Raw genomic sequence first — 416,266 nt, 5'->3', positions numbered from 1 at the left:
CATCGCCAGGCAGACTTCATTCCGCAGTAGCTCAGTGGTAGAGCTATCGGCTGTTAACCGATCGGTCGTAGGTTCGAATCCTACCTGCGGAGCCATTTATGGAGAGCTGTCCGAGTGGCCGAAGGAGCACGATTGGAAATCGTGTAGGCGGTAACCCCGTCTCAAGGGTTCGAATCCCTTGCTCTCCGCCACTAATTATTAATACATAACAAACGAAAAAATACCAGGGCCCGTTGGTCAAGCGGTTAAGACACCGCCCTTTCACGGCGGTAACACGGGTTCGAATCCCGTACGGGTCACTTATATGATGGAGGATTAGCTCAGCTGGGAGAGCATCTGCCTTACAAGCAGAGGGTCGGCGGTTCGAGCCCGTCATCCTCCACCATTATTATCGCGGGGTGGAGCAGTTCGGTAGCTCGTCGGGCTCATAACCCGAAGGTCGCAGGTTCAAATCCTGCCCCCGCAACCAAAAATTAAATGGTCCGGTAGTTCAGTTGGTTAGAATGCCTGCCTGTCACGCAGGAGGTCGCGGGTTCGAGTCCCGTCCGGACCGCCATTTATAAAAAGGCTCGGTAGCTCAGTTGGTAGAGCAACGGACTGAAAATCCGTGTGTCGGCGGTTCGATTCCGTCCCGAGCCACCATTTGCCGGTCTAGCTCAATTGGTAGAGCAACTGACTTGTAATCAGTAGGTTGGGGGTTCAAGTCCTCTGGCCGGCACTCTAAATGATGGAGGGGTAGCGAAGTGGCTAAACGCGGCGGACTGTAAATCCGCTCCCTCAGGGTTCGGCAGTTCGAATCTGCCCCCCTCCACCATTTTATAAATAGGGGCATAGTTTAACGGTAGAACAGAGGTCTCCAAAACCTCCGGTGTGGGTTCGATTCCTACTGCCCCTGCCATTATATTATTTATTCATCTTCAGATTATGGCGGTTGTGGCGAAGTGGTTAACGCACCAGATTGTGGCTCTGGCACTCGTGGGTTCGATTCCCATCAATCGCCCCATATTATCATTGGGCTATAGCCAAGCGGTAAGGCAACGGACTTTGACTCCGTCATGCGTTGGTTCGAATCCAGCTAGCCCAGTTGCATTTTTTAAAAAACAACAGCATAAGATGTATTAAGTTCTTTTACATGTTGCGGAAGTAGTTCAGTGGTAGAACATCACCTTGCCAAGGTGGGGGTCGCGGGTTCGAATCCCGTCTTCCGCTCCAAATTACGGCGGCATAGCCAAGTGGTAAGGCAGAGGTCTGCAAAACCTTTATCCCCGGTTCGAATCCGGGTGTCGCCTTTCTATTGCCGGGGTGGTGGAATTGGCAGACACACAGGACTTAAAATCCTGCGGTAGGTGACTACCGTGCCGGTTCAAGTCCGGCCCTCGGCACCAATTTAACTTTGAACGAACTATGTTAAATTGGTCATCAATTTTCACATTATAAAACATATATGAGAGTGATTTGCATATTGCAGATCACTCTTTTTATATAATAAAAACGTAATGACTATCAATATAAGTTTCTTGTTTGTATCGGATATACTGCATTACCATTTAAAAAACTTTGCTAAAACCGTTGACGGTTTATAAAATACATGTTATATTTATATACGTCGGTTGAGCACGACGCATTACATGCCGGTGTGGCGGAATTGGCAGACGCGCACGACTCAAAATCGTGTTCCTTCTGGAGTGCCGGTTCGACCCCGGCCACCGGTATAATCTACTACGAAAGTTAGCTTTAGAAAAGGGATTGAGAGTTCAGTATTATACTGAGCACGCAATCCTTTTTTCTTTGTGTCGTGTGCTGGAATCGTGTACGTAAAAATATTGTGCTGCATTCAAATCCTTATTTAAGGAGTCAAGCAGCATGGCAAAAAGAAGAGGTAAGATTGAAACAACAGAAACGGTTGAACTATTCTTAAAGGATGGCGGGAACGACTTTGATTATTGTGAGGAGCAGTTCTAAAGGATATGGTTACGCGGAACCTGTCTTTCCATACGAAAAGATGGTACAAGGAGAATAAAGCAGTAGTGAAGCGGGCACTGTTGGACCAGGGGCATCCTCTTAGCCCTACTGAGGCTAATGAATCCATACTTAAGGACGTAGTGTTTTACTGTACAGAGAAACTCAAGAATAATCCTACCACTGTTAATCATCGTATAAGAGCAATGAAGTAGCTATATTCCTTTTTATACAGTGAATCATATATTGCTTCCAATCCAGCCGAGAGGCTCGTTAAGCAGAAGGAGATAAAGCCTTTTACGGATGAAGAAATTCAGGAGCTGCTTAGACAGCCCAGTAAAGCAGGAATCAGTATGAGCAGAGAATTATAGGGCTGGAACTGGGGAGGAATGTTGGAAGGAGGCGGCAGTCAGTTCCCTTTTCATTATAATCCCTAGGTCAGCTATTCATGATAAAAATAGCTGAAAACTCAATAGGGTCAATATATTCGCATTTTAGCAGTTTAACACCACCTTTGACAATAAAAAAGGCCTTTTATCCAGCAATGTATTGATATAACTGGATAGAAGGCTTTATTTTATTTAGTTAGGGCATTATTTCCAAATGGTATAATCTGTTCGGTCGGCGAGGGATAAGCTACTCAAGATTTAAACTAAGTGCATCCTTAGTAAATTTAAATAAAAATTAAAAATCCGACATGGTATACTAGTAAAGGCGCTTAATAAAATAACCTTCCTAAACGTTTGTAAGTGGATTACATTTTATAGAATCTGGAAAGGAAATAAGAATAATGAGCAACATTATCAAGTGGAAACTAGAAGACCAAGTAAACGATTATGTTAAAAAAGAGCTTGAGAATCTCGGTCTTATAAATCAAAAAGATTTCAATGTTGAATCCAATATGACAGATTATATGAAAGAAGCTTTAAAAGGTTCTGCAAAGACAAAGAACAAGACAAACTTCGGAAAACCTGACTTTCATATTGAGAATTACCGTATTCCTGTTGTTTTTGAAAACAAACTTCACACCAATAAACTTATCGCCCTAAACAAGAGCGGTTTAAAGATGGATGATAAGTCAATTAAAAATTTTGCGGTTAATGGTGCTGTGTACTATGCCCAAAATATGATTGCTTCTAACAAATACAATGAAGTTATCGCAATTGGTGTTGCAGGCGATTCAGAGGATGATGTAGAGGTTTCTGTATATTATGTATTCGGTTCATTAGCAGAGCCAAAATTGATGTCTGAGTACACCAACTTGAACTTCTTGGAAAATAAAAAAACATTCGATAGTTTCTATGAGGATGCTACTCTAAGTGAAAAAGAGAAACATCGGATTTTAATTGATTCCCAAGGGTTGTTAAAGAAACACGCAAACAACTTAAACGTTTTGATGAACAATCATAATATCCCAGTAGACCAACGAGTTGTCTACGTTTCAGGTATGCTGCTATCAATGCAAGATGTCGTCGACAAAAAGGGAGACATAAAAGGGATAGGCCTAGTTCCTGACGACTTAAACGGTGACCAATACGACGAAGACCGTGATGGAGTGCTTGTAGTAAACCAGATTAAAAAATACCTGACAACAAAACAAATCCCCCAAGATAAACGAACATTAATGTTAGGTTCATTCAGGGAAGCAATTTCACTTGATAAAGATCGGGATGAATTGACCGATTTAGATAAGAAGGTTGCGACATTAATTGACGGTAAAGCCTCTGTTACAAAACAAGTGTTTACCTATATTTACGAGTATGTCTATTTAGCAATTGATGGGACAGCTGGCCACCTGGATATAATGGGTGAAATGTACAGCGTCTTCTTAAAATATGCATTAGGTGATGGAAAAGAAATCGGTATTGTCCTTACACCCCCATATGTTACAAAGATGATGTCACAAATTCTCGATGTCAATATGGAGTCCCGTGTAATGGACTTAGCTACAGGTAGTGCGGGCTTCCTTATTGCTTCAATGGAAACGATGATACAAGATGCTGAAAAAACATACGGCAAAAATACTACTAAGGCAATAGAGAAAATAAAAAAAATCAAAGAGCAGCAACTTCTTGGGGTGGAACTGAACGCAAAAATGTTTACACTCGCTTCAACAAATATGATACTTCGTGGCGATGGCTCTAGTAACATCCAAAAAGGTAGCTCATTCGACCGTCCACCTGGATTATACGAAAAGTTTAAAGCAGATAAATTACTTTTGAATCCACCTTTTACATTTGTAGAAAATGGGATGCCGTTCTTGGAGCACGGTCTTAAATTTATGGAAAAGGGTGGACGAGCTGCAATTATCATTCAAGATTCAGCAGGGAGCGGAAAAGCGGCAAAAACAAATAAACGGATACTCAAAAACAATACATTGATCGCAAGTATAAAAATGCCCGTTGATACATTCCAACCCTCCGCTGGGGTACAAACTTCAATCTATATCGTTGAAGCAGGGAAACCTCATAATTTTGAAATGGATACTGTCAAATTTATTGATTTCAGAAATGATGGCTATAAACGAACGCTAAGAGGAAATTATGAAATTGACCATCCATCAGAACGTTATCAAGATATTGTGAAAATTTTCCGTTTAGGAAGAGCTGCTGTTAGAAACCCTGACTTTCATCAAGAGCTTTGGGATCTTGATAAAGTATATGTTGAAGACCTAATTACAGATTCAGGAATTGACTGGAATTTTGAGTTTCACCAAGTTAATGACACATCACCTACCGAAGAAGAGTTTATGAAAACTGTTGGTGAGTATCTTGCTTTTGAAGTAAACCAGCTGCTGACGGGTAGAGGTGAAAATGATTGATTATATATAAAAAATTCAGGGTGGGTGATATATTAACGTGGGAAAAGAAGATACAAATAAGACCGCTCGATATTCCTGCCCTAACAGTAGAAGATGGTGAGTTATATCCTTTTGTTGGACAGTCTTCTACGAATAATGCTATCGTTGGGTATCTTCGTGTGGACCCTAAGTACCTAAACAATGTTGAATCTGAACCTTGTATTATTGCTTCTTCAAACACACAAGAGTTTTCATATGTCAATACGCCATTCTTTTTAAAGGAAGCAGGCGGTTCGATGAGCTACATGAAAAACAAAAACCTTAACTTATACAGCTCTCTCTATATAATAACGGTGCTAAAGAAAGAACTAAAAAGCCGTTATGCCTATGGAATAAAGGCTACGAATAAACGAATAAGGGAAAGCATCATTGAGTTACCAGTAAAAGATGCTGCATCTGACGAGCCATACTGGGAGTATATGGAGACATATATAAAGGGTATTGAGAAGAAATATTTGGGAAGTATTGATAGTCATCTTCGGAAATTTGGTTTTAGTAAATATGAAGATGTGCTGCTACAAAAAGAAGATGAAGATACCCTTATTAAGCACGCCAACTCAAAAATGAGTTCCTTCAAATTAGAAGAACTGTTCGACACGATTAAACGAGGTAAACGAATAAAATCGTTTGACCGTATTCCCGGAAGTTTACCCTTTATTACTGCTGGCGTAGACAAAATGGGCTTGTCTGATTTTATTGGCAATCTTGAAGCAGAGATTTTTCCAGAGAATAGTTTGACCATCGACATGTTTGGAAATACGTTTTACAGAAATTATAATTATGGCGCTGACGACCATGTCACAGTTCTATATAATTCTGCTCCTAAATTTAGTGAAAAGGCTTTGCGATATATTCAGCCTAATATCAATAAAGCTATTGAAGGTAAATTTAGCTATTCTCGAAATTTCTATCCTTCTGATGCACCTGATGTTGAAATTAAACTTCCAGTAGACGACAGTGGAAATATTAATACAAAATTAATGGAAGGATACATTTCCGTCATTGAGAAAAAAGTTGTTCAAAAACTACGCAAAAATCTGGATGAGCGTATTGGTATTTGGGATAAGGTTATTCTTAAGTAGCAATAAAAAACATTCAGTATCAACTTGTCCATCCAAACATCCTATGGTAAGTTGAAGGCAGCAGCACAATATAATGTAAAAATAATGAGCGTATGCGAGTACAGCACTTTTTGTGCGTATTACTGAATACACGATTCATTTATAAAGCTAACGGTGGCAAGGTTTACAGCCAATTGTGATAATGCTCTGGCGGAATTGGCAGACGCGCACGACTCAAAATCGTGTTCCTTCTGGAGTGCCGGTTCGACCCCGGCCACCGGTATACAATCTAAGTACACAATTTATTAAATACTATTATCGAAATAGACAGGGAGTAATTCCCTGTCTATTTTTGTTATAGTTAAAAGATCTATTATAAGTATAAAAGAATTAGTATTGAAAATTTTAATTTACATAAATGTGTTTGCGCCGATGGATAAAATAATGGAAGTGAAGAAATGGATGAGATGAAGGATATTCGTTCAAATAAAGGTTACGACTTACCATTAAGTGAATTCCTAATATTCCCTTCCTACCCCATCGTGCTACCACCTAGACCCATGGTAAAATAAAGGAATAATAGAGGGGGTTTGTACCTTGGTTTCTGTGGAGTTACAAGATTATTTGCAATACCATATTGTATTAAAAAATGAGAGTTTACATGTTAGTGACGCATCGGAAGAGAACGGCATTATTCATATACCGGTAATTAAGCGAACGGCGAGAACAAGAAGGACTGTTGCAAGGCTAATGGTTGGGATTAATACGGACTTACAGGGAATAGATAAAATTCCAACAAAACTAACCAACAGTTTTAAAAGTCCGAATACGAAAAAGCAGGTTGATCTTTCTGATGAAACCTATGAATGGATTCGTTTTGGGTGGATAATTCGTGAAATTCGTTTAGAAAAAGATGAGAGAACAGTAAAAACAGAACGATATCGAATGGGCTTTATACTTTATCAACTGAGCTTAAAGGCAGAAGCTGAAGCAGAAAAGGAGAGTAGAAACTGGATACTTGATTGGAATAAGCAGTGGGAAGTTGCCAGGCGTAGCGATGTGCCAGGTTTTGAACAAGACCAGCGCGCAGATGTTGTTTCCCTATTAGCCAAGCACATAGATGAAATTGCAAGTGAGACAGAAAGGGTTTTAGCTGGAGAGGCAAAATTAATTAAGAGTATTCATCCTTCTTGGCGTTTAAGGAAACAAGTAGTATTTCTACATTTTTTGATTGCTTTATACCAACTGGCATGTACGGAAAAACATTTTGATTGGAAGCAAATAGGTGCTACCTACTATCGGATGATAGGTGGATCAAAGCAGTTTGATGCTTATAAAAAGGAATTTATTGAAGAAACAGAAAACCTCCTTCATCGCCCAATTCAATTGTTAGGTCTGGCAAGTATGGGGACAATTACACCATTGTTTTTTACTGGGCCAATGCAAGGGGACTACGTGGATTATCGTTATGGTACTGTCCACGCAACAACAGATCTAGCTGTTTTTTCGGAGACGTTTAATACGAAAGCAGATGTGTTGTGGCTGGTTGAAAATAGAGGCGTGTTAACACGTATGGCCTACGAGGAAGAATTTTTAAGAGGTACGAAAAGCTTTGTATTGGGTGTGGATGGACAAGTTAGGTCTGCACATAGACTACTAATTTCGCAAGTAGTAACGTGTGTCAGTCAAGTTATTATTTGGACCGACGTTGATAAAGCAGGTTATCTGATTGCCGAGCAATTATATAAGTTAACACAGGATGAACATGTCCTAACAAAGTGGATAGTACCACCATTAACCGTGGTGACTGAATGGGAAACTTTTGCAAACAAATACCAACAATCCATACAAATGAGGAAAGAAGAGCAGGAACAAGAAATTGGAGGAGCAGAGCTGTGGAAAAAGTGGATCAATCATTAATTTCGATCTTTGATGTTACAGATGATAAACCTGAGCTGCTACAATCGATGCGTGATATTGCACAACTTTCGGGTGTATTAACGGAATTAAGTGATAAGGAGTATTTTCAGTCACCAATCCACGTACTTCGTTTCCTCCGAGTGTTAAATATTATTAATCAAGAAGCACTCGGTATCGCAGAACCAATTGAAAACGAGGGAACATTATTTTATCGCTATCGCAATGTATATGGCTATGATGAAGCAATTACGCAAGGTTACATGAAACATCTTGTGTTCGTTTTGGGAAAATTCAATTGGGTAGCAAAAACAGCAAAACGAATTAAAATGCGGGATGTAGGAAAACGAATGATGGATGTACTGATTCGTTTAGCTAATGATTCTCTTGCGTATTATCTTAATGATGATGTGGCAAGGTCTCTCTTTCAAGCAAAAAGAGATGCAGAACTAAGTGAAGCATATGATGATAAAGGAATTTCTGGTGGGAATAAGCTTGCTAGTATGATTAAAAACGTGGAAGAAGCTGTATTGCTTCTCTATGAGAGGGAGCTTGAGTATTTAGCAGACCGAAATGCATTAACACAAGTAGAAGTGATTCATCATCTGATGACAGAGCTAGAAGGTAAAATGGCAGAACGAATGGAGAAATTTGAAACAATAGATCAAGAGCTTGTGTTTTCCGATATAAAACAACGAGGTACGGCTGCGATTAGTGATGGGACAAAAATTAGCCTTGGGACAATTAATAAAATTCTAAAGTTCGCCCACCTACAAGAAACGGATTTTAACCATATAATCCGGCCAGAAGAGTTTCGCACGTTCATTGTAAAATCGTTTGATCCGCCCCTTGGTTCTGAAATACCGAATGCACATCAAATACTAAGCTTCATGGAACAAGGACAATACGAGGACGAAAAAATAGATGGTCTATGGGCGCCAGTGAAATTTGCCAGCCCGCTATCACCGAGGGCCATTGATGAGGGAATTAACTATATCGAAAACTATGAACCTATTACAGAAGAGATAGAGGAAACAGTGGAAGAAGAATTTCCAGGCACAGAAGAAATAATGGAAGATCAGTTGGATGAAATAATGGGTGATTCGAAATGGCAAATGACGAAACAAATGATACACACAGAGCGGATTGAAGCATATCTGGAGGAAGTAGAAGAAGCGGGCCTTGACGAACTAATTATTCGGTCTGGATCATCCAAATGGAGTGACGTACTCAACGGATTAATTGGTGTTTCAGCACTAGTGGCTAATAAAAAAGCTGACATTGATGAATATGCGAAAAAGAAACTGTCTGATAACAACGATCAGCGTGACTGGAGGTGGAGTGAGGATGAACAAGGAACATATGGAATTAGAAAACGAGGAAGAAATCACGAACGTTAATCCGTTAGCAACCCTACAATCGATAAAAGGATTTTTAACTACAGAGGAAGAGCTTGCATTTATGCAAATCCTGTTCTCATCGTCTGCTACAATTCGAAGTGGGAATTTTGGACTTTCACGTAAGGAAGTAGAAAAACTAATTGGAATTACAGATGATGATCAAGCATTTTTTTCTTTTCTCAAGCGAGTAAACCAAGCTGTTAGTCGTTATATGAAAGTGATTTATGATGAGCGGAGAAATCAAGTGGTAGCCCTCATGCGCGTGCCAGCAAAACAAGCAAAAACACTATTAAATAAAGAAAGTCTAGCTATTCTCATGTTTATTTTTTATCACCAAGAAGTACTGCAGAATGAATATACACTCTTTTCCCAATTGATTAATAGTTTTGGCCACGAATCATTGCAGGTAACACGAAAAATTCAAGCTAACTTGGATCCGCTGAAAAAGATTGGGGCAATTGAAGTATATGATACGAACTCAGAGGAAGAAGCCTATCAACTTACATCTATCGGTGCTAATTTGTTTTCGAATTCCTTTTTACGAAGATACACCGAGTTTAGTCAATCGAATCAGTTGCACATGGATGATATCTTACGGTTCTTTAAACGCTACAACATGAATGGAGGCACAAGTAATGATTCCATGGAGACTTAAATTTTCAGGAATACGGGATTATACGCCGACAGTTATGGATTTCTCTGATAAAGATCACCATATTTTAATATCAGGACCAAATGGTGCTGGAAAATCAACGGTTACGTTTTGTATGGGCGGCGTTCTTTATTCAAGTAAAGTCGATCTTGAAGGGTTAAAGTCAAACAACCTTCCAACAGACCAAACGTGGCGGGCAAAGATTGAATTGCTGTTTAAAAATGATGGGCAAATCAAGGTTGATGCGCCGCAGTTTGTGCAGTTTCGATTAGACATTGAACAGAAACCGGGTGATCCGGTAAAAAGAGAATTTTATATTCAAGAGGGGGAAGTCATTGACAAGTGGGAACGGGAAACGAAATATTCTTCTGGAGATCGGAACTTTAACTTTACTGAATATAAAAACCAGATTCTCTATAAATATGCCGTTGATCCGGATGAATTTTATTTGATTTGGTATCAAAAAGAGGTAAACCAATTTGCAGTGATGCATCCAGAAGAACGCTTCCGTATTTTTAGTGAAATGAATGGTATTGATAGAATCCAGAAAAACTGGGAAGAAAGCAAAGAACTTGTAAAAGAAACGGAGCAGACCTTGCAGGAAGCGGAGAGTAAACAAGGTCTTAACAAACTCCAGTTAACCCAAAAGAAAACGGAATTAGACAGGTATTATGATCGAAATGAGCGGTTAGAAGACGGATTCAAGCAGTATCTTTCAGCTCTTAAATGGTTGGAAAAACATCATCTTAATCAAATGACTACTTTAAAAGGTCAAGTAGAGACACTAAAAGCAGACAAAGAAGAGAAAAGTACAGACAAGCAGCAAGATTTAATTTTACAAGCAGACCAGAGAGAAAAGTATGAAAAGTTTCAGTCAGCAATCACTCAAATGGAGTCCCGTGAAATCGGGCTAGTCGATGAGCTCAATCATTTGCAGAAAGAGATAACAAGTTATAATGATAAAGTGAAGGCTATCTCAAACGAAATCGAGGAAATTACGAAGAGAGTAGAACGAATGGGCATGACTGAAGAAGAAGTAAATGAAGCTTTGGTTAATGCGGAGGAAAAGTATGATTCTATTGATGCTTTAATGGAAGAAAAGCAACAGTTGTTGAAAAGAAATAAACAAAAATTAGATGACATAACCCCGCAAATTGCTGAACTAAAAGTGAAGATTGACCAAGACAGTGCTAGGGAACAAGAAGTGCGTAAACTTATTGATGCATATAAAAGTAGTCAAGCTGTGCAGGAAGAGATGGAGTTTAATGAGCAACGACTAGAAAATGCAAAAAATGAAAAAGGGAAACTTATAATTAAAAAAGACAATTTAGAAAAAGAACTAGAAAATCTTAGAATGAATCGCGTTTACAGTTCTCGTCAGGAAGTGTCTATCCGATACTTCAAAAAGCGAAATATAGAAGTCTATCCTTTGCGGGAGCTTGTTGAATTAGATGAAACAGCTAAGCCGAATGATGAAGATTTGTTTGATACGATAAAGTATACGTTGTTTGTGAACCAAAAGGATTTTCATGCGCCAAATGATTTATACCATGTCCCGTTGCCAAATATTGTTCCGGAAAAAACAATTACACAACTTCCGGGTAAACATTTGCAGATAAAAGAAAAATTAAGCAATAATCTTTATCCGCTTGCGGTAAAAGCACTGTGGTGGGTTACGAGCTTTTTTGAAAATGAAAAACCACATATTCAAAATGGTGTACTTCTCGATGCGAGAGGGATAAGAGGTCCTCAAGAGGAAAAGCGGATTATTCTAAGTGAAAAAGTTTTAAAAAAATATCAAATACAAGTAGAAGATGAGCTTGATCGGGTTGGCAATGACATTAGCATTCTATCCAATGAAATAGATGAATTAACACGTAGAAATAGTACGCTATTTCGAAGACGTGAATCTTTAAAAGATGCGGAAGCCTTTTTGATAAAAGAAAATGAACGAGAATGGCGAAAGAGTAAGCATTACAATCTAAGTAATGAAAAACTTGAACTCGAAGAAAATAGGGATGAGATTCAGGGAGAGTGGAATAGGCTCAATGAAGAGCGTGCTGACTGGAAGCAAAAGGTAGAAACCTTTAAAAACTATCAGGGAATTTTTATTCAGTATGAAAAAGAGAAGGGAAAAATAACAGAAGTACGCCAATTGAAGCAATACTTAATTGAGTTAGAAGAAGAGAAGAATAATAAAAATGCACAGTTAGAACAACTTGGTTCTCTTTTAGATGAGAAGCGACGTGAAGAAAAGAAATTAAATCGGGACTTAGAGGATTTGGACGATAGCCTCCTGTACAAAGACCGAGAAATTGAGTCAATAGAAAGGCAAATCAAACATCGGTCTGAAGAATATTTAACGAATGAAGAGAACTATTCAACAATCAAACATGACATCCAAAGGTTATTAGATTCTGTAAAACAGGAATTAAAAGATTTTGCATTAGAGCTTACAGAACTACCTAATGTAACTAAATCTGAGGCAGAAGACATGCGAGAAAGTGGAAAAATTAAATACTCTCATGCAGCAAATGAAACAGGGATTGATGAAGCTGCTCCAGAAAATTATCAAAAAATGAAAGAAGAGTATGATCGTTCCGCAACAGAAGTGAAGACATCCAAACTATTGTTAGAGGAATATACAGAGCGTATGGAACGTCTAAAAGAAGACTTAGAAAGTACAATTAATAGTAAAGTTATTGGTGTTAATCAAAAGTTTGTCAATTATATGTCTCTGTTTGGCTTTCAAGGGGAGATAGATTGGGATATGAGGACAGACCGACGTCATCAAATTCACTATGCTTTATATATTAAAGCACGTAAAGAAGGACATCGAGGAAAATTAGAGGATGTAAGTGTTAAAGCAAGAGGCGGCAAAGTAGGAAAAGGGGTATCTGGTGGGGAAGAGTCTCTTAGTTCCTTACTATTTGCTTTGGCATTATTACAAACGATTCAAGCAACACCAGGCTATATCGTACTCGACGAGTTTGATAGTGCACTCGATGAAGGACGTAAAGATAAAGTGTTTGAGTTATATGAACAGGAACTACAGCGGAAAATGATAATCTTAACTCCTAAGTCTCATGAAGCAGAGTACCTATATCGTTTTTCTAAAGCATATGTTGTTCACCACAATCCCAATATTCCGCAGAGTAAGATCTTTAAGGTGAAAAGAAGTGAAGAAGTGCTAAAATGATTTACAGTAATTGAAATGATCTCGTTGGCCAGAGGATCTATTGGACAAATATTCAGGAAGATGGTTAGACTCATTTTTGCAATTTAAATTTTATTACTTATGAACGGACACTATTGTGGGGATTTTACCAAAAACGTCACATGATGTAGAGAACGTATTGACAACAAAACGAAGCTGCTTTTCATCAATGTGAGTATAACGTAGAATACAGTCCGCCGGTATATTGAAAACCCGTTTCTTCATATAAGAAACGGGTTTTTACATTTGATCCCCTACAGTGATCGGTGTATCAAGAGGGAGGGTGAATGAGATCGGAAATTGATGCTCTTCTCCAGGCTGAATGGTGAATGAACCAGTGACCCGGAAAGAATGGATTGTAGCGTATTTCCAGTGCTCTTCATCATCTTTTACAATGACGTACCGTGTGTTAAGCTGTAAATCAATATAGCGGATGTCCTGAGAGATTTTCCCGCCGTTGACATGTACAAGTTCCTCTTACTTCTTCTCCTGGATAATATGCGTCTTTCTCTAAAATTGTCTCTACTTTTGCGGCACCGGTTCCTGCACTTGCCGCAAGTTTTTTAAAATGACATGTTAAATTTTCCCCTTTTTCTTTTTCTCAACAGATATACGTAAGAAGGAGGAAAAAAGATTTATTTGATTCATACTTTTTTTCTATTATTTGTCCGCCTTCGGACAGACTAAGAATAATATTGAAAGCAAAGGAGCGGATTTAAATGGATAAAGAAAGTATGATTGCTGATGAATTACACAGAATGTTTTTGGCCGGTGAGCTGCAAATTACGGTAGAGGAGGATATAAACAATATTTCTGAAAGGCTGAGAAACGGCGATCTCAATTTAGAGCGATTAAGCGGTGAAGACGCGATTATAAAAGAAACGATAAATGAGGCTTTAAGAAGAGTGGAGCAATAAAACAAAGAGACGGGGTCTCAAGACATCGTCTTTTTTGTATGACTTTGTTACAGTCTCTGCAAGATAAAAGCGAATCGGTCTGAAATTGTTTATCCAGGAGCCAACCTTTTCCCAACAGGAGTTCTGACAGTTCTCTATGCAGATGAACAGCTGCATCTAATTGATCATGCAACGCTGTTCTAAGGCTGGGATTTGCGGTTTCTGTTATTGCGGCAGTATACTTTTTTACGCTGGTCTGTTAAGAAAATACTTATCTCTGCATGTATACAACTGCTATAATGAATAACAAATTTTCCGGGGGGAGCGGGATGATGAAACAGATTATTGCGATGGGCGGCGGAGGATTCTCGATGGAGCCGGAAAATTTATCCCTCGATCAATATGTCATCAAGCAATCAGAGCGAAAGTCGCCTCGTATTTGTTTTTTGCCGACGGCGAGCGGGGATTCCCAAAACTATATTCAGCGGTTTTATCGTGCATTTCAAACACTTGATTGTGTGCCGTCTCATTTATCGCTGTTTAAGCCGCCGTCAACAGATTTAGCTTCGTTTCTAATGGAAAAGGACGTGATTTATGTCGGCGGGGGAAATACGCGGAATATGCTTGTGTTGTGGAAGGAGTGGGGATTGGATCTTATTCTGAGAGAAGCATGGAAGAGCGGTGTGGTGTTAGCCGGATTAAGCGCGGGTGCAATCTGCTGGTTTGAAGAAGGAGTGACAGATTCAGCCGGGCCGCTGACCAGTATGGAAAGTTTAGGTTTTTTGCAAGGGAGCTTTTGTCCTCATTATGACGGTGAAAAAGACCGAAGACCGATATATCATCAGCTGATATCTAAAGAATTCTTGTGCGGCGGCTATGCGGCGGACGATGGAGCGGCTCTTCATTTCATAAATGATCAGCTGTTTCAGACAGTGAGTTCAAGACCGTACGCAAAGGCATATCAGGTGATGAGGGGTGAACATGGGATATCTGAAATCCCGCTGCCTGTCAAATATTTGGGTTGAATTAGCTGAATATTTTCTATATTCCTCTTTTTTTTCGATTGGCTTTATGTTACGATGAGAGCGAAATCAATAGTTACTGGGGGTGCCCGTCTGAGCGGGCTGAGAGAGAAGCGGCGGCTTCTTAACCCTTTGGACCTGATCTGGTTCGTACCAGCGTGGGGAAGTAAAGGTTTTATTATTGTTGAAGAAAACAATAATAGTTTCTTTCTGACTGCAAAACCGGGTTCTTCTTTGAACCCGGTTTTTTTGTGCTGGTGCTGAGCTTGGTTCTGTTATTCAAATGATAAAGGAGAGATTTGTATGCAAAATCAATCAGTACAGCAAGCGAACATTTCCATTATGTCGAGTTTTTCCGGCAGTAAAAAGGTTTATGCAGAAGGTTCTTCGCCCGATATACGAGTGCCGATGCGGGAAATCAGCCTGAGTGCGACTACGGGGGCATTCGGGGAAGAGGAGAATGCGCCGGTCCGTGTTTATGATACGAGCGGACCGTATACAGACCCGGATGTACAAATTGATATTCATGAAGGGCTGGGGGCGCTCCGCACAAAGTGGATTACCGGGCGCGGAGATGTAGAGGAATATAACGGCCGAACCGTGAGACCTGAAGACAACGGTTATAAAAAAGAAGATCATGCTGCCGAATACCCCGGCCTGCAGCGGAAACCGCTTCGGGCCAAGCCGGGGAAAAATGTAACACAATTGCATTATGCGAGAAAAGGCATCATTACGCCGGAAATGGAGTTTATCGCAATTCGCGAGCATGTGTCTCCCGAATTTGTCAGGGAAGAGGTGGCGAACGGACGGGCGATTATTCCTTCTAACGTCAACCACCCGGAAAGCGAGCCGATGATTATCGGCCGGAATTTTCATGTGAAAATTAATGCAAATATCGGCAACTCGGCTGTTACATCTTCTATCGAAGAAGAAGTCGAAAAAATGACGTGGGCGATTCGCTGGGGCGCCGATACGATGATGGACTTATCCACGGGAAGAGACATTCATACGACGCGTGAATGGATTATCCGCAACTGTCCCGTGCCTGTGGGGACGGTGCCGATTTATCAGGCGCTTGAAAAAGTGAATGGCATTGCCGAGGATTTAACGTGGGACATTTATCGTGACACATTGATTGAGCAGGCGGAGCAGGGTGTGGATTATTTTACCATCCATGCCGGCGTACTGCTTCGTTACGTCCCGTTAACGGCCAAACGCACGACGGGAATCGTATCCCGCGGCGGGGCGATTATGGCGCAATGGTGCCTGGCTCATCATCAGGAAAGCTTTCTGTACACGCATTTTGAAGAAATTTGTGAAATCATGAAGACCTATGATATCGCTTTTTCACTTGGTGACGGGCTTCGCCCCGGTTCGATTGCGGATGCCAATGATGAGGCGCAGTTTGCGGAATTGGAGACTCTCGGAGAATTGACGGGGATCGCGTGGAAGCACGATGTGCAAGTGATGATCGAAGGACCGGGTCATGTGCCGATGCATAAAATTAAGGAAAACATGGACAAGCAGCTGGAAATTTGTAAAGAGGCGCCTTTTTACACGCTCGGGCCATTAACGACGGATATCGCTCCGGGTTATGACCACATTACTTCAGCAATCGGCGCGGCGATGATCGGCTGGTACGGGACGGCGATGCTTTGCTATGTCACGCCGAAGGAGCATTTGGGGCTGCCGAATCGTGATGATGTAAGAGAAGGCGTCATTACGTACAAAATCGCAGCACATGCCGCAGACCTTGCTAAAGGGCATCCAGGTGCACAGATCCGTGACGATGCTCTGTCTAAGGCGCGGTTTGAATTCCGGTGGCGTGATCAATTTCATTTGTCGCTTGATCCTGAAAGAGCAATCGAATATCATGATGAAACGCTGCCGGCTGAAGGCGCAAAAACGGCTCACTTCTGTTCGATGTGCGGTCCCAAGTTCTGCAGCATGAGAATTTCTCAGGATATTCGTGATTATGCGAAGGAAAACGGACTTACTGAAGACGAGGCCGTCAATGAAGGGCTGAAAGAAAAAGCAAAAGAGTTTGCGGAGAAGGGAAGCCGCTTATATCAATAAAAGAAAAGATGAAGATGGAGTTTGCCCATCTTCATCTTTTTTAGAAAAACGGTGAACGGCGAAGCGGCGGAATGCTCTGCTCAAATCGGAATATATTTTCCGGATCGTATTTCGTTTTGACTTGACGGAGGCGGTGAACATTTTCTCCGTAATATGTTTGCAGCCAGTTTCTGATTTCTCTATCAGGCCAATTCACGTAATCTCCCATCGTTTCTCTTGATAGGGACGTTCTCAGTCCTTCGATCCAGCGGACATTTTGTCTTTCTTCTTCAGCAGATGTCCAAGTTGTAATATATTCTTGGGCAATGATTGCGTTGCGATAGTAGAATGCCGTTTGGTCCGGAGCGATCCGTCCGGCCGCCCCGCCGAGAGACTGCTGCCAGACACTGGCGTTTTCGTTCGGAGCGTGCTCTAAATAGCGCTTTAAAGTGGAAATCGCGCGTGAAGATAATGGTTTTTCAATAAAGGATCCTGACCGCTTCATCTTTTGCGGCTGATTGCCTCCCGGGCTGTTAAAAAAGGCTGCCGCTTTAATAAATGGCACTGTCTTGACCATGCCGCTTGCCGGTTTTCCCGCTTTCATTAACGGAGCCAGCAGTTCTTTCAGCTCATCCTTTGTCCCGGTAAATTGACCGAGCGCTTCTATGCGGTTTACTTCCTTAGGCCAAAACTGAATGGATGAGGTAAGCCGGTTGTCTGTAAATGGAGCCCAGCGCTGCCATGTGTTAAATACTTCCTCAAAATCATCCCAGCCCCAAGTGACAGAAAAAACAGAAACGCACGAGATCGGCACGGCTTTAAACATCATGGATGTGACAATGCCGAAGTTGCCTCCCCCTCCGCCCTGAGACGCCCAAAATAGATCAGAGTGCTTTGAGCGGTTGACTGTGATCAAGTCAGCACCCGCTTTTTCGTCCGCTATGATCATTTCGAGCTGGAGGAGACGATCGCAAGTAAGTCCGGCTGTCCTTGTTAAATATCCGATTCCTCCCCCGAGCGTCAGCCCCGTGATTCCCACATTCGCAATGGTCCCCGCAGGAAGGGTCAAGCCGTACCGCCAGAGTGTCCGGTAGACTTCCCCCAATTCGGCTCCCGCTTCAATCGAGACCAGCCGCGTATCCTCATTTACTCTTATTTTCTTCATTTGACTGAGATCAATGACTAGTCCGTTATTTAACAGGGAAAAATTTTCGTAGCTGTGTCTTCCGCCTCTGATACGGAAAGGCACATTGTTCTCACGCGCCCATCTCAGCGCATTGAGGGCGTCATGTTTATTTTGACAAAACACAATGATGTCTGGATATCTTTGCAGGCTTAAATTGATATTGGTTCTTGCAGCATTATAGTCCGGGTCATCTTTTTTGACGATGCGACCGGTTAATGTTGTCTTTTCCACATTCTCACTCACTTTCACTTGTACTCTGCTATGTTTTCTAGCATATGCGGAAAAATGAGAGTGTGTATGAGGAAAACCCCCGGAAGGAAACGATATTTTAAATTATAGTTGACAGGTAGGGATTGTATGAATTAACATAATCATTACATATTTCCAAACGATGGCTGATCGGATCACCGAAGGCTCTTATCTTTTAAACAGATAAGGGCCTTTTTTGCGTGAAAGTCATTGAATGAAATGAAAAGCGGAGGGATGAAAAGTGGCGTTAAAAAAGGTATCACATGTGCGCAAAAAGAGCAAAAAACGAAAAAAGTACAGAAAACACACATTGAATTTCGAACTGCTTGTAGAGAAAAACAAACGGGAGATTATGAGAAATGAGGAACAGATGGAGCAGATTTATATAAAGATAGATGAAAAGCATGCGGGGGTTCGATAAAGATGAAGGAGAGAAAATGGAGGATAAAAACAACGGTACTCGCGCTGTCGGTATCCATCATGTTATCAGGGTGCGCGTTAGGGAGTGCCGGAGAAGAACCGTCATCTGCGGCTGATAAAAAGGAAGAAACACGTATCGCCCATGTCAAGACAAAGGAATTTAAAGCTTCTCATCCGGCGGCGATTCCCGCTAAATCGAAAGCCAGAACTGACACTTTTGTTGCTGGGATTTCCGCGCCGGGCGGCGTGTTTCTGCCGTACTTTTACGAAAACGGCTGGGACGGAAATGCGACAGATCCTATTTTTGAACCGTTAGTCAAACTGGATAAAACGGGGAAGCCTGCCCCGGCTCTTGCGGAAAGCTGGAAAATTTCCAAAGATCAGCTTACATACACGTTCCGTTTAAGAAAAAATCTTGTTTTCAGCGACGGTTCACCATTGACCGCAAAGGATGCCGCATTCACTTTAACACTGCTGCATGATCCTGCATACGCGGGCTATGAAGATATCACCACGGCCTATATTAAAGGCGGCAAGGCTTACAAAGAAGGAAAGGCAAAGACGATAGAGGGCATACGCGTCCTTGATGACAGAACCATTCAAATCACGACTGAGAAAGTCAGTGCGAAGTCGCTGCTTCTTTTAGGCGGGCAGGTGCTGTCAGAAGCCTACTACGGGAAGAAATATCAATTCGGCAAACTGGACTATTTAAAAGAGCTTTATGCCAAACCGCTCGGAGCGGGACCTTATCAATTTACAGAATACCTTCCGGGACAGGAAATACGTTATCAGGCTAATGAACACTATTATGCCGGAAAACCGAAAACGGAAAAGCTGATTTATAAAATTATCGATCCGTCAACTTCTCTTCAGCTGTTTGAAACGGGTGACCTTGATTACGCTTCTTTCTCACCTGATGATGATACGGTTCAGCATTTAAAAAGTCTCGGTTTTGCCAATATAAGCGTATCTGTCGTGAATGATTACGGGCTTGTGTACGTCAATCACAAGCGTCCGCCTTTTCAAGATAAGAAAGTGTCCCAGGCGCTTATTTATGGACTTGACCGTCAAAAAATCGTCGATGTCCGCTTTAAACGCTACGGAGAGGTCGCGAATGTTCCGGTGTCTCCGGTTTCGTGGGCTTATGATGACAAAGGTGTCAATCGGTACGCGTTTAACCCTGAAAAAGCCAAAAAGCTTCTCGATGATGCAGGCTGGAAAACGGGCAAAGACGGTGTACGTGAAAAAAACGGCAAAAAGCTTGAAATCAGCTATTACACGTCTAAAGCGGATGATGATTTCATCCCGATCGCGAAAGAAAATTACGCGGACATCGGAATCTCATTAAAACCGGAAGTCATGGATTTTAATACAGAAGTAGCGAAAATAAATGACAAACAATACGACCTTGCCGCCGTTTCCACCTCGCAGATTCTTGATCCGAATGACACGGTGGAAAAGCTGGCTTCCGGCCATCCCAATAATGTAACGGGATATTCCAATCCGAAAGCGGACCGGCTGATAGAGAAAGGAGCCGGCACGCTTGATATCAGCAAAAGAAAAGAGATTTATCACCAGCTGTACCGGGAGCTCGGGGAAAACCCGCCTTACATTCTGATTCATTACCGTCAGAGCGCAAGGGCGGTCAGCGGAAAAATAAAAGGGCTTGAGCCTGACAATTATTCTGGAATCAGTTCAAGTCTCTCAAATGTCTCAAATGTCTCAATTCAATAGAACGGTTGGGCAAAATACCCGGTGCATCCTGGGGATTTTGCCCTTTCAGCGGAAAGGAGGGGCTTTTTGTGAAACGGTATGCTGCAGAACGATTTATTCAAATGCTTGTGATCTTATTCGGTACGTCTTTTATTATTTTTTTCTTATTCGCCATGCTGCCGGGCGACTATATTGATTCCAATGTAAACCTGACTCCTGAAAGAGCGAAGGAGTTAAAAGCGCTTTACGGGCTGGATCAGCCGATTTGGCAGCGCTATGTGACGTGGCTCGGTAATGTGCTCAGCGGAGATTTTGGGTTTTCTTTGAAATATCAGGAGAACGTCCTGTCACTGCTTCGGAAATATGTCTGGAATTCGTTTTTTGTCGCGTTTTTGGCGTTGCTTGTCACATGGTCAGCCGCGATGATAACGGGTGTCATATCCGCTGTCAGGAAATACTCATGGTTTGACGGGATCGTGACGTTTCTTGTGTTTGCTTCCATGGCGTTCCCGTCTTTTTTTATCAGCCTTCTGTTTATTAAGTGGTTTGGGGTGGATTTGAAATTATTGCCCGTCGGCGGGATGATTGATACCGGAAGCACGAGTACAGGTTTTTCGTACGTGCTTGAAGCCGCCAGACATATGATTCTTCCGGTCGTGATTTTATCTATGCTCGGCATCGGCTCGCTGACAAGGTATTTCCGCTCCGGCATGCTGGACGTGATCAGACAGGATTATATCAGAACGGCGAGAGCGAAGGGATTGAAAGAGCGCACCGTCATCTGGAAACATGCGTTGAAAAACGCGCTCATTCCGGCCATCACCCTGCTTGCTTTTGAACTGCCGGGACTGTTTTCCGGAGCCATCATTATTGAACAGATTTTCGGGTGGCCGGGAGTCGGACGTATTCAGCTGGAATCTGTGCATTATCGTGATTATCCGGTTTTGATGGCGTTTACCTTGTTTTTGTCTTGTTTAACGATTGCGGGGAACTTCTTGGCGGATATCGCTTATGCCGCGGTTGATCCGCGGGTCAGGCTGAAATAGGGGGTGTTCGGAATGAAAAAACAAAAAGGGGTGCCGCCTTCTCTTTGGAAGCAGACGTACCGCCGCCTGCTGCAGCATAAGCTGACGGTCATCAGTCTTCTTTTCTTATGTTTTATGTTTTTATTGTGCTTTATCGGGCCGTCTTTTTCTCCGTACATAACAGATCGGACGGATATTTCAAATGCCAATCAGCAGCCGGGAATCCATCATTGGCTGGGAACTGACCAGTACGGGAGAGATGTGCTGACGAGGCTGATGCTGGCGGGGCAGATTTCTCTGACCGTGGGGCTTGCTTCAATGGTGATGTCGCTTGTCATCGGTTCTTTACTCGGGGCTGCGGCCGGATTTTATCGGGGAGCCGCTGATATGATCATTATGCGCATCGCTGATATGCTCATGTCCATCCCGGGCCTGCCGCTGCTTTTGATTTTGGCTGCGGTGATGTCGGAGTGGAAAGTGCCTTCTGAATACAGAATGTACCTGATTATGATGATGTTAAGCCTGATCGGATGGCCCGGTTTGGCGCGGCTTGTACGCGGACAGATTTTGTCGCTGAAGGAGCAGCCGTTTATGATGGCCGCGGAAGTTTTGGGGCTTAGTGATAAACGGAAAATCCTCTATCATTTGCTTCCCAATACATTGCCGTTATTACTGGTAGCGGCGACTTTGCATGTGGCGGGAGCGATGCTGAGTGAATCGGCGCTGAGTTTTCTCGGGCTTGGCGTTGCTCCGCCCACACCTTCTTGGGGAAACATGATGGAAGCGGCGAATCATTTTATGGATTTTACACTCCGCCCATGGCTGTGGATTCCGCCGGGAACGGCCATTTTTCTGACCGTTGTGGCGATTCATCTGCTTGGAGACGGTTTAAGAGACGCTTTTGATCCTAAGGTAAAACGGCAGGTGAAAGTGAAATGAAAAAACCGCTTTTAGAAGTAAGGCATTTGGAAACGGCTTTTTATACAGAGGAGGGGGCGGTAAAGGCTGTGGACGATGTCAGCTTTACGATACATGAGGAGGAAACGGTTTGTATTGTAGGGGAGTCCGGCTGCGGGAAAAGCATGGCGTCATTGTCCATTATGCAGCTTCTTCCCGAGACGGGGAGAATCGAACGGGGAGCGGTGCATTTTTCCGGACGGAACCTGTTGGAATTGAAACCAAAAGACATGCAGAAAATCCGCGGCAGCGAAATCGGGATGATATTTCAGGAACCGATGACATCTTTGAATCCGGTGTTTACAATCGGTGAGCAGCTGGCCGAACCGATTCGCGAACATTTGTTGCTGAGTAAGAAAGAAGCATGGCGGAAGGCCGTTGAACTGATCACGTTAGTGGAGATCCCGCATGCCGAGCAGGTTATGCACCGATATCCTCATGAGCTGAGCGGCGGCATGCTGCAGCGCATCATGACGGCTGTCGCGCTAAGCTGCGATCCGAAACTGATCATTGCCGACGAGCCGACGACAGCGCTTGACGTAACCATTCAGGCGCAGATATTGGATTTATTGCGGGATATGAAAAAGCAATTTCGCACGTCTATTTTATTCATTACACATGACCTGGGCGTGGTTGCTGAAATGGCTGATTATGTGATTGTCATGTATGCGGGAAAAATTGTGGAGGAAGGACCGGTTGCAAAGCTGTTTTCTGATCCGAAGCATCCGTATACGAAAGGGCTGCTCGCGGCCAAGCCGGTTATCGGTCAAAGAAGGGAGATGCTGTACACCATTCAGGGGCAGGTCCCCGAGCTTGCGGACCTGTCGGGATCGTCTTGTTATTTTGCGGAGCGATGTGAACACAGCACGGAAATATGCCGGAGATCGAGCCCGCATTTTACTGAATTCGGGAAGGGACATCAGGCGGCGTGCTGGCTTTACAGAGAGGAGAAAGCAGATGAGTGATGCGTTGCTGGAGGTCAAGGGGCTGAAAAAATATTACGAGGAACATGGGGGGATGAGAAAGACCCGCAAAAATCCCGTAAAAGCGGTCGACGGTGTCAGTTTTACGATAGGAAAAGGAGAAGTGTTCGGCTTAGCGGGAGAATCGGGCAGCGGAAAGTCATCAATCGGCAAGACCATTTTGAGGCTTCATGAGAAAACAGGGGGAGAGGTGTTTTTTCAGGGGCGTGATGTGTTTCGGATGAGCCGGCGCGAGCTCAAAACTTTCAGATCAGAAGCGCAGCTCATCTTTCAAGATCCGTTCAGTTCTTTAAATCCCCGGCGCCGGATCGGAGAAGCCATCGGTGAAGCGATGATCGAGCATCAATTGGCGGTGAAGCGGAATGCGCGTGATAAAGCGGCGGAGGTTCTTGAAGCCTGCGGGCTTTCCGCAAACTTTATCGACCGATATCCGCATGAATTTTCCGGAGGGCAGCGTCAGCGGATCGTGATTGCAAGAGCGATGGCGCTTAAGCCGCAATTTATCATTATGGATGAACCTGTGGCGGCGTTAGATGTCTCCATCCAGGCGCAGATGATCAATTTGTTCAGCAGCCTTCAAAAACAGCACGGGCTGTCATATTTGTTCATTTCTCATGATTTAAGCGTGGTGGAGCACTTATGTACGAAGGTCGCCATTATGTATTTAGGGACGATTGTGGAATACGCGTCAAAGGAGGAGCTCTTTTCACGGCCGCTTCACCCTTATACGAAAGCGCTGTTATCAGCCGTGCCTGTTCCTGATCCCGGAGCGAAAAGGGAGCGGATAATTTTAAAGGGTGATATACCGAGCCCCTCTGATCCGCCTTCAGGCTGTAAATTCCGAACGAGATGCCCGGCAGCCAAGAAGATATGTGCTGAGAAAAGTCCGGCGCTGTCAGAAAAAGGGCTTCATCATTTTGCGGCATGCCACTTCGTGTAATTGAGAAAAAAACGGTTTTATTGATAATAAACAGGAAAAACCTGCCGGGCAGACCGGCAGGTTTTTTGATGCTATTTTGGTGATGGCAGTCCGAGTCCTTCGGCAACGCGTCTGCCGTATTCAGGATCAGCCTTGTAGAAGTGGCCGATCTGGCGCAGCTTAATTTCTTCTTTTTCCACAGGTTTCATCGCACTGACGATATTGGCGACAAGGCGCGCGCGCTCTTCCTCGCTCATCAGGCGGTACAGGTCGCCGGCTTGTGTGTAATGATCATGATGGTTATAGCTTACACTGTCAGCGAAACCTGATACAGGATATGCCGCCTGTTTATCTTCAGGTGACTCTTTCGGGCCGCCGAAGCTGTTAGGCTCGTAATAGACGGAGCGGCCGCCGTTATCATCAAAACGCATTTGTCCGTCACGCTGATAGTTTTTCACTTCATTGCGGGAACGGTTGATCGGCAGCGCCTGATGGTTCGCGCCGACACGGTAGCGGTGCGCGTCATGGTATGCGAACAACCGGCCTTGAAGCATTTTGTCAGGTGAGACGTCGACGCCGGGGACTAATGTGCCGGGAGAGAACGTCGCCTGTTCTACTTCCGCAAAGTAATTTTCCGGATTGCGGTTCAGAACCATGCGGCCGACTTCAATGAGCGGATAGTCTTTTTGAGACCATACTTTTGTGACGTCAAACGGATCAAAGCGATATGTGTTTGCGTCTTCTAACGGCATGATTTGAACATATAATTTCCATGCGGGGAAATCGCCGTTTTCAATCGCATTGAACAAATCTTCCGTATGGTAATCGGGATTTTCGCCCGCGATTTTTGCGGCTGTATTAACATCAAGGTTTTTCACGCCTTGCTCTGTTTTAAAGTGATATTTAATCCAGACGCCTTCACCTTTATCATTTGTCCATTTAAATGTATGGCTTCCGAATCCGTGCATATGGCGAAGAGTCGCCGGAATGCCCCGGTCTGACATCAGAATGGTTACCTGGTGCAGGGATTCCGGTGACAGAGACCAGAAATCCCAAACGGCCGTCGGATTTTTCAGATGTGTTCTCGGATCTCTTTTTTGTGTATGAATAAAGTCAGGGAACTTGATGGCATCGCGGATGAAGAACACGGGTGTATTGTTTCCGACGATGTCGTAGTTTCCTTCTTCTGTATAAAACTTAACGGCAAATCCGCGCGGATCGCGCACTGTGTCACTAGAGCCAAGTTCGCCCGCGACGGTTGAGAAACGGATGAAGAGCGGCGTGCGTTTACCGACTTCTGACAGAAATGCGGCTTTCGTATATTTTGTAACGTCATTTGTGACTTCAAAATAACCGTGTGCGCCCGCGCCTTTTGCGTGAACGACACGCTCCGGAACGCGTTCTCTGTTAAAGTGCGCCAATTTCTCAAGCAGATGGACGTCTTGTATTAAAGCAGGACCGCGATCGCCGGCCGTCATTGAGTTTTGGTTATCTCCGACAGGAGCGCCCCAGCTGGTTGTCAATTTATTTGAACTCATGTGATCACCTCTTTAGATTTATAAAAACATAATATCACCTATCAGTAAAAAGTCAATATTATTTTATAATGATTATAAAATAATTATTTTTATTATCGAAAAAAAGGGTTTGGATTTGAAAGCCTACTTGACTGACGGGAATAATGGGTTTAAGATGAGGAAAAATAGAAACCGCTGACTTGGACACAAGAGGCTCTTATTCTTCACTGGATAAGGGCCTTTTTTTTATTGTCAGGCGGTAAGGGAGGCGGCGATTGTATGCTTTTCCGGCAGCATTTTAAACCTGTCGATATTCACGGTCACCTGCCGTACAGCCTTTATTTCGGCAAAAACGATAAGACATTTTCCGATTACAACCGGGAGCGGTCAGAAAGAATGAATCTGACTTGGGATTTTCCTGATCCGCATGATGTTGATGGGGATGACGGCGAAATCGCTTTGATGACAAGATGGGAGAATGAATTAGATAAGTACGGCATTGACGTGCTGAATTTTTTAACAGCAGAGAGCAATGACCGGATGGCGGCGTTTATTCAAGCCAATCCCGCGAGATTTACCGGATTTGCATATCATCCTTTGGAGCGGGAGAATGCGTATGAAGAGCTGAAAAGAGCGGTAGAAGAGCTCGGTCTGAAAGGATATAAACTGTTCGGACCGCTGACAGACATCGATTTTCATGATCCGTCGCTGAAAAAGCTGTGGACGTATCTGGCTGACAAAAAGCTGCCTGTATTAATTCACTTCGGGCTTTTAGGGAGAGCGGGGGGTATTGTCAGCCATCGCAACATCAACCCGCTCTCCATCTATCGCGTCGCGAGAGAGTATGCTGATATCCCGTTCATCATTCCGCATTTCGGCGCCGGATATTATCAGGAACTGCTTCAGCTGTGCTGGAGCTGCCCGAATGTGTATATTGATACGTCCGGCTCAAATCAGTGGATGAGGTGGATGCCGTACCCGCTTGATTTGGAAATTCTGTTTCGAAAGACATCTGAATTAATCGGTGCTGAACGGATCATCTTCGGGACGGATTCGAACGGATTTCCGAGAGGATATGTATACAGATATCTTCAGGAGCAGGTGAGGACCTGCCGGGAAATCAATATGCGGGAAGAAGATATAGAAAACATATTCGGCAACAATGCGCGAACATTATTGAAAATCGCCCGGAAAGAAAAGGAAGTAAATACGTGATACAGCCGATGCGCTCTCTGGCAGGGTTATGCCGGAGGGCGTATTTTAATCCTTATAAAAAACAGTTGACAAGTCGGAATAATTTGAATTAACATGATATTCAAATTTAAAAACAAACGGGTTGCCGATCGGACCGCCGAAGGCTCCCATCTCTGTAAGCAATCGGAGATGGGGGCCTTTTTGTTTTTCGATCGCACGCGGCAGAAAGAGAGGGGAAGACAGATGGCTGTAACCATCAGCATACAAGAAAAAGCTTTTGAGCATGAAGGCCGGAAAACACCGGTGCTGAATGATATTGAGCTGTCAATTGCATCGGGAGAATTTTTGACTGTCATCGGGCCGAGCGGATGCGGCAAAAGCACGCTTTTAAAATTGATTGCCGGTCTTGATACCGATTATAAAGGCTCTGTCACAATAAACGGCCGCAATGTGTCGGGACCGGGCATCCGGCAGGGATTTATCTTTCAGGAGCACCGGCTGTTTCCCTGGCTGACGGTAAAACAAAACATCGCTGCCGATCTCAATATGAACGACCCGGCCGTTCGGAAAAAAGTGGATGATCTGATTGAGGTTGTCAGGCTGCAGGGAGCGGAGAACGCTTATCCGCGCGAATTATCCGGCGGCATGTCGCAGCGGGTTGCCATCGCCAGAGCCCTTTTGCGCGAGCCGGAGGTGCTGCTTTTAGATGAACCGTTCGGGGCGCTTGACGCTTTTACGAGAAAACATTTGCAGGATGTGCTGCTTGATATATGGCGCGAGAAAAAAACGACGATGATTCTGGTCACGCATGATATTGATGAATCCGTCTATTTAGGCGATAAGCTGGCGATCCTCAGAGCAAAGCCCGGCCGGCTGCACAGTCTGATGCCGATTCAGCTTCCGCATCCGCGCAATCGGACGTCAGCGGATTTTCAGGCTGTCCGGCAGAAGGTGCTTTCTGAGTTTGAGAAAACGGAAGACCTCCGGTTTGCGGATGGGTCCGGGATATAGAAGGGACGAAGCGAAGTGAAAAAAATCATCATTCTTTTAGCCGCAGCAGTCATGATGTCAGCCGGATGCAGTGCAGACGGGACAGGAGGGAGCGGGAAAACGGTGAAAGAAATCCGGATCGGCATCCAGCAGAGTTTAAGCCCGCTTCTCATTGCCAAGGAAAAAGGCTGGTTTGAAGAGGCCTTCAAAAAAGACGGAATAAAAGTAAAATGGGTCGAATTCCAAAGCGGTCCTCCGCAATTTGAAGGTCTTGCCGCCGATAAGCTTGATTTTTCCCAGGTCGGCAATTCACCGGTCATTTCCGGCCAGGCGGCAGGAATTGATTTTAAAGAGATCGGGCTGTCCCAAGACGGGTTAAAGGCAAACGGTATTCTCGTAAACAAGGGCAGCGGCATTCAGAGCCTGAAAGAATTGAAAGGTAAAAAAATCGCCGTAGCCAAAGGCAGCAGCGGCTTTGATTTTCTCTATAAAGCTTTAGATAAAGCGGGGCTTTCCGCCGATGACGTCACCATCATCCAGCTTCAGCCTGATGAGGCGGTTTCCGCTTTTGAAAACAAATCAGTTGACGCATGGTCCATTTGGGAGCCGTATTTGTCGATTGAAACGCTGCAGCACGGGGCGGAAATATTGGCGAACGGAGAAAGCACAGATTTATATTCTCCCGGTTTCACGTTAGTCAGAACGGGATTTTCCAAAGAACACCCGGATGAGGTTGTCCGTTTTCTGAAAGTGTTCAATAAAGCAGTTACATGGCAAAAGGAACACAAAAATGAAGCTGCCTCCTTATATGCGAAAATCAAACATCTTGATCCGAAAGTCGTCAGAAACGTGCTTAACAATACTGAGCCTCTCAATGAACCGATCAATGATGATATTGTCAAAGCCCAGCAGGAAACCGCTGATTTTCAATATCAAACAAAAGCGATTCATAAGAAAATTCATGTAAAAGACGTTGTCGACAATTCATTTATTAAAAAAGCGCTTGAAACGGGGGATGGCAAGTAATGAAAGCAGAAGCATCAACGGCTGCCGGCGCAATAAGCCAATCAGAAAAGAAAGCTCTGGCAAGATCCCGGAAGTATTCATACCAATGGATGAAGGGGGTTGTACTCCCGGCTGCGGTCATCGCAGTATGGCAGTTTATCGCAAGTCTGGGTATCGTCTCGGCCACGGTGCTCCCGTCGCCTGTCGTTATCTTGCAGACGTTTCAGGAACTTCTTCTTTCAGGTGAGCTTTGGGGTCATTTAGAGATCAGCTTATACCGGGCGGCTGCCGGATTTCTGCTTGGAGCGGGCCTCGGACTTGTTTTCGGGCTGCTGGTCGGTTTCTCAAAGCGGACCGAAGCATATCTTGATCCGTCCCTGCAAATGCTCAGAACGGTTCCGCACTTGGCCGTGACTCCTCTGTTCATTTTGTGGTTCGGATTTGATGAGACATCAAAAATTCTGCTGATCGCATTGGGGGCTTTTTTCCCCGTGTACATTAATACGTTTCTCGGAATCCGCAGTGTGGACGCGAAGCTGTTTGACGTCGCGCGGGTGCTGGAATTTAGCTGGTATCAGCAGATGACGAAATTAATTCTTCCGGCATCTCTGCCGAATATCCTGCTCGGCATCAGGCTCTCTCTGGGCATTGCGTGGCTCGGTCTTGTGGTGGCGGAACTGATGGGCTCGAGCGAGGGCGTCGGTTATATGATTATGGATGCCAGACAATTTTCACAGACAAATAAGGTGTTTGCCGGCATTATCATTTTTGCGGCTGTCGGCAAGCTGACAGATGCATTGGTCAGAATGCTCGAACGGAAACTATTAAAATGGCGGAACAGTTATGAAGGGTAACCTATTAAAAAAGGAGAGATTCATATGGAGATTCTTTGGTTTATTCCGACGCATGGTGACAGCCGGTATTTAGGGACGCAAACGGGAGGGAGAACGGCGGATCATCTTTATTTTAAGCAAGTGGCACAGGCGGCGGACAGACTCGGGTATACGGGGGTTCTGCTGCCGACGGGGAGATCATGTGAAGACCCGTGGCTGACGGCTGCGGCTTTAGCGGGGGAAACGAGTGACTTGAAATTTTTAGTGGCGGTCCGTCCGGGACTGATGCAGCCGTCTGTCGCCGCGAGAATGGCGTCGACAATGGACCGGCTGTCAGACGGCCGTTTGCTCGTAAATGTCGTAGCGGGCGGAGATCCTTATGAACTGGCGGGAGACGGCATGTTTATCAGCCACGATGAACGTTATAAGGCGACTGAAGAATTTTTAACCGTCTGGCGCGGACTCATGCGGGGCGAAACGGTGACATATGAAGGGGACCATATCAAAGTGGAAAACAGCAATCTGCTGTTTCCGCCAAAACAGTCTCCGCATCCGCCATTATATTTCGGCGGTTCATCACAGGCGGGAATTGAGGCTGCGGCGAAACATACAGATGTCTATTTAACATGGGGAGAGCCGCCGGAGCAAGTAAAAGAAAAGATTGAAACCGTTAAAAAGCAGGCTGCCAAGGAAGGAAGGACAATGCGTTTTGGCATCAGGCTTCACGTGATTGTCCGGGAGACTGAGAAAGAGGCATGGGAAGCGGCTGAACGATTAATCAGCCATTTAGACGAAGAGACGATTGCGAAAGCGCAGGCTGCGCTCCGGCGCGCTGATTCTTCGGGACAAAAACGGATGGCCGATCTCCATAACGGTGACCGCTCGAAGCTTGAGATCAGTCCGAATCTCTGGGCCGGCATCGGACTGGTCAGAGGCGGAGCGGGCACGGCGCTTGTCGGTGATCCGCAGACTGTCGCTGCTCGAATTTTAGAGTATCAGGCACTCGGCATTGAGTCGTTTATCTTTTCAGGCTACCCGCATCTGGAAGAAGCTTATTATCTGGCTGAACTCGTGTTTCCGCTTCTGCCGTTTCAGAATGAACGGACTAAAAAGCTTGAGCGCAGACTGGGTGAAGCAATGGGCAACGACCATTTTGCAAGAGGAAATAAAGCGACAGTCTGAATAAATAAATGCCTCTTTTTTTCAATAATGATACAATCATCAAAAAGGGGCTGTTTTTTCTGAAGGTATTCAAATGGACGGCAGCATGCTGTCTGCTGGCAGGATTAACGGCATGCGGACATTCCAACGGCATACAGATAAAAGAAGCTGATTTATCAAAGACAGAGAAATACAGAATGGAAATTGCCTCTTCAGAAAGCGGAGCGGCAGTAGTAACCGGTGTCACAAAAGACTTGGCGGCCGCACAGATGTATATTGAGCATTATCAAAACGGGAAACTGGCGGATAAGGCAGGGCCGCTTGAATCAGATTACGGCGGCGATGTAAATAAACCAAAAGCATTGCAATTCATCTTTTACACAGACCGAGAAGACAAAGGGAAAAAGGAAAAAGACAAGGTTCGTTTCGGTATCGTCGATGACAGCGGGAAAGTCTCGGCAGACGCTGTTTTTACCCGGTATCAGGGAGATGACAGAGCGTCCGTGTTTATCTCCTCTGCCGAGCCAGTGACTTATGGGAAACCTGTATTGATCGGTGCGAGTGTGAAGAATTCAGGGGAGCCCGTCAATATGTCACGGGATAAAAAGATGCTGATCAGCCATTCTGACGCATTGCTCTATTATGTGAAGGTGAACAAGCAGGGCGGGTAATACCCGCCTTTTTAAGCGCTTAGCTTGCACGATGATCATATGGATGATATGATACAAAACGTAATAATTACGATTTGAGAGGAGTGCTGAAATGGCCAAAAAATCAAAAGTGATCAAAGAGCTCAAGCGGCAGAAGCTTGTTGAACAATATGCGGACATCCGAAGAGAATTAAAGGCAAAAGGAGACTGGGAAGCGCTGAGCAAACTGCCGCGTGATTCTGCTCCGGCCAGGCTTCATAACCGCTGTACGGTGACGGGGCGGCCCCGCGGATATATGAGAAAATTTAAATTGTCCAGAATCGCATTCAGGGAGCTGGCCCATAAAGGCCGGATTCCCGGGGTGAAAAAAGCGAGCTGGTAATGTAAAAAACTCCGGATCTGTCATGAACCGGAGTTTTTGCCGTGCTTATGAAAAGTGAAAACATAAGCCAAATGCTGAATCATCATCAGAATGAAAATTAAAAGAATCGGAAAAAAGGGAAGATGCGGCTGAATCAGCGGATAAAACAAAAGCAGAACGGCTGCGGCCGGCAATGAGAAGTAAACGGCGATATACGAGGAACGGCAAGCTTTAGCCGTCATCATTCGTTCTCTTTCATCCTGTTCCTCAAATTCATCGGGCACAAGCCTGTGCTTTTTGCCGTTTCGTTTTTTCTTTTCGGCATAGATATACAATGCGGCACAAACGGTAAACAGCAGAAACGGCGTGATATTCAGCTCAAATGAACCGCTCCCCTCCGTTTGGAAAAACTGGGCGATCCGCGGCGCCGCTTCCATAAAGGAAATAAGCGTCCAGCAGGCCAACCCGTAGAGTGCAAGGTGAAAACACGCTTTTCTTTTCAAACTCATTTTTTCTCCTCCTCCAGCCAGAAAACTTCCTCCATCGGCAGGGAGAAAGCCCGGCAGATGTTAAGCGCTAATAAAAGTGAAGGCACATAATCTCCTTTTTCAATCGCTGCAATCGTCTGTCTGGTGGCTCCGGATTCTTTTCCGAGCGTTTCCTGAGAATAGCCGAATCTGGCTCTCAGCTCTTTTACTTTATTTTTCATCATCAGGCGTACCTCAAGTTTTCTTCTTTTTCATATTGTATGAGATTCTTAACAAAATGTAAACCTAACTTAACATGTGGACAAAAAAAGAATTTTTTTCGACAAATTTTTTAACATTCCCTTGACGAAAAAAAAATAAACATGTAATATTAGAAACGTCAAAGCGGTACTGACAAAAAAGAATTTTGATGCGGGTGTAGTTTAGTGGTAAAACCTCAGCCTTCCAAGCTGATGTCGTGAGTTCGATTCTCATCACCCGCTCCATACATACGTTATTAACGCAGTGTTTCGTTTCTCTGATAAACGAAGTATTGCGTTTTTTTATGTGAAAAAAGACACGAAAGGCGTGTCTTTTTATGAAAGCCAAGAGACGGTATGCGTGCCTCCGTGAATTTGTTCAAACATTTTGGTTAAGGATGATAGCAGCTCATCCGCCGCGTCGGCATGAAATGAAGGCGGGAAAAAGATCAGCTGCAGCATTTTCTTTGTGCCGGGCGTGACAGGGCGTGTATTGATATGTCCGGTGAAGTCGCCGAAAACGCCGTCCGGGCCGGAGAAGGACAGTACGCTTTCTTTTTCTCCGATCGTAATTGAAATCGGTTCATCTATTTCTGCGGCGTCATACGCCATGATAGGCAAGGAATATTTCAAGGAGAAAAAAAGTATGGTATCATGGGCTGAATTCACACTTTCAATGAATCGTTCCCGGGAAATATCGCCGAGCATAAGCTCCATCGGCGTTTTTTGTCCTGAAAAGGCGGGACTGAGCTGTTCCATTATACGCGCCCACTCTTTTACAAAAGGCTGCTCTTCTATACCCCCGTCAGCATAATCTAAGTAAAGAGATTCTTGAAATAAACGGAGGCGGCCTTTCAGCATTTGCGGAGCAGGCCCGACTTCGATCTGTTCATATAAGACGGCTGCCGCTTTGATCCCCGGCACCCGTTCAGCAATAAGTGGATCTAAACTGATGTTCAAGTGTGTTCACTCCATTTCGGGATGATAAAACTCTATTATACCTGTGCGGGAGCCTGATCACAAAGAAAGGAGGCTGTGCAAAAAATGAATATTCATAAACTGAAAGAGGAATTAATCGAATACGCCAAAAGCATCGGAGTCGACAAAATCGGGTTTGCGACGGCTGATACGTTCGACAGTCTGCGGGACCGGCTGATTCTTCAGGAATCACTCGGCTATTTATCCGGGTTTGAAGAGCCGGATATTGAAAAACGGGTCACTCCGTCTTTGCTTCTCCCGAAAGCCAAATCAATCGTCGCCATCGCCCTTGCTTATCCTTCCAAAATGAAAGATGCGCCGAGGAGCACGAGGGACGGACGGCGCGGCATTTTTTGCAGAGCTTCCTGGGGGAAGGATTATCATGACGTGCTGCGCGAAAAGCTTGATCTGCTGGAGAATTTTCTCCAAAGCAAACATGAGGATATCCGCACAAAGTCAATGGTTGATACAGGAGAATTGTCCGACAGGGCCGTGGCTGAACGGGCGGGAATCGGCTTCAGCGCCAAAAACTGCATGATCACCACGCCTGAATACGGTTCTTACGTCTATCTGGCTGAAATGATCACCAATCTGCCCTTTGAACCGGATGTGCCGATTGAAGATATGTGCGGTACGTGCACAAAATGTCTAGACGCTTGTCCGACCGGCGCACTCGTCAATCCCGGACAGCTTAACGCCCAGCGCTGTATTTCGTTCCTGACCCAGACAAAGGGATTTTTGCCGGATGAGTTCCGCACGAAAATCGGAAACCGTCTGTATGGCTGTGACACGTGCCAGACGGTCTGTCCGATTAATAAGGGGAAAGATTTTCATCTTCATCCGCAGATGGAGCCTGATCCGGAAATCGCAAAGCCGCTGTTAAAGCCGCTTTTGACCATAAGCAACCGCGAATTCAAAGAAAAATTCGGACATGTATCGGGATCATGGCGCGGCAAGAAGCCGATACAGCGGAATGCGATTTTAGCTTTGGCTCATTTTAAAGATGCCTCGTCTCTTCCGGAATTAACGGCCTTGATGCACCAAGATCCGCGCCCCGTCATCAGGGGTACGGCCGCCTGGGCCATCGGGAAAATCGGTGATCCTGATTATGCGGAGGAATTAGAAAAAGCGCTTCAAAAGGAGCAGGATGAGGACGCCATACGGGAAATTGAAAAGGGACTGGAGCTGTTATCGGTTTCTGATAAGACTAAAACCGGCCGGTCCTGACATATGTATAGAGAAAAAGCACTTGGCCGGAGTTCAAGTGTTTTTTCTTTATAAAATCGTATGGTGGGTGGAGCGCTTGAAGCATATTATTGAAGATTTAGCGGAGGCCCGGCTTCATTATTTAATCAACGGAACTGAGATGAGGCAGAATGGGCAGGCCGGCGATCTTGAGGTCCTGACGAGAAAAAAAGAGCTGTTTGAAAAACGGAAAGTTGATATCGTGAAGGCGAAGGCAAAAGCCGTCATTGTCAAAAGCAGTCTTGAGGACGACGGCACGTTATGTGTCATGTACACGATTCATTTCGAATATTTGTGCAAGGAGCATGACGGACACCTTTATTTAGAAGAGCAGATTGAGGAACGGACTGCATTTCTCTATGATCAGCTTTTGATTAAAGACCGGGAAGTAAAGAAAAAACCGGCGGGATTTTCTGACGGAAACAGCGTAATTGAATATGAGCGGAGTGAACGGGAGGATTTCGGGCGGGCGTTTCAATACGACCGTCTGGCTGCCGTGCAGTACGCGGAGAAGTTTTGGAATAAACGAAATCCCGCTTATAAAAATTTCAGCGATAATTGCACCAATTTTATTTCCCAATGTTTACATGCCGGAAAAGCGCCGATGCGGGGGCATCCGAACAGAGGCTCAGGCTGGTGGATGAAGGCAAGCTCGTGGAGCTACAGCTGGACGGTCGCGCATTCGATGAAGATGTATCTGGCCCAATCCAAGGCAGGGCTCCGCGCATTGCAAGTATCAAGAGCTGAAGAACTGATGCCCGGAGATATCATTTGCTATGATTTTGAAGGAGACGGCCGTTTTAATCATACGGCGATCGTGGTCGCAAAAGATAAAAGCAATATGCCGCTCGTCAATGCCCAAACGTATGACAGCAGAATGAGATATTGGTCATATGAGGATTCAACGGCGTATACTCCTTCCATCAGATATGCGTTTTTTCATATTACGGATGATACGACAAAAGAGTAATTAATGATATAATGGTGGGCGGAATAAAAAACAGAGGTGAACATCGTGGCATTACATGTCGTTTTATATCAACCCGAAATCCCGGCCAATACGGGAAATATCGCACGTACTTGTGCGGCAACAGACACAACGCTTCATTTGATACGCCCGCTCGGATTCTCGACCGATGATAAAATGCTGAAGCGCGCCGGACTCGATTATTGGGAGTTCGTCAACGTCGTATATCATGATTCATTGGAAGAGTTATTTGAGGCATATGAGAAAGGAAAGTTTTTCTTCATTACAAAATTCGGCCAAAAGCCGCACACATCATTTGATTACTCAAATACGGAGGAAGACTTTTTCTTCGTATTCGGCAGAGAAACGAGCGGACTTCCGAAAGAATTGATCGAAAACAATATGGACCGCTGCCTGCGTCTTCCTATGACCGAGCATGTGAGATCATTAAACCTGTCCAACACGGCCGCGATTCTTGTATATGAAGCGCTGCGCCAGCAAAATTACAGAGATTTGACGTGAGAAAAAAACGCCCGCATCCGGGCGTTTTTTTATTGAATAAAAAAGACGGACAGCAGCGGTTTACGGCATTTTTATATTTCCAGGCTTAACAACGTAACAGTGTTATGTTACAATACATTCATCGAAGGAGCTGGATTCATGGAGGAACAACTGATTTCTAAAAAAGAATTGCTGGAAGAAACATCAATTTCATACGGGCAGCTGTACCGCTGGAAACGGAAAAATTTAATTCCTGAAGAATGGTTTATCCGAAAATCAACATTTACAGGCCAGGAAACATTTTTTCCGAGAGCGGAAATATTAAAACGTATCTCAAAAATACAGAAAATGAAAGAAAATCTGTCTCTGGATGAAATGAGAGAAATGCTGTCTCCGCAAATGACTGATGTCAATATAACGTCTGCGGAGCTGCTTCAAAAGGGGCTGATTTCAAAGGCCGCGCTGCAAGTTTATGGCGAAGACGGCGTGACATTCACGTCCCGCGCGCTGCTGTCTTTATATGTGCTTGAAGGACTTTTGCGATCGGGCAATATCAGCCTTGAGGAAGGAAAATTGGCGGCAGGGGTGCTGAAAACGTATGAGGCTTCCGAACTGAAAGCAAATACGGAGCTTGTCATGCTCCGAAAGCTTGGCGTAACGACGTGCTTCATCGCAGACGCGGAACATATTTTATTTGAACCGACTGTCAAAGTGGTTGAACGGGTGGCGCTTGCTGCGGCATCGGAAGAATTAAAAACGAAATGGATGCAGGAGGACCATCAATGGAAGTAACAGATAAATTAATCATCAACGGTTCAGGAAGTTCAAAAGGAGGCCGTTTTCATACAGTGGAGATCAACGGAAGCGGCACGGTGTCAGGTGATGTGGAGTGCGCGAGCTTTTTGTTTAACGGCAGCGGAAAAACAGACGGACATGTCAAGACGCAAACGCTGACGATCAGCGGTTCGGGGAAAATTTCCGGCAGTGCCGAAGCTGAATCCATCCGTATCAACGGAACGGGTGTCATTAAAGGTGATGTCAAAACGGAGCGGCTGAACGTCGCGGGATTTTCATCTTTCGGCGGCGGTGTGAAAGCTGATGATATTTTCATATCCGGGAAAGCCGGGATTGAAGGCGATTGCGAGACAGAGACGTTCCGTTCGGAAGGCAAATGCAAGATCGGCGGCCTGCTGAATGCCGATGAAGTCAGTATTAAGCTGACGGCGGGAGAAAGCCATGTGAAAGAGATCGGCTGCCGCCATTTGAAAGTGATGAGCAGAAAGAGCGTGCTTACGCGTTTTAAGCTGATGCCGGCCCCGGTGCTGACAGCGGAGCTGATTGAAGGTGACATCATTGAATTGGCGGACACGAACGCGAAGACAGTCCGCGGAAATCATGTGCGGATCGGCGCAGGCTGCACCATTGGGACTGTGGAATACAGCGGCGATTTTACATGTGATCCTTCCGCTTTGGTTAACAAAGTCGTGAAACGATAGGAGGAACTGCGATGGAAACGACAAAAAAATTGAGTCATTTAAAAATGTACGGAGCCGGACACGCCTCCGGCGGCTCCTACCAAAATGTAAGCATTAAAGGGGAAGGAACTGTCGGCGAAGGACTTCAAAGCGAACGCTGCCGGATATTCGGTACGGGACTTTTTCTCGGAGATGCCGAGATCAACAGGCTGAAAATTTTCGGAGAGCATGAAGTTGCAGGAGATTTATCAGCACGTTCAGCAAATGTGATGGGCACATTGAAAGTCGGCGGCTCCATGCGTTTCGCCACGATGAGGCTGAAAGGACTTGCTGAAATTGGCGGCGGGGCCGCGGGAGAGCAGTGTCATATAAAAGGCAGTCTCACAGTCGGCGGCGATTGCGAGACGGAGCTGCTTCATGTAACAGGATGTATCAATGTGGCGGGATTGTTAAACGCGGGGGACGTAAACATCCATTTGCGTTATGACCGAAGCCGCGTGAAAGAAATCGGCGGCACATCGATCACCGTCAGACGGAAACCCGGTTTTCTTAAACGGAAAGCCGGCACGCTTTCTGCTGAATTGATCGAAGGGGACGCAATTTACCTCGAATACACGGAAGCGGACATCGTCAGAGGAAAGCATGTGGAAATCGGCCCGGGCTGCAAAATCGGAAAAATCGAGTATCAAACAAGCTGCAAATCTCATGAAAAATCAACAGTCCAAGAACATATTCAAATGTGAAACATTGTTATGTTGTACAGGAAAGGGTGCTCTTGATGAAGAGCACCCTTTTGCCGTTATTTGTTTTCAGGTTTGCTGTCGTAACCCGCCGTAAAAATGGATACTAAAAAAGTGAGAATGACCCCAAGTAAAATGATCGTTTTCATCATTTCTCCTCCTCTTTGCTTTTCCATTTGATGTCCGAGTCTGGATGAAACTGTATTTCTTTCATTATGAACGGTGCACTGGACCCTTGTCAATGACGGCCTTATAACGTCTTTATTTTTAAGAAACGAAAAGCATGTATTATCACGTCACCGCATAGATTGTAACAAAGTACCTTATTTCTAGTGCATTAACCATGATAGAGGAGGTTCTTATGGATATATTAAAGAAAATTGAAAAGTACAGAGAGGAAGAGCAGCGTCTCAAATGGGAAGGGACGTTCGCTGATTATTTGGAGATCATAAAAGAAAATCCATTGGTCGCGCAGTCTGCTCATTCTCGCGTTTTTAATATGATAAAAGACAGCGGAATCGAGGAGGATGACGGTAAAAAGACATACAGCTTTTTCTCGAGGGAGCTGTTCGGCCTTGAGGAATCTCTGGAACGGCTCGTGGAGGAATACTTTCACCCGGCTGCCAAGCGGCTCGATGTAAGAAAACGGATTTTACTATTGATGGGACCCGTCAGCGGCGGAAAGTCAACTCTTGTCACCATGCTGAAAAAAGGGCTTGAAGCCTACTCATTGACAGACAACGGCGCTGTTTACGCCATTAAAGGCTGCCCGATGCATGAAGATCCTCTCCATCTCATTCCCCATCATCTGCGCGACGACTTCTACAGAGAATACGGCATCAGAATTGAGGGCAGCCTTTCTCCGCTTAATGTCATGCGGCTTGAAGAAGAATACGGCGGCAGAATTGAGGATGTAAAGGTTGAACGTATATTCTTCTCGGAGGATAAACGTACCGGAATCGGAACCTTCAGCCCGTCTGACCCGAAATCACAAGATATCGCCGACTTGACGGGGAGTATTGATTTTTCAACGATTGCCGAATACGGCTCTGAATCAGATCCGCGCGCTTATCGGTTTGACGGTGAATTAAATAAAGCGAACCGCGGAATGATGGAGTTTCAGGAAATGCTGAAATGCGATGAGAAATTTCTGTGGCACCTTCTGTCACTCACGCAGGAAGGGAATTTTAAAGCCGGACGGTTTGCGCTCATCTCAGCCGACGAATTGGTTGTTGCGCATACGAACGAAACGGAGTACCGCTCGTTTATTGCCAATAAGAAAAATGAAGCCCTTCACTCCAGGATCATCGTGATGCCTGTTCCTTATAATTTAAAGGTGTCAGAGGAAGAACGGATTTATGAAAAAATGATTTCTGAAAGTGATGTTTCTGACGTACACATCGCCCCCCATACATTAAAAGTGGCCGCGATGTTTTCTATTTTGACCAGGCTGAAGGAACCGAACCGCTCTGATATTGATCTCGTCAAAAAAATGAGGCTCTATGACGGAGAAAGCGTTGAAGGTTACAATTCCGTTGATCTTGAGGATATGAAGAAGGAATTCCATGATGAAGGAATGAGCGGAATTGACCCGCGCTATGTCATCAACCGCATTTCCTCAACGATTATCAGAAAAAATATGGAATCGATCAATTCGCTTGATGTGCTGCGTTCCTTAAAAGAAGGGCTCGACCAGCATCCGTCCATCTCCGCCGAGGACAAAGAGCGGTATATGAATTTTATTTCCGCCGCCAGGAAAGAGTACGATGACATCGCCAAAAAGGAAGTGCAGAAGGCGTTCGTCTATTCATATGAAGAATCCGCGAAAACTCTCATGGACAATTATTTAGATAATGTGGAAGCGTACTGCAATAAAAATAAGCTCCGCGATCCGCTGACGGGAGAAGAAATGAATCCTGACGAAAAATTGATGAGATCCATTGAAGAGCAGATCGGCATTTCAGAAAACGCGAAAAAAGCGTTCCGCGAAGAAATCTTAATCCGCATATCCGCCTATGCAAGAAAAGGAAAACGCTTTGACTATAATTCGCACGAAAGACTCCGCGAAGCGATTCAGAAAAAGCTGTTCGCAGACTTAAAAGATGTGGTGAAAATTACGACCTCCACCAAAACGCCGGATGAGCAGCAGCTTAAAAAGGTCAATGAGGTAGTAGCAAGGTTAATAGATGAACACGGCTATAATTCGACTAGCGCTAATGAACTGCTGAAGTATGTCGGAAGCTTGTTAAACCGCTGATGTTTGATTTCATTGAGAGGCCCGTCTGTAAAAGGACGGGTTCTTTTGTCTGTTTTTCGCAATTGTTTGTCAATTGGAGAGTCCGGCCGGCATAAGATAAAAATAAATCTTTTCGCCGGACTTGTTTCATAAACAGGACCAAGCCGGAATACACATGTAAAACGACCATAACGGTTAAGGAGGGGAATTCATGTCCCGTAATGACAGCGGAAATTTTTTGATTTCAGAGGAAGACTGGTCCCTCCATCGCAAAGGCTTTGACGACCAGCAGCGCCACCAAAAGAAAGTACAGGAAGCGATAAAAAACAACCTTCCGGACCTTGTCACTGAGGAAAGCATTATTATGTCCAACGGAAAAGATGTCGTGAAAATCCCGATTCGTTCGCTTGATGAATATAAAATCCGTTATAACTATGATAAAAATAAACATGTCGGCCAAGGCGACGGCGACAGCGAAGTCGGCGATGTCGTCGCAAGAGACGGCGCAGATAAAAAGCAGGGTGCCGGAAAAGGCCAGGGAGCCGGCGATCAGGCAGGCGAGGATTATTATGAAGCGGAAGTTTCATTGATGGATCTGGAAGAAGCGCTGTTTCAGGAATTAGAACTGCCGAATCTGCAGCAAAAGGAAAGGGACAATATCGTCCATACCGATATCGAGTTCAATGATATCCGGAAAACCGGGCTGACAGGGAATATCGATAAGAAAAGGACGATGCTGTCGGCCTATAAACGAAACGCCATGACAGGCAAGCCGTCGTTTTACCCTATTTATCCGGAAGATCTGAAATACAAAACATGGAATGATGTGACGAAGCCGGAATCGAAAGCTGTCGTTTTAGCCATGATGGATACAAGCGGTTCGATGGGCGTATGGGAAAAGTATATGGCGAGGAGCTTCTTTTTTTGGATGACACGATTTTTACGGACAAAGTATGAAACGGTTGATATCGAATTTATCGCCCACCATACGGAAGCGAAGGTTGTGTCGGAAGAAGATTTCTTCTCGAAAGGCGAGAGCGGGGGCACCATCTGTTCCTCCGTTTACCGGAAGTCTCTTGAATTAATTGATGAAAAATATGACCCCGCCCGCTACAACATCTATCCGTTTCATTTTTCAGACGGAGATAACCTGACTTCGGATAACGCCCGGTGCGTAAAGCTCGTCAATGACATCATGAAAAAATCGAATCTGTTCTGTTACGGGGAGGTCAATCAATATAACAGGCATTCCACCCTCATGTCCGCCTATAAAAATGTCAAAGATGATAAATTTAAATACTACATCCTGAAACAGAAATCAGACGTATTTCAAGCGCTGAAAAGCTTTTTTAAAAATGAGGAAGCCGGTGTAAGCAAAGCATCGTATTAAATATAAAGCCGAGTGAAGAATCGTGCGGCCGCGGTTCTTCACTCGGCTTTTTTAAATTAAAAATAAAGAGAAAAAACGGCATAAAAAAAATCCTTAAAAAATGAAACTTTTCTCTTTACAAACCTTCTTTCATTTATTAATATTTTATCTTGTGAACTATTATTAAGGGAATGAGGTGAAAATACGGTGATTGAATCAGAGCTCGCTTTGCTCAGTTTTGAACAACTGTTTGATACTTCCAGATCGATTTACAAAAAGCAGAAAATGATTCTGGAGACAGTTCTTGAACCTTTTGATATTACAGTACTGCAGTATCTGCTGATGTTCAAAATACATAAGAGCAAAAGCACGCAGCTTTCAAGGCTGGCTTTGTCGCTTGATCTGAAACCGGCGTCTGTCACGAGAATGACCGATATTCTGTATAAGCGCCGCCTAATGGTTCGGAGCGACTATCACGACGACCGGCGTGTTGTTATGATTCAGTTAACCGAAGAGGGGGAAGAACTTCTAAAGAAAGCTGCTGTTCAATATGCCGAAAAAGCGGCGGTCTTATACCGGCAGCTCAATACCGCTGAACTGCAGTACCTGCGCAAGCTTGCGGAAAGTTTAACGAAGCTTGCAAACGGCTGTGCAGTGAAAAACGGAAAATAAAAAAATCCCCACATATTTTTATCATCATTCCACAAAATGATAGAGGAAGAAACGAAAGGAGAAAACAAAATGAACAGAGGACGTTTAATTCTGACCAACATTATCGGTTTGATTGTTGTTCTTGCAATTATAGGCGGAGGTGCTTACTACTATTATCAAAGCACACACTATGTAAAAACCGATGAAGCAAAAGTTGCCGGCGACATGGCTGCTATCACAGCTCCTGCTGCGGGTAAAGTAACTGACTGGAACCTTGATGAGGGGAAAGAAGTAAGCAAAAACGACGTTGTTGCAAAAATCAAAGGACAGCAAAATGCTGACGTAAAAGCCATCATGGATGGAACAATCGTGAAAAACGAAGTGAAAAACGGCCAAATGGTGCAAGCCGGTACGACAATTGCCCAGGAAATTGACATGAAACACCTTTACATCACTGCAAATATTAAAGAAACAGACATCAGAGACATTGAAGTAGGAAACAAAGTAGACGTAATTGTTGACGGCGACCCTAATACAACATTTGACGGAACAGTAGAAGAAATCGGTTATGCGACAAATTCAACTTTTGATATGCTGCCTTCTTCAAACTCAAGCGGCAACTACACAAAAGTAACGCAAAAAGTTCCTGTTAAAATTTCACTCAGCAACCCATCTGACAAGGTGCTTCCTGGTATGAACGCATCTGTAAAAATTTCTGAATAATACAGATCAGTCATCAAACCATGAAGGGAGGTTGTCTTAGGTGGCTAAATCAGATAATCAAGTAAAAAGTCCTAAAACATTGCTTATTGTGCTTATGGCCGGGTTATTCCTGGCGATCTTGAACCAAACGCTTCTTAACGTGGCGATGCCGCACTTAATGACCGAGTTCGGTGTGAGTGCGACGACGATTCAGTGGCTTACGACCGGATACATGCTGGTCAACGGTGTTTTGATTCCGTTATCTGCGTTCTTAATTACCCGGTTCGGACAGAGAAGCCTCTTTCTCGTAGCCATGTTCTGTTTTACAGCGGGAACGTTAGTCTGCGGAATCGCGCCTAACTTCTCAACCATGCTGATCGGCCGGTTAATTCAGGCGGTCGGCGGCGGTATCCTGCAGCCGCTGGTCATGACAACCATTCTGCTTATCTTCCCGCCTGAAAGCAGGGGGAAAGGAATGGGGATTTTCGGTCTTGCGATGATGTTTGCTCCGGCGGTCGGACCGACTCTTTCCGGCTGGATCATCGAGCATTACACATGGCGCATTATGTTCTACGGCCTTGTTCCGATCGGGGCAATCGTTATTATCATAGCGTTTTTCCTCTTTAAGAACTTGGTGGAACCGCAAAAAATCAAACTCGACAGCTTGGGTGCGATTCTATCCATTGTCGGATTTGCCTCATTGCTTTACGGAGTCAGTGAAGCGGGCAGCGACGGCTGGGGAGATCCGATCGTGCTGTCTACCGTCATCGTCGGTGTCATCGCGATTGCCGCGTTTGTCATTCAGCAATTGCGCTCTGAAAAACCGATGCTCGACTTCCGGGTATTTAAATATGATATTTTCTCACTTTCCAGTGTGATTAACATCATTATTACCGTTGCGCTTTACACAGGAATGTTCCTGCTTCCGATTTACCTGCAGAACTTAGTCGGCTTTACGGCGCTGCAATCGGGTCTCTTGCTATTGCCGGGCGCGATTGTCATGCTGATCATGTCGCCGATTTCCGGTATTCTGTTTGACAAAATCGGTCCGAGACCGCTTGCGATTATCGGGCTGGTCATCACGGTCGCAACGACATTCCAGTACACAAAATTGACAATTGACACACCTTACACGCACATTATGCTTGTCTATGCCATCCGCGCATTCGGTATGTCACTGTTAATGATGCCTGTTATGACAGCCGGAATGAACCAGCTTCCGGCACGGTTGAACAGCCACGGCACGGCGATGAGCAACACGCTCCGCCAGATCAGCGGTTCAATCGGAACAAGTTTGATCACAACGATTTATACGAACCGTACGACAATGCACTATTCGCAGATTGCGGATAAAACGAGCACGGCTGATCCAAGCTTCATGCAGTCGTTCCAAAGCGCGGTTTCGAATTTAATGGTCAACATGAACATGTCGCTTGATGCGGCGAAACAAACCGTTTATTCATATCTCTACAAAACAGCTTCACTTAATTCCAACGTTATGGGGATTAATGACGCGTTTATGTGGGCGACGATCTTTGCGGTTATCGGCGTAGTCCTGAGCCTGTTCTTGCGTGACGTACGGAAAGACAAACAGCGGGCGAAGAAAAAAGAGGAGCTGTCATTGCTTCCGGCCCCTAAAGAAGTGAAGGAATCTTAATCATCTGAATGGGAGGTTTCCTGAATGAAAATTTACGTAGTGTACGATAGTGAAGGCGAACACACAAAACACCTTGCTGAAGCCATTGCCGAAGGAGCGCGAGAAAACGCTGAGGCTGAAGTCCTGATCGATCATGTCGATCAAGCAGACATCCGCAAGCTGAAAGACATGGATGCCATTATCTGGGGATGTCCGGGACACTTTGGCACCATCAGTTCAGGCTTAAAAGCGTGGATCGACAGACTCGGCTATCTGTGGGCTGAAGGCGAGCTGATTGATAAAGTCGGCGCCGTATTCTGTACGACGGCGACAACACATGGCGGATTAGAAATGACAATGCACAATCTGATCACTCCTATGTTTCACCAAGGCATGATTGTTGTCGGACTTCCCGGCAACGTTCCTGAAAACGCGCTGTACGGCTCTTACTACGGCGCAGGCGTCACATGCCCGGTTGACAGCGATGTGCTGATGACGGAAGAAGGCCTTCAATTAGGCCGTGCGCTTGGCAGACGTGTCAGCCAAGTCACAGGTAATCTAACTGCCGGACGACAGTAAGGAGAGGGTTATATGGCCATTATTATAGCGGTTATTGCTGCTGTCATTGTGATTGCACTTCTTATCACATTCAATGTCCGCAGCACTTCTGCAGGACAGGATGTCAAAGAAGAAAAGAGAGAAGCGATCGGCACTACAGCCGAACAGCCGGAAAAGCATGATCCGGCCGAGGAGCGCTCAGCCGAGCATGCTCCCGTCGTTGTGAAATCTGAATCTCCCCGTGAGAAAAAGAATACAATGGGCGATGATGTGTACCGTCAGGCGCTTCAGAAGTTTAAGACTTCTGAGACGGATCGGGAAACAAACGATCCTGATAGCGGCGGCAAAATGCAGGATAGCAGCTATCGTGATGCGCTGCTCTCCTTAAAAAACAAAAAGAAGTAATTGAAAAGGCAAATCTGCGTAAGAGCGGATTTGTCTTTTTTTTATTGAAGATATTGTAATACGTGATGATCTAGTGTACTATGTTACTCATACACTTGATCCGAATGGAGAGAGCAAGAATGACATCGTTTTTAGGTTTGCTGAAAAAAGATGCGAAGGTTTCATGGATTTGGCTCGCGTTGTGGCTTTTCGGCATGATTTGCTTGGCGTTTGCAGCCCACGTCATCGCTGCCCGTCAGAAAGAACCGCTCGTCATTTTCGGCTTTTTTGCGGCAATGGGGTTTTTTCAATTTCTTGTAGCGCCGCTTTTTATGTACTATCACCTTCATAAAGAAGGAAAAAACCAGCTGTGGCTTTACAATCCGAATGGAGGATTTTATCTGCTGGCTTCCAAGCTGACGGCCTCACTGCTGTATCAGTTGATCGGGCAGCTGGCGCTGACCGGTTACGGCATTTGGATGTACCGGATGCTTTCTGCAAAAGGAGCGCTGGAACACGCCATTCCCCTGGCCGGCACATTAACCGGACTGAATGCTTACCTGCTGATCAGTTCAGCGTACTTATCTGTGATCGTGGCCGTATTTTGGACTGTTTTTCACTCATTAAAACATGTTCCCGTCCTCCGTTGGGTGATCTGCATCGTGCTTGCGTTTGTCTGGACCTATATTGACGATAAAATCATTACGCCTTTCACTTCATCTCAACATGATTTATGGCCGGTAAAAGTGTATGCGAATTTTCATTTTCATTATACAAAATTGACCGGATGGACGATGGAGCTGAAAGCCGTCCACATTTCGCTTTTCAGCTTCTTGGCAGTGATCGTGCTTGCGGCGCTCTGTCTCGCGCTGGCCTCTATGCTGCTGAATCGAAAGGTTGAGGTGTAATGATGGAGAATGAATTTCAGTCATCCAAGCCGATTTATCTGCAGATTGCCGATCGTGTATATTACCGGCTGATCCGAAGTGAGCTTTCACCGGGGGACAAACTGCCGTCCGTAAGGGAGATGGCCGTACAGATGAAAGTGAATCCGAACACGATACAAAGAACGTACAGTGAAATGGAAAGGCTGGGGATCGTGGAGACGAGAAGAGGACAGGGAACCTTTATAGCGGAAAGATCCGATCTGAAAGCAGAGCTGAAAGACAGGCTGACAAAAGACGTTTTCAAACGCTTTATTCAGGAAATGGCGGAGCTGGGGTTATCTCCTGAGGAAATGCTCGACGGGATCAAACAATATGCGGAGGAAGCAAACGATGAATCTTGATTTTGAACGCGTAACAAAAAAATACGGCCGCAGGCTCGCGGTCAGCGATGTATCATTTTCATTGTCTCCGGGTAAAATCTACGGAATTTTAGGGCCGAACGGAAGCGGGAAATCAACAACGCTTAAAATGCTTGCCGGGCTTGCGTTCCCGACATCGGGCGCCGTCCGGATCGGAGACTGCGCAGTAAGCAGGAACATGCTGTTTCGTACGGCTTATTTAACCGAACATGATATGTTTTCCGCCCGGACGACCGTCGGTGATATGCTCACATTTTATCATTCGCAATTCCCGGATTTTCAGCTGGAAAAAGCACATAACCTATTAACGGAAATGAATCTTTCAGCGAAGCAGAAGATAAAAGAGCTCTCCAAAGGCAGCCGGGGCAGGCTGAAAATCGTCTTGGCCCTGTCGAGAAAAGCATCCGTCATTCTGCTGGATGAGCCGTTTTCAGGTCTTGATCCGGCGGTCAGGGAATCGATTGTCAACAGTCTCGTATCTTATATTGATTTTGACAGTCAGATCGTCGTCATCGCCACGCATGAGATCGGCGAGATTGAGACGCTGTTAGACGAAGTGATGGTTTTCATAAAAGGGAAAATCGCTGAACGGCGCGAGGTCGAAGAAATTCGGGAACAGGAAGGAATGTCCGTGCTGCAATGGTACAGAAGCGTCATGCAGGCGCACGAAATAGAAGGGGGATTCTAATTGGAAACGGTATTAGAACTGCAACAGGTAAAGAAAACGATAAAAGGACGAACGATTATTCATGATCTGAGCTTCTCCGTCCGGGCGGGCGAAGTGTTTGGATTTTTAGGGCCGAACGGAGCGGGGAAAACCACTACGATCAGAATGATGGTCGGATTAATGAAACTGTCTCAGGGAGACATCGTAATCTGCGGGGAATCCATTACGAAAAACTATGCAAAAGCGGTCAGGCACGTCGGAGCCATCGTGGAAAACCCGGAGCTGTACAAATTCCTGAGCGGCTATAAAAATTTACAGCAGTACGCAAGGATGGTAAAAGGCGTTACGAAAGAAAAAATAGATGAGGTCATCGAGCTCGTCGGGTTGCAGGACAGAATACATGACAAAGTAAAAACCTACTCTCTCGGAATGAGACAGCGTCTCGGCCTCGCCCAAAGCCTGCTGCATAATCCTAAGGTGCTGATTCTGGATGAACCGACAAACGGCCTTGATCCCGCGGGCATCAGGGAAATCAGGGACCATCTGAAAAAGCTGACACGTGAAAAAGGAATGGCTGTCATCGTCTCTAGCCATCTGCTGTCAGAAATGGAGTTAATGTGCGACCGAATCGGCATTCTGCAAAAAGGGGAGCTTGTCGATATTCAAAAAGTAAGGGATGAAGGAAAAGAGGATAAAGATACATACTTCTTCCATATTGAACAAAGAGAAGAGGCTCTTGCCGTTCTGAGTCAGTTTGATTGTGTGAAGAAGACAAACGGCATTGAGATCAAGCTGTCAAAACAGGAAGTGCCTGATGTGATATCACTGCTCGTCCGTGAAAACATCCGCTTATATGAAGTGAAAATCATGACAAAATCTTTGGAAGACCGTTTCTTGGAGATTACCGGCGGGACGAAAGAGGAGGTCCAATATGTTTAAGCTGATCTATAATGAATGGATAAAAATTTTCAGCCGCGTCGGCACGTGGGCTATGATTGTAATTTTAGGCGTTTCGATGATCGGTTTTGCGCTTCTGTCAAACCATTTCACCTCGAACGAAGCCAATCCGAATTGGAAACAGGAGCTCCAAGCTGAAAACAAAGAAATGAAACAGCAGATGAAGGAAACCGGAAACCAGACGCTCATTGATAACCTGAAACAGAATGTCGCGATAAATCAATACCGTATGGATCATAACATCCCCGAGGATACAGGGTACACAGTGTGGTCATACGTAGCTGATTCTTCGATGATGACTGTTTTGACCGGGCTGTTTACGATTATCATTGCCGCAGGCATCGTGGCGAATGAGTTCAACTGGGGGACGATCAAGCTGCTGGCTATCCGTCCGCTCAGCCGTTTTCAGATTTTGCTATCTAAATATATGACGGTGCTGCTGTTCGGACTGCTGATGCTTGTGATTTTATTTGCCGGCTCCGCTCTGTTGGGATTGGTCTTTTTCGGTACAGGCGGAGATACTGCGGCTGATGTTCATCTCGTATACAAAGACGGCCATGTTTTTGAGCAAAATATCATCGCTTTCCTCGCTAAAACATATGTCTATGAATCTGTCTCCGCTTTTATGCTTGCGACGATGGCGTTTATGCTGTCTGCGGTATTCCGGAACAGCTCATTAGCGGTCGGATTTTCTATTTTTCTATTGGTTATGGGGAACACGGCGACGGTATTTCTTGCTGCGAAATTTGAATGGACCAAATATATTTTATTTGCGAACACAGATTTGTCGCAATATATGAACGGGACTCCTTTAGTAGAGGGGATGACGATGACATTTTCGGTTGTGATGCTTGTGATTTACTTCGTTATTTTTCTGGCGCTCGCATTCGGCGTCTTCTTAAAACGCGATATTGCCACCTGATATAAAAAAGCTGTTTTGCCTTTGCAAAACAGCTTTTCGTTTTAGATGAAAAAAAACCTGCCGGCGTACACCGGCAGGTTTTTTAAACAATTTATGCTTTTGTTACGTTAGCAGCTTGTGGTCCGCGGTTTCCTTCAACGATTTCGAAAGAAACAGATTGGCCTTCTTCTAAAGTTTTGAAGCCTTCGCCTTGAATAGCAGAGAAGTGAACGAATACATCGTCTTGACCTTCTACTTCGATGAATCCGAATCCTTTTTCAGAGTTGAACCATTTTACTTTACCTTCTAACATGAAATTTCCTCCTAAAGCGACATAACGCTTAAATTCACTATTCTTGCTCTAAAACAAACTTCCAAGACGAAAACTCTTACAAAACTTTCTTCTTAAAGATAGTTCGAACAAAAATAATTACCTTTACTCTACCAGTAATTCGAAGAAAAAACAACTGCTAAATGTAACTTTTTTCGAAATAACATGTTTTAAGAGGAGAACGCTCTGATACGGAAATCTGATTTGAGACTAGAACAGCCCATTTTCAGCTGATAAAAACCGCTTTGCAGCCTCTTAAGGAAGCAATTGACAACCCTTTTTTTAATCGGTATTGTATGTAATCATGAGCCCGAATACCATGGTGCCGCCTCTGTACATAAAAATAGATAGGGAGTAGGTCAACTTGAACCTGCGGCTTATAAACAGTCTGTTTCTTTTCATTTTGATCATGTTACTTACTTCATGCCATTATCCTGACGGGAACCGGACAATTACTATCGGAATCAATGAATCTGATCAATCGATCTGGGAGTTTGTCGCGAAAAAAGCCGGTGAGGAAGGTTTGCAGCTTTCTTTGGTAACGTTTTCGGATTATGCCGAGGCCGATTTGGCGCTTGCCGGCGGGGATCTCGACGCCAATGCGTTTCAATCCGTTTCTTATTTTCAATCTTTGCCGCCTCATGTGAAAAAGAAGCTGGCTCCTTTAGGAACGACATATGCGGTATCGCTGGGGGTGTATTCCAAGCAGCATAAACGGCTGAAGGATATACCGGACGGAGCGGTCATTGCCGTGCCTGATGAAGCGGCGGCCTTCGGCAGGGCGCTTTTTCTCATGCAGGAGGCCGGACTGATGACATTGAAAAAGGGATTCACCGGTACGGGTTCAACTGATATGATCAAGGACAACCCGAAGCATCTGACCTTAAAAACGGAAACAAAAAAGAACGCATATCAGGCGGCGGAACATGCTGACGCAGCAGTTCTCAGTCAAAGCGAGGCGAAAAGAGCAGGATTTCATGCGGAGAGGGACGCGCTGATCCGATCGGCGCAAATGAAGGAAGCGTATATTCATCTGATCGCCGTCAGAGCTGAGGATAAAGATGATGAACGGATGCAAAAACTCCTGTCTTTGTATCAATCAGATGATACCGCGGCGTTTATTGAAAAAGAATATGAGGGCAGCCTGATTCCTGTTTTCCTGAGGGGCGGCTTTCTCACTGAAAAGAAAGAATGATTTCCGCTTCGGGCGATCATTCTTTTTTTTCAGTGCTGCACACTTGATTGCGCCCTGATGTTTTCGCTTTGTACAGCATCCGGTCTGCGATCAGGGGCAATGTCTGAGGATCCGATGTATTTGTCGGATAATGCGCGATGCCGAGGGAAACGGTCACGGGAATTGTATCTCCGCTCGTCAGCAGAATCGGGTTCGCGTCAATCGTGTGCCTGATTTCCTCTGCGAGGTGAAGCCCTTTCGTATACGTGCAATTGGGCATAAGCACGGCAAATTCTTCCCCGCCGATGCGGGCTGACGGATCAGAACTGCTGAGTAAGAACCTCAGGCGCGCCCCCAGTTCCTTCAGCACTTGATCCCCTTCATAATGGCCGTATTGATCATTGATCTGCTTAAAGTGATCAATATCCAAATAAATAAGCGCGAGCTGAGACGAGGGGGATTGAGACGCCCGATCGTACAGAACGCGCGAGACTTCCTCGAATTTTCTCTTATTAAAAATCCCCGTCAGAAAATCATAATTCGCTTGAAACTTGTATTGCTTGAACAAAAGGCGGGCATCGGCTTCGTGTTTAATAATATACAGCGACAGCATTCCGCCCAAGACGGAAATGAGCCAATAATAAAAGAGGGCCCCGGCAGGCTGTTCGGGCATAAGAAACAGCAGCGTCAGGGTGAAAATAACATTTGAAAAAAGCAGCATAACGAACGCCATTTTGTGATCCGGCTTTTTTCCTCTGAGGACGGCCGCAGAAAGTATCGCAATAACCCCGACGGCGGCGATGGAAAAAATGGCGCTGGCATTGAAATTGATCAGGATACGGCCTGCGACGATAATCGCAAAGGCGGCTGCCGTAGACACCCAGCCTCCGTAAAGAGCGGCGATGATAATGGGGATATTTCTGAGATCAATGATGGAATCGGAGTAAGAAAAGCCGAAAGCAATCAGAAAAACCCCTAAAAGCCCGCAGACCGTCCCCTTCAGTAATTGAAAGATCAGGCGGTCTTCTTTATACGAAAGCGACTCTTTAAAAAGAAGGGTGAAGAGATAATTAAATGTAATTAAAATCGTTAAATTAAGAAACAGTTCCTTCAGCATAACAATCACCCTTATATAAGTTACTAGAGAAAGGGTGGAAAGAAAAGAGAAAAGTCTATAAAAATACATATTTTGTCAATTCTTACTTGACCGATCGGAATTCATATAATATAGTGTTAAAGGATAATGAGCAAGGGAGTGTTTACCTGTTTTGGAGAATTTATTTATAGTCTTACATGTTTTCATTATGCTTTTGCTTATAGCAGGTCTGTTTGTCATGCAAAAGAAACACGTTTCCTTTTCTAAACGTGTCTTTACCGCGCTCGGACTAGGCATTGTATTCGGTTTTGCACTGCAATTGATTTACGGGCCGGCTTCACATATCGTGACACAAACGGCCGATTGGTTTAATATTGCCGGCGGCGGTTATGTCAAATTGCTTCAGATGATCGTCATGCCGCTAGTCTTTATTTCTATTCTAGGCGCATTTACGAAGCTGAAACTGACCCATAACATCGGGAAAATCAGCGGACTGATCATCGGAATTTTGATCGCTACGACAGCAATTGCTGCGGCAGTCGGAATTGCTTCGGCGCTTTCCTTTGATCTGAAAGCCGTTCATATCGACCAGGGAAGCACCGAGTTATCAAGAGGCCAGGAGCTGCAGCAAAAATCTGAGGATATGACGGCCAAAACGCTGCCTCAGCAAATCGTTGAGCTTCTGCCGGGAAATCCGTTTCTTGATTTCACGGGGGCCAGACCGACTTCCACCATCGGAGTCGTTATTTTCGCCGCTTTCCTCGGCATCGCTTTTCTGGGCGTGAAACGGAAGCAGCCGGAGCACGCTGCGACTTTCAGCGGAATTGTCGATGCGGTATACGCGATTATTATGCGCGTCGTGACATTGATTTTAAGACTGACGCCTTACGGGGTATTGGCGATTATGACAAAGACGATCGCGACAAGCGACATCGACAGCATTGCGAAACTGGGGATGTTTGTGATCGCTTCATACGCCGCGCTTATCGTCATGTTTATCATTCACTTGCTGCTGATTACGTTCAGCGGTTTAAATCCGATCACATACGTGAAAAAAGCATTTCCTGTCATGGTGTTTGCGTTTACGTCCCGATCAAGCGCAGGGGCTTTGCCGCTTAATATTAAAACGCAAAAAAGCATGGGCGTCCCGGAAGGAATTGCGAACTTCGCCGGTTCATTCGGCTTATCGATCGGTCAAAACGGCTGTGCCGGCATTTACCCGGCGATGCTCGCGATGATGATTGCGCCGACAGTGGGGCAAAACCCGTTTGAACCGGGATTTATCATTTCCGTCATCGCCATCGTGGCAATCAGTTCATTCGGTGTAGCAGGCGTGGGAGGCGGCGCGACATTTGCGGCTCTGCTCGTCCTATCCGCTTTGAACATGCCTGTCGCGCTTGCCGGGCTGCTCATTTCAATTGAGCCGTTAATTGACATGGGGCGCACCGCCTTAAATGTCAGCGGCAGTATGACCGCAGGGCTGTTAACAAGTAAAATGACGAAGGAAACCGATACCGCGGTGTATAATGATTCCTCAATCGTCATTGAAGCTGAAGAAGCTTAAAAGCAGATCGATGGTTCATTCTCTTATAGAAAAATAATAGATAGAGCGCTAAAACGAAAAATCCTTCATCGTTGAACGAATGAAGGATTTTTTCGTTTTCTAATGATTTCCGGGTTCAATTTCTTCCAGCATATTCATCACGGTGCTGTCATTTAAAACATTTACCGCGCTTTCTTCGAAGTGAATCGGCTCGGTATAGTGAGGCTTCGGCGAAGTTTCTTTACTGCGGTCTGCCTGTCCGTCCGTATGGGATGAGCCGGAGTGATTGCGGGAAGTCTGCTCATGCTGCCTTCCGCCGGAATCCCCGCCGAACGCCTGTTTGATCAGCTCGGCAGGCTGCAATGAGCCGTTTTGTGAATGCCGGGCTTTGTCCGTGTGCTGCTGTCCGCCGGAATCCCCGCCGAACGCCTGTTTGATCAGCTCAGCAGGCTGCATGGAGCCGTTTTGTGAATGCCGGGCTTTGTCTGTGTGCTGCTGTCCGCCGGATTCCCCGCCGAACGCCTGTTGAATCAGGTCAGCAGGCTGCATGGAGTGTGTACCATCTTTATGCTGCATTCGGCCTGAAACCATTCCGGAGATTTTCCGGCGGATTTCGGGTGATAAAGCTGCAATCAGAATCGATGATCCGATCAGCAGCGCTGTCGGGCTGACGCCGCTTTTTTTTCTGAACAAGTTAAATCCCTCCTCATTCAATTGATTACGCTTACCTTTCCCTTTCCTTCTGATATTTATCCAAACCGCTCAGAATGCAAACGGCGTGCATAAATCCCGCCGAATAGAAAAACCTATACGTAAAGTGAGAAAGGAGGAATTCACATGATAAAAAAGCAAGCAGTTATCTCTGCCCTTCTTCTGCCGATGCTGATTACCGCAGGGTGCAGTATGGGGAACCAGGGGGAAGGAAAACGAAATGACAACCGCACCCAGAATGTAAATTACCGCAACACGCCTAACGACGGTGCGACAAATATGAATACAGTGAACCGTCATAACCAAAACACCGATCACAATGACAATCGTAACCTGAGAGTGGCTGATAAAGCCGCTGACAAGGTGACTGATTTAAAAGAAGTTAAAAATGCGACTGTGATCGTTGCCGGAAACAGCGCATATGTTGCCGTTGTTCTGACAAACGGGCAAAAAGGCGCCATCGCCAACCATTTAAAAAATAAAATTACCGATAAGGTGAAATCAGCCGATAAACATGTCCGGACTGTATATGTATCAGCGAACCCGGACTTCGTTGAACGTATGCAAGGCTACGGAAAACGAATCCAAAACGGACATCCTGTATCCGGTCTGTTTGATGAATTCGGTCAAATGGTGCAGCGTGTATTCCCAAACCCCAATAAATAAATGAATGGAAAAGCCGCATTTGATGCGGCTTTTTTATTTTATCTGCCGTCACGACCCAGCGCTCCTGAGCATAAAGTAAAGAATGAGATGAAAATTAAAGGATCGGGGAGGGGAGCTTGTTTGCGTGACGGCATGGGGAAACGGGCGGCATTCACTCTGATCCTGTGCGGAGTCCTTGTCATATTGGCTGTCAGTTCAGCCGTTTCAGTAAGTATGATGTACGTCCTGTCAGGCCAAAACAGCCGCTCTGTTCCGACGAAGGAACAAGTGACTGAACACATGAATAAAGAAATTTACAAACATACAGCGATTTACTATACGGCGGATGAAAAGCCGCTCTTGGATCTGACCAAGCTTACGCTGGACCACGCAAAGCGTATCAATCAAATCATTGTCGGCTATAAAGGTGCAGCGCCACTTGAACTCATTTTTTTTTCAGATGAAGCTGAAATGGAGCAATATTCAGGATTGAAAAATGTAGTCGGTTTTTATTCAGAACAGGAGCAGATGATGGGGCTTTTGCCTGAAGAGAAAAAACAGCTTTTGAAAAAAGATGAGCTGGCCGTTTTCATGTATAAGCAATTGATTATACATGAATATACACACTACGCGTTTCATCAAAAAACGCGGCAATTGGGGACGGATACGTCTGTATTTCCGCTTTGGTTTCATGAGGGGCTGAGCGAGTGGGTCGCGCATTATGATGTAGTCATTGATCCGATTGCATTTTCCGTCGTGCCGTTTGATCAATTAACGACCGACCGAAAATGGCAGAAATCGCGTATGGAATATGAAACAGATGTCTATTTGCAAAGCTTCTATATGATAAAGGACTTAACCGAAACATTCGGAGAAGGCATTATCTTAACCATTATCAACAAAACCGCCGAAACACAGGATTTTGAAAAAGGCTTTGAAGCGGCTACGAAAGAAAGCCTGAAACGATTTGAACATGATTTCACAAAAGCATATGAAAAAAAGAAAACGGCATTGGAGAGTCAGGTTTCCAACGCCGTTTTTTAATCAATGGAGGTTTTGCTGCTGCTGTCCCATTTGTCCTTTAATCGGAGGCATTTGCGGCTGTCCCTGCGCCGGCGCAAATGAATTCAGCATGGTCTGCATATCTTGTGCATTGAGCTGAGGAACCTGATAATAACCGTGTTTGTTTTGGTATAAGAAGATTTCAAACGCCATTTCGACATATTGCTGAATTTGGGCGGAAAGCACTCTTCTTGTGACGGGATTGGTCATTTCAAGCGAGCTCATCGTCAAGAGAGAAGCTTGAGCTTTAATCAGGCCGAGCATATGGCCGCTGATCCCGAGATCTTTGACATCATTTAATGATTGATTCGGTTTTTTCGGCTGAGTCGGTTTTATACCGTAGACGGCCTGGTTCTGTTCCTTCATCATATATGTCGACGTTTCCTGAGAAGGCTTTTGGCCGGTTTTAAAGCATTCTGCCGTCAGATTATAGAGTCCGAGAATGAATTGATACTGGCGGTCAAGGATGTCGGCCAGCTGCTGATCCTGTATAAACTGTCTGAGCATCATAAATTGATCCAAAACGCCGACTGTTCCGGCCAGCACTTCATGCATATCGAAAAGCTCATGTCCTCCGTGATTCACTTGCGGTGAACCCGGGATCCCCTGATTTACTGGCGGCTGCTGCTGATTCTGCTGCTGTTCCACTGGTTGTTTTCCTCCTTCATGTCAAATCATCATTAAGATGTGAAAAAAGCCGATCTGTTATACATCAAGACCTATTTCGTTACGTGGGGATTATTTACTATTTTGCGCCAGCGAATACAATCTTTACAAAAAAGTGATGTGATTTTTAAGAAAATAAGCTAACGTATTTCTTAGAAGACAGGGGGGGAAATGAATGAAGAAAAAAAGGGGTATGCGTCTTTCGTGCTGTTTGCTGACGGTTTGTTTTATGATGTTCAGCGTGAAAGATGCGGAAGCAATCGGACAAGCCGGATCACTGAATGAAGCCGGCACGGATAAAGCGTATAAAGAACAGCAGACTGAAGACTCCGGCCGTGTCCCGCTCAGAATCATCAGCATGAATGATCTGCACGGAAAAATTGATCAGCAATATGAGCTTGACCTTAACGGAGACGGTAAACCGGATGGCACTTTCGGGCGGATGGACTACGCCGCCGCGTACATTAAAAAGGCGAAAGCCGAGAAAGAACACGCCTTTGTCGTGCATGCGGGCGATATGATCGGGGGCAGCTCTCCCGTGTCAGCCCTTTTTCAGGATGAACCGACAGTAGAATTGATGGAAGACATCGGTTTTGATGTCGGAACTGTCGGCAATCACGAATTCGATGAAGGAACGGATGAGCTTAAACGGATCATCAATGGAGGAGATCATCCGGACGGTAAGGGGACAAGCGGTTATGACGGCCAAAATTTCCCGCTCGTCTGCGCAAACTGTAAACTGAAGTCAGGGGAGTCCTTTCTGCCGCCGTATGAAATCAAATACGTTTCCGGAATTCCGGTCGCATTTATCGGGGTTGTAACCAGATCGGCGGCAGGCATGGTCATCCCGGACGGAATTAAAAATATTACGTTTACGGATGAGGTAAAGGCCGTCAATGACGCCGCCGCTGACTTGAAGAAAAAAGGAATTAAAGCAATCGCCGTACTCGCCCATATGTCTGCTGAACAAAATGGCTCAGCCATCACTGGAGAATCCGCAAAGCTTGCAAGCGGAACAGACTCAGAGATTGATGTGATTTTCGCCGCGCACAATCATAAAGTCGTAAACGGAGAAATCAACGGCAAGCTGATCGTGCAGGCATTTGAATACGGAAAAGCAATCGGAATCGCCGATCTTGAACTTGATAAAGAGTCGAAGGATATCGTGAAAAAGTCAGCGGAAATCCAATATATCGATCAAAGTAAAATCAAGCCTGACCCGGCTGCGGCAGGCATATTAAGCAAATATGAAGAGAAAGTGAAACCGATTATCAGCGAAACGGTCGGGGAAGCGGCCCATGATATAACGGGCGGGTATTCAAATGACGGCGACACGGCGCTCGGAAATCTGATTGCCGACGGTATGAAAGCGAAGATGAAATCCGATTTTGCGCTTATGAATGGGGGAGGCATCCGGGACGGCATAAAAAAAGGGCCGATCACATGGGGAGACCTTTATAATGTACAGCCGTTCGGCAATGTGCTGACGAAGCTTGAAATCAAAGGAAAAGATTTGCGGGAGATCATCAACGCGCAAATTTCTCCGGTGTACGGACCGGATTACAGCATCAGCGGATTTATCTATACATGGAACCCGGAAACCGGACAAGCGGTTGATATGAAAATGGCGGACGGGACAGACATACAGCCCGAAAAAGGATATACAGTAACAGTCAATCAATTTATGGCGACGGCAGCGGGGGCAAAATACGGTCCGATCGGGAAACTCGGCAAGAATCCGGTGACGGGGCCTGAGGATTTAGAAGCGACAGCAGACTATGTCAAAAGCTTTTCCGCACCGATTTCTTATCAAACCGATGGCCGCATCCGCACGGCATCAGCAGGCGAAACACCTGATGACACCGGCAATCAGCCGGGAAGCGGGGAAACACCGGGCGGCACCAGGCCTGATAAAGGAGAAAAACCTCAAGCGGAAAAACCCGCTAAAAAACCGGATGCAGCAGAACAGCCTGATCAAACCAAAAAACCTAAACGTCCTGTCGTAAAAGAAACAGCATCTGATACAGTGCAGTCAATTCCCGAATCCCGTCCGGCGTCTGCCGCAAATTCGGAACAGAGCACAAAACAGACTGAAAGCGGCACACAAAAAGGCCGCCCATTGCCTGATACTTCAGCGGGCAGCCATCAGACGGCATTGGCCGGCCTGATGATCACGGGTGCCGGCGTATATTGGCTTTTCAGAAAGAAAAGGGGAACCCGCACACGATGAACAAACTGAAACATATTCCGCTTCTCGTCATCATCGCCGGTATCATCATCACATGTTACGGAAGCTGGAAGATCATTGATTCACATATGAAAACGAACCAATCGCTTGAAGAAGCAAAACAAGCAACAGAACCTGTCTTGGAAAAGAACGAAACAAAAAGCGCTGTGCTGACACAGCGCAAAAAAGAATTTCACCCCGAAACGGGTGAGGCAAGCGGCATTTTAGAAATTCCTGAAATCGACGCTGAGCTCCCGATCGTCGAAGGGACTGACGCAGATGATTTAGCAAAAGGCGTCGGACATTATAAGGACAGCTATTATCCGGGCGATCACGGCCAAATTGTGTTATCCGGCCACAGGGACACGGTGTTCCGCCGGACCGGCGAACTGAAAAAAGGAGACAGACTGAACGTGATTTTGTCTTACGGCACGTTTTCTTATAAAATCAGCCGTACAAAAATCGTCAGCCGGAATGATACATCTGTCATCACCCTTCAGCACATGCGGGAGGAACTGATCCTGACCACTTGCTATCCGTTTTCTTACATTGGAAATGCGCCGAAACGATATATTATATATGCCGACCCGGTTTAAGAAAAATACGTTTCGGTAAAATGAGCCAGATCAGCCGGCATCGGCGCCTCGGCAACGATTTCTTCTCCTGAGATCGGATGGACGACACTGACTTTTTTGGCGTGAAGCGCCTGCCTGTGAAACAGCGTCCTGCTTCCGCCGTACAGGTCATCGCCCGCCAACGGATGGCCGATGCTTGCCATATGCACCCTGATTTGATGTGTTCTCCCGGTTTCCAGTTCAAGCTCTGCCAATGTAAGCTGCGCACCGGGATGATAGCCTTTCACTTTGTAATGGGTGACGGCGGCTTGTCCGCCGGGTGAGACGCGCCGTCTGACGGAATGTGACCTGTCGCGGCCGATCGGCGAGTCAACCGTGCCTTTTTTCGGCGTGATTTTTCCTTCCGCCGCGGCGATATAGGTGCGTTTTAATGTTTTGGTTTCGAGCTGACGGTCAAGGATTGCATGGGCCAGGCGGTGTTTCGCGAAAACGACCGCGCCTGACGTGTCACGGTCAAGACGGTGAACGTGGCGCACTTTCGCCTGCTCGCCGTTGATTTGAAAATGGTAAGCGATCAGGTTGCTGAGGGTGCCGGTCTGACCCTCTTCATTTGGATGAGTCGGCATTCCCGCCGGCTTATTTGCAATCAGCATATGATTGTCCTCAAATAAAATGTCCGGCTCTCCGTATTCCGGAGTCACCGAAGAACCCGTTTTTTCCTGAAGATCAATGAATAAGCGATCTCCGGTTTTCAGTATGATGTTGTTTTTCGGTGATGTCCGATTCACCTGAATGCTTTCTTGGTTCATCCATTCCGTAATTACGGGTTTTGACGCCTGGAATTCAGATTTCAGGACTGAAAACAGCCATTGTCCGGCGTGCTTTTCCGTAATCAGGAGTTCCAGACCGCGGTCATTTTGTTTCATATCATAAAGCTCCTTTTCAAGCGGAAAGCGGCTGTTTCAATAGGAAACACTTACCTTAGCTTTCGCGTTTTTTTCTATGCTATTCTTGATAAAGATTAAGGATATTCACATGGCAAGAAAGGTGATTGATGTGAGAATTGTGAACGCAGCGACTGACGGACAAGAAAGCGCGATTCAAGAGCTTTCCTCTGAATTGTTTCAAAATGTCTTTCCTCTTTATTTCTCCGAACTGGAAATTCAGCGCTTTAAAAAAAGGGGCGTATTATCATTACAAAACCAACGTTACCAAGGAACTTTAAAAGAAGCGTTTCAAATTATGGCTTGTCTGCAAACGGTACATATCATGCTGTCAAAGCCGCACCCGGTATATGACGTCAAAGAGCGGGCGCTGTTTGATAAAAATTGCGCTTTGCTGAATGAATGCGGAATGAATTTTCCCTTTACCTATGATGATTTCGAGACAGGGGCCGGATCAGAAGCCTGCGGTCACAGAAGGCTGATCTGACGGGTATAAAGAGCCTTTTAACAGGCTCTTTTTTGCTTCCTTGACATGATACCACAATTTCTTTCCTCTAACTCCCTTTATAATGAGACAACTCCCCGAGCATAATAAATGTCGAAAGGGGTGCTTTACAATGAGTTCAATCAAACAATCAATGACTACCCACGTGGCTACCGTTTCTCCCAATCAAACGATTCAGGAAGCGGCTGCGCTGATGCACCAGCATAATGTCGGAGCAATTCCCGTCGTTGACGGAGGGGAATTAAAAGGAATGCTGACAGACCGTGATATCGCATTGAGAACAACGGCTCAAGGCCGCGACGGCCAAACACCTGTTTCACACGTGATGTCTTCTGCAGTTGTATCCGGAAACCCGGAAATGAGTCTTGAAGAGGCGTCACATCTGATGGCCCAACACCAAATCCGCCGCCTTCCCATTGTCGATCAAAATCATCTGGTCGGGATCGTTGCGCTTGGAGACTTAGCGGTCGATCAGCGTTCAAATGAGTCTGCGGGAGCAGCTCTTTCCAATATTTCCAGTCAAAACACACAGTAACGGATGAAGAGAGCTTGCACTCATGCAGGCTCTTCTTTCCGTCAGAATGTTACATTTTGAACGCGAAAGAAATTCACGGTATAGTGTATACATAGGTCAGTACGTTTAGCTAAAGGAGCTGTAACCATTGATAAAAGCATTAATCTTTGATTTTGACGGGTTAATTTTAGATACAGAAACCCATGAATATGAAGTGCTGCAGGAAATGTTTGAAGAACACGGTTCAACATTGCCTTTATCCGTCTGGGGAAAGGTGATCGGAACGGCCGCGGGTTTTAAGCCGTTCGCATATTTAGAGGAGCAGCTGGGAAGAAAGCTCGATCATGATGAACTGACGGCGATCAGGCGCGGGCGCTTCGAACAGCGGATGAAGACGGAAACGGCGCGTCCCGGGGTGGAGGCTTATTTAGCCGCGGCAAAAGAATTAGGATTGAAAGTGGGGCTCGCGTCCAGCTCAGATTTTAAATGGGTATCGGGCCATCTGAAGGAATTAGGCCTGTTTGATGAATTTGAAGTGATTCAGACGGCTGACGACGTAGAAGAAGTGAAGCCGAATCCGGAGCTCTATCTGAAAGCTGCGGAACATTTAGGCGTTGAACCATCTGAATGTCTGGCCTTTGAGGATTCGGTCAACGGCTCAATCGCAGCCAAACGTGCCGGAATGAAATGTGTCATCGTCCCGAATAAGGTAACAAGCGCCCTGTTATTTGAAGAATACGATCACAGACTGGAATCGATGGCGGAAATGGAACTTGAATTACTCTTACAGCGATTGAACGATCAAAACGAACCGGCAGGGGGAAGCAGCATTGTCTGAGAAACTTGATCTGACCCGTTTTGAAAAGAAAATGGTCATACGGAATATGGAAGAGAAAGATATCAACAAAATAATTGAGCTGCAAAAGGATTGTTTTCCGGGGATGGAGCCGTGGGAGCCTGAGCATTTAATCAGCCATCTCGCGCACTTTCCGGAAGGTCAGTTTTGCGCCGAGTATGAAGGGGAAATTATCGGTTCATGCTCAAGCCTGATCATCAATTTCGATGAATATGATGACCGCCACACGTGGCAGGACATTACAGACGATGGTTATATCACGAACCACAACCCGGACGGATTGAATCTGTACGGGATTGAGGTAATGGTTCACCCGGAATACAGACGGATGAAAATCGGACACCGGCTGTATGAGGCGAGAAAAGACTTGGCGAGACGATTGAATCTGAAAAGCATCATTATCGGCGGGCGGATTCCGAATTATCATAAGTATGCGGAAGAAATGACGGCGAGAGCCTATGTCGAACAGGTGACGCGCCATCAGATTTATGATCCGGTGCTTTCTTTCCAGCTGATGAACGGATTTACGCTCATGCGGATCAATCCGAATTATCTCCCGGATGACACCGCGTCCATTAAATATGCGACATTAATGCAATGGAACAATGTCGATTACCTGCCGCAGTCGAAGCGCTATTACAAATCGGCATTTCCGGTGCGCATCTGCGTCATTCAATATGAAATGAAAAAGATTTACTCCTTCGAGGAATTTGCCAATCAGGTTGAATATTATGTCGATGTGGCTTCCGATGCGAGATCTGATTTCGCGGTGTTCCCGGAGATTTTCACGACGCAGCTCATGTCATTTCTCGAGGAGCGTTCGCCGAGTCTGGCCATTCAGAGGATTACCGAATATACCGAGGACTATATCAGCCTCTTTACAGATCTCGCGGTGAAATATAATGTCAACATCATCGGCGGCTCCCACTTCGTTGAAGAAGAGGGGAAAATTTATAACATCGCCTACTTATTCAGACGTGACGGCACGATTGAAAAACAATATAAGCTTCACATTACGCCGAATGAGCGGAAATGGTGGGGCATCAGCGCCGGAGACAGGGTGCGCGTATTTGATACGGACTGCGGAAAGATCGCCATTCAGATCTGTTACGATATCGAATTTCCGGAGCTTGCGAGAATTGCCGCGGATCAAGGAGCGAAAATTATCTTTACGCCATTCTGCACTGAAGACCGCCAAGGCTACTTGCGCGTAAGGTACTGCTCTCAGGCGAGAGCGGTTGAAAACCAAATTTACACCGTCATCTCAGGTACGGTCGGAAACCTGCCGCAAACAGAAAATATGGATATTCAATACGCGCAGTCAGCCATTTTTGCTCCGTCGGATTTTGAATTTGCCAGAGACGGAATCGTCGGTGAAACGAATCCGAATATCGAAATGGTCGTGATCGGGGACGTGGACCTTGAAATCTTAAGAAGGCAGCGTGAAAACGGAACCGTGCGCCAGCTGAAAGACCGGCGCAAAGACATTTACCGGATTACGCATCTTAAATAAAAAACGCCCGCTCCGCTTAAGGGGACTGACCCCATAAGATGAGACAAACAAAAAACACCTTCAAGTTTGAAAACGGATGATTGTTAGCCGAAATTAGACTTGGAGGTGTTTTTTCTATGGGGACAAGAGTGAGTTATCCGGTTGAAGTGAAACAGAAGGCTGTAGAAATGAGATTGGCAGGCGTGCCTATGAAAGAGATCATGCAGGAATTGAATATTAAGAATAAGACACAGGTTCAGACATGGGTTAGATGGCATAAGACTGGGGATACACATCGATTCGAACAGCCTGTCGGAAAGCAATACACTTACGGAAAAGGCCCGGAGTATTCTTCCGAATTAGAGAAACTGCAGGCAGAAAATCGTTATCTGAGACAACAGAATGAAGTTTTAAAAAAGTGCAACGAATTGGAAAGGAAGCTGATAGCGAAACGCCAGTCGAGCTTGTAGAAGCATTGCGCGGCACAATGACCATACAGGATATCTGTATTCATTTAGGTATCTCACGAGCATCTTATTATCGTTGGAAGAAGAATCTGATGAAAGATAACCCTAAATACCATTTAGAAAAACAAATCGGCACGTTGTGCCGAGAACACAAGTTTCGATATGGCTATCGGAAAATCACAGCCATATTAAAAAAGGGAATGCGTGTGAATCATAAAACGGTTCAGCGCATTATGCAGAAGAATCAGTGGCAATGCCGGGTTAAGGTGAAAAAGCGCAAGAAAGATGGGCAGCCATATGCCGTGGCCGAGAATATATTGGATCGAAACTTTCAGTCTGAACGCCCTCTGGAAAAGCTAGTAACGGATATCACATATTTGCCTTATGGGCAGAAACAATTGTATCTTTCCAGTATATTGGATTTATACAATGGAGAAGTGATTGCTTTTACAATTGGCGATAGACAGGACACAGACTTTGTCTTACACACACTTGATCAGCTGCCCGCACTGCCAGAGAACTGCGTGTTACATAGTGACCAAGGTTCTGTTTATACATCTTATGAGTATCAGAAAGCTGTTAAAACAAAAGGCATTACCATGAGCATGTCCCGCAAAGGGACGCCCGCTGATAATGCCTCCATCGAATCGTTTCATTCCTCACTAAAGTCTGAAACGTTCTATCTTAACAGCATTGATCGAACTACGACGACCATCGTAGAACGCACTGCCATAGAATACATTCATTATTATAACAATATTCGTATTCAAACGAAACTAAACAGCCAATCGCCGATACAATATCGGCAATTGGCTGTATGAAGGTGTTTTGATCCCTGTCTCAAAAACAGGGGTCAGTCCCTAAGGGGCGGGTTTTTTTATAAAAACACTTGCGCCGGCCCCGGTTTCGGGATATGCTCTTGTAGCTCTTTCGCTTTCTGGGAGAAAGCGTTTTTTTAATTGCCGCCGCTTTATTGACTCGCCCATGCCGCGCCTTTATATTCTTATTAAGAGGAAAACTTCACCAAGAGAATCGGCGTCAGAAGCCGGGCAGCTTTCGATACAGTGCAATGATATTGAAAGGGAGATGAGCGGTGTGGAACATGTACAAAAAAATCAGTCACTCAAACAAAAGGATAAAGAGCTGATTTGGCACGCGATGAAAGGGGCGGAGCCGGATGACAGCATAATCGTTCAAAAAGGGGAAGGCGCCTGGGTTACGGACATTGACGGCAGACGGTATTTGGACGGCATGTCAGGCCTGTGGTGCGTCAATATCGGATACGGGAGAAAGGAGCTTGCCGATGCGGCTTACAGCCAATTGAAGGAGCTTCCTTATTATCCGCTGACCCAAAGCCATCAACCCGCGATTGAGCTTGCGGAAAAACTGAATGAATGGCTCGGCGGCGATTATGTGATCTTCTTTTCCAACAGCGGATCGGAAGCAAATGAAACCGCGTTCAAAATTGCCCGCCAATACCACATTGAAAACGGCGATCACAGCCGCTTCAAATTCATCTCCCGGTACAGAGGCTATCACGGCAATACGATGGGGGCGCTCGCCGCTACCGGCCAGGCGCAGAGAAAATATAAATATGAGCCGCTCTCACAAGGGTTTTTGCATGCGGCGCCGCCTGATCTTTATCGGAATCCCGGAGATGCCGTCACATTGGAAAGCGCGCATGACATCGACCGGATCATGACGTGGGAATTAAGCGAAACGATTGCCGGCGTTATTATGGAACCGATTATTACTGGCGGAGGGATACTGATGCCCCCGGACGGGTATATGGCAAAGGTAGAGGACATTTGCCGCCGCCACGGCGCGCTTCTGATCAGTGATGAAGTCATTTGCGGTTTCGGCCGCACGGGAGAGCCGTTCGGATTTCAGCATTACGGCGTTTCACCGGACATCGTCACAATGGCAAAAGGCATTACGAGCGCTTACCTGCCGCTGTCGGCAACGGCAGTAAAACGGGAGATTTTTGAGGCGTATTCGGGCGGTGAGCCGTACGGCCGCTTCCGGCACGTGAATACATTCGGAGGCAATCCGGCAGCCTGCGTCCTGGCTTTGAAAAACCTGCAATTGATGGAGGACGAAAATCTGATCGCCCGCTCCCGTGAGCTTGGAGAAAGGCTGCTCCGTGAGCTTGAGCCGCTCAGAGAACATCCGGCGGTCGGAGATGTACGGGGCAAGGGCCTTCTTGCCGGCATTGAGCTCGTCAAGGACAAAGTCACGAAGGAGCCCGCTGATGCCGCCCTTGTGCAGCACGTCATCACCGCGTGCAGAGAAAAAGGCCTGCTTGTCGGGAAAAATGGCGATACTGTAGCGGGATATAATAATGTCATTCAGCTGTCTCCGCCTTTTTGCCTGTCGGACGAGGAGCTCTCTTTCATCATTTCGACCGTCAAGGAAAGCGTGCTGAGCATTGATTTTTAATGTAAAGGAGTAAAACATGAGTTTTCACAACCAGCAGATTCTACCGGCAATCCGGAACATGAAGCAATTCGATGCATTTTTAGAAAGTCCGTTCTTATACGGCGTCATTTTAGATATCCACCTCGGTCAATTAAAAGGTGTCGTGAATGAAGCAAAAAAACACGGAAAACTTCTGATGGTTCACGTCGATTTAATTCACGGCATTAAGCATGACGAATACGGTGCGGAGTTTATTTGTCAGGATATCCGGCCCGCGGGCATCATTTCGACGAGATCATCAGTCATCGTCAAAGCGAAACAAAAGAAAATATACGCGATCCAGCGTCTGTTTCTCTTGGATACGAGCGCCATGGAGAAAAGCATGGAATTCGTCGGAAAGCATAAGCCTGACTTTATCGAGGTTCTCCCGGGCATCGTTCCGACTTTAATTAGAGAAATTAAAGAAATGACGGGGATTCCGATTTTTGCCGGCGGCTTTATCCGCACGGAGCAGGACGTTGAAAACGCCTTGCAGGCAGGAGCCACGGCCGTGACGACTTCAGACACCGAACTATGGGCTAAATATGAACATTCTATGACAAAAAAAGATTGACACCGCTTACACCCATTGTTACAATAGACCTAGGTTAATACTATGTGATGGAGATCCGGAGACCCACAACAGCTCTTTACGGAAGCAATAAAGCGTAAAGCGGTTTGTTGTGGGTTTTTTATTCTCTATAACTCTGTCAAACCTGCTATTTTGTCATTTAGGAGGAATGATGATGACAGCATTTTGGGGAGAAGTAATCGGTACAATGCTGCTTGTTATTTTCGGCGGCGGCGTTTGTGCGGGAGTCAATTTAAAGAAATCGCTTTCATACCAATCCGGATGGATTGTTATTGTATTCGGCTGGGGATTGGGAGTAGCCATGGCGGCATATGCCGTCGGCAGCATCAGCGGCGCCCACTTGAATCCGGCTTTAACGATAGGCCTTGCGCTTGAAGGCAGCTTTCCTTGGAAAGAGGTCCCTGTTTATATTGCGGGGCAGATGATCGGAGCAATGATCGGTGCGGTTGTTGTGTACCTTCATTATCTGCCGCATTGGAAGGCGACGGATGATCCGGCCGCTAAACTGGGCGTTTTCTCGACCGACCCGAGTATTCCTCATACATTTGGGAATATGATAAGTGAAGTCATTGGTACGTTTGTGCTTGTGCTCGGCATTTTGGCAATCGGAGCGAATGAATTTACAAAAGGGCTGAACCCGCTGATTGTCGGATTCCTCATTGTTGCCATCGGGATTTCTCTTGGAGGGACGACCGGATATGCGATCAACCCTGCGCGGGATTTGGGGCCGAGAATCGCTCACGCCTTTCTGCCGATTCCGAAAAAAGGGCCGTCAAATTGGAAATATGCCTGGATTCCCGTAGTCGGTCCGATCATGGGCGGTGCGTTCGGCGGCGTATTTTACAATGCTGCGTTTAAAGGAAATGTGACACCTAGCTTTTGGTTTGTAAGCGTTATAATAGTTGTAGTGCTTTTCATACTCTATATTTATACCAATAAATCTCAATCACGGAAAATATTATCAAATTCTGAATATATTTAAAAAGGAGAGCGGCATCATGGAGACCTATATTTTATCAATTGACCAAGGCACAACAAGTTCAAGAGCGATTCTTTTTAATAAAGAAGGAAAAATCGTGCATTCCGCTCAAAAGGAATTCACACAGCATTTCCCTCAGCCGGGCTGGGTGGAGCACAATGCGAACGAAATCTGGGGATCGGTGCTCGCCGTTATCGCGACTGTGATCTCCGAGTCCGGAATCAGCGCTGATCAAATTGCCGGCATCGGCATCACGAACCAAAGGGAAACGACGGTCGTATGGGATAAAGATACCGGAAAGCCGGTATACAATGCGATTGTGTGGCAATCGAGACAAACATCCGGCATTTGCGAAGAGCTTCGTGAAAAAGGATATAATGATACATTCAGAGAAAAAACGGGACTTTTGATCGACCCTTATTTCTCAGGAACGAAAGTCAAATGGATTCTTGACAATGTAGAAGGCGCGCGGGAAAAAGCGGAAAACGGAAATCTTCTGTTCGGAACGATTGATTCATGGCTCATCTGGAAAATGTCCGGAGGGGCGGCGCACGTAACGGATTATTCCAACGCTTCAAGAACGCTGATGTTTAAGATCCATGAATTAAAATGGGATGACGAGCTGCTTGATATTTTAGGCGTGCCGAAATCAATGCTGCCGGAAGTGAAACCGTCTTCTCATGTGTACGCGAAAACGGTTGATTATCATTTCTTCGGTAAAAACATTCCGATTGCGGGAGCGGCGGGAGACCAGCAGTCAGCGCTGTTCGGCCAGGCGTGCTTTGAAGAAGGCATGGGGAAAAACACATACGGCACAGGCTGCTTTATGCTGATGAATACCGGAGAAAAAGCCATCACTTCTGATCACGGCCTCCTGACGACAATCGCCTGGGGATTAGACGGAAAAGTCGAGTATGCGCTGGAAGGAAGCATCTTTGTCGCAGGTTCTGCCATCCAATGGCTGAGAGACGGCATGCGGATGTTCCAGGATTCAAAAGAAAGCGAGACATACGCAGAGCGTGTGGATTCCGCTGACGGTGTTTATGTCGTGCCCGCTTTCGTCGGATTAGGCACACCGTACTGGGACAGTGACGTGCGCGGCTCAGTTTTCGGCCTGACACGCGGAACGACGAAGGAGCATTTTATCCGGGCTACGCTTGAATCTCTCGCTTATCAGGCGAAAGATGTACTTGATGCCATGGAGGCTGATTCAGGCATCTCTTTAAAAACATTGCGTGTAGACGGCGGAGCGGTAAAAAATAACTTCCTCATGCAGTTCCAAAGTGACTTGCTTGATGTGCCGGTCGAACGTCCGGAAATTAATGAAACGACGGCGCTCGGTGCCGCGTATTTGGCCGGAATCGCTGTCGGATACTGGAAGGACAGCACTGAAATCGCCGATCAATGGAACCTTGATAAGCAATTCAAACCGGAAATGGAAGATGAAAAACGCGATGAATTGTACGGCGGATGGAAAAAAGCAGTAAATGCAGCTATGGCTTTTAAATAAGATAAAAATGTGGTATACTGAAAACAAGTTAATAGGAACGGTCCTGAGATGAGGAGAGACCACAGCACCAAAGTGATGACATGCGCTTTGGCTGTTGTGGTCTCTTTTTCTATACCGTGACAACAAGGAGGAAACGTAATGATGAATCACCAATTTTCAAGTTTGGAACGGGATCATATGCTGGAAGACATGACTAAAAAAACATACGATCTGTTTATTATAGGCGGAGGTATTACGGGTGCCGGTACGGCGCTTGACGCAGCTTCAAGGGGAATGAAAGTCGCTTTGAGCGAAATGCAGGATTTCGCGGCCGGCACATCAAGCCGATCCACAAAGCTTGTCCACGGCGGTTTGCGTTATCTGAAGCAATTTGAAGTCAAAATGGTTGCAGAAGTCGGTAAGGAACGTGCCATCGTGTACGAAAACGGCCCGCACGTCACGACGCCGGAATGGATGCTGCTGCCGTTTCATAAAGGCGGCACGTTCGGTTCATTCTCTACTTCTATCGGCCTGCGTGTGTATGACTATTTAGCGGGAGTAAAAAAATCAGAGCGCAGAAGCATGCTGTCTGCTAAAGAAACGCTGCAAAAAGAGCCGCTCGTCAAAAAAGACGGCTTAAAAGGCGGAGGCTATTATGTAGAGTACCGGACGGACGATGCGAGACTGACGATTGAAGTCATGAAAGAAGCCGTTAAATTCGGTGCGGAGCCTGTCAACTATTCTAAAGTGAAAGAACTGCTTTATGAAAAAGGAAAAGTTGTCGGCGTTTTAATTGAAGATCTGCTGTCAGGCAAGGAATACAAAGTGTACGCCAAAAAAATCGTCAATGCGACAGGTCCGTGGGTCGACGAACTGAGAGAAAAAGACCACAGCAAAAGCGGAAAACATCTCCAGCACACAAAAGGGGTCCATCTCGTATTCGACCAATCCGTATTCCCGCTTAAACAGGCGGTGTACTTTGATACGCCGGACGGCCGGATGGTGTTCGCCATTCCGCGTGAAGGAAAAACATATGTGGGTACGACCGATACGGTTTACAAACAAAAACTTGAGCACCCGCGCATGACGGTGCAGGATCGCGATTATGTCGTCAGCTCCATCAATTATATGTTCCCGGAACTGAACATTACGGCGGACGATATTGAATCAAGCTGGGCCGGCCTCAGACCGCTTATTCACGAAGAAGGGAAAGACCCGTCTGAGATCTCCCGTAAAGATGAAATCTGGACATCTCAATCAGGCCTGATTACGATCGCCGGAGGAAAACTGACGGGCTACCGTAAAATGGCTGAGCACATTGTCGATCTTGTCCGCGACCGCTTGAAAGAAGAGGGCGGCCAGGACTTCGGCGGCTGCAAGACGAAGACGATGCCGATTTCCGGTGGACATGTCGGCGGCTCTAAAAACTTCGAGTCATTTGTGGAAGCAAAGACAAAAGACGGCTTGAAAATCGGTTTATCACAGGAAACCGCTAAGCAGTTAGCCATCAGATACGGCTCTAACGTTGAAAATGTATTCAGCCGGATTGAAGGCCTGAAAGATGAAGCGGAAAAACGCCAGATTCCGGTTCACATTCTGGCGGAAGCGGCTTACAGCATCGAAGAAGAAATGGCTGCGACACCTGCCGATTTCTTCGTCCGCAGAACGGGAAGACTGTTCTTCGACATCAAATGGGTGCAAACATATAAAACGGCCGTGATTGATTACATGAGCGACCGATTCCAATGGAATGACGCAACGAAAGAAAAACACACTGAGTGGTTAAATACGCTGCTGCACGACGCGGTTGTTCCGCTCGAACAATAATAACCGGAGGGCTGTGCCGAAAAGGCATGAGCCCTTCTTTTATCTTCTTACATAAAGCATTTGGTTAGGTTATCAAGTGACACGGGCAGCCGATTCATATTAAAATATGGTCATAAGCTGAAATTATAGGAGGACGAACATGAGTTGGAGTAAGAGCTACGAACGCTGGAATCAGGCCGAACAATTAGATTCAGAATTGAAAAAATTATTGGCGGACGCGGAAGGAAACGAGCAGCTGCTGGAAGATTTTTTCTACAAAAATCTTGAGTTCGGAACAGGAGGCATGAGAGGAGAAATCGGGCCGGGTACGAACAGGATGAATATTTACACGGTCCGCAAAGCATCCGCCGGACTTGCGGCGTATATCGCGAAACAGGGGGAAGACGCGAAAAAAAGAGGGGTTGCGATCGCATACGACTCCCGTCATAAATCTCCTGAGTTTGCGATGGAAGCTGCAAAAACCCTTGCTTCCCAAGGCATTCAAACATACGTATTTGATGAGCTCCGCCCGACGCCTGAGCTGTCTTTTGCGGTGAGAAAGCTGAACGCTTATGCCGGTATCGTCGTGACAGCCAGCCATAACCCGCCTGAATATAACGGATATAAAGTGTATGGCGATGACGGCGCACAGCTGCCGCCGAAAGAAGCGGACATCGTCATTGCGGAAGTGAATGCCATAGAAAATGAATTAACGATTCAAGTTGAAGATGAACAGTCGCTGAAAGAAAAAGGTTTGATTAAAATAATCGGTGAAGAAATTGATAAACCGTATACTGAAAAACTGACTTCCATCTCCGTACATCCCGAGCTTTCGGATGAAGTGGATGTCAGCGTCGTGTTCACTCCGCTGCACGGCACGGCAAATAAACCGGTACGCCGCGGTCTTGAAGCACTCGGTTACAAAAACGTCACCGTCGTAAAGGAGCAAGAGCTGCCGGACCCGGATTTTTCAACCGTCAAATCGCCGAATCCGGAAGAGCACGCGGCATTCGAATATGCCATTAAACTCGGAGAAGAACAAAATGCCGATATTCTCGTCGCTACGGACCCGGATGCCGACCGTCTCGGCATTGCCGTAAAAAACAGCGAAGGCAAGTACACAGTGCTGACGGGAAACCAGACAGGCGCGCTTTTATTGCATTACCTGCTTTCCGAGAAGAAAAAACAGGGCACCCTTCCTGAAAACGGTGTCGTCATGAAAACGATTGTCACGAGCGAATTGGGCCGCGCCGTCGCTTCATCGTTCGGGTTAGATACGATTGACACGCTGACAGGCTTCAAATTTATCGGTGAAAAGATCAAAGAATATGAAAAAACAGGCCAATACACGTTCCAGTTCGGGTATGAAGAAAGCTACGGCTACTTAATCGGCGATTTCGCGCGTGACAAAGACGCGATCCAGGCTGCGCTGTTAGCCGTCGAGGTATGCGCCTTTTATAAAAAGCAGGGCATGTCTCTTTATGACGCGCTGCTGTCCATTTTTAAAGAATACGGTTATTACCGTGAAGGTTTGAAGTCATTGACGTTAAAAGGAAAACAGGGAGCAGAGCAGATTTCCGCTATCCTGACTTCATTCCGAAACGATCCGCCGAAGCAGATGGCCGGAAAACAAATCACGCAGGCTGAAGACTATTCAACGGGAAAACGGACTGTATTTGCCGATCATCGTGAAGAAGATATTGATCTTCCGAAGTCAAATGTCCTGAAATATTTCCTTGAAGACGGCTCTTGGTTCTGCCTTCGTCCATCGGGAACGGAGCCGAAAGTGAAGTTCTATTTCGCCGTGAAGGGAAGTTCTTTACAAGACAGCGAACAGCGTCTTGCCGCATTATCTGAAGCCGTCATGAAAACGGTGGATGGCATAGTGGAAAATACGAAATAAACAACAACCGCCGGAAGCGACATCCGGCGGTTTTTTTTACGTCTCATCCGAAAGTATGAGGAAAATTCATGCTGAAAACAAAGGAATATACAGAAAAGAATTGATATAATATGGATAATTCTGATTGGCCGGAGTGAGGGAAATTGACGAAAACGACGGTAGAAACGTTAAAAACGTTAAAAGCGATTGCGGAAACCTTAAACCAAAGCCACGATTTAAAGGAAGCGCTTGATAAAGTGCTCCGCGAACTGCTCAGCCTGACCGGGCTGCAGACAGGGTGGATTTTTCTGATTGAGCCGGACGGGTCTTATACGCTCGCCGCATCCGCTTATTTACCGCCGGCTCTCGGTCAGCGGGAAAATGCACTCATGTGCAGCGGGGAATGCTATTGTCTGACCAAATTCAGCAATGGCGGATTGACAAAGGCCGTAAACATAATGAATTGTAAACGGATTGAATTTGCGGAACAGACGACGAACTGCCGCGATACGGAGGGCATTACCCATCATGCGACCGTACCGCTTGAGGACGGCGGCCGGAAGTTCGGTTTATTAAACGTCGCCGCAAGTGAAAAGACATTTTTCAACGAAGAAGAACTGCATCTGCTTGAAGCGGTTGCATTTCAAATCGGAACGGCGATCCAGCGGATGAAATTGGCCGAATTTGAGCAGCAGAACGCCCTGTTGATGGAACGAAGCAGACTTGCGCAAGAGCTGCATGATTCCGTCAATCAGATGCTGTTTTCTGTCAGCTTAACGGCAAAAGCCGCAAAGAGCTTTACAGATGATGATCGGCTCCGGCAGATGATTATGTTTATTCAAGAGCTGTCTCAGGATGCGCTAACAGAAATGAGGGCGCTTATTTGGCAGCTGAAGCCGGAAAGTTTGACGAAAGGGCTGTATGCGTCGATCAAAAGCTATGCCGCTCTCATCGGCCTGGAAGCCGTTTGTGAAATGGAGGATGAGCTGGAGCTTACAGATGAACAGGAACACGCGCTTTGGCGGATCGCCCAGGAAGCCTTGAATAACTGTAAAAAGCATGCGGGAACGGACCGGGTTATCATTTCCGCCGTTAAAAAGCCGGATTGCGCTGAGCTTCACATCAGCGACCGTGGAGCGGGCTTCAGCGCTGATGTGCATGCTGTGCTCCCATCGCTCGGCGTGGCCGGCATGAAAGCGCGGGCTGAAGCGATCGGAGGCCGCTTTACACTGCAATCCGAGCTTGGCGCCGGAACGAATTGTGATTGCTGATGATCATCATGTTGTCCGCAAAGGACTGCGCTATTTCTTCGCCACTCAGGAAGACATTGAAGTTGTCGGTGAGGCGTCCACCGGTGCTGAAGCGCTTCAGCAAGCTGAAAAGACGGAGCCGGACATCATTCTGATGGATTTATCAATGCCTGATATGGACGGCATAGAAGCGGCAAAAATTGCGGCTGAACGATTTCCGGACATCAGTATCGTCGTTTTGACGAGCTATTCTGATCAGGAGCACGTCATTCCCGCCCTTAAAGCCGGCGCAAAAGCGTATCAGCTGAAAGACGCTCAGCCCGATGATTTAGTGAAAACGCTCCGGGAAGTGTATTCCGGACGTTACCGGCTGTCGGCGGATATTGTGCCTCACGTGCTGACCCATATGGTTCAGGATGATCAGGATAAGGAAAAATATTATCAGCTGACCCCCCGTGAAAAAGATGTTCTTCAAGAAATAGCCAAAGGAAAAAGCAATAAGGAAATTGCGGCGGCACTGTTTATTTCAGAAAAAACAGTGAAGACCCACGTGTCCAACCTGCTGTCAAAGCTGAATCTTTCCGATCGGACGCAGGCGGCATTGTATGCGGTAAAATATAATGTTTTTGGAAAGGCGGTAAAATCATGAGCATATTAGTGATCAGCGGCACACCGAGAAAAAACGGGCGGACTAGAATTGCCGCTTCTTATATCAGAGATCGGTTTCATACCGATTTTATTGATTTGAGCGAAAGTGAACTGCCGCTTTATAACGGTGAAGAAGAACAGAATGAGCTGCCTTCAGTGCAAAAGTTAAGGCAGCAGGTGAAAAAGTCGGCGGCCGTCGTCTTATTATCTCCCGAGTATCACAGCGGCATGAGCGGCGCTTTAAAAAACACCATCGATTTTTTAAGCAGCGATCACTGGGCATACAAACCGGTGGCCATCATTGCCGCGGCGGGCGGAGGAAAAGGAGGCATGAACGCGCTGGCGAATATGCGGACGGTCATGCGGGGCGTCTATGCAAATGTCATCCCGAAACAGCTGGTCTTAGACCCGATTCACATCGACATGGAGCGCCGGACCGTATCTGAGGATATGGCGGTCAGCCTGAAAGCCATGATCGAAGAGCTGAATATGTTCACAAACACAAGAAATCCCGGCGTCTGACGCCGGGATTGTTTTATGTCAGCATGGCTAATTGATCTTCATAAGCGAGTTCTGTCGCATGATCAATATACCCGAGTAGGGAATACAGCTCTTTTTCAAGCACCGCATGATCGTATTCGAAATGATACGCGTGCAGAAAGTGCTCAATACGCTTTGATAATAAATCATCTTTTGTACGAACCATCAAAATTAATAAATTGTCCCATTGAGACCGGTGTGTGTAATACAAGGCTTTATCATAATCGGCATGATCCATCTTACGCTTCTCCTTTCAATGAGAAGTTCTCCGTTAGTTTATGCCGCCGAAGCCCGGATGCAACGGGGGAAAACTTGGTGTCCTTATCATTGCGGCATAGCAATATGAGGGAGACATAAAATAAAACCGCATATCCGTCTCTTCTTTGGACACGCTAAGATTGACAAAAAACGACTCAGGAGAACATAAAGATGAAATCCCTTCCATTTGCGCTTGCCCTCTTTTTTTGCGGCATTCTCATTGCCTCTATCGCTGAAAAAGGGCATACAGAACACCTCGATCCGTCAGTTGAAAAATGGGAACAGCTCGCATGGAACCAGCTTGAACGTGAATACAAGGGGGCCGAGCTTACCGATTATTCGTACATGGGCCGTACAAAAGTGAACCGGGAACAGACGAAAGACGTGTTTCGCGTAACGGTGCAAACCGCAAAAGAAACGTTTTCATCCCGTGCTGAAGTGTATTTCCATCCCGTAACAAAACACGTGATCAGCATCAATATTTTCAGACTGTAAAAAAGCTGCACAGCCTTATGCGGCCGTACAGCTTATCAGATATCAGAAGAAACGTTTTGCGCCGAGGTAGCGCTGTTTCCAATAGGAGTTGTTCATGCTGGAAATAACGACACCCGAATCGTTGGCATTAATAAACTGGCCGTTCCCGAGATAAATACCGACGTGGGAAGGTCCGGCTTTATAAGTTGAGAAAAAGACAAAGTCACCGACCGCCGGCTGGCTGACTGATGTCATCGTATTCCAGTAGCCTGCGGCTGAAAGTCTGGATACAGAAGTGACCTTATTGAGAACGTAATAAATGAAACCGCTGCAGTCAAAGCCTCTCGGCGTCGTCCCGCCCCATACATACGGTACGCCCAGCTGAGCTTTTGCGGCATCGATCATTACATTAATCTTCGCGCTTGTTGAACCTGTGCCGCCTGTGCTGCCGGACTGATTCGGTGTCGTGTTTGTCTGCTGCCCGGTAATCGTCAGTTTCTGTCCGATTTGAAGAACATCTGTTTTCAGATTGTTTTTCTCGCGGATCTGCTGGGCGGTTACATTGAACTTTTGGGCGATCACCCATAAAGAATCCCCGCTTTTCACGGTATATGTAGTGGTTTTCCCTGTATTTCCGGATTGGTTCGGAGCTGACGGTGAAGACGAAGAGCCGGAAGAAGACGTTTTGGTCAGCTTCAGCACTTGTCCGACCCGCAGCATGTCTGACGTCAGTTTGTTGATGCTTCTGATTTGCTGAACCGTCATATTGTATGCGTTTGCGATTTTCCAGAGTGAGTCTCCGCTTTTTACTGTATAGGAGGACGTTTGCGTCTGGTTTTTATTTTGGTTTGAATTGTCTTTTGCCGGCGTGTTTCCCGAAGAAGACGTTCCTTTTGTTTTCAGGACTTGGTTTACGTAGATCGTATCCGTTTTTAAGTTGTTTAATACTTTGAGTTCCGCAATGGTCATATTGACGCTGTTTGCGATCTTCCATAGGGAATCGCCGAGTTTTACTTTATAGGTCCCGGAAGATGATGACTGATTTTTGCTGCTGTTTGAGCTGCTGCCAGGAGCGGTTTTTTTCTGATCGGTGCTTGAGGAAACTTTCCCCGTCACTTGCAGCTTCTGTCCGGCGCGGATTAAGTCGCTTGTCAGACCGTTCAATTTTTTCAGTTCCTGTACGGACATTTTAAAATCAGATGCGATCAGCCACAGCGAGTCTCCGCTTTTCACTGTATAAACGCTTTTAGTCGTGCCGCTGTTCTTTGAAGATTGCTTTTTGCTGCCGGAATCTGATTTGCCGTTAGGAATGTTGAGCGTCTGCCCGATAGAAAGAACGGTGGATTTTAGATGATTCGCTGATGTAATGGCATCCACGCTTGTATTGTAGTTTTGGGCAAGCTTCCATAATGAATCTCCGCTTTTAACCTTAATCGTTTGTGCTTCTGCCGGTGTTACAGCTAACGCAGACCCGACGATCGCAGATGCAGTCAAACCGACCGCTACCTTTTTTTTCATAGTGAATCTCCCTTTTCCTGCGATAATTTTTCTATCCCCATTCGTTGCAGCCGCAAGGTGAGGATATCAGTAATGATAATCTTTATATCGGCACTTGTCTGCAATCGTTTATCATATTAATAGAAATAGTCCTTTTTTCTTATGCCGGCATAAAAAAAGAAGGAATGCGGACATTCCTTCAGCTTCTGAGCAGTCTCATAATCTCCTCTTTGTTTTTGACCAGATCCCTTAACGTATATTTGTCTAAAACGGCCAGGTAAGCTTGCAGGGCTTCATTCAGAAGGTTCTTTAAGTTGCAGGCGGGAGATATGATACAGAGATTTTTTTTGGTGTCAAAGCATTCTACGATGTTAAAGTCGTCTTCTGTATTTCGAACGACTTCTCCAATGTTTATGTCTTCCGGTGTCATTCCTAATCGGATTCCGCCTCCCCGGCCCCGGATCGTTTCGACATATCCGAGCTGTCCGAGGCGGTAAATGACTTTCATGAGGTGGTTTTTAGAGATGGAATAAGTATCTGCGATTTCTTTTATGTTGGAAAGTTCGTCGGAATGTCTGGAAGCCAAAAAAATTAAAACGCGTAAAGAATAATCGGTATAGTTCGTTAATTTCATAGAATGACCTCGAAAAAAGAGATTTTGCTTCTGTTACAGTCTATCATATATGAATTTAAAATAAAAAAAAAGGAATTTGTCCCTTTAACTCAAAAAAAAACGTGCGCTCCTTCTGAGCACACGTTTTTTTCGTTAAGACATCGGCGGCTTACGATCGTCAGCCGATTGATGTTTTTCAATTTTGCGATCCAATTTTGCGAGATAACGGGAGGCGAATTCTTTTCCGCCAAGACCGAATGAAAGTCCGAAGGCAAGCGCGAAACCGCCCAGAATCAGAATAAACGCGGCATTTACGATCGTGTCGGCGACACCGAGCTGATCCAGCGCCATAAAGATTGAAAGAGTGATAATGGTATATTTCGCAAGCGGCGCCAGGAATCTGAATTCCTTTCCGCTCAGCATGCCGGCAAGCAGCCTGCTGACGAGCTGTCCGGCCAAAAGCCCGATTCCGAGAATAAATACAGCGGCCAGAACATTAGGCAGGTAAGCGATAATACCGGTTGCGATAACGACGAGAAATTCGAGATGGACAAGCTGCAGCGCCTCTGCGGTAAAGAGCAGGACGATGATGATCTGAACAATCATGCCGACCGTCTGAGAAAGCGTCAGCTTCGGGGTACCCGCCTGTTCAAAGCCCATTTTACCGAGAAGAGAGTCGAAACCGCCCCGGTGCAAGAGTCCGGATACAATGCTGTTGACCCATTTTCCGATCCAGATGCCGGCGATGATCAGCACGATACCGATGATGATATTAGGGAGCATTGTGAAGACCGTGTGCAGCATGGCTGACGCCGGTTCAGAAATACCCGCGACATCAAGCCGGTCAAGCGCAGAAATGATCACCGGAATGAAAATCAGCACGTAGACAATCGTTCCGATGATTGCCGACAGGCTTGTATCCTTCAGATAAATAGAAAGCCCCATACGTGCGGCAAGCCTTTCCGTGCCGATACTCGCCAGAAAGTTTGTGACGATATCACGGACGAGACGGGCAACAAGCCAGCCGATTAAAACAATCAGCGCCGCGGCGAATAATTTCGGTATAAAGGACAAAACGCTTTGGATCATATTTGTAAACGGCCCTGATACTCCGCTGATTTGGAGAGCAGCCAAGACGCCGGGCAGGAACAAGAGCAAGACGAAGTAAAAAACGATTCGTGAAGCGGCCGTAACGGATCTGCTCATCTCCGCTTCTTCAGAAACCATTGTCCATTTTCTGAGCCGGCCGTTTTCAGCAAGTTTCATGCCCGCTTTTTTGACGAGATAGCTGAAAAGCGAAGCGGCCGCCCAGCCCAACAGCAGAATCAGGCCGGCTTTTAAAATGCTCGGCACAGCCGCCGTTATCGCTGACAGCATGCTGACAAAAGGCGAAGCCACGGTTGTCAGATGCAGAATGTTAAAGAATAGAATAAAAACGATGATTAATGCGATAAAATAAATGACTTTACTGATGACTTTTTCTGAGGAATAGCGCGCCGGCTTTTTTTCGGCGAACAGCCTGTCGTCGATTTTTGTTTTTTGCAGGCCTTTGTATACGGCTTTTTCAATGATTTTGGCAATGCCCCAGCCGATAAGCAGGACGAGCAGTGCAATGATCAGATTCGGGAGTTTGCTGAGATACGTCGTAAGCATGTCTGCTGTATTCAAGTAGAATCGCTCCTTTTCTTTTTGGGGTATGGTGTGTGTTTTACCCACTTACATATAAAGCAAACGGGGCGGATGTGCCGAAAGTTTTCAGCCGGAAACCGGTCTGTTATTTCATCTTTTGAGAGGAGGGGTCATACATTATAAATAAGTCCAAGTAGGGGGGATTCGGTTGAACGCGGAGGAGACAAAAGGTTTACAGCGGGCAATTGAGGAAATAACCGACATTGCCAAGGGTTTCGGCCTTGATTTCTACCCGATGAGATATGAAATTTGCCCGGCTGAAATTATTTATACATTCGGCGCGTACGGCATGCCGACGAGATTCAGCCACTGGAGTTTCGGCAAACAATTTCACAAGATGAAACTCCATTATGATCTCGGTTTGAGCAAAATTTATGAACTTGTCATTAATTCCAACCCTTGCTACGCTTTTTTGCTGGACAGCAATTCGCTGATCCAAAATAAATTAATTGTAGCCCATGTTCTTGCCCATTGTGATTTTTTCAAACATAACTGCCGCTTTCAAAATACGAACCGGGACATGGTTGAGAGTATGGCGGCTGCGGCGGAGCGGATTAAGCATTATGAAAGAATGCACGGGATAAAAGAGGTGGAGTCCTTTTTAGATGCCATTCTGGCGATTCAGGAGCATATCGATCCGTCGCTCGTCAGGCCGAAGCTGCTGTGGAGCGTCGATGACGAAGAGGAGGACGAAGAAGAAACCGCGCCATCGCCTTACGATGATTTATGGGGAATGGATAAGCCGAAGCAGGTGAAAAAGAAAAAAGGGAAAAAACCGTTTCCGCCCCGGCCGGAAAAAGATATTCTGCTGTTTATCGAAGAACATTCGCGGGAGCTTGAACCGTGGCAGCGTGACATTTTAACCATGATGAGAGAAGAAATGCTGTATTTCTGGCCGCAGCTGGAAACGAAAATCATGAACGAAGGCTGGGCATCTTATTGGCATCAGCGGATTATCCGCGAGCTTGACCTGACTTCAGATGAAGCCATCGAATTTGCGAAGCTGAACGCAGGCGTCGTTCAGCCGTCAAAAACGGGAATCAACCCGTATTATTTAGGGCTGAAAATTTTTGAGGACATCGAAGAGCGTTATGACAACCCGACAGATGAAATGAAAAAATCAGGAGTAAAGCCCGGTTCCGGCCGCGAGAAAATGTTTGAGGTCAGGGAAATTGAATCGGATATATCATTTATCCGCAATTATTTGACGAAAGATCTCGTGATGCGTGAGGATTTGTATTTATTCCAAAAACAGGGCAGGGACTATAAAGTGATCGACAAAGAATGGAAGGCCGTGCGCGACCAGCTCGTGAACATGCGGGTCAACGGGGGATTTCCTTATCTGACCGTCAATGACGGGGATTACCTGAAGAATAATGAGCTTTATATTAAACATTGGTATGAGGGAATTGAGCTTGATCTGAAATATTTGGAGAAAGTGCTGCCGTATCTGTACCAGCTGTGGGGCAGGAGCGTGCACATCGAATCTGTTCTTGAAGACAGAGAAGTGATGTTTTCGTATGACGGCAAAGGAGTGCACCGGAGATATCTGTAAAAGAAGAAAGGATGCGGGGAAACCCCCGCATCCTTTTTTTATTTTCCGTGTTTCAGGATGTGAAAGATCTTTTTGGCCTGGTCCGTGTTGTTTAAAAGCCCCGTAAATGACTCTCTTCCCGGACCGTATGCGTAAACGGGAACTTCTTCGCCCGTATGATCGCCGGTTGTCCAGCCGCTGTTGGTTTTTGCATTAAAGAGCTTAATGATCGCTTTGTAGACGCTCTTGTCAGCGTCCTGTTTTGCGGCCGTTTCGATCTGTTTGATTTCAGCTTTTGACCATTTCAGGTCTGTATAACGCGCAAGCACGGAAGATACGGATTTGCCCGCTTTGATTTGGTCAGCCATAAATGCCGGGGTTTTTTTGGCGGCAAGAATCGGTTCAACATGCCAGTTTTTATCGTCATTCGCGCCGATCGTCAATCCGCCGGTGGTATGATCGGCCGTGGCAACGACAAGCGTATGTTTGTCCTTTTTGGCAAATGCGATCGCTGCTTTATACGCTTTTTCAAAATCCTTCATTTCGCTCATTGCGCCGACTATATCATTGTCATGTCCCGCCCAGTCAATTTGGCTGCCTTCGACCATTAAGAAAAACCCTTTTTTATTCTTGTTCAGCCTGTCGATCGCTGCCGTTGTCATGTCTTCTAATGAAGGGACGGCGTTTGAGCGGTCGATTGCTTTGTCGAGTCCGCCATCGGCAAACAGGCCGAGAATCTTCTTGTTACGATCCTTTTTGAGCTCCTGTTTTGATGTAACGTAGCTGTATCCCGCTTTTTTGAAATCCTTTGTTACATTGCGGTCTTTACGGATAAAGTTTGATTTGCCGCCTCCGAGGAGCACATCGACTTTCTGTTTTCCGTTGATGCGGTCATCAAAGTAGCTGCTTGCGATGTCATCCATATTTTTTCTGGATTTGTTATGGGCTCCGAATGCCGCAGGAGTGGCGTGGGCAATCTCCGAAGTTGCGACAAGTCCGGTGGATTTGCCTCTTTGTTTCGCTTCTTCGAGGACGGATTTTACCCGCTTTCCTTTTTTATCGACTCCGATCGCCGCGTTATACGTTTTCACGCCTGTGGCCATTGCCGTGCCTGCCGCCGCGGAATCGGTAATATTGGAATCAGGATCGTCAGGGTAAGTCATCATCATACCGGTGAGATTGGGGTCGAATGCCGTCAGTTTCATGCCATCCGAAGGCTTTCCTTTGTTAATGACCGAACGGTAGGCGTTCATATAGGGAGCGCCCATTCCGTCGCCGACCATGAAGATGACGTTTCTGATCTCGTTTTTGTCAGGCTGTTTTTTTGCCGCAGCCTGTTCGGAGTGCTGAAGCCCCGCGCCCGCAATCAGACCGGCTGTCAGCACGGATACGGCTGCCGCCGGCAGAAGTTTTGATCGAACCTGTTTAAATAGACTCATTCTCACTCGTCCTCCTTTAATCTTGTCTGCATGTCTAATGGTAGGGGATGTTTGTAAAGAGCGCCTGTTCCTCCTGTAAATTTCAGGTGAAACATTGTTAGAAATGTAAATTCCGGTGTAACTTATGTTTTCAAGAAAGAGTGAAAACCATTCACTTTTTTGAAAAAGACGAGGATTTTTTTAACAAGGGGTTATTTGGAAAATAAACTGCTTTGTTTTTCCAAAATACGAGGATCACAGGAAAAAAACATGACAAATTGACTCATTTTTCGTCACGTTTGAAATCAAATTGAAATATTTAATACCCTTAAAAACTTTTTTTAAAAACGAATTAGTAAGAAATTTGTCACGGGAAGTCAAGTCTATTTCTAGTGGAAATTGAACCTTATAATAGGAAACAGATAAAAACTTTAAAAAAGAGACACATAAAATAGATAGAATCATTCGGGGAGGAAAACATGAAAAAGCAACTTGTTACAGCAACAACGGCAGTGGTTTTGGGGACGACTTTGTTTGCGGGCGCGGCATCTGCGCAAACGATTAAGGTAAAAAAAGGCGATACATTATGGGGACTTTCAAATCGGTACGGAACGTCAATTAATTCCATTAAATCTGAGAACAAATTAAAATCGGATATCATTTACATCGGCCAGACGCTTTCGATCAACGGTAAATCATCTTCAGGTTCAAATTCGGGCAGCAAGTCATCATCGTCTACATATAAAGTCGTAAAAGGCGACAGCCTTTGGAAAATTGCGAATAAATATAAAATGACGGTAAACCAATTAAAAAGTTTAAACGGTTTAAAAACGGACCTGATCCGCATCGGACAAGTTCTTAAAGTAAAGGGATCAACTTCCGGTTCAACGTCTTCAGGATCTTCGTCATCAAAGCAGCCTTCATCCAGCCATAATGCTGCACAGACGAGCCTGAATGTAAACAAGCTGATTTCTGATGCGCAATCTTTAATCGGCACGCCGTATGTATGGGGCGGAACAACGACTTCCGGCTTTGACTGCAGCGGATTTATCTGGTACCTGTTAAACAAACAGACGAGTGTCGGCAGAACAAGCACTGCGGGATACTGGAGCTCAATGAAGAGCGTGTCCAGCCCGTCAAGAGGAGACTTCGTCTTCTTTACAACATATCAGGCCGGCCCTTCACACATGGGTGTGTACATCGGAAACAACAAGTTCATCCATGCCGGTTCTGACGGCGTCACAACAAGTGATCTGAATAACAGCTACTGGAAACCTCGCTACCTTGGCGCGAAAAGATTCTAGCAGCGATAGAAACCCGTTCATCAGAACGGGTTTTTTATTTAGACGGGACAGAGCTCCATTTGTTTCACCTAAAATGAAAATGTGATAAAAAATCTAAAAAGGTTTTCTTTTTTTCATTTTCATAGAGGGCGATGGCGTACGCGCCCGCGCTCGGCATCTGGGCGAATTCGCACGGAATTTCAATCATGCTGCCTGCGGCGAGTTCGGCCCGTACCGCTGACAGCGGCAGAAATGAGACACCCAGCCCCTCTTTAATAAATCGTTTCGTAATATGCGTCTGTGTCACCTTCATTGTCCTGACGAAAGGGAACTGTATTCTGACCTGGCGGAGCAAATCATCCCAATAGTCAGGGTGGTTATGGGTCAAAAGCAGATATTGTCCGAACAGGTCTTTCACTTCATCCGCCTTCCCTGTCCCGGGTTTTCGGCCGGGCGGCGCGACGAGGACAACGGGGTCATTGTACAGGGGGCGGCAAGTGAGGGAAGATGATTGCACCTTTAAGCAGCTCAGTCCGATATCGGCTGAGCCGTTTCTGATTTGAGAGGCGATTTCTTCCGATTCGAAAATGGTGACCGTCATTTCGGTTTCTTTATTGTCCTCTGTATAACGCTTCATGACAGACGGGAGAACGGTGTCGGCGATAAGCGGCGAAACAGCGAGTGTCAGTGTGTGCGAGTAGCCCTGGCGCACCCTGTGCAGCTCCGCCATGCTGTTTTCATAGTCTTCCAAAAGCCTCATGGCAAACGGCACGTATGCTTTTCCTTCTTCCGTCAATTGTATTTTCCGGCCGCTTCGCTGAAACAGCTTGCAGCTGATTTCTTTCTCTAATAATTTTATATGAACGGTGACGGTCGGCTGAGATAAAAAAAGCGTTTCCGCCGTTTTTCTGAAATTCTCATATTTTGCCGCGGTGACGAAGGTGTGAAGCCATTTAAAATCCATAGATGCACTCCTCTGATTAAAAGTTTTAATTAATTCCCTTAAAAATATTCATTATTTTTTAAATATTATATTTACTATAATAACAGAAAGAGGATAAGGGGGAATGAAATTGATTTATCGTGGATTGAAAGGGATTACTTGTGCAGAAACGGCTATCAGCCACATTGACGGAGAAAAGGGGCATTTAATATATCGCGGCTATGATGCGAAGGATATCGCGCTGCAATCCAGTTTTGAAGAAGCGGCGTATCTCATTTTGAACGGGGCGCTTCCTGATGAGCGGCAATTGCTTGCGTTTCAGGAAGAACTTGCAGCCGAGCGCGGGCTTCCGAAACATTTGATCGGCTTACTGGAAACGCTTCCGGATGAAATGGACGACATGGCGGTGCTGAGAACGGCTGTTTCAGGTTTGGGCACAGATTCATTTACATATCCGCCCAAGCCGGAAGAAGCGATTAAACTGATTGCCGTCACACCGACGATTATTGCGTACAGATACCGCCGTAAACAAGGGAAGGAAGCGTTGTCACCTGAGGCGCGATACGGACACGTTGAAAACTATTTGTATATGCTGACAGGCAGGCAGCCGTCCGCAGCCCAAAAGAAAGCGCTTGAGACGTATATGATTCTGGCGATGGAGCACGGGATGAATGCATCGACTTTTTCAGCGAGAGTCACCGTATCGACTGAATCGGACTTAGTGTCTGCCGTCACTGCCGCACTGGGTACGATGAAAGGGCCGCTGCACGGAGGCGCGCCTTCAGGCGTCACGAAAATGCTTAAAGACATCGGAGAAAAAGAAAATGCAGAAGCGTATTTGACAGCGAAGCTTATGAGGGGAGAACGCCTGATGGGCTTCGGGCACAGGGTGTACAAAACAAAAGACCCGCGGGCGGAGGCGCTGCGCATAAAGGCTGAAGAAGTGGCGGGAAATGATCCGTCGCTTGACTTGGCGCTTTATGTGGAGAAGGAAGCCATCCGCTTGTTAGAGCAATATAAGCCCGGACGGAAGCTGTATACGAATGTGGAGTTTTACGCAGCGGCTGTGATGCAGGCCATTGATGTCGACAATGATTTATTTACGCCGACCTTTTCAGCAAGCAGAATGGCAGGCTGGTGCGCACATGTGCTTGAACAGTCCGCTGACAACATGATTTACAGGCCGTCTGCGAAATACACCGGCGCTTTTCCCGAAACGGCTCAGCAGCTTTAATTACCGGCATATTTGTCCGTTTAACTCCCCGCACTGCGTGGTATCGTCTCAGTAATACCAATTGCAGGAGTGTGAGAATATGAATCCGATGGACAGACAGACGGAAGGACAAAAGCCGCAGGTGCAAAATCGCCAGCCCGGCATTGAGTCAGACATGGAGCCAAAACCGCTCTTGGAGGACCCGGATGTAAAAGGATCGGGCAGATTAAAAGGAAAAGTCGCCGTCATCACGGGCGGAGACAGCGGCATCGGCGCAGCGGCTGCGATCGCTTACGCGAAGGAAGGGGCGGATCTTGCCATCCTGTACCTAGACGAACATGCCGATGCCGAGAGAACGAAAAAGCGTGCGGAAGAATACCAGGCCGATTGCCTGTTAATTCCGGGAGACGTCGGTGATGAGGCGCATTGTCAGAAGGCGGTCCGGCAAGTCTTAGATCACTACGGAAAAATAGATATTCTCGTTAATAATGCGGCTGAGCAGCATCCGCAAAACGGGATTCTTGATATTACAGCTGAACAGCTGGAGAAGACATTCCGTACAAACATGTTTTCTATGTTTCATATGACAAAAGCCGTGCTGCCTCATCTCAAAAGAGGGAGCGCCATCATTAATACAACGTCGATTACCGCTTATCAGGGAGACACATCATTGATCGACTATTCGTGCACGAAAGGCGGCATCGTTTCCTTTACTCGTTCAATGGCGATGTCATTGGCCGATCAGGGGATCAGAGTAAATGCGGTGGCCCCTGGCCCGATCTGGACCGCCCTGATTCCGGCAACGTTTACTGAAGAAAAGGTGGAAAAGCATGGTCTGGACACTCCGATGGGAAGACCGGGACAGCCTGCGGAACACGCCGGAGCTTACGTGCTTCTGGCTTCAGACGAATCTTCCTATATGACGGGGCAGACCATTCACGTAAATGGCGGCAGATTTATTTCAACATAATACGCAAGTCTTATCCCGCGCTTTTAAAAAGGGCGGGATTTTTATTTGAACGTACATATGAATACGATTTTAAAAAAATAAAAGTCGCCAGCTGAATCACTAATGTTAATATTTCACAGTGGAAAATCCGCTGAGTTCTGTTTCATGAAAACTAAAAATAATATATAGAATTTTCAAAAAAGTTATTTTCATTTTTATATTTTTCGCTATAATATGATGTAGGAGAAAGGAATGATGTGCTGAAACATTTCATGCGAAAAATAAGAATTTAGTCATTATTGCAATTGTTATCTGAATATTCTAACATATATTGGTTTACAAGGAGTGAAGCAGATGAAGGGGAGCGTATTCAGAAAGAAAAGCATTCAGGACCTGCTTGCCGCAACAGGCGGGGAAAAGTCGCTGAAAAGAGAGTTAGGGGCCTTTGATTTGACCCTTCTGGGGATAGGGGCCATCATCGGAACGGGGATTTTTGTATTAACCGGAACAGGCGCTGTCACGGCGGGGCCGGGGCTGACCGTTTCATTTGTCATCGCCGCTCTTGCGTGTTTATTTGCGGCTCTGTCCTATGCCGAATTTGCTTCAAGCGTCCCGGTTTCAGGTTCCGTCTACACGTTTACTTATGCGACACTGGGTGAACTTCTCGCGTTTATCATCGGATGGGATTTAATCTTGGAATATATGCTCGCCGTCAGCGCGGTTTCGGTCGGGTGGTCCGGCTATTTTCAATCATTCTTGGCGGGCTTCGGCATTCATCTTCCGACCGCATTAACGGCCGCGCCGGGATCCATTAAAGGCACGGTCACATTCTTTAATCTCCCCGCATTTGTTATCGTGCTTGCGATTACATTCCTCCTCTACTTAGGCATTAGGGAATCGAAGCGGGTCAATAATATTATGGTCATTTTGAAGGTTCTGGTTGTTCTATTGTTTATCGCCGTTGCGGCCGTATATGTCAAACCTCACAACTGGCAGCCGTTTATACCGATGGGGTTCGGCGGTGTTTTCAGTGCCGCGGCGCTCGTTTTCTTCTCTTTTATCGGTTTTGACGCCGTCTCTTCCGCCGCTGAAGAAACGAAAAATCCGGCAAAGGATCTGCCGAAAGGAATTATCTTTTCATTAATCGTCTGCACTGTGCTGTATGTGACCGTATCGGCGATTATGACGGGCGTCGTTCCGTTTGCCCGCTTTGAAGGCGTTGACCATCCCGTGTCTCTCGTCCTGCAGATGGCAGGACAGAATTGGGTGGCCGGGATTATTGATATCGGCGCAGTGTTGGGGATGACAACGGTGATGCTCGTCATGCTGTACGGCCAGACGAGGGTGATGTTTGCCATGTCCCGTGACGGTTTGGTACCGGGGGCGCTTTCAAAAGTCCATCCGAAGCATAAAACGCCGCACGTGGTGACATGGGTGTTCGGCATCCTGTCAGCATTACTCGGTTCGCTCGTCCCGCTTGATGAACTGGCGAAGCTGGTGAACATCGGCACGCTTGCCGCGTTTGTCCTGATTTCCGTGGCGGTTATCGTATTGAGAAAGAAACAGCCTGATCTGCCGAGGGCTTTTAAATGTCCGGGGGTTCCCTTTATTCCGATATTGTCCATTCTGTTCTGCGTGTTTTTGATTATTAACCTCGGCGCCACCACCATATTCCGTTTCTTTATCTGGCTGATCATCGGTCTGGTGATTTATTTCTTATATTCGAGAAAGCATTCGAAATTAAACGGGGATTTGTAAGGAGCGGCACCCGCCGCTCCTTTTTATTTTTCGGAATAATGAAACATATTGAAATGGGCTTAAGTTATCGCAGCGAATAAGGGATAATATAGGGCGGAAGGGAAGTGGAAAGTCGTGTCTGACCAAAAAAGGGTTCAATGGGCCTCGAAAATAGGATTTATTATGGCCGCTGCCGGTTCGGCGATCGGTCTGGGAGCCATTTGGAAGTTCCCTTACGTAGCGGGTACGAACGGAGGAGGCGCTTTTTTTCTTTTATTCGTCCTCTTTACCGTGCTTTTAGGCTATCCGCTTTTGCTCGGTGAATTTATTTTCGGAAGACGGAGCCAGACAAATGCGATTGATGCCTACAAACAAGCCGCGCCGAAGTCGGTATGGCACCTCACGGGTTATGTGGGTGTGGCGGCCTGTTTTTTAGTTTTGTCTTTTTACAGTGTTGTCGGCGGGTGGATTTTGCTTTATGTGTTAAAAGCTGTTACGGGTTCTTTATCCGGGCTCACTCAGGAGCAGTACGGAACGGTGTTCGGGACGGTCATTGAAAATCCGATCCAGACTCTCGCCGCGCAGCTTGTATTTATGATCTTGACCGTGGCGGTCGTCGCAAAAGGCGTGCAGAAAGGGATTGAACGTGTCAGTGCGGTGCTGATGCCGGTTTTATTCGTGCTGTTTCTATTGCTTGTGCTGCGATCAGTCACGCTCGATCATGCCGTTGAGGGGATTAGATTTTTATTGGTTCCGCACTTTGAAGATTTGACGCCGGAATCCATCCTATATGCTTTAGGACAGGCGTTTTTTACATTAACGCTCGGTGTTTCGGTCATGGTGACATACAGTTCGTATCTGCCGAAAACCCAAAATCTTCCGGGTTCGGCGGGTTCCATTGTTTTGATGAATGTGCTCGTCACGCTGTTTGCGGGACTGGCCATTTTCCCGGCGGTTTTTTCGTTCGGCTTTAAACCGGATGAAGGGCCTACACTGCTGTTTACCGTGCTGCCGGCTGTGTTTGACCGGCTGCCGTTCGGCTCGCTGTTTTTTATCAGCTTTTTGGCTGTCTTTTTCTTCGCCGCTCTGACTTCGGCCTTTTCGATGGTGGAAATTATCGTGGCGACTGTCGGGAAAGGTGATGAAACGAAAAGAAAGAAGCTGTCGTGGACAAGCGGTTTGCTCATTTTCTTAGTCGGAATTCCGTCCTGTTTATCATACGGTGTTCTCGGTGATGTTCATTTGTTCGGAAAAACGTTTTTTGATCTTGCGGATTTCACCGTCAGCAATGTGCTGATTCCGCTCGGCGCTTTATTAATATCAATCTTCGTCCCGCTGAAAATACCGAAGCAGGAGCTGTTTGCCGAGATGAAAAGCGGTTCCGCCATCGGCTATCGTTTCTTTCAGGTGTGGTATTTCCTTTTGAAATATCTCGTGCCGCTGGCTATCATCGTCGTATTGCTGCATTTAATCGGCGTTCTTTCGTTTTAAAAAAACAGGCCCCCGTAAAAGGGCCTGTTTTTATGTTTAAAAACCGAATTGCAGATTCGTATCAACCGCAACGATCGTATATACACAGACAATGACGAACAGATTGAGAATGACACCGAGCAGTCCCGGGCCCGTCCGTCCTTTTTTAATAAACAGCTCAATGATGCCGAACGGCACGGCGGCCATCGCAAACGGCAGCATCTGATAAGAATAGAAAGTCACATTGCTGATGATTGCCACGTTCAAAAGCAGCAGCGACAAAATCGCGGTACCGACTGATATCCAGCCGAAAACATTATGCTCTTTAAAAATTCTTACCAATTCCATAATTCCACCTCACCGATGTTTGCTGCTTTTACTGTTTTGTTTTTCAGCAGACGTTCGATTTCTTTTGTCGGCCCCGTCACGACAGAGCCGTATACGTTCATTCCGTGATGTTCAACATAGTCGATTCGGCTGCCCAGATTCATGTCTTTGCGTTTCGATATTGCATGCGCCCATTTTTTATGGCGGGACATAAATTCAAGGGCATTGATAAATTGTTCACGGTCTGTCTGTCCTTGCGTTTCGAAAGAGGACACCATCTTAGAATCTTTCCCGGGAAATCCTAACGGCTCGGCATAAGGACTGTCTTTCAGATTTTTCTCCGTTTCGACCGCATTCCATAAAAACTTCACATCGTATTTTTTAAAAGTTGAATATACTTGAGAAGAAGGGTAGGCCCGGTCATAAGAAAGATAGACCTCCGCCACGCTTCCTTCAGGCAATTTTTTTAATGTCTGACCGGCTTTTTCAATCGTGCGTTCCTTTAAGCCGGAAGGATGGGCGAAATAATGCTTTGCCTGTGCCGCGTCTAGATCATAGTAGTTAACGGCAGGCGATTTGACCGTATCTAAAAACATTTCAATCCGTTCTCCGCCGACGGATTTCGTTTTTGTGCCGATCTGCTTTTGCAGCGGAAATTCCGTATTCATTCCAAACAGCTTCACCTGGCTTTTCAGTCCGGAGGTATCGACGAGGACGTTCGGCATTGTGGTCGCCACCGTCACTGCCGCGGTCTCCATTAATTGATTGCCGGTGCTTTCCTTTCCTCCCAGACCGTAATAGAGGTAGCTTCCCAAAGTGCAAAGCGGCAAAATCATCAAAGTGGAGATGACGGCGAGAACTGAAATCCGCAAATACGATTTGCGTTTTCCGTATGATAAAATGGCCTTCTGTTTTTCCGGGCTGATGCCGACGTCCCATTCCCGATCGTCCTGCATTTCGCTTTCAATCAATTCCTGATAGACTTCCAGCTTTTCCAGCTCTTCTTCAAAGGCGGCCATTTCCCGGTCGCTCATTTCTCCATTTTTGTATTGGTAAAAACGCTTTTTAAATTCTTCATTCATCATTAACACCTCTATTATAAAGTGCTTTCAGCCGCTGTCTGGCACGAAATAAAACACTTTTAAAATTAGCCTCTGAAATATTCATAATATGGGATGCTTCTTTGTAATTCAGTTCTTTTAAATAATACAGTGTTAAGGCCTCCCGATAATTGTCGGGAAGTTCGGACATATACCCTGTCAGCACTTCCTTGATTTCAATCTGATGAGCCGGGCTTTGAACAGCCGTCTGAAAAAGGCTCCCAATTAAGTCATCGGAAATGGTCACTTCCTTTTTATGTTTTCTGACATAATCTATAAACGCATTTCTCGCCACTTGAAAAAGCCATGGCTTTACTTTGCTGTGGTCGTAGGAGTGAATGTGTATGTATGCCCTCATAAAGGTTTCCTGCAGCAAATCTTCAGCGAGATGCTTGTCTTTTGTCATGGAGAGCAGGAACCGGTAAACATCATTCATATACATTTGGTAAATTTCATCGATCGTCACTGCCTTTTCTCCCCTCTATGTTATACACGCATAAGAAAGGTTTAAAGTTGCACGTTCCATGCAAACGGCTTAAATTCATTTTCACCTCATCAAACACCATTTCTCTATAGTACCCAAAATCCGTCATAAAAGATAGAGATCGGCGGAGGAAAAATATAATTATTAGTACCAGGTAATAAAAAATATTGTTATAATAGAGAGAGAGAACACTTTTGATCATTACAACAAAGGAAGTGCGTTATGTATAAGTTTTGTGCAAATGCCATCAAATGCATTCTATCCCTGCGCGGAGGAGTGAAAGTGTACAATAAAGAGAATCTTCCGTCTGATAAAGGATTCGTTATCGCGTGCACGCATGCGGGCTGGGTGGACGTCCTCACGCTCGGTGTCGGGATATTGCCCCATCAGATTCATTATATGGCGAAAAAAGAGCTGTTTCAGAAAAAGTGGATCGGACGTTTTTTGAAGAAGATTCACGCGTTCCCGGTTGACCGTGAAAATCCGGGCCCGAGCAGCATTAAAACGCCGATTAAGCTTCTGAAGGAAGGAAAGATTGTCGGGATTTTTCCGAGCGGCACGAGAACTTCTGAAGACGTCCCGCTGAAAAGAGGGGCCGTGACCATCGCCCAAATGGGGAAAGCGCCGCTCGTTCCGGCCGCATATAAAGGGCCGTCTACGGGAAAAGCGCTGTTTAAAAAGGGAAAAATGCGGCTTATCATCGGCGAGCCGATTTTTTTGGAGGACTTTTCCGATCTTGCGCCGAAGGAGAGGCTTGCGGCCATGACAGAAGAGCTGAATGCCAGAATTAAAGAGCTTGAGAAAAAACTTGAACAACTGTAAATGAAAAAAAGCTTGCCGTCTGTATCAGACGCGCAAGCTTTTTTGTTATGCTTCTTTTTGTTCGGCGGTTTCCAGCAGTTCATCAAACGCCAGTTTTTTCACTTCGATATATGCGACGTGGTGGCCGTCAATTTCATTAATGATAAATTCGCAGCCTTCTTCGATAATCGAGTCGTATTGTTCGACGTCGTATTTCTGGGTAAGGAACCAGCCGCCGATGGTGTCGACCTCGTCATTTTCTAAATGGATGCCGAGGAGTTCGTTCACTTGATCAATCAGGACCTTGCCGTCAAGCATGTAATGGCCGTCGCCGAGTTTGCGGATTTCATTGATTTCATCGATATCAAATTCATCACGGATTTCCCCGACGATTTCTTCAATAATGTCTTCAACGGTGACAAGCCCCGCGGTTCCGCCGTATTCATCCGACAGAATCGCCATATGAACCCGTTCCTTCTGCATTTTTACAAGCAGATCGTGAATCGGTGCCGACTCAATCACATGGATGATCGGATTGACAAAATCCGTAATCGGCGAGTCGACTGATACTTCGCCGCTGATGCAGGCGGTCAGCACTTCTTTAATGTTAATAACGCCGATAATATTATCTTTGTCACCCTCTTCGACAGGGTACCGGGTATATTTTTCAATCTGAATGATGTCCATCATTTCAGAGATTTTGATATCATGCGGCAGACTGACGATTTCCGTACGCGGAATCATGATTTCTTTTGCAAGTCTGTCGTCAAATTCAAAGATTTTGTTCACATATTTAAATTCAGACTGGTTGATTTCACCGCTTTTATAGCTTTCCGATAAAATAATGCGCAGCTCTTCTTCAGAGTGGGCAAGCTCATTTTCAGACACCGTCTCCAGACCGAACGCCTTCGTTAAAAGACGGGCGGAGTTGTTCAGAAGCCAGATAAACGGGAACATGATGCGGTAAAACCAAATGAGCGGTTTCGAAAACAGCATTGAAACGGCTTCCGCTTTCTGGATGGCGACTGTTTTCGGCGCCAATTCTCCCACGACCACGTGTAAGAATGTAATGATCGCATAGGCGAGAATAAATGAAATAATATGCGATAATGAGCTTGGTACGTTTATCTTTGTGAAAAGCGGATGAAGCAAGCGTTCAATCGTTGATTCGCCTAAGACACCAAGACCGATGGAAGTCAATGTTATGCCGAGCTGGCACGCCGATAAATACTCATCTAAATGCGTGGTCACTTTTTTGACACCGATTGCGGCTTTATTTCCTTCTGCTATAAGCTGGTCAACCCGTGAGCCTCTGATTCTGATTATCGCAAACTCAGATGCTACGAAAAATGCCGTCAGCGCGATTAAAACCGCGACTAAAATCAAATTCACAATGTCCAATTAGAACCTTCACTCCTTTTGGGAAGATGAAGGTAACACCTCCTGTTAGTAAGATAATGGTTTAACTTAACAGCAGCATAAATGATTGAAGCACTGCAAGCTTTTCTGGAGCCAGCCTTTTTTTCAGCTGGGCGCGCTCCTCTGGTTCAAGCTTTTCAAACCGATTCAAGATCACGGAGATGTTTTGATTCATGTGATCAATTTCCGATGCCAGATTTCCAATATCGTCAGGCAGGGCTGAAGAGGGAAACTGGTTCTCCAGTCGATCTTTTATATCAGACAGGGCCAATCGCTGCTTTTTACAAGCGACTATAAACTTTAACCGATTAAGTGCAAGTGTATCGTAGTAACGATAGTTCGAACAAGACCTGTCAGGCTTTAAAAGCCCGAGGTTTGTGTAGTAATCCACCGTGCGTTTCGTTACACCGGCAAGCTCTGCTAATTCACTGATGCGATAAGTCTCAGCCCCATCTAAATCCCTCCCCAACCATCACGTTATAGTTATGAGAATAGTTTAATATATGAAGGGGAGTTTGCACAAGTTTATTGTTTTCCGTCTTTCTCCTGAAACGGCGCGGCGGGCTGTCTGAAAAAGCGTTGACTGCGCCAGGTAAATCTTTCATAATCATTGTAAATAGAAACGGAAGAAAAAGACAGAAGGGACAGATGACAGTGGCCGGTTTATCACGGGAAGTGACACAGAATCTGGAGAAAGGTTCATGGATACGCAAACTGTTTGATGAAGGCGCGCGGCTGAAAAAAGAGTTCGGCGCCGATAAGGTGTTTGACTTTTCAATAGGAAATCCGGTTGCGGAGCCGCCTGAAACGTTTAAAAAGGCGCTTTGCGAAGCGGCTGAAACAGGGCGGCACGGATACATACAAAACCAGGGGCTTCCGGAGGCGAGAGAAAAGGTTGCACGCTTTTTGTCAGAGCGGTTTCAGACAGAAATTTCCGCCAGGCATACAGTCATGACGGTCGGAGCCGGAGGGGCGCTGAATGTCGCGCTGAAGAGCATTTTAAACCCGGAGGAAGAAGTCATCCTTCTTTCGCCTTATTTTGCGGAATATAAAGCGTATGTTGAAAATTACCGCGGCAGACCCGTCATCTGCCCGCTGACTGACTCATTTGAGATTGATATTGAAGCGGTTAAAGGTGCGATCACCCCCCGTACGAAAGGACTGATCGTTAATACGCCGCATAATCCGACGGGGACTGTGCTCAGCCAGAAAAACCTTAACGAATTAGGCGCCTTATTAAAAGAAGCCGAAGAGCGGAACGGCCAAAGCATATTTATTTTATTTGATGAACCGTACAGCCAGCTGATCTACGGAGAAGAGCAGGCGAATCCGTTTCAGGCGTATCACCGCGTGATTTTAGTCAGTTCGTTCAGTAAAGATCTCGGCATTGCGGGGGAAAGGCTCGGGTATATCGCGGCGGACGCCCAAATGCCTGAGGGCGATCTTCTGACGGATGCATTCGTTTTCTGCAACCGGACGCTCGGCTTTGTGAACGCTCCGGTCATGATGCAGCGCGCCGTGGCGAAAATGGATGATCTTTCGATTGACGCTGAACCTTACAGAAAGCGGAGAGACCTTATGGTGGACATCCTCACAGAAGCCGGCTTCGAATTTGAAATGCCGAAAGGAGGCTTTTTCGTCTTTCCGAAATCACCGATTGAAGACGAGGTGGCGTTCTGCATGCATGCCGCACAGAAATACAAACTATTGATCGTACCCGGCAGCGGATTTGGAAAAAGCGGCTATTTCCGATTATCTTTCAGCGTGCCTTCGGAACAGATCAGATATTCGCGCGATATTTTCAAAGCACTGTATCAAGATTTTTCTTCATAGCTTCCAATATATAAAGATGGGAGAACGGACACATGTCGAGGAGAAATAATGGCACATCAGACATCAGCATTACAGGAATCGGAGTCTTAACCGCGGTCGGACAAGGCAAGGAGGCGTTTCTCGCTGCGCTCATGGAGGGGCGGCACGCCTTTGATGTGATGAAACGCCCCGGCCGGCAGAAAGGCAGTTCGTTTATCGGCGCGGAGCTTAGCGAATTAACGCCGCCGGACGCGCTGTCCAAGCGCTTGTACCGAAGGGCCGCATTATCAGGAAAGACGGCGCTTATCGCTTTATATGAAGCGTGGCATGACGCTCAATTAGACGGCGCTGACCACAGCCGCACCGGTCTGATCATCGGCGGCTCGAATATGACGCAGCGCGAATTGCTGCAGGCCTTTGAGAAAAACGGTGAAACGCCGCAATTTGTAAATCCGACATACGGGCTTTCTTTTATGGATAGTGATTTGTCGGGGCTTTGTACGGAGCAATTCGGGATAAAAGGGCCGGCCTTTACGGTCGGCGGCGCGTCGGCAAGCGGCCAGGCGGCGGTTATTCAGGCTGCTCAAGGAATCAAAGGAGGCCTGTTTGACCGATGCATCGTGATCGGGGCGCTGGCCGATCTGTCGTACATGGAGTGTCATGCTCTCCGTTCTTTGGGAGCGATGGGCACTGATACATACGCTGAACGGCCTGAAGCCGCCTGCCGCCCGTTTGACCGGCATACGGACGGGTTTATATTCGGAGAGGCGTGCGGGGCGATTGTGCTGGAACGCGCTGAATCTGCCGAAGAGAGGGGCGCGCGTTCGTGGGCCGGCTTAAAGGGCTGGGGGATGGCTTCCGATGCAAACCGCAACCCGAATCCTTCAGCAGAGGGCGAAATGACGGTGATCCGCCAGGCGCTGGAGCGGGCCGGTCTTTCAGCAAAAGAGATCGATTACATCAACCCGCACGGCACCGGTTCGCCGATCGGTGATAAGACTGAATGCCGGGCGCTTTCTGAAAGCGGCCTGTCGCACGCGCGGATTAATGCGACAAAATCGATTACCGGACACGGTCTGAGTGCGGCCGGAACGGTGGAAATCATTGCTGCTCTCTTGCAAATGCGGGAAAACAAGCTTCATCCGATCCGAAACTTAACGGAGCCGATTGACGATTCATTTCAGTGGGTGACCGACGGGCCGAGCGCCCATACCGTACACCATGCGTTAAGCTTAAGCATGGGATTCGGAGGGATTAATACGGCGCTTTGTTTAGAAAATCATTTCCGAAGCAGATAACGGCAGCCTTCTTTTTGAAGGCTGTTTTTATATGATGAAAAATCTGAAAATGATGAAAGAATGGAGTTGTGATACAATAAACTATACAAATGACAATCATGCTTTGACTTAGGAGGTGGCAGGATGGGGCCCTCTGTGTAGTCAATCACCCATTTCGTTCCTCTCGCTTAAGAAAAAACGATGAAATCAGGAGGTGACGTCCTTATCCTTCAATTCGGGATAAGGTGAAATGGACGATATTGACAGTTTGATTTTAATCGGTGTGCTCATTGCGTTAACGGCGTTTTTCGTGGCGAGTGAATTTGCGATCGTCAGAGTGAGGAGATCCAGAATCGATCAGCTCATCTCAGAAGGGAACAGACGGGCGGTGCTCGCAAAGCGTATCATTACGGATCTTGATGAGTATTTATCCGCCTCGCAGCTTGGCATTACACTCACATCCATCGGGCTCGGCGTACTGGGAGAGCCTGCATTTGAGCGGATGCTTCATCCTGTGTTTCAGGGCATGGGGCTGCCGGATTCAGCCGAGCATGTGACTGCTTTTGCTGCGGCGTACGGGCTGATTACGTTTTTACATGTCGTCGTCGGTGAGCTTGCGCCTAAAACGGTTGCGATTCAAAAAGCGGAAAAGCTGACGTTATGGATCGCCGGACCGCTTCGGTTATTTTACGTGTTCATGTTCCCGTTTATTTGGGTGCTGAACGGCTCCGCGAGAATTCTGACCGGTTTGGCCGGATTAAAGCCGGCATCTGAGCATGAAGGCTCCCACTCTGAAGAAGAGCTGCGGATCCTGCTGTCAGAAAGTTTAAAAAACGGAGAAATCAATCCGTCTGAATATACATTTGTGAATAAAATTTTTGATTTTGATAATCGGATCGCCAAGGAAATCATGATCCCGAGAAAAGAAATCGCGGCTGTTTCCACTGATATGGACGTGCCGGAAATGCTTGATATGATGCTGAAAGACAAATATACGCGCTGGCCCGTAACGGACGGGGACAAAGACAGTGTCATCGGCATGATCAATACGAAGCATCTCTTTTCAGATCTGCTGTTTATGACAGAAGATGAAAAAGAGGAAGTATCCATCACGTCTTACGTCCGCCCGGTGATTGAAGTCATCGAGACGATCCCGATACACGACCTGCTGATAAAAATGCAGAGAGAACGGATTCATTTGGCGATATTGTCTGATGAATACGGCGGAACGTCCGGTCTTGTGACGACCGAAGACATCCTTGAAGAAATCGTCGGCGATATCAGAGACGAATTTGATGAAGACGAACAGCCGCAGATTCAAAAGCTGTCCGAACGCCATTATGTGCTGGACGGAAAGGTTCGGATTGATCAGGTGAATCATCTTCTCGGCGCAGGGATTGAAGAGGAAGTCGACACGATCGGCGGTCTTGTGCTGAAACGGAATATTGACATCTGTGCGGGTGAGTCGATACAAATCGGGGGATACACTGCCCTCATATTAGAAATGGACGGCCGGTTTATTAAACAGCTTGAACTCAAAGAAGAACAGGGCCGCCCGGGCGGTCAGGGAACAATAAACCGCCAGCTGCCCGTGCCTGAAACGGTCATGCTTCATAACGCAACCTTGAGCGAAAAATAAGCTCAAGGTTTTTTTAAATGGATATCATAACAAAGCCGCACCAGAACGCCAAAAGGCTTCCGGCTGCTGAAACAGCGATGTAGAGCAGGCTTTCCTTTATGCGGTTGTTCATCATCAGCTGCACGGCTTCAATACTAAACGTGGAAAAGGTCGTAAACGCACCGAAAAAGCCCGTCGCGATGATGATGCCGGCAGAAGGATTATCCAGGCCCAGGCCGGTGAACATGCCGAGGCCGAAGGAGCCGAGCAGGTTGACCGCAGCCATTCCAAGCGGAATCGGAAAACCTTTTGTTCTTTCTGAAATTGCTTTACCCAGCAGAGACCGTAATACCGCTCCGATACCCGCTGCGATAAGCATCAGGACAATCGTCATGGCGTATCATGCCCCCTTCCCGCAGAGTGAAGGGCAATCCGCCGTCCCCAGAAAATGCCCGCGTATGCAAGGGCAATGCCAGAGATTAAAGTCGCGGCAGCATAACAAAAAGCCGCTGCGGGAGACGATTGCAGCAGAAAAATGGTTTCTTTTGCGAAGGTTGACATCGTCGTGAAACCTCCGCAAAAACCGGTTCCTAAAAAGGCGGTCAAAAGAGGGCGTTTAGCCCGAATGATGAAATAACCCGTAATAAGACCGAGTAAAAGGCTTCCCGCCGCGTTTTCGAGGAAAGTGGCCGCCGGGAAAGAACCGCTGTGAATGTGCGCGCTCATTTCAAAGCGGAGCAAAGCGCCAAGCGCGCCTCCGATAAAAATTGCGATGTATTGTTTCATATCAGCCATCCTTAGAAATAAAATCCGGAAAATCAGTTACAATGCCGTCAACTGCCATCATTTGCAGCTTTTGGGCCGTCTTTTGATTTCTGACCGTCCAGGCAAATACTTTCAGGCCGTGTCTGTGAGCGGTGGAAATCAAGAACCGATTCAGGCGGGTATATTTAATATTGACATAATGTACGGCTGATTTGTAGGCGGCCAGCTGGCTTTTGGAAAACATCCCGAAGCTGGGTCTTGCAATAATTGCAGTCGGAACGGACGGATACATGCCGTGAAAGGTCTGAATCGACTTGAGGCTGAATGATTGAACGATAGGGTGGATGGAAAAGGAAAACCTGCTTAACAGCTGGCCGACTGCTTTTTCAAGACCGACTTGAGAAACGTGCCCTTTCAGTTCAATTAAAAATCCGATTTTAGAATGATAACGCTTCAAGACCTCTTCGAGCAGGGGAATCCGCTCTCCTTTAAACTCAGCCCCATACCAGCTGCCGGCGTCCAGAGACTGCAGCTTCTTCAGCGTAAAATCTTTTACAAAACCGGAGCCGTCCGTCGTCCGGTCGACTTTGTCATCATGGATGACGACAATCTGGCCGTCTTTTGTGAGCTGGACGTCAAGCTCAATGAAATCAGCGTTCATTTCGGCAGCGATATCAAATGCCGCAAATGTATTTTCGGGCGCGTAACCGGATGCGCCGCGATGAGCGATGGTATACAAGCTTGTCAGCTCCCCTCATGGGCATTTCTGTTATTATATCAGATTCGTATATGCACAGCGATTCAAACTGGTGAATGTGCAAAACAGTATTTTTTTGGAATAAAGATAGTGCTTTTTTCGGTTTACAATCCGCAGTGATGATTTATAATGGCAAAAAGGAGGCGAGATCATGGGAAAAGGGAGATTGAAAGTGGAAGAAAGAATTAAGGCCGAAACCGATGCCGAAATCCAAAAAGCGACTCTCCTGAAACAGACACAATCAAAGAAGAAATAGTGCCTGACCCTGTTGTATCTGGCTGAAAGATGAACGAATGTGTGAAAACCCCGGCTGTGCTCTGATGCCGGGGTTTTTCAGGCTGCCTAAAGACATTAAAAGAAGCTGATGTCCGAATGTTTTAGTATAATAGATTTTCGACAAGACAAAGGAGCATGCCATGATGACACAATTTCAGAGCTTTTTTACGCTTGACCATATTTCGCAGATCAGTATCAGCATCGGAATTTTAGCGGCTTTTCTCGTTTTGAGAAAACTGTTTGTCAAATACTTTTTTCAGCTCGTTTACAAATTGGCGAACAAGCCGAAAACCGACATATTCAAACAGATTGCCGTAGCGTTTGACAAGCCGGCCAGATGGTTTTTCGTGGCGCTGGGTCTGTTTTTGGCGATTGAGTATTCGCCGTTTTTAGACGGGCAGATGGACATTGTCAAAAAATTGTACCGCTCTCTGATCGTTGCGCTGATCGCCTGGGGGCTTTGCAATCTGACATCGGCGTCTTCGTTTTTATTTCATAAAGTCAATCAGCGTTTTGAGCTTGATATGGATGACATTTTGGCGCCGTTTTTATCCAAGGTGCTGCGCTTTGTCATTCTGGCGCTCAGCGTCAGTGTGATCGCGCAGGAATTCAATTATGATGTAAACGGGTTCGTGGCCGGACTCGGACTTGGCGGATTGGCCTTTGCGCTCGCGGCTAAAGATACGATCAGCAATTTTTTCGGCGGCATTATCATCATTACGGAAAAGCCGTTTACGATCGGCGACTGGGTCGAGACGTCATCTGTAACGGGGGGCGTTGAAGATATCACATTCCGAAGCACAAGGTTCCGCACGGCGCAGGGGGCGCTTGTTACTGTGCCCAATTCAACGCTGTCCATGGAAGCCATCACAAACTGGACGAGGATGACGAAGCGCCAGGTCACGTTTTCTGTTCGTGTTTCTTATGCGACGCCGATTGATCGTTTAGAGCGGTGCATCACAAGGCTCAGAGAAATGCTTCGTGAACATGAAGGCGTGCATGATGATACGATTATGGTTAACTTTGACGTGTTTGCGGACAGCTATTATAATCTGTTTTTCAACTTTTACACAAAGACCATCGTCTGGGCGGAAAGCTTGGACGTGCGGCAGGATATCAACCGCCGGATTATTGATATTTTTGCTGAGGAAGGCGTGGAGTTCGCCTATCCGGGCCAGAATGTATTCGTAAAACAGAAGAGCCACGATGATCCGGTTCATGTGAAGGATCATTCCGGAGAAAAAGAACGGGCATAACAGGCGCCGTTCTTTTTTCATGATATGATAAAAAGAAAAGGTGGTGGAAGAGTGGAAGCATTTATGACATTGATCAATCAGGCGGAACGTATCGTGGTGCTGACGGGAGCGGGAATGAGCACGGAATCCGGCATTCCTGATTTTCGTTCGGCGGGCGGTATATGGACCGAAGACACCTCCAGAATGGAAGCGATGAGCAGGGAATACTTTGAACGCCGTCCGCGTGAATTCTGGCCTAAATTCAAACAGCTCTTTCAGATGAAAATGAGCGGAAGCTATGAGCCGAATGCCGGCCATACGTATTTGGCGGATCTTGAAAAGCGGGGAAAGCAGGTAGACATTTTCACGCAGAATATTGACGGGCTGCATAAGAAAGCGGGAAGCAGCAGTGTCTATGAGCTTCACGGTTCAATTCAGACCGCCGCATGCCCCCGCTGCGGAGCGCGCTACGGGCTTTCTCATCTGCTGAAGGATGAGGTGCCGGAATGTACGGCGGAAATCGGTGATCATACGGTATGCGGCACCGTATTAAAAACGGATGTCGTGCTGTTCGGCGATCTCGTTCAGCATTTTGAAACCCTTTATGAAAAGCTTGATAAAGCTGATCTTCTTCTTGTGATCGGCACTTCGCTTGAAGTGGCGCCGGCAAGGTTTGTCCCTGAGGATGCGGGCCGGATTCCCGGTTTGAAGCAGGTGATCATTAACCTTGAGCCGACATATTGCGACTATTTATTTGATCTTGTCATCCATGAGAAGATCGGTGAATTTGCAAAACGGATCAGCCCCGCGACATAAAAAAGCCGGATCATATACAGATCCGGCTTTTCTTATTCATGGACGGGAATCATTTGATCCGTCAGAACATCAAAGGAGTAGCCCTGGGCTTTCAGTTTTTGGATCAGGCTAGGCAAAGCGTGCACCGTCGCAGGCAGATCGTGCATTAAAATGACATGCGGCCTGCTCGTATGAACGCTTTCCAAATATGCGAGCTGATTCAATACTTCCGGCACGTACCGTGCGTTTTTGTACTTCCAGTCTTCACTGTCTATCGTCCAGTCCCAGTACACGAATCCGCCTTTTTCGAGATTCTTAATCTGGGCATCCGTCAATGACGGTTTACTGCCGTAAGGCGTGCGGACAAGATCCGTTTTTACTCCGGTGATTGCCTCGAGCGTATCGCGTCCCTGCTGCATTTCGTTCAGCGGTGATGTCGGTGTTTGATAAAACAGGTGATTATCGTGCGTCACGCCGTGCAGGCCGAGCGCGATTCCTTCCTGCTTCGCTCTTTGCACGGAATGCTTATAGGCTTTCATCCGCGGTTCAAGCATAAAAAAAGTGGCCTTTGCGCCATTTGCCTTCAATACATTCAACAGCTGTTCAGTATATGGAGACGGCCCGTCGTCGAAGGTTAAATATACCGTTTTTTTCCCTGGGTCACGCTCTTTCTGCAAATGTTTCATTAAGACGTCGGGAGAATCATTTTTCAGCCGCAGGCTTTCTGCTTCATCCCGAAGCTGCCCGTTTGCGGTCACGGTGACCTGTTTGTTTTTTGCGGCGGAAGCGGAATATCCCATTATGACGATTACCAGAAGCAGTCCGCACAAAACTGCTAAACTCGTAAGTTTAAAAGCCAATGAAAACAGAGAAGGGGAAGCACCTTCTTTTGTGTTGCGCATAACAATCTCTCCAGTAGCATAAGTTTCTGCATAATGCCGATAACAGCGGAGGCTTGCGAAGTGCCATAAGTTAACAGCATATGTATGTCGAATCAAGTATACAGGAACAAAACTGGAAAAGACATAGAAAAGATGTCGAATAATAAGATTTTAAGAAAAAAATAAACTCCGCAGCCGGCTCGTTCAGTATGATAGAATAGTTGACAATAACAGCTGAGAATGTACATCACGGCAGATAACGATTAGGAGGGTTTACATGAAGACATTAGTAAACGGCCAGTTGATTGATCGTGAAGAAGCGGCAGTTGATATTGAGGACCGCGGATATCAATTCGGTGACGGTGTGTATGAGGTCATCAGAGTGTATAACGGCGCCTTATTCGGTCTGCGTGAGCATATCGTCCGTCTTTTCAGAAGCGCCGCAGAAATCGGCATCACCCTGCCGTTCTCCGCAGAGGACATAGAATGGGATCTGCAAAAGCTCGTACAGGAAAACAAACTCATTGACGGCGGGGTCTATATACAGACGACGAGAGGGAAGGCGCCGCGGAAGCACCAGTATGACGAAGGATTGGAACCGCAGACGACGGCATACACCTTTTCAGTGAAAAAACCGGAAAATGAACAAAAAGCCGGAGCGCAGGCCATCACGGCGGAAGACAAACGCTGGCTGAGGTGTGACATTAAGAGTCTGAATTTACTGTATAATGTGATGGTAAAACAAAAAGCCTATGAAGCAGGCGCTTATGAAGCGGTGCTGATAAGGGACGGAGCGGTCACGGAAGGAACCTCATCCAATGTATACGCCGTCATAAACGGCACCGTCCGGACGCATCCTGCAAATGAGCTGATTTTAAACGGCATTACGCGGATGAAACTGTTAGAGCTGATGAAAGAAAACGGGATTGAGGTGCGGGAGAAGGCTCTTACCGAAGACGAACTCAGAGATGCGGATGAAATTTTCATCTCGTCAACGACGTCTGAATTAATCCCGATCGTAACCCTTGACGGAAAACCGGTCGGAAGCGGATCGCCGGGACCTGTAGCCAAAACGATTCAGGAGGCATTTCAGTCGCACATTCAGCAGGAGGTCGGCGTTCAGTCATAAGCTGAAAAAAAGGCCGGAACACATCCGGCCTTTTTGCTTCAGTCAGATAAAAAGAGATTCGATATGCTGAACGAGCACACGGGAGATCTTCTCTTTTGAAAGACGATCAGGTTCAAGCATGGCATGCAGCGCCAACCCGTCGGCGATAGCGTACATTTTCTCCGCTTCGGTTTCTTTATCAAGATTTGGTTTCAGAAGCTTATTTTCATCCAGCCAGTCAATCAGGCCGCGGATATATGCCAAGATCCCGTCCTGCTGGGGTTGAAACTCTTCTCCCTTATGTCTGGCATAAGCTGTGAAAGCGAACCATACCTCCATTTCAGCCATCGTTTCTTCGTCTGTCGGGATAATTTCAAGCATCAGACGCACCGCTTTTTCTTTCGGCGGCAGATCTTTCATGGCAACTTCGTTAATTCTGGCGGCCGCTTTTTCTTTTACGAGTGTCATCGCATACCCTAAAAGCTCATCCTGGGTGGTGAAATAGTGCCTCAGCGCGCCTAAAGAAAGACCCGCTTCTTGGGCGATGTTTCTCACTGTCGCTCCTTCCATTCCCCGCTCCAAAATCGTCCGCCAAGTGGCTTCGGCTATTTGTTTTCTTCTTTTTTCATGATCGATTATTTTAGGCATGGTTCCAGTGTAACAGGAAATATTTTTTCTTGCAATTTTGTAATACAGTTGTACTAAATAAAAAGCAGTGATACAATGCATTTTAGAAAACGATAAGGGGGAACCGGATTGAACGCGATTGCTTGGATTGTCATTTGTGAGGCTGCTTTTTGGGCGGCTGTCATCTTCGGATTGGCGGCGCGCTATATATTCAGGCGGCAAAAGCTCGGAATGTTTTTTTTCGCTCTCATTCCTATATTGGATGCCGTACTGTTTCTGGCGGCCGCAGCTGATTTATACAGAGGGGCGGCGGCGACTATGGCGCATGCGGTGGCGGCCATTTATATCGGAGTGTCTGTCGCCTTCGGGAAAAGCATGATTCAATGGGCGGATGAGCGGTTCCGCTATTATGTGGTCAAGGAAGGGGCAAAACCGGTCAAGCGGTACGGGCTGGATTATGCCAAACATTATGCAAAAGGGTGGGGGAGACATGTATTAGCGTTTGTCATCGGCGGCGTTCTTTTAGCCGGAACGGTATTTCTCATTCAGGACGCTTCCCGCACCGAAGCGCTCAGCGTACTGTTAAAGGGCTGGTCTGTCGTATTGTGCATCGATTTTTTGATCATGGCGAGTTTTTTTGTGATGCCGAAAAAAAGAAGAAACAGCCGGGAGCTGTAAAAAAAGCAGCTTTTGATTAAGCTGCTTTACAGAAAGAATTATTTTACGATCAGCACGGGAATATCGGATTTCGATGACAGTTTTTCACTGACGCTTCCGAATAAAAGTTTTTTCAGCCTGTTCTGGTCCCGGCTCCCCATGACGATCAAATCCGCCGATATACGGTCGGCATGCTCGATAATGGCATCAGCGGGATCACCTTCTAAAATGTCGATATCCCCGTCAATCTGGCTGTCGTTCATCAGCATTCTCGCTTCCGCAACGATTTCTTCCGTACGGTCTTCATAAATCATCGGATCAGGGGAGATTCTTTCCGCCTGGAGCGGGTCAGGAATGCTTGCAATCCCGCCGCCGATATACGTTGCCCCGGCTCCCGGCCTCGGGGGATCAACAATCGTCCGGGTATCTTTTGCATTGTGGGAATGTACGACCGTTAAATCCGCGTGAAACGTTTTTGAAAGGTCTATGGCTTTTTGGAGCGCTTTTTTACTATCATCACTTCCGTCAAAAGCTGCTATCAACCGGTCTGCGTGAAACATCAGCCTCATCCTTTCAGTAAAAAAGGTTTGTTTTACAATACCCTTGCGGCAGAAATGTAAAACCTGCATTGACAAAAAAAGGATTTGTTTATATGATGAAGGAACAATATAGGGAAAAAGGAGGTATGGATCATGTCAAAACTAAAGCTTGTCAACTCATCTTCAGCTGAATACCGGCGTGACTCCCATACAGCTTCCGTTTTCTGAACATTTGCTTAAAAACGGGGCAGTCGCGCATAAACGGCGGGTCTGTACCTTATTTATAATAATAAGAGGCATGGAGCTGAGGCTTCATGTCTTTTTTTATACAAAAAAATGAAAGAAAGACAGGTGTGATGCATGTGGCGGCATTAGCGAAAACAATGAAAAACAATCCGGAAAAGCTTGAGGGCGGCTGATTGATGAAAGGGGATGACGGTATTTGTTTACTGTATTAAAAAAGCTCGCGTGGTTTTTTAAAGCCTATTGGCTGCGCTATACGACAGCGATTGTTCTGTTATTGATTGTGAATGTCATTGAGATGTTTCCGCCTAAACTTCTCGGTAACGCGATAGACGATATGAAGGCGGGCGTGTTTACGAAAAGCGGGATGCTGTTTTACATATGTGTTTTTCTCGCATTAACGGCAGCCGTCTATTTACTGTCTTATTTTTGGATGTATCAGCTTTTCGGCGGGGCGAATGTCATGGAGAAGATTCTCCGATCAAAACTGATGGGGAGGCTTCTTCAAATGTCACCGCCGTTTTACGAGAAATACAGAACGGGCGATTTAATGGCGCGGGGGACAAATGACCTGCAGGCCGTCAGTATGACGACGGGCTTCGGGGTCTTAACGCTCGTTGATTCGACGATGTATATGCTGACGATATTTTTGACAATGGGGCTTCTCATCAGCTGGAAGCTGACATTTGCCGCGATTATTCCGCTGCCGATAATGGCGGCTGCGGTCAGCCTGTACGGAAAAAAGATCCATGAGCGGTTTACGGAAGCGCAGGATGCTTTCGGATCATTAAATGACAAGGTGCTGGAGTCGGTATCTGGCGTCCGGGTCATCCGAGCTTTCGTACAGGAAAAAAATGATGTCAGCCGGTTCGGTGATATGACGGCGGATGTATATGAGAAAAATATGAAGGTGGCGTTTATCGATTCACTTTTTGAACCGACTGTGAAGCTTCTCGTCGGCCTCAGCTATCTCATCGGTCTCGGCTACGGCGCTTATCTCGTTTTTCAAAACCGGCTGACGCTGGGAGAGCTGGTATCGTTTAACGTGTACCTCGGAATGATGATCTGGCCGATGTTTGCGATCGGAGAATTAATCAATATCATGCAGCGCGGAAATGCCTCCTTGGATCGTGTCAATGAGACGCTTTCCTATGAGCCTGACGTGATCGGGCCCAAGCGCCCCGCCGGCATCAAGGAGCCCGGGCGTCTTGTTTTTGAACAAGTGACTTTCACGTATCCGAGCGGAGCGGGACCGGCGGTTTCCGATGTATCTTTTTCCGTAGAAAAAGGGCAGACACTCGGCATTGTCGGGAAGACGGGAAGCGGAAAGACGACGATCATTAAGCAGCTGTTGCGTGAATATCCGCCCGGGGCGGGAGCAATCACGTTTACAGGCGTTCCGATTCAGGAGATCCCGCTTGAGGAGCTCCGCGGGTGGATCGGCTATGTGCCGCAGGATCATATTTTATTTTCTAAGACTGTAAAGGAGAATCTGCTTTACGGACGGCAGGATGCAAACGAAGAGGAAATCGGCGGCGCGCTGAAAGATGCGCATTTTGAAAACGATATCGGCATGCTTTCCGACGGGCTTGAGACGCTTGTCGGCGAGAAGGGCGTAGCGCTCTCGGGCGGACAAAAGCAGCGCATTTCAATTGCGAGAGCGCTTTTGACCGATCCTGACATTCTCATATTAGATGATTCGCTTTCTGCCGTAGACGCGAAAACGGAAGCCGCCATCATTGACAGCATCCGTAAAAAACGGCGGCATAAAACAACGATTATCACCACCCACCGGCTCTCGGCAGTTGAACACGCAGATCTCATTCTCGTCATGGATGAAGGCCGGGTGTCTGAAAGAGGCACGCACCGGGAGCTATTGGAGCAGAACGGCTGGTATCGAAAACAATATGAGAGGCAGCAGCTGTCATCTCTTGAAGAAGGGGGGACGGGCGCATGAAGACCGGGAGAAGATTATGGAATTACGCGCTTCAATATAAGAAGCTGCTGATATGGGCGGTCGTCCTGCTCATTATTGCGGTCGGCACTGAGCTGACCGGCCCGTTTATCGGAAAAAAAATGATTGATGACCACATTCTCGGCATTGAAAAAACATGGGTTAAAGCCTCTGCGGACGATCCGGGCGCCGTCAGGTTCCGGGGGCATGATTATGTCAGGGAGGACCGGCTCAAACCGGGGGCGGATAAAACCGGAGAGGCGCACATTTATCAAGTCGGTGCGGGCTACTATTTTGTTGACCGTCCCGTCAGTTTTGACGGAAACCGTTCGGTGGCTGACGGCCGGCTGACAATATCAAACGGTAAAGAAAGCAGGTCATATCCCGCCATTACGTTATCAAGACAGGAGATTTTTGAATTTTACCGTCCGGAAATAAAAGGATTGCTGACGTTGACCGCCATTTACGCCGGACTGCTCATGTTTTCCGTATGTTTTCATTACGGTCAGCATTATCTGCTGCAGATGGGAGCGAACCGGATCATACAGCGCATGAGGCAGGATGTATTTTCACACATTCAGAAAATGCCGATCCGCTACTTTGATAATCTGCCTGCCGGAAAAGTCGTGGCCCGTATTACGAATGACACAGAAGCGGTCAGGGATTTATATGTAACGGTGCTGTCGACATTTATCACAAGCGGCGTTTATATGCTCGGCATTTTTACGGCGCTGTTTATGCTTGACGTCAGGCTGGCCGCCGTTTGCCTTCTGATTATTCCGATTTTAATGATCTGGTCGGTTGTGTACCGCAAATACGCATCCGTCTTCAACCAAAAAATCCGTTCCATTAACAGTGACATCAATGCGAAAATGAATGAGTCCATTCAAGGAATGCCGATTATTCAGGCGTTCCGCCGCGAGAAGGAAACGATGAAGGAATTTGAAGAATTGAATGAAGCTCATTTTCGCTACAAAAACAAAATGCTGTCCTTAAATTCCCTCATGTCCCACAGTCTTGTCAATGTGTTGCGCAATCTGGCGTTTGTCGGGCTGATCTGGTATTTCGGAGGCGCGAGTCTGAGTGCGGCCGGAATTGTTTCGATCGGTGTTTTATATGCATTTGTTGATTATTTAAACCGTTTGTTCCAGCCGGTTACGGGAATTGTCAACCAATTTTCGAAGCTTGAATTGGCCCGTGTCTCTGCCGCCAGAGTATTTGAGCTTTTACAGGAGGAGGAAACGGAAGAAACAGGCGCTCCCGCAGACAGAAAGGCGGAAGGGACTGTGGAATTCCGCGATGTTTCTTTCGGGTATCGTAAGGGAGAAGAGGTGCTGAAACACATCAGCTTTACAGCTGAAAAAGGCGAGACGGTCGCCCTCGTCGGCCATACGGGTTCCGGCAAAAGCTCCATCCTGAATCTTCTGTTCCGTTTTTATGATGCCGAAAAAGGCGATATCCTGCTGGACGGAAAAAGCATATACGGCATGTCAAGACAGGAGCTGAGATCCCATATGGGGATCGTGCTTCAAGATCCGTATCTTTTCTCTGGAACGATCGGCTCCAATGTGACCCTCGATGATCAGCGTATTTCTTTGGAGCAGGCGGAAGAAGCGCTTCGCCAAGTCGGCGCCGCAAGTCTTCTGCAATCTTTGCCGAAGGGCATCAGAGAGCCCGTCACTGAAAAAGGCGGCACACTATCCTCAGGCCAGCGTCAGCTGATTTCTTTTGCAAGAGCGCTTGTGTTCGATCCGGCCATTTTAATTTTGGATGAGGCGACGGCGCACATTGACACCGAAACAGAAGCAGTCATTCAAAAAGCGCTGCAAGTCGTTCAAGAAGGGCGCACGACATTTATTATCGCCCACCGGCTTTCCACGATCAGACACGCAGACCAGATTCTCGTGCTGGAAAAGGGCCGCATCATTGAAAAGGGAAGCCATGACGAATTAATGGCGCAAAAGGGGCAGTACCATCAAATGTATGAATTACAGAAAGGAACGGCGAAATCCGCGGTGTAATCGGAAAGGGTGAATCAAAAAGATTCGCCCTTTTTTTCATTCAGTAAGCCAGTCCTACCCGTTTTCTGACAAACTGCGGGCTGATCAGCTCGCGGTACAGAAAATGCGCAGTGTCTCCGACTGTGATTTCGGCGCCGTCTTCAGGAAGGCGATCCTGTTCGAACCGGTAAACTCCGGCAGCGTCTCCGTCAGGAAGGTAGGTAGGGCAGATGATCGTCCAGTCAAGATCCTCTGCCAGCAGCATCTCGTATACGCGGGCGTGTTCCTTTGCGGCTCTTGTTGATTTTCGTTTTGATTCTGCCGATTCAAAACGGTATTGATCAGGCATAAGCCGTGATTGAAGGATACCCGCGGTGCCGATCGTAATCAGACGCTGAACATGATGCCGTTTCATGCCGTCTATTATATGAGTCATAGCGGCTGAAAGGGTATCGTCACCGTCCGTGCCGAGACAGCTCACGACTGTGTCCGCTTTGGAAATCAATCGGCTTACATCTTCCCGCCGCCTCGCATTCCCTGTTATGATCTGTTTTTCAGGAATGGGAAGGACTGTTCCGGCTGATCTGACAAGAGCGAATATCTCCATGTGTCCATGTTTCTGCGCTTCTTTTATAAAAGCCTGTCCGACTCTTCCCGTTGCTCCGAGTAAAGCGATGTTCATGTAAAAAACCTCCTCGCCGCTCATTATATCATTCAAAGCAGCGGGGAAAAGAATGCCTGTGAATAAACGGGAAATGGTGGGCAACATATTCATTGACCAAAGAAACACTTACGAACTGAAACAGCTCCCAATTGACTGAGGCAATGAATGACATGTTTTCCCTCCTTTTTTCCTAGGGTATGTGGAATAGGAAAAAAGGGTGACGGCATAAAAGAAGACGCGGTATCCCGCGCCTTCTGTAAGCCATTTATTGAGTTATTGTACGCCTTGGCCGCCCATGTTCTGCTGTGCGAAAGATACTAAACGTTTCGTGATTTCTCCTCCGACAGAACCGTTTGCACGAGAAGTTGTTTCTCCGCCAAGGTTTACGCCGAACTCAGAAGCAATTTCGTATTTCATTTGGTCGATTGCTTGAGCAGCGCCGGGTACTAATAGTTGGTTTGAAGAGTTGTTGTTTGCCATTTGTATGATCTCCTTTATTAAGTAGTATGGTTGGGTTTGCTGGAATTGCACCAGCCGATGATTTTCGGAATGAAAACCATTGCCAGCTCGGCTTCACCCAATGCTGTTTGCCGCTTTGTACTACGTATTATGGTGAATCAAACGGCATCTCATTCGGAAAACCGGGTGGTAAATAGCGGAAGGAAAAAGAAAAGCCCAGCCTGATGCGGCTGAGCTTTTAGCTTTCAGTCATATATGTGATAAAGCATTAATTCATGCAGCTCTTTTACGAGAGCCGGCTCTTCTTTTCCCGGATGTGTGTGTCCCCATTCAATGTCACCGGACTTATGGTAAATCCCTTCGTAATGCGTACCCTGCCAGTAAAATGAAATCCGCCATCCGGGCAGTTTCTCTTTTTTGAATAACGGTTTCCAGCTGAAGTGCGAAATCATGACGTTCACGCTCCTTGTAGGAAATGTTGATCTTGTTCATTGTAGCTCATCATTCTGTGCCTGTCCCGGGTAAAACCAAAAAAAGACAGCCTCACCGCCAAAGTTTTTCAGGGGCGGTGATGGACCGTTCTGATAAATATGACGCGTATTCAAAATTTCTCCGTTTTGTCAGGTAATCGACCGATCTCAGCTTCGGATGGGAAAAAATGCTGCGCCCGGGGCGGGAATTGGCTTCAAACATCCAAACTTTCCCTGAATTATCGACGCCGAGGTCAAAACCGATTTCGCCGATAAAACCTTCAATGTGCTCATTTAACACGCGGCTGACCGCCAAGGCGGCTTTTGAAAGTTTCCGCATCATGCCGACTCTCTCTCGCGGATCGCCGTATAATTCAGCTAACGTCCTGACTTCTCCGCCGGTTGCCAGATGCGTCGTGATGCTGTTTTCACCGGAAATTTTTGCCGCAATGGCCGTCACTGTCCATTTCCCCTCGGCGTTTTTATTCGTGTGCACCCTGAAATCGACGGGGCGTCCATCCAGCCGGATCAGGTCAATGCCTTGCTGAATTAAAAATGCGGACGGGTCATTGTTTTCTTTAAATGATTTCATGAAGGATGCCGCATCTGAATACTCTGCCGTCACGACCGTTTTTTCCTCATTCGTGTGTTTGACAGATAAGCCGGCATCTGTTTTTTCCACCTTGTAAATCCCCGTTCCGAGTGCGCCGTCTGCAGGTTTGATATAGACGGTGTCAAATGTGCTGCATAACGTCTCTAACGCTTCCGCATTCGGGTGCAGGACAGATTTTGGCAGAAGTGAAGCGGTGAGGCTGTTTTTTTCCAGAAGCTTATGAATGTCCCATTTATTAAAGAATTGAGGATTAAACCACGGAATCTGATAGACATTCATCAGCCTCTGTTTTGTCTGCTGTAAAAGCGGAACTTCTTCCGTTTTTCGGCTCGGGAGTCTGTCATATACGACATTCGGAAGCGGGACGGCCGTCCGTTTCCAGCTGTTTTCTTTATAAATCAGCGCTTGGACGGTGCCTTCTTCCCAGTTGATCTGATGAGCACCGAAAACGAAACAATATCCGTTCGCCTGTTCATGAAGAGAGAGCATCTTGGAAAAGAAGGCTGTACGGTCTCTTAACGGGCGGGTCGGCGATGATGTGAACCCGGCTGTGAAAACGCCGATCAGCGGACCGATGTGCACCGTCTGGCCGTGTATGAGAAAGTCAGCCCGGCTTTTATGCGGTATCAACAGCTCCTCAAACAAATCTTCAGAAAGGAGCGCGCTTTTTTCAAGTGATTGAGAAAAGGCTACACGGCATTTGACAACCTTGGTCCCGAAGGCAGCGGATAAAAGCCCTTCCCGTTTCATGGAGGAGGGGAGAAACAGCGTATTTTTGCTTTTTTTATCGATGCCGACAATCATCCCTTTATGATTCACGCGGTAATACTCCTTTCCGGCTTTCCTGTGACTGAAGTTCGCGGAAGCGTCTCAGCGGACTCGTATACAAATCCTCTTTCGCCTCCGGAGCCACGCTTAAAATAGCTTTCCGCCCCGGCTTTGAATTGACATCCAAAAGCCAGATGCGTCCGTCTTTGGCATAACAAATATCGAGCCCCAGCTCAAACAGCGGCCCGAACCGTTCGTCAAGGAAATAAGGGACGGATTGGGTGATCGAAAAGACATCATCCAATAAAACGGCCTGCTGCTTTCTCGGAATTTCCTCAAACCATGTGTCAAACTTAATCGGTTCTGATCCTCCGGGGAAATGAGATAAAAGACCGTTCTGATAACCCCTTCTGACCGCTTTTCCGACCGTTTCCCAAACGCCTGACTCAGTTTTGCGCATGAAAATGCGGATGTCGCACGGATGCCGCTCTTTATCCTTGATATTTAAGTAGGATTGAAGCAAATAGCGGTGCTGCAGCACTTTTTTGCACCAGGACTTAAAAGACACGTGATTGGAAAATGATTTTGTTTGTTTGTTTTTTCCGATATAGTAAGTGGCCGTAATTGATTTTTTGCCTGTTTCAAGCAGGATGATGCCTCTGCCTCCCGCGCCGAAAGCGGGCTTAAGTATACATGCTTTTTCCTTGGCTAAGTATGATTGCACCTGTTCATAGCGGCTGACTTCGGCCGTTTCAGGAATATAGGGACTGATCAGATGATGTTTTTGGAGCGCATCCGTGACCGTCCATTTATCAGGAAGCCCCCGGCCGATAAATTCCGTTTTCCGATATTTTTTCAGCCATTCGACGATCGGTTTGGCTTTTTGCGCTTCAGCGGATTTTCCGTAAAAACAGCGGTCGTAAATATATTCGGGAATATCGATTTCCGTTTCGTTCCACTTTCCGCTTTGCGGGTGATAGACGAGCGCTTTTACGCGCAAAGAATCCGGAAATATATCAAACGGTGTAAAGCGGGCTAAGCGCACATTATATTGAGGCGCTCTTTCAGCCAATTCCCCGGCGTAATCTTCTTCGTGCCGGCGGGATACAGACATAAAACCGAGTGTTGTCATATTATTACTCCCCCTTTATTCAAAAAGCCGCTGATGGAACGGCCCTTCCATTCAATAAATATGCTAAGCGCATCATAAAAGATGATCTACTGTAAAGAGTACGAAACAGCATCTTGCCTTATTCCTCACAAACAACAATTCAGGTTCTTCATTTGCCCGCATGCACGCCAGCCTCTATAATACGAATAGATATATCATCAAGAAAATAGAACATTAGATGGAGGCAGAAGAAGAGGAATGGGCATAGCAGGAACGTTTCTATTTATGATTGTGATCGGAGCCGCGATCGGCGCGGTGACGAATCATCTTGCCATTCAGATGTTATTTCGTCCGTACCGGCCGTATTACCTGTTCGGAAAACGGGTTCCGTTTACGCCGGGGCTGATCCCGAAAAGGCGGGATGAATTGGCAAAACAAATGGGGCTCATGGTGACGAACCACCTTTTAACCCCGGAAGGAATAAAAAAACGGCTTTTATCAGATACCGTTAAAAACCAGGCGCTTCTTTTCGCCGAACAATTCACACAAAAAATGGCCGCTTCCGAGATGACGGTGCACGAAGCTTTGGCCGCCGCGGGCATCCGGAATCCGCAGGAAAAAACGGATGCCTGGATTGACCGTTTTACCGATGAAAAGCTTTCGGAACTGTACCGGAAATATGAGCACCGCGCCATAAAAGACTGGCTTCCTGATGAGCTTCAGGAAAAGCTGGATGAAAAAGTCCCGATGGCCGCAGATTATATCCTGAAGCGGAGCATTGATTATTTTGAGAGCGAAGAAGGGAAAGACAGGCTCGGAAATATGATTGACGACTTTTTGAACTCCCGGGGGATGCTCGGCAGCATGGTGCAGATGTTCCTCGGCAATTCAAGCTTGGCAGACCGTGTGCTGCCTGAGCTGTTAAAGTTTTTGCGCAATGAGGAAACGAAAAAGCTTCTGGCTGATCTGCTTTCTCAAGAATGGGGCAAGCTCAAATCTTATACACTTTATGAGGCCGATGAAAAGTGGAATGCGAAAGATCTGCTGTTCAGCATGAAAAAGCGGGCTTTGGCCGCACTTCAAACCGCGCCCTTTTTCGAATGCCGGCTCGGTGACATCATCTCCCGTTATGAAGGGGAGATTACGGGAACGTACGCGCCGAAGCTGCTTGATGCGGCGCTCGGCAGTATTGCCGCTCATTTGGAGGATGTACTGAAACGGCTGCGTCTTGAGGAAGTGGTCAAAGAGCAGGTTGATCAGTTTCCCGTTGAACGGCTGGAGGAAATGGTGCTGTCGATTTCCAAGAGAGAATTTAAGATGATAACGTATTTAGGCGGTCTGCTCGGCGGGATAATCGGAGCAATTCAGGCTTTGTTTGTCATTCTTTTCTAAGGAAAACATACGCCGATGATGAAAGTCGCTCCGCAGTCTGTTATAGTGGAGTGGTATGTCCGAAAGGAAGAAAGGAGCGGTTACTATGGCAGTTCATTTTTATGATGCAGCATATGATCTTGAAAAAGCTTTGCGAAACAGTGATGAATACAGCCGTCTGAGAGGGCTTTATGATCAAGTAAACGCAGATGAATCGGCAAAACGCATGTTTGATAACTTCCGCAATGTACAGCTGCAGCTGCAGCAGAAACAGATGTCAGGTGAAGAAATCACTCAGGAAGAGGTAGAGCAGGCACAAAAAACGGTTGCTCTCGTACAGCAGCATGAATTGATTTCTCAGCTGATGGAAGCGGAACAGCGCATGAGCATGCTGATCGGCGAGTTAAACAAAATCATTATGAAACCTCTTGAAGAGCTTTACGGCAGCCCGGAATAAGCTCCAAACCCCTCCATCTATGAAATGGAGGGGTTTTTTTATTCAACAGAAAAATCAAGCGAACCTTTTACCGTACCGTTAATGATGACAGACAGAGTGTGAATTCCCCGATAATGCTTGCGGGTGGTTAAATCTTTAAGGGAATGATGTTTGCTGAAGGTTTTTACGTCCCCGTTATCCATGGCGGACTCCGACATCTTAAACACCTTGCGGCTGCGGTGCCCCCTTTTCTTTACAAAATCAATCGCGTATTCAACCCTGACTTTTTGCCGGGCGGATGAGCGGATCTGAAAAGAAAAATGTATGCTTGTTCCGATGGCGGCCGTTTCCGAATTCAGTGTAAAACGTTCCAATGAAATCCGGGAGGCGTCTTCAAACCCGAAAACCGCAAGCGCCTGTTTGTCTCCTCTTTTTAACAGTGTCCTGCAGGCGTGTTTCAAAATCCAGTCCGTGTGCGGACAGCTTCCGAACCGCTCGGCTGCGATCTGTGCCAGAAGATCCGGATGTGTTTTGGAGATGTCATTCAGGTTATTCGCCACGCTTTTTCTGACATATAACGAGTCATCCTGCATCAAGCGGTCCAGAACAGGGAGAATCGGAGAAGGATCTTCAAGAAGAGCCGGAATGGAGCTTCCCCACGGCAGTCGCGGTCTTGAGCCTTCGCTGGCAAGCCTTCTGACATGTTCGTCCGGATGCTCCGTCCAGGAAAGGAACTCTTTGAACATCCTCTCCCGGTCAAGCCTGATATACGGGCGGACCGCAAATTCGGAAGTGGAAAAACGAGTGAAAAACTGAAGCGCCTTCATTGATGCTTCCCAGTGATCCGTTCCGTACTGTTGGACATAATCGGGAAAAATAATCCCAGCGAGCCCTGTGAAATGGGGAGCTGTCTCGTATAAGACGTCAAGGGCCCGTATGTAATCCTTCGGCAGTGTTTCATATAAAGAGTCTGTGATCCGGCGCATCCGCTGTTTTAACGTCAGTCCGGGCCAATCTTCCTGAAACATCAGCGCCCGGCACTTGTCCCGCTCAAAAGCCGGGTACGCCGATTTGATTCTGTTCAGAAGTGCTTCTGCAAATTCTTCGTTATAAATATCTTTTAATAGAGACATGACAGTCACCGCTTTTTTTCTTTTATTATATGCGAATATATGTTCCCTTTCAACTTTATCATACATTCAGCACAGATATTTCCCCTGATTTTTTTAGTTAAAAAAACCCTTGTTTTTTAACAATATAATTGAGATAATAACTCTGAAAGCGCCTACACTTACAGATGATCTAAGGATACGGTCGCCTATACTGCCTGGTATGTTAAGGGGTAGCAACAGAGAGTAAGTGAAACGAGCGCATCAACGGTCAAATAAGGTGTTCCTGATATATTTCGTAAATAGAAATACACATTGGGGAGAAGGCAGCAAATCGATCGTATCCCAACAAAACGACAGTTCAAAGTCTGCTTGAGGCAGGCTTTTTTGCTGCGGAGAAAAGGTTGTTCTAAACAAAGAGACAGGGTCATATCCTAATGACAAGTACAGTCATCAAGGAGGGGGACTTCTCTGTGTCAAAACAAATGCTGGCGTTAAATATAGACGGAGCGCTTCTTCGCTCCAACGGCAAACTTCATCAGACGACAAAGGATGCCATCGAATACGTCAAGAAAAAAGGAATTTACGTCACACTGGTCACAAACCGCCATTTTCGCTCCGCTCAAAAAGTGGCGAAAATATTAAAGCTGAATGCAAAATTGATTACCCACAGCGGCGCATACATTTCTGAAAAAATAGATGAGCCGTTTTTTGAAAAGAAAATATCAGAAGATCACACGTTTAATATCGTTCAGGTGCTGGAAAGCTATCCATGCAATATCCGGCTTCTTCACGAAAAATATTCGATCGGAAACAAGAAGAAAGTGAACTCCAATCTGGTCGGGAAAACAATGATTCATCCGTCTGACCCGATTTTTTATCCGGTGCAGTTTGTCGAATCATTAAGTGACCTGCTCCTTGATGAGCCGGTTTCAGCGCCCGTCATCGAAGTGCATGCCGAAGATGGCCTGCAGGCTGATATAACGGATACGATAATGAAAGCATTCCCGGCCGTCGATGTGATCCGCGTCAACGGAGAAAAACTGAACATCGTGCCTAAAGGGGTTTCAAAAGAAAGCGGACTTTCGATGGTCGCCGCTGAACTCGGGCTTTCAATGGAAGAGGTTGTGGCTATCGGCCATCAGGAAGATGATCTGCCGATGATCGAGCTGGCCGGTCTCGGCGTCGCGATGGGGAATGCCTCAAATGAATTAAAAAGAAAAGCGGACTGGGTGACAAGGTCAAATGATGAACAGGGAGTCGCCTATATGATTAAGGAATATTTCCGCATGCAGCACCGCAAAGGCTTTCTCGATAAGTTCCATATGAAACGGCCGTAATCAAGAGCCGCAGACGCGAAACGCCGGTCTGCGGCTTTTTCGCGGATTGATTTTAGCCTGTTCTTTCTGTACACTAAAGAAAGTTTTGAATCTGAAAAATAAGGTGATCACATTGCAAATAAAAATAGACGGCATCACGGATGACAGGCTGCATCGTCCGCTGCAAAACATCGCGAATTTATTTTTTGAAGAGTGTGTTCTTGCGTACGGCGAAACGGAGGAACCCTCTGATCTCGTCATCTCACTTGCCATTTCTCAAGATGCAGACAGCGTGTCGGTATCCGGAGAAATCAAAGGAACCGGCGAAAAGGAACATCATACGAAACCGCTTCTTGCCGGATGGAGCGAAAAAGAAGTATTTAAACAGGTGAAAAACACGCTGTCATACGTCTACTTAAATCTTCTTCAATCGCATACGGGCATGACACAAAAATGGGGAATCTTAACCGGCATCAGGCCTACTAAACTTCTTCATAAAAAGCTGCAGAGCGGCCTGACAAAAGAAGAGGCGCACGCCGATCTGAAAAAAGATTATCTGATCCATGATGAAAAAATCAATCTGATGCAGGAGATTGTCGACCGCCAGCTTGCGGCGGTTCCCGATCTGTACCGGGTCAAAGATGAAGTCAGCATATATATCGGCATCCCGTTCTGCCCGACGAAATGCGCCTACTGCACATTTCCGGCTTATGCCATTCAAGGACAGGCGGGAAGAGTCGGCTCCTTTTTATGGGGGCTTCACTATGAAATGCAGAAAATCGGAGAATGGCTGAAACAGCATGATATCAAAGTGACGACCATTTATTTCGGCGGCGGCACGCCGACAAGCATTACCGCTGAAGAAATGGATCTTTTATATGAAGAAATGGTCCGCTCTTTCCCGGATGTCGCAAATATCAGGGAGATTACCGTTGAAGCGGGCCGTCCCGACACGATTACGGAGGAAAAGCTGGCCGTTTTAAATAAGTATAAGATTGACAGAATCAGCATTAACCCGCAATCTTATGAAAACGAAACGCTTAAGGCCATCGGCAGACACCATACAGTTGAAGAAACCATCGAAAAATACCATCTTTCCCGCAAACACGGCATGAATAACATCAACATGGACCTGATCATCGGCCTGCCGGGAGAAGGGACGGCTGAGTTCAGGCACAGTCTTGAAGAAACGGAAAAGCTGATGCCTGAATCTTTGACCGTTCATACGCTTTCTTTTAAACGGGCGTCAGAAATGACGAGAAACAAGCATAAGTATAAAGTTGCCGACAGACAGGAAGTGTCCCGCATGATGGATGACGCCGTCCGCTGGACAAAAGAGCACGGCTATACGCCGTACTACTTGTACCGGCAGAAAAACATTCTCGGAAACCTTGAAAATGTCGGCTACTCCTTCCCTGGTCAGGAAAGCATCTACAACATTATGATTATGGAAGAAGTGCAGACGATTATCGGCATCGGCTGCGGCGCGGCAAGCAAATTCATTCATCCGGAAACCGGAAAAATCACGCACTTCGCCAATCCGAAAGATCCGAAATCATATAATGACCGATTCGAGCATTATACAGAAGAGAAAATCAAATACTTAGATGAGATGTTCGTCAAATCTGCATTATAATATCAAAAACGGCACGGAATCAGCGTGCCGTTTTTTTATGTTTAACCGTCTGCAAAAATGGGAAAAGACCATCAGACTGTTATTCGTAAGAGGTGTAATTATGTATGATGTCATAGGAGCGGGAATCGGGCCGTTTAATTTAGGGCTTGCCGCATTGTTAGAGGATATACCAGGAACAGACGCTCTTTTTTTCGATAAAAAGAAAGAATTTGCGTGGCATCCCGGTCTATTAATTAAAGGGACGGATTTACAGGTGGCGTTTCTGGCGGACCTGGTCACGCTCGCCGATCCGAAAAGCCGCTACACGTTTTTAAACTTTCTCCATGAACATGACCGGCTGTACCGGTTTTATACGTTTAATGAATTTGATATTCCGAGACGGGAATTTAACGACTATTTGAGCTGGGCGGCTTCAGAAATCAAATCATGCCGTTTCGGCTCAGAGGTAATCGGTGTGAAAAATGCCGGCGGACATTATGACGTCAGCGTCAAGAACATTGAGGACGGAAGCATCAGTGTCTATCAAACGAAGCATTTCGTCATGGGGACGGGGTCTGAGCCGCTTATTCCCGCAGAGATTGCTGACGAAGCGCGTCAGGACACGATGGTCAGCACGGAATATTTGTTTCGGAAAGACGAGCTCGCCGGCGCCGAATCAATTACGGTGGTCGGTTCCGGACAGAGCGCCGCGGAGATCTTTTCTGACTTATTGCACGATGAACAATACCGCCGCAGCCGGCTGCAATGGGTGACACGCTCCGCCGGATTTCGAGAATTGGAAACCGCCAAGCTCGGGCAGGAAATGTTTACACCTGATTATGTGGAATATTTTAACCGCCTGCCTTTTAAAGAACGGCTGAACACGCTCCCTGAGCTGGACGGACTGCGCCACGGCATTGATTCTGACACACTTGCCGCCATTTACGATGCCCTGTATCACAGATCGATCAGCGGAGGTTCGCCTGACGTGTATATTCAGCCGATGGCGGAGCTTGAAAAAATTGAAAAGCAAAATGGGCGCTGCGTACTGAGCTTTCATCAATGGCAGATGGATGAAACCTTTACGGCCGATTCAGAAAAAGTGATATTGGCGACCGGCTTTAAACCTCATATTCCGGAATGGTTTACGGCAATTGCCCCCGATATCGAATGGGAGGATGAGAAACGGTTTAAAGTGACGGCCGATTCCCGTCTTATCTTTAAGGACGACAGGCGGCATCATTTTTTCACATTAACGAATCTTGATCATGCTCACGGAACAGGCGCTACGAATTTGAAGCTGTCTGTTTACAGAAACCAAAAAATCATCAATACCATTCTGGGGAAAGAGCATTTCTCCATTAATAAAAAAACGGCTTTTCAGCAATTTCTTCCCGCTCAAAAAAACTGACCCCTTATGAAGAGGTCAGTTTTTTTATGATTTCTGCGGCTTCTTTTCAGGCGTCTTCCATTTGAACACGCTGTTCAACAGGAGATATATCCGCTTCGATTCTTTCGTGAGCAAAGGGCCGAAGATGGCCAGTATTAAAACATATAAGGCGGCGAAAGGTTTAAGTGAAGCGGACAGGCCGCCGGCGATGCCGAGATTTGCGACGATAATGGAGAATTCGCCGCGTGACACAATGGTCAGCCCGATATTAGACGATGCTTTATGAGAAAGCCCCGCCCGGCGTCCGGCGATCATGCCGGCGATAAAGTTTCCGGCAATCGTCAGCAGAACGGCGCCGAGGGCAAGCCATACCGCATCTCCGAGTGAAAACGGATCAATGCTGAGACCGAAGCTGAAGAAAAACATGGCCCCGAAAAAGTCACGGAACGGCACGACAAGATGCTCAATCCTGTCAGAATGGGCCGTCTCCGAAAATACGAGTCCGAGCAAGAGCGCGCCGATCGCTTCAGCGACATGAATCGTTTCGGAAAAGCCGGCAATGAAAAAGAGCGCGGCGAAAATGACGATGACAAATACCTCGTTTGAACGGATATCAAGCAGCTTGTTCAGCAGAGGCGGCAATTTTCGGGCGGCAATGAAAAACAGCAGCATATATCCGAAAGCGATCACGATTGACATCAGCGCGCCTCCGACAGACGTCGCGTCTCCCAGAACAAGCCCGGAGACGACGGACAAGTAAACCGCCAGAAAGATATCCTCAAACATAATGATGCCGAGAATCAGCTCCGTTTCCGGATTGGCCGTGCGCTTTAAGTCGACAAGCACCTTTGCGACAATGGCGCTTGATGATATCGTGATGACACCCGCCAATACAAGCACTTCCAAAAAGGAAAAGCCCGTGATAAAGCCGTAGATCAGCCCTAAACTGAAATTAATCAGAATATAAATCGTTCCGCCGGCGGCGATTGAACGTCCGGATTTGACTAATTTTCCGACCGAGAATTCAAGCCCGAGGTAAAAGAGGAGGAACAGGACGCCCATCCGTCCGAAAAATTCAATCACTTCCCGGCTTTCGATAAACGTCAGGTCAATGATGCCCGCTTGGGGCGCGTGCGGCCCGACGAGCATTCCTAAAATGATCAGGAAGGGGATGATCGAGAATTTAATTTTATTGGCGATGACACTCGCAATGGCCACAAGAACTAATGCCGTCCCGACTTCAAATACGAGATGGTCCATAAACAGATCACACTCCGTCTCTGGAGAGGAAGTCTTGGATCAGCTTTTTCAGATGCTTTCTTTCACCTGAGAGGACGAGTGTATCGTTTGCTTCAAGGAGCGAATCAGCGCCCGGGTTTAAAAGCTTTTTCTGGTTATGCTTAATGATGGCGATGACCGTCACGTCATAGTTCTGCCGCACATCCAGTTCGCCGAGCGTCCGCCCTGCCGCTTCTGCCCCTTTTTCAACTTTAAACCATTCGATAATCAGATCGCTGAATGCCATTTCAATCGATTCAAGCGCCTGCGGTTTATACACCATCCCGCCGATAATCGCGGCAATCTGTCTTGCTTCCGCATCATCAAGTGAAATGCTTGCCAGAAGCTCATCAGGGTCGCGGTCATCAAATCTGTAAATTTCCCGCCTGCCGTCATCATGAATGATGATTGTCATTTTTTCATGATTTCTCGTTTCGATTTCGAATTTTTTCCCGATGCCGGGCAGATCGTTTTCTTTAATATTCATAAAAATCCCTCCGGAATATACTGTTTTTACACCGTAAATACAGATTGGCAATGAGAAATGGTCTGATGCCGGAGGTAATTTGACTGGTATTGTATCGGAATGGCGCATGTCCTTTCCATTGTGGAATCAATGAATTGATCAAGAGGTTTGACAGATAACAGGGAGATCATCCGGGATAACGCACCGTATCCTTTTGACAGGCCTTGCGGAGCGGTTTTGGTTTGAACCGGCGTCTTTGCCGAATCCGTTTCCTGCGGGTAAACCGAAATTTGTACATGGCTGTCTGTTTCTGTCACCAATTGGGAAGGAAGAGCGACATCCGAAGGGGGGAACAGCACCATAAAAAAGCTCAGTAACAAGCTGAGTATCACATATTTCATTATCGGCGTTTTTCCCCCCTTTTGTTTTGTATATCAATTTCACTATATAAAAATGTATGTTCAGTTTCAAATGATATGCATTTTTCGGTATCTGTTGACCTTGAAAAATAAAGGAGTTTCGCTTCGGGGGAAGGAATATATCATTTGAACAAAATATGTAAGCGGATTCAAGGGGGATGTAAACATGCAGTATATTCGTTATGAAGAAAAGGGAAAGATCGCGGAGATTGTGCTGAACCGGCCTGACAGTTACAACGCGCTGAATGAACAAATGCTCCGGGAATTGGAAAATGCATGCGTGATGGCAGCCGACAGTGAGGCGCTTATCGTGCTTTTACGGGGGGAAGGCCGGGGATTTTCCGCGGGCGGTGATATCCAGATGATGACGTCTGATCATGATTCAGGAGAATATGAACGGCTCATGAAAATGATCGAATCCATTACGCTGACCCTCTATGATATGAAAAAAATTGTGATTGCCGCCATCCACGGAGCCGCGGCGGGGCTCGGGCTGAGTTTTGCGCTGTGCGCCGATGTGGTGCTCGCCGAAGAAAACGCCCGCCTCGCGATGAATTTCATCGGCATCGGATTGGTTCCCGATGGAGGAGGCCATTATTTATTAATGAGACGCGTCGGTGAGATCGAAGCGAAAAAACTGATTTGGAGCGGTGAAAAATTGCCGGCTGAAAAAGCGGTGCGGCTCAAGCTTGCCGACGGGCTGTTCAGCGGCGGCCCTAGTGAGGGGGCACAACCGTATATCGACCGATTGCTGCATGCGCCGCTGTCAGCGATGATTGAAACGAAGGCTATTTATCAGAGCCTCCATATCAGCCGGTTAAAAGACGTTTTGTCTCTTGAACGAAAGGCCCAGGAAAATATGAGAAAAACGGATGATCATAAAGAGGGCATCCGCGCCTTTTTAGAAAAACGGACGCCGCAATTTAACCGGTAAAATACAGAAGCCGGAAAGCTTCTGTTATCTGTGGAATAAAATCAGCTTTCCGGCTTCATTTACCAAGCGATGAGTACTGTTCTCAAGCTTTTTTTCCTTCAATAAAGCCTCTCCGGCGGCCTTCGCCTCCGCCTCATTATCCGCTTCGATCCGTTCATTCAGCAGCGTTTCTCCCGACGCATGGAATGCGGTCAATACATATTGTCCCATCATGTCACCCCCTTTATAGAATGATATTCTGATAAAGAATTTAAAATCCTCCATTAATTTTTACCCATTATTAGTATATAATGGGTCAAGGAAGGAGTTGGATTTGTGCTTACAATTGAAAACGTAACGAAAACATTCGGCAGCTTTACCGCTGTTGACAATTTGAACCTGCAAATACCTGAAAGGGAAATGTTCGGGCTGCTCGGCGCAAACGGCGCGGGAAAAACGACGACCTTTCGGATGATTTTAGGTCTTTTAAGCCTGACTGACGGGCATATCACCTGGAAAGGACAGCCGGTCAATTATTCCATCAGTGAAAAAATCGGCTATCTCCCGGAAGAGCGGGGGCTGTATCCGAAAGTGAAGGTGAGTGACCAGCTTGTCTATCTGGCGAGATTAAAAGGAATGGGCAAAAAAGAGGCGGAAAAAGAGCTCATGACATGGCTCGAGCGGTTCGGCATTACAGATTACAAGAATAAGAAAGTCGAAGAGCTGTCGAAAGGAAACCAGCAGAAAATCCAGTTCATTTCGGCCGTCCTGCATAAGCCTGAACTGCTGATTCTCGATGAACCTTTCAGCGGTCTTGATCCGGTGAATGTCGAGCTGCTGAAAGAAGCGGTCATTTCTTTGAAAAACAGCGGCGTTTCCATCGTTTTTTCAAGCCACCGAATGGAGCATGTGGAAGAACTTTGTGAGAATTTGTGCATTCTCCAGAAGGGAAAACCCGTCGTTCAGGGCAATCTGAAAGACATTAAGCGGTCTTTCGGCAAAAAAAATGTCACCGTTCATTCAGATGATGACCTCAGCTTTTTAAAAACGCATGAAGGCGTCGTGAAATGGAAGGAAACAAATGACGGGATCAGACTGCAGGTCGCGAATGAACCGGTTTCTCAGGATATTTTCCGGGCCCTGCAAGGGAAAGGTTTTATACGGAAGTTCGAATTGGAAGAGCCGTCACTGCATGATATTTTTATAGAAAAGGTGGGGGCCGTTTATGAATAAATTTTGGATTATGCTGTTTCATACATATAAAAACAAAATCGCGGCAAAGTCATTCATTATTTCGACCGCCATTACCGTTTTATTAGTATTAGCGGTGACCAACCTGCAATCGATTATATCCGTGTTTCAATCGGATGACGGCAAGCAGCAAATCGCGGTGATTGATGAAACGGGCGGGCTGTACCCGGCGTTTGCAAAACAGCTTAAAGCGGCGGATACAGACAATGATCTGCAGGCAATGGAGACGAAGGAGTCCGAAAAAGATGCCGTAAAGCGAGTCAAAGACGGTGAATGGGACGGACTGTTTATCATCAGACAAGATCAAAAAGGAACGATAACAGGAGCATACAAGGCGCTGACCATTTCCGATGAATCAGCGTATAAACTGCTCAAGCAGGCTTTAACCCAGACAAAAACCGCTGTCGAAACCGCCAAGCTCGGCATTTCGGCAGAAAAAGTCAGCAGCCTCTACACTCCGCTGGAAGTCAGCAAAGACGCGCTGGAAAAAGGGGCGAAATCTGAGGAAGAGCTCGGTCAGGTAATGGGGCTTGTATACATCATGCTGTTTGTCATCTACTTCTCAGTTATCATGTACGCAAGCATGATTGCGATGGAAGTGGCGACGGAAAAATCGTCCCGCGTCATGGAAATTTTAATTTCAAGCATGCCGCCGATTCAGCAGATGTTTGCCAAACTGTTCGGTATCGCGCTCGTGGGGATCACACAGTTTGCGGTGCTGATTGCGGCGGGTTATCTCTCACTGAAGCTGAACCCTCATAATGAGGCGTCGTCGCCGATCAGTGCATTTCTCAATTTTACGGATGTTCCCGTCTCGACGATAGTCTATGCCGTCATTTTCTATTTGCTCGGCTATTTTCTTTACGCGACGCTTGCCGCGTTTCTCGGCAGTGTTGTCAGCCGGATAGAGGACGTACAGCAGACGATTCAGCCGATGGTTTTTTTAGTCGTCGCAGGTTTTATGATCGCCATGTTCGGCATCGGCAATCCTGACGCCGGTTTTATTACCGTTACATCTTACATTCCGTTTTTCACGCCGATGATTATGTTTTTACGCGTCGGGATGCTCGATATCCCGTTTTGGCAGGCTGCGGCCGGAATCGCCCTGACACTGGTCACTATCGTGATCTTTGCGGCGGTCGGCGCGAAAATTTACAAAGGCGGCGTATTGATTTACGGAAACGCCAGCGGATTCAAAGCGATTAAACAAGCGTTGCGCATCTCCAAAAAATAAGAGAAACAGCCCGGAACAGCCGGGCTGTTTTTTTATTTTGCAGAACGTGCATTCGTATAAAAACGGTGCTAAAATAATGGTAATTCAATTTGCAGAAAGGGGAGGGCGAGATGGCTGATCTGACGTTTATTCATGCCGCTGACCTGCATCTGGACAGCCCGTTTTACGGCATTTCGAATCTGCCTGAACCGGTATATGCGCGTATTAAAGAAAGCACATTTCACAGCGTCCGCCGACTGACGGACGGGGCACTCCGGGAGCAGGCAGATTTCGTGCTGCTTTCGGGGGATCTGTTTGACGAAGCCAACAGAAGTTTAAAAGCCCAGCTGTTTTTGAGAAAACAGTTTACGAGATTACAGGAAGCGGATATCCAAGTGTTCGTCATATTCGGCAACCATGATCATTTGGGCGGTAAGTGGACGCCGATTGAATGGCCGGAAAATGTACATATCTTCACCTCGGATACACCGGAGGAAAAATCCTTCTTTAAAAACGGAGAGCTTGCGGCAAGCATATACGGATGCAGCTATCAAGAAAGAAGCGTAACGGTCAATCAGGCGGCCCGTTACCGGAAAATGACCGGCGCGCCTTATCATATCGGCATGCTCCACGGCATGTTATCAGGAGCGGAAGGGCATGACCCGTACTGCCCGTTTACGAAAGAAGACCTTGAAAAAAGCGGCATGGATTACTGGGCGCTCGGACACATTCATAAACGGCAGGTTCTGTCCGCCCGGCATCCCGCCGCCATTTACCCCGGGAATATTCAAGCACGGCATTTAAAAGAAACCGGGCCTAAGGGATATTATCTCGTCCGGGCGGCAAACGGTGAGATGTCTTGGGAATTCAAAGAAGCGCATGATGTGTTATGGGAGGAAATTGATCTTGATATCTCCGGAGCTGAACATATGACTTCACTTCTGAAAGCCGCATCGGATACATTCTCCGGCTTGCGCGCGGCGGGCCGCCCGGCATGTGTCAGGCTGGTGCTTCGCGGCGCGGCGCCCCGCTTTTGGACGGAGGCGCCCGCAGGCATCGCGGAGGAGCTTCTTTCCGCTTTACAGGAGGAAGAGGCCGAAGAGGAATGTTTCGTCTGGCCGCTTGCGCTTGAGGATCGGACGGATGAAACAGACACCGTGCCGCCCGATCCGTTTTTTAAAGGGCTCCTTCAGGACATAGAACAATGCGCGGACATGAGCGGTGTATTTGAAGCCCTTGAGCGTCATCCCGTATACCGGCGTCAGATGGCTTCATTTACAGATGAAGAGATACTGGATATTAAGCGGCAGGCTCAAGCCGTTTTAAGACGCCAGATGAAGGAGCTTCAGCGATGAAAATAACGGCGATGCATATTTACCAATACGGAAAATTTTCCGACCGAAGTTTTCAGCTGTCAGATTCTTCCGTGCAAGTGATCTACGGGTTAAATGAAGCGGGGAAAACGACATTGATGTCCTTTATCAAAAGCGTACTGTTCGGTTTTCCGAAATCAAAAAAATACGAACCGAAAAACGGCGGGGTTTACGGCGGCACTGTGGAATTGAAGCATGTCGATCACGGCGCTGTCAAAATCGAACGGACAAAAGGCGCTGCCGAAAAAGTCAGAGTGTATATGGCTTCAGGCGAAATCAAGGACGGAGAATGGCTCAAACAGCTTCTCTCCGATACAGACCGGGCGCTGTACGAAGCGATCTATTCGTTCGATGTATTCGGACTGCAGGAGATTCAAGCTTTTAACCGGGACAAAATCGGCGAGTTTCTCCTGTATTCGAGCTTATTCGGGTCGGAAGCGGCGGCAAAGCTTGACGGGCGGCTGGCAAAAGAACTTGACAGGATGTATAAGCCGAACGGGCGGAACCCCCGCTTAAATCAGGAGTTGGATACATTAAAGCGGTTCAGCGCCCAGCTGAAACAGGCGGAAGCTGCGGAAGCGGGCTATCACAGCCTTCTGGAAGAGAAAAAAAGCGCCGGCGGCCGTTTGCAGGATGCCGAAGCACGATTGAAAGACATAACTGAAGAAATCAAAACAGTAAAATCAGCGATAGAAGCAAAGCCGCTCGCAGATAAAAAAACAGCCTTGGAAAGCGAACTTTCTTCTTATCCGGAAGCATTGAAGCAATTCCCGAAGGACGGAATGCATCAGCTTGAAAAATACGAATCGCATCTCCATCCGAAAGCGGCCCGTCTTGAGGGGCTTCGGGCAAAAGCGGATGAACTCCGGCGGCAGGCTGAGCTGCTCGCTCCAAATGAGGACTTGCTGCAAAAAGAGCGGCAGCTGCAGGAGCTTTCCGGCGAGCAGCATATGTACGAATCGCGCGGCGAACAGCTTGCCGCCATCCAATCACAGATCCGGCAGACATCTGCCCGCGTTTCGTCAGGATTGCAGCAGCTCGGAAGACATGAGGAAGACGGCATTCTTTCACTGAACACCGATTATGAATATGAATGGCGGCTGCAGGAAGCCGTGCAGAGCGCCGGACAGGCAAGAGAAAGAAAGGCACAGCTTGATGCGATGTTCGAACAAGCGCGGCTGGAGCTGGAAGAAGCCGAACGAAAACATGCCGTGACGGCGGAAAACATTTTGGACCCCGCTGTCAGGAAAGAAAAAGAAGCCGCTTTACAATCATATAAGCAAACGGCTGATACAGAAGGAAACGAATGGCAGGCACATGTTCAGCATCTGGAAAAACAGCGCGCCAGACAAAAAAAGCTCTTTCTCGGTGCGGGCATTCTGTTCATTGCGATTTTCGCTATGTTAAAGGAATGGCTGCCCGCCGCCCTTTTTACCGGCGCTCTGCTGCTGTATATGCTGTCCGGCATGCAAAAACCGTTGCCGTCAGAAAGAGGAGGGCCCGGACACAAGAAAAAGAAGCCGGCGATCTCTAAAGAAGCGGCTGATCTTCTGCAGGAAGAGCTTTGGCGTGACGGCCGGCACCGGCAGCAGCTGATTGCGGATCAAGCCGTGCTTGAACAGAAAGAAGCGGCATATGAAAGAATCATCCGCCAATATGAAGAATGGGAGGCGGAAATGGCGCCGTCTGAAAAACAGGCGGAACTTTTTATGAAGGAACTGGGGTTTTCAGGAAGTCATTCCCATCTTCTTGACGCATATCATGTGATGAAAGATGTCAAAAAAGAAATCCTTAACAAGCATGAGCTGACCATTGAAGCGGGCCGGCTGCAAAAGCTGCAAAGAGCATTTGAGGACCGGGTCAAAAAGCTGAGTCCTTCAGACGGAAGGGAGCTGTCCGTAAAAGAAAGACTGCACGTTTTGCTGGCGCAGGCGGAACGGGCCCGTGAAGAAGCAAAACGAAAACAGGCGCTCGAAACGGATCTGCTGCATGCACAAGAGCAAATGCGTGAATTAAACGAAGAAGTTCATTACTACGAACAGCAGGTCAAACAGCTTTTCATGGCGGCAGGCGCAAAAAACCGCGAACACTTTTGTGAACTCGCCAGGCTGAATGAAAGCCGCCGGGAAACAGAGCGGCAGCTGCGCGAAATCAAAACGCACTTGTCCGGCATAGGCGGAAAACAGCTGGAGCCGTACATGAGCCGCACAGTGTCCGAACTTGAACATACAGTCGTTCAGAAGGAAACAAAGAAAAAAACGCTTGAGGAAAAAAACGCGCAGCTCCGTGAGCAAACCGCTTTATTAACGGTGAAGCAAGAGCAGCTGGAGTCCTCGGGGCTTGTATCCGATTTAAAACAGCAGACAGAAATGCAGAAGGAGCGCGTGAAAAAAACCGCTAAAGAGTGGGCCGCATTACAGACGGTCAGACACATTATCAGGGAAAAAATGGAGCGGCATAAAAAAGTGACGCTTCCCCGTCTGTTAGAAACCGCCGGTGCATTATACGGACCGCTTACGGACGGACGCTATCACAAATTGTATTTTTCCGAGGCTGATGATTCCATTATGGTCATGCGGAAAGACGGAACGGTGTTTTCTGCAGGCGAACTGTCACAGGCGGCGTGCGAGCAGCTTTATGCGGCGATTCGTTTTGCCCTTGCGTCAGAGAGGGAATCTGCGGTATCACTGCCGTTTTTACTTGATGACAGTTTTGTCCATTTTGACAGGCAGCGGCTGCAGCGGCTGTTTGATGTGCTGAATCAGCTTTCAGAAGGCGGGCGGCAGATACTTTATTTCACCTGCCATGAGCATGTCAGCCGGTCTTTTCACAGCGGACAAGTCATGCGGCTCCTGTCATAAAAGAGTTTATTTTCAAAAAAGAGGTATGTGCTATACTGGTATTATGTAAGATATGGAGGGAGCTTTTAATAGAATGGCAAAAGGTATTATGCTGCACGAGGTCGGCGAGCAGGTCGATCAATACTTTCTGATTAAATCTTCGACTAAAGGAATCGCAAGCAACGGAAAACCATTCCTGACGTTAATGCTGCAGGACCAATCGGGAGATATCGAAGCGAAGCTGTGGGATGCCAAGCCGACTGATGAAGTAACGTACGCGGCGCAGACGATCGTGAAGGTGATCGGAGATGTCCATCACTATCGCGGACGAAACCAGCTTAAGCTGAGAAACATCCGGCCGGCCGGCGAGAACGAAAATGTCAGCATTGATGATTTTCTGGAAACGGCGCCAATTCCGAAAAATGAAATGATGGAAACCGTCACTCAATACATTTTTGAAATGAAAAATCCAAACATCCAGCGGATCACAAGACATCTGGTCAAAAAATATGCGGCTGAGTTTATGGATTACCCGGCTGCGGCTAAAAACCACCATGAGTTCGTCTCCGGGCTCGCGTATCATGTAGTGTCCATGCTGAACCTGGCAAAAGCGATTGCCGATCTGTATCCGTCTCTTGACCGGGATTTACTGTATGCCGGAGTCATTCTGCATGATCTCGGCAAAGTAAAAGAGCTTTCAGGCCCCGTCTCCACAACGTACACCGTGGAAGGGAATCTGCTCGGGCACATTTCGATCATGGTGACAGAGCTTTCAAAAGCAGCCGAAGAGCTTCAGATTGACGCTGAAGAAGTGCTGATTCTGAAACATTTGATTTTAAGCCATCACGGAAAAGCGGAATGGGGAAGCCCGAAACCGCCGATGGTGAAAGAAGCGGAAATTCTGCACTACATTGATAATCTGGATGCAAAAATGATCATGATGGACAGAGCGCTGGAACGGGTGAAGCCGGGCGAATACACAGAGCGTGTATTTGCGCTTGAAAACCGTTCTTTCTATAAACCGACTTTCCATCAATAAGATAAAAAGGCCGATTCTCTATGATCGGTCTTTTTTACGTTCAGCTCTCATAACTTGTCTTTATCAAGCATAACTTAGAATAAAGACTCTGGGTGAAAAAGGGAGGAAACCGACGTGCTATTTTTTCCTTGGTGGGTATACCTTTGCATTATCGGAATTATTTTCAGCGCATATAAGCTTTTCACAACAGCTAAAGAAGAGGAAAAGCTTGACCAGTCGTTTATTGAAAAAGAAGGAAGGGTGTATATTGAACGGATGGAACAGGAACGCGAGCGCCGTATGGCGGCGCCCGCAAGTGAAAACGGGGATGCGGAAGAAAACTCCAATCATTCCATCGCATAAAAAAACTGTGCGGCTCGCCGAGAGCCCGCACAGTTTTTTTTATTTAGATTCAGAAGATGTTGAAGTGTTAAACGTGTCTTTTAAGTCTTTGTCTTCCACTTTTACGTCAGCTTTTTTCATGACTTTTTGAATTGCCGCCTGTACAGCTGATCCGTCTTTTAATTTCTGCTTAAGAACTTCTTCTTTCAGTTCTTTTTTCATGTCATCATATTTGCCGCGTTCTTCCGTCTTTTTGATGATATGATAACCGAATTTTGTTTTGACCGGATCGCTGACTTGTCCGACTTTCAGGCCGAATGCAGCTTTGCTGAATGTTTCATCCATTGATTTTTTATCGAACCAGCCAAGATCGCCGCCGCTGTCTTTTGAGTTGTCGGTTGAGTATTCTTTCGCAAGCGTTTCAAACTTCTCGCCTTTTTTCAGCTTTTTCTCCACTTCGTCAGCTGTCTTTTTGTCAGCGACAAGGATGTGGCTTGCGCGGATTTTACCTTTTAAGCCGTCGTAATATTCTTTCGTTTCGGAGTCAGTCACTTTGATGTTGTCTTTCGCCGCTTTTTGTGCAAGCAGTTCGTACTTCACCTGATCTTTCAGGTAATCTTCGCCGTACTGCTGTTTAAGGGCGCTGTACTGATCACCGAGCTGCGTTTTGTACTCTTTCAGCTTGTTATCGATTTCTTTATCCGTTACTTTGTATTTTTTTGCTAATACTTTTTCTTGTACGAGCTGTGTCAGCACACTTGCACCCGCAGTTTTTTTCATGTTCGTGTAGAGCTCGCCTTTTGTTACATTTCCGGCATCTGTCTTGGCGATTACGTCGTTGTCGCCGCTGCTGCAAGCGCTGAGAGCCAGGACGCTCGTTGCCGTAATAGCTGCTATCGCGATTTTCTTCATTCCTTTAAACACTCCTAATCATCCAAATTAAATTGCATATGCGTATCATAACATATTGTGGCTTTCTGTAAAAAGATTTTAAATAAAGGGCATTCGTCTAGTCAAACTTTTTCCTGATACATACAAATATATTGATCATGAAAAGGAGGTAATGAACCATGGGCGGAGGATATTCAAACGGTTTCGCGCTGCTCGTAGTACTGTTCATATTGCTTATCATCGTAGGTGCAGCTTACATTTGCTAAGCGAAACGGATCGCTTTTTCTAAAAGCGGTCCGTTTTCTTACCCGGGCGCCTAATCGTTTCAGAAGTAAATTGCATATGATGTAATTGGAAAAATAAAACGTTTTGTAGGAGGTGCTTTTGGAGATGGGTGAAGTATTTGCAGGCGGTTTTGCATTATTGGTTGTTCTGTTCATCTTATTGATCATCATCGGCGCTTCTTGGCTTTATTAAGAAAAAAATATGGCTGTCGGGGGGTCAGACCTCCGTCAGCCATATTTTTTTGCCTGTTTACACAGTAAAGGAGATCTCGACGAATGAAGAGATCAGTAAAATTAAAATAGATACATTAATAAAACGGAATACCTTATCCTGCCGGTCTTCAGGAATCTCTCTGACAAGGCATAATGTATTTGTGAGCCTGTTTATGAAATAAAGAATAAACAGGGCAGCCACGATAAAATAGAATAAAATGATGGGAGATTCCCCCTCTCTCTGAACTGCTCCCATATTACATTACCAAATATTTATTAAAAAAGATAGAATGTAACCTGAAAAATCAGCGGGACATCAAGACTCCGGCACTTTTTTTACTAAAATATCAAAACCGTCGGATTCCTGGTCAATCAGACATGATTTGGGCGCTTTGACCAGATGGAGCGCAAACAGAAGATCAGGCAGGCAATACCCCGCATGAATGCTCGAAATCATATAAAAGTAATGAGCGTGTCTCGGAAATGCCAGTCCGGCATAAAACAATAACGGCGTAATGAATAAAAACGGGCTGATCGTTGAAATCAGCATCGTCGTTTTCGGTATGCCTTTCCATGTCGGCATCCGCAAGAAGTACATTTTCATTTCCTTTTTTCTTTTTTTACAGATCATCGGCAGGACATGTATGACTTTATGTACAAATAAAGTAACAACGAGCAGAACACAAAAAGCAAACACGTGCCCGTCACTTAAACTGATATTCGGACGCAGCAGCCCGAATGCCAAGAAGTTGCATATAAAAAACAGGATCATAAAACCTACAGCAGTCAATAATAAACGAACCGCACCATAATCTTTGATCAGATTAATGGTTTTCCAGCAATTCATCAGAGTCATCCTTCCGTACAAAGATGGAATACAATCTCAAAATAATTTACTCTCTTCAGGAGAAAAAATCAATCCTTTTTTAAAGAAAAAAATAAACCTGGAAAGAGAAGAACAGAAGAGCTCGGTGAAACATGGAAATGTACGGTTTAACCTTTCTTCTCCATTCATTATCAGCTAAAATAAGATTAAAGATAGAAAGAAGTGAAACGGATGGATTCAATGGATCAGCGTATCGGGCGTTTAGAATATTACATACAATTGCTGGTGAAAACGGTGGATATGGATAAGTACCCTTTTTATGCGATGATGATTGAAAAAGGGCTGACCGAAGAAGAAGGAGAAGAGGTCGGGCGGATCTGCCGCGAATTGGAGGACGAGCTGGAGTCGCAAAAAGCGCAAGGCTTTGTGACGTTTGACAAGCTCCTTGCGCTTTTTGCGGGACAGCTGAACGAAAAATTAGATGTTCATGAAACGATTTTTGCTCTGTATGAGCAGGGGCTTTATACAGCGCTGATGGAAGAGTTTATTGAGATTATGAAGCACTTTGATTAACTGTTGATCGGTTCCAGCTCTTCAGCCGTTTCATGGACAGCCGATTCGTCCGTTTTTTTCTTCAGCCTTCCGTCTTCACTTTCAAAATCATTGTTTATGTTTGTCAATGATTTCTCGAATATCTCCATAAAATCTTCGCCGTAAATGTGGCGGATGACACAGGTTAATTCTTCAACCTCAGGAAACTTCCCGAATAAGTGGTAGATCGGCTGTGAGCCTTTAAACACCGCGTTCCTCGACGGATCAAACTCCTCAAGCAGGCTTTCGAATACATTTTCCCCTTCTTCAGTTAACTGAATGTACGTGTTCCGTTTATCATTCAGCCGCTTGGAAAATTTCAGATATCCCCGTTCTTCAAGCTTTTTTGAAAAGTTAAATGCAGTTGATACGTGCATAACGCCGAATTTGGCGATTTCTGAAATAGAAGCTCCTTTAAGCTGATAGGCAATCCATAATATATGATGCTCATTAATATTAAGGTCGTACGGCTTCAGCCAATTCTGCCAGTCTTTCTCGATAGATTTCCAGAGCGCTTTGGACAGCTGCGCCATTTTTTGGGTATAGATTAAAGCTTCTTTTAGATCGTAAGGCGGTTCAACACGATTCAATACAGATCACCTGCTTCACATTTTCTTTTCCTCTATTATGCCAATAAAATAAAGATTAATAAAGATGAAAATTTAAGAATTTTATAATAAATTCTTAATCCTTTGCTGGGAAAGGCTTTAAACCGCAAAAAAAAGTGCGGAACGCAATAGGTCCGCACTTTTTTTGGTTGTATAGGATATTAGTTTTGTAAGGTTTTCTCCAGCTGTCTGATTTTCTCTTCGATATCAGCGATTTCCTTTTGGAGATCCTGCTGGTGCGGCTTGATTTCCTCCTGCCACCTTTTAATGCTGGTCTGAAGCTCTCCGCCTACGTCTTTAATGACTTCTGCGCTTTCTTTCGCCGTTTGGACAAGCTGGTCCTTAAGCGCCATTCCGTCTTTTTTTAACCGTTTGATTGTGTCCTCAATTGAATTGCAATTCTCTTTGATTTTGCCCCGCAGCTCTTTTCCGGATGAAGGAGCCGAGAGTAACACCGCTGCGCCTCCGATCAATCCGCCTACGAAAAGGCCTGTTAAAAGGGAACGTCCGTCAGCCATTTGAATCACCCCGTTTTTTTTCTCATAACTTTTATCATTTTTGTTCAGAAGAATAAACTTCTATACATAGCTTGCTTTATTTTAGCATATTTTTTAAGGGAAAAGGAGGGAGAAGGTTGTCTGTCTTTATGATTGTTTTATCTTGTATGGCTCTTGTCTTTGCGGCGGGCGCCGTTTATTACCTGAAACTGCTCGGCCAGGCCGCTTCTTATCCGCCGAAGCGGGTCGTCCGCCAAAAGGCCATCGTCTGCTCAGCAGGAACCGCCCTCGCATTGTTCCTTATCTTTTTCACAAAACTTCTCGTATAAAACATGCTGAAACACATTAAAAAACCTCTTCCGGCCGGAAGAGGTTTCGGTATGCGGTTATTTCACCGTTTCAATCATATTGGACCGTTTTAAGATCGTCTGCACAATCGGATGCATAATGATAATGGCGATCGTATTCAGCGCAGCCGCCGGAAGGACGACCGCGAGCACCAATGCGGTGAATCCGCCCGGCAGGCCGACAATCAGAAGGGCCAGCGCCAAAAAGAGCAAACCGGAGATGAAGGTGCCGGCTATCGTAATGACGGCGGCGGCCGCTGTTTTCACGCTCTTTTTCACCAAAAGCGCCAGCGCGAGAAACAGAAACGCCGTTACCGGTTTTTCAATGATATTCGGAAGCTGTCCGCCCGGAAAAGATGTCGTGAGTGCGGAAATGATACCCGTTACAATCCCGATCATCAGCACGTTCTGCACACGGGGGAATAACAGAATACCCATAAACATCATCACAAGCATCATATCGGGTTTCATTCCGAATAATACCGGCGGCATAATGGAATGAAGCACCGCTCCGATTGCCGCAAACAGGGCCATAATGACTAATTCTTTTGTTTTCATACTAAGCTCTCCTCTGCTAAGCTTTTTCGCCATCCAATAATATGCTCGTCATTTATTGCGATGGCCGGAAAAATTGATATGCAAACAGTATATCAAAGGAACCGTTATGTTAGAAGAAATTTATTCGTTTTCCTGCTGGAACTTTCTCATAAACTGAGCCAGTTTTTCACAATCAGCCAGGCTGACGGCGTTGTAGATAGACGCCCTGCAGCCTCCGACTGAGCGGTGGCCTCCGAGTCCGATCATTTTAGCCGCTTTCGCTTCTTCAACGAATTTTTTCGTGAGACTGTTGTCGCGGAGGGTGAACGTGACGTTCATGTGAGAACGGCTGTCTTTTGCGGCATGCCCCGCGTAAAACCCGCCGCTTGCGTCGATTGTGCCGTACAGGACGTCGGCTTTTTCCTGATTGCGCCGTTCAGCCGCTTCGACACCGCCGTTTTCAGCCAGCCATTCAAGGACGAGGCTCAGCATATAAATCGCAAATGTAGGCGGCGTATTATACAGTGAATCGGCTTTTGTGTGAGTGGAGTATTTCAAAATTTTAGGGACGTTGGCGTTTTCGTTTTCAAGCCATGATTTTTTCATGATGACGACCGTGACGCCGGACGGCCCGAGGTTTTTCTGGGCTCCGCCATAGATGACATCAAACGTTTTGACATCAATTTTTCTGCTCAGGATGTCGCTTGACATGTCGGCTACGAGCGGGATCGGTGAATTCGGGAACTCTTTCCACTGCGTTCCGAAAATCGTGTTGTTTGACGTAATATGCAGGTAGGCGCCGTCTTTGATTCCTGAGAGGTCCGCTTCCGGTATGCGGTTGTGGTTTGAATCTGCGCTTGTTGCCGTGACGGATGTGTTTCCGAACAGTTTCGCCTCGGCGAGTGCTTTTTCAGACCATGCGCCTGTTACGATGAAGTGCGCCGTTTTTTCCGGCGTTAAAAAGTTCATCGGCAGCATGGAGAATTGAAGGCTTGCGCCGCCTTGAAGAAATAAAATATCATAATCGTCAGGAATATCCATCAGTTCTTTCAGAAGGCTTTTGGCTTTTTGGTGCACCGCATCATATTCCGTGCTCCGGTGGGACAGCTCCATGACGGACATGCCGGTATCATTGAAGTTGACAAATTCTTTTTGTGCTTTTTGCAGCACATCCAGTGGAAGGGCTGCGGGTCCTGCATTGAAATTCGTTGTACGTTCCATGTTTACGATCTCTCCCTGTTTTCCGCTTTAGTGTAAGAAATAATACAATTATCCTATCACAATTTTTTGATTTTTTTGATATGAAAAAATATAATTTTATGTTTTTTGTGTTTCCGGACGCAAAAAAACCTCATCTTTAAGATGAGGCAAGCCGTTTTCTGACGGTTGAAGCGATCTCATGAAGATCGTCAGGCGTATAGTCTTCGGCGTGGGTCTTCCAGACAGCCCCGAAACCGTCGCCTTTTCCGTAACGCGGAATGATATGCATGTGAAAATGGAACACCGATTGGCCCGCTTTTTCACCGTTGTTATTGAGAATATTCAGCCCGATCGGCTCGAATTCATCGCGGATGGCGCGTGCGATTTTCGGCACGGCTTCAAAATATTCTTTAGAAAGCTCAGGCGTAAACTCGTACACGTTTTCGATATGTGTTTTCGGAATCACGAGCGTATGGCCTTTTGTGACCTGGCTGATATCAAGAAACGCCACGACGTGTTCATTTTCGTATACTTTTGAAGACGGAATGTCACCGGCAATGATTTTGCAGAAAATACAATCGTCCGCTTTGTGCATAGATGGGTTTCCTCCCTGAAAAGAAATATATGTATATTCTCATCGTACCACAAAAACGGCCAAAACAAAAAACAGGATGAACGGCTGCGCGTTCACCCTGATGCAGAAGTACGAAGCTTTATCACAGAAAATTGAATATGCCTTTTGTAAGCACCTCATTTGTTTTTAAAATGAAGACTTATGGGTCTGCTTAATCATTCCTGGGACAAACACCTCATTTGATTATTTCATCATGAATGAAGAACATCATCAAAGCAGTGTGTGAAGAAATTGTAAGCACAGGACATATTGATTTTCATCCAACTGTTCTAAGACGTCTTTTATAAACACCTCATTTTCAGTTGATTAAAGCTGTTTCCTTCTACATATATTATGATGTCCGCCAAAACGATAACTATGCACACTTTTCACGTGAGAAAAAAAGGGAATCGTTTCAAATCAGACTTTATTTTTGGTACTATGAAGAAAAACGAATCAGAAGGGGAGAAATTATGTCTCTGCTATCGGTAAAAGACTTAACCGGCGGTTATACGAGGAACCCGGTCTTAAAAAATGTTTCATTCACCCTTGAGCCGAACCAGATTGTCGGACTCATCGGATTAAACGGCGCGGGCAAAAGCACGACGATCCGTCATATTATCGGATTAATGGACCCGCATAAAGGCTCGATCGAGCTGAACGGCAAGACGTTTTCGGAGGATAAGGAAAGCTACCGCTCGCAATTTACGTACATCCCCGAAACGCCGGTGCTTTATGAAGAACTGACGCTCAAAGAGCATTTGGAGCTGACGGCCATGGCGTACGGCCTTTCCAAAGAAACGCTTGAAAAAAGGCTTCCTCCGCTTCTGAAAGAATTCAGAATGGAAAAAAGGCTGAAATGGTTTCCCGCTCACTTTTCCAAAGGGATGAAGCAGAAGGTCATGATCATGTGCGCGTTTCTCGCGGAGCCTTCGCTTTATATCATTGACGAGCCGTTTCTCGGCCTTGACCCGCTTGCGATCAATGCATTGCTGGAGCGGATGGACGCCGCGAAAAAAGCCGGATCAAGCGTGCTGATGTCAACGCATATCCTGGCTACGGCAGAGCGCTACTGTGACGCTTTCATTATTTTACATAACGGCGAAGTGCGGGCAAGCGGCACACTGGAAGAACTGAGAGAGCAGTTCGGCATGAAAGACGCAGCTCTTGATGACTTGTATATCGAACTGACGAAGGAAGACGCCGGCCATGAATAATATGTCTACTATTTGGCAGTCCCGGCTTGAAGAGCATATAAAGGAAACCAGAATGTATATGAAATATATGCTCAATGATCATCTCGTCATTGTGCTGATCTTTTTTATTGCCGGCGCGGCGAGCTGGTACAGCAAGTGGGTCAAAGACATTCCCGTTCATTTTCCGTCATTTTGGGTGATGGCGGTGCTCTTTTCATTTGTGCTGACCGGTTCATACGTCCGGACGCTGTTAAAGGAAGCGGACCTCGTGTTTCTGCTGCCGCTTGAACCGAAAATGGGGACATACTTTAAGCATTCATTTAAGTACAGCTATCTGTCACAGCTGTTTCCGCTTATTGCCCTGTCGCTTGTATGCATGCCTCTGTTTTTCGCTGTAAGTCCGGGGGCGTCGCTTGCGTCGTATGCCGCCGTATTTATTCAGATGCTGGCGGTAAAAGCGTGGAATCAGGCCATGGAGTGGCGGATGACGTTTATGAATGACAGAAGCATGAAAATGATGGATGCGGTTATACGCTTTATCTGCAATATGCTGCTTTTATACTTCGTCTTACAGTCGTTTTATGTGTACGCTGCCGCCATCTATGTTGTGATGGCCGGCCTTTATGTGTATTTCACATCGGCCGCAAAACATAAATCATTAAAATGGGAAGCCCATATTGAATATGAATTAAGAAGGAAGCAGCGGTTTTACAGAATCGCCAATCTGTTTACCGATGTGCCTCACCTGAAAAAACAGGCAAAACGCCGGGCGTATCTCGACTTTTTGCTCAGAATGATTCCGTTTGAACAGCGGAAAACGTTCTCCTATATGTATGCGCGGGCCTTTCTGCGTTCAAATGATTATCTCGGCATTCAGGTCAGGCTCACGATTATTTTTATCCTGATTATTATGCTCGTTTCCGCCAATCCGTGGATAACGGCGGCGTTAACCGTATTTACCGTCTTTATAACGGGGATACAGCTTCTGCCGCTGTTCGGGCATTTTCATCATCTTTCTCTGCAGGAGCTTTACCCGGTCAATCAGAAAGCGAAGCTGCAAAGTTTCTTTTCGCTGATGAAATCGGCATTAACCGTGCAGGCGCTGCTGTTCTGTGCAGCGTCAGCTTATGCCGCGGGAGTCAGCGGGGCGCTGTATGCGGCTGTTGCTTCAGCCGTTCTGATTTTTGTGATCATGCCTTCGTATATGGGCGGAAGATTGAAAAAGTACGGCAAGCTGTAATCAATCGGGTTTTTGAAACCTCAATGAAAGAAGGAGACACAGATGACCGACGATCAGCAGCTGATACAGGAAGCACTGCAATGGAAAGCGCGTTTTTTGCGCAAAGATTCCATGCTTGAACGCTTTTCTAAAGGAATGCAGGCGAAAATCAATGAGCGGATTCCCGATAAAATTCATGCCGTCATCACAGAAAGCATTAAAAAAATGACCGAAGCAACAATGGCGGGTTCAAATCTGGTGAAAAGCAAGCGGGATACAAACGGTATGACGCTTGCTGAAAAAGATGCCCTCGCCAGACAAACCGTCGCATCGTACCAAAAGGTCGCGGCAGCTGAAGGTATCGGTACGGGGGCCGGCGGAATTTTTTTAGGGATGGCTGATTTTCCTTTGCTGCTATCCATTAAAATGAAATGTCTGTTCGATCTTGCCTCCATTTACGGTTATGATGTGAAAGACAGGGATGAACAATTGTTTTTGCTGTTTATTTTTCAGCTGGCTTTCTCAAGCGGTGAACAGCGGAAACGCATATACTCAATGATTGAACAATGGGATTCGAAAAAGCATGATGTCGATTGGAGAGTTTTTCAGCAGGAATACCGCGATTATCTGGACGTGGTGAAATTGTTTCAGCTTTTGCCGGTCGTCGGAGCCGCCGTGGGCGGAGCGGCCAATTATAAACTGCTGTCACAGCTCGGTGAGACGGCAAGGCACGTTTTTCATTTAAGAATCACAGCAGCCGGTACGTAATGTACCGGCTGTTTTTTTATGTTTTTTATGTCAGCGGGGGTAGCTTACCGCGGCGCCGATAAGCACCTTGGCGGCCGTCAGCATCGCTTTTTCATTAAAATCAAATTTCGGGTGGTGATGAGGATAAATGGTTTCCGCATTTTCTAAAGCGGCGCCCGTAAAGAAAAAAGCGCCTTTTGTATGCTGCAGATAATAGGAAAAATCCTCTCCCGCCATCTGCGGCTCTCCTTCAACGACTTTCGTAACGCCGTCTGTTTCCGCTGCGGCTGCCGCAGCGTGCGCCGCTTCCTCAGGATGATTGACGACGGCGGGATAGCCGCGTTTGAAACGATATTCATAGGAAGCGGAGTGCATGGAGCAGATTCCTTTTACGACGGCTTCTATTTCTGCTTCGAGCAGGCTGCGCACACTTTCGTCAAATGAGCGGACGGTGCCTGATATGACTGCCTGATCGGCAATCGCATTAAACGGATTTTCAGCGGTGAACGAGCCGGCTGTGATGACGGCCGGCTGCACCGGATTTACCCGCCGGCTGACGATATGCTGAAGAGCCGTGACGATTTGTGAGCCGATTAAAACGGCGTCTTTCGTATCGTGAGGGATCGCGCCGTGGCCGCCTTTGCCGATGACTTTAATCGTAAAACCGTCAGCGGCGGCCATTACTGGGCCCGGGCGGCATAAGACCGTTCCGACGGGTTCAGTCGCCCATAGGTGTGTGCCGAAAATGGCATCGACATGTTCGAGGCAGCCGTCCTCAATCATTGCTTTTGCTCCGCCGGGAGATAATTCCTCAGCGTGCTGGTGGATCATCACAAATGACCCTTTCAGTTTTTCCCGGTTGCGGTACAGCACTTTTCCGGCCGCGAGGAGAGCCGCCGTATGGCCGTCATGCCCGCAGGCGTGCATGACGCCGGGAATTTGTGAAGCATAGGGCACATCTTTTTCATCCTGTATCGGCAAAGCGTCAAAATCAGCTCTGAGTGCCACGGCCGGTCCCGGTTCACCGCCTTCAATACAGGCTGTGACACCGTTGCCCCCGACATTCGTCCGGATGGGAACGCCGAGCTTTTCATAAAATGAGGCGATGAACGCCGGTGTTTTTTTCTCCTTAAAGGATGGCTCGGGATTCATGTGAAGGTGACGCCTGATTTCAACCATTTCCTCATACAGCCCGTCAAGCTGAGCGTTTAAGCTTTTTTGAAGTGTCGTTAACGTCAAAAGCGATGCCCCCTCGTCTGCTTTTCCCATGATTGTATAGAAAATATCAGAAGATTTCAATCCTTTTGCTACGGGAGAATGACGATGGCGGCGATCGTTGTGACGACTAGCCCGGCCGCAACCGGGATAAAGTTTTTCCTGGCAAGCTCAAACGGATCAACTTTACAAATAGCCGCAGCGGGGATCAGTGCCCAAGGGACCAATGTTCCGCCCCCGACCCAGATCGCTGAAATCTGGCCCAGCGCCGTTAAAACGGCCGGGTCCGTATGAAGCGCGGCAGAAAACAGCTTTGCCATCGAGCCTGCAAGAGATATACCGGAAAACCCTGACCCGTCGAGCCCGGTAATCGCACCGACTGCTGCCAGGGCGATGCCGGCGAATTCTCCGGACATCGGAAAAGAATGGGACAGGGCCAATCCGAGGTCATTGACGATCCCCGCAGATCCTTTCGGCAGCGGGGTGTTCAAAATACTTTTAAAACCCGCGTCACCGAGATAAAAGAAGGCCGCGATCGGAATGACGGGGCCGAATACTTTAAAGCCGAATTGAAAACCGCCGATAAAATACTCGGTGATCTTTTCTAAATGCCGCTCTTTATATACAATGAAATGAACGATCAGGAGAATGCCGATCGCGGTTCCTCCGACGAGTGCCGTCGCCTCGTTTCCCTGCAGACGGTATACGATCATGCAGATAATATCGGCGAGAAAAACAAGCGGAATGAAAACCGCCAGGATCACCCTGAGTTTTTTCGGCAGGTACATACTTGTGTCCAAAGAACCGGAGCTGTCCAAGGAGAGGGGGGTCTTCGTTTTTTTTCGATCCCGCATGATGAGGAAGAAAGCGGTGATTGTCGTCGTTAACCCCATGATCAAAACGAGCGGAATACTTGCCTGCATGACATCGCCCACGGGAATGCCCGCGGCATCGGCCGTTAATTTCGGGGCCGCCTGAATGACGTAATCCCCCGATAAAGCGAATCCGTGGCCGAACAGGTTCATCGCCATAGCCGCAGCGATCGGAGAAAGGCCCGCCCGGATCGCTGCGGGAAGCAGCACAGCGCCGATCAGCGCCACCCCTGGTGACGGCCAGAAAAAAAGAGAGATGGCAAACATCAGACAGCCGATAACCCAATACGCGACAGCCGGCCCTTTCATCAGCTTTGCAAACGGAGAAATCATCGCTTCATTAATACCGGTTTCGGTCAAAAGGCCGCTCATCGCCACGATAAAACAAATGATAAAAATTGTCGGCAGCAATTCTCCGGCGGCATACGTGAAGCTGTGAAACAGGCTGCTGACCGAAGCGGAGAATGAATGCGTCGTCCATAGCGCAATCACAAAAATGCCGGCGAGTGAAATAAAGGTTGTATCTTTTCTGAGAAGCATAAAAACGATAATGGCCGCGATAAAAGCAACATAAAGCAGATGTACCGAGTAGACGCCGATCCCCAATTGAACCACTCCGTTTATAAATAGGATTGCTACAGGTTATTCATAGGCGGGCGGAAGGTGCAAAGAACGAAGCGTAAAATCGGGACATTAAAAAAGCCGGAGAATCTCCGGCGGTTTTTTAGTCTATTGCGTAATAAGCGGTTACATAAGACGGCCGGGAGAAAATAGACGTCGTGTCGATGCCGGCAGATGTTCCGCGTTTTTTATGAGCTTCCTGATAAGAGTTTGACTGCTGCCAATCCTGAAAGGCTTTTTCCTCTTCCCACAGGGTCAAAATGACATACGTATCGCCTTCGAGCGGTCTTAATACGCGGATGGCTTGAAAACCGGGTTCATTTTCCACTTTGCCGGCGCGGTTTTTAAACCGGTTTTCAAACAGCGGACGGCCTTCCTGGGTAACGGCGATGTTGTTGAGGACGGCGTAGCCCGGATTTTTTATTTCCCCGACGCTGTCGATGCTTTCATAGGAATGGGGCGCCTGAAAAACGGTTTCTCCATTTGTTTCATGAATTAAAACCGCATTATCCTCACCTTGCATCAGCACCATATTCTCACTCGGGTGTTTCTTTGCAATCGTCTTTAAAAAATCGGCTGTCCCGTATGTAATATAAACCTTCATATCAGCCACCTCCTGCTTGCTAGTATATCAAAAGAGTGGTATAAGTTTCTATTGGCGACTCATTCTGACATAATTCGAAACAATATTTCCCATACTACAAGTTAAGAAAGGCGAGGTGACTTATGCTGAAAAAGAAAAAAAGATTCTTTATTCCGGCTGTAATTGCGGCGGCAACCGCTTTTCTCGCGTTAATCGGATACATTATCATTATATTTCTCGGCCATTATGTCATCGATGAAAAGAAATTAATACTGCACGCATCTTCAAAAATCGTCGATCAAAACGGTGATGAAATCGCGAGCCTCTATACGGAAAATCGCGAGCCGGTATCCATTCAGCAGGTTCCGGAAGATGTGAGAGATGCCTTTATCGCCGTTGAAGATAAACGGTTTTACGAACATCACGGCATTGATGTGAAGTCTGTCGGCCGGGCGGTGTTCCGGGATGTTTTAGCAGGCGGCAAGGTGGAAGGCGGAAGCACGATCACCCAGCAGCTGGCGAAAAACATTTTTCTGACTCATGATAAAACATTTTTGCGCAAGACGAAGGAAGTCATTATCGCCATCAATCTTGAGCGTGATTACAGCAAGGACAAGCTGCTTGAAATGTACCTGAACCAGCTTTATTTCGGCCATGGCGTTTACGGCATTCAAGCCGCGTCCCACTACTACTTTAATAAAGAAGTAAAAGATTTAACCGTTGCGGAAGGAGCCGTTCTGGCAGCGATTCCGAAGGCGCCATCTCTTTATTCGCCGATTCAGCATCCGGATAAAAATAAAGAACGCCGCGATACGATTCTTGCAATGATGAACGACCAAGGCTATATCAGCGCCAAGGAAGCCGTCAGAGCCCAGGGCCGGACATTGGGGCTTCATGTCAAGAAAACATCAGAAACGCCTTGGTTTGACAGTTATATCGATCTTGTCATCAAGGAGGCGGAATCCCGTTATTCGATGTCGGGTGAACAGCTGCTTCAAGGCGGCTATACGATCCGGACGTCACTTGATTCCAAGCTGCAGAAAACGGCATACACCCTCATGAAGGAAAGCGGCTATTTTCCGGGGACGGATCAAGCGGCAGAGGGAAGCGCCGTCTTTATTGATAATAAAACCGGAGGCGTGCGCGCGGCGGTCGGCGGACGCGACTACGTGACAAAAGGATACAACAGGGTTACGGCGAAGCGGCAGCCGGGCTCAACGTTTAAGCCGATTGCCGTATACGGTCCCGCCATGCAGGAAGACAAGTTCAAACCGTATTCGCTTCTCCAAGACAAACTCACGTCCTACGACGGGTATGAACCGAAAAATTATGACGGACAGTACAAGGGGGAAGTGACGATGCAGGATGCGATCACTTACAGCATAAATGCGCCCGCTGTCTGGACATTGAAGCAGATCGGCGTAGATACGGGAAAATCGTATCTTGAGAAAAACGGTATAAACATTTCTGACAACGGACTCGCGATTGCGCTGGGCGGTCTGTCTGAAGGCGTCACCCCGCTTCAGCTTGCCGGAGCTTATCATACCTTTGCGGCAAGCGGAATGTATACGAAGCCATTTTTTATAGAGAAAATCACGGACGAAGACGGAGAAACGTTGTCCGGGCCTAAAAACGGCAAAACGCGCGTCTTCAGCGGACAGACGGCATGGAATATGACGAGAATGCTTCAGCAGGTCGTAAAAGAAGGAACCGCTTCACAAGGCAGCTATCAAGGTGACCTGGCGGGGAAAACCGGCACGACCACATTTACCGGCGTCCCCGGCGCGACAAAGGACGCCTGGTTTGCGGGATACACTCCCGGACTGACGGGAGCCGTCTGGATGGGCTATGACAAAACGGATAAAACCCATTACCTGAAAGGCGGAAGCCAATACCCGGTCAGACTCTTTAAAGATATCGTTACAAAAGCGGGGGAAAACGGCCGGACATTCAAAAAGCCTGAAAATGTGAAGGAACTGGGCAGCCCGATTGAGCTGGAGGCGGTAAAGTCCCTGTCGGCCCGTTATACATTTAAGGCGATGGGACTGATTACGGTTCAATTAAAATGGGATATTCAAAAGGATGATCGGGTTGTTTACCGAATATATGAGAAGAAAGACGGAAAAGACAAGCTTCTGGATTCGGTGAAAGGAAAAGGCAGCTTTGACATACCGTACGCCAATCTGTTTTCAGGGGCTTCATACAAAGTCGTTCCATATAATTCACAGACGGATCAAGAAGGAGAGGGAACGGAATACGTTCAGCCGAAGCTTTTTTCTTCTTAATCATGAATTCGGCGATTTTTTGAACATTAAGCCTCAATTCTATACGCTTTTGAAAAAACAAGGTATAGTGTAATGGGCGAAGAACACGAACGTATGGTTGCAGGAGGAAAGGTGGAAATTCAGATGAGTAAACGAGAAGCGTTTAATGATACGTTTTTAAAAGCGGCACGGGGAGAAAAGACAAATCACGTCCCTGTCTGGTACATGAGACAGGCGGGGAGGTCGCAGCCGGAATACCGCAAGCTGAAGGAAAAGTACGGCTTAGTCGAAATTACGCATCAGCCCGAGCTGTGCGCGTATGTGACGAGGCTCCCGGTCGAGCAGTACGGAGTGGACGCTGCCATTTTATATAAAGACATTATGACGCCGCTTCCTTATATCGGAGTGGATGTTGAAATAAAAAACGGAATCGGCCCGGTGATCGATCAGCCGGTGCGCTCTGCTGCGGATATTGAAAAGCTCGGCGAACTGAATCCCGAACAGGATGTTCCTTACGTGCTGGAAACGATCCGATTACTCGTAAACGAACAGCTGAATGTTCCGCTCATCGGTTTTTCGGGAGCGCCTTTTACGCTGGCCAGTTATATGATTGAAGGCGGGCCTTCTAAAAATTACAACAAAACAAAAGCGTTTATGCACAGTATGCCGCAAGCGTGGCAAATGCTGATGGACAAGCTCGCGGACATGATTATCGTTTATGCGAAAGCGCAGATTAACGCCGGCGCAAAAACCATTCAGATTTTTGATTCATGGGTCGGCGCGCTGAACCGCGAAGATTACCGGCAGTTTATAAAACCGGTGATGGACAGAATTTTCCGGGAGCTTTCTGCAGAACAAGTTCCGCTGATCATGTTCGGCGTAGGCGCAAGCCACCTGGCCGGGGATTGGCATGACCTTCCTCTTGATGTCGTCGGTCTTGATTGGAGACTCGGCATAGATGACGCCAGAAAACAAGGCATTACAAAAACGGTTCAGGGCAATCTTGATCCGTCGCTTCTTCTTGCGCCTTGGGAAGTCATCGAGAAAAAAGCGAAAGCGATACTTGATCAAGGCATGAAAGCGGACGGGTTTATTTTCAATTTAGGGCACGGCGTATTCCCTGATGTCAATCCGGAAACGCTGAAAAAGCTGACGGCGTTTGTACATGAATATTCCGCTGCCAAAAAAACGGAACAATCTTCCTGAGCAGATCGTTGGTTATAAGTAGATTTTCCTGTCAAAATCAAGGTAGACAGACCATCAAAAGAGGTGTTTAACAAAATGAGCAGCAAAAAGAAAATGGGACTTCTTGTCATGGCTTACGGAACGCCTTACAAAGAAGAGGACATAGAACGTTATTATACGCATATCAGACGCGGAAGAAAGCCGGAGCCTCATATGCTTCAAGATTTAAAAGACAGATATGAAGCGATCGGAGGCATTTCTCCGCTGGCGAAAATCACGCAGGAGCAGGCGGAGAAGCTCGCACAGCGTTTAAATGAAATCCAGGATGATGTAACATTCAAAGTGTACATCGGATTAAAACATATTGAACCGTTTATTGAAGACGCGGTGGCGGACATGCATAAAGACGGCATTACAGAAGCTGTCAGCCTTGTGCTCGCCCCTCATTTTTCAACATTCAGCGTCCAGTCATACAACAAACGCGCGAAAGAAGAAGCGGAGAAGCTCGGCGGCTTGACCATCAAGTCCGTTGAAAGCTGGTATGATGAACCGAAATTCGTTGATTATTGGGTCGGCCAGGTGAAGAAAACGTATGAATCAATGCCGAAAGAAGAACGGGATGACGCGATGCTGATCGTCTCAGCGCACAGCCTTCCTGAAAAAATTAAAGAATACGGCGATCCGTATCCTGACCAGCTGGAGGAATCCGCAAAACTGATTGCCGAAGGCGCCGGAATTACCGAATACGCAGTCGGCTGGCAAAGCGAAGGGAACACCCCTGATCCGTGGCTCGGGCCGGATGTGCAGGATCTCACGCGCGAGCTGTATCAAAAGCATCCTTATAAAGCATTTGTATACGTGCCTGCAGGCTTCGTTGCCGATCATTTAGAGGTGCTTTACGATAATGATTATGAATGCAAAGCTGTGACTGAAGAAGTCGGCGCAAGCTACTATCGTCCGGCCATGCCGAACGCACAGCCTGAATTTATCGACGCGCTTGCAGCGGTCGTGCTGAAAGAGCTGGACAAGTAGAATTAAACGGTAAAGAAGGCGATAAAAATGAGTGGCGATAAAAAACATCTGGTCATCATCGGCGGCGGCATAACGGGATTAGCCGCCGCCTTCTACATGGAAAAAGAAATCAAAGAAAAACATCTGCCGCTTGAGGTCACCTTGATCGAAGCAGGCCCGAGAGCCGGCGGCAAAATTCAGACGGCGCATAAAGACGGCTACATCATTGAGCGGGGCCCGGATTCTTTTTTGGAAAGGAAAAAAAGCGCGCCGCAGCTCGTCAAGGATTTGGGGCTTGAGCATCTGCTCGTCAACAATGCGACCGGACAGTCTTACGTGCTCGTCAACGAGACGCTTCATCCGATGCCGAAGGGCGCGGTGATGGGCATTCCGACCAAAATCGCTCCGTTCATCTCCACCGGTTTATTTTCTGTTCCCGGAAAAGCGCGGGCGGCGCTTGACTTTGTCCTGCCTGCGAGCAAACCGAAGGAAGATCAGTCTCTGGGTGAATTTTTCCGCAGACGCGTCGGTGACGAAGTCGTTGAGAATTTAATAGAACCGCTATTATCAGGGATTTATGCCGGAGATATTGATAAGCTGAGCCTCATGTCCACGTTTCCGCAATTCTATCAGACTGAGCAAAAGCACAGAAGCCTGATTCTCGGTATGAAAAAATCGCGTCCGCAGCCTTCGGGACAGCAGCTGACGGCCAAAAAGCAGGGCCAGTTTTTAACGCTGACGACAGGGCTTCAAACGTTGGTGGAGGAGCTGGAAAAGCAGCTTACGCTGACAAAGGTGATGAAAGGAACGAAAGTCACCCATATCGGCCGCGAGGAGAAAGGATATTCCGTGACGCTTGATAACGGCAAAGTGCTCTATGCGGAAGGATGCATAGTGACAGCCCCGCATAAAGCCGCGGCGAAAATGCTTTCTGATCTGCCGGCGGTTTCATGTCTCAAAGACATGCATTCTACGTCCGTTGCCAACGTCGCCTTAGGTTTTCCTGAGGGAGCCGTCAAGATGGAGCATGAAGGTACGGGCTTCGTTATCTCTAGAAACAGCGACTTCTCCATCACGGCCTGCACATGGACGAATAAAAAATGGCCGCACGCGGCGCCGGAGGGCAAAACGCTTCTCAGGGCGTACGTCGGAAAGGCCGGAGATGAATCCATCGTAGATCTTTCAGATAACGAGATCATTAAAATCGTAATGGAAGATTTGAAAAAAGTAATGAAAATGAATGGCGAACCGGAAATGACCTGTGTGACCCGCTGGAACGAAAGCATGCCGCAATACCATGTCGGCCATAAGGAGCGCATCAAAGAGTTCAGAGATGCGCTGAAAGCTTCCTATCCGGGCGTATACGCGACGGGCGCATCTTTCGAAGGGGTGGGCATCCCCGACTGTATCGACCAGGGAAAAGCCGCCGTATATGATTCACTGGCTTATTTATTTGAAACGTACCAGCCTCCGTTATCGTAAAACGGAGGTTTTTTTGCATGTTCCCGTTCTGTAAAGGGAACACCAATAAAGAGAAAAAACATTTGAATCTTCTTTGCGACTGTGATAAGTTATCTTATGTACAAAATGACTAAAACGTTCAAACGGTCAATTTAACGAGGTGGGAAACATGTCCGTCGATCGGAAAAAGCTCATTCTGGAAGCGGCAACGAAGTCTTTTACACAATTCGGCTACAAAGCAACGACAATGGATCTGGTGGCAAAGCTTGCAAATGTGGGGAAGGGAACCATCTACACGTTTTTCAAAAACAAAGAAGAACTGTTTGATGATATTTTCACCACTATTTTAAGAGAAATGAAGGAACACGCAGACGAAGCGATGAAACCGGAGCTTTCATTTCACGAAAATGTCCACCGGGCGCTTGTCGCGATTTTGGAATTCAGAAAAACACACCAGCTGACTATTAAAATTTTTCAGGAGAACGCCGAGATTGGTACAATAGCCGTTCAGGATGTCATTGCGAAAATGGAGCGGGCCATTCTGTCATACATTAAAGAAAAGATAGAAACAGCCATTGAAAACGGAAGCATTAAACCGTGTGATCCGGAACTGACCGCTTTTGTGATGCTCAAGCTCTACATCGCGCTGATATTTGACTGGGAAAAAAACCATCCGCCTCTTGAAAAAGAGACGATCGCCGAATTGCTGGAAATGTATGTTGGTCAAGGATTATCTAAATAATAGATGATCCTTCACTTTTTAGGTGCCGTGACCGTTTTGTCAAATGAGTCAGTTTGCGGAAGGAGGCAACAGGGTTGAATACAATAAAAAGCCAGTGGAAAGACATTGTAACGAACAAGAAACTGTTAATCCCCATCATTGCCATATTATTCGTTCCGCTGATCTACAGCGGAGTGTTTTTGAAGGCGTACTGGGACCCGTACGGCACGGTGGATCAGCTGCCGGTTGTCGTTGTCAACCAGGATAAAGGGGCGGACTACGAAGGGAAACATCTTCAGATCGGTGACGATCTTGTGAAAGAGTTAAAGAAAAATGATAATTTTGATTGGCATTTTTCAAGCGATCTTGATCAATCGTTAAAGGACTTATTAAATGCTAAATATTATTTATTGGTCGAGATTCCTGAAGATTTTTCGAAAAACGCCAGCACGGTAATGGATAAAAATCCGAAGAAGCTGGATCTGAAATATCATACGAATGCCGGATCAAACTATGTCGGCGCGACAATCGGGGAAAAGGCGATCGACAAACTGAAAGCCTCCGTGTCGAAAGAAGTGACAGAGCAATACGCAAAAGTCATTTTTGATAACTTTAAAGATATTGCCAAAGGGCTCGGCAAAGCCAGCAGCGGAGCCAAGAAAATAGACGACGGCACGAAAAACGCGAAAGACGGCAGCGCCAAGCTGAAGGAAAATTTAGCGAAGCTTACTGAAAGCACCGCCACCATCAGCGATAAAACACAGCAGCTTGCAGACGGAGCGGCGAAAGTGACAAGCGGAATTCAAACGCTTGACAGCTCTATCGCAAAACTTCAGAGCGCAAGCGCCGAAATTCAAGATAAATCAGGACAGATTGCTTCAGGAGGAGGCCAAGTGGCCAGCGGGCTGAAAACGAGCCTTGACGCACAAAAGCAGCTTCAGCAAAAGCTTCCGGATTTAACGAATGGATTAAGCGCGTTAAACAGCAAGGCGCAGGAAGTGTCGCAAAAAGCGGCGGCATTTGAAGATGCGATCAATTCAGTCAACCTGTCAGACATTGAAAACGCGGTTGGGCAGCTCGAGCAGACTGAAAAGGACCTGCAGCAGTTTAAGAAGAAGCTTTCTGATCTGAAAAACAACCTGGATGCCCGGGATGACGCGGTCAAAAAGGTGATTAAGGACAGTGATTTCTTAACGGATGAGCAAAAAGCGAAACTTGTTCAGCTACTGAATGAGAAGCTTCCGAAGGCTGACCTTCCGGATTTAGACAATATCGTCAGCCAGCTTCCGTCCGGCGGAGATATCCAGCTTCCGGATATGTCAGTCATAAAAAGCGCGCTGGCAGATGTAAAAGCGAAGGCTGATCAGCTGAAAGCACTGCCTCAGTCCACATCGAAACTGTATAACGGCGCGGCGGCGGTACAAGACGCGATTAACCAGCTGACGGCCGGAACTGATAAATTGTACAGCGGAGCGCAGACCGTCTTTGAAAGCCAAAACAAACTGACGGCCGGCATCGGCGAATACAACAGCAAGTTCGGACAGCTTAAATCAGGATCAGAAGCGTTAGTGTCAGGGAGCGGCCAGGTGTCTGGCGGCTTAACGAAACTGCTGGACGCGCAAAACAAAATCCATGACGGCTCGTCCAAAATTGAGCAGGGTCAAGCGTCTCTCGGCACCGGTTTAAGCAAGCTTTTAGACGGCACCGGGCAATTGTCCAGCCAGCTGAAAGATGCGGCTGATCAAACCGGGGACATTAAGACGGATGACAAAACGTACAGCATGTTTGCCGATCCGGTAAAAACGGACGATAACGCGATTCATTCCGTGCCTAACTACGGTACCGGACTGACGCCTTATATTCTCTCTATGGGCTTGTATGTCGGCGGATTGATGCTGACGGTCGTATTCCCTCTGAGTGAAGCTTCAGGGCGTCCGAGAAACGGTTTTGAATGGTTCCTAAGCAAATTCAGCGTCATTCTGCTCGTCGGACTGATTCAATCCGTAATAGTCGCCACGGTTCTGTTAAAAGGAATCGGGCTTGATGTGGAAAGCACTTGGAGATTCTATCTCTTTACGATGATTACCAGCATCGCGTTCCTGTCGATGATTCAATTATTGGCGACAACGATGGGAAATCCGGGACGCTTTATCGCTGTCATCATTCTAGTGCTCCAGCTCGGGGCAAGCGGAGGAACCTTCCCGCTTGAACTCTTGCCGGGATTCTATCAAGTGATTCACGGGGCACTGCCGATGACTTACAGCATCAACGGGTTCCGTGCCGTCATTTCAAATGGCGATTACGGCTATATGTGGCAGCAGGCATCCATTCTGTTGGGCATCGCCGTTGTCATGATCGCGCTGACCATCGTGTATTTTACGGTGCAAAGCAAAAAAGAACACAAAACGGAAGAAGAAATAACAGCATAAGAAAAAGAGGCGCTGAGCAGATGGTCAGGGCCTCTTTTTTTGATTTCGATTAAAATCCCCATCTCACCAACAGTCCGGTATACGTCAATCCGCCGCCGAACCCGAACAATACCAGCGTCTGGCCTTCCGACAGTTTTTTTGCTTTCACAGCTTCATCCAAAGCGAGAATAATAGAAACCGATGAAGTGTTGCCGTAATATTCAACGCTTGTCAATGTCCGTTCAAGCGGGAAGGGCAGTTTTTCACAGATGGATTCGATCATCCGCATGTTGGCGCTGTGAGGAACGAACCAATCCAGATCGTCTTTTGAAAAGCCGGCTTTTTCTAAAAGGGCATTGCATTCCTCAGGCACGGTTCTGGCCGCCCATTTATATACTTCGCGCCCGTTTTGCACCATGTTTCCTCCGCCTTTAAGCGGCTCGCCGTTTAATTCTGCGCTCAGTCCCGTGCGATACAGCACGTCCGCGCTGCCTCCCGCTGTTCCTTGCACGGCTGCCAAAAAGCCCGGCGCTGATTCATCGCGTTCCACCAATAGGGCGCCAGCAGCGTCTCCAAAAAGAACACAGGTCGTCCGGTCAGTATAATCCGTTACCTTTGATAATGTTTCACCGGCAATGACAATCACTTTTTGATGGGAACCGGCGGTAATTAATGCGTCTGCGAGCTGAAGGCCGTAAGTGAGTCCGGCGCATGTGGCGTTAATATCAAGCGCCCCCGTTTGCGGCCAGCCGAAGTAAGCCTGCACGCGTGCCGCGGTGCTTGGAAACGCATAGTCCGCCGTCGTTGTGGCGACAAGGATCATATCGACATCATCAAGAGTTCCGCTGTATCGTTCTGCAAGATTTTTCACCGCTTCCACACACAAATCCGATGTGAATTCATGTTCGCCGGCAATGCGTCTTTCCTTCATACCGGTGCGCTGGACGATCCATTCATCAGATGTATCGACGATGCGCTCCAAATCCGCGTTTGTTAATCGGCGTGCCGGAGCATATGTACCGATTGCTGTAATTTTAGATTTTGACATGAAAAAATCACTCCTTTATATCAGATTATAACACCTGATATTATTACTTGGTACTAATTTTAATAAAAAAACCCAAGCAGCATCCGCTGTTTGGGGAGCATGAGAATCTATTTGTAAAACGGGCTTGTGTGAACGATTACCAATGACGGCAGCGGCAGCATGAATGATGATGCTTCTTTTTATCTTTCTTCTTTTTACAAGGGTCTTCTTTTTTCTTTTTACAGTGATCTTTTTCTTTTTTACAGCCCCAGAAGGCTGCACCAGACCAATTATCCTCAAACCAATCCTCAAACCAATCATTATGAAATCTTTTCCGCTTGTGCGGTTTACGGCTGATCATACATTTCCCTCCTATGCTCATGCTCCCTTCATTCTATGAAAAAAGAGAAGGAAAAGATTGGACGGGTTATGGATCAAAAGAGTATATTTTAAGAAGAATAAAATTGATAGGAGGAATGACCTGTGGAAAATATGAAACATACGATGGAACTGATTAAAGAATTGGTGTCGATTCCGAGTCCGACGGGCAATACATACGAGGTTATCGCCTATACAGAAAGTCTTTTAAAAGAATGGGGCGTCTCCTCTTACAGAAACCGCAAAGGCGGTCTTTTTGTCACAATTCCCGGCCGTGATGACAAGAAACACAGATTGCTGACGGCGCATGTCGATACGCTCGGCGCGATGGTAAAGGAGATAAAGGCGGACGGCCGGCTGAAGATTGATTTGATCGGCGGCTTCCGATATAACTCGATTGAAGGGGAATATTGCGAGATCCAAACTTCTTCCGGCAAAACCTATACAGGCACCATCTTAATGCATCAGACTTCAGTGCACGTCTACAAGGACGCCGGCAAGGCAGAGCGGAATCAGGAGAATATGGAAGTCCGCCTTGATGAGCCTGTCCGGACGAAGGAAGAGACGTCCGATCTCGGCATCAGGGTCGGCGATTTCATCTCATTTGACCCGCGCGTGCAGATTACGCCGAGCGGCTTTATTAAGTCCCGGCATCTTGATGACAAAGCGAGCGTGGCTCTGCTCCTGAATTTAATCCGCCGTATCACGGAAGAGAAAATCGAACTTCCGTATACGACGCATTTTCTGATTTCTAATAATGAAGAAATCGGCTACGGCGGCAATTCCAACATTCCTCCTGAAACCGTCGAATACTTGGCTGTTGATATGGGAGCGATCGGCGACGGCCAGTCTACGGATGAATATACTGTCTCCATTTGCGTGAAGGATGCGAGCGGCCCGTACCATTATCAGCTCAGAAAACATCTGGCCGGGCTTGCGGAGCGCTATGGCATTGATTATCAGCTTGATATTTATCCGTATTACGGTTCTGATGCCTCAGCAGCCATCCGTTCGGGCCATGACATCGTCCACGGGCTGATCGGCCCGGGAATTGACGCTTCACACGCTTTTGAACGCACGCATGAATTATCGCTTCTTAATACGGCAAAGCTTTTGCATCGGTACGTTCTATCGCCGATGGCATAAAAAAACCTGCGCGGAAATCATTCCGTGCAGGGTTTTTTTAACCTGAGATGGTTGTGTTTTGTTCTGTTTTGGCGAGGCTCATGACCTTCGCGCCTTTAACGGGATCATACTGGCCTTCCCATTTTGACATCACAACGGATGCCAGCGCGTTTCCGGTCAGATTGACGACCGTACGGGCCATGTCCATAATCCGGTCAACACCGGCGATGAATGCAAGGCCTTCTGCAGGAACGCCGATTGTGCCGAGTGTCGCAAGCAGGACGACGAAAGAAGTCCCGGGCACGGCAGCCATTCCTTTGGAAGTGACCATCAAGACAAGCACAAGGGTAATCTGCTGCCAAATGGTCAAGTCAATGTGGTATACCTGAGCGAGGAATAAAGCGGCGATTGATTGGTACAGCACAGATCCGTCTAAGTTAAAGGTATATCCGATCGGCACAACAAAGGAAACAATACCTTTCGGACAGCCGATTTTCTCCATCTTCTCCATGATGCGGGGGAGTACGGTTTCGGAGCTTGACGTACTGAACGCCAATAAAATTTCATCCTTCATATAGGCGAGGAATTTGAAAATGTTTAAACCGGCAAGCTTTCCGACGATTCCGAATACAACAATGAGAAAGAAAGCCAAAGCTACATATACTAAACCGACCAGTTTACCGAGTGAAAGCAGGGAACTGAGCCCAAATTTGGAAACGGTAACACCAATCAACGCAAAAACACCAAACGGCGCAACTTTCATGACCAGGTTCACAACATGGAACATCGCATGAGAAACACCTTCAAAGAAGGCCAAGACAGGCTTTCCTTTTTCACCGATTGCCGAGATGCCGAGTGCAAACAGCACGGTAAAGCAGATGATGGCAAGCAGATCTCCTTCGGCCAATGATTGGAAGAAGTTTGTCGGTACGATATGCAGGAATGTGTCCGCAACGGATTTGCCGCTTTGTTCTTTTTCTGTTTCAACATATTGACTGATATCTGTCTTTTGAGCTTCATGTATATTAACGCCTGCCCCCGGCTGAAACAGATTCGCCAAAGCCAGCCCGAGAATAATGGCAAAAGTAGTAATGATCTCAAAATACAAAATCGTTCTGAAGCCTAATTTTCCGACTTGTTTTCCGCTTCCCGCGCCGGCAACGCCGATGATTAAGCTGGAGACGACAATTGGAATCACTATCATTTTGATTAAGCGTAAAAACAAATCGCCGATAGGCTGTAAATATGTTGGAATGGCGGGATTGCCGTACCAGATGACACCGACTACAACCCCTAGTATGAGTCCGACGAAAATTTGCGTCGCTAGTCCAAAGCGTAATTTTTTCATAGATTACCTCCCGAAGAAAAAAGTGCAATAAGTATCTAAAAAGATAGCTATTAGAACAAATTATAATAGAAAAGAAAACAATCCGTCTATAGAAAAATATAGATTGAAAATACTGAATATTTTAAAACGTACAGATAATTGCTAATAATGGTGAATAACGCCCTATTCAGAAAGTATGATGACGGACGAAAAAAACGGGCGCCGCACAACTTAGAATTGTGCGGCGCCCTATTGTCACATATCCTTAATTTTCAAGCAGTCATTACACAAATTAATGTGACACTCATACTGCTCAACAATCTCATTTCCGCATTCTTCGCATTTCTTACCGGGTAAATTTCTGAAAAAATCCGACATCTTTTCCAACATACCCATCCCTCTTTCATTGTTTTGTCTTTACATTGTATTATAACAGTTTGAGAAAATCAACGGCTGTTTTGGCACAATGTTTAAAACATGCAATTTGTACGAAAAATAGGTATATTGGAGGAAAGGAACTTTTTATCATAAACATTCGGAGGATTATATGAAAGTTACAGTTATTGGATGCTGCGGCGGGTTTCCGGCCGCAAACGAAGCAACTTCAGGCTATCTGTTTCAGTCCGGCGGCTATTCTCTGCTCGTCGATTGCGGAAGCGCCGTATTATCAAAGCTGTTTGCCTATGTTCCGGCAGAAGAGCTTGATGCCGTCATTTTGTCCCATTATCATCATGATCACATCGCTGATATCGGGCCGCTTCAATTTGCCAAACAGGTCGGCTCCTTTCTCGGAAAAGGGACGCATGCACTGCCGATTTACGGGCATGATGCTGATATAGAACAGTTTGAGCGTCTTACATATAAATCGCATACAAAAGGAGCGGCCTATCAGCCGGACCGCCCGCTTTCTGCCGGGCCGTTCACCATTACCTTTCTGAAAACGGTGCATCCGGTCACTTGTTATGCGATGCGGATTACTGACGGTTCAGCTTCTGTTGTGTATACGGCTGATTCAAGCTACCAGGACGCGTTTATCCCGTTTGCGGAAAATGCCGATCTGCTGATCTGTGAGTGCAATTTTTACGCAGACCAGGACGGCACGTCAGCCGGCCATATGAACAGTTTGGAAGCCGGACGTATCGCGAAGGAGGCCGGAGCGGGGGAGCTGATTCTCACGCATCTGCCTCATTTCGGCGAGCACCGGAAGCTGAAAGAAGAAGCGGAATCCGTGTTCGGGGGCGAAGTGACAATCGCCGCTTCCGGATTGAAGTGGGAGAAATAAAGGAGGAGCACCATGTTATTTATCGACAATCAAAACATAACCGACCCGAGGATCAACCTCGCGATCGAGGAATATTGCGTGAAGCATCTCGACCCTGAACAGACATACCTGCTGTTTTATGTCAATCAGCCCTCGATTATCATCGGGAAGAACCAAAACACAATAGAAGAAATCAATACGAAATACGTAGAAGATAACGGAATCATCGTCGTCCGCAGGCTGTCAGGGGGCGGTGCGGTTTACCATGACCTCGGGAATCTGAATTTCAGTTTTATCACCAAGGATGACGGCGACAGCTTTCACAATTTTAAAAAATTCACCGAACCCGTTATTCAGGCGCTGCGCCAGCTCGGTGTGGAAGCTGAATTAAGCGGCCGAAACGACATCGTCGCGGACGGCAGAAAAATTTCCGGCAACGCTCAATTTTCGACGAAAGGGCGTATTTTCAGCCACGGAACATTAATGCTGGATTCCGCCATTGATCATGTCGTGTCAGCCTTGAAAGTGAAAAAAGACAAAATCGAATCAAAAGGCATTAAGTCAATCAGAAGCCGTGTCGCCAACATCAGCGAGTTTCTTGATGACAAAATGACGGCGGACGAATTCAAAAAGCACCTGCTTCACCATATTTTTAATACAAATGATCTTTCCGAAGTGCCGGAATATAAACTGACCGATGAAGACTGGAAAGCGATCCGGAAGATTTCCGAAGAGCGCTATCAAAACTGGGACTGGAATTTCGGAAGGTCGCCCGCATTTAATCTTCAGCATTCGAAACGTTATCCGGTCGGATCGATTGATCTGTGTCTTGAAGTGAAAAAAGGAATCATTCAGGACTGCAAAATTTTCGGTGATTTCTTCGGTGCGAAAGATGTGAGTGAAGTCGAACAGGCACTGACCGGAAAACAGTATGACCGAACCGCTATCAGGGAGGCGCTGGCCGGAATCGATCTGAAACAGTATTTCGGCAAAATAGAGCTGGAAGATTTCCTCGAGCTGATTTATTAGAACATTTGCCGAACGCATGATTTGAATCAGCGCCCGTTTTTGTGAAATGATAGAACCATAATGAATAGGGAGGGATCATGATGAAAGTATTTCTCATCGGAGCAAACGGACAGATCGGACAGCGGCTTACCGGGCTGTTTCAAAAAGACGGCACGCATACGCTGCGGGCGATGGTCCGGAAACAAGAGCAGAAAGAAGCGCTTCAAGCCGCGGGAACAGAAGCCGTTCTTGCAGATTTGGAAGGAAGCCCGGAAGACATCGCGAAAGCCGCCGAAGGCTGTGACGCGATTGTGTTTACCGCCGGATCAGGAGGAAGCACCGGCTACGATAAGACGCTTTTGATTGATCTTGACGGAGCGGCGAAAGCGATAGAAGCGGCAAAGAAAGCCGGCATCAAGCGGTTCATTATGGTAAGCGCCCTTCAGGCTCATAACCGCGGCAATTGGAATGAAGCGCTGAAGCCGTATTACGCCGCAAAGCATTATGCGGATAAAATTCTTGAAGCGAGTGGTCTGACGTATACGATTATCCGGCCGGGCGGGTTATTAAATGATCCCGGCACGGGAAATATCAAAGCCGCGGCCGATTTAGAAAGAGGCTCCATTTCAAGAGACGATGTCGCCAAGACCGTTATCGCATCCCTTGATGAACCGAATACGTATGAAAAAGCATTCGATCTGACGGCGGGCGGCACGCCGGTCAGTGAAGCGCTGAAACAATTATAGTTTCCGGTTTTACGGCACTCGGGGCTTTTTGCCCTTGAGTGTTTTTCTATATTTTTCTATAATAAAAGTGAACGTTTATTCCGGATAAATGAATGACTATTCATTCATTACATTTTTAAAGGGGTGGGAAAATGAATCTGGTTTCCAAATTGGAAGAAACGGCATCGCAGAAACCGGAAAAACCAGCTTGTCTGTTTCAAGATCAGTACATGACGTATGAGGAGCTGGCAGGTAAAATCAAAGCATTTGCAAACGGCTTGGAGGACAGGGGACTGAAAAAAGGGGATCATCTCGCGCTTCTGCTCGGAAATACGCCTGACTTTGTTATTGCGTTTTTCGGCGCGTTAAAAGCGGGAATTGTCGTCATACCTGTTAATCCGGCATATACACCTTCAGAAATCGCATACATGCTGAAAAACGGCGATGTCAAAGCGATCGCCGGCATCGACCTATTAATTCCCGTATTTGAAAGCCTGCACGGCTCGCTGCCGCTGCTGGAGCATATCATTATCAGCCAGACAGCAGAGAACGCTCCATCGACAGAAGACCCTCAATTGCGCTTAAAAATGACAACGTTTACAAAAATGCTTCGCCCGGCGGAGCGCAGCAGAACTTATCCGACATTGTCAAAAGATGATACTGCCGTCATTTTATACACCTCAGGGACGACCGGAAAACCGAAAGGCGCCATGCTCACCCATCAGAATCTTTTCTCCAATGCAAATGATGTCGCCGGATACTTAGGAATGAATGAGAAAGACAAAATTGTGGCGGCATTGCCGATGTTTCACGTTTTTTGTTTAACCGTTTGTATGAATGCGCCTCTGATGAGCGGAGCGTGTGTCTTAATCGAGCCGCAATTCAGCCCGGCTTCTGTATTTAAACTGATTAAAAGCCGTCAGGCAACCATTTTTGCCGGCGTTCCGACGATGTATAACTATCTGTATCAATATGAACACGGCAAGGCGGAGGATTTTGCGTCCGTCAGACTGTGCATTTCAGGCGGCGCCTCCATGCCGGTCGCTCTGTTGCAGACGTTTGAACAAACCTTTGACGTCACCATTCTGGAGGGATACGGACTTTCTGAAGCGTCTCCGGTTACTTGTTTTAATCCGTTTGACCGGGGGAGAAAGCCGGGCTCGATCGGGACGAATATTTTACATGTCGAAAATAAAGTCGTCGATACACTCGGACGCGAATTGCCCGACCATCAAGTGGGAGAATTGATCGTGAAAGGGCCGAATGTGATGAAAGGCTATTACAAGATGCCCGAGGAGACGGAGCACGCGCTGAAAGACGGCTGGCTGTACACGGGTGATTTGGCGAAACGCGATGAAGACGGTTATTTTTATATCGTCGACAGAAAAAAAGATATGATTCTCGTCGGCGGATACAACGTCTATCCGCGCGAAGTAGAAGAAGTGCTCTACAGCCATGAGGGCATTAAAGAAGCCGTGGTCATCGGCGTTCCTGACGCCAAAACGGGGGAAGCGGTGCATGCTTATATAGTGCCTGGGGACGGTGAGCTGACAGAGCAGGCGGTTTTTGATTACTGTGAAACACATTTGGCAAAATATAAACGGCCGGCGGAAGTGGTTTTTCTTGATGAGATTCCGAAGAACGCGACCGGGAAGCTGCTGAGACGGGCGGTCCGGGACATGCTTCCGAAATGACGGACGAAAAGCGAAGCCGGGGGCTTCGCTTTTACATGCTGATCCGGTCAGCTCTGCGATTCTTCCTTAATGATGCTTTGCACAAGCTTCGTATCATGCCGGGTCAGTTTGTAATACGTGTTTTTATACTTGTACATCATATAATTGCCGCCTTCGAGCCACATGCTGAATGAATCAAAACGGTCTTCATGATATTTGACCGTTCCGTCGTAATCGGGAGACACGCTTTTGGTCAGTTTGACTTGTTTTCCTTGGTTCAAGATATCGAGCATATCTTTTACATTCTGCCTGTCTTTAATTTTGATTTCTTTTTTTCCGTGCTCAGACAGAATAATCAGATCTGCGTTGCTTGATGGAAACACATCGCCGGTCCGGCTGTATACATAGAAGAAAGCAATAACCAAAAGGGCGATTACTACAATAAACGCGATTATTTTTTTCATATTCATCACTCCGTCTTTTAGTCTTTCCCGCTTCCTGTTGTTCCATTCTTTTCTGTTGTGAAAAGATTAACATCCGTTTCGGAGGCTTGGTTCTATTTATTTGCATTTATGCTTACAATAGGAGTAAGTCATAAGGCTAAGGAGGGAGACTTCCATGCGCAAATGGATAGCGGCAGCGGGAATTGCCTATGTGCTGTACGGCCTTTTTTTCTATTGGTATTTCTTTATGACAGGAGACTCCGCCGTCCCGGAGGCCGTAAAGGGAACGAAAGCCGATCCGTCCTCGTTTATGGACCCGGGCCGCCTGGCAGCCGCTGAAAACTTTTCAAATGTAAAGGATTTTTTATTTTTCATCGGAGCGCCGTTAGATTGGTTTTTATTTTTTCTGCTGCTCATTACGGGGCTTGCCAAAAAAATAAAGCATTGGCTGGAAGCAGCGGTGCGTTTTCGGGTGCTGCAAATCGTAAGCTTCGTATTTGTGATTTCACTCATCGTTACGGCGGCTTCGCTTCCGCTTGAGTGGATCGGATATCGGGTTTCGCTTGCGTATCATATTTCGACGCAGACAGCAGCAAGCTGGATAAGAGACCATGTCATTGATTTCTGGATCAGCTTTCCGCTGTTTGCCGTGTGTGTGCTTGTGTTTTACTGGCTGATCACAAAGCATACAAAAAAATGGTGGTTTTACGCTTGGTGTCTTACTGTGCCGTTTACCCTGTTTTTGTTTTTCCTGCAGCCGGTCGTGATTGATCCTTTATACAATGATTTCTATCCGCTGAAAGACAAGGAGCTGGAAAGCAAAATTTTGTCGCTTGCCGACAAGGCCGACATTCCGGCCAGCCATGTTTATGAAGTAAATATGTCGGAGAAAACGAATGCGCTGAATGCGTATGTGACGGGGATCGGTTCGAATAAGCGAATCGTTTTGTGGGATACGACGCTTAACAAACTGAAGGATCGGGAAATTTTGTTCATTATGGGGCATGAGATGGGGCACTATGTGATGAAGCACGTGTACATCGGACTGGCCGGGTATCTGCTGCTGTCATTAGCCGGGTTCTATATCATTGACAAGCTTTATAAGCGGCTGTCCAAATTCTTCGGCCGAATGCTCCATATAAAGGGGCCTGAAGATCTGGCCGCCCTCCCGCTGTTATTGCTCCTCATATCCGTTCTCAGTTTTGCTTCTGATCCGATTACGAATGCCGTCTCCAGGTATCAGGAAAACGCCGCCGACCGTTACGGCATCGAGCTGACCGGAAACCGGGAAGCGGCGATTGAGACGTTTCAGGACTTGGCCGATACGGGACTGAGCCGGGTCAACCCGCCGTTTCTCGTCAAAATCTTCAGAGGGAGCCACCCGTCGATCATGGAGCGGATTGAACATGCGGAGGAAGAAAAATAATAAAAAAACCGGCGGGGCCATGGCCGACGCCGGTTTTTTATGTTTTACTGAGCTGCCGCCTGTACGTTGATCAGCCCTTTTCCGTAGTAGAAAGCATCACCAAGTTTTGTAGTGGTGTTTTCTAAACTGCTGCGGACTTGAGTGTTTGTCCAGTTCGGGTGCTTAGAAAGAATCAAAGCAGCCGCTCCGGCAACGTGCGGAGATGCCATTGACGTACCATTGTACGCGCCGTATTTGTTTCCAGGAAGCGTGCTTTGGATAGAGACGCCTGGTGCCATGACATCAAGCTCAGAACCTACGCTTGAGAAAGATGCTCGTTGGTTGCTGCTGTTAACTGCCCCTACCGCAATGACAGAAGGGTATTTACCAGGGTAGCCCACTGTGCTTGAGCCGCCGGAAGTGCCTTCGTTACCGGCTGCCGCTACGACTACGATGCCGGAAGCAACGGCTTTGTCAACTGCCGCTTTTAACGCTGCAGAACCAGAAGGTCCGCCGAGGCTCATGTTAATAACGTCCATATTGTTTGCGATCGCCCACTCAATTCCGTTAATGATCCAGCTGTACTGGCCGGAACCGTCAGCGCCGAGAACTTTTACAGCGTAAAGAGATGCGCTTGGCGCAACGCCTAATACACCGACTGAGTTATTAAGAGCCGCAACTGTACCGGCAACGTGAGTTCCGTGAGAGTTGTTGTCTTGGAAAGGATTTGTTTCAGAAGGAACCATGCTGGCTCCGCCTGCTACCTTTAAATCAGGATGAGAAGAATCGATACCGCTGTCGATAACCGCTACTTTAACATTTGATCCGGTGAAGCCTTGAGAGTGCAGAGCAGGGGCTTTAATCTGTGATACGCCGTAAGGCACGGACTGCGCGTACGCCTGTGCAACGTGATCTTCTTCAACGTAAGCGACGCTAGGGTCTTTTTTCAGCTCTTTTACAGCTTTTTCATTTAATGTAGCTGAAGCTGCGTCTACATATTTGAATTGCTTTTGCACTTTCCCGCCTTTTTCAGAAATGACATCTTTTTTCTTAGCGGCGCTCATCGTGCTCATTGTCTGTTTAAATCCGACAATGTATTTCTTTTCCCCGTTTGATTTCCCTGCCGCCTGGGCAGGAGACGTGCTGCCGAACGCCATCGTAAAGATTAACGCTAAAGCAAACAGCAAACTGATCCATACCTTTTTGCCTCTCACTCTTTATCCTCTCCTTTTTTTCATTTGCAGAACAACCAATAGACAGATTATTCTGTGGATTAATTGTATAGCATGGAATAATATTTTAGTAGACCCAATTTTTTCAGTTTGTTTTATTTCTATTTAGGTATATCATCTCTCTTTCGTTTAATAGGAACCCGAAATATTTAAATTTTAATGGAAAAAACCGATGGAAGGACATGAGTATTTGTACACAGCCGCGATCGCTCTCTTGTTTGCTGGGTCGAACGGTTTGATTCCATTTTTGGAAGCTGCGGCAAAAACAGGATAAATGTCACCTTTTGTTGAATGCAGAAGTCTGATGGAAACGAAAGCGGAATGAAATAAAGCGGCCGGCATGAATCAGTCTTCGGCTTTCTTGACGGAGAAAAGCTGTGAAACCATTTTATAAAAATAATGATAATGAATATCATTGATACTTATATTGTCAATGATATAATTGCGGAAAAATGAAAGAGGAGGAACAGATGAAACCAATTTTCAGTATGCTGATGATCTTATCCGTTCTCTTCATAACGGCATGCTCAGAACAGGAACATGAAACCGCCGTCAGGCACGATCTGGGGACGGCGCATGTGGCTGCGCACCCGCATCGCCGTATTGAATGAGGGCTTTATTGATACCCTCCATGATCTCGGTATAAAGCCGGCGGCCGCGGCGGATGACCGGGCAGAGCGAAACGACGGCAGTCCGTCCGTCGGGCTCCCGTCACATCCCGATTTGAAAAAGATCACTTCGTTAAAGCCCGATCTCATCATTGCAGACTCAAGCCTTCACAAGGGGATATACCATGAGCTGACAAAGATCGCTCCGACAATCGCTTTACAAAATGAAGCTGCGGATTATCAGGATGCGGTTGACGCTGCCCTTACTATTGAAAAGGCGGTCGGTAAAGATGGCATCATAGAGAAACAATTGTCGGCTCAGGAAGAAAAGCTGAATGACATCAAAAGAAAGCTGGATGCAGAAGGCGGCACGATTTTATTAATTGACGCTGCAAATGACAGCATTTCCGTAAAGGATGACCGGTTTTTCACGTCCCGGCTTTTGACGCTCGCAGGGTTTACATATGCGGTCCAGACGGATTCCGGCGGGAAATCAGACTCTTTCAAAATGACGCCCGGGCAGCTTTTGCATATCGATCCTGATTACATCGTACTGTTGGACGGTGAGAAAGAACTCGAAAAAAATCACCTCTGGAAACAGCTGACAGCCGTAAAAAACGGACACGTTTACCGCGCGGACAGGGCGGTATGGACGGAGCGCCGGAGCATTGACGGTGCGGACGCCATATTACATGATCTTCAGAAAAAAATGCTCGCCAAAAAGGCCCAAAACTGAATTCGGGCCTTTTTGTTATGATTCTGATAGGTGGCTGCTTATATTGTAATCTTTGACGCGCCACTTATTTTCAATTCGTTCGATATTGCTCAGGCACGCATTGACAAGCTTTGCGTTTTGTATGTCGGTATCACCGTCAGAAATGGCGGACAAGAGGGCGTGAATGGCTGCGCCGTGAGCGACGATCAGTACTTTTTGCTCAGGAAACCGCTCCTGAACTTTCACTAAACCGGCAAGCATTCTGTCTGTCAGCTCTTCTGCTGTCTCCATATTCGGGTAGTTTTTATCCGGGTAGCGCTTCGACCGTTCCGGTAAGGACATTCCTTCCGCATCACCGTAGCTCCGTTCTCTGAAATCTTCCATGACAACAATGGGAAGATTCAAAAACCCGTTAATAATGTCAGCTGTTTTTCTGGCCCGTTTCATCGGGCTTGAGACGATGACATCCCATTCGGACCCCTTTAAGTACTCTCCTGTTTCTTTCGCCTGACGCTCTCCCGTCGCATTTAACGGAATATCCGATTTGCCTTGGAGCTTCTTTTGGGCATTCCAATCAGTCTCTCCATGTCTTACTAAACAAACGGCAGTCATAAAGTCTCCACTCCGATCATTTTTTATCGATATCATCTATTATACTGCCGTTACGTTAACACTTCAAAGAGAAGCGCCAGTCCGACTCCGCCTCCGCTGCCGATCGCAGCTGCTGCGTAGCGGGAATCCGGGCGTCTTTTTGCTTCATAAAAAAGCCGGGTGACAAGCGCCGCCCCGGAAGCCCCGTACGGATGCCCGACGGCCAGAGCGCCGCCCCGGACATTTATTTTAGAATACGGCACTTGAAGCTGCTGTGAAAAAACGCATATTTTGACGGCATACGCCTCGTTGATTTCGTATATATCAATATCATCCGGTGACAGGTTCCGTTCCTTCAAAAGCTTTTTGACGGCATAAACCGGGGCTGCTGACGGATAATGCGGATGGACGCCGCTTACCGCGCTTCCGATAAAACGCAATCTTGGCTTTAAACCGAGAGACCGCGCTTTTTGTTCTTCCATCACACAAACTGCCGCCGCCCCATCAGAAATTCCGCAGCTGTTGGCGGCGGTGACAGAGCCTCCGGACTGAAAGACGGGTTTGGCACGGGAGATGAGAGGCTCCATGTTCCGCTTTTTCAGCATGTTTTCGTCAGCGGCGAATCCGTGACAGGGAAGAATTTCCCGGCGGTACAAGCCGTCTTCGTGCGCTTTGACGCTCCGTTCATAGCTGAGAAGGGCATATTCGTCCTGCATCTTTCTCGTTACGCCGTAAGCCTGTGCCGTATACTCGGCCGCTATGCCCATATCAGGATCGCCGATGTGTTCAGGAGAAAAGCGCGCCCGGGATGAGAAAGGGGAACGGCTGCTGCTCTCCGCTCCTCCCGCGATGTACATGCTCCCCGCGCCGGCTTTAACAAAGTGGCACGCGACCCTCACGGCGTCCAGTCCGGAGCCGCACTGTCTGTCGATGGTCGTACCGGACACGCTCAAAGGAAGTCCGGCGGCCAAGGCTGACAGCCGGGCGAGATTCCCGCCGCGGCCCGTCGCGTTTCCGATCAGGACTTCATCAATGTCTTCGGGCATGTTTCGGCTCAAATGGCGAATCAGCGGAGCTGCCAAATCTTCTGGGAGACAGTCTTTTAACAGGCCGTTTTCCCGGGCGAAAATCGTCCGTTTCGCATCCGTAATTACAGCTTCCATTCCATCATGTCCTTTGCCTGCTTTTGTACGGCGGCACGGGCGATCTTTCCGCCGGCTGTTTCCGGTATTTCTGAAAACAGCCACTTTTTCGGGATTTTATATGCCGCCAGCTGCTCGCGGCACTGTTTCTTCAGTTCCTTTACATTTGCATGTCCGTCGATCACCGCAACGGCGATGCTGCCCCAATAATCATCAGGAACGCCGATGACGGCCGCTTTTCTGACGCCCGGACAGCGGTTGAGCACACGTTCTATCTCTTCAGGGAATACATTCAGGCCGCCTGATACGATCATCCCGTTTTCACGTCCTTCGATATAAAGATAGCCTTCACGATCGATATATCCCATGTCATCAACCGTCATCCAGCCGGAATCATCAGGTTTTGCGCCGTTGATGTATCCGGAAAATTTCATCGGGCTGTTCACAAAAATCTTCCCCGTTTCGCCCGGCATGCAGCGTTCTCCTCCGGGGCGGCGGATTTCGATTGTAACATTTTCAAACGGGCGGCCCGCCGCGTCAGGCTTTCGGGCGCTGTCTTCAGGCGATAAGAACGCCACGAAACTCAGCTCGGACGTTCCGTAAAAATCGTACAACCGCAAATGGGGATAGCGCTCTGACAGCGCTTGTTTTGACGAAGCGGGCCAGTCTGCACCGGAAGAAATCACCTTGAGCGGTGTATCCGGAAACGCCTCCAGTGAGAGCAGGGCATCCGTCATTGTCGGCACGGTATATAGAACGTCAGCTTGTCTGAGCCGGTCTTTCATTCCGGCCGGATTGAATTTTCTTTGAAGGATGACGGTTCCGCCGATAAACAAAGTGCTGACGGCGCCGTATAAAAAGTGTGACGAGCGAAGCGTGCCCGGTACCAGCACTTTGTCATCAGGGGAAATGCCGAATTCACGTTTCGTACAAGAAAAGCTCTCCAGCCACGAACGGTGAGAGCGGGTGAAGGCTTTCGGCTTACCGGTCGATCCCGAGGTGAATCCGGTATAAAAGGGCAGGCCGGCGTTTTCGATAAAAGCGCCTTCCGTTTTTTCCGCCTCGATCAAAGGCCTGCATTCATCCCACAGGATGACAGGCGTTTTGACGCCGTCCAGTCTGCCGCTCAGCCGGCGGTCACAGATGACGAGGTCGGTTTTGCTGATGTGCAGCTGGTCCGCGAGTTCCGCCGCTGCCGAGCGGGGATCTAACGGAACCGCCGTGCAGCCGGCATGCGCCGCCCCTGCGAAAAGTTGTAAAAATGGGATGCCGTTCGGCAGTAATATTGCAATGTTTTCGGGCTTATCTGAAAGGCTGCCAAGCCAGTTTGCGGTTTGGTTTACCAGCCTGTTCCAAGTTTGATAGTTGATCTGTTCTGTTTCTGTCTGAATTGCGATCTGTTCCGGCGCTTGTCCGGCTGTATCTGAATATGATGATGTAATCATGATGACTAAAATCAGCTTCCTTTCGTCGGCAAAAGCCGGCTTGCTTGAAGAGTTTTTCTGATTCTTACGGCTGCGAATGAGGCTGCGGCCGCTTTAAGCAGATCTCCGGGCACATAGATGAGGCTGAGCTTTACGGCAGTCAAGATATCAATGTGCATCATAAAAGCCTGAACGGGAATGCCGATGACATATAAAAACAGCACACCGAACAAGAACTGTCTGATAAACAAATGGGGGACAGCAGCTGAGCGAAGGCCTTGGATGCTGAGGCTCAGAAGTAATGCCGCCAGCGGATATGCGATGAGATATCCGGCGCTCGGCCCGAAAAAAACCCCGAACCCGCCTCTGCCGCCTGAAAGGAGAGGCGCTCCGCATGCCACAATCAGCAAAAAAAGCAATTGGCTTAAAAACGCCGCTTTCGGTTTTAGGATGCTTCCCGATAAGAGCACACCGATCGTCTGGAGCGTAATCGGAACCGGCGTAAAAGATAAGAAAAGCGGCGGGAGCAGCCCCAAAAGCCCCATAATAGCGGTAAACACGGCAATATGCATCATTTCTGTCAATTTCATTATGTATTCCTCCAGCTTATCAAAATATGTTTATACAATAAAGCGAGTCTTTATATATGTCAACTCTATTATATTTTAAGTTAACATTAAAAAGACCGGCCCTTTATGAAAAAGGCCGGTCGGTTTATCTTTATTCTTCTGTAAGGATAACAAGTGAATCAACGGATGATGCAACGTGGGAAACGGCGCGGCTGACTTCTTGAAGGCCGCCGAGAAAGGCCTGCAAATCAACGTCGATTTTGCCTGTCTGGTCTTTGCTCGTTTTCATGCTTTGGACGATGTCATCAAACAGACGGTTGATCTGCGTCATTTTTTCTTTCGTTTCACTTACAAGTCCGTTGACATCTTTAATATGTTTGGACACGATGTTGATTTGTGTATTGGTGTTGTTCACGAGCTCTGATACGGTGGAAACGGTTTTTTTCGTATCCTCTGAAAGCTTTCTTACCTCCGTCGCCACAACGGCGAACCCTTTGCCGTGCTCTCCGGCTCTCGCGGATTCTATTGAAGCGTTGAGCGACAGGAGATTCGTTTGCTCGGCGATCCCCGTCACGATGCCGAAGATTTTTTCGATCTGCTGGGCGATGTCATTCAGCTTGTCCATTTCTTCTTCAATCTGCAGAAGGCTGGCGTCGATTTTATTCATCTGCTTCTGCTGGCTTTCAAGCTCTTTTTTCCCGCCGATTGATTTTTCTTCGACATGTACGGAAGTGACGGTGCCGGCTTTTGACGCCTCGGAAATGCCCTCGGATTTATCGACCAGCTCCTGCACGGCTCTGCTCGTTTCTGAAAACAAATCAGCGAGTGATCCGGATGTTTCCTGGATTTTTTGATGAAGACGGGCTTTCTTTTCCTCTTGTTCGTCACGCTGGCAGTTATATTCGCTCTGGAATGCTTCAAGGACGAGCTGCTGTTCAAGATTCAATATTTTCGTCGTCGCTTTGATCGCTTTTAAAAGCTCATGCAAATCCGGAATTGCTGCTTCATATATGTTCATCATCGACAGAAGCAGATCCTGAAACGCTCCCATATACCATTTCGGTTCAAGGCCGATCCGCAAGTGGATGGAAGCGATGCGCTGTCTTTTTTCAATGAATTCATCATCAATCGTGCCGGCGAACATCTCATGGATATGACGCCGTAATGTTTTTTTTAGGCGCTCGACCGTGCTGTGGTCGTTAATGATCGTCATTAATGATTTTTCGTGATCCAGATTTCGGTAAAAGGAATCGACGATTGTTGAGATATGTTCTTTAATTAACGGCTGCAGCTCTTCAAGCACATGAAGTTCTTCGTTTCCGAGCCTGACCATTTTCAGCTGTTTTTGGACATCTGCATATTGATTTGAAAGCGCGATGCGTTTTTTTCCATCGGCTTCTGAAAAATAAGCTGTTTCTTTTTTGCGGTCTTTTTTAAATAACAATATAAGTTCCCCCAGATATTCTCTTTTTCTTTTTATCGGTATGGAAGGAACTTGAATGAAGGAATCTGATAAAAATATTTTAATGCGGAAAAAAATAAAACCATTCGTACAGAATGGTTTAGTCAATCTTGGCTGAGGCGCTTCAGCGGCTTGATGGCGGGACCTTCGGCAACCCCGCCGTCAGGTGTGAACCGGGACCCGTGACAAGGACAGTCCCACGTCCGTTCGCCGTCATTCCATTCGACCTCACAGCCCAAATGGGTGCAAGTCGTATCAACAAGATGCAGACAGCCTTTTTCATCTTTATAGGCGCCGGCCCGTTTGCCGTTTACCGTTACGATTTTTCCCTCCCCGGGCCGAAGAGTCTCAGGTGAAGCGTCCGGCCTCTCAAGTTTGCCCGAGATAAGGTGTTTGGCCACGTCGGCATTATAGGAAATCAGTTTTTTCAGTCCCGGATCTGCGTGGAAGCGTGACGGAATAAACAGGCCGGAAAACGGGTTCTTTTTGTTTTGAATATGATCAGCCAAAAGCTTCGCGGCGAGCGCTGAGCTTGTCATGCCCCATTTTTTAAAACCGGTCGCCGCCAAAATATGTTCTTCATCGCCCGAGATGGGACCGATGAACGGAATTTTGTCAATGGTGACAAGGTCTTGTGCAGACCAATGATATGGGATGCTTTCAACTCCGATTGTGTCTTCCGCAAATTGTTTCAGTGCTTCGTAATGCTCGGACATTTCTTTTCCTTGGCCTGTTTTGTGGCTTTCGCCGCCGACAAGAACCAGTTTTTCACCGTTCAAATCGGTGTATCGCAGTGATCTGGACGGCTTGTCTATGCTGAGATACATCCCGTCCGGATACGCTTGTTTCGGTTTTACCGCGAGTACGTAGGATCTGCTGGCATACATTCTGGCGGCGTAAAGCCCGCCTCCGTCATAAAAAGGAAAGTGGGAAGAGCAGACAATGTAGCTGCACTTGATGCCGTGTCTGTTTTTCGTGACCACTTCCGGCTGCGGTTCTTTTTTTATGTCGATCGCAGCCGTCTGTTCAAAAATCCGCGCCCCGTTTTTGACGATCTCTTTGACGAGCGCCGCGCCATATAAAAGCGGATGGAATTGCGCCTGATTCTTCATGGCGAGGCCGAGCCTGCAATCAACGGGGACGGGAAGTTCTTTCACAAGCTCGTGTTCAATACCGAGCTTGGTATAAGCTTCCTGCTCACTGCGGATTTTTTTGGCGCCTGATTCTGTATTGGTGTAAAGATATGCGTCTTGTTCAATCAGTCTGCAGTCAATCGAAAGGTCCTTGATGATCTGCTTCATGTCTTCCATGGCGCGGAGATGGGCTTCGAAATACAGCCTTGCGCTGGTCTGTCCGATCTGCTGAATAAGATCGGCATAGATGAAATCATGCTGGGCGGTGATTTTTGCGGTCGTGCCCGCGGTCGTCCCGTTTAAAATCCGGTCTGCTTCAATGACAGCGACACGGAAACCTCTTTTCGTCAGTTCGTATGCCGTTGTCAGGCCCGTAATTCCTCCGCCGATAACCGCAACGTCACATTCCGTATCTTCAGTGAGGGCGGGAAAGGAAGGAATGTCAGCTGTTGCTTTCCAATAGGAAGCCGGTTCCTCGTTTGAAAAAGTAGTCAATTCAGATTTACCTCCTCTGTTGTATATTCTTAATTTTTCCAATAAGACTCTGTTCATACATGAAATTCGTATAAGTTGCTCAAATTACTCATAATATAGTAATTAATGTAAAGGAGTGATCAAAATGGCTAATCAGAAGAAGAAAACCTTGCCGCCGCAGCATCAAAACCGGCAGCCGGGCTTTGAATATGTAATGGACCCGCGCCCCGTTTTTGACAAACCGAAAGCGGCGAAAAAACTTGAAGGGAAAACGGCGATCATCACGGGCGGAGACAGCGGGATCGGCCGCGCCGTATCCGTTTTATTCGCGAAGGAAGGCGCTAATGTGGTCATCGTTTACTTTGATGAGCATCAGGATGCCGAAGAGACGAAGCAATATGTAGAAAAAGAGGGGGCGAAGTGTCTGCTGATCGCAGGGGATGTCGGAGACGAAGCCTTCTGCAACGATGTCATCCGCCAGGCGGGCCAAGCCTTTCCTTCCATTGACATCCTGGTCAACAACGCGGGTGAGCAGCACGTGCAGCCGGGGATTGAGAAAATCACGAGCCACCAGCTCATCAGAACGTTTCAGACGAATATTTTTTCAATGTTTTACTTAACGAAAGCCGCGCTCCCTCACCTGAAAAAAGGAAGTTCAATCATTAATACGGCCTCCATTACCGCCTATAAAGGCCACAAAACATTGATTGACTATTCAGCGACAAAAGGGGCGATCGTCACGTTTACAAGATCTCTTTCCCAATCTCTTGTCACTCAGGGCATCAGGGTAAACGCAGTGGCGCCGGGGCCGATCTGGACGCCGCTGATCCCGGCGAGCTTCTCGGCGAAGGAAGTGGAAGTCTTCGGCTCAGACGTGCCGATGCAGCGCCCGGGAGAGCCTGTTGAAGTGGCGCCGAGCTATTTGTACCTAGCAAGCGATGATTCTTCATATGTCACGGGCCAGACGATTCATGTGAACGGCGGCACCATCGTAAACGGATAATGTAAAAAAAGCCAATCCATATGGATTGGCTTATTCACTCTGTTTGAGTGCGGCATATTCTTTTGAAAGCGTGAGGAACGCTTCTTTATTTTTATCATCAAGCGCCTTATTAATCTGCATTGTCAGCATGGCGATCCGGCGTTTATACAAGGATTCATCAAGCACCATTTGAATGTAAATATCGGCCATTGTCACATCGAATTCGTTTGCTTTTTGCGTGTTGCGGGACTTCATGAGCTCAGTGTACGACTTTTTCTCTTTCATAAAGAATCCCCCCAATGCCTTTTTTATAGTATATGGATAACGGCCGGAAAAATCAATTAATTTTTATAATCTTTAGACAACTAATACTTGGAAATATATCGACATATCCTGCAAATTGACGAAAAAACGAAAATGATCATTGTATAATGAGGTGAAATGAAAAAGAAAAATAATATTTAAATAGTAATTTAAGACTAAATTACAGCTTTAAAAGGTGATTTTTAGCTATATTCAAAAAAAACCTGTCGTTTTCCAATGACAGATGATAGATTATTAGTATAAATTTTCAAGAAAAGGATTGGAGGCTGCACATCATGTGCCAGAAAACACACGCACCCTTAGAAAGCTACGAAGTAAATCGTTCAACCATCGCTGTTTTGCCTGAGGAAATAGACGGTAAAATGGGGTCGAAGGTCATTGAAAAAGACTGCATTCTGTATGTCAGCATGAAGCCGATTCACATCATCGACAGAAGCTGCCGCTACTTTGGCTCCAGCTATGCCGGGAGAAAAGCAGGAACATATGAAGCGATTAAAATTTCTCACAAGCCGCCGATTATGGTGGACCCTTCAAATCACATCTTTTTATTCCCTACACTTTCTTCTGCAAGGCCTCAATGCGGCTGGATATCTCATGTGCACGTTAAAGATTTTCAACCGACGGCATTTGATGACACAGCGGTCACGTTCTCAAACGGCAAAACGATGGAACTGGAAGTATCCTATCATTCTTTTGAAAATCAGGTTTACAGAACCGCCTATCTCAGAACCACTTTTCAGGACAGGATGGGCAGTCATATCCCGAAGCGGCAGGAATTCATGCTGTATCCGAAAGAAGAGCGGACAAGAATGATCTACGACTTTATTTTGCGGGAGCTGGGGGAGAGATATTAGAGAGAGCTGTGATGTGAAGGGACGGGTCCTCTCCTTTTGGGGAGGGCTTTTTTCGATTTACATGCCGGTATAGAGTTGTATCGTGTCCGTCTGTTGGCTATGATGATGTAAAGAGTAATGATATTTCATTTTAGGAGAGATGGGCATGGATGTGTTCGCAAAATATGTATCAGGAATCGATAACCCGGATCACCGTCTCAAGGCAGAGGAAATTTTGTCGTGGACGGCTGGCCAATTTCCGAACTTAGAAGCGCAGATCAAGTGGAACAAACCGACATTTACCGATCACGGCACCTATATCATTATGTTTGCCGCGGCAAAAAATCATTTGAGCATTTTACCTGAAAAAGAGACGATGGAGCATTTTGCCGATGACATCGCTCAAGCCGGGTACAGCGCTTCTTCGCGCCTCTTCAGAATTCGATGGACTGATCCGGTGCACTATGATCTGCTAAAGAAGATCATCGAATTTAACATCAAGGAAAAAGCTGAAAATCCGGGGTTTTGGCGCTAGCGGACGTGATGTTGAAGGAGGAAGACATGGACGTTTTCAAAGACTATTTATCAAGTATCGACAGCCCTGATCATCGTCTGCGAATGGAGGAAATCCTGTCGTGGACGGCTGACCGATTTCCGAACTTAGAAGCGCAGATCAAGTGGAACACGCCGATGTTTACGGATCACGGCACCTTTATTATCGGCTTTGCGGCAGCAAAGCATCATGTAAGTGTTTCCCCCGAAGAAGCGGGAATTGCGCATTTTGCCGACGACATTGCCCGTGCCGGCTACAGCGCTACTTCCCGTTTGTTCAGAATTCAATGGACTGAACCAGTGCATTATGATCTGCTTGAACGCATGATTCAATTCAATATTCAGGATAAGGCGGACTGCTCAGCATTTTGGCGGAAATAATGAAAGAAATGTTAAAAAAACAACCCTGAGGAGGGCTGTTTTTTTATTGGAAACACATGATCAGCCCATTTTAATCAAGAAGCAATGGATGACGTACTATAAAAAATAAGGAGTACGAAGCAGTGAATGAATTTTATAAGGCGTTAACACATGTAAATAAAATTTTTTATGAACCAAATCACTTAACGATACATGATATTCAAGAAGAAGCTCAAAATTCAGAGTATGGGGCCGGTATGTTTCAACTGCATTCAAAATCAGTTCGATTCAGAGTCGCAAAAATAACGCCTAACAAGATAGGACAGTTTGTTGCTTTTTGGGAAAAAGATGGAGATGGTAAAAACCAAGCCTTTTCATATGAAAAAGCTGCTGATTTATTGGTTATCAATACTTTTGCCGGTAATCATCATTTTGGACAATTTGTTTTTCCAAAAGAAGTTCTTGTAAAGCAAAATATCCTTAAAACAGCCGCTGCAAAAGGAAAAATGGCAATTAGAGTTTACCCTAAATGGGAAAATCCCACTAGCAAACAAGCTATCAAAACACAAAAATGGCAGTTGGCATATTTTGTTGAGGCGAACGATGCAGATCGTTTTCCAGCACAAGACCTGTTAAAGCTATATTCTAACTAAAATTGGACAGCCCTGAGCCGGCTGACAGTATGTGAAGTTAACCGGTGCGTGAGTTGGAGAATAACGGGGAACCTCAACAAATGAGGTTCCTCTAATTGTTATATAGAAATCGACATTTTGAATGTAACAGAGTTTGTTTATTAAACGTAATCCAAAAAATAAGGGATTTGCGTATCCGGCAGACCCTCACGAAACGCACGATGTCAGAAATCGTGCGTTCAACATTCTTTATTTGACGACAGACATGCTGACGCTGCTGCCTGACACTGTCAATTTGGCAAAATCCTGTGTATCAATCACAGGGGTGACTGCTTTATTGTCGATCGAGATGTTCGTAAAGGCTGTTGAGAAGTTTGATTTGATGTAAGGGCGCTGATCCTCTGATGTGACCGCGACGGTGGCGAGCGCTTTCCATTTTGAGACAGAGCCTACATTTGTTTGGGCGAGTTCTGAGATGATGCGGCCGGTGTATCCGTCATTATTCGTGCCCCAATATGTGGCGCGGGTATTGCCGTTCAGATTTTTGTAAATGGTCAGCTGTACGGTGCTGCCGGGCCGGAAGCCTTTCGTATAGGTGAATTGGCTTTCTCCTTCCAGATACCGGACCTGGCCTTGCCCCTTTGAACCGACTTTCATGATCGGTTTCCATACATGATAGGTGTCACTGTACTGAAGCCCGATATCAGCCTCTGTGCCTCCGGTAAATCCTGAGTAAATATAGGCTGTCCCATTTGACACCTGAATCGAGCTTGGAAGCTGAATTTTCGTGACGAGAACTGAGCCCGTGCTGTTCAGGTAGGCCCTTCCGCCGATTCCTTTGCTGAGCTGGGACGCCGCTTCCGCCGTTTTGGGACTGATCACCCCCGGAATATCCGCCGTACATGCGCCGAATAGAACGGCTGTAGTGAGCACACCCGCAAGAAGCCCTTTTTTCATCATCATTTCTCCTCCTATCATCATAGTCAGATAGCGCTATCAATTCATATTATAAAAGGTTTTGGGAAAAATTCCATAAAAGATATACGGGCGGACGTAAATTAAAACTATTTTCCTATTTATCTTGTAAATGGAGATTATTTGAACTATGATATGTTCAGCAATACAGCATGATTCAGGAAAGGGGATAGGATAGAAATGAAAAAGACGGCAGCTGTGCTTTTGTCTTTCGGTCTGGTGTTCGGTTGTTCATACGGAGCGGGGCAGACGGCAGAAGCGAAAACAAAGGTAAAAACGTATCAAAACTGCAAGGCGCTGAATAAGGTGTATAAGGGCGGTGTGGCCAAATCGTCGAAAGTGAAAAACAAGGGCGGCAGAACAAAGTACAAGCCGTATGTATCAAAAGCGCTTTACAATGCAAATAAAAGACTTGACCGAGATAAAGACTATATTGCATGTGAGAAATAAAAAAACAAGCCTCTTTAAAGAGGCTTGTTTTTTTAAATGGATTCGGCGGTGACGGCGGTTCCGTATCCGATTAATTCGGATGTGTTCTGTCCTGCGGTCAGTTCGAACCGCAGGCCGACGATGGCGTTCGCTCCGAGCTGCTCCGCCTCTCTGATCAGGCGCTCTTTCACCGCTTTTTTGGAGTCTTCCAGCATTTCAGTATAGCTTTTCAATTCGCCGCCGACGACAGATTTTAAGCCTGCAAGCAAGTCTTTGCCGATGTGTCTGGACTGGACGATACTGCTTGTCACCAAGCCTTTCACTTCCGTAATCTGTTTTCCGGCGACGGTTTCGGTCGTTGTCATGATCATGCGTTTTTCCCCTTTCGTGTATCTTACCGCTATCTTACCATTTAAGCCGCCTTTTCGGCTGCGCCGATTTGTTTTTTTCTGACTGCGGCGCTGACTGCAAACATGACGGAAATGTTCAGAACCAGCGCGATGATGCCTGTATTCATATCCTTAACGATCTGCGGAAGAAACGGAAAGAGGGTTCCGATGGTTGATTCGGTCAGCGTAATGAAGGACACCGTTCCGACCCCGGCCGTTATGCCGGCAAAAGCGCCGTGGCTTGTGATGAAACGCCGCTTCGGCAGGCTGAATAAGAGTGCGGGGAAAAGCTGGGTGACAAGGCTGTAGCCCATTAAAAGCAAGGTGACGATGGTATTTCCGCCTTTCAGCGTAAAATATACGGATATCAGCGCGATGACGGGTACGGCGTATTTTGCGAGCCGTGAGACTTTTTCGTCAGTCGTGCCGGGCAGAATGGCTTTGTACACATTTTTGGCGAACAGCGTGCTTGAGGCCATTAATATCATTGAACCGGGTACAAGCGCCGTCAGAATGCCCGCCGATCCGATCAGTCCGACAAACCAGGGATCAAAGGTTTTCACAGACAGCTTTAATAAGGCGAGATCCGTGTCCGCCCCTTTTAAACCGGGCACCTGCAGAATCGCCGCAAATCCGGTAAAGATGACAAACAGCAGGACGAGCTGATAAAGAGGCATGATGATTGCGTTTTTCCGAAACACCCGCGGATGCTCCGCCGAATAGGAAGCAGCAAATGTATGGGGCCACATATAAAAGCCGAGAGCGGTCAGCAAAACCGTTGAGCTGAACCAGGAAACGCTCTGTCCGGTTTCCGGCAGCGTGAGAAAACCGGGTTTTGCGGCGTCAATTTGTTTGAACATTTCCGTAAACCCGCCATAGTAATGAATGGGCAAATAAATGCCTAAATACAGGACGATGCCTAAAATCATGATATCTTTAACGACGGATATCCACGCTGAACCGTGGATTCCTGATATCATCACATAAATCGTGATGGAGACAGCGCCGATCCAGACAGCGGCTGAGGGCGGAATCTGTCCGTATGACGTTGCTGAAACAATTAATCCGAGCCCTTTCAGCTGCAGGACGAGATAGGGGATGAGGGATGCGATGCCGACGAGCGATACGAGAATGCCGAGGAGCGGGCTGTTGTATTTTGAAATAAAAAAATCTGATTGCGACATCAGTTTGTGTTGTTTGGCGTAAGTCCACACGGCTGGCAGAAGCCAATATGACAAAATGTAGGCAAGGCAGCCGTACGCGATAATATAAAAGGCGGGGCCTCCTTTTCCGTAAGCCCATCCGCTTCCGCCGAGGAATGTAAAGGTCGTGTATATTTCTCCCGCCATTAATAAAAAGACAAACATCGTGCCGAAGCCGCGTCCGCCCACCGTCCATTGTTCAAGGTCCATATTTTTTCCTTTTCGGGCCCGGATTCCGAGATATACACAAAACAGGAGCACGGCGGCCATTACGGGAAATGCTGCGTTCATTCCGCCTCACCCGCCTTGTTTTCTTTGTCCAATTTGTAAACGGCGGCCATCAGAACGGAAGTCAGCACCGCCCAGATGACGACATACGCAAGAATGAAAGGCATTCCGAAAACATAAGGCGTCACCCGGTTGGCAAATGGAATGCCGACGAGAATTCCGAAAAAGGGCAGGGCGGCGAGAACATGAATCAGTTTCATAACATTCCTCCTTTTCATTGAAAACAGCGTGTCCCGATTATAAAGAAAATCATGTCGAATGTATAGTGTGAATAGTCTGAAATTTATCGACTGAAAAGGAAAAGCAGTCCCGGCTGCTTTTTAAATGGTCGCAAGAGACAGGTAATATTCCAATAAGGCGGTTACCTGTTCCCGTATTCTCGGGTTGAAATAACGGTGTTTTTCTTCATAGCCGTTAATGGTGCATATATAAAGCGTAAATGCTTCGTCTCTTTCCGCTTCGTATAGTTTAATTTTACGCTTTCTTAACTCTTTTCGAACATCACTCAAATCCTTTTGTGCTAATTTTAAAGAGCAGCCGATAAGCTGTTTATAGGGTTGTTTTAATTTGAACGGGCACGAATCAAGCGCTTCGAGGTCCCGGTTCAGGATGGCAGCCGCCATGGGCAGAAACAGCCCTTTTTCGATGAGATCGCGGGTGCCGCTCCGGATGTCAGGCATAAATACTCCTTCTTTCTTAAAAAAGAGAACGTTTGTTCTTATTTTATACTCGCTTACACGATATTTCAAGGCGGAAAATCTCGTAAACATTTTCGTTTTTTGGAGATAATGTGTAGAATAAGGATAGACAAACTCGTTAAGGAGTATAAACGTTGGAGCATTTTTTATCATATTTGACTGAGGAACAGCTGACGGAATGGTTCCAAAGCTATAGAGCTTTCGGCCCGGCGGCTGCGGCTGCACTGCCTTTTATTGAAGCGTTTCTTCCGTTTTTGCCGCTTGTTGTATTTGTGGTGGCGAATACGAATGCATTTGGTTTGTGGGAAGGTTTTTTTCTGTCGTGGCTCGGGTCTGCGGCAGGATCGATACTGATGTTTTATGCCGTCCGCCGTTTCGGACAGAAAAGAGCTTTCGGTTTCATCCGCAGGCATCAGACCATAAGGCGGATGATGCTCTGGGTTGAGCGGCACGGTTTCGGTCCGCTGTTTATTTTACTTTGCTTCCCCTTTACGCCGTCCGCTGCGGTTCATATCGTTGCCGGTCTGTCACGGGTGGGGGCGCTGCAGTTTATATCAGCAGCCGCTATGGGGAAAATGGTCATGATCTTTATGATCAGCTTTATCGGGTATGATCTTCACGCACTCATGACACAGCCTTTCAGGATGGCGGGCGCCATAACGGTGATCGGGGTGCTGTGGTATGCCGGAAAGCATATCGAACGGCGTTTACAGACGAGAATCAGTCAGCATGAGAAAGACGGAGGGAGACAGGAATCTTGAAAAAACGATTTTGGTTTATAGCCGGCGTGCTTATCGTTGTTTTGGCCATACAATTAAAGAATGCCATTTTTATTGATTATAAAGTCGAAGGAATCAGCATGAATCCGACCTTTAAACAAGGAAATGAGCTGATGGTCAACAAGTTTTCCCATCGTTACAAAACGATCCGCCGTTTCGATATTGTCCTGTTTAAAGGCCCGCACCGCAAAGTGCTGATCAAACGTGTCATCGGGCTCCCCGGCGAGTCAATCGCATACAGGGAGGATCAGCTGTATGTGAATGGAAAACGGGTGGCGGAACCGTTTTTAAAACCGTTAAAGTCATCATTGTCCGCCGGGAGCCATGTGACCGGTGATTATACGCTGAAGGAAACGACCGGGCGCAAAAGCATACCGAAGGGACAATACTTTGTTATTGGCGACAACCGCATATACAGCCTCGACAGCCGTCATTTCGGTCCGATTAAGGATAAAGACATTGTCGGAGTCATCAGTGAATCAGACGCCAAGTAAACGGCGTCTTTTTTTCGGAAATGATTGTAAAAAAGCAGAGGGAAGACTATAATGAAAATTGTTACGCGCGAAACAAAAAGGAGGCGTTTTATTTTTTGGTGATTTTGTTACTCGTGTAACAAAAAATATGAAAGAGGGCTGATGAGATGAAAACACAGGCTGCCATTATCGGGGGAGGTCCGGTCGGGCTTATGCTTGCATCAGAACTGGCGCTGGCCGGAGTGAAAACGACTGTTATTGAACGATTGAAGAAGACGGTGCCATATTCCAAAGCGCTTATTATGCATCCGCGAACACTTGAGCTTTTTGCCATGAGAGGCATATTGGAACGCTTTTTGGAAAAAGGGACGAAGGTGTCTTCCGGCCATTTTTCCATGCTGGATACACGGCTGGATTTTTCTCGGCTGGATACGAAGCAGAATTATTCGTTAATGCTGCCTCAGGCAGAAACGGAGCGGATTTTGGAGGAGTATGCATCAAGTCTCGGCGCAGACATCATCCGCGGGGCGGAAGCGATGGCTGTCACCCAGACGGATGACGGAGTGGAGACGGTGTTCCGGGACGAAAGCGGTATCCGCACTCTTCACAGCTTATATGCCGCGGGTACAGACGGAGCGGGGAGCATTGTCAGGAAACAGGCGGGCATCGCTTTTTCGGGCACTGATGCCGACTTAACAGGAACGCTCTGTGATGCCGCTTTGAAACATCCGCCCGAATCTTCCTTTTTTTCAACGTGCCGCCTGGAGGGATCGGTTGTGATTGTCCCTCTTACGGACGGACTTTTCCGCGTTCTCATCGTTTCTCCGCACGCTCCGCAAAAGCGGAAGGAAGAGCCGGTCACCGAAAATGAGCTGAAAGAAGACCTGCGGCGGATATGCGGCACTGATTTCGGATTGGGTGATCCGGTATGGATGTCGCGGTTCGGCAATGCCGAGCGTCAGGCCGAACAATACCGATCAGGCCGGGTTTTTGTGGCCGGTGATGCGGCGCACATTCATTTTCCCGCAGGCGGCCAAGGCCTGAATACGGGGCTTCAGGATGCCTTCAACCTCGGCTGGAAGCTGGCGGCGCAAATGAAGGGGAAAGCGGCGCCTTATCTTCTGGACAGCTATCATCAGGAAAGGCACAGCACAGGAAAAGAAGTATTGCACAATATAAAAACCCAGATAAAGCTCATGGATTTTACCGAGTCGGGGATGGCATTAAGAGAAACGATGACCGCTTTGCTGGATTTTCAGGAGTCCAACCGTTTATTGGCGGGAAAAGTATCCGCGCTTGATCTGCATTATGAACCGGATGCGGAGCTGCCGCCGCATATCCTGAACGGAAAACGCCTGCCGGATATCGAATTGATCCTTCATGACGGGCGGCCGGCCCGGCTGTATGATTTTCTTCATAAGGGCGCCTTTGTGCTTTTATCATTAAGAGGGAGCATTCATGCCGGTATTGATACGGACAGCGTGGCAGCTGTCAGGGCGGAGCTTGCTGAAACACGTGCCGATTGGGATGACGTCCACACCGTTTTAATCCGGCCGGACGGCCACGCGGCATGGGCAGCCGGCGGCTCGGGACGTGAAGCGGAAGAAGCTGTTCTGGCCGGTTTGGAGAGATGGGGATTCATCTGATACCCTTTTATGCGCCTGTGTGATTGTTTCTTGTGTAACAAAACGTTATAGTAAAAGAAACAATCAATACGGAAGGGTGATTCAGCAGTTGGACAGAAGACAGCCAGACCATGCAAAACACATGATTCTTGAAGGGCTGACAGATATTTTTCACGAGCAGGAGAGGTGTCAGGAGGACATCAGGGCGTCGTTGGCCGGACGGATGGACGAACTCCGTGAAGAAAACGGAAAAAAATTACAGCTGACCTTGACGGAAATTCACATTTTGTCGTGTATCGGAGATCATGAACCGATCAATGTCACGTCAATAGCGGAAAAAATGAAGACGACAAAGCCGACCGTGTCGAGAAGCTGCGCGAAGTTTTTGGAAGCCGGCTTTCTGCGCAGGACCCGGCTGAGCGACAATAAAAAAGAAGTCTATTTCCGGCTGACTCCTGCCGGGAAAGAGCTGCATTCCCTACATCATGAATATCATGAATTGATAAAAAAGCGGCTCTTGGCGTTTTTAGACCGCTATACAGATGAAGAACTGTTATTTGCTGAACGGCTGTTCCGTGATCTTTCAGCAAACTGGCGGTCTGTAAATGGCGGCGGAGAGCTGTTCAAATAAAAAACACGCATATGAATGCGTGTTTTTTTATTCGGATCATGTTCCTCTTTCTGCCCGGCCTCTTTCGCCGTGTGCCCGTTTCAGCTGAGAAAGGTGGTGCAGCAGCCGATAGAAGGGCGGAAGCATGGCGATGACGAGAACGATCCGGATGACCTGAACCGCGACGACGAAAGTCGAGTCTTCGTGCAGGGTGATCGAAGTCGCCGCCATCTCGGCGATCCCTCCGGGAGAAAAGGCGAGAACAGATGTAATCATGGAGATGCCCGTTAATTTAGAAACCGCAACCGCGCTCAGAATCATGGCGGCGATTAATCCGACCGAAGAAATAAATCCGACGGTCAGCACTCTCGTCACGCCGGTGAACATGCTTTTGTACATTTTTGATCCGATTATGGCGCCGAGAAAAATTTGTGACAGCTGGTTCGCTTCCGGCGGCCACCAGGCCAGCATGTCTTTGCCTGCCAAGGCGGACACGCCGATTTCCGCAGCAGCAACGCCGATCATGCTGCCGAGCAGCCAAGGGGCGGGAAATTTCAGCCGTTTTGCGCCTTTGCTTGCAAGCCAGGCAGCCAAAATAAATCCGGCCGTTAACAAGACGGGAATAAGGCCCGGGTGTGAAGCTCCTGCCGAAACGGCTCCGGCTGATGTCTGAGCCGTACCGTTTTGTTTGGTAAATAAGAAAATGACGAGAAACGGTATTGTCATGACGACCAAAAGGACGCGCGTCAGCTGAATAAGGCTTACAATCGCGGTGTTTGCGCCGACTTCCTGGGCGATACCGGGCATGGCGGATAAACCGCCCGGCGCCGTGCCTACAAAGCTTGTCATCATGTCCGTCCGGCTGAACCGAAAGAGCGCATATCCGGAAACAAGCGCCATCACGATAGAGAAAATCAGCATGAAGCCTACCGGAAGCCAATGCTCCCGTAAAACCGACAGAACGGACAGGTTCAGTTTCTGGCCGAGTTCGATGCCGAGGATCATTTGTCCCGCCGCAAGCCATCTGCGGTGAATCCCTCTTCTGTCAGGCGCCATGAACAGCCAGCGGGGCCTCGTCATGGAGAGGATGCAGCCGGCGGCCAGCGTTCCGAGCATCCAGGCGATCGACATCCCTGTAAGCGAAAGAAGAAACCCCCCTGCCGCACTGATGAGAATAAACCAGATATCCGTAAGGAGATGTTTGTCTTTCTTCAATGAAAACCCTTCTTCCTGAAACATTCATATTAAATTGTTAAGCTCGTTAACCTTACTATTACTATAGTATAGATTTTGAGATAAATAAATAATGAATTATTTCTCATAATCCATTCATTTTTCTTATCACAAACATAAAAAAAGCTCCGGAGATGGGTGAGTGCACCCTACTCCGAAACCTCGCCCGCTTTTCCTTTCCACACAAAGGTCAATCCCAGACCGAGAAATAAAACCACACCTGCGAACAGAAACGGGAAGTGAATATTCATATCAAATAAAATACCGCCCAGAGCCGGGCCGAAAATGGTGCCCAAACTCGTGTATGTTGAGTTCATACCGGCAACAAACCCCTGCTGATTTCCTGCGATTTTCGATAAATAAGTAGTCAGTGCCGGGCGCAGTAAATCAAACGCAAGGAAAATGATGCAGGTGACAGCGAGCACGGGCAAAAATCCTGACATCACCGTAGAAACGAAAGCCAGCACAGCGCCGATGATCAGACAAAGCTGAATGACTTTTTTCTCCCCGAGGAAGTTGACAAGTCTGCCGAATGCGAGCACTTGAATGAGGACCGCCACAATGGAGCTGAACGTAATAATAATGGCGATATCCTTTGGAGTGAAGCCGAATTTATGGTTTGTAAATAAGCTGAATACCGTTTCGTACGCCGACAGCCCGAATGCCAAAACAAAGACGATGATAAAGGCGATCAAGTAGCTTGGATGAATCGACTTTTTCAAATCTTTTAAGAAGGTTGATTCTTTGACGCTTTCCATCTGCTTTGCGCGTTCTTCTTTAGTTAACGGCTCTTCCAGCATAAAGACAGAGGAAATCACTGCGATAAATGCAATTCCCGCCGCAAAGAAAAACGGCATTCGAACGCCGTGATCGGCAATAAATCCTCCTATGCCGGGCCCGATGATAAACCCTGTGCTGATGGCGGCAGATACATAGCCCATCGCCTTCGATCTTTCCTGCACCGTCGTAATATCTGCGACATACGCTGTAACAGCGGGCATGATAAAAGCGGCACTGATGCCCCCCAGCACCCTTGCGAAATATAAAATGGAGACATGTGTGCCCAATCCGAAGGTCAGTTCGGATAATGCGAACAAAAACAGTCCGGCGAGAATCATGATTTTTCTGCCGAAGCGGTCAACCCATCTCCCCGCAATGGGGGATGCAATTAATTGCGCGACGGCGAAGGCAGCGACAAGGTATCCCATTGTGCTGCCCGTCAAGTGCATCACATTCATAAACAGCGGCATAACGGGAATGATCAATCCGATGCCTAAAAACGCAATAAATATGTTGCTTAATAAGATGATGAGTACAGCCTTTTGTTCTCTGATCGGTTTTTGCATGTTGTTTCTCCTTTGTCAGCTGTCATTCTGTTTATCAGCGCTGATCGACCCGTGAATAAACGCGGAGATGGCTTCTTTTTGCAATTCGATTCTTTGCTGAATGGTATCGTTTTTATATAGCACATCTAAACCGTAGAAGACGGATAGCAGGATTTTCACTTTTGATTCGACATGATGAATGGACCAGCTGCCGTCTTGATTTCCCTCTTCTAAGATCTCCCTCATCACATCGTCATATTCAATATCAATTTTGTTGAGCCGCTTTACGACCTCCTCTGACGTAAACGCACTCGCATAAAACTCTTCACTTGCTCTCATAAGCGGGTAATTAATGCTCATCCGGCTGAGCAGCTCCGCAAAGCCCGCCAGTTTTTCGGCAGCATCTTTCAGATCAGCTTCCATTTCCCTCCACGTCTCGATCATCACGCGGTGATCCTCTTCCATGATATGAAGAAACAGAAACTCTTTTCCTTTAAAATGGTGATATAGATTGCCTTTACTGATTTCGGCCGCCTCTAAAATATCCCGAATCGATGTTTCTGAATATCCTTTTTTTGCAAATAAGTCACGCGAAGCGGATACGAGCCTGTTCTTCGTCTTTTCGCTCTTTCCGGCACCGCCTTTTGTATTTGTCACTTCACACAGATCCTTTCCGCCTCATTCATATCGTTGTCCCGGCAAAGCGGGGCTCGGTTCGTTTAAAACCGACCAGTTGGTTTATTTTATTATAAAGGGTTTTTGCTGATTATACAATGAAGAAGGTATCCATTGTTTAGAGGGAGTATAAAACGGCTCGAAAAGTAAACCCCATTCTCTCATGTTGAAAGAACGGGGTTTGTCAGCGGTCTGAAGACTCCCGGCGGGGGAGCGTGATCTGCCTGAACCGTTATTTGCCGGTATTTACCTCGGTGTAGCTTGTGTTCGGCGCGTTTGATACCGTTCCCCCTGTATGGTGGAAAGGAGAGTGGGCCATATCGTATAAAAACCAGACGGCATGACGCTGCTCGTCAAATGCTGTGCGGGCAAATAACCGCTTCGCTTCCGGATGCACCGCTCTATCGGATGCCTGCAAATAAAAATCATTCGTTTTCTGCTCATCATAAAACGCCGCCCTCAGTCCTTCTCTGTATGTGTGCGGACAATGCTCCGTCTGTTTCGGCGTCAACTGTTTTCCGGTAATTGACGTATACAGTGAAGAGAAAGCGTGCAGGTGGCGCACTTCTTCCTCTCTGATATGTTCGATTCGTCTTCTGATTTCTGCGGTCGGCGCTTTTTCGGCTAATATTGAGTAGCAAATCACAGCGCTGTATTCACCGTTTATGGATTTTACCAGATCCTTTATAAGCACAGAATCGTCACTGCAGATGGCTGTATAATGAAAAAAATTCTCGTGCATTGGACTCACCCCCGAATGTTTATAGGGTATTATACGGCGGCAGCCCGTGACATGTGCGGATGTCATTTTTATTCTTGATCTAGCGGCGATGTAATATGGTCGTCGTATGTGTCGACAAAAAGCCGGCCGTTGCTTCCGCGCACAGCGTATACAACGTCTTCCGGTTTGAGGTTTCTCTTGTCCAATTCTTCTCTCAGCCATTTTTCCGATACGTGGTTTTCTTCCAGGTTTTTCACCACCAGCCGGCCGTCCATAATCAGCTCAACGGCAAAGTTCTTTTCATGTCCGGCAAAAATGCCGAGATCCTGTCTTGTAACGGGCGCAAATTCCGGTTTGACCTCCACTGACATGCTGCCGTTTGTTTCAATGATGGCAGTCTGAACCTGAGAAATGTCAAATACGTCATTTACACGCAGCTGCTGGTTCAAGTAGTCGATGGTATAACGCATCGTTTTCATATTATGCTCAAGTATTTTACCGTTTTGAATGATAATGGTCGGTTTGCCTGCAAAGAAACCCCTAAGGACCCTGTTTTTCATAGAAAGATATGCGACAAGGTAAATGATTGCCACGAAAATAATGTAGGCAATGACATGATAATGAATCGGCAGCTTTGTATTAAACGACAGATTTGCCGTGATGGCGCCGAGCGAGATGGCCGCAATGAAATCAAAAAGCGTCATCTGTGAAATGGTTTGTTTACCGAGTATCCGGGCGCCGATAAACAGAATGCTGAACGACAGAGCCGTCCGTACAATTACTTCGGGATATTCTGACATCATCATTAGTCCTTTTTTCTTTATTTTGGTCAAAAACGAAATTTTTTAAAACAGTCATCCCGTTTTTACCAGCAGATGAGATTGGTCATTTTCGTCAACTTTCGATAAAATGTAGAAAGATAAAAAGAGAGGGGTCTTTTAATTTGGGTGTTGAGTTTTTAGTAGGCAGATCGGGGAGTGGGAAAACGAGGCTGATTATCGACAGCATTCAAGATGAACTGCGCCGGGAGCCGTTCGGGAAACCTATCATTTTTCTAGTCCCGGATCAAATGACGTTTTTAATGGAATATGAGCTTGCTAAAACGCCGGATATCGGCGGCATGATACGCGCTCAAGTGTTCAGTTTTTCGCGTTTGGCGTGGCGCGTGCTTCAGCATACCGGGGGCATGAACCGCCCGTTTGTGACGACGACGGGTGTGCAGATGCTTTTAAGGAAACTGATTGAAGAATATAAGCACGAGTTTAAAGTGTATCAAAAAGCGAGTGACAAAACCGGGTTCACTGAGCAGGTGGAACGGATGCTGACAGAGTTTAAGCGGTACTGTATTGAGCCTGAAGATGTCCGCCGCATGGCGGAAAGCGGAACGGCGTCAGAATATCGCGGAGAGCGGATGCTGTCTGAAAAACTTCATGATTTAGGCATTTTATATCAGCAGATGGAAAGAAGCCTCGCCGGACACTATTTGCATTCAGAGGACTATTTGACGCTGCTCGCTCAGCAGATTCCTTTGGCGGACGTTGTAAAAGGCGCCCGTGTTTACGTCGACGGATTCTATCAATTTACGCCGCAGGAATTAAGGGTGCTGGAGCAGCTGATCATGCATGCTGAACATGTCACATTCTCGCTGACGGCGGACAGCCCTTCGGCGGAACAGGCACCGGATGAGCTCGATCTGTTCAGAATGACGGGAAGCACATACTATAAGCTTTATCAGACGGCAAAGGAATTGAATGCCGATATTTCCTGCAAGGAACTGCATGGCACGAAGCGGCATCGGCATGTGCCGGAGCTTGCCTGTATAGAGTCGCAGTACGATGTGCGTCCCGCCGCGGCGTATACCGGCGGACAGGAAGCTTTTACCGTCATGCAGGCGCAAAACAGAAGAGCTGAGCTTGAAGGTATTGCCCGGGAAATTCAATCACTTGTCCGGGACGGAGGATACCGGTACAAAGATATGGCGATTCTCATCCGTCAGCCGGAAGATTATAAAGATTTGCTGAAGGAAGTGTTTGCCGATTACGGGCTTCCTTATTTTATAGACGGAAAAGCTTCTATGCAGCATCACCCGCTTATTGAATTCATCCGTTCAAGCCTGGATGTCGTGAAGGGGAACTGGAGATATGAAGCGGTGTTCCGCTGTGCGAAAACCGAACTGTTATTCCCGCTTGATCAGCCGGAGCAGAAAATAAGAGAGCAGGTCGATCAGCTTGAAAACTACTGTATCGCCTACGGCATTAAAGGGGAGCGCTGGACGAGCGGCGAGCGGTTTGTATACAGGCGCTTCGTATCGCTCGATGAGGATTTCGCGCAGACAGATCAGGAAATAGAGATGGAGCAAATGCTGAATGAGACGAAAGAGTGGATGGCCGCGCCCCTTGTCCGGCTTCAAAACCGGATGAAAAAGGCGAAAACGGTTCAAAGCATGGCGGAGGCTCTTTATCTCTTTTTGGAAGATACCGATGTTCCCCTGAAGCTGGACCGAAAAAGGCAGCGGGCCGAAGAGGCCGGAAACATGATCGAAGCGCAGCAGCACGGCCAGGCGTGGGATGCCGTTATCCAGCTTCTCGAGGAGTTTGCCGGCATGATGGGTGAAGATGAAATATCTTTGGCGCTGTTCCAGCAAATGCTTGAAACGGGAACGGAATCGCTTCATTTTTCTTTAATTCCTCCTGCGCTTGACCAAGTATTTGTAGGGAATATGGATCTCTCAAGAATGTACGGCACGTCCTGCACATTCGTCGTCGGGGCCAATGACGGCGTTCTTCCGGCGCGCCCGGATGAAAACGGCGTGCTGTCTGATGATGACCGGGAGTGGCTGAAAGCGGTCGGAGTGGAGCTGTCTTCCGCGGGGCGTGAGCGGCTGCTTGATGAGCATTTTCTCATCTATATGGCGCTGTCGAGTCCGTCTGACCGTCTTTATGTGTCATACCCGATTGCCGATGCGGAAGGAAAAACGCTCCTGCCGTCAATCGTTGTAAACAGGCTTGGCGAGCTGTTTCCCGATCATCAGGAAAAGCTGTCAGCGGCTGATCCCGAGCAGGTAAGCGAAGAAGAGCAGCTTCAGTATCTCGTCAATATACAGGTGGCTCAGACATATACGGCAAGTCAGCTCAGGCTGTGGACAAGAGAGTACGAGATCAGTGACGTATGGTGGAGCGCATACAATGTGCTGATGAAAGAGTCTGATCACCAACGTGCGAAAAAGCTGTTTTCAAGCCTGTTTTTCCGCAATGAGGCGAAGCGTCTTGAACGGCCTGTTTCGCGCCAGCTTTACGGCGAGCATATTAAAGGAAGCGTCTCCCGGATGGAGGCGTTTAATGCCTGCCAGTTTTCCCATTTTGCATCACACGGGCTTCAATTAAAAGAGCGGCAGTTTTTCAAGCTGGAAGCGCCGGATATCGGCCAGCTGTTTCACTCCAGCCTGAAGCTGATTTCAGACCGGCTTCGTGAGCAGAAGCTGGAATGGCGCGATCTGACGAAAGATCAGTGCCGGAATTTCTCCTATGAAGCGGTGGAACGGCTTGCGCCAAAGCTGCAAAAAGAGATTCTGCTCAGCTCAAACAGACACTTTTATGTGAAGGAAAAACTGCAGAAGATCGTCACGCGTGTTTCAGGCATATTAAGCGAGCATGCGAAGGCGAGCGGTTTCGTCCCGGTCGGTCTTGAACTCGGTTTCGGCGGAAGCGGGCCGCTGCCTCCGCTCACTTTCACGCTGAAAAACGGCTGTACGATGGAACTCGTCGGACGGATCGACCGCGTGGATAAAGCGGAAAGCTCAAAAGGCCTGCTGCTGAGAATCGTTGATTATAAATCAAGCGACAGAGGGCTTGATCTGGCTGAGGTGTATTACGGGCTCGCTCTGCAAATGCTCACATATCTTGACTTATCGATTACACATTCCGCGGATTGGCTCGGCATGAAAGCGACACCGGCAGGCGTTTTGTATTTCCATATTCATGATCCGATGATTCAGGCCAGTCTGCCGATGGGGCTTGATGAAATCGAGCAGGAAATTTTTAAGAAATTTAAAATGAAAGGCCTTCTCCTCGGTGACCGGGAGGCGATCAGCCTGATGGACACGACGTTGGAGGAAGGGCGTTCAAATATCGTCAATGCCGGTTTGAAAAAGGACGGGTCTTTAAGATCCGACTCAGCCGCGGTCAGCGAACAGGATTTTCATCTGCTGACAGACCATGTGCGGCGGACATTTGAACAGGCGGGCGAAGCGATAACGGACGGGCTTGTGTCCATTACCCCGTATAAGCTGAAAGATAAGACGCCTTGTACGTATTGTGCGTTTCAATCGGTGTGCCAGTTTGATGAGTCGCTTAAGGAAAATGAATACCGCAGCCTGAAAGCGGAAAAAGACGGCACCATACTGGATTGGCTGAAGAAGGAGGCGGATGATGATGCAAATTCCTAAACCGAAAGACAGCATATGGACGGATGACCAATGGAGCGCCATCGTTTCTTCCGGCCGCGATATTCTGGTCGCTGCCGCAGCCGGATCAGGTAAAACGGCCGTGCTCGTGGAACGGATGATCAGAAAGATAACCGCGGAGGAAGATCCGGTTGATGTTGACAGGCTCCTTGTGGTGACCTTTACAAACGCCTCAGCAGCGGAGATGAAGCATCGGATCGCGGAAGCATTAGAAAAAGAGCTCGCCAAAAATCCGGGATCTCTGCATATCAGACGGCAGCTCTCTCTATTAAATCGGGCGAGCATTTCGACGCTTCACTCTTTCTGTCTGCAAGTGCTTAAAAAATATTATTATATGATTGATCTTGACCCCGGTTTTCGGATGGCTGACCAGACGGAAGGCGAATTGCTCGGAGACGAAGTGCTTGATGAGCTGTTTGAAGATGAATACGCAAAAGGGAATCAGGCGTTTTTTGAGCTTGCGGACAGATATACGACAGACAGGCATGATCTGGATCTTCAAGACCTTGTCAAACGGGTGTACGAGTATTCCCGGTCGCATCCTGACCCGGAAGCGTGGCTGCAAAGCTTTGTCCGCCTGTATGACGTGACGGAAGAAAGCAAAATAGAAGAGCTTCCGTTTTACCAGTATGTGAGAGAAGATGTTGAAATGGCGCTCTTCGGGGCAAAACAAAAGCTTGAGAAGGCGCTTGAACTGACAAAAGCGCCCGGCGGGCCGGCGCCGCGTGCTGATAATTTTCTGGATGACCTTCAGCAGATAGAAGAGCTGATCAGCTGCCGGCATGACTTCGATGCGCTGTATGAACGGGTTCCCGCAGTCTCATTTAAGCGGGCGAAGGCGGTAAAGGGTGATGAATTTGACAAAGCGCTTTTGGACGAAGCGACCGATTTGCGAAACGGCGCGAAGAAACTGATCGAAAAGGTAAAGACAGATTACTTTACAAGAAGTCCGCAAGATCACTTAAAGAGTTTAGCAGATATGAAGTCTGTCATCGAAACGCTCGTTCAGCTCGTGATATCGTACGGAAAACGATTTGAAGCGGCGAAACAAGAAAAATCAATTATTGATTTCTCAGATTTGGAACATTACTGCCTGGCGATTTTAACTGCGGTTGATGAAGAAGGCAGGCGGGTGCCGAGCGAAGCGGCCGTTTATTATCAAGACCAGTTTCATGAAGTTCTGGTTGATGAATATCAAGATACCAATCTTGTGCAGGAGTCTATCCTGCAGCTTGTTAAAAGCGGGGATGAAGAGGCGGGAAATCTGTTTATGGTAGGCGACGTCAAACAATCGATCTACCGTTTCAGACTTGCCGAGCCGCTGCTGTTTCTCGGGAAATATAAAAGGTTTACAGAAAGCGGGGAAGGCGCGGGGCAGAAAATTGATCTGAACCAAAATTTCCGCAGCCGCTCCGATATTTTGGACAGTACGAATTTCTTGTTTAAGCAGCTGATGGGCGGAAAAATCGGCGAAGTGGACTACGATGAACAGGCGGCATTGAAGCTCGGCGCATCGTATCCGCCGAATGACGCGGCCAAAACGGAACTGCTGCTGATTGACAGCGCTGATGACGCAGACAGCGCCGAGGATGCCGAAGACTTTGAAACCGTGCACTGGGAAGCGAAAGCGATAGCCGGGGAGATCCGAAAGCTTGTCTCATCTCCGTTTAAGGTATATGACGGCAAAACAAAAACACACCGGAATATCCAGTACCGGGATATCGTGATTTTGCTGCGCTCTATGCCGTGGGCGCCGCAATTAATGGAAGAGCTGAAAAACCAGGGCATTCCGGTGTACGCCAATTTGACGTCGGGTTACTTTGAAGCCGTGGAGGTGGCTGCGGCGCTTTCAGTCTTGAAGGTGATTGATAATCCGTATCAGGATATTCCGCTTGCTTCCGTGCTGCGCTCGCCCATCGTCGGCTGTGACGAAAATGAACTTGCGCTGATACGCCTTGAAAAGAAAAAAGCGCCGTTTTATGAAGCGCTGAAAGCATATATAGCGAACGGTGACAGGCATGATGACCTGTATCAAAAACTGAGAACCTTTTATGACAGTCTGCAAAAGTGGCGGTCATTTTCGACGAATCATTCGGTGTCTGAGCTGATTTGGGAAGTATACCGCGATACCGGATATTTTGACTATGCAGGCGGCATGCCCGGCGGAAAGCAGCGTCAGGCCAATCTGCGCGTCTTGTATGACCGGGCGCGCTCGTACGAAGCGACGGCGTTCCGCGGGTTATTCCGCTTTTTGCGGTTCATTGAACGGATGCAGGAGCGCGGCGATGATCTGGGGACGGCCCGGGCGCTCAGCGAGCAGGAGGATGTCGTTCGGCTGATGACGATCCACAGCAGCAAAGGACTTGAATTCCCCGTCGTTTTCACCGCCGGACTCGGCAGAAGTTTTAATATGATGGATCTCAACAAATCATACCTGCTTGATAAAGAGCTCGGTTTCGGCACGAAGTACATTCATCCGGAACTCAGAATCAGCTATCCGACTCTGCCGCTTGTGGCGATGAAGAAAAAGATGCGCAGAGAGCTCTTATCCGAAGAATTGCGCGTATTGTATGTGGCGCTGACCAGAGCGAAGGAAAAGCTGTTTCTCGTCGGTTCCTGCAAAAAACGGGAAAAACAGCTGGCCAAATGGCAGGCGCAAGCAGACCGGGCCGATTGGCTTCTTTCTGAATTCGACCGCTATCAGGCGTCATCTTATTTGGACTTTATCGGGCCGGCGCTCATCCGCCACCGTGACATGGAGGCGCACAGGACGCCGGGACTTTCATCGTCTGAGGATATCGCGCGCGACCCGTCGCGTTTTCACATCCGGATGCTGCAGCAAAGTGAATTGCTGGAAGAGAATCCAAAAGAACGTGCTGAAGAAAAGAGCAAACGTCTCAAAGCGATTCAGCAGGGCGAGCCGATTCCTGGTTCGTTTTCATTTGATGATCAGGCGCGCCGTCTGCTTGAATGGGAATATCCGTACCGAGAGCTGACGGCTATCAGAACGAAGCAGTCAGTTTCTGAGCTGAAGAGAAAGCAAGAATACGAGGATGAATACAGCGGCCGCTCTCTCATCAAACCGTCAGGAGACACGCTTTTATACAGGCGTCCCGGTTTTATGATGAAAAAAGGGCTGACAGCCGCCGAAAAAGGAACGGCGATGCATACGGTGATGCAGCACATACCGCTGACGCACGTGCCGACTGCCGAAGAAGCGGAGCGGACGGTCCGGATGCTTTACGAAAAAGAGCTGCTGACAGAAGAGCAGCAGGAAGCTATTGATATAGAAGAAATTGTTCAGTTTTTCGGAACTGAAATCGGGAAAGACCTTCTCGGGGCGCTGCGGATTGACCGGGAAGTGCCGTTCAGTATGGCGCTTCCGGCCGGCGAGGTGTACAAGGATGCCGAAACGGCCGGTGAACCGCTGCTCGTGCAGGGGATTATTGACTGCCTCTACGAAACGGCGGACGGTCTCTATTTGCTGGACTATAAAACAGATCGGATAGAGGGGAAATTCCGGAACGGATTTGAAGGCGCGGCTCCGATTCTGCAAAAAAGGTATGAAACACAAATCGAATTGTATACAAAAGCGGTTGAACAAATTACAAAAACGAAAGTGAAAGGGCGTGCGCTCTATTTCTTCGATGGAGGTCACGTTCTTACACTGTAACAAGATCCGAAGCTCCTTTTTGGAGCGGATCTTTTTTTCTATCAAAAAGTGAGGTGAATGCGGTATGCGCATTTTACATACAGCTGACTGGCACCTCGGCAAAACGCTGGAAGGCAGAAGCCGGCTGAGCGAGCAGGCCGAGGTATTGGAAGAGCTGAATACCATTGTCAAGGAAGAAAACATTGATGCGGTCATTATGGCGGGGGATGTATTTGATACGGTCAACCCGCCTGCGCTCGCTGAACAATTGTATTATGAAAGTCTTTCCGCGCTTTCTGACGGCGGAAAACGACCGGTCGTCGTCATTGCCGGAAACCATGACAATCCCGACAGGCTGGCGGCGGCTTCTCCGTTAACAAATGAGCGCGGCATTCATTTAATCGGCTATCCGCGGACAGAACCCGTGCATATTGAGGTGCCGTCGGCGGACGAGCTGTTAGCCGTAGCCGCGCTGGCATATCCGTCAGAGGCGAGATTAAACGAAGTGCTTTCTGATACGTTTGAGGAAAAGCTTCTTCGCGATCATTACGATGTGAAAATCAGAGAGGCGTTTGCTCACATGTGCGGACTGTGCCGGGACGATGCCGTGAAAATCGCGGCGAGCCACATTTATGTCGCGGGGGGAAATCAGACCGATTCAGAGCGTCCGATTGAAGTCGGGGGCGCTTACACAGTTGCCGCTGACAGCCTGCCGGCTGATGCGGCTTACGTGGCTCTCGGCCATCTCCACCGTCCGCAAACGATCAAGCGCGCCAAGACGGCTGCCCGTTATTCAGGCTCTCCGCTCGCATACAGCTTTTCAGAAGCCGGTTATGCCAAATCGGTGACGGTGGTAGAAGCGAAGCCCGGCGGAGAAGCGAAGTGGGAAGAGGTTTTCCTGTCTTCCGGTAAACCGCTCGTCAAATGGAAAGCGCAGGGGCTGAGCGAGGTTCACGGCTGGCTCGATGAAGGGCGTGACCGGAATGCCTGGATCGACCTTGATATCCATTTGACGGATCAGCTTTCTCTCGAGGAAATTCATCGGCTGAGAAAGGCGCATCCCGGCTTTATCCATATCAGGCCGGTTTTTGAAGAAAAAGAGACCGAAAATGACCGGATTGAAGTGAAACACACATCAATTGAGGATCGATTTAAGAAGTTTTATGAAAAACAAACGGGCGGCGGCGTGCCGGATGAGGAGATGGTCAAGCTGTTTTTAGAGCTTGCGTCAGCAGATGATGAGGAGGATGCGACATGAAGCCGATTCTGTTAACGATAAAAGGGCTCCACAGCTTCAGGGAGGAACAGACCATTGATTTTGCCGGACTGTCAGGAGCCGGGGTGTTCGGGATTTTCGGGCCGACCGGAAGCGGAAAATCGTCGATCCTTGATGCCATGACACTCGCTTTATACGGAAAAGTGGAGCGCGCCGCAAATAATACGCACGGCATCCTGAATCATGCCGAAGATCAGCTCGCCGTCTCATTTACATTCGCGCTTCAATCCGGCCACCGGGTTTCCTACAAGGTCGAGCGCGTTTTTAAGAGAACGGATGAAACGAAAGTAAAAACCGCCCTCTGCCGCCTGATTGAAATCAAAGACGAACAAACGGTGCTGGCCGATAAAGCGAATGAAGTGAACAAAAAGGTAGAGGAGCTTCTTGGCCTGACCATTGACGACTTTACAAGAGCCGTCGTGCTGCCGCAAGGAAAGTTTGCCGAGTTTCTGTCGCTTAAAGGCGCGGAAAGAAGACATATGCTCCAGCGCCTGTTTAATCTGGAACAGTACGGGGACAGGCTTGTCAAAAAATTGCGGCGGCGGGCGCAGGAAGCGGCAGCGAAAAAAAATGAAATGCTGGCCGAACAATCCGGCCTCGGAGACGCAGGAGAAGATGCGCTGAAGCAGGCTGAACAGCAGTTTCACGAAGCGAACGAACGGCTTGAAGAAGCTGAGAAGAAACGGGTCCGGGCAAAAGAGCGTTTTGAAAGTCACCAGGAAATTTGGAACTTGCAGACAGAAAGAGATGAATATGAGCGCCGGGAGAAAAAGCTTGAGGAAAGACGCCCGTACATCACGGATTTGACTGAGCGTCTTAAAGAGGCGGAAACAGCTCTCGCCCTTGAGCCGTACGCAGACCGCTACACAGAAGCCGTCCGCCGGAAGCAGCGCGCCGAACAGGAGCACGAACTGGCCAAACGGAAATCAGAGGCGGAAACCGTTTCATTTACCCGGCAAAATGAAGCCTATGAAGCATGGCGGGCCCATAAGGCCGAACAGGAGCCGAAGCTTGTCAAGGAAGAAGAGCTGTATCAAAGACTTTCAGCCATTGAACAAAAACTGCTTGAAGCGAAAAAAGAAGCGGAAAAAACAAATGCGGAACACAGCAAAAAAGAGGAAGAATACGAAGCCGCCTCGAAACAGCTGGCCGGAGTGAAAGACCGCCTGACCCGCGGTAAAAAGAGGCAGAATGAGCTGAAAGAAGAGCTGAAAGCAGTTCAGGTGACCGCCGATGAACGGAAAAAATGCCAGACCGCAGCACAGCTGGCGGCGGGCTTTCAGCAGACACAGGAACAAATCACGAAAGAACGGGCCAATCTGACAACGCAGCTGAAAAACGTGGAGAAGCTGAACGGAGAAAGCGAGTCGCTCACAGCGAAGGCGAAAACGGAAGAGGAAGACATTACGCACGCTTATCAAACGCTTCAAACCGTTTACCATATGGTCTGTGAAACGGAACGTTCACTGAAAGCCGCAGCCGAACGGGCTGACAAAACGCAAGCCGATCTCCGCAGGCGCTCAGAGGAAGCGAGAACGGCTGCATTAACAAAAGAATTATCGGAAAAACTAATCGAAGGAAAGCCTTGTCCTGTATGCGGCTCCACGCAGCATGACCGCCCGCGTTCCGCTCATGAAACATTCTCGCCTGATACGGCTGTACAGGAACAGTTGCAGCAGGTTGAAGCGCTGCTTTCTAAGGCGGCGGCTCTTTCTCAGGAAGTGCTGACAGCCAAGGTTGCATTAGAAGAGCAGTCAGGGCGTTTTACCGAAGAATGTCCGTTTCTGCAAAGCGCCCGGGTTCCGGAGCTGGAAGCCGCTTTCTCCATCAGCGGACGCCCGCTTGATGAAGCGTTCAGCGCCGTCCGCTTGGAATGGAAACAAATGAAACAGGATATGCTGTCGGTAAAAGAGAAGGTCACAAGACTGATCAGCGCGCATCAGCAGACGGTGAAACAAGCTGAGCAGCTGGCCGAACGAATCCGCTACGAGGAAAAAGAAGCCGACCGTCTCAGACATTCATTAGAAGAGCTTGAATCGCTGTCAGAAAGCCGATTGAATCAGTACAACGAAGTCTGCGGTGATATTCCGCCAAACCGGATTGACGCCTGGCAGGCTTCGATAGATGAGAAGGACAGGCAGGCAGAAGAATGTGAGAAGCGCATTGAAACAAGCATCGCATTCCTCAAGGAACATGAAGAGGAGAAAGAACGCCTGCAGGAGATGAAGCATCGGCTTGAACGGGAACGGCTCGAGCTTCACTATGCGTCTGAGCGCCTGCAGCAGGTGATTGATGGATATGAACAAGAGCTCGGAACAGCAGCTGAAGAAACATCAATTTCCGCAAAGCTTGAAGCGGTGCGGCAGGAATTACAGCTGTTAAAATCGAAAGAGCAGTCCCTATTCGATGCGCTGAAGCGGGCGCAGCAATCACTGAATGACGCAAAAGGCCGGGAATCCGGGAGTCTCATGTCACTCAGGGATGCTGAGACTTCCCTTGAGAAAGCGCAAAACGACTGGCGCGTGAGGTCAAAAGACACCGGGTTTACCGAGCCGGACCAAGTCAAAAAAAGTCTGCTTCCGCAAGGGCGTGCAGAGGAAATGAAAAAAGAAATAGATGAGTTCCTGGACACCTCAAAACAGCTATCGGCAAATATCAGCCGTGTTACTGATAAATTAGCCGACCGCCGGATATCGGAGGAAGAATGGACAGCATCCGTTTCTCTGCTGAAGCAGGCAGAGGCTGAGTCAGGCGCCGCCATGGAGGAAAAAGGAGCACAGGCAAAAGCCTACGCGGTTATGCAAAAACAGCATAAGCGCTTTAAAGAGATTGAAGCCGAACTGAAAAGCTGGCAGACACAGATTGACAGGCTTGATAAGCTCCAGTCTGTATGTAAAGGCAATACATTCGTCGAATTTTTAGCGGAAGAACAGCTGGAAAGCGTGGCTCGGGACGCCTCTGCCCGTCTCGGAGCGCTGACAAGGCAGCGGTATGCCATATTAGTCGATTCAGAAGGCGGTTTCGTCATGCGTGATGACGCGAACGGAGGCGTCAAAAGGCCTGTATCAAGCCTTTCCGGCGGGGAGACGTTTCTGACATCGCTGTCGCTTGCGCTTGCCTTGTCCGCCCAGATTCAGCTGCGGGGGCAATACCCGCTGCAATTCTTTTTCTTAGATGAAGGATTCGGGACTCTTGACCAAGGGCTCTTAGACACCGTTGTCACAGCGCTCGAAAAGCTGCAATCGGACAACTTATCCGTCGGAGTGATCAGCCATGTGCAGGAGCTGAGAGCGCGTCTGCCGAAAAAATTAATCGTTCATCCGTCCGAACCGGGCGGGAAAGGCACCCGGGTCACATTGGAGATCATGTAGAAAGGAGAAGGAATTATGGCCGATTCTGCCGAGGGCACATGTGAATTATGCGGCCGCCATCATGTGCGGCTGACGGAGCACCACTTAACGCCTAAGGAAGAAGGCGGGACATTCCTTCCGACCGCAATGCTCTGCATCCCTTGTCATAAACAGGTTCACGCGCTCTATACGAATCAGGAGCTTGCGGCAAGGCTCGCGGGAATAGAAGAGCTGCGGCGTGACCCGAAACTCGCGCGGTTTGTGAAATGGATCAGAAAACAGCCGCCAAAAAAGCTTGTAAAAACAAAAAAAGCAAATGAACGAACATAACGCTGAACCAAAAGCAGCCCTCTTCTGAAAGAGCGGCTGCTTTTTAGGCGTTTCCGACCACATTTTGATCGCTGACATCGGGGTCTATATAGTTTGTCGCATTGACAACGTTGTTTAATAACAGGAAATCTCCGGTATTGCCTGCTCCCGAACCGAGCGCAGATTTAGAAGAGCTTTTTGGAGAAAGGTAAAAGGAATCACCAAAGTTTACGACTCCGCCCGATATGGAATTGATAGCTATAGGTCCGGTAATTGCTGGCATAAACGACACCCTTTATAGAAGTCTCACCGTCATTATATGTCAGGGCTGCTGTGATTGTGAGCTTGATGTGAAGATCTGCCTAATATGTTTCAGCCGCGAATCTCCCAGAACGATCGACGTCGATCCGATTTGAACCACGGACGCTGACGATACCCCTTGAACTTTCACATTCCTTACCCGAATTGAAGGGTTTTCATGGCAGAATGCGCTTTGGACTCCCGTTTCCGGTAACGGCATGACGGCCGGCTGCCGAAAGATCTGGTATTCTTTTTTGTTAAATGAGCCTTCATCATCTCTGTATACAGCAAGACTACGCTGATCGGCCAATACTTTGACCCGCATATTGATTTCATTCGTATCGCCTGCTTGAAAGACACTCGCAATCCCGACTGAATTGATTTTGGCGTTCCGGAGGCGTGAAATGCGCTTTAACATTATTCCGGCGCCAGCGGCACATAAGGGCCGATAATAAGAGATTCCGGAGGCGTGTCAAAGATGGAAGACAGATAGACGGAATCGGTGTCGCCGATTAATAATAAGGAAGAACTGGATACACCGGTAGACCGGATGTCGCCGACTTCAATATTCCGGTTAATCACTGTAAAAATCATGACGGATCATCACCTTTCATTTCACCAGGTATGTGCTTAATAAAGTGCTCGACGGCCCTGACAATATCACGCTTCACATGTTCGGCAATCTGCTCGGCATATTGCGCGGGCGCCGTATTTTCTTCTTTCGGGACATGGGACAGATAATACTTAATCCGGCTGTCCATCTGCTTTCTGATATCTTCAATAATATGATATTTGTTCGCTTCGTCCAGCCTGCTCTCATACTGAGTTTCGAGCTTCTCTAAAAGCGCGGGGATTTCTTCATTCAGGTACATATCGACGTTTTGGCGGATTTGCTGCATTTGCTGGCCCGCCTGTTCCTGCTGCATCATTCCGACCTGCGGAGATGTCTGGCCGACTTCGAAGTTTTGCACGGCATTCGGATCAGTCGGATTCAATCCGATATTCAGCGTTCCTTCCAGCCGTTCAATTTTCAGCTGATCAAATTTATACTCGAGCCGATCGATTCTTGTAGAAGGCTGCTGCTTCAGCGTTGAAATTTCATTTTGGAATTCTTTCAGCTGCCGTTCGAGCTCCTGAATCTGCTGCGCCTGCTGCTGGACGAAAGAATTTAAATTCTGCAGGTAGGATGAAACGGATTGATCATACATGACATTCACCTCGCGTCTCGTTTCCTTCATTAAAACTACCGGCTTGGCGGCTGGAGCGGTACAAATGATGAGGTGCCGGGACCTCCCCCTGTTGTTACAGTCTGCTGCCCTGCAGTGACAGGCGGCGCCGGCTCAACATAACTCCCTGTATTGTACAGATTGGAAAGAGATTTAATTGAACCGGCGCTTCCGATTTGCAGTATGGAGGAATTGCTGACAGATTCTACACGCATGTAATTGATATGGATCGACTGATTGACGTAAAAATTCATACGGCGCCTCCTTTATGCGTTTCCTGCCATCGGCTGATCGATTACATCATTATCGTACACATTCGTTGAATTCCTGTAATTCGTCAGTGTGAGATTGTCTCCGGTATTGAAGCTGCCCGCTCCGGCAAATGTCTTAACCTCTGCTTTTGGAGAAATGGTGATGCAGTCGCCTATATGAACGACTCCGCTCGTACCGACGGCATTAATTTTAAACGCTCCGACAATTGCGGGCATACGAGCACATCCTTTTCGTGAAGATTTTCATGACTATACTCCAGGAGCTTATCTGGGCTGCCTGCCTAAAATAGCTTATGACAAATGCACATTTTTGTGAGCGGAAAAAACTTTAGACGTAAAAACACCGGCGCTATACGCATGCCGGGCCTTATACATAAATGATACAGATTTATATACACATCACGTTTATGAGAAAGCCTCTTTTTTTTCGCGGCCGTGCTGAATCTGTGCGGCCGGGTTCGGCCCGCTGTCTTTCGTTTGTTGGATGAGCCCGCCCCGGCACCCGTTTAAAAGGCTGTCCAGCTCCTGGCTGCACCTGATGGTCTCCGTCGCATTGATTCCGAATTTTTGCGCTGTCTCGAATAAAGTTAATCTTTTTTCTTCAATTTTGTTCATCGTGTGATCTCCAATTCTCGATTATTTTGGAAAACATAGGATGATAATAGTATAACCCATTTTGGCCAAGAAGGTTTTATTTCGTCAATATGACTAAAAAAGTGACAATTTTTGATACTCTTTTACACTTATTTTCAGCCTGTTTAAAAGAGGGATTTCCCGTTCGGAGGAAGAATACATAAAGGAATGCCATTTAAAAATGATGGGGGATTAACATGAAATTTGCGACAGGGGAACTGAACAGCCGAAAATTTGTCGGTCTGATTATTGATGATGACAAAATCTTAGATCTGCAAAAGGCTGAAAAAAAATTGTTTGAACTTGAGACGATTCCGGGTTCGCTGATCGAGTGCATTCAAAAAGGAGATAAGTTTGTCGCGCATGCCGGACAGCTTGCGGAATGGGCGAAAAAACCGAATGACGAATCAGGTTCATTTATGTATGCGCTGTCTGACGTAAAGCTTTGCGCGCCTATTCCGAGACCTTCAAAGAACGTGATCTGCATCGGGAAAAATTATCGTGATCATGCCGTTGAAATGGGGAGTGAGGCGGATATACCCGAGCATCCCATGGTTTTCACGAAAGCCCCGGCTGCCGTTACAGGACACGGAGAAACAGTGGACAGCCACTTGGATGTAACGGAGCAGCTTGATTATGAAGGGGAGCTTGCGGTAATCATATCAAAAAGCGGATCGCACATCTCCAAAGAACATGCGCTTGATCATATATTCGGCTATACAATTGTAAATGATATCACAGCGCGCGATCTGCAGAAAAAACATAAACAGTTTTTTATCGGCAAAAGCCTGGATACGACATGCCCGATGGGCCCGGTCATTGTACATAAGTCGGCCGTCAGCGATCCGCAAAGCCTGAAAGTTGAAACGCGGGTGAACGGTGAACTGCGCCAATCAGGATCAACGGGTGACATGATATTTCCGATAGCTGAATTAATCGAGACGCTGTCAAAAGGAATGACGCTTGAAGCCGGTGACATTATAGCGACGGGGACGCCGTCCGGTGTCGGAAAAGGATTTAAGCCCCCGAAATTTTTAAAGCCGGGGGACCGTATTGACATTACAATTGAACCGATCGGCACACTGTCGAACCAAATCGGATAATTGTGTGTCTTTCGCACGATTGATAATGCTCCGAGAGGCTTGTTGTGGTACCATAAGTGAGGCAGATTGATCTGATAGGGGGGATTGAACATAATGACACATTGGCATATTACTTCATGGGTCGTTGCGCTTATCCTGGTGTTTGTCAGCTACGGGCTGTACGGTGCCGGAAAAGCGAAGGGCGCAAAAATTACGCATATGATTCTGCGCTTATTCTACATTATTATTATTCTGACCGGAGCTGAGCTTTTTGTCCGTTTTGCGAATTGGAACGGAGAGTACGCCGGAAAAATGCTGCTCGGCATCATTACCATCGGACTGATGGAAATGCTCGTCATCCGTAAGAAAAAAGGCAAATCAACCGGCGGACTGTGGATCGGTTTTATTATCGTGCTCGTCCTGACGGTGCTGCTCGGCCTTCACTTGCCGATCGGCTTTCACGTATTTTAATCAATCGCTTGAAAAACCCGGATGCATCCGGGTTTTTTAGTTGCGCATACATTTTGCGCAACTGTGCCAGCGTCAATCACTCTCGTTACCGCAAAAGCTACGGCTGTAAAGGGTAAAAGCAAACGCCGGGCGTCAATCAGCGTGAAAACAAAGCTAAATCCATCAGGCGGCACCTATTTAAAAGGTGCCGCCTGTTTGTTACGCGGTGCCGTCTTGTTTTGCCGTTGAATACATAATGGAGCGCCGCCCGTCAGATGCCGTCCATTCAAATCTGTCGTGTTTACCCGAGCTGCCGCGGTGATGCTGAAGGGCGCATTGTGCGTCATCCGCCGAGAAGTGATAAAACGAAACGCCTTCACCGGAAAACAGCGCCTGATTGTAGGAAAATACGCAATCATATACAGACAGGCCGAACCCGTGCAGATGGCTGAGAAACAGCAGAAACGTTTCATCGTCCAGCGAATCGAGCAAGGTTAACAGCGGCCGTTTGACCGCCTTTTCATAACGGATTTCTTCCCCGCCGAGCAGGGGGATGGTGTCTGCGCCGATTTCGGCCGCACCGCCGCAAATCCGTGCCGGCTGCCATCGGCCGCCGCGTTTCATCAATACGTCTGCGTTTCCTAGACTGTCTGCAAGCAGGATATCGCCTTCATCGTTTTCGACGAGGCAGATGCCGTCCTCTATCATCAGGGTGCCGCGCCCCCATTTGTTTTTTTCTGAGAAAAGCTGTTTTCGTTTCATAACCGTGCCGGTCTCCTTTGTTTGTTTCTTCTCTTTCGTTCTTTCCAAATCGGGCTTGTCTCATACAACTCTTAGTGGGACAAATCAACTATCTGCGTTTCTTTGCATAAACTGGGTAAAGTGCTGATAGAAACGAATTTGATACCGACAGAAACGGGATTGGAGCTGATATCACATGTGTGGAATTGCGGGTTGGGTCGATTTTCAAAAGCAGCTCGTCCAAGAGAAACATATTATGAACAATATGATAGACACTCTTTCAAAACGAGGGCCTGATGATTCAAACGTCTGGGGAGAGCCCCATGTTTTATTCGGACATAAAAGACTTTCGGTCGTTGACATTGAAGGCGGCCGCCAGCCGATGGCCTGCACGCATCAAGAGGAAACGTACACGATCATTTATAATGGCGAGCTGTATAACACGGAGGAATTGCGGAAGGAGCTTCAGGCGAGGGGCCACCGTTTTGAGAGGACCTCTGATACAGAAGTGCTGCTGCACAGCTATATTGAGTGGCGGGAGGAGTGCGTGGACCGCTTGAACGGTATTTTCGCTTTTGCCATCTGGGATGAAAAGCGCGAGCGGCTGTTCGGGGCAAGAGACCGGCTCGGCGTCAAACCGTTTTTTTATAAAGAACACGGCTCTTCCTTTCTGTTTGGGTCGGAATTGAAAGCCATCCTTGCTCATCCTGATGTGAAAGCCCGCACAGACAGCGGCGGACTTGCGGAAGTATTCGGACTCGGGCCGTCCAGAACTCCGGGCTGCGGGGTGTTTAAAGGAATTCACGAGGTGCGTCCCGCCCATGCGTTCACTTTCTCAAAGGACGGTTTGTCCATATGGCGTTATTGGAATGTAAAGAGCGAAAAGCATACAGACAGCTTCGATGAAACCGCGGCTCACATTCGGTACTTATTTCAGGATGCAGTGACACGCCAGCTCGTATCTGACGTGCCGGTTTGCACGTTTTTATCAGGGGGGCTTGATTCGAGCGCGATAACCGCGATAGCCGCCGCTCATTTTGAGAAACAAGGCAGAGATCCCCTTCATACTTATTCAATTGATTATGAGGAGAACAGCAAATTTTTTAAAGCGAGCGCGTTTCAGCCGAATGATGACGGCCCGTGGATCGATAAAATGACAAATGCATTCGGCACACAGCATCATAAGTGCGTGATTACGCAGGATCAGCTGGTTGAACATCTGGAGGAATCCGTTCTCGTCAGAGACCTGCCGGGCATGGCTGATGTTGATTCCTCGCTATTATGGTTCTGCCGGGAAATTAAAAAAGATTTTGTCGTGAGCCTTTCCGGAGAATGTGCGGACGAAATTTTCGGCGGATATCCGTGGTTTCACACCGCGGCAGAAGAAGACGGATTTCCTTGGATGAGGTCGACTGAGGAGAGGATCACGCTCTTGGATGAAAAGTGGCAAAAACGGCTGAACCTTAGAGAATACGTGAATGCGAGATATGAAGAAACCATTGCGGAAACGCCGCTGTTAGACGGTGAGACGGGAACAGATAAAGCGAGACGGCAGCTGTTCTACTTAAATATGCTTTGGTTTATGACAAATCTGCTCGACCGCAAAGACCGCATGAGCATGGGCGCAAGTCTTGAAGTACGGGTGCCGTTCGCCGACCACAGACTTGTGGAATACGTTTGGAATATTCCTTGGGAAATGAAAATGCATGGCAGCCGGGAAAAAGGCATTTTGCGGAAAGCGCTTGAAGGACTGCTTCCTGAAGATATTTTGTACCGCAAAAAAAGCCCTTATCCGAAAACGCATCACCCGAAATACACGCAGGGGGTTACAGAATGGCTGAAAACGATTTTGCAACAGAAAGATTCCGTGCTTCACACCCTGCTTGACAGAAAGAAGCTGGAAATGCTGCTGGAGACAGAAGGTTCATCTTTTCAGGTGCCGTGGTTCGGCCAACTGATGAAAGGCCCGCAGCTGATCGCCCATCTTGCCCAGATCCATACATGGTTTGAGGCGTACCGTATCGATATAGAAGAATAACAGTGCCGCGACCGGTTTCCGCTGAAGGATATCGGTCTTTTTATTGTGAAACATATGGTACACTAAAAAACAGAGGAGTGATACCATGACCGAATATGAAACATGCGCCCAGCTTGCCGAGGCGCACTTTCCTTTATATAAACGGACTTTCTCATCCCTGCCGCCAAAAAACAGGCGGGCCGCATGGGCGGTGCTTGCTTTGTTTCACGAAGCTGATCGGCTTGATGTGCAGGAACTTGGAGGATTTGAACAGGCGGCACAAGACTTTCTGAACGGGGCACGCGCCGACGGCTTTTTGTGGGAGGCGCTCACTGATGTGCGGCAGCAATTTGCGCTTGAAGAAGAGCCGTTGCGTGAGTTTATCGCCGGCCACATCTCTGACAGAGAAAAAGTAACGTATCAAGAGTTTGATGACCTGCTGATGTACGCGGGCCAAACAGGCGGAGCCATCGGCCTGCTTCTGCTGCCGGTTTGCGCGCGCCGGAACCAAGAGAAACTCCGCCATGCAGCCGTTTCATTAGGAGCAGCCATTCAGCTGACCCGGGTGCTTCTGGGGGTCCATACGGATGAGCGGTCGAAAAAGCGTCTCCCGCGCCAGGTGATGATGCAATTCGGCTATACGGAAGAAGAGCTGGAGAGCCGTACTGTCAACAAAGCTTTTATGAATGTATGGGAGTACATCGCATTCGAGGCTGAGGCGTATTTCGAGGAGGCGTCTGAAGAGCTGGAGCTGTTTCCGTTATACTCAAGGCCCGCCGTTACCGGTGTGCTGGCACATTACCGGTCAGAGCTCGGTGACATGAGAAAACGGCTTTCGCAAGCATAAAAAAAAACGCCCGGCTTCTTAACGAAGCTCCGGGCGTTTATGCAATCCCTTTTTGAATCCAAATCCGCGACCGCCATCTTCTGTACATAAGAATGCCCCTGACCCATTCATCCGCGATAAATGAAATCCAGATGCCCATAAGCCCTAATCCGAAATGGATGCCGAACAGATAAGCGAGAGGCAGTCCGATACCCCACATGGAAATCATCGCCATGTAGACGGGGAATTTTGCATCTCCGGCAGCCCGCAGCGAGTTGATGATAATGACATTAAATGAACGGCCGGGCTCAAGAATGATCGTCATGGCGATCAGCATGCTCGCCGTCGCAATAATGTCAGGGCTGCTTGTGAAAATTCCGATCAGCTGCTTTGAAAACAAGGTCATGATCACGGATGTCAAAGCGGCAATGCCAAGCGCCCAGTACAGACTTTTCATGCAGCGGTCATAAGCGTCGTCAAACCGTTTGGCGCCGATATATCTGCCGATCAAAATCTGTGTGCCCTGGCTGATCGCCGTTCCGAACAGCAGGATAAACATGGTGATGTTTTGCGTATAAACCTTTGTTGTAAGCGCCTGAGCGCCCATAATGGCGATAAAATAAGTGACAACCATTTGTGAAATGTTGTAAGACAGCTGTTCGCCGGCAGACGGAATCCCGATTTTCAGGAGTTTCCGCAAGTGCTCTTTATGGACGTGAAAAATCTTTTGCCATGTCAGACCGAGTCCGATGCGTTTTTTGACGATCACAATCATCGCGATCAGTCCGATGATCCGTGCAAAGGACGTTGACATCGCAACACCGGCGACGCCTAACACCGGAAGGCCGAGCGGCCCGAAAATGACAAGAAAGTTTCCGGCAATATTTAAAATATTCATCCCGATCGTAACGAACATCGTATCCTTCGTATGACCGTAGCTTTTTAAAATGGCACTGAATGTCATAATCAAAGCCTGAATGAAGGACAGCCCGCCGACCACCTGCAAAAAGACTTTGGCATCCGGCATCAATTCATTGGAAAGACCCATCACATGAAGCAGCGGAACGGCCGCAAAAAATATGGCGGCGCTGATGGCGAGACTGATGACAAAGTTCGCTCCTATTGATACATAAGCCACTTCCTGCGCCTCTTTTTTCTGTTTAGATCCTAAAAACTGTGAAATCACAATTGTCGTACCCGTAGCGATAAAGCTGAACATCACGATAATTAAATTTAAAATCTGATTGCTGACACCCACGGCCGCCACACTGTTGTCAGAGTATTGGCTAAGCATAAGAGTGTCGGCGTTTCCCATAAACATATATAATGAAACCTCAATAAATATCGGCCAAGTCAGCGCGTATAATGAGAGTTTGTGATCAGAGGATTGTTTGAACGCAGCCCGTTTTAAAATCGCTTGTTTCATTTCTTTTAACCCCTTTCCTGACAAAATCAACGTTTAAAAGTGTACCTCCATTTTCTTATAATAAAAAGGGAGAGAAACGAAACTTCTTGCAAAAATCCGACTTAAAAAGGAGGGCCGAAAATATGTCCTTTCTCGAGTTCACAGTTCCTCCGTTCCCGGTCTTTATCGCTGCGGGAGAAGGAGTGTTCAAAAAAGGCGAAACCCATGTGAGACGGGTCTTCCCGGTGTTTGATCTGCTGTATGTGAAAAAAGGCGTCCTCTACATTACAGAAGACGAAAACGCCTTTTCCGTTGAAGCGGGAGAATATATTCTGCTTTCTCCCGGCCTTGAACATTACGGAACAAAAGGCAGTGAAGAAACGACATCCTATTCGTGGCTTCATTTTGAAGGAGCGGCTTATGAGGTGACGGAAACAACCGGGAACAACTGGTCGGAGCTGAGGCGAAAAAAAGGGAGCTTTGAAGAGCCGTCCCGCTACCGCCTGTCCCTGCCGCAAAAAGGGAAGGTGAGACGCCCGCAGTTTATGGCCGGGCAATTCAGTGTGCTGACAGATGACAGCGCAGAGAACTCCGATCTGCCGCTCAGAAAGCAGATTCTGTTTGAAGAGCTGCTGCTCCATCTTCAGAAAGAAGCGTTCCAAATCCCGTCCGCAAAGGAAAGAGTCGCATGGGAGGCCGCCCGGTACCTGCAGGAGCACTATCAGGAGAAAACAACCATCAAAGCGCTCTCTTCGGCTCTTCATTACAACCAAGACTACGTGACCCGCTGCATGCAGCAGGTGCTCGGCGTCACGCCCGGCCAGTATACGAACAAAGTCAGAATGACGGAGGCGAAACGTCTTTTGTCCGCAACCAATGACAAAATGGGGGCGATCGCGGACGCCATCGGCATGGAGGACCCAACCTATTTTTCCAAACTGTTTAAACAGATTGAAGGCATTTCGCCGCTCGAATACCGCAAATTCGTAAGCCGGAAAACGGACTGACCTAATACCAGAGAACAGAAGAGGGATCGGTAAGCATGAAAATGACAATTTACGACGTGGCCGAAAAAGCGGGCGTCTCCATCTCGACCGTCTCGCGGGTCATCAACAATACGGGGAGGATCAGTGTCAAAACCCGCCGGATGGTGCTCCGTGTCATGGAGGAGATGGACTATCATCCGAATGTTCACGCATCCGCTTTGACGGGCAAAAAGACGAATATGATCGGCCTGATCACCCCGGATATTTCAAACCCGTTTTTCGGGGAACTGGCGAAAAGCATTGAAGACAGCGCCGGTGTACTTGGGTTTCATATCATTATCTGCAGCACCGATTATCAGCCTGAAAAAGAAACGAAGTATTTTTCGATGCTGCGGCAGAAGCAGGCGGACGGCATTATATTCGCGACGGGACTTGATCATGATGACAGCGTCACAGCGCTTGATGATATGGTGAAATCGGGCATCCCGCTTGCGATGATTACGCAGGATAAACCGCTCGCGCCGATGGACGTCGTCATTATCGATGACTTTCTCGGCGGCTATACGGCGGCTGAGCATCTCATATCTTTAGGCCATGAAAGAATCGCCTGTATCGTCGGAAACGGTTCGACCACGGGTGAAAGAGACAGAATCAAAGGTTTTCAAAAAGCGCTGCTGGAAGCGGGGATGACACTAGATGAATCGCTGATCATACCGACGGAATATTCGCTGGAAAGCGGAAAACAGGCAGCGGGCGAGCTGTTTGACAGAGACCTTCCGACCGCCGTTTTCGCCTTTAATGATGTCTTGTCATGTGCGGCGATACAGGCGGCGCGCTCCCGGGGCATTCGGGTGCCGGAAGACTTGTCCGTCATCGGCTTTGACAATACCATTCTCGCTGAAATGACGGCACCGCCGCTCACGACGATTTCTCAGCCCATCCGCGAAATGGGGAGGCGCGTCGTTGAACTTCTCATTGATGAGATTCAAGGGAAGAAAAAAACAAAAAGCAAAATCATTTTATCTCCGGAACTCGTCATCAGGCATTCTACGGCACCGGTGAAGACGCGCCCTCAGCGATAAGGGCGTTTTTTTCTGTGAAAAACATTGTCAAACGAGCGAAAAGCATTGTAAAATTAAAACAGCTTTGGAGAAAGCGCTTGCGCAAATACTGCGGATTGCAAGCAAAGAAAGCCAACAGTTTGAGTTATAAATAAAGCGCTTTCAAAATAATAATTTCTGTTTAATAAGGGAAACCGCTTGCGCCATTGCGGCATGCGGCCTCAAGAAAAAAGGAGCGGTGATAGATGACAGATCAAGTCAGATGTGCGGTGCTGGGATTAGGACGATTAGGGTATTTTCATGCGAAGCATTTAGCCGGCGAAGTTCGGGGAGCCGAACTTGCGGCCGTCTGTGACCCGATGAAGGGGAAGGCGGAAGCGTGTGCGAAAGAATTAGGAATCGCCAAATGGACGGAGAGCCCGTATGAACTGCTGGAAGATCACACGATTGACGCCGTCATCATTGTCACGCCAACAAGCACACATGCGGAAATGATCATGAAGGCTGCTGAAAACGGCAAGCATATCTTTGTTGAAAAGCCGCTCACCCTGAGTCTTGAGGAATCGATTAAAGTCATGAAAAAAATCGAAGAAACGGACGTCATCTGCCAGGTCGGTTTTATGAGGCGGTTTGATCCGGCATACGCCGACGCGAAAAGAAGAATCGACGCCGGGGAAATCGGCAGACCCATTTATTATAAAGGATTTACAAGAGATCAAGGCGCACCGCCCGCGGAATTTATCAAACATAGCGGAGGGCTTTTCATTGACTGCTCGATTCATGATTACGACATCGCAAGATATCTCATGAATGCCGAGGTTACGTCCGTCTGCGGGCACGGGAGGGTTTTAAAGCACCCGTTCATGGAGGAGTGCGGCGATGTCGATCAGGCATTAACGTATCTTGAGTTTGATTCAGGCGCGGCCGGCGATGTGGAGGCAAGCCGAAATTCTCCGTACGGCCATGACATCCGCGCCGAAATAATCGGGACGGCGGGAAGCATTTTAGTCGGCACGCTGCGGAACAGCCATGTCACCATTTTAACGGAGTCAGGCAGCAGCTACGAAATTATTCCGGATTTTCAAGCCCGCTTTAAAGACGCTTACCGTCTGGAGCTTGAGCACTTTGCCGAATGTGTGAAAAAAGGGGAAACGCCGATTGTGACAGACGTCGATGCCACGATTAACTTAGAAATCGGGATCGCCGCGACGGAATCGTTTAAAACCGGAAGGCCTGTAAAGCTTACCCCGGGCGCCTTCGGCTATGCCGGACTATGATAGATTCGAAGTGAAAAAGCAAAGGCCCGGGAGGCCTTTGCTTTTTTATGATTCGTATGAGAAAAAAATGTAGTCAGTCGGCACGCTTTTATAGCCCATTTGGTGAAGCATCGCGCTTATATTGCCGCGATGGTATGTGCCGTGATTCACAACATGCCGGATCACATCGGCATATGTCGTCCGGAGCGTTCCCATGCGCGGATGAGAAATGGAGATCGGGCCTTCCGTGTTCTCCAATTCTTTTAAAAATTTGCTGTATTCTTTGTCCAGTTCAGCCATTCTATGTTCAATCGCCTCAAAATCTCCGTCAAGCTTTTCAAATTGATCAAACTGCGAGACGATTTGTTCGTAAGTTTCTCCGTAAAGCACGTGAAGCCAAATGTAATCAGCCCGGTATATATGCACAAGCACGGCGTTCACAGTCGGAAAAACACTATCCAGTTTCTGCTGTAAGCTTGCCGCGGGCAGGGTCTTCAGATGCTGAATAACCTGCTCATTTGCCCATCTGTGGTAGTGATACAGCTTTAAAATGTCTGACATTCCAATTCCCCCTCTTCCTTCCGTACATTCAACATGACCTGGCCGAATTCCTTTTATCGAAACAAAAGCGCCGCAAAATAAAAAGCAGCACCCCACATCACCAATGCCGAGCATTTATTCAGGATGTCGAGGAGCCGGCCTCCTGTATCCGCCGTTTGGACGAGCCGTCCCGCGAATGCCAGTCCGGCGAACCATACCCAGGAAACCGCGATACAAGCACCGGCAAACAGCCATTTATCAATTCCCGGATAGGCGGCGGAGCTTGTGCCGATGACACTGACGGTATCCAAAATCGCATGCGGGTTCAAAAGGGATACCATGGCGGCCGTGACCGCCTGTTTTTTTGCCGAGAAAACCGTTTTTTTCGCCTGTTCGGCCTGCGGTTTGCTTCTCCAAGTCTGCCAGCCTAAAAAACTGAGAAACAAAAAGCCGCCTATAAGCATGACGGTCTGAAAAACGGGAATCTCTGCAATAATCATTGAAACGCCTGCGACGGCCGCGATGATGAGAATCGTATCGCATACCGCGGCGGCAATCACTGCGGGAAACGCCTGCCACACATGTTTTTGCCAGGCTCCCTGCTGAAAAATAAATACATTTTGCGCGCCCAATGGCAAAATAAGGCCGAAAGCGAGCATCACTCCGTGAAGAATGGCATTCATATCGTAAAACCCTCCAATCGTCAACTAAATCTCATTGTAGCCGCACTATGTGCTGATGTCTCCGTCCATTTGGCTGGTACTTGAACCAGCCAAATGTATAATAAATAAAGAAGGAGGGATGACGTATGAACAGCTGGCGTCCGGATCGGGAGTCGTACATACCGCTTTATCTCCAGATCGAACAGCATATAAAAGAAAAAATACTTCATGGCGAATGGACCATCGGCACGAAAATTCCCTCACAAAGAAAGCTCGCCGAGGAGCTTCAGGTCAACCGAAGCACAGTGACGGCAGCAGTTGATGAGTTAATCGCCCAAGGTCTTCTGGAAGGAAAAAGAGGGGGAGGCACAAAAGTCGTCAACAGTACGTGGAGCATCATGGCAGCGGCTAAGCCCCTTGATTGGAGCACATACGTTACATCGGGGAGTCATCAGCCGAATTCAGCCTTGGTTCAGGCCATTAATCAAAACGAGCCGCGTCCGGATCTGATCAGGCTGGGGACGGGTGAGCTGAGTCAAGAGCTTCTGCCTGAGAAGGAGATGGCCGAACTGTTCCGTGAAGCGGGAACTAACATTTTTGCGCTCGGCTATGAAGAGCCGAAGGGCAGCCTGAAGCTTCGGCAAAGCGTCGCGGAATATGTAAAAACAAAGGGGATTCACGCGTCCCCGGCATCCATCGTAATCGTCTCAGGCGCGCTGCAGGCGCTTCAGCTCATTTCAATCGGGCTGCTAAAACCAAACTCCGTCATGCTGACTGAAAACCCGTCGTATCTCCATTCCCTGCGTGTGTTTCAATCAGCGGGCGTCAGGCTTAAGGGAGTGCCGATGGATGAGAGCGGAATCAAAACGGATCATCTTCCCGCTTACCGTCGGCAATACGAAGCGGGGCTGCTGTACACCATTCCGTCATTCCATAATCCGACCGGAACGGTAATGTCACTCAAGCGGCGGAAGGAACTCATCGCGCTCGCAAGAAATCACCGTCTGCCTGTCATTGAAGATGACGCATACGGTGATATATGGATCGATAAAGAACCGCCGCCTCCGTTAAAATCCATGGACGGTGAGGGGAATGTACTGTATATCGGTACGCTGTCAAAAACCGTAAGCCCGGGTCTGCGCATCGGATGGGTCGTCGCCCCTGAGCCGGTTGCAGACAGGCTCGCCGATATTAAAATGCAGACGGATTACGGCTCCAGCGCTTTATCTCAATGGGCGGCATGTCAATGGCTGTCAAGCGGCCGCTATGAAGAGCGTCTTTTGCGTCTCAGAAAGGAACTCAAAATCAGGAGAGATGCGGCATTGCGTTTTCTTGAAAGATACGCGGGAGATATTGCGGAGTGGCGTGTGCCGGAGGGGGGCTTTTATATTTGGGTCACCTTCCATAAAGCATTCACCGTTCAGACGCTTTTCATCCGTGCCTTGGAGGCCGGCGTGCTGATCAATCCGGGAGCTCTCTATCTTCCCGAAGACCGGCAAAGCCTGCGTCTTTCCTATTCGTACGCATCTTTACCGGACTTGGAAAAAGGCATTCAAACGATAGCGGACATTGCCCGCCGTTTCGTTTAATAAAAGATCACGTCACAATGGCGCCGAGCGCTTCTGCGAATGTAACGGCATGCGCCGGAGAGATGCGGCATCCTTTCAGCTTATCAAGCGAGACATGCAGATGATCAAATGTGCACGTGCTGATATCCATATTAAAAAGAGACGTGCCGATGAAGTTTGCGCCGTTCAAATCACAGACGTCAAGATCTGTGTATTCAAGAACGGAATCATTCCACTCACTTTCTGAAAGGCCGCACGAGTCAAAACGGACATGCTTCATATTGGAATAGCTGAAGGAGCTGTAATTTGCGAGGCAGTCTTCAAACCGTACATGACGCATGGCGGAATCCGCCAGATTCAAGCCGAGAAGTTTTGAATGCTGAAACGCCGTTCTATGGATGATGCTTCCGCTGAAATCAGCGTTTGAGACATCGCATTTGTCAAACAGGACATCCGTACATTCCATATGTCTGAAAGAGACATCCGTAAAAACGATGTTTCTGAAAATGACTTTTTCGGCACGCAGGCCGTCCAGTTTGCCGTTTACGATGCCGTTTTCAATGATGACTTCTTTGAGCTCCTCATCCTGAAGCGCTTCAGTGAAAGAAAGCACCGGCAATTCTTTCGGGATTTTCGGTTTTTGGATCGTATTCATCTCATACTCCCTTTTCTAAACATAATAGCTGAAATCGGCAATTGGCAGATATCGCTTTCTGCCTGCCAACCTTGCTGTTGCGTAATGTACAAAGGGTATTAAAAAAGCGGGAGGGCGTCAATAGTGTCGCATATAAAAGCAGACGTGACATTCAAGGTAATGCCCTTAGAGACATGTCCCCAAGGGCTTTTGTCTGTTTCAGGCGAGTTCTTTATACATGATCACATGCGGGCCGATGCCGGGTATGTCAAAGGGGCTGCCCGTGCTTTTCCAGCCGAGCTTCTCGTAATATCCCTTCACGTGACATCTGGCGTTGCACCAGACAAGCGCCGCCCCCATATCTGCCAGTTTTCGTTCCGCATAGGCGATTAACGTGCTTCCCGCTTTTTGCGTCCGGTATTCTTCAAGCGTCGCCATGCCGCGCAGCTGGTAGGCGGGCGCCGCCTGTAAAGCCTGCTGGTTCTGCGGGTAGAAAGAAGCGATGCTGATCAATGTCCCGTCGTAAAAACCTCCGAGATGAAATGCTCCTTTGACGCTGTCCTGATCATATTTACAATCCTCAATCGTCTGATGGGGGCGCAGCACGCTGTGTCTGATCGCGTATGTGTCTTCTGCGGTGATGGGTTTTACTTCAACCATAAAAAATCCTCCTTTGTTTGATTCTTTTTCTGTATCGTACCATGAAAAAGCCGCCTGTCATATCAGGCGGCTTCTTTCGCGTCAATGCAAATATACATCAGCCCGCTTTTCATCCTTTTGCTTAATATAAGCTGCAAGCTCTGACGTCAAATCAGAACGGAGAAACGGGGTGATTAAATAAATTCCGTTAAACAGTTCGCACGCCGTGTCGAGAAGCGATTTGGCGATGGCGAGGCCTTCGGCTTTCTGCTTTCGCTTGTCTTCGCCGGCGAGCGCCATTTTTTCGCGGATGCTGTCTGACAGCTTAATGCCCGGGATTTCATGATGAATGAACTCTGCGTTGCGGCTGCTCGTTAACGGCATGATTCCGATATACACCGGTGTTTTGAGATGCTTCGTTTCATGATGAATGTCAATGAGCTGCTGCTCCGAGTAGACAGGCTGGGACACGAAGTAGTCAGCTCCGCACTCGATTTTTTTCTCCAGCCGTTTGACTGCTTTATCAAGATGGCGGACATTCGGATTAAATGCTCCGGCTACGGAAAAGTTCGTTTTCTTGCCGAGCGGTTTCCCTGATAAAGAAATGCCCTCGTTGAATTGTTTAATCAGCCTGATCAAATCAAAGGACGTTAAATCATAGACGGAGGTAGCCCCCGGAAAGTCACCGATTTTTGAAGGATCGCCCGTGATGGCTAAAATGTCGGTGAGCCCGAGCGTATCCAGCCCCATTAAATGTGACTGAAGGCCGATGATGTTGCGGTCTCTGCATGTAATGTGAACGAGAGAACGGATATCAAGGCGCTCTTTCAGCAATGAACCGCAGGCGGCATTGCTGATCCGCGGTGTCGCCAATGAATTGTCGGCGAGCGTCAGCGCTTCTATGCCGGTCTCTTTTAATTCAGCGGCCGCTTGCAGAAATTTGTCAAAATTCAATTTCTTCGGCGGATCAAGCTCTACGATAATTGACCGTTTTTGAGCGGCGATTTCGTTTAAACCAGGCTCGGTCCGTTCATTACGGACTGAGATGACTTCCTCTTCCCGTCTGATTTTCACTTCTTTATCAGTGACAGGAGAAAGTCCGCGGACCGCTTCAGCCATGGCTCTGATATGGTTTGGCGTCGTACCGCAGCAGCCGCCGATAATGCGCGCGCCCTGAGTGCGGAACTGTACGGCGCTCTCCCGGAAATAGGCATCGTCCGTATCATAAACAAGCCGGCCTTCTTCTAAAGACGGAAGGCTGCTGTTCGGATAGACCGATAAATAAGCGTCACGGAAAATCGGCACTTCGGTGAGCGCTTCAATCATGTGGTACGGGCCGAGCCGGCAATTGATTCCCGCTATGTCAGCGCCGAGATCGGCAATGGACCTGAGGGCTTCCCGAAGCGGCGTTCCGTCCTGCAGCACGCCCTGTTCGTGCATGGATACGTTCAGCATAATCGGAAGTTCCGTTTCTTTTCTCGCGATCTTCAGCACTTCGCGGGCCTCTTCTAAATCATAGTATGTTTCCAGGAGCAGACCGTCCGGCTCTTCGTGCAGCAATAAATAAAGCTGCTCCCGAAAGCTGCGTTTAATCTCCTCCAGGCTGTAGGCGTTTTTGTTAAAGGTGCGGATGCCGCCCATCGTTCCCAATACATAAGCGCCGTCTGAGGAAGCGCGCGCGATTCTGACCGCCTCCTGATTGATTTTTTTCGTTTCATCCTCAAGTCCGTATCTTGAGAGCTTAATAAAATTCGCGCCGTACGTATTTGTCTGGATGATGTCTGCCCCGGCTTCCACGTAAGCCTTATGTATCCGCTTGATTTCTTCGGGCTTTGATACGTTCAGTTCCTCAAAACATCTGTCAATGCCGTAGGAATAGAGGAGAGTGCCCATCGCACCGTCTCCGATTAAAATCCGTTCTTCTAAGTCTTGTAATAGTCCCATTGTTTGCCTCCTTCATCACATTCAGCAAGGAAAAAAGAGAAATAAAAAAAGTCTTCTTAAGAAGAAGACTTTGTAATCATTTGTCTCTCTTCTTATCTTCCAAGCTGTTTTTAGCTTGCTGGATTTAGCACCTTGGTCATGGTTTGGGTAAACCACTACACCGGTTGCTGAAGCGTCGTCGGGCCAGTCCCTCGGCTTCTCTTGATAAGAACGTTCATGTAATTGTCATGGGTTTCCAAAACTTAACTGTGAAAATCCCTTTCTCCAAATTTACCGAAAATAGAGACAATAATCAATAGGAATCACATAATTTATCTAAAATTAATAAATTGAACGTCAATCGGCAGGTCTGCTCCGCGGACGGCTGCAATAATCTGCTGCAGATCATCTTTATTTTTTCCGGTGACGCGCACTTGGTCGTCCTGAATCTGCGACTTGACCTTCAAGCCGGAGTTTTTAATCACCGCGTTGATTTTTTTGGCGTTGTCTTTATCAATGCCCTGTACAAGCTTCGCGCGCTGGCGCACCGTGCCTCCCGATGCATTTTCGATTTTGCCGTATTCAATGTTTTTCGTCGGCACGTCCCGTTTGATCAGCTTGCCGCTCAGCACATCTTTGAGCTGATTCAGTTTAAACTCGTCATCAGAAATCAGGACAAGTTCTTCCTTTTCTAACTTCACATCGCTTTTCGATCCTTTAAAGTCATAGCGCGTGCCGATTTCTTTCAGCGTCATCTGAATCGCATTCTGCACTTCGGGAAATTCAACTTTGGATACAATATCAAAAGAACTTTCTTTTGCCATGAGAAAACCTCCTATAACATTTCACTTATGAGTTGATTATAGTAGAATAAAGAGAAATGTCCAACAGCATAAAGCATGAATTTATGCATATTGGAAAAAATGAGAAAAACATCAGCCTCATACGGGCGAATCAGGAAGGACGATAACATGAGACCAGGGCAGCAGCTCACGCTTAGTATAGATCACCAAACCGATTTCGGTTATTTTTTAACCGACGGCGAGGATACGGTTCTTTTACATAACAGTGAAATCACAGAGGATATCGAAGACAGAGATGAAGTGGACGTATTTATCTACGTCGATCATCAGGAAAGACTCGCGGCGACGATGAAAAAGCCGCTCATCAGCTTTTATGACTACGGATGGGTGGAAGTGACGGACGCTGTGGAAGATATGGGCATATTCGTCGACGTCGGTCTGTCAAAAGACGCGCTCGTCGCAACGGAGCACCTGCCTCCGTACAAATCCGTCTGGCCGCAAAAAGGAGACAGGCTGTATTGCATGCTGAAGGTGACAAGCCGCGGGCGCATGTTTGCCAAGCCGGCGCCTGAGGATATCATCAGTGAATTATTTACGGATGCAGAGGAAGACGTCATGAATAAAGATCTGACAGGCACGGTGTACAGACTGATTGCATCAGGCTCTTTTCTGATTACCGATGAAGGCATCCGCGCGTTTATTCACCCTTCAGAAAGAAAAGAAGAGCCGAGACTCGGCAGCCGCGTGACAGGGCGTGTCATCGAGGTAAAGGAAGACGGCTCCGTCAACATGTCCCTGCTGCCGAGAAAGCAGGATGCGCTTTCGGTTGACGCGGAAGAAATTCTGACCTATCTGAGATCAAGAAACGGCGCGATGCCTTACGGAGACAAAAGCCATCCTGACGATATCCGCGAACGGTTTCATTTAAGCAAAGCCGCCTTTAAGCGGGCGCTCGGGCATCTGATGAAAAACGGCAAGGTCTATCAGGAAGACGGCTGGACATACGAAAAACAATAAATGTTCTGCAAAAACATCGGTGAACCAAAACCGATGTTTTTTATTTTCTCAAAAGCTGCTATATTCCTCATTTGTTTAACACCCTGCCGAACATACATATTTTATTGAAATAAAATATTCTGACATCCGAACCGATATATAACTATAGAAAAAACAAAAGGAGAGTTTCAATGAAAAAAATGGCGATATTTGCGGCTGTACTGCTGATTGCGCTCAGCACGGCGGGATGTGCCGGCAAATCTGAGGAAACGGCGGCCGAAAAAACGAAAACAATCGGCATCATGCTGACAGACAACGGCCTCGGCGACCAATCATTTAATGATTCAGGCTTTCAAGGTTTGATGAAAGCGAGAGACGAGCTCGGCATCACATTTGACTATCGGGAAATAAAAGATACCGGTACATACGAAAAAGGACTGACCCAGCTTGTCCGGGAAGGCAATGATCTTGTGGTGGGGCTCGGTTACAGCATGCAGGCGGATTTAGAAAAGGTCGCCAAAAAATATCCGAAGCAGCGGTTTGTGCTGATTGATTCCGTATCAGACCTGGATAATGTCACCTCCGTCACGTTTAAAGAGGATGAAGGAAGCTTCTTAGCCGGAGCGCTGGCGGCCATGACGAGCAAAACCGGCACGATCGGATTTATCGGCGGTTCCGATGCCGACGTCATTAAACGGTTTAAAAAAGGCTATCTGAAAGGCGCGGAATCAGTCAAACCGAACATCCGCGTACTGTCGGACATCAGCGGTACGTTTGATGATGATAAGCTCGGGAAGCGCATCGCCCAAAACATGATCCGAAAAAAAGCCGATGTCCTGTTTACGGCGGCCGGCTTCACGGGCGTCGGCGCACTGAAAGAAGCGGAGGCGCAAAAAGTATACGCCATCGGTGTTGACAGCGATCAATATTACACCGCCGAGCACGCCGTTATCTCATCTTTAGTGAAAAATGTCGACCATGTCATCTATGAATTGGCGAAAGATTTAAAAGACAACAAGGAGATCAAAAGCGGTGAGATCGTTTACGGACTGAAGGAAAACGGCATGGTCTTAGCTAAGATCAGAGTTGTCAAAAACGCAGGCGGGCTGACGAAAAAGATCACGGATATGAAAAACAGCCTGATTGAAAAAGGAGGCGATCTGAAGTGACATTACGGACAAGGCTGCTCGTTAACGCAGCCGTTACGATGATTTGCTTCGCCGCCGTCATCGGCTTTACCATCGTAAACATGATGAAGATTCAGGCTTCAAATGAAGATGAAGTGGACACTCTGTTAAACGTCCAGGAAGCAAAAGCTGACCTTAATACGTTAAAAGAAAGCATCACCGGCTATTCCTATACGCTCGCAGACGCTCAGAAAGAAGATGTGCGAAGCTATATGAAAAGCAGCTCAGACAAACTGGCGGCGCTCGAAAAAACGATGACGGACGATGCGGACAAAGCCGCTTATGACAAACTCGCCAAAAAATACGAATCGTGGCAGGCGGAGGCGGACGCTGCTCTTGATTCGAAAAGCCCGGCTGAAGCGACAAGGACGGCGGCCCGCATCAACGGTCTTCTGAATGATATTTATATGCTGAATCTGAAAAGCCGGGATCACTATGAAGACATGCAGAAGCAGACGGCTGACCAGATTCAGTTTATCGTTTACAGCGCAGCCGTGCTGACCATCGTGATACTTATTGTTACCGTCATATCTTCCATTAGGCTGACGAAGAGAATTGCAGGGCCGATACGCCGCATGGCTGAAAATGCCCGTCGTATTGCGGGAGGGAACCTTGCTGTTGAAATGCTTGATTATAAAGGGAAGGACGAACTGAAAGAGCTGAATGACTCATTCGGAATGATGGCTGAACAGCTCCGCACCTTAATTCAGGCGATCGGAGAGGTCGGCCGTGAAGTCGAGACGTTTGCGGAAGGTTTGACGAAGGAAAACCAGACGCTGAAGGACATGACCGAGCAGGTGTCCGTGTCGACGGAAGAAATGGCGCAAGGCTCCCAAACCATTTCAGAAGATCTGCAGCATGCGGTGCAATTCATTGAACAAATGGATGAACATTCAAAGGCGAACGCCGAACGTTCAAAACAAACGACGAGAAGCAGCGAAGAGACGATTGCGGCGGTGGCTGCGGGGCGCGGTGCTTTAGCTGAGACCAAGCAAGCCATTGATAAAAGCAATGAGACATCAAAAGAGATTTCCGAAGCCGCCGATCTCTTCATAGAGCATGCGGCAGGCATCAGTATGATGGCGCAGACCGTTTCTGACATTGCGGGCCAGACCAATCTGCTGTCATTAAACGCCGCAATCGAGGCGGCCAGAGCAGGCGAGTCCGGAAAAGGATTTGCCGTCGTTGCCGAGGAGATACGGAAGCTCGCAGACGGATCAGCCAAAGCGACAGCGCAGATTTTCGATATGGTAAAGCAAATTGAAGACGGCATCACGTCTATTACCGGAGCTGTCACGACCGGCGTCGCTTTAGCGGACAGACAGCAGGAGCTGATGGAGAAAACGTCAGAATCATTCGCCCATATTGAACAAAAAGCCGCCCATATTAAAGCGGAGCTTACTCAATTGGATGGACGGATCATCGAATCGAAACAGCTTGGCGGGCAAGTGCTGCATCATGCCGAAAGCATCAGCGCCGTCGTTCAGGAAACGGCTGCAGGAAGCGAAGAGATTTCTGCCTCCGCGCTTGAGCAGCTGTCTTCTTTTCATAAAATGGCGGAAAGCGTCAATAATCTGGTGAGCCTGACAGAGCGGTTAAACGATCAGGTCCGCCGGTTTACTTTGTAACGGGCTTTTGCCCCGCCCCTGATTTTTGCAGCCTGACATGAGTAACTTCTGAATGAAACACAAATACTGAATATACATGTGTTTATATTTATTCTTTTTCGTGAAAGGTGAAAAAAGAAGGGAGGAATCGGGATGGATGAACAAATTCCGCATGAAAAGGGTCTTGATAATAGTCTGGCTTTATTACGCGATGGTTATGTATTTGTGAAAAAACGAGCGGAGACTTATCGCTCAGATGTGTTTCGCGCCCGTTTATTAGGGAAGACATTCATTTGTATGAGCGGAGCGGAAGCCGCAAAGCTTTTTTATGACACAGAACGATTTCAGCGGCAGCAGGCCCTCCCCAAACGGGTGCAGAAAACGTTATTCGGAACAGGGGCAATCCAGGCAATGGACGGTGAACGGCATAAGCACAGGAAGCTTCTATTTATGTCGCTGATGACGCCGCCCCGGCAAAAACGGCTTGCGGAAGCGGTGGCAAAACAGTGGAAAGCATCTGCGGAAATGTGGGAGGATTCAAACCGAATTGTCCTTTTTGATGAAGCGAAGAAAGTGCTGTGCCGGGCTGCCTGTGAGTGGGCCGGCGTCCCGCTGAAAGACTCAGAAGTGAAAGAGCGGGCGGAGGATTTCACCGATATGGTAGACGCATTCGGCGCTGTCGGACCGCGTCATTGGAAAGGCAGAAGGGCGAGGCTGAAAACGGAGAAATGGATAGAGGAGGTCATTGAGGATGTGCGGTCCGGCAAGCTGCAAACGCCGGAGGGCTCAGCCTTGTATGAAATGGCTTTTCATACAGAACTTGACGGGAACAGACTTGATTCTCACATGGCTGCTGTTGAGCTTATTAATGTTCTGCGCCCGATTGCCGCCATTTCTTACTTCATTACGTTTTCAGCTCTTGCATTGCATGATTACCCTGAATATCGGGGCAAACTGAGATCGAGAGATGATCAGGAGGCCGAAAGATTTGCACATGAAGTTCGGCGGTATTACCCGTTTGCCCCGTTTTTAGGAGCCGTTGTGAAAAAAGATTTCGTATGGAAGAACTGTGAGTTTAAAAAGGGTGCTTCCGTCATGCTTGACCTATATGGGACAAACCATGATTCCCGGCTTTGGGAGAATCCGAATGAATTTCGCCCGGAACGTTTTCAGGGGCGGGAGGAAAATAAATTTGATTTCATTCCCCAGGGCGGAGGTGATCCGGCTAACGGCCACCGCTGTCCGGGTGAGGGAATGACCGTGGAAGTCATGAAAACTTCCCTTGCGTTTCTTGCCAATGAAATAGAGTACGATGTTCCCTCCCAAGATTTAAGCTTCAGCCTGTCCAGAATGCCGGCATTGCCTGAAAGCGGATTCGTGATAAGTGATGTTAGACGCATATAGAACAAAAAACAGCCCTCTTTCTTCTAAGACAAGAGGGCTGTTTTGCTTTTACAGATGGTCCGGTTTTTTGGAATTCTGGTTTTTTCCCGCCTGCCGGTTTTTTTCGGCAAGCCGGTTCTTTTTCTGATTTACGGCGTTATTGTCCAACGGTTTTTTGTCATCATCTTTCATGCGGCAAAGCCTCCCTTCTGTCCGTTAGGATGCCCGCCCGCATTGAAATTATGGCTTCAGGAAAAAAATCGCGAGCGTGCCCGGCCCGGAGTGGGCGCCGATCGCAGAGCCGATTGAATGAAGAATGATCTCTTTCGGATGGAACGCTTCTTCAATCATTTCTTTCATCCGAAGCGCCGTCTCTTCATTATCTGCATAGCTGATCCCCACGGTTTGATCCGCCCAATCGCCGCCTTCTTCCTTCATCATTTCTATAATCCGTTTAAACAGTTTCTTTTGTCCGCGCAATTTTTCGAGCGGCACGAGCCTGCCGTCATCCACATGCAGAATCGGTTTGATGTTCAAAAGCCCCCCGACAAAAGCGGACGTTTTTGAAATTCTGCCGCCCCGCGCGAGATAAGCGACATCATCGACCGTAAATATATGTTTCATCCGTGCGCAAAAGCTCTTTACAGACGTTTCGATTTCTTGTATTGTATTCCCGTTAACACAGAGTGTTTGAGCGTGCATCACCGCGAGGCCGCAGCCCAATGAAGCGCATTTGGAATCTACAATCCGTAAATCAAAATCGGGAAATTCCTCTTTTACTTCATTGGCGATCATTACGGCCGTCTGATAGGTGCCGGAAAGACCTGAGGAAAAGGCGACGTATATCGCCGGTTCTCCCAGTTCCGCGTATTGTAAAAATACTTTTTTTATCGTATCCGGTGATGCCTGGGATGTTTTCGGAACTTTCCCGTCCCGCATCGCTTGAAATATATGATCCGCCTGAATGGTGACCGTGTCCTCATATTCGTTTCCGTCAAGTGTTACGTGCAGCGGAATGAACCCGATCCGGTTTTCTTCAATATAAGATTTCGGCAGGTCAGAGGCGCTGTCAGCAATAAGGTGAACTGTCATCATAATTCCCTTCTTTCCGATTGGTGAGAGTGATGCCAACTATATCATATAAATGTGGCAAAATAGTGTTCAAAACTTTGTTTTAAGGGAAAAGCTAATAATGAAAATGAGCGGAGGAGCAAGCCATGGTACTAGAACAAGCAAAAAAATTAGCAATCGTCGTCATCGGCGCGTTTCTGTATGCGGCGGGACTGAATTTATTCCTGATACCGGCGAATGTATATGCCAGCGGTTTTACCGGTGTCGCCCAGCTGCTGTCAAGCGTCGTTGATCAATACGCCCCCTTTTATATTTCGACAGGAGTTCTCATGTTCCTCTTAAACATTCCCATCGGTGTGTTAGGGTGGCTGAAAGTCGGCAGATCATTCACCGTATACAGCATATTAAGCGTAGCGATGACGTCCGTCTTTATGGGAATTCTCCCGGAAATGAGACTGTCGCACGATATTCTTCTGAATACCGTATTCGGAGGAGTCATCTCAGCTATCGGCATCGGTTTAACGCTGAAATTCGGCGCTTCGACAGGCGGACTTGATATCGTGTCGATGGTGCTGGCCAAATGGAAGGATAAACCGGTCGGCACATATTTCTTCATTTTGAACGGGATTATCATTTTGACGGCAGGATTATTGCAAGGATGGGAGAAAGCATTATATACCCTTGTCGCTCTGTATGTCACAACAAGGGTGATTGACGCCATTCACACCCGCCACATGAAACTGACCGCCATGATCGTTACGAAAAAAGCCGATGAAATCAAAGAAGCGATTTACGGGAAAATGGTCCGCGGCATTACGACGGTGCCGGCAAAAGGCGCTTACACAAACGAACAGAAAGAAATGATGATCATCGTCATCACGCGGTACGAATTGTATGACCTTGAGAAAATCGTGAAAGAAGTCGACCCGAAAGCCTTCACAAACATCGTGCAAACGACGGGGATCTTTGGTTTCTTCAGAAAAGACTGATAGGAGCGGATAGAATGAAGTGGCTGTTTGGCCTGTTATTACCGGTCATTTTATTGATCGGATGGAGCAGTCAATCCGGGCAGAAGGAGCCCGCTGAGGAGGTATCCGGAGAGATGAATGAACAGCAAGCGGAATTAGCCGTAAACCCTGTGCAGACGGATCAGCAGATCGAATTTCAAATGTCTTTAAAAAACAAAAGCGGCAGCCCGATCGATTTCACATTCAGCTCTGGGCAGAAATTCGAATTGACCGTACATGACCAACATCACAAAGAACTGTACCGCTATTCAAAAGACAAAATGTTTACTCAGGCGTTTCAAACCGTGACTTTAATGCCGAATGAAACGTATGACTTTTCAGATGTGTGGAAAAACGTGCCCGGTCCGGGAACATACACGGTGACGGTGACGTTTTTAGGGAAGTCCGATCAGATCGGAAAAAGACTGAAAACGGTAAAAACATTTGAAGTGAAATAAAAAAGCGGCGCCCTCGTCTAAACGGGGCGCCTTTTTTTATTGCAATTTCTCCAGCTGATCCTGAAATTGGTGCAGCTGCTGACGTTCTGCATCCGTCGAATTGGCGTACGCGGAAGACACGGCGTTTTTGGCGCGTGAGACAGCTTTTTCCTGATCGCCGTCCTCGAAACCGTTAGCAATCATGACGGCCTGCTGGACAAATGACTTGGCTTGAGAAAACAGTTCGTTTCTCATTAAAAGTCAACCTGCCTTTCAGCCGAATCTTTTGCTGCATCATGCTGTGCTTCCTCTAATGTAGACCGATATGGAAATCTTGCGTCATGAAGACTGACAGAGTCCTTGCCTTGCTGAATAAACCGTTTTGATTTGTTTCGTTTACCCATTGCAATGTCCCCCTTCCATATTTAGACGAGATGAGTCGTCTGTTTTAGTATGGGCGGAAGGCTTTGTGTTATGAGCGGCAAAACCTCACAGGGAGAAATAGGATTTTAAAAATTCGGCGATTCCGTCCGCTTCATTTGATCCCGTGACGCGGTCGGCGGCCTGTTTGACTTCATCCGTGCCATTTCCCATCGCTACGCCGCACCCGGCAAATCGGAGCATTTCAAGATCGTTGTCTTCGTCGCCGAACGCGATGATCCGTTCTCTCGGCACTTGGTAATAGTCGCTGATTTTCTTCAGGCCGACCGCTTTATTCATCCCGTGTTTAATAATTTCAATCACATGCCAAGGAGCCGCCCATCTTCTGTGGTCAATGACCTCGGCGTGCACATCGGATAAATGCGCGCGTATGTCCGCGACGTCCTCTTCCTTTGCATGTATCAATACGGACGTCACATCTTCTTGGACTGTTTCGCGCAGATCGCCGAATGTGACATTCGCCGTATTCATATGAAACGCCTCAATTAAATGCTCATCATGATAATGGAAGTACACATCATCAATGATCTCAGCGAGCACATTATGTATTTGATAGGTCTCTGTAAGTTCGGCAAGCTGTCTGACCACATCGACAGATAAGGACGTGTGGTATCGTCCCCATGACTCGTCTTTCGGGTGGTGGACAAATGCCCCGTTAAAATTGACAATCGGCGTTGTCAGCCCGAGCTCGTCATAATACATCGAACTGGAACGGAAAGGGCGGCCGGTTGAGATGCAGACATGATGACCCGCTTCTTTCAGCGTCTGAATCGTCCGCGCCGTTTCAGGGGAAATGGTTTTATCATCTTTTAATAAGGTTCCATCCAGATCTAAAGCGATGAGGTAAGGTTTTGTCTCCATAAATAACTCCTTTTGTCATGTAATTTGCTGTTTTTCTCTTATATACAGTGTAGCTTTTTACCATCTTTATTGTCTACATGTTACACTTATGATTATGGTTATCCTAAGGAGGGAGTCAACGTGATTCTTATTGATCATCAAACCGTATCAGGCATTCCGTTTTTACATATTGTAAAAGAAGAAAATCGGGACCGTCCCGCTCCCCTTGTTTTCTTTATTCACGGTTTTACAAGCGCGAAGGAGCATAATCTTCATTTCGCTTACCTGCTTGCTGAAAAGGGCTTCAGGGCGGTGCTGCCGGAAGCTCTTTACCACGGTGAACGCGCTGAACAGTTGTCAGCAGAAGAGCTCGCCGTCCATTTTTGGGACATTGTATTAAATGAAATCGAGGAGCTTGACGTGCTGAAAAAGGATTTTGAAGCGCGCGGTCTGATTGAAGACGGGCGGATCGGTCTTGCGGGCACGTCAATGGGCGGAATTACGACATTCGGCGCGATGGCCGCGTATGATTGGGTCAAAGCCGGCGTCAGTCTGATGGGAAGCCCGAACTATACGGCGTTTTTTCAGCAGCAGATTGACCACATTCAAAAGCAGGACATCGACATTGACGTCACAAAAGAACAGGTCAATGAACTGTTTGCGCGGCTCAAACCGTTCGATCTCAGTCTGGAACCGGAAAAACTCCGGAGCCGCCCGCTGCTGTTCTGGCACGGCGTTCAAGACAAAGTCGTTCCGTATGCACCGACCCGCGGCTTTTATGAAACGATTAAACCTCATTACAGCAGCCGGCCTGACCATCTTCAGTTTCTGAAAGACGAACGGGCTGACCATAAAGTCCCGAGATACGCCGTTTTAGAAACCGTCGCCTGGTTCGATAAGCATTTATAAAGCACAAAGGTGTTAACAAAACCCGCTTTTACGTTATACTGAGGAAAAAGGAGTGATGGAACGTGGAAGAAGCATTAAAAGAAAACATCATGGGCGCCTTGGAGCAGGTTGTTGACCCTGAGCTCGGCGTCGATATCGTCAATCTCGGCCTTGTATACGACGTTGATATGGATGACGACGGCCTGACGCACGTTACGATGACACTGACATCAATGGGGTGCCCGCTCGCTCCGATCATCGTCGACGAGGTGAAAAAAGCGCTCGCCGACATTCCGGATGTAAAAGAGACGGAGGTCCACATCGTCTGGAATCCGCCGTGGACAAGAGACAAAATGTCACGCTACGCAAAAATCGCATTAGGGATTCAGTAATAAGAAAATGCACCTCGGATTTTAGGTACATCCTAAAGTTTGGAGGTGCTTTTCTTTTGTCTGCATATAAGCGACAGTGAGGGTTTGTTTTGGATCGCAAACAAACCTTTATATATAAAATTTCATATGAGGTTTATCTTTTTTGTAATAGGACAGTCTGTCTTGGAGTGTGCCTGTGTGGAATTCAAATTTATGTCCATCAGGATCAGTAAAATAAATTGACTTTTGATCTTGTTTATCTCTAGGACGCCCATTTAATATATTTACATTTAGATTTTTTAGCCGTTGATGTATTGCATCAAAATCTTTTGGGTCAATTGTAAAGGCCATATGCGTATAAGATTTATGTATTTCATTTCTTGGTATATCCGCCTCTAAGTTAAGTGCAAGCCAAAGCCCGTTCAGATCAAAATATGCTGTTTTTTGCCCTTTAACCAGGAGTTGTGCATGAAATACTTTTTCATAAAATTCTATAGATTTTTCCAAATTTGAAACAGAAAAAAGAAGATGATTGATTCCTTTTATGTTTATTTTCCCCACCTCATTTAACATGTTTGTCTTAAACAATCCCTTTGGTAATACATCTGCATATATATCGATTATATACTGACTAAAAAATCATTTTAAGGATTTCTGTGTATTTTTTATGTCGTGTGTTTTCCGGTATCGGGTTAAAAAGGAAAAAAACGGACGTAAGGCATGATATAATAGACCGGCTGCATGCGAGGGAGGAACCCATGAAGAAAAAATTACTTCTCATTATCCTTAGCATTCTTGTTTATACGGCGCTGTTCGCTGTTTCCGCTTTTCACAAAGAGCCGGAGCAGCAGGCAGGGACAATGACGGATGTCAGCCGTCTCATGCCCGTGAAAATTAAGCAGACGGTCAAAGGAAAAGAGAAAGAAACATTGATCGAAACCATTAAGGAAGCAAAGAGAAAGCATCTGAAGATCTCAATCGCAGGCGCCCAGCACTCAATGGGCGGCCAGACGTATTATGAAGACGGTATCGTTCTCGACATGACGGGCTACAACAAAATACTCGGTCTCGACCGAAAGAAAAAAATCATCAGAGTGCAGGCGGGAGCGACGTGGAATGATATTCAGCGCTATGTCAATCCGTACGGGCTCGCGGTAAAAGTCATGCAATCGCAAAACATTTTTACGATCGGCGGCTCACTGAGCGCCAACGCCCACGGCCGGGATATCCGGTACGGTTCGCTGATTGATACGGTCAAATCGTTTCATCTTTTAAAGGCGGACGGCACAATCATCACCGTTACTCCGAAAGATGACCTGTTTTCAGCCGTCATCGGCGGCTACGGCCTGTTCGGCGTCATCCTTGACGCGGATATTGAGCTGACGGATGATGAACTTTATGAAATGAAAACGAAACGCATGAACGCTGATACATACAGTCAATATTTTACGCAGCATGTTCAGCGCAACCCCGCCGTGCGCATGCATCTCGCGCGGATCGCAACAGGGGATAAAGGCTTTTTGCATGACATGTATGTGACTGATTACACGCTCTCAGACAATCAGAAAGAATTAAAGCAGCACAATGAACTGAAAGAAGATGAGCATCCGGCGCTGACGAAATTCGCGCTTGGCCTCTCCCGCCGGTATGACTGGGGCAGAAATTGGTTCTGGTCAACCCAGCAGTCTTATTTTCTCAGCCAAAACGGCGTGAAAGTCTCCAGGAACAATGTCATGCGGTCAGAGTCGAAATTTTTGGAATATGAAAACACGGACAACACCGACGTGCTACAAGAATACTTCGTGCCCGTCGGCGAATTTTCGCCGTACATTCATGATTTACGCAAGACGCTGTCACATGAAGATTTCAATCTCGTAAATATTACGATCCGCTACGTGCAAAAAAATGAAAAAGCCGATCTGTCATACGCAAAGGAAGACATGTTTTCACTCGTTCTTTTAATCAATGAAGGGTTTTCAAAAGACAGCCAGGCGAGTGCGGTGCGGATTGTCAGAAAAATGACGGATACGGCACTGCGCCACCGCGGCAGTTATTATCTCCCGTATATGCTGTACCAAACGAAAGAGCAGATGCGCGAGGCATATCCGAAAAGCGATATGTTCTTTCAGAAAAAACACAAATATGATCCGGATGACTTGTTTATGAATTATTTTTATCAGAGGTACAAATCATGAAACACAACCATTTAAAATGGCTGATCCTGTCTCAGAGCAGTGTCTTTTTTGCCGGCAGCCTGATCTTTCCGTTTTATATTTTATTTATTAAAAACATCGGTTCCAGCTACACGCAATTCGGTCTCTCATACGGCTTGTTCGGCCTGAGCGGCGCATTGATTCATCCGCTGCTCGGCCGGCTGTCGGCAAGACTGGACCCCCGCTGGTTCCTTATGGCAAATTCGTGGGGGATGGCGGTGCTTCTTCTGACGCTCCCGCACATTACCGGCGTGCACCAGGTTTATGTTGTGCAGGTGCTTTTGGGCCTGTTCGGCGCGATGCAAAAACACGGCGAGAAAATCATGATCGCCGATTACACCGACGGCGGGGAGCGGGGAAAAAAAGTCGGCAGCTATCATTTCTGGACGGCCGTATTTTCAGCTGCCGCCATTATTCTCGGCGGGTTTCTCGCTGATTTCTTTACGGTTTATATTATTTTTTACGCCAGCTCCGTGCTGTTTTTTATAAGCGGGCTGATGATGCTGAAGAAAACAGGCTGATCCGATCAGCCTGTTTTTCTTATGGAACTCCCTCGAACGAGAGGGGTTTTTTTGTCAGCGAAAACAGATGGAAAATGAATGAAAAAATATTAAATATACAATTGAATTAATTTTTATTCATGTTATAATGTTAAATAATTTCACAAAAACCAAGAAGGTGAACCCGTTGAAAATAGGTATTATAGGCGCTACTGGTTATGGAGGCGCCGAACTTGTCAGGATTCTTAACCATCACCCTTATGCAGAGGATTGTATATTATATTCATCGAGCGACGAAGGAAAAGAATATGCCGCTTCATATCCGCATTTGAGGAATATAGCGTCACAATCACTTCAGCCGCTTCACATAGAAACGATCCGAAACGAAATTGATGTCATGTTCATAGCCGCGCCGCCCGGCGTCTCCGGAGAGTGGTCGCCCAAGCTGGCGGAGGCGGGCATCCCGGTCATTGATCTATCCGGCGATCTGCGGATTCAAAACCCGGCCGTGTATGAAAAGTGGTATAAGCGGAAGGCCGCTCCGGAAGAAACGATTCAAAACGCGGTTTACGGTTTAGCTGAACTGCAAAAAGAAGAGATTCAGACTGCAAAGCTGATTGCCAATCCGGGATGTTTTCCGACGGCTGTGCTGCTCGGGCTCGCCCCGCTGGCGAAGAATAAGCTTTTACAAGATTCATTTCTGATTGTTGATGCGAAAACAGGCGTATCCGGCGCCGGCCGAAAAGCATCCATGGGCACTCATTATTCTGAGCTGAATGATAATTTCAAAATTTATAAGGTTAATGAGCATCAGCATACTCCGGAAATTGAACAGCAATTAGCGGCTTGGCAGCCCGGCACAGGCCCGATCACGTTTTCCGCTCATTTGGCGCCGATGACAAGGGGCATTATGGCGACGATGTATACGGAGGCTCCCCCGGGTATGTCTGCTGCACAGGTAAGAGAATTGTATTCCGAATTCTACAAAGATTCATATTTTGTCAGAATCAGGCCGGAAGGTGAATTTCCGGCGACGAAAGAGGTATACGGCAGCAATTTTTGTGATATCAGTGTCACTGTGGACGAAAGAACAAACCGTGTCACCATCGTTTCTGTCATAGATAATCTGATGAAAGGCGCCGCAGGGCAGGCGGTTCAAAATTTAAATATCATGAATGGCTGGCAGGAAGAAACGGGACTTACGATGACGCCAGTCTATCCATAGAACGAAAGAGGGATTCAAAAATATGATTCAGCTGAGTGAGGAAATCACGAAAATAAAAGGCGGCGTATCCTCGCCGAAAGGGTTTGAGGCAAAGGGCGTGCACTGCGGTCTGCGCTATTCAAAAAAAGATCTCGGAGCGATTATCAGTGAAGCGCCTGCAGTCAGTGCAGCGGTATATACGCAGAGCCATTTTCAGGCAGCGCCGCTGAAAGTGACGCAAGCCAGCTTGAAAAAAGAGGGTGTGCTTCAGGCGGTTATCGTCAACAGCGCAATTGCCAACGCCTGTACGGGAGACCAAGGATTAAAGGACGCCTATGAAATGCGGGACGGCTTCGCGAGCCAGCTCGGCATTGAGCCGGAGCTTGTTGCGGTTTCGTCAACCGGGGTGATCGGCGAGCTTTTAGATATGAAAAAAATTCAAGCGGGCATTGAACAGCTCGGTCAAGCGCCGTCCGTGTCCGGAGCATTTGAAGAAGCCATTTTGACGACGGATACAGTGACGAAACAGACGTGTTATGAACTGGTGATCGGCGGAGACATCATCACGATCGGCGGAGCGGCGAAAGGCTCCGGCATGATCCACCCCAACATGGCGACAATGCTCGGCTTTGTCACAACGGACGCGGCCGTGGAAGAACAGGCGCTCAAAAACGCGCTCAGAGAGATTACGGATGTTTCATTTAACCAAATCACCGTTGACGGAGAAACATCGACGAATGACATGGTGCTTGTGATGGCGAACGGCTGCGCGGGGAATGATTGCCTGACGGAGCAGCACCCTGACTGGCCGGCTTTTAAAAAGGGATTAAAGCTTGTATGCGAAGACCTTGCCAAAGATATTGCCAGAGACGGTGAAGGAGCGACGAAATTAATTGAAGCCAGAGTCGAAGGCGCGAAAAATAACCTTGAGGCGAATATTATTGCCAAAAAAATCGTCGGCTCAAGCCTTGTGAAGACCGCCGTTTACGGCACAGACGCCAATTGGGGGCGCATCATCGGCGCAATCGGGCACAGTGCGGCAAGCGTAACGGCCGAACAAGTGGAAGTTTTCCTCGGCGGCCAGTGTCTGTTTAAAAACAACGAACCTCAGCCGTTTTCGGAAACTGATGCCAAGGAGTACTTATCAGGTGATGAGATTACGATTGCAGTCCGCCTGCAGGAAGGCTCCGGCAGCGGCCGGGCATGGGGCTGTGACTTAACCTATGATTATATCAAAATCAATGCGAGCTATCGCACATAACAAAGGGGAGCGGCATGAAGAAAACCATCGTTTTTAAGTGCGGCGGAAGCGTGATCCGCGAGTTATCCGCCGATTTTTTTCAAAATGTAAAAGAGCTTATGCAATCGGGCTGGAACATTGCCGTCGTGCATGGCGGCGGCCCGGACATTTCAAGAATGCTGAAAACATTGCAGATTGAAACGGAATTTGTCGATGGACAGCGGAAAACGACCAAACCGGTGCTGGAAACAGCGGAAATGGTCTTGTCAGGGACGATCAATAAATTTTTCGTAATCGAACTCGCGAAAAACGGGCTGAAAGCCGCGGGAATATCAGGTAAGGACGGCGGTCTCCTTCAAGCATCCTATCTTAATCAAGACAAATACGGAGAAGTCGGCGAAATACAAAAAACCGATCGGTCAATCATCCAAGCGTTAATGAAAGCAGGCATCATTCCCGTTATCGCTCCGCTTTCCATGACAAGTGATTTCGAAACGCTGAACGTCAACGCAGACGCCGCGGCATCGGCCGTTGCTTCAGCCTTACACGCCGATAAACTTTTATTTGTCACGGATGTCGAAGGAATTATGGACGGAGAGAACAGGCTGGATACTTTGACGCCGCAAGAGATTCAGGCCCTCATAGATGACGGCGTGATTTCAGGAGGGATGATTCCGAAAGTAAACTCGGCATTATCGGCACTGAGTGAAGATGTCGAGGAAGTGATGATCGTAAACGGAAAAGGAGCGTTTTTCACCGATCAAGCCTTCCAAGGAACAAAAATCGTCAAAGAAAAGGAGAGCGTGTCATGAGCAGTCTATTTCAAACCTACAGCCGCTGGCCCATCGATATCAAAAAAGCGAAAGGGACAATCGCAGAGGATGAAAACGGAAAAACGTATCTTGATTTTATTCAGGGCATCGCCGTTTCCAATCTCGGCCATTGTCATGATGCGGTGACAGAAGCGGTGAAAGAACAGCTTGACAGCGTATGGCACGTTTCCAATCTGTTTGAAAATGATCTTCAGGAAAAAGCCGCGGCAAAGCTTGCCGAACATAGCGCGGGGGATCTCGTTTTCTTCTGCAACAGCGGGGCCGAAGCGAATGAAGGCGCCATTAAGCTTGCCCGTAAAGCAACGGGAAAGACAAAAATCGTAACATTTCATCAATCCTTTCACGGACGGACCTATGCGGGGATGGCCGCCACCGGACAAGACAAAATCAAGATCGGTTTCGGACCGATGCTTCAAGGCTTTCACTATCTTCCGTTCAATGATCCGTCGGCATTCAGCACGCTTTCAAAAGAGGATGATATCGCCGCCGTCATGCTTGAGACGGTGCAGGGAGAAGGGGGAGTCAATCCCGCCGATCCGGAATTCATCGAAGCCTTACAGACATTTTGCAAAGACAAACAGGCGCTGCTTATCGCAGACGAGATTCAAACCGGAATCGGCCGGACGGGCAAGGCATTCGGCTATGAGCATTTCGGCATCTCTCCGGACATCATCACTGCTGCGAAAGGGCTTGGAAACGGTTTTCCCGTCGGAGCCGTGATCGGCAAACAGAAGCTTGGAGACGTCTTTACGCCGGGTACGCATGGTACGACTTTCGGCGGCAATAAGCTCGCCATGGCAGCTGTGAAAGCAACCTTGGACATTGTGTTTCAGCCGGACTTTCTCCAGGCGGCGGCAGACAAAGGCTCTTTTTTAAAAGCGCAGCTGAACCGTGAACTGACAGGGCCTTTTGTAAAAGAAATCCGCGGAAAAGGGTTATTAATCGGCATTGAATGCGCAGGTCCCGTGTCCGGCATTATCGGAGATTTGCAGGAACGCGGACTTCTCGTGCTTCCGGCCGGACCGAATGTCATTAGGCTGCTGCCGCCGCTTACAGTTTCTGAAGAAGAAATGCTGTCGGCCGTCAGTATGCTGAAAGCAGCGATCGAAGCGCATTCGGCAGTGAAACGGTAATTTTTTTTTCGATATAAGAGTATAAAAATTCATATTTTTAATTAATTATTCATCAAGAGGTGGGCTTTAGATGAAAGGCTATTTAGTATTGGAAGACGGAACATCATTCGGCGGTGAACTTGAAAAAGAGGCCCGCTGTGTTGGCGAAGCGGTTTTTTTCACCGGAATGACGGGTTATCAGGAAGTGCTTACAGACCCGTCATATAAGGGCCAGATCATCGTCTTTACGTATCCGCTGATCGGAAACTACGGAATTAATGAAAAAGACCTTGAAAGTAAGATTCCTCAAGTCAAGGCTGTTGCCGTCTATGAAGCGTGTGAACATTTTTCTCACCATGAAGCAGTTTCAAGCTTGAGAGAGTATTTAAATAAATGGAACATCCCGCTCTTAACCGAAGTGGACACACGGGCCGTCGTCAAAACCATCCGCTCCGGCGGCACGATGAACGCTGCCGTGTCAACAACAGGAGAGATTCCCGCAGCATCCGGAACAGAAAACCCGGCGGAGCTGGCGCAGTCTGAAGACATCACGTCAATGGGGAACGGAGACCGGCATATTGCGCTGATTGATTTCGGTTATAAAAAATCAATCGCCTCGTCACTTGTAAAGCGCGGCTGTAAAGTAACGGTCATTCCGTATCAGCAGATGAACGCTGTTTATGACATTCAGCCTGACGGAATCGTGCTTTCAAACGGCCCGGGCGACCCGAAAGCGATTGCGCCGTACATGAACCGGATTACATCATTACTCAGTGATTTCCCCGCACTCGGCATTTGCCTCGGGCATCAGCTGATTGCCCTGGCTTTCGGAGGAAATACGTATAAGCTGCCGTTCGGCCACAGGGGTGCCAATCATCCCGTCATTGACCGGAAAACGAAACGGGTGTTTATGACAAGCCAGAACCACAGCTATGTCGTTGATGAAGCATCAATTGACGAGAACGAGCTGTCCATCAGATTTCATCATGTCAATGATACATCAGTGGAAGGGCTCATTCATAAGCGCCTTCCCGTATTAAGCGTCCAGTTCCACCCTGAAGCTCACCCCGGACCGGCTGAGAGCGAGTGGATATTTGATGAATTTCTAGAGAAAGTGATACCAGCAAGGAGAGAAATCGCTCATGCCTAAAGATACAACCATTTCCAGCATATTAGTCATCGGCTCCGGCCCCATCATCATCGGCCAGGCGGCAGAATTTGATTATTCAGGAACGCAGGGCTGCATGGCTCTGAAAGAAGAAGGATACCGCGTTATTCTAGTCAACAACAACCCGGCAACGATTATGACGGATGAGGCGTTTGCCGATGAAATATATTTTGAACCGCTCACAACCGACAGCATCGAGGCCATTATTGAAAAAGAAAAACCGGACGGTCTGCTTGCCAATTTGGGGGGCCAGACGGCATTGAATTTAGCCGTTAAGCTTGAAGAAGCAGGCGTGCTGAAGAAGCATCACGTCAAGCTTTTGGGAACATCGGTGGAAACCATTCAAAAAGGCGAAGACCGGGAGCAGTTCCGCGCCCTGATGAAAGAGCTCGATCAGCCCGTTCCGGAAAGCGAAATCGTCGACAACGAAGAAGACGCCCTCCGTTTCGCTGAGTCTATCGGATTTCCGGTCATTCTGAGACCGGCGTACACGTTAGGCGGAAAGGGAGGCGGAATCGCGAAAACGAAAGAAGCATTTCAGACGCTTATTAAACAGGCGCTGTTAGCAAGCCCGATCAGCCAATGCCTCGTCGAAAAAAGCATCGCCGGTTTTAAAGAAATCGAATATGAGGTCATGCGCGACAGCAATCATACATGCATCACCGTCTGCAATATGGAAAACATCGATCCCGTCGGCGTGCATACAGGAGACTCCATCGTCGTCGCACCGTCCCAGACGTTAACGGATGAAGAATATCAGATGCTGCGTTCAGCAAGCCTGGCGATTATTTCGGCGCTGGATGTGGTCGGCGGCTGCAACATTCAATTTGCGCTGGATCCGTTCAGCAAACAGTACTATGTCATTGAAGTGAACCCGCGTGTCAGCCGTTCATCGGCCCTCGCGTCAAAAGCGACCGGCTACCCGATTGCCAAAATGGCGGCGAAACTTGCCGTCGGCTATACGCTCGACGAACTGAAAAATCCGCTGACGGGCTCTACTTATGCAAGCTTTGAACCGGCGCTTGATTATGTCATCGTCAAATTCCCGCGCTGGCCGTTTGATAAGTTTAAACATGCCGATCGCACGCTCGGAACGAAGATGAAAGCGACGGGAGAGGTCATGGCGATCGAAAGAAATATGGAAGCGGCCATTCAAAAAGCGGCGGCCTCCCTTGAGCTGAAAACGATCGGCACCCGCCTGCCTGAACTCGGCGGCTGTACGATCAATCAGCTGTGGGAATTAGCGGTAACGCCGGATGACCGGAGATTTTTCGTCGTCATGGAACTGTTAAGCCGCGGTGAAACGATAGAAGACATCCATGCCAAAACGAAAATTGACCCGTTTTTTCTCCATGTATTCCGAAATATCATCACATTGGAAAACAAGCTGATGGAAGAAGGGGATCATCTGTCTGTCCCGCTTTTAAAGCAGGCGAAGGTAAAGGGCTTCACGGATGTCATGATCGCATCTCTCACGGGAAAAACGGAAGAAGACATCCGTGCTCTCAGAAAGAAAACAGGCATCGTCCCGTCGTTTAAAATCGTAGATACATGCGCCGCTGAATTTGATGCCAAGACGAATTATTTCTACTCCACCTATCTAGGGGAAAGTGATGGAGATATCAGCCGAAAAGAGAAAAAACGCGCCCTCATCATCGGCTCCGGCCCGATCCGCATCGGTCAGGGAGTGGAATTTGATTACAGCGCCGTCCACGGCGTTCTGACCCTGCAAAAGCTGGGGTATGAAACGATTATGATCAATAACAATCCGGAAACAGTAAGCACGGATTATGAAATCGCCGACCGGCTTTATTTTGAACCGCTGACGACAGAACATATTTTGAACGTGGCGGAACATGAAAACATTGATTTTGCCATCGTCCAATTTGGGGGGCAGACCGCGATCAATGCCGCTGAACCGCTGGAAAAAGCGGGCATTCCGCTGCTCGGAACATCCTTTGAAACCCTTGATGCGCTGGAGGATCGGGATCTGTTTTATCAGCTGCTTGATGATCTTGACCTGAAACATGCCAAAGGCGAAACCGCTTATTCAAAAGAAGAAGCAACAGAAAAAGCAAGCCGAATCGGCTACCCCGTGCTGATCCGTCCGTCTTATGTCATCGGTGGGATGGGCATGATCATCGTTGATTCAGAAGCGCAAATGTCAGAACTGCTGGAAAATGAAGCGGGCATGCCGTATCCGATTTTGATCGATCAGTACATTACAGGAAAAGAATTGGAGATCGATCTGATTTCCGACGGACATGAAGTATTCGTGCCGACTTATACAGAGCACATTGAACGCGCCGGCGTCCATTCGGGCGACAGTTTTGCGATTCTTCCGGGTCCGTCTGTCACACCTGATATGCAGCGTAATATAAAAGAGGCCGCCGAAAAAATCGCGGTAAAACTGGCTTTTAAAGGCATCATGAACATTCAGTTTGTCATTGATGACAAAGGAGATATTCTCGTTCTTGAAGTGAATCCGCGGGCAAGCCGCACGGTTCCTGTCGTGTCTAAGGTGATGGGGGTGCCGATGATCCCGCTTGCCGCCAGATTGCTGGCCGGCGCTTCCCTTAAAGACATCAAGCCCGAGGTTCAAAATCAGCACGGAACGGCAGTGAAATTCCCGGTTTTTTCTTCTCACGCCATTCAGGATGTGGACGTAAAGCCCGGGCCGGAAATGAAGTCGACCGGAGAAGGCATGTGTGTCGCGTTTGACGCAGAAAGCGCCCTGAAAAAAATCTACGCGCACGTCTGGGAGAAAAAAGGCAGCATCTATCTGGAAGGCTGTGATGCGGAATTGGAACGTCAGGCTCAAGAGGCGGGATTTACGGTATGCAAAGATGCGTTCCCGGCATGGGCAGAGCGAAAGGATAAAGCGGTTCATATCAATTTCAATCACTCTGAAGAAGCGCGTAAACAACGGATCGAAGCCATGACGCACGGTGTGACGGTCTTTACTGAACCGGAAACCGTAAAGGCATTTTTAGAAAGCGGCTCCGGCAAACCTCAGCCTGTATCGCTCAAAGATCTTTATCAAAAGGAAGTGGCATCATGCACACAATAAAAGCGGAACACACATTAACCCATTTGTACGGAAAAGATTTTCTTTCCTTAAAAGATGTCAGCCCGTCAGACATCAATGCGCTTCTGACAGAAGCTTCATTATTAAAACAACATCCGATACAGCCGATTTTCCAAGGGAAAACATTGGCGATGATTTTTGAAAAATCTTCAACCCGCACACGTGTGTCTTTTGAAGCGGGAATGGCCCAGCTCGGGGGAACGGGACTATTTCTTTCAAGCAGCGACCTGCAGCTTGGGCGGGGGGAGACGGTTGCGGATACGGCGAAGGTGCTGTCCGGCTTCGTTGATGCCATTATGATCCGCACCTTTGAACATGAAAAAGTCGAAGAGCTTGCTGAGCATGCAGATATTCCCGTCATAAACGGGTTGACCGACCGGTATCACCCGTGTCAGGCACTCGCGGATCTGTTAACGATACAAGAAATAAAAGGAAAATTAAAAGGAGTAAAAGCCGCCTATATCGGTGATGGAAATAATGTAGCGCATTCACTAATGATCGGCTGCGCAAAAATGGGCTGTGACATTGCGGTTGCTTCGCCGAAAGGCTATGAAGTTGAGGAAGAGGCGGTAAATGCCGCAAAAGAAGCGGCGGCTGTTTCCGGAGCGAAAATCACCCTTACCGAAAATCCGCAGGAAGCGGTGCAGGATGCAGACGTGATTTACTCCGACGTCTTCACGAGTATGGGGCAGGAGGAAGAGACGCAGCAGCGGCTGAACGTGTTTGCTCCGTATCAAGTCAACGCCTCACTCGTCAGTCTCGCCAAACCTGACTATACATTTTTGCATTGCCTGCCCGCGCATCGGGAGGAAGAGGTCACGTCCGAGATTATCGACGGCCCGAACTCTGCGGTATTCCAGCAGGCGGAAAACCGGCTTCACGCGCAAAAAGCGCTCCTGAAAGCTCTTCTTTACAAACAGGATGAACAAAAAAACCGCTGAATCTCATCAGCGGTTTTTGATATTTCTCCGCATACAAGCGCATACTACATAAAAAAGAAAAAGGAGGAAATGACGTGGGACAGCAGCATCAATTCCGCCCGGGACAAAAAGCGCCGAATAACGGTGTGTACGTTGAAATCGGCGAAACGGGAAGCATGGTCAAAAATCCGCAGAAAATCAAGCTCACAGTGGGAGAAATGTTCCCTGAAACTTCAAACCACAACAGATTGTGGACGTATCAACGAAAACCGTGAACACAAAAAAACCTGCTGAATAGCAGGTTTTTTTATTTAATGCTGGCTTGCATCCTGTTTGACAGGCATGATCTCCGCAAGAACAAAGACTAGCACCGCAATAACCACGGCAATAACGGATGATTGCTTGAAATTGTACGCCGCGCTGTTCATGGAGGCGACCAAATAACAGGCCATATGTGTTAAAAGGAACGTCCAAATAAAACCGATAATAAACCGCACGTTTCCACCTCGTCCTTCATTTTATTCTACGTTGTATCATACCATACATAAAGCGCGGGCGGAAGGTCATTTTCTCATCAAAAAGCGCGCCTGAACCTGACATTTGCCCGCCTGTCAGGCCGTCTGAAGGAAAATTCGGTTCCCGTGCTCGGGATAATAGCCAAAACATAGCAGCAAATAGGAGTTTATCCGATCTGTTTTCATTCTTCTTACATATGATAGCCAATAGAGAGATTAGGAGTAAAAGGAGGCGGGCAGGCATGGGGATAACGGAAAGATTCTTCCAATTCGGATCTGAGCTGAACGTCATCCATCTGCCGTATCGGCCGAACGGCTTCTGTATCTTTATTCTGGGGGACAGAACCCACTTTGTCAGCCGGGACTCAAGCTTTTGGCTCGAACATGAAGGGAGAAACCAGCTGTTAAATACGATGCTTGACAGAGGGTACACCATTTTCAACAGCAATTTATACGGACGGCATTGGGGTTCGGAAAAAGCCGTCCTTTACGCCAGACAGCTGATTCATTATGTGCTGAAACAAGAAACCCTCAATCCGAAAATACACTTGCTCGCAGAAGGCATGGGCGCCCTCATCGCCGATCAATTGCTGCAGTCTTCACCGGAGCATATCCGTTCAGCCGCAATGTTAGATCCTTGTCTTGATCTTCAAGCCCATTTTGAATCAGAGAAAGAAAATAAGTTTTTTTATAAGCAGTTTCTGAGGGAAACGGCACAAAGCTTCGGTGTTTCTGAAAAAGAGGCAAGCTCACTGAGCTATCAGACCATTACCGGCTGCCGCACCCGCGCGCCGGTACATATATGGCAAAGAACGACCGGAGCGCCGTACCCGTACACCCTGCATGCGAACGCGTATAAAGAAGCCCGGGAAAAGACCGGAAGCAAGACTGATATCACGTATCACCTGCTTGAGAACCCTGCGCGTATGTACAGAGCCATCTGCCGGTTTTTCCGCAGTCATGAAAAAGACCTGTAATGAATAGAATACAACAGCCATCTCTTTTCAGAGGGCTGTTTGGCTTGTGTGTGAATGAAAAACCGGAAAGGCGGCAGATGTGATGAAGACAGCGCTGATCATTGGAGCAGATGAATTTCTCGGCCTTTCATTGTGCGAACGGTTGATGGATGAGGGTGTGCATGTTGATGTCATTTTGGCAGAACCGGAGGACAAAACGAGGCAGCTGTATTTAGAAGAACGTTTAATGTGGCTCGCGAGAAACGGGCTTTTTCAAATAATAGATGAAATCGGTGAAAAGGAATACGATCGTATCTGCGTTCAATACGGGAGCGGGTGTCTGCCTGAAGAAAGGGCTGAGCCTTTATATTGGATTGTTTACAGTGAGGATCACGGAGACTGGGAAAAAAACGGTCAGCGGGATACGGCAAAAGCGATTATCCTTCCTCCCCTCTACGGTCCGTGGACGGAAGCAAAAGAAGATGGCGAAAGCAGGGTCTTTTTAGAAGACGCAGTCTGCGGGCTGATGAATCAGCTTGAGGCTGACGGTACAGAAGACGAAAATCAGATTATTACCCTGGAAATAAAAGAAAAAACACAAAAAACGGAAGCGGAAGAAAAAATTAAAGAGTGGAAAAGACAATTTTCATCAATATTCGACATTTTTTAAGAAATACCTTCCATGTTATGTGCATTACCGCTACAATAAACGTATATCAATTTATACATGTTATGAGTTTGAAAAGGGGTTGAACATGGCTTGATCACCAGGCTTGTCATGACCTTTTCTGTCCTCCTTTTATTGAGCGGATGCGCACAAACTCCGTTTAAAGGAAAAATTGAGAAGGTCGGAATGCTTTTTCCCGATACCATCAGTGACTTGGTATGGGGGACAAAAGGTTACAAAGGTTTATTAGCGATACAATCTGAATTTAACGTTGACGTTTATTATAAAGAAAATATCAGATCCGATGAAGATATTTTAAAAGCGATAGATGATTTTCATAAAAAAGGAGTCAATCTTTTATACGGGCACGGAAATGAATACGAGGAAATTTTCAATATGATCAGCAAGGATTATCCCGACATGGAATTCGTCGTCGCAAACGGAACGGCGAAAAGCGATAATGTCACAAGCGTTCATCTTATGGGAGAAGCAATGGGCTTTTTCGGGGGAATGACGGCCGCCCATATGTCAAAAAACAATGAGGTCGGCGTCATCGCCTCTTTTTTGTGGCAGCCTGAAGTAGACGGCTTTATCAAAGGAGCGAAATATGAAAAGCCTGATATCACCGTCAATACTGAATTTACGGACCACTGGGATAACGGCAATGAAGCGCTGCATCTTTACGAGAAGTTAAAAGCGGAAGGCACGGATGTTGTATATCCGGCCGGAGACGGGTATAATGTTCCTGTCATTCAGCAAATCAAAAAAGACGGGCTTTACGCCATCGGCTATGTCGCCGAGCAATCGAATCTCGGCAAAAACACGGTGCTGACAAGCACGGTGCAAAACGTAGATAAAGCCTATACATTAATTGCCGAGCAATATAATAAAGGTACGCTCAAGAGCGGAGATCACAACTTTGATTTCAGGGAAGGAGTCGTTGAAATGGGGACGTTCAGCCCTCTGGTGGACAAAGCATTTCAAGACAAAATCTCAGACCTTGTCAAAACGTATAACAGAACAAATGAACTGCCGTCAAATGAATAGAGGTGGATACACATGCAGCATGAAAAGTCTCTTGAATTTATGCAGATCGCGATGAAATACCTGCCGGAAGCAAAGGCGGAGCTTGAGAAATCCGGCATAGATCTGTCTATGGAAATGATTCAGCCGTTTATGGACCTGTTTACATCGGTCATGGCGGAAGCGTATGAGCTTGGCAGATCTGATGCCGGGGAGCTGAATAAATAAAGAGAGCCACTTTTCATGAAGTGGCTTTTCACATGATTTTTTTCTTTATAGCGGACACCATCGGCGCGAAGTCTTTAAATACGGGCTTTAATTGATCCAGAGAGTTCATGATGGACCCCAGCTGATTCATCACGTGGTTGTAATCGATCTCTTCTTCGTTTTCAGCCTGAGGCTGCTCCGGGTTTTCTTCCGGTTCTTTATCCCGGTCTCTGGAATCGCCGAACATCATTTTGGAGAAAATATCCATAGTGAAGCCTCCTTTCGTCTTCCTTTTATTCTATGAGGAGCAGCGTCCGATAGTTTAGACGAATATATTGCCAACAGAAAAAAAATAGGGTAGAATTAGTACCTGATACTAATAATTGATCATAACTAATTAGTTTTAAATTCATTATAAAAAAGGAGTCTTTTCCAATGAAAGCTGGAATTCTTGGCGTCGGCCGTTACATCCCGGAAAAAGTGCTGACAAATCATGATCTTGAACAAATGGTAGATACATCGGACGAGTGGATTCGTACGAGAACAGGTATAGAAGAAAGAAGAATCGCCGCGGAAGATATGTATTCATCCGGCATGGCCGCTGAGGCTGCGCAAAAAGCGCTTGATCAGGCCGGCATTTCCGCTGAGGAGCTTGATATGATCCTCGTGGCGACGGTTACTCCTGACCAGTCTTTCCCTACCGTTTCCTGTATGATACAAGAGAAGCTCGGGGCCAAAAAAGCGTGCGCGATGGATATCAGCGCCGCATGTGCGGGTTTTATGTACGGTATCGTAACCGCCAAACAATTCATTGAATCGCAAACATACAAACATGTCCTCGTGGTCGGCGTGGAAAAGCTCTCAAGCATTACCGACTGGGACGACCGCAATACGGCTGTGCTGTTCGGAGACGGAGCCGGAGCGGCGGTCATCGGACCGGTCAGCGACGACAGAGGCATACTGTCATTTGAGCTCGGAGCAGACGGTACAGGCGGTCAGCACTTGTACTTAGATGAAAAAGGGCATACAATCATGCATGGAAGAGAAGTATTCAAATTCGCCGTCCGGCAAATGGGTGAATCGAGTGTAAATGTCATTGAAAAAGCCGGCCTCTCCAAAGAGGACGTAGACTTTTTGATTCCGCATCAGGCAAACATCCGCATCATGGAAGCGGCACGGGAACGTTTGGAGCTTCCGGTTGAAAAGATGTCTAAAACAGTCCATAAATATGGAAACACATCCGCAGCATCCATTCCGATTTCATTAGTAGAGGAACTGGAAGCAGGCAAAATTAAAGACGGCGACGTCATCGTCATGGTCGGTTTCGGCGGAGGATTGACATGGGGCGCCATAGCAATACGCTGGGGACGATAAAAAAAAGTGAGGTGCACACAAGATGAGTAAAAAAAGAGTAGTCGTTACAGGGCTTGGAGCCCTGTCTCCGCTTGGCAACGACGCCGAAACAAGCTGGAAAAATGCAATCGGCGGCGTATCCGGAATCGGACCGATCACACGTGTGGAATCGGACGAGTATCCGGCGAAAGTAGCTGCTGAACTGAAAGATTTCAATATTGAAAATTACATGGATAAAAAAGAAGCGCGAAAAATGGACCGCTTCACGCAATACGCTGTCGTAGCCGCGAAAATGGCCGTTCAAGATGCCGGTCTGAACATCACAGACGAGATCGCGCCGAGAGTCGGCGTTTGGGTCGGGTCCGGAATCGGCGGTCTTGAAACGCTTGAATCCCAATTCGAAATCTTCCTGACAAAAGGGCCGAGACGGGTCAGCCCTTTCTTTGTTCCGATGATGATTCCTGATATGGCGACAGGCCAAATCTCAATCGCTCTCGGAGCAAAAGGAGTCAACTCCTGTACGGTGACGGCATGTGCGACGGGAACAAACTCTATCGGTGACGCGTTTAAAGTCATTCAGCGCGGCGATGCCGATGCGATGATTACGGGCGGAACGGAAGCGCCGCTGACAAGAATGTCATTTGCGGGCTTCAGCGCAAACAAAGCCCTTTCTACAAATCCTGATCCAAAAACGGCAAGCCGCCCGTTTGATAAAAACCGTGACGGCTTTGTCATGGGAGAAGGCGCGGGGATCGTCGTGCTTGAAGAGCTTGAGCATGCCCTTGCCCGCGGTGCGAAAATCTACGGGGAAATTGTCGGCTACGGCTCAACGGGTGATGCCTATCACATTACCGCGCCTGCCCAAGACGGGGAAGGCGGTGCGAGAGCGATGCAGGAAGCAATCAAAGATGCGGGCATCAAGCCTGAAGAAATTGATTACATCAACGCTCACGGCACAAGCACGTACTACAATGATAAATATGAGACAAAAGCCATTAAGACCGTTTTCGGTGATCATGCGTACAAGCTTGCCGTCAGTTCGACAAAATCAATGACGGGTCATTTGTTAGGCGCTGCCGGAGGAATTGAAGCAATCTTCTCCGTCATGGCCATTAAAGACGGCATTATCCCGCCGACGATTAACATCGAAACACCTGATGAAGAGTGTGATTTAGATTATGTACCGGACAAAGCGCGCGAGCAGGATGTCAACGTCGTTCTCAGCAACTCGCTCGGCTTCGGCGGACATAATGCCACTTTGATCTTTAAAAAATATCAATAATACAGTTTCTGACCGGCTGCCTGAAAAAGGTGGCCGGTTTTTTTGTGCGTGCATATGATAACAACAAGAGGAGGCGAACCGGTATGAGCGTCAAGCAGACATATCAATGGATGGAAAAGGCGGCATCCGTAAATGATCTGGCCCCGCATCTTTTGCCGCTTTTTTCAGGGGCCGATAAGAAAGAGTGGAAGCCGATACTCGGCATGCTGCAAAACCACGGCATGTTCCGCCATTTGAAGGATGGCGTTAGGACCAGTAAACGGCTGAAAGAAAAAGGATGCTACAGCCATATTCAAAAGGAGGAAGCCTATTTAAAGGAGAAGTGGAACGGGCCGGACGTGCCGATCGTAGTTTTGCCCGTCGATGAACGAAACCGGAAAATCCGTCAGGAATTCGGATCAAAATCCGGTCTGGCCTTTCGGGACAAAATGTTCCTCTTTCTATCGTCGGATAGTTCCAATTCAGCTGTATCCGCCCTTATGACACATGAATATAATCACGTCTGCCGGTTAGAACATGTGACAAAGGACGAAAAAGATGAGACATTTCTTGATACAATCATGATGGAGGGGCTGGCAGAATATGCTGTATATGAGCGGTTCGGCTCAAGTCTTACGGCGGAATGGACGTCCTACTATACGCCTGAGCAGCTTGATTTTCTGTTTGAAAAAAGAGTCAAGCCGAACCTCCGCTTAACGAGAGACAGCAGAATGTTTTCCCAGCTGTTATACGGAAAAGGATACTTCCCCTCAATGCTCGGCTATGCCGTCGGATTCAATATAGTAAAAAAATATTTAACCGACCACCAACAAACAGTAAAAGAAGCATTGGCCATTCCTTCAAAAACCTTTCTGGAGGCAACGCTTTAATAGATTAAAAGAATGGAAATTATTTAAGGATATTACATTTATCCTAAAAAATTCTTGCTTTTGTAATAATGATGTAATAATATACAACTATAAAATTTTTCGACTATTCTATATTTTGTGATAGCGAAACGTATGTTTCCCTCTGCTTCAGCGGAATGAGAAAGGGGCGTATCATGAGCACACTATTAGAAGTGAATAATTTAAAGACCTATTTTTTCAGAAAGAAACAGCCGATCCCCGCAGTCGACGGGGTTGATTTTCACATTAACAAAGGCGAAACCGTCGCTCTTGTAGGAGAATCCGGCTCGGGCAAAAGCATCACCTCGCTTTCTATTATGGGACTTGTCCAAGGCTCGGGCGGAAAAATTATGGACGGCTCGATTAAGCTTGAAGGCAGAGACCTGGCCTCCTTCACCGAAAACGAATATTGCAAAATCCGCGGAAATGACGTCTCTATGATCTTTCAGGAGCCCATGACTTCCCTGAATCCGGTGCTGACTATCGGCGAACAAATTACCGAAGTGCTTGAATACCATAAAAAAATGAATAAAAAAGAAGCGTCCAAAAAAGCCGTTGAGCTTCTGGAACTCGTCGGATTCTCCAGAGCGGAACAAGTGATGAAAGAATATCCGCACCGTCTTTCCGGAGGGATGAGACAGAGGGTGATGATCGCCATTGCGCTCAGCTGCAATCCGAAGCTTCTGATCGCTGATGAGCCGACGACGGCGCTTGATGTGACGATACAAGCCCAAGTATTGGAGCTGATGAAAGACCTCTGCAAAAAATTCGATACTTCCATTCTGCTGATCACTCACGATTTAGGTGTGGTTTCCGAAGCCGCAGACAGGGTGATCGTGATGTACTGCGGACAAGTCGTAGAGAGCGCGAGTGTGGAGGACTTATTTTTAAACCCTCTTCATCCGTATACCGAAGGGCTGTTAAACTCCATACCGGTGATAGATGGAGGGATTGATACATTAAAAGCGATCAAAGGCAGTGTCCCGACACCGGATAATCTTCCGGAAGGCTGCCGATTCGCCCCGAGGTGTTCAAAAGCGATGGACAAATGCAAAACAGGGCAGCCGGAGCTGATAACGCATGAAAGCGGCCGTTCTGTAAGATGTTTTTTATATGAGGAAGAGGGTGCCCAATCAAAATGACAGCTGCAGGCCAAGAAACGATTTTAGAGCTGAAAGACGTAAAAAAATATTTCCCGATCCGCTCCGGTTTTTTTCAAAGGAAAGTCGGTGATATAAAGGCTGTTGACGGTGTTTCTTTTTCACTGAAGCGCGGGGAGACGCTCGGCATCGTCGGTGAATCAGGATGCGGCAAATCAACGGCGGGAAGGACGATGATCCGTTTATACAAGCCGACAGACGGCCGGATTCTTTTTAAGGGGCAGGATATTTCCGGCTTATCTGAAGAAAAGCTGAGAAAAAGCGTCCGCAAAAACATCCAGATGGTCTTCCAAGATCCCTTCGCATCCCTTAACCCGAGGAAAACGCTGCGTTCCATTATTAAAGAACCGTTCCAGACTCACCATATGTACAGCATGAGCGAGCGGAACGAGCGAGTGGAGGAGCTGCTGGCGAAAGTCGGCCTTCATCCGAGCTTTGCAAACCGCTATCCGCACGAATTTTCCGGGGGGCAGCGCCAGCGGATCGGGATTGCGCGGGCTCTGACATTGAATCCCGAGCTGATTATTGCGGATGAACCCGTTTCCGCGCTCGATGTCTCCATTCAGGCCCAGGTCATCAATCTGATGGAAGAACTGCAGGAAGAATTCAACCTGACCTATTTGTTTATTTCTCATGATTTGAGTGTTGTCCGCCATATCAGCGACAGAGTCGGCGTCATGTATCTGGGAAAAATGATGGAGCTGACTGAAAAACACGAGCTGTACGGCAATCCGCTTCACCCTTATACGCAGGCGCTTTTGTCTTCAGTGCCCGTCACGAGAAAAAAAGACGCCGTCAAGCGGGAACGAATCATCCTGAAAGGAGAACTGCCAAGCCCGGCAAACCCGCCGAAAGGCTGCGTGTTCCACACGCGGTGCCCGATGGCCAAACCGATCTGCAAGGAACAAATCCCGGCATTTGAAGAAGCCGCTCCCGGCCATTACGTCGCCTGCCATTTATATGCCTGAAATGACAAGCATCGAGAGGGGGTATGCCGGATTACATAACCAGTTTGCTGCATATATATCACAAAGGGGGAATTGATATGAAATTACGTAAAAGCGCACTGATGATGCTAAGTGTTTTTATGGCGCTCGCCATCTTCCTGTCAGCCTGCTCCGGTTCAAAATCCACAAGCACCGAATCCAAACCGGCAGGAAAACCGCAAAAAGGCGGAGATTTGGTTGTCGGGTCAACCGGGGAACCCACACTTTTTAATCCACTTTATTCTACCGATGTTGCAAGTTCTGATATTGAAGGAATGCTTTACAGCACATTATTGGAAACTGATGAGAAATTAAACGTCAAGCCGTCGCTGGCTGAAAAAGTAACAGAAGCTGACGGGGGATTAACGTATGATGTAAAACTGAAAAAAGGCGTTAAATTCCATGATGGAAAAGAGCTGACCGCCGATGATGTTGTTTTCACCTACAGCATCCCTCTTAACAAAGATTACAACGGTGAGCGTGGCTCGGGTTTTGAGTCCCTTAAATCCGTAACGAAAAAAGGAAAATATGAAATTCAGTTTAAAATGAAGAAAAAAGATGCCTATTTCTATAATGTCGTTCTCGACAGTTACGGCATTTTGCCTAAACATATATTGGGTAAGGTGCCGGTTGCAGATCTGGGAGAGAATGAATTTAACCGTAAAAATCCAATCGGTTCCGGTCCGTTTAAGTTTGTTGAGTGGAAAAAGGGCGAGTATGTCAAACTGGAAGCAAATGATGATTACTTTGGCGGCAGACCTTACCTTGATACAGTGACAGTAAAAACAATTCCTGATTCTAACGCGGCCGTGGCCCAGTTAAAAGCGGGGGACATTGATTTCTTCGTTGTGCCGGGCACAGATTTTGATACGGTTAAAACGTTTGGAAACGTGAAGGTCAAATCTGACCTTGGCTTAAACTACAGCTATATCGGCTGGAATGAGAAAAAAGAGATCTTTAAGGACAAAAAAGTGCGTCAGGCATTGACTTACGCTCTTGACAGGCAGGCAATGGTGGATCAAGTGCTGAACGGAGACGGTAAGGTAGCGGATGTTCCTGAGAGTCCGCTGTCATGGAATTATCCGAAGTCTAAAGTGCCGACATTTGATTATAATCCGAAAAAAGCAAAGCAGCTGCTAAAAGAAGCCGGATGGGAAGACCATGACGGTGACGGCTACCTTGATAAAGACGGGAAAAAATTCTCATTTGAAATTAAAACGAATCAAGGCAATAAAATTCGTGAAGATTTAGCTGTTGTCGTTCAGCAGCAATTAAAAGAAGTGGGAATCGAGGCTAAACCGCGAATTGTTGAATTCAGTGCGTTAATCGAACAGACAAGTGCCCCTAATTGGGATTATGACGCTCTTCTTCTCGGATGGAGTCTTGCAACGTTCCCGGATCAGTTCTCTATCTTCCATTCAAGCCAATCGAAAAACGGGCTGAATAATATCTGGTATAAAAACCCGAAAGTCGACAAGCTGCTTGAAGAAGCGAAGACAATTACAGACAGAAAAGAATACCAAAAGAAATATGAAGAGATATACAAATTGATTGCTGAAGATCAGCCGTACAGCTTCTTATTCTATTACAATTACCACAGAGCGATGCCGAATAATTTACAAGGCTATGTATTCCACCCTAAAAATGACTTGTACAATATTGAAAAATGGTGGCTGGATCAAAAATAGCAAAAGCCCTGGAGAGGGAAGGAGGTTCCTTTCCTCTCTTATCCTATTTAAAAAGGGGACAAGAACATGGTTACATATATTTTACGGCGAACATTAATGTCCTTGCCGATTCTCTTAGGCATTACAATTTTGTCGTTTGCCATCATGAAAGCAGCGCCGGGAGACCCGATGTCACTTATGATGGACCCTACAATCAGTCAAGCGGACAGGGCGAAATTCATTGAAAAATACGGGTTGAATGATCCGGAACCTGTTCAATATGTGAAATGGCTGGGGAATATGCTGCAAGGGGATTTCGGGACTTCTATCGTCAAGAAAGGCACTCCAGTTTCTGAACTTATCTTATCCCGCTTACCGAATACGATTGTGCTTATGCTTTTCTCAACCCTTGTCGCTCTTCTTATTTCTATTCCATTTGGTGTTCTGTCAGCGAAACGTCCTTATTCAAAATTGGATTACGGGATAACTGTTACTTCATTTTTAGGGCTTGCCATACCGAATTTTTGGTTCGGTTTGATTTTAATCATGGTTTTATCTGTAAATCTGGGGTGGTTTCCCACTGGCGGAGTAAGCACTTTAAATGCTGACTTTAACATATTTGACCGATTGCATCACTTGATTCTGCCTGCTTTTGTGCTCGCCACGGCAGACATGGCAGGGATAACGAGATACACAAGATCCAGTATGCTGGATGTGTTAAAACAGGATTATATACGAACGGCGCGTGCGAAAGGATTCCGAGATAATAAAGTGATTTTTAAACACGGTTTGAGAAACGGACTTCTTCCTGTCATCACTATTTTTGGTCTGATGATACCGTCATTTATCGGGGGAGCGGTAGTGGTAGAACAGATTTTCACTTGGCCGGGCCTCGGCAAATTGTTTATTGATTCAGCCTTTTCGCGGGATTATCCGGTTATCATGGCCATGACGGTCATTTCAGCTGTATTGGTTGTAGTGGGGAATTTAATTGCGGACATCTTATATGCGCTGGTTGATCCCCGCATTGAATATTAACAAAGAGAGGTGAGAGGTCAAATGTTACAGCCCAATACCGGCACACCCCCCAACGAAGTAAAATTAAAGGAAAATATTCAATCCAAACCGGAAACAATGACGAAGATTTTTTTCGAAAAGTTCTTTCAAAATAAACTAGCTGTAATCGGAGCCGTTATATTAACCATCATCATCTTGTCAGCCTTATTCGCTTCGGTAATCGCTCCTTACTCTCCGGAGAGTCAATCTCTTGTCAATCGTTTGAAGCCGCCGAGCTTAAAACATCTAATGGGAACTGATAAATTCGGAAGAGACATCTTTACGAGGGTTCTGTACGGGGCGCGCGTCTCCTTGCTTGTCGGATTCGCTTCTGTGATCGGCGCGATTACAATCGGGACAGTTGTCGGAGCCGTTGCCGGATATTTTAAAGGGATTGTCGATGCCGTTCTCATGAGAACCGTTGATATCGTATTATCCATACCTGATATATTTTTGCTTATTACACTTGTTACGATTTTTCAGCCCGGAATGGATAAATTAATTTTAATTTTCTCCCTTACAGGCTGGACAACAACGGCACGCCTTGTCCGGGGGGAATTTTTATCGCTTCGTTCCAGAGAGTTTGTATTAGCTGCAAAGACGATCGGTACAAAAAATCATCACATCATCTTTTCTCATATATTGCCGAATGCGCTCGGACCGATCATTGTCTCAGCGACATTAAAGGTGGGAACGGTTATTTTGGCGGAATCTACATTAAGTTATCTCGGTTTCGGGATTCAGCCGCCGATCGCAAGCTGGGGCAATATGCTTCAGGATGCACAGAACTTTACGATTATGATTCAGGCTTGGTGGTACCCGTTATTTCCGGGACTGTTCATTCTTCTTACCGTATTGTGCTTCAACTTTGTCGGAGACGGGCTGCGTGATGCGCTTGATCCGAAAAATGTGAAATGATCTCCCGGACGGAACGGGAGATTTTTTTTGTTGCAATGCAGTCGGAAATCCAGCTCCGTATTGCGGAAATCTCATATTGAAATGGAATAATTTATCTATCCCTTGCCTATACTGTGGACAACAGTTTTTATAAAGTGAGGGGTCGAATATGTTATTTCTTCATGATGTATGGGTCAATTGGTTTGAAGGGGAAGAAAACGGCTACAATGTATGCCATTTTCACGAATGGCGGAAGGAAGACACGGTTGAGCTTTTGGATCAGACACCGCTGCTCAGAGTGCCGTCGGTATTATTTCATTACATAGAAAACGACTTATCAGAGCTTCCGAAAGAACTGCTTGACCAAGTCCACCAAAAGTCATACGTGCGAAAAAATCATGAGCGGACAAAGCTGGAGTACTGTTTTGTCGTGACAGACGGGATCGGCATCATTGCCGTGGATACGATCGGGTATACCATTCCGGTCAGAAAGAGCCGCCTGATTCCGAGGCAGGAGCAGCTTGTTTATGAAATGGTAAAGGATGTAGAACCGGAATCGTTTCAATTTGAGCCGGCGCAATTGGAGTCTTCAAAGGAATATCACATTTTGTCATTGGCGCCGGAGCATGTCAGAGGGCTGACGAGAAAAGAGCGGCAGATCAAGCAGCTGATGTTTATGGCGCTCGACCAGCTGAAAGGGCTGAAAAACCGTGCGGAAATTGTGTATTGGTACACGGAATGGAATCCGCATATGTATGAGCAGATCAAACGGATGAGCTTTGAAGAAATTTGGGACATGCTTTACAATGAAACAATTGAAGGCTGGTCAGATAAACATCTTGCGTTCTGTGAAAATTTGATTAAAGGGCAGCCGTTTTTCGAAAAGCTTTGGGAAATGGAGCAGGAATCAAAAGTGAACTAAAAAAGAGGCGGGGATTCTCCCGCCTCTTTTCTTTATCTTCTTTTCCGTCCGAGACCCATGGCGTTTTCCATTTTTTTCACCATTTTGCCGGCCGTTTTGTTTGCGCGCGCCGCTCCTTCGTCGAGAATGCGGTCAAGCTCGTCGCTCTCAATTAATTCACGGTAGCGCTCTTGGATCGGTGTCAATGCGCCGATAACGACTTCGGCTAAATCACTTTTGAATTCACCGTACCCTTTGCCTTCATATTTAGCCTCTAAATCTTCAATTGATGTGTTTCCTAAAATAGAATAGATCGTCAAAAGATTAGAAACGCCCGGTTTGTTTTCTTTATCATACTTTACAATGCCTTCAGAATCAGTCACGGCGCTCTTGATTTTCTTTTCGAGCTGCTTCGGCTCATCAAGCAGCGTGATGTATGCCTTTTGGTTCGGATCTGATTTGCTCATTTTTTTGAGCGGATCAGCCAGTGACATGATGCGCGCGCCTGATTCAGGAATTTTCACCTCAGGAATCGTGAAGATGTCATTATATTTTTTATTGAAGCGTTCCGCCAGGTTGCGGGTCAGTTCAAGGTGCTGTTTTTGGTCTTCTCCGACCGGAACAAGATCCGTTCCGTACAGTAAAATATCGCCGGCCATCAGCGGCGGATAGGTTAACAGTCCTGACACGACGGCTTCTTTGCCCTTTGACTTATCTTTGAATTGCGTCATCCGCTCAAGCTCGCCGATATATGCGACGCATTGGAGCATCCACCCCGCCTGGGCATGAGCGGGAACCTCCGACTGGATAAAGAGGGTCGCTTTCTCAGGATCAAGTCCGACGGCCAGGTAAAGGGCCGCGAGATTGCGAATGTTCTTCCGCAGTTCAAGCCGATCCTGCGGAACCGTAATCGCATGCTGATCGACAATGCAGAAGTAGCCGTTGTAGTCATGCTGCAAATCGACAAATTGCTTCATTGCGCCGATATAGTTGCCGAGGGTAACGGAACCGCTCGGCTGAATGCCTGAAAAAATCGTTTTCTTCATATTTCTTACCTCATTTCTTAAAACATAATAAAAAAAGCCCATTCTTCCCGTAGAAAAAAGGGACGAATGAACCGTGGTGCCACCCTGATTATTCCATTACAATGGAATCGCTCGAGACGTTGGTAACGGAGGCTGCTCCGGCTGGGCCTACTAACGTTCGGTCAGCTGCTCAGAAGTCCATTCCACATCGCCCGTTACCTGCTCCCAGCACCGCAGACTCTCTTCAAACGGATAAAAATGTGTACTACTCTTCATCATCGCAATCACAACAAATGTATTTGATTGATCTATTATAAATCAATTATAGCCAAATGTCATCAGAGGAATACAAGATTATTTCCAGTTTGCTAAAGGGCTGAAAATCCTCAAAAAGAACTGAAAATGCTTAAATGATAACGTATATCAACATTTCGTATAACGAATATTATATGTAAAAAGCAATATGAACTGGAAATTGCAATAAAAAAATTTAGTTAGGTCATGCTTTAAACTATAGAAGTGTATCACCTTTTTGACAGAAAAACTGACCAAATTTAAATATTTTAAATTGAGAAAATAGTATTGCAATAAATTATTCATTTCATTATAATGAACTTGTTCACTCTATTGTTACAGCTTCTTTACATAAAATAATCAGAAAAGACGGAACACAATTAAAGTTTAGAAAAATATTAAGTTATTTTGTCTGATATTTCTGAGTATTTAGTGGTAAAGGCTGAAAAATTTGATTAGGGGGTTAGTGCATGAAAAAGCGTTGGTCTATTGTAGGTTTGATGCTTATCTTCTCGCTTGTATTAAGTGCGTGCGGCGGATTCAGCGGCGGATCAGGCGGCGGTAAAAAAGACACCAAAGGACAGACTTCACTTAATATCAATATTAAAACCGAGCCGTTCTCACTGCATCCTGGTTTAGCGAATGATTCCGTTTCAGGAGGCGTAATCCGCCAGACTTTTGAAGGATTGACACGCGTAAACTCCAAAGGTGAGCCTGAAGAAGGAATGGCATCTAAAATTGAAACAAGCAAAGACGGAAAGACCTATACATTTACGATTCGTGACGGTGCGAAATGGTCTAACGGCGACCCTGTGACGGCGCAGGATTTTGAATATGCGTGGAAATGGGCGCTTGACCCGAACAACGAATCACAATACGCTTATCAGCTCTACTACATCAAAGGCGCTGAAGCTGCCAATACAGGAAAAGGCAAGCTTGATGATGTAGGCGTAAAAGCCGTAAATGACAAAACATTAAAGGTTGAACTGAATAACCCGACACCTTATTTCACGCAATTAACTTCATTCTATACGTATATGCCGGTCAACAAGAAAATCGCGGAAAAACATAAAAACTGGAACACAAACGCAGGCGAAAATTACGTGTCAAACGGCCCGTTCAAAATGACGGCCTGGAAACACAGCGGTTCCATCACGCTCGAAAAGAACGATCAATATTGGGATAAAGACTCTGTGAAATTGAAGAAAATCAACATGGTGATGATTATCAATAACAACACCGAACTGAAAAAATTCCAAGCGGGTGAGCTTGACTGGGCAGGGATGCCGCTCGGCCAGCTTCCGACTGAATCTCTGCCGACATTGAAAAAAGACGGATCTCTTCACGTTGAACCGATCGCAGGCGTGTATTGGTACAAATTCAACACAGAAGTGAAACCGCTGAACAATGTGAACATCCGTAAAGCCCTTGCTTATGCGATCGACCGCTCGTCCATCGTGAAAAATGTAACGCAGGGCGAACAAATCCCGGCCATGGCTGCGGTGCCGCCGTCAATGAAGGGATTCGAGGATAACACAAAAGGTTATTTCAAAGACAATGACGTCAAATCAGCTAAAGAATTCTTGGATAAAGGACTGAAGGAATTAGGCGTCAAGAATGCCTCTGACCTCCCGGCGATCAAACTGTCCTTCAATACGGACGATGCGCATGCGAAAATGGCTCAGGCCGTACAGGAAATGTGGAAAAAGAACTTGGGCGTCAAAGTTGAGCTTGATAACTCCGAATGGAATGTGTACATCGACAAGCTGCACAGCCAGGATTACCAAATCGCGCGTATGGGCTGGCTCGCAGATTTCAACGATGCGATCAACTTCCTTGAAATGTTCCGAGATAAAGAAGGCGGAAACAATGATACGGGATGGGAAGATCCTGAGTTTAAAAAGCTGCTGAACCAATCTCAGCTTGAAACGGATCCGGATAAACGTATCGAAGAGCTGAAAAAAGCAGAAAAGATCTTTATTGACGCAATGCCGGTCGCGCCAGTTTATTTCTATACAGATCCTTGGGTACAGGATAAAAACCTCAAAAATGTGATTTTGACAGGAACAGGCGAAGTTTACTTCAGAAACGCTTCTTTTGAATAAAAGACGGTTCTGAGAACAAAAGACCCAAGGTATATGGGGAGGATGTCCCCATATACCTTTCTTACTGATTACGTATAAAATTGTAAAAAACATGGAGGTGTTCACCTTGCTGAAATATATCGGTAAACGATTCATTTACATGATCATCACATTGTTTGTGATTGTGACCGCCACATTCTTCTTAATGCAGGCAGCGCCGGGCGGACCATTTTCCGGCGAAAGAAAGCTGCCGCCTGAAATTGAGGCAAACTTAAACGAACACTATGGCCTGGACAAGCCTCTTTTCGTTCAATATGCCAGCTACTTAAAATCTGTGGCGATGTGGGACTTCGGACCTTCTTTTAAATATAAAGGCCAAAGTGTTAATGATTTAATCAATTCAGGCTTCCCCGTCTCTTTCACTCTCGGTGCAGAAGCTATTCTCCTCGCTTTAGCGTTCGGTGTGCTTTTCGGGGTGCTTGCTGCCCTGTACCATAATAAATGGCAGGATTATACCATTGCGATTTTAACGATCTTTGGGATCTCAGTTCCGAGCTTTATATTGGCGACGATTTTGCAATATATTTTCTCAATTAAATTAGAACTGTTCCCGGTCGCAGGGTGGGAATCCTGGGCATACACCTTTCTGCCCTCTATTGCGCTCGCTTCCATGCCGATGGCGTTCATTGCCAGACTCTCCCGTTCAAGCATGATTGAAGTGTTAAACAGCGATTACATACGGACTGCAAAAGCTAAAGGACTTTCCCGTCCGTCAGTCACCGTGCGCCATGCGTTGCGAAACGCGCTTTTGCCGGTCGTGACATATATGGGGCCGATGGCGGCATCCATTTTAACGGGAAGTTTCATCATTGAATCCATTTTCGGAATTCCCGGTTTAGGCGCGCATTTTGTAAACAGCATTACAAACCGTGATTATACGGTCATTATGGGAGTTACCGTGTTCTTCAGCGTGCTCCTGCTTTTATGCGTATTAATTGTAGACGTGCTGTACGGATTAATCGATCCGAGAATCAAGCTTTCCAAAGCAAAGAAAGGAGCCTAGACCATGCAGAACATTCCTAAAAACATGTTTGAACCAGCTTCAGCTAATGCCGGCGATGCCGAAAAAATAAATAAAAAAAGCCTTTCCCTCTGGAAAGACGCCATGCTCCGCTTCCGCAGCAATAAGCTTGCGATGGTCGGGTTCGTACTGATCGTTCTTATTATTCTGATGGCGATTTTTGCGCCTGTCTTTTCAAGGTATGATTATGCCACTACCAATCTATTAAATGCGGATAAAGCGCCGTCGAAAGATCATTGGTTCGGCACGGATGACCTTGGAAGGGATATATTCGTCCGGACATGGGTGGGCGCGCGGATTTCCATCTTTATCGGTGTCGCAGCTGCCGTGCTTGATTTATTAATCGGCGTAATCTGGGGCAGCATTTCCGGATTCCGCGGCGGACGCACAGATGAAGTGATGATGCGCATCGCCGACATTCTGTGGGCTGTTCCTTCATTATTAATGGTTATTTTGCTGATGGTTGTTCTGCCGAAAGGATTGCTGACCATTATCGTCGCCATGACGATCACGGGCTGGATCAATATGGCGAGAATCGTCCGCGGACAGGTGCTGCAATTAAAGAATCAGGAGTATGTGCTTGCTTCACAGACACTCGGCGCCAAAACCGGCCGGCTATTGTTTAAGCATATCGTCCCGAACGCGATGGGCTCTATCCTCGTAACGATGACACTGACGGTTCCGACGGCGATTTTTACAGAAGCGTTTTTAAGTTATTTGGGCCTCGGCGTACCTGCGCCGCTTGCGAGCTGGGGAACGATGGCCTCAGACGGATTGCCTGCATTAACCTATTACCCTTGGCGTCTGTTCTTCCCTGCCGGCTTTATCTGCCTGGCGATGTTCGGCTTTAACGTTGTCGGCGACGGGTTAAGAGACGCGCTGGATCCTAAGTTACGCAAATAAGGAGTGATATGAGTGACACGTTTGCTAGAAGTAAAAGACTTAGCCATTTCATTTAAAACATACGGCGGAGAGGTACAGGCAATCCGCGGCGTGAATTTCCATTTGAATAAAGGAGAGACGCTTGCGATCGTGGGGGAGTCGGGTTCCGGAAAAAGTGTGACCTCCCAAGCGATTATGAAGCTGATCCCGATGCCGCCGGGCTACTTTAAAAGAGGACAGATTCTTTTTGACGGACGCGATATCGTGCCGATGTCTGAAAAAGAAATGCAGGCCATCAGAGGAAAGGACATCGGAATGATTTTCCAAGACCCGATGACCTCTCTGAACCCGACGATGAGAGTCGGCAAACAAATTACGGAAGTGCTTTTCAAACATGAAAAAATCTCAAGTGAAGCGGCGAAAAAGCGCGCCATAGAGCTGCTTGATCTCGTCGGGATTCCGATGCCCGAAAAACGGATCGGCCAATTCCCCCATGAATTTTCAGGCGGGATGAGACAGCGTGTCGTCATCGCGATGGCGCTTGCGGCAAATCCGAAACTGTTAATTGCCGATGAACCGACAACAGCGCTTGATGTGACGATTCAGGCACAGATCCTTGAGCTGATGAAAGATCTGCAAAAGAAAATTGATACGTCTATCATTTTTATCACGCATGATCTTGGCGTTGTCGCCAATGTCGCCGACCGGGTCGCCGTCATGTACGCAGGTCAGGTCGTCGAATCGGGCACGGTGGATGAAATCTTTTATGATCCGCGCCATCCGTATACGTGGGGGCTGCTTGCCTCAATGCCCAGCCTGGACAGCACCGATCAGGAAAAACTGACGGCCATCCCGGGCACGCCGCCTGATCTGACGAATCCTCCGAAAGGGGATGCATTTGCGCTCCGCAGCTCATATGCGATGAAAATTGACTTTGAACAGGAACCGCCGATGTATAAAGTGTCTGATACGCATTTTGTGAAATCGTGGCTTCTGCATCCTGATGCGCCTAAGGTCGAGCCCCCTGAAGCGGTGAAGGCTAAAATCCGTCAGCTTCCGAATACGTATCAGCATCCTGTTTTAATGAAGGAAGGTGAAAAAAATGACTGAGAAACTTCTCGAAATCAAACATTTAAAACAGCATTTTTTCACGCAGAAAGGAACGGTAAAAGCCGTAGATGATTTGTCATTTGATATTTATAAAGGCGAAACGCTCGGCCTTGTCGGAGAATCGGGCTGCGGTAAATCAACGACGGGCCGCAGCATTATCCGGCTGTATGAGGCAACCGGCGGGGAAGTTCTCTTTAACGGGGAAAATGTCCACGGGAAAAAATCCCGCAAGAAGCTGCTGGAGTTTAACCGGAAAATGCAGATGATTTTCCAGGATCCGTACGCATCTTTAAATCCGAGAATGACAGTCGCCGACATTATTGCCGAGGGAATAGATATTCACCGCCTGGCAAAAACGAAAAAAGAGCGGATGCAGCGGGTTCACGAACTGCTGGAAACGGTCGGTTTAAATAAAGAGCACGCCAACCGCTACCCGCATGAATTTTCGGGCGGACAGCGCCAGCGTATCGGAATCGCCAGAGCGCTGGCGGTTGATCCGGAGTTTATTATCGCGGACGAACCGATTTCGGCGCTTGATGTCTCCATTCAGGCGCAAGTCGTCAATTTAATGAAAGAATTGCAGAAAGAAAAAGGGCTCACTTACCTGTTTATCGCTCATGATTTATCAATGGTCAAATACATCAGCGACCGCATCGGCGTCATGTATTTCGGAAAATTGGTGGAGCTTGCGCCGGCGGATGAGCTTTACGAAAACCCGCTTCATCCATATACGAAATCATTGCTGTCCGCTATCCCGCTCCCTGATCCGGACTATGAAAGAAATCGCATGCGAAAGAAATACGATCCGGCAGTTCATCAGCTCCAAGAAGGAGAAAAAATGGAATTCAGAGAAGTGAAACCGGGACATTTTGTCATGTGCACAGAAGCTGAATTTAAAACCTATCTATAAAAGTATCATCCTCCAAGACTCAGTCTTGGAGGATTTTTTTGCGCACATTCAAGTTTATTAAGCCTGCTCCCGTTTTTCTATAATGGAAAAAAAGGGGGAGATCAGTATGAAAACCATTTTGTGCGCCATTTGTGCGGGACTGTTTATCAGTGCAGCCGCTTATCCGGCCCACGCCGCTGTGAAAGAGGAGCAGCCGCTTGTAAAAATAGCGCTGGCTGAAAAAGAACTGCCGAAATCAAATGCACGGTTCGCTTATCCGTCAGGGCTGCAGTTTACACATCCTGATAAGGTGCGGGGCATTTACGTCACAGGGCATTCGGCGGGAGGAAGCAAATTCGGGGAGCTGACAGACTTTGTGGACAAAACGGAGCTCAATACAATGGTGATTGATGTCAAGGACGACAACGGAAACCTCACCTTTAAGCCGGACGGCCATTCTGAGTATGCCAAAATCGCCAAGCCGTACATCAAAGATCCAAAAAAGATGATGAAAAAGCTGGAGGAAAAAAAGATCTATCCAATCGCGCGTATTGTCGTATTTAAAGACAGCGAACTCGCGAACGAAAAGCCGGAGTGGTCTTTTAAAGAAAAAAACGGAAGTGTCTGGAAAAACGGCCGCGGCGAATCGTTCGTCAATCCGTTTATGAAAGAAGTATGGGATTACAATGTAAAGGTTGCAAAACAAGCCGTAAAGATGGGGTTTCAAGAAATTCAGTTTGATTATGTCCGTTTTCCTGAAGGATTTGAAAAACGTGATGACGAACTGACATACGGACACGGCGATTACGGGAAAACAGCAGACAGCAATGTGCAAAAACGCGTTCACGCCGTCACCGATTTTGTCGGTTATGCGAAGAAAAAACTCAAGCCGTACGGCGCGGATGTGTCGGTTGATATTTTCGGCTATTCTGCCACGCTGCCGGAAGCGCCGGGGATCGGCCAGAATTTCAGCAAGATTTCAGAACAGGTCGATGTCATTTCATCCATGATTTATCCGAGCCATTGGACAAGCTATTTCGGCATTGATAAACCGGATCTTGAGCCTTACAATGTCGTCAAAGAATACGCGAAGGTGGAAAATAAAAAACTGTCTAAGCTGAAACACCCGCCTGTATCGCGTCCGTGGCTTCAGGACTTCACGGCATCATATCTCGGCAGCGGAAATTATCAAAAGTACGGAAAACGCCAGGTGGAAGACCAGGTTAAAGCGCTGCATGAGGAAGGAATTGACGAATTTTTATTGTGGGACGCGGCAAACCGTTATACCAAAAACGTCGATTACACACCATTTTAAAAAAATTGAAACCATGTTAAAGGATCACACGTCTTAATAGATGTAAGATTGTTTAAACAATCGGAAATGGGGTATATCTAAAAGTGTGAAGACAACGAACCCATAAGGAGCAAATGAATGAACTGGTACGAAAAGCTGAGTGAATATTTTCCGATTGAAGAAATGAAATCAAAAGCGCATATGGAAGCTCTGTTAAAGGAGCAAAGCGATGTTTATCATAAAGAAGAGGGGCAGTACCACGTGCTGATGTATGCGGAATTTGACTCTTTCATCTTTATTGATTACCTGTTTGTGTCAAAGAAATCCAGAGGACAAGGCCTCGGAAGCAAGCTGATCGGCAGGCTGAAAAAGAAAAACAAGCCGATTCTGCTTGAGGTGGAGCCTGTTGACGAGGATGACACGGATACACAGAAACGCTTGCGTTTTTATCAAAGAGAGCATTTCAAGCACGCGCAGTCAATCGGGTATCGGCGCCGGTCATTGGCTACGAATGAAGTGAACAAAATGGAGATTCTGTACTGGTCACCTAAGACGGAATCAGAAGAAGAAATGTTTGAAGCGATGAAACAGACATATGAAAACATTCACACTTATAAAGATGAAAAATGGTACGGAGAATCATACGAAAAAACGGATGAAGTTCTCAAAGTCATTGATGAGAAAAAACGAAAAAACATTTTCGATCAGCTGAGCTAATTGAGAATGGGGAAAAATCCGCCAGCCGTAAATTTGCCGGATTGACACATTTTTTTCTCAGGAGACTGTTCACACTTACTTTTTTATAGTATAATACCTATAAAGATTCCTTTTTTAAAGTCATTTCAATTTGAGAATACAAACATGTTCATCCTACTAATTAGAGGAGTGAAGATTAATGGTTACATTATACACATCACCTAGCTGTACGTCATGCAGAAAAGCAAGAGCTTGGCTTGAAGAGCACGAGATTCCGTTTGTAGAGAGAAACATTTTCTCCGAGCCGTTATCAATTGATGAGATCAAGCAGATTCTGCGTATGACTGAAGACGGTACGGATGAAATTATCTCTACCCGTTCTAAAGTATTCCAGAAACTGAACGTAAATGTTGAATCTATGCCGCTTCAAGACTTATATACTTTGATCAATGAGCATCCGGGACTGCTCCGCCGTCCGATCATCATTGATGAAAAACGTCTGCAAGTCGGCTATAACGAAGATGAAATCAGACGATTCCTGCCAAGAAAAGTGCGTTCTTTCCAATTAAGAGAAGCACAGCGTCTTGCCAACTGATATAAGTTACGATAAGCATGGAAAAAGCCCAAAACCATCGCGGTTTGGGCTTTTTTATTTTTCAGTCTGCTGGTAAATCATACTGGCGAGGATAACAAATACGACGGTCAAAATCGGCAGCATCATTTGTATAATGCCGTGTTCTGCCATGAAAAATGACAGCTTGCTGTCTCCGGCAATCATTTCACCGCCGGTAAATGCGAGAAGACCGCTCCCGGCGTACATCAATAAAGGCATTTTGTCCATGGCGGCATGAACAAGCTTGCTGCCCCAAATGATAATCGGCACCGAGATGAAGAGGCCGATCACTACAAGTGTCAGCTCACCGTGAGAAGCGCCGGCTACTGCGATGACATTGTCAAGCGACATAAAGATATCAGCCAGAACGATTGTGCGGATGGCTTTCCAAAGAGAAGAACTGCTTTTCACATGCTGCGCATCTTTCTTCTCAATCAGAAGCTGATAGCCGAGATACAATAAAAATACCCCGCCTGCGCATTGTAAAAAAGGAACATTCAATAAATAGACCGCAGCGCTCGTCAGAACGATTCTCAAGACGACTGCGATAAACGTTCCGAAGATGATCGCTTGCTGTCTTTGTTTATGAGCCAGATTCCGGCTGGCCATCGCGATGACGACGGCATTGTCGCCGCCGAGAATAAGGTCAATCCCGATAATAAGCAGAAGGGACAGCAGGTAATCGTGCGGCATGGTAACACCTCGCTTATAGATCGATTGCTTGTACAGCTAATATATGAAGCAGTGCGCTATTTATGATGGGAACCGGGAGAAAGCCTGTTTTTCGGTGTGAAAATGCTTTTTTATTTCTTTTATAACTGTTTTATCATAAAATAGAAATATAAAGAATTTGCGCTGTCCTCTATAAGGTTAAGATGTGGACGGAATGGGTAAAGTGTAGTAAAGTACTATTCATCGGGAGCTTAGATGTCCCTTCAACATCTTATAAAGAAGGGAAGGTTGGCAAAATGGAAATAGAAAGAATTAATGAGCATACTGTAAAATTTTATATGTCTTATGGTGATATTGAAGATCGCGGTTTTGACAGAGAAGAAATCTGGTACAATCGCGAGCGCAGTGAAGAACTGTTCTGGGAAGTCATGGATGAAGTGCATGATGAAGAAGAATTCGCTGTCGAGGGTCCTCTTTGGATTCAGGTTCAGGCATTGGACAAAGGACTGGAAATAATCGTAACAAAAGCCCAGCTTTCCAAGGACGGACAAAAACTCGAACTGCCGATCCCGGAAGATAAAAAACAAGAGCCGGCAGATGAAAATCTCGATGCTTTACTTGATGATTTCCAGAAAGAAGAGCAGGCCGAGAGCCGGGAAGATAAGGAGCAAAAGCTTCAGTTCACTTTGCGGTTCGATGATTTTGAGGATCTCATCTCGCTATCAAAATTGAATCTTAACGGAATCAAAACGACCCTGTATTCGTTTGAAGACCGATATTATTTATATGCAGATTTTTATGAGCAAACTGATGAAGAGGTTGAAAATCAGCTAAGCATCCTGTTGGAGTACGCGCACGAATCATCAGTCAGCATTCACCGTCTTGAAGAATACGGCAAATTGGTGATCGCTGATCATGCGTTATATACAATAAAAAAACACTTTGCATCATAACAAACCGATTTCTCTCAGCAGAAATCGGTTTTTTTTGTTCTGAATGACAGGATGAACGGCTGAAAACCGTATAACGGCTCTCATCCGCAAACAGGATTATATCTTCTTCCTGCTGAATACAACAAGATTCAGGAAAGGAGAAGATGCAACATGTTCAGTGCTGTGACTGCCGACGGAAAGCTCATTCAGCTGGCCGGAAGCTATTCAAAGGAAAAAGCGGCGGAGCTGAGAAAGAAACGCTGGTTCTGCCCTGTTTGCAAAAGTGAGCTTGATATCAAACTGGGACGGGAGAAACTGCCGCACTTCGCTCATAAAAAAAGCAGGCTGTGTCCGGGGGAATCCGAACCCGAAAGCGAATACCATCTGGAAGGAAAAAGGCAGCTTTTTCTCTGGCTAAAGACACAAGGGTGCAGTGTCAGCCTGGAACCGTATCTGACTTCCGCTGGACAGCGGCCTGACTTGACGGCGGAAAGCGGAGAAGAGAGGCTGGCTTTTGAATTTCAATGTGCGAACCTTTCGGCGGACTCTTTAAAGAGCCGGACGGCAGGCCTGAAAAACGCCGGGTACCGGCCGGTCTGGATTATCGGGGCAAAACGGTTAAAACGGCTGGCCGCGCAATTTTTCCGGCTTTCTGCTTTTCACTGGCAGTTCTTTGAAGTCCATTCATTTTCCTCCTTACTGTTTTACTGCCCCGACGCCCGCTCCTTTTACAGGCTGCATTCCATCACTCCGTTTTACACCGGCTATTCTTATGCCTGCTTAACCGCAATCCCTCTTCACAAAGCAAACCTGAAAGACATTTGTCATCCGGAAGGGCGGCACAGCGTCAGACTTCCCTCGTGGGGACGTGCCGTAGCCGGCTTCCGCAACAAAAGCGGGCGGTTTTTATCTGAAGATGCCGGTCTTATCCGGCGTCTTTTTTACGAAAGACATCAGGTTGCATTTCCATTTCTCCCCTCTGAAGTGTTTATTCCCGTTTCAGCGGGCTTTGTGTTTGCAAGTCCCGTTTTTGTGTGGCAGGGCCATTTATACTTGCGGCTTGCGGAACTTTCTAAAAAAGGCGCGCCGATCCGATTATCCGGCATGGTTCATGATTTACGGCAAAAAATCAGGGGTAAGGAGATCCGGATGAGGTATGGTTCACAAGACAGCCTTATCGGAATGGCGGTAAAACAATATGCTGATTTCTTATGCTTGCAGGATTTTTTAAGGGAAATTGAGAATGAAGTATATATGCCCTCATCTCAATGGAAGCGCCCTCAAACGGCAGAAGAGCTGCGCCGGCGGGATCTGCTCTTTTTTGGGGAATGAGAATGCTTCATTTCGTTCACCCTAACGTCAAGGTGGTGGCGAATGTGAGGGGCGTACAAGCATTTTGTTTTCGTTTTTTCACTGTATTATTGGTATGCTCGGTCTTATATGCCGCATATGATTTGACAAAAGGCAGTGAAAAGCCGGAAGATAATCACAACACAAGTTTTTGGAGAAACAATCGTTTTTTCAATTGGCTTGAAGTAAAGAAAACGAGGGGGATCACCATGACTGAGGAAAATAAAGCAGCACAGCTGCCTGACAGAAGTGAAGTAAAGGCAGAGCATACATGGAGACTAGAGGATATTTTTCCTAGTGATGAGGCCTGGAATAAAGAATTTCAAGCAGTTAAAGAATTAATCCCGAATTTATCTTCTTTTAAAGGCACGCTTGCTCATTCGGCTGATAATTTATACGCGGCGCTTACGGCACAGGATGAAGTGACGAACCGCCTTGGGAAACTTTATGCATACGCGCATATGCGCTCAGACCAGGATACGGGAAATTCTTTCTACCAAGGGCTGAACGACAAAGCCGCAAGCCTGTATTCCCAGGCTGCCAGCGCGACTGCTTACATTGAACCGGAAATTCTGGCGATTCAGGAGGACAAGCTGCACCAGTTCATTCTGGAAAAAGAAGAGCTTAAGCTTTACTCCCATGCAATTGAAGAAATTACAAAACAGCGTCCGCACGTGCTGAGCGAACAAGAAGAGGCCCTGCTTGCGGAAGCCTCAGAAGCGCTGTCGTCGCCTTCCAATACATTCAGTGTTTTAAATAACGCCGATATTACGTTTCCGTCGATTAAAGATGAAAACGGCAAGGAAACTCAAATCACACACGGCAACTTTATTAATTTCCTGGAAAGCAGCAATCGTGAAGTCCGCAAAAACGCATTTGAAGCCGTATATAAAACATACGGACAGTATAAAAACACGATGGCGACTACACTCAGCGGCACTGTGAAAAAAGATAATTTTTACGCCCGTGTGAAAAAATATAAATCAGCACGGGAAGCGGCTTTATCCAATAACAGCATCCCTGAAGAAGTTTACGATAACCTGATTAAAACGATCAATAAACATCTTCCGTTATTACACCGTTACATTGACCTGCGGAAAAAGGTGCTCGGCCTTGATGAAGTCCATATTTATGACCTTTACACACCCCTTGTAAAAGATTCGGGAATGAAGGTCACATATGAGGAAGCGAAAGATTATATGCTCAAAGGACTTGCTCCGCTGGGCGAGGAATACGCGTCTATTTTAAAAGAAGGACTTGAAAACCGCTGGGTCGATGTATACGAAAATAAAGGAAAACGCAGCGGTGCTTATTCGTCCGGTACATACGGCACGAATCCGTACATCTTGATGAACTGGCATGATAATGTTAATAATCTGTTTACGCTCGTTCACGAGTTCGGCCATTCCGTGCACAGCTACTATACGAGAAAATATCAGCCGTATCCGTACGGTAACTACAGCATTTTTGTCGCTGAAGTCGCTTCAACGACCAATGAAGCGCTGCTCGGTGAATATATGCTGAACAGCTTAAAGGATGAAAAACAGCGTCTGTACCTGCTCAACCATATGCTTGAAGGATTCAGAGGCACAGTGTTCAGACAGACGATGTTCGCTGAATTTGAGCATCTGATTCATACGAAAGCGCAGGAAGGCGAGCCGCTGACGCCTGAACTGCTGAACGAACTTTATTATGATCTGAATAAAAAGTATTTCGGTGACAACATGGTGATTGATAAAGAAATCAGTCTGGAATGGTCAAGAATTCCGCATTTCTATTACAATTATTATGTGTATCAATATGCGACAGGCTACAGTGCGGCCCAAGCGCTGAGCAGCCAGATCTTAAAAGAAGGCAAGCCTGCGGTGGAGCGCTATACCGAATTCTTAAAAGCGGGAAGCTCGGAATATCCGATTGACATACTGAAAAAAGCGGGAGTCGATATGACATCGCCTGAACCGATCGAGGCGGCCTGCAAAATGTTTGAAGAGAAACTGAATGAAATGGAAGAACTTCTTTCGAAAGTGAACCCTTCGTAATTCAAAAAAGCCTGGGCATAAGATGCGCAGGCTTTTCCTAAAACCCTTTAAACGTTTTTCTATGGTTCAGCCGGTACAAGGCAAACAATATGGACAGAAACAGCAGGGGAGATGTAATGTAAATCGGCAGCATGTGCATCATGGCCAGCAGGTTTAAAAAGAAGAAAAACACAATCATTCCGATGATCAATACGCTGCGGAGCATTGATTTCCCTCCTTGTTTTTCATTGATATATTCTATGAAAACAAGCAGTCAGTTATGTTTTGTGACAAAAATATGAACATTAATCTTATGGCTTGTCAAAACTCGACAAGATTTGATATGATAAGGATGTGAAATTGATCACAAACAAACATTACCCCTTTGTTTGACCGTGAAAAATTTCTCCCATCCCCTTTGTTGTCGTTAAGACATATGAAACCGCGCTTATCCCGGCGCGGTTTCTTTATTTGCACAAAAAAAGCCGGCTCCGTAAGGAATCAGCTTTTTTTAATGATCACAACAGGTGACATCCTCCTGGGTGCCGGCCAGAGATTTCCAAAACAGACCGTGCTTTGCTTCCACTCTGGCGACCTTTTTGGCGAATGCCAGTTTTTTCATTTCTTTTTCAACTTCTTCTAGACTCAAATCATAAACGAGTGCGATTTCTTTCGATGCGACAAACCGGAAATATTCAATGAAACATTCCAAAGGCGGCGTTTCAGAAGGCTTCGGTTCATCCCCGAGCATTTCGAATAAGATCTCTTCGTATACGTCATAAGAATAGTTGCCGGGGACCTTCAGCCCTTCATCATCATGCAGGCTGTTAAAGAACGTCAATGTCGGGTTGACGGTGACGTCCATTTCCGCCGCGATTTTCATATCGCACTGAAGCGCTTTTACCGCGCTTTGCGAATGGAGGTCGCGCTTGAATTCTTCAACATCCAATTTCGTCTTTTCGGCAATTTCTAAAAGAACGTCTTCATCTGTAATATTCTGCTTGGAAACAAACAGGCTTTCCTGCATGCTGCGGAGAAACAGAATGCCCGCTTTTCTTCCCTGCAGTTCAGCCGCTTTTAAAGCAAGTGCGGCAAGGTAGGGCGATGAAAGAGGCTGATCCTGCTCAAGCCAAAGGCTTCCGTCACAGGGCATACCGGAACGGTTCGCAATTTTTTCCCAAGCTTCGGCAAGAAGGTGTTTTTTCCGTTTTTGCTTATTCAACGATGTAATGCTCGCGGAAACAATGATCCGCAGCGTAAAAAAACGTCCGTATTTGATTTTTAATTTTTTTATGGCGGGCTCCAGCGACCAGCATTCAGGACATAAAGGGTCGACAAACATGTAAATTTCGAGCGGTTTTTTTGGATGTCCGTGGCAATGGGCGAAGTATTGCTCATGCTGATAATTCGTCAATATGATCGATCCTCCGCTTCTGACTGGTTTACCATATGCCTGGCCGTCAGTTCCAGACGCCCGTACAGAAATTCACGAATATCGCCCTCCAGCCCGACCTGATCCATCGCTTTGCTCATACAGCTTAGCCACGCATCAGCCCTCTCGTCCGTAATCGGAAAGGGGAGATGCCTTGCCTTGAGCATGGGATGTCCGTGCTCTTCAGTATAAAGAGGAGGTCCGCCCAAATACTGGGTTAAAAATTGCTTTTGTTTTCTGGCCGTTTCAGTCAAATCACTTGGAAATATCGGCTTCAGCAAGGGATGAGACGAGACACGCTCATAAAAAGTATCAACAAGTTGCGATAGAAGTTCCTCTCCAATCGCTTCATATGGTGCGTTAAACGATTGTCCCATGTTGACTACTCCTTTATATGGCTAATAGGAATCATAATTCCCATTGCGAATTTATCTTTTTGTTTTACTATCTTCAGTTACTGTATATTTTAGCAATAACATTTTATTTCTACAAACAAAGTGCCTTTCTGTCAGGCGCTTGTATTTCATATCATATCACATCGCCTTCATTCATGTGTAAGATTTCACTCCGCAAAAAAACCAGAGGGCGAAGGAAGCCTCTCTGGTTTACGCGTAATAATGTTTGGTTATGTTTTTGACATACTGCTGTGTTTCCTTAAACGGCGGAATGCCTCCGTACCGATCTACGTTGCCGGGGCCTGCGTTGTAGGCGGCTAACGCGAGAGATACATCTCCGTCGTATTTCGTGAGCATCTGCTTTAAGTACTTCGTGCCGCCCTCAGCGTTCTGGACGGGATCAAGCGGGTTTGACACCCCGAGTGATTCTGCCGTGGAAGGCATGAGCTGCATCAGTCCCATTGCCCCCGCACCGCTGACCGCTTTCGGATTAAAGCCTGATTCCTGTTTAATAACCGCGCGGATCAGCTTTTCGTCCACACCGTATTTTTCGGCCGCTTTCTGAATGGCGCTGTCTATTGAAAAGTTTCCGGTGCTGATGTCAGAAGCCGCATTCGCAGACTTTATGCTTGGGGAAGCGGTCTGTGAAGCTGCCGCGGAATCGGATGAAACGGGAATTCTCGGTGAATATGAAGCGTGAGCGGTCCGCACACCGTTTAAAATCCCTGATTCCGGCTGCTGCCGGACGGCTGTGTCCGTATACTGGCTGAGAAGCGCGCTGAAATTGGCAAGCGGGCTTTCTGAAGATTGTCCGCCTGAAGCCGTGCTTGTATGAGAGATTGATTGCAGCGCCATTGATTGCAGCTGGAGAAGGGCCGCCCAATTCGTGATATTCACTGTGTCATTCCACCTTTTTTTGTTTCTGTTCATAAAAACGCTGGATTTTATTTTTCGTGATCCGCTCTGGGATGCCGAATTGCTTGAGCAATTGTTCAAACGCCCGTTTTCCTTCATCCCAGTCAGCAGCTTCGAATTCCAATTCAAAGTCTTCTTTCTCTAAATATCGGCTGTGATCTAAAATGATTAAGCCTTTTTCTGATTCTTTTTCCGCGCGTGCGGTCGACAGCGTTCCGAAATAGCAAATGTGTTCTGAGTTGATTCCGAGACCTTCCAGCTGACGTTTGACGGGGCCATCCGGAATCTTGAAGACGTCAAGATCAGGTGCCGCAAGCTCTTGGTGGGTTTCCAGCAGACCGACCGCGGCAGGCTCTTTTAACGTCAGAACGAACGCGCCGTCTTTTTCTCGGATGCGGAGTGCTGATTTTTTTTGTTTCAGGGAAAAATCTTTCGTGTCGAAATAATGATTGACCTGCTGTTTAAAATCATGTTCTTTCATGCAGAGTGCTTCACTCAGCTTCAGAAATTCTGATTTTGTCAGCAGGTTTTTGAATTCAATTTCTATTTCTTGGGTCATGACAGTCTTCCTTTCAGGACGAAAAATTGTATAATTCCCATTATCTCTTTAGAGGTTACGTTTATCAATATCGACCTTGATATGATAAAATAAATGCTGTACTTTGTTAAAAAAGGAGAACATTATGCAAAAGAGAATTGAAATCCAAAATGCATCATTAACAGAAGACGCGCTCCGCTTGAAGTGCGGAGAGGACTTAAGCGGAGCGGAACGCAAAGCCTCAGGTCAAATGCTTGTTGATTCCGATCACTTTGCTTTTGTATACATACTTGAATCAGCTGACTCTTTTGAATATGTCATTATAAAAGAACATATCTGGCCGGATCTGAAAGAAGCCTTAGACCAAAGAAAACCGGCGGTCCTTGAGGCCGGCGGAAAAACGGTTGAACTTTCAGGGCTGCATGAAGAACTCGATTATCTTCTTGAAAATATTAAAGATAATGCAAACTACGGAGATATGGAAGAAAAAGTGAAAAGCGTATTTCTTTAGAACAGGTTCGGAATTGGGGGATGTACGATGGATGACAAACAATGGGAGCAATTTCTAGCGCCATACCGCCAGGCTGTTGAAGAATTAAAGGTGAAGCTGAAAGGCGTCAGAACCCTTTATGAGTATGAAGATGACCACTCACCGATTGAGTTTGTGACAGGCCGCGTGAAGCCGGTGGCGAGCATACTTGAAAAAGCGAGACGAAAAAGCATACCGCTTCATCAGATTGAAACGATGCAGGATATCGCGGGGCTGCGTATTATGTGCCAATTCGTCGATGATATCCAGATCGTCAAAAATATGCTGTTTGCCAGAAAAGATTTTACCGTTGTCGATAAGCGGGATTACATAGCAGAGCATAAGGAAAGCGGATATCGGTCTTACCACCTTGTCGTTTTATATCCTTTACAAACAACGTCCGGTGAAAAGCACGTTCTTGTGGAAATACAGATTCGGACGCTTGCCATGAACTTTTGGGCAACCATTGAGCATTCACTGAATTACAAATACAGCGGGAACATTCCCGAAAAAGTAAAGCTGAGGCTGCAGCGGGCCTCAGAAGCCGCATCCCGGCTCGATGAAGAAATGTCAGAAATCCGCGGAGAAATCCAGGAAGCCCAAGCCGCGTTCTCGCGAAAGAAAAAAGCGGGAGACCGCCAGTAGGAAAGGAGGGGAATGGCATGAAATTTGCCGTTTCTTCAAAAGGAGACGAGGTTTCAGATACACTGAAAAGCAAAATACAGGCGTATTTACTCGATTTTGATATGACCTTGGATGAAAAAGAGCCGGAAATCGTTATTTCCGTCGGCGGTGACGGAACGCTTCTTTACGCATTTCACAGGTACAGCGACCGTCTCGATAAAACGGCGTTTGTCGGAGTTCACACGGGGCATTTGGGTTTTTATGCCGATTGGGTTCCGCAGGAGATAGAAAAGCTCGTTCTGGCCATCGCCAAAACGCCGTATCATACCGTGGAGTATCCCCTTCTTGAGGTGATTGTCACTTATCATGATGAAGAGCGTGAGGAGCGGTATCTGGCTTTGAACGAATGTACGATCAAAAGCATAGAAGGCAGTCTCGTCGCTGACGTGGAAATTAAAGGCCAGCTGTTTGAAACGTTCAGGGGAGACGGTTTATGTCTGTCCACGCCTTCCGGAAGCACGGCTTATAATAAGGCGTTAGGCGGCGCAATCATCCACCCTTCCATCAGAGCGATTCAGCTTGCGGAAATGGCATCCATTAACAACAGAGTGTTCAGGACTGTCGGTTCGCCGCTTTTGCTTCCCGATCATCATAACTGTGTCATCAAACCGAGAAACGACGTCGACTTTCAAGTCACAATTGATCATTTAACCTTGCTGCATAAGGATGTCAAGTCCATTCTATGCCGTGTGGCAAATGAAAAAGTCAGATTTGCAAGATTCCGCCCTTTTCCGTTTTGGAAAAGGGTGCAGGACTCCTTTATCGGAAAAGGCGAATAGAAAGAGGAAACGGATTGGACAACTTTTTTATCCAAAAGAACATGACTGCCCGGGAAGCCGGCATGACGATAAAAGAATATACGGCGCAGCTCGGCATTTCAAAGCGGCTACTCGCTGACATTAAATTCGGCGGGGGAGACCTGCTTGTGAACGGAGAGCATGTAACCGTCCGCACCGTGTTAGCGGACGGAGACGTGCTTAAGATTGAATTTCCGAAGGAGCATGTGAGTGAAACGCTTTTGCCTGAGCCGGTTCCGCTTGATATTCTTTATGAAGATGACGATGTGCTTGTGGTCAATAAACAGCCGTATGTCTCCTCAATTCCATCAAGAGAACACCCGTCGGGAAGCATCGCTAACGGAGTGATCAGCCACTACCGAAAAAGCGGCGTGCCATCAACGGTTCATCTTGTCACCCGCCTTGACAGGGATACATCGGGGGCGATGCTGATCGCCAAACATCGGCTTTCCCATTCTCTTTTGTCAGCAGCGCAGAAGAAGGGGCTTGTCAGCAGGCGGTATCTCGCTGTCGTACACGGCATCATGCCGCAGAAGGAAGGAACGGTGGACGCGCCCATCGGAAGAAAACACGACAGTATTATTGAGCGGATGGTAACGCCGGAGGGACAACGAGCGGTGACGCATTTTCAAACGGAAAAAGCGGGACATGCGTTTACGCTTGCAGCCCTGCGGCTGGAAACGGGGCGGACGCATCAAATCCGGGTGCACATGAGCTACCTCGGCCATCCGTTAGTCGGTGATACACTGTACGGCGGAAAAAATGAGGGAATTGCGCGGCAGGCTCTTCACAGTGAGCGGCTTTCATTCGTACACCCCATGACCGGAGAAACGCTCGTTTTTCACGCCCCGGTGCCTGACGATATGAAAACATTAATTGAACACATGTAAAGCCCGAACCGTGTGCCGGTTTCGGGCTTTTTTCATGCCTGCCTGCCGTGATCCTCGCGAAATCGTGAAGCATCATACGGCATTGAGCTTTCCACAGAGACGGTTTCGTGCTCGGGAAAACGAAAGCCTGTCAGTTGATTGCCGAAGACGCAGCCTGTGTCAATGTTGATTGTACGGTTGACGATCCGGGGGCGTTTTACCGGGGTATGGCCGTAAACAATCCATGCCTTGCCTTCGTAAGCGGCGGCCCAGTCTCTTCTGACGGGTCTGCCGTCGGGATACGTTTCACCCGTGATATCGCCGTACAGAACAAATTCTTTTACCTTACGCGAGTATTTACCGATATCGTCAGCTTTTATGCCGGCGTGGGCGACAACGAGATCGCCACTATGTAAAATGTCATAAAGCGGCGCTGACTCATATAATCGGATGAATTGTCTGGAGACTTCCATTCTGTCGGCGGGAGACAGCTCTTTCAGTTCGGCTGCCGTCGTTTCCAGTCCGTGCATCACTTTTACGGGGTTTCCTTTTAAGTAACGATACAGTTTGTTGCAATGATTTCCCGGGACATAACGGACGGCTCCTTTTTCATATGCTTTTGCCACAAAACGCATCACTTCTACGGATTTTGGGCCTCTGTCCGTTAAATCCCCCGCAAAGACAAGCGTCCTGCCTTCAGAATGAACGGGCGCTCCGTCTTTGACTTCATATCCGAGCTTTTGCATTAACGCGATCATTTCGTCATAACATCCGTGTATATCGCTGATGATGTCATAAGCCATTCGTGTCAGCCTCCTTATTAACGGTTTTTTATTTATTATGGGGCTAATTCCTATACCTAATTACGCTGTTTTTGCACAAATTAAAAAAGAATTAAAGAAATAAAGCCTTATCACTTTTTTTTCGGGTTCAGCCTTGTTAGAATATGCGTTATGTTTTTAAAAAAAGTAAGGTTTCGCCCGCTTTAAGCGGGCTTTTATAACCCTTGTTTTAAGGAGGTATTTACGAATGGAACACACATCTGTCGCATCTTTAGTCGTCGTTCTGATCGTCGCTTTTTTGACGCCGCTCCTTTTACATCGGTTTAAGCTCAGCATCCCCGTCGTCGTCGCGGAGATCATCATGGGGCTTATTATCGGAAAAAGCGGCCTGAATCTTGTCGTTCAGGGAGACACGTGGCTGGAGACGCTGTCTGTTCTCGGCTTTATCTTTTTAATGTTTTTAAGCGGCTTGGAAATTGATTTTTCTTCATTTGAGAAAGGGAAGAAAAAACAATTCCTTCCGAATGGCAAGGAAGCGCCCAACACGTTTTCTGCCGCACTGATTATCTTTTTCGGCATCTTTATTTTATCATTGCTGCTGTCCTATGCTTTTGTATTAGCCGGTTTTATACAAAACGCATTTTTAATGACGCTTATTATTTCGACGATATCACTCGGCGTGGTGGTCCCGACTTTAAAGGAAGAACGGATCATGAACTCCAATATCGGCCAGATCATCCTGCTTGTCGCCGTTATCGCGGACTTGGCTACGATGATTCTGCTCGCTTTTTTCTCTTCTCTTTACGGAGAAGACAGCGGAAATATGTGGCTTCTGTTGATTCTTTTTGCCGCGGGGGTCGTGCTGTATTTCTTCGGCAGGATCTTTAAACACCGTTCATTTGTGCAGTCGATGTCTAAAGGCACCGTGCAGATCGGCACGCGGGCCATTTTCACACTGATTATCGTGCTTGTCGCTTTATCGGAATCTCTCGGGGCGGAAAATATTCTCGGCGCGTTTTTGGCAGGCGTTCTGGTATCGCTTCTGTCTCCGAATAAAGAAATGGTGGAACAGCTGGATTCATTCGGCTACGGGTTTTTAATTCCGATCTTTTTCGTCATGGTCGGGGTGAAATTGGACATTTGGACGCTTTTCCAAGATCCGAAAACGTTAACGATGATTCCGCTGCTTCTGCTTGCGCTGTTTATCAGCAAAATGTTCCCGGTGTTTTACTTAAAGAAATGGTATGACAAAAGAACCGTGTTTGCTTCGGGCTTTTTGCTGACGTCCACGCTGTCGCTTGTTATCGCGGCGGCTACGATCGGAGAAAGGCTCCACATTATCAGCGCCAATATGTCCGGCGCGCTGACTTTAGTTGCGGTTATTGCCAGCATCATCACGCCGATCGGCTTTAAGAAATTATACAAACGGCAAAGTGCGCCGCAGGAAAAAAAGCGCATTACATTTATCGGCGCCAACCAAATGACACTTCCGGTTACGCTGGAACTGCCTGAGGAGGAATATGAAGTACGGGTCGTCCATGTGTATCAGGAAAATGCCGGGGAAACGCTTGCGGAATCGGTTTTTTCGGTTGACACGATTTCTGATTACGAGCCCGGCACGCTTGAGTCGCACGGTATTTTCAAAACCGATATTCTTGTCGTGGCGACGGGAAATGAAGATGTGAACGCTGAAATCGCCTTAATAGCGAAAGAGAAAGGGACTGAGCGTATCATCGCAAGCGTCGGCTCGGTTGAGCATGAAACAAAACTGAAAGAAGAGGGCATCAGTATTTTTTCTATCCTTCTGTCTACAAAGACGCTCTTGCGCGCATTAATTGAGGCGCCGGGCGTGATGAGCCTCCTGACGAATGAGGAGTCTTCGTTATATCAGATCAATCTGGAAAACCCGGCGTATAACGGCATCATTCTGCGGGAATTTCCGCTGATGGGCGATGTGATTTTCGTCCGGATTTTCAGAGGTGTGGACAGCATCGTTCCGCACGGAGACACGCGGCTGAAAACAGGAGACCGCCTCATCGTCACGGGCTCGCGCAACTACGTGTCGGAACTGAGAAAAATCCTTGAAGCTTGACCAAATTGCAATTCGTGATAATATAGAAGGCATAACAAATAAATCATTAATCGTATGACCACTAGGGGTGTCCTTCATAAGGGCTGAGATAAAAGTGAGACTTTTAGACCCTCATAACTTGAACAGGTTCAGACCTGCGTAGGGAAGTGGAGCGGTATTTTTTTGGGGTTCCTTTTATCCATTTAAATTCCAAACCACTTTTCCGATGCGGGAAAGTGGTTTTTTTATTTTATCAGGGGGGAAGACATGATGACATTTTCTGAAGAATGCAGACAGGCGGCTGCCGAATGGTGGGACGGAAGTTTTGTTCATCCGTTTGTAACGGGAATCGGTGACGGAAGCCTGCCGATAGACCGTTTCAGCTATTACGTGCTGCAAGATTCCTACTATTTGACGCATTTTGCAAAAGTTCAGGCGTTCGGCGCCGCATATGCCGAAGACTTGTTTACGACGGGCAGGATGGCGGGCCACGCTCAAGGGACATATGAAGCGGAAATGGCGCTGCACCGCGAGTTTACGGAGCTTTTAGGGATTACGGAAGAAGAGCGTGCGGCATTTAAACCGGCACCGACCGCCTATTCTTATACGTCTCATATGTACAGATCGGTGATGAGCGGCAATTTTGGAGAAATATTAGCTGCGCTTCTGCCCTGTTATTGGCTTTATTATGAAGTCGGCGAACACTTAAAAGAGTGCAAACCGGAGCATCCGATTTATGAAAAATGGATCGGTACATACGGCGGAGACTGGTTCAGACAGCAAGTCGAAGAACAAATCAGCCGTTTCGACGAGATTGCTGAAAACAGCACAGAGGACATCCTCGCGAAAATGAAAGAGAATTTTGTGATTTCAAGCTATTATGAATATCAATTTTGGGGAATGGCCTATCAAAAAGAAGGCTGGTCCGAGAAGGGCGGAAAAGAGGTGGAATCCTTTGGAGCTGCACGCGGTAACTGATAATCGCAAACCCGTTGCCGAGCTTGCCGAGGATATTCTTTCGATTCAGCGCGAAGTAAGCTTTATCCATATCCGTGAGCGGGATAAAACAGCGGGAGAGATCATGCAGCTTTTGTCCCTTTTGAAAAAGGGCGGTGCGGATAAGGACAAATTGATCATCAATGACAGGGCGGATATCGCGCTTTTTGCCAACATACACCGTGTTCAGCTTCCGTCCCGCAGCTTTTCCGTAAAGCAGGTGCGAAGCAGATTTCCCCATCTTCATATCGGACGTTCGGTTCATTCGCTGAAAGAAGCCATCCAAGCTGAAAAGGAAGATGCGGATTATGTGGTGTTCGGCCATGTATTTGAAACCGAATGTAAACAGGGACTTGAAGCAAGAGGCATCAGCCTGCTTTCAGAGATCAAACGCACGCTTTCCATCCCCGTCATCGCAATCGGCGGAATGACACTGCAGACGATCGGACACACAAAGCAGGCGAAACCGGACGGAATTGCCGTCATGTCAGGTATTTTCTCAGCTGAAAATCCTGAGGAGGCGGCAAAACGGTATGCACGCGCGGTAAGGGAGGCCGATTATGAAGAAGCACTATGATACAGCGGTGATCGGCGGCGGAATTATCGGGTGCGCCATTTCTTATGAGCTGGCGAAGACGCAGCAGAACGTTGTCTTGTTTGAAGCCGGAGAAGTCGGCCGAAAAACGACAAGCGCTGCCGCGGGAATGCTGGGCGCTCATGCGGAATGTGAAAACCGGGATGCGTTTTTTGATTTTGCCATGCACAGTCAAAGGCTGTATGAAGCGGCGGGGCAAGAGCTTGAGGAAGCTTGCGGCATTGACATCAGGCGCCATAACGGCGGAATGCTTAAACTGGCGTATACCGAAGAAGATATCGCCCGTCTACGGAAGATGGATGATCTGCCTTCCGTCACCTGGCTTTCAGCGGAAGATGCCCTTGAAAAAGAGCCTTACGCTTCAAAAGACATTCTCGGCGCAAGTTTTATAAAAGACGATGTCCATGTCGAACCGTACTATGTCTGCAAAGCGTATGCAAAAGGAGCGCGGCGCTATGGCGCTGACATATATGAGCATACACAAGTCACCTCCGTAAAACGGGTGAACGGAGAATATTGCATCACAACATCCGGCGGGGATGTCTATGCTGACAAAGTCGCAGTTGCAAGCGGTGTATGGAGCGGCCGGTTTTTCAGCCAGCTCGGCTTGGGACAGCCTTTTTTTCCTGTGAAAGGAGAATGCCTTTCCGTGTGGAATGACGATACCCCGCTGACCAAAACCCTTTACCATGATCATTGTTATGTCGTCCCGAGAAAAAGCGGCCGGCTTGTCATCGGCGCCACGATGAAACAGGGCGACTGGAGCGATACGCCTGACATCGGAGGAATTGAGGCCGTCATTGGAAAAGCGAAAACAATGCTTCCCGCCATCGAACATATGAAAATAGACCGGTTTTGGGCGGGTCTCAGGCCGGGAACAAGAGACGGAAAGCCGTTTATCGGGCGGCATCCTGAAGACAGCGGCATCATCTTCGCCGCCGGCCATTTTCGGAACGGCATCCTGTTGGCGCCGGCAACGGCTGAAATGGTGCGGGATATGATCCTGGAAAGACAGATTAAACAGGAATGGGAAGAAGCGTTTCGAATTGATCGCAAGGAGGCTGTTCATATATGATCCTTCAGCTGAACGGAAAACAAATTGATTGGAATCGAAATGAGGGGACGGTTCAGGATTTGCTTGAATCGTACCAGCTTGATCAAAGAATCGTAGTTGTGGAGAGAAATAAAGAAATCATTGAAAAAAAGAATTATGAAAATACAAGTTTGTGTGACCGCGATGTCATAGAAATTGTCCATTTTGTAGGAGGCGGATGAGGATGTTAACAATAGGCGGAAAACAGTTTCAGTCAAGATTGCTGTTAGGAACGGGAAAATATCCGAGTTTTGAGATTCAGAAAGAGGCGGTGGCTGTCTCGGAATCAGATATTTTAACCTTTGCGGTGCGGCGGATGAACATCTTTGAAGAGTCTCAGCCTAACTTTCTCGAACAGCTTGATTTGTCTAAATATACGCTTCTGCCGAATACGGCCGGTGCCGCAACGGCTGAAGAGGCGGTCCGAATCGCAAGGCTTGCCAAAGCTTCAGGGCTTTGTGACATGATAAAAGTAGAAGTCATCGGATGCAGCCGGTCACTTTTGCCTGATCCGGTTGAAACGCTGAAAGCATCAGAACAGCTGCTCGAAGAGGGATTTATCGTGCTTCCGTATACGTCAGACGATGTCGTGCTCGCAAGACGTCTTGAGGAGCTCGGAGTGCATGCCATTATGCCGGGCGCTTCCCCGATCGGTTCCGGTCAGGGAATTTTAAATCCGCTGAATCTATCCTTTATCATTGAACAGGCGAAGGTGCCGGTCATTGTCGATGCCGGCGTCGGATCTTCAAAAGACGCCGCCTACGCGATGGAGCTCGGGGCTGACGGCGTGCTGTTAAATACCGCTGTGTCAGGCGCTGATGATCCGGTCAAGATGGCCAGGGCGATGAAGCTTGCCGTAGAAGCGGGCCGCCTTTCTTATGAAGCCGGGAGAATTCCGGTGAAAGATTACGGAACTGCAAGCAGTCCGCGAGACGGTCTTCCGGTATGACGGACAGATATTCCAGACAGGAGCTGTTTCAGCCGATCGGTCCCTCAGGCCAAGAGAAGCTCCGGTCGTCTCATGCCGTGATTATCGGCGCGGGTGCGCTTGGGACGGCAAGTGCGGAGATGCTTGTCAGAGCAGGAGTCGGGAAGGTAACGATCGCTGACAGAGACTATGTGGAGTGGAGTAATCTCCAGCGCCAGCAGCTTTATACCGAAGACGATGTCAGACAGGAAATGCCGAAAGCCGCGGCGGCTGAAAAACGGCTTCGATCTATAAATAGTGATGTAGAGGTCGAGGGATTTGTCATGGATGTCACTGCGGAAAACGCACCCGGATTGATTCGTGGCGCCTCTCTCATCGTGGATGCCGCCGACAACTTTGAAACGAGGCTGATTGTGAATGATGCGGCTGTGCAGAAAGGGATTCCCTTTCTGTACGGCGCCTGTGTCGGCAGCTACGGGCTCTCTTTTACCGTCATTCCCGGTGTCACGCCGTGCCTTCACTGTCTGCTTGAGACATTGCCTTTAGGCGGTATGACATGCGATACGGCAGGAATCATCAGCCCGGCTGTATTGCAGACGGCCGTTTTTCAGGCAGCAGATGCGCTGAAGCTGTTAACGGGCGGATCTATCGAGCATGTTCTCCGTTCCTTTGATTTATGGAAAAATGAACGGTCAGAAATAAACGTCGCCCGTCTTAAGTCGGCTGATTGCCCAAGCTGCGGCACAAACGATTATCCGTTTTTATCCTATGAAAATCAGACAAAAGCGGCGGTTCTGTGCGGGCGGAACACGGTGCAGATCAGAACGGGGATCTCCGAACAGTTTGATCTGCAAAAACTTGCGGGACAGCTCAGACGGACAGGGCTTGATGTTTCAGCCAACCCGTATTTAATTTCGTTTTGCACAGACAAGTTCAAGATGGTTCTGTTTCGTGACGGCAGAGCATTAATACACGGCACAAGTGATATCAGCAGAGCGAAATCTTTTTATCATAAATGGATCGGATAATGCGAAAGGAGAGAAGAACATCATGAGCATATGCAAAGCATTGACGATTGCCGGATCAGATTCAGGAGGCGGCGCCGGTATACAGGCGGATCTCAAAACCTTTCAGGAGCTCGGCGTTTTCGGGATGTCAGCCATTACAGCGGTAACCGCCCAGAACACTTTGGGCGTTCACGGCATTTATCCGCTCACCCGGGAAGCGCTGGGCAGCCAGATTGACGCGGTGGCGGAAGATTTGCGGCCTGACGCTGTAAAAACGGGAATGCTGTGGAGCGCGGAAATGATTGCGGAAATTGCGGAAAAAACGGATCAGTACGGGCTTGATCATGTCATCACCGACCCCGTCATGATTGCCAAAGGAGGCGCTTCCCTGCTGCGTGAGGAATCTCAGGCCGCGTTAAAAGAACTGTTAATTCCGCGCAGCTATGCGGTGACGCCGAATGTTCCGGAAGCTGAGGTATTGACGGGAATGGAAATCCGAACGTTTGAGGACCGGAAAAAAGCGGCCGAATGCCTTTGCAAGCTTGGTGCAAAGCATGTCATCATAAAAGGCGGACATCAGCCTGAACAGGGGAGAATCGTTGATTTATTATTTGACGGTTCGTCTTTTACCCAAATCAGCCACGCTTATATTGACACCAAACACACCCACGGAACAGGCTGCACGTTCGCAGCCGCGCTGACGGCGGAAACGGCAAAGGGGAAAAACATTCAGACCGCGTTTGAGACAGCCGTCAATTTTGTGCGGGAAGCCGTGGAACATACGCTCGGCATCGGAGAGGGACACGGCCCGACCAATCATTTTGCCTTTAAAAGGAACAGTCTGCAGACGAGATAAAAAAGAGACCGCTTCAACATCCGCGGTCTTTTTCCCATGCTTTCAATCTGGACAAGGTTATGATATGATAAAAATTAAGATCAGGTACTAAAACTATGTCTTTAAGACGATTACAGGAGGCTTTATACATATGAATTTCTCACTTGAAGGCCGCAACATCGTTGTGATGGGCGTTGCCAATAAACGCAGTATCGCATGGGGAATCGCCCGTTCGCTGCATGAAGCCGGAGCGCGCCTCATTTTCACTTACGCGGGAGAGCGCTTGGAAAAATCAGTTCATGACCTTGCGGCTACATTAGAAAGAAATGATTCCATCATCCTTCCGTGTGATGTGACAAATGACGCTGAGATCGAAACTTGCTTTGCGAGCATTAAAGAGCAGGTCGGCGTGATTCACGGCATCGCGCACTGTATCGCGTTCGCAAACAAAGAAGAGCTTGTCGGCGAATATTTAAATACGAACCGCGAAGGATTCCTGCTTGCGCATAACATCAGTTCTTACTCTCTGACAGCGGTCGCAAAAGCGGCGCGTCCGATTATGACAGAAGGCGGAAGCATCGTTACACTCACTTACCTCGGCGGAGAGCGCGTCGTTTCAAACTATAACGTAATGGGTGTGGCAAAAGCGTCTCTTGATGCGAGCGTCAGATATTTAGCCGCTGACTTAGGAAAAGAAAACATCCGCGTCAACAGCATTTCAGCAGGACCGATCCGTACGCTGTCTGCAAAAGGAATCAGTGATTTCAACTCTATCCTGAAAGAAATTGAAGAGCGCGCGCCGCTGCGCCGCACGACAACACCTGAAGAAGTGGGCGACACGGCTGCATTCTTGTTCAGTGACCTGTCAAGAGGCATCACGGGCGAAAATCTTCACGTTGATTCAGGATTCCATATTACCGCTCGTTAAATAACAAGCAGTCCCTTTCAGGGATTGCTTTTTTCTTTCTTCTGATTTTAATCATTCCGTCATATAAATAAAACATGACAGAATCGGAGGGATGAAGATGTCAAAACAAAACAGAAACGCGGAAAAAAAACCGCTCATGTATATTGTTCAGGCGGATTATTCAGACACGCAATCATCAATGCAGGACATATTAATCAAAAAAAGGAAAGCGCCTCAGCCGCCGGAAGAAGAGCCGATGCATGGAAAGCGGGAGGAAGAATGTCAAACTCAGCCTGAAGGAGCAGTGGCTGTCGAACCAGAAAAGCAAGTACCTGAACAGCACAGCCGCGCAGAAGAAGCCGTTCAAGAAGTTCCGGCGCAAGCAGAGCAGGACACTGCCAAGCCTGACGCCGCTAAAAAAGAGTCTGATGCCGCTGAAAAAGAGCCTGAAGCGGTTCACAATGCCGCCCCAGAGGAAAAGGTTCCGCCAAAGCGCGTGAAAAAGCCGATGAGCAGAATGTCCATTCTTGAAAAAATTGATTTCTTAACGAAGCTGCCGCATAATATGCCGCGGACCCTTTGTCTGATAGAAGCCAACGGGAAAACCTACAGAGGCGTAATCGTCGGCAGAAAAAATAATGCGATCTTCCTGCGGACGACAAGCAACGGAGCGCCGGCAGAACTCGCAATAGACGATATTACCTCGCTGCATCCGCTTGGATTTTAACCATACAAAAAGCTGCCTGAATTCTTAATCCGGCAGCTTATTTTTATGCTTTTTGATTTAAGAATGTGTGCGGTTGATCAGTCTCGGGTTCAGGCAATTGATGGCGCAGAAGCTATGGAGATCGACTTCAACGCAATAGTTCGTTTTTTCTAAACGGAATACATCGCAGAGAGAGTCTTTATCTGTAAAATCAAGAATGTGCTTATGCTCGTCAAAAGCAATAAGCAGGCTTAATGTGGCACAGCCGTCACAGACCCTTTCAACTCTGAAAAAAACGGTGTTAAAACACGGACCGTTATCCAGCTCGCCGACATTTCCGAATGCGGTAAACGGTGATGATTTAGAAGTGAAAAGCACAAACGGCACTGTATCGCCTAATGAAAAACCCGGCGATAAAAGGTTGGAATAGCATCCGGCCGGGCAATCTTCCTCGACCGCATTTTGCAGGTCTTCAATATTTTCTACCGCTTCACGCACACAGTATGTTGTATGCTTGCTCATAATATCCCTCCTGACTTCACGTTTTATATACCGGATTAAACGATATCGGAGAGTCAGCCGCCCGGAAGTCCGGGCGGGCTGATGATTGCATCTGTAATAGAAGGTTGGAAGGGGATTCTTCTTTAGGAAAGATGCGAATCAATGACTATCCGTGATGCTTTTTCTCTTTGTGCGGCTCAGGCCGGTCAACAAGCTCCGGTGAAAGGCATTGAATGGCGCTGAAGCAGCTCAGATCAACTTCAATGCAAAAATCTGTTTTTTCTAAACCGAAGAAATCCGGGTCACAAGGATGGCAGACGCTGAGGGTGTCGCCGTGCACATCTACGGGGCGCAATACTGAAAGCGTTGCGCAGCAATCACAAACTCTTTCTGCCCGGAAGAAAATAGACTCGAAGCACTGGCTGTCATCCGCAAAGCCTCCGACGTTCCCGAATGTGGAGAACAAACCGCCTTTTTTATCAAACAAGAGAAACGGGATGGTATCTTTACCGGTAACCGTCGGGCTTAACAGATTGGTATAGCATCCAGTCGGGCATTGTTCTTCAACAGCCTCTTGTTCTGCTAAAATCTTCTCGACTGCATCGCATACACAACTTTCATCTCGGCCATGGTGTTTTCCGCAGCTCATGGATTTCAGCTCCTTCTTTTAGGGTATTTGACTTTTGTCTTTAACAACATATGTACGCGAGCCTCACTTGGTGTGGGTGAACGTCTATATATTCATCATATGCGGAGAAAATAAGAAAAAGCAGAGCATTTTTAGCTCTGCTTTTTCTTTTTAGAGGACAAGGGTGATGACTAAGACAGCAATCAGTAAATTTGTCGCTGTTGAGATCAAAACTGCGATATCGGCATCTACTGTTGTCACGTTTACGCCGCGGGAGTTTTCGATGAGCAGTTTTTGACGGTTGATTTGTTTGTTAGCTGTTAGCTGCAATAAGTCTTGTGCGACCAATTCAGCGATGACTCCGTCAGCGATTGAAGTGAGAGTGGCCGTTACGACTGCTGCATTAATCGCTGTCATGACTGAAGCGACTGCCTGAACGTCTGTTGACGTTACGTTAATATCACAAGAGTCTCTGATAATAATCGCTTCTTCAGAAACTTGTTTGTTGATATTCGCTTGAGCAAGGTCTTGGTCAAGGAAGGCATTATCTTCGCCAAATCCATGTCCGTTACAGCAAACATTACATCTTCTGCCTTCTTTTTCTTCTTTTTCTTCTCGCGGATGTTCGCATTCAGGATCAAGTGCAACCCAAGAGTATGGTCTGCTTTCCATATCTATTCCTCCTTTTCTTTTACTATTATTAAATGAGCCGGCCCCTTACTTTGACTCAGGCATCTATCCTGATAAAAATCACTATTTTTTAGTTATTGACCGGGATTTTGGCGTCTTTGCCGGAGCTGTTCGATTAATTGTTCTCTGCGGGTTTGCGGATTGGTCTGCTGATCTTGCGCTTTTTCCTGCTCTTTTTTTTGTTTCTGGCTTTCAAGAAAAGCTTCTGTTTTTGCCTGCATGTCTTTGACTAATGCGATCAGCATTTCTTTTTCTTCATCAGGTATTTCCCGCATTTTATCTTTTGTCACGCCGTGTTTTTTGAAGACATTGCTGACAAGCACCTTTAAAAGCGGATCCACTTCTGGTAGATTTTCGAGTTCTTTTTTTAATTTTTCGTTATCTGCCATTTGTTCTCACCTCTGTTTAAATATTTGAAAAGAAAGGTTAAAGGATGTCTAGTTCAGCAAAAAGTATATTTAATAATTGAAACAAAATTTGTACAAAGGCCATAATATCGTCTGCTGTCAGTGTGATTTTGACATTGCGGCTGTTAATGACTTGAATGAGGGTTCGCTTTTTTATTTGGCAATCATCGAGGATCAGCAGTTCGGTTGCCATTTGGTCGGCTGTGTCTTCATCTGCGATCGCGAGCTGTGTCGCAAGGATAATCGCCGCAGTAACTGAAGCTTGTATTGAAAGAGCGGCCGTTATAAGTGTTGTATCTATTGTGACATTTTCGCAATCAATCACTTCGATCTTCTGCTCGAATTCGTTGGATAATTGTTCGAATATTTGCGGCTGCAGTGTTTCGACTTTTTCTTCAAACGACATAACCTTCACTCCTTTCTCATTCATACTTTATATAATGCAAATGAAACGCCGAGCGGAATAAGAAAAACAACTAAATCGCACCTATTTTTTTATCGGACAAGGTGCGATTCATGAAGATCAGGGTTTTCGCATATGTATAAAGAGGTCAAGTTTTGAAAAGGAGTGAACAGGTGGTTATCAATTGGCTTTCATTTATTCTGTTATCGTTTGCCGTTTTCCGGCTGGCCAGGCTTTTCGTATTTGACACCATTATGGCGCCGCTTCGGAGCCTTTTTCACGAGGAAAAAACAGAAACCGAACCAGACGGCACGACAGAAACCTACATTGTCATAAAAGGAAAAGGCATCAGGGCATTTATCGGTGAACTTCTCAGCTGCTACTGGTGTACGGGCGTGTGGTGCGCCGCCTTTTTAATTGCGGCCCAGATTGTGGTACCCGAGGCTGCGCAATGGCTGATTTTGCTGTTAGCCATCGCCGGCGCGGCCGGGATCATTGAAGCTGCGGTTTCTCGTCTTCTGCAGGAATAAGGCGGTTCCACCAGCAACTTACCGTCACTTTCGGCATAAACTGGCATATATGACATAAGGAAAGGAAGGATCACCATGAATCAATCAAGCAAACCTTCCCAACATTCTCCATACAAGTCAACTGTGCATCAGCCTTACGAAAAAAAAATTAAGAAAAAAGGCTGCGGCTGCGGCCAAAAGAAAAAACCGAAATAGCCGTTTTCTAAAAAACCGGAACTTCCGGTTTTTTTGTTTTTTGCCGAACGCCGGCCTCTGTTCGGCATAGATCATAGGAGGAGGGGATGTTATGAATATATTTGAATCATTCATAAACGGTAAATACCGCCGGCACAATCAAAACCAGCGGGAGCATGACAAATATATCTTATCTATTGAAAAACAGCTGTCTGAGTTTGATGAAGCGGGATCGCGCTTTGAGGAATGGATAGATGTGTTTGCCGCCGAAACAGAAGCAAAACTGAAGAAAAATGAGCATTCTCACTAAAATGAATGAAATCCGCACCGGCCCTATGCATTTATCCAAGCCAAACAAGTCGGCTCACATAGAGTATAGAGAGTAAAGGAGGTGCTTAGATATGGGATTCGGATATGGCGGATTCGGCGGCGGCTACGGCGGTTATGGCGGCTGCGGCGGATACGGAGGCGGCTATGTCGGAGGCGGATACGGCTCAACATTTGTTCTTGTTGTCGTATTGTTCATCCTTCTGATCATTGTCGGTGCATCCTTTTTTTGCTAAACCTTAGCAAGACCTTGGATAAGCGCGGGACCGTTCAGTCCCGTGCTTCCCTGATGTATGAAGGAGTATAGAGACGGGGCACTCGGAATTTTTTCCTTGTCTTACGGGCACATGTTCCGCTCTTTATTCATACAATATCGTATTACTCCACAAAAGGAGGCACACCATGGATAATCAATTTTTCAAAAATATTGAGAAGAAAACAGGCGTCAGCATGAAGGATGTCATGAACCTTGCAGGATCATTGCAAAATGCCAATTTCAAAGATGAAAACACGGTGAGAGGCGTCATTCAGAAGGTGTCCCAGCTGGCTAACAAGCGTGTTCCGAAAGAATTGGAAGACAAAATCGTTCAATCTATTACAAGCGGTAAAGAGAAACTTGATTTTGGCACCATTTCTAAAATGCTGAACAATAAATAGGCATCAGCCGGCCTTGCTAAAAAGGCCTTTTTATGTGAGAAGAACCCGGCAGCGATCTGCCGGGTTCTTTATATCCTGAGTGCGCTCCGTCTGTCCGTCCGAAGAAGGGGCTCGAGAAATCTTGAGCTGCGCGCTGTTTTTCCCCGCCTGTACGCGGGACAAGATACATATAAATGCTGCATGGCCCTTGTCATTGCGACATACAGAAGCCGTCTTTCTTCTTCGAGCGGAGCGGGATCGCCCTGTCTCGCCGTCTCAAGCGCGAAGTCATGGGGGATCGAGCCGTCAGCCGCGCCTAAAATATAGACCGTATTGAATTCAAGACCTTTAGAGCGGTGAATGGTCAGCAGTTCGACGCCGTTTTCATCGGTTTTCAGATTCTCAGCGGCGCGCATATGATCGACATGCGCAAGAAAATCGGGAATGGTTTTGAATTTTTTGGCGGCCACTTTGACATCCCTGAGATCATCAGAGCCTTTTTCCAGTTTGTTCCCCTCATTGCCCCGTTTTTTTAAATACTCGGAAAAACCCATTTTGCTTTCTGCAAAGGTGATGGCTTCAACCGGCTTCATTGTCCGGATGCTTGCGAAAAACGGAACGATCTGCTTGATCTTCCCTATTTGAAAAGGCTTCAGGTCAGGCAGTTTCGTCAGTGCCTTAACCATCGTGCAATCTTCCGTGATTGACAGCGCCTTTAACGTTTGCAGGGCGGATTGCTTTAAAAATAAGGCGGGCAGCAGGTCTTTCACCGCATCCGGATCATCTTCATTCTGACTCGCATATAAGTAGGCGAGGATCTGGCGTACGATTCTGCGGCTGTAGAACGTCTGCACACCCCTGTCGGCATGATAAGGAATCGATGATTGGTGCAGTCTTTCATAAATGGCCCGTCCGGCGCTGTTTGTCCGGTAAAGCACGGCAAAATCGTCAGGACTCTCCCCGTTTTGAATTTTCTCTTTCATATCCGAAACGATCATGGTCGCTTCTTCTTCTTCATCGTAAGGATAAAACAGCACGGGATTGTGAACGCCGTCTTTGACGGCAGAAAGTGTTTTTTCATACCGTTTTTTATTTTTCTTTACGACGGCATGAGCGCTTGAGACGATCGGATGCGGCGATCGGTAATTTGCCGTTAAATAAATGGTCTTTGCTGCCGGATAATCCTTTTGAAAATCTAAAATGAAAGACGGGCTGCTGCCGCGGAATGCATAAATGGATTGGTCGTCATCACCCACGCAGCACAGGTTATTCTCAGGGCTTGCGATCATTTGCATAATGTTGTACTGGACAGGATTGATATCTTGAAACTCATCAATCAAAATATGAGAAAATCTGTTTTGGTACTGTGCGAGAATATCAGGCCGGCTTTGAAACAGTTCATAACAGCCTTGGGCCATGTCATCAAAATCAAATTGCCGTTTTTCCCGCTTTTGCCGTTCGTAATGTTCGTAGAGCCTGTACACTTTTTTCTCCCAGTCGTCCGCAAGCGGAATGGTCTCATGGGGGAGATATGTGTTTTTCCAGCAGCCGATAAGCTGAAGCGCCTGGTCGACGGGAAACTCTTTTTCATCCAAATTTTCTTCATAGAGCGCCTTTTTCACATATTGCTCTTTTTGCCACTCCATTTTTAAAAGCTGGCTGCCGTTCCATTTTGAAGAATCATAATGATAGAGTATTTTATAGAAAAAGCTGTGGAATGTTCCTGTCACGAGACGGGAGACTTTTCCGGCTGCCAGACCGTACTCATTTGCCATCCGCTCTTTCATTTCGGCGACGGCTTTTGTCGTAAAGGTCACAAGCAGCATATTCTCAGGTGAAATGCCGAGGTGTTCAATCATATGGGCGGCGCGTGCCGTCAGCACCCTTGTTTTTCCGCTTCCCGCTCCGGCAAGCACTAACAAAGGCCCGTCCGTTTCAGTAACTGCCTTCATCTGTTCACGGTTCAGGCCGATGCCGGGGAACAAAGATGTATCAGCCGCCTCGGATGTTGGTGAAAACGGTTCGGCCGCAGGCACTTTTTTCGGGCTTTTCCATTCTGAGACGATCGGTTTCGGATTCTCTGAAATCGCTTTTCCTTTCGGCAGACGGAACATGCCTGCTTCCTTATACTCTTCTTTTTCTTTCTCCGCTTGCGGTTCCTCGGCCGCGCATGCTTTTTCACAGGCGGTGAAGTCTCCCTTTTGCCGGTGATAAAATGCCGGCTGCTCTAAAATCGAAAGCCGCATCAAGACGGGCTGCTCACAATGTGCGCAAAAAATATTTCCTTTCTGAGCTTCTTCAAAAAGGAATTGGTAATGTTCTCTAGAATATTTATGTAAATGTATCGTTCGGTTATTCAGTCGGGCGCATTTCAAAAAGGGGTCCTCCCATTAAAAGGTGTTCATCCATTTGATAGACAAAGAATATCATAACAAAAGAACCGCGTTTCAAAAAGTAAGATTAAGGGAAATGAAAAGCGAAGGGGAGGGGTACATATGATTTATGCGGGACGGATTCAAAACCAGCAGTATTCTCAATACGCAAACCGGGCAGCGGGTTATAAGCCTGATTACGCCGACATTACGAAAGCAGCCGCCCTCGCCAATGACAGGGTGTACAGAGAGGTGGAACGCCGCCAGGAAAACACCGCAGCCGCAGAAAAGAAAGTACTTGAGGAAAAACGTAAGCGCTCTCTTTCCCGTCTGCCGCAAATCATGGGAAAAGGCCGGTTAATAAATCAATACGTGTGAAAAAGCCCGGATATATCCGGGCTTTTTTGAGTCGTATATATGAAAGATACGGAAAGGAATGATTCAATTTGAGAAAGCTTTCATTATTAATTGCGGGGTTATTTCTATTCGGCCTCTTTACTGCCGGAATGAAACCGGCACACGCGGCGGATGGCTCCGCAGCAAAAGATGTCACTCTCACACAGCTGGCGCCGCATGTTTGGATGCATACAAGCACCGGTACGGCAGACGGAAGTCCCGTCCCTGCGAACGGATTGCTTCTTGAGACTTCCAAAGGAATCGTACTGATTGATACTCCGTGGAATGACAGTCTCACAGAGCAATTAATGACACAAATAAAAAAGCGGTTTCCAGGAAAAAGGATGACCGATGCCATTGTGACACACGCCCATGACGATCGTATCGGCGGGCTGAACACCCTGTACAAATACGGTGTAAAGGTGCACAGCACGAAGCTGACCGCCGACTTCGCCCGACAGCAGGGATATGACCGGCCGCTCGGAGATTTGAAAAACGTGACAAAGCTGCAGTTTGGCGATATGAAAATTGAAACGTTTTATCCGGGAAAAGGGCATACGGAAGACAATATGACCGTCTGGCTGCCTGAGGATAAGCTCTTATTCGGCGGATGCTTAATCAAGGCTTTAGAAACAAAGGAAATCGTGCCTACTCCGGGCTTTTATCCGGATCAGTGGCCGCGCGCCGTCCGCAAAGTCATGAAAAGATATCAGGACATCAGCATTGTCGTCCCGGGCCATGGCAGTCCGGGGGATGACCGTCTGCTGCCGCATACGATAAGCCTTCTGAAAGAAACGTAATAAAGAAGACCGGCGCTCCCATTACGGAGTGCCGGCTTTTTTTATCTCTTCCTGATTTTCATAAAACTGAGGAAAGCAAGTGCAAGCGCCAAAACGGTATATCCCGCTATCGGCCAAATATGCTGATGAAATGAAGAATAATCTCCGGATATGACTTCCTGGGCCAGCTCGATCGAGTGAATAAACGGTAAGGCATAAGCGATATGTTTGAATGTGTCACCGAGCAGGCTCACCTCCATCCAAGCCCCGCCCAGAAATTGCACGAGTGTAATATAAATCGTTCCGATACCTGAAATTTGTTTGTCCGTAAACACAGCCCCTAAACATAAACCGAAGAAAACGGACATCATCGCAATCGGCAGCAAGACAGCGATACCTGCGAGAAGATTCATCCACTCGGCGGATAAACCGGCAGCCGCTGCTGCGATAAAACAAATGACGATTTGTAAAATGGCTAACGGCAGCATCGGCAGTGCATAACCGATGACATAATCGGCTGTTTTTAAAGGGGAAGCAAACAAACGGGTCAAAAGGGCGGTCTGTTTGTCTTTTGCGATCAGCAATGCAGAGAACATCGTAAGGAAAGCAAAACCGAAAACAATGAGTCCGGGTGCTAAATGCTGAATTTTAAAGGTATCAAGCGGCGCATTTTTTTCAATCGCCGTAAACAGAAACAATAGAATAACAGGCAGTGCGATTCCAAGGATAATAGACAGGGGGTCACGAAAAATTTCTTTGCGGTTGCGAATGGCGAAATCAAGCATAAAGACCCGCCTCCCCGTCACAAATCGCTAAAAAGGCATCTTCAAATGTGGCTGAATGAGTTTGCTTTTTCAGAGCCTCCGCCGTGCCCAGTGCTTTTAAAGTCCCATTTTCTAAAATGCAAATACGATCTGCCAGGGCTTCAGCCTCTTCTAAATAGTGTGTCGTTAAAATAATCGTCATGTCTCCCTTTAATGCCTCAAGATTTTTCCACAACTCGCGGCGTGAACGGACGTCCAGCCCTAATGTCGGTTCATCTAAGAAATAAATATCCGGCTTGGTGATCATTCCCATTGCGATGCTGAGGCGGCGCTGCATTCCTCCTGATAATGTTTTTGTTTTTGCTCTTTCTTTCTCTTTTAATTGAAACAATTCGAGCATCTCATCCGTTCTTTTTTTTGCTTCTTTTTTCGGAATTCCGTAGACTCCGGCTATAAACTCTAAGTTTTCCCGTACGGTTAGATGAGGAGCGATGGCTGTTTCCTGCGGGGACATATTCAATTTCGGTTTTATTTTATCCAAATCAGTCAAAATACTGTGTCCAAGCACTGATGCATCACCGTCATCCGGAGAAAGAAGTCCGCAAAGCATACTGATTAATGTCGTTTTTCCGGCTCCGTTCTCACCGAGTAAAGCGAAAAATTCCCCTTTCTCAACTGAGAACTTAAGACGGTCAACGGCGGCGGTTTCTTTATAATGTTTCGTTAATTGCTTCAGCTCAATCGCATGCATTTACTCATCCTCGCTATCTTCATCGATTTGCTTAGCGTTTAAAATATCTTTTGCAAACTCGAAAAAGAGTTCTTGTTTAACAAGTGCGATACCTTGCTGGTCATCCCCAAGCATAAGCAGAGAATCCCCCGGATTTATATCGAAAACATCTCTTGCTTCTTTAGGAATGACAATCTGTCCTTTTGTGCCCACTTTAACAGTCCCGAATATATGCTTTCCTTTTGGTGCCGTCATGTTTATCCCTCCGAAATATGAATTGTATTTTTTGTATGAATTGTAATACTTCGTATACTAAACATACATTAACCTTCCATAAAATGCAATAAAATTCATGAAATAGTATTATTTTCATAAAAAAAGCACTCCTGCTATAAACAGGAGTGCTTTTGATTTTATCGTTTGTGTTCCTTTACCATTTCCAGATGGGGGATGCCCGCATCGAGAAATTCTTCGCCGGATGTAACGCGGTATCCTTGTTTTTCGTAAAACGGAACCGCCTGCGTCTGCGCATGTAAGAGAAAGCTGTCGGCGCCCTTGGCTGCCGCCGCTTTTTCAAGCGCCTGCATAATGACGGCTCCGACGCCTAAAGAACGATGGCTTTTCATCACGCAGATGCGTTCTAATTTTCCATGCCCGTCTTTTATGCGCCATCTGCCGGCTCCGACCGGCTGGCCGCCGTCATATATGACTATATGTTCTGACGTGTCCTCGAATTGATCAATCTCTTCTTCTTCCGGAACGTGCTGTTCTTTAACAAAGACCTCTTTTCTGACGAAAAAAGCGTCGTTTAGCTGTTTTTCAGTTTTTGCGATGATGGATTCCAAGCAGTTATTCTCCTCCGCCTAATAAAAATGTTTCGTACACAGTCCATGAGCCGTTATCCAGCTGATAGAGCAGGTGAAAACGGTCGATGACTTCTTCGTGGGAAATGTCCTGCATTTTCAGCTGTCCGAGTACGTCGGAATGTTCATCTGACGACAGCTTCTGGCCGACCGTGACATGCGGAACGAAGCTGTATTCCGGCTCGCCGGATAATGTTCCTGAGTAGCATTTCTCACTCAGAGATTTTAATTCCTCCGTCGGTTCTGCTTTCATATATATCACATTATTCACAGGAGAAAACGAGCTGTATTTTGTGATTTTCAGAACGAGCGGATGCGACTCTTTCGCCGTCTGTCTCAGCTGTGATACGACCTGCTCGATTTCCTGTTCTGTCGCTTCAAACGGATCTCTTACCGTCAGATGCGGCGGAATGAGCGCGTAGCTCGGGTCGTAGCGTTTCCGGTACGAATTTGCGAGATCCTGTAATTTTTTTGATGGAAATAAAACAATACCGTATTTCATGAAAGTTCCCTCCTTAAATGAATGGTTACAGCATTTTTTTCAGCGCCGGCGTGATGAGCGGCTGCCAGTAGGTCCATTTATGATCCCCGTCGAAGGTTTCATACGTGTATTCGGACTGTTTGCTTTCTAGCAGCTGTTTGAGCTCTTCGTTCGGCGCGGTGAAATCAAGAACCTGGCCGTCCGTCGTGTGAACGCCGGTTTCTTTTTCTCCGATTTGATGATAAACGGAAATCTGTTTGAGATCCTCCGACTGCCGGACGGCATCCAGCACGTGCCCGTCAACATACGGAGACTGCATGATGACGTTTCCAAACATGTTCGGATAGTCAATCGCCGTCATGAGCGAAACGGTTCCGCCGAGGGAATCCCCGATCATGGTGCGGCCGTATCCGACTTGATAAGTCGGGTATTCTTTGTCGATAAAAGGAACGAGCTCATTGGCGATAAACCGCTTATATGAGGCGAACTTAGAGCCTTCTGGATGGTATGTGTTTCTTCGCTCCCGCACATTTTTATAAGGGACGCCGATAATGATGCAGCGGTCAATTTCCCCTTTTGACATAAGCTCTTCCGCCTGCCGCCCGATTCTCCCTAATCTGAAATAATCATGGCCGTCCTGAGCGATGACCGTATGATATTTATACAGGGGGGAGAAGGTGGCGGGCAGGTAGACCAAAACGGTCATTTCCTCTTCAAGCTCATGGGAGAAAAGTTTTTTCTCATGAATGATTCCGTTTTTCGATGCCACTTCGCATTCCTCCAGGCCGCTTCTTGTCTTGATGGTTTTTTCCTATTGTACCATGAATTATTAGAAATTTCTTTTTTCAGGTGCACTTCTTGCGAGAGTTCAGATAAATAAAAAGTTGTTGAAATCCATTTTATTGTGCGTTAATATAGAACAATCAGAAAATACAAAACAATATTCTTATCACGAGAGGTGGAGGGACTGGCCCTTTGAAACCTCAGCAACCGGTTTGCTTTGCCGCGGGAAGGCAAAGTGCCAAGGTGCTAAATCCAGCAAGCGATTCACATGCTTGGAAGATAAGAGGAAGAGAAAAGCTCCTTCTTCTTATGAAGAGGGGGCTTTTTTATTTTTGAAAAAGGATGGTGCTTACTGATGACGCAGCATGTTGATACAAAATTAGCCCAAATCGGAAATAGAAGCGAAGAAGCAACGGGAACGGTCAGTCCGCCGATTTATCTGTCCACCGCTTACCGCCATAGAGGAATAGGAGAATCTACAGGTTTTGATTACGTGCGCACGAAAAACCCGACACGCCAGCTCGTCGAAGATGCCATCGCCGTGTTGGAAAACGGTGCGAGAGGATTTGCCTTCAGCTCGGGAATGGCAGCCATTCAAACCATTATGGCTTTATTTAAAAGCGGGGATGAATTGATTGTATCCTCCGATTTATACGGAGGTACGTACCGTTTGTTTGAAAACGAATGGAGAAAATACGGCTTAAGCTTTATTTACGATGATTTCAGCGATGAAGACTGTTTACGCTCCAAAATAACGGAGAACACGAAAGCGGTATTTGTTGAAACACCGACAAACCCGTTAATGCAGGAGGCGGACATTGAAAAAATCGCCAGGATTACGAAAGAAGCCGGCCTGCTTTTAATTGTGGATAATACGTTTTATACCCCGGTGCTACAGCGCCCGCTTGAACTGGGAGCGGACATCGTCATTCACAGCGCCACAAAATATTTAGCGGGGCACAATGATCTCCTTGCCGGTCTGGCTGTCGTTAAGGATGAAGAGCTCGGCGAGATCATGTTTAATCACCAAAATGCGATCGGAGCGGTTCTTTCGCCGTTTGATTCGTGGCTTTTAATGAGAGGGATGAAAACACTCGCACTCAGAATGCGCCGTCATGAAGAAAACGCCCGTGAACTTGCAGAATTTTTAGAACAGGAAGAAGAAATCGCCGACGTGTTATATCCCGGAAAAGGCGGGATGCTGTCTTTCCGGCTGCAAAAAGAGGAATGGGTCAATCCGTTTTTAAAGGCGCTGAAAACGATCTGTTTCGCAGAAAGTCTCGGCGGGGTGGAAAGCTTTATTACATACCCCGCGACACAGACGCACATGGATATTCCGGAAGACATCCGTATCGCAAACGGCGTCTGCAACCGTCTGCTGCGTTTTTCAGTGGGCATTGAACATGCAGAAGATTTGAAGCGGGATGTCAAGCAGGCATTACAGCAAGTAAAAGAGGGGGCCGTATCATATGAGTAATCACAATTGGACGCTGGAAACCCAGCTTGTGCACAATCCATTTAAAACAGACGGAGCCACCGGAGCCGTCAGCGTGCCGATCCAGCATGCTTCCACATTCCATCAGTCTTCATTTGAAGAATTCGGGACATATGACTACAGCCGCTCAGGCACACCGACAAGAACAGCGCTTGAAGAAACGATCGCAGGTCTTGAAGGCGGAACGAGAGGTTTTGCTTTCAGCTCCGGTATGGCGGCGATTTCGACGGCATTTCTGCTCTTATCCCAAGGCGACCATGTCCTCGTCACGGAGGATGTGTACGGCGGAACATTCCGCATGGTGACTGAGGTTCTCTCCCGTTTCGGGATCGAACATACCTTTGTCGATATGACGGATATCAACGAAGTGGCGCGGAATATCCAGCCGAACACAAAGGTCATTTATATGGAGACACCGTCAAATCCTACACTTGGAATTACTGATATTAAAGCGGTTGTCCAGCTTGCAAAAGAAAACGGCTGTCTGACCTTTCTGGATAATACATTCATGACACCTGCACTGCAGCGTCCGCTTGATCTCGGCGTTGATATTGTGCTTCACAGCGCAACAAAATTCCTGAGCGGACACAGTGATGTGCTGTCAGGCCTTGCCGCCGTAAAAGATGAAGAGCTCGGCAATCAGCTGTATAAGCTGCAAAACTCGTTCGGCGCCGTCCTTGGCGTGCAAGATTGCTGGCTCGTGCTGCGCGGCTTAAAAACATTGCAGGTCAGACTGGAAAAAGCGAGCCGGACGGCTGAGCGGCTGGCTGCCTATTTTGACGGGCATCCCGCCGTCAAAAACGTTTACTATCCCGGCCTTGCCGGACACCCGGGAGCCGATACCCATAAACGTCAAGCGAGCGGAGCGGGCGCCGTCCTGTCCTTTGAATTGGAAAGCAAAGAAGCCGTCAAAAAGCTGGTCGAAAACGTATCGCTTCCGGTATTTGCCGTCAGCCTCGGCGCCGTCGAGTCCATTCTCTCATACCCTGCAGCCATGTCGCATGCCGCCATGCCGAAAGCAGAGAGGGAGAAACGCGGCATCACAGACGGCCTTCTGCGCCTGAGCGTCGGAGTCGAAAACGCCGAAGATTTAGAACGGGACTTCGAACAGGCATTGAAAAAAATAACCCCCGCCCAAGTGAGATCATAAACGAAAAGGGCGCCGTCAATTTTGCGACGCGCCCTTTTTTTTATTTTAGATAAAAAAAGTGTTGACGAATGAGAAATCAGGATATATAATTATAAATGTCAGAGAGACAACAACATACCCAGCAACACATACATATCATGATTCCGTAGCTCAGCTGGGAGAGCGCTACCTTGACAGGGTAGAGGTCGCTGGTTCGAGCCCAGTCGGAATCATCAAGGGTTTCAGCGTGTTGGACACTTACTCGTGTCACACTGGAGTCACAAAAAAGAGGAGTCACAATTTAATGTGATTCCTCTTTTTGTTTGCCTTGTAAGATGCCACTGATAAATGTGGAAGCATCCTTCTGCATGTTTGGCATTAAATGTGAATAGGTGTTAAGTGTAACCTGGATATCTTTATGTCCTAACCTTTCTTGAACAACTTTAGGATGAAACTTTGTTAACAGTAAGGATGCATGAGAGTGTCTAAGGTTATGGAATGGGATATCAGGTAAATCAAGCTGCTTTAAATAAGCTTTGAACTGTCTTAAAAGGTTTCTTGGATTGATTGCATTCCCTGTATCTGTACATACAACTAAATCTCGGTCTGTATAGAGCCCTCCGCATAAGTTCTTCTCTTTCAGTACACGGCTTCGTTGTTTCTTCAGTATATGGATATCATGTTCTGATAAGTCGATGGTGCGTGTGCTTGTCGATGATTTTCCACCGTATTTTGTTTGGCCGCCAGAGTGTTCTAATGTTTGAACAATTCTCAAAACACCATTATTGAAGTCTATATCCTTAAAACGTAAACCTAAAATTTCACCTTGTCTAAGCCCGAAAGAAATCGCTAACCAAAATGCGATATAGTAACGACTGTTTTTAGTGTGATCCAGGAATAAAGACATCTGTTCCGCTGACCAAACTTCAACTTCTTTACGCTTAACTGATGGCTTCCTAACTTTTTCAACTGGGTTCTTTTTAATAAACTCATCTTGGACAGCTGTTTTCATTACATTGTTGAGTACGTGATATATCTTCTTTATTGTGGCAGCTGATAAGCCGGCATTAACTAACCTTGTTATAAATGCTTGTACCTTTTGAGTTGTTATATCGCTTAGTTTCATGCTTCCAAAGGCGGGGAGTATATGATTTTTCAAATTATAATGATAAACCTTTAGAGTTTGGTTGCTTACATCTGGAGTTTTGATGTTAAGCCAATACTCAACCAATTCCTTGAAGGTTGAATCATTATCTTTAAGAAGATCCCCAGAGTGATATAACTGGAGATCTTCTCTTAATGCTTCTTCTGCATCTTTCTTTAACTTGAACCCACTTCGTTTACGCTGCTTCCGTCTGCCGTTCTCGTCTTTCCCTATATCAAACACATAGTACCAATTGCCGTTTCTCTTATCTTTTTTTACTGATGCCATTAATCGTTCTCCTTTTTATTTTTACCAGCTAGGGCGCTCTCCCCACCCGGTATTGCTTTTTTCGTAACCTTCTTTTAATGCACTGATAACATGTTCCTTAGCGTCTTTATTGAACTTTGTTATATCTTTACGGAATAAAGAAACTAGAAATCGGAAGTTATCAGGGGAATCTCCCATTGATAACATCAGCTTATGAAGATTTTCGATGACTGTGCCGAATTCACTAGGATTTATCGTATAGTACCAATCAAGGTCGTTTTTAATCTCATTTATTTTTTTATTTATCATTTCATCATAGCTTGCATGTTGCTCTTGGATTCGTATAGCTTCAGCTTGTTCAAGTAAGTGTTTTTGGTACTCAGGATCATTCATTAACTCAATTTCCCGTTCGATCCAGGCTTCTTCTGCTGCCTTTTCAGCTGCTATTTTTTCAGGAGACTTAAAACCAAGAGCTTCTAAGTACATTTCTAAATTCTCTTCTGCGATTCCGAGCTTTCTAAATAGTTCTAATAATGTGTTGTAATCCGGATTCTTGTTGTGTCCATTTTCAATTTGACTAATGTACGCTCCGGACTTACCTAACGATTTTGATAGCTCTTGAGAATTGATCTTCTTTTTCTTCCTATAGTATTTGACCACTGATCCTAACTTGTTTTCTTCATCAATCTTAATATTATTATCCATGATTATAATGTCACCTCAAAAATAATCATAACATATGGTGAATAAAAAGAATATATTTATTATTTTCTTATGGATTACGATAAAACTTTAATAAAAATAAAAAAACTTTCATGAAAAGTATTGAAATATTAATGAGTGTGGTTTATGATTGGATTAACCCGAAAAGGAAAGGGTTAAACAGGAAACAGAAGAGAGGTGGACGGATGAACCAAGAGGAACTAAACCAAGAGCAACTGGAAGAAATCTTCAAAAAGGTTGCGCTTGATGTTCAAGATATTCGCAAAATTACTGGGGCTGGAAGAGATACAGCATATGCCCTTTGTAAGAGTGGGAAATTTCACGCAGTGCGGGTAGGGAAAAACAGAATCAAAGTACCAACAGAAGGTTTCAAAAAATGGTGGTACGGTGAGCAACAAATCGCTCAATAGGACATAACAGCAACACCGCAATACATAATCGCAATACATAACTTGTTCCATAAAACTGGAGGATGAACTATAATGAGATCATATGTTCTGTGTGAACTAAAAGAGATCCTATATTCAGATTCGGGTTAGTGGTGACATCGCCACTGTCTGTTGCTCTGAATTAGTGACACACTACAGGGGGTTATTCGGATGATAGCAAAAGAGAGAGAAGCTAAGAAACCAGAAGTAGATGCAAAGGTACGTCTTGAAATGTCAGATATTAATGAACAGTATGAACAAACTGACGCATTAATTGATCAATTAATCAACAGTAGCTGTTCGATTGAACGTGAATGGGCAGCAATGTATCAGATCAAACGTAAGCAAGACAGAGGCGAAATAAACGCACATCAGGCGCTTAAAGCAATTGGGAAGCTTGATCCCAAGTCTCAAGAAATGCGTGTATTCACTTACATAATTCCGTTGTATTACTACCTTAGAATGGCTGAATACTCAAATCTTGCAGAAATGTCGACAGTTGTTGATCTTGATTTTATTGAAAACAATGAACAGATTAAAAGCTCCTTTTATAACCGTCTGATGGCTTTGTTGGGCGCTTCAGCATTCAGTCAGAATAAAATGACTCAAGCTCGTTTTTATTGCTCATACGGCATTAATGTAACGAATATTGATAGGCTTGTCGCTTATAGCTATCTAACTTTGGGTAACACTTATTTGCTTGATGATTATGAAAAAGCAAAAGAATATTACCTGGCCGGTTTAAAACATACTGAGAATAACCCCTTGGCAAAATTACAGCTAACTAGAAGCCTTTGTTTCTTGGAAAACCATTGGAATCAAGAGAACTTTTGGCTAAACCCTGATTCAAATGAAGTTACAGATATCCAAGAAATTGCACATTATCACATCAAAAAAAACAACTTGCAACAGGCTAAAGAAATATTGGAGAACTTAGAGCAGCAACCGAATATTCATAATGACTTTGGCATTCATTTTTATCTAAAAGGACTAGCTTATGAAGATAAGAGATTCTTTTATGAGTCTATAAAACACTTTAAGCTGTCCGGCGATCTATACAGCGTACGCTTACCTTTGGATAAATTAAGGGAAATGGGTGAGGACGAGCAGATTTTGGATTTACTTGCCCTTTAAATCGCGCGATATCACTTGAAAGGAGGTGAAAACTATATGAAAAAAGTATTTATCGGTCTTACTATCGTAGCTTCATTGGCTGTTGGTTTCGTTGCAGGTCAACAAACAACTATTCATAGCGCATCAGGGGAAGGAACATTCCATGTAGCAGGTTTTGGACGTGGTGCGTAAGCATTACATATCCATTTGAAGGGGTGAGCGATTCGTTCACTCCTTCTCATTACATATTTTTAGGATAAAAATAAAATAAGTGAATAAAAGGAGAAATGTTATGACAAACGAATTATCAACAGAGTTCAAATATGATTTAGTCGATCAATCAACAGCTGAATTTCTGAAACAGAAAGAATTCAACATGCGTGAGATTGTAGGCAAGGCTTATACCGAGCTAGGAAGAGAGCTGAAGGAAGCGCAAGAAATGCTCGCTATGAATGGGTACGGGTGTTTTGAGGAATGGTGTATGTCTATAGGAATTAATAGAAAGGCAGTTAATAGGTTAATACAACGATATGAATTGATTGTGACAAATTGTCACAATCAAGAATTAATAGAAGACCTACCTGTTTCTCTAACATATGAAATAGCTAAACCTTCATCAGAATCAACAGAGTCAAAGAAACAAGCTAAGGAAGCAGTCCTAAAAGGTGAAGTCAAGACATTAAAGGAATACAAAGAGCTTGAAGCTAAGTTGAGGAAAGCTGAAGAGGATAATAAGAATCTTAGTTATGAATTAAGCCAAGAAAAGAAGAACAGGACAGTTGTTGAAAAAGTCATTGATAACACTGACTACAAACAAATAGACACATTAAAAAAAGAATTAGAGTACAAAAATAAAAAATATGAAAACTTATCAAAACAAAAAATGATCTTAGAGCAACAACTTGAAAGCAGTGATGTGAAAGTAAAAGAATACGAGGAGCTAACAAACAAATTAAAGGCCGTAACAAGAGAACAGGATGATCTAGGGAGACAAGTTGAGGCCACTTCAGAGCTTTCTGAAATGGTTTGGGAGATTGAAAAACTACTAAAAGGTAGTTTAGCGCCTGTAAAGTATGCAAAGGCCATTAGGAATATGAGTGACAATCAAATTATAATGAACAATCTTGATTCTGTAATCGGGCATGTGGAATCCTGGTGCAAAGAAATGAGAAAAATTACGAATAAAAATAATATTATTGAGGTGGTTTAATGTGACGGAAGATATTTTTGATCTACAGGATGAGCTTAAAGAGGCTGAAATAAATTTAAAAGCTGTTGAAGAAAAACTAGTAGACCATGACATTCTAGTTCTGAGACGTGAGGAATTAAAGGAACAAATCACCGAAGTAAAACGGTTGATCTCTAATCATCCTGACAATAAAGGGGAGAGATGAGCGCTCTGATGAATTCGCATAAGAAACACCTTGAAGAAAAACAATGTTCCCTCAAGGTTTTGCAAAAACAAATTGATGAGGTATATGAATTAGAGCCAAGAAATGCACTCGAACTCGAACGAAAAAAGGTTGTATTGAAACGAGAAATTGAAGACTTAAAACAATTGATTAAAGGTGAAAACAGAACTGTATTAGACATTGTTATCAGTGGAATGCTTGATGGACAATACTACGAACATATGAAAAAAGTTTCTGGCTATACTGTGGATTACATAATTGATGACTGTATAGTCATGGAATATGTAGAAGAAACAATTACAAATGACTACTGGGAAAGAGTTAAGGCTATTAAGAATGAACTATGGAACAATATCCTAGAAGAGTCGCCATACTTGGAGAGTAGAGAAATTGATGAGCATGTATTTTATATTCCAGTGAGAAAGGGATATGAGGGTGAAGGGATAAGAAAATTTATTAGTGTTTTTCAAAATCTAATTGGCAATGAGATTACTCTAATATTCAAAAAGGAGAGTAATAGATGACAGCAAGAAGAAGTGTGCGTATCGACTTAGCAGCATCAGCAAACGGATTTAAACGGATCAGAGAAGATAAGTCGCTTTATTATAACCAAAAACATAATGCAATACTTAGCACGAATGGTCACATAGCAGAGGTTATTAGTCCTCAACCATATGATTCAGTGGTTATTGGGCTGCCTTACATATTGCGTGATGGTGTTTGCAAGAAAGTTACATACAGAAAATCAACGGAAAATTTAAAAAATGACATAAGAATAATGCTTGAGAACCTGGATAAATTCTCATCTAACGGTTTTCATCAAATGACTGTTACAGAACGATTTGATACCGGTTTAATCAAGCTATCTTCTTCATATTGTCCGGAAGCTTACGCTGATATATCGAAGTTTAACGGTAGGAATGTGGAGAGTGGGGAGCAACTGTGGTGCAAACTTGAAACAAATGAAAACAGAGCGCCGATTGTTACAGCTATTGAAAACAGTAAGCCGTCAGAATACTTGAATTTAATTTAAAAGGAGAGAATGCTTATAAAAATTGAGGTTTTAACATCAGGAAAAACGTTCAAGAATTATAAAGTGCTTTGCAGAGAACTTGGGCTAGAAGTAAAACGTTCAGGGGATAGTCGAAAAGCGCAGTTTAAAGAACTAGAACGGTACTGTACATATAGCAAAGTTGGTCATTCCATAATTATAGAGGAAGTCTTTGAGCAGCCTCTTCAAAAAATGAAACGGCAGGGGAATAACACTGTTTATAGTGAACTGTTACAGCTCCTTATATTGGATATGCTTGCCCAAAGCAAGAATGGAAACATGTCTATAAGTAAAGGACGATTAATAAAATCAGTGAGCTTGGTTAATCAAAATTATAAGTATTGCTTTGAAAAAAGAAAGTCTCTAGCTAGATATGCAAACACGGATACAGAAATTGTGAAAGATTTTTACGATAGTAGCAATAATAGCTTCAAGAAAGCGGTTGTACAAGCCCTAAACAAGTTAGTTGAGAAAAGGCTAATCATGTATGACGTTATTACTAAGGTTTGTGAAAAGGGGAAATTCAGACCACGTAAAGCGTCCTCGGCCGAGAAGAAAATGATTATGGCATGCGAGAAAAAAGTGCTTGATGAGCTTGGTTATAAAGAATTAAGTCATGTGCGTGTATCAAGGCACTGGAATGAATTTAAACGGAGATCGGAGACTCTATTAAAAGAATGTAGCAATCTCAAATATTACTTTGCTGCTTATGACATCACCGCAAATGATAAATACATTGAAAATGAGTGTGAGGAGCTCATTGGTTTTCTGTTGAAAGAAATTGAGCGGGTTGACTATAAGGAGAAACTGAATCATACAGCTTGTTCAAAGTTATTGAAAAATGCGGAAGGTAGACACAAAAAGTCGTATTCAATATTTAGAGAAAACAATTATAGAATCAGTGAAAATTACATTCGTGACTTCAAAAAGCTAATTGACCTCCTTATAAATGAGGACGCTGAGAGTATAAGCGATGAAATTGAACAGATGGAAGCCCAAGATGATCTATCCTATGATATAGCGCAGTCTTTGCCAAGTGGTCTATAAAAAGTAACGGTTTAAACTTCCTATAGTATAAACAAGAAACACAATAGGAACATTAAACCGTCAAATTTTTGAGTTTAAGTATTACATAGAAAAAAGAGTGTGAAACACCAGTCTGAAGGGGGTTTGGGGGATGGTTGGCTGTAAGGTTAATAATTTGGAGCGTAGCGAGGGATTATTAACCTAAAGCATCCCCCAAGTGTTCTTTGATCATTTGAAATTAAGAAGAGCCTAGATGTACAAAGTAAACTTTGTCCATCTTCTCATCATGATTAACAAGTTAATCATTCTTCGGAATAAACAATTGGAGGATTACTTATTGAAAAATGAAAATTTAACTAAATCAGTGTTCGTGTACTCTTTAGATTCATCTGCTTTTTATAATGATAAAGAAGAAAAATTAAATCAAGATTTGCTTCAACTTCGCCTTTATAAAAAGTTTTTGCAGAAGTTGGCTAAAAAAGTGGCAAAAATGAATGATTCAAATGTATCCGATATTCATTTAAATCTAACTGGTAAGCTCTTTGAGGAAGAAAGAAGCTTTAAGGAATTGGAACAATCGCTAATTACATATATCAAGAAAAAAGGTGAAAGTGAGTCCAGGCTTTCGAATGATATTGATGAGCTAATGGCCTGCAAATACAACAAAGCGAAAATCAACCGTCTTAAAAAAATTACTAACTGTTGGATTAACGAAAAGAAAGATGAATTAATTGAAGAGCAACAAAGTTTCAAAGGGACAAGAACCCTTAGAGGTGATTCGCTTAAAACAAAAGATGGAGAAGTTAGATCACAAAGGGTTATTTCTTTATTTGATTCAGTGCTAATTAGAACACTTGGATTGGACTACGATCAGATCACTGAGGAGATTATGATAGTTGAATCCTTTTACCATAACGTTTTTAGAAGCTTGGTTCAGAATGGTTATTATTTTAATAATGAAAAATACGTTTACTATGCTTCATCAGCAGGACAAATTAGACAAAAGAAGGGTGTATTCATCAAAGAAAAGACGTATCTGAAGAAGAAAAACACTCTGATGTGTGGGCTTAGTGAAGAGGTAATTAATTCTAAGGGCGGCATGAGCATTAACAAATGGATCGCTTACCTTGCCTTATCAAATAGCGCCAGTACATTATGGGAAGGGTTTAATATTGATGAGTGTATAGTTGTAAATGATTTTGAGACGGATGTGTCCACTGAGGTTGATTACATAAACGATGAAACATACGAAATTAAAAGAGAGTACAAGTCTATTCCAATAAATCATACGGATGGCTGTGGAATGATTCTCCCTGAGCTTTCGGAGAGTGCATTCATGTTTAGAGCCCCTTTTATGAAAGGAATGTTAGTCCCATTTCCATTTGATGAGTATTCTAAATTATGCCGGAAGACCAAAATTAAAGATATATACGGCAAGGAATGGGATATTGTTAAAGACGGTATTAAAATTATCCTAACGAAGAGTCAGTTTAAGCTCTGGAAACATTATGATTCATGGGATGATTACAAATCCAAATTTAAGAAGTATGAGTGTCAGGCAGCCAAGCTGAATGAAGAAGAGGATGAATTTAAAAACAGTGAACTTAATTATCAAATGATCCAGACACTAACCGACACGACAGATGAAGAATTAGATAAGCTTTCAGAAAACACAGTGAAGAGGATCCAAACGCTTTACAAAGATAAAGAATCAATGCTTGAGGTTATTGGAGCCGTTGAAAGCAATGCCCATAAAAATAACTTTCAGAAAGCTCATTTGATTTATCCTGAGTTGCTTAATGATAACCATTCAAAGGAGATTATTAAGAAGAATAAAAAGCGTTTGGTGAAGGAAGCAAAAGCAGGAAAAATTCTGCTAGAAGGCTCTCATTATACTTTTATTATTCCAGATTTGTATGCTGCTTGCGGTTATTGGTTTTGCGGTGATTCTGATCCAAAGGTTTTGCTAAATGACGGAGAGGTTAGTTGTAAGCTTTTTAATAATCAGCAAAAATTAGATGTGTTGAGGCCTCCTCATCTATCTAGGGAGCATGGCATTAGGATCAACAAGTTAAATGATGATCTTAAAGACTGGTTCATTACGAAAGGCGTGTATACGTCCACTAAAGATGCCTTGTCAAGACTTCTGCAGTTTGATGTGGACGGAGATAAAGCACTTTTAGTTAGCGACAGCACTTTTGTTGAGATAGCAGAAAGAAATATGAAAAATGATGATATCGTTCCTCTTTATTATGAAATGAAGACAGCAGAAAACCAAGAAATCAATAACGAGAACATCTATAAAAGCTTGGAACTGGCTTTCGAGGTAAATATTGGTGAATATAGCAATAACATAACCAAGGTGTGGAATAGTGATAAGGTTGATTTAGACGTGATCAAATGGCTTACAATGGAAAATAACTTTGAGATTGATTATGCCAAGACCTTATACAAACCAACCCGTCCTGAACATGTTAGTCAAAGAATTAATGGTTTCCTGAAAGGGACTTATAACAGGAAAGTTCCTCACTTCTTTATTTACGCAAAAGACAAGAAAAGAAAGAACGTCAGATCAAGAAATGATTCTGTAGTTAATCGGTTGGGTGAAAAAATACCGAATAACAGGGTGAACTTTAAGAGGCTGGCGGGAGAATTTGATTACACAAAACTGAAGAATGAGAATGCTACTCTTGGGCTTGATCAAGAGGTATTGACACGATTTAATGAACTCTACAAGTTGTATTCGAAGCAGCAACAGGAATTAGGTACAAAGGGAATTCTCCTGCAAATAAAAGATGAATTACTCAAAGATTATAGCAAAAAAAAGGTTGAAGATACAATGATTGTGACAGTCTATACAATGCTTGATCGTAATAAGCACTGGAAGGCCAAACAACAGAAAAAACAAAATGTTTCTCGTCAAGAAGCAGAATGGCATGTAACAAAAGAGATCAGAGAAACCTTGCTGAGTATTAGAGACAGCAGTTACATAACAGATATATTGGTGGAGTATCTATTCAATACTAAATGCTCTAAGCATAAGGATACACTATACAATTGTTTTGGGTATAACATTGTAAGGAATTTGAAAAAGAACATTCGCAGAGCTATTAAATGTGTTGATTGTGAGCGGGAAATCGAAAAGGGAACTAGGTGTGATAAGTGTCAAAAGGATAGGGAAAGAGAGTTAAATAAGCTGAGAAAACGAAAAGAACGTAAAAATAAAAAATGTCACGCTTAAATTACAAGAAAATAAATGAAGATGGATAAGCCCTTGATATACAAGGGTTTTTCCAGTTGTATAGTGATATCTATAATCTTCTTCTAGGGAAGAAAAAAGAAGTATTGATTTATGGATAATTATTTATACGGTTCCGTTATTATAATTTATCACAAAAATCCATACTATGCAATTTCGACCCAAACATTGTTTAATTCAACTTTGGACATCTATAGTCTTTTGGTTATTCCTCCTAAATAATCAAAGAATGCTGATCACTATGATCAGCCCCCCTTATTTTAGATAATTATTTCAAATAAAAATTTATTGATGGAAGGAGGACTATAAGTGGAAATTGATAGACATAAGCTATGGCTAGATATTCGCAAAAGAAGGTTAACTCAAACGGAAATTGCGAAAGAATGCGGTTGTGCTCAGTCAAAAATCAGCTCCTTTTTGAATTATGATTCAGATATGTCACCTGAGCTTATTCAAAGAATGAAAGACTTTGTCTACTCTAAGCCTGAGTATGAAAACGGAAAGCGTAGAGTAATCAAAGTGATCTAATTCTTTGTCGTTACTACATTAAACAGCATTGCGGAAACAATGTTGAAGAGATGTACAAGCCGACTCCAGCGACGTTAAATAAATGGTTTCGGGGTTTCATTAGTTTTACTCCTTTGATTTTATTTTTATTCTTATTCCGAGCCATTTTGGTTCGGGGTTTCTCCTTTTGACATGACTATGTGCGGGGCATCCTCAGTGCCCCCGTAATCGTGTTTAAATGAGAAAAAACAATTGGAGGAATAATAAAATGAAAGAAAATAAGGTTACTGATACGAAAATCCTCAAGTCAGGATATTACTGTAAGAAATGCGATTTGTTTTTTGAGAATACATGGGATATGGAATGCTACTGTCAAGGCGAAGGATGGTATAGAGCTAGTAAAGCGATTTTGATGTTAGAGAAGGTGCTCGGTAATGGAAAATAAAAAAGAACAACCAAGATGGGGCGAGCCAAATGAGAAGTTTCAAGAGTTGGTTAAAAATATTGATCCAGAAGTATTAAGAAAAGCGAATGAAAAAATAAAAGAGATGGCCAATGGTAAGCCTCTTTATAGATTTTAATTAAACATTTAGGAAGGAGGTGATGATATGAGCAAATTAGCAAATGACTTAATAGGCATTTTCAAGCTCGTTTCAAGAGACAGTGAGTTAATGAATCTTGCTTATTATAAAGAGTTGAGTAATCCAGCTAATATAGATGTGCAGCAAAGAGATGATTTTGATGACATCCTCAAAGGAATTATTGTTAGAGCTCCTAAATCTAACGATTTAAAAGAAGATGATCCTCAATGTCGGATCTGCATGTACTTTGGTAACGGCTATACTACACACAATAAGCGTATTACTTCCCAGGATGTAATGATTGACGTATACACCCATATTGATCATTTTGAAGACAATGATCCTAGAAGTCTCAAGATCATAGACCGGCTAATTGATATTGTTTACGATAAAAATGTTGCTGGTGTGGGTAAGGTTGCTAATATCAATAGAATGTTGATAGCTAATCCCCCTGATGGATACCTCGGCTATAAACTCATCTTTTCCTTTGGAGCTCCACAATAATGGAATATTCAAAGGACTTCTTTATTTTAGGTACTCCTATTTCAACAGATATAGGAGAGTGCCACTTCATTAGACTTAAAGATTATCCTCAGTTCGTAAATGATCTCTCTCAAATGGTTAAATCAAAATCTGAAATAATAGCTGAATTTCAAGAAAACAATAAATTTGGTCAATTGGATAGCTTGATCAATGATTTTAACGCTTCAACTTTGTTGGACATAGTTAATGTGATGGATCAGTTAAGAGCCTCTTACCAAAGAGTGTTTGCGAAGGTGTTTAATAACCCTGATGCATTCCAAGCTGTAGACGAGAAGAACTTTTACGATATCCGCAAGTTAATTCTTGATATGCATTGTTTAAAAGAAAAAAAGGTTAGCAAAAACTCTGAACTTGAAAAATTCAACAAGAAAAGTAGAGCGTTGAAACAGTCTGAGAACAATTATGATTTCTCCGATATTGTTAGTTGTGTTGTTCAATTTACTGGGTATTCATCCGCTGAAGTTCTTGAATTAACGCTTCCCCAACTTCACTCTCATTTTTTCAGAGGCGCTGCTTTTTTAAATAGCTCTGCTGCGATTGTACTCTCTACTGTAAGTCCGGAAGCTGCCAAAAACATTGGTTCTTGGAGTCAACATATAGATTTATTTGAAGAAGAGAAAAATTACATAACTAAGAAAGAAGCAAGAAACTTAGAGAAATTATTCTCAAATTAAAAAACAAGGTGGAATTTTAATAAATGAGTAAAAAGACAGTAATTCATGATGTATGTAACGTTGTTATGAAAAGAAAATCTGACGGGAAAGTTATTGCAACTGCTGAAGCACAAACAACTAGCCTGTCTCAAAGTATCCAGGAAGACTATTTAAAAGGCGGATGGGGAAACCAAAACCTTTATCAAATTAAGTCCGACAAGAATATTACAGGAACAATCAAAAATGCTTTCTTCAGCTTGGATTGGTTGGCCATGCAACAAGGAGTCAAGGTTGAAAATGGGACGGTGCAAGTATGGGAGGATGAGACGCTTACTGTTGAGACAGATGGAAAAGTAACTCTTAGCAAGACTCCAGTTGATGCAGTTTCTTTCGAGAATAGCGAAGGAGAGTCTTATCTTATGGAAACTGAATCCACAGAAGGTCAACTCCCTACAACTTTTGCAAAAGAGGGTGCGAAAGTTAAAGCACGATATAAAATTGATGCTGAAGGTGAAATTGTTGAAATTAAGGCTGATACATTCTCTGAAGCTTATGAGATGGAATATCACACTTTAGAGTACGATCCAGAAACTGAAACAATCCATAGTGATCTTTATATTCAGTTCGATAAAATCTCTCCTTCTGGTGAAGCAGAGCTAAACTTTGAAGCCGGCAACGCAATTACACCTGAAATCAAATTCACAGCGCTTGCAGTTGATAATTCTCTTGGGCGTTTCATTCGGGTTAAACGTAAAGCAGACGGATCAAAAGGTGAGAAACCTACTGAGTCTCCAAAGCAAAGCGTTGATCTTGGCGGCGCAAGTGCATAAGGGAGGCGTTGAAGATTCCTTTCTTAAATAAAGATGGAACTACGCTTACCTCTGCAAAAGATGATGGTACTGGCAACCCTATAACGCCTGTATCAATTGAAAATTCAACTATTCCATTAGAGGTTGATCTTAAAACTGATCAGCCTCTTGATGTTAATGTTGCAAACAAATCATCTATTCCAGTTCTTGTGAGAAACACAGTTCCTATTAAAACTCAGATCCAAAAGTCATACGAGGAATCTGTGTTAACAGATAATGATACTGTGGCAGTTGGTGCAACAAAATCGTACACATTAGATCTTGTTGAGAATTTAGGAGTGTTTAGAACTTATGGCGTTGCTCTGTATACAACACAGACTGACAGCGCAAATAGCAAAGTTACAGTTAGTGCTTATTCAGTACCGAAGAGCATTCCTTTTTATTCATCAACATCAGCAAGTGACAGCACAACTTTAATCAGTAATGCTGCATTTGTTTCAAACTATCCAATTCAAAAACAGTTGCCCTTCATTTGTCCAAAATTGCTATTGACAGTTAAGGCATCTGGAACAGTTGATATTACTGGTTTTAAAATGATTGTTTGGGGGATGGAATAATGACTTTTCATGATGTATGCGGAAAGTTTAAAAAGGTTGATGGTATTGAAGATGCATATTTACTGCTTTCAGAGGAGGACAATTATTACATAAGCCTGAGTGATTTTGAAAAGCTCTTTGAAGAGGATTTTGACGAAGAGCATCCATATGAATCACTTTCAGCAGCTTCTGATAATTCTCCAGCCTGGAAAGACATTTGGGACGATATTTGGACGGAAGACCTTTAATAAGGTCTTCTTTATTTTTAAAAGGAGGAATTAAATGAAATCGAAAAAATTAAGCGTATCAGGTGTAAAGACACTATCAAAAAGTGTTGATAAGAAACAAAAGGTTCAGATAAATGATGAGTATCATGTATACATCTATCCTCAGTTCGGTATGTTCAAGTTACAAAAGATGTTTGAGAATTTTGTGAAATCTCTATTAGAAGCTGAAGAGCAAGGTATTGACTTGAGTAAGATCAGCATGAATGATTGGTTAAGTTTTAATGTCGTGAAGGAGTTCAGTGACTTGGATATCCCTGATGATACTAAGAAACAGTTTGAGTTTTATTACGAGTTAATGAACACTGATCTCCTTTATCCAATCTTTAATAAGTTTCCTATAGAATCACTTGAAAAAATAAACATCATAGCTAATAGACTTCGATCCAATTTTGAAAAATTAGGATCTGCTAAGTCTGAAGAGTTTGAACAGATGATTATTAATACAGTAGCTGAACTAGAAGAAAAATAAAAAATAACCATTCAATTTAATCAAAGTCGATTCGCGAACGACTATAAATGTATAAACAAGGACAGAAAACAACATGCAGGATATATTAGCACCCTCCTTCCATGCTAGAAAAAAGTGATAAATAAGGATAAAAATAAAATAAATAGATTGACGATAGTAAACGTAAGTGTTATAATTAAGTTAAGAAAGGAGGGGAAATGAGTATGGAAAAGTTAGAGCTTATCCTTCGGGACTTGGCTTGGGTGGTTGCAATCCTAGCAGGAATAACAACCATGATCAAGAACATCAAGGACTTGAAGGCAAGCAAAAACAAAAAACGACGTTCTCCCGCCAAGAAGAAACGTCGCTCATAAGCTAGAGGGGATTTATTCCCCTTCTCTTATTATTATAACACTTTTCATTCCATACTCAAAACACATGAAAAAATTGGTTGATGTCACAACAATATTCTTTTTTATTCTGTTCATTATGCTGTTTTCGAATTTTGATTATGCTCATCTTAGCACCTTAGATATACTAACAATGGTATTAGCGTTAATCTGGTTGGTAGTTACTATCATAAACATTATCCTTAAGTGGAGGAACCTTAGAAATGACTAAGATTGTTTTTGACAGCATTGATGACTTAAAAGATTTTATAGCAAAAGAAATTTTAACTACATCTGAAGCGATTGAGATCATCGGCTGTAGTCGTCAAAACTTAAAACAGTTGGTCGATCGTGAAACATTAGTACCCATTAAAACAACAAGTCGGGATCGTTTATTTTTAAGAGAAGATATTGAAAGTTATAAAAGGAAAAGGTAAAGGCATCCGCAGCAACGGGTGCTTTTTTATTTGTGTTATGGTCACAAGAGAAATGTAAAAAATAAAGTAGGTGTAAAGCAATTATGCTGAACGAAAAAAAGATAAAAGCTATTGGATTAATTGCTGAAGGAAACCTCAGTATGACTGAAATAGCAAAGGAAGTTGGCGTTAGTCGAAATGCTCTGTATCTATGGAGAAAGGATAAAGAATATCAGCAGGAGCTAGACAAAGAGATACAAAATTTCAAACTTTTAGCGCAACAAGAAAGAAACGCAAGGGCCAAGAACTGGTTTAAAAAATTAGAATACATCGCCATGGATGATGACCAAAAGACTAAGGATCAGATAGATGCGCTTAAAACATTACTTGCTTACTCTGAGGGAACTCCAACGTCTAAGGTTGAAATCACTGAGACAAAGGCAAATGAAGTGGATAAAGAAACAATTGAAGATGAGATTAAGATGTGGAAACAATCAAAAGAAGACAAATAAAAAGCCCTCTCCTATGTCATTTAGAAGGGGCTTGTAACTTCTTCTTAGCTCTTATTAGAGTGCTTTTACTGATACCTGTAATATCCTCAACTTGTTTGTATGAATGATCGTTAAGTAACTCTAAGGCGTGTTGTATTTGCTTCTTCGAATACTTGTTAGGTCTACCCTCTCGGAAGTCTTCACGTTGCTTTGCAATGGCTTTTCCTTCCTGAGTACGTTCGACAATCATATCTCTTTCAAACTCTGCAAACCCACTCATAATGGTTAATATTAGCCTTCCTGTTGGTGTGTCTTCAACTAAACCCATGTTTAATACATGAACCTTCACACCCTTTGAAAACAATTCCTTGACTGTATTAATTGCATCTACAGTTGATCTTGCAAAGCGGTCTAGCTTAGTAACAACCAAAGTATCTCCTTCTTCAAGCTTTGATAAAACCTCTTTGAATTTAGGGCGATCAGCTTTAGTACCTGTGAATTTTTCTGAATAGATCACATCGCATCCTTGGTTCTCTAATGTGGCTATCTGTGATTCCAAATCCTGTGAAACTGTACTTACACGAGCATATCCATATTTCATAATAAAGCACTCCTTTTGTGTATCTATTTATGGAACTAAGTTATGACACCTCTTGATACCTTAATTCTACAGGGTTCAAAGGATGGTGTCAATACTTTAAGATATGACACCGATGAAGATATGAAACATGCTTAAATTTGTATGTAAGATAAGAAATTGCAGGCTGATTTAAGCATGTTTAAAGGGGCTGTGTGAAGAGTTAATGAGTTAGATACCAATAGTATTCAAGCTCATTAAAGTTGCTTAGGATGGCTCACAGTAAGGCATACCCCCCACCATTCTGTTTTTAAAAATGCTGTCTTATCCGATAGCAGGGTACAAATTTTTTGTAGTATTTTTCAAATTTCCGAGGTGATAAAAATAAGTGAGCAAATAAATATCAACACGTCAGAGAATAGACGTTTTCTATATGAATATTTAGTTAAACAAGCAGTTAAAGAGCATGATCTATCTGAATCAGATGCTGAAGAGTTTGCAGCGCATTTAATGAAAAAACGATCAGATGATTTATTTACATATCATGGTTTGGCTTGGGAACTAGGGCAGAAAAACCTTGAGTTCTTTTGTCTATTCTTCCTTCAAGACACATTTAGAGCACCTGGTACATCTGAAATAGCTCCTATTCATAAGCAAATATGGGAAGACATTGAGAATATGCTCCTACATAACACACATGATAAGCAAGTGTACGTCCTTCCTAGGGGTACTGGTAAGAGTGCATTCGCAAACTTGCCTACTGTAGCTTTTTCAGTTGCTAATAAGCTAAGAATTTTTACGCTTGTTTGTTCCTCTACAGGTGAGCTTGCGGATAAATTCATAAAACAGATCAAGGAAGTATTTGTTGACAACATCTATCTCCAATCTTGTTATGGAAAGCTTTTGGATCCATCTAATAAAAAATATATTTGCAACTCCTCTCAGCTGGAGTTTACAAATGGAACTATGGTTGAAAGTATCAGTAGTAAAACTGATATGAGAGGAAGGAAACACCCTGACAATACAAGGATTGAATTAGCTATCCTAGACGATTATCAAAATAATGATGACTGCGCTACAGATGCAAACAGAGAGAAAAAATGGAGACGTTTTGCAACTGATGTTAACTTTGCACTACAAAAGCCTGTATATGATAAAGATGGAAAGTTAATCAGGCAGGGTGGAATCATGGTAGGATGTGGGACAATTCAGCACCCAGAATGCTTTTATAGCAGGTTACTTAAATTGCCAACTTGGAGATCACGAAAAGAAAAAGGCATACTCGTTGATGACATTGATGAAATGTTCAGCTCTGGATTGTGGGCTGAATTTAAAGAAATCCTTTCAGATTCCAAAAATGAGAACAGGCTTCTTCATGCAAAGGAATTTTATTATCAACATGAGGATGAAATGAAATTCCCTATTCTATGGGAGAGTTATTGGAATCCTTTAGACATGGCACTTGCTTATTATGAAGACCCTGTGGCATACAACCAAGAGGTACAAGGTTTAATTACCTCAACAGGACAAAAGAAATTCAAAACAATTATCACTGAGTCTGCTGAAAAGATTGAGAGCCATGACTTTACAAAAACAATGCTGTCTATTGATCCAGCTGGGACAAGAAATAAACAAAAGAAGAAAAAGGACTATTATGCTTTTGTAGTTGGAAGTGTGTCAGACATGAATATCAAGTATGTTCGTAAAGGTACAGTGTTTAAGGGTGAGTATGAGGATTATATGGATTATACTCTCAAGCTCCTTAAAGAATATCCTGATATCAGTTTTGTAAACATTGAGAAAAACGTTTATAACGGTGCGGATGTTATTCAGCTTCAAGAGTTAGTAAGGAATGACCCCCAATTAAAAGGCAGAAAAATTGAGTGGCTCAATAATGCTGTAACCAAAAATAAGGATGACAGAATCAATACCATTGTTGGTGATGTCAATATGGGAAGAATTATCTTTAATGAAGAGGATGAGGAAGCGATACAGCAACTTAGAGATTTTGCTGGTGCGGATTTCTCAGCATACGATGACTTCCCTGATGCAGTAGCTGAATGGTCTAAAAGGATAAATGAAGTTGAAGTAATTAATATCTCGTCAATTCCAAGGAATTGGCTTTTTTAGATTGAGGTGAATTTATGAAAAATGAACAATTGATAACTAAAATGCTTGACCACCTAAGATTAAATCAAGGGCATCATGAAAAGTTAAAGCGATATTACTTAGGTGATCACGATATTTTGCATAGTAAAACAGCAAAAGATCCTCTTAAAGCAGACATGAGAGCTTATTTTAATTATTGCCGCAAGATGGTTCAGAATAGCGTGGGCTATTTGTTAGGTAAGCCGGTTAATTATGGATCAAAAACAGAGAATAAAGAGTTTATTAGCAACATTGATTATTACTTTAGCAATTGGGAACATGCCCATAATATCAAGTTGAAAATTGAGGCATCCATTCATGGGTATGCTTATGAAGCGAATTACATAAACAGTGAGGGTGATTTTGAGTGTGCTGCATATTCACCACTTGAAATGATCGTTCTTCATGATGGGACAATTGAAAATAAAGTTTCGATGGCCATTAGGAAATACAAAGTTCAATTTGATGAGACTGAGTATGTAGAAGTGTGGGACGATACGTTTTATAGCAACTATAAATTGAGTGGTGGGAAGTTGTTGCTCTTAGAGCAAAAACGACACAGATTCTCTAGATGCCCTGTTAGAGAGCTCAAGAACAACGATATTAAAAAATCTACATTTGAGGACATTATCAAGATTATTGACATGTACAATGCTATACATGCCAATGCGGCCAATGAACTTGTTGATCATAGAAATTCTTATTTAGTTTTCACAAACTGCAGCGTTGAATTTGAAGACGCCAAAAAGATGAAAGAAAACGGCATCATTATACTCCCTCATGAAAAAGCGGAGGTAAAGTGGCTTACTAAAGACTTACATGGAACCTTTGTGAAAGATATGCTTAAACAATGGCAAGATGAAATGTATATACAAAGTAATCAAGTAAACCTCAATGAAAACTTCCAAAGCAATACCTCAGGTGTATCCATCCGTTTAAAACTTCAAGAGTTAGAAAACCAATCAGCTATTGCAGAATCCCACTTTGAAAAAGTTCTTAAGGACAGACTAAAGTTCTTTTGTGAATTTCTATCTCTCAAGAAACAAGCCGAATTTGATTATAAAGATGTCAATGTAGCATTCACTCGAAATGTACCGGTAGATGAAGTTGCTATCGCTCAGATGGTATCAACTTTGAGCGGGTTAGTTCCCCATGAAGATCTCCTTTCAAGGCTGCCTTTCATTCAAAATCCTTCTGCTTCAATGCAAAAGTTAATCAAACAGCATGAGACGGTGAAGTTGCACAGCGCCAATAATATGAACACAACAGCAGTACCTAAACAGGACATTTCTGATGAAGAGGATCAAGAACGCCTCTCAAATGGACTGTAAAACAATATGGGAATCTTGTAAAAGGTCAGGGCAAGATATGTGTAAATGTGGGTTAATTACACAAATACAACACTCTATGGCGTGTACATAGAGGGTTAGGAGGAAATATGGATTTAAAAACTGTTAAAGAATTTTTAGAGCAAAACAAAGAAAAGGAAGAAGTTAAATCATATTTAGAAGAACTGTCTGCCGTATCTGCTGATAAGGTGTCAGGGTTTTTAGATACTGATGAAGGCAAGAAAATTTTGCAGCCACGATTAGATGAACATTTCTCAAAGAGTCTTAATACGTGGAAAACCAATAATCTGCAGAAACATGTTGATGAAAAGGTTAAAGAGTTATACCCAGAAAAAGATCCACTGGAATTAAAAGTAGCTAATTTAGAAAAGCAATTGGCCATGAAAGAAATGCGCTCTTTTGCAATGGATAAAGCGCATAAAGAGGGATTACCTTTAGAATTAGTGGATCTTGTAATGGGTGAAGATCAGGAGAAGACTAGTTCTAATTTAGATCTTTTAAAAGGCGTGTTTTCCCAACATATTGAGAATAAAACACAAGAAAGATTAAAAGCCGATGGCATTGATCCTAAAGGTTCACAAGAACCACCGAAGACATTCACAATGGAGCAACTTAAGAACATGTCTGAAGAAGAATATATTAAAAATCAAGAAGCGGTTGACGCTTATCTTAATAGTCAATCCAACTAATTTAATTACATAAGGATAAGGTGATAATATGTCAGTTCAAAATTTCATTCCAACAGTATGGTCAACAAAATTAAATCAAGCTTATGATAAAGCGATGGTATACGGTAATCTCGTAAATAGTGATTATCAAGGCGATGTGAGTTACGGGAATACAGTTAAAATCAATACTTTTGGTGAAATCACAATCGGTGATTACGGTAAAAATGGTGTAGGGGATCCTCAGGAGCTTGATTCTAGTCAAACAGAATTACTTATTGATCAGAAAAAATTCTTCAATTTTAAAGTTGAAGATGTGGATGCTGCTCAAGCTAATATCAATTTGCTAAATGGCGCAATGAATCGTGCTGCATATGGATTAGCAGATACTGCAGATCGGTTTATTGCAAATCTATATACTGAAGTAGATTCTAAAAATGTAATGGGCTCAGATACAGACCCAATTCAATTAACCAAACTAGATACTTATGATATTTTGGTCGATTTAAACACCAAACTTTCAGAAGCAAATGTTCCTAAATCTGAACGTTATGCGGTAGTACCAGAATTTGCTTATGGGTTACTGCAAAAAGATGACCGGTTTACAAAATTCCAAGAAATTCTTTTAAATGGATACATCGGTAACGTTGGTGGGCTACAAATCTATACATCTAATAACGTTCCTGTAATTGATGGTAAGTATAAGATTATGGCTGGTCATAGATCGGCAATTACCTTTGCGTCTCAGCTTAACAAATTGGAAGCGTACCGCCCAGAGAAATACTTTGCTGATGCTATTAAAGGCCTCCAAGTATATGGCGCAAAAGTTATTAAACCAACTGGAATTGCGGTCTTAACTGCATCTAAATAATAAAAATTGAGGGCGGAGGCTAATATCTCTGCCCTTTTTTATCTTAATAAGGAGGAATTAAATGTTTGTATTAAATAAAAAAACAGGGCTCACTTGGAATGTTGAAGGTGAGTTATTAGAAAGGCTTTTAAAGTCGCCAAATTATGAAATTGTTGAATCAAAAGAAAAACCAGTAAGAAAACCTCGGCCAAAGAAGGGTTCAGAATAATGGATAAAACAATAACCCTAAAAATCCTCTTAGATATTGATCGAGACGATACCAGCAATGATGAAATATTGAGCCTGTACTTATTAAGTGCAGAAAATTTTATAAAGAACTATTGTGACGTTGAAAGCGTTCCAAGTGAGTTGGATATTGTGCATTTACATATCGCTGTTTTTCAGTATCGTCAAAATGGGTTTGAAGCTGTTACTGCTGAGAAGATAGGTAACATTAGTCAGACTTTTAAGAGCTCAATGCCAAACCATATTATCGAAGAATTAGATAAATTCATTAGAAATACAAAATACGTGAAGTTTTTTTAAGGTGACAATAATGAAATACAAAGACCTTTATTATTTAATTCAGGTTAAAAGGGTGAAGACAGGCAAAAAGACTGATTGGGGAACAGACATATATGAGGATCAAGAAACTCTAGTTCCATACAAATGTTCTTTTCAGCCTTATGTTGAATCAATTAGTTCTCCAACTGCGGTAGGAAGAATAACTGACATAACCAATATGATCTTCTGCCCGCCTAATGAAAAGCTAGAGAAAGGCGTTAAAGTCGTTCATAAAGGAAAAGAATACGAGGTTCTTTACCCACCCAGAGACTGGGGAAGACATTATGAGGTGTTCGTTAACTATATAGGCGCACACAAGTCCACTAAGTAAACAAACGAAGTGCTTTAAATTTTGAGGCACTTCTTTTTTTTATTTGTAGAAAAATTACTAAGGAAGTGAAAGAACAAGTGTCTCAAAATTTAAAAATTGTATTAACTCCTGTGGCTGACACATCAACTAAGACAGTTCAGCAATTAAATAAAGATATATCCACACTTCAAAATAAAATCAATCCATTGAATCTCAAAGTAAGCTTTGACGACAAAGTTCTTAGAACGCTTGAGAGGTTTTCAAATGCTTTTAAGCAAAGTGAAGAGGCGTTAAAACACCTTAATCAGACAGTCAAAGAAAATATTACTGAGACTAAAAATGCAGATGGTTCTATCACTAGGCTTACACAGCAGTATAAGCGGAGTGGTGAAATCCATGAGAAAACTCGGACAATCATAGACAACTCAACAAAGAGTTTGGAACGGGAATCAAAAGCAGCAAGTAAGCTCGTACAGCAAATGGAGCGTCTTGGCCAAGCTCAAAAGAAAGTAACGAAACAAGATGCAACTGGTCGTGTCACTGGAACAGTGACTAAATATAGAGATGAGTTTAAAGATGTTACCCATAGCACAGATAGACACGGGGCAACTTTAGCTGTTAAAACCACAGAAAACTTTGACCAGCAACAAAAGGCAATAGATAAACTAAACCAAAAATTAGAGCAGCTTAGACAAAAAGGCCAACTATCCTCAACAGTCCTCAATAGACTATCCAGTTCAATTAACGCCGCAAGAACAACCTCTCAAATAGATCAGATCGCTAACAGAATGAAACGCTTGGATGACTCTGCAGCATTAAAAGCTAGAACTAAAGAGTTAGAACATCAATTAAGCCTGTATCAGAGACAAGCTAAATTAAATGTTAAATCTTTGACGGATAGGTATGGAACATCTATCAGTCCTGAGAACTCCAGAGCATTGCAAAACTATATTAATTCTGTGAATCAGCTCAATGTAAAGACACCAAATATTACTAGGCAGATGCAAAGTCTTAGTATGCAGTTTAGAGAGATTCAATCTAATGCAAGCTCATCTTCAAGACAAGTATCTAGTTTTGGTGAGAAATTAAAACAAGCTTTTACAGGAATGCCTGCTTACATGCTAGCCGGTTCTGCTTTATTTGGTGGGGTTACTGCTCTTAAATCAATAGTTTCTCAGGTTGTTGAAATTGATACGCTCATGACAAACATTCGTCGTGTAATGGATGCACCAGACTACAAATTTAATGAGCTTCTTCAAACGTCCATTGAATTAGGGGATTCCCTATCAAATAAAATCTCAGATATTCTTCAAATGACTGGTGATTTTGGACGTATGGGTTTTGATGAAAGTGAACTCTCCACTTTAACAAAAACTGCACAAGTCCTTCAGAACGTCTCCGATTTGACCCCAGATGACACTGTAAATACATTAACTGCCGCAATGCTGAATTTCAATATCGCCGCCAACGATTCTATCTCAATCGCAGATAAGCTTAATGAAGTCGATAACAACTATGCTGTAACTACAATGGATCTGGCTAACAGTATTAGAAAAGCAGGTTCAACAGCTTCAACATTTGGTGTTGAATTGAATGATTTAATTGGATACACCACTGCCATCGCAAGTACCACTCGTGAATCTGGGAATGTGGTTGGTAACTCATTAAAGACGATTTTTGCACGTATCGGGAATAACGAAAGCTCAATTAAAGCTTTAGACCAGATCGGAATTTCTGTAAAGACTGCTGGTGGAGAAGCTAAGTCAGCAAGCGAGCTGATTAATGAGGTAGCAGCCAAATGGGATACGTTAACTGATGCCCAAAAACAAAATACCTCTATTGGCGTTGCAAACATCCATCAATTGTCTCGATTTAATGCCTTAATGAACAACTTTTCCATATCACAAAACGCAGCCACCACTGCGGCTAATTCCACAGGGAGTGCCTGGAGCGAGCAACAGAAATACGCAGATAGCTTACAAGCAAGATTAAATAAACTTCAAAATAAGTTCACTGAATTAGCTGTAGCTTCAGGAGATGCATTTATAAGTGATGGTTTAATTAATGCTGTATCTGTAGTTGGGGATCTTCTGAAAGCTGTCACTTCAGCTGTAAAGGGTATCGGATTCCTTCCAATTGCTTTTATGACAGCAAACTTTGCTTTAGTTGGCTTTAATAAGAATATGCGTCTGCTTCAAACAGCAATGATTTTTGGGGCGAATTCTTTAACTGAAGCCCAAAGAGCAACAATTGGGATAGAAGCGGGAATGACAAGAGCTACAATTGCTACAAGGTCATTTACTGTTGCTTGGAGAGGTATGTTGGCATCTACAGTAGTAGGTGTTGCCTTTGCTGGTATAGGTTTTGCTTTAGAAAAAATAATTACAGCATTCGCTGATGCAAAGAAAGCAAAAGAAGACTTTGAACAAAATCAGCAAACCAATGTTGAAGCAATTACAACCAACAAAGACTCGACAGACAAATTGATCAAACAGTATAAGGAGCTTCAAAAAGCTAAAGATTCCAGAACCCTTACTTCTGATGAAGAACAGGAATACCTTCAGGTTACACAACAATTAGCACAATCGTTTCCGGCTTTAATTAAAGGCTATGATTCTCAAGGTAATGCAATTCTAAAGAGTAATAAGGCTTTAGAAGAGGCTATTAAGAATACCAAAGAATATCTTGAGCTCAAAAAGACAGAGACAAAAGACGGTGCTAAAAAGACGTTCGAAGACGCTTCAAAAGGAATCGAAAAGTCTAAGGAAGAACTGAAGCAGTATGAGAAGATGGCCAAGGAATATTCAAAAGGAAAGAATTTCTGGTCTTTCTTTGAAAGTCCTTTTTCAGATGAAAATGATTATAAGTTGGAAGCTGATAAAGCACAGCTGAATATAAATCGGGTACAAAAGGATATCTCTAGCGGTAATGCAAAAGTTAGGGACAGCGTACTATCCATTGCCGAAGCTTACAGTAAAATTGATATTAGTAATACGTTAAAGGCAAGTATCAATGACATTGTAGGTAAACTCACTTTAAAAGATAATTTGAATCCTGATGATCTCGATAAATTCTCTTCAGCACTGGGTAAACTCCAAGAGAAAATGCAATCAGCGTTGAATTCAAATGATGAAAAAGCATTTGATAACGCAAAAAAAGACCTGCAAACCCTTTTAGAGACCTATGCTGACTCTGGTTCATCAATTGATGTCTTTAAGTTGAGCTTTGATAAGGCACAAAAGAACATTAAAGATGGCGACAAAGCCGTTTCTTCTGTTAAATCAGAAGTTGGTGATTTAGGTGAAACACTTGCTGAGGCAGGTAATGAAGCTGAAGATTTTAGTCAAAAACTAAAAAAAGCGCTTGATACAAATGATATCAATCAGATTAAGGATCTTATTAAAGAACTCTCAGAAGGAATAAAATTTGGCTCTGTTCAAGATATCCTTAATGGAGATGTTTTTAATAACACCAAAGAACAAGTTGCGCCTTTAAATGAGCTTTTAGAAAAGATGGCTGAAGGAAAGAGCATTTCTGCCAATGAAGCTAATGCTCTAATCCAAAAAGATAAAGAATTAGCCAAAGCAATAAGTTATGAAAATGGTGTTATAAAGGTTAACCGAGATGAAGTAATTCGTCAGCGAAAAGTTAAACTTGATGCGTATGATGACATGGTTCGATATAGCAATCACCTAATGAAAACCGAGGTTAACAACGCTATTAAGACCTTAAACGCTGATACGTTAAGGATTGACAGCCTTAGAAAGCTACGAAGAGAGCGTAAACTTGATATATCCGAAGCAGAATTGTCTCAGCTCGAAGTTAAATCAATTAATAATGTAGCTGATGCGAAGAAAGAATTACATAAGATTGAAGAAAAAATGTTGCAACCTGGTGGATTTTCTAACAGCCAAATCTCTGCAATGGATAGCGTTAGAGCTGCTCTTAAATCCTACATCTCAGCATCTGAAGAAGCTACATCTACTCAGGAAACAAACAAACAAGCGTTAATTGAATCTGGAACTTCCCTTGAAAAATGGACAGACGAGCAAGAGAAAGCTAATGAAGAAACCAAAACATCTACTTATGTAACTGATAAGTATAAAGAGGCTTTAGAAAAGGTATCATCTGTAATTGACGAACAAAACAAGAAGTTAAACGACTATGCAAAATGGTCTCAAAAATACAGAAATAACCTAAAGAAAGAAATCAAAGAACTCCAACAAAAGAAAAAGCTTATGCAGGAGCAAGCCAAACTCCTCAAGGATCAAATTAAGTCAGGGAACATTACACAATACGGTATTGTTACCTCTTCCCTTTCCTCTGGATCATCTTCCGGTGGTTCTTATTCTTCCGGTGGCGGGTCTTACTCCGGTAAATACTCCAGCTACATTAATTCTGCCGCAAGCAAATACGGTGTTGATCCAGCTCTAATTGCAGCTGTAATCCAACAAGAATCAGGATTCAATGCAAGAGCTCGTTCTGGAGCCGGAGCTGCTGGTTTGATGCAGCTGATGCCATCCACAGCTAAGAGTTTAGGTGTAAACAATGTTTATGATCCTTATCAGAGCATTATGGGTGGCACGAAATATTTAGCCCAACAACTAAGCAAATTTGGTGGCAATGTAGAGAAAGCACTTGCTGCTTATAACGCAGGGCCTGGTAATGTAATTAAATATGGTGGAGTCCCTCCCTTCAAAGAAACACAGAATTATGTTCAGAAGATCATGTCAAATTACACCAAGTCAATGACTTCTGCTAATTCCTCTATTGCAAGCTACTACACGAAGAACAGTGCGTTTAGAATAAGTTCTAAGTATGGTGCACAAGATGGCGCTTACCGATCAACTCCACATAAAGGTATCGACTTCGCAGCAAAAGCTGGAACCGCAATTAAATCGGTTCAGAGTGGAAAAGTCCAAATTGCTGGTTATAGTAAAACTGCCGGTAACTGGGTTGTCATTCAGCAGGATGATGGAAAAGTTGCTAAGTATATGCATATGCTTGATACCCCTTCTGTTAAAGCCGGTCAAACTGTTAAAGCTGGACAGACCATCGGTAAAGTTGGCAGTACGGGTAATTCAACAGGAAATCACCTTCATCTTCAAATTGAGGAAAACGGAAAGACGGTTGACCCTGAGAAGTATTTAAAAGGTGTCGGTACATCTATTTCAGATGCATCTCAAGCTGAAGCAGAACGACAGCAAGCAATAGCGCAAGCTAAATCCGACCTCCTCTCCCTCCAAGGTGATATCAGTTCTGTTGGAGAACAAATAGAAGAGCTTCAATACGAAATTGTGCAGTCAAAGCTTGATGAGTTTGATAAGCGTATTGGTGATTTTGATTTAGCAATTGCCAAGAACCAAGCCTTAGCAAGTCATTATCTGTCAGACAGTAAACAGTTTAGAAAGTATACTGCAGAACAGAAAAAAGCAATGACTGAACAGCAAAAGATTCAGAGTCAAAAGGTTTCATGGATACAAAAAGAAATTTCAGCCAATAAAAATTTGAATTCTGCCCAAAAAGCTCAACTTAAAGAAGAGCTGAAGCAAGCTAAAATAGACCTTATCAACTTTCAAGAGCAAGTAAGGGAATTGCAAGGGCAAATAGTTCAATCTAAAGTAGATGAAACTTTAAAGTCAATACAAAAATCATCAAACAAGACTGAATCCAAGATCAAAGACGTTGACAATAAAATATCAATGACTGAAAAAGACAAGGATTAGTCAGCAAGTCAAATTAGTACAGCAACAACAGGCTGAGGCCAAAAAATACATCAAGCAATTAGAGGAACAGAAAAAAGCAGCAAAGGGATTTCCGGAAATACAAGAGCAGATTACGAATGAGATCGAAAATTGGAAAGATAAGCAGAAAGATTTTAATCTGGAGCTTTATAACACCAAGAAGTCGATCAAGGACATCTATAAATCCCTTGCTGATGAAGTTGTCTCCATCTACAAAGAGATGTACGAAAAGATGCGTGATATTGAATTAAAAGCGCATCAAAAAGCTACGCAAGACTTGATTGATGAGATTGATAAAACTGATGATGAAGCTAAATACCAAAAAGAGCTCAAAGAAAAGAATCAGGCTATTCAGGAAACCAAAGATAAACTAAACAAACTATCCCTTAATGACTCTGATGAAGCAAAATCACAGGTTAGAGACTTGGAAAAGCAACTACAAGAACAGCAAGAAGCATTAGATGAATTTCTTAAAGATCGTAGCAATACGAAACGTAAGGAAGCACTTCAAGACCAACTTGAAAAAGATCAGGATGCCATAAATGACAAGTATGATAACCTGACAAATGATGAGAGAGAGTTCAAGAAAATTGAAGACAAACTCATGAACGGTAAAATCACTGACATCTCCAAGCAGCTTAATGAATTCTCTAAATTCATTAACAGCAATATGGAGTCCATCGGTAAGAGTATTTCTAATAACCTGATTGACAAGCTTAAAGAAGCTTCTAATGCCTTAAATACCGTTGTCAAAGGCAATACCACCGGTCAAAAGGTTGCTAGGTTTAAAACTGGAGGGCATGTAGGTAAGCTACCAGCGGCGGGTGCTCTCGCAGTAGTGGATAGCGGAGAACTCATCTTAAATGAGTCAGACACCAAAAACATGCTTAAAGCAGTAGACACTGTACGTGAATTGTCGGAAAAAGATTTAAATGGTGCCCCTTCTGCAAAGCCTGATTTAAGTAAGTATAAAGATTTCCTTAGTGATGTTTCGTTTGCTGGTGGTAAGTTTGGAATACCAAGTTTAAGTGCGAACGTTAAAACAAACGTTCCAGATTCTCTTGTTAGCAACAAAACAGAGACTTCTACAGTAAACAACGACTTTAACTTTACAGTAACCATTAAAGAAACTGGGAATCCTCAGAAAGCTGTTGATTTAATGTACAAGCAATTTACAAATGGCCTCAAAAACAAGGGGTTAAATTTCAACAACTCATGAGCCAGTATACATGCTGGCTCTATATAAAGCAGGAAACGCAACTGTTAAAAATTATGTAAAGCTCGAATTTTCAATTACAGAAGTCAGCAATGCAAAAGAGACAGCGAATATGGTGTTCAAGTAAATCACAAATAGTCCGAAAAAAAGGACTTAATTTTAATATTGGGTAACAGTGGTGTACTTCCAGTTCATTTTTCGAGTGGGAAGTACACCCTTTTTTGTCAAGCCATACTTTTGCCACTTATAAGTGAGGGTTTAAGAGCTTTTTGGAGCATTAACTGCATAAAACAAGCATAAGATAGCAAAAATAGGGGAAAAGGGTACTGAGAAGTGGAAAAAACTTGTTTATGATGCCTGATTGTATTACACTTATTGTACATTCACCGAACGCACAATGTGATTGTATAATAAGCAATCATTTTTGTGAGGTGTTTAGATGGATCGGAAAAAGGAGGATGAGAATATGGCTATTAATCATATGACAATTCCTAAAACTCAATCTGAGGCAATGAAGAACATTAGGCGTATTATGCAAAATAAGATGAAGGAAAATCGAATTTCTTACCAACAAGTAGTGAGATCTATCGAAGATGCGAAGAATGGGAGATAAAATTGTAGCAGATACATGCGTTTTTATAGAGAGTATATTTGGTGCTGAAGGAAATGATAGCGAAATATTTTTTGCAAGCCTTGAGCATAACGATGCAAGGCTTGTTTTTTCGAGAGAAATTATTGGTGAATTAATGTATATTTTAAAAAAGAAGTGTAATGACTTTTCTCTATCGGAAGAAGAAACTAAAGAAGTGTTGGATAATATAACTGCAATGTTCCAACTGGGCAAATCTGTGAACACTAAGTTTATGAGAGTTAAAGTTCCAAGAGTAAAAGATCCTGAAGACCAAATGTTCGTAATAGCTGCGTATGCTGCTGATGCGTCACATTTAGTAACTTTAGATAAAAAAAGCGGAATGTTAGATTTGAAGCATGTCCCTTTTATTTGTTGCACACCCGGTGAATATACTAATAATAATGATGAGCAGATTATCTCTTGAAAGTTCTACATAACACAGAAGAAGACTACCGAACTGGATCGATGGTCTTTTTGTGTTTTATGAAACTGCTAAGTGTGATCCACCTATAAGTATGCAGTTATGGTATGAAGTTATAGTTGAAATGTAATGACAAGCCTCCCTGGTAATTTAACATACAGAATTATTAAACGAACTTGGGTTTATAACAGGCTTACATCTGGGAAGCATATAGGCATGTACAATAAACAGGCGTATCCTTATTGGATACGTCTTTTTTTTGTTGGAATAGCGAGTGAAATAACCGATAATAAGTAAAGATGGGAAGGGGAGGTTAATTTGTCAAAAAAGAAGATCATACTTCTAATATCAACACTTAGTGTTGTGGTAGTTGGTATTATTCTAGCTATAACAATTCCGATGTACATAAACAGATTGGACACCAGTAATTTAGACACAATTGCTGAGAAAGTGGGAAATGATAAGGGAGTTAAGAAAAACTTTAATCAGGTGTGGATGTCTAAAACCGATAAATCTAATGATAAAGTATATGACTTAGTTTTAGCAGCCAAGCCATCTTTCACCCAGTTATCGGATAAAGAAAAGTTACTTACAGTGGGTGAAGTAATGGAAATTACGCAGAAAAACTCCAACTTGAATAAAATAGACTGTGGGAAAGACAAGGTTTGTTCGATAGCTCATATTTTTGTTCACCCGGATAAACACGATAAGGTACTTAGATATGAAGTTGATTATGATCCATTAAATACCCCTGAAGAAAACACTTTACTAATAAAAGATCGTGTAGATGATAATCCTGAATCAACTGGTTTCCAAAGAAGAGAAGTTACATACAGCGAAAATGATGATGAACAGTCTGAAGATGAAGAATATCAGGAAAAGAAAATTGCTATTGGCATGACCAAGCAGGAAGTTATCCAACTTAAAGATTGGGGCAGGCCTATGTCTATTCATAAGACAACGACAGCATCAGGAATAAACGAACAATGGGTTTACGGCAGCAGATACCTATATTTCGATAATGGAGTATTAACAACAATACAAGAATAAAACAGCTCTATCCTTAACCGGATAGGGCTTTTTCTTTCGGACATTTGAGCCTAATCTAAACATAGACCACACAATAAATAAACCCCTCACAAATAACTGTGAAGGGGTTTATTTAATACTCACATACTTTATCTTCGCACTCAGGCTTCTCGGTTGCATCCACAGTGAAAGATATGACTTTGTCATTACCTTTATCATAGATTCCCCATATTTCTTTTTTCTTATTTCCATTAAGGTAACCGTTGATTTCAATACCGCCCATTGGATTAATCTCATAATCATCAGTGTAATCAATTTGTTCAATATCTTTATAGTTTGTTTTAATAAAGTCAGTCATTCTTTTTTTAGCCAAAGAGTACAACTCTTCCTTTTGCTGAGTTTCTTGGGCTTCCATTTTTTTGTCGTGTTGTTCCTTCATAAATATCCCTCCAAGTGTTATAATAACCAGAGCTATAAGGATAATTATGTATTTTTTCATAAAACCATCCTTTCTGTCTTACATTTTACATGAGTGAAGGGGTATTGTACATGAATACAAAGACTGACATACCTAATTTATCAGATGAAGACTATTTTTCTCTTAGTCAAAATACATACAGTGAAAAGAAAATGAAAAAAGCCTATGAGAATAAGACACCACTTGTAAATGATTCAAAAAAGGCTTTTTACGTAGATAAAATCAAAAAAGATCCAGATACAGGGCTAGATGTATACGTCTTTGTTCAAGCCAAGAAAAAAGAAGGTAAATGGGTAAAACCAAAAGAACCAGAAAATGTTGTTGTAGGTTTTCAAGGAACAAACCAGGAACAAATTAAAGCTGACGTTATAAGTGCAGATGGCGGCAACGTAGTAATGGGTAAAGACCCGAAAAAGAAAGTCCAATACATAATGAAAAAAGATGCATCTGAAAACTCTAAAGCTATTGCCAAGTATAACGGCAGTATGGAACAAGCAATGATGATTAAGAGCGGAGAATACAAAATTGTCACTAAGACATCTCAATTTGATCAAGGTGATAAGATTGTTGCCAATGAAGTGAAAAAGTATGCTGGCACTAACACAGTGATTTCGACAACAGGTCACTCACTTGGAGGGGCAGATGCGGAATACGCTGGTGTAAACAATAGCGTTTACAGTGTAGCTTTTAACAACCCTTCCATTGTTAAGCTGCATGATGATGAAACACAAAAGAAAATCAGAAATGGCGAATTTGATTTGTATCATAAAGCAATCATTAATCCTGATGATATGGTGGGTTCAGGTTGGTTTTTAGAATACGACAGACACAACGGAACAACGATATACACGAAAGACCCAAGCATCGCACGTCAAGATCGCGCTAACCGGCTCAATACATCTTTGGGCATTACTGGTATTTTAGGAAGTCTTATTACTTCATTCTATGGCCAAGCATTCGCTAAAAATCCTGATACTCATAGTATGATTGACGCTAACTTTAAATTTGATAAGAATGGTAATATCCAGAGTGTCGATGGCAGCAACGGTGTTTATAACCAGAATATCGAATCGTTCTCATCTTATTCAGGTATGAATGGGCAAACCATTAAAGTGGATGCTAAGTATGCAAAAGAACTGGCTAAACGATTACAGGCAGCTATCGAAGACTTAAAAACAAAGAAACAAGCAATTGAACGATTCCCTCATGATCACAGCAAAATGGTTTATGACGTAAAATCTATTTGCGGAAAGAGATTAGGAGAATTTAAGGATCTAGATCCAAGCGATGTTGATAAAGCTGTATTGTTTCACGCACCTTATGTGAAAGATGGGGCAACATTTTATGACTCAGAAGAACATTATCAGACTGAGGCTTCTCTTCATTATTTAATTAGAGATTTAGAGGATATTAGTGAGTTCATTGTTAAAATGGCTGAAGATCTAAAAGATAAGGATGATGAATTAGCAAGCTGGTTACGGTTGTAAGGGGGGATTTAAATTGCCATATGGAGTTAATATGGATGCAGATGAGTTTTACAGACGGTTACAACAGAATGAGGAATTAAAAAAAATTGTGGGTTCAAGTTTAAAATCTCATTGTCAGAGCCTAAAAGAAGACATAAAAAACGCATCAGACTTTTCTTCAGCACAACAGGTTATAGCTGAAGTGTATATTGCTTTACTCTCTTCATTTGAAGGTAAAGCTAAAGAAGCATTAGTACAAAGGCTTAATGAAAATGCAACAATGCTTACCAATGCCACTGAGAACAGAAGTGCTTTTCTGAGAAGTATTAAGACTAAATAGTTAAAATAACCCCTTCACAAATGGGACTGACCCCATAAGATGAGACAAACAAAAAACACCTTCAAGTTTGAAAACGGATGATTGTTAGCCGAAATTAGACTTGGAGGTGTTTTTTCTATGGGGACAAGAGTGAGTTATCCGGTTGAAGTGAAACAGAAGGCTGTAGAAATGAGATTGGCAGGCGTGCCTATGAAAGAGATCATGCAGGAATTGAATATTAAGAATAAGACACAGGTTCAGACATGGGTTAGATGGCATAAGACTGGGGATACACATCGATTCGAACAGCCTGTCGGAAAGCAATACACTTACGGAAAAGGCCCGGAGTATTCTTCCGAATTAGAGAAACTGCAGGCAGAAAATCGTTATCTGAGACAACAGAATGAAGTTTTAAAAAAGTGCAACGAATTGGAAAGGAAGCTGATAGCGAAACGCCAGTCGAGCTTGTAGAAGCATTGCGCGGCACAATGACCATACAGGATATCTGTATTCATTTAGGTATCTCACGAGCATCTTATTATCGTTGGAAGAAGAATCTGATGAAAGATAACCCTAAATACCATTTAGAAAAACAAATCGGCACGTTGTGCCGAGAACACAAGTTTCGATATGGCTATCGGAAAATCACAGCCATATTAAAAAAGGGAATGCGTGTGAATCATAAAACGGTTCAGCGCATTATGCAGAAGAATCAGTGGCAATGCCGGGTTAAGGTGAAAAAGCGCAAGAAAGATGGGCAGCCATATGCCGTGGCCGAGAATATATTGGATCGAAACTTTCAGTCTGAACGCCCTCTGGAAAAGCTAGTAACGGATATCACATATTTGCCTTATGGGCAGAAACAATTGTATCTTTCCAGTATATTGGATTTATACAATGGAGAAGTGATTGCTTTTACAATTGGCGATAGACAGGACACAGACTTTGTCTTACACACACTTGATCAGCTGCCCGCACTGCCAGAGAACTGCGTGTTACATAGTGACCAAGGTTCTGTTTATACATCTTATGAGTATCAGAAAGCTGTTAAAACAAAAGGCATTACCATGAGCATGTCCCGCAAAGGGACGCCCGCTGATAATGCCTCCATCGAATCGTTTCATTCCTCACTAAAGTCTGAAACGTTCTATCTTAACAGCATTGATCGAACTACGACGACCATCGTAGAACGCACTGCCATAGAATACATTCATTATTATAACAATATTCGTATTCAAACGAAACTAAACAGCCAATCGCCGATACAATATCGGCAATTGGCTGTATGAAGGTGTTTTGATCCCTGTCTCAAAAACAGGGGTCAGTCCCAAATTGTGAGGGGCTTTTTTATTGTCATTTGTGGCAATCAGTTTTTCAATCGACTTTCAACATCAAATAATCGCTTATTCAATAGCTCTGTTTTATTATCTACGTTCTGTATGTGTTTAAGGTGAGCCGTAATATCTTTTGGCTGGTTCTCTTCAAGGCGGTCTAACTTAACATTAATCTGATTGAATTCCTTCTTTGTATCTTCTCTGAATTCATTCATTTCCTCTTTAAATTCGTGCATCTCTTTTTTAAATGACTTCAAATCAGAAGCCACGCCATCAATTTTGTTATCAATTTTCTTAATCTCATCTAATATCGCTTGAAGCATGTTGTTTTCCATCCCGTTCACCTCTCCGTACAGTATAACAGCAATCGCAATACTTTTGATTGTCCACATTATGGACAATCGAATATTTCAATGGTTTTGTTTAACGAATTTGAAAAAAATAAAAGCAATACTTTTGCTTAAGACTCTGTATCTTCAACCTCAATTAATTCAACAACATCGTGTAAGTCACACTCAAGATATTCACAAATCTTTATTATTGCTGAAAGGGACACAGGCTCACCTTTAGACATTTTAGCCAAAGTTGCAGATGAAACGTCTACATGGCTTCTAAGGTCAACTTTTTTTAAATCCTTTTTGATAAGAGTAATCTCCATTGGTTTATAACTTGGTCTTAATTTCATAAAGCACCTCAAACGTCCATTTTCTTAATTATAACATATTATTTGTCAATCTGTTTATTTTTAGAACATTTTCTTCAATAAACGCTTGACTTTGTTTTTTAATAGAACTATACTATGTTTAGAAACAAAACAATAAATTAATAAAAGAAACAAATAATCAAATTAATAAACTGAAGGTGAAAAAATGAAACACATAATTATCCGTAGAAGTGATTTGGGTGACTTTCCAGCAATGTTGTTTTACAAGCATTTCGCCGTTTCTGGCGAAGATGGTCAAGTACATTTGTATCAAGTTCTTAAAAGGAAGGATGGGAAATACGACAGCATCCATTCAGTTTTCTTGGCCGAAGACATCAAATACAAAAACCTCAGAAGCTTAACAAATGCAGTAATTGATAAGTTGCTCAGCACACGATTATGGGATGCTCTCATTGACAATAGGGAGCTTGTTACACCGGAAGGCTATCAGATTCTTGATAAAAACAAAACTTACTAAAGGGGATAACGACAATGCAAATTAACCGTCACACTGTAGGAACTAATGTAGCAAGCTTAGGAGCAATCACAAACGAAGAGCGTATCGAGGAAATGACGAATCATTTCAATTACTTCAGAGGGAAGATGTTCGAAGAAGAAAACAACTTCATTGAAACATACGACGATGGAAAGCCTAAAAAGCGTTTCAAAATCTTCACAGATATGACAATACCTGTTTGTGTTGAACTTGATGCGGAGGATGAACAAGATGCAATTGAAGCGTTAGAACAGACAGGAGAAATGGGCGTTGATTTCCCTCATATCATGTTGGATATGGGGGGAGGTAAAACAGTTATCCCAACTGTCACAAACAATGTGTTTTACATAGATGAAGATTCATATGCAGAAGAAGTGGAAGACCATGAATAAAACAGAATTACATAATGAACGTTTCTGTCAGGTTGTATTTGGGGGATTGATCGTAGTTGTACCAGCTTTAAGCATATTGTGCATAGCGTGGTTTGGATGATTAGGAAGAGTGTCACCAGCACTCTCCTAATCTGATGGGTTAGTACACTCCCATTGTATTTAAACATAACAATTTAATCAAGGGGATAACTGAAATGAAAAACACATATACCACTTATGAATTTAAAGCATATGATAGGCGAAATAAATTGCTAAAAGAAAGGTTTACATGCAATTACAAAGATCATCTTTATTCAATCATAGAGTGGATTATCAAGAAATGTCCTACCGTTGATGTGATTGAATGTATGGTATCTGAAGTCAGTGAGCTTGCTTTCTGTAAGAGTGAGTATGTCGATATCTTCACGGTGTGGAAAGCAGACGATTGAATAGACAGTGAGGACGGGGAGAGGTATTCCCTGTCCTCTGCAGACCCTGTATTACTACAATCGGATTATTATCAAGGGGGTAGCGTTTTGCGAGCCCCTTAAAACTGAATACAGTCAGTCTATGCTCCTGAATTAAGGTGTTGTCTTTAGTGATGCCTTTTTTCGAAGGCTCCAATATGGCGCCATCGCCACAAGTGGCAACGAAAGAGACTGCCGTGGAATGCTCTAACACACGTAAAACTTGACAGGGTAGTGACTCAGCCGACGCAAAAAATGAGGATAGGATGCCTTCTGTGTTTCCCTATTTACACATGCATCTGAAAGGCGAAAGCTGCCATTAAGTGCTGACGAAGGAAGGGTGTATCGTTTCTGACGATGCAGGACAAGCCACAAGTATCAGGGCTCAGATTAGAGCTTTGAGAACCTGTTAGGGACACTTGACACAGTAGGCTTGTTTGGGGAATAACCAACGGCAAATAGGGTGAACACACGGATACCACAAGTGGATATACAATCAAGTTTCAGTCGCCTGCCTGAGTTTGTTTATTTTTTTTACAAGCAAATTCAGGCAGACAACTTGTCCAGCCGTTGTCCACAGTCTCAACCAATCAAGCAAAAAATTAAAAGAAAAGTCAAGACAAATAACAAAAGTTTTGACGATGAATGGAGGTTAAAGCGATTGAAAGTGACTGTAACCAAAAAGGAGCATGAGGACTTAGAAATGTTTCTCAAGATGATGGGAGATAAGACGTTAACAATATCCCAACGAAGACAGGCGAGAATACGGTACAATATGATCTACAACTGAGCGAAAAGAAGAACGCTGCTGAATGAGTATAAGGGGAGTTTGTGAGTTTTTAAAAATAATAATCTTAGCCAATAAAAGAAGAAGCAAGTATAACCTGCTTCTTCTCAACCACTTTAATTTAGTTAACATTGTATTCAAGAGTTCCATTGTTTACAGTGATTTTTCCAGAATTGGCGGCACTCACTAGTTTAAAAGTGTATGAACTTCCTTTTTTTCTAAGTGATCTCCAATCAAATGGAACCCACCCAGATGCATTCTTAGCTACACCTTTACCAATGTAAGTTTTTTTATTAGAAGCATACATTCTTACTTCAAATTGTTTAGGTCTATTATTTAATTCTATAGACATAGCACCAGGGTTTTTGAAGGCGTATCCACCTTTTACCCAAATATAGTTTGAGAAAGTCGTCTTACCGAAATCATAATACGAAACACCTTTTTTGGATGCAGCCAATGAAAAGAATTTTGTAGAAGGTGTGCTTGTAGCTTGCTTTTCTTCCGTATAGCTCTCTACACTTACAAGTTTATTGTTTGCATCATAATACTCTACTTGAGCTGAAGCTGGGGTGTTAGTTCCTTTTGATTCTTCTGCACTAGCAGAAATAGGGGTTAGAGAGCCAAAAATCAACAAACCGACAAAGAAAGTTAAAAATAAAGCTTTTTTCAATGTTTTTACCTCCATATGTAGTTATTACGAGGAAATTATACCACATATGTCATATATTATCTATTTGTTTTTCAATGTTTTTAATAGGAAGAAGAGTGATATCAGAACATAAATAAATGAACATATCATTAAAGTGGTAACCACTGGATAGTGTTTAGCAGAGTAAATGAAAAAATCTAATTGAGAAATTTGATCTGGGCTGGTGATTTTATCAACCCCATTAAATAGTTTGGAGAACTTAGCTGTATAGTTCCACTCGAATATATCTGAAGCAAGTTCACTTCCTTGATACCAATTCACAGCAATTAAAGATAGAAAGATCAGAAAAGACAATCCAAGTTGAACAACTAAAAGTATTTTCTTCAAATTTAATGCCTCCAAATCATAACAATTTGTTTTCTATGTTGAAAAGAGAATAGAATTCATTACTTAAAGTCTTGTATACTAATTGATTAACATCCAGAGAAAACCAAGCATTATTTTACCACAATAAAGAATAATAAACAATTTTTAAGGTGTCAAAAGAATCGAAGTAATCTTTCAAACCATAGAGCAAACGGACAAATTGTCTCCTGGATATATTTTAGAAAACGGAAAAGTCCGTTCTCTAAATTTCCGATGAGTAAGTATAGAGCTCGTTCATAATGTGAACGACTAAACAGTATCGTTTGATTGTGCCAAATTGGCACGAACTAATTCAAAACTCAATATGATCAGGCAAAATTTGCGTGATCAACTCTAAAATGATTTTCGGAAATTCCGAAAGGCCAATGCGATCTTGTTACAAATTGTAATAAGAGACAAACTGAGATGCTTGAAGACCTGCCAGTATCTCTAACATATGAAATAGCGGGCTGGAGTCGCATTTCACGACGTCAGAAGCTGGATAGATGTTTTGCCCAGTCAGATATGCCGTCGCAAAATTGCGCTCTCTTTCAAACCTAACTCAATTTGATTTGGGTCAATGCTTTAATCCAAAGTTGGATTTAACGATTTCTTTTACATACCCTCAAGGTGAAGGTATGTTGATGTACACTCCTATAATTCTGAGGGCATGGATGGAGTCCTGTTTTGTTACTCCATAACACATTGTGCTGCGGGTCTTTTTGTGTCACCACGGAGTCACACAAACATTTTAAACTACTTAGAAACAACAAATATCAATCAGGAAACTAAATCCCATGAAGCTTGATATGACAAGGGTTTAGGCGATTTTTTAGGATTGTTAAAGATTATTCAGAATACGTGTCTCGTCCTTGACAGGGTAGAGGTCGCTGGTTCGAGCCCAGTCGGAATCATAGCCGAAACCCTTGCGCAGCAAGGGTTTTTTATTTTTTATTGAAACAGCTCTAGAGGCTTACATTATTCCAGTAAGAAGGGCAAGGAAATGGCATTGATTGCTATTATGCACTGAAAACCAAAAATTCGTCAGACCGTTCCTAATGAGTTCTCCAGATAGTAACTGCGGATCGAAAACAAAGTGAAACTTGAAGCGGTATTAAAGTAATAAAAAGGTCCCTTGAATTTCAAGGGACCTAAAGTTTCAATCATCACTCTTATACCTTTGGGGGATCTTGTCTCTCCAGTCGAGTATAAGTTTTTTGTATTTTACTGTCTCCATGGAGCTTCTATCGTTTTCATTTTCTGTATAAAGGTGTTCTATGACTGTTTGATCTTCTTTTATATATGCAATGGTTGTATTTAGTTGAATCTCATATTCTTCAGAAGAACCATCCAATACATCTTGAATCATTTTCAAGTATTCATCAGCTTCATCTACCGAAACAATGTCTTCAATGAAATCAGAAAAGTATTCTAACTCTGCAGGGAGAACCACTCGTAAGTATCCTAAATGGTCTCTTTTACATTCAAATAATATTCCATAATAAATTCAATCATTCCCTTGGTTTTTTATATAAAGGATATGCAGTAGCTATTGAGCCATCTTTATTAATATACATCTCTACATCTAATACAGCCGATATGGTTTAGCGACTTTTTGTTCATCAGAGAGAAGGTAAAAATCCCATAAAATGTGATTGGGAGAATATAAATTAAGTCCTTTATATAAATCTCTTGGAAGAGAAGATATTAGTAGCATGTTAGCATTATTAAGTCCATTATTATGGGTTTTTTTATTACCCTCTTTTTCTGCAGTTTATACCACTTCAATTTATCTGTCATCAAAAATGCGGTCGAACGATTCAGTCCATGTTTGTTTTGAAGACATACGGCATTTACGGACTAAAAACGAAAGCGGAGCTAGAAGTGAAATTGAAATTATAAAAGAAGCCCTTCTTATAAGAGGGCTCTTTTTCTAACTATGTTGTTTTAAGGTGTTTTTTAATTTGTTCAGTGACTTGCTTAAGCCATTCTAATGGAGTTATATCATCTTCAGGAAAGTATATGCCATCCGCTGCTTCCTCTATAAATTCATTCTTGTCTTCTTCTGAATAATCACTATTTACAAACTCAGTTAGTGCTATTAAATCTCTTTCTTTTAGTTTTTGTGATGCTTCATTTAAATATTTATCAAGTGCATTTGCCGGAGACTCTATTCCTTGGTGGAAATGTCCACCGAGAAATCTAAATACAGGATCAGAAACTTTAATTTCAATCATTACTTATCACCACCAAGAAATGAACTTCAAATCTGAGAAATGGTGCGTATCGTTATTCTATATAACTTTCTGCTATATCAATATCGTTTGTCATTTCTAAGTCAGGGCACTTTTCATCTAATTTTTTTAAACAATTAATAAGTTCTTTACTGTGCAAACTTTCAGCTAAATCTTCAAATACCTCACTGACCCAATATAAATCTGCTTTATTACAATTTTCTAGATAGCTGATTGTATTTTCTTCGTTTTCTGAAAGCACTTCAATTATTTCATCCCAACTTTTTTGAATGCCATAGTCATCATTAAGATTAAGTTTTTTTCTTTTAATTAATATATCTTTCATTTTTTTCTCTAAATTCATATTGATTCTCTTAACTAAGAAGGGCTAATATTTTCATATTGCTTTTCCTATTGTTACATCTCCATCATGGAAAAATTCAATAACATAACCAGATTCGCTGAACATGAAGGTATCTGAACCTACAGCAGTTACATCATCAATTACGTTTAAGGCGTTGTCTAAGCTGGTTTTTACAGCTGGATAATCACCGTAAGCCCAAAGGAGAATAACAGTTTTATTATCTATTTTATTCTCAACTAACCATTCATCAATATCTTCAGCGTAATCAATAGATCTGTGATAAGTTACTTCATCCCATTTAATTCTTCCCCATGATGTGAAGGGGAAACTTTCGCCAAGATGCTCATGATATTTACGTGTCTCAGAAATAGTGAGGACTTCTTTGTTATCTCCAAGAGCTTCTAGACATTCTTCGTATAAGGTCATATTAACACTTCCTATTTATTTAAATGTTTTAAAAGGGATTTATAAGTATCTTCGTTTCCGTTAAAAGGTATATAATATTTCTTTGCCTTATCTCCTTTTCCATTTCTATAATCCTCAACATTTATATGAGGTCCCTTTTCGGGATCATAATCTAATCTCCAAAGGACTTTATTATCTTCAGACATTCGGCCAGTAACTTTACCAAAGCCTGCGCTTTTAGATAAAGTACCTATAAAAGGCTTTGAATCTATTCCTAAATCACCAATTAGATTTAGCGCCTCATTTCTAGCTTGTTCATATGTGTCTACCTTTGGAAGCGCAACTTCTCTTGATTTTTTGGAAAGGCCTTTTTTAACTGCCTTGTTTTTTGATGACTTACCATTGATTGATTTAAAGAGTACCCTATCTTTAGTGGAATCGGCTATTCCTTTTAGGAGTGGTGTATTTTTTACGTTAATAGTATGCTCAGCATCTTGAAGGATTCCTTCTAATGCAGGAGTATACCGATTGACAGGAGATTTGTAAAACTGTTTTACAGACTTTCCGCCTTTCTTAATTGTGCCGCCAACTTTAGCAAGATCTTTTGAGCCTGTTGAGACAGAGGACTTTCCGCCTTTCAATAACAGAAGACTTCCGCCCAGGTAAGTAACATAGTGCATCCGTGTATATGCATCGCCGTGAATCATCTTTTTATCCCAATCATCCTTCAATGTGTCAACCATACTTTGAAAGACACCTAGATAGTCATATTCCAGAACAGTATCCAGAACTTTTTGAGGATCTTTGTTTAAGTTGTCAATTGTCCAACCGATATTCCGTCCGAGTTGAAGTGCTCCTTCACCGGTATCCTTGGCAAGATCGTATACACCAACAAGCAGACCTTTGGCGCCATCACCTATGATTTGCAATGCTTCTTTTCCGTTATCCATGAAAGCTTTACGCTGTTCCAGAAATGAAACAAATTCAAGCTGTTCAGGGGTGAGATTCTCATAGCCAACCTTTTTGGCGATTTCTAAGTATTCATCCGGGTCGGTTACGCCATCAGCCAGCTTTTTCTTCAGATCCTTGATTTCACGCTCTTTCGCTTCTTCCTTTTTAATCGTCAAATAGGCATCCGAATGTCTTGCGATATCGCCTTTTTTCTTATGTATGTCGCTTTCACGGTACGCCTTAGCGTTGTAGTGAAGCGGCGTGGCACCTTTTCCTTTGCCCGTGGCGTTTTGAAGTTTCTGGAAGTCAGCTTGGATGAACTGTTCGTTCGCTTCGGTTTCTGCGTATTCTTTCGTTAGATCGTGATCAAGTTTGCCGAGTTTATGTATCGTTTCGCTTCTTTTTTTGTCAGCTGAAGAAAGCTTCTGATCTGTGCTTTCGGTTGAAAACAATTCGAGCGAGATGATGCCTTCGATCTCTCCGAGGATGGACCCCATGTCCTTTTTCTGCTCTTCCATAATCGCCTTTGATTTACTAAGGGCGTGGGTGAGCTCGTGCTCCAGAAATGATTCCTCCACATGCGAATTGGAAAGTCCGGCGTCTTCGACCTTGCCGGGAAGGCTTGTGAGAAATGCGATTTTCATATCGATCAGATCAAGCCAGCTGTCTGTGACGCCGGCGTGGTCCTTGAAAAACGCTTTGATATTGTCAGCGCCCCGGCCTGAGAAGTCGCTGTCACCGAGATCAGCCATGCCTTGAAAGGCTTTTTTTAGATTGACCATTTGGTTGCGGAGTTCTTTGTATTCGTTTGCGCGTTGTTTGGCGGCAGCGAGGAGGGTGGTTGCTTCGAAAACTTTCATGACCATATCCTTTCATTCGAAATACTTCAACAAGATATTACCATGGAAGAATGAGGAATAAGGTCAATGTACTATCTAAAATGGTAAAATGAATCATTTGACCCACTTCTTTGTCCTTGTAATTATGTGATTAAGCATTTGAGAAGAGAGCTTATGGATGAGAAACCGGAGTGTAGGGAATTACTCGGCAGCGTTTGAATTAAGTGAATTGGAAAGATTAAGCCGGTTAAAAAGGCTGGAACATATTTTTAGATAATGAATTGTAGTGTGTAAAAGATGAAAATGGCGTAATTCAAGATGCAGGTGATTTATTAACCGGAATTGATATATTAACGGAAAATAATGTATAATGTACCGGGCAGCTTTGAACTCATTGAATGTGATGAACATGAAGAAGTGGAAAGTTTTTATAAGATAAATCCTGACTGAAGAGACTTAATTGAATGAAAATTAACATAAGTCTATTTACCCTGTTCTTTTTAGGAGGAAGGTATGTCAATATTAACAATAATAGAAATCGCATTAGTGGCAACTGTATTAGGTTTATTTGCATGGACTTTTAAAAAAGAGAAAAATACTGATGAAGATGTATTCAATTATGCTAGATATATGATTTATTTGCTTGTAGCTGAAGTTGCATTGTATGCCGTGTTTCAAATGGTTTAAGTTTAAACACGTCTTTACTCTAGACAAAGAGAGATGTGAACAATGATAAATGTCTTAACTAATATTTTAAAAAATGACAGATTAGATGAATACCCATTATTACATAGAGAGTCCCGATTTCTGGGGTAGCATATAGTGTTCTAAGTGATGATAAGGGTTTAAAAGAAGTATTTTTTAGAGAAGAAGAGTTTATTGGAATGAGATGGATGGCATTTGACTAAAAAAATCAGAGACAGAATGCCCCGTTTTAACCTATAAATCTAATGATTAAACACTGGGGGTTTTTGTATGAGTAAAATTACCAATACTGGCAATATGCAAGATATTGGTGGTATTAAGCTTTATTACGAATTTTTTGAAAGGCAAAATGAAAACATTACAGTCATATTTGAATCAGGGTACGGATGCCCTTCTGCTTCTTGGGACCCTATAAAAGGTGAAATTTCAAAATTTGCGCAATTTTTCATCTACGATAGAGCAGGTTTAGGAAAAAGTGAAAAAGACGATAGACCAAAAGACAGCAAGCAGTCTGTTGAAAATCTTCGTACCCTTTTACAAAATGCGAATATTAAACCACCATATATGCTCGTAGGGCATTCATTTGGAGGAGCAAATGTAAGGTTATATGCTTGTACATATCCAGAAGAAGTAGCAGCGGTTATTCTCTTAGATTCCTGCCATGAAGATCAAAACAAAATTATGCCGCCACTATTCAGTGAAGAAACAAGATCTCTTTACCTTAATCAATTTTCGGTAGAAGGTTCTTTAAGTGAAATTCAAGATAGTTTTGAACAAATAGACAAATGCACATCATTAGGAGATATTCCACTTATAGTTGTCAGCGCTGGTTTACAGTCTTATCATACAACTGAATCCTTCGCTGCGTGGAATCTATTTCAAAGAGACTTTCTGCGTTTATCAACAAATAGCAAACATATTGTTGTGAAGAATGCATCACACGGTCTACATGTTGATCAACCCCAGATTATTGTTGACATTATTAAAGATACATTGAAAGAGATACAAAAATAAGTTTAGTTTAAAAACTCTAAAAGCAGTAGATGAGGGCAGTCTTGTATTGGTTAGAATAGGTAGCAATCCTTAAACACCGTATCAAAAGCGGCTGGATTGCACGGAATGGAAAATTCTATAAAGCAATACGATAAAGAGTAAACATTTTATTTAGACATTATTTCTTAGAGGAGAAAGCTTATGGATTTACTTAATTGGACTTACATTATATCTGCAATTATAGGAGCTGCTGGGTTCATAAGTTTATTGTGGTTCTCTTATTTTAATGAGAAAGGTGAAAAATAAAGCAGAGCATTGGGTGAATTTGTATATTGATTATGATGATCAAAGCTAAAAAGTAAGGGGGATTAATGATTGACAGAAGACTTTTATTGCGATGAAGTATTAAGCGGAAAAACAAAAGTAAATAAAGTTTTAGAAACCGAGAATGTATTGGCGTATCATCATACAAGACCTTTTTGGCCGGTGCATATTGTTGCTATTCCTAAAAAACATATCTCTTCTTTAATCACTTTGGAAGAAGACGACAATGAACTTTTACTCGAGTTGCTGGGTGTGATTAAAAAGGTTGCAGCGAAGGTGACAAAAGAAAGTGGTTCTTGCAGGGTGCTTACAAACTTAGGAGATTATCAGGATTCAAAGCATCTGCATTGGCATATAGCTTCAGGAGATCCATTGAGATAAAAGAATCCTTTTAAAGTGAAAATAAATTCCAAAGAAACTCCAAGGAGCAGTAAATAGCCAAAAATTGAGGATATAAAATGAAATTGTATAATGAATTTATAAATATAGCTAAAACTCTTAATAAAGAGTTAGACATTACTCCATTATTATATGGCTCTTTAGGTCTTGAAAAGGTAACTGGGTTGAACTTTTCACCAGAAGATATTGACATCCTTATTCCTTTAATATTTTTAGAGGAAAAGTGGGAAAAACTTAAAAAAATTATGGAACTGCAAGGATATAAATTGGTTGATTTACATGAGCATGAATTTAGGAAAACTAATACTAAAATAGGCATTGCTTACATTGAGGATTTAAAACCATTTGCAGATGTAGATTATCATAACCTAGGGGTTTTTGAAGATGACGGAGCCAAATATCATTTGCTGACTATTGATGATTACCTCAAGGTTTATAATATGTCTTTATTAGATGGATATAGAAGAACAAAGAAGAGTAATAAAGATCAAAGTAAAATTAACATATTGAATAAACTGATACAGTATTAATTAAATATTTGTACATTAACATGGCGGCAAAATCATCACCTCTTCAATCCATTTTTGCATCTCTTCGTTTGGAGTTCAATAAAGAAATATCGGCCGCATACTCAAGACCCCCTCACCATTAACTTTGAGGGGGTCTATTTTTATTTATCTTATTAATTTGGAATATGCGTTGACGAGCAATTCATATTCAGTAAGATCAATTGTTTTTAGATTCACCGTTCTTTTTGTTCTCGGCAATCTTTTTGTCGACTAAATCACTTTGTTCAGGTTGAATCGGTTGTTAGAACATCATGTGACGCACTTCCTTTAAAAAGCATACACACACATATTAGAGGGCTGAAATTTACCCGAATGAATTAGGATACGGCGGCCCAAACTGCTTTCCGCATGGAATCAACCTGGGCAACTGGTCAACAGCTTTAAAAACTTCATCATAACAGGGAAATGCGGCGGGCATTGGGAATATAAAGGAATATAGGCTTACAGCTATGAAAGATGTATGAAAATCCGTCAGACGGCGAAGGAAAGGCAATCTCCATGTGTTGTGACAGTTCGAATGCGGGTGTATGGAACTTCCCATTCATCCGAGTTATGTCAGAGGGACGAAAAGACTTTTTTTGAGGAGGAAGCGGAATGATTGAATTTACACGGCCATCGCCTATGAAGAAAACATGCACGATGCACCCGGGAAAGGAATCTGTCAGATCGGTTTCGTTTACTGATTTTAACGGCAATTCTGTAACAGTAACCCTTTGTCAAATGTGTCTGGCTGAATTAAAAATGAAAGCTGCGGCTGAATACAGGAGCATGACCGAGGAGCGGGCCAAACAGAATCGTTTCAAGATTGGTGATCATGTGTATTTAGAGCATTTGGGAATAGTCAGCGAGATAAAAAACATGGAAGGCGTTCAAGTGGCAAACAGGACAGACGCAGACGGAGTCCGGAAGGCTACCCCTAAGGAAATCGCAGAATACAAAAAACAGGGGAAGCAATGACGGTGAAAAAATTATTCAGTCAATCATTTATCAGTTGTGTTACTTATGGGAGCGGCGGCCGTTGCGCCGCCTGCTTCCGCGGCTTGGTCCAGATGGCAAAATGAATTCGGGTAGAGCGGCCGGGTGTTTTACGAATGCCGCGACATACACGGCCGGCGTATACAAGAAGCACAGCGGCGGCGGGCTGAATGATACGAATCTGGTGCCGCAGGGCGGCTCCGGCAAGAAACCAAACGCTGTATCACACGGGTTTTTCTCGAAATATCTGCCGGAAGAAACACTATCCATTGAAGAGATTCAGGGGTGTTTTCAATTAAATTTTCAGCTGATTTCCTAACTGTCATGGACAACATCTCACAGGAAATATATTGACTTTCATCCTGTTTGTAATGTTAATTAGAAGATGTATACAAAATCATTTTAATGAGGAGGCCTGAATGTGAAAAATAAAGCGGGAATACAAGTTGGAATATGCATTGGACTTTTATGTTTAAGCTTTACCGGTTTCAATCCTTTATTCGGCTCAGCGCATGCTGAAGCGAAGTCTATAGAAGACACAAAAATGACAAGCTGTATAACGAATCAGAAATTTGTTCAGCTTGAGAAAAAATTTGATGCCAGGCTTGGGGTTTATGCGATTGATACAGGTTCAAACAAGACAATTGCTTATCGGCCGAATGAACGGTTTGCTTACGCATCAACCTATAAAGTTCTGGCCGCAGCTGCTGTTCTGAAGAAAAGCTCAAATGAAAAACTTAATGCCATCATCCGCTACAGCAAAGACGATTTAGTTACATATTCTCCAATCACAGAAAAACACCTGGATACAGGCATGAGCCTGAAAGAAATCTCAGAAGCCGCTGTCCGTTACAGCGATAATACCGCCGGGAACCTATTGCTGCAGCAGCTTGGCGGCCCTAAAGGTTTTGAAAAGTCATTGAAACAGATCGGGGATCATGTAACGAAAGCTGATCGGTTCGAGACGGATCTAAACTCGGCGATTCCCGGGGATCGTCGTGACACAAGCACCGCAAAAGCACTGGCAACTGATCTTAAGACTTTCGCTTTGGGTAACACTCTAACGACTGACAAGCGCACGATCTTAACGGATTGGATGCGGGGCAACGCTACCGGCGACGAACTGATTCGGGCAGGCGCTCCTGCAGGATGGGAAGTCGGCGATAAATCCGGAGCCGGAAGCTACGGCACACGAAACGACATTGCGATCGTTTGGCCGCCTGACAGAGCCCCAATTGTTTTGGCAATCCTGTCAAACCGGTTTACGGAAGATGCCAATTATAATAATGCTCTTATCGCTGAAGCTGCAAAAGTCGCTCTTAATGCTCTTAAATAAACATTGCCGTTCATTTTTTATGGACGGCTTTTTATTTGTTGAGAATGCGGTATGCCGGTTTCGATGTTATAATGTAAAGCCATAAAAAGATGGGAAGAGGGGGAGTTTCGATGCATTACATAACGGCATGCTTAAAAATCATCAGTGATAAAGACCTTAATGAAATAATGAAGGAATTCAAAAAACTTGAGGAAGAAACGAACAAAGAAGAAGGCTGTATTCAGTTCCATGCTCATCCGCTCGAACCATCAGAACGCAAAATCATGCTTTGGGAGATTTGGGAAAACGAAGAAGCTGTTAAAGTCCATTTTACGAAAAAACATACAAAAGACGTTCAAAAACAAGAATTAACGGAAGTAGAATGGTTAATGAAAAGCAATGTGAATGAGTAAAAGGCTTTGTCTATTGTTGGCCGACTCTGCCGACAACGATCATCAGTTTCATTCACTAAAACCCTTGCTGTGCAAGGGTTATTTACTTTGAAAAGTTCTTTATTTCGCAGTCTTTTTATGGGTAAGGAACAGGCTTGGAATGAAGATGGCCGCAAGGATGATGACGGATACTAGGAATCCGGCATGGTAGCCTTTTAAACTGTTCGGAATCGTCGGCTGCAATCCTTGTATGACAGTTGCGGTAACGGTTGCGATCACAGCTGACCCAAAGCTGGAACCGAGGTTTTCAATCATATGAATACCGACACCCGCTTCCGGAAGCTGCTTGCTGTCAAGGCCTGTATAAGCGTCACTCATTAATGGGAGCATAATTCCTCCAAAACTGGTGCCGCGGATAAATAATACGACGGAAATCCAAATCATACTTGTGTTATCGGTGATAAAAATAAGCGGGATAGATCCGATCAGCGAAAGAACAAGACTGACCGTAACCACGTATTTCGCACCGATCTTATCAATCATTTTTCCGATCAGCGGACGAGTCATGAGCATTCCGACTCCTTGAGGGATTAAAGCGAGTGCTGCTCCGACTGCCGTGAAATGACGAATGTTTTGAAAAAACAGCGGAAGTATTAACATCGGCCCCATGATGGCAACATTCGCTAAGAACAACCCGATCGAAGATGATAAGAAGCTCTTGTTTGCAAACAAATTCATAGGCAGCACGGTTTGGTTTTTCTTGATCAGATTATATACAAGATAAATGGCTGCTGAAACAAGACCGATGCCCGCCCATAAAATGGTGTCGCTATTGTTAAATGATGCATGATCCGCCGCTTTTGTAATAGCGTAAATCAATGCCGCGCTCATTAATGACAAATTGATAATCCCGAAAATATCGAGTTTACGATCTTTGTTGAATGGTTCAAAGTCTGGAATGGTTTTCATCATAAGCGGTGCAGCAATCAAAACGATGAACACGTTGATGTAAAAAATCCAATGCCATGAAGCGCCTTGGACGATGAAGCCTCCGATGACAGGTCCTAAGATCGGGCCGAAGATCATAGGGGTGCTGACGATTGCCATCACTTTTCCCAGGTTTTCCGGACCTGCCGTTTTAACCAAGAGTGTTGACATAAGCGGAGTCATAATGCCGGCGCTGAATCCTTGAAGCAAACGAAAGAAGATAAAGTTGGAAACGTCACGGCTCATCCCCGCAAAAACAGAAATGACACCAAAGGCGATGACTGAGCCGATGAAGATTTTCTTACCGTTATATTTGTTCATAAGCCAGCCGGATACGGGTACTGCAATCGCAAGTGCTAAGACATAGCCTGTAACGGACCACTGAATGGTATCCAATGTCGTGTTGAAGTCTTTGGTCAGTTTGTCGATGGCGATGTTTACCATCGTAGAGTCAAGCATTGGAGCGATTGCTCCCAGTGCAATAGCCCAGGCGGCTGTGAGAACTTCTTTTGGCAGCCGAAGTTCCTTTCTTTTATGTGTTGACATATTATTCTCCTCTCAAAATCGCTGTATTTGTTTCCTTGTCAACAAAATAATAGAGTGATTTTGTTTCTTTGTCAACAATAAGAGAGATATAAAAAGGCAGCCCGTTTTCATGGAGCGGGGCTGCCTATGGTTTTATTCCGATTTGATGTCTGCACCAAGTTTCTTTATTTCTGAATCCAAATGCCTGCTGTATGTTTCCACGAAGTTCAGCATCGTGTCAAATTGTTCATCGGTTACTTGTTCAAACACGATTTTGTCGCGTTCTTGAAACTCTTTGTGCAATTCCTCGTGAATTTTATAAATGACTTTTCCTTGCTCGGTAAGCCTGAAATAGATTTCTTTCTTGTTAAGCGGCTTCTGATAGCTTTCGATAAGGCCTTTATTGATAAGCTTCTTCGTTAATTTACTTATGGCGCCTCTTGTCATATAAAGAGACTCCGCAAGTTTTGTCACATTGGCGTCTTCAATTTTTTCGATGAATTCGATGCAATGCACTTCAGAAGGTTTATGCCCCTTAAGGCTTTCTTCCATCTTCAGCCTATTCAGCCACACCATCTTGTTAAAAAAGTCCCTGAAATCCGTGAGGAGCTGTTCTTTTTTGTCCATGGCCCGTCCTCCTGCTCGGTGGTGCTTACACAATATTATAAAATTTTTGTTTCTTTTTCAACAATCGTAAAGTTATTATTTAGGAACTGAGAGATAGTGCGCAGAAATAAGAAGGAGGGGGAACAGAAGAAGTATTCTATTTAAAAAGCGGTTTTTTAACCGAAACGTGGGTTTTCGGGTATTTTTCTTTCCGTATTCGTTACTTTCTCAGTTTCATAACAGGCTAACTCTACAGCCTTATAAAAAAGCAGGCTGCGCAATGAGCCTGCTTGAGATTCGCATCAATCATTTTCCTGTTGCGGCGTCATAAAAAGCGTCAATTGCGGTTGTGTATTTCAAGACGTTTTTAGACACTTTGGCGGTTGCGCCTAATGGATACGCGTCTGACAGAACGCTGGAGTGAGCCTCGGGCTCCCAGTAAAATACGCCGGTTCCTTTGCCGTTCGGAACCGCTTTCACCAGTTTTATGGTGTCTTTTATGGTCCAGTAGGAATCTTTCGGATTATTTTCATCTCCGCCCAGTTCAACCACCATGACTTCCTTGTTGTAGCGTGAGGCGATGTCATTCAAATTAGATGATAATTGGCCGGTGAGCTCCCAGTACGGCTTACCTTCCCAATAGGGATAGAATGAAACGCCGATGATGTCGGTTTTTCCTCCGTTTTTAAAGAATTGATCAAACCACCATCTGAATAGGCTGTTGTCCGTGCCGTGTGCCAAATGGCTGATGACCTTGGTGGCCGGGCTGACGGATTTCACGGCGTCATAGCCTTTGTTCAGTAAGGCGGTCAATTTGCTGAAATCGTTCGTGCTGCCGTCGGGCAGTAAAATTCCTGAATTCATTTCATTCCCTACTTGCACCCAATCAGGGGAGATGCCGTGATTTTTAAGTTCTTTCATGACATCGTACGTATGGTTATACACGGCTGCCTGCAGCTGGCTGCTTGAATAGCCGGTCCATTGGTTCGGCTTGATCTGGTGGCCGGGATCAGCGAACACATCACTGTAATGGAAGTCAACCATTACCTTCATTCCTAACGCTTTTGCCCTTTTGGCCGCCGCAAGTACGCCCGCTTTGTCACTATAGCCGAGCATGGTCCATGTTGTGCCGTCTTTCAGCCAATAATAGCTGCTTGGCGGATTCACAAACACTCTCAGTCTCACGGCATTTATTCCGTGATCTTTAAGAATCTGCAAGGCATCTTTCTGTTTTCCGCCGTCATCCAGCCAGCGCACACCTTCATCCTCCATTTGTTTCAGCCATCCTATATCAGCGCCATAGGCAAACGGGGCATCCGCTTTTGCTTTAGGAGACTTCTCAAAGAATGTAAAAGCGGTGAAAATGAGAGAAAGACAGATTGCGTTTACAAATACACGTTTCAATCGGTTTTTGAACATCACAATACCTCCTGATAAAAAAGATTGTTGATTGATTTCACTCTGAATGTTTCAGCTGCCATTCTCCAATAACGTCGTGAAACGCTGAAACGCCTGAATTCCTTCGGATGTCATTTTAAAAACGCCTGCATCGGTCAGCGCGCGTAAAAATACATTCGCGGTTTCTTTTTGTAAAACAGCGGCTGCATTTTCCGGTGTCACGTCTTCATCCGCTTTGATGTTTTCAGCCCACGGAAGATGAATGTCTTTGATGTCATGAGGTTCATTCAGTAAATACTTTTTCACTTCTGCCAGCTCATCTTTCAGGCGGGGAGGTAAAACGGCGAGCCCCATCACTTCAATCAGACCGATATTTTCTTTTTTGATGTGATGGACATCTTGATGCGGGTGAAAAATGCCATCCGGATAATCTTCGGAGGTGCGGTTGTTTCTGAGAGCGAGATCGATTTCGAAATCCGTTCCCCTGCGTCTGGCAATCGGGGTGACGGTATTATGGGGTTCATTCGTCTTCGCGATGATGCTGGCGGTTTCGTCTGAATATCCCCGCCACTTTTCAAAAACATACGCAGCGGCATCTGTCAGCAAATCCGGATCTTTTGCGCGAAGGCGGATCACTGATACCGGCCACTTCACGGCTTCGGCCTGAACGTCTGGAAAATGACGCATATGAAAAGGGTAGAGGGAACCCGCTTTTGCCATCGGAAACTCATGGGCGCCGCCTTGATAATGATCGTGTGAAAGAATGGAACCCCCTACGATCGGCAAGTCTGCGTTTGATCCCGCGAAATAATGCGGGAAAATTTCCGTAATGGCCAGAAGCCTTCTGAAGCTGTCGCAGCTGATTTTCATCGGCTTGTGCACGCTTGAAAGAAAGATGGCATGCTCGCTGTAATACGCATAAGGAGAGTATTGAAAACCCCACTGTTCTCCCGCTAAGTCAAGCCTGATGATGCGGTGGTTTGAACGGGCGGGGTGATGCGGTGTTCCGGCATACCCCTCGTTTTCCATACAGAGCAGGCATGTCGGATACCGGTTTTCCGGACTGTTTTTTACCGCGGCGATGTCTTTAGGGTCTTTTTCGGGCTTTGATAAATTAATGGTGATGTCCAATTCTCCAAAAGGTGTTGGTGAGCGGTACACGATATTTTTTCGGATGGCCCGCGTCTTAATATAGTCGTTGTTTTGGCTCAATCTATAAAAATAATCTGTTGCTTTTTTCGGGCAATCTGATAATAATTCGCTGAATGCGGCATTGATCAGAGAAGGGGCCGGTGTGATCACGTCCATGATTCTGCTTCCCAGCATGTCTCTTTCAGCCGGCGTATCGTTTATGATTGACCGTTTTACCGCGTCTTTCACCATTTCGTCCACATAGTGAAGCCTGTTTTGTTTCTTGATATGTTTCGGTTCTGCATAATCCGTCAGTCCGAGCAGATCGAGAAGTCTGTTTCTTGTGTAAATCACATCTGTTTCATTAATGTCGCCTAAGACAGTGCTTTCTTTCAGAAACCCTGCCACTGATTCAAAAACGTCAATGACCGCCGCCTCCATTTCATTTGTCCTTGTATCCGTTTGGATGATGCCGATGCCAATTCCATGCTGACGCAATGATTTCCGATATGTCCGTTTGTTTCGGATTCCAGCCCAGAATGTTCCGCGCTTTATCGCTGGAAGCGATGAGGGTGCTTGGATCACCGGGTCTTCTTGCGGCCGCTCTTACTTTTATGTCTCTTTCGGTCACTTGCCGGGCCGCTTCCGCCATTTCTGATACGGAAAACCCGCTGCTTGATCCTAAATTGAAAATGCCGCTGTCTCCGCCGTTTTGCAAATATTCCAGAGCGAGAATATGGGCATCGATTAAATCGGAAACATGGACATAATCGCGGATGCACGTGCCGTCTTTTGTATCATAGTCAGTGCCGAATATAAAAACCTCCTCGCGCTGACCGAGCGCGGTTTGTAAAAGGATAGGGATAAGGTGGGTTTCCGGATGATGATCTTCTCCGATGGAACCGTCCGTTTTCGCGCCGGCAACGTTAAAATACCGAAGCGAGACATATTTTATGCCGCAGGCGGTTTCACACCACTTCAGCATTTTTTCTGCCATGAGTTTTGATTCGCCGTATGCGCTTTCCGGCTTTTCCGGCATGTCTTCTGTGATGGGCACTTTTTCAGGTTCGCCGTATACAGCGGCGGATGAAGAAAACACAATGTGTTTCACCCCGAATTCCTGCATGACCTCCAGCGTAATTTGTGTACCGTACACATTATTATTGAAATATGAAAGAGGGTCTTTCATTGATTCGCCGACAAGGGATTGAGCGGCAAAATGGAGAACGCCTGTTACGATCTCCTTCGCAAACACAGAGCGAAGAAACGGTTTGTCACGGATATCTCCATAGTAAAAAACTGCTTTTTCATGAACAGCTTTCCGGTGGCCTGTCTGCAGATGATCCACAGCTATCGTTTTAAATCCTTTGTTTAATAATTGATCAACCGCATGAGAACCGATATAGCCGGCTCCGCCGAGAACGAGAATCGCCATGATTTAGTTTTCCCTCCATTCAGCCGCGCCATCGCTTATATCCGCGATGTAGAAAGAAGCCTCAAGACCTGTCCTGCTGCGGTAGTGAGATGAAACGGCCCGGATAAAGCCGGCGGTTTCTTCACTTTCTACAATGGCTATGGCGCAGCCGCCGAACCCCGCGCCCGTCATCCGCGCTCCGAGTGCTCCTTCTTTCCAGGCTGCTTCAGCGAGCGCGTCTAATTCGTCACCGGTCACTTCATAATCATCGCGTAACGAACGGTGGGACGCATTCATCAGCTCGCCGAACGTTTTCAAATCATTCGATTTGAGAGCTTCCGCGGCTGAGAGGGTTCGCTCGTTTTCATTGACCGCGTGCCGGGCTCTTTTACGCAAAGTTTCACAGGAGAGAAGGGATTCGAGTTCGTTGAATTCTTCTGCCGTCAATTCCGCAAGTGATGCGATATTCCGATATTGCCGCAGTTCCGAGAGAGCCTCGTCACATTCGCTGCGGCGTTCATTATATTTTGAAGCCGCCAGCTCCCGGCGCTTGTTCGTATTCATAATGACGATTTTATATCCGTTAAAAGCAGCCGGAATCATTTCGTGCTCAAGCTTATCGCAGTTTAACAGAATAGCCATGTTCTTTTTGCCTTTTTGCACTGCGAATTGATCCATAATGCCTGAATTCACGCCGATAAATTCATTTTCGACTCTTTTTCCGATAAGCGCCAGTTCAGTATCGGAAACATCCAGACTGAATAACTTCCTTAAAATGGAACCGGTTAACATTTCAATAGAAGCGGAGGAGCTTAAACCGGCTCCGTTTGGAATCGTACCGTGAAAAAGAATATCCATTCCGCTGTCTATTTGGCCGCCGGCTTTAAGAAGGTAATGGATCATCCCCTTCGGATAATTGGCCCAGCCGTCTTCTTTTTTGTATGCTGTGGCGGAAAGATCAAGGCAGACAATGCCGCTGTCAGGAAAGTTTTCTGAGTATAACCGGATCTGATGATCTCCGCGTTTTGCGCATACGGCATATGTTCCGATCGTAATCGCGCAGGGGAGAACGTGGCCGCCTATATAATCCGTATGTTCCCCGATCAGGTTGATCCGGCCGGGTGCGAAAAACAGTTCTCCGTTACTTCTCTTGAAAACGTCTTCGAATCTTAATTTCAAAAGTTTTGCATCCATGATAAACCCCCGATTCTATTTTGAGGTATGCTCCAGTATGAACTGAATGGCTTTTTGTGAATTTCTGGTGAGGCTGATATATTCCGCTCCTTTCGTTGCGATGAGTTTCACTTGCAGGCGATCCGCATCTTCTTTAATGTCATCGTAATAAGAGCCGACTTGCGGAGCCAAAATGATCATATCGAAGTCTTTCATGATGTCGTAATGGGAACCGTAGGCGCCTGCTGAGGCGGTAATCGGCACGTTGTATTCTTCGGCTCCTTCTGTCAGTGCGTTCGCAAGCATGGCGCTCGTTCCCGCTCCGGCGCACAGCACTAACACATTGGTGCTGTGTTCCAAGGCGGATGAGGATTCCTGAAGATTTGTGCTGATGACGGAGGACGCGTCTTCTGAGGCGCCGGCCATGGCGGGCTGTCTCTCCCAGGCTTTTTGCGGCGCGCTTTCAGGCTCGGTGTGTTGGGCTTCTTTCGCCGCTAATACTTTGTCATAAGCTTTGCAGAATGGCAGGTATATCAGGAAATCGACAATGATTAATACAGCCGTCAGCACAAAAGCCGAGAGCCCCATGCCGGTTCCGAGAATCAAGCCGGCGGGCGCCGGAGTGGCCCACGGAAGAACATACATAAAACTGTTCATTCCGATGACATCCACAAAAAATTTAAACAGACAGACATTCACCATCGGCGTTACAACAAACGGAATGAAAAAATAAGGATTTAAAATGATCGGCGCAGCAAAGAGAAGAGGTTCGTTTACTGCGAAAGACACCGGAACCGCGGATGCTTTTCCGACTGCTTTCAATTGCTTGGATTTCGCGAAAAGAAGAAAGATAAACGGAACAACAAGGGTTGCGCCGGTCCCTCCCATTGTGCCGACGAAGTTCCCGAGTCCGACGGTCAGCACGTTGGACGCTTGCTCGCCGGCATTATGAAGCTGAAGGTTTGCCTCCACATTTGCGTAAATAATAGCTGCGATGGCCGGCTCCACAATAGATGGTCCGTGAACGCCGACAAACCAGAACAGCGCCATCATTCCCCAAATGACACAAATCCCAAGATAACCGTCTGCGGCGGTAAAAAACGGCGATAAGAGAGAGGAGAGAGCCTCTGCAAAAGATACGTTCAGCGTATTCCTGATCAATAAATCAACGATCACCATGGCCAAAACGGAAAAAGCGAACGGAAAAACATCTTTAAATGTTTGTGAAATGGTACCCGGCACTTCTTTAGGCATTTTAATCGTAATATTTTTCAGCACGCAGAATCTGTAAACGTTCACCGTTATGAAAGCGGATACAAAAGCGGCTAAAAGACCTTTTGTGCCGAGATATTCCGTGGAGAACCCGCCGTCGATTTGAGTGACGCTTAAAATGAGAAACCCGACGACTGAAGCAAGCATCGCTGAAACGGGGTTGATCCCTTTGTTTTTCGGCATTTTTCGGTTCATTGATTCACTCAGGCATTTCGCACTTGTTGCCGCAACGATCAGACCGAGGGCGCCCATTGAATAGTTATAAACTTTCCAAAGCCATTCAGAAACACTTTTAGGCCAAGTGAAATCCAACACTTCCGGCACAGCGGCGGTGAGGATGAAAATGCTGGCGAATAAAATAACAGGCATGGCAGTTAAGAAGCCGTCGCGGATCGCGCCTAAATAAATGTTTCTTGAGATTTTTTCGAAAAACGGTTTTCCCTTTTCGATTTGCTTGATGATACCGTTCATTTTTCCACTCCTTATCGGCGGCTTCGGTAGAGTTCTATAAAATCCTGAATAAGATCACGGAGCAAAAGGGTTGTCATCAAGTGGTCCTGACCGTGAACGAAAATAAACCCTAATTCCATGTCCTTGCCGTCAGCTTCTTCAGCTAACATTTTCGTTTGCGCATTGTGGGCGAGGGTTAAATTTTCATCGGCGCTTTTCAATGCTGCTTCCGTGTTTTCGAAGTTTCCGCCACGGACTTCTTTCAGGACTTTCAATAAAGTGCTTCTGGCGTCGCCGGCATAGGCGACGATTTCAAAACCGAGCATCTGCAATTCTTCCTTTGTCATGAAAAAACCTCCTAAAGATGGCACACATGATGAAAAGATACTCTTTTCACCATGTATGATCGTTAAATGATTGTTTTTGTTTCACTTACAAGTTTGTACCAGTAGGCCGATTCTTTCGGATACCGTTTTTGGGTGTCGAAGTCGACGTAAAAAAGACCGTAACGTTTGTTGTAGCCGTTGGTCCATGAAAATAAATCCATTAAGGACCATAAGAAGTACCCCTTTACATTGACTCCGTCGGTAATCGCTTTACTGACGGCTTCTAAATATACTTTTAAATAGTCGATTCTTGCCTTATCCATAATGATGCCGTCTTCAAACTCATCTTTATAGCCCATGCCGTTTTCGGTAATGTAAATTTTGTTATATTGCGGATAGTCCCGTTTGATGCGCATCAGCATGTCATACATGCCTTCAGGATAGATGAGCCAGTCCCAATCGGTCCGCTTCAGGCCTTCTTTGTAAATTCGTTCGCCGATTCCTTTTACTTTATAGACCGAAGTGCCCTTATCGCCCGTTCCGTTATGGTGAATAACGGTTTCTCCGTCGTACGCTTTGACGAAATGGCATTGATAATGATTGATGCCGAGATAATCATTGCGCGTCGAGGCTTTTTTCATCACGTCAAAGTCACTGTCTGAAAACTCGTATGAAGCGCCGTTTGCCTCACAGATTTCATCCAGAGCACGCATGGTTTCCTCAGAATAATAGCCAAGGTAGGTGGCATCGAGGAGGAATCTCACTGATAACGCGTCATCCAGAAAACAGGCGTGGCGGTCTTCTTCTGTGCCGCTGGCGGGATATTTTGTTTCCAATGAGTGGACGACCCCGATTTCTCCCGGATAACCGCCGTCTTTAAAAAGATTGACGGTCATCGCATGCGCTACCATCATGTGATGGAGGCATTGAATGACTTTTGTGATATCACTTTTAACAGATGGCGGGAAAACCCCGAGTAAATACTGGTTGGTGGCTGTGGGATAAATTTCGTTAAACGTGCTCCAATATCTGATTTCGCTGAATTCTTTAAAGCAAAACTCCGCATAGCTGACGAACGCTTCTATTGCAGCGCGGTTGAGGAAATCTCCCTGATCAAATAATCCTTTCGGTGTATCGAAATGATGCAGCGTGACAAAAGGGGTGACGCTGCGTTTATGGCACTCTGAGAAAATACGATGATAGTAATCAACACCTTCCTGATTGATTTTGCCCGTGCCGTCAGGAAAAATTCTCGTCCAGGCTATAGAAAGGCGGATGCCGTTTATTCCGAATTTTTCACATAGTTTAATATCTTCCGGAAACTGGCGGTAAAAATCACTTGCCGGATCAGGGCTGAATCTTCCCTGTTTTTCAAGAAATTCATCCCAGGCCACAGGCCCTTTGCCGCCTTCTTTTGTGGCGCCTTCCGCTTGATATGCCGCAGTCGCTCCGCCGAAAATAAAGTCATGAGGTAATTTGAGCATTACTGAATCCTCCTTCGCCAATGTGTGAATTGGAGTTTGTTAATGTTTGTAATTGTTATCTTTTGTTTAATAGTAAACGCATACATTTTTGTTGTCAATAGCTTCATAAAGAAATAACATCTGTATTTATAGGGGTTATGTAAGTTTGTCGTTGTTTTATATGTTAATTATGTTGTTTGTTAGTGTTTGTTTTTGTTGACCGGATTGCCGCAGTATGTTAGATTGTGTGTAAAGTTGAGGGGATGATTGAACATGTTAAAAAAAGAGCGGCTTTTAAAAATCATCGATATTGTAAACTCGCGGGGGTTTATTACGGTGAGTGATATTATCGATGAACTGGAAGTTTCTGATATGACAGTGAGAAGAGATCTGGACGAGCTGGATAAGGCCGGAAAAATCGTACGTATTCACGGAGGCGCACAGAGCATATCTTATTCCATTGATCACGAATTATCGCATAATGAAAAACTGGGTGTTCAAATGGAGGAGAAGGAGAAGATCGCGGAACTCGCAGCTTCCTATGTAAATGACGGCGATACCGTTTTTTTAGGGCCCGGCACGACGATTGAACTTTTAGCCAAACACCTGCTGCATAAGCGAATCAGGATTATCACAAACAACTATCCCGTATTTGATATTTTAAAACATGGTGACACTGCGGATACCATCCTGATTGGAGGCGACTTCCGAAAAAATACCGGTGCCTTCGTCGGCCCCATCGTGAACGGCAATCTGCAGAAATTCAATTTTACGAAGGCTTTCATCAGCGCCAACGGCATACATAATGATGAGATTTCTTCTTACAGCATTGAAGAAGGGGAAGCTCACCAAATCGCGCTGAATAATTCGCGGACGAAATTTTTGCTGGCGGATAATAAAAAATTCAACCGGGAAGATTTTTACGTGTTCTATAACTTGCACGATATGGACTATCTGATTACGGATGATAAAGTCATGAAAGATGTTCAAATTCATTACGAGCAATATGTAGATGTCAAAATCGCAAAAAAATAAAAAAAGGCGGGCGGTTCGATGAAAGGGGTTATTTTTGATTTCAACGGCACGATGTTTCAAGATTCGCATCTGCACGAAAAAGCATGGTTTTTCATGGTGAAAAAATACGGGCCGAAAACCATTTCTGATGAAGACATTTTCGTTAACATTCACGGGAGAACAAACAGTGAAATCCTGACGTATTTTATTTCCGGCGATTTAACAAATGAAGAAATCAAGAAGCTGTCTTTTGAAAAAGAAGCCTACTACAGAGAATTATGCCTTGAAAACAAAGACGAGTTAAAGCTGACGAAGGGACTGACCGGCGTATTGAACCATCTGAAAAAATCGGAAATACCGATGACCATCGCCACGGCTACGGTAAAGGAAAATGTCGAGTTTTACTTTGACGTCTTTCATTTGGATCAGTGGTTTGATTTTGACAAAGTCACGTTTGATGACGGGAGCTTCCCCGGAAAACCGGCGCCGGATATTTTTCTCATCGCATCGGAAAAATTAGGCCTCAAACCTGAAGAATGCTTAGTCATTGAAGATGCCTTTTCAGGGCTCACAGCGGCAAAAAAAGCAGGTGCGGGCAAGATTATGGCCATTGACCCGCTCGGAAAAAACCGCGCGCTATTTGAAGAAAAACAGCTGGCGGGTGACGGGATACTGACAGATTTCACCTCGTTTTTTGAGGTGATTGCCGGACATTCTGTTTGAGAGATCAGCCGGTTTTCATGCGGGTATGGCTGTACAGGCTGCAGACTCCGTTCGCAACACGGGATGTTTTTGTGTTTGGCGCTTCTCGTGAAGAAAGGAGTTTCGCTTTTTATTCGGAGTCACTTTTAAGACAGGGATATCCCTGTCTTTTTAATTCCTCGTATTTCTTCCAAAGAAGCGCCAAGGTGCCTATTGCTGACTGTTTATATGTTTCACGATAAAATCCTGAGCATACAAGAAAACCAGCCATCCTGTAAGTCCAAGCCCTGATGCGGCAATGAAAGACAGTGAATGGCGAAGGGCGATGCCGATAATGACCAGCATAATGACTGTAGAGGGGATGCCGGAAGCCACGCTGAATGCAAAATGACTTAATGTCTCCTTCGTTTCGCCTTGGATGTACAGCCAAATCATGCTCAGCATACTGACAATTGGTAAAGCCGCTATAATACCTCCATAACTCGGGCTTCTTCTTGATATTTCAGTGATAACCCCAATAATAGCAGCGGAGACAATGATTTTAACGATCGTAAACATCTTCAGCACGCTCCTTCATCAAACTGAATGCTTTTAAGACAAGTGTTCGTTCTTCATTATTCATGTTGTCAAAAAGAAGCTGTTTAAGCTTTTCTTCATCAAGACCGGAATGCCGGTAAAGGACATCCGCCCCCAAACTGGTAAGTTTTAAAATGACTTTCCTCTCATCTTCAACACTTCTGGTTTTATAAACATACTTTTTCTTCAGTAACCGCTTTATATGTTCCGAAGCGGTATTATGCGATACTTGAATCGCTCCGGCAATGTCTTTTATTCCGACTGCCTTCTCTTTTTGAATGACTTGCAGAATCCGTACACCTTGGTGAGTGATTTTTTCATGGTGCTGATAACGGAGCCGATAGTAAATATCTGTCCAGAGGTCATTTAATCGTATAATTTCGTTAGACATCATAAGCCACCTTTTATCGTTTATTAAGATTATATCTTATATTACGATATATTTTCGCGGATTGAAAGCAATTTTTGAGCATGAGGGAGCGGCATTCGTTCTGTTTTTAGAAGATTGGAAGAGACAAGCGGCCGCAGCTTCAACGAATAAACTTATTTAATATACTCTCAATAAGTCATTTTCCTTATTTTAAGAAACGGCAGCTTAATACCTTCCGCATATAAATAAGAGCACTGACAATATGATAAAGAACCAAAGTATATATTCAAATGCAGTTTTTTTCAGCAGGGCAGTCCTGTGCTGATTGAAAAAGATACGGGGGATAAAAAGCGGGTAAGAAGATAAGGAAAGGAGAGAGACGGATGGAACTTGATTTTGTGATTCGTCTGGCGGTTGCGGGTCTGCTTGGGGCTCTTATTGGATTGGAGAGAGAATTCAGGGCGAAGGAAGCCGGTTTGAGGACGCATTTTTTAGTGGCCGTCGGCAGCGCCTTGATGATGATCGTTTCCAAATACGGCTTTTTTGATTTGTTATCCAACAGCCATACGTCCTTTGATCCGAGCCGGGTGGCGGCGCAGGTCGTCAGCGGTGTCGGATTTTTAGGAGCCGGCACGATTATTTTGCAGCGGCATGTCGTGCGGGGGCTTACGACGGCAGCAGGGATTTGGGCTACGTCGGGGATCGGGCTGACGATCGGGGCAGGTATGTATGTCATCGGCATCAGCGGCACGATTTTGGCGTTAATCGGGCTTGAACTGTTAAATTTTCTGTTTAAACCGGCGGCGCATTCTTTGTCTGTCAGTTTCAGGATTGAAGAGAAAGCCGTCATGCATGATATTTTAACTTCTCTTGAGGAAAAAGGAATTCTGATTACGTCCTATGAATTGAATAAGGCGGTGCTTGAAGTGAAGGGAAGGGTGAAAAGCAAAAGCGGGAAAGCAGCGGTAATGGAGAAAGTTCAAGCCCTCCCGTATATCCTGTCGGTCAAAGTTGAATAGCAGACAGGGGAAGCCTCCTGTCTGCAGTCATTTCTTTTCAAACATTAATACCAAGGATAGAACGGGATATACGGCCGCGGATAGTATGGGTATGGTCTGGGGTAATAATAAGGCGGCCGCGGATAGTATGGATATGGTCTGGGGTAATAATAAGGCGGCCGCGGATAATGATATGGCACCCGTTCGTGGCTCTCGGCTGTGTATTCATGATCGAAAGGATCGTACAAGAGGAAAACCTCCTTTTCAAATGTTGGTTCCGTTTACCTTATTCCTGTATGCCCGGTACGGTGTATGTACAACGGGCAAAAAAAAGACGCCGGTTATCATCCGGCATCTTTTTTTACACTTTCACATCAATTGAATGGCCGGCAGTCGGGTGCTGGGACGGCAGCATTTTCACTGTTTCTTCCGCCGCAGCCTGTGCATGCTGCATGACCGTTTTTGTTAAAGCGATATTTACATTCTGCGCCAGAGATGCCTGATGCATTGCGATTGATAACGCAGGGATATCCATAGCTTCCACCTCCTTATCCCTTCATATCGGCGGCGTGCTCCGATTTTGAAGAGGGCTGGCGGTTTCTTTTTACGGCCCATTCTAAAAGTGCGGCAGCGCATACCCCGAGGGTATAGGCGAAAATGTCACTCCAGACAAATTGCCAGCCGAGGATCAGCCCGCCGAGCGTGCTGCTTCTGATCGCGTCAATCCACGGCGCGTGATACAGCTGGCTGCATTCAATCAGAAAGCAAAACGAGAGGCTCAAAATTGCGGCTGTTTCCGTCCGGATGTGCCGAAACAAAAGCCCGAATCCTGTAAAAATCATGGCCGCCCACAGGGCATCTCCTAAATAAGCGTTTATGATGCCGGGCAATAGGGCGGTGATGTATGCGGTTCTGGACAGCAAACCGAGGGCGATGATAAAAACGGTACATATTCCGTATGTCAATGGATGTCTATTCACTTCACACTGTTCCCCTTTTTTTGTACTCCCATGTATTGTAAGGAACGACGGAGAAGCTGTCTATGAAAAAAACGGCCCGGAAGGCCGCTTTTTTTGCGTTATCTGGCTTTTAGGTTGACATGATCTGCTTTTTGATCACTGCCGATGACGAAGCGGAGCTCATACTGCCCCGTATGGTAGACGTAATCTGTTTCGCCCGTTTTTGGCACTGTCAGGATTTTGTCAGCGCTGCCGATTTGTTTGCTTAAGACGTCAGGTGTGACGCTGCCGAGGTTTAAGCGCCGCTCGACCCCCGTTCCGAAATAGCGTATTTCCGAGATTTTTCCGTTTTTATGATAGGAAAATCCGTAGCCGGGGTTTCCCATGTTCCAGCTGTATAAATCAAATGGATTGCGGCTGTCTGCTTTTTGTTCCGGCTCGCCGATTTTATTGTAAACGTCCTGTCTTGTGCTTTGGTTGATTTTCAGGCCTTTCACATTTTGCGGCATTTCCCCTTTAAATGCCGATTGGTAAAGGCTGTTCACCAGTTCTTGTGCACGCTGGTTTTCCGTTTTTGAAGCGGCTGCGGCATGGACGGGCTGTGTATCCGAAAATGCTTCTGCTCCGAAAGCGCATCCCGTGAGCATCACTGCCGATAATCCCGTGGCGAGTGTTTTTTTCTTCAACATATGTGAACGCCTCCTTTTTACCGCTCATACCCGTATGTTTCCTGAGATAAACGAGATGTTTTAGTGAAAGGCCGGTTGGGAATCATAGAGGATGTATAGAGGGGGACAGAAAGGGGAAAAGAAAATGGCTGATACAAAGAAAGTTACAATCAATGGGGTTGAAATGGAAGCGCCGGACGGCCAAACCGTTTTGCAGCTTTTGAACAATAGTTCAATTGACGTGCCGCACGTGTGTTATCACCCGAGTCTCGGGCCGATTGAAACGTGCGATACCTGTATCGTCAATGTTAACGGGGAACTGATGCGTTCGTGTTCCGCGCAAATAAAGGACGGAGATGTCATCGATACGCTTTCGTCCGATGTGAAAAAAGCGCAGATTATCGGCATGGACAACATTTTGCACAACCATGAATTGTACTGCACGGTCTGTGATTACAACAATGGGAGCTGCGAAGTACATAATACCGTAAAGGAAATGAAAATCAATCATCAAAGCATTCCGTTCGATCAAAAACCGTATCCTAAAGATGAATCAAATCCGTTTTACCGATATGATCCCGACCAGTGCATTTTGTGCGGACGCTGCGTCGAAGCCTGTCAGGACGTACAGGTAACCGAAACGTTAAGCATTGATTGGGAGCGGAAACGCCCGCGGGTCATTTGGGATCAGGATGTGCCGATCAATGAATCATCATGTGTTTCCTGCGGACATTGCTCGACGGTATGTCCGTGCAATGCCATGATGGAAAAAGGCATGGAAGGCGAAGCGGGGTATTTAACAGGCATTAACCAAGAGACGCTTCGGCCGATGATTGACATCACAAAAGGGGTCGAAACCGGGTACGGATCGATTTTGGCCATATCGGACATGGAATCGGCCATGCGGGATGAAAGAATCAAAAAAACGAAAACCGTATGCACTTACTGCGGTGTCGGCTGCAGTTTTGATATATGGACGAAAGGAAGAGACATTTTAAAGGTTGAGCCTCAGGCCGAGGCGCCCGCAAATGGCATTTCGACGTGTGTGAAAGGGAAATTCGGCTGGGATTTCGTCAATAGTGAAAAGCGCCTTACCAAACCGCTTATCCGGGAAGGAGACTCGTTTCGGGAGGCGGAATGGGATGAAGCGCTGCAGCTGATCGCTGATAAATTTACCGATATAAAAGAACATTTCGGCCCGGATGCACTTGCCTTTATCACATCTTCCAAATGCACGAATGAAGAATCATACGTGATGCAGAAGCTTGCAAGAGCTGTCATTGGCACAAATAATGTCGACAACTGCTCACGCTACTGCCAGTCTCCCGCCACGGCCGGATTGTTCAGAACGGTCGGATACGGCGGCGATTCAGGATCAATTACAGATATAGAAAAAGCTGAGCTCGTGCTGATTATCGGTTCAAATACATCTGAGTCTCACCCCGTCTTGTCCACACGCATTAAACGTTCTCATAAGCTGCACGGACAGAAGCTCGTCGTCGCTGACTTGCGAAAACATGAAATGGCCGAGCGCTCCGACGTGTTTTTCCAGCCGCGTGCCGGATCAGATATTGTCTGGCTGAATGCCGTATCGAAATATCTGCTTGATCACGATTTGGCGGATACTGCATTTCTGAAGGAGAGAGTGAACGGATTAGATGAATTCGTGAAAAGCCTTGAACCTTATACGATGGAATATGCGGAGAAACATACCGGTGTGGACAAGGATACCTTAATCAAAGTGGCCCGGATGATTCATGAAGCCAAAAGTGTATGCGCACTGTGGGCGATGGGGGTCACCCAGCATATCGGAGGAAGTGATACGAGCACGGCCATTTCCAACATGCTTCTTGTGACCGGAAATTACGGCAAGCCCGGCGCAGGCTCATATCCGCTTCGGGGCCATAATAACGTGCAGGGAGCCAGTGATTTCGGCAGTATGCCTGACAGCTTCCCCGGCTATGAAAAAGTAACGGATGAAAAAGCCCGCAAAAAGTATGAACAGGGTTGGGGAACAGACCTGCCGAAAGAAATCGGAATGACAAATCATGAAATGATCGAAGGCATCCACTCAGGAAAACTGAAGTCCATGTACTTAAAAGGAGAAGAAATGGGGCTTGTCGACTCCAATATCAACCATGTTCATGCCGCATTTGAAAAGCTTGATTTCTTCGTTGTGCAGGATATCTTTCTTTCGCGTACGGCCGAGTTCGCCGATGTCGTGCTTCCGGCAAGCCCGAGCCTTGAAAAAGAAGGGACGTTTACGAATACGGAACGGAGGGTGCAGCGCCTTTACGAAGTGTTTGAACCGCTGGGCGATTCAAAGCCTGATTGGCAGATTATTACGGACATCGCCAACCGTCTGGGCGCTGATTGGCACTATGAACATCCGGCAGACATTATGGAAGAAGCGGCAATGCTTTCGCCGCTCTACGCAGGCGTCACTTACGAACGTCTCGAAGGCTACAATTCACTGCAATGGCCGGTTGCAGCGGACGGAACCGATTCACCGCTTTTATTTACGGATAAGTTCCCGTTTTCAGACGGCAAAGCGATTTTATATCCCGTTCAGTGGACCGAGCCGAAAGAATTTGGTGAAGAATATGATATCCATGTGAATAACGGGCGGCTGCTCGAGCATTTTCACGAAGGAAATCTGACTTACCGATCAAAAGGAATATCCGAAAAAACACCGAGTGTGTTCCTTGAGGTCTCGCCCGAACTCGCCGAAGAAAGAGGGCTTGAAGACGGAACGCTTGTCCGTCTGACATCACCGTACGGAAATGTGAAAGTCAAATGCGTCATCACAGACAGGGTAAAAGGCAAACAAGTCTATCTCCCGATGAACGATTCAAAAGACGCTGCCATTAACCTTTTGACAAGCAGCTATGCGGATAAGGATACCGATACACCGGCTTATAAAGAAACATCAGCGAAGATGGAGATTTTGAAAAAAGAAGGAGTTAATCCGCTTCCGAAAATCAATTTCCGTTATGGAAACCCGCAGCCGCAGATCGGTGTCCGGGTTGAGCGGAAATGGGCGCGTAAAGATTATGTATTTCCGGGAGACGCCGTAAAAAGGGGGAAACAGCAAAATGGCTAAAGCAATCAGCGGCATCCGAAAACAGACCGTCACAGAAGAAGACAAACGAAAAAAGGACTTAGAAGAGATCGAGACGGCTCTTTTACGAAATAAAGACGCGATTTTGGAATCTCTGCACATTCTTCAGCACATGAACGAGCGCGGCGTTTTGGCGCTTCTGCGCGGGCTCTTCGGCCAGGGAGACAAAGTGATGGATATCCTGGTGAAGAAGGCGAATACTCCGGAAACGGCCAATATGCTGAAAAATCTCCTGCTGTTAAGCGGCGTTCTCGGCATGCTCGATGTAAAACAGCTTGAGCCGTTTATCGTTAAAATCAATGCGGGCGTCACAAAGGCCGTCGAGGAAAAAGACAGCGGCAGGAAGACGGGGTATTTTGATATCGTCCGCGCTTTAAAAGACCCGGAAATCAACAAGGCCGTCACTCTGCTGTTTTCTTTCCTGAAAGGCATGGGCGCTGATACGGACGATATGGAAAGAAATACGCAGCCTCCTGAAGACCAAAAGCAGCACCAGAAACCGCAGACGAATGAGTGAACATATCTCCCGAGCCTGGCCGAAGGCTCGGGTTTTTTGTGCGCTTCTGCTGTTTTCTTGGGAGAAATTTCACCTCCGGATTTATGACTTTTGTTGTGTTATGTTAATAGTTCAGGTTATGAATAGAAAAAAATTGAAAATATGTGCTAGGATAAAATTCAAGGTACGTCAACTATTCAAATATGAAACAATCAGGAGTGATGAAACATGAGTAAGCTGAGGAGCACGAGACAAGCCATCCAAAGAACCCTGATAAAAGGAAAAAACGGCCTGGACGTATACAACCCTTTTCCTTGGTACGAAAAAATGAGACAGGAAAGCCCTATACACTTTGATGAAGAAACGCAGGTTTGGAGTGTGTTTTTATACGATGATGTCAAAAAAGTCATCAGTGATAAAGAGACGTTCTCAAGCCTCATGACTGATGTGAAAAGCTCGATTGCAAAGTCCATGCTGAATATGGACCCGCCGAAGCATACCCAAATCAGATCTGCCGTCAATCGCGCTTTCACTCCCCGCGTCTTGAAGGGATGGGAGCCGCGAATTAAAGACATTACCGATCATCTCCTAAAACAGGCAAAGAACAAAGGGCGGATTGATATCGTTAAAGATCTCTCTTACCCTTTGCCGGTCATGGTGATTTCAGAATTATTAGGCGTTCCGTCCGAACGTATGGATCAGTTTAAAAAATGGTCGGACATTCTCGTCAGCATGCCGAAAGATGCGAGTCCTGAAGCGGCGGAGAAAAATCAGCAGGAACGTGACCAATGTGAGGCGGAGCTGGCGGCGTTTTTTGCGGAAATAATAGAAAGCAAACGAAAAAAGCCCGGCCAAGACATTATTTCTATTTTGATAAAAGAGGAAGAAGAGGGAGAGAAGCTCACGGCAGAAGATCTGATCCCGTTTTGCAACCTGCTTTTAGTGGCGGGAAATGAAACAACGACTAATCTCATTTCAAATGCGGTTTACAGCATATTAGAAACGCCCGGCCTTTATGAAGAGCTGAGACAGGACCCATCTCTCATCGCGAAAACGGTGGAAGAAACGCTGCGTTTTCGCGCTCCCGCTCCGTTTGTCAGAAGGACGGTCCGGCACGACACTGAATTGCGCGGACGCCGCTTGAAAAGCGGGGAGATCGTTCTCTGCTACATTGCATCTGCCAACCGTGATGAAAACAAATTTGAGAAGGCGGGCGTATTTGATATTCATCGCCAATCGAATCCGCACCTTTCCTTCGGATTCGGCGTACACTTCTGCTTAGGCGCTCCGCTTGCCAGACTTGAAGCGGAAGCCGCGCTGAAAGGAATTGTAAAAACCTTTTCACACCTTGAGCCTGTCGGGATTGAGCCGATCCGAAACAGTGTCATGTACGGGCTGGAGTCTTTAGAAGCGGAGATAAACGAAAATGAGGGAGAAGAAAAAAGATGAGAAAAACACACATCGCCATAATTAATGTGGCCGCTCACGGTCATGTCAATCCCACGCTGCCTGTAGCCGAGGAACTTGTCAATCGCGGGTATAAAGTGACATTCGCTACGACTGAGGAATTTGAAGCTTCCGTTGCCAAAACGGGCGCCATTCCCGTTTTATACCGCACAAGCATAAAGGCGGACCCGGAGACGATAAAAGAACGGGTAAATAAAAATGACGCGTTTGTGATGTTTCTGGAAGAAGCGGTTGAAGTGCTTCCGCAGTTGGAAGAGCTGTACAAAGACGACCTTCCTGACATCGTCCTGTTTGATTTTTTAGCTCTTGCCGGAAAATTGTTTGCAGATAATGGCGGCATCCCGGCCGTAAAGTTCTGCCCGAGCTATGCAATGAATGAGTATTTTCAATTAGGAAGAGACGAAGAAACACTGGAAGCGGCCAAACAGGCGATAGAAGAATATCAGGAGCAGATTGAAAATGAACAATTGAAACGGATGACAATGGAAGAATTTTTTATGCCTGAAAAACTGAATATTGTCTTTATGCCAAGGGCCTTTCAGCCGAAACAGGAAACCTTTGATGAACGATTCTGTTTTGTGGGTCCGTCTCTTGGAGAACGCACAAATACGGGAAGTCTGGAAATTGATGCAGCCGATGACCGTCCGCTTATGCTCATCTCACTGGGAACGGCGTTTAACGCCTGGCCTGAATTTTACCAGATGTGTATTGACGCGTTTCGGGACTCGGACTGGCGGGTTATTATGTCAGTCGGCACAACAATTGATCCGGAAAGTTTTTCGGATGTCCCCGATCACTTTATCATCCGCCAGCACGTTCCTCAGCTTGATGTGCTGGAGAAAGCAAAGCTGTTCGTATCTCACGGCGGGATGAACAGTACAATGGAGGCGATGAATGCGGGTGTCCCGCTCGTTGTCGTTCCGCAAATGCACGAACAAGAGGTCACCGCAAAGCGTGTGGATGAATTGGGGCTTGGCGTGCATCTGCCGCCGAAAGAAGTCACTGTGGCCCGTTTGCAAAAAGACGTTCAGAACGTATACGGCGATAAGAACATCCTCAGCCGCGTGAAAAGCATGCAGCAGAAAATAGAAGAAACCGGCGGCCCCAAACAGGCTGTTTACGCCATTGAAGAATTTTTGAAAACGGCGGCCGTCGAAAATTGATTGAGAAACAGGCAGCGCACCGGAAGACGGCTGCCTGTTTTGTTATATGTTTTTCTTCATGCCGCATCTCCGGCATTCCCTCAAAAATTTTCCGCCCTTCACTGAACTTTTAAACAGCGTGTAGTCGCAATTGTCACATCGGCCGCTGTGAACATCAGGATATTCATTGAACTCGTAAATGACCGAAGTATCGTATCCTTTTGTCTCGAACTCTTTTTTTGTTTCCATGATTGAAAGTCCCTCCGCGAATCAAATCGTTCTGCCCGGTTAATGATACAGCAACTGCACGGGGGATTCAACGGGAGCATAGCTTGATTTTCCCGGCTGATTGCGTAACAATAATAGAAATAAATGACGGCCTGCCATAGGGCGCCCGGCATCTGAAGGGAAGAAGAAAACAGCGATGGGAAAAGGATTGAACGGGAAACGGATTGCCATCGGCGGTTCGCGGAAAACAGAAGAGATCACAAAATTAATAGAAAAGCAGGGCGGAACGGCAGTCGTCCGTTCCCTCCAAGGAACCGTATACCTGGCGGAGGATCAAATTGAACCCGACGTAAGAACATTTGCCGGGCAAAAAGCCGACTGGGTGATATTCACCACAGGCATCGGTACGGAAACGTTATTGTCGGTATCGGAAAAAATCAGTCTGAAAGAAGAATTTTTAGCGGCCGTTCATGAAGCGAAAATCGGCTGCAGAGGCTATAAAACATATGCGGCCTTAAAAAAGCTCGGCATCACGCCGCATGCCTCAGATGAAGACGGTACAACAAGAGGGCTGATCCGCTCCTTGGAACGATTTGACTTTAAAGATAAAAAAGTCATGATACAGCTTCATGGCGAAAAAGCGCCGGTCTTAACGGAGTTCCTTGAGAAAAACGGAGCGGAGGTTTTCCCTGTTCTGCCGTATCAGCATATTCCGCCTGAAAGGGAGACGGTCGATAAACTGCTGGGAGAGCTGTTAAACGGAGAGGTCGATGCCGTATGTTTTACGACAGCCATTCAAGTGCGCTCTCTCTTTGATTATGCAAAAGAAAAAGGGTTCACAAAAGAATTGCAGCAGGCATTCGAAACACAAGTGCTTGCCGCCGCAGTCGGCAAAGTGACGGCTGAAGCGATCCGGGATGAAGGGGTAAAGAGGGTCCTTGCTCCAGATATTGAGCGGATGGGAGCGATGATTATTGAATTATCCCGTTACTATGAATCTCTGACCTTGTCATAAACCATCATTCAGCAGGGAAAAAAGCCTACGCTTCCCTGCTGAATTTTTTTAATTGCCAGTGTTCCGTGAAAAGGGAAGGATATGTCAAGGCGCTGAGTATGATACATGTAAGAAGAGCGGAGGTCATCGTTGTAAAAACGATCAGCAGCTGAAAGCGCACCGCCTGTATCGGATCAGCCCCCGCTAAAATCTGCCCCGTCATCATGCCGGGAAGCTGAACGAGACCCAATGTTTTCTGGCTTTCAAGCGTCGGGATCATACTGAGCTTCATACTGGACGTCAATATCTGCCGGACGGCCTGCTTAGGCGTTCCTCCGAGAGAGAGAATCAGCTGGATTTCTTCTTTCCGCAGATCCGCTTCCGAACTGAGCTTGTTTAAAAACAGGCTTGAGAGGACCATGGAGTTTCCGATGACCATGCCGCTTATCGGAATGACATATCTTGAAGTGAACGGAATGATATGCAGGGTCAGTAAAAGTCCCTGCGTCACAACTTCCACGATCGCCAGTGTCAGAAAAACGCGCCAAAATGAGCCGATCCGCATTTTTTTCCGTTTGGCGACATTGTGCGAAGCGGCCGTGAGCATGAGAAGCACCATTAGTATGATAAACACCGGGTGATCACCGCGAAAAATCAGCGACAGCACATAGCCGATAATGAGAAGCTGAATGACGGCCCTGACGGTTGCGACGATCATATCCTTTTCGACGTCGGCTTTAAAAGATTTAGACAGGAATAAAGCGATAATGACAAATATACTTGTCAATAACAGAGAAAGATCATTCATATCAGCACCCGCTCCCTTGTAAAAGCGCCCGGGCCTTTTCGTGTTTCGGTTCCTTAAAGAACGTTTTCGTTTCCGCGGTCTCTAAAAGCCGTCCCTCAGCCATAAACCATACTGTATCGGATAATCGTTCCGCTTGTTCAAGGTTATGGGTGATCCACAGGATCGTCAGCTGTTTTTGCCGATGGAGTTTCGTAATCAGTTTCTCAATGGTGAGAACGGATGACGGGTCCAGCGCCGATGTGATTTCATCCAGCAGCAGGATGGACGGCAGTCCGGCGAGAGTTCGCCCTAATGAGAGCTTCTGCCGCTGACCTCCGGATAATTCTTTTGCATTTCGATCCAGAAGCTCGCGCGGAAGATCTGTAAAATCTGCGAGCTCTTCAGGCGTATAGTGCTGTGCCCCGTGGAGTTTTTCTGCGAGCAGAAGGTTGTCCCGCACCGTGCCGTCCATGACGGGAGCTGATTGAAATGCAAGGCCCGCGGTTTTTCTGAGCTCTCTGATGTCCCAGTGTCTTATTTCTTTTCCGAATACAAGCACTTCCCCTTCATCAGGTGTATTCATCAGATTGCAAAGTGACAGCAATGTGCTTTTTCCCGCGCCGGAAGGCCCTATCAACGCCGTGATAGAACCTTTTTGAATATGTCCGGTTACACGGCTTAGGACATCAAAGGACGTATGGTTTTGTTCAAAGCGTTTGCCGGCTGACAGAAAAGATATTGCCGGAGTTTCTTCTTTCATACAGGATGACACCTTTCGTAAAAAAATCAGGAACCGGTGAGATTGGCTGACGTTTGCTCAGCCGTTTTCTGGTCTGTCTGCCGGGAAGCGAATGTATGCATGACCATTCCCGCAATAATAATGAACAGTCCGGCAAATGAAAGAAGTGACGGAAACGCCGCGGATAAAAAGACGATTTCGCCGATCAGTGCAAAAAGAACCTCTCCGGACTGCGTCGCCTCAACAGCAGCGAGCTTCTGCGGCTCATTCCTCACCATATCGGTGGCGCGGAAAAATAATACTGTTGCGATAACGCCAGAACTGAGTGCGACGATAAAGGATTGGAATGTCTGTCCCATTGAGGGAAGCCCGTCTCTATGCCAGCCGAAAGCGGCGATCAAAAGCCAAAACGGAAGGCTTGCGAGCGTCATGCCGAGCACCCGCTGAAACGTATCGAGTTTTCCGCCGTATTGTTCCAGCATTTTGCGGTTGCCGAGCGGATAGGCAAAAGCGGCGATGACGACCGGCACAACGCTGAATAGTATCGTGCGGCCGGACAGAGAACCCGCATGCTGAAGCTGAATCAGACCGGCTCCGATCAGGATGATGACGGAAGTAACCAGCGAAATCAGCGGGATCTTTTGTCTGACAGAAACCGGGCCTGCCGGTGAATGTTTTGTTTCGTAGAAAAACGGCGACAGAAGCACACCCGCGACAATTGTAATCTGCCACGTGCCGGCGATCAGCCAGCCCGGCCCATATGCCGCCGCAAACGTAATCGGGGCATAAAACAGCACGAACCCGGTAAAACTCCACTTCAGCCAAAAAAACGGTTTTTTCCGGATTTCATGCCAGAGCGGCGCCCATTTTCCTTTCGCATAAACGATCAAAAATAAAAACGGAACCATAAAAAGAAAACGCAGGGAAGAGCTCCACATCCAGCTTCCGCCGGAAAGCTCCATCGCCCTGTTTAAAATAAAGGTGACTGCAAAAAACAGAGATGCCAATATTCCGATCACGATGGCTTTCATTAAATCCCTCATTTTGACACATATTTTTTTATACTATACTATTCACCGGCAGGCTTCGCAATGGAATATGAAAAAATAGCGTTTTAACAAATGATGAATGGGAAACAGACATATACGGAGGTGAAAACAGTGCAGAAAGAGGATATTCAAGTGCTTTATTTCGAAGATGACGGCCGCATTCCGAATAACCCGAATCTTCCGCTTGTTATTTATAAAGCGGTATTTAATGAAGAAACAGTACAGAAAGCAGAGTCCGTCCTCCGCCGGCACGATTGGTCGAACAGCTGGACGGGCGGAGTATTTCCGTATCACCATTTTCACAGCACCACGCACGAAGTTCTTGTCGCGGTAAAAGGAAACGCGGTTTTGAGGTTCGGCGGGGAACAAGGAGTGGACGCGGTTCTTCAAATGGGAGACGCAGCGGTCATTCCGGCCGGCACCGGACATAAAAAACTGTCGGGCAGTTCTGATTTTACCGTGATCGGGGCTTATCCGGGCGGCCGGCAGTACGATACAAAAACGGAGAAAAATGATAGAACTTCAGAAGAAATCAGCCGTGTCCCGCTCCCGGAATGCGACCCCTTTACGGGAAAATCGGGCCCGCTTTTAAAATTGTGGGAAAAATGACAGGGGAAAAGCGGATGGTCTGTAAAAAAATAGCCTAAAAGAAACGTTATTACACCCCCGCCATATAAATAATTTCATAAACGAAACAATTCACGTTCAAATTTTGTTCAAAAAGTGTTATTATATAAGAGTAAATCAAATTGGGGTTTTTTATGTTTGCTATTTTCAGAGAGGAAAAAGAAATTTTGACTTATTCAATTGTTTTTGTTGATATAAAAATAATACTGGATATGGCAAAGTGAAAAACTGGGTAGTAAACATTTATTTTTGTAAATGATTGTGCATGAATTCACAATCTTGCTTTTTCATGCTTTTCTGCATGAAGGGGGAAAGGCTACCCTTTCCAAAAAAATCAGCATACTGCTTATAGTAAAGGAGAATCGGATATGCCAGAAACAATCGATCAAACAAATGCATCTGTCAGCCAAGGCCAACGCGATCTTATTGATCAGCTGCTAAAACCTGAAGTTCAAGAATCACTGACTGTTTTAGTGGATCAGCTTCCAAAACTGACTGAGTTAGTAAATATTTTAACGAAGTCTTATGATTTTGCACAGTCTGTAGCGACAGACGAAGTATTGAAGAGCGATACAGTGGGTGCGCTTACAGAAATTCTTGAGCCGGTGAAAGAAACAGCGAAAGAAGTTGCGGCTACTGCGATCGAAGCAAAAGACCGCGCGGATGCAAGCAATGAAACGATCGGACTTTTCGGCCTACTGCGCATGCTGAAAGATCCTCAAGCTCAAAAGCTGTTCCGTTTTGCTAACAGCTATCTTGAAATCATGAACGAAAAACAAAAATAATCTCAGATTCAAATTGATATAAAGGACGGAGGATATACGATGTCAAAACATATTGTCATTTTAGGCGCTGGTTACGGCGGAGTTCTTTCTGCTTTAACCGTTCGTAAACATTACAGTAAAGATGAAGCACGCGTAACCGTTGTGAACAAATACCCGACTCACCAAATCATTACAGAACTGCACCGCCTTGCAGCAGGCAACGTGTCTGAACAGGCTGTTGCTATGCCGCTTGAAAAACTTCTGAAAGGAAAAGACGTCGACATTAAAATCGCAGAAGTCAATTCTTTCTCAGTTGATAAGAAAGAAGTTGCCCTTTCTGACGGTTCTAAGCTGACTTATGACGCGCTTGTTGTCGGACTTGGTTCTGTTACGGCTTATTTCGGCATTCCTGGACTCGAAGAAAACAGCATGGTGCTGAAATCTGCTGCTGATGCGAACAAAGTATACAAACACGTGGAAGACCGTGTGCGTGAATACGCTAAAACGAAAAACGAAGCTGATGCAACGATCCTTATCGGCGGCGGCGGCTTAACAGGCGTCGAGCTTGTCGGTGAGCTTGCTGACATCATGCCGAACCTTACGAAAAAATACGGCGTAGATCCGAAAGAAATCAAACTGAAATTAGTAGAAGCAGGTCCGAAAATTCTTCCTGTTCTTCCTGATGACCTTATCGAACGCGCGACAAAAAGTCTTGAAAAACGCGGCGTTGAGTTCTTAACAGGTCTTCCTGTTACAAATGTTGAAGGAAACGTTATTGATCTGAAAGACGGTTCAAAAGTCGTTGCCAACACATTTGTATGGACAGGCGGCGTACAAGGCAACCCGTTAGTCGGCGAATCTGGCCTCGAAGTGAACCGCGGCCGTGCGACGGTTAACGATTTCTTACAATCTACTTCTCACGAAGATGTATTCGTTGTCGGAGACAGCGCTGTATACTTTGCGCCGGACGGCCGTCCGTACCCGCCGACAGCGCAAATCGCTTGGCAGATGGGTGAACTTGTCGGTTACAACCTGTTCGCTTACTTAGAAGGAAAAACGCTTGAAACATTCAAGCCTGTAAACTCTGGTACGCTTGCAAGCCTCGGACGTAAAGACGCGGTTGCCATCATCGGAGCGAACTCTACTCCGCTGAAAGGTCTTCCGGCATCTTTAATGAAAGAAGCAAGTAACGTACGTTATTTAACACATATCAAAGGATTATTCAGCCTCGCTTACTAATCCTTAAGATCACACAGAAGACATTGCCGGACTTTCTCGGCAGTGTCTTTTTTTGTATGAAAATGTTAACGGATACAATTTTCTGAAAAATAAAATAAAAATGATTGATATGTGAGAAAGAGGAAGCTAAAATAAAAAAGAACCATTTTGTTAACGTTAACATTTTTAAGAGGGAGGATGAAAGTGTGAAAGCTTTTATGGGTGATGATTTTTTACTGGATAGTAAAACGGCCGTAAAGCTGTACCGGGAATACGCTGAAAACATGCCGATCATTGATTATCACTGTCACTTAAGCCCAAAGGAAATCTATGAAAATAAAACCTTCGCAACCATTACGGAGGCATGGCTTTACGGTGACCACTACAAGTGGCGGATTATGAGGGCCAACGGCATTGAAGAGCGCTGCATTACCGGAAACGCTTCAGATGAAGAGAAGTTTTTCGCCTGGGCAAAAACGGTGCCGATGGCAATAGGCAATCCGCTGTACAGCTGGACGCATTTAGAGCTGCAGCGCTGGTTCGGCATTTATGACGTATTGAATGAAAAAACGGCCGCGGCCATTTGGAAAAAAACGAATGAGCTCCTGCAGGGAGACGGGTTTGGCGCAAGAGATCTCATTCTGAAATCAAATGTCAAAGTCATTTGCACAACCGACGATCCTGCCGATGCGCTGACATACCACGAACTGTTGAAAGAAAGTGATTTTCCGGTTCAAGTACTGCCCGGATTTCGGCCTGACAAAGGACTGGACATCAGCAGCCCGGGTTTTGCCGATTGGGTCCGTTCACTGGAGAGCGCTTCCGGAATAGCTGTCACCACCTACCAATCGTATTTAGATGCGTTAGAATCCCGCGTCCGCTTTTTTCACAATGCCGGGGGAAGAGTGTCGGATCATGCGTTAGATCAAATGGTTTATGCCGAGACGACCGAAGAGGAAGCGGCCCGGATTTTTGCAGCCGGATTAAGCGGAGAGCATGTGTCTTTTGAAGATGAAAAGAAATTCAAAACACGGACGCTGAAATATCTTTGCGGTCTTTACACCGAACTGGACTGGGCGATGCAGTTCCATATTAACGCGTTAAGAAATACCAATACAAATAAGTTCAGCAGCCTCGGTCCTGATACGGGATATGACTCAATTAATGATGAACGTATCGCAAAACCGCTTGCCCGGCTGTTAGATTCCGCCGAAAAAAAGCGGCAGTTGCCTAAGACGATTTTGTATTCTTTGAATCCGAATGACAACTATATTATCGCCAGCATGATCAACAGCTTTCAGGATGGGAAAACACCGGGGAAAATTCAATTCGGCACAGCCTGGTGGTTCAATGACACGAAAGATGGGATGCTCCAGCAAATGAAAGCGTTATCAAACATAGGCCTGTTCAGCCGTTTTATCGGGATGCTGACGGATTCAAGAAGTTTCTTGTCCTATCCCCGCCATTAATACTTCAGGCGGCTTGTCTGCACGCTGATCGGCGGCTGGGCGGAACAAGGCGAAGCGCCTTACGATATGGAGCTTTTAGGAAAGATTGTCGAGGGGATTTGTTACCGGAATGCTGAGGAATATTTCCGCTTTTAAAAAATGGAATGAAAGAGGTGGCCTATGAGTAATGTGCCTGTCGTGACAGCACCTGCCGCAAAAGTGAAGGAGCTTAAGCTGAGTCTGAAAGAAAAAGTATCCTATGGATTTGGAGATTTTGGGAACGGATTTATGTTTGATCTCGGGCAGATCTATTTGCTGAAGTTTTTCACAGATGTCGCAGGCATTCCGGCAGCGTTCGCCGGCAGTATTTTTTTGGTCAGCAAGCTGTTTGCGGCTGTGACTGATCCGATTGTCGGCTCGGCCATTGACTACAGAAAAAAGATCGGACCCCGGGGTAAATTCAGGCCGTATTTATTATTCGGAAGTATTATTCTTGCGGTCATGACCGTATTGATTTTTGTGTCACCGGACGTGAGCGTCACCTGGAAGCTTGTGTACGCCTATGCTTCTTACATGCTGTGGGGGGTCGCTTATTCTTTCGTCAATATTCCGTACGGCTCCCTCGGCGCGGCCATTACACAGGATGCGGAGGACAGAACGGCGCTTTCTGCATTCCGCCAGATCGGCTCCCTCGGCGCGCTGCTCATTACAAGTGTCATCGTCATCCCGATTCTCGTTCATTTTGATAACGTTCACATCGGCTACCCGGCAGTCATGGGAATGATGGCCGTAGTCGGAATCGCGGGATTTATGATCTGCTACCGAAACTGCAAAGAAAGAATTATCGTCCGTGAAGCGCCGAAAGAAAAGCTGTCCGTCATGTCGGTTTTCAAATGCTTTATCGGCAACAAACCGCTTCTGACCGTCGTTTTCATGACGATTTTCTCAATATCGGCATATAACATTAAATCCGCTATGCTTGTTTACTTCGCCCAGTACAATCTCAACAATGCGGAGTTGATGTCCTACATGAGTTTTATCATCATCGGTTCTTCATTTTTAGGTGTTTTGTTTATGCCGAAACTCGTCAAACGCTTCGGAAAAAATCGGTTTTGCCGTCAGCGCCGCGGCTGATGCGCTGAATTTCTGTCTCCCGTCAAATGTATATATCTTTACGGCGTTAGCGAGCATTGCTTTTATCGGGATCAGCATACCAAACGGCATTACGTGGGCGCTTGTGTCGGACATTATTGATTACGGAGAATGGAAGACGGGTGAACGGAAGGAGGCGACGACATATTCGCTTTTCAACTTCTCCAGAAAACTCGCCCAATCTTTATCAGGTTTTCTTTCAGGCATCGGGCTGAGCGTTATCGGCTATATCCCGAATGCATCTCAGACAAAAGGCACGTTAATCGGGATTAAAGGGCTTCTGCTGCTGTACCCGGCTTTCGCTTTAGCGTGCGCCATGCTGATTATCGGTTTGATGTATAAGCTGACGGACCGGCAGCATGCCGAGCTCGTTCAGGACTTACATCATGCAAAACCTCAACTTTAGTGATTTTATGGACTGTCCGTTAATGGTACAATAGAAATAAATGACAGCATACAGAAAGAAAGGAAAAACGATGGTAACCATAAAAGATATCGCAAAACTCGCCAACGTATCCCACACCACTGTATCCCGGGCACTTAACGGCAGCCCCTACATTAAAGAGCATACAAAGCAGAAAATATTAGCGCTCGCTTCACAGCTGAATTACACACCGAATGTAAATGCAAAAAGCCTTGCCATGCAAAAGTCCCATACGATCGGACTGTTTTTTACAAGCATCACAAACGGAACCTCACACAGCTTTTTTTCCGATACCATCAAAGGTGTAAACCGCACAATCAGTGAGGAATACAATTTGTTCGTCCGCGCGATTGACGACCTGAAAAGCTTTGAAACCATTACGCCCATGAGATATGATGGAATCATTTTAATGAGCCAAAGCGACAGTGATAATTCATTTATTTATCATATTCGCGAGAAAAACATCCCGCTTGTCGTGCTGAACCGGGACATTGATGACCGGAGCATCACGAATATCCTGTCAAACGATAAAGAAGGCTCCAGACAGGCGGTCGACTGCCTGATCGCAAACGGACACAGAGATATCGCGATCATTGAGGGAAAGGAAGGATTCAGGTCAACTTCTCAGCGGAAAGAAGGCTATTTGACATCTTTAATTGATCATTCTATTCCGATTAAGCATGAATACAGTGTAAAAGGCCGCTATGATATGGAAAGCGGCAGTCAGGCGATGGAAAAACTCTTGGCGCTTCAATCACCGCCTACGGCTGTTTTTTGTTCAAACGATGATATGGCGATCGGGGCGATGAATGCCATTTTCGCCAAAGGCCTGAACGTTCCGGAAGATATATCCGTTATCGGGTTTGATGACATCGGCATTTCCCAATACATGACGCCGAGGCTTTCGACAGTAAAACGCCCGGTTGAAAACATCAGCATACTCGGCGCAGAGAAGATTTTGGCGCTAATCGCCGACCCGGATACGGCGGCGGAAAAAATATACGAAAACACCGAGGTGATGATAAGAGATTCAATTAAAAAACTCACATAACGGCCCGTCTGATTATCCGGGTTTTCGTACAGAAAAATGTTAACGTGTGCATAAATGCAGAAGGAGGCGGACAGCTTGCGTCAGCTGAATAAAAAGATGTGCGGTGAATACATTCAATATCCTGAAAAAGTCCTTCAGTTCGGCGAAGGCAACTTTTTGCGGGCCTTCGCAGACTGGCAGATCGATCAAATGAATCAATTGACGGATTTTAACGGAAGCGTTGTCGCCGTACAGCCGAGAGGCTCTGAGAAAATCAAACGTTTAAACGAGCAGGACGGTTTGTTTACGCTTTTTTTGCGGGGGATAAAGGACGGAAAACCGGCTGAAGAACACATGATCGTCAAATCCATCAGCCGCGGCATTGATCTTTTTTCTGACTATGATTCCTTTAAACGGCTGGCAGCACAAGAGGAGCTTCGTTTTATCATTTCCAATACGACAGAAGCGGGAATTACGTTTGAGAAAGGCGACCGGCTTGAGGATAGACCTCAAAAAACATTCCCCGGGAAATTAGCGGCGTTCCTTTATTTCCGCTATAAGGCATTTGCGGGTGACGCCGAGAAAGGGTGCATTGTGCTTCCATGTGAACTGGTCGAAGAAAACGGACGGAAACTGAAGGCTGCCGTGCTTCAATATGCCGGGCTGTGGGAGCTGGAGCCTGATTTTACTCAATGGATTCATGACGCGAACATCTTCTGCAATACTCTCGTGGATCGGATTGTTCCCGGATTTCCTGTTGATACCGCGGAAGAACTTACCGATTTTCTCGGATACGAAGACCGTCTGATTGTGGTCGGTGAGCATTATTATTTGTGGGTGATAGAAGGGCCGGAACAGCTTCAGAATGAGCTTCCTTTTGCTGAGGCCGGGCTGAACGCACTGATCACGTCTGACCTTACGCCTTACAGGACAAAAAAGGTGAGAATCTTAAACGGCGCTCACACGGCATTGGCGCCAGTGGCTTTACTATACGGACTGCAAACCGTCCGGGAAGCGGCTGAGCACGAGGTGACGGGCAGATTCATCGAAGAGCTGATCAATGAAGAAATCCTCCCTGTGCTGCAAATGGAGGGTGTCACCCAATACGCGGCAGATGTGTTACAGCGGTTTAAAAACCCTTATATCCAACATTATCTGCAAAGCATTACCCTTAACGCCGCCGCGAAATTCAAAACAAGAAACCTGCCGACGCTGAAGGCTTATATCGAACAGGAGGGCCGGCTACCTGAGAAGCTGGTATTTTCGTTCAGCGCCATGATCTATTCATACTGGAACGGACCGAACAAACCGGCTGACGGCGAGGAGGTTCTTAACCGTTTTCAAATGGCGCGGTCCCGTTGCAAAGATGATATGTTTCAAGCGGCATCTGCCATATTAGGAGAAGAGCGATTGTGGGGGAAGAATCTGAATCATCTTCCGGGGCTGACTGAACGAACGGCTTTTTTTCTGTCTGTCATTCATAAGCGGGGTATGAAGCATGCGTTACATGAATGCTGCGGCAAAAAGGGGGAAGTAAAATGAAAGAGGTCATAAAAATCCATAAAAACGATAACGTGCTTCTCGCCATGCGCCATTTTAACAAAGGGGAGCGGCTGCATACAGACGGACTGACGATTGAAGTGAAGGACCCTGTAAAGCGGGGGCATAAAATCGCGCTGCAAACCATTGAAGAAAACGGCAGCATTATTAAATACGGTTTTTCGATCGGGCGTGCGACAAGGCGGATTTCGGCCGGCGAGCATATTCATACCCATAATCTGCAAACGAATTTATCCGATGTGCAAGAATACACGTATTCACCGCGCTTCGAGGACAATCCTTTTACAAATGAGAACCGGACATTTAAAGGCTACAAAAGAGAAAACGGTACATCCGGCGTCCGGAATGAACTGTGGATCGTGCCTACAGTCGGCTGCGTAAACGGCGTCGCTGAGAAAATCCTGCAGCGCTTCGTAAAAGAGGCGAAAGACATTGCGCCCTTTGACAATGTGCTGGTTTTAAAGCACCAATACGGCTGCTCCCAGCTTGGCGATGATCATGAGAATACGAAACAAATGCTGATAAACGCCATCCGTCATCCAAATGCGGGCGGTGTGCTGGTTTTAGGGCTCGGCTGTGAAAATAATGAGCTGGCGGCGATTAAGGAAACGCTTTCTGAAGTGAACGGAGATCGGGTGAAATTTCTCGAATCACAGGCTGTCACAGATGAAATTGAAGCAGGGACTGCGCTACTTAAAGAGATACACCTTGCGGCAAAGGGAGATAAACGTGAGGAGATTCCGCTGTCAGAATTGAGCATCGGATTGAAGTGCGGCGGGTCGGACGGTTTTTCCGGCATCACCGCAAACCCTTTATTAGGGAGATTTTCAGATTACTTGATTGCACAGGGAGGGAGCACGGTCTTAACGGAGGTGCCTGAGATGTTCGGCGCTGAGACGATTCTCATGCAGCGTGCGGCGAGCGAAGAAGTGTTTCATAAAACAGTCCGATTGATCAATGATTTCAAGCAATATTTTATGAAGCACGAGCAGCCGATTTATGAAAATCCGTCACCAGGGAATAAGGAAGGCGGCATTTCAACGCTCGAAGACAAGTCGCTCGGCTGCACCCAAAAAGCCGGTCTTGCACCGGTTTCTGATGTGCTGACATACGGTGAAACCCTGAAAACAAAGGGATTGATACTGCTCAGTGCGCCCGGCAATGATTTAATCGCTTCTTCAGCGCTCGCCGCGGCGGGCTGTCACATCGTTTTGTTTACAACCGGAAGAGGCACGCCGTTCGGCACATTTGTCCCGACTGTGAAAGTATCAACAAATACCGATTTATTTCAATCAAAGCCTCATTGGATTGATTACAACGCGGGCAGATTGGCGGAAGACCAAACAACAGAAGATCACATTGTAAGAGATTTTATTCAATACATTATTAAAGTTGCAAGCGGAGAATGCGTCAATAACGAAAAAAACGATTTTCGGGAGCTTGCAATCTTTAAGTCCGGTGTGACGTTATAAGGGAAAAGGCGATCTGACAACAGACCGCCTTTTCGCGTTGACTGATCGTTTTGCCCCTTGATGAATTGTGAATATCTATAGGTTATAATAATGGAATGGTGCCTTACATAAAGGAGATTTTTATAATATATATAATTATTATGGAAGATTGATTTTCAGTCACATATTTCAGAGGGGGTCCTAATGAATAACATTTTATACATTGAAGATGACCAAGAAATTGGCCAATTTGTAAAGGGTGATTTAGAAGATCGGGGCTATATGATTATATGGCTCACTTCTTCCTATAATTACGAAACATATATAGAAAAGGCTGATCTGATCGTGCTTGATATAATGATGCCCGGTTTAGATGGATTTACAATCGGTCAAAGGATGAAAAAAACACATCCGCAGATCCCGCTCTTGCTTTTAACAGCCAGAACGGGTCTGGAAGATAAACTGAAAGGCTTAGGATTTGCGGATGATTACGTGACAAAGCCCTTTCATCCCGATGAACTGGCTGCTCGAATCGAAGTATTATTAAGAAGATTTGACAAGACTGCCATTCATGAATTGAAGCTAAAACACTTAAGTGTTCACTTGAAAGAAAAAAGAATTTTAAATCATCAAAGTCATGAGGAAATATTTTTAACTGATAAGCAGTTAAGGATTTTTTTGCTTTTGCTTAGACATCCCAATCAAATATTAACAAAGGAACAAATTTATGAAAATATTTGGGAACAGCCTTATATCGAAGGGGATAAGACGTTGATGGTACATATCCGGCATTTACGGCAAAAAATCGAGATCAATCCAAATGAGCCGGAAATTCTTGAAACAATCAGAGGGATTGGATACAGGATCAAACAATGAAATTATCAACCAAATACCTTATTAATATCGTTGCCTCAATTTTGTTTTTTCCGATAGCCTTTTTAGGCGTGAATTTTCTATACTATGTCACATTAACATACTTGATTGATCACCAGGGGCAAGTACACTATGAACCAAACAAGTTGGAAAGTGATTGGAAGTCTGATGTGGAAGATTTTTCAGGGAAATCCAATCGGGAAATTACGTCTGCGTTCCCGCACATGAAGCAATATAAACACTCTGATATTGTATGGATAAATGATAAGGGGAAGGTGATGTTTTCGAACTCAGAACGGTTGGCCAAAAAGGGTGAGGTTATTCACGTTAGCGAATTGATTAAAATGATAGAACAAAACCAAAAGAATTATTTATTGCTGAGTGCTTATTTAAATGGGAGTGAAGACAGCGGATATGCATTTTTAGAAACTCCGCGCTCAATTATAGGATCTCAATGGGAGGTTATGAGGGCTAAGTATTCCTATATATGGTTTATTGCCTTGATTTTTGTCTGTTCACTTTTTGTGATTAATTCATGGATGTTTTTTGCGAAAATACAAAAAAGGTTAATTTCTTTGGGGAATCATATGAAAAAACAAGATAATGACGGCATACCGGAATTTGTAACAGTTAAACAGAAGGATGAACTGGGCCAAGTGGAATATTCATTCAACCAGATGGTTGAGGAACTAAGGAACAGCAGACAAAAAGAGCGCGAAGAAGGCGAAATCCGAAAAAACTTGATTGCTGATTTATCTCATGATTTAAGGACCCCTCTTACGGTTATAAGAGGGCATACATTTACGTTAAAGAATGAAATAAGCAGTGAAAATGGAAGGCATTCTTTAGGCATCATAAACGATAAAATAACGTTTATGGGCGAACTGATTGACAATTTGTCATCATTTTCTCTTCTTGCCGCAGGTAAATTGCCGCTTCATAAAAAGAGTTGTGACATATTAAAGATAATACGTTCTTCGTTAACAGCTTGGTATCCGATTTTTGAGAAAGAGCAATTTACAATAGATATTGATCTGAAGGAAAACATCGTATGGGAAATAGACGAGACTTGGTTGAAGAGAATTCTTGATAACATTTTTCAAAATGTTTTGCGCCATGCTCATTCAGGAAAATACGTTTCCGTACAGACAAAGCTAATTGAAAACAAACCCGTAATCATAATTGAGGATAGGGGCCCGGGAATGAATAATAAATCTGAAAGAAAAGGCGCTGGGATTGGCTTATCGATCATTAATATGATGCTTAAACAAATGGGGCTTGAACATAAAATAAAGAGCAATCAAAACGGGACGATTTTTATTATTTATCCAAACAGCAGTGAATACGTGAAGCCGTAGAGGCTTCACGTATTTTTTATGTTGAGAAATTTAAACGTAAATTAACCTTGATTATATCTTCTTTTTAACCTCGTAAGTTTATATTATAAACAGAACAAGACGGAAAGGAATGATGAAAAGTGGGAAAGGCTGATCCAGCTTTAATATCCAAAGGTATCAATGTATCTATAAAAAAGAAAAAAATTTTACATGATATAAATTTAACATTGGAAAAAGGTAAAATATATGGTTTATTAGGTCCCAACGGTGCAGGAAAAACGACATTGCTTAAAGTTCTTTTAGGGATATTTCCTCCAACTTCAGGTGAAGTGATTTTTGAGGGGAATAACTTATATGGCAATCCAAATAATGATGTGATTCAGTCTATAGGAAGCATTATAGAATTTCCTGGCTTTTATGAAAATTTGAATCTTTTTGAGAATATTAAATTACATCTTAACTATTTAAAAAAATCAGCTTCTGATGAAGAAATAAATGAGATTTTAGGAAAGGTTGGACTTTTTGAACATAAAGATAAGCTGTTTTCGCAAACTTCATTAGGAATGAAACAGAGGTTGGGAATTGCCAGAGCAGTTGCGCATGCTCCTGCATTGCTTTTGCTGGATGAGCCGACGAACGGTTTAGATCCATATGGTATTAAAGAAGTACGTGAAATGCTGATCCAAGAAGTAATGAAAAATGGAACCACAGTCGTTATTTCAAGTCACCTTTTAAGTGAGATTAATCTCATGGCCGATGAATTGCTTATTATGAATAAGGGGCAGATTATTTTCGAGTCAGCCTTTATGAAAAATACGCAACATCTTTATTTATACAAAATTCCAGCTGAAGCGGGTATTAATTGGGCGGATATTGAGAAATTTGCGGATCATGTTATTTCAAAGAATAAACAGCAATTCGAGTTTATTTCAGTAATTCACCCGTCGGAAATGAAAGAGAAATTAAATTCTTGTGGATTTAACAAGGCACCTATTGACGGATTTAAGCTATCTTTGGAAGATCTTTATTTAAAACTGCTGGCAAAGGAGAAAGGTCATGAGTCTGTTAGTGCGTAACGAGTTTCTAAAACTTAAAAGACTGAAATCAATTTATGTTATTTTCTTTCTAAGCTTTTTGCCATTTCTCATAAACGGGATCGGTCTTTTGACTATGAACGAAAATACAGATTGGAACAAATTTTATATGTTTGTTTTTAATCAGTATTCGACCCTATTTCCGACTATTATTTTTATTTTTTCAGGTTTTTATTTTTATTTAGAATTTAAAAACAGGACAATGCTGAATTGGATGTCATATCCGTATCATAAATTCAAATTGATATTATCAAAGCTAGCTGCAGCTTTTCTATTTTTGTTTTTAATTTCAGCTGTTAATCATATTATTCACTTATCCACCTTGTTTTTCTTTTTTCGGGAAGATATCTCAGCAAGCGACTTATTAAGATTAATAGCGACTTCTTTTACTTCTACTACTTTGAGCCTGCTAACCATTCCGATTGCAGCTTTAATTGCTTTTTTAAGTAAAAATATAGTGGTTGTCATGATAACCGGTGTAGCTTCCTTTTTAATAATGACGATACTGTTAGCAAGTGATGTCTCAATAGCCTTTCCTTTTTCTTTTATTTATCGTTTCAGTATTCAAATTTTTGAAAGTGATATGGGATATTCCAATTCAATTCTTTTAGTTTGGGGATTACTGATCATGGGGCTGTATGTTTTGGTGTCCTTATCAGGATTATACGTATATTCGAAAAAAAACAGAATGTAAATGGAGGATGAGTATACATGGAGCAAGTTATTTTTGTGATTTCAATGCTCGCTTTAGGAGTTACACTGGTTACCTTTTTCGGAATGATTTTGAATGACGGATTAAGAGGCGTACTAAACTTTTCAAGAAAACCTGTAAAATTTATGACTGGATCATTTCTGGTATACATTGTTGCCTTTGCTGTTTATATTTTAATAAGTGTAAAGTAACTTTTTCATTTTAAGGGGATTCAAAGGGATTCCCTTATTTTCCTTAGTAAGGGGCTTGGATACAAATGAAAGATAATTGGGTGAAGCTTAATATTGAGCAGTTTGCAAGAACTTTTGTTTTCTCCTTATTATTGTTTTTTATGCTTTTGCTTATAACAGACAGCCAATTACAGTTTAAACAGTATAGTCTATTTTTTGTTCTAAGTATATTCGGCAGTAGTTGTTTATGCTTTACCTATGATGACAGAAATAAGACATATCTTCGCAGCCTGTTCCGTTTTTCAGAATTATGTCAAGAGGGATCCGATGCAGATCAATTGATAAAAGAACTAACCAATGAAATACAGAGTGTGCTCTTAGGAAAGCAGATTGCTCTTATAAACTATGACAAAAAAACATTAAAATTGAAAGGAAATCACATTCAGGTTCCTAACATAAACATTTCAAATTTTAAGATAGGAGAAATACGTGAAACCGCCAGCGGATCAATTCTGTTTATCGGGGAGAAGTGTGATACATTTGTTTTTATTCATTTATCACATAAAGGACACCCTATAAAGATTCGTGAAAACGAAGCAGATTGGCTGCGAATGCTGGCATTCTGCACAGCATCTGCACTTCAGAACAAATTATTGATTCAAAAAAAAATTGATGAAATTATCATAGACGATCAACATAAATGTAAGTCGGCTGTACTTTCTAAGGTTTTATTTTCTATTTCAGAAATAGAGAGAACCAAGCTTGCACAGGATATTCATGACTCTATCATTCAAGAGCTGATATTTGTATGCAGAGAATTAGAGTATCATGTTGAGAAATACAAGGATATTTATTACATAAGAGAAATTTTGCTGGACAATATCCAGTATATAAGAGAAAAATGTTTTGATTTAAGACCACCTTTTTTAATGGAGATGGGACTTCTTCGAAGCATTCAAGTCCTGATTGATAAACATAAAAGCAACTATCAGCTTGATATTGAATTTTTTGTAGATGTAAAAGATGATTCTATTTTTACAGAAGATATCACAATAAACTTTTACCGGATTGTTCAAGAACTGCTTACTAATGCTGTTAAACACTCAAAAGCCAGTTATATTGTTTTGACGATGATTCAAAAAAAAACAAGTCTTATGTTTGTTTACGAAGATAATGGAATCGGCATTGATTGGAATAAAGTAAATTCAAAAACAAACAGTTTTGGGCTGACAGGGATCAAAGAGCGTATAAATTGTATGAGTGGTATTCATAATATATCTTCAGGCGTAAATGAAGGATTGCTGTTAAGGTTTGAAATAAGTACGAAAAATGAATAGGGAGCGCTGACATGATAAAGATTCTATTAATTGATGATCATATTGGTGTTGCTCAAGGGACAAAAGCCATTCTTGAAAAAAGCAATAAAATGGGAGTAACAATATTGTCTTGCTGTAAAGAAGTACTTAATCACCTTAAGCATTACGAGTATGACTTACTTTTACTTGATTTATATATGCCGGAGTTAAATGGAATGGAATTGTCAAAAATGATTCTTAGAGAGAGTCCCGATCAAAAAATTATAATTTATACTGGTTTTGATATCTCTGTCCATTTCAATCTTTTGGTTGAAGTTGGTGTTTCCGGGTTCATAAGTAAGTCTTCAACAGAAGAGCATATGATAAAAGTAATTGAAAGTGTCATTGAAGGAGATACCATTATTCCTACCCATCTCTTTAAACAATTAAGAAGAACAGAAGCAAATACGTTCAACATTGATAAGCTTGAAGATACAATAAGAGATATTACTTTAAATGAAAGAGAACAAGATATCTTAGCGGGCGTAGCGGAGGGAATGACAAACCGGGAATTATCAGCAAAGCTGTTGATCAGTCAAAGAGCGGTTGAATACATTCTTACTGGTGTGTACAACAAGCTCGGAGTAAAATCCAGAACAGAGGCACTGATCAAAGCAAATCGATATTCATTAATTTCTATGAAAACTATATATGAGTAAATGAATCGGGATTAACGGAACAGTTAATCCCGATTTTCTTTATAACCTATACTTCGGAAACGCGCAAAAAAAAAGCGCTTTTCCGAATATGACTTTTCGGTGCCTATAGGTAAAAGATCGTTTATCATAGATTTATAGAAATATATGGATTCAGATCCAATATATTTCAAAAACTCAAGGGGAGGAATATTAATGAATGAGAAAATGTATCGTTTTGCCGGTGATTTAAGAGAAGAACTTGAGGAAATTTCTTTAAGTGAATTCAGCGGAGGAGGAGGCGCAGAACAGCGGGGGATTTCTCAAGGAAATGATGGTAAGCTTTGTACGTTAACTTGGGAATGCGGTCTTTGTCCTACTCACACTTGCTGGTGTTAAAACAAATCCGAAAATAAGAAAATAGATTTCCAATGCTCTGGGAGATCCAGCTGTCTCCCTCTTTTTTAAAAGGAGATGAATATTAAATGAATTCGCTGACTAATATTCTATTAAGTAAAGAAAAAAAAGCTGCTGTCTCTCAATTTGATGAAAATGAGAATCTGTTTGATCGAAACTTAGAATTAATCTATAAGAATGATATTCAAATGGCCCAGGAAAGCATTCATAATGTGTTATCCATTCAATCAATTGATAAAGTGAAAAACTTATATCAAACCCCCCTACATAAATCCGCTTTTACAGTTCATGTTTTCGAAAACCTAAAAAAAGGGATCGCTCACCAAGCTATTAAAAAAGAAGACGTAAATGAAGAAATCATGTTTCACGTTTTTGCGTTAAAAGTGTCCTCTTACTTCAATGATCTACTTAAAAAATCAAAGTTTCCTTCTTATGACTATCTGCTGGAACAACCGGCTCTTTTTCATCATTGTATTTCAAATCAATTAGAAAAAATCATTTTAAAAGTCTCCTATAGAACACTTGTATTGGATATGAATATGAATCGGGAAAAAGGTTTTTTGGCAGGGGAGACTCCTAAAGAAAAATATGGTTATTATAATAAAACTCTTTTGTGCAGTCCGGAGTATCTCGAGAGTTTTTTCCAACAATATCCAGTATTATTAAGAGTGATCGGAAATGAACTGAGAAAATTTAAAAAATTCATACTGGAATTTATCTCCCGTTTTGAAAAGGACAAGCCTGAACTGCTCTCTTTATTTGGTTTTTCAGAACAAGTCAAAATAAGGGACATTGAAGTAGGGATGGGTGATTCTCATTCTGATGGGAGAAAGGTTACTAAAATAACATTAAATGAAGGCAAACTTATTTATAAGCCGAGAAGTTTAGAAATTGATCTATTATATAAAAAGATAATTGAATTTTTGAATGAGAAAATTAGAGATCATGATATAAAATTGAGCACTCCGAATGTCCTTAGCAGAGACGGATATGGATGGACTGAATTTATATCTTTTAAAGCATGCAATTGTCTAAAAGATGTTCAAAACTTTTATCAGCGTACAGGAGCTCAAATCGGTTTGTTATATGCATTGAAAGCCGTTGATTTTCATTCGGAAAATCTCATTGCCAACGGGAGCTATCCAGTTCTCATTGATTTGGAATCCTTATTTCATCCTGCATACCAGAAAAAAAAGGATGGGATGGACGCTTATGAAAAAGCTGAAACGCAGCTTCATAAATCTGTCAGAGCATTAGGACTGCTTCCTTTTTTCTTTGCGGGCAAAGCCGACATCAGCGGAATAGGCCGGAAAGGGAAAGCAAAGTCGATCATTAAAGTTCCTCAGCTTATCAATTTAAAGACAGCAGAAATGTCGGTCAAACGAGACTATGTCGAAATTGATACAGCTAATAATCACCCTATGCTTGAGAATAAATTTGTATATGCAAAAGATTATGTCGAAGAACTGAAGCAAGGTTTTTCAAAAGCATATATGACTATATTAAAACACGCTTCGGAGCTGATTCGCATAATAGAAAAGAGCGAAAACAAGATATATGTTCGGTTTATATCAAAACCGACAATAAAGTATTCTGCTTTATTAGAATTAAGTTTTCATCCTAGATTTTTACACAACTCTATTGATAGAGAAATTTTCTTATCAAAAATATGGGAGAGACCAAAGCAAGAAGATGAATATCAATCTATTGTTAAATATGAGTTCAACGATTTAATTAATAATGATATACCTTATTTCAAAGTGAAATTGAATGAGAAAGACTTACTAAGCTCAAAAAATAAGAAAATTGAAAATTACTTTCCGGAAACACCAGCTCAAAGTGTAAAAGAACGAATTTCAAATTTATCAAAAGACGATTTAAAGTTTCAGCTCTATGTTATCGAACTGTCCATGCTTGCTTCGGAGGATGATCGGCAAATTGTTTTGAAAGAATTTATAACAAAAGAACCAGGACAATATGAAAATGTTTTCAGTAGTTACCAAGAAAGTATCTTAATAGAAAAAGCAGAGGAATTGGCCGCTTATATTTATAATCAATCTTACAAAGCACACACAGATAAAGGAAGTTCGTATTCTTGGCTTAACGCTACTCCTATTGGAGTTGATGAAATTCAATGGAACTTATCCGTTATGGGTGATACCTTTTACGACGGGCTTTCCGGGATGGCTTTCACCTACCTGGCTTTATGGCGCGTCACGAAAAAAGAAAAGTATCTGGACATTGCTGAAAAAATTATGAAAGATGTCGTCTCTCGTTTTATTGATATTGAGGTGAAACCGGACGAAGACAGCAGTATGTCTGTAGGTGCTTTTTCCGGAGTGTCTTCAATAGTATATACTTTAATGAATTTCTATATGTATACTAAACGCGAAAAATATAAACAGGATGCAAAACAAATCGCTCAGCTTATTCCGTCTTTGCTTCCTTATGATAAAGAATTGGATATAATCGGGGGCACAGCGGGGGCTCTTATTGTAATGATACGTTCGTTTGAAATAGAGAATGATACATTCTTTTTATCATTGGCTGAACAATGCGGTTCATTTTTAATGAAACAAGCGATCTTTCTTGATGAGGATTTTGTCACTTGGGAAGGTATTGCAAATAAGCCGTTAACGGGTTTTTCCCATGGAAACGCTGGAATGATATATGCCCTTCAATTACTCGAGAAACATTCAAAACATCAAGATATAAGTATGTACATCCGAAAAGGACTTGCTTTTGAAAATTCAAAAAAAGTAAACGGTAACTGGCTTGATCTGAGAAAAACGGTAAATGAAGCTGCAACATCTGCATGGTGCCATGGATCCCCTGGAATTCTATTAAGCAGATTAGAATTGAAAGATTCAAAACACCCTGATATTGCCGAAGTGGCCAAAAAAGATCTGAATAAAACCGTTTCTAACATTTTTTATGACGGTTTTGGCCGAGAGCAAAGCCTTTGTCACGGAGACATGGGAAATGCTTTAATACTGATCGAATATGGAAAAAAGACTGGTGAAAGTCAATTTGTAAATATCGGAAAAAACTTGATTTTGGAGAGTGTACAAGACAAAAATATAGGTTTCTACCAATGCGGAGTGGGAAGGGATGTTGAAACACCTAATTTAATGCTTGGTTTGGCAGGGATCGTATATGGAATGCTGTATGCAGCAGACGCGGAATTGCCGAATATTCTCAACCTTGAAATAGGACGTGTAGATACATTAGGAGACATTTATGAAAATTAGAAAAAGAAAGCTTCCGGTTATTCTTCAAAGAAATCAATTTGATTGCGGTATTACTTGTTTAGCCATGGTTTTGAGCAGGGCTGAGGGAATAAAAATCAATCCTAACAAATTAAAATTAAATAAAGAAATTATCGGAAGAGACGGCACTGATTTAATTGAAATGAAAAGGATTTCTGAAACATTCGATTATGATTTCAAAGCATTCCGCACAGACAATATAACGCAGCTTAAAGAGTTAAATAAAAACCATCCGCTAATTGTTCATTGGAATCATAATCATTTTGTAGTTGTGGACGCATTTGGCACAGATAACGTTAAAATTATAGACCCTTCATCTGGCAGACTGACAATCACATTAGAAGAGTTCAAAACCTTCTATAATGGCATTTCTATTATGTTAATCAGAAAGAACGAAATTGAGAGAAAGGATAAGACTGCTTCGTCATTAAAAGATGTGTCTTCATTTAGAAAGATCGGAAAATATCTTTTGAAAGATAAAAAATTATTGGGGGTTATTATAAGTTTCACTTTTATTTTTCAAGCATTAAACTTAATGACCCCTTTTTTGACTCAATATATTATTGATTCATTTATTGACGGGAATGAGAAAATTCTTCCCATACCAATGCTTTTCATGATTGTTATTGTTTCAATCGCATTATTCTTTAGTCTGTCCTTACTCAGAATGAAATTTATTATCAAACTGCAATTAAAAATTAATAAGAGTATGACTGATAAAATAATTCATAAAATATTTAGTCTTCCATTAAAGTTTTTTGAGGCGAATACTGCCGGGGATATCTCAACTAGAATCCATAACATTGCTGTAATTCGTGAAGTCATTTCCAGGTTAGCGTCTACTTTGATATTAGATATCAGTCTTATATTTGTATTTTTCATAGTCATGTTTGTTTATTCCCCGATATTATCTTTTATAGTTTTATTGGGAGCAGCTATACAGGTGATGAGTACTAAAATTTTGCTTCCGAAAATTGAAATGTTCACAAAACAGGAAGTAAATAGTCAATCCAATTTTCAGAGCCAGCTAATCGAAATCTTAAGATCAATGACATTTATAAAAACAATAGGAGAAACCAGGAATATTGAGAGCCAATTAAATTATAACTTTAATCATCAGTTAGATTATTTCTCTAAAAGAATGAATTATTCATCTTTACTGGGTGCGGTCTCCAATGCAATCAATCTATCTTTGCCATTATTTATTTTAATTGTGGGTACTTGGTCAGCAGTATCTATAGGCCTTACGCTAGGCGCAGTAATTGCTTTTTCTAACATTGCCGGACGGTTTATGTCACCGCTTGGATCAATTATCGGCAGTCTTGAGTCTATTAAATTAGTCGAAGAAATGGTAGACCGCGTTGAAGCTGTACTGGACGAAAAAGATGAGGAAGTAAATGATAAAAGCAGTGAACTATTTAACCCGGCCGCTCATAATATCAGCTTGAAAAATATTGATTTCAGCTACAATGGAAACGATTATATTTTGAATAATATAAATTTTATGATCCGGCCGAGAGAAAAAATCACATTAATTGGAAAAACTGGAAGCGGGAAATCTACTTTGATTAAAATCATTGCCGGCCTTTATCAAAAAACAGCAGGAGAAATTTGCTACGGTGAATTCAAAATAGAGGACGTTAATATGGTTAAGCTGAGAGAAACGTTAGGTTATATTGTTCAAGATGTCAATCTGTTTAATGACACTATTATAAATAATATAAAATATTTCAATGAAAAAATAACAATGGAAGAAGTTGTACAAGCTGCAAAAGAAGCATGTATTCATGAGGATATTATAAAAATGCCCATGGGGTATCATACCATGATTGGAGAAAATGGTATTACCTTATCAGGTGGACAGCGGCAGAGAATCTCAATAGCCAGAGTATTAGCGAAAAATCCGCAAATTCTATTTATAGATGAAGGAACAAGCAATTTGGATAAGGATACAGAATTAAATATATTAAATAACATTTACAAAAAGGATATCACTGTAATTTCTATTACTCATAGAACCGAATGGCTCGAATTCTCCGAATCTGTCTACGAGATTGAAAATGGAAACTTAAAGACCATTAAGGCCAAATATGAATCGCAACTGCAGCAGACTTATTAACTTGAAAGGAGGTGAAATATGGAATATGAAAAAGAACTTCAGCGCGTTGTATGAAACATCAGAACAAGAATTAAAAGAGCTTGTTGGAGGGCAAAACTCAGTATCAATAACAACATATCCAATCACAAATCATATTTGTCCAACTATCACAGTAGGCTGCGCATGTCCGCAAAGGCAAGTATAAAAAACAATCGGGGGGATTTTTAATGAAAAAAGAATTTTTAGCATTGGAACTAATGACTGAGGAAGAATTAAAAGAATTGGCGGGGGGATCGGAGGCAACTCCAATGACTGTAACACCGACAACCATCACAATACCAATCTCTTTAGCAGGCTGTCCGACGACTAAATGTGCGTCTATTGTCAGTCCATGTAACGACTGAAATTTATAAAAAACTCAAACAATAGGAGGAATTAACATGAAAAAAGATTTTCAAGCACTGACTCCAATGACTGAAGAAGAATTAAAAAACCTTGCAGGGGGATCAGATGCAACCCCGATGACCGTAACGCCGACAACCATCACAATACCAATCTCTTTAGCAGGCTGTCCGACGACAAAGTGTGCGTCCATTGTCAGTCCATGTAACGATTAATCATAACCGGAAAAGAATATGTATATGCGTACATATTCTTTTTCTTTTTTGTCGAAGACAGTCAAGAATATATAAGGAAGTGATAAATGTGAACAAAACACAGAATTCGGATAACTATGTTTATGAAAACTCTATGTTAAATGTTTTTAAAGAAGAGGATTATTTCGAAGGTTTTGCGCAATATTATATAAGTATTTTTAAAGCTCAGATTGTTAAAGAAATAGATAGAATACCATCCGAAAGTTTACTGGATAAGGGATGTCTAGTTGAATCGATATTAATTAATTATAAGAAAAAAATATACTATTTGGCGGGGAAAACACTTATCCATGAGTTTCATCAAACTTTTGACGAGTTTGATCAAAAAAATGAATCTAAAAATTATGATATATTCTCAGAAAGGCTGAAAAACTCCGCATTTGTTGAAGAAATACTCAATAATTATCCTGTATTGCAAGGTTTAATCTCCAGATCCACCTCTGATTTTATACGCTTCACTATATCTATTATTAAACATTGGGTTAATGACTATAAAAAAATCCAACAAAAATTCAATCTTTCGTTCGGAAAAATGAGAAAGATTAATATGAATGCAGGAGATGTTCATAATGGGGGTAAAAGTGTTGTTATTATTGAATTTGAAAATAACAAACTCGTTTATAAACCCCGTTCACTTGAAATTGATGTTTTTTATGAAAAGGTCATTGATTATGTCAATCAGTATTATCAAACTAATTTAAAAACACCTTTATCCTTGGATCAAGGTGAGTACGGGTGGCAAGAGTATGTACAGTCTGAACCGTGCGATAATATTGAACAGGTAAGAAATTATTATTACCAATTTGGAATGCATTTAGGATTTATTTATGCTTTTCAAGGGTCAGATTTTCATTTTGAAAATATCATAGCATGTCGTGATAAACCGGTGTTGGTTGATCTTGAGACTCTGTTTCAAAGCAGCCTCTTTTTTTCTGAGGAGAACAAGGAAAATGTTAATTTAATGGCATCAGCACAGGTAAATAAAACAATATTAAAATCTGCACTTTTTAACTATATGAGTTTTCCGGAAGATAACGGGCTGACTAATATAGGAGGCTTGATAAACACAGAAAATCAAAAAGGTGAAAAAGAAGAAGTACTTCATATAAAAACAGATAAAATTTCTATGAGAAAGAAACAATATCTCTTCAAAAGAGGAAGGAATCTTCCTGTTTACAAAAATAAAGTAGCAGAATGCTTTGAATTTGAAAGAGAATTTATTGAAGGTTTCAAAAGAATATACTTTATTTTGAAAGAAGATTTATATATACGGAACCTTATAAGGGATTTAAATTATGCCCCTATTAGAATTATTGTCAGACCTACATATGTTTATGCTTCATTTCTTGAAACCCTCCTCCATCCTATGTATTTAAAAGATTATGGAGAAAGGATAAGGGTTTTATCTTTTATTAAGGATGCTTATACAAAATATGAAGTATTTGATTCCATCAGTCCATTTGAGATCAAGGATATGATGATCGGTGATATACCCTATTTTAATGCTCCTATTAGTGAAAAAAGGGTTTATTCAAATTCAATACATGTGGTGGATACAGGGATTATGAAACAAAGCGCTAAACAAGAAGTTTTAACTCGTTTAGCGAATATGTCGGAAGAAGACATGCATCAGCAAGTGAGCTTGATAAATATGGCCTTAAGCTCCACAGCGGCTAATTTGGATATTATTTATAAAAATCAAATTGATGATTTTGTACCTGGATATTTTAAAAATGACATACAAATCAAAGAGCTGATTCAAATAGAAACAGATTGTATATTAAAACAAGCAATCGAATCGGAGAAATATCTTCAATGGGTATCAATAGTCTCGGCTCCCAATGGCACCTTATCCGTAGGACCGCTGAGTTTTGGGCTGTACGATGGGTTAGCTGGAGTGGGGCTTTATTTTTCAGCTTATGATTTTATTTATAATGATGAAAAAGTCAAATCGGTTCTTCGTAAAATAGTGAATTCAATTAATCAAATATATGAGCACAGTATTTATAAAACAAATTTCTCTGCTTTTTACGGGTCAAGTTCTTATATCTATTTTGTCAATAAAATGAGAGATACCGGACTTTATTCGGAAAATGAAGTGAATAGTATGTGTAAAGCATACTTAGAGAAACTTCGTCAGGAAACCGGTCAAATAACACATACTGATTTTATAGGCGGACTCGCAGGTATATTAAAGGTTGTGATTCAGCTTGGCAGGTATCATCGGACTGAATTAATGGAAGATACGGCAAGGGCAGTTTGTAAAGAAATATGCAAAAGAGCGATTCAAAATAGAAATGAAGCATATTGGAAATCCGACGCGGATGAGAATATTGTTTTAGCAGGGTTTTCTCACGGTATTACTGGGATTTGTTATGCACTATCTGAATATTATGCGCATATTGAGGCATCTGGAGAAGTACTTAGACTGATTGAATCAGCTCTCAAATACGAAGATAAATTTTTTGATATTAAAATAAATAAATGGAGAGATAACAGAAAAAATGAGTTGGATTATTCTTCCGCAATGTGGTGTCATGGGTCTTGCGGTATTCTTCTTGGAAGAAGCAGGATATACGAGAATGTAGACGGGCGTATTCACGTTGGGTATATTAATGAGTCTTTAGATGACACATTGCTGAATGGAAATTTCCACCGTCAGGGCTACTCATTATGCCATGGAACGATGGGGAATATAGATGTACTTCACGCTATTAAGGAATTATCTCTCTTTAAAAATCGCAAGCAAGAGATTGAGAATACAATTAATATATGGGTTAACCATTTTAAAGAGACTCTGTTAAAAAATGGATGGCAAAATGGAATAAGAAATGATCATTCGGGACTTGGTATGATGTTAGGGAAAACCGGACAATTATATGCACTCTTAAGGCTAGTTAATAAAGAAATTCCCACCCCATTGGCTTTGGATTGAGGGGGGATTTCCTATATAAAAAAGCGATCCTGTAAAGGACGCTTTTTTATATTAATTTTATTCCGCTGATTAAAATAATCGCCGCCATCACAAACTGCAGCGGGCGCGGTGAGAATTTCGGCGAAAAGAAGCTGCCGAGAAGCACACCCGGCACAGAGCCGATCAACAGATTCAATACAAGCAGGTAATCGACGCTTCCGAAGCTTGCGTTTAACAGACCGGCAGCAGTTACGAGCAGAAAGGCATGTGCGATATCCGTTCCCACCACTTCTGCCGTTTTCATTCTGAACAGGTATAACATGGCGATCGCAAATAATGAGCCGGACCCAATAGATGTCAGGCCGACGATGAAGCCGAAAATGACGCCGATCAGTATCATGAGTGTCCGCTTTTCTTCAAGCGTTTTTTGCTGCCAGCGGTTCGGCCGCAGTTTTTTATCGAAAAAAAGGCGGGCGATAATGGAAATAGCGACAAGGGTCAGCACGTAGCCGAGCGCCTGTTTGATAATCTGCTCCTGATGCTGGTGAAAAGCGGGAAACAAGTGAAGAATACCGATGGCGGCTGTTGCGCTGGGAATGCTCCCGAGCGCCAAGTAGCCGACAAGTTTAAATTGAACGGTGCGCTGCTTCCAATGAGAAACAACACCGAACAGTTTGGTGATGGAATTATATAAAAGGTCAGTGCCGACGGCGATTGAGGGGTTGATCCCTAAAACGATCAGTAAAGGAGTCAAAAGCGCCGCTCCTCCCACACCCGTCAATCCGACCAGCGTTCCGACAAAGAAACCCATAAACACAATGCTTACAGTCATCTGTGTGCCTCCTGAATAATCCTACTATTTTTATCAGATTATATATGATTAAGAGGCGGTAATCAATTAAATTTTCGGAAAATTTTATACAGAACAAAAAAATCCGCCTGCCTGCTGTTATTTCGCAGATCGGCGGATGATGGCCGGATTATGATTTTTGCTGATAAAACGGAAGTTCCGTGTGGCCCATTTCTCTGACATACACGAAAAGATTGCCTTTATGATGAATTTCATGCTCCATGGCAAGCTGAAGGAGAGCCGCGCCGGTTATTTTTCTGCCGAAAGAGGCAGTCAGGTCAATTTCGCGGTTCAGCTGCTCTTCAGTCAGCTGTGACAGGATGTTTGTCGTTTTTTCAGTACATGCTTCAGCCAGTTTGACGAGGTCTGTTTCCGCTTCTTCTTTCGGTTTGTTCTGGATAGCTGATCCGTTTCCGTCGTTAATGACGTTTGCAAACATAAGAAAAGAATAAACGATGTGTTTTACAAGTTCCTGAGCGGACATTGATGTCTCTGCCGGCTTGTAGTCGTAATGCTCGCGGCTGATTTTTTCCGCCAGCTCAATCGTCACGTTTCGATGTGACAGAAAGTGGCTGACCAATTGATTTTGTGCTGTCATGTGAAAACCCCCATTTAATACAGAATAAAAGCTGCAAGGATATGCTATATCAACGGCACGGAAGAAACAAGCAATAAGCCTGTGATGGAGATAAATCGTTGCGGATATCCGAAATTCGACAATTGCGGTCTTTTTGCGTTCTTCTTTTTCTAGCAATTATGATAAAATATGACATATCTCGGTCATTCCAAAAGGGGGGATTTATTGAGGATGAAGCAAACTATTCCGTCCTCTTTTGTCGGGCTCAAAATTAATGAATGGTATACCCATATCCGGCAGTTTCACGTCCTTGAGGCGGAGCGCGTCAAACGTGAAGTAGAGAGAGAGATTGAGGATATGGAAGAAGATCAGGATCTGCTGCTGTATTATTCATTAATGGAATTCAGACACCGCGTCATGCTGGATTACATCAAGCCCTTAAAGGAGGACCCTTCTCAGCCTGAGTTTTCAGAATTATTGGAAGACATTGAAGGCAACCAGTATAAACTGACAGGACTGCTTGATTACTACTTTAATTTTTTTCGAGGAATGTACGAATTTAAACAGAAAATGTTCCTAAACGCCATGATGTATTACAAACGGGCTGAAAAAAACCTTGCACTCGTTTCTGATGACATCGAGAAAGCTGAGTTTGCTTTTAAAATGGCCGAGATTTTTTACAACCTGAAACAAACCTACGTCTCCATGAGTTATGCCGTTCAAGCCCTTGAAACGTACCAATCGTATGAGACGTACAACGTCCGCAGAATCCAATGTGAATTCGTTATTGCAGGGAATTATGATGACATGCAGTATCCAGAAAGAGCATTGCCCCACTTAGAACTTGCTTTAGATCTTGCAAAACAAGAAGGCAATCCCCGTCTTATCAGTTCAGCCTTATATAATCTCGGAAACTGTTACGAAAAAATGGGAGACCTCTCTAAAGCAGCCGAATATTTTGAGACATCCGTTTCCATTTGCAGGTCAGAAAAGTTCGATAATCTTCCGCATTCTATTTACTCATTAACACAGGTTCTTTATAAACAGAACACTACAGCCGAAGCAGAGAAGCAATATCGCCTCGGGCTCAGTATCGCCCGCGAATACAATGATGAATTGTTTGTAAATCTGTTCCAATTTTTGCATGCGTTATACGGCAAGGAAATGGATAACGCATCCGTCAGGCACACGTTTGATTTTCTGGAAGAACACATGCTGTATCCGTATGTGGAAGAATTGGCGCATGATGCTGCCAAATTTTACATGAAACACGGACAGCCTGAAAAAGCGCTCACGTTTTATGAAAAAATGGTGCACGCCCAAAAACAAATCCAGAGAGGAGATTGTCTATATGAAATCTAAACTGTTGTCAGGATTGCTGCTTGTTGCTGTCGGGTTCAGCTTTACACAGGTGATCGGCCATGAAAGCCATTTGGAAAACCAAGCGGACGGCACATTCCATATTGCCGCGCGCAACCAAACATAACATAAAGACCCTTCTTTGGAAGGGTCTTATTTTTTGCATGCGTATCCATTCCATTTTTATCCGAATGCAGGGTCTATATGCTCAAGTTATCTGTCCTACGAATGCCACCTATTGATGAAAAAGGCATAAGGAGAGATGAAGAGTGGGGATTGAAGTGAAAAAACGGCTCGTATCGGCTGATAAATATGCGTTAAAATGTCCGAATCCGATGACGCCGGAGTATATTACCATTCATAACACGGCAAACGACGCATCCGCCGCTAATGAAATCAGCTATATGACGGGAAACAGCGAATCAACGAGCTATCATTTTGCGGTTGATGACAAAGAAGTGATCCAGGGAATTCCGTTGGACCGGAATGCCTGGCATTCGGGAGACGGCACGAACGGTACCGGAAACCGAAAGTCGATTGCTATAGAAATCTGTTACAGCAAGTCAGGCGGCGAACGGTACAGAGCCGCAGAAGAACTGGCGATTGCGTTCGCGGCGCAGCTTTTGAAAGAACGGGGCTGGGGGATTGACAGAATCAGAAAGCATCAGGACTGGAACGGAAAGTACTGCCCGCACCGCATTTTGTCTGAAGGCCGCTGGGATGAAGTGAAGGCGAAGATTGCAAAGAAATTAAGCGGAAGTATGCCGGCGAAAAAAGCCTCTATTTCTTCTTCCGCCTCTGAATACCATGTGAAAAAAGGCGACACCTTATCGGAAATCGCCGCATCGCACGGTGTCAGCGTAAAATCGCTGCAAAGCATCAACCATATCACCGATCCGAATCACATTACAGTCGGACAAGTGATCAAGCTCGCTCAGACGGGTTCTTCTTCAAAAAGTCAGGCTGTGCCTTCCTATCCGCTTCCATCCGGTGTGATCAAAGTGACGAAACCGCTGACGAAAGGGACAAACGTAAAACAAGTGCAAAACGCTTTATCCGCTCTTTATTTTTATCCCGATAAAGGAGCAAAAAATCATGGGGCGGACGGCGTTTACGGTCCGAAAACGGCAAATGCCGTAAAACGTTTTCAATCCGTCAGCGGATTAACGGCAGACGGAATTTACGGCCCGAAAACGAAGGCGAAAATTGAAGAAAAACTGTAATCAATAAAACGGAAGCTCCCCGGGCTTCCGTTTCTTCTTACATACAAACTGCGGCAAGGGCCTTTTGAATATCATAAATGCTTTCATCTTTTTTAAACTGCTTTGAGACAGCGGGAAGTTCCGCTCCTGAAATCCAAATTTTCAGCTCTGAATCAAGGTCAAAGCGGCCGGCGGTTTCTACGCTGAATCTGGAAATGCTCTTGTACGGAATGGATTGAATCTCCGTTTTCTTCCCCGTGAGTCCCTGTTTATCAACAAGAATAAGACGCTTATCCGTAAAGACAATGATATCTCGTACGAGCTTAAACGCGGCGTTGACATTCTCACCTTCCAGCAGAATACGGGCCAGTTCTTCTTTTGCTTCAGCCGTCGATATTGTCGACGCATTGCCCAGCAATCCATTGATGAACCCCATGATATATCCCCCCTGATACGTATTCTATCAAATCATACTATAAAAAGGTTTCCATTCCCAGATGAGTAGAGTAAACTGGTGCTGACTGGAAAAGGAGAGCATGTTACACATGAAAGATAGATATGACAATTTCGCAGCCCTTTCAGCTGCTGAATCGGAATACAGAATTATTTATGAAGAAAAAGAGGGAAGTAAATGTATCGTCCTCGCTCCCCACGGCGGGAGAATTGAGCCGGGTGTCAGTGAGCTGGTGCGGGCATTTTCTGACCAAAGCTCAATTTACTTATTTGAAGGGACGAAGCGGTGCAATAACCGTTCTCTCCACTTGACAAGCACACGCTTTGACGAACCCCTGGCTTTAGAAAAAGTGACCGCCCATCATTACGGATTGGCTTTTCACGGGTATCATGATCTGAAAAAGGCAAATACACTCGTCGGGGGCGCGGATTTGGAAAAAGCAAGACTGATTTGTGATCTGCTGCGTGAAGCGGGATTTGATGCCGAGCTGACAGAGAAGAATGATCGGCTGGCAGGTGTAAATCCCGGCAACATTGTCAATCGGACAAAAAGGAAAATGGGGCTGCAATTGGAAGTGAGCACGGCGCAGAGACACGCGCTGTTCAGCAATTTTGGCTGCCGGGGAGAAAAATATACGCCAACCGATCTGTTTTTTCGTTATGTAGAAGCCGTGAAGGCCGGTTTTTATGATAAATGAACAGGGGGGCCCGTTTTTACATTCACTGGAGCTATGCGGCGCAAGAAGTGCTTGGCGGGCAGCACGGTGAGAACAGCGTCATGATGCAAAAACCTTTCCTGCGATTTAAAATGATGACATTCTGCCGGCTGCGTTTTAAGCCGGCGGAGAATCGCTAATTTTCAATAAAATACGGCGTTTTTTCTTCAGCGGCATGCAAGTGTGTCTGTCCGCTTCCATAATACACATTCGGCCGCTTGTCGGATAACAGACAAGCGAGCCGCTTCTGAAATTGAATACCTGCTTTACGCCGTTCAAACAGCTCGAGCCTTTTTTCCGCAAATGATGCCGTCACCCGGAAAGCGGCTGCGATTAAAATAACGGCGTGGCTCCTCCGCTGGGGAAGCTCCATGTTTAACAGCATAAAGGTCGGCACACAGAAGTGGTACATAAAATGGTTGGCCTGAAATTCCTGCAGTTCCCTGAACAGCTTGTTCATATGAAAATGGTTCCCGGTATGCTTCAGCACATGGCACAGTTCGTGCGCAAAATCCTGCCATTGCTCTTCGGGTGACTTTTTTTGATTCAGGACGATGCTGTACATGCCGTCCCGCTTCAGCATCATACTGTGCGTATCTTCAAAATGAATCCAAATGTCAAGCTCCTTGGCAATCATCTGCATATCAATATGGAGAGGGGCGGTCATTCCCATGCGGCAATATAAGTTTTTGACGTATTCCTCAAGATGTGTTAAAAAATCGCCCAATTGAATACACCCTTTCGAACGTATGTTCTTTTTTAAGCGAGAAAGAAAAGCCCTGATCGGACTTTGAATCAATTCCCTTTTCTTTTAAAAATAAACATTCAGCTTTTATATCGGCTGAACGTTAAGCAGTTTAAAGGAAAAGAGCGGATTATTTATGTTTTGGCCTGCGGTTTTTCTCTTTTTCTTTTAAATAATTAATGAATTCAATGGCCTGCTGTTTGCTTTCCGGCGAAAAGTCCTGCATGTCCCGATACGCGATCTGCAGGTCGGGATCAGCAAACAGATCTTCATCTGAAGGTTCTTTTCCGGTTAACAAATAATCCGTTGACACATTGAAATAATCCGCAAGCTTTTGCAGCGTTTCATAATCGGGTTCAGATCGGCCGTTTTCATAATGAGAATATCTGGCGCGCGAGACACCGATATGATTTGCGACTTCTTCCTGCGTTTTCTTTCCTCTGAGACTCTTTAATCTTCCGCCTATCATCCGAATGACCTCTCTTTTTTCAACACCCTAAGTTACTTATGATTATAGATACAAAATGTATCAAAATAAAGAGATGATAAAAAAAGTATCAAAAAGGTCTTGATGATACGAAATGTATCGTATATAATCAACATCATAAGGATACGAAACGTATCAAAATACGATAAGAAATTGATCAGGAGGGTGAGAGATGCAGCCGATAATCATCCGTTTCAGCAGCAATCCGGCTGACCAGAGATGTTTAGGGAAAGCAGGCGGTTCGATATCTTTTACCGCTTGCGGACTTCCGGTATTCCGATTTGATAACCGATTGCAGTATGAACGCTATATAAGTCTGAAGAAAAACGGAGACGTCCAATATGAATCGTAAAAGTTACCCGTTTTTCATCTATTCCGGATTATTGAATTCAGAACATTATGAAAAAATAGGGTCCGCCATATGGCTGTTTTTATGGTTCATCAGCTCAACGACAAAGGAACACGTAAAAGACGGCGTAAAGTGGGGGATCGTCCTCGGTCATAAACCCGTAAAAGCAAAAGAAATGGCCGACGTATTTGCCGTCAGCGAAAAAACCGTCAGACGGTGGCTTGAGGTTTTGGAACAGCATGAATATATCAAAACCGTCCGCGCCCCTTACGGACTCATCGTCTCCATAAAGCACTCGAAAAGATTCACGCCGAAAAAGACATTGACCCGCCCGGAAGTCACAGACCGGACAATATCGGCGGATCACCGGGACAAAAATGTCCGGAGAGAAATAGATATAACAAAAAATCATACTGCTGAAGAAGCGATTAACGACATTGCCGCCCATTTTATCAGATTAAGGTCTGCACAGGAGGGGCGGAGCGTATACCCCTCGCCCCGGGATTATCAGGCCATCGCCCGTATTGTTTCCCTCGGTGCGTCAGCACAAGAAGCAATCAAATGGCTCGGCGAATGCTTTACCGCTTTTGAACAGCGGCGCACCTCTTCAGCTGAAACGATCAAGGCTTTCAGCTATTGCGCCAAGTATATGGAAGACCGCTTGAATGCACGAATTGCGGGAAGGACAATCACAACAAAAAAAGAGAGGAATACGATACATGACAAAACGAACGATCGAGCAGATACTGGCCGACCTGAAAAACGGAAAACGTCCATTACTGGCGGACAGACCGGAAGAATCAGACGAAAGCCGCTTTGACTGTCCGCTCTGTAAAGATCAGGGCGGTTATCTCAAAAACCAGCTGGGAATGGATGTGTGGGTTAAGTGCCGCTGCGCCGCCGAACGAAAAGCAGAGCGCATCCTCAGCGCAAGTGAGATTACAGATGCCTTTCGGAAGCTGGATTTCAAAGGATTTATCACGCGGGGCAAGCCTCAGGCAGTCGTCGACGCATATGAGTGCGCCCTTGAATATGTTGAAAACTTCGACAAGATGAAAAACTGCCGGAAAAACAGCATTGCCCTTTTAGGGCGTCCGGGATCGGGAAAAACCCATCTTTTGACCGCTCTCAGCAATTATGTCATGAGACAGAAGCAGACACCGGTGCTGTATTTTCCTTTTGTGGAGGGCTTTACGGATTTAAAAAATGATTTTGATCTGCTCGATGCAAAGCTTGGCCGTATGAAACAGGCGGATGTGCTTTTTATTGACGATCTGTTCAAACCGCTGAACGGAAAACCCCGGGCGACCGATTGGCAGATTGAACAAATGTACGCCGTCGTGAATTACCGCTATTTAAATCATAAGCCGGTTCTTATCTCGAGCGAGCTGGCATGTGACGGATTGGTGCAGGTTGATGAAGCCTTGGGCACAAGAATTTATGAGATGTGCAGCGATTATTTAGTCATCATTAATGGCAATTCATTTGACGTAAACCACAGATTAGAGGGGGCGAGATAATGTGTAAGCTGTGCGGGCCGAAGAAGGTCATTGTGACGGAAACGGGTTTCGGCGCTGTCTTTCACCCTTGCCCGAACTGCAAAACAGGCACTGATTTAACGCCGGTCATTAAACGTCTTGAGCGAATGGTTCAAGACGCAAAAGTGAGGCTTGATGCACGTGTGCAAATATATTAAATGGCTTTTTTGCCTGCTGTTCAGGGCGAAACGGATAGAAAAGCAAATTGAAGCATGGCATGAGGCTGATGGAAAGTGAGGATAACCATTGCAAGAAAAACACAGCCCCGCTCCATGGCGGGCCGTACACAGCGGAGAAGAAAAACCCATTTACATTTATTCCGCTTACAGCGAAGCGGATAAAGAGAAGTTCCCTTATTCAAACGGAAGGCTCATCGCGGCCGTTTTCAACTTAAGTTCATACTCTCAGCAGATCAACGCGGCATTGATGGCGAAAGCCCCGGAACTTTTTGAGGCGGCCGAAACGGCTCTCCGCCTGCTCCGGGGAGAAAGTTCTGAAGAAAAAGAAGCGTTTATAAATCAGCTCGAAAGCCTCATACATGAAGTAAACATCCTGAAAAAGACGGAGGACGTAAAACATGAATCCTAAAAAACTGACCGACATTGAACATACAACATTAAAAAGCCAGCTGGAAGAAGGCAAGGTTCGGGTGATTATTGTAGACGGACTGAAAAAGGAAGCATGGCTCGCCGAAGCGCCGGAGCACGGCAAAACGCTTGTCGAAACGCGAAAAGGGGATCTGGCCCGGGTCGAATATGAAATCGGCTTTAAATTGAATTAAAAACAGAATACGTCCAAGACGGAAAGCCTGCGGACACTGATCAATCGCGCACATGCTGCGCATTGGTTGGTGTCCTTTTTTTGTTCCGAAAAAGAGGAGGATCTACATGGAAGACTTACTATTTGAATATAAACGCACGCTGAAAGAGACGAAAAAGTGGTACAAGCAGCTGGAGGCAGCCGATGAAACGGTGCTTACTTCAGAAGAACTGAAAGATAAAAAAATCATCAGAACGATTATTACAGATTTGGAGTATGTCATCGAATGGCTTGAAAAAGGCCGGCAGCCCGGCATAAGAAGAGCGATAGACCGCAGAGACGCTTATCAGAGAATGCTCATTAAAGATCCGAGAATCATAGAAACCTATTCGCAGGCGCTGATGTTTGAACCGTCCGCAAATGTGACTGAAGAAGACAGAATCAGACTGCGGGACGCATTAGCCGTTTTAACGGATAGAGAAAAAGAAATGCTGCTGCTCCACAAAGCGGAATGCTTTTCGTATGAACGGATCGCCGCCTTGCTGAATGTAAAGAAATCAACCGTACAAACGACGGTCAAACGGGCGCTTCTGAAAATTCAAAAACAGCAGGAACAAAGAAATCAATCGCCTGCTTCATAAGTTGTCATACGTTTGCCACCTAGAAGTGAATAGTAGATCATAAAAAGCGGCCCGATTAGAAGCCGCTTTTTATTATAGACAATCATGTCGGAGGTGGCGGTGATGCCGTAGCATGAAAAACGCAAAAAGAGAACAGGCATTTACAATCTATCAGTCTCATAAAGGCCGCATCACAAATCGCGCCCTTGCCGGCAAATCAGGCGTATCCGCAAGAACGATCGGCAGATGGAAAAAAGAAGGGCGCTGGGACGAGGCGCTTAATAAGAACGCGGAAAGCGGCGGAAAAAACACCCCGGGCGAAGGTGATGAGTTAAACGAACGCCAGCGGCTGTTTTGTCTTTATTATGTGAAAAGCTTTAACGATACAAGTCTTTACGATATGATGCTAAAAGCGTTAAAGCAGACAAAAAGCCAGACGGGGCGCAATTATCAGCTCTATTCAGAAAAAGGCAGGCTCGGCTTGCGTGAATGGCCGGAGCCGTCTGACATATGGGTGCTGGAAACAGGAGTTAATATCACAGGGTATCAATACAGCACCTCAATTGATGATACCGCAACCCGTGTCGTCATGCGGCTGCAAAAAGACGATAAAACCGTGAAGGCTTCCGCCTCAGACAGCGCGGGCATGAAAACATTCGGCGTTTTGCAGTATACCGAAACGGTTTCTGCATGTTTCATTTTACCTCTCTTGACAGTGAGGGAAAGGGAACGTTTGGGTAT

General features: G+C 45.2%; 428 protein-coding genes, 18 tRNA genes, 10 pseudogenes, 4 riboswitches and 1 other annotated feature (1 of these 461 only partly in view). Of the genes and pseudogenes, 301 read left to right on the top strand and 155 right to left on the bottom strand.

All coding sequences use genetic code 11. The features are described from left to right. The first annotated feature begins 20 nt into the window (after positions 1 to 20). From OVA33_RS20620 to OVA33_RS20515, 22 genes are all read left to right on the top strand, one after another. Positions 21 to 95, top strand: a tRNA-Asn gene (locus tag OVA33_RS20620). A gap of 5 nt (positions 96 to 100) precedes the next feature. Then, positions 101 to 191, top strand: a tRNA-Ser gene (locus OVA33_RS20615). Between the two features lie 36 nt (positions 192 to 227). Beyond that, positions 228 to 299: transfer RNA gene (locus OVA33_RS20610), tRNA-Glu, on the top strand. A gap of 10 nt (positions 300 to 309) precedes the next feature. Then, positions 310 to 385, top strand: a tRNA-Val gene (locus OVA33_RS20605). Positions 386 to 392: 7 nt separating this feature from the next. Then, positions 393 to 469, top strand: a tRNA-Met gene (locus OVA33_RS20600). A 10-nt stretch (positions 470 to 479) separates the two neighbouring features. After that, positions 480 to 556: transfer RNA gene (locus OVA33_RS20595), tRNA-Asp, on the top strand. Positions 557 to 566: 10 nt separating this feature from the next. Then, positions 567 to 642 (top strand) — tRNA-Phe (locus tag OVA33_RS20590). A gap of 3 nt (positions 643 to 645) precedes the next feature. Beyond that, positions 646 to 718, top strand: a tRNA-Thr gene (locus OVA33_RS20585). 11 nt (positions 719 to 729) lie between these two features. Then, positions 730 to 814, top strand: a tRNA-Tyr gene (locus tag OVA33_RS20580). A gap of 10 nt (positions 815 to 824) precedes the next feature. Then, a tRNA-Trp gene (locus OVA33_RS20575) sits at positions 825 to 898 on the top strand. Between the two features lie 29 nt (positions 899 to 927). Continuing rightward, positions 928 to 1,003, top strand: a tRNA-His gene (locus OVA33_RS20570). A gap of 9 nt (positions 1,004 to 1,012) precedes the next feature. Further along, a tRNA-Gln gene (locus OVA33_RS20565) sits at positions 1,013 to 1,084 on the top strand. 53 nt (positions 1,085 to 1,137) lie between these two features. After that, positions 1,138 to 1,212, top strand: a tRNA-Gly gene (locus OVA33_RS20560). A gap of 6 nt (positions 1,213 to 1,218) precedes the next feature. Next, positions 1,219 to 1,289: transfer RNA gene (locus tag OVA33_RS20555), tRNA-Cys, on the top strand. A gap of 7 nt (positions 1,290 to 1,296) precedes the next feature. Further along, positions 1,297 to 1,385: transfer RNA gene (locus OVA33_RS20550), tRNA-Leu, on the top strand. 245 nt (positions 1,386 to 1,630) lie between these two features. Beyond that, positions 1,631 to 1,712, top strand: a tRNA-Leu gene (locus tag OVA33_RS20545). 1,037 nt (positions 1,713 to 2,749) lie between these two features. Beyond that, positions 2,750 to 4,780 (top strand): HsdM family class I SAM-dependent methyltransferase, encoded by a 2,031-nt coding sequence (locus tag OVA33_RS20540; RefSeq protein ID WP_063636888.1) that lies wholly within the window; start codon positions 2,750 to 2,752, stop codon positions 4,778 to 4,780. Then, positions 4,777 to 5,901 (top strand): restriction endonuclease subunit S, encoded by a 1,125-nt coding sequence (locus OVA33_RS20535; protein WP_063636887.1) that lies wholly within the window; start codon positions 4,777 to 4,779, stop codon positions 5,899 to 5,901. Before OVA33_RS20540 ends, OVA33_RS20535 begins: the two co-directional genes overlap by 4 nt. Before the next feature lie 585 nt (positions 5,902 to 6,486). Further along, positions 6,487 to 7,800: a toprim domain-containing protein gene (locus OVA33_RS20530; RefSeq protein ID WP_223255056.1), complete on the top strand. Its 1,314-nt coding sequence runs from the start codon at positions 6,487 to 6,489 to the stop codon at positions 7,798 to 7,800. Next, positions 7,776 to 9,197 carry a hypothetical protein gene (locus OVA33_RS20525; RefSeq protein ID WP_017417303.1) on the top strand — a complete coding sequence of 474 codons (1,422 nt, stop codon included), beginning with the start codon at positions 7,776 to 7,778 and terminating at the stop codon, positions 9,195 to 9,197. The genes OVA33_RS20530 and OVA33_RS20525 overlap by 25 nt, the downstream gene beginning before the upstream one ends. Continuing rightward, positions 9,145 to 9,852, top strand: coding sequence for a hypothetical protein (locus OVA33_RS20520; protein ID WP_017417304.1), 708 nt, complete (start codon positions 9,145 to 9,147; stop codon positions 9,850 to 9,852). The genes OVA33_RS20525 and OVA33_RS20520 overlap by 53 nt, the downstream gene beginning before the upstream one ends. Next, complete coding sequence (locus OVA33_RS20515) at positions 9,833 to 13,048, top strand: AAA family ATPase (RefSeq protein ID WP_017417305.1); 3,216 nt, start codon at positions 9,833 to 9,835, stop codon at positions 13,046 to 13,048. The genes OVA33_RS20520 and OVA33_RS20515 overlap by 20 nt, the downstream gene beginning before the upstream one ends. A gap of 270 nt (positions 13,049 to 13,318) precedes the next feature. Here OVA33_RS20515 and OVA33_RS20510 read toward each other — a convergent pair. Next, a pseudogene (locus OVA33_RS20510) lies at positions 13,319 to 13,634 on the bottom strand (sporulation protein); the annotation flags it as partial. Between the two features lie 151 nt (positions 13,635 to 13,785). Here OVA33_RS20510 and OVA33_RS20505 point away from each other — a divergent pair. Beyond that, positions 13,786 to 13,983: a hypothetical protein gene (locus tag OVA33_RS20505; RefSeq protein WP_017417306.1), complete on the top strand. Its 198-nt coding sequence runs from the start codon at positions 13,786 to 13,788 to the stop codon at positions 13,981 to 13,983. Here OVA33_RS20505 and OVA33_RS20500 read toward each other — a convergent pair. After that, positions 13,937 to 14,206, bottom strand: a pseudogene (locus OVA33_RS20500) (spore coat protein); the annotation flags it as partial. The gene OVA33_RS20505 and the pseudogene OVA33_RS20500 overlap by 47 nt on opposite strands. A gap of 88 nt (positions 14,207 to 14,294) precedes the next feature. Between OVA33_RS20500 and OVA33_RS20495 the strand changes: the two are divergent. Together OVA33_RS20495 and thiC are read left to right on the top strand one after the other, a co-directional pair. Then, entirely contained in the window at positions 14,295 to 14,987 is a 693-nt protein-coding gene (locus OVA33_RS20495) for a Type 1 glutamine amidotransferase-like domain-containing protein (protein WP_025650301.1), read from the top strand. A 68-nt stretch (positions 14,988 to 15,055) separates the two neighbouring features. Beyond that, positions 15,056 to 15,166: riboswitch (TPP riboswitch) on the top strand. Positions 15,167 to 15,287: 121 nt separating this feature from the next. Beyond that, on the top strand, positions 15,288 to 17,060 hold the full coding sequence (gene thiC, locus OVA33_RS20490; RefSeq protein WP_128974034.1) for a phosphomethylpyrimidine synthase ThiC: 1,773 nt from the start codon (positions 15,288 to 15,290) through the stop codon (positions 17,058 to 17,060). 40 nt (positions 17,061 to 17,100) lie between these two features. On the opposite strand, the gene OVA33_RS20485 is transcribed toward thiC, so the two are convergent. After that, positions 17,101 to 18,456 (bottom strand): FAD-binding oxidoreductase, encoded by a 1,356-nt coding sequence (locus OVA33_RS20485; protein ID WP_063636893.1) that lies wholly within the window; start codon positions 18,454 to 18,456, stop codon positions 17,101 to 17,103. 259 nt (positions 18,457 to 18,715) lie between these two features. Between OVA33_RS20485 and OVA33_RS20480 the strand changes: the two genes are divergently transcribed. The 6 genes from OVA33_RS20480 (at position 18,716) to OVA33_RS20455 (ending at position 24,512) form a co-directional block, all read left to right on the top strand. Continuing rightward, a complete protein-coding gene (locus OVA33_RS20480; protein WP_003155431.1) occupies positions 18,716 to 18,895 on the top strand; it encodes an FbpB family small basic protein in 180 nt (59 codons plus the stop codon). Between the two features lie 2 nt (positions 18,896 to 18,897). Next, positions 18,898 to 20,628 carry an ABC transporter substrate-binding protein gene (locus tag OVA33_RS20475; RefSeq protein WP_025650304.1) on the top strand — a complete coding sequence of 577 codons (1,731 nt, stop codon included), beginning with the start codon at positions 18,898 to 18,900 and terminating at the stop codon, positions 20,626 to 20,628. 68 nt (positions 20,629 to 20,696) lie between these two features. Next, positions 20,697 to 21,653 carry an ABC transporter permease gene (locus OVA33_RS20470; protein ID WP_017417310.1) on the top strand — a complete coding sequence of 319 codons (957 nt, stop codon included), beginning with the start codon at positions 20,697 to 20,699 and terminating at the stop codon, positions 21,651 to 21,653. Positions 21,654 to 21,665: 12 nt separating this feature from the next. Continuing rightward, entirely contained in the window at positions 21,666 to 22,571 is a 906-nt protein-coding gene (opp4C, locus tag OVA33_RS20465) for an oligopeptide ABC transporter permease (RefSeq protein WP_017417311.1), read from the top strand. Continuing rightward, the gene (locus OVA33_RS20460) at positions 22,568 to 23,554 is read left to right on the top strand and encodes an ABC transporter ATP-binding protein (RefSeq protein ID WP_014417252.1); all 987 of its coding nucleotides are present in this window, start codon (positions 22,568 to 22,570) and stop codon (positions 23,552 to 23,554) included. Before opp4C (OVA33_RS20465) ends, OVA33_RS20460 begins: the two co-directional genes overlap by 4 nt. Then, positions 23,547 to 24,512, top strand: a complete 966-nt coding sequence (locus OVA33_RS20455) for an ABC transporter ATP-binding protein (protein WP_014417253.1) — start codon at positions 23,547 to 23,549, stop codon at positions 24,510 to 24,512. The genes OVA33_RS20460 and OVA33_RS20455 overlap by 8 nt, the downstream gene beginning before the upstream one ends. Before the next feature lie 71 nt (positions 24,513 to 24,583). On the opposite strand, the gene katA is transcribed toward OVA33_RS20455, so the two are convergent. Further along, positions 24,584 to 26,029, bottom strand: a complete 1,446-nt coding sequence (katA, locus tag OVA33_RS20450; protein WP_003155420.1) for a catalase KatA — start codon at positions 26,027 to 26,029, stop codon at positions 24,584 to 24,586. Positions 26,030 to 26,287: 258 nt separating this feature from the next. On the opposite strand from katA, the gene OVA33_RS20445 reads away from it, so the two are divergent. From OVA33_RS20445 to rpsN, 7 genes are all read left to right on the top strand, one after another. Then, entirely contained in the window at positions 26,288 to 27,223 is a 936-nt protein-coding gene (locus OVA33_RS20445; RefSeq protein ID WP_025650306.1) for an amidohydrolase family protein, read from the top strand. A gap of 222 nt (positions 27,224 to 27,445) precedes the next feature. Beyond that, positions 27,446 to 28,213 carry an ABC transporter ATP-binding protein gene (locus tag OVA33_RS20440; RefSeq protein WP_014417255.1) on the top strand — a complete coding sequence of 256 codons (768 nt, stop codon included), beginning with the start codon at positions 27,446 to 27,448 and terminating at the stop codon, positions 28,211 to 28,213. Positions 28,214 to 28,228: 15 nt separating this feature from the next. Then, positions 28,229 to 29,218: an aliphatic sulfonate ABC transporter substrate-binding protein gene (locus OVA33_RS20435; RefSeq protein WP_025650307.1), complete on the top strand. Its 990-nt coding sequence runs from the start codon at positions 28,229 to 28,231 to the stop codon at positions 29,216 to 29,218. Further along, positions 29,218 to 30,051: an ABC transporter permease gene (locus OVA33_RS20430; RefSeq protein WP_017417314.1), complete on the top strand. Its 834-nt coding sequence runs from the start codon at positions 29,218 to 29,220 to the stop codon at positions 30,049 to 30,051. Before OVA33_RS20435 ends, OVA33_RS20430 begins: the two co-directional genes overlap by 1 nt. Positions 30,052 to 30,075: 24 nt before the next feature. After that, on the top strand, positions 30,076 to 31,212 hold the full coding sequence (gene ssuD, locus OVA33_RS20425; protein WP_017417315.1) for an FMNH2-dependent alkanesulfonate monooxygenase: 1,137 nt from the start codon (positions 30,076 to 30,078) through the stop codon (positions 31,210 to 31,212). Positions 31,213 to 31,220: 8 nt separating this feature from the next. After that, positions 31,221 to 31,862, top strand: coding sequence for a hypothetical protein (locus OVA33_RS20420; protein ID WP_017417316.1), 642 nt, complete (start codon positions 31,221 to 31,223; stop codon positions 31,860 to 31,862). Positions 31,863 to 31,953: 91 nt separating this feature from the next. Further along, entirely contained in the window at positions 31,954 to 32,223 is a 270-nt protein-coding gene (gene rpsN / locus OVA33_RS20415; RefSeq protein ID WP_007610245.1) for a 30S ribosomal protein S14, read from the top strand. Between the two features lie 20 nt (positions 32,224 to 32,243). On the opposite strand, the gene OVA33_RS20410 is transcribed toward rpsN, so the two are convergent. After that, positions 32,244 to 32,711 carry a hypothetical protein gene (locus tag OVA33_RS20410; RefSeq protein ID WP_012117138.1) on the bottom strand — a complete coding sequence of 156 codons (468 nt, stop codon included), beginning with the start codon at positions 32,709 to 32,711 and terminating at the stop codon, positions 32,244 to 32,246. Next, a complete protein-coding gene (locus tag OVA33_RS20405) occupies positions 32,708 to 32,911 on the bottom strand; it encodes a helix-turn-helix transcriptional regulator (protein WP_025650309.1) in 204 nt (67 codons plus the stop codon). The genes OVA33_RS20410 and OVA33_RS20405 overlap by 4 nt, the downstream gene beginning before the upstream one ends. 190 nt (positions 32,912 to 33,101) lie before the next feature. On the opposite strand from OVA33_RS20405, the gene OVA33_RS20400 reads away from it, so the two are divergent. Then, positions 33,102 to 33,175 (top strand) — tRNA-Gly (locus OVA33_RS20400). 90 nt (positions 33,176 to 33,265) lie between these two features. Here the strand turns inward: OVA33_RS20400 and OVA33_RS20395 are convergent. Next, complete coding sequence (locus OVA33_RS20395) at positions 33,266 to 33,889, bottom strand: hypothetical protein (protein ID WP_017417319.1); 624 nt, start codon at positions 33,887 to 33,889, stop codon at positions 33,266 to 33,268. Between the two features lie 84 nt (positions 33,890 to 33,973). Between OVA33_RS20395 and queG the strand changes: the two genes are divergently transcribed. The 18 genes from queG to OVA33_RS20305 all read left to right on the top strand — a co-directional run bounded on the left by queG (position 33,974) and on the right by OVA33_RS20305 (position 50,223). Further along, positions 33,974 to 35,134, top strand: a complete 1,161-nt coding sequence (gene queG, locus OVA33_RS20390) for a tRNA epoxyqueuosine(34) reductase QueG (protein WP_017417320.1) — start codon at positions 33,974 to 33,976, stop codon at positions 35,132 to 35,134. 76 nt (positions 35,135 to 35,210) lie between these two features. Further along, entirely contained in the window at positions 35,211 to 36,122 is a 912-nt protein-coding gene (locus OVA33_RS20385; RefSeq protein ID WP_026092240.1) for an amidase domain-containing protein, read from the top strand. Between the two features lie 36 nt (positions 36,123 to 36,158). Beyond that, on the top strand, positions 36,159 to 36,641 hold the full coding sequence (trmL, locus tag OVA33_RS20380; RefSeq protein WP_104843201.1) for a tRNA (uridine(34)/cytosine(34)/5-carboxymethylaminomethyluridine(34)-2'-O)-methyltransferase TrmL: 483 nt from the start codon (positions 36,159 to 36,161) through the stop codon (positions 36,639 to 36,641). A gap of 138 nt (positions 36,642 to 36,779) precedes the next feature. Then, positions 36,780 to 37,412, top strand: a complete 633-nt coding sequence (locus OVA33_RS20375; protein WP_007408428.1) for a YhbD family protein — start codon at positions 36,780 to 36,782, stop codon at positions 37,410 to 37,412. Continuing rightward, a complete protein-coding gene (locus OVA33_RS20370) occupies positions 37,403 to 38,116 on the top strand; it encodes a polymer-forming cytoskeletal protein (protein ID WP_012117144.1) in 714 nt (237 codons plus the stop codon). Before OVA33_RS20375 ends, OVA33_RS20370 begins: the two co-directional genes overlap by 10 nt. Before the next feature lie 11 nt (positions 38,117 to 38,127). After that, a complete protein-coding gene (locus OVA33_RS20365) occupies positions 38,128 to 38,838 on the top strand; it encodes a hypothetical protein (protein WP_014417267.1) in 711 nt (236 codons plus the stop codon). A gap of 358 nt (positions 38,839 to 39,196) precedes the next feature. Continuing rightward, positions 39,197 to 41,092 carry a serine/threonine protein kinase PrkA gene (prkA, locus tag OVA33_RS20360; protein WP_003155391.1) on the top strand — a complete coding sequence of 632 codons (1,896 nt, stop codon included), beginning with the start codon at positions 39,197 to 39,199 and terminating at the stop codon, positions 41,090 to 41,092. A 190-nt stretch (positions 41,093 to 41,282) separates the two neighbouring features. After that, a complete protein-coding gene (gene yhbH, locus OVA33_RS20355; RefSeq protein WP_017417325.1) occupies positions 41,283 to 42,461 on the top strand; it encodes a sporulation protein YhbH in 1,179 nt (392 codons plus the stop codon). A gap of 186 nt (positions 42,462 to 42,647) precedes the next feature. Further along, positions 42,648 to 43,112 carry a MarR family transcriptional regulator gene (locus OVA33_RS20350; RefSeq protein ID WP_003155389.1) on the top strand — a complete coding sequence of 155 codons (465 nt, stop codon included), beginning with the start codon at positions 42,648 to 42,650 and terminating at the stop codon, positions 43,110 to 43,112. A gap of 36 nt (positions 43,113 to 43,148) precedes the next feature. After that, positions 43,149 to 43,814, top strand: coding sequence for an HlyD family secretion protein (locus OVA33_RS20345; protein ID WP_007610259.1), 666 nt, complete (start codon positions 43,149 to 43,151; stop codon positions 43,812 to 43,814). Between the two features lie 40 nt (positions 43,815 to 43,854). Then, positions 43,855 to 45,450 carry an MFS transporter gene (locus OVA33_RS20340; protein ID WP_003155387.1) on the top strand — a complete coding sequence of 532 codons (1,596 nt, stop codon included), beginning with the start codon at positions 43,855 to 43,857 and terminating at the stop codon, positions 45,448 to 45,450. A gap of 24 nt (positions 45,451 to 45,474) precedes the next feature. Beyond that, a complete protein-coding gene (locus OVA33_RS20335) occupies positions 45,475 to 46,008 on the top strand; it encodes an NAD(P)H-dependent oxidoreductase (protein ID WP_003155386.1) in 534 nt (177 codons plus the stop codon). Between the two features lie 12 nt (positions 46,009 to 46,020). After that, on the top strand, positions 46,021 to 46,392 hold the full coding sequence (locus OVA33_RS20330; protein WP_014417269.1) for a hypothetical protein: 372 nt from the start codon (positions 46,021 to 46,023) through the stop codon (positions 46,390 to 46,392). A gap of 119 nt (positions 46,393 to 46,511) precedes the next feature. Continuing rightward, complete coding sequence (locus OVA33_RS20325; protein WP_017417326.1) at positions 46,512 to 47,279, top strand: hypothetical protein; 768 nt, start codon at positions 46,512 to 46,514, stop codon at positions 47,277 to 47,279. 2 nt (positions 47,280 to 47,281) lie between these two features. After that, on the top strand, positions 47,282 to 47,659 hold the full coding sequence (locus tag OVA33_RS20320) for a GntR family transcriptional regulator (protein ID WP_025650314.1): 378 nt from the start codon (positions 47,282 to 47,284) through the stop codon (positions 47,657 to 47,659). Beyond that, the gene (locus OVA33_RS20315) at positions 47,649 to 48,365 is read left to right on the top strand and encodes an ATP-binding cassette domain-containing protein (RefSeq protein WP_017417327.1); all 717 of its coding nucleotides are present in this window, start codon (positions 47,649 to 47,651) and stop codon (positions 48,363 to 48,365) included. The genes OVA33_RS20320 and OVA33_RS20315 overlap by 11 nt, the downstream gene beginning before the upstream one ends. Continuing rightward, complete coding sequence (locus OVA33_RS20310) at positions 48,366 to 49,283, top strand: ABC transporter ATP-binding protein (protein ID WP_012117151.1); 918 nt, start codon at positions 48,366 to 48,368, stop codon at positions 49,281 to 49,283. Then, positions 49,276 to 50,223 carry an ABC transporter permease gene (locus tag OVA33_RS20305; RefSeq protein WP_014417273.1) on the top strand — a complete coding sequence of 316 codons (948 nt, stop codon included), beginning with the start codon at positions 49,276 to 49,278 and terminating at the stop codon, positions 50,221 to 50,223. The genes OVA33_RS20310 and OVA33_RS20305 overlap by 8 nt, the downstream gene beginning before the upstream one ends. Positions 50,224 to 50,314: 91 nt before the next feature. Here the strand turns inward: OVA33_RS20305 and cspB are convergent, their stop codons facing one another. Continuing rightward, on the bottom strand, positions 50,315 to 50,515 hold the full coding sequence (cspB, locus tag OVA33_RS20300; RefSeq protein ID WP_003155376.1) for a cold shock-like protein CspB: 201 nt from the start codon (positions 50,513 to 50,515) through the stop codon (positions 50,315 to 50,317). Between the two features lie 382 nt (positions 50,516 to 50,897). On the opposite strand from cspB, the gene OVA33_RS20295 reads away from it, so the two are divergent. Next, positions 50,898 to 51,728, top strand: a complete 831-nt coding sequence (locus tag OVA33_RS20295; protein ID WP_017417328.1) for a MetQ/NlpA family ABC transporter substrate-binding protein — start codon at positions 50,898 to 50,900, stop codon at positions 51,726 to 51,728. 16 nt (positions 51,729 to 51,744) lie between these two features. Here OVA33_RS20295 and OVA33_RS20290 read toward each other — a convergent pair whose 3' ends face one another. Beyond that, positions 51,745 to 52,824 (bottom strand): GGDEF domain-containing protein, encoded by a 1,080-nt coding sequence (locus tag OVA33_RS20290; RefSeq protein WP_017417329.1) that lies wholly within the window; start codon positions 52,822 to 52,824, stop codon positions 51,745 to 51,747. A gap of 151 nt (positions 52,825 to 52,975) precedes the next feature. Here OVA33_RS20290 and OVA33_RS20285 point away from each other — a divergent pair, with 151 nt between their 5' ends. Continuing rightward, positions 52,976 to 54,367 carry an L-cystine transporter gene (locus OVA33_RS20285; protein ID WP_017417330.1) on the top strand — a complete coding sequence of 464 codons (1,392 nt, stop codon included), beginning with the start codon at positions 52,976 to 52,978 and terminating at the stop codon, positions 54,365 to 54,367. A gap of 99 nt (positions 54,368 to 54,466) precedes the next feature. Here the strand turns inward: OVA33_RS20285 and OVA33_RS20280 are convergent, their stop codons facing one another. Further along, the gene (locus OVA33_RS20280; RefSeq protein WP_128974035.1) at positions 54,467 to 55,039 is read right to left on the bottom strand and encodes a hypothetical protein; all 573 of its coding nucleotides are present in this window, start codon (positions 55,037 to 55,039) and stop codon (positions 54,467 to 54,469) included. 144 nt (positions 55,040 to 55,183) lie between these two features. On the opposite strand from OVA33_RS20280, the gene OVA33_RS20275 reads away from it, so the two are divergent. Next, a complete protein-coding gene (locus OVA33_RS20275; RefSeq protein ID WP_003155362.1) occupies positions 55,184 to 55,723 on the top strand; it encodes a YhcN/YlaJ family sporulation lipoprotein in 540 nt (179 codons plus the stop codon). Positions 55,724 to 55,843: 120 nt separating this feature from the next. Next, positions 55,844 to 56,746 carry a hypothetical protein gene (locus OVA33_RS20270; RefSeq protein WP_025649518.1) on the top strand — a complete coding sequence of 301 codons (903 nt, stop codon included), beginning with the start codon at positions 55,844 to 55,846 and terminating at the stop codon, positions 56,744 to 56,746. On the opposite strand, the gene OVA33_RS20265 is transcribed toward OVA33_RS20270, so the two are convergent. Then, on the bottom strand, positions 56,747 to 57,412 hold the full coding sequence (locus OVA33_RS20265) for a spore coat protein (protein ID WP_007610275.1): 666 nt from the start codon (positions 57,410 to 57,412) through the stop codon (positions 56,747 to 56,749). 193 nt (positions 57,413 to 57,605) lie between these two features. Here OVA33_RS20265 and OVA33_RS20260 point away from each other — a divergent pair, with 193 nt between their 5' ends. After that, positions 57,606 to 59,660 carry a bifunctional metallophosphatase/5'-nucleotidase gene (locus OVA33_RS20260; RefSeq protein WP_128974036.1) on the top strand — a complete coding sequence of 685 codons (2,055 nt, stop codon included), beginning with the start codon at positions 57,606 to 57,608 and terminating at the stop codon, positions 59,658 to 59,660. After that, complete coding sequence (locus tag OVA33_RS20255; RefSeq protein WP_065180681.1) at positions 59,657 to 60,253, top strand: class D sortase; 597 nt, start codon at positions 59,657 to 59,659, stop codon at positions 60,251 to 60,253. The genes OVA33_RS20260 and OVA33_RS20255 overlap by 4 nt, the downstream gene beginning before the upstream one ends. Here the strand turns inward: OVA33_RS20255 and OVA33_RS20250 are convergent. After that, on the bottom strand, positions 60,250 to 61,158 hold the full coding sequence (locus OVA33_RS20250; RefSeq protein WP_014417281.1) for an RluA family pseudouridine synthase: 909 nt from the start codon (positions 61,156 to 61,158) through the stop codon (positions 60,250 to 60,252). The genes OVA33_RS20255 and OVA33_RS20250 overlap by 4 nt on opposite strands. A gap of 109 nt (positions 61,159 to 61,267) precedes the next feature. Between OVA33_RS20250 and OVA33_RS20245 the strand changes: the two genes are divergently transcribed. The 14 genes from OVA33_RS20245 (at position 61,268) to OVA33_RS20180 (ending at position 76,635) form a co-directional block, all read left to right on the top strand. Next, positions 61,268 to 61,663, top strand: coding sequence for a DUF5365 family protein (locus tag OVA33_RS20245; protein WP_007408448.1), 396 nt, complete (start codon positions 61,268 to 61,270; stop codon positions 61,661 to 61,663). Positions 61,664 to 61,793: 130 nt separating this feature from the next. Then, positions 61,794 to 62,216: a CBS domain-containing protein gene (locus OVA33_RS20240; RefSeq protein WP_007408449.1), complete on the top strand. Its 423-nt coding sequence runs from the start codon at positions 61,794 to 61,796 to the stop codon at positions 62,214 to 62,216. A 127-nt stretch (positions 62,217 to 62,343) separates the two neighbouring features. Beyond that, entirely contained in the window at positions 62,344 to 63,033 is a 690-nt protein-coding gene (locus tag OVA33_RS20235; RefSeq protein WP_003155347.1) for an HAD family hydrolase, read from the top strand. Then, on the top strand, positions 63,026 to 64,564 hold the full coding sequence (locus OVA33_RS20230; RefSeq protein ID WP_007408451.1) for a bifunctional GNAT family N-acetyltransferase/carbon-nitrogen hydrolase family protein: 1,539 nt from the start codon (positions 63,026 to 63,028) through the stop codon (positions 64,562 to 64,564). The genes OVA33_RS20235 and OVA33_RS20230 overlap by 8 nt, the downstream gene beginning before the upstream one ends. Positions 64,565 to 64,680: 116 nt before the next feature. Next, positions 64,681 to 65,831, top strand: a protein-coding gene (locus OVA33_RS20225) for an IS3 family transposase (protein ID WP_099721935.1) whose coding sequence is annotated in 2 segments (ribosomal slippage) — positions 64,681 to 64,954 and positions 64,954 to 65,831 — 1,152 coding nt in all. Because the reading frame shifts where the segments join, the coding sequence is not laid out codon by codon here. Positions 65,832 to 66,096: 265 nt separating this feature from the next. Beyond that, the gene (locus tag OVA33_RS20220) at positions 66,097 to 67,449 is read left to right on the top strand and encodes an aspartate aminotransferase family protein (protein ID WP_128974037.1); all 1,353 of its coding nucleotides are present in this window, start codon (positions 66,097 to 66,099) and stop codon (positions 67,447 to 67,449) included. A 16-nt stretch (positions 67,450 to 67,465) separates the two neighbouring features. Next, positions 67,466 to 68,041, top strand: a complete 576-nt coding sequence (locus OVA33_RS20215; RefSeq protein WP_007610287.1) for a glycerol-3-phosphate responsive antiterminator — start codon at positions 67,466 to 67,468, stop codon at positions 68,039 to 68,041. 172 nt (positions 68,042 to 68,213) lie between these two features. Next, positions 68,214 to 69,041 carry an MIP/aquaporin family protein gene (locus OVA33_RS20210; RefSeq protein WP_128974038.1) on the top strand — a complete coding sequence of 276 codons (828 nt, stop codon included), beginning with the start codon at positions 68,214 to 68,216 and terminating at the stop codon, positions 69,039 to 69,041. Between the two features lie 16 nt (positions 69,042 to 69,057). Continuing rightward, positions 69,058 to 70,548, top strand: coding sequence for a glycerol kinase GlpK (gene glpK / locus OVA33_RS20205; protein ID WP_128974039.1), 1,491 nt, complete (start codon positions 69,058 to 69,060; stop codon positions 70,546 to 70,548). A gap of 138 nt (positions 70,549 to 70,686) precedes the next feature. Then, a complete protein-coding gene (glpD, locus tag OVA33_RS20200) occupies positions 70,687 to 72,354 on the top strand; it encodes a glycerol-3-phosphate dehydrogenase (protein WP_014417285.1) in 1,668 nt (555 codons plus the stop codon). Positions 72,355 to 72,493: 139 nt separating this feature from the next. Next, positions 72,494 to 74,236, top strand: coding sequence for a phospho-sugar mutase (locus OVA33_RS20195; protein WP_128974040.1), 1,743 nt, complete (start codon positions 72,494 to 72,496; stop codon positions 74,234 to 74,236). 143 nt (positions 74,237 to 74,379) lie between these two features. Continuing rightward, entirely contained in the window at positions 74,380 to 75,486 is a 1,107-nt protein-coding gene (locus OVA33_RS20190; RefSeq protein WP_063636880.1) for a GAF domain-containing sensor histidine kinase, read from the top strand. Continuing rightward, positions 75,458 to 76,114, top strand: a complete 657-nt coding sequence (locus OVA33_RS20185) for a response regulator (protein ID WP_025649526.1) — start codon at positions 75,458 to 75,460, stop codon at positions 76,112 to 76,114. The genes OVA33_RS20190 and OVA33_RS20185 overlap by 29 nt, the downstream gene beginning before the upstream one ends. Then, on the top strand, positions 76,111 to 76,635 hold the full coding sequence (locus tag OVA33_RS20180) for an NADPH-dependent FMN reductase (protein ID WP_025649527.1): 525 nt from the start codon (positions 76,111 to 76,113) through the stop codon (positions 76,633 to 76,635). Before OVA33_RS20185 ends, OVA33_RS20180 begins: the two co-directional genes overlap by 4 nt. Positions 76,636 to 76,648: 13 nt before the next feature. Here the strand turns inward: OVA33_RS20180 and OVA33_RS20175 are convergent, their stop codons facing one another. Continuing rightward, positions 76,649 to 76,891, bottom strand: a complete 243-nt coding sequence (locus OVA33_RS20175; protein ID WP_003155335.1) for a YhdB family protein — start codon at positions 76,889 to 76,891, stop codon at positions 76,649 to 76,651. A 191-nt stretch (positions 76,892 to 77,082) separates the two neighbouring features. On the opposite strand from OVA33_RS20175, the gene OVA33_RS20170 reads away from it, so the two are divergent. Further along, the gene (locus OVA33_RS20170) at positions 77,083 to 77,406 is read left to right on the top strand and encodes a DUF3889 domain-containing protein (RefSeq protein WP_017417342.1); all 324 of its coding nucleotides are present in this window, start codon (positions 77,083 to 77,085) and stop codon (positions 77,404 to 77,406) included. Positions 77,407 to 77,448: 42 nt separating this feature from the next. On the opposite strand, the gene OVA33_RS20165 is transcribed toward OVA33_RS20170, so the two are convergent. From OVA33_RS20165 to OVA33_RS20155, 3 genes are all read right to left on the bottom strand, one after another. Then, on the bottom strand, positions 77,449 to 78,903 hold the full coding sequence (locus tag OVA33_RS20165) for a peptidoglycan endopeptidase LytF (protein ID WP_025649528.1): 1,455 nt from the start codon (positions 78,901 to 78,903) through the stop codon (positions 77,449 to 77,451). 178 nt (positions 78,904 to 79,081) lie between these two features. Further along, on the bottom strand, positions 79,082 to 79,516 hold the full coding sequence (gene nsrR / locus OVA33_RS20160) for a nitric oxide-sensing transcriptional repressor NsrR (RefSeq protein WP_017417344.1): 435 nt from the start codon (positions 79,514 to 79,516) through the stop codon (positions 79,082 to 79,084). 132 nt (positions 79,517 to 79,648) lie between these two features. Continuing rightward, positions 79,649 to 81,163 (bottom strand): mechanosensitive ion channel, encoded by a 1,515-nt coding sequence (locus tag OVA33_RS20155; RefSeq protein WP_021494910.1) that lies wholly within the window; start codon positions 81,161 to 81,163, stop codon positions 79,649 to 79,651. Between the two features lie 169 nt (positions 81,164 to 81,332). Here OVA33_RS20155 and OVA33_RS20150 point away from each other — a divergent pair, with 169 nt between their 5' ends. Continuing rightward, entirely contained in the window at positions 81,333 to 82,739 is a 1,407-nt protein-coding gene (locus OVA33_RS20150) for a SpoVR family protein (RefSeq protein ID WP_025649530.1), read from the top strand. A 38-nt stretch (positions 82,740 to 82,777) separates the two neighbouring features. Here the strand turns inward: OVA33_RS20150 and OVA33_RS20145 are convergent, their stop codons facing one another. Continuing rightward, on the bottom strand, positions 82,778 to 84,157 hold the full coding sequence (locus OVA33_RS20145; RefSeq protein ID WP_017417347.1) for an alkaline phosphatase PhoA: 1,380 nt from the start codon (positions 84,155 to 84,157) through the stop codon (positions 82,778 to 82,780). A gap of 458 nt (positions 84,158 to 84,615) precedes the next feature. Here OVA33_RS20145 and OVA33_RS20140 point away from each other — a divergent pair, with 458 nt between their 5' ends. After that, entirely contained in the window at positions 84,616 to 85,440 is an 825-nt protein-coding gene (locus OVA33_RS20140) for a C40 family peptidase (protein ID WP_014417294.1), read from the top strand. Positions 85,441 to 85,504: 64 nt separating this feature from the next. Here the strand turns inward: OVA33_RS20140 and OVA33_RS20135 are convergent, their stop codons facing one another. Further along, on the bottom strand, positions 85,505 to 86,383 hold the full coding sequence (locus tag OVA33_RS20135; RefSeq protein ID WP_025649531.1) for a transcriptional regulator CitR: 879 nt from the start codon (positions 86,381 to 86,383) through the stop codon (positions 85,505 to 85,507). A 109-nt stretch (positions 86,384 to 86,492) separates the two neighbouring features. Between OVA33_RS20135 and OVA33_RS20130 the strand changes: the two genes are divergently transcribed. The 4 genes from OVA33_RS20130 to OVA33_RS20115 all read left to right on the top strand — a co-directional run bounded on the left by OVA33_RS20130 (position 86,493) and on the right by OVA33_RS20115 (position 91,752). Continuing rightward, positions 86,493 to 87,596 (top strand): citrate synthase/methylcitrate synthase, encoded by a 1,104-nt coding sequence (locus OVA33_RS20130; RefSeq protein WP_025649532.1) that lies wholly within the window; start codon positions 86,493 to 86,495, stop codon positions 87,594 to 87,596. A gap of 79 nt (positions 87,597 to 87,675) precedes the next feature. Further along, positions 87,676 to 88,545, top strand: a complete 870-nt coding sequence (locus OVA33_RS20125) for an SDR family oxidoreductase (protein WP_025649533.1) — start codon at positions 87,676 to 87,678, stop codon at positions 88,543 to 88,545. Positions 88,546 to 88,878: 333 nt separating this feature from the next. Continuing rightward, a complete protein-coding gene (locus OVA33_RS20120; protein ID WP_014417297.1) occupies positions 88,879 to 90,282 on the top strand; it encodes a branched-chain amino acid transporter BcaP in 1,404 nt (467 codons plus the stop codon). 114 nt (positions 90,283 to 90,396) lie between these two features. Next, positions 90,397 to 91,752: a sodium-dependent transporter gene (locus tag OVA33_RS20115; protein ID WP_025649534.1), complete on the top strand. Its 1,356-nt coding sequence runs from the start codon at positions 90,397 to 90,399 to the stop codon at positions 91,750 to 91,752. A gap of 36 nt (positions 91,753 to 91,788) precedes the next feature. On the opposite strand, the gene OVA33_RS20110 is transcribed toward OVA33_RS20115, so the two are convergent. Genes OVA33_RS20110 through sigM form a run of 3 tightly spaced genes read right to left on the bottom strand, consistent with a single transcriptional unit; the run spans position 91,789 to position 93,624 of the window. Further along, entirely contained in the window at positions 91,789 to 92,079 is a 291-nt protein-coding gene (locus OVA33_RS20110) for an anti-sigma-M factor (protein WP_003155315.1), read from the bottom strand. Further along, positions 92,067 to 93,143 (bottom strand): anti-sigma factor, encoded by a 1,077-nt coding sequence (locus OVA33_RS20105; RefSeq protein ID WP_087920756.1) that lies wholly within the window; start codon positions 93,141 to 93,143, stop codon positions 92,067 to 92,069. The genes OVA33_RS20110 and OVA33_RS20105 overlap by 13 nt, the downstream gene beginning before the upstream one ends. After that, positions 93,133 to 93,624 (bottom strand): RNA polymerase sigma factor SigM, encoded by a 492-nt coding sequence (sigM, locus tag OVA33_RS20100; RefSeq protein ID WP_003155312.1) that lies wholly within the window; start codon positions 93,622 to 93,624, stop codon positions 93,133 to 93,135. The genes OVA33_RS20105 and sigM overlap by 11 nt, the downstream gene beginning before the upstream one ends. A 240-nt stretch (positions 93,625 to 93,864) precedes the next feature. Here sigM and OVA33_RS20095 point away from each other — a divergent pair, with 240 nt between their 5' ends. Beyond that, positions 93,865 to 94,464 carry a lysophospholipid acyltransferase family protein gene (locus tag OVA33_RS20095; RefSeq protein ID WP_007409265.1) on the top strand — a complete coding sequence of 200 codons (600 nt, stop codon included), beginning with the start codon at positions 93,865 to 93,867 and terminating at the stop codon, positions 94,462 to 94,464. 45 nt (positions 94,465 to 94,509) lie between these two features. Here the strand turns inward: OVA33_RS20095 and OVA33_RS20090 are convergent, their stop codons facing one another. After that, complete coding sequence (locus tag OVA33_RS20090; protein WP_007409264.1) at positions 94,510 to 95,844, bottom strand: hemolysin family protein; 1,335 nt, start codon at positions 95,842 to 95,844, stop codon at positions 94,510 to 94,512. A 61-nt stretch (positions 95,845 to 95,905) separates the two neighbouring features. After that, positions 95,906 to 96,331, bottom strand: coding sequence for a Cu(I)-responsive transcriptional regulator (locus OVA33_RS20085; RefSeq protein ID WP_007409263.1), 426 nt, complete (start codon positions 96,329 to 96,331; stop codon positions 95,906 to 95,908). A gap of 179 nt (positions 96,332 to 96,510) precedes the next feature. Between OVA33_RS20085 and OVA33_RS20080 the strand changes: the two genes are divergently transcribed. The 3 genes from OVA33_RS20080 to OVA33_RS20070 all read left to right on the top strand — a co-directional run bounded on the left by OVA33_RS20080 (position 96,511) and on the right by OVA33_RS20070 (position 100,590). Continuing rightward, positions 96,511 to 97,695, top strand: a complete 1,185-nt coding sequence (locus OVA33_RS20080) for a pyridoxal phosphate-dependent aminotransferase (RefSeq protein ID WP_025649535.1) — start codon at positions 96,511 to 96,513, stop codon at positions 97,693 to 97,695. Between the two features lie 32 nt (positions 97,696 to 97,727). Continuing rightward, the gene (locus OVA33_RS20075) at positions 97,728 to 98,972 is read left to right on the top strand and encodes a beta-ketoacyl synthase N-terminal-like domain-containing protein (RefSeq protein WP_063636879.1); all 1,245 of its coding nucleotides are present in this window, start codon (positions 97,728 to 97,730) and stop codon (positions 98,970 to 98,972) included. A gap of 229 nt (positions 98,973 to 99,201) precedes the next feature. Further along, entirely contained in the window at positions 99,202 to 100,590 is a 1,389-nt protein-coding gene (locus OVA33_RS20070; protein WP_017417356.1) for a hemolysin family protein, read from the top strand. A gap of 13 nt (positions 100,591 to 100,603) precedes the next feature. Here the strand turns inward: OVA33_RS20070 and crcB are convergent, their stop codons facing one another. From crcB to OVA33_RS20055, 3 genes are read right to left on the bottom strand one after another with little or no spacing between them, the layout of a single operon-like run. After that, entirely contained in the window at positions 100,604 to 100,963 is a 360-nt protein-coding gene (gene crcB, locus OVA33_RS20065; protein ID WP_017417357.1) for a fluoride efflux transporter CrcB, read from the bottom strand. Continuing rightward, positions 100,960 to 101,355, bottom strand: coding sequence for a fluoride efflux transporter FluC (locus OVA33_RS20060; protein ID WP_063636878.1), 396 nt, complete (start codon positions 101,353 to 101,355; stop codon positions 100,960 to 100,962). Before OVA33_RS20060 ends, crcB begins: the two co-directional genes overlap by 4 nt. 1 nt (position 101,356) lies before the next feature. Further along, the gene (locus OVA33_RS20055; RefSeq protein WP_063636877.1) at positions 101,357 to 102,073 is read right to left on the bottom strand and encodes a glycerophosphodiester phosphodiesterase; all 717 of its coding nucleotides are present in this window, start codon (positions 102,071 to 102,073) and stop codon (positions 101,357 to 101,359) included. A 169-nt stretch (positions 102,074 to 102,242) separates the two neighbouring features. Here OVA33_RS20055 and OVA33_RS20050 point away from each other — a divergent pair, with 169 nt between their 5' ends. From OVA33_RS20050 to OVA33_RS20040, 3 genes are all read left to right on the top strand, one after another. Continuing rightward, positions 102,243 to 102,347 carry a YhdX family protein gene (locus OVA33_RS20050; RefSeq protein ID WP_003155299.1) on the top strand — a complete coding sequence of 35 codons (105 nt, stop codon included), beginning with the start codon at positions 102,243 to 102,245 and terminating at the stop codon, positions 102,345 to 102,347. A 160-nt stretch (positions 102,348 to 102,507) separates the two neighbouring features. Beyond that, on the top strand, positions 102,508 to 103,623 hold the full coding sequence (locus tag OVA33_RS20045; RefSeq protein ID WP_014417305.1) for a mechanosensitive ion channel family protein: 1,116 nt from the start codon (positions 102,508 to 102,510) through the stop codon (positions 103,621 to 103,623). A 63-nt stretch (positions 103,624 to 103,686) separates the two neighbouring features. Continuing rightward, positions 103,687 to 104,418, top strand: coding sequence for an NAD-dependent protein deacylase (locus OVA33_RS20040; protein WP_370736586.1), 732 nt, complete (start codon positions 103,687 to 103,689; stop codon positions 104,416 to 104,418). A 32-nt stretch (positions 104,419 to 104,450) separates the two neighbouring features. Here OVA33_RS20040 and OVA33_RS20035 read toward each other — a convergent pair whose 3' ends face one another. Further along, positions 104,451 to 105,299 (bottom strand): polysaccharide deacetylase family protein, encoded by an 849-nt coding sequence (locus OVA33_RS20035; RefSeq protein WP_025649537.1) that lies wholly within the window; start codon positions 105,297 to 105,299, stop codon positions 104,451 to 104,453. 256 nt (positions 105,300 to 105,555) lie between these two features. Between OVA33_RS20035 and dat the strand changes: the two genes are divergently transcribed. Then, positions 105,556 to 106,407 (top strand): D-amino-acid transaminase, encoded by an 852-nt coding sequence (dat, locus tag OVA33_RS20030; RefSeq protein ID WP_017417360.1) that lies wholly within the window; start codon positions 105,556 to 105,558, stop codon positions 106,405 to 106,407. A gap of 42 nt (positions 106,408 to 106,449) precedes the next feature. Here dat and OVA33_RS20025 read toward each other — a convergent pair whose 3' ends face one another. Continuing rightward, a complete protein-coding gene (locus tag OVA33_RS20025) occupies positions 106,450 to 107,034 on the bottom strand; it encodes a TetR/AcrR family transcriptional regulator (protein WP_015388489.1) in 585 nt (194 codons plus the stop codon). A 108-nt stretch (positions 107,035 to 107,142) separates the two neighbouring features. Here OVA33_RS20025 and OVA33_RS20020 point away from each other — a divergent pair, with 108 nt between their 5' ends. Further along, complete coding sequence (locus OVA33_RS20020) at positions 107,143 to 107,691, top strand: hypothetical protein (protein WP_110085656.1); 549 nt, start codon at positions 107,143 to 107,145, stop codon at positions 107,689 to 107,691. Positions 107,692 to 107,729: 38 nt separating this feature from the next. Here OVA33_RS20020 and OVA33_RS20015 read toward each other — a convergent pair whose 3' ends face one another. Continuing rightward, positions 107,730 to 108,230, bottom strand: coding sequence for a universal stress protein (locus tag OVA33_RS20015; RefSeq protein ID WP_128974041.1), 501 nt, complete (start codon positions 108,228 to 108,230; stop codon positions 107,730 to 107,732). Positions 108,231 to 108,651: 421 nt separating this feature from the next. Here OVA33_RS20015 and OVA33_RS20010 point away from each other — a divergent pair, with 421 nt between their 5' ends. Together OVA33_RS20010 and OVA33_RS20005 are read left to right on the top strand one after the other, a co-directional pair. Further along, complete coding sequence (locus OVA33_RS20010; RefSeq protein WP_017417363.1) at positions 108,652 to 110,409, top strand: multidrug ABC transporter ATP-binding protein BmrC; 1,758 nt, start codon at positions 108,652 to 108,654, stop codon at positions 110,407 to 110,409. Further along, positions 110,406 to 112,427: a multidrug resistance ABC transporter ATP-binding protein/permease BmrD gene (locus OVA33_RS20005; protein WP_070081573.1), complete on the top strand. Its 2,022-nt coding sequence runs from the start codon at positions 110,406 to 110,408 to the stop codon at positions 112,425 to 112,427. The genes OVA33_RS20010 and OVA33_RS20005 overlap by 4 nt, the downstream gene beginning before the upstream one ends. Positions 112,428 to 112,467: 40 nt before the next feature. Here OVA33_RS20005 and OVA33_RS20000 read toward each other — a convergent pair whose 3' ends face one another. From OVA33_RS20000 to OVA33_RS19975, 6 genes are all read right to left on the bottom strand, one after another. Next, positions 112,468 to 113,088 carry an NAD(P)-dependent oxidoreductase gene (locus OVA33_RS20000; protein ID WP_003155285.1) on the bottom strand — a complete coding sequence of 207 codons (621 nt, stop codon included), beginning with the start codon at positions 113,086 to 113,088 and terminating at the stop codon, positions 112,468 to 112,470. A gap of 28 nt (positions 113,089 to 113,116) precedes the next feature. Further along, positions 113,117 to 113,242, bottom strand: a complete 126-nt coding sequence (locus tag OVA33_RS19995) for a hypothetical protein (RefSeq protein ID WP_003155283.1) — start codon at positions 113,240 to 113,242, stop codon at positions 113,117 to 113,119. A 101-nt stretch (positions 113,243 to 113,343) separates the two neighbouring features. Beyond that, positions 113,344 to 113,550: an alpha/beta-type small acid-soluble spore protein gene (locus OVA33_RS19990; protein WP_003155280.1), complete on the bottom strand. Its 207-nt coding sequence runs from the start codon at positions 113,548 to 113,550 to the stop codon at positions 113,344 to 113,346. A 224-nt stretch (positions 113,551 to 113,774) separates the two neighbouring features. Continuing rightward, positions 113,775 to 113,990, bottom strand: a complete 216-nt coding sequence (locus tag OVA33_RS19985; RefSeq protein ID WP_012117190.1) for a YheE family protein — start codon at positions 113,988 to 113,990, stop codon at positions 113,775 to 113,777. Positions 113,991 to 114,072: 82 nt separating this feature from the next. After that, the gene (locus OVA33_RS19980; RefSeq protein WP_017417365.1) at positions 114,073 to 115,431 is read right to left on the bottom strand and encodes a YheC/YheD family endospore coat-associated protein; all 1,359 of its coding nucleotides are present in this window, start codon (positions 115,429 to 115,431) and stop codon (positions 114,073 to 114,075) included. Then, positions 115,421 to 116,512 carry a YheC/YheD family endospore coat-associated protein gene (locus OVA33_RS19975; RefSeq protein ID WP_017417366.1) on the bottom strand — a complete coding sequence of 364 codons (1,092 nt, stop codon included), beginning with the start codon at positions 116,510 to 116,512 and terminating at the stop codon, positions 115,421 to 115,423. Before OVA33_RS19975 ends, OVA33_RS19980 begins: the two co-directional genes overlap by 11 nt. Before the next feature lie 237 nt (positions 116,513 to 116,749). Here OVA33_RS19975 and OVA33_RS19970 point away from each other — a divergent pair, with 237 nt between their 5' ends. Together OVA33_RS19970 and OVA33_RS19965 are read left to right on the top strand one after the other, a co-directional pair. Continuing rightward, positions 116,750 to 117,883 carry a DUF445 domain-containing protein gene (locus tag OVA33_RS19970; protein ID WP_014417318.1) on the top strand — a complete coding sequence of 378 codons (1,134 nt, stop codon included), beginning with the start codon at positions 116,750 to 116,752 and terminating at the stop codon, positions 117,881 to 117,883. Positions 117,884 to 117,968: 85 nt separating this feature from the next. After that, a complete protein-coding gene (locus OVA33_RS19965) occupies positions 117,969 to 118,319 on the top strand; it encodes a YlbF/YmcA family competence regulator (RefSeq protein ID WP_014720937.1) in 351 nt (116 codons plus the stop codon). A 38-nt stretch (positions 118,320 to 118,357) separates the two neighbouring features. Here OVA33_RS19965 and OVA33_RS19960 read toward each other — a convergent pair whose 3' ends face one another. Then, entirely contained in the window at positions 118,358 to 119,497 is a 1,140-nt protein-coding gene (locus OVA33_RS19960; RefSeq protein ID WP_128974042.1) for a DNA alkylation repair protein, read from the bottom strand. Between the two features lie 383 nt (positions 119,498 to 119,880). On the opposite strand from OVA33_RS19960, the gene OVA33_RS19955 reads away from it, so the two are divergent. The 3 genes from OVA33_RS19955 to OVA33_RS19945 all read left to right on the top strand — a co-directional run bounded on the left by OVA33_RS19955 (position 119,881) and on the right by OVA33_RS19945 (position 123,752). Then, positions 119,881 to 120,747, top strand: a complete 867-nt coding sequence (locus OVA33_RS19955) for a Cof-type HAD-IIB family hydrolase (RefSeq protein WP_012117197.1) — start codon at positions 119,881 to 119,883, stop codon at positions 120,745 to 120,747. A gap of 112 nt (positions 120,748 to 120,859) precedes the next feature. Continuing rightward, positions 120,860 to 122,362: a coproporphyrinogen III oxidase gene (locus tag OVA33_RS19950; protein ID WP_038457470.1), complete on the top strand. Its 1,503-nt coding sequence runs from the start codon at positions 120,860 to 120,862 to the stop codon at positions 122,360 to 122,362. A 100-nt stretch (positions 122,363 to 122,462) separates the two neighbouring features. After that, positions 122,463 to 123,752: a lysine N(6)-hydroxylase/L-ornithine N(5)-oxygenase family protein gene (locus OVA33_RS19945; protein WP_014417321.1), complete on the top strand. Its 1,290-nt coding sequence runs from the start codon at positions 122,463 to 122,465 to the stop codon at positions 123,750 to 123,752. 24 nt (positions 123,753 to 123,776) lie between these two features. On the opposite strand, the gene OVA33_RS19940 is transcribed toward OVA33_RS19945, so the two are convergent. From OVA33_RS19940 to OVA33_RS19930, 3 genes are read right to left on the bottom strand one after another with little or no spacing between them, the layout of a single operon-like run. Further along, entirely contained in the window at positions 123,777 to 124,991 is a 1,215-nt protein-coding gene (locus tag OVA33_RS19940) for a cation:proton antiporter (protein WP_003155266.1), read from the bottom strand. Positions 124,992 to 124,998: 7 nt separating this feature from the next. Then, the gene (locus OVA33_RS19935; protein ID WP_128974043.1) at positions 124,999 to 125,496 is read right to left on the bottom strand and encodes a cation:proton antiporter regulatory subunit; all 498 of its coding nucleotides are present in this window, start codon (positions 125,494 to 125,496) and stop codon (positions 124,999 to 125,001) included. Positions 125,497 to 125,522: 26 nt separating this feature from the next. Next, the gene (locus tag OVA33_RS19930; protein WP_014417322.1) at positions 125,523 to 125,876 is read right to left on the bottom strand and encodes a hypothetical protein; all 354 of its coding nucleotides are present in this window, start codon (positions 125,874 to 125,876) and stop codon (positions 125,523 to 125,525) included. A gap of 184 nt (positions 125,877 to 126,060) precedes the next feature. Here OVA33_RS19930 and OVA33_RS19925 point away from each other — a divergent pair, with 184 nt between their 5' ends. Beyond that, positions 126,061 to 126,828, top strand: a complete 768-nt coding sequence (locus OVA33_RS19925; protein ID WP_017417370.1) for an enoyl-CoA hydratase — start codon at positions 126,061 to 126,063, stop codon at positions 126,826 to 126,828. 24 nt (positions 126,829 to 126,852) lie between these two features. Here the strand turns inward: OVA33_RS19925 and OVA33_RS19920 are convergent, their stop codons facing one another. Then, the gene (locus OVA33_RS19920) at positions 126,853 to 127,038 is read right to left on the bottom strand and encodes a YhzD family protein (protein ID WP_015239502.1); all 186 of its coding nucleotides are present in this window, start codon (positions 127,036 to 127,038) and stop codon (positions 126,853 to 126,855) included. 105 nt (positions 127,039 to 127,143) lie between these two features. Here OVA33_RS19920 and OVA33_RS19915 point away from each other — a divergent pair, with 105 nt between their 5' ends. The 6 genes from OVA33_RS19915 to OVA33_RS19890 all read left to right on the top strand — a co-directional run bounded on the left by OVA33_RS19915 (position 127,144) and on the right by OVA33_RS19890 (position 134,865). Further along, complete coding sequence (locus tag OVA33_RS19915) at positions 127,144 to 128,040, top strand: ABC transporter ATP-binding protein (protein ID WP_007409231.1); 897 nt, start codon at positions 127,144 to 127,146, stop codon at positions 128,038 to 128,040. Further along, on the top strand, positions 128,033 to 129,292 hold the full coding sequence (locus OVA33_RS19910; protein ID WP_128974044.1) for an ABC transporter permease: 1,260 nt from the start codon (positions 128,033 to 128,035) through the stop codon (positions 129,290 to 129,292). Before OVA33_RS19915 ends, OVA33_RS19910 begins: the two co-directional genes overlap by 8 nt. A gap of 110 nt (positions 129,293 to 129,402) precedes the next feature. Continuing rightward, positions 129,403 to 130,626: a metallophosphoesterase family protein gene (locus OVA33_RS19905; protein ID WP_025649545.1), complete on the top strand. Its 1,224-nt coding sequence runs from the start codon at positions 129,403 to 129,405 to the stop codon at positions 130,624 to 130,626. Continuing rightward, positions 130,623 to 133,505: an ATP-binding protein gene (locus OVA33_RS19900; protein WP_128974045.1), complete on the top strand. Its 2,883-nt coding sequence runs from the start codon at positions 130,623 to 130,625 to the stop codon at positions 133,503 to 133,505. Before OVA33_RS19905 ends, OVA33_RS19900 begins: the two co-directional genes overlap by 4 nt. A 73-nt stretch (positions 133,506 to 133,578) precedes the next feature. Beyond that, positions 133,579 to 134,523, top strand: coding sequence for a 3'-5' exoribonuclease YhaM (gene yhaM / locus OVA33_RS19895; protein WP_003155251.1), 945 nt, complete (start codon positions 133,579 to 133,581; stop codon positions 134,521 to 134,523). Between the two features lie 114 nt (positions 134,524 to 134,637). Beyond that, entirely contained in the window at positions 134,638 to 134,865 is a 228-nt protein-coding gene (locus OVA33_RS19890) for a sporulation YhaL family protein (protein WP_012117207.1), read from the top strand. Positions 134,866 to 134,904: 39 nt separating this feature from the next. Here OVA33_RS19890 and OVA33_RS19885 read toward each other — a convergent pair whose 3' ends face one another. Then, positions 134,905 to 135,756: a peptidylprolyl isomerase gene (locus OVA33_RS19885; protein WP_065180670.1), complete on the bottom strand. Its 852-nt coding sequence runs from the start codon at positions 135,754 to 135,756 to the stop codon at positions 134,905 to 134,907. A gap of 158 nt (positions 135,757 to 135,914) precedes the next feature. Between OVA33_RS19885 and yhzE1 the strand changes: the two genes are divergently transcribed. After that, positions 135,915 to 136,001 carry a sporulation protein YhzE1 gene (gene yhzE1 / locus OVA33_RS19880; RefSeq protein ID WP_017417375.1) on the top strand — a complete coding sequence of 29 codons (87 nt, stop codon included), beginning with the start codon at positions 135,915 to 135,917 and terminating at the stop codon, positions 135,999 to 136,001. A 124-nt stretch (positions 136,002 to 136,125) separates the two neighbouring features. After that, complete coding sequence (yhzE2, locus tag OVA33_RS19875) at positions 136,126 to 136,212, top strand: sporulation protein YhzE2 (protein ID WP_003155248.1); 87 nt, start codon at positions 136,126 to 136,128, stop codon at positions 136,210 to 136,212. 57 nt (positions 136,213 to 136,269) lie between these two features. Here yhzE2 and OVA33_RS19870 read toward each other — a convergent pair whose 3' ends face one another. Both OVA33_RS19870 and OVA33_RS19865 read right to left on the bottom strand, forming a co-directional pair. Then, positions 136,270 to 136,488, bottom strand: a complete 219-nt coding sequence (locus OVA33_RS19870; RefSeq protein ID WP_003155245.1) for a hypothetical protein — start codon at positions 136,486 to 136,488, stop codon at positions 136,270 to 136,272. Positions 136,489 to 136,548: 60 nt separating this feature from the next. Beyond that, the gene (locus OVA33_RS19865) at positions 136,549 to 137,079 is read right to left on the bottom strand and encodes a DUF3267 domain-containing protein (RefSeq protein ID WP_007409225.1); all 531 of its coding nucleotides are present in this window, start codon (positions 137,077 to 137,079) and stop codon (positions 136,549 to 136,551) included. 210 nt (positions 137,080 to 137,289) lie between these two features. Here OVA33_RS19865 and OVA33_RS19860 point away from each other — a divergent pair, with 210 nt between their 5' ends. Beyond that, positions 137,290 to 137,631, top strand: coding sequence for a YhaI family protein (locus OVA33_RS19860; protein ID WP_003155243.1), 342 nt, complete (start codon positions 137,290 to 137,292; stop codon positions 137,629 to 137,631). Here OVA33_RS19860 and OVA33_RS19855 read toward each other — a convergent pair. Together OVA33_RS19855 and OVA33_RS19850 are read right to left on the bottom strand one after the other, a co-directional pair. Then, a complete protein-coding gene (locus OVA33_RS19855) occupies positions 137,628 to 138,239 on the bottom strand; it encodes an HTH-type transcriptional regulator Hpr (protein ID WP_014417329.1) in 612 nt (203 codons plus the stop codon). The two genes, OVA33_RS19860 and OVA33_RS19855, sit on opposite strands and share 4 nt — an antisense overlap. Positions 138,240 to 138,418: 179 nt before the next feature. Continuing rightward, on the bottom strand, positions 138,419 to 138,775 hold the full coding sequence (locus OVA33_RS19850) for a YtxH domain-containing protein (protein ID WP_014417330.1): 357 nt from the start codon (positions 138,773 to 138,775) through the stop codon (positions 138,419 to 138,421). Positions 138,776 to 138,891: 116 nt separating this feature from the next. Between OVA33_RS19850 and OVA33_RS19845 the strand changes: the two genes are divergently transcribed. Beyond that, on the top strand, positions 138,892 to 139,083 hold the full coding sequence (locus tag OVA33_RS19845) for a membrane protein YhzF (RefSeq protein ID WP_007409223.1): 192 nt from the start codon (positions 138,892 to 138,894) through the stop codon (positions 139,081 to 139,083). Between the two features lie 57 nt (positions 139,084 to 139,140). Here OVA33_RS19845 and OVA33_RS19840 read toward each other — a convergent pair whose 3' ends face one another. The 3 genes from OVA33_RS19840 to OVA33_RS19830 form a co-directional block, all read right to left on the bottom strand. Next, a complete protein-coding gene (locus OVA33_RS19840) occupies positions 139,141 to 139,659 on the bottom strand; it encodes a tryptophan transporter (RefSeq protein ID WP_012117208.1) in 519 nt (172 codons plus the stop codon). Positions 139,660 to 139,779: 120 nt separating this feature from the next. Next, a complete protein-coding gene (gene serC, locus OVA33_RS19835; RefSeq protein WP_065180669.1) occupies positions 139,780 to 140,859 on the bottom strand; it encodes a 3-phosphoserine/phosphohydroxythreonine transaminase in 1,080 nt (359 codons plus the stop codon). A 136-nt stretch (positions 140,860 to 140,995) separates the two neighbouring features. Then, positions 140,996 to 141,433: an HIT family protein gene (locus OVA33_RS19830; protein WP_065180668.1), complete on the bottom strand. Its 438-nt coding sequence runs from the start codon at positions 141,431 to 141,433 to the stop codon at positions 140,996 to 140,998. A gap of 491 nt (positions 141,434 to 141,924) precedes the next feature. Here OVA33_RS19830 and ecsA point away from each other — a divergent pair, with 491 nt between their 5' ends. The 3 genes from ecsA to OVA33_RS19815 are packed head-to-tail and all read left to right on the top strand — an operon-like array spanning position 141,925 to position 144,634. Beyond that, entirely contained in the window at positions 141,925 to 142,668 is a 744-nt protein-coding gene (ecsA, locus tag OVA33_RS19825) for an ABC transporter ATP-binding protein EcsA (RefSeq protein ID WP_003155231.1), read from the top strand. Next, positions 142,661 to 143,887, top strand: a complete 1,227-nt coding sequence (locus OVA33_RS19820; protein ID WP_017417379.1) for an ABC transporter permease — start codon at positions 142,661 to 142,663, stop codon at positions 143,885 to 143,887. The genes ecsA and OVA33_RS19820 overlap by 8 nt, the downstream gene beginning before the upstream one ends. Positions 143,888 to 143,929: 42 nt before the next feature. Next, positions 143,930 to 144,634 carry an EcsC family protein gene (locus tag OVA33_RS19815; RefSeq protein ID WP_063636868.1) on the top strand — a complete coding sequence of 235 codons (705 nt, stop codon included), beginning with the start codon at positions 143,930 to 143,932 and terminating at the stop codon, positions 144,632 to 144,634. A 30-nt stretch (positions 144,635 to 144,664) separates the two neighbouring features. Here the strand turns inward: OVA33_RS19815 and OVA33_RS19810 are convergent, their stop codons facing one another. The 3 genes from OVA33_RS19810 to hmoB form a co-directional block, all read right to left on the bottom strand. After that, positions 144,665 to 145,852, bottom strand: coding sequence for a M20 family metallopeptidase (locus OVA33_RS19810; protein WP_128974046.1), 1,188 nt, complete (start codon positions 145,850 to 145,852; stop codon positions 144,665 to 144,667). Between the two features lie 68 nt (positions 145,853 to 145,920). Then, the gene (locus OVA33_RS19805; protein ID WP_063636866.1) at positions 145,921 to 147,306 is read right to left on the bottom strand and encodes a hypothetical protein; all 1,386 of its coding nucleotides are present in this window, start codon (positions 147,304 to 147,306) and stop codon (positions 145,921 to 145,923) included. Positions 147,307 to 147,424: 118 nt separating this feature from the next. Next, positions 147,425 to 147,925, bottom strand: a complete 501-nt coding sequence (hmoB, locus tag OVA33_RS19800; protein ID WP_017417382.1) for a heme-degrading oxygenase HmoB — start codon at positions 147,923 to 147,925, stop codon at positions 147,425 to 147,427. Positions 147,926 to 148,047: 122 nt separating this feature from the next. On the opposite strand from hmoB, the gene OVA33_RS19795 reads away from it, so the two are divergent. The 6 genes from OVA33_RS19795 (at position 148,048) to OVA33_RS19770 (ending at position 156,975) form a co-directional block, all read left to right on the top strand. Beyond that, positions 148,048 to 150,189, top strand: a complete 2,142-nt coding sequence (locus tag OVA33_RS19795; protein ID WP_017417383.1) for a transglycosylase domain-containing protein — start codon at positions 148,048 to 148,050, stop codon at positions 150,187 to 150,189. 123 nt (positions 150,190 to 150,312) lie between these two features. Then, positions 150,313 to 151,374: a uroporphyrinogen decarboxylase gene (gene hemE, locus OVA33_RS19790; RefSeq protein ID WP_025649553.1), complete on the top strand. Its 1,062-nt coding sequence runs from the start codon at positions 150,313 to 150,315 to the stop codon at positions 151,372 to 151,374. Positions 151,375 to 151,449: 75 nt separating this feature from the next. Next, entirely contained in the window at positions 151,450 to 152,385 is a 936-nt protein-coding gene (gene hemH / locus OVA33_RS19785) for a ferrochelatase (RefSeq protein ID WP_017417385.1), read from the top strand. A 27-nt stretch (positions 152,386 to 152,412) separates the two neighbouring features. After that, on the top strand, positions 152,413 to 153,846 hold the full coding sequence (gene hemY / locus OVA33_RS19780; RefSeq protein WP_017417386.1) for a protoporphyrinogen oxidase: 1,434 nt from the start codon (positions 152,413 to 152,415) through the stop codon (positions 153,844 to 153,846). A 148-nt stretch (positions 153,847 to 153,994) separates the two neighbouring features. Continuing rightward, complete coding sequence (locus OVA33_RS19775) at positions 153,995 to 154,567, top strand: TetR/AcrR family transcriptional regulator (RefSeq protein ID WP_003155219.1); 573 nt, start codon at positions 153,995 to 153,997, stop codon at positions 154,565 to 154,567. A 74-nt stretch (positions 154,568 to 154,641) separates the two neighbouring features. Next, on the top strand, positions 154,642 to 156,975 hold the full coding sequence (locus tag OVA33_RS19770; protein ID WP_017417387.1) for a YhgE/Pip domain-containing protein: 2,334 nt from the start codon (positions 154,642 to 154,644) through the stop codon (positions 156,973 to 156,975). Between the two features lie 49 nt (positions 156,976 to 157,024). Here the strand turns inward: OVA33_RS19770 and fabHB are convergent, their stop codons facing one another. Beyond that, positions 157,025 to 158,002 (bottom strand): beta-ketoacyl-ACP synthase III FabHB, encoded by a 978-nt coding sequence (gene fabHB / locus OVA33_RS19765; RefSeq protein WP_014417343.1) that lies wholly within the window; start codon positions 158,000 to 158,002, stop codon positions 157,025 to 157,027. Positions 158,003 to 158,138: 136 nt separating this feature from the next. Then, positions 158,139 to 158,342 carry a hypothetical protein gene (locus tag OVA33_RS19760; protein ID WP_021494937.1) on the bottom strand — a complete coding sequence of 68 codons (204 nt, stop codon included), beginning with the start codon at positions 158,340 to 158,342 and terminating at the stop codon, positions 158,139 to 158,141. A gap of 131 nt (positions 158,343 to 158,473) precedes the next feature. Between OVA33_RS19760 and OVA33_RS19755 the strand changes: the two genes are divergently transcribed. After that, a complete protein-coding gene (locus tag OVA33_RS19755) occupies positions 158,474 to 159,505 on the top strand; it encodes a M42 family metallopeptidase (protein ID WP_204283013.1) in 1,032 nt (343 codons plus the stop codon). Between the two features lie 37 nt (positions 159,506 to 159,542). Here OVA33_RS19755 and OVA33_RS19750 read toward each other — a convergent pair whose 3' ends face one another. Beyond that, positions 159,543 to 160,832 carry a glutamate/proton symporter GltT gene (locus OVA33_RS19750; protein WP_007610442.1) on the bottom strand — a complete coding sequence of 430 codons (1,290 nt, stop codon included), beginning with the start codon at positions 160,830 to 160,832 and terminating at the stop codon, positions 159,543 to 159,545. A gap of 234 nt (positions 160,833 to 161,066) precedes the next feature. Further along, positions 161,067 to 161,189 carry a protein YhfH gene (gene yhfH, locus OVA33_RS19745; protein WP_370465857.1) on the bottom strand — a complete coding sequence of 41 codons (123 nt, stop codon included), beginning with the start codon at positions 161,187 to 161,189 and terminating at the stop codon, positions 161,067 to 161,069. Between the two features lie 169 nt (positions 161,190 to 161,358). Between yhfH and OVA33_RS19740 the strand changes: the two genes are divergently transcribed. From OVA33_RS19740 to OVA33_RS19725, 4 genes are all read left to right on the top strand, one after another. Next, positions 161,359 to 162,093 (top strand): MBL fold metallo-hydrolase, encoded by a 735-nt coding sequence (locus tag OVA33_RS19740; RefSeq protein ID WP_065180665.1) that lies wholly within the window; start codon positions 161,359 to 161,361, stop codon positions 162,091 to 162,093. A 12-nt stretch (positions 162,094 to 162,105) separates the two neighbouring features. After that, positions 162,106 to 163,101, top strand: a complete 996-nt coding sequence (lplJ, locus tag OVA33_RS19735; protein ID WP_017417390.1) for a lipoate--protein ligase — start codon at positions 162,106 to 162,108, stop codon at positions 163,099 to 163,101. Between the two features lie 80 nt (positions 163,102 to 163,181). Next, positions 163,182 to 163,826: an SDR family oxidoreductase gene (locus OVA33_RS19730; RefSeq protein WP_017417391.1), complete on the top strand. Its 645-nt coding sequence runs from the start codon at positions 163,182 to 163,184 to the stop codon at positions 163,824 to 163,826. Positions 163,827 to 163,957: 131 nt separating this feature from the next. Next, on the top strand, positions 163,958 to 165,499 hold the full coding sequence (locus OVA33_RS19725) for a fatty acid--CoA ligase family protein (protein ID WP_007409202.1): 1,542 nt from the start codon (positions 163,958 to 163,960) through the stop codon (positions 165,497 to 165,499). Between the two features lie 47 nt (positions 165,500 to 165,546). On the opposite strand, the gene OVA33_RS19720 is transcribed toward OVA33_RS19725, so the two are convergent. Next, the gene (locus tag OVA33_RS19720) at positions 165,547 to 165,942 is read right to left on the bottom strand and encodes a YhfM domain-containing protein (protein ID WP_007409201.1); all 396 of its coding nucleotides are present in this window, start codon (positions 165,940 to 165,942) and stop codon (positions 165,547 to 165,549) included. Positions 165,943 to 166,096: 154 nt separating this feature from the next. On the opposite strand from OVA33_RS19720, the gene OVA33_RS19715 reads away from it, so the two are divergent. Next, positions 166,097 to 167,347 (top strand): M48 family metallopeptidase, encoded by a 1,251-nt coding sequence (locus OVA33_RS19715; protein WP_071181680.1) that lies wholly within the window; start codon positions 166,097 to 166,099, stop codon positions 167,345 to 167,347. Between the two features lie 44 nt (positions 167,348 to 167,391). On the opposite strand, the gene OVA33_RS19710 is transcribed toward OVA33_RS19715, so the two are convergent. Beyond that, positions 167,392 to 168,540: a S8 family peptidase gene (locus OVA33_RS19710; protein ID WP_061862038.1), complete on the bottom strand. Its 1,149-nt coding sequence runs from the start codon at positions 168,538 to 168,540 to the stop codon at positions 167,392 to 167,394. Between the two features lie 488 nt (positions 168,541 to 169,028). On the opposite strand from OVA33_RS19710, the pseudogene OVA33_RS19705 reads away from it, so the two are divergent. Further along, positions 169,029 to 169,902, top strand: a pseudogene (locus tag OVA33_RS19705) (ABC transporter substrate-binding protein). A 15-nt stretch (positions 169,903 to 169,917) separates the two neighbouring features. On the opposite strand, the gene OVA33_RS19700 reads toward OVA33_RS19705, so the two are convergent. The 7 genes and pseudogenes from OVA33_RS19700 to OVA33_RS19675 all read right to left on the bottom strand — a co-directional run bounded on the left by OVA33_RS19700 (position 169,918) and on the right by OVA33_RS19675 (position 176,697). Next, complete coding sequence (locus tag OVA33_RS19700; protein WP_017417397.1) at positions 169,918 to 170,493, bottom strand: histidine phosphatase family protein; 576 nt, start codon at positions 170,491 to 170,493, stop codon at positions 169,918 to 169,920. A gap of 50 nt (positions 170,494 to 170,543) precedes the next feature. Beyond that, positions 170,544 to 171,635: an acetyl-CoA C-acyltransferase gene (locus OVA33_RS19695; protein WP_017417398.1), complete on the bottom strand. Its 1,092-nt coding sequence runs from the start codon at positions 171,633 to 171,635 to the stop codon at positions 170,544 to 170,546. Continuing rightward, positions 171,623 to 173,059: an acyl-CoA synthetase gene (locus tag OVA33_RS19690; protein ID WP_128974047.1), complete on the bottom strand. Its 1,437-nt coding sequence runs from the start codon at positions 173,057 to 173,059 to the stop codon at positions 171,623 to 171,625. Before OVA33_RS19690 ends, OVA33_RS19695 begins: the two co-directional genes overlap by 13 nt. Before the next feature lie 11 nt (positions 173,060 to 173,070). Further along, on the bottom strand, positions 173,071 to 173,628 hold the full coding sequence (locus tag OVA33_RS19685; protein ID WP_003155185.1) for a biotin transporter BioY: 558 nt from the start codon (positions 173,626 to 173,628) through the stop codon (positions 173,071 to 173,073). Positions 173,629 to 173,758: 130 nt separating this feature from the next. Beyond that, the gene (locus OVA33_RS20745) at positions 173,759 to 174,274 is read right to left on the bottom strand and encodes a methyl-accepting chemotaxis protein (protein WP_369719112.1); all 516 of its coding nucleotides are present in this window, start codon (positions 174,272 to 174,274) and stop codon (positions 173,759 to 173,761) included. A 243-nt stretch (positions 174,275 to 174,517) separates the two neighbouring features. Continuing rightward, positions 174,518 to 175,051 (bottom strand): annotated as a pseudogene (locus OVA33_RS20740) (protoglobin domain-containing protein); the annotation flags it as partial. 122 nt (positions 175,052 to 175,173) lie between these two features. Further along, positions 175,174 to 176,697, bottom strand: coding sequence for an FAD-dependent oxidoreductase (locus OVA33_RS19675; protein WP_014417355.1), 1,524 nt, complete (start codon positions 176,695 to 176,697; stop codon positions 175,174 to 175,176). Between the two features lie 124 nt (positions 176,698 to 176,821). On the opposite strand from OVA33_RS19675, the gene OVA33_RS19670 reads away from it, so the two are divergent. Continuing rightward, positions 176,822 to 177,679 carry an SDR family oxidoreductase gene (locus tag OVA33_RS19670; RefSeq protein WP_007610477.1) on the top strand — a complete coding sequence of 286 codons (858 nt, stop codon included), beginning with the start codon at positions 176,822 to 176,824 and terminating at the stop codon, positions 177,677 to 177,679. Positions 177,680 to 177,709: 30 nt separating this feature from the next. Here the strand turns inward: OVA33_RS19670 and OVA33_RS19665 are convergent, their stop codons facing one another. Next, complete coding sequence (locus tag OVA33_RS19665; protein ID WP_007610478.1) at positions 177,710 to 177,943, bottom strand: IDEAL domain-containing protein; 234 nt, start codon at positions 177,941 to 177,943, stop codon at positions 177,710 to 177,712. Between the two features lie 314 nt (positions 177,944 to 178,257). Here OVA33_RS19665 and OVA33_RS19660 point away from each other — a divergent pair, with 314 nt between their 5' ends. The 4 genes from OVA33_RS19660 to OVA33_RS19645 all read left to right on the top strand — a co-directional run bounded on the left by OVA33_RS19660 (position 178,258) and on the right by OVA33_RS19645 (position 180,380). Continuing rightward, the gene (locus OVA33_RS19660) at positions 178,258 to 178,836 is read left to right on the top strand and encodes a competence protein ComK (RefSeq protein WP_003155179.1); all 579 of its coding nucleotides are present in this window, start codon (positions 178,258 to 178,260) and stop codon (positions 178,834 to 178,836) included. A gap of 145 nt (positions 178,837 to 178,981) precedes the next feature. Then, a complete protein-coding gene (locus OVA33_RS19655; RefSeq protein WP_012117235.1) occupies positions 178,982 to 179,350 on the top strand; it encodes an iron chaperone in 369 nt (122 codons plus the stop codon). Between the two features lie 26 nt (positions 179,351 to 179,376). Continuing rightward, positions 179,377 to 179,748 carry an iron chaperone gene (locus OVA33_RS19650; RefSeq protein ID WP_017417402.1) on the top strand — a complete coding sequence of 124 codons (372 nt, stop codon included), beginning with the start codon at positions 179,377 to 179,379 and terminating at the stop codon, positions 179,746 to 179,748. A gap of 122 nt (positions 179,749 to 179,870) precedes the next feature. Further along, positions 179,871 to 180,380 carry a MepB family protein gene (locus OVA33_RS19645; protein WP_123117709.1) on the top strand — a complete coding sequence of 170 codons (510 nt, stop codon included), beginning with the start codon at positions 179,871 to 179,873 and terminating at the stop codon, positions 180,378 to 180,380. Between the two features lie 228 nt (positions 180,381 to 180,608). On the opposite strand, the gene OVA33_RS19640 is transcribed toward OVA33_RS19645, so the two are convergent. After that, positions 180,609 to 181,319 (bottom strand): YrpD family protein, encoded by a 711-nt coding sequence (locus OVA33_RS19640; protein WP_017417404.1) that lies wholly within the window; start codon positions 181,317 to 181,319, stop codon positions 180,609 to 180,611. A gap of 195 nt (positions 181,320 to 181,514) precedes the next feature. Between OVA33_RS19640 and OVA33_RS19635 the strand changes: the two genes are divergently transcribed. After that, positions 181,515 to 181,784 carry an excalibur calcium-binding domain-containing protein gene (locus tag OVA33_RS19635; RefSeq protein WP_003155168.1) on the top strand — a complete coding sequence of 90 codons (270 nt, stop codon included), beginning with the start codon at positions 181,515 to 181,517 and terminating at the stop codon, positions 181,782 to 181,784. Positions 181,785 to 181,816: 32 nt separating this feature from the next. Here OVA33_RS19635 and OVA33_RS19630 read toward each other — a convergent pair whose 3' ends face one another. From OVA33_RS19630 to OVA33_RS19615, 4 genes are all read right to left on the bottom strand, one after another. Further along, positions 181,817 to 182,134, bottom strand: a complete 318-nt coding sequence (locus tag OVA33_RS19630) for a YbjQ family protein (RefSeq protein ID WP_003155166.1) — start codon at positions 182,132 to 182,134, stop codon at positions 181,817 to 181,819. 41 nt (positions 182,135 to 182,175) lie between these two features. Further along, positions 182,176 to 183,645 carry a sodium:solute symporter family protein gene (locus OVA33_RS19625; RefSeq protein WP_017417405.1) on the bottom strand — a complete coding sequence of 490 codons (1,470 nt, stop codon included), beginning with the start codon at positions 183,643 to 183,645 and terminating at the stop codon, positions 182,176 to 182,178. Then, complete coding sequence (locus OVA33_RS19620; protein WP_017417406.1) at positions 183,642 to 183,842, bottom strand: DUF3311 domain-containing protein; 201 nt, start codon at positions 183,840 to 183,842, stop codon at positions 183,642 to 183,644. The genes OVA33_RS19625 and OVA33_RS19620 overlap by 4 nt, the downstream gene beginning before the upstream one ends. A gap of 120 nt (positions 183,843 to 183,962) precedes the next feature. After that, the gene (locus tag OVA33_RS19615; RefSeq protein ID WP_017417407.1) at positions 183,963 to 184,322 is read right to left on the bottom strand and encodes a YhjD family protein; all 360 of its coding nucleotides are present in this window, start codon (positions 184,320 to 184,322) and stop codon (positions 183,963 to 183,965) included. 152 nt (positions 184,323 to 184,474) lie between these two features. On the opposite strand from OVA33_RS19615, the gene OVA33_RS19610 reads away from it, so the two are divergent. The 4 genes from OVA33_RS19610 (at position 184,475) to OVA33_RS19595 (ending at position 187,848) form a co-directional block, all read left to right on the top strand. After that, positions 184,475 to 185,101: a TVP38/TMEM64 family protein gene (locus OVA33_RS19610; RefSeq protein ID WP_017417408.1), complete on the top strand. Its 627-nt coding sequence runs from the start codon at positions 184,475 to 184,477 to the stop codon at positions 185,099 to 185,101. Beyond that, a complete protein-coding gene (gene lepB / locus OVA33_RS19605) occupies positions 185,098 to 185,613 on the top strand; it encodes a signal peptidase I (RefSeq protein ID WP_003155158.1) in 516 nt (171 codons plus the stop codon). The genes OVA33_RS19610 and lepB overlap by 4 nt, the downstream gene beginning before the upstream one ends. Before the next feature lie 146 nt (positions 185,614 to 185,759). Next, entirely contained in the window at positions 185,760 to 187,238 is a 1,479-nt protein-coding gene (locus tag OVA33_RS19600) for a monooxygenase (RefSeq protein ID WP_128974048.1), read from the top strand. 88 nt (positions 187,239 to 187,326) lie between these two features. After that, complete coding sequence (locus OVA33_RS19595) at positions 187,327 to 187,848, top strand: MarR family transcriptional regulator (RefSeq protein WP_012117244.1); 522 nt, start codon at positions 187,327 to 187,329, stop codon at positions 187,846 to 187,848. A gap of 36 nt (positions 187,849 to 187,884) precedes the next feature. On the opposite strand, the gene OVA33_RS19590 is transcribed toward OVA33_RS19595, so the two are convergent. From OVA33_RS19590 to OVA33_RS19570, 5 genes are all read right to left on the bottom strand, one after another. Continuing rightward, entirely contained in the window at positions 187,885 to 189,042 is a 1,158-nt protein-coding gene (locus OVA33_RS19590) for an AbrB family transcriptional regulator (protein ID WP_025649559.1), read from the bottom strand. Positions 189,043 to 189,209: 167 nt separating this feature from the next. Further along, positions 189,210 to 190,406, bottom strand: a complete 1,197-nt coding sequence (locus OVA33_RS19585) for an MFS transporter (protein ID WP_017417411.1) — start codon at positions 190,404 to 190,406, stop codon at positions 189,210 to 189,212. 15 nt (positions 190,407 to 190,421) lie between these two features. Further along, on the bottom strand, positions 190,422 to 191,042 hold the full coding sequence (locus OVA33_RS19580; RefSeq protein ID WP_017417412.1) for a TetR/AcrR family transcriptional regulator: 621 nt from the start codon (positions 191,040 to 191,042) through the stop codon (positions 190,422 to 190,424). A gap of 250 nt (positions 191,043 to 191,292) precedes the next feature. Further along, positions 191,293 to 191,802, bottom strand: coding sequence for a ferritin-like domain-containing protein (locus tag OVA33_RS19575; RefSeq protein ID WP_007610501.1), 510 nt, complete (start codon positions 191,800 to 191,802; stop codon positions 191,293 to 191,295). Positions 191,803 to 191,870: 68 nt separating this feature from the next. Continuing rightward, entirely contained in the window at positions 191,871 to 192,584 is a 714-nt protein-coding gene (locus tag OVA33_RS19570; protein WP_082997809.1) for a DUF421 domain-containing protein, read from the bottom strand. 140 nt (positions 192,585 to 192,724) lie between these two features. On the opposite strand from OVA33_RS19570, the gene addB reads away from it, so the two are divergent. The 5 genes from addB (at position 192,725) to OVA33_RS19545 (ending at position 204,851) form a co-directional block, all read left to right on the top strand. After that, entirely contained in the window at positions 192,725 to 196,225 is a 3,501-nt protein-coding gene (gene addB / locus OVA33_RS19565; RefSeq protein WP_128974049.1) for a helicase-exonuclease AddAB subunit AddB, read from the top strand. Continuing rightward, positions 196,212 to 199,916, top strand: a complete 3,705-nt coding sequence (gene addA, locus OVA33_RS19560) for a helicase-exonuclease AddAB subunit AddA (protein ID WP_025649561.1) — start codon at positions 196,212 to 196,214, stop codon at positions 199,914 to 199,916. The genes addB and addA overlap by 14 nt, the downstream gene beginning before the upstream one ends. A gap of 64 nt (positions 199,917 to 199,980) precedes the next feature. Next, the gene (gene sbcD / locus OVA33_RS19555; protein WP_025649562.1) at positions 199,981 to 201,153 is read left to right on the top strand and encodes an exonuclease subunit SbcD; all 1,173 of its coding nucleotides are present in this window, start codon (positions 199,981 to 199,983) and stop codon (positions 201,151 to 201,153) included. Next, positions 201,150 to 204,542, top strand: a complete 3,393-nt coding sequence (sbcC, locus tag OVA33_RS19550) for an exonuclease subunit SbcC (protein ID WP_025649563.1) — start codon at positions 201,150 to 201,152, stop codon at positions 204,540 to 204,542. Before sbcD ends, sbcC begins: the two co-directional genes overlap by 4 nt. 15 nt (positions 204,543 to 204,557) lie before the next feature. Then, complete coding sequence (locus OVA33_RS19545; RefSeq protein ID WP_017417418.1) at positions 204,558 to 204,851, top strand: hypothetical protein; 294 nt, start codon at positions 204,558 to 204,560, stop codon at positions 204,849 to 204,851. Between the two features lie 43 nt (positions 204,852 to 204,894). On the opposite strand, the gene OVA33_RS19540 is transcribed toward OVA33_RS19545, so the two are convergent. The 7 genes from OVA33_RS19540 to OVA33_RS19510 all read right to left on the bottom strand — a co-directional run bounded on the left by OVA33_RS19540 (position 204,895) and on the right by OVA33_RS19510 (position 207,243). After that, positions 204,895 to 205,113, bottom strand: coding sequence for a spore germination protein (locus tag OVA33_RS19540; protein WP_003155143.1), 219 nt, complete (start codon positions 205,111 to 205,113; stop codon positions 204,895 to 204,897). Between the two features lie 39 nt (positions 205,114 to 205,152). After that, the gene (locus OVA33_RS19535; protein ID WP_014417372.1) at positions 205,153 to 205,548 is read right to left on the bottom strand and encodes a spore germination protein GerPE; all 396 of its coding nucleotides are present in this window, start codon (positions 205,546 to 205,548) and stop codon (positions 205,153 to 205,155) included. Next, positions 205,548 to 205,724 carry a hypothetical protein gene (locus tag OVA33_RS19530; RefSeq protein ID WP_003155141.1) on the bottom strand — a complete coding sequence of 59 codons (177 nt, stop codon included), beginning with the start codon at positions 205,722 to 205,724 and terminating at the stop codon, positions 205,548 to 205,550. The genes OVA33_RS19535 and OVA33_RS19530 overlap by 1 nt, the downstream gene beginning before the upstream one ends. Next, the gene (locus OVA33_RS19525; RefSeq protein ID WP_017417419.1) at positions 205,721 to 206,338 is read right to left on the bottom strand and encodes a spore germination protein GerPC; all 618 of its coding nucleotides are present in this window, start codon (positions 206,336 to 206,338) and stop codon (positions 205,721 to 205,723) included. Before OVA33_RS19525 ends, OVA33_RS19530 begins: the two co-directional genes overlap by 4 nt. A 35-nt stretch (positions 206,339 to 206,373) precedes the next feature. Beyond that, the gene (locus tag OVA33_RS19520) at positions 206,374 to 206,610 is read right to left on the bottom strand and encodes a spore germination protein GerPB (RefSeq protein WP_007409164.1); all 237 of its coding nucleotides are present in this window, start codon (positions 206,608 to 206,610) and stop codon (positions 206,374 to 206,376) included. Between the two features lie 12 nt (positions 206,611 to 206,622). Further along, positions 206,623 to 206,844, bottom strand: coding sequence for a spore germination protein (locus tag OVA33_RS19515; protein WP_003155135.1), 222 nt, complete (start codon positions 206,842 to 206,844; stop codon positions 206,623 to 206,625). Positions 206,845 to 207,033: 189 nt separating this feature from the next. After that, a complete protein-coding gene (locus OVA33_RS19510; RefSeq protein WP_025649564.1) occupies positions 207,034 to 207,243 on the bottom strand; it encodes an aspartyl-phosphate phosphatase Spo0E family protein in 210 nt (69 codons plus the stop codon). A gap of 215 nt (positions 207,244 to 207,458) precedes the next feature. Between OVA33_RS19510 and OVA33_RS19505 the strand changes: the two genes are divergently transcribed. Beyond that, on the top strand, positions 207,459 to 208,364 hold the full coding sequence (locus tag OVA33_RS19505) for a fumarylacetoacetate hydrolase family protein (RefSeq protein WP_017417421.1): 906 nt from the start codon (positions 207,459 to 207,461) through the stop codon (positions 208,362 to 208,364). A 93-nt stretch (positions 208,365 to 208,457) separates the two neighbouring features. Continuing rightward, positions 208,458 to 208,814, top strand: coding sequence for a YisL family protein (locus tag OVA33_RS19500; RefSeq protein ID WP_003155128.1), 357 nt, complete (start codon positions 208,458 to 208,460; stop codon positions 208,812 to 208,814). A gap of 198 nt (positions 208,815 to 209,012) precedes the next feature. Here OVA33_RS19500 and OVA33_RS19495 read toward each other — a convergent pair whose 3' ends face one another. Continuing rightward, positions 209,013 to 209,555: a DUF2777 family protein gene (locus OVA33_RS19495; RefSeq protein ID WP_025649565.1), complete on the bottom strand. Its 543-nt coding sequence runs from the start codon at positions 209,553 to 209,555 to the stop codon at positions 209,013 to 209,015. A 175-nt stretch (positions 209,556 to 209,730) separates the two neighbouring features. On the opposite strand from OVA33_RS19495, the gene asnB reads away from it, so the two are divergent. After that, positions 209,731 to 211,572 (top strand): asparagine synthase (glutamine-hydrolyzing), encoded by a 1,842-nt coding sequence (asnB, locus tag OVA33_RS19490; protein ID WP_025649567.1) that lies wholly within the window; start codon positions 209,731 to 209,733, stop codon positions 211,570 to 211,572. Positions 211,573 to 211,657: 85 nt separating this feature from the next. Further along, the gene (locus OVA33_RS19485) at positions 211,658 to 212,398 is read left to right on the top strand and encodes a squalene/phytoene synthase family protein (RefSeq protein ID WP_063636859.1); all 741 of its coding nucleotides are present in this window, start codon (positions 211,658 to 211,660) and stop codon (positions 212,396 to 212,398) included. A 37-nt stretch (positions 212,399 to 212,435) separates the two neighbouring features. Here OVA33_RS19485 and OVA33_RS19480 read toward each other — a convergent pair whose 3' ends face one another. Then, positions 212,436 to 213,803, bottom strand: coding sequence for an MATE family efflux transporter (locus OVA33_RS19480; protein ID WP_003155121.1), 1,368 nt, complete (start codon positions 213,801 to 213,803; stop codon positions 212,436 to 212,438). 122 nt (positions 213,804 to 213,925) lie between these two features. Between OVA33_RS19480 and OVA33_RS19475 the strand changes: the two genes are divergently transcribed. From OVA33_RS19475 to iolG, 3 genes are all read left to right on the top strand, one after another. Beyond that, positions 213,926 to 214,789, top strand: a complete 864-nt coding sequence (locus OVA33_RS19475) for an AraC family transcriptional regulator (protein ID WP_025649568.1) — start codon at positions 213,926 to 213,928, stop codon at positions 214,787 to 214,789. Between the two features lie 35 nt (positions 214,790 to 214,824). Further along, complete coding sequence (locus tag OVA33_RS19470) at positions 214,825 to 215,850, top strand: LacI family DNA-binding transcriptional regulator (RefSeq protein ID WP_063636858.1); 1,026 nt, start codon at positions 214,825 to 214,827, stop codon at positions 215,848 to 215,850. A 224-nt stretch (positions 215,851 to 216,074) separates the two neighbouring features. Next, the gene (iolG, locus tag OVA33_RS19465) at positions 216,075 to 217,106 is read left to right on the top strand and encodes a scyllo-inositol 2-dehydrogenase (protein WP_063636857.1); all 1,032 of its coding nucleotides are present in this window, start codon (positions 216,075 to 216,077) and stop codon (positions 217,104 to 217,106) included. Positions 217,107 to 217,151: 45 nt separating this feature from the next. Here the strand turns inward: iolG and OVA33_RS19460 are convergent, their stop codons facing one another. Then, on the bottom strand, positions 217,152 to 217,646 hold the full coding sequence (locus tag OVA33_RS19460) for a DinB family protein (protein ID WP_025649570.1): 495 nt from the start codon (positions 217,644 to 217,646) through the stop codon (positions 217,152 to 217,154). 53 nt (positions 217,647 to 217,699) lie between these two features. Continuing rightward, the gene (locus OVA33_RS19455) at positions 217,700 to 218,308 is read right to left on the bottom strand and encodes a LysE/ArgO family amino acid transporter (RefSeq protein ID WP_017417428.1); all 609 of its coding nucleotides are present in this window, start codon (positions 218,306 to 218,308) and stop codon (positions 217,700 to 217,702) included. Positions 218,309 to 218,433: 125 nt separating this feature from the next. On the opposite strand from OVA33_RS19455, the gene pdxR reads away from it, so the two are divergent. After that, positions 218,434 to 219,876 (top strand): MocR-like pyridoxine biosynthesis transcription factor PdxR, encoded by a 1,443-nt coding sequence (pdxR, locus tag OVA33_RS19450; RefSeq protein ID WP_128974050.1) that lies wholly within the window; start codon positions 218,434 to 218,436, stop codon positions 219,874 to 219,876. Positions 219,877 to 219,883: 7 nt separating this feature from the next. Here pdxR and OVA33_RS19445 read toward each other — a convergent pair whose 3' ends face one another. The 4 genes from OVA33_RS19445 to OVA33_RS19430 all read right to left on the bottom strand — a co-directional run bounded on the left by OVA33_RS19445 (position 219,884) and on the right by OVA33_RS19430 (position 223,875). Further along, positions 219,884 to 220,510 carry a pentapeptide repeat-containing protein gene (locus tag OVA33_RS19445; protein ID WP_128974051.1) on the bottom strand — a complete coding sequence of 209 codons (627 nt, stop codon included), beginning with the start codon at positions 220,508 to 220,510 and terminating at the stop codon, positions 219,884 to 219,886. A gap of 198 nt (positions 220,511 to 220,708) precedes the next feature. Beyond that, positions 220,709 to 221,149 (bottom strand): GNAT family N-acetyltransferase, encoded by a 441-nt coding sequence (locus tag OVA33_RS19440; RefSeq protein WP_007409151.1) that lies wholly within the window; start codon positions 221,147 to 221,149, stop codon positions 220,709 to 220,711. Positions 221,150 to 221,230: 81 nt separating this feature from the next. Next, positions 221,231 to 223,072 carry a bifunctional homocysteine S-methyltransferase/methylenetetrahydrofolate reductase gene (locus OVA33_RS19435; RefSeq protein ID WP_025649572.1) on the bottom strand — a complete coding sequence of 614 codons (1,842 nt, stop codon included), beginning with the start codon at positions 223,070 to 223,072 and terminating at the stop codon, positions 221,231 to 221,233. Between the two features lie 89 nt (positions 223,073 to 223,161). Then, positions 223,162 to 223,283, bottom strand: a riboswitch (SAM riboswitch). A gap of 100 nt (positions 223,284 to 223,383) precedes the next feature. Next, on the bottom strand, positions 223,384 to 223,875 hold the full coding sequence (locus OVA33_RS19430; RefSeq protein ID WP_022553573.1) for a YajQ family cyclic di-GMP-binding protein: 492 nt from the start codon (positions 223,873 to 223,875) through the stop codon (positions 223,384 to 223,386). A gap of 99 nt (positions 223,876 to 223,974) precedes the next feature. Here OVA33_RS19430 and OVA33_RS19425 point away from each other — a divergent pair, with 99 nt between their 5' ends. The 4 genes from OVA33_RS19425 (at position 223,975) to OVA33_RS19410 (ending at position 229,048) form a co-directional block, all read left to right on the top strand. Next, positions 223,975 to 224,871, top strand: a complete 897-nt coding sequence (locus tag OVA33_RS19425) for a CvfB family protein (RefSeq protein ID WP_170616562.1) — start codon at positions 223,975 to 223,977, stop codon at positions 224,869 to 224,871. 170 nt (positions 224,872 to 225,041) lie between these two features. Beyond that, positions 225,042 to 226,019: a BMP family lipoprotein gene (locus OVA33_RS19420; RefSeq protein WP_063636855.1), complete on the top strand. Its 978-nt coding sequence runs from the start codon at positions 225,042 to 225,044 to the stop codon at positions 226,017 to 226,019. Next, positions 226,016 to 227,665, top strand: coding sequence for a methyl-accepting chemotaxis protein (locus tag OVA33_RS19415; protein ID WP_053285060.1), 1,650 nt, complete (start codon positions 226,016 to 226,018; stop codon positions 227,663 to 227,665). The genes OVA33_RS19420 and OVA33_RS19415 overlap by 4 nt, the downstream gene beginning before the upstream one ends. 132 nt (positions 227,666 to 227,797) lie before the next feature. Next, on the top strand, positions 227,798 to 229,048 hold the full coding sequence (locus tag OVA33_RS19410; protein WP_063636854.1) for a CYP152 family fatty-acid peroxygenase CypC: 1,251 nt from the start codon (positions 227,798 to 227,800) through the stop codon (positions 229,046 to 229,048). 48 nt (positions 229,049 to 229,096) lie between these two features. On the opposite strand, the gene OVA33_RS19405 is transcribed toward OVA33_RS19410, so the two are convergent. Together OVA33_RS19405 and OVA33_RS19400 are read right to left on the bottom strand one after the other, a co-directional pair. After that, complete coding sequence (locus OVA33_RS19405; protein WP_003155105.1) at positions 229,097 to 229,219, bottom strand: hypothetical protein; 123 nt, start codon at positions 229,217 to 229,219, stop codon at positions 229,097 to 229,099. 48 nt (positions 229,220 to 229,267) lie between these two features. After that, positions 229,268 to 230,119, bottom strand: a complete 852-nt coding sequence (locus OVA33_RS19400) for a DegV family protein (RefSeq protein WP_063636853.1) — start codon at positions 230,117 to 230,119, stop codon at positions 229,268 to 229,270. Positions 230,120 to 230,244: 125 nt separating this feature from the next. On the opposite strand from OVA33_RS19400, the gene OVA33_RS19395 reads away from it, so the two are divergent. Both OVA33_RS19395 and OVA33_RS19390 read left to right on the top strand, forming a co-directional pair. Beyond that, positions 230,245 to 231,087 carry a YitT family protein gene (locus tag OVA33_RS19395; protein WP_007610547.1) on the top strand — a complete coding sequence of 281 codons (843 nt, stop codon included), beginning with the start codon at positions 230,245 to 230,247 and terminating at the stop codon, positions 231,085 to 231,087. Positions 231,088 to 231,101: 14 nt separating this feature from the next. Beyond that, complete coding sequence (locus OVA33_RS19390; RefSeq protein WP_063636852.1) at positions 231,102 to 231,563, top strand: BsuPI-related putative proteinase inhibitor; 462 nt, start codon at positions 231,102 to 231,104, stop codon at positions 231,561 to 231,563. A 36-nt stretch (positions 231,564 to 231,599) separates the two neighbouring features. On the opposite strand, the gene OVA33_RS19385 is transcribed toward OVA33_RS19390, so the two are convergent. The 3 genes from OVA33_RS19385 to OVA33_RS19375 form a co-directional block, all read right to left on the bottom strand. After that, the gene (locus OVA33_RS19385; RefSeq protein WP_003155097.1) at positions 231,600 to 231,797 is read right to left on the bottom strand and encodes a DUF3813 domain-containing protein; all 198 of its coding nucleotides are present in this window, start codon (positions 231,795 to 231,797) and stop codon (positions 231,600 to 231,602) included. Next, positions 231,797 to 231,946, bottom strand: coding sequence for a hypothetical protein (locus OVA33_RS19380; RefSeq protein ID WP_003155094.1), 150 nt, complete (start codon positions 231,944 to 231,946; stop codon positions 231,797 to 231,799). Before OVA33_RS19380 ends, OVA33_RS19385 begins: the two co-directional genes overlap by 1 nt. An 85-nt stretch (positions 231,947 to 232,031) precedes the next feature. After that, positions 232,032 to 232,844, bottom strand: coding sequence for a Cof-type HAD-IIB family hydrolase (locus tag OVA33_RS19375; protein ID WP_007610550.1), 813 nt, complete (start codon positions 232,842 to 232,844; stop codon positions 232,032 to 232,034). Positions 232,845 to 232,964: 120 nt separating this feature from the next. Between OVA33_RS19375 and OVA33_RS19370 the strand changes: the two genes are divergently transcribed. Both OVA33_RS19370 and OVA33_RS19365 read left to right on the top strand, forming a co-directional pair. Next, positions 232,965 to 233,732 carry a prolyl oligopeptidase family serine peptidase gene (locus OVA33_RS19370; RefSeq protein WP_017417435.1) on the top strand — a complete coding sequence of 256 codons (768 nt, stop codon included), beginning with the start codon at positions 232,965 to 232,967 and terminating at the stop codon, positions 233,730 to 233,732. Positions 233,733 to 233,794: 62 nt separating this feature from the next. Further along, positions 233,795 to 234,103 (top strand): metal-sulfur cluster assembly factor, encoded by a 309-nt coding sequence (locus OVA33_RS19365; RefSeq protein WP_003155088.1) that lies wholly within the window; start codon positions 233,795 to 233,797, stop codon positions 234,101 to 234,103. Between the two features lie 108 nt (positions 234,104 to 234,211). On the opposite strand, the gene fosM is transcribed toward OVA33_RS19365, so the two are convergent. Next, on the bottom strand, positions 234,212 to 234,655 hold the full coding sequence (gene fosM, locus OVA33_RS19360; RefSeq protein WP_007409139.1) for a FosM family fosfomycin resistance protein: 444 nt from the start codon (positions 234,653 to 234,655) through the stop codon (positions 234,212 to 234,214). Positions 234,656 to 234,840: 185 nt separating this feature from the next. On the opposite strand from fosM, the gene OVA33_RS19355 reads away from it, so the two are divergent. The 10 genes from OVA33_RS19355 to OVA33_RS19310 all read left to right on the top strand — a co-directional run bounded on the left by OVA33_RS19355 (position 234,841) and on the right by OVA33_RS19310 (position 246,635). After that, on the top strand, positions 234,841 to 236,277 hold the full coding sequence (locus tag OVA33_RS19355; protein ID WP_128974052.1) for an FAD-binding oxidoreductase: 1,437 nt from the start codon (positions 234,841 to 234,843) through the stop codon (positions 236,275 to 236,277). Continuing rightward, on the top strand, positions 236,274 to 236,816 hold the full coding sequence (locus tag OVA33_RS19350) for an MFS transporter (protein ID WP_003155082.1): 543 nt from the start codon (positions 236,274 to 236,276) through the stop codon (positions 236,814 to 236,816). Before OVA33_RS19355 ends, OVA33_RS19350 begins: the two co-directional genes overlap by 4 nt. 166 nt (positions 236,817 to 236,982) lie before the next feature. Continuing rightward, the gene (gene argC, locus OVA33_RS19345) at positions 236,983 to 238,020 is read left to right on the top strand and encodes an N-acetyl-gamma-glutamyl-phosphate reductase (protein WP_128974053.1); all 1,038 of its coding nucleotides are present in this window, start codon (positions 236,983 to 236,985) and stop codon (positions 238,018 to 238,020) included. Between the two features lie 22 nt (positions 238,021 to 238,042). Continuing rightward, positions 238,043 to 239,260 (top strand): bifunctional ornithine acetyltransferase/N-acetylglutamate synthase, encoded by a 1,218-nt coding sequence (gene argJ / locus OVA33_RS19340; RefSeq protein ID WP_017417439.1) that lies wholly within the window; start codon positions 238,043 to 238,045, stop codon positions 239,258 to 239,260. A 14-nt stretch (positions 239,261 to 239,274) separates the two neighbouring features. After that, a complete protein-coding gene (argB, locus tag OVA33_RS19335) occupies positions 239,275 to 240,051 on the top strand; it encodes an acetylglutamate kinase (RefSeq protein ID WP_128974054.1) in 777 nt (258 codons plus the stop codon). After that, positions 240,048 to 241,205: an acetylornithine transaminase gene (locus tag OVA33_RS19330; protein WP_025649577.1), complete on the top strand. Its 1,158-nt coding sequence runs from the start codon at positions 240,048 to 240,050 to the stop codon at positions 241,203 to 241,205. The genes argB and OVA33_RS19330 overlap by 4 nt, the downstream gene beginning before the upstream one ends. Before the next feature lie 70 nt (positions 241,206 to 241,275). Next, entirely contained in the window at positions 241,276 to 242,334 is a 1,059-nt protein-coding gene (locus OVA33_RS19325; RefSeq protein ID WP_012117273.1) for a carbamoyl phosphate synthase small subunit, read from the top strand. Beyond that, complete coding sequence (locus OVA33_RS19320; RefSeq protein ID WP_025649578.1) at positions 242,327 to 245,422, top strand: carbamoyl-phosphate synthase (glutamine-hydrolyzing) large subunit; 3,096 nt, start codon at positions 242,327 to 242,329, stop codon at positions 245,420 to 245,422. The genes OVA33_RS19325 and OVA33_RS19320 overlap by 8 nt, the downstream gene beginning before the upstream one ends. Then, on the top strand, positions 245,410 to 246,381 hold the full coding sequence (gene argF / locus OVA33_RS19315) for an ornithine carbamoyltransferase (RefSeq protein ID WP_017417442.1): 972 nt from the start codon (positions 245,410 to 245,412) through the stop codon (positions 246,379 to 246,381). Before OVA33_RS19320 ends, argF begins: the two co-directional genes overlap by 13 nt. A gap of 74 nt (positions 246,382 to 246,455) precedes the next feature. After that, positions 246,456 to 246,635, top strand: coding sequence for a YjzC family protein (locus OVA33_RS19310; protein ID WP_003155070.1), 180 nt, complete (start codon positions 246,456 to 246,458; stop codon positions 246,633 to 246,635). 36 nt (positions 246,636 to 246,671) lie between these two features. Here the strand turns inward: OVA33_RS19310 and OVA33_RS19305 are convergent, their stop codons facing one another. Beyond that, the gene (locus OVA33_RS19305; protein ID WP_007409129.1) at positions 246,672 to 246,857 is read right to left on the bottom strand and encodes a YjzD family protein; all 186 of its coding nucleotides are present in this window, start codon (positions 246,855 to 246,857) and stop codon (positions 246,672 to 246,674) included. Between the two features lie 260 nt (positions 246,858 to 247,117). Between OVA33_RS19305 and OVA33_RS19300 the strand changes: the two genes are divergently transcribed. The 4 genes from OVA33_RS19300 to OVA33_RS19285 all read left to right on the top strand — a co-directional run bounded on the left by OVA33_RS19300 (position 247,118) and on the right by OVA33_RS19285 (position 249,749). Next, the gene (locus OVA33_RS19300; protein WP_014417405.1) at positions 247,118 to 247,852 is read left to right on the top strand and encodes a lipase family protein; all 735 of its coding nucleotides are present in this window, start codon (positions 247,118 to 247,120) and stop codon (positions 247,850 to 247,852) included. 82 nt (positions 247,853 to 247,934) lie between these two features. Then, positions 247,935 to 248,501: a Rossmann-fold NAD(P)-binding domain-containing protein gene (locus tag OVA33_RS19295; protein WP_025649580.1), complete on the top strand. Its 567-nt coding sequence runs from the start codon at positions 247,935 to 247,937 to the stop codon at positions 248,499 to 248,501. A gap of 90 nt (positions 248,502 to 248,591) precedes the next feature. Then, on the top strand, positions 248,592 to 249,545 hold the full coding sequence (locus tag OVA33_RS19290) for a BMP family ABC transporter substrate-binding protein (RefSeq protein WP_014417407.1): 954 nt from the start codon (positions 248,592 to 248,594) through the stop codon (positions 249,543 to 249,545). A 12-nt stretch (positions 249,546 to 249,557) separates the two neighbouring features. Continuing rightward, a complete protein-coding gene (locus tag OVA33_RS19285) occupies positions 249,558 to 249,749 on the top strand; it encodes a ComZ family protein (RefSeq protein ID WP_003155061.1) in 192 nt (63 codons plus the stop codon). Positions 249,750 to 249,777: 28 nt separating this feature from the next. Here the strand turns inward: OVA33_RS19285 and OVA33_RS19280 are convergent, their stop codons facing one another. Beyond that, positions 249,778 to 249,996 (bottom strand): hypothetical protein, encoded by a 219-nt coding sequence (locus OVA33_RS19280; protein WP_007409123.1) that lies wholly within the window; start codon positions 249,994 to 249,996, stop codon positions 249,778 to 249,780. A gap of 167 nt (positions 249,997 to 250,163) precedes the next feature. On the opposite strand from OVA33_RS19280, the gene OVA33_RS19275 reads away from it, so the two are divergent. The 9 genes from OVA33_RS19275 to OVA33_RS19235 all read left to right on the top strand — a co-directional run bounded on the left by OVA33_RS19275 (position 250,164) and on the right by OVA33_RS19235 (position 259,938). After that, positions 250,164 to 251,102: a beta-ketoacyl-ACP synthase III gene (locus tag OVA33_RS19275; protein ID WP_007409122.1), complete on the top strand. Its 939-nt coding sequence runs from the start codon at positions 250,164 to 250,166 to the stop codon at positions 251,100 to 251,102. A gap of 22 nt (positions 251,103 to 251,124) precedes the next feature. Then, positions 251,125 to 252,363, top strand: a complete 1,239-nt coding sequence (gene fabF / locus OVA33_RS19270; RefSeq protein ID WP_025649581.1) for a beta-ketoacyl-ACP synthase II — start codon at positions 251,125 to 251,127, stop codon at positions 252,361 to 252,363. 83 nt (positions 252,364 to 252,446) lie between these two features. Next, on the top strand, positions 252,447 to 253,232 hold the full coding sequence (locus tag OVA33_RS19265) for a DUF2268 domain-containing putative Zn-dependent protease (RefSeq protein WP_017417447.1): 786 nt from the start codon (positions 252,447 to 252,449) through the stop codon (positions 253,230 to 253,232). A 173-nt stretch (positions 253,233 to 253,405) separates the two neighbouring features. Next, a complete protein-coding gene (locus tag OVA33_RS19260; protein WP_017417448.1) occupies positions 253,406 to 254,392 on the top strand; it encodes an ABC transporter ATP-binding protein in 987 nt (328 codons plus the stop codon). Then, positions 254,389 to 255,378 (top strand): ABC transporter ATP-binding protein, encoded by a 990-nt coding sequence (locus OVA33_RS19255; RefSeq protein ID WP_014417412.1) that lies wholly within the window; start codon positions 254,389 to 254,391, stop codon positions 255,376 to 255,378. Before OVA33_RS19260 ends, OVA33_RS19255 begins: the two co-directional genes overlap by 4 nt. Positions 255,379 to 255,455: 77 nt before the next feature. After that, positions 255,456 to 257,084, top strand: a complete 1,629-nt coding sequence (locus OVA33_RS19250; protein ID WP_015417208.1) for a peptide-binding protein — start codon at positions 255,456 to 255,458, stop codon at positions 257,082 to 257,084. Between the two features lie 66 nt (positions 257,085 to 257,150). Beyond that, entirely contained in the window at positions 257,151 to 258,101 is a 951-nt protein-coding gene (locus OVA33_RS19245) for an ABC transporter permease (protein ID WP_003155051.1), read from the top strand. Between the two features lie 21 nt (positions 258,102 to 258,122). After that, the gene (gene opp4C / locus OVA33_RS19240) at positions 258,123 to 259,037 is read left to right on the top strand and encodes an oligopeptide ABC transporter permease (protein WP_017417449.1); all 915 of its coding nucleotides are present in this window, start codon (positions 258,123 to 258,125) and stop codon (positions 259,035 to 259,037) included. 148 nt (positions 259,038 to 259,185) lie between these two features. Further along, the gene (locus OVA33_RS19235) at positions 259,186 to 259,938 is read left to right on the top strand and encodes a YjbA family protein (RefSeq protein WP_007409116.1); all 753 of its coding nucleotides are present in this window, start codon (positions 259,186 to 259,188) and stop codon (positions 259,936 to 259,938) included. Between the two features lie 32 nt (positions 259,939 to 259,970). Here the strand turns inward: OVA33_RS19235 and trpS are convergent, their stop codons facing one another. After that, complete coding sequence (gene trpS, locus OVA33_RS19230) at positions 259,971 to 260,963, bottom strand: tryptophan--tRNA ligase (protein ID WP_128974055.1); 993 nt, start codon at positions 260,961 to 260,963, stop codon at positions 259,971 to 259,973. A gap of 55 nt (positions 260,964 to 261,018) precedes the next feature. Next, positions 261,019 to 261,230: a binding site (T-box leader), on the bottom strand. A 476-nt stretch (positions 261,231 to 261,706) separates the two neighbouring features. Between trpS and OVA33_RS19225 the strand changes: the two genes are divergently transcribed. From OVA33_RS19225 to spx, 8 genes are all read left to right on the top strand, one after another. Then, positions 261,707 to 263,341, top strand: a complete 1,635-nt coding sequence (locus OVA33_RS19225) for a peptide ABC transporter substrate-binding protein (RefSeq protein WP_106067871.1) — start codon at positions 261,707 to 261,709, stop codon at positions 263,339 to 263,341. Between the two features lie 106 nt (positions 263,342 to 263,447). Further along, a complete protein-coding gene (locus OVA33_RS19220) occupies positions 263,448 to 264,383 on the top strand; it encodes an ABC transporter permease (RefSeq protein ID WP_014417417.1) in 936 nt (311 codons plus the stop codon). Between the two features lie 3 nt (positions 264,384 to 264,386). After that, complete coding sequence (oppC, locus tag OVA33_RS19215; protein WP_007409113.1) at positions 264,387 to 265,304, top strand: oligopeptide ABC transporter permease OppC; 918 nt, start codon at positions 264,387 to 264,389, stop codon at positions 265,302 to 265,304. Between the two features lie 12 nt (positions 265,305 to 265,316). Continuing rightward, positions 265,317 to 266,393: an ABC transporter ATP-binding protein gene (locus tag OVA33_RS19210; RefSeq protein ID WP_003155039.1), complete on the top strand. Its 1,077-nt coding sequence runs from the start codon at positions 265,317 to 265,319 to the stop codon at positions 266,391 to 266,393. Beyond that, positions 266,386 to 267,303, top strand: coding sequence for an oligopeptide ABC transporter ATP-binding protein OppF (oppF, locus tag OVA33_RS19205; RefSeq protein WP_017417453.1), 918 nt, complete (start codon positions 266,386 to 266,388; stop codon positions 267,301 to 267,303). Before OVA33_RS19210 ends, oppF begins: the two co-directional genes overlap by 8 nt. Before the next feature lie 106 nt (positions 267,304 to 267,409). Beyond that, on the top strand, positions 267,410 to 268,597 hold the full coding sequence (locus OVA33_RS19200; RefSeq protein WP_128974056.1) for a putative glycoside hydrolase: 1,188 nt from the start codon (positions 267,410 to 267,412) through the stop codon (positions 268,595 to 268,597). A gap of 117 nt (positions 268,598 to 268,714) precedes the next feature. Further along, positions 268,715 to 269,293, top strand: coding sequence for a GNAT family N-acetyltransferase (locus tag OVA33_RS19195; protein WP_007409110.1), 579 nt, complete (start codon positions 268,715 to 268,717; stop codon positions 269,291 to 269,293). Positions 269,294 to 269,471: 178 nt separating this feature from the next. Further along, the gene (gene spx / locus OVA33_RS19190) at positions 269,472 to 269,867 is read left to right on the top strand and encodes a transcriptional regulator Spx (protein WP_003155034.1); all 396 of its coding nucleotides are present in this window, start codon (positions 269,472 to 269,474) and stop codon (positions 269,865 to 269,867) included. Positions 269,868 to 269,921: 54 nt separating this feature from the next. Here the strand turns inward: spx and OVA33_RS19185 are convergent, their stop codons facing one another. Then, a complete protein-coding gene (locus tag OVA33_RS19185; RefSeq protein WP_014417421.1) occupies positions 269,922 to 270,578 on the bottom strand; it encodes a TerC family protein in 657 nt (218 codons plus the stop codon). A gap of 275 nt (positions 270,579 to 270,853) precedes the next feature. Here OVA33_RS19185 and mecA point away from each other — a divergent pair, with 275 nt between their 5' ends. The 3 genes from mecA to pepF all read left to right on the top strand — a co-directional run bounded on the left by mecA (position 270,854) and on the right by pepF (position 274,878). Then, positions 270,854 to 271,510 carry an adaptor protein MecA gene (gene mecA / locus OVA33_RS19180; RefSeq protein WP_003155032.1) on the top strand — a complete coding sequence of 219 codons (657 nt, stop codon included), beginning with the start codon at positions 270,854 to 270,856 and terminating at the stop codon, positions 271,508 to 271,510. 150 nt (positions 271,511 to 271,660) lie between these two features. Beyond that, positions 271,661 to 272,821 (top strand): competence protein CoiA family protein, encoded by a 1,161-nt coding sequence (locus OVA33_RS19175; protein WP_017417456.1) that lies wholly within the window; start codon positions 271,661 to 271,663, stop codon positions 272,819 to 272,821. Positions 272,822 to 273,048: 227 nt separating this feature from the next. Continuing rightward, the gene (pepF, locus tag OVA33_RS19170) at positions 273,049 to 274,878 is read left to right on the top strand and encodes an oligoendopeptidase F (RefSeq protein ID WP_003155028.1); all 1,830 of its coding nucleotides are present in this window, start codon (positions 273,049 to 273,051) and stop codon (positions 274,876 to 274,878) included. Positions 274,879 to 274,915: 37 nt separating this feature from the next. Here the strand turns inward: pepF and OVA33_RS19165 are convergent, their stop codons facing one another. From OVA33_RS19165 to OVA33_RS19145, 5 genes are all read right to left on the bottom strand, one after another. Continuing rightward, a complete protein-coding gene (locus tag OVA33_RS19165) occupies positions 274,916 to 275,083 on the bottom strand; it encodes a hypothetical protein (RefSeq protein WP_044802813.1) in 168 nt (55 codons plus the stop codon). Positions 275,084 to 275,368: 285 nt separating this feature from the next. Then, entirely contained in the window at positions 275,369 to 276,271 is a 903-nt protein-coding gene (gene spxH, locus OVA33_RS19160; protein WP_003155024.1) for a protease adaptor protein SpxH, read from the bottom strand. Continuing rightward, entirely contained in the window at positions 276,268 to 276,666 is a 399-nt protein-coding gene (locus tag OVA33_RS19155) for a globin domain-containing protein (RefSeq protein ID WP_025649585.1), read from the bottom strand. Before OVA33_RS19155 ends, spxH begins: the two co-directional genes overlap by 4 nt. Before the next feature lie 228 nt (positions 276,667 to 276,894). Then, positions 276,895 to 277,581 carry a lytic transglycosylase domain-containing protein gene (locus OVA33_RS19150; RefSeq protein ID WP_017417458.1) on the bottom strand — a complete coding sequence of 229 codons (687 nt, stop codon included), beginning with the start codon at positions 277,579 to 277,581 and terminating at the stop codon, positions 276,895 to 276,897. Between the two features lie 4 nt (positions 277,582 to 277,585). After that, the gene (locus tag OVA33_RS19145; RefSeq protein WP_014417426.1) at positions 277,586 to 278,158 is read right to left on the bottom strand and encodes a CYTH domain-containing protein; all 573 of its coding nucleotides are present in this window, start codon (positions 278,156 to 278,158) and stop codon (positions 277,586 to 277,588) included. A 124-nt stretch (positions 278,159 to 278,282) separates the two neighbouring features. On the opposite strand from OVA33_RS19145, the gene OVA33_RS19140 reads away from it, so the two are divergent. Genes OVA33_RS19140 through OVA33_RS19125 form a run of 4 tightly spaced genes read left to right on the top strand, consistent with a single transcriptional unit; the run spans position 278,283 to position 281,037 of the window. Then, positions 278,283 to 278,648 carry a UPF0738 family protein gene (locus tag OVA33_RS19140; protein WP_003155020.1) on the top strand — a complete coding sequence of 122 codons (366 nt, stop codon included), beginning with the start codon at positions 278,283 to 278,285 and terminating at the stop codon, positions 278,646 to 278,648. A 27-nt stretch (positions 278,649 to 278,675) separates the two neighbouring features. After that, positions 278,676 to 279,311, top strand: a complete 636-nt coding sequence (yjbM, locus tag OVA33_RS19135) for a GTP diphosphokinase (RefSeq protein ID WP_003155019.1) — start codon at positions 278,676 to 278,678, stop codon at positions 279,309 to 279,311. A 17-nt stretch (positions 279,312 to 279,328) separates the two neighbouring features. Next, positions 279,329 to 280,129, top strand: coding sequence for an NAD kinase (locus OVA33_RS19130; protein ID WP_003155018.1), 801 nt, complete (start codon positions 279,329 to 279,331; stop codon positions 280,127 to 280,129). A 14-nt stretch (positions 280,130 to 280,143) separates the two neighbouring features. Further along, positions 280,144 to 281,037, top strand: coding sequence for an RluA family pseudouridine synthase (locus tag OVA33_RS19125; protein WP_128974057.1), 894 nt, complete (start codon positions 280,144 to 280,146; stop codon positions 281,035 to 281,037). 32 nt (positions 281,038 to 281,069) lie between these two features. Here the strand turns inward: OVA33_RS19125 and prpE are convergent, their stop codons facing one another. Next, positions 281,070 to 281,819, bottom strand: a complete 750-nt coding sequence (gene prpE / locus OVA33_RS19120) for a bis(5'-nucleosyl)-tetraphosphatase PrpE (RefSeq protein ID WP_025649588.1) — start codon at positions 281,817 to 281,819, stop codon at positions 281,070 to 281,072. A 226-nt stretch (positions 281,820 to 282,045) separates the two neighbouring features. On the opposite strand from prpE, the gene OVA33_RS19115 reads away from it, so the two are divergent. From OVA33_RS19115 to OVA33_RS19070, 10 genes are all read left to right on the top strand, one after another. Next, the gene (locus OVA33_RS19115) at positions 282,046 to 283,890 is read left to right on the top strand and encodes a monovalent cation:proton antiporter family protein (protein ID WP_007610641.1); all 1,845 of its coding nucleotides are present in this window, start codon (positions 282,046 to 282,048) and stop codon (positions 283,888 to 283,890) included. Positions 283,891 to 283,943: 53 nt separating this feature from the next. Further along, positions 283,944 to 284,052: riboswitch (TPP riboswitch) on the top strand. An 87-nt stretch (positions 284,053 to 284,139) separates the two neighbouring features. Continuing rightward, positions 284,140 to 284,847 carry a thiaminase II gene (gene tenA / locus OVA33_RS19110; protein WP_063636891.1) on the top strand — a complete coding sequence of 236 codons (708 nt, stop codon included), beginning with the start codon at positions 284,140 to 284,142 and terminating at the stop codon, positions 284,845 to 284,847. Then, a complete protein-coding gene (gene tenI, locus OVA33_RS19105; RefSeq protein WP_012117296.1) occupies positions 284,825 to 285,442 on the top strand; it encodes a thiazole tautomerase TenI in 618 nt (205 codons plus the stop codon). The genes tenA and tenI overlap by 23 nt, the downstream gene beginning before the upstream one ends. Then, the gene (thiO, locus tag OVA33_RS19100; RefSeq protein ID WP_017417462.1) at positions 285,426 to 286,535 is read left to right on the top strand and encodes a glycine oxidase ThiO; all 1,110 of its coding nucleotides are present in this window, start codon (positions 285,426 to 285,428) and stop codon (positions 286,533 to 286,535) included. Before tenI ends, thiO begins: the two co-directional genes overlap by 17 nt. After that, complete coding sequence (gene thiS / locus OVA33_RS19095; RefSeq protein WP_007409096.1) at positions 286,532 to 286,735, top strand: sulfur carrier protein ThiS; 204 nt, start codon at positions 286,532 to 286,534, stop codon at positions 286,733 to 286,735. Before thiO ends, thiS begins: the two co-directional genes overlap by 4 nt. Beyond that, positions 286,732 to 287,502 (top strand): thiazole synthase, encoded by a 771-nt coding sequence (gene thiG / locus OVA33_RS19090; RefSeq protein ID WP_007610655.1) that lies wholly within the window; start codon positions 286,732 to 286,734, stop codon positions 287,500 to 287,502. Before thiS ends, thiG begins: the two co-directional genes overlap by 4 nt. After that, positions 287,499 to 288,509 (top strand): thiazole biosynthesis adenylyltransferase ThiF, encoded by a 1,011-nt coding sequence (gene thiF, locus OVA33_RS19085; RefSeq protein WP_063636847.1) that lies wholly within the window; start codon positions 287,499 to 287,501, stop codon positions 288,507 to 288,509. Before thiG ends, thiF begins: the two co-directional genes overlap by 4 nt. A gap of 22 nt (positions 288,510 to 288,531) precedes the next feature. Continuing rightward, positions 288,532 to 289,344 carry a bifunctional hydroxymethylpyrimidine kinase/phosphomethylpyrimidine kinase gene (thiD, locus tag OVA33_RS19080; RefSeq protein ID WP_014417432.1) on the top strand — a complete coding sequence of 271 codons (813 nt, stop codon included), beginning with the start codon at positions 288,532 to 288,534 and terminating at the stop codon, positions 289,342 to 289,344. A gap of 130 nt (positions 289,345 to 289,474) precedes the next feature. Next, a complete protein-coding gene (gene fabI / locus OVA33_RS19075) occupies positions 289,475 to 290,251 on the top strand; it encodes an enoyl-ACP reductase FabI (RefSeq protein WP_003155001.1) in 777 nt (258 codons plus the stop codon). 97 nt (positions 290,252 to 290,348) lie between these two features. Continuing rightward, a complete protein-coding gene (locus OVA33_RS19070; RefSeq protein ID WP_015239581.1) occupies positions 290,349 to 290,957 on the top strand; it encodes a CotO family spore coat protein in 609 nt (202 codons plus the stop codon). Positions 290,958 to 291,014: 57 nt separating this feature from the next. Here OVA33_RS19070 and cotZ read toward each other — a convergent pair whose 3' ends face one another. The 5 genes from cotZ to OVA33_RS19045 form a co-directional block, all read right to left on the bottom strand. Beyond that, entirely contained in the window at positions 291,015 to 291,458 is a 444-nt protein-coding gene (cotZ, locus tag OVA33_RS19065; RefSeq protein WP_003154997.1) for a spore coat protein CotZ, read from the bottom strand. A gap of 145 nt (positions 291,459 to 291,603) precedes the next feature. Continuing rightward, complete coding sequence (locus OVA33_RS19060) at positions 291,604 to 292,086, bottom strand: CotY/CotZ family spore coat protein (RefSeq protein ID WP_003154995.1); 483 nt, start codon at positions 292,084 to 292,086, stop codon at positions 291,604 to 291,606. 150 nt (positions 292,087 to 292,236) lie between these two features. Then, on the bottom strand, positions 292,237 to 292,737 hold the full coding sequence (locus OVA33_RS19055) for a spore coat protein (protein WP_015239583.1): 501 nt from the start codon (positions 292,735 to 292,737) through the stop codon (positions 292,237 to 292,239). A gap of 92 nt (positions 292,738 to 292,829) precedes the next feature. Further along, entirely contained in the window at positions 292,830 to 293,144 is a 315-nt protein-coding gene (locus OVA33_RS19050; protein ID WP_015239584.1) for a hypothetical protein, read from the bottom strand. A 37-nt stretch (positions 293,145 to 293,181) separates the two neighbouring features. Next, positions 293,182 to 293,568, bottom strand: coding sequence for a spore coat protein (locus tag OVA33_RS19045; protein ID WP_123117726.1), 387 nt, complete (start codon positions 293,566 to 293,568; stop codon positions 293,182 to 293,184). Positions 293,569 to 293,738: 170 nt separating this feature from the next. Here OVA33_RS19045 and OVA33_RS19040 point away from each other — a divergent pair, with 170 nt between their 5' ends. The 4 genes from OVA33_RS19040 (at position 293,739) to OVA33_RS19025 (ending at position 295,253) form a co-directional block, all read left to right on the top strand. Then, positions 293,739 to 294,095 (top strand): DUF1360 domain-containing protein, encoded by a 357-nt coding sequence (locus OVA33_RS19040; protein ID WP_063636844.1) that lies wholly within the window; start codon positions 293,739 to 293,741, stop codon positions 294,093 to 294,095. A 286-nt stretch (positions 294,096 to 294,381) separates the two neighbouring features. Then, positions 294,382 to 294,579, top strand: coding sequence for a hypothetical protein (locus tag OVA33_RS19035; RefSeq protein WP_012117306.1), 198 nt, complete (start codon positions 294,382 to 294,384; stop codon positions 294,577 to 294,579). A gap of 91 nt (positions 294,580 to 294,670) precedes the next feature. Next, complete coding sequence (locus tag OVA33_RS19030) at positions 294,671 to 294,832, top strand: YjcZ family sporulation protein (protein WP_017417465.1); 162 nt, start codon at positions 294,671 to 294,673, stop codon at positions 294,830 to 294,832. Between the two features lie 166 nt (positions 294,833 to 294,998). Beyond that, positions 294,999 to 295,253 carry a sporulation-specific transcription regulator SpoVIF gene (locus tag OVA33_RS19025; protein ID WP_003154986.1) on the top strand — a complete coding sequence of 85 codons (255 nt, stop codon included), beginning with the start codon at positions 294,999 to 295,001 and terminating at the stop codon, positions 295,251 to 295,253. Between the two features lie 68 nt (positions 295,254 to 295,321). On the opposite strand, the gene OVA33_RS19020 is transcribed toward OVA33_RS19025, so the two are convergent. Beyond that, entirely contained in the window at positions 295,322 to 297,607 is a 2,286-nt protein-coding gene (locus OVA33_RS19020) for an ATP-dependent helicase (RefSeq protein ID WP_065180639.1), read from the bottom strand. 120 nt (positions 297,608 to 297,727) lie between these two features. Here OVA33_RS19020 and OVA33_RS19015 point away from each other — a divergent pair, with 120 nt between their 5' ends. Together OVA33_RS19015 and bla (OVA33_RS19010) are read left to right on the top strand one after the other, a co-directional pair. Then, positions 297,728 to 297,982, top strand: coding sequence for a hypothetical protein (locus OVA33_RS19015; RefSeq protein WP_065180638.1), 255 nt, complete (start codon positions 297,728 to 297,730; stop codon positions 297,980 to 297,982). 68 nt (positions 297,983 to 298,050) lie between these two features. After that, the gene (gene bla / locus OVA33_RS19010; RefSeq protein ID WP_017417467.1) at positions 298,051 to 298,800 is read left to right on the top strand and encodes a subclass B1 metallo-beta-lactamase; all 750 of its coding nucleotides are present in this window, start codon (positions 298,051 to 298,053) and stop codon (positions 298,798 to 298,800) included. Between the two features lie 41 nt (positions 298,801 to 298,841). Here bla (OVA33_RS19010) and OVA33_RS19005 read toward each other — a convergent pair whose 3' ends face one another. The 6 genes from OVA33_RS19005 to OVA33_RS18980 form a co-directional block, all read right to left on the bottom strand. Further along, the gene (locus OVA33_RS19005; protein WP_017417468.1) at positions 298,842 to 299,564 is read right to left on the bottom strand and encodes an ABC transporter permease; all 723 of its coding nucleotides are present in this window, start codon (positions 299,562 to 299,564) and stop codon (positions 298,842 to 298,844) included. Beyond that, positions 299,557 to 300,294, bottom strand: a complete 738-nt coding sequence (locus OVA33_RS19000; RefSeq protein WP_017417469.1) for an ABC transporter ATP-binding protein — start codon at positions 300,292 to 300,294, stop codon at positions 299,557 to 299,559. Before OVA33_RS19000 ends, OVA33_RS19005 begins: the two co-directional genes overlap by 8 nt. Beyond that, positions 300,295 to 300,528 (bottom strand): AbrB/MazE/SpoVT family DNA-binding domain-containing protein, encoded by a 234-nt coding sequence (locus tag OVA33_RS18995; RefSeq protein ID WP_007409078.1) that lies wholly within the window; start codon positions 300,526 to 300,528, stop codon positions 300,295 to 300,297. A gap of 158 nt (positions 300,529 to 300,686) precedes the next feature. Further along, positions 300,687 to 301,118: a GNAT family N-acetyltransferase gene (locus tag OVA33_RS18990; protein ID WP_025649593.1), complete on the bottom strand. Its 432-nt coding sequence runs from the start codon at positions 301,116 to 301,118 to the stop codon at positions 300,687 to 300,689. Between the two features lie 4 nt (positions 301,119 to 301,122). Beyond that, positions 301,123 to 301,638: a YjcG family protein gene (locus OVA33_RS18985; RefSeq protein WP_063636840.1), complete on the bottom strand. Its 516-nt coding sequence runs from the start codon at positions 301,636 to 301,638 to the stop codon at positions 301,123 to 301,125. Positions 301,639 to 301,663: 25 nt separating this feature from the next. Beyond that, positions 301,664 to 302,386 carry an esterase family protein gene (locus OVA33_RS18980; protein WP_007409075.1) on the bottom strand — a complete coding sequence of 241 codons (723 nt, stop codon included), beginning with the start codon at positions 302,384 to 302,386 and terminating at the stop codon, positions 301,664 to 301,666. Positions 302,387 to 302,560: 174 nt separating this feature from the next. Further along, a riboswitch (SAM riboswitch) is annotated at positions 302,561 to 302,686 on the top strand. A gap of 69 nt (positions 302,687 to 302,755) precedes the next feature. On the opposite strand from OVA33_RS18980, the gene OVA33_RS18975 reads away from it, so the two are divergent. The 3 genes from OVA33_RS18975 to OVA33_RS18965 all read left to right on the top strand — a co-directional run bounded on the left by OVA33_RS18975 (position 302,756) and on the right by OVA33_RS18965 (position 305,257). Next, complete coding sequence (locus tag OVA33_RS18975; protein WP_021495000.1) at positions 302,756 to 303,877, top strand: methionine biosynthesis PLP-dependent protein; 1,122 nt, start codon at positions 302,756 to 302,758, stop codon at positions 303,875 to 303,877. After that, the gene (metC, locus tag OVA33_RS18970) at positions 303,870 to 305,045 is read left to right on the top strand and encodes a cystathionine beta-lyase (protein ID WP_021495001.1); all 1,176 of its coding nucleotides are present in this window, start codon (positions 303,870 to 303,872) and stop codon (positions 305,043 to 305,045) included. Before OVA33_RS18975 ends, metC begins: the two co-directional genes overlap by 8 nt. Before the next feature lie 139 nt (positions 305,046 to 305,184). Continuing rightward, a tRNA-Val gene (locus OVA33_RS18965) sits at positions 305,185 to 305,257 on the top strand. A 68-nt stretch (positions 305,258 to 305,325) separates the two neighbouring features. On the opposite strand, the gene OVA33_RS18960 is transcribed toward OVA33_RS18965, so the two are convergent. Next, the gene (locus tag OVA33_RS18960) at positions 305,326 to 306,456 is read right to left on the bottom strand and encodes a site-specific integrase (RefSeq protein ID WP_017417527.1); all 1,131 of its coding nucleotides are present in this window, start codon (positions 306,454 to 306,456) and stop codon (positions 305,326 to 305,328) included. A gap of 21 nt (positions 306,457 to 306,477) precedes the next feature. After that, the gene (locus tag OVA33_RS18955; RefSeq protein WP_017417528.1) at positions 306,478 to 307,140 is read right to left on the bottom strand and encodes a helix-turn-helix domain-containing protein; all 663 of its coding nucleotides are present in this window, start codon (positions 307,138 to 307,140) and stop codon (positions 306,478 to 306,480) included. Positions 307,141 to 307,343: 203 nt separating this feature from the next. Between OVA33_RS18955 and OVA33_RS18950 the strand changes: the two genes are divergently transcribed. The 20 genes from OVA33_RS18950 (at position 307,344) to OVA33_RS18855 (ending at position 321,188) form a co-directional block, all read left to right on the top strand. Beyond that, positions 307,344 to 307,568 (top strand): helix-turn-helix domain-containing protein, encoded by a 225-nt coding sequence (locus OVA33_RS18950; protein WP_017417529.1) that lies wholly within the window; start codon positions 307,344 to 307,346, stop codon positions 307,566 to 307,568. Positions 307,569 to 307,757: 189 nt separating this feature from the next. Further along, positions 307,758 to 308,720 (top strand): AimR family lysis-lysogeny pheromone receptor, encoded by a 963-nt coding sequence (locus OVA33_RS18945; RefSeq protein ID WP_017417530.1) that lies wholly within the window; start codon positions 307,758 to 307,760, stop codon positions 308,718 to 308,720. A gap of 36 nt (positions 308,721 to 308,756) precedes the next feature. After that, on the top strand, positions 308,757 to 308,891 hold the full coding sequence (locus OVA33_RS18940; protein WP_017417531.1) for a lysogeny pheromone AimP family peptide: 135 nt from the start codon (positions 308,757 to 308,759) through the stop codon (positions 308,889 to 308,891). 100 nt (positions 308,892 to 308,991) lie between these two features. Continuing rightward, positions 308,992 to 309,909, top strand: coding sequence for a hypothetical protein (locus OVA33_RS18935; protein WP_017417532.1), 918 nt, complete (start codon positions 308,992 to 308,994; stop codon positions 309,907 to 309,909). A gap of 1 nt (position 309,910) precedes the next feature. Next, entirely contained in the window at positions 309,911 to 310,093 is a 183-nt protein-coding gene (locus tag OVA33_RS18930; RefSeq protein ID WP_017417533.1) for a hypothetical protein, read from the top strand. A gap of 8 nt (positions 310,094 to 310,101) precedes the next feature. Continuing rightward, positions 310,102 to 310,635 (top strand): hypothetical protein, encoded by a 534-nt coding sequence (locus OVA33_RS18925; RefSeq protein ID WP_223255053.1) that lies wholly within the window; start codon positions 310,102 to 310,104, stop codon positions 310,633 to 310,635. Beyond that, entirely contained in the window at positions 310,632 to 311,144 is a 513-nt protein-coding gene (locus OVA33_RS18920; protein WP_017417535.1) for a hypothetical protein, read from the top strand. Before OVA33_RS18925 ends, OVA33_RS18920 begins: the two co-directional genes overlap by 4 nt. A 9-nt stretch (positions 311,145 to 311,153) precedes the next feature. Then, positions 311,154 to 312,209 (top strand): hypothetical protein, encoded by a 1,056-nt coding sequence (locus OVA33_RS18915; RefSeq protein ID WP_017417536.1) that lies wholly within the window; start codon positions 311,154 to 311,156, stop codon positions 312,207 to 312,209. A 316-nt stretch (positions 312,210 to 312,525) separates the two neighbouring features. Continuing rightward, a complete protein-coding gene (locus OVA33_RS18910; RefSeq protein ID WP_025649596.1) occupies positions 312,526 to 315,429 on the top strand; it encodes a hypothetical protein in 2,904 nt (967 codons plus the stop codon). A 327-nt stretch (positions 315,430 to 315,756) separates the two neighbouring features. Then, a complete protein-coding gene (locus OVA33_RS18905) occupies positions 315,757 to 315,975 on the top strand; it encodes a helix-turn-helix domain-containing protein (RefSeq protein ID WP_014417453.1) in 219 nt (72 codons plus the stop codon). Between the two features lie 413 nt (positions 315,976 to 316,388). Beyond that, positions 316,389 to 316,535 (top strand): hypothetical protein, encoded by a 147-nt coding sequence (locus tag OVA33_RS18900; RefSeq protein ID WP_014417454.1) that lies wholly within the window; start codon positions 316,389 to 316,391, stop codon positions 316,533 to 316,535. Positions 316,536 to 316,562: 27 nt separating this feature from the next. Continuing rightward, positions 316,563 to 317,039: a hypothetical protein gene (locus OVA33_RS18895; RefSeq protein WP_017417539.1), complete on the top strand. Its 477-nt coding sequence runs from the start codon at positions 316,563 to 316,565 to the stop codon at positions 317,037 to 317,039. Further along, positions 317,039 to 317,752, top strand: a complete 714-nt coding sequence (locus tag OVA33_RS18890; RefSeq protein WP_017417540.1) for a hypothetical protein — start codon at positions 317,039 to 317,041, stop codon at positions 317,750 to 317,752. The genes OVA33_RS18895 and OVA33_RS18890 overlap by 1 nt, the downstream gene beginning before the upstream one ends. Before the next feature lie 23 nt (positions 317,753 to 317,775). Next, complete coding sequence (locus OVA33_RS18885; protein ID WP_017417541.1) at positions 317,776 to 318,561, top strand: hypothetical protein; 786 nt, start codon at positions 317,776 to 317,778, stop codon at positions 318,559 to 318,561. 14 nt (positions 318,562 to 318,575) lie between these two features. Next, positions 318,576 to 319,157 (top strand): hypothetical protein, encoded by a 582-nt coding sequence (locus tag OVA33_RS18880; protein WP_025649597.1) that lies wholly within the window; start codon positions 318,576 to 318,578, stop codon positions 319,155 to 319,157. Beyond that, on the top strand, positions 319,157 to 319,384 hold the full coding sequence (locus tag OVA33_RS18875) for a hypothetical protein (RefSeq protein WP_014417458.1): 228 nt from the start codon (positions 319,157 to 319,159) through the stop codon (positions 319,382 to 319,384). Before OVA33_RS18880 ends, OVA33_RS18875 begins: the two co-directional genes overlap by 1 nt. Before the next feature lie 34 nt (positions 319,385 to 319,418). Further along, positions 319,419 to 319,892: a hypothetical protein gene (locus OVA33_RS18870; RefSeq protein ID WP_014417459.1), complete on the top strand. Its 474-nt coding sequence runs from the start codon at positions 319,419 to 319,421 to the stop codon at positions 319,890 to 319,892. Positions 319,893 to 320,095: 203 nt separating this feature from the next. Further along, the gene (locus OVA33_RS18865) at positions 320,096 to 320,245 is read left to right on the top strand and encodes a hypothetical protein (protein ID WP_017417543.1); all 150 of its coding nucleotides are present in this window, start codon (positions 320,096 to 320,098) and stop codon (positions 320,243 to 320,245) included. 239 nt (positions 320,246 to 320,484) lie between these two features. Then, positions 320,485 to 320,697 carry a helix-turn-helix transcriptional regulator gene (locus OVA33_RS18860; RefSeq protein WP_014721012.1) on the top strand — a complete coding sequence of 71 codons (213 nt, stop codon included), beginning with the start codon at positions 320,485 to 320,487 and terminating at the stop codon, positions 320,695 to 320,697. An 83-nt stretch (positions 320,698 to 320,780) separates the two neighbouring features. Further along, positions 320,781 to 321,188: a transposase gene (locus OVA33_RS18855; RefSeq protein WP_014417460.1), complete on the top strand. Its 408-nt coding sequence runs from the start codon at positions 320,781 to 320,783 to the stop codon at positions 321,186 to 321,188. A gap of 16 nt (positions 321,189 to 321,204) precedes the next feature. Here the strand turns inward: OVA33_RS18855 and OVA33_RS18850 are convergent, their stop codons facing one another. Further along, on the bottom strand, positions 321,205 to 321,768 hold the full coding sequence (locus OVA33_RS18850) for a recombinase family protein (protein ID WP_014417461.1): 564 nt from the start codon (positions 321,766 to 321,768) through the stop codon (positions 321,205 to 321,207). A 351-nt stretch (positions 321,769 to 322,119) separates the two neighbouring features. Here OVA33_RS18850 and OVA33_RS18845 point away from each other — a divergent pair, with 351 nt between their 5' ends. The 11 genes and pseudogenes from OVA33_RS18845 to OVA33_RS18795 all read left to right on the top strand — a co-directional run bounded on the left by OVA33_RS18845 (position 322,120) and on the right by OVA33_RS18795 (position 336,692). Next, positions 322,120 to 323,874, top strand: coding sequence for a hypothetical protein (locus OVA33_RS18845; protein WP_063636839.1), 1,755 nt, complete (start codon positions 322,120 to 322,122; stop codon positions 323,872 to 323,874). 14 nt (positions 323,875 to 323,888) lie between these two features. Further along, positions 323,889 to 325,223: a phage portal protein gene (locus OVA33_RS18840; protein WP_014417463.1), complete on the top strand. Its 1,335-nt coding sequence runs from the start codon at positions 323,889 to 323,891 to the stop codon at positions 325,221 to 325,223. A 107-nt stretch (positions 325,224 to 325,330) separates the two neighbouring features. Beyond that, positions 325,331 to 325,930 (top strand): DUF4355 domain-containing protein, encoded by a 600-nt coding sequence (locus OVA33_RS18835; protein WP_014417464.1) that lies wholly within the window; start codon positions 325,331 to 325,333, stop codon positions 325,928 to 325,930. Between the two features lie 28 nt (positions 325,931 to 325,958). Continuing rightward, positions 325,959 to 326,777 carry a phage major capsid protein gene (locus tag OVA33_RS18830; RefSeq protein ID WP_014417465.1) on the top strand — a complete coding sequence of 273 codons (819 nt, stop codon included), beginning with the start codon at positions 325,959 to 325,961 and terminating at the stop codon, positions 326,775 to 326,777. Positions 326,778 to 326,838: 61 nt separating this feature from the next. Beyond that, positions 326,839 to 326,985, top strand: coding sequence for a hypothetical protein (locus OVA33_RS18825; protein WP_014417466.1), 147 nt, complete (start codon positions 326,839 to 326,841; stop codon positions 326,983 to 326,985). Then, positions 326,985 to 327,302, top strand: a complete 318-nt coding sequence (locus OVA33_RS18820) for a head-tail connector protein (RefSeq protein WP_025649600.1) — start codon at positions 326,985 to 326,987, stop codon at positions 327,300 to 327,302. The genes OVA33_RS18825 and OVA33_RS18820 overlap by 1 nt, the downstream gene beginning before the upstream one ends. A gap of 10 nt (positions 327,303 to 327,312) precedes the next feature. Next, positions 327,313 to 327,651 carry a hypothetical protein gene (locus OVA33_RS18815; RefSeq protein WP_025649601.1) on the top strand — a complete coding sequence of 113 codons (339 nt, stop codon included), beginning with the start codon at positions 327,313 to 327,315 and terminating at the stop codon, positions 327,649 to 327,651. 77 nt (positions 327,652 to 327,728) lie between these two features. Then, a pseudogene (locus OVA33_RS18810) lies at positions 327,729 to 334,593 on the top strand (phage tail tape measure protein). 463 nt (positions 334,594 to 335,056) lie between these two features. Further along, a complete protein-coding gene (locus OVA33_RS18805; RefSeq protein WP_154019386.1) occupies positions 335,057 to 335,203 on the top strand; it encodes a hypothetical protein in 147 nt (48 codons plus the stop codon). Then, positions 335,193 to 335,645, top strand: a complete 453-nt coding sequence (locus OVA33_RS18800) for a putative toxin-antitoxin system toxin component, PIN family (protein WP_025649603.1) — start codon at positions 335,193 to 335,195, stop codon at positions 335,643 to 335,645. Before OVA33_RS18805 ends, OVA33_RS18800 begins: the two co-directional genes overlap by 11 nt. Before the next feature lie 315 nt (positions 335,646 to 335,960). Further along, entirely contained in the window at positions 335,961 to 336,692 is a 732-nt protein-coding gene (locus OVA33_RS18795) for a hypothetical protein (protein WP_014417468.1), read from the top strand. A 112-nt stretch (positions 336,693 to 336,804) separates the two neighbouring features. Here OVA33_RS18795 and OVA33_RS18790 read toward each other — a convergent pair whose 3' ends face one another. Further along, positions 336,805 to 337,170: a DUF1433 domain-containing protein gene (locus tag OVA33_RS18790; RefSeq protein WP_014417469.1), complete on the bottom strand. Its 366-nt coding sequence runs from the start codon at positions 337,168 to 337,170 to the stop codon at positions 336,805 to 336,807. A gap of 50 nt (positions 337,171 to 337,220) precedes the next feature. On the opposite strand from OVA33_RS18790, the gene OVA33_RS18785 reads away from it, so the two are divergent. The 3 genes from OVA33_RS18785 to OVA33_RS18775 all read left to right on the top strand — a co-directional run bounded on the left by OVA33_RS18785 (position 337,221) and on the right by OVA33_RS18775 (position 340,223). After that, on the top strand, positions 337,221 to 338,636 hold the full coding sequence (locus OVA33_RS18785; protein ID WP_014417470.1) for a hypothetical protein: 1,416 nt from the start codon (positions 337,221 to 337,223) through the stop codon (positions 338,634 to 338,636). A 13-nt stretch (positions 338,637 to 338,649) separates the two neighbouring features. After that, entirely contained in the window at positions 338,650 to 338,955 is a 306-nt protein-coding gene (locus tag OVA33_RS18780) for a hypothetical protein (protein ID WP_017417545.1), read from the top strand. A gap of 117 nt (positions 338,956 to 339,072) precedes the next feature. Beyond that, positions 339,073 to 340,223 (top strand): IS3 family transposase gene (locus OVA33_RS18775; RefSeq protein ID WP_099721935.1). Its coding sequence is split into 2 segments (ribosomal slippage): positions 339,073 to 339,346 and positions 339,346 to 340,223, totalling 1,152 coding nucleotides; the frame shifts between segments, so codons are not numbered across the junction. A gap of 77 nt (positions 340,224 to 340,300) precedes the next feature. Here OVA33_RS18775 and OVA33_RS18770 read toward each other — a convergent pair. Continuing rightward, the gene (locus OVA33_RS18770) at positions 340,301 to 340,603 is read right to left on the bottom strand and encodes a hypothetical protein (protein ID WP_014417471.1); all 303 of its coding nucleotides are present in this window, start codon (positions 340,601 to 340,603) and stop codon (positions 340,301 to 340,303) included. 125 nt (positions 340,604 to 340,728) lie between these two features. Continuing rightward, on the bottom strand, positions 340,729 to 340,953 hold the full coding sequence (locus OVA33_RS18765; RefSeq protein WP_017417546.1) for a helix-turn-helix domain-containing protein: 225 nt from the start codon (positions 340,951 to 340,953) through the stop codon (positions 340,729 to 340,731). A 184-nt stretch (positions 340,954 to 341,137) separates the two neighbouring features. Between OVA33_RS18765 and OVA33_RS18760 the strand changes: the two genes are divergently transcribed. Then, positions 341,138 to 341,449, top strand: coding sequence for a hypothetical protein (locus OVA33_RS18760; RefSeq protein WP_017417547.1), 312 nt, complete (start codon positions 341,138 to 341,140; stop codon positions 341,447 to 341,449). A gap of 14 nt (positions 341,450 to 341,463) precedes the next feature. Continuing rightward, on the top strand, positions 341,464 to 341,859 hold the full coding sequence (locus OVA33_RS18755) for a hypothetical protein (protein ID WP_017417548.1): 396 nt from the start codon (positions 341,464 to 341,466) through the stop codon (positions 341,857 to 341,859). 1,354 nt (positions 341,860 to 343,213) lie between these two features. Here OVA33_RS18755 and OVA33_RS18750 read toward each other — a convergent pair. The 7 genes from OVA33_RS18750 to OVA33_RS18720 all read right to left on the bottom strand — a co-directional run bounded on the left by OVA33_RS18750 (position 343,214) and on the right by OVA33_RS18720 (position 348,960). Further along, the gene (locus OVA33_RS18750) at positions 343,214 to 343,762 is read right to left on the bottom strand and encodes a hypothetical protein (protein ID WP_017417550.1); all 549 of its coding nucleotides are present in this window, start codon (positions 343,760 to 343,762) and stop codon (positions 343,214 to 343,216) included. A gap of 60 nt (positions 343,763 to 343,822) precedes the next feature. Continuing rightward, positions 343,823 to 344,128 (bottom strand): YjdJ family protein, encoded by a 306-nt coding sequence (locus tag OVA33_RS18745; RefSeq protein ID WP_017417551.1) that lies wholly within the window; start codon positions 344,126 to 344,128, stop codon positions 343,823 to 343,825. A gap of 1,177 nt (positions 344,129 to 345,305) precedes the next feature. Beyond that, positions 345,306 to 345,599 carry a hypothetical protein gene (locus OVA33_RS18740; protein ID WP_017417552.1) on the bottom strand — a complete coding sequence of 98 codons (294 nt, stop codon included), beginning with the start codon at positions 345,597 to 345,599 and terminating at the stop codon, positions 345,306 to 345,308. A 484-nt stretch (positions 345,600 to 346,083) separates the two neighbouring features. Continuing rightward, positions 346,084 to 346,383, bottom strand: a complete 300-nt coding sequence (locus OVA33_RS18735) for a contact-dependent growth inhibition system immunity protein (RefSeq protein WP_014417475.1) — start codon at positions 346,381 to 346,383, stop codon at positions 346,084 to 346,086. Between the two features lie 52 nt (positions 346,384 to 346,435). Further along, on the bottom strand, positions 346,436 to 346,744 hold the full coding sequence (locus tag OVA33_RS18730) for a hypothetical protein (protein ID WP_017417555.1): 309 nt from the start codon (positions 346,742 to 346,744) through the stop codon (positions 346,436 to 346,438). Positions 346,745 to 346,777: 33 nt separating this feature from the next. Further along, a complete protein-coding gene (locus tag OVA33_RS18725; protein ID WP_014417478.1) occupies positions 346,778 to 347,170 on the bottom strand; it encodes a CDI toxin immunity protein in 393 nt (130 codons plus the stop codon). Positions 347,171 to 347,181: 11 nt separating this feature from the next. Then, positions 347,182 to 348,960, bottom strand: a complete 1,779-nt coding sequence (locus tag OVA33_RS18720) for a T7SS effector LXG polymorphic toxin (protein ID WP_025649605.1) — start codon at positions 348,958 to 348,960, stop codon at positions 347,182 to 347,184. 492 nt (positions 348,961 to 349,452) lie between these two features. Here OVA33_RS18720 and OVA33_RS18715 point away from each other — a divergent pair, with 492 nt between their 5' ends. The 8 genes from OVA33_RS18715 to OVA33_RS18680 all read left to right on the top strand — a co-directional run bounded on the left by OVA33_RS18715 (position 349,453) and on the right by OVA33_RS18680 (position 354,632). After that, positions 349,453 to 349,626, top strand: coding sequence for a hypothetical protein (locus OVA33_RS18715; protein WP_022553538.1), 174 nt, complete (start codon positions 349,453 to 349,455; stop codon positions 349,624 to 349,626). Positions 349,627 to 349,914: 288 nt separating this feature from the next. Next, positions 349,915 to 350,658, top strand: a complete 744-nt coding sequence (locus tag OVA33_RS18710) for an alpha/beta fold hydrolase (RefSeq protein ID WP_128974058.1) — start codon at positions 349,915 to 349,917, stop codon at positions 350,656 to 350,658. 354 nt (positions 350,659 to 351,012) lie between these two features. After that, positions 351,013 to 351,342 (top strand): HIT domain-containing protein, encoded by a 330-nt coding sequence (locus tag OVA33_RS18705; RefSeq protein ID WP_021494066.1) that lies wholly within the window; start codon positions 351,013 to 351,015, stop codon positions 351,340 to 351,342. 77 nt (positions 351,343 to 351,419) lie between these two features. Continuing rightward, positions 351,420 to 351,890: a hypothetical protein gene (locus tag OVA33_RS18700; protein WP_014417483.1), complete on the top strand. Its 471-nt coding sequence runs from the start codon at positions 351,420 to 351,422 to the stop codon at positions 351,888 to 351,890. A gap of 633 nt (positions 351,891 to 352,523) precedes the next feature. Next, the gene (locus OVA33_RS18695) at positions 352,524 to 352,886 is read left to right on the top strand and encodes a hypothetical protein (RefSeq protein WP_063636838.1); all 363 of its coding nucleotides are present in this window, start codon (positions 352,524 to 352,526) and stop codon (positions 352,884 to 352,886) included. Between the two features lie 100 nt (positions 352,887 to 352,986). Next, positions 352,987 to 353,223: a hypothetical protein gene (locus OVA33_RS20735; RefSeq protein ID WP_162495988.1), complete on the top strand. Its 237-nt coding sequence runs from the start codon at positions 352,987 to 352,989 to the stop codon at positions 353,221 to 353,223. A gap of 96 nt (positions 353,224 to 353,319) precedes the next feature. After that, positions 353,320 to 354,240 (top strand): class A beta-lactamase, encoded by a 921-nt coding sequence (gene bla / locus OVA33_RS18685; RefSeq protein WP_106067869.1) that lies wholly within the window; start codon positions 353,320 to 353,322, stop codon positions 354,238 to 354,240. Positions 354,241 to 354,350: 110 nt separating this feature from the next. Further along, the gene (locus OVA33_RS18680) at positions 354,351 to 354,632 is read left to right on the top strand and encodes a putative quinol monooxygenase (RefSeq protein WP_003154950.1); all 282 of its coding nucleotides are present in this window, start codon (positions 354,351 to 354,353) and stop codon (positions 354,630 to 354,632) included. Positions 354,633 to 354,731: 99 nt separating this feature from the next. Here OVA33_RS18680 and OVA33_RS18675 read toward each other — a convergent pair whose 3' ends face one another. The 9 genes from OVA33_RS18675 to lacG form a co-directional block, all read right to left on the bottom strand. Then, a complete protein-coding gene (locus OVA33_RS18675; protein ID WP_017417563.1) occupies positions 354,732 to 356,144 on the bottom strand; it encodes an MDR family MFS transporter in 1,413 nt (470 codons plus the stop codon). Between the two features lie 132 nt (positions 356,145 to 356,276). Then, positions 356,277 to 356,750, bottom strand: coding sequence for a MarR family transcriptional regulator (locus OVA33_RS18670; RefSeq protein ID WP_017417564.1), 474 nt, complete (start codon positions 356,748 to 356,750; stop codon positions 356,277 to 356,279). 285 nt (positions 356,751 to 357,035) lie between these two features. Next, positions 357,036 to 358,148 (bottom strand): glycoside hydrolase family 53 protein, encoded by a 1,113-nt coding sequence (locus tag OVA33_RS18665; RefSeq protein WP_017417565.1) that lies wholly within the window; start codon positions 358,146 to 358,148, stop codon positions 357,036 to 357,038. Between the two features lie 51 nt (positions 358,149 to 358,199). Then, a complete protein-coding gene (galT, locus tag OVA33_RS18660; protein WP_128974198.1) occupies positions 358,200 to 359,699 on the bottom strand; it encodes a UDP-glucose--hexose-1-phosphate uridylyltransferase in 1,500 nt (499 codons plus the stop codon). A gap of 1 nt (position 359,700) precedes the next feature. Beyond that, positions 359,701 to 360,693 carry a UDP-glucose 4-epimerase GalE gene (gene galE / locus OVA33_RS18655; RefSeq protein WP_063636837.1) on the bottom strand — a complete coding sequence of 331 codons (993 nt, stop codon included), beginning with the start codon at positions 360,691 to 360,693 and terminating at the stop codon, positions 359,701 to 359,703. A gap of 3 nt (positions 360,694 to 360,696) precedes the next feature. Next, entirely contained in the window at positions 360,697 to 361,866 is a 1,170-nt protein-coding gene (locus OVA33_RS18650; protein WP_071181711.1) for a galactokinase, read from the bottom strand. Between the two features lie 15 nt (positions 361,867 to 361,881). Beyond that, entirely contained in the window at positions 361,882 to 363,588 is a 1,707-nt protein-coding gene (locus tag OVA33_RS18645; RefSeq protein ID WP_071181712.1) for a PTS lactose transporter subunit IIBC, read from the bottom strand. An 11-nt stretch (positions 363,589 to 363,599) separates the two neighbouring features. Then, a complete protein-coding gene (locus tag OVA33_RS18640) occupies positions 363,600 to 363,914 on the bottom strand; it encodes a PTS sugar transporter subunit IIA (protein ID WP_063636834.1) in 315 nt (104 codons plus the stop codon). Between the two features lie 62 nt (positions 363,915 to 363,976). After that, the gene (lacG, locus tag OVA33_RS18635; protein ID WP_063636833.1) at positions 363,977 to 365,377 is read right to left on the bottom strand and encodes a 6-phospho-beta-galactosidase; all 1,401 of its coding nucleotides are present in this window, start codon (positions 365,375 to 365,377) and stop codon (positions 363,977 to 363,979) included. 252 nt (positions 365,378 to 365,629) lie between these two features. Here lacG and OVA33_RS18630 point away from each other — a divergent pair, with 252 nt between their 5' ends. Both OVA33_RS18630 and OVA33_RS18625 read left to right on the top strand, forming a co-directional pair. Then, positions 365,630 to 366,391, top strand: a complete 762-nt coding sequence (locus OVA33_RS18630) for a DeoR/GlpR family DNA-binding transcription regulator (RefSeq protein WP_063636832.1) — start codon at positions 365,630 to 365,632, stop codon at positions 366,389 to 366,391. A gap of 18 nt (positions 366,392 to 366,409) precedes the next feature. Further along, the gene (locus OVA33_RS18625) at positions 366,410 to 367,093 is read left to right on the top strand and encodes an HAD family hydrolase (protein ID WP_063636831.1); all 684 of its coding nucleotides are present in this window, start codon (positions 366,410 to 366,412) and stop codon (positions 367,091 to 367,093) included. 189 nt (positions 367,094 to 367,282) lie between these two features. Here the strand turns inward: OVA33_RS18625 and OVA33_RS18620 are convergent, their stop codons facing one another. Further along, positions 367,283 to 367,630 (bottom strand): DUF3147 family protein, encoded by a 348-nt coding sequence (locus tag OVA33_RS18620; protein WP_015388376.1) that lies wholly within the window; start codon positions 367,628 to 367,630, stop codon positions 367,283 to 367,285. Continuing rightward, on the bottom strand, positions 367,614 to 368,039 hold the full coding sequence (locus OVA33_RS18615; protein ID WP_063636830.1) for a MarR family winged helix-turn-helix transcriptional regulator: 426 nt from the start codon (positions 368,037 to 368,039) through the stop codon (positions 367,614 to 367,616). Before OVA33_RS18615 ends, OVA33_RS18620 begins: the two co-directional genes overlap by 17 nt. 362 nt (positions 368,040 to 368,401) lie before the next feature. Between OVA33_RS18615 and OVA33_RS20730 the strand changes: the two are divergent. Then, positions 368,402 to 368,798, top strand: a pseudogene (locus OVA33_RS20730) (MgtC/SapB family protein); the annotation flags it as partial. Positions 368,799 to 369,081: 283 nt separating this feature from the next. Here the strand turns inward: OVA33_RS20730 and OVA33_RS20725 are convergent. The 4 genes from OVA33_RS20725 to OVA33_RS18595 form a co-directional block, all read right to left on the bottom strand. Further along, the gene (locus OVA33_RS20725; RefSeq protein WP_071543315.1) at positions 369,082 to 369,264 is read right to left on the bottom strand and encodes a hypothetical protein; all 183 of its coding nucleotides are present in this window, start codon (positions 369,262 to 369,264) and stop codon (positions 369,082 to 369,084) included. Between the two features lie 113 nt (positions 369,265 to 369,377). Beyond that, positions 369,378 to 369,551, bottom strand: coding sequence for a YjfB family protein (locus OVA33_RS18605; protein WP_012117340.1), 174 nt, complete (start codon positions 369,549 to 369,551; stop codon positions 369,378 to 369,380). A gap of 13 nt (positions 369,552 to 369,564) precedes the next feature. Further along, the gene (locus OVA33_RS18600; RefSeq protein ID WP_025649620.1) at positions 369,565 to 369,996 is read right to left on the bottom strand and encodes a ribosomal maturation YjgA family protein; all 432 of its coding nucleotides are present in this window, start codon (positions 369,994 to 369,996) and stop codon (positions 369,565 to 369,567) included. Between the two features lie 98 nt (positions 369,997 to 370,094). Further along, positions 370,095 to 370,664 (bottom strand): YjgB family protein, encoded by a 570-nt coding sequence (locus tag OVA33_RS18595; protein ID WP_025649621.1) that lies wholly within the window; start codon positions 370,662 to 370,664, stop codon positions 370,095 to 370,097. 124 nt (positions 370,665 to 370,788) lie between these two features. Here OVA33_RS18595 and fdhF point away from each other — a divergent pair, with 124 nt between their 5' ends. The 4 genes from fdhF (at position 370,789) to OVA33_RS18575 (ending at position 376,890) form a co-directional block, all read left to right on the top strand. Next, on the top strand, positions 370,789 to 373,746 hold the full coding sequence (gene fdhF / locus OVA33_RS18590; RefSeq protein ID WP_128974059.1) for a formate dehydrogenase subunit alpha: 2,958 nt from the start codon (positions 370,789 to 370,791) through the stop codon (positions 373,744 to 373,746). Further along, complete coding sequence (locus OVA33_RS18585) at positions 373,739 to 374,281, top strand: helical membrane plugin domain-containing protein (RefSeq protein WP_012117344.1); 543 nt, start codon at positions 373,739 to 373,741, stop codon at positions 374,279 to 374,281. The genes fdhF and OVA33_RS18585 overlap by 8 nt, the downstream gene beginning before the upstream one ends. A 207-nt stretch (positions 374,282 to 374,488) precedes the next feature. Beyond that, positions 374,489 to 375,709 (top strand): cytochrome P450, encoded by a 1,221-nt coding sequence (locus tag OVA33_RS18580; RefSeq protein ID WP_128974060.1) that lies wholly within the window; start codon positions 374,489 to 374,491, stop codon positions 375,707 to 375,709. Beyond that, positions 375,706 to 376,890: a macrolide family glycosyltransferase gene (locus OVA33_RS18575; protein WP_128974061.1), complete on the top strand. Its 1,185-nt coding sequence runs from the start codon at positions 375,706 to 375,708 to the stop codon at positions 376,888 to 376,890. Before OVA33_RS18580 ends, OVA33_RS18575 begins: the two co-directional genes overlap by 4 nt. Positions 376,891 to 376,932: 42 nt before the next feature. Here OVA33_RS18575 and OVA33_RS18570 read toward each other — a convergent pair whose 3' ends face one another. Then, entirely contained in the window at positions 376,933 to 377,118 is a 186-nt protein-coding gene (locus OVA33_RS18570; protein ID WP_003154919.1) for a DUF8096 family protein, read from the bottom strand. 175 nt (positions 377,119 to 377,293) lie between these two features. On the opposite strand from OVA33_RS18570, the gene OVA33_RS18565 reads away from it, so the two are divergent. Next, positions 377,294 to 378,112 carry a uroporphyrinogen-III synthase gene (locus OVA33_RS18565; protein ID WP_025649624.1) on the top strand — a complete coding sequence of 273 codons (819 nt, stop codon included), beginning with the start codon at positions 377,294 to 377,296 and terminating at the stop codon, positions 378,110 to 378,112. Between the two features lie 25 nt (positions 378,113 to 378,137). Here the strand turns inward: OVA33_RS18565 and OVA33_RS18560 are convergent, their stop codons facing one another. The 3 genes from OVA33_RS18560 to OVA33_RS18550 are packed head-to-tail and all read right to left on the bottom strand — an operon-like array spanning position 378,138 to position 380,648. Continuing rightward, a complete protein-coding gene (locus tag OVA33_RS18560) occupies positions 378,138 to 378,899 on the bottom strand; it encodes an ABC transporter permease (protein WP_025649625.1) in 762 nt (253 codons plus the stop codon). Between the two features lies 1 nt (position 378,900). Continuing rightward, on the bottom strand, positions 378,901 to 379,638 hold the full coding sequence (locus OVA33_RS18555; RefSeq protein WP_025649626.1) for an ABC transporter ATP-binding protein: 738 nt from the start codon (positions 379,636 to 379,638) through the stop codon (positions 378,901 to 378,903). Between the two features lie 26 nt (positions 379,639 to 379,664). Further along, positions 379,665 to 380,648, bottom strand: a complete 984-nt coding sequence (locus tag OVA33_RS18550) for a DMT family transporter (RefSeq protein WP_025649627.1) — start codon at positions 380,646 to 380,648, stop codon at positions 379,665 to 379,667. Between the two features lie 129 nt (positions 380,649 to 380,777). Between OVA33_RS18550 and OVA33_RS18545 the strand changes: the two genes are divergently transcribed. The 21 genes and pseudogenes from OVA33_RS18545 to OVA33_RS18445 all read left to right on the top strand — a co-directional run bounded on the left by OVA33_RS18545 (position 380,778) and on the right by OVA33_RS18445 (position 405,891). Next, on the top strand, positions 380,778 to 381,275 hold the full coding sequence (locus OVA33_RS18545) for a cupin domain-containing protein (protein ID WP_025649628.1): 498 nt from the start codon (positions 380,778 to 380,780) through the stop codon (positions 381,273 to 381,275). A gap of 386 nt (positions 381,276 to 381,661) precedes the next feature. After that, on the top strand, positions 381,662 to 382,078 hold the full coding sequence (locus OVA33_RS18540) for a DUF1641 domain-containing protein (protein ID WP_003154908.1): 417 nt from the start codon (positions 381,662 to 381,664) through the stop codon (positions 382,076 to 382,078). A gap of 39 nt (positions 382,079 to 382,117) precedes the next feature. Then, positions 382,118 to 383,296 carry an NAD(P)/FAD-dependent oxidoreductase gene (locus OVA33_RS18535; protein ID WP_014417508.1) on the top strand — a complete coding sequence of 393 codons (1,179 nt, stop codon included), beginning with the start codon at positions 382,118 to 382,120 and terminating at the stop codon, positions 383,294 to 383,296. A 185-nt stretch (positions 383,297 to 383,481) separates the two neighbouring features. Next, positions 383,482 to 384,879 (top strand): annotated as a pseudogene (gene uxaC, locus OVA33_RS18530) (glucuronate isomerase). Between the two features lie 24 nt (positions 384,880 to 384,903). Beyond that, positions 384,904 to 386,281: pseudogene (locus OVA33_RS18525) on the top strand (glycoside-pentoside-hexuronide (GPH):cation symporter). A 70-nt stretch (positions 386,282 to 386,351) separates the two neighbouring features. Then, positions 386,352 to 387,350 carry a LacI family DNA-binding transcriptional regulator gene (locus OVA33_RS18520; RefSeq protein ID WP_014417511.1) on the top strand — a complete coding sequence of 333 codons (999 nt, stop codon included), beginning with the start codon at positions 386,352 to 386,354 and terminating at the stop codon, positions 387,348 to 387,350. A 75-nt stretch (positions 387,351 to 387,425) separates the two neighbouring features. Next, a complete protein-coding gene (locus OVA33_RS18515; protein ID WP_017417586.1) occupies positions 387,426 to 388,871 on the top strand; it encodes a tagaturonate reductase in 1,446 nt (481 codons plus the stop codon). Then, positions 388,868 to 390,361 carry a UxaA family hydrolase gene (locus OVA33_RS18510; protein WP_063636819.1) on the top strand — a complete coding sequence of 498 codons (1,494 nt, stop codon included), beginning with the start codon at positions 388,868 to 388,870 and terminating at the stop codon, positions 390,359 to 390,361. The genes OVA33_RS18515 and OVA33_RS18510 overlap by 4 nt, the downstream gene beginning before the upstream one ends. A gap of 183 nt (positions 390,362 to 390,544) precedes the next feature. Then, complete coding sequence (locus tag OVA33_RS18505; protein WP_015417275.1) at positions 390,545 to 391,216, top strand: response regulator transcription factor; 672 nt, start codon at positions 390,545 to 390,547, stop codon at positions 391,214 to 391,216. Then, positions 391,213 to 392,571 (top strand): HAMP domain-containing sensor histidine kinase, encoded by a 1,359-nt coding sequence (locus OVA33_RS18500; protein WP_017417588.1) that lies wholly within the window; start codon positions 391,213 to 391,215, stop codon positions 392,569 to 392,571. The genes OVA33_RS18505 and OVA33_RS18500 overlap by 4 nt, the downstream gene beginning before the upstream one ends. 119 nt (positions 392,572 to 392,690) lie before the next feature. After that, positions 392,691 to 393,626, top strand: coding sequence for an ABC transporter ATP-binding protein (locus tag OVA33_RS18495; RefSeq protein WP_017417589.1), 936 nt, complete (start codon positions 392,691 to 392,693; stop codon positions 393,624 to 393,626). Then, positions 393,607 to 394,338 (top strand): ABC transporter permease, encoded by a 732-nt coding sequence (locus tag OVA33_RS18490; protein WP_017417590.1) that lies wholly within the window; start codon positions 393,607 to 393,609, stop codon positions 394,336 to 394,338. Before OVA33_RS18495 ends, OVA33_RS18490 begins: the two co-directional genes overlap by 20 nt. Before the next feature lie 17 nt (positions 394,339 to 394,355). Further along, positions 394,356 to 394,547 (top strand): hypothetical protein, encoded by a 192-nt coding sequence (locus tag OVA33_RS18485; protein WP_003154894.1) that lies wholly within the window; start codon positions 394,356 to 394,358, stop codon positions 394,545 to 394,547. Positions 394,548 to 394,612: 65 nt separating this feature from the next. Beyond that, entirely contained in the window at positions 394,613 to 395,863 is a 1,251-nt protein-coding gene (locus OVA33_RS18480) for a sensor histidine kinase (RefSeq protein ID WP_025649633.1), read from the top strand. Positions 395,864 to 395,874: 11 nt separating this feature from the next. Then, positions 395,875 to 396,540, top strand: a complete 666-nt coding sequence (locus OVA33_RS18475; protein WP_025649634.1) for a response regulator — start codon at positions 395,875 to 395,877, stop codon at positions 396,538 to 396,540. 192 nt (positions 396,541 to 396,732) lie between these two features. Next, complete coding sequence (locus OVA33_RS18470) at positions 396,733 to 396,915, top strand: plantaricin C family lantibiotic (protein ID WP_003154891.1); 183 nt, start codon at positions 396,733 to 396,735, stop codon at positions 396,913 to 396,915. 86 nt (positions 396,916 to 397,001) lie between these two features. Beyond that, entirely contained in the window at positions 397,002 to 400,184 is a 3,183-nt protein-coding gene (locus OVA33_RS18465) for a type 2 lanthipeptide synthetase LanM family protein (RefSeq protein ID WP_017417593.1), read from the top strand. Continuing rightward, entirely contained in the window at positions 400,174 to 402,321 is a 2,148-nt protein-coding gene (locus tag OVA33_RS18460) for a peptidase domain-containing ABC transporter (RefSeq protein WP_017417594.1), read from the top strand. Before OVA33_RS18465 ends, OVA33_RS18460 begins: the two co-directional genes overlap by 11 nt. A 206-nt stretch (positions 402,322 to 402,527) precedes the next feature. Then, entirely contained in the window at positions 402,528 to 402,704 is a 177-nt protein-coding gene (locus OVA33_RS18455) for a class II lanthipeptide, LchA2/BrtA2 family (RefSeq protein WP_017417595.1), read from the top strand. A gap of 36 nt (positions 402,705 to 402,740) precedes the next feature. Then, a complete protein-coding gene (locus OVA33_RS18450) occupies positions 402,741 to 402,917 on the top strand; it encodes a class II lanthipeptide, LchA2/BrtA2 family (RefSeq protein ID WP_017417596.1) in 177 nt (58 codons plus the stop codon). Between the two features lie 88 nt (positions 402,918 to 403,005). Continuing rightward, positions 403,006 to 405,891 (top strand): type 2 lanthipeptide synthetase LanM family protein, encoded by a 2,886-nt coding sequence (locus OVA33_RS18445; protein ID WP_025649635.1) that lies wholly within the window; start codon positions 403,006 to 403,008, stop codon positions 405,889 to 405,891. A gap of 46 nt (positions 405,892 to 405,937) precedes the next feature. On the opposite strand, the gene OVA33_RS18440 is transcribed toward OVA33_RS18445, so the two are convergent. Both OVA33_RS18440 and OVA33_RS18435 read right to left on the bottom strand, forming a co-directional pair. Beyond that, entirely contained in the window at positions 405,938 to 406,702 is a 765-nt protein-coding gene (locus tag OVA33_RS18440) for a sulfite exporter TauE/SafE family protein (protein ID WP_025649636.1), read from the bottom strand. Between the two features lie 148 nt (positions 406,703 to 406,850). Next, positions 406,851 to 407,318, bottom strand: coding sequence for a DinB family protein (locus OVA33_RS18435; protein ID WP_017417598.1), 468 nt, complete (start codon positions 407,316 to 407,318; stop codon positions 406,851 to 406,853). Between the two features lie 204 nt (positions 407,319 to 407,522). Between OVA33_RS18435 and OVA33_RS18430 the strand changes: the two genes are divergently transcribed. From OVA33_RS18430 to OVA33_RS18420, 3 genes are all read left to right on the top strand, one after another. Then, complete coding sequence (locus OVA33_RS18430; protein WP_087920760.1) at positions 407,523 to 408,659, top strand: Rap family tetratricopeptide repeat protein; 1,137 nt, start codon at positions 407,523 to 407,525, stop codon at positions 408,657 to 408,659. Further along, on the top strand, positions 408,649 to 408,783 hold the full coding sequence (locus OVA33_RS18425) for a PhrA family phosphatase inhibitor (protein WP_003154881.1): 135 nt from the start codon (positions 408,649 to 408,651) through the stop codon (positions 408,781 to 408,783). Before OVA33_RS18430 ends, OVA33_RS18425 begins: the two co-directional genes overlap by 11 nt. Positions 408,784 to 408,925: 142 nt before the next feature. Continuing rightward, complete coding sequence (locus tag OVA33_RS18420; RefSeq protein WP_017417599.1) at positions 408,926 to 409,879, top strand: N-acetylmuramoyl-L-alanine amidase; 954 nt, start codon at positions 408,926 to 408,928, stop codon at positions 409,877 to 409,879. 37 nt (positions 409,880 to 409,916) lie between these two features. On the opposite strand, the gene OVA33_RS18415 is transcribed toward OVA33_RS18420, so the two are convergent. Next, entirely contained in the window at positions 409,917 to 410,294 is a 378-nt protein-coding gene (locus tag OVA33_RS18415) for a PH domain-containing protein (protein ID WP_017417600.1), read from the bottom strand. A gap of 109 nt (positions 410,295 to 410,403) precedes the next feature. Here OVA33_RS18415 and OVA33_RS18410 point away from each other — a divergent pair, with 109 nt between their 5' ends. Beyond that, positions 410,404 to 411,009: a poly-gamma-glutamate hydrolase family protein gene (locus OVA33_RS18410; RefSeq protein WP_017417601.1), complete on the top strand. Its 606-nt coding sequence runs from the start codon at positions 410,404 to 410,406 to the stop codon at positions 411,007 to 411,009. A 154-nt stretch (positions 411,010 to 411,163) separates the two neighbouring features. On the opposite strand, the gene OVA33_RS18405 is transcribed toward OVA33_RS18410, so the two are convergent. Continuing rightward, complete coding sequence (locus OVA33_RS18405) at positions 411,164 to 411,754, bottom strand: ImmA/IrrE family metallo-endopeptidase (protein ID WP_003154873.1); 591 nt, start codon at positions 411,752 to 411,754, stop codon at positions 411,164 to 411,166. A 148-nt stretch (positions 411,755 to 411,902) separates the two neighbouring features. Further along, entirely contained in the window at positions 411,903 to 412,241 is a 339-nt protein-coding gene (gene xre / locus OVA33_RS18400) for an HTH-type transcriptional regulator Xre (protein ID WP_013351934.1), read from the bottom strand. Between the two features lie 190 nt (positions 412,242 to 412,431). Here xre and OVA33_RS18395 point away from each other — a divergent pair, with 190 nt between their 5' ends. From OVA33_RS18395 to OVA33_RS18355, 9 genes and pseudogenes are all read left to right on the top strand, one after another. Next, the gene (locus tag OVA33_RS18395) at positions 412,432 to 412,611 is read left to right on the top strand and encodes a hypothetical protein (protein ID WP_014417518.1); all 180 of its coding nucleotides are present in this window, start codon (positions 412,432 to 412,434) and stop codon (positions 412,609 to 412,611) included. Continuing rightward, on the top strand, positions 412,601 to 413,428 hold the full coding sequence (locus OVA33_RS18390) for a phage portal protein (protein WP_017417603.1): 828 nt from the start codon (positions 412,601 to 412,603) through the stop codon (positions 413,426 to 413,428). Before OVA33_RS18395 ends, OVA33_RS18390 begins: the two co-directional genes overlap by 11 nt. Then, positions 413,328 to 414,128, top strand: a complete 801-nt coding sequence (locus OVA33_RS18385) for an ATP-binding protein (RefSeq protein WP_017417604.1) — start codon at positions 413,328 to 413,330, stop codon at positions 414,126 to 414,128. Before OVA33_RS18390 ends, OVA33_RS18385 begins: the two co-directional genes overlap by 101 nt. Next, on the top strand, positions 414,128 to 414,304 hold the full coding sequence (locus OVA33_RS18380; protein WP_014417521.1) for a hypothetical protein: 177 nt from the start codon (positions 414,128 to 414,130) through the stop codon (positions 414,302 to 414,304). Before OVA33_RS18385 ends, OVA33_RS18380 begins: the two co-directional genes overlap by 1 nt. An 88-nt stretch (positions 414,305 to 414,392) precedes the next feature. Beyond that, on the top strand, positions 414,393 to 414,734 hold the full coding sequence (locus OVA33_RS18375) for a hypothetical protein (protein WP_014417522.1): 342 nt from the start codon (positions 414,393 to 414,395) through the stop codon (positions 414,732 to 414,734). Continuing rightward, positions 414,724 to 414,927 (top strand): XtrA/YqaO family protein, encoded by a 204-nt coding sequence (locus OVA33_RS18370; RefSeq protein WP_003154859.1) that lies wholly within the window; start codon positions 414,724 to 414,726, stop codon positions 414,925 to 414,927. Before OVA33_RS18375 ends, OVA33_RS18370 begins: the two co-directional genes overlap by 11 nt. Before the next feature lie 106 nt (positions 414,928 to 415,033). Next, positions 415,034 to 415,546: a sigma-70 family RNA polymerase sigma factor gene (locus OVA33_RS18365; protein WP_017417605.1), complete on the top strand. Its 513-nt coding sequence runs from the start codon at positions 415,034 to 415,036 to the stop codon at positions 415,544 to 415,546. A 112-nt stretch (positions 415,547 to 415,658) separates the two neighbouring features. Further along, positions 415,659 to 416,213: pseudogene (locus OVA33_RS18360) on the top strand (XkdQ/YqbQ family protein); the annotation flags it as partial. A 2-nt stretch (positions 416,214 to 416,215) separates the two neighbouring features. Then, positions 416,216 to 416,266, top strand: a pseudogene (locus OVA33_RS18355) (hypothetical protein) (its annotated part continues 417 nt past the right edge of the window); the annotation flags it as partial.

The sequence above is a fragment of the Bacillus sp. KICET-1 genome (assembly GCF_027721405.1).
Lineage (GTDB): Bacteria > Bacillota > Bacilli > Bacillales > Bacillaceae > Bacillus > Bacillus velezensis.
The sequence above is the reverse complement of the archived record's forward strand: the minus strand, read 5'-3'. Positions and strand labels throughout refer to the sequence as shown.

Coding starts and splice junctions, on each gene's coding strand:
- OVA33_RS20540 (WP_063636888.1), top strand. CDS start 2,750: ATGAGCAACATTATCAAGTGGAAACTAGAAGACCAAGTAAACGATTAT.
- OVA33_RS20520 (WP_017417304.1), top strand. CDS start 9,145: ATGAACAAGGAACATATGGAATTAGAAAACGAGGAAGAAATCACGAAC.
- OVA33_RS20515 (WP_017417305.1), top strand. CDS start 9,833: ATGATTCCATGGAGACTTAAATTTTCAGGAATACGGGATTATACGCCG.
- OVA33_RS20505 (WP_017417306.1), top strand. CDS start 13,786: ATGGATAAAGAAAGTATGATTGCTGATGAATTACACAGAATGTTTTTG.
- OVA33_RS20495 (WP_025650301.1), top strand. CDS start 14,295: ATGAAACAGATTATTGCGATGGGCGGCGGAGGATTCTCGATGGAGCCG.
- thiC (WP_128974034.1), top strand. CDS start 15,288: ATGCAAAATCAATCAGTACAGCAAGCGAACATTTCCATTATGTCGAGT.
- OVA33_RS20475 (WP_025650304.1), top strand. CDS start 18,898: ATGAAGGAGAGAAAATGGAGGATAAAAACAACGGTACTCGCGCTGTCG.
- opp4C (WP_017417311.1), top strand. CDS start 21,666: ATGAAAAAACAAAAAGGGGTGCCGCCTTCTCTTTGGAAGCAGACGTAC.
- OVA33_RS20460 (WP_014417252.1), top strand. CDS start 22,568: ATGAAAAAACCGCTTTTAGAAGTAAGGCATTTGGAAACGGCTTTTTAT.
- OVA33_RS20455 (WP_014417253.1), top strand. CDS start 23,547: ATGAGTGATGCGTTGCTGGAGGTCAAGGGGCTGAAAAAATATTACGAG.
- katA (WP_003155420.1), bottom strand. CDS start 26,029: ATGAGTTCAAATAAATTGACAACCAGCTGGGGCGCTCCTGTCGGAGAT.
- OVA33_RS20445 (WP_025650306.1), top strand. CDS start 26,288: ATGCTTTTCCGGCAGCATTTTAAACCTGTCGATATTCACGGTCACCTG.
- OVA33_RS20440 (WP_014417255.1), top strand. CDS start 27,446: ATGGCTGTAACCATCAGCATACAAGAAAAAGCTTTTGAGCATGAAGGC.
- OVA33_RS20430 (WP_017417314.1), top strand. CDS start 29,218: ATGAAAGCAGAAGCATCAACGGCTGCCGGCGCAATAAGCCAATCAGAA.
- ssuD (WP_017417315.1), top strand. CDS start 30,076: ATGGAGATTCTTTGGTTTATTCCGACGCATGGTGACAGCCGGTATTTA.
- OVA33_RS20420 (WP_017417316.1), top strand. CDS start 31,221: ATGCCTCTTTTTTTCAATAATGATACAATCATCAAAAAGGGGCTGTTT.
- rpsN (WP_007610245.1), top strand. CDS start 31,954: ATGGCCAAAAAATCAAAAGTGATCAAAGAGCTCAAGCGGCAGAAGCTT.
- OVA33_RS20410 (WP_012117138.1), bottom strand. CDS start 32,711: ATGAGTTTGAAAAGAAAAGCGTGTTTTCACCTTGCACTCTACGGGTTG.
- OVA33_RS20405 (WP_025650309.1), bottom strand. CDS start 32,911: ATGAAAAATAAAGTAAAAGAGCTGAGAGCCAGATTCGGCTATTCTCAG.
- queG (WP_017417320.1), top strand. CDS start 33,974: ATGAATATTCATAAACTGAAAGAGGAATTAATCGAATACGCCAAAAGC.
- OVA33_RS20375 (WP_007408428.1), top strand. CDS start 36,780: ATGGAGGAACAACTGATTTCTAAAAAAGAATTGCTGGAAGAAACATCA.
- OVA33_RS20370 (WP_012117144.1), top strand. CDS start 37,403: ATGGAAGTAACAGATAAATTAATCATCAACGGTTCAGGAAGTTCAAAA.
- OVA33_RS20365 (WP_014417267.1), top strand. CDS start 38,128: ATGGAAACGACAAAAAAATTGAGTCATTTAAAAATGTACGGAGCCGGA.
- prkA (WP_003155391.1), top strand. CDS start 39,197: ATGGATATATTAAAGAAAATTGAAAAGTACAGAGAGGAAGAGCAGCGT.
- yhbH (WP_017417325.1), top strand. CDS start 41,283: ATGTCCCGTAATGACAGCGGAAATTTTTTGATTTCAGAGGAAGACTGG.
- OVA33_RS20345 (WP_007610259.1), top strand. CDS start 43,149: ATGATAGAGGAAGAAACGAAAGGAGAAAACAAAATGAACAGAGGACGT.
- OVA33_RS20335 (WP_003155386.1), top strand. CDS start 45,475: ATGAAAATTTACGTAGTGTACGATAGTGAAGGCGAACACACAAAACAC.
- OVA33_RS20330 (WP_014417269.1), top strand. CDS start 46,021: ATGGCCATTATTATAGCGGTTATTGCTGCTGTCATTGTGATTGCACTT.
- OVA33_RS20325 (WP_017417326.1), top strand. CDS start 46,512: ATGACATCGTTTTTAGGTTTGCTGAAAAAAGATGCGAAGGTTTCATGG.
- OVA33_RS20320 (WP_025650314.1), top strand. CDS start 47,282: ATGGAGAATGAATTTCAGTCATCCAAGCCGATTTATCTGCAGATTGCC.
- OVA33_RS20315 (WP_017417327.1), top strand. CDS start 47,649: ATGAATCTTGATTTTGAACGCGTAACAAAAAAATACGGCCGCAGGCTC.
- OVA33_RS20305 (WP_014417273.1), top strand. CDS start 49,276: ATGTTTAAGCTGATCTATAATGAATGGATAAAAATTTTCAGCCGCGTC.
- cspB (WP_003155376.1), bottom strand. CDS start 50,515: ATGTTAGAAGGTAAAGTAAAATGGTTCAACTCTGAAAAAGGATTCGGA.
- OVA33_RS20290 (WP_017417329.1), bottom strand. CDS start 52,824: ATGCTGAAGGAACTGTTTCTTAATTTAACGATTTTAATTACATTTAAT.
- OVA33_RS20275 (WP_003155362.1), top strand. CDS start 55,184: ATGATAAAAAAGCAAGCAGTTATCTCTGCCCTTCTTCTGCCGATGCTG.
- OVA33_RS20260 (WP_128974036.1), top strand. CDS start 57,606: ATGAAGAAAAAAAGGGGTATGCGTCTTTCGTGCTGTTTGCTGACGGTT.
- OVA33_RS20255 (WP_065180681.1), top strand. CDS start 59,657: ATGAACAAACTGAAACATATTCCGCTTCTCGTCATCATCGCCGGTATC.
- OVA33_RS20250 (WP_014417281.1), bottom strand. CDS start 61,158: ATGAAACAAAATGACCGCGGTCTGGAACTCCTGATTACGGAAAAGCAC.
- OVA33_RS20245 (WP_007408448.1), top strand. CDS start 61,268: ATGGCAAGAAAGGTGATTGATGTGAGAATTGTGAACGCAGCGACTGAC.
- OVA33_RS20240 (WP_007408449.1), top strand. CDS start 61,794: ATGAGTTCAATCAAACAATCAATGACTACCCACGTGGCTACCGTTTCT.
- OVA33_RS20220 (WP_128974037.1), top strand. CDS start 66,097: ATGAGCGGTGTGGAACATGTACAAAAAAATCAGTCACTCAAACAAAAG.
- OVA33_RS20215 (WP_007610287.1), top strand. CDS start 67,466: ATGAGTTTTCACAACCAGCAGATTCTACCGGCAATCCGGAACATGAAG.
- OVA33_RS20210 (WP_128974038.1), top strand. CDS start 68,214: ATGACAGCATTTTGGGGAGAAGTAATCGGTACAATGCTGCTTGTTATT.
- glpK (WP_128974039.1), top strand. CDS start 69,058: ATGGAGACCTATATTTTATCAATTGACCAAGGCACAACAAGTTCAAGA.
- glpD (WP_014417285.1), top strand. CDS start 70,687: ATGATGAATCACCAATTTTCAAGTTTGGAACGGGATCATATGCTGGAA.
- OVA33_RS20195 (WP_128974040.1), top strand. CDS start 72,494: ATGAGTTGGAGTAAGAGCTACGAACGCTGGAATCAGGCCGAACAATTA.
- OVA33_RS20180 (WP_025649527.1), top strand. CDS start 76,111: ATGAGCATATTAGTGATCAGCGGCACACCGAGAAAAAACGGGCGGACT.
- OVA33_RS20175 (WP_003155335.1), bottom strand. CDS start 76,891: ATGGATCATGCCGATTATGATAAAGCCTTGTATTACACACACCGGTCT.
- OVA33_RS20170 (WP_017417342.1), top strand. CDS start 77,083: ATGAAATCCCTTCCATTTGCGCTTGCCCTCTTTTTTTGCGGCATTCTC.
- OVA33_RS20165 (WP_025649528.1), bottom strand. CDS start 78,903: ATGAAAAAAAAGGTAGCGGTCGGTTTGACTGCATCTGCGATCGTCGGG.
- nsrR (WP_017417344.1), bottom strand. CDS start 79,516: ATGAAATTAACGAACTATACCGATTATTCTTTACGCGTTTTAATTTTT.
- OVA33_RS20145 (WP_017417347.1), bottom strand. CDS start 84,157: ATGAGTCTATTTAAACAGGTTCGATCAAAACTTCTGCCGGCGGCAGCC.
- OVA33_RS20140 (WP_014417294.1), top strand. CDS start 84,616: ATGAAAAAGCAACTTGTTACAGCAACAACGGCAGTGGTTTTGGGGACG.
- OVA33_RS20135 (WP_025649531.1), bottom strand. CDS start 86,383: ATGGATTTTAAATGGCTTCACACCTTCGTCACCGCGGCAAAATATGAG.
- OVA33_RS20125 (WP_025649533.1), top strand. CDS start 87,676: ATGAATCCGATGGACAGACAGACGGAAGGACAAAAGCCGCAGGTGCAA.
- OVA33_RS20120 (WP_014417297.1), top strand. CDS start 88,879: ATGAAGGGGAGCGTATTCAGAAAGAAAAGCATTCAGGACCTGCTTGCC.
- OVA33_RS20110 (WP_003155315.1), bottom strand. CDS start 92,079: ATGGAATTGGTAAGAATTTTTAAAGAGCATAATGTTTTCGGCTGGATA.
- OVA33_RS20105 (WP_087920756.1), bottom strand. CDS start 93,143: ATGATGAATGAAGAATTTAAAAAGCGTTTTTACCAATACAAAAATGGA.
- OVA33_RS20095 (WP_007409265.1), top strand. CDS start 93,865: ATGTATAAGTTTTGTGCAAATGCCATCAAATGCATTCTATCCCTGCGC.
- OVA33_RS20080 (WP_025649535.1), top strand. CDS start 96,511: ATGACAGTGGCCGGTTTATCACGGGAAGTGACACAGAATCTGGAGAAA.
- OVA33_RS20075 (WP_063636879.1), top strand. CDS start 97,728: ATGTCGAGGAGAAATAATGGCACATCAGACATCAGCATTACAGGAATC.
- OVA33_RS20070 (WP_017417356.1), top strand. CDS start 99,202: ATGGACGATATTGACAGTTTGATTTTAATCGGTGTGCTCATTGCGTTA.
- crcB (WP_017417357.1), bottom strand. CDS start 100,963: ATGACGATTGTCCTGATGCTTATCGCAGCGGGTATCGGAGCGGTATTA.
- OVA33_RS20060 (WP_063636878.1), bottom strand. CDS start 101,355: ATGAAACAATACATCGCAATTTTTATCGGAGGCGCGCTTGGCGCTTTG.
- OVA33_RS20050 (WP_003155299.1), top strand. CDS start 102,243: ATGGGAAAAGGGAGATTGAAAGTGGAAGAAAGAATTAAGGCCGAAACC.
- OVA33_RS20045 (WP_014417305.1), top strand. CDS start 102,508: ATGATGACACAATTTCAGAGCTTTTTTACGCTTGACCATATTTCGCAG.
- OVA33_RS20040 (WP_370736586.1), top strand. CDS start 103,687: ATGACATTGATCAATCAGGCGGAACGTATCGTGGTGCTGACGGGAGCG.
- OVA33_RS20035 (WP_025649537.1), bottom strand. CDS start 105,299: ATGCGCAACACAAAAGAAGGTGCTTCCCCTTCTCTGTTTTCATTGGCT.
- dat (WP_017417360.1), top strand. CDS start 105,556: ATGAAGACATTAGTAAACGGCCAGTTGATTGATCGTGAAGAAGCGGCA.
- OVA33_RS20025 (WP_015388489.1), bottom strand. CDS start 107,034: ATGCCTAAAATAATCGATCATGAAAAAAGAAGAAAACAAATAGCCGAA.
- OVA33_RS20015 (WP_128974041.1), bottom strand. CDS start 108,230: ATGTTTCACGCAGACCGGTTGATAGCAGCTTTTGACGGAAGTGATGAT.
- OVA33_RS20005 (WP_070081573.1), top strand. CDS start 110,406: ATGAAGACCGGGAGAAGATTATGGAATTACGCGCTTCAATATAAGAAG.
- OVA33_RS20000 (WP_003155285.1), bottom strand. CDS start 113,088: ATGAACATCGCTTTACTCGGAGCAACGGGAAGAGTCGGACAGGCTTTT.
- OVA33_RS19995 (WP_003155283.1), bottom strand. CDS start 113,242: ATGTCATTCATTGCCTCAGTCAATTGGGAGCTGTTTCAGTTCGTAAGT.
- OVA33_RS19990 (WP_003155280.1), bottom strand. CDS start 113,550: ATGGCAAACAACAACTCTTCAAACCAACTATTAGTACCCGGCGCTGCT.
- OVA33_RS19975 (WP_017417366.1), bottom strand. CDS start 116,512: ATGACAACACTCGGTTTTATGTCTGTATCCCGCCGGCACGAAGAAGAT.
- OVA33_RS19970 (WP_014417318.1), top strand. CDS start 116,750: ATGGGCATAGCAGGAACGTTTCTATTTATGATTGTGATCGGAGCCGCG.
- OVA33_RS19965 (WP_014720937.1), top strand. CDS start 117,969: ATGGCAGTTCATTTTTATGATGCAGCATATGATCTTGAAAAAGCTTTG.
- OVA33_RS19960 (WP_128974042.1), bottom strand. CDS start 119,497: ATGTATGATAAAGTTGAAAGGGAACATATATTCGCATATAATAAAAGA.
- OVA33_RS19945 (WP_014417321.1), top strand. CDS start 122,463: ATGTATGATGTCATAGGAGCGGGAATCGGGCCGTTTAATTTAGGGCTT.
- OVA33_RS19940 (WP_003155266.1), bottom strand. CDS start 124,991: ATGGACCATCTCGTATTTGAAGTCGGGACGGCATTAGTTCTTGTGGCC.
- OVA33_RS19935 (WP_128974043.1), bottom strand. CDS start 125,496: ATGAATATTAAAGAAAACGATCTGCCCGGCATCGGGAAAAAATTCGAA.
- OVA33_RS19930 (WP_014417322.1), bottom strand. CDS start 125,876: ATGAAATATGTGATACTCAGCTTGTTACTGAGCTTTTTTATGGTGCTG.
- OVA33_RS19925 (WP_017417370.1), top strand. CDS start 126,061: ATGCAGTATATTCGTTATGAAGAAAAGGGAAAGATCGCGGAGATTGTG.
- OVA33_RS19920 (WP_015239502.1), bottom strand. CDS start 127,038: ATGGGACAATATGTATTGACCGCATTCCATGCGTCGGGAGAAACGCTG.
- OVA33_RS19910 (WP_128974044.1), top strand. CDS start 128,033: ATGAATAAATTTTGGATTATGCTGTTTCATACATATAAAAACAAAATC.
- OVA33_RS19905 (WP_025649545.1), top strand. CDS start 129,403: ATGGCTGATCTGACGTTTATTCATGCCGCTGACCTGCATCTGGACAGC.
- OVA33_RS19900 (WP_128974045.1), top strand. CDS start 130,623: ATGAAAATAACGGCGATGCATATTTACCAATACGGAAAATTTTCCGAC.
- yhaM (WP_003155251.1), top strand. CDS start 133,579: ATGGCAAAAGGTATTATGCTGCACGAGGTCGGCGAGCAGGTCGATCAA.
- OVA33_RS19885 (WP_065180670.1), bottom strand. CDS start 135,756: ATGAAGAAAATCGCGATAGCAGCTATTACGGCAACGAGCGTCCTGGCT.
- yhzE1 (WP_017417375.1), top strand. CDS start 135,915: ATGGGCGGAGGATATTCAAACGGTTTCGCGCTGCTCGTAGTACTGTTC.
- yhzE2 (WP_003155248.1), top strand. CDS start 136,126: ATGGGTGAAGTATTTGCAGGCGGTTTTGCATTATTGGTTGTTCTGTTC.
- OVA33_RS19870 (WP_003155245.1), bottom strand. CDS start 136,488: ATGGGAGCAGTTCAGAGAGAGGGGGAATCTCCCATCATTTTATTCTAT.
- OVA33_RS19865 (WP_007409225.1), bottom strand. CDS start 137,079: ATGAATTGCTGGAAAACCATTAATCTGATCAAAGATTATGGTGCGGTT.
- OVA33_RS19860 (WP_003155243.1), top strand. CDS start 137,290: ATGGATTCAATGGATCAGCGTATCGGGCGTTTAGAATATTACATACAA.
- OVA33_RS19850 (WP_014417330.1), bottom strand. CDS start 138,775: ATGGCTGACGGACGTTCCCTTTTAACAGGCCTTTTCGTAGGCGGATTG.
- OVA33_RS19840 (WP_012117208.1), bottom strand. CDS start 139,659: ATGAAAACAAAAGAATTAGTCATTATGGCCCTGTTTGCGGCAATCGGA.
- serC (WP_065180669.1), bottom strand. CDS start 140,859: ATGGAACGTACAACGAATTTCAATGCAGGACCCGCAGCCCTTCCACTG.
- OVA33_RS19830 (WP_065180668.1), bottom strand. CDS start 141,433: ATGCACAAAGCGGACGATTGTATTTTCTGCAAAATCATTGCCGGTGAC.
- ecsA (WP_003155231.1), top strand. CDS start 141,925: ATGTCTCTGCTATCGGTAAAAGACTTAACCGGCGGTTATACGAGGAAC.
- OVA33_RS19820 (WP_017417379.1), top strand. CDS start 142,661: ATGAATAATATGTCTACTATTTGGCAGTCCCGGCTTGAAGAGCATATA.
- OVA33_RS19815 (WP_063636868.1), top strand. CDS start 143,930: ATGACCGACGATCAGCAGCTGATACAGGAAGCACTGCAATGGAAAGCG.
- hmoB (WP_017417382.1), bottom strand. CDS start 147,925: ATGAAGGTTTATATTACATACGGGACAGCCGATTTTTTAAAGACGATT.
- OVA33_RS19795 (WP_017417383.1), top strand. CDS start 148,048: ATGCTGAAAAAGAAAAAAAGATTCTTTATTCCGGCTGTAATTGCGGCG.
- hemE (WP_025649553.1), top strand. CDS start 150,313: ATGAGTAAACGAGAAGCGTTTAATGATACGTTTTTAAAAGCGGCACGG.
- hemH (WP_017417385.1), top strand. CDS start 151,450: ATGAGCAGCAAAAAGAAAATGGGACTTCTTGTCATGGCTTACGGAACG.
- hemY (WP_017417386.1), top strand. CDS start 152,413: ATGAGTGGCGATAAAAAACATCTGGTCATCATCGGCGGCGGCATAACG.
- OVA33_RS19775 (WP_003155219.1), top strand. CDS start 153,995: ATGTCCGTCGATCGGAAAAAGCTCATTCTGGAAGCGGCAACGAAGTCT.
- fabHB (WP_014417343.1), bottom strand. CDS start 158,002: ATGTCAAAATCTAAAATTACAGCAATCGGTACATATGCTCCGGCACGC.
- OVA33_RS19760 (WP_021494937.1), bottom strand. CDS start 158,342: ATGATCAGCCGTAAACCGCACAAGCGGAAAAGATTTCATAATGATTGG.
- OVA33_RS19755 (WP_204283013.1), top strand. CDS start 158,474: ATGAAACATACGATGGAACTGATTAAAGAATTGGTGTCGATTCCGAGT.
- OVA33_RS19750 (WP_007610442.1), bottom strand. CDS start 160,832: ATGAAAAAATTACGCTTTGGACTAGCGACGCAAATTTTCGTCGGACTC.
- yhfH (WP_370465857.1), bottom strand. CDS start 161,189: ATGTCGGATTTTTTCAGAAATTTACCCGGTAAGAAATGCGAAGAATGC.
- OVA33_RS19740 (WP_065180665.1), top strand. CDS start 161,359: ATGAAAGTTACAGTTATTGGATGCTGCGGCGGGTTTCCGGCCGCAAAC.
- lplJ (WP_017417390.1), top strand. CDS start 162,106: ATGTTATTTATCGACAATCAAAACATAACCGACCCGAGGATCAACCTC.
- OVA33_RS19730 (WP_017417391.1), top strand. CDS start 163,182: ATGAAAGTATTTCTCATCGGAGCAAACGGACAGATCGGACAGCGGCTT.
- OVA33_RS19725 (WP_007409202.1), top strand. CDS start 163,958: ATGAATCTGGTTTCCAAATTGGAAGAAACGGCATCGCAGAAACCGGAA.
- OVA33_RS19720 (WP_007409201.1), bottom strand. CDS start 165,942: ATGAAAAAAATAATCGCGTTTATTGTAGTAATCGCCCTTTTGGTTATT.
- OVA33_RS19715 (WP_071181680.1), top strand. CDS start 166,097: ATGCGCAAATGGATAGCGGCAGCGGGAATTGCCTATGTGCTGTACGGC.
- OVA33_RS19700 (WP_017417397.1), bottom strand. CDS start 170,493: ATGACTGCCGTTTGTTTAGTAAGACATGGAGAGACTGATTGGAATGCC.
- OVA33_RS19695 (WP_017417398.1), bottom strand. CDS start 171,635: ATGGAAGCTGTAATTACGGATGCGAAACGGACGATTTTCGCCCGGGAA.
- OVA33_RS19690 (WP_128974047.1), bottom strand. CDS start 173,059: ATGATTACATCATCATATTCAGATACAGCCGGACAAGCGCCGGAACAG.
- OVA33_RS19685 (WP_003155185.1), bottom strand. CDS start 173,628: ATGAAATTGACAGAAATGATGCATATTGCCGTGTTTACCGCTATTATG.
- OVA33_RS20745 (WP_369719112.1), bottom strand. CDS start 174,274: ATGAATAAAATCGACGCCAGCCTTCTGCAGATTGAAGAAGAAATGGAC.
- OVA33_RS19670 (WP_007610477.1), top strand. CDS start 176,822: ATGGCTAATCAGAAGAAGAAAACCTTGCCGCCGCAGCATCAAAACCGG.
- OVA33_RS19665 (WP_007610478.1), bottom strand. CDS start 177,943: ATGAAAGAGAAAAAGTCGTACACTGAGCTCATGAAGTCCCGCAACACG.
- OVA33_RS19660 (WP_003155179.1), top strand. CDS start 178,258: ATGTGCCAGAAAACACACGCACCCTTAGAAAGCTACGAAGTAAATCGT.
- OVA33_RS19655 (WP_012117235.1), top strand. CDS start 178,982: ATGGATGTGTTCGCAAAATATGTATCAGGAATCGATAACCCGGATCAC.
- OVA33_RS19650 (WP_017417402.1), top strand. CDS start 179,377: ATGGACGTTTTCAAAGACTATTTATCAAGTATCGACAGCCCTGATCAT.
- OVA33_RS19640 (WP_017417404.1), bottom strand. CDS start 181,319: ATGATGAAAAAAGGGCTTCTTGCGGGTGTGCTCACTACAGCCGTTCTA.
- OVA33_RS19635 (WP_003155168.1), top strand. CDS start 181,515: ATGAAAAAGACGGCAGCTGTGCTTTTGTCTTTCGGTCTGGTGTTCGGT.
- OVA33_RS19630 (WP_003155166.1), bottom strand. CDS start 182,134: ATGATCATGACAACGACCGAAACCGTCGCCGGAAAACAGATTACGGAA.
- OVA33_RS19625 (WP_017417405.1), bottom strand. CDS start 183,645: ATGAACGCAGCATTTCCCGTAATGGCCGCCGTGCTCCTGTTTTGTGTA.
- OVA33_RS19620 (WP_017417406.1), bottom strand. CDS start 183,842: ATGAAACTGATTCATGTTCTCGCCGCCCTGCCCTTTTTCGGAATTCTC.
- OVA33_RS19615 (WP_017417407.1), bottom strand. CDS start 184,322: ATGCCTGACATCCGGAGCGGCACCCGCGATCTCATCGAAAAAGGGCTG.
- OVA33_RS19600 (WP_128974048.1), top strand. CDS start 185,760: ATGAAAACACAGGCTGCCATTATCGGGGGAGGTCCGGTCGGGCTTATG.
- OVA33_RS19585 (WP_017417411.1), bottom strand. CDS start 190,406: ATGCAAAAACCGATCAGAGAACAAAAGGCTGTACTCATCATCTTATTA.
- OVA33_RS19575 (WP_007610501.1), bottom strand. CDS start 191,802: ATGCACGAGAATTTTTTTCATTATACAGCCATCTGCAGTGACGATTCT.
- OVA33_RS19570 (WP_082997809.1), bottom strand. CDS start 192,584: ATGATGTCAGAATATCCCGAAGTAATTGTACGGACGGCTCTGTCGTTC.
- addA (WP_025649561.1), top strand. CDS start 196,212: ATGCAAATTCCTAAACCGAAAGACAGCATATGGACGGATGACCAATGG.
- sbcD (WP_025649562.1), top strand. CDS start 199,981: ATGCGCATTTTACATACAGCTGACTGGCACCTCGGCAAAACGCTGGAA.
- sbcC (WP_025649563.1), top strand. CDS start 201,150: ATGAAGCCGATTCTGTTAACGATAAAAGGGCTCCACAGCTTCAGGGAG.
- OVA33_RS19545 (WP_017417418.1), top strand. CDS start 204,558: ATGGCCGATTCTGCCGAGGGCACATGTGAATTATGCGGCCGCCATCAT.
- OVA33_RS19540 (WP_003155143.1), bottom strand. CDS start 205,113: ATGCCAGCAATTACCGGACCTATAGCTATCAATTCCATATCGGGCGGA.
- OVA33_RS19535 (WP_014417372.1), bottom strand. CDS start 205,548: ATGTTAAAGCGCATTTCACGCCTCCGGAACGCCAAAATCAATTCAGTC.
- OVA33_RS19530 (WP_003155141.1), bottom strand. CDS start 205,724: ATGATTTTTACAGTGATTAACCGGAATATTGAAGTCGGCGACATCCGG.
- OVA33_RS19525 (WP_017417419.1), bottom strand. CDS start 206,338: ATGTATGATCAATCCGTTTCATCCTACCTGCAGAATTTAAATTCTTTC.
- OVA33_RS19520 (WP_007409164.1), bottom strand. CDS start 206,610: ATGAATTTTTACGTCAATCAGTCGATCCATATCAATTACATGCGTGTA.
- OVA33_RS19515 (WP_003155135.1), bottom strand. CDS start 206,844: ATGCCCGCAATTGTCGGAGCGTTTAAAATTAATGCCGTCGGTACGAGC.
- OVA33_RS19510 (WP_025649564.1), bottom strand. CDS start 207,243: ATGAACAAAATTGAAGAAAAAAGATTAACTTTATTCGAGACAGCGCAA.
- OVA33_RS19505 (WP_017417421.1), top strand. CDS start 207,459: ATGAAATTTGCGACAGGGGAACTGAACAGCCGAAAATTTGTCGGTCTG.
- OVA33_RS19500 (WP_003155128.1), top strand. CDS start 208,458: ATGACACATTGGCATATTACTTCATGGGTCGTTGCGCTTATCCTGGTG.
- OVA33_RS19495 (WP_025649565.1), bottom strand. CDS start 209,555: ATGAAACGAAAACAGCTTTTCTCAGAAAAAAACAAATGGGGGCGCGGC.
- asnB (WP_025649567.1), top strand. CDS start 209,731: ATGTGTGGAATTGCGGGTTGGGTCGATTTTCAAAAGCAGCTCGTCCAA.
- OVA33_RS19485 (WP_063636859.1), top strand. CDS start 211,658: ATGACCGAATATGAAACATGCGCCCAGCTTGCCGAGGCGCACTTTCCT.
- OVA33_RS19480 (WP_003155121.1), bottom strand. CDS start 213,803: ATGAAACAAGCGATTTTAAAACGGGCTGCGTTCAAACAATCCTCTGAT.
- OVA33_RS19475 (WP_025649568.1), top strand. CDS start 213,926: ATGTCCTTTCTCGAGTTCACAGTTCCTCCGTTCCCGGTCTTTATCGCT.
- OVA33_RS19470 (WP_063636858.1), top strand. CDS start 214,825: ATGAAAATGACAATTTACGACGTGGCCGAAAAAGCGGGCGTCTCCATC.
- iolG (WP_063636857.1), top strand. CDS start 216,075: ATGACAGATCAAGTCAGATGTGCGGTGCTGGGATTAGGACGATTAGGG.
- OVA33_RS19460 (WP_025649570.1), bottom strand. CDS start 217,646: ATGTCAGACATTTTAAAGCTGTATCACTACCACAGATGGGCAAATGAG.
- OVA33_RS19455 (WP_017417428.1), bottom strand. CDS start 218,308: ATGAATGCCATTCTTCACGGAGTGATGCTCGCTTTCGGCCTTATTTTG.
- pdxR (WP_128974050.1), top strand. CDS start 218,434: ATGAACAGCTGGCGTCCGGATCGGGAGTCGTACATACCGCTTTATCTC.
- OVA33_RS19445 (WP_128974051.1), bottom strand. CDS start 220,510: ATGAATACGATCCAAAAACCGAAAATCCCGAAAGAATTGCCGGTGCTT.
- OVA33_RS19440 (WP_007409151.1), bottom strand. CDS start 221,149: ATGGTTGAAGTAAAACCCATCACCGCAGAAGACACATACGCGATCAGA.
- OVA33_RS19435 (WP_025649572.1), bottom strand. CDS start 223,072: ATGGGACTATTACAAGACTTAGAAGAACGGATTTTAATCGGAGACGGT.
- OVA33_RS19430 (WP_022553573.1), bottom strand. CDS start 223,875: ATGGCAAAAGAAAGTTCTTTTGATATTGTATCCAAAGTTGAATTTCCC.
- OVA33_RS19425 (WP_170616562.1), top strand. CDS start 223,975: ATGAGAAAAACATCAGCCTCATACGGGCGAATCAGGAAGGACGATAAC.
- OVA33_RS19420 (WP_063636855.1), top strand. CDS start 225,042: ATGAAAAAAATGGCGATATTTGCGGCTGTACTGCTGATTGCGCTCAGC.
- OVA33_RS19410 (WP_063636854.1), top strand. CDS start 227,798: ATGGATGAACAAATTCCGCATGAAAAGGGTCTTGATAATAGTCTGGCT.
- OVA33_RS19405 (WP_003155105.1), bottom strand. CDS start 229,219: ATGAAAGATGATGACAAAAAACCGTTGGACAATAACGCCGTAAATCAG.
- OVA33_RS19400 (WP_063636853.1), bottom strand. CDS start 230,119: ATGACAGTTCACCTTATTGCTGACAGCGCCTCTGACCTGCCGAAATCT.
- OVA33_RS19395 (WP_007610547.1), top strand. CDS start 230,245: ATGGTACTAGAACAAGCAAAAAAATTAGCAATCGTCGTCATCGGCGCG.
- OVA33_RS19390 (WP_063636852.1), top strand. CDS start 231,102: ATGAAGTGGCTGTTTGGCCTGTTATTACCGGTCATTTTATTGATCGGA.
- OVA33_RS19385 (WP_003155097.1), bottom strand. CDS start 231,797: ATGAGAAACGAACTGTTTTCTCAAGCCAAGTCATTTGTCCAGCAGGCC.
- OVA33_RS19380 (WP_003155094.1), bottom strand. CDS start 231,946: ATGGGTAAACGAAACAAATCAAAACGGTTTATTCAGCAAGGCAAGGAC.
- OVA33_RS19375 (WP_007610550.1), bottom strand. CDS start 232,844: ATGGAGACAAAACCTTACCTCATCGCTTTAGATCTGGATGGAACCTTA.
- fosM (WP_007409139.1), bottom strand. CDS start 234,655: ATGTTAAATGAGGTGGGGAAAATAAACATAAAAGGAATCAATCATCTT.
- OVA33_RS19355 (WP_128974052.1), top strand. CDS start 234,841: ATGAAGAAAAAATTACTTCTCATTATCCTTAGCATTCTTGTTTATACG.
- OVA33_RS19350 (WP_003155082.1), top strand. CDS start 236,274: ATGAAACACAACCATTTAAAATGGCTGATCCTGTCTCAGAGCAGTGTC.
- argJ (WP_017417439.1), top strand. CDS start 238,043: ATGATTCAGCTGAGTGAGGAAATCACGAAAATAAAAGGCGGCGTATCC.
- argB (WP_128974054.1), top strand. CDS start 239,275: ATGAAGAAAACCATCGTTTTTAAGTGCGGCGGAAGCGTGATCCGCGAG.
- OVA33_RS19330 (WP_025649577.1), top strand. CDS start 240,048: ATGAGCAGTCTATTTCAAACCTACAGCCGCTGGCCCATCGATATCAAA.
- OVA33_RS19325 (WP_012117273.1), top strand. CDS start 241,276: ATGAAAGGCTATTTAGTATTGGAAGACGGAACATCATTCGGCGGTGAA.
- OVA33_RS19320 (WP_025649578.1), top strand. CDS start 242,327: ATGCCTAAAGATACAACCATTTCCAGCATATTAGTCATCGGCTCCGGC.
- argF (WP_017417442.1), top strand. CDS start 245,410: ATGCACACAATAAAAGCGGAACACACATTAACCCATTTGTACGGAAAA.
- OVA33_RS19300 (WP_014417405.1), top strand. CDS start 247,118: ATGGGGATAACGGAAAGATTCTTCCAATTCGGATCTGAGCTGAACGTC.
- OVA33_RS19295 (WP_025649580.1), top strand. CDS start 247,935: ATGAAGACAGCGCTGATCATTGGAGCAGATGAATTTCTCGGCCTTTCA.
- OVA33_RS19285 (WP_003155061.1), top strand. CDS start 249,558: ATGCAGCATGAAAAGTCTCTTGAATTTATGCAGATCGCGATGAAATAC.
- OVA33_RS19280 (WP_007409123.1), bottom strand. CDS start 249,996: ATGGATATTTTCTCCAAAATGATGTTCGGCGATTCCAGAGACCGGGAT.
- OVA33_RS19275 (WP_007409122.1), top strand. CDS start 250,164: ATGAAAGCTGGAATTCTTGGCGTCGGCCGTTACATCCCGGAAAAAGTG.
- fabF (WP_025649581.1), top strand. CDS start 251,125: ATGAGTAAAAAAAGAGTAGTCGTTACAGGGCTTGGAGCCCTGTCTCCG.
- OVA33_RS19265 (WP_017417447.1), top strand. CDS start 252,447: ATGAGCGTCAAGCAGACATATCAATGGATGGAAAAGGCGGCATCCGTA.
- OVA33_RS19260 (WP_017417448.1), top strand. CDS start 253,406: ATGAGCACACTATTAGAAGTGAATAATTTAAAGACCTATTTTTTCAGA.
- OVA33_RS19255 (WP_014417412.1), top strand. CDS start 254,389: ATGACAGCTGCAGGCCAAGAAACGATTTTAGAGCTGAAAGACGTAAAA.
- OVA33_RS19250 (WP_015417208.1), top strand. CDS start 255,456: ATGAAATTACGTAAAAGCGCACTGATGATGCTAAGTGTTTTTATGGCG.
- OVA33_RS19245 (WP_003155051.1), top strand. CDS start 257,151: ATGGTTACATATATTTTACGGCGAACATTAATGTCCTTGCCGATTCTC.
- opp4C (WP_017417449.1), top strand. CDS start 258,123: ATGTTACAGCCCAATACCGGCACACCCCCCAACGAAGTAAAATTAAAG.
- OVA33_RS19235 (WP_007409116.1), top strand. CDS start 259,186: ATGTTATTTCTTCATGATGTATGGGTCAATTGGTTTGAAGGGGAAGAA.
- trpS (WP_128974055.1), bottom strand. CDS start 260,963: ATGAAGAAAACGATTTTTTCAGGCATTCAGCCGAGCGGTTCCGTTACC.
- OVA33_RS19225 (WP_106067871.1), top strand. CDS start 261,707: ATGAAAAAGCGTTGGTCTATTGTAGGTTTGATGCTTATCTTCTCGCTT.
- oppC (WP_007409113.1), top strand. CDS start 264,387: ATGCAGAACATTCCTAAAAACATGTTTGAACCAGCTTCAGCTAATGCC.
- oppF (WP_017417453.1), top strand. CDS start 266,386: ATGACTGAGAAACTTCTCGAAATCAAACATTTAAAACAGCATTTTTTC.
- OVA33_RS19200 (WP_128974056.1), top strand. CDS start 267,410: ATGAAAACCATTTTGTGCGCCATTTGTGCGGGACTGTTTATCAGTGCA.
- OVA33_RS19195 (WP_007409110.1), top strand. CDS start 268,715: ATGAACTGGTACGAAAAGCTGAGTGAATATTTTCCGATTGAAGAAATG.
- spx (WP_003155034.1), top strand. CDS start 269,472: ATGGTTACATTATACACATCACCTAGCTGTACGTCATGCAGAAAAGCA.
- OVA33_RS19185 (WP_014417421.1), bottom strand. CDS start 270,578: ATGCCGCACGATTACCTGCTGTCCCTTCTGCTTATTATCGGGATTGAC.
- mecA (WP_003155032.1), top strand. CDS start 270,854: ATGGAAATAGAAAGAATTAATGAGCATACTGTAAAATTTTATATGTCT.
- OVA33_RS19175 (WP_017417456.1), top strand. CDS start 271,661: ATGTTCAGTGCTGTGACTGCCGACGGAAAGCTCATTCAGCTGGCCGGA.
- pepF (WP_003155028.1), top strand. CDS start 273,049: ATGACTGAGGAAAATAAAGCAGCACAGCTGCCTGACAGAAGTGAAGTA.
- OVA33_RS19165 (WP_044802813.1), bottom strand. CDS start 275,083: ATGCTCCGCAGCGTATTGATCATCGGAATGATTGTGTTTTTCTTCTTT.
- OVA33_RS19155 (WP_025649585.1), bottom strand. CDS start 276,666: ATGGGACAATCGTTTAACGCACCATATGAAGCGATTGGAGAGGAACTT.
- OVA33_RS19145 (WP_014417426.1), bottom strand. CDS start 278,158: ATGACCCAAGAAATAGAAATTGAATTCAAAAACCTGCTGACAAAATCA.
- OVA33_RS19140 (WP_003155020.1), top strand. CDS start 278,283: ATGCAAAAGAGAATTGAAATCCAAAATGCATCATTAACAGAAGACGCG.
- yjbM (WP_003155019.1), top strand. CDS start 278,676: ATGGATGACAAACAATGGGAGCAATTTCTAGCGCCATACCGCCAGGCT.
- OVA33_RS19130 (WP_003155018.1), top strand. CDS start 279,329: ATGAAATTTGCCGTTTCTTCAAAAGGAGACGAGGTTTCAGATACACTG.
- prpE (WP_025649588.1), bottom strand. CDS start 281,819: ATGGCTTATGACATCATCAGCGATATACACGGATGTTATGACGAAATG.
- OVA33_RS19115 (WP_007610641.1), top strand. CDS start 282,046: ATGGAACACACATCTGTCGCATCTTTAGTCGTCGTTCTGATCGTCGCT.
- tenA (WP_063636891.1), top strand. CDS start 284,140: ATGACATTTTCTGAAGAATGCAGACAGGCGGCTGCCGAATGGTGGGAC.
- thiO (WP_017417462.1), top strand. CDS start 285,426: ATGAAGAAGCACTATGATACAGCGGTGATCGGCGGCGGAATTATCGGG.
- thiS (WP_007409096.1), top strand. CDS start 286,532: ATGATCCTTCAGCTGAACGGAAAACAAATTGATTGGAATCGAAATGAG.
- thiG (WP_007610655.1), top strand. CDS start 286,732: ATGAGGATGTTAACAATAGGCGGAAAACAGTTTCAGTCAAGATTGCTG.
- thiF (WP_063636847.1), top strand. CDS start 287,499: ATGACGGACAGATATTCCAGACAGGAGCTGTTTCAGCCGATCGGTCCC.
- thiD (WP_014417432.1), top strand. CDS start 288,532: ATGAGCATATGCAAAGCATTGACGATTGCCGGATCAGATTCAGGAGGC.
- fabI (WP_003155001.1), top strand. CDS start 289,475: ATGAATTTCTCACTTGAAGGCCGCAACATCGTTGTGATGGGCGTTGCC.
- OVA33_RS19070 (WP_015239581.1), top strand. CDS start 290,349: ATGTCAAAACAAAACAGAAACGCGGAAAAAAAACCGCTCATGTATATT.
- cotZ (WP_003154997.1), bottom strand. CDS start 291,458: ATGAGCAAGCATACAACATACTGTGTGCGTGAAGCGGTAGAAAATATT.
- OVA33_RS19060 (WP_003154995.1), bottom strand. CDS start 292,086: ATGAGCTGCGGAAAACACCATGGCCGAGATGAAAGTTGTGTATGCGAT.
- OVA33_RS19055 (WP_015239583.1), bottom strand. CDS start 292,737: ATGGAAAGCAGACCATACTCTTGGGTTGCACTTGATCCTGAATGCGAA.
- OVA33_RS19050 (WP_015239584.1), bottom strand. CDS start 293,144: ATGGCAGATAACGAAAAATTAAAAAAAGAACTCGAAAATCTACCAGAA.
- OVA33_RS19045 (WP_123117726.1), bottom strand. CDS start 293,568: ATGTCGTTTGAAGAAAAAGTCGAAACACTGCAGCCGCAAATATTCGAA.
- OVA33_RS19035 (WP_012117306.1), top strand. CDS start 294,382: ATGAATATATTTGAATCATTCATAAACGGTAAATACCGCCGGCACAAT.
- OVA33_RS19030 (WP_017417465.1), top strand. CDS start 294,671: ATGGGATTCGGATATGGCGGATTCGGCGGCGGCTACGGCGGTTATGGC.
- OVA33_RS19025 (WP_003154986.1), top strand. CDS start 294,999: ATGGATAATCAATTTTTCAAAAATATTGAGAAGAAAACAGGCGTCAGC.
- OVA33_RS19015 (WP_065180638.1), top strand. CDS start 297,728: ATGATTTATGCGGGACGGATTCAAAACCAGCAGTATTCTCAATACGCA.
- OVA33_RS19005 (WP_017417468.1), bottom strand. CDS start 299,564: ATGCTTGATTTCGCCATTCGCAACCGCAAAGAAATTTTTCGTGACCCC.
- OVA33_RS19000 (WP_017417469.1), bottom strand. CDS start 300,294: ATGCATGCGATTGAGCTGAAGCAATTAACGAAACATTATAAAGAAACC.
- OVA33_RS18995 (WP_007409078.1), bottom strand. CDS start 300,528: ATGACGGCACCAAAAGGAAAGCATATATTCGGGACTGTTAAAGTGGGC.
- OVA33_RS18985 (WP_063636840.1), bottom strand. CDS start 301,638: ATGAAATACGGTATTGTTTTATTTCCATCAAAAAAATTACAGGATCTC.
- OVA33_RS18975 (WP_021495000.1), top strand. CDS start 302,756: ATGACGCAGCATGTTGATACAAAATTAGCCCAAATCGGAAATAGAAGC.
- metC (WP_021495001.1), top strand. CDS start 303,870: ATGAGTAATCACAATTGGACGCTGGAAACCCAGCTTGTGCACAATCCA.
- OVA33_RS18960 (WP_017417527.1), bottom strand. CDS start 306,456: ATGGCATCAGTAAAAAAAGATAAGAGAAACGGCAATTGGTACTATGTG.
- OVA33_RS18955 (WP_017417528.1), bottom strand. CDS start 307,140: ATGGATAATAATATTAAGATTGATGAAGAAAACAAGTTAGGATCAGTG.
- OVA33_RS18950 (WP_017417529.1), top strand. CDS start 307,344: ATGAACCAAGAGGAACTAAACCAAGAGCAACTGGAAGAAATCTTCAAA.
- OVA33_RS18945 (WP_017417530.1), top strand. CDS start 307,758: ATGATAGCAAAAGAGAGAGAAGCTAAGAAACCAGAAGTAGATGCAAAG.
- OVA33_RS18940 (WP_017417531.1), top strand. CDS start 308,757: ATGAAAAAAGTATTTATCGGTCTTACTATCGTAGCTTCATTGGCTGTT.
- OVA33_RS18935 (WP_017417532.1), top strand. CDS start 308,992: ATGACAAACGAATTATCAACAGAGTTCAAATATGATTTAGTCGATCAA.
- OVA33_RS18925 (WP_223255053.1), top strand. CDS start 310,102: ATGAATTCGCATAAGAAACACCTTGAAGAAAAACAATGTTCCCTCAAG.
- OVA33_RS18920 (WP_017417535.1), top strand. CDS start 310,632: ATGACAGCAAGAAGAAGTGTGCGTATCGACTTAGCAGCATCAGCAAAC.
- OVA33_RS18915 (WP_017417536.1), top strand. CDS start 311,154: ATGCTTATAAAAATTGAGGTTTTAACATCAGGAAAAACGTTCAAGAAT.
- OVA33_RS18900 (WP_014417454.1), top strand. CDS start 316,389: ATGGAAAATAAAAAAGAACAACCAAGATGGGGCGAGCCAAATGAGAAG.
- OVA33_RS18895 (WP_017417539.1), top strand. CDS start 316,563: ATGAGCAAATTAGCAAATGACTTAATAGGCATTTTCAAGCTCGTTTCA.
- OVA33_RS18890 (WP_017417540.1), top strand. CDS start 317,039: ATGGAATATTCAAAGGACTTCTTTATTTTAGGTACTCCTATTTCAACA.
- OVA33_RS18885 (WP_017417541.1), top strand. CDS start 317,776: ATGAGTAAAAAGACAGTAATTCATGATGTATGTAACGTTGTTATGAAA.
- OVA33_RS18875 (WP_014417458.1), top strand. CDS start 319,157: ATGACTTTTCATGATGTATGCGGAAAGTTTAAAAAGGTTGATGGTATT.
- OVA33_RS18870 (WP_014417459.1), top strand. CDS start 319,419: ATGAAATCGAAAAAATTAAGCGTATCAGGTGTAAAGACACTATCAAAA.
- OVA33_RS18865 (WP_017417543.1), top strand. CDS start 320,096: ATGGAAAAGTTAGAGCTTATCCTTCGGGACTTGGCTTGGGTGGTTGCA.
- OVA33_RS18860 (WP_014721012.1), top strand. CDS start 320,485: ATGACTAAGATTGTTTTTGACAGCATTGATGACTTAAAAGATTTTATA.
- OVA33_RS18855 (WP_014417460.1), top strand. CDS start 320,781: ATGCTGAACGAAAAAAAGATAAAAGCTATTGGATTAATTGCTGAAGGA.
- OVA33_RS18850 (WP_014417461.1), bottom strand. CDS start 321,768: ATGAAATATGGATATGCTCGTGTAAGTACAGTTTCACAGGATTTGGAA.
- OVA33_RS18840 (WP_014417463.1), top strand. CDS start 323,889: ATGAAAAATGAACAATTGATAACTAAAATGCTTGACCACCTAAGATTA.
- OVA33_RS18835 (WP_014417464.1), top strand. CDS start 325,331: ATGGATTTAAAAACTGTTAAAGAATTTTTAGAGCAAAACAAAGAAAAG.
- OVA33_RS18830 (WP_014417465.1), top strand. CDS start 325,959: ATGTCAGTTCAAAATTTCATTCCAACAGTATGGTCAACAAAATTAAAT.
- OVA33_RS18825 (WP_014417466.1), top strand. CDS start 326,839: ATGTTTGTATTAAATAAAAAAACAGGGCTCACTTGGAATGTTGAAGGT.
- OVA33_RS18820 (WP_025649600.1), top strand. CDS start 326,985: ATGGATAAAACAATAACCCTAAAAATCCTCTTAGATATTGATCGAGAC.
- OVA33_RS18815 (WP_025649601.1), top strand. CDS start 327,313: ATGAAATACAAAGACCTTTATTATTTAATTCAGGTTAAAAGGGTGAAG.
- OVA33_RS18805 (WP_154019386.1), top strand. CDS start 335,057: ATGGCTATTAATCATATGACAATTCCTAAAACTCAATCTGAGGCAATG.
- OVA33_RS18800 (WP_025649603.1), top strand. CDS start 335,193: ATGGGAGATAAAATTGTAGCAGATACATGCGTTTTTATAGAGAGTATA.
- OVA33_RS18790 (WP_014417469.1), bottom strand. CDS start 337,170: ATGAAAAAATACATAATTATCCTTATAGCTCTGGTTATTATAACACTT.
- OVA33_RS18785 (WP_014417470.1), top strand. CDS start 337,221: ATGAATACAAAGACTGACATACCTAATTTATCAGATGAAGACTATTTT.
- OVA33_RS18770 (WP_014417471.1), bottom strand. CDS start 340,603: ATGGAAAACAACATGCTTCAAGCGATATTAGATGAGATTAAGAAAATT.
- OVA33_RS18765 (WP_017417546.1), bottom strand. CDS start 340,953: ATGAAATTAAGACCAAGTTATAAACCAATGGAGATTACTCTTATCAAA.
- OVA33_RS18760 (WP_017417547.1), top strand. CDS start 341,138: ATGAAACACATAATTATCCGTAGAAGTGATTTGGGTGACTTTCCAGCA.
- OVA33_RS18755 (WP_017417548.1), top strand. CDS start 341,464: ATGCAAATTAACCGTCACACTGTAGGAACTAATGTAGCAAGCTTAGGA.
- OVA33_RS18735 (WP_014417475.1), bottom strand. CDS start 346,383: ATGATTGAAATTAAAGTTTCTGATCCTGTATTTAGATTTCTCGGTGGA.
- OVA33_RS18730 (WP_017417555.1), bottom strand. CDS start 346,744: ATGAATTTAGAGAAAAAAATGAAAGATATATTAATTAAAAGAAAAAAA.
- OVA33_RS18725 (WP_014417478.1), bottom strand. CDS start 347,170: ATGACCTTATACGAAGAATGTCTAGAAGCTCTTGGAGATAACAAAGAA.
- OVA33_RS18720 (WP_025649605.1), bottom strand. CDS start 348,960: ATGAAAGTTTTCGAAGCAACCACCCTCCTCGCTGCCGCCAAACAACGC.
- OVA33_RS18715 (WP_022553538.1), top strand. CDS start 349,453: ATGTCAATATTAACAATAATAGAAATCGCATTAGTGGCAACTGTATTA.
- OVA33_RS18710 (WP_128974058.1), top strand. CDS start 349,915: ATGAGTAAAATTACCAATACTGGCAATATGCAAGATATTGGTGGTATT.
- OVA33_RS18700 (WP_014417483.1), top strand. CDS start 351,420: ATGAAATTGTATAATGAATTTATAAATATAGCTAAAACTCTTAATAAA.
- OVA33_RS18695 (WP_063636838.1), top strand. CDS start 352,524: ATGATTGAATTTACACGGCCATCGCCTATGAAGAAAACATGCACGATG.
- OVA33_RS20735 (WP_162495988.1), top strand. CDS start 352,987: ATGAATTCGGGTAGAGCGGCCGGGTGTTTTACGAATGCCGCGACATAC.
- OVA33_RS18680 (WP_003154950.1), top strand. CDS start 354,351: ATGCATTACATAACGGCATGCTTAAAAATCATCAGTGATAAAGACCTT.
- OVA33_RS18675 (WP_017417563.1), bottom strand. CDS start 356,144: ATGTCAACACATAAAAGAAAGGAACTTCGGCTGCCAAAAGAAGTTCTC.
- OVA33_RS18670 (WP_017417564.1), bottom strand. CDS start 356,750: ATGGACAAAAAAGAACAGCTCCTCACGGATTTCAGGGACTTTTTTAAC.
- OVA33_RS18665 (WP_017417565.1), bottom strand. CDS start 358,148: ATGTTCAAAAACCGATTGAAACGTGTATTTGTAAACGCAATCTGTCTT.
- galT (WP_128974198.1), bottom strand. CDS start 359,699: ATGGAGGCGGCGGTCATTGACGTTTTTGAATCAGTGGCAGGGTTTCTG.
- galE (WP_063636837.1), bottom strand. CDS start 360,693: ATGGCGATTCTCGTTCTCGGCGGAGCCGGCTATATCGGTTCTCATGCG.
- OVA33_RS18650 (WP_071181711.1), bottom strand. CDS start 361,866: ATGGATGCAAAACTTTTGAAATTAAGATTCGAAGACGTTTTCAAGAGA.
- OVA33_RS18645 (WP_071181712.1), bottom strand. CDS start 363,588: ATGAACGGTATCATCAAGCAAATCGAAAAGGGAAAACCGTTTTTCGAA.
- OVA33_RS18640 (WP_063636834.1), bottom strand. CDS start 363,914: ATGACAAAGGAAGAATTGCAGATGCTCGGTTTTGAAATCGTCGCCTAT.
- lacG (WP_063636833.1), bottom strand. CDS start 365,377: ATGCTCAAATTACCTCATGACTTTATTTTCGGCGGAGCGACTGCGGCA.
- OVA33_RS18630 (WP_063636832.1), top strand. CDS start 365,630: ATGTTAAAAAAAGAGCGGCTTTTAAAAATCATCGATATTGTAAACTCG.
- OVA33_RS18625 (WP_063636831.1), top strand. CDS start 366,410: ATGAAAGGGGTTATTTTTGATTTCAACGGCACGATGTTTCAAGATTCG.
- OVA33_RS18620 (WP_015388376.1), bottom strand. CDS start 367,630: ATGTTTACGATCGTTAAAATCATTGTCTCCGCTGCTATTATTGGGGTT.
- OVA33_RS18615 (WP_063636830.1), bottom strand. CDS start 368,039: ATGTCTAACGAAATTATACGATTAAATGACCTCTGGACAGATATTTAC.
- OVA33_RS18605 (WP_012117340.1), bottom strand. CDS start 369,551: ATGGATATCCCTGCGTTATCAATCGCAATGCATCAGGCATCTCTGGCG.
- OVA33_RS18595 (WP_025649621.1), bottom strand. CDS start 370,664: ATGTTGAAGAAAAAAACACTCGCCACGGGATTATCGGCAGTGATGCTC.
- fdhF (WP_128974059.1), top strand. CDS start 370,789: ATGGCTGATACAAAGAAAGTTACAATCAATGGGGTTGAAATGGAAGCG.
- OVA33_RS18585 (WP_012117344.1), top strand. CDS start 373,739: ATGGCTAAAGCAATCAGCGGCATCCGAAAACAGACCGTCACAGAAGAA.
- OVA33_RS18580 (WP_128974060.1), top strand. CDS start 374,489: ATGAGTAAGCTGAGGAGCACGAGACAAGCCATCCAAAGAACCCTGATA.
- OVA33_RS18575 (WP_128974061.1), top strand. CDS start 375,706: ATGAGAAAAACACACATCGCCATAATTAATGTGGCCGCTCACGGTCAT.
- OVA33_RS18570 (WP_003154919.1), bottom strand. CDS start 377,118: ATGGAAACAAAAAAAGAGTTCGAGACAAAAGGATACGATACTTCGGTC.
- OVA33_RS18565 (WP_025649624.1), top strand. CDS start 377,294: ATGGGAAAAGGATTGAACGGGAAACGGATTGCCATCGGCGGTTCGCGG.
- OVA33_RS18560 (WP_025649625.1), bottom strand. CDS start 378,899: ATGAATGATCTTTCTCTGTTATTGACAAGTATATTTGTCATTATCGCT.
- OVA33_RS18555 (WP_025649626.1), bottom strand. CDS start 379,638: ATGAAAGAAGAAACTCCGGCAATATCTTTTCTGTCAGCCGGCAAACGC.
- OVA33_RS18550 (WP_025649627.1), bottom strand. CDS start 380,648: ATGAAAGCCATCGTGATCGGAATATTGGCATCTCTGTTTTTTGCAGTC.
- OVA33_RS18540 (WP_003154908.1), top strand. CDS start 381,662: ATGCCAGAAACAATCGATCAAACAAATGCATCTGTCAGCCAAGGCCAA.
- OVA33_RS18535 (WP_014417508.1), top strand. CDS start 382,118: ATGTCAAAACATATTGTCATTTTAGGCGCTGGTTACGGCGGAGTTCTT.
- OVA33_RS18520 (WP_014417511.1), top strand. CDS start 386,352: ATGGTAACCATAAAAGATATCGCAAAACTCGCCAACGTATCCCACACC.
- OVA33_RS18510 (WP_063636819.1), top strand. CDS start 388,868: ATGAAAGAGGTCATAAAAATCCATAAAAACGATAACGTGCTTCTCGCC.
- OVA33_RS18505 (WP_015417275.1), top strand. CDS start 390,545: ATGAATAACATTTTATACATTGAAGATGACCAAGAAATTGGCCAATTT.
- OVA33_RS18500 (WP_017417588.1), top strand. CDS start 391,213: ATGAAATTATCAACCAAATACCTTATTAATATCGTTGCCTCAATTTTG.
- OVA33_RS18490 (WP_017417590.1), top strand. CDS start 393,607: ATGAGTCTGTTAGTGCGTAACGAGTTTCTAAAACTTAAAAGACTGAAA.
- OVA33_RS18485 (WP_003154894.1), top strand. CDS start 394,356: ATGGAGCAAGTTATTTTTGTGATTTCAATGCTCGCTTTAGGAGTTACA.
- OVA33_RS18480 (WP_025649633.1), top strand. CDS start 394,613: ATGAAAGATAATTGGGTGAAGCTTAATATTGAGCAGTTTGCAAGAACT.
- OVA33_RS18475 (WP_025649634.1), top strand. CDS start 395,875: ATGATAAAGATTCTATTAATTGATGATCATATTGGTGTTGCTCAAGGG.
- OVA33_RS18470 (WP_003154891.1), top strand. CDS start 396,733: ATGAATGAGAAAATGTATCGTTTTGCCGGTGATTTAAGAGAAGAACTT.
- OVA33_RS18465 (WP_017417593.1), top strand. CDS start 397,002: ATGAATTCGCTGACTAATATTCTATTAAGTAAAGAAAAAAAAGCTGCT.
- OVA33_RS18460 (WP_017417594.1), top strand. CDS start 400,174: ATGAAAATTAGAAAAAGAAAGCTTCCGGTTATTCTTCAAAGAAATCAA.
- OVA33_RS18455 (WP_017417595.1), top strand. CDS start 402,528: ATGAAAAAAGAATTTTTAGCATTGGAACTAATGACTGAGGAAGAATTA.
- OVA33_RS18450 (WP_017417596.1), top strand. CDS start 402,741: ATGAAAAAAGATTTTCAAGCACTGACTCCAATGACTGAAGAAGAATTA.
- OVA33_RS18440 (WP_025649636.1), bottom strand. CDS start 406,702: ATGACTGTAAGCATTGTGTTTATGGGTTTCTTTGTCGGAACGCTGGTC.
- OVA33_RS18435 (WP_017417598.1), bottom strand. CDS start 407,318: ATGACAGCACAAAATCAATTGGTCAGCCACTTTCTGTCACATCGAAAC.
- OVA33_RS18425 (WP_003154881.1), top strand. CDS start 408,649: ATGAAATCTAAACTGTTGTCAGGATTGCTGCTTGTTGCTGTCGGGTTC.
- OVA33_RS18415 (WP_017417600.1), bottom strand. CDS start 410,294: ATGGGGTTCATCAATGGATTGCTGGGCAATGCGTCGACAATATCGACG.
- OVA33_RS18410 (WP_017417601.1), top strand. CDS start 410,404: ATGAAAGATAGATATGACAATTTCGCAGCCCTTTCAGCTGCTGAATCG.
- xre (WP_013351934.1), bottom strand. CDS start 412,241: ATGATAGGCGGAAGATTAAAGAGTCTCAGAGGAAAGAAAACGCAGGAA.
- OVA33_RS18395 (WP_014417518.1), top strand. CDS start 412,432: ATGCAGCCGATAATCATCCGTTTCAGCAGCAATCCGGCTGACCAGAGA.
- OVA33_RS18390 (WP_017417603.1), top strand. CDS start 412,601: ATGAATCGTAAAAGTTACCCGTTTTTCATCTATTCCGGATTATTGAAT.
- OVA33_RS18385 (WP_017417604.1), top strand. CDS start 413,328: ATGACAAAACGAACGATCGAGCAGATACTGGCCGACCTGAAAAACGGA.
- OVA33_RS18380 (WP_014417521.1), top strand. CDS start 414,128: ATGTGTAAGCTGTGCGGGCCGAAGAAGGTCATTGTGACGGAAACGGGT.
- OVA33_RS18370 (WP_003154859.1), top strand. CDS start 414,724: ATGAATCCTAAAAAACTGACCGACATTGAACATACAACATTAAAAAGC.
- OVA33_RS18365 (WP_017417605.1), top strand. CDS start 415,034: ATGGAAGACTTACTATTTGAATATAAACGCACGCTGAAAGAGACGAAA.